General features: G+C 59.7%; 414 protein-coding genes, 1 other RNA gene, 3 pseudogenes and 1 riboswitch (2 of these 419 cut by a window edge). Of the genes and pseudogenes, 238 read left to right on the forward strand and 180 right to left on the reverse strand.

Features of this window, described 5'->3' with window-relative positions; genetic code table 11:
* Positions 1-1,635, forward strand: partial view of a hypothetical protein gene (locus ACP3TY_RS25785; protein ID WP_426618777.1) — the 3' portion only. It extends 504 nt beyond the left edge of the window; the window shows 1,635 of its 2,139 coding nt (coding positions 505-2,139); its start codon lies off the left edge, out of view; the stop codon is at positions 1,633-1,635.
* Here ACP3TY_RS25785 and ACP3TY_RS25790 read toward each other — a convergent pair.
* Complete coding sequence (locus ACP3TY_RS25790; protein ID WP_426618778.1) at positions 1,632-2,261, reverse strand: LysE family translocator; 630 nt, start codon at positions 2,259-2,261, stop codon at positions 1,632-1,634. The two genes, ACP3TY_RS25785 and ACP3TY_RS25790, sit on opposite strands and share 4 nt — an antisense overlap.
* A 144-nt stretch (positions 2,262-2,405) precedes the next feature.
* Here ACP3TY_RS25790 and ACP3TY_RS25795 point away from each other — a divergent pair, with 144 nt between their 5' ends.
* Positions 2,406-2,879 (forward strand): Lrp/AsnC family transcriptional regulator, encoded by a 474-nt coding sequence (locus ACP3TY_RS25795; RefSeq protein WP_053125245.1) that lies wholly within the window; start codon positions 2,406-2,408, stop codon positions 2,877-2,879.
* 84 nt (positions 2,880-2,963) lie between these two features.
* Here ACP3TY_RS25795 and lpdA read toward each other — a convergent pair whose 3' ends face one another.
* Positions 2,964-4,364: a dihydrolipoyl dehydrogenase gene (lpdA, locus tag ACP3TY_RS25800; protein WP_426618779.1), complete on the reverse strand. Its 1,401-nt coding sequence runs from the start codon at positions 4,362-4,364 to the stop codon at positions 2,964-2,966.
* Positions 4,365-4,575: 211 nt separating this feature from the next.
* Here lpdA and hflK (ACP3TY_RS25805) point away from each other — a divergent pair, with 211 nt between their 5' ends.
* The 8 genes from hflK (ACP3TY_RS25805) (at position 4,576) to cfaB (ending at position 13,844) form a co-directional block, all read left to right on the forward strand.
* Positions 4,576-6,537, forward strand: a complete 1,962-nt coding sequence (gene hflK / locus ACP3TY_RS25805) for a protease modulator HflK (protein ID WP_426618780.1) — start codon at positions 4,576-4,578, stop codon at positions 6,535-6,537.
* The gene (gene hflC, locus ACP3TY_RS25810) at positions 6,534-7,574 is read left to right on the forward strand and encodes a protease modulator HflC (RefSeq protein ID WP_426618781.1); all 1,041 of its coding nucleotides are present in this window, start codon (positions 6,534-6,536) and stop codon (positions 7,572-7,574) included. The genes hflK (ACP3TY_RS25805) and hflC overlap by 4 nt, the downstream gene beginning before the upstream one ends.
* A complete protein-coding gene (hflK, locus tag ACP3TY_RS25815; protein WP_426618782.1) occupies positions 7,571-8,620 on the forward strand; it encodes a protease modulator HflK in 1,050 nt (349 codons plus the stop codon). The genes hflC and hflK (ACP3TY_RS25815) overlap by 4 nt, the downstream gene beginning before the upstream one ends.
* The gene (locus ACP3TY_RS25820) at positions 8,617-10,524 is read left to right on the forward strand and encodes a heavy metal translocating P-type ATPase (protein ID WP_426618783.1); all 1,908 of its coding nucleotides are present in this window, start codon (positions 8,617-8,619) and stop codon (positions 10,522-10,524) included. Before hflK (ACP3TY_RS25815) ends, ACP3TY_RS25820 begins: the two co-directional genes overlap by 4 nt.
* A gap of 111 nt (positions 10,525-10,635) precedes the next feature.
* Positions 10,636-10,887: a hypothetical protein gene (locus tag ACP3TY_RS25825; protein ID WP_397482488.1), complete on the forward strand. Its 252-nt coding sequence runs from the start codon at positions 10,636-10,638 to the stop codon at positions 10,885-10,887.
* Between the two features lie 62 nt (positions 10,888-10,949).
* Positions 10,950-11,795 carry a DUF692 domain-containing protein gene (locus tag ACP3TY_RS25830; RefSeq protein WP_159813229.1) on the forward strand — a complete coding sequence of 282 codons (846 nt, stop codon included), beginning with the start codon at positions 10,950-10,952 and terminating at the stop codon, positions 11,793-11,795.
* Positions 11,786-12,571, forward strand: coding sequence for a putative DNA-binding domain-containing protein (locus tag ACP3TY_RS25835; RefSeq protein ID WP_426618784.1), 786 nt, complete (start codon positions 11,786-11,788; stop codon positions 12,569-12,571). The genes ACP3TY_RS25830 and ACP3TY_RS25835 overlap by 10 nt, the downstream gene beginning before the upstream one ends.
* 85 nt (positions 12,572-12,656) lie before the next feature.
* Positions 12,657-13,844, forward strand: a complete 1,188-nt coding sequence (cfaB, locus tag ACP3TY_RS25840; RefSeq protein ID WP_159813225.1) for a C17 cyclopropane fatty acid synthase CfaB — start codon at positions 12,657-12,659, stop codon at positions 13,842-13,844.
* A gap of 30 nt (positions 13,845-13,874) precedes the next feature.
* On the opposite strand, the gene cls is transcribed toward cfaB, so the two are convergent.
* Entirely contained in the window at positions 13,875-15,314 is a 1,440-nt protein-coding gene (gene cls / locus ACP3TY_RS25845; protein WP_426618785.1) for a cardiolipin synthase, read from the reverse strand.
* A gap of 131 nt (positions 15,315-15,445) precedes the next feature.
* Here cls and ACP3TY_RS25850 point away from each other — a divergent pair, with 131 nt between their 5' ends.
* Positions 15,446-15,964, forward strand: coding sequence for a DUF3617 domain-containing protein (locus ACP3TY_RS25850; RefSeq protein WP_034152149.1), 519 nt, complete (start codon positions 15,446-15,448; stop codon positions 15,962-15,964).
* Between the two features lie 113 nt (positions 15,965-16,077).
* Here the strand turns inward: ACP3TY_RS25850 and ACP3TY_RS25855 are convergent, their stop codons facing one another.
* Genes ACP3TY_RS25855 through folE2 form a run of 6 tightly spaced genes read right to left on the reverse strand, consistent with a single transcriptional unit; the run spans position 16,078 to position 21,285 of the window.
* Positions 16,078-17,409: a dihydroorotase gene (locus ACP3TY_RS25855; RefSeq protein WP_426618786.1), complete on the reverse strand. Its 1,332-nt coding sequence runs from the start codon at positions 17,407-17,409 to the stop codon at positions 16,078-16,080.
* Positions 17,410-17,413: 4 nt separating this feature from the next.
* The gene (locus ACP3TY_RS25860) at positions 17,414-17,974 is read right to left on the reverse strand and encodes a carbonate dehydratase (RefSeq protein WP_426618787.1); all 561 of its coding nucleotides are present in this window, start codon (positions 17,972-17,974) and stop codon (positions 17,414-17,416) included.
* Positions 17,971-18,846: a metal ABC transporter substrate-binding protein gene (locus ACP3TY_RS25865; RefSeq protein WP_426618788.1), complete on the reverse strand. Its 876-nt coding sequence runs from the start codon at positions 18,844-18,846 to the stop codon at positions 17,971-17,973. Before ACP3TY_RS25865 ends, ACP3TY_RS25860 begins: the two co-directional genes overlap by 4 nt.
* Positions 18,847-18,857: 11 nt before the next feature.
* On the reverse strand, positions 18,858-19,724 hold the full coding sequence (locus ACP3TY_RS25870) for a metal ABC transporter permease (RefSeq protein ID WP_159813217.1): 867 nt from the start codon (positions 19,722-19,724) through the stop codon (positions 18,858-18,860).
* Positions 19,724-20,392: a metal ABC transporter ATP-binding protein gene (locus tag ACP3TY_RS25875; protein ID WP_426618789.1), complete on the reverse strand. Its 669-nt coding sequence runs from the start codon at positions 20,390-20,392 to the stop codon at positions 19,724-19,726. The genes ACP3TY_RS25870 and ACP3TY_RS25875 overlap by 1 nt, the downstream gene beginning before the upstream one ends.
* Complete coding sequence (folE2, locus tag ACP3TY_RS25880; RefSeq protein ID WP_053125211.1) at positions 20,389-21,285, reverse strand: GTP cyclohydrolase FolE2; 897 nt, start codon at positions 21,283-21,285, stop codon at positions 20,389-20,391. Before folE2 ends, ACP3TY_RS25875 begins: the two co-directional genes overlap by 4 nt.
* Before the next feature lie 84 nt (positions 21,286-21,369).
* Here folE2 and ACP3TY_RS25885 point away from each other — a divergent pair, with 84 nt between their 5' ends.
* Positions 21,370-22,572 (forward strand): N-acetylmuramoyl-L-alanine amidase, encoded by a 1,203-nt coding sequence (locus ACP3TY_RS25885; RefSeq protein WP_426618790.1) that lies wholly within the window; start codon positions 21,370-21,372, stop codon positions 22,570-22,572.
* Here ACP3TY_RS25885 and ACP3TY_RS25890 read toward each other — a convergent pair.
* Positions 22,569-22,946 carry a glutamine synthetase gene (locus tag ACP3TY_RS25890; protein WP_426618791.1) on the reverse strand — a complete coding sequence of 126 codons (378 nt, stop codon included), beginning with the start codon at positions 22,944-22,946 and terminating at the stop codon, positions 22,569-22,571. The genes ACP3TY_RS25885 and ACP3TY_RS25890 overlap by 4 nt on opposite strands.
* A 222-nt stretch (positions 22,947-23,168) precedes the next feature.
* Here ACP3TY_RS25890 and zigA point away from each other — a divergent pair, with 222 nt between their 5' ends.
* Together zigA and ACP3TY_RS25900 are read left to right on the forward strand one after the other, a co-directional pair.
* The gene (gene zigA / locus ACP3TY_RS25895) at positions 23,169-24,374 is read left to right on the forward strand and encodes a zinc metallochaperone GTPase ZigA (RefSeq protein WP_426618792.1); all 1,206 of its coding nucleotides are present in this window, start codon (positions 23,169-23,171) and stop codon (positions 24,372-24,374) included.
* Positions 24,374-25,018 carry a DUF1826 domain-containing protein gene (locus ACP3TY_RS25900; RefSeq protein WP_426618793.1) on the forward strand — a complete coding sequence of 215 codons (645 nt, stop codon included), beginning with the start codon at positions 24,374-24,376 and terminating at the stop codon, positions 25,016-25,018. The genes zigA and ACP3TY_RS25900 overlap by 1 nt, the downstream gene beginning before the upstream one ends.
* Here ACP3TY_RS25900 and ACP3TY_RS25905 read toward each other — a convergent pair.
* Positions 25,015-25,371: an NADH:ubiquinone oxidoreductase gene (locus ACP3TY_RS25905; protein ID WP_212545393.1), complete on the reverse strand. Its 357-nt coding sequence runs from the start codon at positions 25,369-25,371 to the stop codon at positions 25,015-25,017. The two genes, ACP3TY_RS25900 and ACP3TY_RS25905, sit on opposite strands and share 4 nt — an antisense overlap.
* A gap of 29 nt (positions 25,372-25,400) precedes the next feature.
* Between ACP3TY_RS25905 and ACP3TY_RS25910 the strand changes: the two genes are divergently transcribed.
* The gene (locus ACP3TY_RS25910) at positions 25,401-26,366 is read left to right on the forward strand and encodes a CobW family GTP-binding protein (RefSeq protein ID WP_426618794.1); all 966 of its coding nucleotides are present in this window, start codon (positions 25,401-25,403) and stop codon (positions 26,364-26,366) included.
* Between the two features lie 78 nt (positions 26,367-26,444).
* On the opposite strand, the gene ACP3TY_RS25915 is transcribed toward ACP3TY_RS25910, so the two are convergent.
* Positions 26,445-26,858 carry a DUF3301 domain-containing protein gene (locus ACP3TY_RS25915; RefSeq protein WP_159813311.1) on the reverse strand — a complete coding sequence of 138 codons (414 nt, stop codon included), beginning with the start codon at positions 26,856-26,858 and terminating at the stop codon, positions 26,445-26,447.
* 117 nt (positions 26,859-26,975) lie between these two features.
* Between ACP3TY_RS25915 and pdxY the strand changes: the two genes are divergently transcribed.
* The gene (gene pdxY, locus ACP3TY_RS25920; protein WP_053125194.1) at positions 26,976-27,848 is read left to right on the forward strand and encodes a pyridoxal kinase PdxY; all 873 of its coding nucleotides are present in this window, start codon (positions 26,976-26,978) and stop codon (positions 27,846-27,848) included.
* A 101-nt stretch (positions 27,849-27,949) separates the two neighbouring features.
* Here pdxY and ACP3TY_RS25925 read toward each other — a convergent pair whose 3' ends face one another.
* Complete coding sequence (locus tag ACP3TY_RS25925) at positions 27,950-28,432, reverse strand: acyl-CoA thioesterase (protein WP_003229693.1); 483 nt, start codon at positions 28,430-28,432, stop codon at positions 27,950-27,952.
* A 279-nt stretch (positions 28,433-28,711) separates the two neighbouring features.
* On the opposite strand from ACP3TY_RS25925, the gene ACP3TY_RS25930 reads away from it, so the two are divergent.
* Positions 28,712-30,475: a cation:proton antiporter gene (locus tag ACP3TY_RS25930; protein WP_053125192.1), complete on the forward strand. Its 1,764-nt coding sequence runs from the start codon at positions 28,712-28,714 to the stop codon at positions 30,473-30,475.
* A 21-nt stretch (positions 30,476-30,496) separates the two neighbouring features.
* Here ACP3TY_RS25930 and ACP3TY_RS25935 read toward each other — a convergent pair whose 3' ends face one another.
* The 3 genes from ACP3TY_RS25935 to uvrD form a co-directional block, all read right to left on the reverse strand.
* A complete protein-coding gene (locus ACP3TY_RS25935; RefSeq protein ID WP_008078852.1) occupies positions 30,497-30,904 on the reverse strand; it encodes an SMI1/KNR4 family protein in 408 nt (135 codons plus the stop codon).
* A gap of 139 nt (positions 30,905-31,043) precedes the next feature.
* Positions 31,044-31,919, reverse strand: coding sequence for a Tim44 domain-containing protein (locus tag ACP3TY_RS25940; RefSeq protein ID WP_426618795.1), 876 nt, complete (start codon positions 31,917-31,919; stop codon positions 31,044-31,046).
* A 296-nt stretch (positions 31,920-32,215) separates the two neighbouring features.
* Entirely contained in the window at positions 32,216-34,399 is a 2,184-nt protein-coding gene (gene uvrD / locus ACP3TY_RS25945) for a DNA helicase II (protein WP_426618796.1), read from the reverse strand.
* Between the two features lie 257 nt (positions 34,400-34,656).
* Here uvrD and ACP3TY_RS25950 point away from each other — a divergent pair, with 257 nt between their 5' ends.
* The 3 genes from ACP3TY_RS25950 to ACP3TY_RS25960 all read left to right on the forward strand — a co-directional run bounded on the left by ACP3TY_RS25950 (position 34,657) and on the right by ACP3TY_RS25960 (position 38,878).
* Complete coding sequence (locus ACP3TY_RS25950; RefSeq protein WP_212545391.1) at positions 34,657-37,527, forward strand: putative bifunctional diguanylate cyclase/phosphodiesterase; 2,871 nt, start codon at positions 34,657-34,659, stop codon at positions 37,525-37,527.
* A gap of 127 nt (positions 37,528-37,654) precedes the next feature.
* Complete coding sequence (gene hexR / locus ACP3TY_RS25955) at positions 37,655-38,521, forward strand: transcriptional regulator HexR (RefSeq protein WP_053125183.1); 867 nt, start codon at positions 37,655-37,657, stop codon at positions 38,519-38,521.
* A 153-nt stretch (positions 38,522-38,674) separates the two neighbouring features.
* Positions 38,675-38,878 (forward strand): PA3496 family putative envelope integrity protein, encoded by a 204-nt coding sequence (locus tag ACP3TY_RS25960; protein WP_082341506.1) that lies wholly within the window; start codon positions 38,675-38,677, stop codon positions 38,876-38,878.
* Here ACP3TY_RS25960 and ACP3TY_RS25965 read toward each other — a convergent pair.
* The gene (locus ACP3TY_RS25965) at positions 38,820-39,782 is read right to left on the reverse strand and encodes a LysR family transcriptional regulator (protein WP_159813193.1); all 963 of its coding nucleotides are present in this window, start codon (positions 39,780-39,782) and stop codon (positions 38,820-38,822) included. The genes ACP3TY_RS25960 and ACP3TY_RS25965 overlap by 59 nt on opposite strands.
* 190 nt (positions 39,783-39,972) lie before the next feature.
* Here ACP3TY_RS25965 and ACP3TY_RS25970 point away from each other — a divergent pair, with 190 nt between their 5' ends.
* Together ACP3TY_RS25970 and oadA are read left to right on the forward strand one after the other, a co-directional pair.
* The gene (locus ACP3TY_RS25970) at positions 39,973-41,388 is read left to right on the forward strand and encodes an acetyl-CoA carboxylase biotin carboxylase subunit (RefSeq protein WP_053125176.1); all 1,416 of its coding nucleotides are present in this window, start codon (positions 39,973-39,975) and stop codon (positions 41,386-41,388) included.
* A 101-nt stretch (positions 41,389-41,489) separates the two neighbouring features.
* A complete protein-coding gene (oadA, locus tag ACP3TY_RS25975) occupies positions 41,490-43,298 on the forward strand; it encodes a sodium-extruding oxaloacetate decarboxylase subunit alpha (protein WP_159813191.1) in 1,809 nt (602 codons plus the stop codon).
* Between the two features lie 289 nt (positions 43,299-43,587).
* Here oadA and ACP3TY_RS25980 read toward each other — a convergent pair whose 3' ends face one another.
* Both ACP3TY_RS25980 and ACP3TY_RS25985 read right to left on the reverse strand, forming a co-directional pair.
* Positions 43,588-46,062 (reverse strand): autotransporter domain-containing protein, encoded by a 2,475-nt coding sequence (locus ACP3TY_RS25980; RefSeq protein WP_426618797.1) that lies wholly within the window; start codon positions 46,060-46,062, stop codon positions 43,588-43,590.
* A 197-nt stretch (positions 46,063-46,259) separates the two neighbouring features.
* The gene (locus ACP3TY_RS25985; protein ID WP_426618798.1) at positions 46,260-49,217 is read right to left on the reverse strand and encodes an autotransporter outer membrane beta-barrel domain-containing protein; all 2,958 of its coding nucleotides are present in this window, start codon (positions 49,215-49,217) and stop codon (positions 46,260-46,262) included.
* 256 nt (positions 49,218-49,473) lie between these two features.
* Between ACP3TY_RS25985 and ACP3TY_RS25990 the strand changes: the two genes are divergently transcribed.
* Positions 49,474-49,752, forward strand: coding sequence for a helix-turn-helix domain-containing protein (locus tag ACP3TY_RS25990; protein WP_400648153.1), 279 nt, complete (start codon positions 49,474-49,476; stop codon positions 49,750-49,752).
* An 83-nt stretch (positions 49,753-49,835) separates the two neighbouring features.
* On the opposite strand, the gene ACP3TY_RS25995 is transcribed toward ACP3TY_RS25990, so the two are convergent.
* Genes ACP3TY_RS25995 through ACP3TY_RS26005 form a run of 3 tightly spaced genes read right to left on the reverse strand, consistent with a single transcriptional unit; the run spans position 49,836 to position 51,600 of the window.
* Complete coding sequence (locus ACP3TY_RS25995; RefSeq protein ID WP_426618799.1) at positions 49,836-50,507, reverse strand: GNAT family N-acetyltransferase; 672 nt, start codon at positions 50,505-50,507, stop codon at positions 49,836-49,838.
* A gap of 12 nt (positions 50,508-50,519) precedes the next feature.
* Positions 50,520-50,966 (reverse strand): GNAT family N-acetyltransferase, encoded by a 447-nt coding sequence (locus ACP3TY_RS26000; protein WP_008078822.1) that lies wholly within the window; start codon positions 50,964-50,966, stop codon positions 50,520-50,522.
* A gap of 10 nt (positions 50,967-50,976) precedes the next feature.
* Positions 50,977-51,600: an FMN-binding negative transcriptional regulator gene (locus ACP3TY_RS26005; protein WP_426618800.1), complete on the reverse strand. Its 624-nt coding sequence runs from the start codon at positions 51,598-51,600 to the stop codon at positions 50,977-50,979.
* A gap of 92 nt (positions 51,601-51,692) precedes the next feature.
* Between ACP3TY_RS26005 and ACP3TY_RS26010 the strand changes: the two genes are divergently transcribed.
* The gene (locus ACP3TY_RS26010; protein ID WP_426618801.1) at positions 51,693-53,246 is read left to right on the forward strand and encodes a PLP-dependent aminotransferase family protein; all 1,554 of its coding nucleotides are present in this window, start codon (positions 51,693-51,695) and stop codon (positions 53,244-53,246) included.
* A 2-nt stretch (positions 53,247-53,248) separates the two neighbouring features.
* Here the strand turns inward: ACP3TY_RS26010 and ACP3TY_RS26015 are convergent, their stop codons facing one another.
* The 8 genes from ACP3TY_RS26015 to ACP3TY_RS26050 all read right to left on the reverse strand — a co-directional run bounded on the left by ACP3TY_RS26015 (position 53,249) and on the right by ACP3TY_RS26050 (position 70,711).
* Positions 53,249-57,811 carry a dermonecrotic toxin domain-containing protein gene (locus tag ACP3TY_RS26015; RefSeq protein ID WP_426618802.1) on the reverse strand — a complete coding sequence of 1,521 codons (4,563 nt, stop codon included), beginning with the start codon at positions 57,809-57,811 and terminating at the stop codon, positions 53,249-53,251.
* Between the two features lie 157 nt (positions 57,812-57,968).
* Positions 57,969-62,555, reverse strand: coding sequence for a hypothetical protein (locus tag ACP3TY_RS26020; RefSeq protein ID WP_426618803.1), 4,587 nt, complete (start codon positions 62,553-62,555; stop codon positions 57,969-57,971).
* A 138-nt stretch (positions 62,556-62,693) separates the two neighbouring features.
* On the reverse strand, positions 62,694-63,794 hold the full coding sequence (locus tag ACP3TY_RS26025) for a polyamine ABC transporter substrate-binding protein (RefSeq protein WP_400648141.1): 1,101 nt from the start codon (positions 63,792-63,794) through the stop codon (positions 62,694-62,696).
* Positions 63,791-64,816 (reverse strand): histone deacetylase family protein, encoded by a 1,026-nt coding sequence (locus ACP3TY_RS26030; RefSeq protein ID WP_426618804.1) that lies wholly within the window; start codon positions 64,814-64,816, stop codon positions 63,791-63,793. The genes ACP3TY_RS26025 and ACP3TY_RS26030 overlap by 4 nt, the downstream gene beginning before the upstream one ends.
* A gap of 205 nt (positions 64,817-65,021) precedes the next feature.
* On the reverse strand, positions 65,022-66,014 hold the full coding sequence (locus ACP3TY_RS26035) for an AraC family transcriptional regulator (RefSeq protein WP_401241846.1): 993 nt from the start codon (positions 66,012-66,014) through the stop codon (positions 65,022-65,024).
* 163 nt (positions 66,015-66,177) lie between these two features.
* Complete coding sequence (locus ACP3TY_RS26040; protein ID WP_426618805.1) at positions 66,178-67,182, reverse strand: asparaginase; 1,005 nt, start codon at positions 67,180-67,182, stop codon at positions 66,178-66,180.
* Between the two features lie 170 nt (positions 67,183-67,352).
* Positions 67,353-68,801: an alanine/glycine:cation symporter family protein gene (locus ACP3TY_RS26045; protein WP_282358220.1), complete on the reverse strand. Its 1,449-nt coding sequence runs from the start codon at positions 68,799-68,801 to the stop codon at positions 67,353-67,355.
* Positions 68,802-69,286: 485 nt separating this feature from the next.
* Positions 69,287-70,711, reverse strand: coding sequence for an aspartate ammonia-lyase (locus ACP3TY_RS26050; protein WP_159814480.1), 1,425 nt, complete (start codon positions 70,709-70,711; stop codon positions 69,287-69,289).
* Positions 70,712-70,891: 180 nt separating this feature from the next.
* Here ACP3TY_RS26050 and ACP3TY_RS26055 point away from each other — a divergent pair, with 180 nt between their 5' ends.
* Complete coding sequence (locus tag ACP3TY_RS26055) at positions 70,892-71,800, forward strand: LysR substrate-binding domain-containing protein (RefSeq protein WP_159814478.1); 909 nt, start codon at positions 70,892-70,894, stop codon at positions 71,798-71,800.
* Positions 71,801-71,835: 35 nt separating this feature from the next.
* On the opposite strand, the gene ACP3TY_RS26060 is transcribed toward ACP3TY_RS26055, so the two are convergent.
* On the reverse strand, positions 71,836-72,486 hold the full coding sequence (locus ACP3TY_RS26060; protein WP_426618806.1) for a hypothetical protein: 651 nt from the start codon (positions 72,484-72,486) through the stop codon (positions 71,836-71,838).
* 506 nt (positions 72,487-72,992) lie between these two features.
* On the opposite strand from ACP3TY_RS26060, the gene purE reads away from it, so the two are divergent.
* The 4 genes from purE (at position 72,993) to ACP3TY_RS26080 (ending at position 75,562) form a co-directional block, all read left to right on the forward strand.
* The gene (gene purE / locus ACP3TY_RS26065; protein ID WP_007920220.1) at positions 72,993-73,484 is read left to right on the forward strand and encodes a 5-(carboxyamino)imidazole ribonucleotide mutase; all 492 of its coding nucleotides are present in this window, start codon (positions 72,993-72,995) and stop codon (positions 73,482-73,484) included.
* 10 nt (positions 73,485-73,494) lie between these two features.
* Positions 73,495-74,577, forward strand: coding sequence for a 5-(carboxyamino)imidazole ribonucleotide synthase (locus ACP3TY_RS26070; protein ID WP_212545377.1), 1,083 nt, complete (start codon positions 73,495-73,497; stop codon positions 74,575-74,577).
* 109 nt (positions 74,578-74,686) lie between these two features.
* Positions 74,687-74,932 carry a GlsB/YeaQ/YmgE family stress response membrane protein gene (locus ACP3TY_RS26075; RefSeq protein ID WP_016772475.1) on the forward strand — a complete coding sequence of 82 codons (246 nt, stop codon included), beginning with the start codon at positions 74,687-74,689 and terminating at the stop codon, positions 74,930-74,932.
* Positions 74,933-75,025: 93 nt separating this feature from the next.
* On the forward strand, positions 75,026-75,562 hold the full coding sequence (locus ACP3TY_RS26080; protein WP_007920225.1) for a DUF3299 domain-containing protein: 537 nt from the start codon (positions 75,026-75,028) through the stop codon (positions 75,560-75,562).
* Positions 75,563-75,645: 83 nt separating this feature from the next.
* Here the strand turns inward: ACP3TY_RS26080 and ACP3TY_RS26085 are convergent, their stop codons facing one another.
* Together ACP3TY_RS26085 and ACP3TY_RS26090 are read right to left on the reverse strand one after the other, a co-directional pair.
* Entirely contained in the window at positions 75,646-76,545 is a 900-nt protein-coding gene (locus ACP3TY_RS26085; RefSeq protein WP_426618807.1) for a D-hexose-6-phosphate mutarotase, read from the reverse strand.
* A 57-nt stretch (positions 76,546-76,602) separates the two neighbouring features.
* Positions 76,603-77,007: an acyl-CoA thioesterase gene (locus ACP3TY_RS26090; RefSeq protein WP_003229628.1), complete on the reverse strand. Its 405-nt coding sequence runs from the start codon at positions 77,005-77,007 to the stop codon at positions 76,603-76,605.
* A gap of 376 nt (positions 77,008-77,383) precedes the next feature.
* Between ACP3TY_RS26090 and ACP3TY_RS26095 the strand changes: the two genes are divergently transcribed.
* From ACP3TY_RS26095 to ACP3TY_RS26130, 8 genes are all read left to right on the forward strand, one after another.
* On the forward strand, positions 77,384-78,682 hold the full coding sequence (locus ACP3TY_RS26095) for an MFS transporter (RefSeq protein WP_426618808.1): 1,299 nt from the start codon (positions 77,384-77,386) through the stop codon (positions 78,680-78,682).
* Positions 78,683-78,922: 240 nt separating this feature from the next.
* A complete protein-coding gene (locus ACP3TY_RS26100) occupies positions 78,923-79,924 on the forward strand; it encodes a phosphate ABC transporter substrate-binding protein PstS (protein ID WP_008078772.1) in 1,002 nt (333 codons plus the stop codon).
* A gap of 553 nt (positions 79,925-80,477) precedes the next feature.
* The gene (locus tag ACP3TY_RS26105; RefSeq protein ID WP_401241917.1) at positions 80,478-82,511 is read left to right on the forward strand and encodes an ABC transporter permease subunit; all 2,034 of its coding nucleotides are present in this window, start codon (positions 80,478-80,480) and stop codon (positions 82,509-82,511) included.
* Between the two features lie 16 nt (positions 82,512-82,527).
* Positions 82,528-84,198 (forward strand): phosphate ABC transporter permease PstA, encoded by a 1,671-nt coding sequence (gene pstA / locus ACP3TY_RS26110; protein WP_159814466.1) that lies wholly within the window; start codon positions 82,528-82,530, stop codon positions 84,196-84,198.
* A gap of 93 nt (positions 84,199-84,291) precedes the next feature.
* Positions 84,292-85,125, forward strand: a complete 834-nt coding sequence (pstB, locus tag ACP3TY_RS26115) for a phosphate ABC transporter ATP-binding protein PstB (RefSeq protein WP_008078766.1) — start codon at positions 84,292-84,294, stop codon at positions 85,123-85,125.
* Between the two features lie 121 nt (positions 85,126-85,246).
* A complete protein-coding gene (gene phoU / locus ACP3TY_RS26120) occupies positions 85,247-86,008 on the forward strand; it encodes a phosphate signaling complex protein PhoU (RefSeq protein ID WP_053125136.1) in 762 nt (253 codons plus the stop codon).
* A 164-nt stretch (positions 86,009-86,172) separates the two neighbouring features.
* Positions 86,173-87,078: a response regulator gene (locus ACP3TY_RS26125; protein ID WP_212545374.1), complete on the forward strand. Its 906-nt coding sequence runs from the start codon at positions 86,173-86,175 to the stop codon at positions 87,076-87,078.
* 281 nt (positions 87,079-87,359) lie between these two features.
* On the forward strand, positions 87,360-88,256 hold the full coding sequence (locus ACP3TY_RS26130; protein WP_426618809.1) for a peptidoglycan DD-metalloendopeptidase family protein: 897 nt from the start codon (positions 87,360-87,362) through the stop codon (positions 88,254-88,256).
* A gap of 117 nt (positions 88,257-88,373) precedes the next feature.
* On the opposite strand, the gene ACP3TY_RS26135 is transcribed toward ACP3TY_RS26130, so the two are convergent.
* The 3 genes from ACP3TY_RS26135 to phoB all read right to left on the reverse strand — a co-directional run bounded on the left by ACP3TY_RS26135 (position 88,374) and on the right by phoB (position 91,952).
* On the reverse strand, positions 88,374-89,714 hold the full coding sequence (locus tag ACP3TY_RS26135; RefSeq protein WP_053125129.1) for a hemolysin family protein: 1,341 nt from the start codon (positions 89,712-89,714) through the stop codon (positions 88,374-88,376).
* 123 nt (positions 89,715-89,837) lie between these two features.
* Complete coding sequence (gene phoR, locus ACP3TY_RS26140) at positions 89,838-91,124, reverse strand: phosphate regulon sensor histidine kinase PhoR (protein WP_426620525.1); 1,287 nt, start codon at positions 91,122-91,124, stop codon at positions 89,838-89,840.
* Positions 91,125-91,262: 138 nt separating this feature from the next.
* Positions 91,263-91,952 carry a phosphate regulon transcriptional regulator PhoB gene (gene phoB, locus ACP3TY_RS26145; protein ID WP_007896474.1) on the reverse strand — a complete coding sequence of 230 codons (690 nt, stop codon included), beginning with the start codon at positions 91,950-91,952 and terminating at the stop codon, positions 91,263-91,265.
* A gap of 151 nt (positions 91,953-92,103) precedes the next feature.
* On the opposite strand from phoB, the gene ACP3TY_RS26150 reads away from it, so the two are divergent.
* Positions 92,104-92,487 carry a COG4315 family predicted lipoprotein gene (locus ACP3TY_RS26150; RefSeq protein WP_053125125.1) on the forward strand — a complete coding sequence of 128 codons (384 nt, stop codon included), beginning with the start codon at positions 92,104-92,106 and terminating at the stop codon, positions 92,485-92,487.
* Positions 92,488-92,602: 115 nt separating this feature from the next.
* Here ACP3TY_RS26150 and ubiA read toward each other — a convergent pair whose 3' ends face one another.
* Positions 92,603-93,493 carry a 4-hydroxybenzoate octaprenyltransferase gene (ubiA, locus tag ACP3TY_RS26155; protein WP_158958400.1) on the reverse strand — a complete coding sequence of 297 codons (891 nt, stop codon included), beginning with the start codon at positions 93,491-93,493 and terminating at the stop codon, positions 92,603-92,605.
* On the reverse strand, positions 93,493-94,053 hold the full coding sequence (locus tag ACP3TY_RS26160) for a chorismate--pyruvate lyase family protein (protein WP_426618810.1): 561 nt from the start codon (positions 94,051-94,053) through the stop codon (positions 93,493-93,495). Before ACP3TY_RS26160 ends, ubiA begins: the two co-directional genes overlap by 1 nt.
* A 201-nt stretch (positions 94,054-94,254) precedes the next feature.
* Between ACP3TY_RS26160 and ACP3TY_RS26165 the strand changes: the two genes are divergently transcribed.
* The 3 genes from ACP3TY_RS26165 (at position 94,255) to ACP3TY_RS26175 (ending at position 96,060) form a co-directional block, all read left to right on the forward strand.
* Positions 94,255-94,422: a rubredoxin gene (locus ACP3TY_RS26165; protein WP_007954349.1), complete on the forward strand. Its 168-nt coding sequence runs from the start codon at positions 94,255-94,257 to the stop codon at positions 94,420-94,422.
* A 21-nt stretch (positions 94,423-94,443) separates the two neighbouring features.
* Positions 94,444-95,592, forward strand: a complete 1,149-nt coding sequence (locus ACP3TY_RS26170; RefSeq protein ID WP_426618811.1) for an NAD(P)/FAD-dependent oxidoreductase — start codon at positions 94,444-94,446, stop codon at positions 95,590-95,592.
* Between the two features lie 192 nt (positions 95,593-95,784).
* Complete coding sequence (locus tag ACP3TY_RS26175) at positions 95,785-96,060, forward strand: HU family DNA-binding protein (protein ID WP_003213368.1); 276 nt, start codon at positions 95,785-95,787, stop codon at positions 96,058-96,060.
* A 97-nt stretch (positions 96,061-96,157) separates the two neighbouring features.
* Here ACP3TY_RS26175 and ACP3TY_RS26180 read toward each other — a convergent pair whose 3' ends face one another.
* The 4 genes from ACP3TY_RS26180 to tssI all read right to left on the reverse strand — a co-directional run bounded on the left by ACP3TY_RS26180 (position 96,158) and on the right by tssI (position 101,329).
* A complete protein-coding gene (locus ACP3TY_RS26180; protein WP_426618812.1) occupies positions 96,158-96,511 on the reverse strand; it encodes a hypothetical protein in 354 nt (117 codons plus the stop codon).
* 110 nt (positions 96,512-96,621) lie between these two features.
* Complete coding sequence (locus ACP3TY_RS26185) at positions 96,622-97,311, reverse strand: DUF2931 family protein (protein ID WP_426618813.1); 690 nt, start codon at positions 97,309-97,311, stop codon at positions 96,622-96,624.
* A 12-nt stretch (positions 97,312-97,323) separates the two neighbouring features.
* Entirely contained in the window at positions 97,324-98,013 is a 690-nt protein-coding gene (locus ACP3TY_RS26190; RefSeq protein WP_426618814.1) for a DUF2931 family protein, read from the reverse strand.
* Entirely contained in the window at positions 98,006-101,329 is a 3,324-nt protein-coding gene (gene tssI, locus ACP3TY_RS26195) for a type VI secretion system tip protein TssI/VgrG (RefSeq protein WP_426618815.1), read from the reverse strand. The genes ACP3TY_RS26190 and tssI overlap by 8 nt, the downstream gene beginning before the upstream one ends.
* Before the next feature lie 711 nt (positions 101,330-102,040).
* Here tssI and tssA point away from each other — a divergent pair.
* The 24 genes from tssA (at position 102,041) to ACP3TY_RS26315 (ending at position 130,264) form a co-directional block, all read left to right on the forward strand.
* Positions 102,041-103,603: a type VI secretion system protein TssA gene (tssA, locus tag ACP3TY_RS26200; RefSeq protein WP_426618816.1), complete on the forward strand. Its 1,563-nt coding sequence runs from the start codon at positions 102,041-102,043 to the stop codon at positions 103,601-103,603.
* 32 nt (positions 103,604-103,635) lie between these two features.
* Positions 103,636-104,139, forward strand: coding sequence for a type VI secretion system contractile sheath small subunit (tssB, locus tag ACP3TY_RS26205; RefSeq protein ID WP_053125115.1), 504 nt, complete (start codon positions 103,636-103,638; stop codon positions 104,137-104,139).
* A gap of 26 nt (positions 104,140-104,165) precedes the next feature.
* Positions 104,166-105,641 (forward strand): type VI secretion system contractile sheath large subunit, encoded by a 1,476-nt coding sequence (gene tssC / locus ACP3TY_RS26210; RefSeq protein WP_042561804.1) that lies wholly within the window; start codon positions 104,166-104,168, stop codon positions 105,639-105,641.
* Between the two features lie 9 nt (positions 105,642-105,650).
* A complete protein-coding gene (tssE, locus tag ACP3TY_RS26215; protein WP_053125113.1) occupies positions 105,651-106,058 on the forward strand; it encodes a type VI secretion system baseplate subunit TssE in 408 nt (135 codons plus the stop codon).
* A gap of 11 nt (positions 106,059-106,069) precedes the next feature.
* The gene (locus tag ACP3TY_RS26220) at positions 106,070-106,588 is read left to right on the forward strand and encodes a PAAR domain-containing protein (RefSeq protein ID WP_426618817.1); all 519 of its coding nucleotides are present in this window, start codon (positions 106,070-106,072) and stop codon (positions 106,586-106,588) included.
* The gene (locus tag ACP3TY_RS26225; RefSeq protein WP_426618818.1) at positions 106,581-107,501 is read left to right on the forward strand and encodes a hypothetical protein; all 921 of its coding nucleotides are present in this window, start codon (positions 106,581-106,583) and stop codon (positions 107,499-107,501) included. The genes ACP3TY_RS26220 and ACP3TY_RS26225 overlap by 8 nt, the downstream gene beginning before the upstream one ends.
* A gap of 5 nt (positions 107,502-107,506) precedes the next feature.
* Entirely contained in the window at positions 107,507-107,944 is a 438-nt protein-coding gene (locus tag ACP3TY_RS26230) for a hypothetical protein (RefSeq protein ID WP_163004677.1), read from the forward strand.
* A gap of 152 nt (positions 107,945-108,096) precedes the next feature.
* Positions 108,097-108,411 (forward strand): hypothetical protein, encoded by a 315-nt coding sequence (locus ACP3TY_RS26235; protein ID WP_212545363.1) that lies wholly within the window; start codon positions 108,097-108,099, stop codon positions 108,409-108,411.
* Between the two features lie 59 nt (positions 108,412-108,470).
* Positions 108,471-110,258, forward strand: coding sequence for a type VI secretion system baseplate subunit TssF (tssF, locus tag ACP3TY_RS26240; RefSeq protein ID WP_426618819.1), 1,788 nt, complete (start codon positions 108,471-108,473; stop codon positions 110,256-110,258).
* Positions 110,222-111,229 carry a type VI secretion system baseplate subunit TssG gene (tssG, locus tag ACP3TY_RS26245; RefSeq protein ID WP_426618820.1) on the forward strand — a complete coding sequence of 336 codons (1,008 nt, stop codon included), beginning with the start codon at positions 110,222-110,224 and terminating at the stop codon, positions 111,227-111,229. The genes tssF and tssG overlap by 37 nt, the downstream gene beginning before the upstream one ends.
* Positions 111,230-111,240: 11 nt before the next feature.
* Positions 111,241-113,898, forward strand: a complete 2,658-nt coding sequence (gene tssH / locus ACP3TY_RS26250; protein WP_426618821.1) for a type VI secretion system ATPase TssH — start codon at positions 111,241-111,243, stop codon at positions 113,896-113,898.
* A gap of 10 nt (positions 113,899-113,908) precedes the next feature.
* Positions 113,909-115,429, forward strand: a complete 1,521-nt coding sequence (locus tag ACP3TY_RS26255) for a sigma-54 interaction domain-containing protein (RefSeq protein ID WP_426618822.1) — start codon at positions 113,909-113,911, stop codon at positions 115,427-115,429.
* Between the two features lie 330 nt (positions 115,430-115,759).
* The gene (locus ACP3TY_RS26260; protein WP_053125091.1) at positions 115,760-115,900 is read left to right on the forward strand and encodes a hypothetical protein; all 141 of its coding nucleotides are present in this window, start codon (positions 115,760-115,762) and stop codon (positions 115,898-115,900) included.
* An 18-nt stretch (positions 115,901-115,918) separates the two neighbouring features.
* Entirely contained in the window at positions 115,919-117,115 is a 1,197-nt protein-coding gene (gene tagH, locus ACP3TY_RS26265; protein WP_426618823.1) for a type VI secretion system-associated FHA domain protein TagH, read from the forward strand.
* A 5-nt stretch (positions 117,116-117,120) separates the two neighbouring features.
* Positions 117,121-117,621 (forward strand): type VI secretion system lipoprotein TssJ, encoded by a 501-nt coding sequence (tssJ, locus tag ACP3TY_RS26270; RefSeq protein WP_426618824.1) that lies wholly within the window; start codon positions 117,121-117,123, stop codon positions 117,619-117,621.
* Positions 117,622-117,623: 2 nt separating this feature from the next.
* Positions 117,624-118,955, forward strand: coding sequence for a type VI secretion system baseplate subunit TssK (gene tssK / locus ACP3TY_RS26275; protein WP_212545360.1), 1,332 nt, complete (start codon positions 117,624-117,626; stop codon positions 118,953-118,955).
* Between the two features lie 5 nt (positions 118,956-118,960).
* Complete coding sequence (gene icmH, locus ACP3TY_RS26280; protein WP_053125083.1) at positions 118,961-119,836, forward strand: type IVB secretion system protein IcmH/DotU; 876 nt, start codon at positions 118,961-118,963, stop codon at positions 119,834-119,836.
* A 13-nt stretch (positions 119,837-119,849) separates the two neighbouring features.
* The gene (tssM, locus tag ACP3TY_RS26285; RefSeq protein WP_426618825.1) at positions 119,850-123,389 is read left to right on the forward strand and encodes a type VI secretion system membrane subunit TssM; all 3,540 of its coding nucleotides are present in this window, start codon (positions 119,850-119,852) and stop codon (positions 123,387-123,389) included.
* Positions 123,389-124,117, forward strand: a complete 729-nt coding sequence (locus ACP3TY_RS26290) for a PP2C family protein-serine/threonine phosphatase (RefSeq protein ID WP_212545357.1) — start codon at positions 123,389-123,391, stop codon at positions 124,115-124,117. Before tssM ends, ACP3TY_RS26290 begins: the two co-directional genes overlap by 1 nt.
* On the forward strand, positions 124,114-125,115 hold the full coding sequence (locus ACP3TY_RS26295) for a serine/threonine-protein kinase (RefSeq protein ID WP_426618826.1): 1,002 nt from the start codon (positions 124,114-124,116) through the stop codon (positions 125,113-125,115). The genes ACP3TY_RS26290 and ACP3TY_RS26295 overlap by 4 nt, the downstream gene beginning before the upstream one ends.
* 28 nt (positions 125,116-125,143) lie before the next feature.
* Complete coding sequence (locus ACP3TY_RS26300; RefSeq protein WP_426618827.1) at positions 125,144-127,363, forward strand: type VI secretion system tip protein VgrG; 2,220 nt, start codon at positions 125,144-125,146, stop codon at positions 127,361-127,363.
* Positions 127,360-128,397, forward strand: coding sequence for a DUF2515 family protein (locus ACP3TY_RS26305; RefSeq protein ID WP_256218966.1), 1,038 nt, complete (start codon positions 127,360-127,362; stop codon positions 128,395-128,397). Before ACP3TY_RS26300 ends, ACP3TY_RS26305 begins: the two co-directional genes overlap by 4 nt.
* Positions 128,394-129,281, forward strand: coding sequence for a hypothetical protein (locus tag ACP3TY_RS26310; protein ID WP_426618828.1), 888 nt, complete (start codon positions 128,394-128,396; stop codon positions 129,279-129,281). Before ACP3TY_RS26305 ends, ACP3TY_RS26310 begins: the two co-directional genes overlap by 4 nt.
* A 68-nt stretch (positions 129,282-129,349) precedes the next feature.
* A complete protein-coding gene (locus ACP3TY_RS26315; RefSeq protein ID WP_426618829.1) occupies positions 129,350-130,264 on the forward strand; it encodes a hypothetical protein in 915 nt (304 codons plus the stop codon).
* A 16-nt stretch (positions 130,265-130,280) separates the two neighbouring features.
* On the opposite strand, the gene ACP3TY_RS26320 is transcribed toward ACP3TY_RS26315, so the two are convergent.
* A complete protein-coding gene (locus ACP3TY_RS26320) occupies positions 130,281-130,472 on the reverse strand; it encodes a hypothetical protein (protein ID WP_401241902.1) in 192 nt (63 codons plus the stop codon).
* Between the two features lie 232 nt (positions 130,473-130,704).
* Between ACP3TY_RS26320 and ACP3TY_RS26325 the strand changes: the two genes are divergently transcribed.
* The gene (locus ACP3TY_RS26325) at positions 130,705-131,088 is read left to right on the forward strand and encodes a helicase (RefSeq protein ID WP_212545352.1); all 384 of its coding nucleotides are present in this window, start codon (positions 130,705-130,707) and stop codon (positions 131,086-131,088) included.
* Between the two features lie 154 nt (positions 131,089-131,242).
* On the opposite strand, the gene ACP3TY_RS26330 is transcribed toward ACP3TY_RS26325, so the two are convergent.
* The 6 genes from ACP3TY_RS26330 to exbB all read right to left on the reverse strand — a co-directional run bounded on the left by ACP3TY_RS26330 (position 131,243) and on the right by exbB (position 138,071).
* Positions 131,243-132,643, reverse strand: a complete 1,401-nt coding sequence (locus tag ACP3TY_RS26330) for an aminoacyl-tRNA deacylase and HDOD domain-containing protein (RefSeq protein WP_053125066.1) — start codon at positions 132,641-132,643, stop codon at positions 131,243-131,245.
* Between the two features lie 79 nt (positions 132,644-132,722).
* Positions 132,723-134,798: an ATP-dependent DNA helicase RecG gene (gene recG / locus ACP3TY_RS26335; protein WP_053125064.1), complete on the reverse strand. Its 2,076-nt coding sequence runs from the start codon at positions 134,796-134,798 to the stop codon at positions 132,723-132,725.
* A 9-nt stretch (positions 134,799-134,807) separates the two neighbouring features.
* Entirely contained in the window at positions 134,808-135,737 is a 930-nt protein-coding gene (locus ACP3TY_RS26340; RefSeq protein ID WP_053125062.1) for a hydrogen peroxide-inducible genes activator, read from the reverse strand.
* Positions 135,738-135,921: 184 nt separating this feature from the next.
* Entirely contained in the window at positions 135,922-136,668 is a 747-nt protein-coding gene (locus ACP3TY_RS26345; RefSeq protein ID WP_038359287.1) for a TonB family protein, read from the reverse strand.
* Positions 136,665-137,093, reverse strand: coding sequence for a TonB system transport protein ExbD (exbD, locus tag ACP3TY_RS26350; protein ID WP_053125060.1), 429 nt, complete (start codon positions 137,091-137,093; stop codon positions 136,665-136,667). Before exbD ends, ACP3TY_RS26345 begins: the two co-directional genes overlap by 4 nt.
* Before the next feature lie 6 nt (positions 137,094-137,099).
* Complete coding sequence (gene exbB, locus ACP3TY_RS26355) at positions 137,100-138,071, reverse strand: tonB-system energizer ExbB (protein WP_159814414.1); 972 nt, start codon at positions 138,069-138,071, stop codon at positions 137,100-137,102.
* A 188-nt stretch (positions 138,072-138,259) separates the two neighbouring features.
* Between exbB and ACP3TY_RS26360 the strand changes: the two genes are divergently transcribed.
* The gene (locus tag ACP3TY_RS26360) at positions 138,260-139,114 is read left to right on the forward strand and encodes an SDR family oxidoreductase (protein ID WP_212546232.1); all 855 of its coding nucleotides are present in this window, start codon (positions 138,260-138,262) and stop codon (positions 139,112-139,114) included.
* An 86-nt stretch (positions 139,115-139,200) separates the two neighbouring features.
* Here the strand turns inward: ACP3TY_RS26360 and ACP3TY_RS26365 are convergent, their stop codons facing one another.
* The 6 genes from ACP3TY_RS26365 to ACP3TY_RS26390 all read right to left on the reverse strand — a co-directional run bounded on the left by ACP3TY_RS26365 (position 139,201) and on the right by ACP3TY_RS26390 (position 144,506).
* Positions 139,201-139,941 carry a hypothetical protein gene (locus tag ACP3TY_RS26365; protein ID WP_426618830.1) on the reverse strand — a complete coding sequence of 247 codons (741 nt, stop codon included), beginning with the start codon at positions 139,939-139,941 and terminating at the stop codon, positions 139,201-139,203.
* A 69-nt stretch (positions 139,942-140,010) separates the two neighbouring features.
* On the reverse strand, positions 140,011-140,391 hold the full coding sequence (locus ACP3TY_RS26370; RefSeq protein WP_015097371.1) for a RidA family protein: 381 nt from the start codon (positions 140,389-140,391) through the stop codon (positions 140,011-140,013).
* A gap of 24 nt (positions 140,392-140,415) precedes the next feature.
* Positions 140,416-142,521, reverse strand: a complete 2,106-nt coding sequence (gene spoT, locus ACP3TY_RS26375; RefSeq protein WP_016985811.1) for a bifunctional GTP diphosphokinase/guanosine-3',5'-bis pyrophosphate 3'-pyrophosphohydrolase — start codon at positions 142,519-142,521, stop codon at positions 140,416-140,418.
* A 57-nt stretch (positions 142,522-142,578) separates the two neighbouring features.
* Complete coding sequence (gene rpoZ, locus ACP3TY_RS26380; protein ID WP_016985812.1) at positions 142,579-142,842, reverse strand: DNA-directed RNA polymerase subunit omega; 264 nt, start codon at positions 142,840-142,842, stop codon at positions 142,579-142,581.
* 167 nt (positions 142,843-143,009) lie between these two features.
* Complete coding sequence (gene gmk, locus ACP3TY_RS26385; protein WP_053125052.1) at positions 143,010-143,630, reverse strand: guanylate kinase; 621 nt, start codon at positions 143,628-143,630, stop codon at positions 143,010-143,012.
* A 12-nt stretch (positions 143,631-143,642) separates the two neighbouring features.
* Positions 143,643-144,506 (reverse strand): YicC/YloC family endoribonuclease, encoded by an 864-nt coding sequence (locus ACP3TY_RS26390; RefSeq protein WP_053125050.1) that lies wholly within the window; start codon positions 144,504-144,506, stop codon positions 143,643-143,645.
* A 270-nt stretch (positions 144,507-144,776) separates the two neighbouring features.
* On the opposite strand from ACP3TY_RS26390, the gene rph reads away from it, so the two are divergent.
* The 5 genes from rph (at position 144,777) to gltS (ending at position 149,668) form a co-directional block, all read left to right on the forward strand.
* A complete protein-coding gene (rph, locus tag ACP3TY_RS26395) occupies positions 144,777-145,499 on the forward strand; it encodes a ribonuclease PH (protein ID WP_016985814.1) in 723 nt (240 codons plus the stop codon).
* Between the two features lie 28 nt (positions 145,500-145,527).
* Entirely contained in the window at positions 145,528-145,896 is a 369-nt protein-coding gene (locus ACP3TY_RS26400) for a DUF4870 domain-containing protein (protein WP_053125048.1), read from the forward strand.
* Positions 145,897-145,925: 29 nt separating this feature from the next.
* On the forward strand, positions 145,926-146,810 hold the full coding sequence (locus ACP3TY_RS26405; protein ID WP_082341505.1) for a helix-turn-helix domain-containing protein: 885 nt from the start codon (positions 145,926-145,928) through the stop codon (positions 146,808-146,810).
* A gap of 103 nt (positions 146,811-146,913) precedes the next feature.
* Complete coding sequence (locus ACP3TY_RS26410; protein WP_426618831.1) at positions 146,914-148,104, forward strand: M24 family metallopeptidase; 1,191 nt, start codon at positions 146,914-146,916, stop codon at positions 148,102-148,104.
* A 355-nt stretch (positions 148,105-148,459) separates the two neighbouring features.
* Complete coding sequence (gene gltS, locus ACP3TY_RS26415; RefSeq protein ID WP_282354085.1) at positions 148,460-149,668, forward strand: sodium/glutamate symporter; 1,209 nt, start codon at positions 148,460-148,462, stop codon at positions 149,666-149,668.
* A gap of 80 nt (positions 149,669-149,748) precedes the next feature.
* On the opposite strand, the gene ACP3TY_RS26420 is transcribed toward gltS, so the two are convergent.
* The gene (locus ACP3TY_RS26420; RefSeq protein ID WP_007920349.1) at positions 149,749-150,528 is read right to left on the reverse strand and encodes an exodeoxyribonuclease III; all 780 of its coding nucleotides are present in this window, start codon (positions 150,526-150,528) and stop codon (positions 149,749-149,751) included.
* Positions 150,529-150,610: 82 nt separating this feature from the next.
* On the opposite strand from ACP3TY_RS26420, the gene pyrE reads away from it, so the two are divergent.
* A complete protein-coding gene (pyrE, locus tag ACP3TY_RS26425) occupies positions 150,611-151,255 on the forward strand; it encodes an orotate phosphoribosyltransferase (RefSeq protein ID WP_008078597.1) in 645 nt (214 codons plus the stop codon).
* Between the two features lie 102 nt (positions 151,256-151,357).
* Here the strand turns inward: pyrE and ACP3TY_RS26430 are convergent, their stop codons facing one another.
* The 7 genes and pseudogenes from ACP3TY_RS26430 to coaBC all read right to left on the reverse strand — a co-directional run bounded on the left by ACP3TY_RS26430 (position 151,358) and on the right by coaBC (position 157,027).
* Complete coding sequence (locus ACP3TY_RS26430) at positions 151,358-151,741, reverse strand: hypothetical protein (protein WP_426618832.1); 384 nt, start codon at positions 151,739-151,741, stop codon at positions 151,358-151,360.
* Complete coding sequence (locus ACP3TY_RS26435; RefSeq protein WP_400755855.1) at positions 151,728-152,300, reverse strand: hypothetical protein; 573 nt, start codon at positions 152,298-152,300, stop codon at positions 151,728-151,730. Before ACP3TY_RS26435 ends, ACP3TY_RS26430 begins: the two co-directional genes overlap by 14 nt.
* Before the next feature lie 17 nt (positions 152,301-152,317).
* Positions 152,318-152,530, reverse strand: coding sequence for a hypothetical protein (locus ACP3TY_RS26440; RefSeq protein ID WP_426618833.1), 213 nt, complete (start codon positions 152,528-152,530; stop codon positions 152,318-152,320).
* Positions 152,531-152,732: 202 nt separating this feature from the next.
* The gene (argB, locus tag ACP3TY_RS26445) at positions 152,733-153,638 is read right to left on the reverse strand and encodes an acetylglutamate kinase (RefSeq protein ID WP_053125034.1); all 906 of its coding nucleotides are present in this window, start codon (positions 153,636-153,638) and stop codon (positions 152,733-152,735) included.
* Positions 153,639-153,655: 17 nt separating this feature from the next.
* Positions 153,656-155,032 (reverse strand): annotated as a pseudogene (locus tag ACP3TY_RS26450) (phosphomannomutase/phosphoglucomutase); the annotation flags it as partial.
* Between the two features lie 325 nt (positions 155,033-155,357).
* Positions 155,358-155,813 carry a dUTP diphosphatase gene (dut, locus tag ACP3TY_RS26455; RefSeq protein ID WP_034152055.1) on the reverse strand — a complete coding sequence of 152 codons (456 nt, stop codon included), beginning with the start codon at positions 155,811-155,813 and terminating at the stop codon, positions 155,358-155,360.
* 5 nt (positions 155,814-155,818) lie between these two features.
* On the reverse strand, positions 155,819-157,027 hold the full coding sequence (gene coaBC / locus ACP3TY_RS26460) for a bifunctional phosphopantothenoylcysteine decarboxylase/phosphopantothenate--cysteine ligase CoaBC (RefSeq protein WP_053125030.1): 1,209 nt from the start codon (positions 157,025-157,027) through the stop codon (positions 155,819-155,821).
* A 135-nt stretch (positions 157,028-157,162) separates the two neighbouring features.
* Between coaBC and radC the strand changes: the two genes are divergently transcribed.
* The gene (gene radC, locus ACP3TY_RS26465) at positions 157,163-157,837 is read left to right on the forward strand and encodes a RadC family protein (RefSeq protein WP_282353550.1); all 675 of its coding nucleotides are present in this window, start codon (positions 157,163-157,165) and stop codon (positions 157,835-157,837) included.
* A 100-nt stretch (positions 157,838-157,937) separates the two neighbouring features.
* Here the strand turns inward: radC and ACP3TY_RS26470 are convergent, their stop codons facing one another.
* Entirely contained in the window at positions 157,938-159,524 is a 1,587-nt protein-coding gene (locus ACP3TY_RS26470; protein ID WP_008086803.1) for an ABC transporter substrate-binding protein, read from the reverse strand.
* 448 nt (positions 159,525-159,972) lie between these two features.
* Here ACP3TY_RS26470 and rpmB point away from each other — a divergent pair, with 448 nt between their 5' ends.
* A complete protein-coding gene (gene rpmB, locus ACP3TY_RS26475; protein ID WP_007920377.1) occupies positions 159,973-160,206 on the forward strand; it encodes a 50S ribosomal protein L28 in 234 nt (77 codons plus the stop codon).
* Positions 160,207-160,217: 11 nt separating this feature from the next.
* Complete coding sequence (gene rpmG, locus ACP3TY_RS26480; RefSeq protein WP_003177274.1) at positions 160,218-160,373, forward strand: 50S ribosomal protein L33; 156 nt, start codon at positions 160,218-160,220, stop codon at positions 160,371-160,373.
* A 183-nt stretch (positions 160,374-160,556) separates the two neighbouring features.
* Here rpmG and ACP3TY_RS26485 read toward each other — a convergent pair whose 3' ends face one another.
* The gene (locus tag ACP3TY_RS26485; protein WP_150649022.1) at positions 160,557-160,919 is read right to left on the reverse strand and encodes a cupin domain-containing protein; all 363 of its coding nucleotides are present in this window, start codon (positions 160,917-160,919) and stop codon (positions 160,557-160,559) included.
* 240 nt (positions 160,920-161,159) lie between these two features.
* Between ACP3TY_RS26485 and ACP3TY_RS26490 the strand changes: the two genes are divergently transcribed.
* Together ACP3TY_RS26490 and ACP3TY_RS26495 are read left to right on the forward strand one after the other, a co-directional pair.
* Complete coding sequence (locus tag ACP3TY_RS26490; protein WP_122596715.1) at positions 161,160-162,653, forward strand: aldehyde dehydrogenase; 1,494 nt, start codon at positions 161,160-161,162, stop codon at positions 162,651-162,653.
* A 193-nt stretch (positions 162,654-162,846) separates the two neighbouring features.
* Positions 162,847-163,992, forward strand: coding sequence for an MFS transporter (locus ACP3TY_RS26495; RefSeq protein WP_212550361.1), 1,146 nt, complete (start codon positions 162,847-162,849; stop codon positions 163,990-163,992).
* 85 nt (positions 163,993-164,077) lie between these two features.
* Here the strand turns inward: ACP3TY_RS26495 and ACP3TY_RS26500 are convergent, their stop codons facing one another.
* Entirely contained in the window at positions 164,078-165,640 is a 1,563-nt protein-coding gene (locus tag ACP3TY_RS26500) for a phospholipase D family protein (protein WP_212546224.1), read from the reverse strand.
* 356 nt (positions 165,641-165,996) lie between these two features.
* Here ACP3TY_RS26500 and ACP3TY_RS26505 point away from each other — a divergent pair, with 356 nt between their 5' ends.
* The 4 genes from ACP3TY_RS26505 to ACP3TY_RS26520 all read left to right on the forward strand — a co-directional run bounded on the left by ACP3TY_RS26505 (position 165,997) and on the right by ACP3TY_RS26520 (position 170,453).
* Positions 165,997-166,668 carry a DUF1120 domain-containing protein gene (locus ACP3TY_RS26505; protein WP_426618834.1) on the forward strand — a complete coding sequence of 224 codons (672 nt, stop codon included), beginning with the start codon at positions 165,997-165,999 and terminating at the stop codon, positions 166,666-166,668.
* Between the two features lie 160 nt (positions 166,669-166,828).
* Positions 166,829-167,545, forward strand: a complete 717-nt coding sequence (locus ACP3TY_RS26510) for a fimbria/pilus chaperone family protein (protein WP_426618835.1) — start codon at positions 166,829-166,831, stop codon at positions 167,543-167,545.
* Positions 167,542-169,935, forward strand: a complete 2,394-nt coding sequence (locus ACP3TY_RS26515) for a fimbria/pilus outer membrane usher protein (RefSeq protein ID WP_426618836.1) — start codon at positions 167,542-167,544, stop codon at positions 169,933-169,935. The genes ACP3TY_RS26510 and ACP3TY_RS26515 overlap by 4 nt, the downstream gene beginning before the upstream one ends.
* A 14-nt stretch (positions 169,936-169,949) precedes the next feature.
* On the forward strand, positions 169,950-170,453 hold the full coding sequence (locus ACP3TY_RS26520) for a hypothetical protein (protein WP_426618837.1): 504 nt from the start codon (positions 169,950-169,952) through the stop codon (positions 170,451-170,453).
* Here the strand turns inward: ACP3TY_RS26520 and ACP3TY_RS26525 are convergent.
* Positions 170,440-171,873: a PLP-dependent aminotransferase family protein gene (locus ACP3TY_RS26525; protein WP_426618838.1), complete on the reverse strand. Its 1,434-nt coding sequence runs from the start codon at positions 171,871-171,873 to the stop codon at positions 170,440-170,442. The two genes, ACP3TY_RS26520 and ACP3TY_RS26525, sit on opposite strands and share 14 nt — an antisense overlap.
* A gap of 179 nt (positions 171,874-172,052) precedes the next feature.
* Between ACP3TY_RS26525 and ACP3TY_RS26530 the strand changes: the two genes are divergently transcribed.
* Positions 172,053-172,298 (forward strand): DUF1127 domain-containing protein, encoded by a 246-nt coding sequence (locus tag ACP3TY_RS26530; RefSeq protein ID WP_282353584.1) that lies wholly within the window; start codon positions 172,053-172,055, stop codon positions 172,296-172,298.
* Between the two features lie 125 nt (positions 172,299-172,423).
* Here ACP3TY_RS26530 and ACP3TY_RS26535 read toward each other — a convergent pair whose 3' ends face one another.
* Positions 172,424-173,734: an NAD(P)/FAD-dependent oxidoreductase gene (locus tag ACP3TY_RS26535; RefSeq protein WP_426618839.1), complete on the reverse strand. Its 1,311-nt coding sequence runs from the start codon at positions 173,732-173,734 to the stop codon at positions 172,424-172,426.
* Between the two features lie 148 nt (positions 173,735-173,882).
* Here ACP3TY_RS26535 and ACP3TY_RS26540 point away from each other — a divergent pair, with 148 nt between their 5' ends.
* Entirely contained in the window at positions 173,883-174,236 is a 354-nt protein-coding gene (locus ACP3TY_RS26540) for a YkgJ family cysteine cluster protein (protein WP_426618840.1), read from the forward strand.
* Positions 174,237-174,396: 160 nt separating this feature from the next.
* Here ACP3TY_RS26540 and ACP3TY_RS26545 read toward each other — a convergent pair whose 3' ends face one another.
* A complete protein-coding gene (locus ACP3TY_RS26545; RefSeq protein WP_003177284.1) occupies positions 174,397-174,885 on the reverse strand; it encodes an Lrp/AsnC ligand binding domain-containing protein in 489 nt (162 codons plus the stop codon).
* 156 nt (positions 174,886-175,041) lie between these two features.
* Here ACP3TY_RS26545 and dadA point away from each other — a divergent pair, with 156 nt between their 5' ends.
* From dadA to ACP3TY_RS26580, 7 genes are all read left to right on the forward strand, one after another.
* Positions 175,042-176,346 (forward strand): D-amino acid dehydrogenase, encoded by a 1,305-nt coding sequence (gene dadA / locus ACP3TY_RS26550; protein WP_093429674.1) that lies wholly within the window; start codon positions 175,042-175,044, stop codon positions 176,344-176,346.
* The gene (locus ACP3TY_RS26555; RefSeq protein ID WP_053125004.1) at positions 176,318-176,671 is read left to right on the forward strand and encodes a RidA family protein; all 354 of its coding nucleotides are present in this window, start codon (positions 176,318-176,320) and stop codon (positions 176,669-176,671) included. The genes dadA and ACP3TY_RS26555 overlap by 29 nt, the downstream gene beginning before the upstream one ends.
* A 94-nt stretch (positions 176,672-176,765) precedes the next feature.
* Positions 176,766-177,839 (forward strand): alanine racemase, encoded by a 1,074-nt coding sequence (gene alr, locus ACP3TY_RS26560; protein WP_426618841.1) that lies wholly within the window; start codon positions 176,766-176,768, stop codon positions 177,837-177,839.
* Between the two features lie 88 nt (positions 177,840-177,927).
* Positions 177,928-178,476 carry a cupin domain-containing protein gene (locus ACP3TY_RS26565; RefSeq protein WP_008086779.1) on the forward strand — a complete coding sequence of 183 codons (549 nt, stop codon included), beginning with the start codon at positions 177,928-177,930 and terminating at the stop codon, positions 178,474-178,476.
* A gap of 182 nt (positions 178,477-178,658) precedes the next feature.
* On the forward strand, positions 178,659-179,075 hold the full coding sequence (locus tag ACP3TY_RS26570; RefSeq protein ID WP_158955570.1) for a c-type cytochrome: 417 nt from the start codon (positions 178,659-178,661) through the stop codon (positions 179,073-179,075).
* Positions 179,076-179,440: 365 nt separating this feature from the next.
* Positions 179,441-181,369 (forward strand): acetyl-CoA hydrolase/transferase C-terminal domain-containing protein, encoded by a 1,929-nt coding sequence (locus ACP3TY_RS26575; protein WP_426618842.1) that lies wholly within the window; start codon positions 179,441-179,443, stop codon positions 181,367-181,369.
* Positions 181,370-181,722: 353 nt separating this feature from the next.
* Positions 181,723-182,859 (forward strand): hypothetical protein, encoded by a 1,137-nt coding sequence (locus ACP3TY_RS26580; protein WP_426618843.1) that lies wholly within the window; start codon positions 181,723-181,725, stop codon positions 182,857-182,859.
* A 236-nt stretch (positions 182,860-183,095) separates the two neighbouring features.
* Here the strand turns inward: ACP3TY_RS26580 and ACP3TY_RS26585 are convergent, their stop codons facing one another.
* Both ACP3TY_RS26585 and rep read right to left on the reverse strand, forming a co-directional pair.
* Positions 183,096-183,668 carry a xanthine phosphoribosyltransferase gene (locus tag ACP3TY_RS26585; protein ID WP_016985833.1) on the reverse strand — a complete coding sequence of 191 codons (573 nt, stop codon included), beginning with the start codon at positions 183,666-183,668 and terminating at the stop codon, positions 183,096-183,098.
* A 59-nt stretch (positions 183,669-183,727) separates the two neighbouring features.
* Entirely contained in the window at positions 183,728-185,737 is a 2,010-nt protein-coding gene (gene rep, locus ACP3TY_RS26590; protein WP_053124992.1) for a DNA helicase Rep, read from the reverse strand.
* Between the two features lie 264 nt (positions 185,738-186,001).
* Between rep and ACP3TY_RS26595 the strand changes: the two genes are divergently transcribed.
* Complete coding sequence (locus ACP3TY_RS26595) at positions 186,002-187,672, forward strand: putative bifunctional diguanylate cyclase/phosphodiesterase (protein WP_426618844.1); 1,671 nt, start codon at positions 186,002-186,004, stop codon at positions 187,670-187,672.
* A 70-nt stretch (positions 187,673-187,742) separates the two neighbouring features.
* Here ACP3TY_RS26595 and ACP3TY_RS26600 read toward each other — a convergent pair whose 3' ends face one another.
* Positions 187,743-189,137: a NorM family multidrug efflux MATE transporter gene (locus tag ACP3TY_RS26600; protein ID WP_426618845.1), complete on the reverse strand. Its 1,395-nt coding sequence runs from the start codon at positions 189,135-189,137 to the stop codon at positions 187,743-187,745.
* A 159-nt stretch (positions 189,138-189,296) separates the two neighbouring features.
* Between ACP3TY_RS26600 and ACP3TY_RS26605 the strand changes: the two genes are divergently transcribed.
* From ACP3TY_RS26605 to ACP3TY_RS26615, 3 genes are all read left to right on the forward strand, one after another.
* On the forward strand, positions 189,297-190,217 hold the full coding sequence (locus ACP3TY_RS26605) for a LysR substrate-binding domain-containing protein (RefSeq protein WP_426618846.1): 921 nt from the start codon (positions 189,297-189,299) through the stop codon (positions 190,215-190,217).
* A gap of 189 nt (positions 190,218-190,406) precedes the next feature.
* Positions 190,407-192,383 carry a methyl-accepting chemotaxis protein gene (locus ACP3TY_RS26610; protein WP_426618847.1) on the forward strand — a complete coding sequence of 659 codons (1,977 nt, stop codon included), beginning with the start codon at positions 190,407-190,409 and terminating at the stop codon, positions 192,381-192,383.
* A gap of 219 nt (positions 192,384-192,602) precedes the next feature.
* Positions 192,603-193,817, forward strand: coding sequence for an aldose 1-epimerase family protein (locus ACP3TY_RS26615; protein WP_212546209.1), 1,215 nt, complete (start codon positions 192,603-192,605; stop codon positions 193,815-193,817).
* Here ACP3TY_RS26615 and ACP3TY_RS26620 read toward each other — a convergent pair.
* The 4 genes from ACP3TY_RS26620 to ACP3TY_RS26635 form a co-directional block, all read right to left on the reverse strand.
* The gene (locus tag ACP3TY_RS26620) at positions 193,814-195,307 is read right to left on the reverse strand and encodes a YifB family Mg chelatase-like AAA ATPase (protein ID WP_426618848.1); all 1,494 of its coding nucleotides are present in this window, start codon (positions 195,305-195,307) and stop codon (positions 193,814-193,816) included. The genes ACP3TY_RS26615 and ACP3TY_RS26620 overlap by 4 nt on opposite strands.
* A gap of 171 nt (positions 195,308-195,478) precedes the next feature.
* Complete coding sequence (locus tag ACP3TY_RS26625; protein WP_171057229.1) at positions 195,479-195,649, reverse strand: hypothetical protein; 171 nt, start codon at positions 195,647-195,649, stop codon at positions 195,479-195,481.
* Between the two features lie 34 nt (positions 195,650-195,683).
* Positions 195,684-196,220 carry an N-acetyltransferase gene (locus tag ACP3TY_RS26630; protein ID WP_426618849.1) on the reverse strand — a complete coding sequence of 179 codons (537 nt, stop codon included), beginning with the start codon at positions 196,218-196,220 and terminating at the stop codon, positions 195,684-195,686.
* Between the two features lie 459 nt (positions 196,221-196,679).
* Positions 196,680-196,850 carry a hypothetical protein gene (locus tag ACP3TY_RS26635; RefSeq protein WP_401242972.1) on the reverse strand — a complete coding sequence of 57 codons (171 nt, stop codon included), beginning with the start codon at positions 196,848-196,850 and terminating at the stop codon, positions 196,680-196,682.
* Positions 196,851-197,052: 202 nt separating this feature from the next.
* Here ACP3TY_RS26635 and ACP3TY_RS26640 point away from each other — a divergent pair, with 202 nt between their 5' ends.
* Entirely contained in the window at positions 197,053-197,322 is a 270-nt protein-coding gene (locus tag ACP3TY_RS26640) for a HigA family addiction module antitoxin (protein WP_116254251.1), read from the forward strand.
* Here the strand turns inward: ACP3TY_RS26640 and ACP3TY_RS26645 are convergent.
* Both ACP3TY_RS26645 and ACP3TY_RS26650 read right to left on the reverse strand, forming a co-directional pair.
* Positions 197,317-197,838 carry a BRO-N domain-containing protein gene (locus ACP3TY_RS26645; RefSeq protein ID WP_426618850.1) on the reverse strand — a complete coding sequence of 174 codons (522 nt, stop codon included), beginning with the start codon at positions 197,836-197,838 and terminating at the stop codon, positions 197,317-197,319. The genes ACP3TY_RS26640 and ACP3TY_RS26645 overlap by 6 nt on opposite strands.
* Positions 197,839-198,202: 364 nt before the next feature.
* On the reverse strand, positions 198,203-198,463 hold the full coding sequence (locus ACP3TY_RS26650; protein WP_008086041.1) for an accessory factor UbiK family protein: 261 nt from the start codon (positions 198,461-198,463) through the stop codon (positions 198,203-198,205).
* A gap of 414 nt (positions 198,464-198,877) precedes the next feature.
* Between ACP3TY_RS26650 and glnK the strand changes: the two genes are divergently transcribed.
* The 4 genes from glnK (at position 198,878) to sutA (ending at position 201,663) form a co-directional block, all read left to right on the forward strand.
* Positions 198,878-199,216 (forward strand): P-II family nitrogen regulator, encoded by a 339-nt coding sequence (glnK, locus tag ACP3TY_RS26655; protein ID WP_002555808.1) that lies wholly within the window; start codon positions 198,878-198,880, stop codon positions 199,214-199,216.
* Positions 199,217-199,254: 38 nt separating this feature from the next.
* On the forward strand, positions 199,255-200,592 hold the full coding sequence (locus ACP3TY_RS26660; RefSeq protein ID WP_016985874.1) for an ammonium transporter: 1,338 nt from the start codon (positions 199,255-199,257) through the stop codon (positions 200,590-200,592).
* A gap of 216 nt (positions 200,593-200,808) precedes the next feature.
* Positions 200,809-201,234 (forward strand): secondary thiamine-phosphate synthase enzyme YjbQ, encoded by a 426-nt coding sequence (locus ACP3TY_RS26665; protein WP_007920418.1) that lies wholly within the window; start codon positions 200,809-200,811, stop codon positions 201,232-201,234.
* A 102-nt stretch (positions 201,235-201,336) separates the two neighbouring features.
* Positions 201,337-201,663: a transcriptional regulator SutA gene (gene sutA / locus ACP3TY_RS26670; RefSeq protein ID WP_007920420.1), complete on the forward strand. Its 327-nt coding sequence runs from the start codon at positions 201,337-201,339 to the stop codon at positions 201,661-201,663.
* A 143-nt stretch (positions 201,664-201,806) separates the two neighbouring features.
* Here sutA and ACP3TY_RS26675 read toward each other — a convergent pair whose 3' ends face one another.
* From ACP3TY_RS26675 to lptM, 6 genes are read right to left on the reverse strand one after another with little or no spacing between them, the layout of a single operon-like run.
* Positions 201,807-202,505 (reverse strand): HAD family hydrolase, encoded by a 699-nt coding sequence (locus ACP3TY_RS26675; RefSeq protein ID WP_426618851.1) that lies wholly within the window; start codon positions 202,503-202,505, stop codon positions 201,807-201,809.
* Positions 202,502-203,401: a tyrosine recombinase XerC gene (xerC, locus tag ACP3TY_RS26680; protein WP_426618852.1), complete on the reverse strand. Its 900-nt coding sequence runs from the start codon at positions 203,399-203,401 to the stop codon at positions 202,502-202,504. Before xerC ends, ACP3TY_RS26675 begins: the two co-directional genes overlap by 4 nt.
* Before the next feature lie 2 nt (positions 203,402-203,403).
* Entirely contained in the window at positions 203,404-204,129 is a 726-nt protein-coding gene (locus ACP3TY_RS26685) for a DUF484 family protein (RefSeq protein WP_064116398.1), read from the reverse strand.
* Positions 204,130-204,142: 13 nt separating this feature from the next.
* A complete protein-coding gene (dapF, locus tag ACP3TY_RS26690) occupies positions 204,143-204,973 on the reverse strand; it encodes a diaminopimelate epimerase (RefSeq protein ID WP_053124973.1) in 831 nt (276 codons plus the stop codon).
* Positions 204,974-204,976: 3 nt separating this feature from the next.
* Positions 204,977-206,224 carry a diaminopimelate decarboxylase gene (lysA, locus tag ACP3TY_RS26695; protein ID WP_426618853.1) on the reverse strand — a complete coding sequence of 416 codons (1,248 nt, stop codon included), beginning with the start codon at positions 206,222-206,224 and terminating at the stop codon, positions 204,977-204,979.
* Positions 206,225-206,233: 9 nt separating this feature from the next.
* Positions 206,234-206,407, reverse strand: a complete 174-nt coding sequence (gene lptM, locus ACP3TY_RS26700; protein ID WP_082341500.1) for an LPS translocon maturation chaperone LptM — start codon at positions 206,405-206,407, stop codon at positions 206,234-206,236.
* A gap of 318 nt (positions 206,408-206,725) precedes the next feature.
* Here lptM and cyaY point away from each other — a divergent pair, with 318 nt between their 5' ends.
* The 3 genes from cyaY (at position 206,726) to rnk (ending at position 207,925) form a co-directional block, all read left to right on the forward strand.
* On the forward strand, positions 206,726-207,058 hold the full coding sequence (gene cyaY / locus ACP3TY_RS26705) for an iron donor protein CyaY (RefSeq protein WP_008084571.1): 333 nt from the start codon (positions 206,726-206,728) through the stop codon (positions 207,056-207,058).
* 4 nt (positions 207,059-207,062) lie between these two features.
* Positions 207,063-207,284 carry a DUF1289 domain-containing protein gene (locus ACP3TY_RS26710; RefSeq protein WP_426618854.1) on the forward strand — a complete coding sequence of 74 codons (222 nt, stop codon included), beginning with the start codon at positions 207,063-207,065 and terminating at the stop codon, positions 207,282-207,284.
* A gap of 221 nt (positions 207,285-207,505) precedes the next feature.
* A complete protein-coding gene (rnk, locus tag ACP3TY_RS26715) occupies positions 207,506-207,925 on the forward strand; it encodes a nucleoside diphosphate kinase regulator (RefSeq protein ID WP_053124969.1) in 420 nt (139 codons plus the stop codon).
* A 7-nt stretch (positions 207,926-207,932) separates the two neighbouring features.
* Here the strand turns inward: rnk and ACP3TY_RS26720 are convergent, their stop codons facing one another.
* The 3 genes from ACP3TY_RS26720 to ACP3TY_RS26730 all read right to left on the reverse strand — a co-directional run bounded on the left by ACP3TY_RS26720 (position 207,933) and on the right by ACP3TY_RS26730 (position 211,690).
* Complete coding sequence (locus ACP3TY_RS26720; protein WP_426618855.1) at positions 207,933-210,776, reverse strand: class I adenylate cyclase; 2,844 nt, start codon at positions 210,774-210,776, stop codon at positions 207,933-207,935.
* A 181-nt stretch (positions 210,777-210,957) separates the two neighbouring features.
* Positions 210,958-211,203: a TIGR02647 family protein gene (locus ACP3TY_RS26725; RefSeq protein ID WP_008084565.1), complete on the reverse strand. Its 246-nt coding sequence runs from the start codon at positions 211,201-211,203 to the stop codon at positions 210,958-210,960.
* Between the two features lie 196 nt (positions 211,204-211,399).
* Positions 211,400-211,690, reverse strand: coding sequence for a hypothetical protein (locus ACP3TY_RS26730; protein ID WP_053124965.1), 291 nt, complete (start codon positions 211,688-211,690; stop codon positions 211,400-211,402).
* A gap of 123 nt (positions 211,691-211,813) precedes the next feature.
* Here ACP3TY_RS26730 and ACP3TY_RS26735 point away from each other — a divergent pair, with 123 nt between their 5' ends.
* Positions 211,814-212,473 (forward strand): glutathione S-transferase family protein, encoded by a 660-nt coding sequence (locus ACP3TY_RS26735; protein WP_426618856.1) that lies wholly within the window; start codon positions 211,814-211,816, stop codon positions 212,471-212,473.
* A 99-nt stretch (positions 212,474-212,572) separates the two neighbouring features.
* Here the strand turns inward: ACP3TY_RS26735 and argH are convergent, their stop codons facing one another.
* Positions 212,573-213,967 carry an argininosuccinate lyase gene (gene argH / locus ACP3TY_RS26740; RefSeq protein ID WP_008084559.1) on the reverse strand — a complete coding sequence of 465 codons (1,395 nt, stop codon included), beginning with the start codon at positions 213,965-213,967 and terminating at the stop codon, positions 212,573-212,575.
* 272 nt (positions 213,968-214,239) lie between these two features.
* On the opposite strand from argH, the pseudogene ACP3TY_RS26745 reads away from it, so the two are divergent.
* The 8 genes and pseudogenes from ACP3TY_RS26745 to ACP3TY_RS26780 all read left to right on the forward strand — a co-directional run.
* Positions 214,240-214,443, forward strand: a pseudogene (locus tag ACP3TY_RS26745) (sensor histidine kinase); the annotation flags it as partial.
* The gene (locus ACP3TY_RS26750) at positions 214,440-215,186 is read left to right on the forward strand and encodes a LytR/AlgR family response regulator transcription factor (protein ID WP_007911111.1); all 747 of its coding nucleotides are present in this window, start codon (positions 214,440-214,442) and stop codon (positions 215,184-215,186) included. The pseudogene ACP3TY_RS26745 and the gene ACP3TY_RS26750, both read left to right, overlap by 4 nt.
* 138 nt (positions 215,187-215,324) lie before the next feature.
* Positions 215,325-216,266, forward strand: a complete 942-nt coding sequence (hemC, locus tag ACP3TY_RS26755; RefSeq protein WP_159814389.1) for a hydroxymethylbilane synthase — start codon at positions 215,325-215,327, stop codon at positions 216,264-216,266.
* Positions 216,263-217,024 carry a uroporphyrinogen-III synthase gene (locus ACP3TY_RS26760; RefSeq protein WP_426618857.1) on the forward strand — a complete coding sequence of 254 codons (762 nt, stop codon included), beginning with the start codon at positions 216,263-216,265 and terminating at the stop codon, positions 217,022-217,024. Before hemC ends, ACP3TY_RS26760 begins: the two co-directional genes overlap by 4 nt.
* Before the next feature lie 16 nt (positions 217,025-217,040).
* A complete protein-coding gene (locus ACP3TY_RS26765; RefSeq protein WP_053124956.1) occupies positions 217,041-218,183 on the forward strand; it encodes a uroporphyrinogen-III C-methyltransferase in 1,143 nt (380 codons plus the stop codon).
* A complete protein-coding gene (locus ACP3TY_RS26770; protein WP_053124954.1) occupies positions 218,180-219,418 on the forward strand; it encodes a heme biosynthesis protein HemY in 1,239 nt (412 codons plus the stop codon). The genes ACP3TY_RS26765 and ACP3TY_RS26770 overlap by 4 nt, the downstream gene beginning before the upstream one ends.
* A gap of 219 nt (positions 219,419-219,637) precedes the next feature.
* Positions 219,638-220,189 (forward strand): disulfide bond formation protein B, encoded by a 552-nt coding sequence (locus ACP3TY_RS26775; RefSeq protein ID WP_053124951.1) that lies wholly within the window; start codon positions 219,638-219,640, stop codon positions 220,187-220,189.
* Between the two features lie 184 nt (positions 220,190-220,373).
* A complete protein-coding gene (locus tag ACP3TY_RS26780; RefSeq protein ID WP_053124949.1) occupies positions 220,374-220,832 on the forward strand; it encodes an Rsd/AlgQ family anti-sigma factor in 459 nt (152 codons plus the stop codon).
* Between the two features lie 58 nt (positions 220,833-220,890).
* Here the strand turns inward: ACP3TY_RS26780 and ACP3TY_RS26785 are convergent, their stop codons facing one another.
* Positions 220,891-221,556, reverse strand: coding sequence for an FKBP-type peptidyl-prolyl cis-trans isomerase (locus ACP3TY_RS26785; protein WP_426618858.1), 666 nt, complete (start codon positions 221,554-221,556; stop codon positions 220,891-220,893).
* 193 nt (positions 221,557-221,749) lie between these two features.
* Here ACP3TY_RS26785 and ACP3TY_RS26790 point away from each other — a divergent pair, with 193 nt between their 5' ends.
* Positions 221,750-222,982, forward strand: coding sequence for an AlgP family protein (locus ACP3TY_RS26790; RefSeq protein ID WP_426618859.1), 1,233 nt, complete (start codon positions 221,750-221,752; stop codon positions 222,980-222,982).
* Here ACP3TY_RS26790 and ACP3TY_RS26795 read toward each other — a convergent pair.
* Entirely contained in the window at positions 222,979-223,440 is a 462-nt protein-coding gene (locus ACP3TY_RS26795) for a TIGR02444 family protein (RefSeq protein WP_426618860.1), read from the reverse strand. The two genes, ACP3TY_RS26790 and ACP3TY_RS26795, sit on opposite strands and share 4 nt — an antisense overlap.
* A gap of 50 nt (positions 223,441-223,490) precedes the next feature.
* On the opposite strand from ACP3TY_RS26795, the gene ACP3TY_RS26800 reads away from it, so the two are divergent.
* From ACP3TY_RS26800 to rhtB, 4 genes and pseudogenes are all read left to right on the forward strand, one after another.
* On the forward strand, positions 223,491-225,401 hold the full coding sequence (locus ACP3TY_RS26800) for an ATP-binding cassette domain-containing protein (protein WP_053124941.1): 1,911 nt from the start codon (positions 223,491-223,493) through the stop codon (positions 225,399-225,401).
* Positions 225,401-225,982, forward strand: coding sequence for a mechanosensitive ion channel family protein (locus ACP3TY_RS26805; protein ID WP_016985893.1), 582 nt, complete (start codon positions 225,401-225,403; stop codon positions 225,980-225,982). The genes ACP3TY_RS26800 and ACP3TY_RS26805 overlap by 1 nt, the downstream gene beginning before the upstream one ends.
* 108 nt (positions 225,983-226,090) lie before the next feature.
* Positions 226,091-226,213 (forward strand): annotated as a pseudogene (locus ACP3TY_RS26810) (mechanosensitive ion channel family protein); the annotation flags it as partial.
* A 152-nt stretch (positions 226,214-226,365) separates the two neighbouring features.
* On the forward strand, positions 226,366-226,998 hold the full coding sequence (gene rhtB, locus ACP3TY_RS26815) for a homoserine/homoserine lactone efflux protein (protein ID WP_053124937.1): 633 nt from the start codon (positions 226,366-226,368) through the stop codon (positions 226,996-226,998).
* A gap of 198 nt (positions 226,999-227,196) precedes the next feature.
* Here the strand turns inward: rhtB and ACP3TY_RS26820 are convergent, their stop codons facing one another.
* The 5 genes from ACP3TY_RS26820 to ACP3TY_RS26840 all read right to left on the reverse strand — a co-directional run bounded on the left by ACP3TY_RS26820 (position 227,197) and on the right by ACP3TY_RS26840 (position 231,954).
* Positions 227,197-227,943 (reverse strand): penicillin-binding protein activator LpoB, encoded by a 747-nt coding sequence (locus tag ACP3TY_RS26820; RefSeq protein ID WP_400651508.1) that lies wholly within the window; start codon positions 227,941-227,943, stop codon positions 227,197-227,199.
* A 3-nt stretch (positions 227,944-227,946) separates the two neighbouring features.
* Complete coding sequence (gene lpoB / locus ACP3TY_RS26825; RefSeq protein ID WP_016772610.1) at positions 227,947-228,534, reverse strand: penicillin-binding protein activator LpoB; 588 nt, start codon at positions 228,532-228,534, stop codon at positions 227,947-227,949.
* Positions 228,535-228,570: 36 nt separating this feature from the next.
* A complete protein-coding gene (locus ACP3TY_RS26830; RefSeq protein WP_426618861.1) occupies positions 228,571-228,945 on the reverse strand; it encodes a YcfL family protein in 375 nt (124 codons plus the stop codon).
* Positions 228,946-228,960: 15 nt separating this feature from the next.
* Complete coding sequence (locus ACP3TY_RS26835; RefSeq protein WP_159814374.1) at positions 228,961-230,355, reverse strand: COG3014 family protein; 1,395 nt, start codon at positions 230,353-230,355, stop codon at positions 228,961-228,963.
* A gap of 195 nt (positions 230,356-230,550) precedes the next feature.
* Entirely contained in the window at positions 230,551-231,954 is a 1,404-nt protein-coding gene (locus ACP3TY_RS26840; protein ID WP_426618862.1) for a COG3014 family protein, read from the reverse strand.
* A 178-nt stretch (positions 231,955-232,132) separates the two neighbouring features.
* Between ACP3TY_RS26840 and ACP3TY_RS26845 the strand changes: the two genes are divergently transcribed.
* Entirely contained in the window at positions 232,133-234,031 is a 1,899-nt protein-coding gene (locus tag ACP3TY_RS26845) for an FTR1 family protein (RefSeq protein WP_426618863.1), read from the forward strand.
* 134 nt (positions 234,032-234,165) lie between these two features.
* Entirely contained in the window at positions 234,166-234,621 is a 456-nt protein-coding gene (locus ACP3TY_RS26850; protein WP_212550202.1) for a YaiI/YqxD family protein, read from the forward strand.
* A 117-nt stretch (positions 234,622-234,738) separates the two neighbouring features.
* Here ACP3TY_RS26850 and elbB read toward each other — a convergent pair whose 3' ends face one another.
* The gene (gene elbB / locus ACP3TY_RS26855; RefSeq protein WP_426618864.1) at positions 234,739-235,407 is read right to left on the reverse strand and encodes an isoprenoid biosynthesis glyoxalase ElbB; all 669 of its coding nucleotides are present in this window, start codon (positions 235,405-235,407) and stop codon (positions 234,739-234,741) included.
* Between the two features lie 115 nt (positions 235,408-235,522).
* Here elbB and ACP3TY_RS26860 point away from each other — a divergent pair, with 115 nt between their 5' ends.
* The gene (locus ACP3TY_RS26860) at positions 235,523-236,758 is read left to right on the forward strand and encodes a sterol desaturase family protein (RefSeq protein WP_426618865.1); all 1,236 of its coding nucleotides are present in this window, start codon (positions 235,523-235,525) and stop codon (positions 236,756-236,758) included.
* Here the strand turns inward: ACP3TY_RS26860 and ACP3TY_RS26865 are convergent.
* Entirely contained in the window at positions 236,739-237,389 is a 651-nt protein-coding gene (locus ACP3TY_RS26865; RefSeq protein ID WP_426618866.1) for a DedA family protein, read from the reverse strand. The genes ACP3TY_RS26860 and ACP3TY_RS26865 overlap by 20 nt on opposite strands.
* A gap of 207 nt (positions 237,390-237,596) precedes the next feature.
* Between ACP3TY_RS26865 and hemB the strand changes: the two genes are divergently transcribed.
* Both hemB and ppk1 read left to right on the forward strand, forming a co-directional pair.
* Positions 237,597-238,610: a porphobilinogen synthase gene (gene hemB, locus ACP3TY_RS26870; RefSeq protein ID WP_426618867.1), complete on the forward strand. Its 1,014-nt coding sequence runs from the start codon at positions 237,597-237,599 to the stop codon at positions 238,608-238,610.
* Positions 238,611-238,628: 18 nt separating this feature from the next.
* Positions 238,629-240,854, forward strand: coding sequence for a polyphosphate kinase 1 (gene ppk1, locus ACP3TY_RS26875; protein WP_159814363.1), 2,226 nt, complete (start codon positions 238,629-238,631; stop codon positions 240,852-240,854).
* A 662-nt stretch (positions 240,855-241,516) separates the two neighbouring features.
* On the opposite strand, the gene ppx is transcribed toward ppk1, so the two are convergent.
* On the reverse strand, positions 241,517-243,019 hold the full coding sequence (ppx, locus tag ACP3TY_RS26880; protein WP_212545138.1) for an exopolyphosphatase: 1,503 nt from the start codon (positions 243,017-243,019) through the stop codon (positions 241,517-241,519).
* A gap of 415 nt (positions 243,020-243,434) precedes the next feature.
* On the opposite strand from ppx, the gene ACP3TY_RS26885 reads away from it, so the two are divergent.
* The 4 genes from ACP3TY_RS26885 to ACP3TY_RS26900 all read left to right on the forward strand — a co-directional run bounded on the left by ACP3TY_RS26885 (position 243,435) and on the right by ACP3TY_RS26900 (position 247,834).
* Positions 243,435-244,103 carry a DUF1120 domain-containing protein gene (locus tag ACP3TY_RS26885; protein ID WP_426618868.1) on the forward strand — a complete coding sequence of 223 codons (669 nt, stop codon included), beginning with the start codon at positions 243,435-243,437 and terminating at the stop codon, positions 244,101-244,103.
* Positions 244,104-244,236: 133 nt separating this feature from the next.
* Positions 244,237-244,944: a fimbria/pilus chaperone family protein gene (locus ACP3TY_RS26890; protein ID WP_426618869.1), complete on the forward strand. Its 708-nt coding sequence runs from the start codon at positions 244,237-244,239 to the stop codon at positions 244,942-244,944.
* 3 nt (positions 244,945-244,947) lie between these two features.
* A complete protein-coding gene (locus ACP3TY_RS26895) occupies positions 244,948-247,329 on the forward strand; it encodes a fimbria/pilus outer membrane usher protein (protein ID WP_426618870.1) in 2,382 nt (793 codons plus the stop codon).
* Entirely contained in the window at positions 247,319-247,834 is a 516-nt protein-coding gene (locus tag ACP3TY_RS26900) for a hypothetical protein (protein ID WP_426618871.1), read from the forward strand. Before ACP3TY_RS26895 ends, ACP3TY_RS26900 begins: the two co-directional genes overlap by 11 nt.
* 4 nt (positions 247,835-247,838) lie before the next feature.
* Here ACP3TY_RS26900 and ACP3TY_RS26905 read toward each other — a convergent pair whose 3' ends face one another.
* From ACP3TY_RS26905 to ACP3TY_RS26920, 4 genes are read right to left on the reverse strand one after another with little or no spacing between them, the layout of a single operon-like run.
* On the reverse strand, positions 247,839-248,576 hold the full coding sequence (locus ACP3TY_RS26905; protein WP_159814353.1) for an amino acid ABC transporter ATP-binding protein: 738 nt from the start codon (positions 248,574-248,576) through the stop codon (positions 247,839-247,841).
* Positions 248,563-249,213 (reverse strand): amino acid ABC transporter permease, encoded by a 651-nt coding sequence (locus ACP3TY_RS26910; protein ID WP_159814351.1) that lies wholly within the window; start codon positions 249,211-249,213, stop codon positions 248,563-248,565. The genes ACP3TY_RS26905 and ACP3TY_RS26910 overlap by 14 nt, the downstream gene beginning before the upstream one ends.
* A complete protein-coding gene (locus tag ACP3TY_RS26915; RefSeq protein ID WP_426618872.1) occupies positions 249,210-249,884 on the reverse strand; it encodes an amino acid ABC transporter permease in 675 nt (224 codons plus the stop codon). Before ACP3TY_RS26915 ends, ACP3TY_RS26910 begins: the two co-directional genes overlap by 4 nt.
* Before the next feature lie 21 nt (positions 249,885-249,905).
* Positions 249,906-250,691: a transporter substrate-binding domain-containing protein gene (locus ACP3TY_RS26920; protein ID WP_426618873.1), complete on the reverse strand. Its 786-nt coding sequence runs from the start codon at positions 250,689-250,691 to the stop codon at positions 249,906-249,908.
* A 256-nt stretch (positions 250,692-250,947) separates the two neighbouring features.
* On the opposite strand from ACP3TY_RS26920, the gene ACP3TY_RS26925 reads away from it, so the two are divergent.
* The 7 genes from ACP3TY_RS26925 (at position 250,948) to ACP3TY_RS26955 (ending at position 259,190) form a co-directional block, all read left to right on the forward strand.
* Positions 250,948-251,655, forward strand: a complete 708-nt coding sequence (locus tag ACP3TY_RS26925; protein WP_400753795.1) for a FadR/GntR family transcriptional regulator — start codon at positions 250,948-250,950, stop codon at positions 251,653-251,655.
* A 120-nt stretch (positions 251,656-251,775) separates the two neighbouring features.
* Positions 251,776-252,105 carry a thioredoxin TrxA gene (gene trxA, locus ACP3TY_RS26930; RefSeq protein WP_003206727.1) on the forward strand — a complete coding sequence of 110 codons (330 nt, stop codon included), beginning with the start codon at positions 251,776-251,778 and terminating at the stop codon, positions 252,103-252,105.
* A 249-nt stretch (positions 252,106-252,354) separates the two neighbouring features.
* Entirely contained in the window at positions 252,355-253,614 is a 1,260-nt protein-coding gene (gene rho / locus ACP3TY_RS26935; protein WP_003229334.1) for a transcription termination factor Rho, read from the forward strand.
* 196 nt (positions 253,615-253,810) lie between these two features.
* On the forward strand, positions 253,811-255,808 hold the full coding sequence (locus ACP3TY_RS26940; RefSeq protein WP_426618874.1) for an acyltransferase family protein: 1,998 nt from the start codon (positions 253,811-253,813) through the stop codon (positions 255,806-255,808).
* Between the two features lie 69 nt (positions 255,809-255,877).
* Positions 255,878-257,344, forward strand: coding sequence for a 4-hydroxy-3-polyprenylbenzoate decarboxylase (gene ubiD, locus ACP3TY_RS26945; RefSeq protein ID WP_034151998.1), 1,467 nt, complete (start codon positions 255,878-255,880; stop codon positions 257,342-257,344).
* Positions 257,344-258,312, forward strand: a complete 969-nt coding sequence (locus tag ACP3TY_RS26950) for a CDP-6-deoxy-delta-3,4-glucoseen reductase (RefSeq protein WP_159814342.1) — start codon at positions 257,344-257,346, stop codon at positions 258,310-258,312. Before ubiD ends, ACP3TY_RS26950 begins: the two co-directional genes overlap by 1 nt.
* Before the next feature lie 209 nt (positions 258,313-258,521).
* Positions 258,522-259,190 carry a gamma-glutamylcyclotransferase gene (locus tag ACP3TY_RS26955; protein WP_426618875.1) on the forward strand — a complete coding sequence of 223 codons (669 nt, stop codon included), beginning with the start codon at positions 258,522-258,524 and terminating at the stop codon, positions 259,188-259,190.
* Here the strand turns inward: ACP3TY_RS26955 and glpT are convergent.
* Complete coding sequence (gene glpT / locus ACP3TY_RS26960; protein WP_053124897.1) at positions 259,166-260,515, reverse strand: glycerol-3-phosphate transporter; 1,350 nt, start codon at positions 260,513-260,515, stop codon at positions 259,166-259,168. The two genes, ACP3TY_RS26955 and glpT, sit on opposite strands and share 25 nt — an antisense overlap.
* 222 nt (positions 260,516-260,737) lie before the next feature.
* Here glpT and ACP3TY_RS26965 point away from each other — a divergent pair, with 222 nt between their 5' ends.
* A complete protein-coding gene (locus ACP3TY_RS26965; RefSeq protein WP_426618876.1) occupies positions 260,738-261,367 on the forward strand; it encodes a flagellar basal body-associated protein FliL in 630 nt (209 codons plus the stop codon).
* Positions 261,368-261,386: 19 nt separating this feature from the next.
* Here the strand turns inward: ACP3TY_RS26965 and ACP3TY_RS26970 are convergent, their stop codons facing one another.
* Positions 261,387-262,364 (reverse strand): NADPH:quinone oxidoreductase family protein, encoded by a 978-nt coding sequence (locus ACP3TY_RS26970; protein WP_426618877.1) that lies wholly within the window; start codon positions 262,362-262,364, stop codon positions 261,387-261,389.
* Positions 262,365-262,514: 150 nt separating this feature from the next.
* Between ACP3TY_RS26970 and ACP3TY_RS26975 the strand changes: the two genes are divergently transcribed.
* Entirely contained in the window at positions 262,515-262,922 is a 408-nt protein-coding gene (locus ACP3TY_RS26975; protein WP_053124890.1) for a flagellar basal body-associated protein FliL, read from the forward strand.
* A 93-nt stretch (positions 262,923-263,015) separates the two neighbouring features.
* On the opposite strand, the gene ACP3TY_RS26980 is transcribed toward ACP3TY_RS26975, so the two are convergent.
* The gene (locus tag ACP3TY_RS26980) at positions 263,016-263,465 is read right to left on the reverse strand and encodes an EVE domain-containing protein (protein WP_426618878.1); all 450 of its coding nucleotides are present in this window, start codon (positions 263,463-263,465) and stop codon (positions 263,016-263,018) included.
* 197 nt (positions 263,466-263,662) lie between these two features.
* On the opposite strand from ACP3TY_RS26980, the gene ACP3TY_RS26985 reads away from it, so the two are divergent.
* Positions 263,663-263,818: a hypothetical protein gene (locus ACP3TY_RS26985; protein ID WP_008081430.1), complete on the forward strand. Its 156-nt coding sequence runs from the start codon at positions 263,663-263,665 to the stop codon at positions 263,816-263,818.
* 34 nt (positions 263,819-263,852) lie between these two features.
* Here the strand turns inward: ACP3TY_RS26985 and ACP3TY_RS26990 are convergent, their stop codons facing one another.
* From ACP3TY_RS26990 to ACP3TY_RS27005, 4 genes are all read right to left on the reverse strand, one after another.
* The gene (locus tag ACP3TY_RS26990) at positions 263,853-264,458 is read right to left on the reverse strand and encodes a 5-formyltetrahydrofolate cyclo-ligase (RefSeq protein ID WP_123454492.1); all 606 of its coding nucleotides are present in this window, start codon (positions 264,456-264,458) and stop codon (positions 263,853-263,855) included.
* Positions 264,459-264,537: 79 nt separating this feature from the next.
* Positions 264,538-264,716, reverse strand: a non-coding RNA gene (gene ssrS / locus ACP3TY_RS26995) — 6S RNA.
* A 30-nt stretch (positions 264,717-264,746) separates the two neighbouring features.
* Positions 264,747-265,064, reverse strand: coding sequence for a cell division protein ZapA (locus ACP3TY_RS27000; protein ID WP_008081434.1), 318 nt, complete (start codon positions 265,062-265,064; stop codon positions 264,747-264,749).
* Positions 265,061-265,270 (reverse strand): TIGR02449 family protein, encoded by a 210-nt coding sequence (locus ACP3TY_RS27005; RefSeq protein ID WP_007911197.1) that lies wholly within the window; start codon positions 265,268-265,270, stop codon positions 265,061-265,063. Before ACP3TY_RS27005 ends, ACP3TY_RS27000 begins: the two co-directional genes overlap by 4 nt.
* Before the next feature lie 130 nt (positions 265,271-265,400).
* On the opposite strand from ACP3TY_RS27005, the gene ACP3TY_RS27010 reads away from it, so the two are divergent.
* The 10 genes from ACP3TY_RS27010 (at position 265,401) to gcvP (ending at position 277,985) form a co-directional block, all read left to right on the forward strand.
* On the forward strand, positions 265,401-265,961 hold the full coding sequence (locus tag ACP3TY_RS27010; protein WP_053124884.1) for a YecA family protein: 561 nt from the start codon (positions 265,401-265,403) through the stop codon (positions 265,959-265,961).
* A 27-nt stretch (positions 265,962-265,988) separates the two neighbouring features.
* Entirely contained in the window at positions 265,989-267,323 is a 1,335-nt protein-coding gene (gene pepP / locus ACP3TY_RS27015; protein ID WP_426618879.1) for a Xaa-Pro aminopeptidase, read from the forward strand.
* Complete coding sequence (gene ubiH / locus ACP3TY_RS27020) at positions 267,320-268,507, forward strand: 2-octaprenyl-6-methoxyphenyl hydroxylase (RefSeq protein ID WP_400651153.1); 1,188 nt, start codon at positions 267,320-267,322, stop codon at positions 268,505-268,507. The genes pepP and ubiH overlap by 4 nt, the downstream gene beginning before the upstream one ends.
* Positions 268,500-268,985, forward strand: coding sequence for a DUF4442 domain-containing protein (locus ACP3TY_RS27025; RefSeq protein ID WP_282356461.1), 486 nt, complete (start codon positions 268,500-268,502; stop codon positions 268,983-268,985). The genes ubiH and ACP3TY_RS27025 overlap by 8 nt, the downstream gene beginning before the upstream one ends.
* 9 nt (positions 268,986-268,994) lie before the next feature.
* A complete protein-coding gene (locus ACP3TY_RS27030; RefSeq protein ID WP_426620526.1) occupies positions 268,995-270,212 on the forward strand; it encodes a 2-octaprenyl-3-methyl-6-methoxy-1,4-benzoquinol hydroxylase in 1,218 nt (405 codons plus the stop codon).
* 259 nt (positions 270,213-270,471) lie between these two features.
* Entirely contained in the window at positions 270,472-271,476 is a 1,005-nt protein-coding gene (locus ACP3TY_RS27035) for an extracellular solute-binding protein (protein WP_008081441.1), read from the forward strand.
* A gap of 143 nt (positions 271,477-271,619) precedes the next feature.
* Entirely contained in the window at positions 271,620-273,236 is a 1,617-nt protein-coding gene (locus ACP3TY_RS27040) for an ABC transporter permease (RefSeq protein WP_426618880.1), read from the forward strand.
* 155 nt (positions 273,237-273,391) lie between these two features.
* Positions 273,392-274,474: a glycine cleavage system aminomethyltransferase GcvT gene (gcvT, locus tag ACP3TY_RS27045; protein ID WP_426618881.1), complete on the forward strand. Its 1,083-nt coding sequence runs from the start codon at positions 273,392-273,394 to the stop codon at positions 274,472-274,474.
* Positions 274,475-274,522: 48 nt separating this feature from the next.
* Positions 274,523-274,906: a glycine cleavage system protein GcvH gene (gcvH, locus tag ACP3TY_RS27050; RefSeq protein ID WP_053124868.1), complete on the forward strand. Its 384-nt coding sequence runs from the start codon at positions 274,523-274,525 to the stop codon at positions 274,904-274,906.
* Between the two features lie 205 nt (positions 274,907-275,111).
* Positions 275,112-277,985 carry an aminomethyl-transferring glycine dehydrogenase gene (gene gcvP, locus ACP3TY_RS27055; RefSeq protein WP_426618882.1) on the forward strand — a complete coding sequence of 958 codons (2,874 nt, stop codon included), beginning with the start codon at positions 275,112-275,114 and terminating at the stop codon, positions 277,983-277,985.
* A gap of 90 nt (positions 277,986-278,075) precedes the next feature.
* Here gcvP and ACP3TY_RS27060 read toward each other — a convergent pair whose 3' ends face one another.
* The 3 genes from ACP3TY_RS27060 to ACP3TY_RS27070 all read right to left on the reverse strand — a co-directional run bounded on the left by ACP3TY_RS27060 (position 278,076) and on the right by ACP3TY_RS27070 (position 280,677).
* Entirely contained in the window at positions 278,076-278,396 is a 321-nt protein-coding gene (locus ACP3TY_RS27060; RefSeq protein WP_171057234.1) for a DUF2388 domain-containing protein, read from the reverse strand.
* A gap of 65 nt (positions 278,397-278,461) precedes the next feature.
* On the reverse strand, positions 278,462-280,246 hold the full coding sequence (locus ACP3TY_RS27065; protein WP_159811930.1) for a GspE/PulE family protein: 1,785 nt from the start codon (positions 280,244-280,246) through the stop codon (positions 278,462-278,464).
* A gap of 92 nt (positions 280,247-280,338) precedes the next feature.
* The gene (locus ACP3TY_RS27070) at positions 280,339-280,677 is read right to left on the reverse strand and encodes a hypothetical protein (protein ID WP_212550180.1); all 339 of its coding nucleotides are present in this window, start codon (positions 280,675-280,677) and stop codon (positions 280,339-280,341) included.
* A 126-nt stretch (positions 280,678-280,803) separates the two neighbouring features.
* On the opposite strand from ACP3TY_RS27070, the gene ACP3TY_RS27075 reads away from it, so the two are divergent.
* Positions 280,804-281,274 carry an Lrp/AsnC family transcriptional regulator gene (locus ACP3TY_RS27075; RefSeq protein WP_007913818.1) on the forward strand — a complete coding sequence of 157 codons (471 nt, stop codon included), beginning with the start codon at positions 280,804-280,806 and terminating at the stop codon, positions 281,272-281,274.
* An 88-nt stretch (positions 281,275-281,362) separates the two neighbouring features.
* Here the strand turns inward: ACP3TY_RS27075 and ACP3TY_RS27080 are convergent, their stop codons facing one another.
* The gene (locus ACP3TY_RS27080; protein WP_053124859.1) at positions 281,363-282,733 is read right to left on the reverse strand and encodes an inorganic triphosphatase; all 1,371 of its coding nucleotides are present in this window, start codon (positions 282,731-282,733) and stop codon (positions 281,363-281,365) included.
* Between the two features lie 155 nt (positions 282,734-282,888).
* On the opposite strand from ACP3TY_RS27080, the gene argE reads away from it, so the two are divergent.
* Together argE and argA are read left to right on the forward strand one after the other, a co-directional pair.
* Positions 282,889-284,034: an acetylornithine deacetylase gene (gene argE / locus ACP3TY_RS27085; RefSeq protein WP_426618883.1), complete on the forward strand. Its 1,146-nt coding sequence runs from the start codon at positions 282,889-282,891 to the stop codon at positions 284,032-284,034.
* A gap of 237 nt (positions 284,035-284,271) precedes the next feature.
* Positions 284,272-285,570, forward strand: a complete 1,299-nt coding sequence (argA, locus tag ACP3TY_RS27090) for an amino-acid N-acetyltransferase (protein WP_053124855.1) — start codon at positions 284,272-284,274, stop codon at positions 285,568-285,570.
* A gap of 146 nt (positions 285,571-285,716) precedes the next feature.
* On the opposite strand, the gene tauA is transcribed toward argA, so the two are convergent.
* Positions 285,717-286,703: a taurine ABC transporter substrate-binding protein gene (gene tauA / locus ACP3TY_RS27095; protein WP_426618884.1), complete on the reverse strand. Its 987-nt coding sequence runs from the start codon at positions 286,701-286,703 to the stop codon at positions 285,717-285,719.
* A gap of 367 nt (positions 286,704-287,070) precedes the next feature.
* On the opposite strand from tauA, the gene ACP3TY_RS27100 reads away from it, so the two are divergent.
* The 8 genes from ACP3TY_RS27100 to ACP3TY_RS27135 all read left to right on the forward strand — a co-directional run bounded on the left by ACP3TY_RS27100 (position 287,071) and on the right by ACP3TY_RS27135 (position 294,384).
* The gene (locus tag ACP3TY_RS27100; RefSeq protein ID WP_426618885.1) at positions 287,071-288,414 is read left to right on the forward strand and encodes an OprD family porin; all 1,344 of its coding nucleotides are present in this window, start codon (positions 287,071-287,073) and stop codon (positions 288,412-288,414) included.
* A 308-nt stretch (positions 288,415-288,722) separates the two neighbouring features.
* Entirely contained in the window at positions 288,723-289,361 is a 639-nt protein-coding gene (locus ACP3TY_RS27105; RefSeq protein ID WP_212550178.1) for a peroxiredoxin, read from the forward strand.
* Positions 289,362-289,644: 283 nt separating this feature from the next.
* Positions 289,645-290,238 carry an NADPH-dependent FMN reductase gene (ssuE, locus tag ACP3TY_RS27110; RefSeq protein WP_008085340.1) on the forward strand — a complete coding sequence of 198 codons (594 nt, stop codon included), beginning with the start codon at positions 289,645-289,647 and terminating at the stop codon, positions 290,236-290,238.
* A gap of 90 nt (positions 290,239-290,328) precedes the next feature.
* Positions 290,329-291,294, forward strand: a complete 966-nt coding sequence (locus tag ACP3TY_RS27115) for a sulfonate ABC transporter substrate-binding protein (protein WP_426618886.1) — start codon at positions 290,329-290,331, stop codon at positions 291,292-291,294.
* Positions 291,295-291,319: 25 nt separating this feature from the next.
* A complete protein-coding gene (gene ssuD / locus ACP3TY_RS27120) occupies positions 291,320-292,468 on the forward strand; it encodes an FMNH2-dependent alkanesulfonate monooxygenase (protein ID WP_008085337.1) in 1,149 nt (382 codons plus the stop codon).
* Between the two features lie 8 nt (positions 292,469-292,476).
* A complete protein-coding gene (gene ssuC / locus ACP3TY_RS27125) occupies positions 292,477-293,259 on the forward strand; it encodes an aliphatic sulfonate ABC transporter permease SsuC (protein ID WP_426618887.1) in 783 nt (260 codons plus the stop codon).
* Positions 293,256-294,062, forward strand: a complete 807-nt coding sequence (gene ssuB, locus ACP3TY_RS27130) for an aliphatic sulfonates ABC transporter ATP-binding protein (RefSeq protein WP_053124840.1) — start codon at positions 293,256-293,258, stop codon at positions 294,060-294,062. Before ssuC ends, ssuB begins: the two co-directional genes overlap by 4 nt.
* Positions 294,063-294,168: 106 nt before the next feature.
* Positions 294,169-294,384 carry a TOBE domain-containing protein gene (locus ACP3TY_RS27135; RefSeq protein ID WP_003229256.1) on the forward strand — a complete coding sequence of 72 codons (216 nt, stop codon included), beginning with the start codon at positions 294,169-294,171 and terminating at the stop codon, positions 294,382-294,384.
* A 251-nt stretch (positions 294,385-294,635) separates the two neighbouring features.
* Here the strand turns inward: ACP3TY_RS27135 and ACP3TY_RS27140 are convergent, their stop codons facing one another.
* The gene (locus ACP3TY_RS27140; protein ID WP_159811925.1) at positions 294,636-295,262 is read right to left on the reverse strand and encodes a TetR/AcrR family transcriptional regulator; all 627 of its coding nucleotides are present in this window, start codon (positions 295,260-295,262) and stop codon (positions 294,636-294,638) included.
* A 262-nt stretch (positions 295,263-295,524) separates the two neighbouring features.
* Positions 295,525-296,901: a glutamine synthetase family protein gene (locus tag ACP3TY_RS27145; protein ID WP_007913842.1), complete on the reverse strand. Its 1,377-nt coding sequence runs from the start codon at positions 296,899-296,901 to the stop codon at positions 295,525-295,527.
* 278 nt (positions 296,902-297,179) lie between these two features.
* Between ACP3TY_RS27145 and ACP3TY_RS27150 the strand changes: the two genes are divergently transcribed.
* From ACP3TY_RS27150 to ACP3TY_RS27185, 8 genes are all read left to right on the forward strand, one after another.
* Positions 297,180-297,536, forward strand: coding sequence for a glutamine amidotransferase (locus ACP3TY_RS27150; protein WP_156316191.1), 357 nt, complete (start codon positions 297,180-297,182; stop codon positions 297,534-297,536).
* 93 nt (positions 297,537-297,629) lie between these two features.
* Entirely contained in the window at positions 297,630-298,988 is a 1,359-nt protein-coding gene (locus tag ACP3TY_RS27155) for a glutamine synthetase family protein (RefSeq protein WP_007913846.1), read from the forward strand.
* A 56-nt stretch (positions 298,989-299,044) separates the two neighbouring features.
* Positions 299,045-300,409 (forward strand): aspartate aminotransferase family protein, encoded by a 1,365-nt coding sequence (locus ACP3TY_RS27160; RefSeq protein WP_159811924.1) that lies wholly within the window; start codon positions 299,045-299,047, stop codon positions 300,407-300,409.
* Between the two features lie 171 nt (positions 300,410-300,580).
* On the forward strand, positions 300,581-301,693 hold the full coding sequence (locus tag ACP3TY_RS27165; protein ID WP_053124834.1) for a polyamine ABC transporter substrate-binding protein: 1,113 nt from the start codon (positions 300,581-300,583) through the stop codon (positions 301,691-301,693).
* A gap of 186 nt (positions 301,694-301,879) precedes the next feature.
* A complete protein-coding gene (locus ACP3TY_RS27170) occupies positions 301,880-302,977 on the forward strand; it encodes a polyamine ABC transporter substrate-binding protein (protein ID WP_053124832.1) in 1,098 nt (365 codons plus the stop codon).
* Between the two features lie 66 nt (positions 302,978-303,043).
* Entirely contained in the window at positions 303,044-304,186 is a 1,143-nt protein-coding gene (locus ACP3TY_RS27175; protein ID WP_008085321.1) for an ABC transporter ATP-binding protein, read from the forward strand.
* 35 nt (positions 304,187-304,221) lie between these two features.
* Entirely contained in the window at positions 304,222-305,103 is an 882-nt protein-coding gene (locus ACP3TY_RS27180) for an ABC transporter permease subunit (protein ID WP_172680169.1), read from the forward strand.
* Positions 305,100-305,990 (forward strand): ABC transporter permease subunit, encoded by an 891-nt coding sequence (locus tag ACP3TY_RS27185; RefSeq protein ID WP_400651556.1) that lies wholly within the window; start codon positions 305,100-305,102, stop codon positions 305,988-305,990. Before ACP3TY_RS27180 ends, ACP3TY_RS27185 begins: the two co-directional genes overlap by 4 nt.
* 89 nt (positions 305,991-306,079) lie before the next feature.
* On the opposite strand, the gene ACP3TY_RS27190 is transcribed toward ACP3TY_RS27185, so the two are convergent.
* On the reverse strand, positions 306,080-306,721 hold the full coding sequence (locus ACP3TY_RS27190) for an HD domain-containing protein (protein ID WP_053124826.1): 642 nt from the start codon (positions 306,719-306,721) through the stop codon (positions 306,080-306,082).
* Between the two features lie 224 nt (positions 306,722-306,945).
* Between ACP3TY_RS27190 and ACP3TY_RS27195 the strand changes: the two genes are divergently transcribed.
* Positions 306,946-307,911, forward strand: coding sequence for a GlxA family transcriptional regulator (locus ACP3TY_RS27195; protein ID WP_426618888.1), 966 nt, complete (start codon positions 306,946-306,948; stop codon positions 307,909-307,911).
* A gap of 115 nt (positions 307,912-308,026) precedes the next feature.
* On the opposite strand, the gene ACP3TY_RS27200 is transcribed toward ACP3TY_RS27195, so the two are convergent.
* Together ACP3TY_RS27200 and ACP3TY_RS27205 are read right to left on the reverse strand one after the other, a co-directional pair.
* Positions 308,027-310,438, reverse strand: a complete 2,412-nt coding sequence (locus ACP3TY_RS27200) for a penicillin acylase family protein (RefSeq protein WP_426618889.1) — start codon at positions 310,436-310,438, stop codon at positions 308,027-308,029.
* 102 nt (positions 310,439-310,540) lie between these two features.
* On the reverse strand, positions 310,541-311,119 hold the full coding sequence (locus ACP3TY_RS27205; protein WP_212545116.1) for a DUF6436 domain-containing protein: 579 nt from the start codon (positions 311,117-311,119) through the stop codon (positions 310,541-310,543).
* Between the two features lie 99 nt (positions 311,120-311,218).
* Here ACP3TY_RS27205 and ACP3TY_RS27210 point away from each other — a divergent pair, with 99 nt between their 5' ends.
* The gene (locus ACP3TY_RS27210) at positions 311,219-312,166 is read left to right on the forward strand and encodes an alpha/beta hydrolase (protein WP_426618890.1); all 948 of its coding nucleotides are present in this window, start codon (positions 311,219-311,221) and stop codon (positions 312,164-312,166) included.
* A 75-nt stretch (positions 312,167-312,241) separates the two neighbouring features.
* Here ACP3TY_RS27210 and ACP3TY_RS27215 read toward each other — a convergent pair whose 3' ends face one another.
* On the reverse strand, positions 312,242-312,976 hold the full coding sequence (locus ACP3TY_RS27215; protein WP_400651543.1) for a DUF2059 domain-containing protein: 735 nt from the start codon (positions 312,974-312,976) through the stop codon (positions 312,242-312,244).
* Between the two features lie 108 nt (positions 312,977-313,084).
* On the opposite strand from ACP3TY_RS27215, the gene ACP3TY_RS27220 reads away from it, so the two are divergent.
* Both ACP3TY_RS27220 and ACP3TY_RS27225 read left to right on the forward strand, forming a co-directional pair.
* Positions 313,085-313,717 carry a 2OG-Fe(II) oxygenase gene (locus tag ACP3TY_RS27220; RefSeq protein WP_159811918.1) on the forward strand — a complete coding sequence of 211 codons (633 nt, stop codon included), beginning with the start codon at positions 313,085-313,087 and terminating at the stop codon, positions 313,715-313,717.
* Positions 313,717-314,208 (forward strand): DUF523 domain-containing protein, encoded by a 492-nt coding sequence (locus ACP3TY_RS27225; RefSeq protein WP_426618891.1) that lies wholly within the window; start codon positions 313,717-313,719, stop codon positions 314,206-314,208. The genes ACP3TY_RS27220 and ACP3TY_RS27225 overlap by 1 nt, the downstream gene beginning before the upstream one ends.
* An 87-nt stretch (positions 314,209-314,295) precedes the next feature.
* On the opposite strand, the gene ACP3TY_RS27230 is transcribed toward ACP3TY_RS27225, so the two are convergent.
* Positions 314,296-314,871 carry a transporter substrate-binding domain-containing protein gene (locus ACP3TY_RS27230; RefSeq protein ID WP_212545112.1) on the reverse strand — a complete coding sequence of 192 codons (576 nt, stop codon included), beginning with the start codon at positions 314,869-314,871 and terminating at the stop codon, positions 314,296-314,298.
* Between the two features lie 135 nt (positions 314,872-315,006).
* On the opposite strand from ACP3TY_RS27230, the gene ACP3TY_RS27235 reads away from it, so the two are divergent.
* Positions 315,007-315,432, forward strand: coding sequence for a DUF4399 domain-containing protein (locus ACP3TY_RS27235; protein WP_053124809.1), 426 nt, complete (start codon positions 315,007-315,009; stop codon positions 315,430-315,432).
* 120 nt (positions 315,433-315,552) lie between these two features.
* On the opposite strand, the gene serA is transcribed toward ACP3TY_RS27235, so the two are convergent.
* Positions 315,553-316,782 carry a phosphoglycerate dehydrogenase gene (gene serA / locus ACP3TY_RS27240; protein WP_053124806.1) on the reverse strand — a complete coding sequence of 410 codons (1,230 nt, stop codon included), beginning with the start codon at positions 316,780-316,782 and terminating at the stop codon, positions 315,553-315,555.
* 204 nt (positions 316,783-316,986) lie between these two features.
* Between serA and ACP3TY_RS27245 the strand changes: the two genes are divergently transcribed.
* The 4 genes from ACP3TY_RS27245 (at position 316,987) to ACP3TY_RS27260 (ending at position 321,354) form a co-directional block, all read left to right on the forward strand.
* A complete protein-coding gene (locus ACP3TY_RS27245; protein ID WP_159811916.1) occupies positions 316,987-318,381 on the forward strand; it encodes an FAD-binding oxidoreductase in 1,395 nt (464 codons plus the stop codon).
* A gap of 41 nt (positions 318,382-318,422) precedes the next feature.
* Positions 318,423-319,088 carry a fumarylacetoacetate hydrolase family protein gene (locus ACP3TY_RS27250; RefSeq protein WP_053124802.1) on the forward strand — a complete coding sequence of 222 codons (666 nt, stop codon included), beginning with the start codon at positions 318,423-318,425 and terminating at the stop codon, positions 319,086-319,088.
* Positions 319,089-319,308: 220 nt separating this feature from the next.
* Positions 319,309-320,232, forward strand: coding sequence for an SdiA-regulated domain-containing protein (locus ACP3TY_RS27255; RefSeq protein ID WP_426618892.1), 924 nt, complete (start codon positions 319,309-319,311; stop codon positions 320,230-320,232).
* A gap of 204 nt (positions 320,233-320,436) precedes the next feature.
* The gene (locus ACP3TY_RS27260; RefSeq protein WP_426618893.1) at positions 320,437-321,354 is read left to right on the forward strand and encodes an SdiA-regulated domain-containing protein; all 918 of its coding nucleotides are present in this window, start codon (positions 320,437-320,439) and stop codon (positions 321,352-321,354) included.
* A 148-nt stretch (positions 321,355-321,502) separates the two neighbouring features.
* Here ACP3TY_RS27260 and rpiA read toward each other — a convergent pair whose 3' ends face one another.
* Positions 321,503-322,177 (reverse strand): ribose-5-phosphate isomerase RpiA, encoded by a 675-nt coding sequence (gene rpiA, locus ACP3TY_RS27265; protein ID WP_007913886.1) that lies wholly within the window; start codon positions 322,175-322,177, stop codon positions 321,503-321,505.
* A gap of 260 nt (positions 322,178-322,437) precedes the next feature.
* On the opposite strand from rpiA, the gene ilvA reads away from it, so the two are divergent.
* The gene (gene ilvA / locus ACP3TY_RS27270; protein WP_212545109.1) at positions 322,438-323,952 is read left to right on the forward strand and encodes a threonine ammonia-lyase, biosynthetic; all 1,515 of its coding nucleotides are present in this window, start codon (positions 322,438-322,440) and stop codon (positions 323,950-323,952) included.
* 39 nt (positions 323,953-323,991) lie between these two features.
* Positions 323,992-324,417 (forward strand): DUF2269 domain-containing protein, encoded by a 426-nt coding sequence (locus ACP3TY_RS27275; protein WP_053124794.1) that lies wholly within the window; start codon positions 323,992-323,994, stop codon positions 324,415-324,417.
* 113 nt (positions 324,418-324,530) lie between these two features.
* Here the strand turns inward: ACP3TY_RS27275 and ACP3TY_RS27280 are convergent, their stop codons facing one another.
* A complete protein-coding gene (locus ACP3TY_RS27280; RefSeq protein ID WP_426618894.1) occupies positions 324,531-325,187 on the reverse strand; it encodes an HAD family hydrolase in 657 nt (218 codons plus the stop codon).
* A 143-nt stretch (positions 325,188-325,330) separates the two neighbouring features.
* On the opposite strand from ACP3TY_RS27280, the gene ACP3TY_RS27285 reads away from it, so the two are divergent.
* Positions 325,331-325,810, forward strand: a complete 480-nt coding sequence (locus tag ACP3TY_RS27285) for an RNA pyrophosphohydrolase (protein WP_003229203.1) — start codon at positions 325,331-325,333, stop codon at positions 325,808-325,810.
* 22 nt (positions 325,811-325,832) lie between these two features.
* Positions 325,833-328,112, forward strand: coding sequence for a phosphoenolpyruvate--protein phosphotransferase (gene ptsP, locus ACP3TY_RS27290; protein WP_159811911.1), 2,280 nt, complete (start codon positions 325,833-325,835; stop codon positions 328,110-328,112).
* A 208-nt stretch (positions 328,113-328,320) separates the two neighbouring features.
* On the opposite strand, the gene ACP3TY_RS27295 is transcribed toward ptsP, so the two are convergent.
* Complete coding sequence (locus tag ACP3TY_RS27295) at positions 328,321-329,067, reverse strand: NRDE family protein (protein WP_426618895.1); 747 nt, start codon at positions 329,065-329,067, stop codon at positions 328,321-328,323.
* Positions 329,068-329,197: 130 nt separating this feature from the next.
* Between ACP3TY_RS27295 and ACP3TY_RS27300 the strand changes: the two genes are divergently transcribed.
* The 3 genes from ACP3TY_RS27300 to ACP3TY_RS27310 all read left to right on the forward strand — a co-directional run bounded on the left by ACP3TY_RS27300 (position 329,198) and on the right by ACP3TY_RS27310 (position 331,897).
* Positions 329,198-329,980, forward strand: coding sequence for a sulfite exporter TauE/SafE family protein (locus tag ACP3TY_RS27300; protein WP_159811909.1), 783 nt, complete (start codon positions 329,198-329,200; stop codon positions 329,978-329,980).
* 79 nt (positions 329,981-330,059) lie between these two features.
* The gene (gene lgt / locus ACP3TY_RS27305) at positions 330,060-330,875 is read left to right on the forward strand and encodes a prolipoprotein diacylglyceryl transferase (RefSeq protein WP_007913003.1); all 816 of its coding nucleotides are present in this window, start codon (positions 330,060-330,062) and stop codon (positions 330,873-330,875) included.
* 50 nt (positions 330,876-330,925) lie between these two features.
* Positions 330,926-331,897, forward strand: coding sequence for a thymidylate synthase (locus ACP3TY_RS27310; RefSeq protein ID WP_159811908.1), 972 nt, complete (start codon positions 330,926-330,928; stop codon positions 331,895-331,897).
* A gap of 126 nt (positions 331,898-332,023) precedes the next feature.
* On the opposite strand, the gene cadR is transcribed toward ACP3TY_RS27310, so the two are convergent.
* Positions 332,024-332,473 carry a Cd(II)/Pb(II)-responsive transcriptional regulator gene (gene cadR / locus ACP3TY_RS27315; protein WP_008088440.1) on the reverse strand — a complete coding sequence of 150 codons (450 nt, stop codon included), beginning with the start codon at positions 332,471-332,473 and terminating at the stop codon, positions 332,024-332,026.
* An 84-nt stretch (positions 332,474-332,557) separates the two neighbouring features.
* Between cadR and ACP3TY_RS27320 the strand changes: the two genes are divergently transcribed.
* The 7 genes from ACP3TY_RS27320 (at position 332,558) to ACP3TY_RS27350 (ending at position 341,688) form a co-directional block, all read left to right on the forward strand.
* On the forward strand, positions 332,558-334,867 hold the full coding sequence (locus ACP3TY_RS27320) for a heavy metal translocating P-type ATPase (RefSeq protein WP_426618896.1): 2,310 nt from the start codon (positions 332,558-332,560) through the stop codon (positions 334,865-334,867).
* Positions 334,868-334,881: 14 nt separating this feature from the next.
* Complete coding sequence (locus tag ACP3TY_RS27325) at positions 334,882-335,745, forward strand: LysR family transcriptional regulator (RefSeq protein WP_053124875.1); 864 nt, start codon at positions 334,882-334,884, stop codon at positions 335,743-335,745.
* 221 nt (positions 335,746-335,966) lie between these two features.
* Positions 335,967-337,043, forward strand: coding sequence for a putative 2-aminoethylphosphonate ABC transporter ATP-binding protein (locus ACP3TY_RS27330; RefSeq protein ID WP_016983207.1), 1,077 nt, complete (start codon positions 335,967-335,969; stop codon positions 337,041-337,043).
* Positions 337,043-338,767, forward strand: coding sequence for a putative 2-aminoethylphosphonate ABC transporter permease subunit (locus tag ACP3TY_RS27335; RefSeq protein ID WP_426618897.1), 1,725 nt, complete (start codon positions 337,043-337,045; stop codon positions 338,765-338,767). Before ACP3TY_RS27330 ends, ACP3TY_RS27335 begins: the two co-directional genes overlap by 1 nt.
* A 35-nt stretch (positions 338,768-338,802) precedes the next feature.
* The gene (locus tag ACP3TY_RS27340; protein ID WP_426618898.1) at positions 338,803-339,828 is read left to right on the forward strand and encodes a putative 2-aminoethylphosphonate ABC transporter substrate-binding protein; all 1,026 of its coding nucleotides are present in this window, start codon (positions 338,803-338,805) and stop codon (positions 339,826-339,828) included.
* Positions 339,829-339,997: 169 nt separating this feature from the next.
* Positions 339,998-341,131, forward strand: a complete 1,134-nt coding sequence (locus ACP3TY_RS27345; protein WP_426618899.1) for a TIGR03364 family FAD-dependent oxidoreductase — start codon at positions 339,998-340,000, stop codon at positions 341,129-341,131.
* Positions 341,131-341,688, forward strand: coding sequence for a phosphonate degradation HD-domain oxygenase (locus ACP3TY_RS27350; RefSeq protein ID WP_426618900.1), 558 nt, complete (start codon positions 341,131-341,133; stop codon positions 341,686-341,688). The genes ACP3TY_RS27345 and ACP3TY_RS27350 overlap by 1 nt, the downstream gene beginning before the upstream one ends.
* A gap of 151 nt (positions 341,689-341,839) precedes the next feature.
* Here the strand turns inward: ACP3TY_RS27350 and ACP3TY_RS27355 are convergent, their stop codons facing one another.
* Both ACP3TY_RS27355 and ACP3TY_RS27360 read right to left on the reverse strand, forming a co-directional pair.
* Positions 341,840-343,216 (reverse strand): GTPase/DUF3482 domain-containing protein, encoded by a 1,377-nt coding sequence (locus tag ACP3TY_RS27355; RefSeq protein WP_426618901.1) that lies wholly within the window; start codon positions 343,214-343,216, stop codon positions 341,840-341,842.
* Positions 343,209-344,582, reverse strand: coding sequence for a DUF2868 domain-containing protein (locus ACP3TY_RS27360; protein ID WP_426618902.1), 1,374 nt, complete (start codon positions 344,580-344,582; stop codon positions 343,209-343,211). The genes ACP3TY_RS27355 and ACP3TY_RS27360 overlap by 8 nt, the downstream gene beginning before the upstream one ends.
* Before the next feature lie 85 nt (positions 344,583-344,667).
* On the opposite strand from ACP3TY_RS27360, the gene ACP3TY_RS27365 reads away from it, so the two are divergent.
* A complete protein-coding gene (locus ACP3TY_RS27365; protein ID WP_053124767.1) occupies positions 344,668-345,180 on the forward strand; it encodes a dihydrofolate reductase in 513 nt (170 codons plus the stop codon).
* Positions 345,181-345,270: 90 nt separating this feature from the next.
* On the opposite strand, the gene ACP3TY_RS27370 is transcribed toward ACP3TY_RS27365, so the two are convergent.
* Positions 345,271-346,662, reverse strand: coding sequence for an L-cystine transporter (locus tag ACP3TY_RS27370; protein ID WP_426618903.1), 1,392 nt, complete (start codon positions 346,660-346,662; stop codon positions 345,271-345,273).
* Positions 346,663-346,903: 241 nt separating this feature from the next.
* Here ACP3TY_RS27370 and ACP3TY_RS27375 point away from each other — a divergent pair, with 241 nt between their 5' ends.
* Positions 346,904-347,965, forward strand: coding sequence for a haloacid dehalogenase-like hydrolase (locus ACP3TY_RS27375; protein WP_159811900.1), 1,062 nt, complete (start codon positions 346,904-346,906; stop codon positions 347,963-347,965).
* A 173-nt stretch (positions 347,966-348,138) separates the two neighbouring features.
* On the opposite strand, the gene ilvD is transcribed toward ACP3TY_RS27375, so the two are convergent.
* The 6 genes from ilvD to ACP3TY_RS27405 form a co-directional block, all read right to left on the reverse strand.
* Positions 348,139-349,980, reverse strand: coding sequence for a dihydroxy-acid dehydratase (gene ilvD / locus ACP3TY_RS27380; protein ID WP_212545094.1), 1,842 nt, complete (start codon positions 349,978-349,980; stop codon positions 348,139-348,141).
* Positions 349,981-350,235: 255 nt separating this feature from the next.
* Positions 350,236-351,468, reverse strand: coding sequence for an MFS transporter (locus ACP3TY_RS27385; RefSeq protein ID WP_426618904.1), 1,233 nt, complete (start codon positions 351,466-351,468; stop codon positions 350,236-350,238).
* On the reverse strand, positions 351,461-352,438 hold the full coding sequence (locus ACP3TY_RS27390; RefSeq protein WP_426618905.1) for a diiron oxygenase: 978 nt from the start codon (positions 352,436-352,438) through the stop codon (positions 351,461-351,463). Before ACP3TY_RS27390 ends, ACP3TY_RS27385 begins: the two co-directional genes overlap by 8 nt.
* Entirely contained in the window at positions 352,435-353,508 is a 1,074-nt protein-coding gene (locus ACP3TY_RS27395; RefSeq protein ID WP_426618906.1) for a SagB family peptide dehydrogenase, read from the reverse strand. The genes ACP3TY_RS27390 and ACP3TY_RS27395 overlap by 4 nt, the downstream gene beginning before the upstream one ends.
* Positions 353,509-353,953: 445 nt before the next feature.
* Entirely contained in the window at positions 353,954-355,150 is a 1,197-nt protein-coding gene (locus tag ACP3TY_RS27400; protein WP_212545090.1) for a class I SAM-dependent rRNA methyltransferase, read from the reverse strand.
* A gap of 163 nt (positions 355,151-355,313) precedes the next feature.
* Positions 355,314-355,853 carry a type 1 glutamine amidotransferase domain-containing protein gene (locus tag ACP3TY_RS27405; RefSeq protein WP_159811894.1) on the reverse strand — a complete coding sequence of 180 codons (540 nt, stop codon included), beginning with the start codon at positions 355,851-355,853 and terminating at the stop codon, positions 355,314-355,316.
* A gap of 227 nt (positions 355,854-356,080) precedes the next feature.
* On the opposite strand from ACP3TY_RS27405, the gene ACP3TY_RS27410 reads away from it, so the two are divergent.
* Genes ACP3TY_RS27410 through ACP3TY_RS27420 form a run of 3 tightly spaced genes read left to right on the forward strand, consistent with a single transcriptional unit; the run spans position 356,081 to position 358,098 of the window.
* Positions 356,081-356,893, forward strand: coding sequence for an HDOD domain-containing protein (locus ACP3TY_RS27410; RefSeq protein WP_172680168.1), 813 nt, complete (start codon positions 356,081-356,083; stop codon positions 356,891-356,893).
* 12 nt (positions 356,894-356,905) lie between these two features.
* Positions 356,906-357,718: a bifunctional DNA-formamidopyrimidine glycosylase/DNA-(apurinic or apyrimidinic site) lyase gene (mutM, locus tag ACP3TY_RS27415; protein ID WP_053124742.1), complete on the forward strand. Its 813-nt coding sequence runs from the start codon at positions 356,906-356,908 to the stop codon at positions 357,716-357,718.
* A gap of 56 nt (positions 357,719-357,774) precedes the next feature.
* Positions 357,775-358,098, forward strand: a complete 324-nt coding sequence (locus ACP3TY_RS27420) for a hypothetical protein (RefSeq protein ID WP_053124741.1) — start codon at positions 357,775-357,777, stop codon at positions 358,096-358,098.
* A gap of 94 nt (positions 358,099-358,192) precedes the next feature.
* Here the strand turns inward: ACP3TY_RS27420 and ACP3TY_RS27425 are convergent, their stop codons facing one another.
* The 5 genes from ACP3TY_RS27425 to ACP3TY_RS27445 form a co-directional block, all read right to left on the reverse strand.
* Positions 358,193-358,444: a YfhL family 4Fe-4S dicluster ferredoxin gene (locus ACP3TY_RS27425; RefSeq protein WP_038358877.1), complete on the reverse strand. Its 252-nt coding sequence runs from the start codon at positions 358,442-358,444 to the stop codon at positions 358,193-358,195.
* 146 nt (positions 358,445-358,590) lie between these two features.
* Entirely contained in the window at positions 358,591-359,070 is a 480-nt protein-coding gene (coaD, locus tag ACP3TY_RS27430; protein ID WP_003176711.1) for a pantetheine-phosphate adenylyltransferase, read from the reverse strand.
* Positions 359,071-359,185: 115 nt separating this feature from the next.
* Positions 359,186-360,781 carry a GMC family oxidoreductase N-terminal domain-containing protein gene (locus ACP3TY_RS27435; protein ID WP_426618907.1) on the reverse strand — a complete coding sequence of 532 codons (1,596 nt, stop codon included), beginning with the start codon at positions 360,779-360,781 and terminating at the stop codon, positions 359,186-359,188.
* Positions 360,782-360,912: 131 nt separating this feature from the next.
* On the reverse strand, positions 360,913-361,458 hold the full coding sequence (locus ACP3TY_RS27440; protein WP_426618908.1) for a twin-arginine translocation pathway signal protein: 546 nt from the start codon (positions 361,456-361,458) through the stop codon (positions 360,913-360,915).
* A gap of 29 nt (positions 361,459-361,487) precedes the next feature.
* Positions 361,488-362,936, reverse strand: a complete 1,449-nt coding sequence (locus ACP3TY_RS27445) for a coniferyl aldehyde dehydrogenase (RefSeq protein WP_305728908.1) — start codon at positions 362,934-362,936, stop codon at positions 361,488-361,490.
* Positions 362,937-363,064: 128 nt separating this feature from the next.
* Between ACP3TY_RS27445 and ACP3TY_RS27450 the strand changes: the two genes are divergently transcribed.
* Both ACP3TY_RS27450 and ACP3TY_RS27455 read left to right on the forward strand, forming a co-directional pair.
* On the forward strand, positions 363,065-363,736 hold the full coding sequence (locus tag ACP3TY_RS27450; protein ID WP_053124733.1) for a TetR/AcrR family transcriptional regulator: 672 nt from the start codon (positions 363,065-363,067) through the stop codon (positions 363,734-363,736).
* A 31-nt stretch (positions 363,737-363,767) separates the two neighbouring features.
* Positions 363,768-364,622, forward strand: coding sequence for a sulfurtransferase (locus tag ACP3TY_RS27455; protein WP_426618909.1), 855 nt, complete (start codon positions 363,768-363,770; stop codon positions 364,620-364,622).
* A gap of 78 nt (positions 364,623-364,700) precedes the next feature.
* On the opposite strand, the gene ACP3TY_RS27460 is transcribed toward ACP3TY_RS27455, so the two are convergent.
* The 6 genes from ACP3TY_RS27460 to ACP3TY_RS27485 all read right to left on the reverse strand — a co-directional run bounded on the left by ACP3TY_RS27460 (position 364,701) and on the right by ACP3TY_RS27485 (position 370,504).
* A complete protein-coding gene (locus ACP3TY_RS27460; RefSeq protein ID WP_212550226.1) occupies positions 364,701-365,531 on the reverse strand; it encodes an AraC family transcriptional regulator in 831 nt (276 codons plus the stop codon).
* Positions 365,528-366,523: a hydrolase gene (locus ACP3TY_RS27465; RefSeq protein WP_212545085.1), complete on the reverse strand. Its 996-nt coding sequence runs from the start codon at positions 366,521-366,523 to the stop codon at positions 365,528-365,530. The genes ACP3TY_RS27460 and ACP3TY_RS27465 overlap by 4 nt, the downstream gene beginning before the upstream one ends.
* A 181-nt stretch (positions 366,524-366,704) precedes the next feature.
* Positions 366,705-367,319 (reverse strand): 16S rRNA (guanine(966)-N(2))-methyltransferase RsmD, encoded by a 615-nt coding sequence (gene rsmD, locus ACP3TY_RS27470; protein WP_426618910.1) that lies wholly within the window; start codon positions 367,317-367,319, stop codon positions 366,705-366,707.
* Positions 367,319-368,809, reverse strand: a complete 1,491-nt coding sequence (locus ACP3TY_RS27475) for a M16 family metallopeptidase (protein WP_426618911.1) — start codon at positions 368,807-368,809, stop codon at positions 367,319-367,321. Before ACP3TY_RS27475 ends, rsmD begins: the two co-directional genes overlap by 1 nt.
* On the reverse strand, positions 368,802-370,157 hold the full coding sequence (locus tag ACP3TY_RS27480; protein ID WP_426618912.1) for a M16 family metallopeptidase: 1,356 nt from the start codon (positions 370,155-370,157) through the stop codon (positions 368,802-368,804). The genes ACP3TY_RS27475 and ACP3TY_RS27480 overlap by 8 nt, the downstream gene beginning before the upstream one ends.
* A gap of 152 nt (positions 370,158-370,309) precedes the next feature.
* Positions 370,310-370,504, reverse strand: coding sequence for a hypothetical protein (locus ACP3TY_RS27485; protein ID WP_053124721.1), 195 nt, complete (start codon positions 370,502-370,504; stop codon positions 370,310-370,312).
* On the opposite strand from ACP3TY_RS27485, the gene ftsY reads away from it, so the two are divergent.
* The 4 genes from ftsY to rpoH all read left to right on the forward strand — a co-directional run bounded on the left by ftsY (position 370,503) and on the right by rpoH (position 374,665).
* Positions 370,503-372,005, forward strand: coding sequence for a signal recognition particle-docking protein FtsY (gene ftsY / locus ACP3TY_RS27490; protein WP_426618913.1), 1,503 nt, complete (start codon positions 370,503-370,505; stop codon positions 372,003-372,005). The two genes, ACP3TY_RS27485 and ftsY, sit on opposite strands and share 2 nt — an antisense overlap.
* Positions 372,002-372,673, forward strand: coding sequence for a cell division ATP-binding protein FtsE (ftsE, locus tag ACP3TY_RS27495; RefSeq protein ID WP_003229148.1), 672 nt, complete (start codon positions 372,002-372,004; stop codon positions 372,671-372,673). The genes ftsY and ftsE overlap by 4 nt, the downstream gene beginning before the upstream one ends.
* Positions 372,670-373,695 carry a permease-like cell division protein FtsX gene (gene ftsX / locus ACP3TY_RS27500; RefSeq protein ID WP_053124717.1) on the forward strand — a complete coding sequence of 342 codons (1,026 nt, stop codon included), beginning with the start codon at positions 372,670-372,672 and terminating at the stop codon, positions 373,693-373,695. Before ftsE ends, ftsX begins: the two co-directional genes overlap by 4 nt.
* 115 nt (positions 373,696-373,810) lie before the next feature.
* Positions 373,811-374,665: an RNA polymerase sigma factor RpoH gene (gene rpoH / locus ACP3TY_RS27505; protein ID WP_042561557.1), complete on the forward strand. Its 855-nt coding sequence runs from the start codon at positions 373,811-373,813 to the stop codon at positions 374,663-374,665.
* 80 nt (positions 374,666-374,745) lie between these two features.
* Here the strand turns inward: rpoH and ACP3TY_RS27510 are convergent, their stop codons facing one another.
* Positions 374,746-375,369, reverse strand: a complete 624-nt coding sequence (locus tag ACP3TY_RS27510; protein WP_053124715.1) for a C40 family peptidase — start codon at positions 375,367-375,369, stop codon at positions 374,746-374,748.
* 250 nt (positions 375,370-375,619) lie between these two features.
* Between ACP3TY_RS27510 and ACP3TY_RS27515 the strand changes: the two genes are divergently transcribed.
* On the forward strand, positions 375,620-376,051 hold the full coding sequence (locus tag ACP3TY_RS27515) for an NINE protein (RefSeq protein ID WP_053124713.1): 432 nt from the start codon (positions 375,620-375,622) through the stop codon (positions 376,049-376,051).
* A 522-nt stretch (positions 376,052-376,573) separates the two neighbouring features.
* Here ACP3TY_RS27515 and ACP3TY_RS27520 read toward each other — a convergent pair.
* The 8 genes from ACP3TY_RS27520 to gshB form a co-directional block, all read right to left on the reverse strand.
* Positions 376,574-377,560, reverse strand: coding sequence for a lipid II-degrading bacteriocin (locus ACP3TY_RS27520; protein ID WP_426618914.1), 987 nt, complete (start codon positions 377,558-377,560; stop codon positions 376,574-376,576).
* Between the two features lie 322 nt (positions 377,561-377,882).
* Positions 377,883-379,154, reverse strand: a complete 1,272-nt coding sequence (locus ACP3TY_RS27525; protein WP_426618915.1) for a dihydroorotase — start codon at positions 379,152-379,154, stop codon at positions 377,883-377,885.
* Positions 379,151-380,155 carry an aspartate carbamoyltransferase catalytic subunit gene (locus ACP3TY_RS27530; RefSeq protein ID WP_007913665.1) on the reverse strand — a complete coding sequence of 335 codons (1,005 nt, stop codon included), beginning with the start codon at positions 380,153-380,155 and terminating at the stop codon, positions 379,151-379,153. Before ACP3TY_RS27530 ends, ACP3TY_RS27525 begins: the two co-directional genes overlap by 4 nt.
* 27 nt (positions 380,156-380,182) lie before the next feature.
* A complete protein-coding gene (gene pyrR / locus ACP3TY_RS27535) occupies positions 380,183-380,689 on the reverse strand; it encodes a bifunctional pyr operon transcriptional regulator/uracil phosphoribosyltransferase PyrR (protein WP_212545080.1) in 507 nt (168 codons plus the stop codon).
* Positions 380,690-380,769: 80 nt separating this feature from the next.
* Complete coding sequence (ruvX, locus tag ACP3TY_RS27540; RefSeq protein WP_008077844.1) at positions 380,770-381,207, reverse strand: Holliday junction resolvase RuvX; 438 nt, start codon at positions 381,205-381,207, stop codon at positions 380,770-380,772.
* Positions 381,207-381,779 (reverse strand): YqgE/AlgH family protein, encoded by a 573-nt coding sequence (locus ACP3TY_RS27545; RefSeq protein ID WP_053124707.1) that lies wholly within the window; start codon positions 381,777-381,779, stop codon positions 381,207-381,209. The genes ruvX and ACP3TY_RS27545 overlap by 1 nt, the downstream gene beginning before the upstream one ends.
* A gap of 136 nt (positions 381,780-381,915) precedes the next feature.
* On the reverse strand, positions 381,916-382,815 hold the full coding sequence (locus ACP3TY_RS27550; RefSeq protein ID WP_053124705.1) for an energy transducer TonB: 900 nt from the start codon (positions 382,813-382,815) through the stop codon (positions 381,916-381,918).
* Positions 382,816-382,981: 166 nt separating this feature from the next.
* Entirely contained in the window at positions 382,982-383,953 is a 972-nt protein-coding gene (gshB, locus tag ACP3TY_RS27555) for a glutathione synthase (RefSeq protein ID WP_426618916.1), read from the reverse strand.
* A 225-nt stretch (positions 383,954-384,178) separates the two neighbouring features.
* Between gshB and pilG the strand changes: the two genes are divergently transcribed.
* The 6 genes from pilG (at position 384,179) to ACP3TY_RS27585 (ending at position 394,123) form a co-directional block, all read left to right on the forward strand.
* Positions 384,179-384,583: a twitching motility response regulator PilG gene (pilG, locus tag ACP3TY_RS27560; RefSeq protein ID WP_007913673.1), complete on the forward strand. Its 405-nt coding sequence runs from the start codon at positions 384,179-384,181 to the stop codon at positions 384,581-384,583.
* 60 nt (positions 384,584-384,643) lie between these two features.
* Positions 384,644-385,009 carry a twitching motility response regulator PilH gene (gene pilH, locus ACP3TY_RS27565; protein WP_053124759.1) on the forward strand — a complete coding sequence of 122 codons (366 nt, stop codon included), beginning with the start codon at positions 384,644-384,646 and terminating at the stop codon, positions 385,007-385,009.
* Positions 385,010-385,019: 10 nt separating this feature from the next.
* Positions 385,020-385,559: a chemotaxis protein CheW gene (locus ACP3TY_RS27570; protein ID WP_007913675.1), complete on the forward strand. Its 540-nt coding sequence runs from the start codon at positions 385,020-385,022 to the stop codon at positions 385,557-385,559.
* Positions 385,560-385,702: 143 nt separating this feature from the next.
* Positions 385,703-387,751, forward strand: coding sequence for a methyl-accepting chemotaxis protein (locus ACP3TY_RS27575; protein WP_426618917.1), 2,049 nt, complete (start codon positions 385,703-385,705; stop codon positions 387,749-387,751).
* An 11-nt stretch (positions 387,752-387,762) separates the two neighbouring features.
* Positions 387,763-393,663: an Hpt domain-containing protein gene (locus ACP3TY_RS27580; protein ID WP_426618918.1), complete on the forward strand. Its 5,901-nt coding sequence runs from the start codon at positions 387,763-387,765 to the stop codon at positions 393,661-393,663.
* Positions 393,656-394,123: a chemotaxis protein CheW gene (locus ACP3TY_RS27585; RefSeq protein WP_053124693.1), complete on the forward strand. Its 468-nt coding sequence runs from the start codon at positions 393,656-393,658 to the stop codon at positions 394,121-394,123. The genes ACP3TY_RS27580 and ACP3TY_RS27585 overlap by 8 nt, the downstream gene beginning before the upstream one ends.
* A gap of 68 nt (positions 394,124-394,191) precedes the next feature.
* Here the strand turns inward: ACP3TY_RS27585 and ACP3TY_RS27590 are convergent, their stop codons facing one another.
* Positions 394,192-395,337 (reverse strand): integrase core domain-containing protein, encoded by a 1,146-nt coding sequence (locus ACP3TY_RS27590; RefSeq protein ID WP_426618919.1) that lies wholly within the window; start codon positions 395,335-395,337, stop codon positions 394,192-394,194.
* 533 nt (positions 395,338-395,870) lie between these two features.
* On the opposite strand from ACP3TY_RS27590, the gene mdcA reads away from it, so the two are divergent.
* From mdcA to madM, 9 genes are all read left to right on the forward strand, one after another.
* A complete protein-coding gene (gene mdcA / locus ACP3TY_RS27595; protein WP_426618920.1) occupies positions 395,871-397,541 on the forward strand; it encodes a malonate decarboxylase subunit alpha in 1,671 nt (556 codons plus the stop codon).
* Positions 397,541-398,413 (forward strand): triphosphoribosyl-dephospho-CoA synthase, encoded by an 873-nt coding sequence (locus tag ACP3TY_RS27600; protein ID WP_426618921.1) that lies wholly within the window; start codon positions 397,541-397,543, stop codon positions 398,411-398,413. The genes mdcA and ACP3TY_RS27600 overlap by 1 nt, the downstream gene beginning before the upstream one ends.
* Positions 398,413-398,712, forward strand: a complete 300-nt coding sequence (locus ACP3TY_RS27605) for a malonate decarboxylase subunit delta (protein ID WP_007913697.1) — start codon at positions 398,413-398,415, stop codon at positions 398,710-398,712. Before ACP3TY_RS27600 ends, ACP3TY_RS27605 begins: the two co-directional genes overlap by 1 nt.
* The gene (locus ACP3TY_RS27610) at positions 398,705-399,556 is read left to right on the forward strand and encodes a biotin-independent malonate decarboxylase subunit beta (protein ID WP_426618922.1); all 852 of its coding nucleotides are present in this window, start codon (positions 398,705-398,707) and stop codon (positions 399,554-399,556) included. Before ACP3TY_RS27605 ends, ACP3TY_RS27610 begins: the two co-directional genes overlap by 8 nt.
* Positions 399,553-400,338: a biotin-independent malonate decarboxylase subunit gamma gene (mdcE, locus tag ACP3TY_RS27615; RefSeq protein ID WP_426618923.1), complete on the forward strand. Its 786-nt coding sequence runs from the start codon at positions 399,553-399,555 to the stop codon at positions 400,336-400,338. The genes ACP3TY_RS27610 and mdcE overlap by 4 nt, the downstream gene beginning before the upstream one ends.
* Entirely contained in the window at positions 400,332-400,952 is a 621-nt protein-coding gene (locus ACP3TY_RS27620; RefSeq protein ID WP_426618924.1) for a malonate decarboxylase holo-ACP synthase, read from the forward strand. Before mdcE ends, ACP3TY_RS27620 begins: the two co-directional genes overlap by 7 nt.
* A complete protein-coding gene (mdcH, locus tag ACP3TY_RS27625) occupies positions 400,949-401,869 on the forward strand; it encodes a malonate decarboxylase subunit epsilon (RefSeq protein ID WP_426618925.1) in 921 nt (306 codons plus the stop codon). Before ACP3TY_RS27620 ends, mdcH begins: the two co-directional genes overlap by 4 nt.
* 66 nt (positions 401,870-401,935) lie before the next feature.
* On the forward strand, positions 401,936-402,352 hold the full coding sequence (madL, locus tag ACP3TY_RS27630) for a malonate transporter subunit MadL (RefSeq protein WP_053124679.1): 417 nt from the start codon (positions 401,936-401,938) through the stop codon (positions 402,350-402,352).
* A gap of 1 nt (position 402,353) precedes the next feature.
* Entirely contained in the window at positions 402,354-403,118 is a 765-nt protein-coding gene (gene madM / locus ACP3TY_RS27635; RefSeq protein WP_053124677.1) for a malonate transporter subunit MadM, read from the forward strand.
* Between the two features lie 190 nt (positions 403,119-403,308).
* Here madM and ACP3TY_RS27640 read toward each other — a convergent pair whose 3' ends face one another.
* Positions 403,309-404,229: a LysR family transcriptional regulator gene (locus ACP3TY_RS27640; RefSeq protein ID WP_105709341.1), complete on the reverse strand. Its 921-nt coding sequence runs from the start codon at positions 404,227-404,229 to the stop codon at positions 403,309-403,311.
* Positions 404,230-404,437: 208 nt separating this feature from the next.
* On the opposite strand from ACP3TY_RS27640, the gene trhA reads away from it, so the two are divergent.
* Positions 404,438-405,055: a PAQR family membrane homeostasis protein TrhA gene (gene trhA / locus ACP3TY_RS27645; protein ID WP_053124673.1), complete on the forward strand. Its 618-nt coding sequence runs from the start codon at positions 404,438-404,440 to the stop codon at positions 405,053-405,055.
* A gap of 117 nt (positions 405,056-405,172) precedes the next feature.
* Here the strand turns inward: trhA and ACP3TY_RS27650 are convergent, their stop codons facing one another.
* The gene (locus tag ACP3TY_RS27650; RefSeq protein WP_426618926.1) at positions 405,173-406,084 is read right to left on the reverse strand and encodes a LysR family transcriptional regulator; all 912 of its coding nucleotides are present in this window, start codon (positions 406,082-406,084) and stop codon (positions 405,173-405,175) included.
* A gap of 108 nt (positions 406,085-406,192) precedes the next feature.
* Between ACP3TY_RS27650 and ACP3TY_RS27655 the strand changes: the two genes are divergently transcribed.
* Both ACP3TY_RS27655 and ACP3TY_RS27660 read left to right on the forward strand, forming a co-directional pair.
* A complete protein-coding gene (locus ACP3TY_RS27655) occupies positions 406,193-407,434 on the forward strand; it encodes a D-amino acid dehydrogenase (protein WP_426618927.1) in 1,242 nt (413 codons plus the stop codon).
* Between the two features lie 51 nt (positions 407,435-407,485).
* Positions 407,486-408,388 carry a transporter substrate-binding domain-containing protein gene (locus ACP3TY_RS27660; protein ID WP_212550141.1) on the forward strand — a complete coding sequence of 301 codons (903 nt, stop codon included), beginning with the start codon at positions 407,486-407,488 and terminating at the stop codon, positions 408,386-408,388.
* Between the two features lie 81 nt (positions 408,389-408,469).
* On the opposite strand, the gene ACP3TY_RS27665 is transcribed toward ACP3TY_RS27660, so the two are convergent.
* Positions 408,470-409,189 (reverse strand): 16S rRNA (uracil(1498)-N(3))-methyltransferase, encoded by a 720-nt coding sequence (locus tag ACP3TY_RS27665; RefSeq protein ID WP_426618928.1) that lies wholly within the window; start codon positions 409,187-409,189, stop codon positions 408,470-408,472.
* 136 nt (positions 409,190-409,325) lie between these two features.
* A complete protein-coding gene (locus ACP3TY_RS27670; RefSeq protein WP_426618929.1) occupies positions 409,326-410,732 on the reverse strand; it encodes an adenosylmethionine--8-amino-7-oxononanoate transaminase in 1,407 nt (468 codons plus the stop codon).
* 222 nt (positions 410,733-410,954) lie between these two features.
* On the opposite strand from ACP3TY_RS27670, the gene ACP3TY_RS27675 reads away from it, so the two are divergent.
* The 3 genes from ACP3TY_RS27675 to ACP3TY_RS27685 all read left to right on the forward strand — a co-directional run bounded on the left by ACP3TY_RS27675 (position 410,955) and on the right by ACP3TY_RS27685 (position 414,215).
* On the forward strand, positions 410,955-412,718 hold the full coding sequence (locus ACP3TY_RS27675; RefSeq protein ID WP_426618930.1) for a flavin monoamine oxidase family protein: 1,764 nt from the start codon (positions 410,955-410,957) through the stop codon (positions 412,716-412,718).
* 338 nt (positions 412,719-413,056) lie between these two features.
* Positions 413,057-413,608, forward strand: a complete 552-nt coding sequence (locus ACP3TY_RS27680) for a cytochrome b (protein ID WP_426618931.1) — start codon at positions 413,057-413,059, stop codon at positions 413,606-413,608.
* Between the two features lie 31 nt (positions 413,609-413,639).
* Entirely contained in the window at positions 413,640-414,215 is a 576-nt protein-coding gene (locus ACP3TY_RS27685; protein ID WP_159811867.1) for a YceI family protein, read from the forward strand.
* 242 nt (positions 414,216-414,457) lie between these two features.
* Here the strand turns inward: ACP3TY_RS27685 and ACP3TY_RS27690 are convergent, their stop codons facing one another.
* The 4 genes from ACP3TY_RS27690 to ahcY all read right to left on the reverse strand — a co-directional run bounded on the left by ACP3TY_RS27690 (position 414,458) and on the right by ahcY (position 419,984).
* The gene (locus ACP3TY_RS27690; protein ID WP_426618932.1) at positions 414,458-416,338 is read right to left on the reverse strand and encodes a DEAD/DEAH box helicase; all 1,881 of its coding nucleotides are present in this window, start codon (positions 416,336-416,338) and stop codon (positions 414,458-414,460) included.
* A gap of 222 nt (positions 416,339-416,560) precedes the next feature.
* Positions 416,561-417,373 (reverse strand): substrate-binding periplasmic protein, encoded by an 813-nt coding sequence (locus ACP3TY_RS27695; RefSeq protein ID WP_426618933.1) that lies wholly within the window; start codon positions 417,371-417,373, stop codon positions 416,561-416,563.
* A 170-nt stretch (positions 417,374-417,543) separates the two neighbouring features.
* Complete coding sequence (metF, locus tag ACP3TY_RS27700) at positions 417,544-418,389, reverse strand: methylenetetrahydrofolate reductase [NAD(P)H] (RefSeq protein ID WP_053124662.1); 846 nt, start codon at positions 418,387-418,389, stop codon at positions 417,544-417,546.
* A 185-nt stretch (positions 418,390-418,574) separates the two neighbouring features.
* On the reverse strand, positions 418,575-419,984 hold the full coding sequence (ahcY, locus tag ACP3TY_RS27705) for an adenosylhomocysteinase (RefSeq protein WP_159811865.1): 1,410 nt from the start codon (positions 419,982-419,984) through the stop codon (positions 418,575-418,577).
* 23 nt (positions 419,985-420,007) lie between these two features.
* Positions 420,008-420,107, reverse strand: a riboswitch (S-adenosyl-L-homocysteine riboswitch).
* A 190-nt stretch (positions 420,108-420,297) separates the two neighbouring features.
* Here ahcY and ACP3TY_RS27710 point away from each other — a divergent pair.
* Positions 420,298-420,705: an acyl-CoA thioesterase gene (locus ACP3TY_RS27710; RefSeq protein WP_016984776.1), complete on the forward strand. Its 408-nt coding sequence runs from the start codon at positions 420,298-420,300 to the stop codon at positions 420,703-420,705.
* 184 nt (positions 420,706-420,889) lie between these two features.
* Positions 420,890-421,780: a formate/nitrite transporter family protein gene (locus ACP3TY_RS27715; protein WP_053124651.1), complete on the forward strand. Its 891-nt coding sequence runs from the start codon at positions 420,890-420,892 to the stop codon at positions 421,778-421,780.
* Here the strand turns inward: ACP3TY_RS27715 and ACP3TY_RS27720 are convergent.
* Positions 421,747-422,643 (reverse strand): LysR substrate-binding domain-containing protein, encoded by an 897-nt coding sequence (locus ACP3TY_RS27720; protein WP_426618934.1) that lies wholly within the window; start codon positions 422,641-422,643, stop codon positions 421,747-421,749. The genes ACP3TY_RS27715 and ACP3TY_RS27720 overlap by 34 nt on opposite strands.
* Before the next feature lie 112 nt (positions 422,644-422,755).
* On the opposite strand from ACP3TY_RS27720, the gene ACP3TY_RS27725 reads away from it, so the two are divergent.
* Positions 422,756-423,172, forward strand: a complete 417-nt coding sequence (locus tag ACP3TY_RS27725; RefSeq protein ID WP_426618935.1) for a VOC family protein — start codon at positions 422,756-422,758, stop codon at positions 423,170-423,172.
* On the forward strand, positions 423,159-424,457 hold the full coding sequence (locus ACP3TY_RS27730; RefSeq protein WP_426618936.1) for an amidase: 1,299 nt from the start codon (positions 423,159-423,161) through the stop codon (positions 424,455-424,457). The genes ACP3TY_RS27725 and ACP3TY_RS27730 overlap by 14 nt, the downstream gene beginning before the upstream one ends.
* 4 nt (positions 424,458-424,461) lie before the next feature.
* On the opposite strand, the gene ACP3TY_RS27735 is transcribed toward ACP3TY_RS27730, so the two are convergent.
* Positions 424,462-425,724: a cation:proton antiporter gene (locus ACP3TY_RS27735; RefSeq protein ID WP_159811860.1), complete on the reverse strand. Its 1,263-nt coding sequence runs from the start codon at positions 425,722-425,724 to the stop codon at positions 424,462-424,464.
* Between the two features lie 239 nt (positions 425,725-425,963).
* Positions 425,964-427,133: an MFS transporter gene (locus ACP3TY_RS27740; RefSeq protein WP_159811859.1), complete on the reverse strand. Its 1,170-nt coding sequence runs from the start codon at positions 427,131-427,133 to the stop codon at positions 425,964-425,966.
* A 314-nt stretch (positions 427,134-427,447) separates the two neighbouring features.
* Here ACP3TY_RS27740 and ACP3TY_RS27745 point away from each other — a divergent pair, with 314 nt between their 5' ends.
* Together ACP3TY_RS27745 and ACP3TY_RS27750 are read left to right on the forward strand one after the other, a co-directional pair.
* Positions 427,448-428,281 (forward strand): EamA family transporter, encoded by an 834-nt coding sequence (locus ACP3TY_RS27745; protein ID WP_426618938.1) that lies wholly within the window; start codon positions 427,448-427,450, stop codon positions 428,279-428,281.
* A gap of 39 nt (positions 428,282-428,320) precedes the next feature.
* On the forward strand, positions 428,321-428,704 hold the full coding sequence (locus ACP3TY_RS27750) for an MAPEG family protein (RefSeq protein ID WP_053124636.1): 384 nt from the start codon (positions 428,321-428,323) through the stop codon (positions 428,702-428,704).
* Between the two features lie 110 nt (positions 428,705-428,814).
* On the opposite strand, the gene mltA is transcribed toward ACP3TY_RS27750, so the two are convergent.
* On the reverse strand, positions 428,815-429,987 hold the full coding sequence (mltA, locus tag ACP3TY_RS27755) for a murein transglycosylase A (RefSeq protein WP_426618940.1): 1,173 nt from the start codon (positions 429,985-429,987) through the stop codon (positions 428,815-428,817).
* A gap of 127 nt (positions 429,988-430,114) precedes the next feature.
* Between mltA and ACP3TY_RS27760 the strand changes: the two genes are divergently transcribed.
* The gene (locus ACP3TY_RS27760) at positions 430,115-430,564 is read left to right on the forward strand and encodes a c-type cytochrome (RefSeq protein ID WP_426618942.1); all 450 of its coding nucleotides are present in this window, start codon (positions 430,115-430,117) and stop codon (positions 430,562-430,564) included.
* A gap of 167 nt (positions 430,565-430,731) precedes the next feature.
* Here ACP3TY_RS27760 and ACP3TY_RS27765 read toward each other — a convergent pair whose 3' ends face one another.
* From ACP3TY_RS27765 to ACP3TY_RS27780, 4 genes are all read right to left on the reverse strand, one after another.
* Positions 430,732-431,127 carry a DUF1090 domain-containing protein gene (locus tag ACP3TY_RS27765; RefSeq protein ID WP_426618944.1) on the reverse strand — a complete coding sequence of 132 codons (396 nt, stop codon included), beginning with the start codon at positions 431,125-431,127 and terminating at the stop codon, positions 430,732-430,734.
* A 97-nt stretch (positions 431,128-431,224) separates the two neighbouring features.
* Positions 431,225-432,892, reverse strand: a complete 1,668-nt coding sequence (ligB, locus tag ACP3TY_RS27770) for an NAD-dependent DNA ligase LigB (protein ID WP_426618946.1) — start codon at positions 432,890-432,892, stop codon at positions 431,225-431,227.
* A 248-nt stretch (positions 432,893-433,140) separates the two neighbouring features.
* Complete coding sequence (gene metK, locus ACP3TY_RS27775; RefSeq protein WP_053124627.1) at positions 433,141-434,331, reverse strand: methionine adenosyltransferase; 1,191 nt, start codon at positions 434,329-434,331, stop codon at positions 433,141-433,143.
* Positions 434,332-434,349: 18 nt separating this feature from the next.
* Positions 434,350-435,345, reverse strand: a complete 996-nt coding sequence (locus tag ACP3TY_RS27780) for an ArsR/SmtB family transcription factor (protein WP_016987232.1) — start codon at positions 435,343-435,345, stop codon at positions 434,350-434,352.
* A gap of 283 nt (positions 435,346-435,628) precedes the next feature.
* Here ACP3TY_RS27780 and tkt point away from each other — a divergent pair, with 283 nt between their 5' ends.
* The 6 genes from tkt to fba all read left to right on the forward strand — a co-directional run bounded on the left by tkt (position 435,629) and on the right by fba (position 441,977).
* The gene (gene tkt / locus ACP3TY_RS27785) at positions 435,629-437,626 is read left to right on the forward strand and encodes a transketolase (protein ID WP_053124625.1); all 1,998 of its coding nucleotides are present in this window, start codon (positions 435,629-435,631) and stop codon (positions 437,624-437,626) included.
* A 159-nt stretch (positions 437,627-437,785) separates the two neighbouring features.
* Positions 437,786-438,838, forward strand: a complete 1,053-nt coding sequence (gene epd, locus ACP3TY_RS27790) for an erythrose-4-phosphate dehydrogenase (RefSeq protein ID WP_053124623.1) — start codon at positions 437,786-437,788, stop codon at positions 438,836-438,838.
* A gap of 12 nt (positions 438,839-438,850) precedes the next feature.
* A complete protein-coding gene (locus tag ACP3TY_RS27795) occupies positions 438,851-440,014 on the forward strand; it encodes a phosphoglycerate kinase (RefSeq protein WP_008081033.1) in 1,164 nt (387 codons plus the stop codon).
* A 34-nt stretch (positions 440,015-440,048) separates the two neighbouring features.
* Entirely contained in the window at positions 440,049-440,270 is a 222-nt protein-coding gene (locus ACP3TY_RS27800; RefSeq protein WP_007913756.1) for a hypothetical protein, read from the forward strand.
* Between the two features lie 57 nt (positions 440,271-440,327).
* Positions 440,328-440,660: an MliC family protein gene (locus ACP3TY_RS27805; protein ID WP_159811850.1), complete on the forward strand. Its 333-nt coding sequence runs from the start codon at positions 440,328-440,330 to the stop codon at positions 440,658-440,660.
* A 252-nt stretch (positions 440,661-440,912) separates the two neighbouring features.
* Complete coding sequence (gene fba / locus ACP3TY_RS27810) at positions 440,913-441,977, forward strand: class II fructose-bisphosphate aldolase (RefSeq protein ID WP_007913760.1); 1,065 nt, start codon at positions 440,913-440,915, stop codon at positions 441,975-441,977.
* Between the two features lie 264 nt (positions 441,978-442,241).
* Here the strand turns inward: fba and ACP3TY_RS27815 are convergent, their stop codons facing one another.
* Positions 442,242-442,910 (reverse strand): polysaccharide lyase family 7 protein, encoded by a 669-nt coding sequence (locus ACP3TY_RS27815; protein ID WP_053124619.1) that lies wholly within the window; start codon positions 442,908-442,910, stop codon positions 442,242-442,244.
* Between the two features lie 321 nt (positions 442,911-443,231).
* On the opposite strand from ACP3TY_RS27815, the gene ACP3TY_RS27820 reads away from it, so the two are divergent.
* Genes ACP3TY_RS27820 through ACP3TY_RS27830 form a run of 3 tightly spaced genes read left to right on the forward strand, consistent with a single transcriptional unit; the run spans position 443,232 to position 446,237 of the window.
* On the forward strand, positions 443,232-445,355 hold the full coding sequence (locus tag ACP3TY_RS27820) for a putative bifunctional diguanylate cyclase/phosphodiesterase (protein ID WP_053124617.1): 2,124 nt from the start codon (positions 443,232-443,234) through the stop codon (positions 445,353-445,355).
* 46 nt (positions 445,356-445,401) lie between these two features.
* Positions 445,402-445,890, forward strand: coding sequence for a M48 family metallopeptidase (locus ACP3TY_RS27825; protein WP_426618952.1), 489 nt, complete (start codon positions 445,402-445,404; stop codon positions 445,888-445,890).
* A 50-nt stretch (positions 445,891-445,940) separates the two neighbouring features.
* Positions 445,941-446,237 (forward strand): winged helix-turn-helix domain-containing protein, encoded by a 297-nt coding sequence (locus ACP3TY_RS27830; protein ID WP_016772794.1) that lies wholly within the window; start codon positions 445,941-445,943, stop codon positions 446,235-446,237.
* 315 nt (positions 446,238-446,552) lie between these two features.
* Here ACP3TY_RS27830 and ACP3TY_RS27835 read toward each other — a convergent pair whose 3' ends face one another.
* Positions 446,553-447,005, reverse strand: a complete 453-nt coding sequence (locus tag ACP3TY_RS27835) for a GNAT family N-acetyltransferase (RefSeq protein ID WP_053124612.1) — start codon at positions 447,003-447,005, stop codon at positions 446,553-446,555.
* A gap of 255 nt (positions 447,006-447,260) precedes the next feature.
* On the opposite strand from ACP3TY_RS27835, the gene ACP3TY_RS27840 reads away from it, so the two are divergent.
* Positions 447,261-447,998: a substrate-binding periplasmic protein gene (locus ACP3TY_RS27840; RefSeq protein WP_053124610.1), complete on the forward strand. Its 738-nt coding sequence runs from the start codon at positions 447,261-447,263 to the stop codon at positions 447,996-447,998.
* 114 nt (positions 447,999-448,112) lie between these two features.
* Here the strand turns inward: ACP3TY_RS27840 and yccS are convergent, their stop codons facing one another.
* From yccS to ACP3TY_RS27870, 6 genes are all read right to left on the reverse strand, one after another.
* Positions 448,113-450,305 carry a YccS family putative transporter gene (yccS, locus tag ACP3TY_RS27845; RefSeq protein WP_159811845.1) on the reverse strand — a complete coding sequence of 731 codons (2,193 nt, stop codon included), beginning with the start codon at positions 450,303-450,305 and terminating at the stop codon, positions 448,113-448,115.
* Positions 450,306-450,523: 218 nt separating this feature from the next.
* A complete protein-coding gene (locus tag ACP3TY_RS27850; protein WP_159814763.1) occupies positions 450,524-451,702 on the reverse strand; it encodes an NAD(P)/FAD-dependent oxidoreductase in 1,179 nt (392 codons plus the stop codon).
* A 139-nt stretch (positions 451,703-451,841) separates the two neighbouring features.
* Positions 451,842-453,227 (reverse strand): ATP-dependent RNA helicase DbpA, encoded by a 1,386-nt coding sequence (gene dbpA / locus ACP3TY_RS27855; RefSeq protein ID WP_008085781.1) that lies wholly within the window; start codon positions 453,225-453,227, stop codon positions 451,842-451,844.
* A 275-nt stretch (positions 453,228-453,502) separates the two neighbouring features.
* Positions 453,503-454,930 (reverse strand): multidrug transporter subunit MdtD, encoded by a 1,428-nt coding sequence (gene mdtD, locus ACP3TY_RS27860; RefSeq protein ID WP_008085779.1) that lies wholly within the window; start codon positions 454,928-454,930, stop codon positions 453,503-453,505.
* Positions 454,931-455,069: 139 nt separating this feature from the next.
* Positions 455,070-456,407: a TldD/PmbA family protein gene (locus tag ACP3TY_RS27865; protein ID WP_426618957.1), complete on the reverse strand. Its 1,338-nt coding sequence runs from the start codon at positions 456,405-456,407 to the stop codon at positions 455,070-455,072.
* A protein-coding gene (locus tag ACP3TY_RS27870; RefSeq protein ID WP_426618959.1) for a TldD/PmbA family protein crosses the window boundary here: on the reverse strand, positions 456,407-456,638 show its end. 1,211 nt of this gene lie beyond the right edge of the window; the window shows 232 of its 1,443 coding nt (coding positions 1,212-1,443); its start codon lies off the right edge, out of view; its stop codon occupies positions 456,407-456,409. The genes ACP3TY_RS27865 and ACP3TY_RS27870 overlap by 1 nt, the downstream gene beginning before the upstream one ends.

The following is a 456,638-nucleotide window of genomic DNA, read 5'->3' on the forward strand; positions in this document are numbered from 1 at the left end:
TCTCTCGGGCGTACGTTGTTCGCCATGAGCAGCGAAGCCGGGGATAAGGTCGTCGCGCTGGAGCGATCGCGTGATGCGTTCCGTCAGGCTCGGCAACTGAGCATCGACGGTTTCAGCGATCCGTTGGAGCTGGGTGTCGCCAGCCTCGGCGAAGAGGCGCGGGTGGTGCGCGCGGCGGGCGACTGGAACGGCGCCATCGAATTGTATGAAGCGCAGAACCTGCACGGTTCCGCCGTGGGTTACACCTCGCTCAAGCAATTAATGAATGAGTTGGCGGAATTGCCCGAGGTCGAACTGGCCGAATTGCTTCAGCACACATCGGTGCAGCAACTGGTCACGGCGTCCTTGGTCAGCCGTCAGGGCTGGTCGTTTGGCGACGAACCGCCGAACGAGAAGAAACTGGTGAAGCTGCTGCAAAACAGCACCCGTGGCAGTCTTGAAAATGCAGATCGCCTGGCAGCGATGAGTTATCAACAGGGCGATTACGCCGGTGCCAAGGCTTTCTTGGAAAACGCCGGCGACGGCGGACTCGCGTGGTGGCTGCGCGCGAAACTGGCGGTGCGTGACGGTGATAAAAATGCCGCTGCCGCCGCCTATTCGAAAGCCGCGCAAGCCTTCCCGCAGAAAGAGGATTGGGGCTATCGCCGTACCCCGGACTGGGCGTACGAGAGCCTGCAGCCGAAATGCCGGGTCGAGGGCGAAAGCGCGATTCTCGCCTTGCAGCGCGGCGAATACCTGCAAGCGTTCGTGCAGTTGTATCGCAGCAACAGCACCTATTGGTTCGATGCGGCGACCGTGGCCGAACGCGTGCTGACGGTTGAAGAGTTGAAAAAATACGTCGACGATAACGTCCCGGCACCGCCTGCACTGACCCAGCAGGAGCGCGACAACTACGTGCCGCTGCCGGTCGCCGCCAGCCTGCGCAACCTGCTCGGTCGGCGCTTGCTGCGCGAAGGGCATTACGCCGAAGCGGTGGCGTATTTCGACAATCCCGACCTGCAAAACAAGGCGCGGCTCTACGGTGAGCAACGCTTGAAAGCTGATTCCGCATGGTGGCCGACCAAGCGTGCCAGTGCGCTGTACAACGCCGCGTGGACGGCGCGCGAGTGGGGCATGGACATCCTCGGTTACGAGATGGCTCCGGATTTCGCCACGTTCGGCGGCAACTACAGCCTGGAATCCACCGAGCTGAAAGTCGGCCCGCTGGTCAGCGAAGCCGAGGTGCAGCGCCAGAAGGCCAGCGAAGCGAAACCGGATGAGCGTTATCACTACCGTTTCGTCGCCACCGAACTCGCGGGTCGCGCTGCCGACAACCTGCCGCACACCAGCCAGGCGTTTGCTGCCGTGCTGTGCAACGCGGCGGGTTGGAACAGCAGCCTTGAAGAGCAGAGCGCGCTCTATCAGCGATACATCAAAGAAGGCCCGTACGTGTTGTGGGCGGTGGATTTCGGCAATCAATGCCCGTACCCGGATTTCGAAAACGCCGACAAGCGTTACGTCACCCAGGTCACGGACTCGGTCCGAACGACGCTGCGACCGTACAAGTGGCCGGTGCAGGTTGGCGCGATTGTCTTGGTCACGGCCGCCGCGTTGCTGTTGATCAGCCGTCGTCAGCGCAAGGCCCGCAAAGGCTAAGCCTGCTGGACGAAGGTCAGGCGCACGGCGAAACCGATCAACAGGCTGCCGAACAACCATTGCTGCAGCCGTTGCGCCGTTGGACTGTGTTGCAGCCAACGGCCCAGCGCGGCGCCGGTCAGCGCATAGGCGCTGTCGAACAGCAGACCGACGCCGACCAGCAGCGCGCCGAGCAGGGCGAACTGGCTCAGCACTGGCGCGCCGTCGGCGACGATGAACTGCGGCAACAGCACCGAGCAGAACAACAGGGCTTTTGGGTTGAGCAGGTTGGTCAGCAAACCGCGCCGGATCGCTTCGCGCCATTGGCCGTGGCTATCGGCAGTTTCAGCTGTCGTCAGGTTCGGCAGCAGCGTGCTGCGCAGGCATTGAATGCCGATCCACAGCAGATACGCCGCCCCCGCCAGCCGCACCACTTCGAACGTCCACGGCGCTGCTTTGAACAACGCCGCCAATCCCAACGCCGCTAACGCCACATGACAACCGCGGGCAATCGCCAGCCCTATCGCCGTGGCCAATGCTGCACCGCGACCCTGACGCGCGCCGGTTTGCAGGAGCAAGATCATATCTGGGCCGGGCAGCAGAAAAACCACCGCTAAGGCCAGGAAAAACAGCCAGAGACTCGCCACGGTTCAGTCCTTTCGTTGTCGATTCGGTAGCGCCAGTCTAGGGCTGAAGGGCGGGGCAGGTGCTTGCGTAGTCGGCTTCAAAAGCTTCTGCAATTGGCATAACCTGCTAGCTTTGCACGCGACAACTATCGGGATCTGCCAAACATGAAACTGGATGCCTTCGACCGCAAAATCCTCGCCGCCCTGCAACGGGACGGGCGCCTGAGCAACGTCGAGCTGGCGGATGAAATCGGCTTGTCGGCATCGCCGTGTTTGCGCCGGGTGCGCATGCTGGAAGAGGCGGGGGTGATTCGCGGCTATCAGGCCAATCTTGATCGCGATGAAGTCGGGCTGGGGCTGACGGTGTTTGTCGGGGTTAAGGTCGAACGCCACAACGACGAACAGGCCGAGGCGTTTTATGCAGCGGTGACGGCGCTGCCGGAGGTGATTTCAGCGTTCCTGGTGTCGGGGGAGTCGGATTTTCTGCTGCAAGTGGTGGTGCCGGATCTGCGCGCGTACGACCGCTTTCTCAGCGGCTGCCTGTTGAAGTTGCCGGGGGTGAGTGACATCCGCAGCAACTTCGCGATTCACACGGTGAAGACACCGGGGGCTTTGCCGCTTGGGCATCTTCCGGCCTGACAAGCAAAGATCGCAGCCTTCGGCAGCTCCTACAGGGGGCGCATCTCATGTAGGAGCTGCCGAAGGCTGCGATCTTTTGATCTTCTACATCTGCGTCGCCATCCCCTCGACATTCATCGCCGCCTGGCGCAACGCTTCCGAGCGCGTCGGGTGCGGATGACAGGTCAACGCAATGTCCTCCGCCGAGGCACTGAATTCCATCGCCACACAAAACTCGCCAATCATCTCACTCACGCTCGGCCCCACAAGATGCACGCCGAGCACTTCATCCGTGCGTTCATCGGCGAGGACTTTGGCAAAACCCTCAGTCTCATGGTTGATCTTCGCCCGGCTGTTGGCGGTGAACGGGAATTTGCCGACCTTGTAGGCGCGGCCCTCAGCCTTGAGTTGCTCTTCAGTCTTGCCGACGCTGGCCAGTTCCGGCTTGGTGTAGATGACGTTGGGGATCAGGTCGTAATTGACCTCGCCAGCCTTGCCATGGATCTGCTCGACGCAGGCCATCGCTTCATCCTCAGCCTTGTGCGCGAGCATCGGCCCGGACGTCACGTCGCCAATCACCCAGACACCAGCCGCTTCGGTGCGATGCTGTTTATTGGCGAGCATGCCGCGCTTGTCGGGGCTAAGGCCGACGTTTTCCAGGCCCAGGCCTTGGGTGTAAGGGCGACGACCAATCGCCACCAGCACGTAATCGGCTTCGAGCAGTTCCGCCGTGCCGCCCGCCGCCGGCTCAACGCTGAGCTGCACGCCGTTCTCCGAAGTCGTCGCGCTGGTGACTTTCGAACTCAACTTGAAGGCGATGCCCTGTTTGCTCAGCGAGCGCTGCAGGGTTTTGCCGGCCTCGCCATCAACACCAGGGCAGATGCGGTCGAGGTATTCGACCACGGTCACCTGCGCGCCGAGTCGCCGCCACACCGAACCCAACTCCAGGCCAATCACGCCGGCCCCGATCACCACCAGATGTTTTGGCACTTCGCTCAGCGACAACGCGCCCGTTGAATCGAGGATACGTTTGTTGTCGATCTCGACACCGGGCAGGGGAGTGGGCTCGGAGCCGGTGGCGATGATGATGTCTTTGGCAGTCAGCTCGACCTTATTGCCCTGATCGTCAGTCACCGTAACCTTGCCCGGCCCATCGATGTGGCCCCAGCCCTTGATCCAGTCGACCTTGTTCTTGCGAAAGAGAAACTCGATGCCTTTGGTCAGGGCGGTCACGCTTTCGTCTTTCTGTTTCATCATTTGCGCGAGGTTCAGCGTCGGTTTGACTTCGATGCCGAGGTTGGCGAATTCCGCACCCATGGCCGCGTCATACAGCTCCGAGGCGTGCAACAGGGCTTTGGACGGCATGCAACCGACGTTCAGGCAGGTGCCGCCGAGGGTCGCCCGACCTTCGACGCAAGCGGCCTTGAGGCCCAACTGGCCGGCGCGGATCGCCGCGTTATAACCACCGGGGCCGCCGCCCAGAATCACTACGTCATAGTTGCTCATGCGCTTGCTCCTGATGAATGGATGCGGATCGCTAAAAGTAGCTGTCGATAAAAATTACGAACGTAATATGTGCGTTTCCAGACATTTCGGTCAAGGCTTCAGGCAAGCGACAGGTTGAGCGCCTTTGAATACGGTTAATTGTGTACGAATATTTCACGCTTTTCGTTATATCGTAACGATATGAACCGTGAGCCAATGATTTTGGGGTGATATGCAAGTTGATCTGGAGGTGGATGGCACGCAGGTGACCGGACTGCCGCGTTTTCAGCAGGCGACCACGCAGGGCAGGCGACTGCGGCGTTGGGCGTTGGGCCTTGGCGGATTGGCCGGGGCGGGCTGGGTGTCGGCGTTTTTCGTCGGGCTGTTTGCGCCGCAATCATTGTGGCTGCCGCTGCTGGTCAATCAGAGCGCAGCGTTGTTGGTGTTGGTCGCCGGGCTGCAATCGGCGTGGTGGGTGACGCAATGGCGCGCGCGGGTGATCAATCCTGTTGTGCTGACGCCGACTGCCGAGGATGAAGCGATTGCGCCAGAAGGTTGGTACGAACGCCTGCTGGATCGCCTCAGTCAGCGCGGTCTGCATGTGCTTGGCCAGATCGGTGCAGCGACGCTGTGGTTGGGCGGTTGGGCGTTGCTGGTGGCGCTGAGCATCGAACAGGTGTGGAACCTGACGTTGCCCGCCGCAACCGTTGGAGTGTCCGCCTCCGTCGGTGCGGCGTTGGCGTTGCTGCTGGCGTTCGGCTTGCTGGTACTGGAGCGGCAACTCGCTCAGGAAAATCCAGCGCAATGGCCAGAAGCCGGAGCGCTGGCGCAACTGACGCGCGTGGCGATCATCAGTCTGGTGCTCGGTGCGCTGTGTTTATTGTTCGCTGGCGACAACACGGTTTGGCCGGTTCGCGTGGCAGTACTCATCGGCATCTTGCCGGGATTGGTCGCGATCGAGCTGCTATTGCGCGCGGTACTCTCGGTCTTCAGCCCACGCCGCGAACAGCTCGAACCGACGCTGTTGGCGCGCAGTTTCGTCGCCGACATGCTGCGCTGGCCGCCGCAGCCGTTGCTCGCGTTGCAGCATGAATTACACAACCGTTTTGGCATCGATCTACGTCAGATCTGGGCGTTCAGTTACATGCGCCGAGCGTTTCTGCCGGTGCTGGCGCTGGTCGCAGCGGTGGGTTGGTTGCTTACTGGCATCCATGAAATCCCGCTGCAGGGCCGAGGCATTTATGAGCGTTTCGGCAAACCGGTGCAGGTCTTTGGCCCCGGTTTGCACACAGGTTTGCCGTGGCCGTTGGGTCGCGTGTTGATCGTCGAAAACGGCGTGGTGCATGAACTCGCTACCAGCGTCGGCGAGAACCCGGCACCGCCACAAGCCGATCCTGCTGAAGGCCCGGCACCGATGACGGCCAACCGTTTGTGGGACGCCAGTCACGTCAACGACAAGTCGCAAGTGATCGCCAGCAGCCGCGGCGATCAGCAGAGCTTTCAAATCGTCAACATGGACGTGCGCTTCGTCTATCGCATCGGCCTGACTGATCAGGCGGCGCTGGCCGCGACCTACAATAGCGCTGATGTGCCAACGCTGATCCGCAGCACCGCCAGCCGGATTCTGGTGCACGACTTTGCTTCGCGTACGCTCGACGGTTTGCTCGGTGAAGACCGGGTAGGGCTGGGCGAGGAGATCGGTCGCGCGGTGCAAAGCGATCTGCAACAACTCAACAGTGGCGTCGAGATTCTCGCCACGGTGGTTGAAGCCATTCACCCGCCGGCCGGTGCCGCCAATGCTTATCACGCGGTGCAAGCAGCGCAAATCGGCGCGCAGGCGTTGATCTCCCGTGAGCGTGGCGCGGCGGCCGAAGCGAGTAATCAGGCGCAATTGCAGGCCAGCCTCGCTCGCGATCAGGCCAGCGCCAACGCCCGCGAAACCAGTGCCACGGCGCAAGCGGCGGATCTGAAATTCAGCGCCGAACAAAAAGCCTACGCCAGTGCCGGCCAGGCCTTTGTGCTGGAGCAATACCTCGCGCAGCTCAGCCAAGGCCTGAGCAAAGCCAAATTGCTGGTACTCGATCATCGCCTCGGTGGCAGCAGCAATGCGCCGACCATCGACCTGCGTACTTTCACGCTGCCGGCTGACCCGGCGCCCGCGCGCACCACCGCTCAACCAGGAGTCGCCCATTGAGCCAGTCGCACACGCACGAACCGCATGATCACAGCGGCCACGATCACGGCCACGGCGGACATCACCATCATCATGGGCATCATCACCACGGTGCGCCGGAAGAGGCGGGGCCTTTCCCGTGGCGGCGCATGGGCTGGGCAGTCTTGCTGGTGGCGTTCGCAATTGCCGCGGCGAGCCTGGTGCAAGTGCGCTCCGGTGAAGCCACGGTCATTACTCGCTTCGGTAATCCATCGCGGGTATTGCTTGAACCGGGTTTGAGCTGGCGCTGGCCGGCGCCATTCGAAGCGGCGATTCCGGTGGATTTGCGTCTGCGTACTACCTCCAGCGGCTTGCAGGATGTCGGTACCCGCGACGGTTTGCGCATCATCGTTCAGGCTTATGTGGCGTGGCAGGTGCAGGGCGACCCAAGCAACGTGCAGCGCTTCATGCGTGCAGTGCAGAACCAGCCGGACGAAGCGGCGCGGCAGATTCGTACCTTCGTTGGCTCCGCGCTGGAAACCACCGCGAGCAGTTTCGATCTGGCGAATCTGGTCAACACCGATGCCAGCCAAGTGCATATCGCTGAATTCGAAGCGCAGTTGCGTCAGCAGATTGATCAGCAATTGCTCGCGACCTATGGCGTGCGTGTCGTGCAAGTCGGCATCGAGCGTTTGACCTTGCCGTCGGTAACGCTCACTGCCACGGTCGATCGCATGCGCGCCGAGCGTGAAACAATTGCCACCGAACGTACAGCGATCGGCAAACGCGAAGCGGCACAGATTCGTTCTGCAGCCGAACGCGATGCGCGAATTGTCCAGGCTGACGCCACCGTGAAAGCCGCAGAAATCGAAGCGCAATCTCGCGTCGAAGCCGCGCAGATTTACGGCCGTGCCTACGCCAGTTCTCCGCAGCTGTACAACTTGCTGCGCTCGCTGGACACCCTCGGCACCATCGTCACGCCGGACACCAAACTGATTCTGCGCACCGACGCCGTGCCATTCCGCGTACTGGTTGATGGCCCGCCGACACTCGACAGCAAATCCGGATTGCAGCCATGAGTGAAGAAGTTCCACGTGGAACACATTCGCTAAACAGTCCGTGGATTCAGGCCGGTCGTTTGGCATTTTTTGCCCTGTATGCGGTAACGGTCTTGGCCGCATTGGCGTGGGCATTCTCCAACGTGCGGCAGATCGACCCGCAGAATCGCGCCGTGGTTTTGCACTTTGGCGCGCTGGATCGCGTGCAAAACGCCGGTCTGTTATTGGCTTGGCCGCAGCCGTTCGAACAGGTGGTTTTGCTGCCTGCAGCGGATCGGGTGATCGAACGCCGAGTGGAAAATCTGTTGCGCAGCGATGAGGCGTTGAAGGCTGATCGTGTTGCTTCGTTCGCCACACCGCTGAGCGATGCGCTGGCCGGGTCTGGTTATTTATTGACCGGTGATGCCGGCGTGGTGCAACTGGATGTGCGGGTGTTCTACAAAGTCACCGACCCTTACGACTTCGTCTTGCAGGCCGATCATGTGCTGCCGGCGCTGGATCGATTGGTCACCCGCAGCGCCGTCGCACTGACTGCCGCAAGGGATCTCGACACCATTCTCGTCGCTCGCCCTGAATTGATCGGCGCCGACAATCAAGCGGCCGAACGCCGTGAACGGCTGCGCGGTGATCTGGTGCAAGGCATCAACAAACGCCTCGCCGAGTTGAAGGCGAGCGGGCAGGGCATCGGCATCGAAGTGGCGCGGGTCGATGTGCAATCGAGTCTGCCTGACCCTGCCGTAAGTGCGTTCAACGCCGTGCTGACTGCCAGTCAGCAAGCCGATAAAGCCGTGGCCAACGCGCGCACCGACGCCGAGAAACTCACCCAGACCGCCAACGAGCAAGCCGACCGCACGCTGCAAGTGGCTCACGCGCAGGCGGGTGAACGCCTGGCCAAAGCCTCGGCCGACACCGCCACGGTGTCGAGTCTGGCCAGCAGCGCCGACCCGCAAATGCTTCTGCGCCTGTACCGCGAACGCATGCCGAAGATTCTCGGCCAGGCCGGATCGGTGACCACGGTCGATCCGAAAGACGATTCCCGCCTGATCATTCAGGGAGCCATTAAATGACTGCGACGACCGCCGCCCCGAGCCTGTTGTCCTCGGCCGAACAACGCCGCGCCGCTCGGCAACTGACCCTCGCGATGCTTGCGCTGGGCTTGCTGGGTCTCGGTTTGATCTGGCGTTGGCTGGTGCCGGAGCAAACCGGTGTCAGTCAGTTGCTGCTTGGTTTTGCTTCTTTATTAGTCGCCGTGCCGGTGATGCGTTCGGCGTGGTACAGCCTGCGTTATCCAAGCCTGCACGGCATCACCGATCAACTGATTGCCTTGGCCATGCTCGGCGCGTGGGCGACTGGTGATCTGCTGACGGCGGCGCTGTTGCCGATCATCATGATTTTCGGCCACGTGCTGGAGGAGCGCAGTGTCATCGGTTCGCAGGAAGCGATCCATGCGCTTGGCCAACTGACGCGCAGTCACGCGCGCAAGGTTCAGGCCGATGGTTCGATCCTCGAAGTGGACAACGGCACGCTGAAATCGGGCGACACCGTTGAGGTGCGCGCCGGTGATCGGGTGCCGGCGGATGGTCGGGTTTTGTCCGGCCAGGCCAGTCTCGATACCGCTTCGATTACCGGCGAGTCAGTGCCGGTGGAGGCTGGGGTTGGCATGACGGTGTTCGGCGGCGCGATCAACCTTGATGGGCTGCTGCGTATTGAAGTGACTCGCACCGGCGATGAATCGACCCTCGGCAAAGTCATCGCTCTGATGCAAAACGCCGAGCGTTCGAAACCACCGATCACTCGTTTGCTCGAGCGTTATGCTGGCAGCTACATGGTGCTGGTGTTGTTGCTGGCGGCGGTGACCTGGTTCGTCACCAATGATGCGCAGGCGATGCTCGCGGTGTTGGTGGCGGCGTGTCCGTGCGCGTTGGTGTTGTCTGCCCCGGCGACGGCGATTGCCGGTGTCGCGGTGGCGGCGCGGCACGGGATTCTGATCCGCAGTTCGGCGTTTCTTGAAGAACTGGCTGACCTGACCTCGCTGGTCGTCGACAAGACCGGCACGCTGACTTACGGCACGTTGCGTTTGCAGTCGATCGACAGTTCCCACACAGACACCTCCGCGATTACCGCACTGGCTGCCAGCCTCGGAGCGGCGAGCAGTCATCCGGTCAGTCGAGCGTTGGCGGGGTTGGTCAGTCAGGAACAGTCCGTCGCCCTGAGTGAGATACACGAGCGTCAGGGTCTTGGTGTGGTTGCCATGACGGAGCAGGGCGAGGCGGCGCTGGGGCGACCGGAGTTGTTCGCGCAATTGGGCATCATTACTTCGACCGTTCCCGAGCACGACGGCCCGATTGCCGGGTTGTCCTTGAACGGTGAATTTCTCGCGTGGTTGTTGCTGGCCGACAGCGTCAAACCGGAGGCGCGTTTTGCCCTCAGCGAATTGCGCGAATTGGGTTTGGGTCGGCAACTGTTGCTGACCGGTGATCGGCAGAGTGTCGCTCAGACTTTGGCGCGTGATGTTGGTTTGCAAGAGGTTCAAGCCCAGGCCTTACCTGAGGACAAACTCAATCGTGTGCTCACGGAAATCGACAACGGTTTCCGGCCGATGGTGGTCGGTGACGGCATCAACGATTCGTTGGCACTCAAGGCCGGCGTGGTCGGTGTGGCGATGGGCGCGGGCGGTGCGGACATCGCGTTGGCCTCGGCTGACATCGTGCTGATCGGCAGCGATTTGCGCCGGCTCGGAACCTGCGTGCGGCTCAGTCGCCAATGTCGCCGAACCTTGCAGGTCAACGTGGTCATCGGTCTGGGCTGGACGCTGGCCATCGTTGTGTTCGCCGCATTCGGTTGGTTGGGTGCCGCCGGAGCGATGATCGCGGCGCTGTTGCATAACCTCAGTACGCTACTGGTGTTGGGCAATGCCGGGCGGCTGCTGCGCTTTCAGGAACCACTGCTAAAGCTCAAGGACGATCATTGAAATTATTTTTGACCCTCGTGTAACGCCATCCGGGTGGCTCTCTCTAGTGCTATGTCGGCACTGAACAAACCGTTCAGCCGACATCCCTGACGATGACCGAGGAAAACAAAAATGACTATCAAGACCGCTGCTGCTGGTGCTGCTCTCGCTTTTGCCGCTGCTACGATGTTTGCCGGTGTTTCGACTACCGCTTCGGCTGCTGATGCCAACGTTCACTGCTACGGCGTCAATGCCTGCAAAGGCCAGAACGACTGCAAGACCAAAGATCACGCCTGCAAAGGTCTGGGCACCTGCAAAGGCATGGGCTTCAAGGCCATGACTCAAGCGGCTTGCGAAAAAGCAGGTGGCAAGGTCGGCGAATAACTGACCGCAAGTGCCGCCGCAGTGGTTCACGCCACTGCGGCCACTTTTAGCAGGAGTCCGACATGTCCGCTTCGCTTCCTTTCCTGGGTTACGGCCTCGGTTTACGCAGCGCTTATTATCAGCAGATCCTCGAACAGTCGCCGGACGTCGACTGGTTTGAAGTGGTCTCCGAAAATTTCATGGTGCAGGGCGGCAAGGCTCTGTATTACCTGGACGCCATCGCCGAGCGCTATCCACTGGTGATGCATGGTGTGTCCTTGTCCATCGGTGGGCCGCATGCCCTCGATCCGGACTATCTGAAACAACTCAAGCAACTGGCCGACCGGGTCAAACCGGCATGGGTCTCCGATCACCTGTGCTGGAGCCGTGGCAACGCCCATCAGTTGCACGATTTGCTGCCGCTGCCCTATACCGCAGAAAGCTTGGAATACATCGCCGGCCGTGTGGCGCAGGTGCAAGATGTTTTGCAGCGGCCGCTGGTGCTGGAGAACGTCTCCAGCTATGTGCGCGCCGCATCGGACGAGTTCAGCGAATGGGAATTTCTCGCGGCCCTGAGCCGGGAGAGCGGCTGCGAGTTATTGCTCGACGTTAATAATGTCTACGTCAGTTCACGCAATCACGGCTTCGATCCGTGGGCGTTCATTCAAGGTTTGCCGGCAGAAAAAGTGCGCCAACTGCATCTGGCCGGGCACAACGACTACGGTGATTACGTTATCGACACCCATGACCATCCGGTGAGCGATCCGGTCTGGGCGCTGTATCAACGCACGCTGGAACACATCGGCCCGGTGGCGACGTTGCTGGAACGCGACGATCATTTCCCGCCGTTCGAAGAGCTGCTTGCCGAGCTGCACAAGGCCCGCGAGTTGGGTGATACGGTTCTGGCCGGGAGACAGCAATGCGCTTGAAGGAATGGCAACTGGCGTTCGAAGCGTTTCTGCTGGATGCCGCGCCGGCCGATCGCGCCTTGGCCGACAGCCTGATCGGTGGGCCGACGCTCGATGTCGGTACTGGCCTGGCGATTTATCACAACGCTTACGCGGCGCGTTTGCTGGAAGTGCTGACCCACGATTTCCCGGCCATTCATTATTGGATGGGCGATGAAGAATTCGATCGGCTCGCCACCGCGTACATCCGCCAATACCCGTCGGCGCATTACAGTCTGCGTTGGCTGGGTAAAGGTTTTGGAGCGTTTATCCGCGAGCATCTGGTGCCCGAGCAAAGCGCGCCGTTGGCTGAACTGGCCGCGCTGGAATGGGCGTTCACCCTGGCGTTCGATTCACCGGCCGGCGCGCCGCTGACGATCAATGCGATGGCGATGCTGGCGCCGGAAGAGTGGCCGTCCTTGCAGTTCAAACCGACGCCTTCGCTGCAATGGCTGGCGTGTGAATTCAACAGCGTCGCGATTTGGCGCTCGGTAAAGGATGAAGCGGATTTCCCGCACAGCGTGGCACTCGAAACACCCCAGGTCTGCGTGATCTGGCGTCACGACTTGGTCTGCAACTACCGCAATCTGGACCGCGCTGAAGCGAATGCGCTGAATGGGTTGTTAAACGAAGGCTGGAGTTTCTCAGAACTGTGCGAAGCGTTAGCAGTCATCTATGGTGAGGGCGCGCCGCTGCAAGCTGTTACGTGGTTGAAACAGTGGGTTCAGGATGGCTTGCTGGAGCGTCTGCAACGATAGTTTTGGCTAATTAAATCGATAGCCTGCTATTTTTCAAGGATGGTCTACCCTCAGATCTGACGGTCTGAAACAAGGGGGATTTTCCATGCTCGCGCAACTTCCACCGGCCTTACAGAATCTGCAGCTACCGCTTCGCTTGCGACTCTGGGATGGCCATGAGTTCAATCTGGGGCCGGCGCCCAGCGTCACCATCGTGGTCAAGGACCCGCAGATGGTCACCCAGTTCACCCATCCCAGCCTCGATGCGCTCGGAGCGGCATTCGTTGAAGGCAAGCTCGAACTGGAGGGCTCGATCAGCGAGGTCATCCGGGTCTGCGACGAATTGAGTAACGCGTTGCTCGGTGACGATGACGACAATCAGCCGGTGCGGGCCTTGCACGACAAGGAAACCGACGCCAAAGCCATTTCCTACCACTACGACCTGTCCAACGCGTTCTACCAGCTCTGGCTGGACAGCGACATGGCGTATTCATGCGCGTATTTCGAAACGGGCAGCGAAACCCTGGAGCAGGCGCAGCAAGCCAAATTCCGTCATTTATGCCGCAAGCTGCGTTTGCAGCCGGGCGAATACCTGTTGGATGTCGGTTGCGGTTGGGGTGGGCTGGCACGTTTTGCCGCACGCGAATTCGGCGCGAAAGTCTTCGGCATCACCTTGAGCAAGGAACAACTGGAACTGGCGCGCGAGCGAGTAAAAGCCGAGGGCCTCGAAGACCAGGTCGAACTGCAACTCCTCGACTATCGCGACCTGCCGCAGGATGGCCGTTTCGATAAGGTGGTCAGCGTCGGCATGTTCGAGCATGTCGGCCACGCCAATCTCGCCGAGTACTGCAAAACCCTGTTCGGCGCGGTGAAGGAGGGCGGTCTGGTGATGAACCACGGCATCACCGCCAAGCATACGGATGGCCGTCCGGTGGGACGCGGCGCCGGCGACTTTATCGAGAAATACGTATTCCCCAACGGCGAGCTGCCGCACCTGTCGATGATCTCGGCGGAGATCAGCGAAGCGGGGCTGGAGATTGTCGACGTCGAAAGCCTGCGCCTGCACTACGCGCGCACACTGGATCACTGGAGCGAACGGCTCGAGGACAACCTTGAAGCCGCGGGCAAACTGGTGCCGGATCAGGCGCTGCGCATCTGGCGTTTGTACCTGGCCGGTTGTGCTTACGCCTTCGCGCGCGGCTGGATCAATCTGCACCAGATTCTCGCGGTGAAAGCACATCCGGATGGCAGCCACGAACTGCCATGGACACGCGACGACATCTATAACCCCTAAACCTTTTCCTCTCCTTAGGGAGAGGGGGCTTTAGAGAATCGGTGAAATAAGCCGGGCGATCCGCATGCCGAGTTGTTGCAGGCGGTGGATCTCCCGGCTTTCTTCTTTGGCGACTTCATCAGACTGCGCGAAGTCGTCGTTGAGCATCTGTTCCACGTCGGCGGCGAACGCACTGTCGACCGTCAGCAACATCACTTCGAAATTCAGCCGGAACGAACGGTTGTCCAGATTGGCGCTGCCGATCGCGCTGATTTCGCTGTCGATCAACACCACTTTCTGATGCAGAAACCCGGGACGGTAACGGAACACCCGCACGCCGGCGCGCACCGCTTCGAATGCATAAAGGCTGGACGCGGCGTAGACGATGCGGTGGTCGGGGCGCGAAGGCAGCAGCAAACGCACATCGACACCGCGCAACACCGCCAGTCTTAACGCGGCGAAAACCGCTTCATCGGGGATGAAATACGGGCTGGTGATCCACACCCGTTCTGTCGCCGCGTGGATCGCTTCGACGAAGAACAGCGAGCAGGTTTCGTACGCATCGGCCGGGCCGCTGGCGAGCAATTGGCAGAGCACGCCGTCTTCGGGGTATTCATCCGGCAGGATCAGCGGCGGCAGGGTGCGTGCGGCCCAGAACCAGTCTTCGGCAAACGATTCCTGCATGCACGCCACCACCGGGCCGCGGACTTTGACGTGGGTATCGCGCCACGGTGCCAGCGGTGGTTTTTCGCCCATGTATTCATCGCCGACGTTGTGCCCACCGACGAAACCAACCACGCCATCGACCACGACGATCTTGCGGTGGTTACGGAAGTTGACCTGAAAGCGGTTGAGCCAGCCGCTGCGCGTGGCGAAGGCTTTGACCTCGACACCGCCATCACGCAGCGCCTGCACATAACTGTGGGGCAGGGCGTGGCTGCCGATGCGGTCGTAGAGCAGGTGAATGGTCACGCCATCGGCAGCTTTCTTGAGCAGCAGATCACGCAGGCGTTGGCCGAGGCGGTCATCGTGGATGATGAAAAACTGGATCAGCACCGCTTCCTTCGCCTGCTCGATGGCGTGGAAAATCGACTCGAACGTCGCGATGCCGTTGATCAGCAGCTGCACTTCGTTGTTCGCCAGACACGGCATGCGCCCAAGCTTGGGCATCGCCCGCAGTGACGCGTAGGCATTCGAGGCGCGCGCAGTCAGGGCTTCTTCCACCCAAGGGCGCCAGTTCAGCTCGGAAATGGCCTGACGCATTTGTTCGTTGGCCTGGCGCCGTGCCTTGATGTAACCATCAAACGTGCTGCGGCCGAACACCAGGTACGGAATTAGCGTGAGGTAGGGAATAAAGATCAGCGACAATGCCCAGGCGATCGAGCCTTGAGCCGTGCGCACGGTGAGCACCGCGTGAAGGGCGGCGATCAAGCCGAGGGTGTGTATCAGGGCGATCAGGTAACCGAAAATGTGCGGTCCAAAATAATCCATGGGGCAGCCTTGCTCCGGAAGATTCAATGCTTAACAGACCATGTTCTGTCGCGATTGTCGCTATTTAATTGGTGCATGAACCGAAGCAATCGGCCGACGTCTAACGGCCACTACTGATCAGGAGTTTTTCGATGAACGTTCGTCTGCTGGGTTTGGCGCTGGGTCTGGGTTTGGCTTTGCCGGTGGTTGCTCAGGCGCAGATGCTGCAGCCGGGTCTGTGGGAAATGACATCGAGCAACGTCAAGGTCGATGACCAGCCTATGGATGTGCAATCGATCCTCGGTCAACTGCAAGGGCAGATGACCCCGCAACAGCGCGCGGCGCTGGAGAAAAACGGCATCAATATCGGCGGCAAAGGCATCCGCGCCTGCCTGACGCCAGAGCAGGTGGCGACCAACGATATTCCGTTGGCCGACCCGCAATCGGGCTGCAAACAGCAGATCACCGATCGCACCGGCAACCAGTGGAAATTCCGCTTCAGCTGCCCGAAAGCACAGGGCACCGGCGTGGCGACGTTCCTCAGTGATCGTGAATTCACCACGGTGGCGAACGGCACGTTCAATGCGATCGGGATCAACCAGAAGGGCAGTCTGGAAACCCGTGCGGTCTGGCTGGGCCAGGATTGCGGCGCTGTGAAACCCCGCGCTTAGTGCGATCCCTGTAGGAGCTGCGGCACGCTGCGATCTTTTGATCTTGATTGCCAAAAACAAGATCAAAAGATCGCAGCCTCGTTGCACTCGTCAGCTCCTACAGGGTTTTTGAATCAGCGCATGAATCGTAGCGCTAGCCCGCGACATCCCTCATTCACCCGTCCCTCCCTCCACGCAATCTGCCCCGACACAATCGTCGCATTCACCCGATGCCGAAAGCTGCGCCCGGCAAACGGCGTCCATCCGCACTGCGACAGAATCGGCTGCCGATCGACCTCCAGCCTCTGCGCTTCAACCAACACCAGATCCGCCCAATACCCTTCACGCAAATAGCCACGATCCGGAATCGCAAACAGATCCGCGACGCGATGGCTGGTCTTCGCCACTATCGTCGTGACCGGCAAAACCCCATCTGCCACCAACTCCATCAGCGCTGGCAACGCATGCTGCACCAGTGGCAATCCCGACGGCGCCTGTGCGTAAGGCCGCTGCTTTTCTTCCCAGGTATGCGGTGCATGATCGCTGCCAATAACGTCCAATCGATTGCTGTTCAAAGCCTCCCGCAAAGCATCACGATCGTTCTGATTCTTGATCGCCGGGTTGCACTTGATCAGGTTGCCGAGGCTTGGATAGTCGCGATCATCGAACAACAAATGATGCAGACACACTTCCGCGGTGATGCGTTTCTGCGCCAACGGTTTGTCCTCAAACAACGCCAACTCTCGCGCGGTGGTCAGGTGCAAAACGTGCAGGCGTGTGCCGTGACGTTTCGCCAGCTCCACCGCCAGTGATGAGGATCGATGACACGCCTCGGCATTACGAATGAGCGGGTGAGCGGCAGGCGGAATACGATCGCCGAACAGCTCGCGCAGATTGGCCGCGTTAGCGTCGATGCTTGGTGTGTGTTCGCAATGCGCCAGCAGGATGGTCGGCACTTCGGCGAACAGTCGCTCAAGGATCTGCGGATCATCCACCAGCATGTTGCCAGTCGACGCGCCCATGAACACTTTCACCCCGGCCACTTCACACGGATTGAGCGCAGCCACCGTATCGAGATTGTCCCGACTCACGCCAAAGTGAAATCCGTAATTGGCCACCGAGTTGATCGCCGCCCAACGCTTTTTATCCGCCAGTGCTTCGAGGGTGAGGGTGGCCGGGTTGGTGTTGGGCATGTCCATGAAGCTGGTGATGCCACCGGCGACCGCCGCGCGCGACTCGGTGTGAATGCTGCCCTTGGCCGGCGCACCCGGTTCACGGAAATGCACCTGATCATCGATCATCCCCGGCAGTAACCATTGGCCATTGGCGTCGATTTCCACTGAGGCGTTTTCACCTTCAATGCTTCGCGCAATTTTGACGATGCGCCCGTTGCTGACCAACAGATCGCCGTCAAACTCGCGCCCTTCGTTGACCAGCCTGGCGTTGCGAATCAGCACGCTGCTCATGGTTTCAGAACTCGTTCTGCAAGGCTTTGTAGCCGCGCACCAGATCGACATTGGTGCGCGCCACGTCTTCGGAAAACTCCGAAGCGCTGACGCTCACCGGTGGGAATAAGGAGAGGTCGGTGTTCGGGCCGATGCGGGTGGTGGAAGGCACGTAGAACGCGTCCGGCAAATCGCGACCATCGACCACCGAGTTGTGCCGTACCACGCAACCGTTGCCGACGATGCAGTTGAACAGCACGCTGTTGAAACCGATGAACACGCGGTTGCCGACCACGCATGGGCCATGCACGATCGAGCGGTGGGCGATGGAACTGAACTCGCCGATGGTCACCGCCGCACCGGATTTTGAGTGGATCACCACGCCGTCCTGAATGTTCGAATTGGCGCCGATGGTGATCGGCTCCATCTCGCCTGAGGCGTCCACTTCGTCGGCGCGGATCACCGCGTAGGGGCCGACGAAGACGTTCTCGCCAATCACCACTTTGCCGCAGATGATCGCGGTTTTATCGACGTAAGCCGACTCGGCGATTTGCGGCAAATCGCCTGAAGGATTCTTGCGGATCATGGTTTGCTCAGCGCGTCGTAAAGGGTGTTGAGGTTGTATTCGAACAGACCGGTGAAGGTGCTGGCCGGGCCGCTGGCGGCGAGGGCGTCGGAGTACAACGTACCGCCGATGTGCGCGCCGCTTTCATCAGCGATCTGCTTGAGCAAGCGAGCGTCCTTGATGTTTTCCATGAACACCGCTTTGACCCTGGCCTGACGAATCTGGGTGATCAGCGCAGCGACTTCAGCGGCCGAGGGTTCACGCTCGGTGGACAAACCCTGTGGCGCCATAAAGTCGATGCCATAGGCCTGACCGAGATAACCGAAGGCATCGTGGCTGGTGACGATCTTGCGATTGCCCGGCGGCAGCGAACCAAGCTTGGTTTTTGCTTCGGCGAGCAGGGCGTAGATCTGCTTCAGATAGGCTTGGCTGTTGCGTTGGTAGTCGGCCTTGTTCGCCGGGTCGGCAGCGATCAGCGCCTTGGTGATGTTGGCAATGTACAACTCGGTGTTCGCCAGATTGTGCCAGGCGTGCGGGTCGGGAACGGTTTCGCCGTCCTCATCCAGCGAGCGTGGAATCACGCCATGGCTGGCACTGATGACCCTAGCTTTGGTCTCGGTGCTGGTCACCAGTCGATCCAGCCACGGCTCGAAACCGAGGCCGTTCTTGATGATCAGTTTGGCGCCGAGCAACGCTTTGGCGTCGTCCGGTGTCGGCTCGTAAGTGTGTGCGTCGGCGTCCGGGCCGACCATGTTGGTGATCTGGATATGCTCGCCGCCGACCTGATGCACCATGTCGCCGAGAATGCTGAAGCTGGTCACCACCGGTAATTTTTCTGCCGCCGACAATGACATCGACAGCAGCAGGCTGAACAACACGAGTAGAGCGCGCATCGGGAAACACCTCATTGGGATGTGAGCAAGGGCGGGCGGCGCAGCAGACCGTGAACCGGCCCGAACACCACCGACAGCAGATAACCGACGCCGGCGACCAGCACGATGGCCGGGCCGCTTGGCAGCGAGTAGTAGAACGACAGGAGCAAACCGAACCACACCGAGAGGCAACCGATGACGGCGGCGATGGCGATCAGGATCGGTAAGCGGCGGCTCCAGAATCGCGAGGCAGCGGCGGGGAGCATCATTAGTCCGACGACCATCAGCGCGCCGATGGCCTGGAAACCGATCACCAGATTGAGTACTACCAGCGTCAGGAACACGCCGTGGGCGAGAGGGCCGAGGCGGCTGACGGTTCTCAGGAACAGTGGGTCGAGGGTGTCGAGCAGCAGCGGTTTGTAGATCAGCGCCATGGCGATCAGGCTGAATCCCGAGACCCACAACATGCCGGTAAGGGTCGGGCCGTCGACGGCCAATGCTGAGCCGAACAGCAGATGAAGCAGGTCGAGGCGTTTGCCGGCGATGCCGAGAATCAGCACACCGCTGGCGAGGGAGATCGGGTAAATCGCGGCGAGGCTGGCGTCTTCGCGCAGACCGGTGCGGCGGGTGATCCATGCGGCGAGTCCGGCCATGCTCAGACCGGCGCCGAGGCCGCCGAGTGTGAGTGCGGGAAGGCTCAGGCCGGCGAACCAGAATCCCAGCGCGGCGCCGGGAAGGATGCCGTGGGCGACGGCGTCACCGATCAGGCTCATCCGTCGCAGGATCAAAAACACACCGAGTGGTGCCGTACTGCACGCCAAGACCAGGCCGCCGAGCAGGGCGCGGCGCATGAACACGAACTCGTTGAACGGTTGCCATAAGTGGGCGACGGCGAGCATCAGGCCACCTGCGTCTGAGGGGTTTGCTGGATCAGTTCGACGCTGGCGCCGAATACGCATTCACGGTTTTTGATCAGCAAGGTGTGCGGAATGTGTTGGCGTACGGCGGCGAGGTCATGGCAGACCACGACGATAGTTCGACCTTGGTTATGCCAGGCATGGATGTGTTGCCAGAGCAATTGTTGGCCGAGTTCATCGAGGGCAGCGTGGGGTTCGTCGAGGAGCAGAACCGGGGCATCGGTCAGGCTCAAACGAGCGAGCAGTGCGCGTTGTAATTCGCCGCCGGAGAGGGCCATGAGCGGACGCTGTTCGAGTCCGCTGAGGTGCCAGTTTTCCAGTGCGTCTTTCAGGCGTTGTGCGCGCAGTTGGGTTGAGAGTCGGCGTCCCCAGAAACCAGCGGCGATCAGTTCCTCGAGGCTGATGGGGAATTGGCGGTCAAGGTGCTGTTGTTGGGGCAGGAACGACAAGCCGCTTTGACGTGGAACACTCAGGCTGACTTTGCCTGCCAAGGGTTTTTGCAGCCCTGCGATGACTTTCAGAAGGCTGCTTTTGCCACAGCCGTTGGCACCGATGATAGCTGTGAGAGTGGCGCTTTCCAGCTCTAGATTCAGGGGTGTGGTCAGCGGTTGACCGGGTGCGCCCCAGATCAGGGATTGGCAGCGGATCATGCTTGCTCACGCTGCCAGTGGCTTTCGGCGACGGCGTCGTGGGCGTGAAGGCTTTCTGCGTGGATCACTCGCAGATGGAATTGGTTAACCCCGGGTGTACGGCGAAGGGCGAGATTCAGTCGGCGGGCGGCGTCTTCGCAGAACATCAGGTTTTGCCCGTTGGCGAGGGCGAAGGCTTGTTCGTCTGCGCGTTTTACGGCGGTTTGTACGGCGGTGCCTAGGGCGGCTTCGGCATCGTTGATGATCGCGCTCAGCGGTAACTCGTCGATGAATTCGTCGAGGTGCACATGCAGTTGTGCGGTGCTGCGTTGGCTGTGAGGTGTGGCGATGATGCCTTGGGTCGATCCGAGCCAAGCCAGAATGTCAGCGTGCTGAAGAGCTTTATTGGCGAAGTCGTCGACGAATTGTTGCTGGATTAACTGCCGAGCCAGGGCCGCTGAACAAGGGCAGGTTGAGGAGTAGGGCACTTCAATTTTGAGTTCCACGTGGAACATCTTGTTTTTCAGACTGGCTGAAATGGTCGCGGGATAGGATTTCCAACCGGCCAATGGACTGATCAACGCAGGACGTTTCAGCAGTAAATCGGTGTGGATATTCAGGTAGGCGCAGCTGGATAAACCTTCGTGACTATCCAGAAAACGCTTGAGCACTTGGTGCAGCAGAGCGGGGGAAAGGCTCTCTTGTTCCAGTTTTTCCAGCGCCAGATAGAGGCGTGACATGTGAATCCCGCGAGCCTCGCCGTCATCCAGACTCACTCCCGCATCAGCTTTCGCACTCAAGCGTTGGCCTTCCAATAAAACAGGTAATGCGATGCCGTGCATGCCCACCCATTCGAGGGGCAAGGCTTGGCGAGCGGACTGCGCAGCGATATCCGGAAGTGTCAGCGAATTCATGTTCGGAACCATCGTGTTGAATGAATTGGATGTTACATTATAACAATGCAATCCACGATGCCTTTTTCATGAACAGGTTTTCATATGCACAGACGCCATCTGCTCAATTTGATTCTGGCGAGCGCTGCCTTCGCCCTTCCGTTCAGTGTTTCGGCCGCGCAAATTCGCAACGCGCGGCTTTGGCGTTCTGATGAGAAGTTGCGATTGGTCTTCGATTTGAGCGGGCCTGTGCGCTACAAGACCTTCACGCTCAGTGCTCCTGAACGGCTGATCATCGATGTATCCGGCGCAAATCTGAGCGGGGATTTCAGCGAGTTGGCGTTGAATGGCACGGTAATTCGGTCGATTCGATCCGGGCCTTTTGGTCAGGGAGATACGCGGATTGTTCTCGATCTGAGTAATCCAGTGCTGCTGAACAGCTTCCTTTTGGCGCCGCAGGATGGCCAAAATCATCGGTTGGTTCTGGATTTAGTCACTGCGAAAACGTCGCCAGTGACCAAAATGGTTCCACGTGAAACACCCAAGATCGGCGCTCACCCCAAGCGCGACATCATCGTAGTCGTCGATCCAGGGCATGGCGGAAAGGATCCCGGTGCGGTCGGCGCGAAAGGTGAGCGGGAGAAAGATGTGGTGCTTTCCATTGCTCAGCTACTCGGCAAACGCCTGAAAAAGGAAAAAGGATTCGATGTAAAACTTGTGCGCAATGACGACTTCTTCGTGCCTTTACGTAAGCGCGTGGAGATTGCCCGTCAGCATAAAGCCGACATGTTTATCTCGGTGCATGCGGATGCGGCGCCACGGCTGACAGCCTCCGGCGCCTCTGTGTATTGCTTGTCTGAAGGTGGCGCGACATCGGCGACGGCGCGCTTTATGGCGCAGCGGGAGAACGGAGCGGATCTACTTGGCGCTACCAGTCTGCTCAATCTCAAAGACAAAGATCCAATGCTCGCTGGGGTGATTCTCGACATGTCGATGAACGCGACGATCGCCGCCAGTCTGCAACTGGGCAACACCGTGCTGGGCAGTCTGGCCGGTATCACTACGCTGCATCAGAAGCGCGTGGAACAGGCTGGATTTGCCGTGTTGAAGTCGCCCGATGTGCCGTCGATTCTGGTGGAAACCGGCTTCATTTCCAATGTTCGCGACAGTCGGCGACTGGTCACGGCGCGGCATCAACAGGCCGTGGCGGATGGTTTGTTTGAGGGATTGCAGCGCTATTTCGAGAAAAATCCATCGATCGATAGCTATCTCGCCTGGCGACAGGAGCAGCAAAAAGCATCGGTCTAGCAGCCGACGATTCGGTTGCAGGTGAATTTCGCACTGCTGCCGCCCGAACTGGAGAAGCGATTAATGGTCGTCCAGCCTACGCGGCGGGTGTAGCCAACCCACGCTTCGCCATCAGAGGCGACACCGGTGAAGAATGTCAGTTGGCCAAAGCGACTGTTGGTTTGCGCCCAATAACGCTGCCCAATCTTTTCAAATCCACGCAGGTAAAGCGTATTGCCGACAGTGTTGACGCTATACGCATTGCCCTCGGCATCGATGCACGCCAGCAGATTAGCGCTACGTGTGCAGCTGGCCAGCGTCGGCAACTGCGCCGACGCATTGCCAGCAATCAGCAATCCAAGGCTCAACAACGAGCATTTCAGCGCAGTTTTCATTACCAATTCCGGGTGTGGGATGGGCTCACCTTCCTGCTGTTTATCGCTCAGGACAAGAGCAAGGCTGGTTTATTTGTGTTGTTATACTATAACATAAATAATAACTGAGCCTGAGCAGGCCGATTTCAAGCGTTTAGCTTCAACGAAACCCTCGTATGAAGCTTCAAAACGCCAAGCGCTAGTAAAAGCGTCAATCGGCTGCCTTCCTATGAGGATTATCCAATGTCAGCCGAATTGCCCGTCACCGTACTTTCAGGATTTTTGGGCGCCGGAAAAAGTACACTTTTGAATTACGTACTACGTAATCGAAAAGGTCTTCGCGTCGCAGTCATCGTCAATGATATGAGCGAGATCAACATCGATGGCAGCGAAGTCCAGCGTGATGTCAGCTTAAACCGCGCAGAAGAAAAAATAGTCGAAATGAGCAACGGCTGTATCTGCTGTACGTTACGCGAAGACTTGCTCGAAGAAGTCAGCAAACTCGCCCGGGAAGGGCGCTTCGACTATTTGCTGATCGAATCCACCGGCATCTCCGAGCCGTTACCGGTCGCTGAAACCTTCACCTTCCGCGATGAACACGGGCAAAGCCTCTCCGACATCGCGCGTCTCGACACCATGGTCACTGTAGTCGACGGTGTGAATTTCCTGCCGGACTACCAGGCGGCGGAAAGCCTCGCCTCCCGTGGCGAAATTCTCGGCGAGGAAGACGAACGCTCGATCACCGACCTGTTGATCGAACAGATCGAGTTCGCCGACGTGCTGTTGATCAGCAAGATCGACTTGATCAGCCAGCCCGAGCGTGAGGAATTGATCGCCATCCTTAAACGCCTCAACGCCCAAGCCGAAATTATTCCGATGGTGATGGGCGAAGTGCCGTTGGAGAAGATACTCAACACTGGCCGCTTCGATTTCGACCGAGCCGCGCAAGCACCGGGCTGGCTGCGGGAATTACGCGGTGAGCACGTTCCGGAAACCGATGAATACGGCATCGCTTCCACAGCCTATCGCGCGCGCAGACCCTTTCACCCTGAGCGCTTCTTCAACTTCATTGATCGTCCGTGGCTGAACGGCAAACTGCTGCGCTCCAAAGGATTCTTCTGGTTGGCGAGCAAACCCAACGACGCCGGTAGCTGGTCGCAGGCCGGCGGCTTGATGCGCCACGGTTTTGCCGGGCGCTGGTGGCGTTTCGTGCCGAAAAACCAGTGGCCACAGGATCAGGAAAGTACCGCCGCGATCATGGAAAACTGGATACCGAGCGTAGGAGATTGCCGCCAGGAACTGGTTTTCATCGGTCAGAACATCGATTTCCTACAGCTCTCCGACGAGTTGGACGACTGCCTGCTCACCGATGAAGAAATGGCCCTCGGCGTAGAAGGCTGGCGATTGCTGGCGGATCCGTTCGGCCCTTGGCATGAAGAGGCCGCCTGATGCTCGCCCTCAAACTCATGCAAAACCGTACGCGCCATCAGCATCAAGGATCGACACCTGAAACGCTGACGAAAATCCTCCAGGACGACACCAACCTCGCCGTGTGGCAGCGGCAATTGCCGTTGCACATCAGCGACTTTGCTCAATTACTGCTGTCCCTCAACGATCCCTTGGCGGAATCGTTATGCCTGGAGCTGGCGAACGAGGACGCCGAGCCTGACCTGACCGGGTTGGCCTCAGGCTTCCGTGATCTGGAAGGCTATGAAGGTTTTATTGCTGACCTGAAATGGCTGGTCAGCGCCTTCGCCTGTTTGCTGGGCGCCAAGCGCATCGGCCTGCGCCTGCGGGTGCTCGATAAAGCCATGTGCCCGCGATTTCATGTCGATCACGTGCCGGTGCGACTGATCACCACCTACGCCGGCGTCGGCAGCCAATGGCTGAAGGAAGGCACGATGGATCGCCAGCAACTGGGGCAGGCCAACGCCGAATCCCAAGCGCAAATCCAGCAACTCAACAGCGGCGACGTCGCGCTATTGAAAGGCGAGAAATGGCACGGCAATGAAGGCTTCGGTCTCATCCATCGCTCACCGCAACCGGCCGCTGGCGAGCGTCGTTTGATACTGACCCTCGACTGGCTCGGTTAAGGCTTGAGCCACGACCCTTGGCTCTGGTCTTCGCAATACGGCTTTAAATATGCGGCATCGGTGGCGACGCCGTAATAGTGGATGTCCTGGCGATAAGGCATATTGGCGACTTGCGCGTTGCTGCACACACCGAAGGCACCGCTCGGGCACTGATCGACGTACTGCACCTCGACTTTCTGCCCGGCCAGCGTCGGTTGGCAGAAGCCATCGTTGAACAGTTTCTGCGGAATGTTGCGGTTCTGCTGACAGACTTTGACGTCGAGCCGCTCGCCCTGACTGTGCACCACGCAGGCCTGAGCCCACGCTTCGCTCGACAGCAGCGCCAACAGCAACGACCATCCCATCCAACGCATCTTCAAATCTCCCAAGAAAACTCCCGGCCATGTTGCAGAACATTCCTACCCATGTCATTGCTGGCCCTTTGGGCGCCGGCAAGACCAGCCTGATTCGCCAGCTCATGGCCCAGCGGCCAGAGGGCGAGCGTTGGGCAGTGCTGATCAATGAATTCGGCCAGATCGGCCTCGACGCCGCGCTGCTGACCAGCGACGCCGATGGTATCGCACTGGGCGAAGTGGCCGGGGGCTGCTTGTGTTGCGTCAATGGCGCGCCGTTTCAGATCGGCCTCGGGCGTTTGCTGCGTAAGGCCAAACCCGATCGATTGTTTATCGAACCGTCTGGACTGGGGCATCCGGCGCAATTGCTCAAACAGTTAAATGAGGCGCCATGGCTGGGTGTGCTGGCGGTGCAGCCTTGTGTGTTGGTGCTGGATGCTCAGGCGCTTGAGGCGGGAAAAGCATTGCCGGCGGCGCAGCGGGAAGCGTTGGAAGGCGCGGGCCTGTTGCTGTTGAACAAGGCTGAAAACCTGGATGACGCGGCAAGGGCGCGAATCGCCAGTCAGTTGCCGCCGATCAAGCTGATCTGGACGCAACAAGCGCAGCTATCGCTCAGCGAATTGCCGGGTATGGGCGCGCAAGCGGTCAAGGGTGTGGATAACCTGGTCGTACCCAAGGGGTTAGGGCAGATGCCGGCCGTCTGGAGCGATCCGACGCTGCCGATTTGCCTGAGTCAGGCGCAGGAGGGAGGCTGGAGCATTGGCTGGCGTTGGCATCCGGAGCAGACATTCGACAAGCAGCGCATTGCTGACTGGCTGATAAGCCTCAATTGGCAGCGGGCGAAACTGGTTATCCACAGCGCGGAGGGCTGGGTGTCTGCGAATGCTTTGGATAATGCAGAGTTGAATTGGCAGGTCAGCGAGTGGCGGAGGGATTCGCGGATCGAGCTGATCTTCGGTGAGGTGCTGGATGTTGAGGCGTTGCAGCGGGGGTTATCGGGGTGTCGGGAGGGGTAGATCAAAAGATCGCAGCCTTCGGCAGCTCCTACAGGGTGTACATAAGTCCCATGTAGGAGCTGCCGAAGGCTGCGATCTTTAGGGTTTCCACTTCGTATGTTCCTGCCGCCACTGGCTCAGCTCGATAACTTCCGCCCGCGGCCGCTGCACCTCAACCACCGGCGGCGTATCGTCGAACGGTGCCGGGTAGGGCGCCAGCTCAATCTGCGCACTGTGCGCACCAAACTGGGTAATCGTGCCGTTATGCCGGGATTCGCCAGTCACGGTGAATTCGAAGTTGTAGACCCGCGCCAGCCGTCGGCGACCGTTGGCGTCCTTGATCAAACCGATCTTTTTCAGCGCGACGTTACCGTCCAGCAGCTCGACGCCGACGTTGATGCAATGCTGTTTGACCCGCGCCAGCGCGCGCTCGCGCAAACCGTGGTTGTGCCACAGCCACGCGCCGGCCACGGCGAACAGCATCAGCACGAAGATGTTTTCGAGGGTCAGCATCAACATCAAACTCCAAAAGATAGCGTCAGCTTAACTGCGTCGCCGGTCTGTCGTACAGGCTGCGTTTCGTCGCATACTGCGCGGCTTGAATTTCAATCGTTTTACGGAATGCCCCGAATGAAACGTACGCCTCATCTGCTCGCCATTCAGTCCCACGTGGTGTTCGGCCACGCCGGCAACAGCGCTGCGGTTTTTCCGATGCAGCGGGTCGGCGTCAACGTCTGGCCGCTGAACACGGTGCAGTTTTCCAACCACACTCAGTATGGCCAGTGGACTGGTGAAGTGCTGGCGCCGCAGCAGATTCCCGAGCTGGTCGAAGGCATTGCCGCGATTGGCGAGTTGGGCAACTGCGATGCGGTGCTGTCCGGTTACCTCGGCAGCGCGGCGCAGGGCCGGGCGATTCTCAGCGGCGTTGAGCGCATCAAGTCGGTCAACCCGAAGGCTCTGTATCTGTGTGATCCAGTGATGGGCCATCCGGAGAAGGGTTGCAGCGTGCCGACTGAGGTCAGTGACTTCCTGTTGGAAGAAGCGGCGGCCGTGGCCGACATCATGTGCCCGAACCAGTTGGAGCTGGACAGCTTTTCCGGGCGTAAACCGCAGTCGTTGTTTGATTGCCTGGCCATGGCGCGGGCGTTGCTGGCGCGTGGGCCGAAAGCGGTGCTGGTCAAACATCTGGATTATCCGGGCAAACCGGCGGATGGCTTCGAGATGTTGCTGGTGACGGCTGAAGGCAGCTGGCATCTGCGTCGCCCGCTGCTGGCGTTTCCGCGTCAGCCGGTGGGCGTGGGCGATCTGACGTCCGGCCTGTTTCTGGCGCGGGTGCTGTTGGGTGATAGCCTGGTGGCGGCGTTCGAATTCACGGCGGCGGCGGTGCATGAAGTGCTGCTGGAGACCCAGGCGTGCGCCAGTTACGAGCTGCAGCTGGTGCGGGCGCAGGATCGGATTGCGCATCCGCGGGTGAAGTTTGAGGCGACGGCGATCAGTCTGTAATCGTGTAATCGTTCAAAAAGATCGCAGCCTGCGGCAGCTCCTACAGGGTTTTGCATTCCCCTGTAGGAGCTGCCGAAGGCTGCGATCTTTTGCTTTTGATCTCAGGCGTCGCCCTTGATCTCCTGATAACGCTTCTCCAGCTCCTGGCGAATCTGCCGACGCTGCTGCGCCTGCATATACCGACGCTTGTCTTCGCTGTTCTGCGGTTGCAGCGGCGGCACGGCGGCCGGCTTGCGCTGGTCATCGACCGCGACCATGGTGAAGAAGCAGCTGTTGGTGTGGCGCACCGAGCGTTCGCGGATGTTTTCGGTCACCACTTTGATGCCGACTTCCATCGAGGTATTGCCGGTGTAGTTGACCGAGGCGAGGAAGGTCACCAGTTCGCCGACATGGATCGGCTCGCGGAAAATCACCTGATCCACCGACAGCGTCACCACGTAACGGCCGGCATAACGGCTCGCGCAGGCGTAGGCCACTTCGTCGAGGTATTTGAGCAGGGTGCCGCCGTGGACATTGCCAGAGAAGTTGGCCATGTCGGGGGTCATCAGTACCGTCATCGACAGCTGGGCGTTTCCGGGTTCCATAACGTTCTCACGGATCAAGGCTGAATTCTGGAAGCACCTCTGCGGGTGCCTGGTCGCTTTTCAAAAGCACCGTTATCGGGACGCCGGGCGACGGGCCGCCGTCACGCCGGGATCGATCTGTTTCCATATATTGCACCGCCTTCCAGCCGCAAGTCGCGGTGTTAACCTGCAAAAGCCCCTCTCAAGGGCAATTCCCACACGAAAAGCGGATTTTTACTTCGCTCGCTCAGACTTTTCTGACGTCTGACCGCGAGCCTCGTCCATCAAGGAGCCCACGCCATGCATGCCATCAGTTTTATTCAGGATCTGGCAGTGATCATGTTGGTCGCGGGTGTGGTGACCGTGTTGTTCCACCGCTTCAAGCAACCGGTGGTGCTCGGCTATATCGTCGCCGGTTTCATCATCGGCCCGCACACGCCGCCGTTCGGCCTGATCCACGACGAAGAAACCATCAAGACTCTCGCCGAGCTTGGGGTGATTTTCCTGATGTTCTGCCTCGGGCTGGAGTTCAGTCTGCGCAAGTTGTTCAAGGTCGGCGCGACGGCGTTTATTGCGGCGTTCCTCGAAATTGTCCTGATGATCTGGATCGGCTACGAAATCGGCCGCTGGTTCGACTGGAACACCATGGACTCGCTGTTCCTCGGCGCGATTCTGGCGATCTCCTCGACCACCATCATCGTCAAGGCGCTCAACGATCTGAAGATGAAGAACGAGCGCTTTGCGCAGCTGATCTTCGGCGTGCTGATCGTTGAAGACATCCTCGGCATCGGTATCATTGCGCTGCTATCCAGTATCGCCGTCAGCGGCACGGTCAGCTCCGGCGAAGTGTTCTCCACGGTCGGCAAGCTCTCGCTGTTCATGATCGTCGCGCTGGTCATCGGCATTCTGTTGGTGCCGCGCCTGCTGGCTTATGTGGCCAAATTCGAAAGCAACGAAATGCTGCTTATCACCGTGCTGGGCCTGTGTTTCGGCTTCTGCCTGCTGGTGGTCAAACTTGAATACAGCATGGTGCTCGGCGCATTCCTGATCGGCGCGATCATGGCTGAATCGCGGCAATTGCTGAAGATCGAGCGGCTGATCGAGCCGGTTCGCGACCTGTTCAGCGCAATCTTCTTCGTCGCCATCGGCCTGATGCTCGACCCGATGATCCTGCTGCAATACGCGTGGCCGATCGCGGTCATTACGGTCGCCGTGGTGCTCGGCAAGATGCTTTCCTGCGGCCTCGGTGCTTTTATCGCTGGCAATGACGGACGCACCTCACTGCGCGTGGGCATGGGTCTTTCACAGATTGGCGAATTTTCCTTCATCATCGCCGCGCTGGGCATGACCTTGCAGGTCACCAGCAACTTCCTCTATCCAGTGGCCGTGGCCGTTTCGGTGATCACCACATTGCTGACCCCGTACCTGATTCGCGCGGCGGATCCGCTGTCGATCAAGCTGTCGAGCGCGATGCCCAAGCGTCTTGGGCGCGTACTGGGGATGTATGGCGAATGGCTGCGCAGCATTCAACCGCAAGGCGAGGGCGCGATGCTGGCGTCGATTATTCGCAAGATCCTGCTGCAAGTCGGGGTCAATCTGGCGCTGGTGATCGCGATCTTCTTTACCGGCGCATTCTTCGCTGAACGTCTTTCGACCTGGCTGCAGGACTGGATCGCCGATCCTAGCTGGCAGAAAGCGTTGATCTGGGGTGGGGCGTTGCTGGTGTCGTTGCCGTTCTTGATCGCTGCTTATCGCAAGCTCAAGGCGCTGTCGATGCTGCTGGCGGAGATGGGCGTGAAACCCGAGATGGCCGGGCGTCACACACAGCGAGTGCGCCGGGTGATCGCCGAAGTGATCCCGATTCTCTCGCTGCTGGTGATTTTCCTGCTGTTGTCAGCCTTGTCGGCCAGTATTTTGCCGACCAACAAGTTGCTGATGCTCATTGCCGTGGTGGCGGCCGCCGTGGCGGCGCTGCTCTGGCGCTGGTTCATCCGCGTGCACACGCGGATGCAGGTGGCGCTGCTGGAAACCCTCGACAACCACAAAGAGTCGTCGGGGCATTGACCGGCCGGGGCGGCTGGCCGATCAGCTTTCCAGCCAGACGTCCCGCGCCCAGTGCCACACCGATTCCCAGGACTCTTCGGTGATCAACTCTTCTTCGCCCGACCACAGCACCACGGTGCCGTCTTCTTCGACGCAGTAGTAGTTCTCACCGTCCTGGCAGATCGGGATCAGGTCACGCGGTACGCCGATGTCCCACGCATTGGCCGCAACATCCGGCAAATAGGTGTGCGACTGCGGGTCGGTGACGGTTACCGGTTCCAGGCTGCCGTAGACCACATCGCTGACGGTCAGCAAAAATTCTTTGAAGACAAACGGGATGTTGATGAAGAGTTCTTCTTCGACTTCCACCAGTTGGTCTTCGTCAGGCAACTCCAATGGAACCGGTACGGGTTCGTTGGCTTCGCGCAGTTGTTCGATGATTTCTTCCACGTCCGGGATCCTCTTGCTTGAATGGCGCGGTTTATATGGGCCGGTTTATACAGTAGCTCGCTATAGATGCAACCGCGAAATAGAAAACCCCAGCCGAGGCTGGGGTTTTTTATTACAGCAAGTGAACCGCGCGAGGGGATCAGCCGTTCTGGCGGATACCGGCGACCAGCCAAGGCTGGTTCTCGCCCTGCGGACGTTCCATGTTCCAGCTTTCGCTGAACACTTCGCCCTGATCGAAGCGCGAGGACTTCGACACACCGTTGAAGGTCAGGGTGGCGATGGTCTTGTCGGCACGGTCATCCACGCCATCCAGTTGAACCTGGAGGTTGTCGATGTAGGTCGACTGGAACGCGTCGCCCAGATCCGCACGCTCACGCTTGAGGAACTCGAGCATTTGCGGGGTCACGAACTCGGCGATCTTGTCCATTTCGTTGGCGTCCCAGTGCTGCTGCAGCGACTGGAAGTGGCTGCGTGCAGCTTCAAGGAAGTTCTGCTCGTTGAACCAGGCTGGCGCGTTGATCACCGGACGGACGGCAGCAGGTGCAGCCGAACCACCGAAGATCGAACCCATGGCCGCAGGCTTCTGCTCGAACACTTCACGCTGCATTGGCGCGCCGGCTGGAGCCAAGTGCTCCTGCTGCTTGCGTCGACGTGCGGCGATGAAGCGGAAGATCACGAACGCGATCACGGCCATGATCAGGATGTCGAAGATCTGCATGCCCTGGAAGCCGCCGCCCATGAACATGGAAGCGAGCAGACCACCGGCAGCGATACCGGCCAGTGGGCCGAGCCATTTCGAAGCACCGCCGGCCTTGGCCGCGGCGCCTGCGGCACCGGCAGCACCAGCGGTCGCCGCAGCGCCGCCCATGCCTGGAGAAGAAGGAGCCATCTGGCTGGTCTGGTGCGACGGCGCAGCGCCGGCGCTTTTGCCACCACCAAAGCGCTTGGCGTTGGCGTCGAGGCTCATCGTCAGGCCGATGCACAACGCCATGGCGATGCTAAGAAAACGTTTCATAAAGGGATTTCCCGTTTGTGGAGACACGCGCGCCATGTTGCACAGCTGAAGTGTTACTGGCTAGCGAGAGAGTGTTTCGGGCTTTTGCCTGACAGGTTGCGTTCAGCTTCGCGAGGCAATCAGCGGATGTACTTTTGGCTGTAGGAAAAGGGGATTGGTTCAGAGTGATTTGGGAGGTAGGGCGCAGAACCTGTGGGAGCGAGCCTGCTCGCGAAAGCCACACCGCGGTATATAAGATTAACCGCGGTGATTTCATTCGCGAGCAGGCTCGCTCCCACAGAAAAGCGAAACCGGCTTTAGATCGCTTCCAACTTGGCGTAACCCAGCATCAGCCACTTGCTGCCTTCGCTGAAGTTCACCTGCACCCGTGCCTGCGCACCCGCGCCTTCGAAGTTAAGGATCACGCCCTCACCAAAGATCGAATGGCGTACCGCCTGGCCCAGACTCAACCCGGTTTCCGGAATTTCACTGCCGGCGAACAGGTTGCTGCCGCTCATCGACTGATTGCCGCCGAACGGTCGGCTGACGCTGTTCGACAATCGGACTTCCTGAATCAGACCTTTCGGCACTTCGCGTACGAAACGCGAGACCTTGTTGTAGGTTTCGCTCCCGTACAAGCGGCGAGTTTCCGCGTAGGTCATCACCAGATTCTGCATCGCCCGGGTGATGCCGACGTAAGCCAGACGCCGTTCTTCTTCAAGACGTCCCGGTTCTTCCAGGCTCATCTTGTGCGGGAACAGGCCTTCTTCCATGCCCACGAGGAACACGTAGGGGAATTCCAGACCTTTGGCACTGTGCAGCGTCATTAACTGAATGCTGTCTTCGTGCTCGTCAGCCTGGGTGTCGCCGGCCTCCAGCGAAGCGTGGCCGAGGAATGCCGCCAGTGGCGTCAGCTCTTCGTCTTCTTCGTTGTTCTCGAAGTTGCGCGCGGCGCTGACCAATTCCTCAAGGTTTTCTACCCGAGCCTGGCCCTTTTCGCCTTTCTCCGCTTCGTGATAAGCGATGAGGCCGGATTGCTCGATGACGGTTTGCGTCATCAAGTGCAGCGGCATCTCGGCGCACTTGGCGGCGAGGTTCTCGATCAGCTCGATAAACGCGCCCAAAGCTCCCGCCGCACGACCGGTCAGGCCTTTATTAGCGACCAGCAGGCGCATGGCTTCCCACATCGACACATCGCTGTGACGTGCGTGCTCGCGGATGGCTTCGACGGTTTTCTCACCGATGCCACGGGCCGGAACGTTGATCACCCGTTCCAGCGCCGCGTCGTTACCGCGACCTTCGAGCAAACGCAGGTACGCCATGGCGTTCTTGATTTCCGCACGCTCGAAGAAGCGCTGACCGCCATAGATGCGATACGGAATACGCTCGCGCAGCAAGGCTTCTTCCAAAACGCGCGATTGGGCGTTGGAGCGATAGAGAATCGCGATATCGCTACGAGCAAGGCCGGTTTTCAGCGCGCTTTCAATGGTTTCGACAACGTAGCGTGCTTCGTCGTGTTCGTTGAACGCGGCGTACAGATTGATCGCCTCGCCATCGCCGCCGTCCGTCCACAGCTCTTTGCCGAGGCGTCCTGTGTTGTTGGCGATCAAGGCGTTGGCAGCCTTGAGGATGCCGGCGGTGGAGCGGTAGTTCTGCTCAAGACGAATGGTCACTGAGTCGGCGAAGTCGGACGAGTACTGATGAATGTTCTCGATCTTCGCGCCGCGCCAGCCGTAAATCGACTGGTCATCGTCGCCGACCACCATCAGGCTGTCGCCGCCCTTGCCGAGCAGGCGCAACCAGGCGTACTGCACGGCGTTGGTGTCCTGGAACTCGTCCACCAGAATGTGGCGGAAGCGCTTTTGGTAGTGCGCCAACAGGCCCGGATGATCGCGCCAAAGGTCGAGGGCACGCAGCAGCAATTCGGAGAAATCGATAACACCGGCGCGCAGGCACGCCGCCTCGTAGGCTTCGTAAATGCTGCGCATGGTTGCCAGGTACAAATCGCCGCTGGCCTGAATATGTTGCGGCCGCAGACCTTCGTCTTTCTGGCCGTTGATGAACCACTGCGCCTGACGGGCCGGCCAGCGTTGCTCGTCGAGACCCAGCTCGCGGATCACCCGCTTGACCAGCCGTTGCTGGTCGTCGCTGTCGAGAATCTGGAAAGTCTGGCTCAAACCCGCTTCCTGCCAGTGCGCCCGCAACAAGCGGTGCGCCAGGCCGTGGAAGGTGCCGACCCACATGCCGGCCGGGTTGATCCCCAGCAACTGCTCGATGCGGTGACGCATCTCGGCAGCGGCCTTGTTGGTGAAGGTCACCGACAGAATGGAGTGGGGCGAGGCGCTTTCGACCTGGATCAACCAGGCGATACGGTGCACCAGCACTCGGGTTTTACCGGAGCCAGCACCGGCCAGGACCAACTGACGGCCAACGGAGGCTGCTACAGCCTGGCGTTGGGCATCGTTGAGGGAGTTCAGCAGAAGGGAGAGATCATCGCGCATCGGGGCATTCTAGGGTGCGCCGCAGGCCCGGGCAAACCGAGCTTTGCATTAGCCGATGAAAGTGCTGCCAATGACGACCGGTCGGTCACCGGCGACAGCCGTTGGCCCGCTTGGCTCTGCGGGTTTCAACGGTGCCTGAGGGGGGAAAAGTTTTGCGCAAATTATGATCTGGCGTGGTTTGGCAAGTTGATCGGCTTGTGTATGCTCCGTCCACGTTTCGGGCGCACGCCCTCCTTATAAGAACAAGAACGTTGCCCATGACCCTCAGCTCCGAACTGTCGGGCCCCTCTGTGGAACCCCGGGTTATCCGCAAGCACTACGCCACCGAGATGGCGGTCGAGCGCACGCGCCTGCTGTATCAGGGTTCTTTATTGCCCACGCTGTTCATGTTGATCAATGGTCTGGTCTGCGCCGGTTTGCTCTGGAGCCCGCAGCGCTACTTCGTGGTCAGTATTTGGCTGGTGTGGTTGCTGTCGCTGGTCGCCCTGCGGGTGATCCAAGTGGCCGCGTTCGATTCCGCCATTCCCAACCGACAGGCGCAGCCGATCTGGCGGCGAATGTTCCTGCTCGGCTCAACGATGACCGGCCTGACACTGGCCGGCGCCGGCATCGCTCTGGTGCCCGCCGACAACTTCATGCAGCAAGCCTGGGTGTTCGGCCTGATTGGCGCCGCGACGTTGTCGGCCAGTGTCGCGTACGCGGTGAGTCTGCCCGCGTTTTTGTCCTTCACTTTGCCGTGTCTGTTGCCAGCGATCGGCTATCTGTTTTGGGGCGGCGACGAGCAGGCGCGCGGTTGGGGCTGGCTCGGGTTGATCTTGCTCGGCTCGCTGAGTGTGGTGGCGTGGCAGGTCAATCGGCTGATCGATCGCGGCTTGCTGCGGCGCTTTCAGAATCAGCACCTCATTGAACACCTGCAACAGACCCAATCCCGTAGCGAGCAACTCAATCAGGAACTGGCCAAGGAGATCGACCACCGGCGCTGTGCCGAGGGCAAGTTGCGTGAAGCCCAGGTCGCCCTTGAGGATCGTGTTGCCCAGCGCAGCCGCGAGCTGGACGCCGCCAATCAGGCCCTGAGCAAAAGCGAAGCGCGGCTGGCGCTGGCGTTGAAAGCCAGTGAGCTGGGGTTGTGGGACTGGAACCTGCAAACCGACGAAGTCCATCACACGCAGATTCAGGAACTGTTCGGCCTCGCCCCGGAATACGTCACGGCGCTGCTGCGCGATCTCAAACCGCGATTGCACCCCGAAGACGTGCCGAACCTCAAACTCGCGCTGACCGAGCATTTAAAGGGCCGCACCGAGGATTATCAGATTGAGTACCGCGTGCGTCATGGCGACGGTCATTGGGTGTGGATCGAAGACCGTGGCCGCGCGGTGGAGCGCAGTGACAGCGGACGCGTGATCCGCATGGTCGGCACCCGCCGCGACATCAGCGTCAGTAAAAGCCTCGAAGAACAGCAACGACTGGCGGCGACGGTTTTTGAAGCGGCCAGCGAAGGCATCGTCATTCTCGACCCGAACTACGCACTGATCGCGATCAATCAGGCGTTCAGTCGTGTCACCGGTTACGACATCGACGACATGCTCGGGCGCAATGTCGTCGAACTGCCGTGCAGCCGCGATGCGCGCCGTCATTACGTGGCGATCCGTCATGCACTGGAGCAGCACGGCAGTTGGCAGGGTGAGTTGGTCGAGACGCGCAAGAACGGCGAGCTGTATCCGCAGTGGCTGCAATTGAATGCGGTGCGCGACAGTCGCGGTAATGTCAGCCATATCGTCGGCTTCTTCGCCGATCTCTCCGCGCGACGCGAATCCGAAGAGCGCATGCGTTACCTGACCCATTACGACGAACTCACCGGGTTGGCCAATCGCTCGCTGTTCCGCGAACGTCTGCACGAAGCGCATCAGCGTTCACGTCAGGGGCGGCGCAGTCTGGCGTTGCTGCACATCAATTTGGATCGCTTCAAATTGCTCAACGACAGTCTCGGCCATGAAGTCGCTGACCAGTTGTTGCAGAAGATGGCGCGGCGGCTGGTCAACGCGTTGCCGGAGGCCGACACCATTGCGCGTTTGTCCGGCGATGAATTTGCGGTGCTGTTCGACGCTTACGGCAACTTGTCGAGTCTGGCACGGGTCGCTACGCGATTGTCGGCCAAGCTGCGTTTGCCGCTGACGGTTGAAGGGCATGAACTGGTGGTCAGCGCCTCGATGGGCATCAGCATGCTGCCGGACAACGCGCGGGAAATTGCTGCGCTGGTCAGTCAGTCGAACATGGCCATGCAACACGCCAAACACCTCGGCGGCAACAACTTCCAGTTCTACACCGAGAGCCTGCAAGCCAGCACCCTCGAGCGTTTGCAGCTGGAAAACCAGCTGCGCAAAGCCATCGAGGACAAGCAGCTCAAAGTGTTTTACCAGCCGAAGCTGTGCCTCGAATCGGGGCGCTTGAACGCGGCGGAAGCACTGGTGCGCTGGGATCATCCGACCATGGGCCGGGTGCCTCCGGGGGATTTTATCGGGCTGGCCGAGGAAACCGGATTGATCGGGCCGATCGGCGAATTCGTCCTGCGTCAGGCTTGCTGGCAGGCGTGCGAATGGCAGCGGCAAGGGCTGGAGCCGATCCGCGTTTCGGTGAACCTCTCGGTGCATCAATTGCGTCAGGGCAAACTGGTCAGTCTGGTGCGCCAAGTGCTGGAGGAAACCGGTCTGGCGCCGCACTACCTCGAACTGGAACTGACCGAAAGCCAGTTGCTCGACAGCGTCGAACACATCATCGCGACCTTCCAGCAACTGCGCGATCTGGGCGTGAAACTGGCGATCGACGACTTCGGTACCGGCTATTCGTCATTGAGTTATCTCAAGCGTATTCCGGTGGATTACGTGAAGATCGATCAGGCGTTCATACGCGGATTGGGCGAGGGCAGTGAGGATGCGGCGATCACCCGCGCGATCATTGCCATGGCCCACGGGCTGTCGCTGAAAGTGGTCGCGGAGGGCGTTGAACGGCAGGATCAGCTGGAATTTTTACGCGCCGAACGTTGCGATGAGGTGCAGGGCTATCTGATCAGTCGTCCGGTGGAGGCTGCCGGTCTGGCCGGGCTTTTGCGCAATCAGGAAAAACCGCTTTAAGGGCTACATGCACCCCATCGCGCCTGATATGGGGACATGGAGTTACGCATTGAGCAGGCAAAAAGCCAATTCATGTAGTATAACTACAAGCGTGCTACATCCTTGCCCATAAGAAGAGTCCAGCCCCTTGAATCTGCTGCAACACATCGCCCAGTCACGTCACCTGTTACGCAAGTCGGAGCTCAAGGTCGCCGACCACGTGCTGCTTGACCCTGCGGCCGTGATGCACAGTTCCATGGCCGACCTGGCCCACAACGTCGGCATCAGTGAACCGACCATCGTGCGCTTCTGTCGCGCCATCGGTTGCTCCGGTTTTCAGGATCTCAAACTGAAGTTAGCGCAGAGCCTTGCGGCCGGTGCCAGCTTCGGTCAGTTCGCGATCCACGAAGACGACTCGGTTGCCGATTACAGCCTGAAGATTTTCGACACCACGTTGCACACGTTGATGGAGGTTCGCGAGAAGCTCGATCCGATTGAGTTGCAGCGCGCGGTGACGCTGATGTCGCAGGCGCAGCGCGTCGAGTTCTATGGTTTTGGCGCGTCGGGCGCAGTGGCCGCGGATGCGCAGCACAAGTTCTTCCGGTTGTTGCTGACCGCAGCGGCGTATTCCGATCCGCACATGCAGGCGATGTCGGCGGTGACGTTGAAGCCGACCGATGTGGCGATCTGTATTTCCCAGTCCGGGCGCTCCAAGGATTTGCTGATCACCGCCAATCTGGTGCGTGAGAGCGGGGCGTCGTTGATTACCTTGTGCCCGAGCCAGACGCCGTTGGCCGAGTTGTCGACGGTGAATCTGGCGATCGATGTGCATGAAGACACTGAGATCTATACGCCGCTGACCTCGCGTATCGCGCACTTGGTGGTGATTGATGTGTTGGCGATGGGCGTGGCCATGGCGCGTGGGCCGAGCCTGGTTAACCACCTCAAGAGCGTGAAGCGCAGTTTGCGTAGTTTGCGTTTGTCGCCCAAGGCAGCCAAAGCTCTGGATGATTAAGATCAAAAGATCGCAGCCTTCGGCAGCTCCTACATTGACCGTGTAGGAGCTGCCGAAGGCTGCGATCTTTTGCTTTGTTGTCGGCAACTTTCATCAAACCGTCATCCCCGCCGCCTATCGTGAAACTCCCGTCATCGCCTTGGGAGACTCGAAATGGCTCAGCCCTACGAAGAACGCAACAGCGCCGCGAAAACCCGTCGTCAGCAGGAAGACCAGCGCCGCATGGAATTTCGCCGCGCTATCGAAGATCGCTTCGAACTCCGTCAGCTTCAAGCCGAAATCGGCGACTTTCCCGACATCACTCACTGGCAGGCGGCACCCGTAGCTTCCCGTCGAAGCGCTCAACCAGCGCGCTGATCTGCACGCGTTCGCTGCGGATAAACGCCAGGAAGGCGTGCGCCACCGGTGACAAGCGTTTGGCTTTCGCTTGCACCAGGCACCAGCTACGGAACAGCGGCAATTCCTCGACCGGCAGCTCGACGAGCCCGCCGGTCGCCAGCTCCAGGTTCAGGGCGTGGCGCGTCAACAGCGCCAGGCCCAGACCCGCTTGCACACATTCACGCTGCGCTTCGGCCGACGCCACTTCCTGAGTCTGAGTGAAGTGCACGCGTTTCTCTTTGAAATACTCTTCACACGCCAATCGCGTACCCGAGCCCGGCTCGCGGATCAGCAGCGTGTAAGGTTCCAGATCCTGTAGACGCAGCGGGCCCATGTGCGCCAACGGGTGATCCGGGCGCGCCACGGCAACAATCGGGTTGTTGAGGAATGGCAAAAATTCCAGGCCCATGTCCTGCGGCACCATCGACATGATCACCAGATCATCACGGTTATCGGACAGCCTGCGAATGACCTGGCCACGGTTGACTACGGTCAGTTGCAGGTTCACTTCCGGGTGCTGGCGTTTGAACGCGGCGAACAGGTGCGGAACGAAATATTTGGCGCTGGATTCCACCGCCAGTTTCAGCTGACCTTGCAGCGAACCCTGCATGTCCGACAGCTGCATATCGAGGTTTTCCAGACGCCCGAAAATATCCCGACTGGCGCGCTGAAGGGCTTCAGCGGCTTCGGTCATGTAGAGTTTTTTGCCGACATAATCGAATAATGGCTGGCCGATCAGCTCTTCCAACTGCTTTATTTGCAGGCTGACCGCCGGTTGGGTGAGCGACATTTCATCCGCGGCGCGGCTGTAAGAGCGTAAATCACACACCTCATTGAAGATCTGCAGCTGACGCAATGTCATACGCATCAAGGACTTACGCATTTTATTCGGGCTCGGCACGCGGGTAGATGTTTGAACTATAAGTCTTTACTTATGGCTAACCCAATTATTATTCATTTTTGTTAATCCCTTATGAGCGCTAGTGTGGATCTGCGACTAAATTGAAACATTTGGTCACGCGTCGACCTGGGTCTAGCAGGTCGTGGTGCCACCGGCTCAAGGGAACCTCCAAGTGATAACAAAGATCCTGATCGCCAACCGTGGTGAGATTGCCGTACGAATCGTGCGAGCCTGCGCCGAAATGGGCATTCGCTCGGTTGCGATTTTTTCCGACGCCGACCGCCATGCGCTGCATGTGAAGCGCGCGGATGAGGCCCACAGCATCGGTGCCGAGCCACTGGCCGGTTATCTGAACCCGCGCAAACTGGTGAACCTCGCCGTGGAAACTGGTTGCGATGCCCTGCATCCCGGCTACGGTTTCCTTTCGGAAAACGCCGAACTGGCTGATATCTGCGCCGAACGCGGGATCAAGTTCATTGGCCCGTCGGCAGAAGTCATTCGCCGCATGGGCGACAAGACCGAAGCGCGCCGCAGCATGATCAAGGCCGGCGTACCGGTCACGCCGGGCACTGAAGGCAACGTCGCCGACATCGAAGAAGCTTTGGTCGAGGGCGACCGCATCGGTTATCCGGTGATGCTCAAGGCCACCTCCGGTGGTGGCGGCCGTGGTATCCGTCGCTGCAACAGCCGTGAAGAACTCGAACAGAATTTCCCTCGGGTGATTTCCGAAGCGACCAAGGCGTTCGGTTCTGCCGAGGTGTTCCTGGAAAAATGCATCGTCAATCCCAAGCACATCGAAGCGCAGATCCTCGGCGACAGCTTCGGCAACGTCGTGCACCTGTTCGAGCGTGATTGCTCGATCCAGCGTCGCAACCAGAAGCTCATCGAGATCGCCCCGAGCCCGCAACTGACCCCGGAGCAGCGCGCCTACATCGGCGACCTGTCCGTGCGTGCGGCCAAGGCAGTGGGTTACGAGAACGCCGGCACCGTGGAGTTCCTGCTCGCCGAGGGCGAGGTGTACTTCATGGAGATGAACACTCGGGTGCAGGTGGAACACACCATCACCGAAGAAATCACCGGGATCGACATCGTCCGCGAACAGATTCGCATCGCCTCCGGCCTGCCGCTGTCGGTGAAGCAGGAAGACATTCAGCACCGTGGTTTCGCGTTGCAGTTCCGTATCAACGCCGAAGACCCGAAGAACAACTTCCTGCCGAGCTTCGGCAAGATCACCCGTTACTACGCCCCCGGTGGCCCGGGCGTGCGCACCGACACAGCGATCTACACCGGCTACACCATCCCGCCGTTCTACGACTCGATGTGCCTGAAACTGGTGGTCTGGGCACTGACCTGGGAAGAGGCGATGGATCGTGGCCTGCGCGCACTGGACGACATGCGTCTGCAAGGCGTGAAGACCACCGCCGCGTACTACCAGGAAATCCTGCGCAACCCGGAATTCCGTAGCGGCCAGTTCAATACCAGCTTCGTTGAAAGCCACCCTGAACTGACCAACTACTCGATCAAGCGCAAACCCGAAGAGCTGGCCTTGGCCATCGCCGCCGCCATCGCCGCCCACGCAGGCCTATGAATGAAACAGCTGCGAGCTTTTAGCTGCAAGCGGCAAGTAAAAGCAGATTGGCTTTTTCTTGCAGCTTTTAGCTTGAAGCTTGCCGCTATGAGGAGATACCAATGACTAAGAAGATCTTCGTTACCGACACCATCCTGCGCGACGCTCACCAATCGCTGCTCGCCACCCGCATGCGCACCGAAGACATGCTGCCGATCTGCGACAAGCTCGACAAAGTCGGCTACTGGTCGCTGGAGTGCTGGGGCGGCGCGACGTTCGACGCGTGTGTGCGCTTTCTGAAAGAAGACCCGTGGGAGCGTCTGCGCCAACTGCGCGCGGCACTGCCTAACACGCGTCTGCAAATGCTCCTGCGCGGCCAGAACCTGTTGGGCTACCGTCACTACAGCGACGACGTGGTCAAAGCCTTCGTCGCCAAAGCTGCCGTCAACGGCATCGACGTGTTCCGCATCTTCGATGCGATGAACGACGTGCGTAACTTGCGCGTAGCCATCGAAGCGGTGAAAGCGGCCGGCAAACATGCCCAAGGCACCATCGCTTACACCACCAGCCCGGTGCACACCATCGACGCGTTCGTCACCCAGGCCAAGCAAATGGAAGCCATGGGTTGCGACTCGGTGGCGATCAAGGACATGGCCGGTCTGCTGACACCGTACGCCACTGGCGAACTGGTTCGCGCACTGAAAGCCGAGCAGTCGCTGCCGGTGTTCATCCACTCGCACGACACGGCTGGTCTGGCGACCATGTGCCAGCTCAAGGCCATCGAAAACGGCGCCGACCACATCGACACCGCCATCTCCAGCTTCGCATCGGGCACCAGCCACCCTGGCACCGAGTCGATGGTCGCTGCGCTCAAGGGCACCGAGTTCGACACCGGCCTGAACCTCGAACTGCTGCAAGAGATCGGCCTGTACTTCTACGCCGTGCGCAAGAAGTACCACCAGTTTGAAAGCGAATTCACCGCCGTCGACACCCGCGTGCAAGTCAACCAGGTGCCGGGCGGGATGATCTCCAACCTCGCGAACCAGTTGAAAGAGCAGGGCGCTCTCAACCGCATGGGCGAAGTGCTCGCGGAAATCCCGCGCGTGCGTGAAGACCTCGGCTTCCCGCCGCTGGTGACCCCGACTTCGCAGATCGTCGGCACTCAGGCGTTCTTCAACGTGCTGGCCGGCGAGCGCTACAAGACCATCACCAACGAAGTGAAGCTCTACTTGCAAGGCGGCTACGGCAAGGCGCCGGGCGTGGTCAACGAGAAGCTGCGTCGTCAGGCGATCGGCAGCGAAGAAGTCATCGACGTGCGTCCGGCCGATCTGCTCAAGCCGGAAATGACCAAGCTGCGTGCCGACATCGGTGCACTGGCCAAGTCCGAAGAAGACGTGCTGACCTTTGCGATGTTCCCGGACATCGGCCGCAAGTTCCTCGAAGAGCGTGCCGCCGGCACCCTGACCCCTGAAGTGCTGCTGCCGATTCCTGAAGCGGGCGGTGTGACCAAGGCGGGCGGGGAAGGCGTACCGACCGAGTTCGTCATCGACGTCCACGGCGAAACCTACCGCGTCGACATCACCGGTGTCGGTGTTAAAGCGGAAGGCAAACGTCACTTCTACCTGTCCATCGACGGCATGCCGGAAGAAGTGGTGTTCGAACCGCTCAACGAATTCGTCGGCGGTGGCAGCAGCAAGCGCAAGCAAGCTTCGGCACCGGGCCACGTCAGCACCACCATGCCGGGCAACATCGTCGATGTGCTGGTCAAGGAAGGCGACACCGTCAAGGCTGGCCAGGCTGTACTGATCACCGAAGCGATGAAGATGGAAACCGAAGTCCAGGCAGCGATTGCCGGCAAGGTCACCGCGATTCATGTGGCCAAGGGTGATCGGGTCAATCCGGGCGAAATCCTGATCGAGATCGAAGGCTGAGATAACCGCCGCGATTCAACGCTTTAAACCTCGGGGGGGCATGTGCTCCCCTTTTTTTGCTTTTTTTCTCTGTAGGAGCTGCCGCAGGCTGCGATCTTTTGATGTTGTTTTTTAAGGGCAAGATCAAAAGATCGCAGCCTGCGGCAGCTCCTACAGGGGGATTTGCGGGTGGCGCAGAACCTTGTAGGAGCAGAGCTTGCTCGCGAAAGCGGTGTGTCAGTTGCAGCAAAAACTGGCTGACATTCCCTCTTCGCTGGCAAGCCCGCTCCCACAACAGCCCATCAGATCGTTAGAACGCCATGCGCCATTGGCCCATCACGCCAGTGTTGCGGCTGTCGGAGGCGATGTCGCCGGTGACGCCCATGCCCAACGTATGACTGGCGGACAGCGCCAGATCGAGGCCGGCATCCAGCGACAAACTGTTGCGATCCAGTTGCGCCCCAGCGATTTCGAAGCCGATCCCGCCGTTCAGCAACTGCTGGCGAGTGTGCATGTCGAGTTCGCCGTAGGTGTGTTTCCAACCCGCACTCAGACGCGGCGTCAGTTGCATGCCGTTGTCGAGATTGTTGGTTTTTGCCATGCGCAAACCGAAGGTACTGCTCAGGTTTTTTTGTGACTGCCCGTGAACCTTCAACGCCGCGTCGCCACCTTTTTCGCTGTAACTGTCACGCTGGTAGCGCTGGTAACCGAGATTGGCGAAGGGCTCGAGTGTGAAATCGCCTTGGCCGAAGTCGTAACCCAGTTCGACAAAGGCCTGTTGGGTGGCGGCGTCGTAGCTGCCTTTGAGGCGATCGCTAAAACCGTTGAACGCCACCCGACGCTTGCTGCTGCCGTCATGACTGGCATAAGTGGCGCCGAGGCGCAGCGCCAGCGGGCCGTCCTGACGCACCGCGTAGGCACCGACATGCCAGCTGTCGAGATCGCCATCGGCATGGCGCGCATCGAGTTTGGTCTGCGAGTTCCCGCCGATGATCCCGACATGCCATTGCTCATCGAGACGCCAGTCAGCACCTGCGACGAGACCTTGGGTGGAGTGTTTCAGGGTGCTATCGGTGTCGCGATCGATTTTTCCGCCATTGCCCAATGCCTGAACCCAGACTCGACCGTTGCCGTCACCTGCTTTAGCCGATCTTGCATCGGTGTCGAGCTGACGCATGGCCGACAGCATGCTGTCGCTGACCGGTGACACGGCGCTTAGTGTGGCTTTGGCAAGGTTGGCGTTGCTGCCGGCGGCGAGTTGATCGAGCGCCAAAGCAGCGGTGTTTCTGTTACTGCCGAGCAGGGCGACGAGGGCTTGGTTCGCAGGTGCGATCGGTGCAGGAACACTGGCCGGGACGACGCTTGCAGTTGGTGCGGTTGGTGCGGTTGGTGCAGTCGTTGCAGGCGCCGCAGGAACAGCTTGAGTCGCGGCCGACGCGGAAGCCAGGACAGAGGCCGCATTTTCAGCTGGCACGGTAACCGCAACGGCAACAGGTGTTTCAGCTGTCGGGGAAGTATCAACGGGATCAGCCGTTACAGCCGAAGTAACCGCCTCGGCGGAGACGACAGTTCCGATTGAAGCGGCGGCCTCACCAGAAACAACCGAAACAGCAGTGTCCGCTGGCTCCGTAACCACCTCAGAAACCGTCGCTATCGCTGGAGCAGAAGACTCCGAAATCGCCGTTTCGATCACCGGCGTTTCCACCTGCATTCCCGTCGAATCAGCCACCACCGGCACTACTTCTGGCGGCGCGAACGGAGTGGTGGAAGCATCAAGCATCTGATCGATTTGTTTACCAATTTCGCCAGCATTTTCCGATGAGGCGGCGTTTTCAACCTTCTCTGCATTTCGGCTAAACGTCAGCCCAACCTTCTTCTCTTCGTAGTTCAGCGTCGGTGTCATGAACGCCAGATCGTTTTGAATACGGCCAAATTCCCCGACGACTTTTCCCGCTGTCAGAATCGTGTGCTGACTGCTTTTCGGGTAGTCGCCCGCCGTTGTGAGTTGCAACGTCGAATTACCCAGATCGGCCGTGCCGCTGACATTAATGGTCTTGCTGATGCCTTTCGCTTTAACCTCGTAAGCCAACGTCGCACTGGGCTTCAGGTTCAAATCGCCATTCACGGAAGGTGCGCCGAGCGCCTGATTAACTTTCAGCATTCCATGAACATTCAATGTGCCAGTTGCACCTCCACCAGCGAATTGGCCCTTTTCATCAACGTGGACTGCCCCGCCAATGATTCCCCGGTTGTTGAGGTTACCGCCAGCAGATACAAAGGCGCCTTGATTGATCCCGCCTTTATTGATCAGCGTGCCTTCGACCACGGCATGTCCAGCAATCGCACCTTCATTGGTGAAGGTAGCTTCAGGGCGCACCACAACCCCTGCGGTGAAGTCCGAGGGCGTATTTTTGACTCGAGTCCAGACACCTTGTTTGACCTCAAGGCCATGGAAGTTTCGCGTATCACCCAGCGAACCCTTGGCCGCATCAAGTTGCAGGACATTCACACCGCCGGCGCCATCCACCGGGCCTGCAAAGCTGCCTTTACCGGTGACGATGAGCAGATCACTGCGCTCACTAAAAGGCTCGGCATAACCCTTCTTGTCGATCGGTGTTTTAAGGGTGTCGGGATCGTTGATGAAGGTGTCGAGTAGCGCCGTCAGCGCGCCAGGGGTTGGCACGTTGGCAGGCGCTTCTTCGGCCTGTGTGAATTGAGCGCAGCTCACCGCGAGGGTGATGGCCAGCGCCAGTTTTTTCGGTTGGTAAAAGTGTTGAACGGGCATCAAGTAAGGCCTCTTTGACTGGAGGCCAAACTCTAAGTTGAAGGCCTGTGGGGCCGATGTCAGCTGCTTCCCACAGGCTTGCGGCTTCCTTCAGTTTCCTCCGGGGAAAATCGTCGAGACCGAAGCAACGGCTGTTTTTATCCAGCCCTTACGACGTGTTTTCCTACAATGTTTACAGATGTAACCCGCTGGCACTCTCAGAAACTCATCTGCCATTGCCCGATCAGCCCGTGATTGCGGCTGTTGCTGCCGATCTCGCCGCTGTAACCGACACCCAGCGTATGCCGCGCCGAGATGCCGACTTCCAGACCCGCTTCCAGCACCAGGCTGTCACGATCCAGCGAGCTGCCATCGACACTGAACGCGGTGCCACCGGTGACGAAAGCCTGACGCGTCGAATTGCTCACATCGCCATAGGTATGCTTCCAACCAGCCGTCATGCGCGGCGTCAGGCTCATACCGTTATCCAACGTATTCAGGTGGGCCAGACGCAAGCCGAAGGTGCTGCTGAAGTTGTCCTGGGTTTCGCTGTCGACTTGCAGCGCGGCGGCACCACCCTTTTCCTGATAGCTATCGCGGTGGTAGCGCTGGTAGCCGAGGCTGGCGAAGGGTTCGGCGTTGAGTCGACCGCTGCCCATGGCGTAGCCGAGTTCGGCGAAGGCTTGCTGACTGTCGGCGTCGTAATCGCCTTTCGGGCGATCGCTGAAACCGTTGAAGGCGACGGTGCGTTTGCTGTCCCCCTGATGGCCGCTGTACGCCGCGCCGAGACGCACTGAAATCGGGCCGTTCTGATGCAGCGCATAAACGCCGGCGTGCCAGCTCTCGACGTTGCCATCGACACCGCTGGCGTCGAGATCGGTTTTCGAATAACCGCCGAGCACACCCACGCGCCACGCCGGATTCAACGACCAGTCGGCGCCGAGCACGCTGCCCTTGGTGCGTTGTTCCAGACCGCTGCTGCCATGTTCGCCGTCGAGCTTGCCGTAGCCGCCGATGCCTTGCAGCCACAGACGGCCACGGGCGTTCGGGTCATTCAGATTGCGCGCTTCGGACGGCACGCCGTTCGCCGCCAGCACCGGTGTATCGCGCTGATCGAGGCCAACGACCAGGCCGGGACTGCCACCGATTTGTTGCATCGCCGAGAGCATGCTGTTGCCGACCTGACTGCTGGCGGCGAGGGTGGCGCTGGTCAGGTTGGCATTGCTTGCACCGGCGAGTTGTTCGATTGCGGCGCCCGCCGTGTTTTGCGAGGTATTCAGCAGCGCGTTGTACAGCGCGTTGTTGCTGCCCATCGAAGCGATGCTGTTGGCGGCATTGCGGCCATTGCCAGTGCTGGCGAACTCGTTGAACGCCACGTCGTTGCGGTTGTAACTCAGATCAACCTGCGTCGGCGTGTAGGCGAGGGTCGGCGTGAGGAACGCGTAGTCGCTGGTCACGCTGCCGAAGGTGCCGTTGATTTTCCCGGCCTGCAACACGGTGTACTGGCTTTGCCACGGATACGTGCCGGGGCCGGGATTGACCGCCAGCGTCGCGCCGTTAAGGTTGGCGGTGCCGCCGACTTGCACCGGGGCGCTGCTGCCGTCGGCGTTGACACCATAGGCGAGGGTCGAGCCGCTGCCCATATTCAAATCATGCACGACGGTTGTGCGACCGAGGCTGGTGTCGGTGCGCAAGGTACCGTTGACGTCGAGACCGCCCACCGATCCGCCGCCGGCATATACACCGCCCGCATCGACGGTGAGGTCGCCAGCGATGCTGCCCTGGTTGATCAACGTCGCGCCATTGCGCACCGCGCCACCGTCGCTGAAATCGCCGTTGCCGGTCAGCGTCCACGCGCCTTGTTTCACTTCCAGCCATTCAAAGTTGCGACTGTCGCCGAAGCTGCCGCCCGCGGCGTCGTCCATCACCACTTGGTCATCACCGCTGCCGCCATCGACCACGCCGACAAAGCGGCTGCCGTTGCGCAAGGTCAGGCTGTCGTTGCCGCCACCGAGATCCAGCGCCAGGCCATTGCTGCCGCTGATGGTGCCGCCGTTGACCACGTTGTCATCGAACTCGCCGACGAATTTCACGCCGAAACCGTTAAGGCCCTGAATGGTGCCGAAGTTCTCCAGCGTGGTCGCTGCCAGCCCTGAATTGCCGCTGCCGTCGTCGACCAGAATCGCGCTGTCGGCGCCGCTGATCAGTGCGTTTTTTGCGTTGAGAATATAGCCGCCGCCCAGCGCGATCCCTTCGCTGCCGTTGGCGAAACCACCCTTGTCCACGCCGCCCGCGCCGACGCCTTGAATGGTGCCGTAGTTTTCGATGTGGGCGATGTTGTCGATGTCCACGCCGTCGCCGTCACCGTTCGCTTGCAACCCGGAGTAAGCGCCAGTGATGGTGCCGTGGTTGATTACCGTGCCGTCACCGTCGGAACCAAACCCGGAGCCGTTGCGCCCGGTGATCTGTCCATAGTTGACCAACGTCGCGCCGAGATCGGTGGTGATGCCGTGACGACCACCGGAAATCACCCCGTAGTTGGTCACGCTGACGCCGCCAGCCGAGTCGATATCGATGCCGTCGAATTTCTCGTCGGCGTTGTGCGAATCGCCGGTAGAAATCTCGCCGTAGTTAGTGATCGTGGCGTTGGCGCCGGTCTTCATGCCGTCGCTGGCGTCGCCACGAATCAGCCCGCCCGCGCGATTGATGATGGTGGTTTTCACCCCGTCGCTGCGCAGCGCATCGAGATCCAGACCTTGGCCGGTGCTGGAGCGAATCACGCCACTGTTGTCGATCAACAGACTGCCGCTGACGAAATTGCTGTCGATGCGCAAAGCGTCGTTGGCACCGAGAATCTGCCCGCCGCTGCGGTTATAGATCGCGTAGTCGCGCGCCTTGCTTTCGTCGCCACTGCTATCGATCGCGCGGCCACCGGTGGAAACGATTTTGCCGGCGTTATCGATGACCACACCGGTGCCGCTGGTCTTGTCTTTCAGGCTGACGGTCTTGCCGCTATTGGTGATGCTGCCCGGCGCTGAAATCGTCAACGTGTCATTGCCGCCCAAGGTTTGCGCGGCGGTGGTGGCGGTGTCGATCTGAATGGTTTTGCCGTGGGCCGCCGTGGCGGAAATCAGCAAAGTGATGGCGAGGGAGAGACGCTGCGGCGGGAAGGACATGGGTGGAAGGCCTTTTTGTTATAAGCGGGCCGTCCTGTATAGCGAAGGGTTTTTACAAAATGATGTCGGTGGGTGATCTGCATTGTTTTGCAGCTTTATGGAAATAGCTGGGGAATATCTGCATTTTGTTGCAGTTTTCTTAGCGCCTTTGCCCTTTGAATCGCAATACATTGCAGATTGAGCGCTGATTAGTTCATCAGACTCACTCCAATATGGCTGTGAAGCCTACTGCGTTAAAAAAAGCGGAGGTAATGATGTGGGAATGACAGTTGCTGAGCGAATGGTGCTAATGGAAAGCATCCAAGAGGCAATCGCTGAGGGCACACTGGAAATCGGTGAAGCCGTTCGGCGTTTACGCGTGGAAGTGACTGGGTTGCATCAAAACCAGTTCGCAAGGATGTGCAAAATTTCAGTCCGTACATTAGTTCATATCGAGCACGGTGAAGGTAATCAGACGATGAAGTCGTTGAATGCAGTGTTCCGTTGTTTCGGGATGAAAATGAGCGTGGTGCGCATCCGTAGGGACGTGGGTTAAAGATCAAAAGATCGCAGCCTGCGGCAGCTCCTGCACAGGTCAATGTAGGAGCTGCCGCAGGCTGCGATCTTTTGCTTTGTGCCTTAACTACGGCACTCAACCAAGCCTTTCAGCTGTCCATCCGGCGTCTGATTTTCATCGCTCAACCAGCGCTCGAACCCGGCGCCAATCGCCGGCCATTCCGAATCCACAATCGAGTACCACGCGGTGTCGCGGTTCTGGCCTTTGACCACCATGTGCTGGCGGAACACGCCTTCAAAGCTGAAGCCCAGACGTTCGGCGGCGTATTTGGAGCGGGCGTTGCCGTTGTTGCATTTCCATTCGAGGCGGCGGTAGCCGAGTTCGAAGGCGTACTTGCCCAGCAGGTACACCGCCTCGGTGCTTTTCGGCGAGCGCTGCATTGGCGCGCCGAAGGTGACGTGGCCGATCTCGATGCGGCCCTGCGCCGGGACGATCGACATCAGGCTGAGGATGCCTTGCACCTGGTTGTTCGCACGGTCGATGACCGCGAAGAAATACGGATCGCTGGCGGCCGCATGGTTGTTAAGCCAGGCGTCGAAAACGCTGCGTTCCGGGAACGGGCCGTAGGGCAAATAATCCCAGAGTTTCGGGTCGGCGCCGGGGCCTTCGAGGGCGGCGAACAGTTGTTCGCCATGGCGCGCCGGGTCGAGGCGTTCGAGGCGAATAAAACGCCCTTCGAGCAACGTGGCGGTAGGGGCGGGGACGCCTTTCCAGTCAGCCGGTGAAATGATCATGGGTGCCTCTCCTTAAATGGCTTTGCGAAACTGGATGAAGCCCGGGCGCTCGGCGATGCGCTCGTAGAGCTGGATCGCGGTGGCGTTGGATTCGTGGGTCAGCCAGTGCACTTTGCAGCAACCGTCAGCCTTGGCGGTGGCGTAAACGTGTTCGATCAGCAGGCGGCCGACGCCGGTGCCGCGTGTTTCCTCGGTCACCAGCAAATCCTGCAGGTAGCAGGAATTTTCGATGCTCCAGTTCGAGCGATGATAGATGTAATGCACCATGCCTACCGCTTTGCCATCGGCCCAGGCCAATGCTGCATGAGTCGGTTCGCTCGGGTCGAGAAAGCGCTGCCAGGTGCTGTCGGTGACGGCGTCCGGCAGTTCGGTGTTGTAGAAACGCAGGTAGGCCTGCCACAACGGCAGCCACGCGGCGCGGTCGGCGGCGCTGACCTGGCGAATGTCGATCTGACTCATGGTGATTTCCTTAGCGCATCAATTGGGCGAGGGTTTGATCGTTGATTTCGGGGCTGGCGGCCAGACCTTCACGCACGCCGGCAATGTCTTCGGCGCTGCGGTTCTGACTGAGTTTGCGCTTGCCCTCGAGACGGTCGATGGGAATGGCAAAACCGACAATCGCCTTGAGCATGCCGTCGATGTAATCGGCGGGCGCATCGGCGACGGACCACGGCTGGGCGCGGCCGGCTTCATGACGGTCGGTGAGGGTGCTGACGATGTCGAGCAGGCGTCCACCATCGCTGAAGGTTTCGGCGTGGCCATAGGCATGCACGGCGATGTAATTCCAGGTCGGCACGACTTTGCCGTGCTCGGCCTTGCTCGGGTAAAAACCCGGGCTGACGTAGGCGTCGGGGCCGGCAAAAATCAGCATGGCTTCGGCGCCGTCGCGCAGGTCTTTCCATTGTGGACTGGCGCGGGCCAGGTGCCCGTACAGCGTGCCGTACTCGCCTTGTTCGCAATGCAGCAGCACCGGCACATGGCTGGCTTGCAGACCGTTTTCGCCATGAGTCACCAAAATGGCGAGGCGGGTGGCGAGGATCAGTTCGTGCAGTTGGGACAGTTCTTCGATGGCAAAGGCGCGCGGCGTGTACATGGACAGATTTTCCTTGGCGAATGCCTGCATCCTAGGCAGGCTATTGGTCTGTTGTAAGAGCCATTGATGACCAATTTCATAGGTCCATTACCATGCCTGATTCGTCGACACTGTCCATGCCCTTCAATCCCGCCGGTATTGAGCTTGATCGCCGGCAGGGCCTGAGCCGCCAGCTCTATCAGGCATTGCGTCTGCGCGTACTCGATGGCCGCTTGGCCAGTGGCACGCGGCTGCCGGCCAGTCGCGATCTGGCGGCGGCGTTGGCGATTTCGCGTAACAGCGTGGTGCGTGCCTACGATCAGTTGTATGCCGAAGGGTTTATCGAAGGGCGGGTCGGCGACGGCACTTACGTCGCACAATTGTCGGCACCACCGCCCTCAGCGAAAAAACTATCCACAAAAGTATCCACAGGGTTTTCAACAGGCTTACCCACAGCCTTATCCACAAATTGGCTGGATTTACCTGTGATTCCATCCAGTAAAGTTATCCACAGCGATACTTTTTCACGCATCGAAAACAACCATTTGGCCAAGCCGCCGAGTGGTCCGCCGCGTGCTTTTCGTGTCGGTGTGCCGGCCTTCGATCTGTTCCCTTTTGAGGTCTGGGCCAAGCTGAACGCGGCTTTCTGGCGCAAGCCGGATTTGCAGCAGCTGTGTTACGGCGACCCGGCCGGTGATGCGCGTCTGCGCGCAATGATCGCCGCCTATCTGCGCAGTTCGCGCGGCATGCAGTGCAGCGCTGAGCAAATTGTGATCACCAGTGGCGCGCAGCAGGGCATTAGCCTTTGTGCACAGTTGCTGGTGGAGCCGGGCGATGGGGTTGGAATTGAAAATCCGGGGTATCGCGCCGCTGGTCACGCGTTCGCCGTTGCGGGTGCGCGATTGCGTGGAATTGCGGTGGACGAGGAGGGGATTGATTGCGCGGCATTGGCGGCGGCGACGGATTGCCGAGTGGCGTATGTGACGCCGTCTCATCAATACCCGACCGGCGTGGTGATGAGTCTGGCGCGACGTCTGGAGTTATTGGCCTGGGCCGAGCGCACGCAAGGCTGGATCGTCGAGGACGACTACGACGGCGAGTACCGTTACACCGGCGCACCGCTGGCGCCATTGGCGGCGCTCGATCGGCAGGGCCGCGTGTTGTACGTCGGCACTTTCGGAAAAGTCGCATTCCCGGCGCTGCGCCTGGGTTATCTGGTGTTGCCGCCAGCGCTGGTGGATGCCTTTTCCCAGCGCCGCGCGGTGGACGTGCGCCACTCGGAAGTGAGCACGCAAGCGGTGATGGCCGAGTTCATGGCGGCCGGGCATTTTCAGCGGCATATCCGGCGGATGCGCCGTGCCGCATTGAGCCGGCGCAATACCTTGTTGGCCGGTTGGCCGAGCGATATTCCCGGCGTCGGCAGCCTGCCGAGTGTGGCGGCCGGTCTGCATCTGACCATTGCCGTGGACACACTGGCCCGTGAGCAACAGTTGATCGGTCTGGCCGCCAGTGTCGATGTAGAGATCAACGGTTTAAGCAGTTATTGGCTGCCGGATTCAACCTTGCCGGCGGATCAACGCGCCGGCCTGGTGCTGGGTTTTGCCGCCGTGCCCGAGGCAGCGATCAACACTGCGCTCGGGCGATTGAAGAAAGCCTGGCGTGACTGAAATCAGTTTTTCCCGGAAGCACCGGCCACTGGTTTCTCCGGTATGGGCAGATCAAGAAACAATTTGCGCAGGTCTGGATCGCTCAACTTGCGCAACACGCCATTGATCGGCTCGAAAGCGTTCAAGGTTTTTTGCTGATCCGGTGTAAGGGTCGCAAGGTAACTGTCGGCGACTTTCAGGTGGGCGGTGGTCGGTTGATCCGCCGGGGTTTTCAGGGTTTTGTAGTGAAAGTGCGCGACCCACAGGGGTTGGTCGTTGTTTGCCTTGTCGAGAATCCGGAACTCCTGAAAATAATCGCCGAACTGTTTCGTCGGGATACGTCCACGCTCGTCGCGAGCGAGGCTGAGTTGAGCATTCTCGTGCATCCATTTGAAGTTGGTTTGAGTCGGTTTGCGCAGTTTGTACATGCTCGCGCGGATGTCCACGCCTTCGCGCCTGACCCGTGTGGCCGATTCACGCATTTCTGTACTCAGACTGGCAATAGGGGGAACGCTTTTTTTTGCCGCACGCAAGTTGCTCAAGGCTTGTTCGACGTCTGTTGCGCTTTGCTCCAGTTTCCGCGCGTACTGTTCGTGGATATCTTGCATATCGGCAGGGATCCGTGAAGGGCGCAGTGCGTCTTTTCGGGTGCGTTTGAGAAAATTCGGGCAATCGAGATTCAGTAGAAGGGCATTGTCGATGGTATCGAGATCATCGCGAACCGGGCTTAGCGCGGGGCGTGTGTCGGGAAGGATTCTGTTGATCGGATCGGCACTGCTTTTCTCAGGTACGGCAGGTGCGGGTTCGCGTGGTCGGGTCTTGTAAACCTTGATCATCGCGCGCGACGGACCGGGTTGCTCGGTGGTGGTGGCCTTCCGTTGCTGCAGCGTCGGATCATTCAGCAACAAGGAATCGAGCCGGGCCTGAGCCAGTTGGCGAAACTCTTCGATCAGTGTTCGCAGATGCATCACGCGCGGGCGCTTGACCTGTTGCGGGAAGTTGTCGAGTAGCTCCTGCAGACGCTGGTCGGCATCGTTGAAGGTGTCGACGAAGTGGCTCATTTTTTCCAGAGTGGCTGAGGGTTCGGCCATCGGTGCAGGCTCTTTGATCAGCATCGCCAGATCCTGTGCGGCGCTCGCCGCATTGACAATAATGCTGCCCATTTGATCGCGTGCCTGATCCATCAGTGGCCCCGTTGTTTCCTCCATGCAGGGCTCATGCGACATGCCAATTTCGTTGGCTTTGAACTCCAGGGCGGTGGCAGACGGCAACATGGCGCGCAGTTGCGCCGCTTTGGAAATGCCCGTTTTGCCGAGAGGTTTCAACTGCTCCAGCGAGGTATCAGCGAGACTCAGTTTTTCTTCCAGTTGCTGGCCCAGCTCGATGGCCTGAGCAATGGTCGCAGCGTAGCTCGCGCGTTGCGCCGGCGGATCATCGGGCCGGGTGAGATACAGCGGTTCAGTGGTCTTGGTGTAGGCGTGCACTTTAATGACGTACCACTGAGCGATGTTTTTTTGCAGCTCGATGGTCAGGCGCACCGTGTCGTAGAGATAACCGACCGAGCCACCCTTGGTGCGCCATTCGCGAAGATGTTCCAGGGCTTTCTGGTATTCGCCAATGGTTTCCTCGAGTTTTGCCGCGTAGGCGTTCGTGACGGTTTGCATCGTTTGCTCGGTGGCCTTGAGCCGCGCATCGAGGGCTGCGCGCAATTCGGTCTTGAGGGTTGTTTCGCGATCTTTGAACGCTTGCAGGGTACTTTCCAGTTCCAGTTTGCGATGAGCGTTAACATGCCTGAGTTGCTGAATCCGGCTTTTGCGCCCGCCACCCCGCAGACGCAGGCGTGTGTCGATGTACCACAGACCTTGCAGACCGTGGGTCAGCAGCGGTCCGCTGCGGGAGGCGTCATGTGGATCAAGGATCGTGACTTGTTCGTTGATATCCAGATGAACTTCGAACCAGCGTTCGCGCACTTGCGCGTAGGTCTTGTCCTCGAGTTGATAGAGGTGGGGCGGTTGGTCGTTGAGCCTGATCATGTCGTCTTGGGCCAGATCGGGCGCCTCGACCTTGAGCGTGTCCAGGTAACGTCCCAGCGCGGTCGGATCGCGTCGAGGAACCGATCCGCCCACCTCGACGGAGGTGCAATGCGTGCTCGGCAGTTCACCCCGCAACGGCTCGGCGTCAAAACGTGAAATGACCAGTGCGTTATCGGTTTTACGCAAGTCGTCGACGAAGTGTGGCTCCGGCTTCAGCTCACCCGCCACGCGTCGGCGATGCCGTACGGCGTGATGGGTCAGAATAATTCCCAGAGTCAGCAATACATTGGCCAGCGAGCTCCATTCGCCGAGACGATCACCGCGCGTATGGGCGTCGAGTGCCTGCTGGATTTCTTCAATGCTTTGCCACACCCATACGGCAGTTCCGAGCGCGCCACTGAGGCAGTTGGAGGCGACATTGAACAGACTCCAGCTGCTTTCCTGCAGCAGTAGCCAGCGTTGGTCGGCGTTGGACATCGATTGACGATCCGCCAGTTCGACCAGGGCTTTCGCATTTCTTTCAAACAGCGCCTGAAAGCGATCGCCGGTGATGTCGTCATTGCCGAAGCTCACGTGACCGAGTCCATCGAGGCGCAGGTTGGGGTCGGACAGTTGCTGGGTGATCAGCCAGGGCGACGGCAAACCTACAGGGAACACGTATTGCGCGTATTCGAAACTCAAGTGGCGGTCAGGCAACCAGGCCAGTACCGAGTCCCTGAGTTCGCCCGGTTGATGCAGCGCGTACAACAGATTCTGTCGGGACGGGAATTGCAGCAAGGCCGGTTCGAACAACGGGCGATAGAGGATGCAGGGGCCACTGTCAGGATCAGTCGGGCCAATGATGAACATGTTGGTCACGTTGTCCGCAGCGCTGACCAAGCGATGCTGTGGGATCAATGTCAGCGGGCAGATCGATATTTTCTGTGAGGACACCACCCGCTCACCGACCAGCTGGCAGATATAGGCGTAGCCGGTTTCATCAAAACCGCTCTGCGAACGCACTTTGCTTTCAAGCGCCGCCAGCGGCAGCAGCAAGCGCAGTTGTTTTTGATACAGCCCGGCCTGACGTTTGTTTTCCTGTGGATCGTCGATCAGTTGGCGTTTGATCAACTGCGGATAAACGCTGCCGATGTCGATTTGTCGGGACAGATTCACCAACAGATCGACCGTCAGCCAGGCCGGAACGGTTTCAGCCGTTTTGAAGCGCAAAGTGGCCTGATAGGGCGCGGTATTTTCCAGGGCAAATTGGCCGAGGGTTCGCGTGTAGGTGTCGAGCGCGTTGGGCAGGGTCAGGTCGCCGGCGGTGAAGCTGTTGGTGATGGTTATTTCCAGTTCATCCAGCGGCAGTGTCGATGCGCCTTCGGCGTGTTTGTCACGAGTAATGGCTTCGCGCATCAGGCGTTGAGCAAAGCGGTCGATGGGTTCGATCAGATCTTTGCCGGCTTTCATCTGCGGATCGCGGTAGAGCTTGCCCAGACCGGTGATGTACTTGCTGTAAGCCGTCAGATCCTTGGCCGAGGCGCTGTGCAGCCAGGCGGGGATCGCTGATTCGAGTTTGTCGAGGCGGGCCTGCTCGTCCGCAGGCACCACCGGCGCACTCAAGGTGGCCGGAGCGGATGAGGCCGAGCCGTCGCCAATCGCGACAATCGCGTCGAGTTGCGAGGCGACCAACGCCCAGGCCATTTGATCGAAAATATCTCCTTCGGGCTCGAACAGGCGCCACTGCATCGGACGTCCATTCAATTGCTCTGAGATACGCGAAGGCAGTGATGCGCCGAGGGCGTCCATCGAGGCAAAAGACTCGTAGCCGCTTTCAATGGTGTACATCAACACCAGCTCGCGCTGCTCAAGTCGCGCGCGCATGACCAGCGCGCCGCCGAGCAGCAGGTGGGCGATGCTGGTGCTTTCCAGGGTATCGATATCGACCAGACCGGCCTGAATGTCGCTGAATTCGCCGTGCACCGCTTGCCGGGTTTGCTTGTCCGGCGAGGTGAAAATCACTCGGGCCAATGCGCATTCTTCATCGCTCCAACCCTGTACCTGCGTGATATCCAGCGCTTTGCGCAAGGCGTCGGCGAGTTCTTGCCAGCGCGGCAGGCTGCGGTCGTCGTTGTTCCAAAAATCCAGTTGGCGTTCCTGATACTCGACGAACAACAACGGTGCGTTGTCATTGAGTAGCCGGCCGATCTCTTCGATGTCGACCGCCAGATGTCGCGGTGTTGCAATGTCGGGTTCCAGGGTGAGGAAATGTTCGGCAGCCATGAAATTGGCTGAGACGCTGTACAGATTAAGACGAACCAGTGCATGGCTCAGTGATTCGAAACGGGTGATCCCGGCGACTACATGACCGTTTTCCTCACGCCATTGCGGCGTGCCGATCATGCATTCATTCGGGTCAAGGGCCAGGTCAGGATACAGCGCACGCAAGGCTTCACTGAGCATTTGTGCGGCGACATCACCCAGCGTCGGGCCGTGGCTGGTCAGATTCACCAGCCGGCTTTTGTCGAGCAAGGGTGTGGAGCTGTGGGAGGACAGGGTGACCGGGGGGCTCATGTTCAAAATTCCAAAGCGGTCGAGGAAGCTGGATTGCCTCCTGCGTAAACCCCGAAAGTAATGAATGGCCGCCGGACGATGGTGGTACATAGATATTGTTCGGTAAAAAAACTGTGGTGAGGGCGCAAGGTCCCTCTCCACAGTGACAGCGGCAGATTCAGGCCACGGGCGCGGTGGGCGGCTTGACCGGGAAAAACAGGGTTTTTGCCAGTGTCACGCCGATTTCGCTGCGGTAGATGGCGATCACCTCCTGGGTACTCGACGCGTTTTCCAGGGAGTAACCGCTGCCGAGCAATCGTTGCTCTTTGGTTTTAAGGTGCGCGGCGCTGAAAAACTCATCGGCGGTATTGGCTCGTTCATAGTGAAAATGCGCGTACCACAGCACCGCTTTGCTCTTGCGATCGCGAATTTCGTATTCCTGCAGAAAGTCTTTCTTCGAGCCTTTGAGCTGCCGGCGACCAGGGATTATCTCGATCGTCACCTCTTGCTGAGCGAGCAACCACTCCACACGCGGCGCGGTGGGCAACTGGCGTTTGGTCATGTTCACCCGCAGCGTATGACCTTCGCTTTTCAGTAGTTTTACTGCCACTTCGATTTTCTGTTTGAGCTGCGCCGCCGTGCTGGCTTGCGCATGAGAGGAGGGGCCGGACGCCAGCGACTGGTCGATGGCTTTGGCGGTGTCGCTCAGTTGCGTGGCGTGACGGGCGAGGGCTTCTTCGATTTCCACCGGCAAGCGATTCGGCTCATGGGCGCGGGCCTTTTGCTGTTCGATAAAGCCTTGCACCGCATCCAGCAGCGTCTGCCCTGAACTCATGGCGTTGCTCAAACTTTTGGCGGGCAGGGTTTTCGCCGGTTTGCTGCGCAAGCGCTGCACCCACACGCCGGGTTCCTTCTCGTGGAAGGTTGCCAGCACCTTGCCGGTGAGGCTGGCTTTGACGTCTGCAAATTGCGCATGACCTTGTGCTTCTTTGCGCGGCACCGCGAGTTGCGTGCCTTTGAAGCGGGTCTTGATGACTTTTTTTGCCGGTGCCCGCGACGGCCCGGGCTGCGGATGTTGAGGGCCACGATCACGCAGCAGCTGCGACAGTTGTCGGGTACTTTGCTGGCCGAACTCATCGATATTGAGCTGCAGTTGCGCAAGCTGATCAGTCAGCATCTGTTCGGCAAACTGCTGGGGCAGATCCTGCAGCCGGGAATCGATACTGACGAATTGTTCGACCAAAGTATTGAGCGCCTCAATACGTTGCGGGTCGCTGAGCTGATGGTCTTCGCGTTGCAGATCGAGCGAGTTCTGGATCGCCAGATCGGCCTCATCAACCAGGCGCTCGACCTGCTCGCGCGCCTCCTCGAGTGCGCGGCCACTGCCTTCTTTGACGCAAAATTCGCGCGCCAGGGTAATCCTTAACGCTTTCATGTCCTGCACGTCGAAGACCGGCAACTTCTGTTTGAATTTGCTGACGACTTGCGCGGCTTCTTTGCCAAGCACGCTCAGTTCGTTAAAACTCGCCTGAGCCATTTCGATGCGCTCGATCATCAGCGTGGTCAGCCGGCGCATCTCCTGGTAGGGCGCGTTATCGGTGGGTCTGTTGCCGGCCTCTTCTTCGGCCAGCAGGGTCAACGTCAGATCCAGCGACGATTTGAATGCGGGTCCGATCTGCTCGATCCACGACTGGTTGAAAAACAGCTGGGAGCTGAGCATTTCAACCATTGAAGCGCGGTATCGTGGCACCGCATCAATGCGGTTCAACTCCTTGATGTAGCCGATAGTGTTGTCGTAGGTGCGGATCTGCGCTTCAAGCTTTTCCAGAAACACCGCTTCGTGCGCCTTGTACGTCTCATCGGTTGCCGACGTCAGCGCTTTGCGCGCCGCGATCAATGCGTCTTTGGCAGGGCTGAGATTATCGTTGAACGTTTTTAGGTTCTGGCGCAGTTCATCGATCCGTTGCGCATTCTTGCGTAGCAGATCGGCCTTTCGGCTCTTGAGGCCGCCCCCGCGCAAACGCAGGCGCGTGTCGATGAACCAGCGTCCCTGACGATTGTTAATCAGCAATGGCCCAGAGCGTGGCGGCTGTTTGCGGGCGTCGATGATTTGCACATCTTGCTGTTCATTGAGGTGCACCTCGAACCAGCGCGTACCCACTTTGGCGTAACGTTTTTCACCCAGGGCGTAGAGGTGTTGTTGCGCACCCTCGCTGATGGGCTGGCCGAGATCTGGCGGTGGGTCGATGGCGAATCGCTCAAGCGTCTGGCCAAGGCTCGTTGCTTCACGATTGAGCGCGCCGAGAATGTGGATGGCCGACTCATGGTTGCCTGGCAGGTCAACGGGCGCGATGTCCGCCAGCTGTTTCAACTGGATCTTACCGGGGCGCGACAGTGTTTCGATGAGTGGGGTCTTGGTCTTTGCGGGTAACTCATCTGCACGTCGTGCCGGCTTGCCGCGAGTCGCTGCGCGATGCGCCAGCACCATGGCCAGTGACAGGAGCAAATCGGTGAGCGCGCTGGCGGCCAGCTCACGATCGTCGTTGTGGGTCGCATCGATGGTCTGTTGCAGATCATCGAACAACTGCCATATCCACACCGCCGTGCCTACGGTCGGGTCGAGAAACGGCAGGACGGCGTTGAACAGTTTCCACGCGCCTTGCTTGAGCGTCGCCCAATGGCTTTCGGCGTTCGATAAGGATTGCCGGTCAGCGAGCTCGATCAGGGCATTGGCGTTGGCGGTGAACAAGCTGCGCAGGTAATCACCCTCAAGCACATTGCTACCCAGCCGCACCGGGGTGTTGAGGTTGATGTTCAGCAGTGGATTGGTCAGCAGCTCGGCGAATACCGCGAGGTCGGGCACGTCACCGTGGTAAATGAAGTTCGAATAGTTGGCGCGAACGCTGTCCGGCAGCCAGGCGAGCACTGATTCACGGATCTTTTTCGAGTGTTTGATCGCGTAGATCAGGCTCGACGGCGTCGGGTACTGAGTCAGCGGGTTTTCCAGCAGCGGACGATAAAGCAAGCACGGCCCTTTGCTTTGATCACGCGGGCCGATCACGAACATGTTGGTGACGATGTCGGCGCTGTCGTCGGTCTGTTGATCGAGCACAAACGATAACGGACGGATGACGATTTCCTGATCATCGACCCGCCGCGCTTCACCCGCCGCACTCATCACGGCCACGATGTAGCGGTAACCCTGCTCATCGATAGCGCCTTCTTTGCGGATCTTGCATTGCAGGGCCAGCAATGGCAGCTGCACCTGCAAGTGCGCGCGGTACAGCCTCGACAACTCTAAAGATTTGATCGGGTCATCAACCAGTCGCTCCTTGATCAGTGCCGGGTAGGTTTTGCCGATATTGACCGTGGTCACCAACCCTTCGACGTAGGTCGGGGTCAGCCAGTCCGGAACCGCTTCACCGGTGGTAAACCAGAGCACTTTATTGCCGAGCGGGACGGCAATCAGGTTTTCCAGAGCCAGCTCGGCAATGCTCAGTGTGAGTGTTTCGCTGGAGCCCGTTGCCTGGGTGCCCCAGACCACCGGGGTGGTAATGCTGATGCGCAGGTTCTTGAGTTTTAGTTGAGTGGCCTGCGGGTGGGTCTTTTCAATTTGCCGCCTGAGACTTTTCAAGGCAAAGCGCTCGATGGGGGGAATTTCATCGTCGAAAGAGGTGGTGCTGCTCTGCCGCACGGCGGCCAGATCCATCAAATGTCGGCTGAAGGCACTGAGGTCGTTGGGAAGCGCTTGGGTCAGCCAGTCTGGCAACAGCGGATCGATGCGATTAAAGCGCGCATCGGTCTTGTGGACGTGGTGGGCGTTGGCCTGGGTGACAGTCGTCGGCGCAGGACTACTGAAGTCCAGCTCGCCCAGCGCCTGCGCTTGCAGAGCAATCAGCGTGCAGGCCTGGGTGTCGAAAAAATCGCCCTCGGGCTCAACCAGCCGCCAGTCGAGCGGGCTATCAGCGGACAAGCCAGCGGTGAACATTCTGAGATAGTTGCCCAGTGCTTCGAATGACGAATGAGTACGAAAACCCATGATGATTGAATGCGTAAGAATCAGGGTGCGCTCACCGAGCTCGCCGATGACCACAGCAATGTCCATAGTGTTCAGGTGCGTAGGCGTTTCGCCGGCGCTGTCCAGATCGATCAGGCAGACGCGCGTCTGATAGGGGTCGTGAGGCTTGCGCGTGGCACGATCGGGGTAGTTGAACACAAGGCGCGCGAGGGCGAGTTGATCGGCATCCCAGTGTTTGGCCTGCTTGATGTTCCAGCGTACGCGCAAGGCCAGCGAGAGCTCCTGCCATCGCGGCAAGCGAAGAGTGACCGGCTGATTCCAGTAATCAAGTTGCTGTTCCTGGTAGGCGGAGAAGAGGATCGAAACGAGCAAGTTGAGCTGACGTCCGACCGCGTCGATATTGACCGGCAACTGGATGGAAGGGCTGGCGCCCGGTTGCCGGGTCAGGAAGTGTTCGCCGTCGATGTACATGACTGGTTGGCGCGCGATCGCGTGACGCAACAGTGCGTCGGTCAATGATTCGAATCGGGTGGCGCCGGCAACGATGTGCCCATCCCGATTGATCCAGGACGGTGTTCCGACCATGACCAGATCGGGGTTGAGTTCGAGTGTCGGATACAGCACGTTCAGTTCTGCGCGCAGCACCGTGGTGGCGACTTCTCGCAGAGACGGGCCAGTGACCAGTTGCGTCAGCAAATCGGTGGCGGGGACGGATAGGTTTGGCGCGTTGGGCTCGAGGGTGGGCATGTGCAGATCCTTCTGACGGTTGGGTCGGGAAAGCACATGACGGTAGCGAGGCGTTTGTGGGGCGTGGTGGTATCTATGTATCGCACGCCAAAAAAAGACCCGCACGATGGCGGGTCGGATTGTTTCAGAAGCAAATCATCAGGTACCGGATTTGATTTTCGTCCAGGCCCGGGTGCGTGCGCGTTCGGCATCACGCGGTAGCGGTTGCAGGGTGTAAAGGGTGTTCATCGCCGCGTCGGTCGGGTACAGATTGGGGTTGTTGCGGATCGTCGGATCGACCCGTTCGGTGGCGTCCTTGTTTGGGTTCGGATAGCCGACAAAGTCGCTGACCGGGGCAATCACTGCCGGTTGCAGCAGGTAGTTGATAAAGGTGTAGGCGTCCTCGGTGTTCTTCGCGCCTTTCGGAATGGCGAGCATGTCGAACCAGATCGGTGCGCCTTCTTTGGGCAGGCGCATGTCGACCACCACGCCGTTTTTGGCTTCCTTCGCCCGATTGGCGGCCTGCGAGAAACTGCCGGAATAACCGACCGCCACGCAGATGTCACCGTTGGCGATATCGGCCATGTATTTGGACGAGTGGAAGTAGGTCACGTACGGACGGATCTTCATCAGCAGTGCTTCGGCTTTGGCATAGTCGGCCGGGTTTTTGCTGTTCGGATCGAGGCCGAGATGTTGCAAGGCCAGCGGCAGAATCTCTGACGGCGAATCCAGCAGGGCGACGCCGCACTGTTTGAGTTTGCTGATGTTTTCTTCCTTGAAAATCAGATCCCAACTGTCCACCGGCGCGTTGTCACCCAGTGCGGCTTTGACCTTGGCCGGGTTGAAGCCGATCAGGATCGTGCCGTACATGTACGGCACGGCAAACTTGTTACCCGGGTCGTTGGCTTCGATCAGCTTCATCAGTTTCGGATCGAGGTGATTCCAGTTCGGCAGCTTGCTGCGATCCAGCGGCTGGAACACCCCGGCCTCGATCTGCTTGGCGAGGAACACGTTGGACGGCACCACCACGTCGTAGCCGGAATTACCGGTGAGCAGCTTTGCCTCCAGCGCTTCGTTGGTGTCGAAGATGTCGTAGATCAATCTGGTCTGGGTGTTCTGCGCCTTGAAGTCTTCCAGCGCCTTGGGCGTGATGTAGTCGAACCAGTTGTAGACGCGCAACGTGCGTTCTTCGGCGTGGACGACACCGCTCAGCAGCGCCGCGCACATTGCTGGGGCGATCACCTGCTTGAGCGTTTTCATTGTTCAAAGCCTTCGAGCACGTTCACCGCGTTGATGCCGATTTCTTCTACCGCGTAACCGCCCTCCATGACGAACAGCGTTGGCTTGCCGAGAGCGGCAATGCGTTTGCCCATCGCCAGGTAATCCGGGCTGTCGAGTTTGAACTGCGAGATCGGATCGTCCTTGAACGTGTCGACGCCGAGCGACACGACAATCACGTCGGCGCCGTAGCGGTCGATTTCGCCGCAGCACTGCTCCAGCGCTGCGCTCCAGACGTCGTAGCCGGAACCGGCCGGCAATGGATAGTTGAAGTTGAAGCCTTCACCGGCGCCTTCACCGCGCTCGTCGTCATAGCCAAGGAAGAACGGAAATTCCGCTTCCGGGTGGCCGTGGATCGAAGTGAACAGCACGTCGCTGCGCTCGTAGAAAATCGACTGCGTGCCGTTGCCGTGGTGGTAGTCGACGTCGAGGATCGCGACTTTCTTGTGGCCTGCATCGAGGAAGGCTTGCGCGGCGATGGCGGCGTTGTTGAGGTAGCAATAACCGCCCATCAAATCGCTGGCAGCGTGGTGTCCCGGTGGGCGGCACAGGGCGAAGGCTGCGCGTGCGCCATTCTGGATTTCTGCTTGAGCGGTCAGGGCGACTTGCGCTGCGCTGTAGGCTGCTTGCCAGGTGCCGGCGGTGATCGGCGCGCCGCCGTCGAAGCTGTAATAACCGAGTTGGCCGTGCAGGCTGGTCGGTTTGATCGCGCGCAAGGTGCGCGCCGGCCAGGTGTAGGGCAGCAAGTCGCCGTCGGTGTTGAATTCAGTCCAGCGATCCCAGGCGCCTTTGAAGAAATCGAGGTAGTCGCGGCTGTGGATGCGGGCGATCGGTTCGAGGCCGAAATCCTTCGGTGCTTCGACCGGGCCGAGGTTCTGGTTTTGTACGCGTTGCAACACATGGTCGGCGCGCGAGGGCATCTCGAAGCATGGTTTGAGCTGGCCATCGATGAGTTCGCAGCGGCCATGGTGCAGGTGGTGATCGTCTGAGTAGATCGTCAGCATTTGTTGTTCTCCGCAAGGCTGGTTCGGTTGCGTCCAGTGTTGCGGCGCGAGACGAATCGGAGAACGGCAGGAAAGGCCAAAAGGGGATTGATCTGGCCAAAACCTCTGACCGCAATTCGCCCCTTGAGGATCAAAAGATCGCAGCCTGCGGCAGCTCCTACACCGATCCCTGTAGGAGCTGCCGAAGGCTGCGATCTTTAGATTTTCAAGCCCTGAATTGGCTGGGGGCAACGCCGCTCCAGCGTACAAAGGCATGGCGGAAACTCGCGGTCTCGCTGAAGCCCAGCGTTTCGGCAATGCGATAGATCGGCAACTGATCCTCACACAACATCTGCTTGGCCCGCTCGAAACGCAGTTCATCGAGCAGTTCCTGATAGCTGCTGCCCATGTCCTTCAGATGGCGGCGCAAGGTGCGTGGTGAACACTTCATCTGCTGCGCCAATCCCTCCAGCCCCGGCGCGGCATTCAACTGCGCACTGAGCAACTGCCGGATCCGCCCCAGCCACGCCTGACGCCCGGTGAATTCGAGGTTCTGCTTGCGGCAACGTTCGGCCATGGCTTGGTGGGTAATGGCATCCGCCAACGGCAGCGGTTGATCGAGCCAGTGTCGGTCGAAGGCGAAGGCGTTGTCCTTGGCGGCGAAGTGCAGCGGCGAGTTGAAGTGTTCGGCATAGCTGTCGCGGTAATCCGGCGCGGCGTGTTCGAACCGCGTGGCGAGCAGCGGCAGCGGATGCCCGAGCAAGTCATCGCAAATCACCTTCAGCGAGACCAGGCAGAACTCGGCATTGAACACCGCCATCGCCGGACTCTCGCGATAGTCCGCCGCAACGAACCAGACGCGCTCACCATCGTCTTCCAGGCTCAGTTCGAAAAGTGTTCCCAACAGCGCCGGATAACGGATCGCCAAACGCAAAGCGTCACCGAAGGTGGCACAGGTCAGCAGCGCGTAACCGAGGATGCCGTAGCAGGAAACGTGCATGCGCCGGCCCAGTTCCAGGCCGATATCGTGCTTGAGCGCGACCGCGTTGGCGCAGACCTGCATCTCTTGGTTGGTGGTGATGCGTGTGTCGGCACGGTTTAAATCCGCCGCACTGATGCCGCTGCCGTTGAGCAGCGCCTCGCTCGACAGGCCTTCTGCCTTGAAGGTGTTGAGGATCAGCGAGACCGCGTTGAGGGTAGTGAGGTGGGAGTGCAGCATGTGATCTTCCAGCCTTGAGATAGCTGGAATGCAGCAAGTTGCATGCCGTACGCGATCCTTGTAGGAGCAAGGCTTGCCCGCGAAGAACGATGACACGGTGTATCTGTGTCATCGAGGTGGGCCATTCGCGGGCAAGCCTTGCTCCTACAAGGGCGGGGTGGTGTCAGAGGAGTTCGCCGCAGAGGTCGAGTTCAATCAGGCGGCGCACTTCTTCAGTTTCAAGCCCAGCACCGAGCAACCCGTGCAACTTGCCAAACGCCGCCTCACGGGTCATGCCGCCACCGGACAACACGCCAACCCCGCGCAAGCGGCTGCCCGCTTCATACACATCCAGCTCAACCCCACCTTCATGGCATTGCGTCACGGCAACGACTACCACGCCGTTATCCCGCGCGCGGCCGAGGCTCGCCAGAAACTCCGGGTTGTCGCTCGGCCCGGTGCCGCTGCCGTAGCATTCCAGCACCAGACCCTGAATGCCGCTGTCGAGCAGGCCATCAAGAACTCCAGCGCTAATGCCGGGGAACAATGGCAGCACGGCAACTTTGGCCAGTTGCTTCGGATGGTTATAGCTCAACGACGCCGGAATCGAAGGCGCTTTCACACCGCCGCCCTGACGCTCCAGACGCTTGAACGGATGACGGCCAAAGCTGCGCACTTTTGCGCAACGGGTCGGCGCCAGCAGTTCGCCGTGGAAGTACAAATGCACGCCCGGCGCCAGGCCTTGGCCGAGGGCAACCAGTGCGCCACCGAGGTTTTCCCAGGCATCGCTGTCGGTCACGCCCTCCGGCAGCATCGAACCGGTGAAGCACACGCGCGCATGCAGGCCGAGCAACTGGAAGCTCATCGCCGCCGCGCTGTACGCCAGCGTGTCGGTGCCGTGCAGGATCAGCACGCTGTCGCAGCCTTGCACGTCCACGGCATCGACCACCGCTTCACGCAGTTGCTGCCAATAGGTCGGGGTCATGTTGGCGCTGTCGATCAGCGGCGACATCTCGCGAAAGCGCCACTGCGGCACGACGAGTTCAGGCTGGCTGTGCAGGTAATCGCGCATCCGCGCTTCAAAACCGGACGCCGGGGCCAGGCCATTGGCGCTGGCCTGCATGCCGATGGTGCCACCGGTGTAGAGCACCATGACGTGTTGGGCGGCGGGATAAGTCGAAGGGTTCATAGGATTCTCCGAAACGATGAGTTCCTGTAGGAGTGAGCCTGCTCGCGATAGCGGTCTTTCAGCCAACATAAAGGTTGAATGATGAACCGCTATCGCGAGCAGGCTCACTCCTACAAGTTATTGCATCACAATAACTGACGGGCGCAGGGGATGCGCCCGTCATTCACCTGTCAGCGTTGCGCTGCAGGCACGCCTTGCGGCTCGGCTTCGGTCTTGCCCGCTGTTGCCGGCGGGTTGGTTGGCCAGGCTTTCAGGTCCAGATCCAGATCAGCAAATTTGCTGGAGTCGAACACAGGCTGTTTGACGCCGGCGCGGCGCTGCTCGTCGTAGTCGCGCATTACGCGCATGCCGACCTTGAACAGCATGGCCAAAGCCACCAGGTTGACGAAGGCCAGGCAGGTCATGGTGATGTCGGCGAAGGCGAACACGGTCGACAGATCCTGCATCGAACCCCAGACCACCAGCGCCAGCACCAGGCCACGGAAAATCATCAGCGCAGCGCGGTTGCGGGTGAGGAACTGCAAGCTGTTCTCGCCCAGGTAGTAGTTGTAGAGGATGCAGGTGAAGACGAACAGCGACAGCGCAACGCTGACGAACATGCGGCCCCAGTCACCGACCACGGCGGCCAGCGAGTTCTGGGTCAGGACGATGCCGTCACCTTCAAAGCCCGGCGTGTAGAAGCCCGACAGCAGGATCAGCAGCGCGGTGCAGGTGCAGATCACGAAGGTGTCGAGGAACACGCTGAAAGCCTGAACCACGCCCTGCGCGCCCGGGTGTTTCACCGCAGCCACGGCGGCGACGTTCGGCGCACTGCCCAGGCCCGCTTCGTTGGCGAACACGCCACGCTTCACGCCCATGACGATGGCGCTGCCGAGCAGACCACCAAAGGCCGGGTCGAGACCGAAGGCGCTCTTGATGATGGTTTCCAGCATGGCGGGCACGTGTTCGATCTGGGTGCCGATCACGTACAGGGTCACGCCGATATAGGCCAGGGTCTTGATCGGTACCAACAGGTCGGATACCGAAGCGATGCGCTTGATGCCGCCGAGGAAGGTGATGGCCAGCAGCACCGCCAGGACGATACCGGTGTGGCGCGGGTCGAATTCAAAGGCGTTCTGCAGCGAGTGGGTCACGGTGTAGGACTGCAGGCCAATGAAGGCAAAGCCGTAGGTGACCAGCAGCAGAACGGAGAACACCACGGCCATGCCTTTGAGCTTCAGGCCGTGCTGAATGTAGTAGGCCGGGCCACCACGGTACAGACCGTCGCCATCGGCGCGTTTGTAGACTTGGGCCAGAGTACATTCGAAGAAGCTGCTGGACATGCCGACCAGTGCGGTCACCCACATCCAGAACACCGCACCCGGACCGCCGAGGGTCACGGCAATGCCGACACCGGCGATGTTGCCTGCACCGACGCGGCCGGCGAGGCTGAGCATCAGGGCCTGGAACGAGCTGAGTTGGCCGGCGCTGCCTTTGAGGCTGTCGCGGAACACCGCGAACATGTGGAAGAAGTGCCGCAGTTGAACGAAACGCGAGCGAATCGTGAAGTAGCTACCGAGCCCGACAATGAGCACGATCAGTACTTTGCCTGAGAGGAAGTCGTTGATGACTTCGAGCATGGATTTTTCCTCGCTGTTTTTTGTGTAAGCAAATGCTGGATGGGAGAAACATCGTGTTACACCGGTTTGCGCGCGGCACAACAGGTGAGGCGAAGGTTTCGTCCCGGTTCCAAATCGCGGGTTTGTTATTAGTTCGGGTTTCACATGGGTGATGGCCTCGTTACCGACGACCGCTCATGCGAAGAGGGGCGGCACTATACCGATCAGTGCGGCGCCCGTCTGCACAGTCGTGGTGCAAGCGACGAAACGAGGATGCTGCAAGATCAAAAGATCGCAGCCTTCGGCAGCTCCTACAGGAGTACATCTATCATGTAGGAGCTGCCTAAGGCTGCGATCTTGGCGGTATCAAATACACAAAACATTTAACGTCCTGCCCGCAAAGAAGTTAAAAAAAAGGGCCTGGGGACTAAATCCCCAAGCCCTCAAAAGGTGAGAGGTGTCTAGTCCCTCGACCTGGTGAGCGGTGCTACAAGTAACGCGTCGATTCAGCCTTTGAGCGGAACCAGACGCGGAGCAATCATGTTTTCCGGGCGCAGGATGTCGGCGAGCATGGCTTCGTCGAGCAGACCTTCTTCGCGCACCAGTTCCAGCACGCCGCGGCCGCTTTCAAGGGCGAGACCGGCGATGCGGGTGGCGTTTTTGTAGCCGATGTACGGGTTCAGTGCGGTAACCAGACCGATCGAGTGCTCGACCAGTTCACGGCAGCGCGCTTCGTTGGCGGTGATGCCGACGATGCAGTGCTCGCGCAGCATGTCCATGGCGCGTTGCAGCAGGCGGATCGAGTCGAAGATCTTGAACGCGATCAGCGGCTCCATCACGTTCAGCTGCAGTTGGCCGCCTTCGGCTGCCATGGTCAGCGCCAGGTCGTTACCGATCACTTGGAACGCGACTTGGTTAACGGCTTCCGGGATTACCGGGTTGACCTTGCCGGGCATGATCGAGCTGCCTGGCTGACGCGCTGGCAGGTTGATTTCGTTGATGCCGGTGCGTGGGCCGCTGGACAGCAGGCGCAGGTCGTTGCAGATCTTCGACAGCTTGACCGCGGTGCGCTTGAGCATGCCGGAGAACAGTACGAAAGCGCCCATGTCGGAAGTCGCTTCGATCAGGTCGGCCGCCGGAACCAGCGGTTGACCGCTGATCAGGGCCAGACGCTGAACCGCCAGCGCTTGGTAACGCGGGTCGGCGTTGATGCCGGTACCGATCGCGGTGCCGCCCAGGTTCACTTCAGTCAGCAGTTCCGGGGCCAGCGTCTTCAGACGGGCCAGGTCTTCGCCCATGGTGGTGGCGAAAGCACGGAATTCCTGGCCGAGGGTCATCGGCACAGCATCTTGCAGCTGGGTACGGCCCATTTTCAGGACGTGATCGAATTCTTTGCCCTTGGCCGCGAACGCCTGAATCAGGCTGTCGAGGCTGGCCAGCAGGGTGTCGTGACCGAGCAACAGGCCCAGGCGGATTGCCGTTGGGTAAGCGTCGTTGGTCGACTGCGCCATGTTGACGTCGTCGTTCGGGTGCAGGAACTGGTACTCGCCTTTCTGGTGACCCATTGCTTCGAGGGCAATGTTGGCGATCACTTCGTTGGCGTTCATGTTGGTGGAAGTACCGGCACCACCTTGAATCATGTCGACCACGAACTCTTCGTGGAAATCACCGCGGATCAATCGCGCACAGGCTTCGCTGATGGCAGCGTGCTTGGCTTCGCTCAGATGACCCAACTCGCGGTTGGCGTCAGCAGCGGCCTGTTTGACCATTGCCAGACCGACAACGAGTTTTGGGTAATGCGAAATCGGAACGCCGGAGAGACGGAAGTTATTCACCGCTCGCAGGGTCTGGATGCCGTAATACGCTTGAGCCGGTACTTCGAGGGCGCCAAGCAGGTCGTTTTCTGTGCGGAAAGATGCAGCGGAGGACATGATAGAAATCATCTCGATATGGACCCGGTCTGTGCCGGAACGCTGCGAATGCTAGGCTTGTGGGGAATTTTGGGCCAATGCTGTTAAGCACTGCCCTATGCACATTCGGCATAATGCCCGTGTGACGCCGCGTGCGCGGCAGACGTGTGACCTGTTTTGGTGCGTGTCCGGGAGGACGTGATGAATCTGGAAAGCAAATGGCTCGAGGACTTCAGTGCTCTGGCCGCCACCCGCAGCTTCTCGCAAGCGGCCGAACGACGCTTCGTGACGCAGCCGGCATTCAGTCGGCGCATCCGCAGTCTGGAAGCCGCATTGGGGCTGACATTGGTCAATCGCTCGCGCACGCCGATCGAACTGACGGCGGCGGGGCAGTTGTTTCTGGTGACCGCACGCACGGTGGTTGAACAGCTCGGTGAAGTGCTGCGCCATCTGCATCATCTGGAGGGCGGGCAGGGCGAAGTGATGCAAGTCGCTGCCGCTCACTCGCTGGCACTGGGTTTCTTTCCGCGCTGGATCGCGCAACTGCGCAATGAAGGTTTGAACATTGCCACGCGACTGGTCGCGACCAACGTCGGCGATGCGGTGCATGCGCTGCGTGAGGGTGGCTGCGATCTGATGCTGGCGTTCTACGACCCGGACGCGGCGATGCAGATGGACCCGGAAATTTTCCCCTCGCTGCATTTGGGCCAGACCGAGATGCTGCCGGTGTGCGCGGCGGATGCCGAGGGCAAGCCGCTGTTCGATCTGGAAGGGGAAGCGAGTGTGCCGTTGCTTGCTTACAGCGCCGGTGCTTTTCTCGGGCGCTCGGTGAACGGCTTGCTGCGTCAGCGGCAGGTGCGCTTTACCACTATTTATGAAACCGCGATGGCGGACAGTTTGAAGAGCATGGCGCTGGAAGGGTTGGGCATTGCCTGGGTGCCGCAACTCAGCGTGCGTGCGGAATTGGCGCGTGGCGAACTGGTGGTCTGCGGCGGCCCGCAATGGCATGTGCCGCTGGAGATTCGCCTTTACCGCTGCGCCTTGGTGCGCAAAGCCAACGTCCGCCTGCTGTGGCGCAAGCTTGAAGGCGGTGCGGCTGGCGGTGCGTGATGTCCGTGCAGCCGCCGTGTCGCGGAAAAATGCGTTCAGGGAACATTGCTCAAAAAGTTACTGATCCTTGCCCGATTCGCTTCGGTGAAGGTGTGGCAGTTGCCGACCAACAATTTCGGGTTCGGGATCATGTAACTTTCACACCACCAACCGCCTCGGTAGAACACTTCAGAATTTTCATGCAGGGCGTCTAGCGTGTGGCCAATTTCATGTCCGACATTGGCTGCTGACTTGAGAGATGCAATGGCCGCTTGTTGCCCAGTTCCGGCAAGGCCAGCGACACGATCATTTAGAGCGCTTTTGGTCAGTAGAATGAATTTTGTAGTTCGTGTGGACGGAAGATTTTTTTCGACTTTATAGTCGTGCGTGCGATCCCTCCACTTTTTCATAGTGACTAGCTCGTCTTCATTCATATACGCAAAGTCAGTATAAGTCGGCTGATTGCGTATAAATTGAACTGATACGCGGCGTCCCGTAACGCCCTCCAGTTCCTTGACCATAGGCAGGAAATGTTCGGTAAATATCTCCGACTGTGGCTGGGTTACATCGTCGTGGATGAAGGCGTGGATGAATATCGGTATTTTCCCCCCAAGCGGCGCAGCAAGCGACCTGGCTAGCGTCTTGTGTTGTTCAGCTGGCCATGGAGTGTCATCGATAGCGACCGTGGCTTGAGTCATCGTAGTCATGAACAGGCTGCCAAGCAGCGCACATGTGATTGTTAATATATTTGGCATTTTAGTTGTTTTCGAAGTGGAAATGTTTGGATGAATTAGATGTGTGCCTCGTTGTAAGGCAGGGTCAGATTATTAGCGTGTTAGTGTTTGTTTGTGCAGTCTTTATATGTGTCAGTGAATGTTCTGTTATCAAGTATTGCAGTATGGATAGTTGTTTTTATGTTGGGCGTTATTTGATGTTTGTAATGCTTAATATTTGCAGGCGGCCTTGCGCCGTTAATGCCGAGCTGAAACGGTTTGCAGAGGCTGGCGCGCTGACTTGAAAGTCAGCAAAAACAGAAAAAGAGCCGCTAAGACAGATGGTCGTCGAAGGGGCTGTTTATTGCTTTCTTTGCGGTATACTGCGCGGCCTTCGGCCGGCACGTCCGGCCATTTTTCGTACAATCAAGCCACGCAACCTGCGTGGCTTGTTGTTTTATGACGCGCCTGCGGGCGCTCCAGAGAGAAGAGGCGCGACGATGAGTGCACTGGTTGGCGTGATCATGGGCTCCAAGTCCGATTGGTCCACCCTTAGCCACACCGCCGATATGCTGGAAAAGCTCGGCATCCCGTACGAGGTCAAAGTGGTCTCTGCCCACCGTACCCCGGATCTGCTGTTCCAGTACGCCGAAGAGGCTGAAAGCCGCGGCATCGAGGTGATTATCGCCGGTGCCGGTGGCGCAGCCCACTTGCCAGGCATGTGTGCGGCCAAGACCCACCTGCCGGTGCTCGGTGTGCCGGTGCAGTCGGCCATGCTCTCGGGCGTCGACTCGCTGCTGTCCATCGTGCAGATGCCAGCGGGCATTCCGGTCGCCACTCTGGCTATCGGCAAGGCCGGCGCGATCAACGCCGCGCTGCTCTCGGCGAGCATCCTTGGCGCCAAGCATCCGCAGTTCCACGCGGTACTGAAAACCTTCCGTGCCGAGCAGACAGACAGCGTCCTGGACAATCCAGACCCACGTATTGCCTGAGGTTGTTGAGATGAAGATCGGTGTAATCGGTGGCGGCCAGTTGGGTCGCATGTTGGCCCTGGCGGGCACTCCGCTGGGCATGAACTTCGCTTTCCTCGACCCTGCGCCGGACGCTTGCGCCGCGGCGCTGGGCGAACACCTGCGGGCCGATTACGGCGATCAGGATCATCTGCGCCAACTGGCCGATGAAGTCGATCTGGTGACCTTCGAGTTCGAAAGTGTTCCAGCGGAAACCGTGGCATTCCTGTCGCAATTCGTTCCGGTTTATCCGAGCGCCGACGCCCTGCGCATCGCTCGCGATCGCTGGTTCGAAAAGAGCATGTTCAAGGATCTGGGCATCCCGACCCCGGCCTTCGCCGACATTCAATCGCAAGCCGATCTGGATGCTGCCGTGGCTTCGATCGGTCTGCCGGCCGTGCTGAAAACCCGCACTCTGGGTTATGACGGTAAGGGCCAGAAAGTCCTGCGCAAGCCGGAAGACGTGGTCGACACCTTCGCCGAACTGGGCAGCGTCTCCTGCCTGCTGGAAGGCTTTGTGCCGTTCACCGGTGAAGTCTCGTTGATCGCCGTGCGCGCTCGTGATGGCGAAACCAAGTTCTATCCGCTGGTACACAATACCCACGACAGCGGCATCCTCAAGCTGTCCGTTGCCAGCACCGATCACCCGTTGCAGGCGTTGGCCGAAGACTACTCGAGCCGTGTGCTCAAGCAGCTCGACTACGTCGGCGTGATGGCGTTCGAGTTCTTTGAAGTCGACGGTGGCTTGAAAGCCAACGAAATCGCCCCGCGCGTGCACAACTCCGGGCACTGGACCACCGAAGGCGCCGAGTGCAGCCAGTTCGAAAACCATCTGCGCGCCGTTGCCGGCCTGCCGTTGGGTTCGACGGCCAAGGTCGGCGAGAGCGCAATGCTCAACTTCATCGGCGTTGTGCCGCCGGTTGAGAAGGTCATCGCCATCGAAGATTGTCATCTGCATCACTACGGCAAAGCCTTCAAGGCCGGGCGCAAGGTCGGTCACGCCAACCTGCGCTGCGCCGACATGGCCACGCTGCAGGCGCAGATCGTCAAGGTCGAAGCGCTGATCGCCGAGTAATTCAGTTTCATGTGTCTGCGGCGGAACCATTCAGGGGCCGCCGTTCTCTCATGGCAGGATGCCAAAGTCTGACTAGGCTTCGCATATCTACTACTGAGAGGGAATTGCCATGGGAATTATCGGAACCATCTTTATCGGCTTGATCGTCGGCCTGCTGGCTCGGTTCCTGAAACCGGGCGATGACAGCATGGGCTGGATCATGACCATCCTGCTCGGTATCGGCGGTTCGTTGGCGGCCACTTATGGCGGCCAGGCTCTGGGCATTTATCAGGCGGGCGAGGGCGCAGGCTTCCTCGGCGCACTGGTCGGTGCAGTCGTGTTGCTGGTGATCTACGGCCTGATCAAAAAGAACTGATCCAAAGCGACAAAGTCCTCTCTGCCAACGCGGCAGGGAGGGCTAGAATGCTCGGCGATTCAACGTTCATTCCCTTCTATACCGAGCACCTTCATGCGCCGTCTTCTGTTGACTCTCCTTTTCCTGGGCAGCGGTTTGGCCCACGCCGGCGAACTGCCGGAAACCGACTGGCTCGAACTGATGCCCAAGTCGGATCAAAAGGCCCTCGAGGCCATGCCTGAAATCGACCACAACTCCCCGGAAGCCACCGGCACCTTCACCGAGAAGGGCGGGATGAAGCAGGCCAAAGGTCTGCCGGCGGTGATGTATTCGACCAAAACCGTGGCGTCGATGAACGACAAACACATCCGCATCGGTGGTTACCCGGTGCCGCTGGAGTCTGACGCCAAGGGCCGCAGCACGTTGTTCTTCCTCGTGCCGTATCCGGGCGCGTGCATCCACGTGCCGCCACCGCCACCGAATCAACTGGTGCTGGTGCGTTATCCGAAGGGCTTGAAGCTGGACGATATCTACACGCCGCTGTGGGTGACCGGCACGCTGAAAGTCGAGAAGGTCAGCAATGACCTGGCTGACGCAGCGTATGCGCTGGAAGCCGATAAGGTGCGGGTGGTGCAGGAATCTGATCTCTAAAGCAAAAGATCGCAGCCTTCGGCAGCTCCTACAGGGATATGCATTCCAATGCAGGAGCTGCCGAAGGCTGCGATCTTTTGATCTTAAAGCGGTTTGCTGGCGACACTGACGCCCATGGTATGGCTCGCACCCGGCGCGAGCGTGACGATGTCATCCATCACGTTCGCCGTCTCGATGCACAGCATGCGCTGCCAGCCATCGTTATCCATGTCAGCAAGCGCCGCCGCGCGATCGATCCACGGGTTCCAGATCACTGCCGTGCGCGAGCCGGTGGCGGTCAGCACAATGTGCCGCTTCCAGGTCGGGTCGACGATGCTCAGTTGTGGTGGAGCGTCGAGGTAGATGCGGTCGGTCTCACCGGCAAACTGCAGGTCACCTTGCTGACGGTTGGTTTTCCAGTCATCCAGCGTCTCGATGTAATTCAAGCCATCGACGCCATCGACGTGCACGTTGCGCACATCGCTGACCGCGAAATAGGTGTGCAGCGCCTGGCTCAGGCTGACGGTGTCACTGCCACGGTTGTGGCTGGTCAGGCTGAAACTCAGCTGTTCGGACAAATGCAGGGTCAGGGTCAAATCGACCTGATGCGGCCAGTCCGGCAGGCCGCCTTCGGGATAGGGCAGTTTGAACTCGACCTTGACGCCGTCAGCCTCTGATTCGATGCCACCCAACTCCCAATCCATCGCCCGCACCAGACCGTGCGCGGGTGCCGGTTGCTCACCGGTGTACATGGCCTGCACGCTCTGCGGGTTGCGTTCGAACTTGCCGAACCACGGCCAGCACACCGGCACGCCGGCGCGGATGCTCTTGCCAGTCTTGAACACCGCCTTATCGTTGAGCCAGATGATCGGCGGCTGGCCATCGATCTGATAACTGAGGATGTGCGCGCCTTGCTGGGCCACCAGCACTTCGGCCTGACCGTGGCGGATCCGCCAGCAGTTCAGTTCATCCAGTTTCACGGCTTCAACGTTGGGCGTGTTCATCGGACAGCTCTCAATCAGTAACAAGGACAACTATCGACCGTAAAACGGCCGCGAGGTTTAGCGCGCGCGTGGCGGCACCGAGCGGGTGCGACCGCTGCCGTCGATGGCGACGAAGACGAAAACCGCTTCGGTCACTTTACGCCACTCGCTGGACAGCGGGTCATCGCTCCACACTTCGACCATCATCTGGATCGAGCTGCGGCCGATTTCCAGGGTCTGCGTATAGAAGGACAATTGTGCGCCGACAGCGACCGGGACGAGGAACGCCATGCGGTCGATGGCAACGGTAGCGACGCGGCCACCGGCAACACGGCTGGCCATCGCGGTGCCGGCCAAATCCATCTGCGCCACCAGCCAGCCGCCGAAAATATCGCCAAAGCCGTTGGTTTCGCGCGGAAGTGCGGTGATTTGCAAGGCCAGGTCGCCTTGCGGGATCGGATCTTCTTGTTCGAGCTCTATCATGCCGAGGGTGCCTCTGACCCGTGACTCATCGTTGGTATTGCTGGTGGTAGCCGTCTTCGGGAAAAACGATTCAGCACCGAACATACTACGTTCGTCACGTTTTCCATCAGGCGCCTAAGGAGAAACTCTGCGAAACCGGCTAATCCCGAGCAAAGGCCGGGCCAACGACGTTTTCGCACAGCAACCCCCTACAAACCGGAGCAGGTTGCGAGTATATCGGTCGGTAGACTCCACGACGACCATCGGGTTCTGATTTTGACCGTCAAATACGCGCCTCTATGTGCTTTTTCGAACAATTTGCTATGGTGCCGAACCTGCCCAAGCCACCGCCAGCGTTGTTGTGGCGGCAGATCCGACTATAAGAGAAGCCCTTGCCATGACCACAGCGCCTTCGAGCCTCGCGCAGCCCGAGCAACCCGCACGACCGTTGACCCGCAATGACTACAAGACTTTGTCGCTGTCCGCCCTCGGTGGCGCGCTGGAGTTCTACGATTTCATCATCTTCGTCTTCTTCGCCACCGTGGTTGGCAAGCTGTTCTTTCCGGCCGACATGCCCGAGTGGCTGCGTCTGATGCAGACCTTCGGCATCTTCGCCGCCGGCTACCTCGCGCGGCCGTTGGGCGGCATCGTCATGGCGCACTTCGGCGATCTGCTGGGGCGCAAGAAGATGTTCACCCTGAGCATTTTCATGATGGCCGTGCCGACCCTGATCATGGGTCTGCTGCCTACATACGCACAGATCGGCATGTGGGCGCCGATTCTGCTGCTGGTGATGCGCGTGATTCAGGGCGCGGCCATCGGTGGGGAAGTGCCGGGCGCGTGGGTCTTCGTTTCCGAACACGTCCCGCAAAAGCACATGGGTTACGCCTGCGGCACCCTCACCAGCGGCCTGACCGCCGGCATCCTGCTCGGCTCGCTGGTCGCCACCGCGATCAACAGCATTTATACGCCTGCCGAAGTGTCCGATTACGCCTGGCGGATCCCGTTCCTGCTCGGCGGTGTGTTCGGCCTGTTCTCGGTTTACCTGCGCCGCTGGCTGCACGAAACCCCGGTGTTCGCCGAACTGCAACAACGTAAAGCCTTGGCTGAAGAAGTGCCGCTGCGTGCGGTGCTGCGCGACCATCGCGGCGCGATTGCAATCTCGATGCTGCTGACCTGGTTGCTCTCCGCCGGCATCGTCGTGGTCATTCTGATGACCCCGACCGTGCTGCAAACCGTTTATCACTTCACCCCGACCGAGTCGCTGCAGTCGAACAGCCTGGCGATCGTGTTCCTGAGCGTCGGCTGCATCATTTCCGGCGCGCTGGCGGATCGCTTTGGTGCCGGCCGCGTGTTTGTGTTCGGTTGCCTGGGCCTGCTGATCAGCTCGTGGACGTTCTATCACAGCCTCGCCGATCACCCGAACTGGCTGTTCCCGCTGTATGCGCTGACTGGTTTCCTGGTCGGCACCATTGGTGCGGTGCCGTATGTGATGGTGAAAGCGTTTCCGCCGGTGGTGCGCTTCAGCGGGTTGTCGTTCTCGTACAACGTGGCTTACGCGATCTTTGGCGGTTTGACGCCGATGGTGGTGAGTTTGCTGCTGAAGGAAAGCGCGATGGGGCCTGCCTACTATGTGGCGGTGCTGTGCGCGATGGGGATGCTGGTGGGGGCGTGGCTCTGGAAGAAGGGGCGCTGATTTTCCCTCCCGCCTGATCGTTCCCACGCTCCGCGTGGGAATGCATCCCGTGACGCTCCGCGTCACCTCTCAAATGCGGACGCAGAGCGTCCATGGCGGCGTTCCCACGCAGAGCGTGGGAACGATCTGTCGCGACATGCTGGCCTTTCATCCAATTGTCATATTTCAGCCATAGAGTGTTCACACGGCCTGCTGATACTTGGCCCCGACTTAACACACCCTATCTGCTAGGAGTAAGGCATGAAACTGAAGCGTTTGATGGCGGCAATGACTTTTGTCGCTGCTGGCGTTGCGACTGCCAACGCGTTCGCCGCTGTTGACCCTGCTATCCCGAGCTACACCAAGACCACTGGTGTGTCGGGCAACCTGTCCAGCGTCGGCTCCGATACCCTGGCCAACCTCATGACCCTCTGGGCTGAGAACTACAAAAAAGAATACCCGAACGTAAACATCCAGATTCAGGCCGCTGGCTCCGCCACTGCGCCACCTGCGCTGACTGAAGGCACCTCCAACCTGGGCCCGATGAGCCGCAAGATGAAGGACACCGAACTGGCTGCTTTCGAGCAGAAGTACGGCTACAAGCCAACCGCTATCCCGGTGGCTGTGGATGCCTTGGCCGTATTCGTGCACAAGGATAACCCGATCCAGCACCTGACCATGGAACAGGTTGATGCGATCTTCTCGTCGACCCGTCTGTGCGGCGCCAAAGCCGACGTGAAAACCTGGGGCGACCTGGGCGTGACCGGCGACCTGGCCAACAAGCCAGTGCAGCTGTTCGGTCGTAACTCGGTATCCGGCACCTACGGCTACTTCAAAGAAGAAGCCCTGTGCAAAGGCGACTACAAACCAAACGTTAACGAACAACCAGGTTCGGCGTCGGTTGTGCAGTCGATCAGCTCCTCGCTGAACGGCATCGGTTACTCGGGCATCGGCTACAAAACCGCTAGCGTGAAAACCGTTGCTCTGGCCAAGAAGGGCGGCACTGACTTCATCGAAGACACCGAAGAAAACGCCCTGAACGGCAAGTACCCGCTGTCGCGTTTCCTCTACGTGTACGTCAACAAAGCCCCGAACAAGCCTCTGGCTCCGCTGGAAGCTGAGTTCGTGAAACTGGTGCTGTCGAAACAGGGCCAGGAAGTTGTGGTGAAAGACGGCTACATCCCGCTGCCAGCCAAGGTTGCTGCAAAAGCACTGGCTGACCTCGGTCTGCAAGAAGGCGGCGCTGAAGTCGCAAAGAAGTAACCCCGTAGATCCGGGCTAATCCCCGGATCTGCAGGAACCCCTGTAGGAGCTGTCGAGTGAAACGAGGCTGCGATCTTTTGATCTGGCCTCTGACTGCAAGATCAAAAGATCGCAGCCTCGGTTCCCTCGTCAGCTCCTACACAGGTTTCAAACGTTTCCGTTACAGCAGGTTTCAGGCGGGCCCCACAGGACACCGCGAACCTTCGAATTCTTCGATCCTCCTCCAGTACCCGCTGGCGGTGGATTTGGTGCGTCACTGCATTGTCATCTTTCTGTCATACAGGATCGCTAGGGTGTGCGCATGAATGATCTGGCCAATTCCCCAATGACTACGACTTCCCCTCCCAAGCGCATTGATTTCAATACGCCTGAGCTGCAACGCAAGCGCCGCATTCGCGCGCTCAAGGATCGCTTCACCCGTTGGTACGTCCTCGTTGGCGGCCTGGCGGTGCTGGCAGCCATCACCCTGATCTTCTTCTTCCTCGCCTACGTGGTTGCGCCGCTGTTCAAGGGTGCCGACCTGACCGCGAAAGATGCGATCACCCCGGCCTGGATGCAGGACGCCGGCAAGCCGCTGATGATTTCGCTCGAAGAGCAGAATCAGGTGGCCATGCGCGTGTCCGACAAGGGTCAGGCGCTGTTCTTTGATATCGACAGTGGCGCTGAATTGAAGCGCGTCGATCTGCCGGTTCCGGCCGGCACCACCGTGACCTCGCTGGGTGAAGATCAGCCGGGTCATCCGTTGGTGGCCGTGGGCCTGTCCAACGGTCAGGCGCTGGTGTTCCGTCACACCTATAAAGTCAGCTACCCCGATGGCAAGAAAACCATCACCCCGGCCATCGAATATCCGTACGGCGAGACGCCGATCGCGCTGAACGAAAGCGGCGGTGCGCTGGAGCACGTCAGCCTGAACGCCACCGACACCACGCTGATGCTGGTGGGCTCGACCGGTTCGCAGCTGAATGTTCTGTCGCTGACCAGCGAAGAAAACATGATGACCGGCGAAGTCACCAACGAGCAGAAGCGTATCGATCTGCCGCAGATGACCGAGTCGGTGAAAAACATCTTCGTCGACCCACGCCAGCAATGGCTGTACGTGGTCAACGGGCGTGCTCAGGCCGACGTGTTCAGCCTGCGCGACAAGAGCCTCAACGGTCGCTACAAACTGCTCGAAGACGGCGACGCTGAAGTCACCGCTTCCACTCAGTTGGTCGGTGGTATCTCGCTGATCATTGGCGACTCCAAGGGTGGTCTGGCCCAGTGGTTCATGGCGCGTGACCCGGATGGCGAGCAGCGTCTGAAGCAGATTCGCACCTTCCAGATGGGCACCACGCCGATCGTTGAAATCACCGCTGAAGAGCGTCGCAAAGGCTTCCTCGCGCTGGATGCCAGCGGCAAGCTCGGCGTGTTCCACAGCACCGCGCACCGCACGCTGTTGGTCGATCAAGTGGTAGAAGGTCAGGGCCTGTTCGGTCTGTCGCCACGCGCCAACCGCGTGATCGTCGAAGCCGGCGGCAAGCTGCAACCGCTGCTGCTCGACAACCCGCACCCGGAAGTGTCGTGGAGCGCGCTGTGGAGCAAGGTCTGGTACGAGAACTACGACGAGCCTAAATACGTCTGGCAATCGACTGCGGCCAACACCGATTTCGAACCGAAACTGAGTCTGTCGCCACTGACCTTCGGCACCCTGAAAGCCGCGTTCTACGCAATGCTGCTGGCCGCGCCGCTGGCGGTTGCTGCTGCAATCTACACCGCGTACTTCATGGCCCCGGGCATGCGCCGCAAGGTCAAACCGGTGATCGAGCTGATGGAAGCGATGCCGACGGTAATCCTCGGTTTCTTCGCCGGTCTGTTTTTGGCGCCGTATGTGGAAGGGCATTTGCCGGGCATTTTCAGCCTGCTGATGTTGTTGCCGATTGGGATTCTGGTCGCCGGTTTCACCTTCAGCCGCCTGCCTGAATCGATCCGCCTGAAAGTCCCGGACGGTTGGGAAAGTGCGCTGCTGATCCCGGTGATTCTGTTCGTCGGCTGGCTGTCGCTGTACATGAGCCCGTTCATGGAGAACTGGTTCTTCGGCGGCGACATGCGCATGTGGATCTCCCACGACCTCGGCATCACCTACGACCAGCGCAACGCACTGGTGGTCGGTCTGGCCATGGGCTTCGCGGTCATCCCGAACATCTACTCGATTGCTGAAGACGCCGTGTTCAGTGTGCCTCGCGGCCTGACCCTCGGCTCGCTGGCCCTCGGTGCCACACCGTGGCAGACCATGACCCGCGTGGTGATCCTGACTGCCAGCCCGGGGATTTTCTCGGCGCTGATGATCGGCATGGGCCGTGCGGTCGGCGAAACCATGATCGTGTTGATGGCCACCGGTAACACCCCGGTCATGGAAATGAACCTGTTCGAAGGCCTGCGCACCCTGGCCGCCAACGTCGCGGTGGAAATGCCCGAGTCGGAAGTCGGCGGCAGCCACTACCGCGTGCTGTTCCTCTCGGCGCTGGTGCTGCTGTTGTTCACCTTCGTCATGAACACCCTGGCAGAACTGATTCGTCAGCGTCTGCGCAAGAAATACTCGTCGCTTTAAGCAAAGGTAGAAGTCTGTGAAACAGAACTCCCTGAAAGGATGGTTCAAGAGCGGCGCCCCGGGCGTCTGGATCAGCGGTGGCGCGGTGTCCATCGCGGTCATCATGACCATTGGCCTGTTGGCAGTGATTGCCGTGCGCGGTCTGGGTCACTTCTGGCCGGCGGATCTGGTGCATGCCAGCTACGACGTGCCGGGTCAGGCCCAGCATCTGGTCGTTGGCGAAGTGGTACAGAAAGAAGAAGTGCCACGTGCTCGTCTGAAGAGCGCCGGTTTGCCGGTGCCGGACGTTGGCCCGGAATTCATGACCCGCGAGCTGATCAAGGTCGGCAACCGTGACTTGAACGGCAACGACTTCACCTGGATCGTCGGCGACTGGCTGACCAACCAGACCACGCCGCCCGAGTTGATGGCGATCGAACGTCGCGAGTGGGGCAACTTCTACGGCTACCTGGTCAACGTCAAACAGGATGGCAAGGTTATCGCCGAGGGCGAGGCTGCCTGGCCTGAACTGCAAGCGCGGATCAACCGGGTAAACGGTCTGGCGGCACAGCTGAAGTCGCTGGAAAAAACCGACATCGGTGCGATCAACGCCGGGCTGGAACGCATCCGTCTGCACGGTCGCAAACTGGAACTGGAAGGCAAGCTCGACGCCACCGCACAAGCGGACATGGAGTCCGAGCGTGCCGAACTGAACGCGCGTTATCAGGACATCGAAGCGCGTCTGGCCGATCTGCATGCGCAGTTCAACCGTGATGCGCTGACCGCTCGTGATGCCAACGGCAAAGAGATTGAAATCGGTTTGGGCAAAGTGGTTCACGCCTACCAGCCGAACGCGATGAGCACGTTCACCAAAGTCGGTTTCTACTTCAGCAAGATCTGGGAATTCCTTTCGGATGACCCGCGTGAAGCGAACACCGAAGGCGGGATTTTCCCGGCGATCTTCGGCACCGTGATGATGACCCTGATCATGGCGATGATCGTCACCCCGTTCGGCGTGCTGGCAGCGGTGTACCTGCGTGAATACGCCAAACAGAACACCCTGACGCGGATCATCCGTATCGCGGTGAACAACCTTGCCGGCGTTCCGGCGATCGTTTACGGCGTGTTCGGTCTGGGCTTCTTCGTTTACGTACTCGGTGGTTCGGTCGACCGTTTGTTCTTCCCGGAAGCACTGCCGGCACCGACCTTCGGTACACCGGGTTTGCTCTGGGCCTCGTTGACCCTGGCGCTGCTGGCGGTGCCGGTGGTGATCGTGGCGACCGAGGAAGGTCTGGCGCGTATTCCGCGTACCGTGCGTGAAGGCTCGTTGGCCCTCGGCGCGACCAAGGCTGAAACCTTGTGGAAGATCGTGATCCCGATGGCCAGCCCGGCAATGATGACCGGCATGATCCTCGCCGTGGCCCGCGCCGCCGGTGAAGTGGCGCCGCTGATGCTGGTGGGTGTGGTGAAACTGGCGCCGTCGCTGCCGGTGGATGGCAACTACCCGTACCTGCACCTCGATCAGAAGATCATGCACCTGGGCTTCCACATTTATGACGTCGGCTTCCAGAGCCCGAACGTCGAGGCGGCCCGCCCGCTGGTGTACGCCACGGCGCTGTTGCTGGTGCTGGTGATCGCCACGTTGAACCTGTCGGCGGTGTATATCCGCAACCACCTGCGCGAAAAATACAAAGCACTGGATAGCTAAAGCCATTAGCCACAAGCGGCAAGCTACAAGCCGCTTTTGCTCAAACTTGCAGCTTGCAGCTAGAAGCTCGCAGCTACGAACGGAGTGAGAACCATGCAGCACGAAGCACATACCCACGGCATCAACATGTCCGCCCTGGGCCGCGACAAGCAGAGCCTCAACCTCGAACAGGAAACCGTGGCCATCGAAGTACCGGGCCTGAGCCTGTACTACGGCGACAAACAAGCGCTGTTCGACGTCAGCATGAACATTCCGAAACAGCGCGTGACTGCCTTCATCGGCCCGTCCGGCTGCGGTAAATCGACACTGCTGCGCACCTTCAACCGCATGAACGATCTGGTTGACGGTTGCCGCGTAGAAGGCGCGATCAACCTGTACGGCAACAACATCTATCGCAAAGGCGAAGACGTTGCCGAACTGCGTCGTCGCGTCGGCATGGTGTTCCAGAAGCCGAACCCGTTCCCGAAAACCATCTACGAAAACGTCGTGTACGGCCTGCGCATTCAGGGCATCAACAAGAAGCGCATCCTCGACGAAGCGGTCGAGTGGGCGCTGAAAGGCGCGGCACTGTGGGATGAGGTCAAAGACCGTCTGCACGAGTCGGCACTCGGCCTGTCCGGTGGTCAGCAACAACGTCTGGTGATCGCCCGTACCATCGCGGTTGAGCCGGAAGTGCTGCTGCTCGACGAACCGTGCTCGGCACTCGACCCGATCTCGACGCTGAAAGTCGAAGAGCTGATCTACGAGCTGAAATCCAAGTTCACCATCGTCATCGTCACGCACAACATGCAACAGGCCGCGCGGGTTTCGGATTACACGGCGTTCATGTACATGGGCAAACTGGTGGAGTTCGGCGACACCGATACCCTGTTCACCAATCCGGCGAAGAAGCAGACCGAAGACTACATCACGGGGCGGTACGGCTAGCCGTACAGCCGCAAGCTTGAAGCTGCAAGCGGCAAGTCAAAGCGGTTCAGCGTAACGACAAATTTCAGCTTGCAGCTTGTAGCTTGCAGCTCTTGGTTAAAGCTTTTGCGGAGCGAACACAATGATTTCTAAGGAAGGCCTTACCCATCACATCTCTGCGCAGTTCAACGCTGAGCTTGAGGAAGTGCGCAGCCACCTCCTGGCCATGGGCGGGCTGGTCGAGAAGCAGGTCAACGACGCGGTGACCGCGCTGATCGAGGCCGACTCCGGTCTGGCTCAGCAGGTGCGCGAGATCGATGACCAGATCAACCAGATGGAACGCAACATCGACGAAGAATGCCTGCGCATTCTCGCCCGTCGTCAGCCGGCGGCGTCCGACTTGCGTTTGATCATCAGCATCTCCAAGTCGGTGATCGACCTGGAGCGCATCGGTGACGAAGCAACCAAGATTGCCCGCCGCGCAATTCAGCTGTGCGAAGAAGGTGAAGCGCCGCGCGGTTACGTCGAGGTTCGCCACATTGGCGACCAGGTGCGCAATATGGTGCGCGATGCGCTGGACGCGTTCGCCCGTTTCGACGCCGATCTGGCGTTGTCGGTGGCGCAGTACGACAAGATTATCGACCGCGAATACAAAACCGCCCTGCGTGAGCTGGCGACTTACATGATGGAAGATCCGCGCTCTATCTCGCGCGTGTTGAGCATCATCTGGGTGCTGCGTTCGCTGGAGCGCATCGGCGACCACGCGCGCAACATCTCCGAGCTGGTGATTTACCTGGTGCGCGGCACCGACGTGCGTCACATGGGCCTCAAGCGCATGAAGGAAGAAGTTCAAGGCACAAGCGGCGAAACCGCTAATGTTCCGGACGTTGCTGACGATAAGTAAGATTGCCTGAGTAAAGCGCCCGGCCCTTTGGCCGGGCGTTTTCGTTTACAGCTTTCGATAAAAAAGCAGCACCCGCGAACGAAAAGTCCCGGCGTGACTGAAGAGTTTTGGCAATGTGCCATCAGCCAGCGTTATGCTTGCCGGGATTTTAATAGGGGTGTTGGATGAGCAAGATCAGTGTGTTGGTCGTGGACGACGCGTCGTTCATTCGTGACCTGGTGAAAAAGTGCCTGCGCAATTACTTCCCGGGGATCCGCACCGAGGACGCCATCAACGGCAAAAAGGCTCAGGCCATGCTGACCAAGGAAGCGTTCGACCTGGTGCTGTGCGACTGGGAAATGCCGGAAATGTCCGGCCTCGAACTGCTGACCTGGTGCCGCGAGCAAGACAACCTGAAAACCATGCCCTTCATCATGGTCACCAGCCGTGGCGATAAAGAGAACGTGGTGCAGGCGATTCAGGCCGGCGTTTCCGGCTACGTCAGCAAACCGTTCACCAACGAGCAACTGCTGACCAAGGTCAAACAGGCCCTGAACAAAATCGGCAAGCTCGACGCCCTGATGAACAGCGCCCCGACCAAGATGAATTCGGCATTCGGCAACGATTCCCTGAGCGCATTGACCGGCGGTAAAGCGCCCGTGGTTGCAGCACCTGCGCCAGCGGCTGCACCGGCGCGCGGTTTGCTCAACAGCCCGCCCGTCAAAGCACCTGCCGCTTCGGCAGCGCCAAGCGGTGGTCGTGGGCATGGCCAGTTGCGGCTGCCGAGCGGCACGCAGCAATGCGTGATCAAAGCGTTGAGCCTAAAAGAAGCGCTGCTGGTGGTGAAGCGCAGCGAGAACCTGCCGCAGATCCTCGACAGCGCGGTGCTCGATCTGGAGCAGGGCGACAATGCCGAGATCGCCCGCCTCAATGGCTATCTGCATGCCGTGGTCGCGCATGAGCAAAAGCCAGACAGCGAATGGCTGCAACTGACCTTCCGCTTTGTCGATCAGGACGCACAGAAGCTCGACTACATCTCCCGCCTGATCGCGCGTGGCACGGCGCAGAAGCACTTCATCCCCGGCGCGTGATCACAAGTTTCAGCCTGATCGTTCCCACGCTCTGCGTGGGAACGCCTCAACCGGACGCTCCGCGTGTCCTCGCTGCATGGGACGCGGAGCGTCCCTGGCGGCATCCCTACGCAGAGCGTGGGGACGATCAGCAATTACAGGGGATCGCATTCCAATGTAGGAGCTGCCGAAGGCTGCGATCTTTTGTTTTGCCTTTAGCCAAATTGAAACATCTGTCGACTCCCCCGGTCTGTTTCACCTGCTAGGCTCTTTTTAGGCCTTCCTTCGACAGACTCTTGCCCATGTTCGCGCGCCTGCTGTTTCTCTGTGGTCTCCTCCTGGCCTCTACCTCGGTTGTGGCCGTCACTGTCTACAAATCCACCGATGCCAACGGTGTGGTCTCGTACAGCGATCGCCCGAGCAAAGGCGCGAAGGAGTTCGTGTTTCAGGATCGCATGGTCGAGCACCTGGAGCGTCAGGTGTACCTCGATATCAAGAAGCAGAAGGGCGGTGACGTGGTGTTCGTGCGCAACGATCTGTACGCGCCGGTCGAGATCGCGCTGGCGTTTATTAGCCTGAGCAACGTGCGCGGTGCGCCGGCAAAAGCCATCCGTCGGGTGCTGCCGGCGCGCAGCAAAACCCGGATGGCGCTGTTGACGCCGATTACTCCCGGCCAACCGTTGCAATATTCGCCGCAGTTTCAATATTCCCTCGGCAACCCCGTTGGCGTCGCGCAGAGCTATCGCTATCCGCTGCCGTGGCGCGGCGGGCCGTTTCGCTTGAGTCAGGGCGCTGAGGGGCAGTACAGCCACTTCGGGCCGAAGAATCGTTACGCGATGGACATCGCCATGCCGGTGGGCACGCCAATCATCGCGGCGCGCGCGGGCGTTGTGGTGAAAGTCGAAAACTCACAGAGCGGTCGCGGCACCGACCCGTCCGGCAACTTCGTGCGCGTGTTGCACAATGACGGGACGATGGGTGTGTACCTGCATTTGAAGCAAGGTTCGGTGAGCGTCAGGGAAGGGCAGCAGGTGACGGTCGGCAGTCCGTTGGCGCTGTCCGGCAACACCGGCAACAGCAGCGGCCCGCATTTGCACTTTGTGGTGCAGCGCAACACGGGGCAGGGGCTGGTATCGATTCCGTATCAGTTCAACCAGCCACTGGGCGCGTTGCCCAACTTTGCGTTGGGCAAACAGTGAACCTTTAAAAGCAAAAGATCGCAGCCTGCGGCAGCTCCTACATGAGAATGTGGTTTCCTGTAGGAGCTGCCGAAGGCTGCGATCTCTTAACAGGCAATGCAGTTTCCCGCCTAGCCATCAATCCAGCATCAACACCTTCGCCAGCACAATCTTCGGGCCTTTCATTTTTTTGATAATGATCCGCAGGCCTTCGACTTCCAGCACTTCTTCCTCCTCCGGCACGCGGTTGAGGGTTTCATAGACCAGGCCGGCGAGGGTCTCCGCTTCGATGTGATCGAGGTCGATGCCGAGCAGACGCTCCACCTTGAACAACGGCGTGTCGCCACGCACCAGCAGCTTGCCCGGCTGATAGGCGAGGATGCCGCGTTCAGCCTTGCGGTGTTCGTCCTGAATGTCGCCGACGAGCACTTCCAGCACGTCTTCCATGGTCAGGTAGCCGATGATGTTGCCGTCAGCCTCCTCGACCACGGCGAAGTGCGAGCCGCCCTTGCGGAACTGCTCCAGCAACTGCGACAGCGGCATATGGCGCGACACGCGCTCCAGCGGACGAGTCAGTTCAGCCAGGTTGAACGACTCGGGAATGTGATCCAGCGCCGCCAGTTCCAGCAGCAGATCCTTGATGTGCAGCAGGCCGACGAACTCCTGACGCTCGCTGTCGTACACCGGATAACGGCTGAACTTGTGGCGACGGAACATCGCCAGAATTTCCTTCAGCGGCGCATTGAATTCCAGCGAGATCAGGTCTTCGCGGGAGTTGGCCCAGTCGACCACTTCCAGCTCGCCCATTTCCACCGCCGAGGCCAGCACACGCATGCCCTGGTCGCTGGGGTTCTGGCCACGGCTGGAGTGCAGAATCAGTTTCAGTTCTTCGCGGCTGTAATGGTGTTCGTGGTGCGGGCCGGGTTCGCCCTGGCCGGCGATGCGCAGAATCGCGTTGGCGCTGGCGTTGAGCAGGTAAATGGCCGGGTACATCGCCCAGTAGAACAGGTAAAGCGGCACCGCCGTCCACAGCGACAGCAGCTCCGGTTTGCGGATCGCCCACGACTTGGGGGCCAGCTCGCCGACGACGATGTGCAGGTACGAAATGATGAAGAACGCAGTGAAGAACGAGACGCCTTTGACGACCTCGGCCGATTGCACACCGACCGCGCTCAGCAGCGGCTCAAGAATGTGCGCGAATGCCGGCTCACCGACCCAGCCCAGGCCCAGGGAGGCGAGGGTGATACCGAGCTGACACGCCGAGAGGTACGCATCGAGCTGACTGTGTACGGTGCGCAGGATATGCCCGCGCCAGCCGTTCTGTTCAGCGATGGCCTCGACGCGGGTCGAGCGCAGTTTGACCATGGCGAATTCCGCCGCAACGAAAAAGCCGTTGAGCAAAACCAGGATCAGAGCAAATAGGATCATGCCGAAATCGGCAAATATTGTTGCGAGGGACAAGCCAGGGGAAGGGTCCATGATGGAGTTTTGCGGGTTCCGTATGATTCAAAAGAAGGTAAAAGCCGCGCCTGAAAGGCAGGCACAAGTCAGCCAATGTAGCGGCTGACCGGGCGATTGCCTAGTGGCGCGTGCCGGGCGGCATCATTCGCTGGCGCTGATCGCCCGTGCATGTGCCACCTGAGCCGGGGCGAAATGGCAGGTGAACGTGCTGCCGTGGCCGGGCACGCTGCTGATCTCCATCCGTGCACGGTGGCGCAGCAACACGTGTTTGACGATGGCCAGGCCCAGCCCGGTGCCGCCGGTGTTGGAGTTGCGGCTGGAGTCGACGCGGTAGAAACGTTCGGTCAGGCGCGGCAGGTGTTTGCTGTCTATGCCGATCCCGGAATCCTGCACGCTCAGGTGCGCGCCTTGATCGTCGCCCGACCAGCGAATGCGGATATTGCCCTCGGCCGGGGTGTACTTCACCGCGTTGAACACCAGATTGGAAAACGCGCTGCGCAACTCCGCCTCGCTGCCCTTGAGCAAAATGCTCGCATCGGCTTCGAGGGTGATGTGCTGGTTTTTCGCGCCGGACAATTGCTGCGCATCGCTTTTGATCGATTGCAGCAACATGTCGATCTGCACTGGCTGGTTGTCCGACGGGTAATCGGTGGCTTCCAGTTTCGCCAGCAGCAACAGGTCGTTGAGCAGCGTCTGCATGCGCCCGCCTTGTTGCTGCATTTGCTGCAGCGCTCGGCTCCAGCGCGGGTTCACCTCTTCGACGTTGTCGAGCAGGGTTTCCAGATAGCCGCAGATCACCGTCAGCGGTGTGCGCAGTTCGTGGGAAACGTTGGCGATGAAGTCTTTGCGCATCTGTTCCAGCTGATGGATGCGCGTGACGTCGCGCACCAGCATCAAGTGTTCATTGTTGCCGTAGCGGGTGATGTACAGCTGAATGCGCAGGCGATCATTGGTTGGCGAGGGGATTTCCAGTGGCTCGGCGTAGCTGTCTTGCTCGAAGTACTCCTTGAAGCGCGGATGGCGCACCAGGTTGGTCACCGGTTGGCCGCTGTCCTGCGGGGTCTTCAGACCAAGCAGGGTTTCCGCCGCGCGGTTCCACCATTCCAGATTGCCGTCGCTGTCGAGCATGATCACCGCGTCTTTCAGCGCGGCGGTGGATTCCTGAACCCGGTCGATCACCGCTTGCAGACGCCCGCGCACGCGTTGGTCGCGGCGTTGCAGGTGATAGATGCTGTCGAACACCTCACCCCACAGGCCATAGCCATCGGGCGGTGCTTCGTCGGGTTTGTGCAGGCGCAGCCATTCGTGCAGCCGCAGCAACTGCTTGAGCGTCCAGGCCAGATAAATACCCAGACCTGCAGCAAGGCTCCAGCCGTAATAGCCGGTGATCAGGCCGATCACCAGGCAGGCGGTGACCAGCAACAGCATGTGGCGAATCAGGGTGCCATGCCAGTTTTGATTCACGGAGCGTCCTTAACGCAGCTTCGAGTTTCAAGCCACAAGCTTCAAGCTAAAGCGGATCGGCTTCAACTTGCCGCTTGTAGCTAGACGCTTGCAGCTGCTGTTTTATGCCTTGGTGGAAAACCGGTAGCCAGTGCCGCGCACGGTTTGTACCAGATTTTCGTAGGCGTCGCCGAGTGCCTTGCGCAGGCGGCGGATGTGCACGTCAACGGTGCGCTCTTCAACATAGACGTTGCCGCCCCAGACCTGATCCAGCAACTGGCCACGGGTGTAGGCGCGTTCCTGGTGGGTCATGAAGAATTGCAGCAGACGGTATTCGGTCGGGCCCATCTCGGCCGGTTTGCCGTCGATGGTCACGCGGTGGCTGATCGGGTCGAGCAGCAAGCCACCGACTTCAATCGGCGCTTCGCCATCAGTCGGGCCGGCGCGGCGCAACACGGCTTTGAGGCGGGCGACCAGTTCACGCGGGGAAAACGGTTTGGTGATGTAGTCGTCGGCACCGACTTCCAGGCCCTGAATCTTGTTGTCCTCTTCGCCCTTGGCGGTGAGCATGATGATCGGGATATCCCCGGTCAGCTCGTCACGCTTGAGGCGGCGGGCCAGCTCGATGCCGGACGTGCCGGGCAGCATCCAGTCAAGCAGGATCAGATCCGGCTTGCGGTCGACAATGATGGCGTGCGCCTGCTGCGAGTTCTCTGCCTCGAGGCAGTCATAGCCGGCCATTTCCAACGCAACGGCGATCATTTCGCGAATGGGCGCTTCGTCGTCGACGATCAGAATGCTCCTGCCAACCATGCCTTAATCCTCTTGTCATTTAACTGTCTTGCGCCGCATTAGATAACGGAATTATTGCAGTCGTGTGACAGTATTTTAGTCGCCCGGCGATTGGCGCGATCCTGAACTAAGCTTTAAGTCCGAATCCTGACAACCACAAAAGAAGGTTTCCATGACTCAAATGACTGTTTCTTTCAAAGCGCTGATGCTTGCTGCTGCCCTCGCATTGCCATCGATGGCATTCGCCGCCGACCCGGCGATGGAAAAAGATGGCATGTACACCGATCACAAGGGCATGACCCTGTACACCTTCGCCAAGGACTCTGCGGGCAAGTCCATGTGCAATGACAAGTGCGCGACGAACTGGCCGCCGTTGATGGCTGCGGCGGGCGATAAGTCGATGGGTGACTGGACTGTCATCAAGCGTGACGACGGCAAGATGCAGTGGGCCTACCAAGGCATGCCGCTGTACACCTTCGTGATGGACAAAAAGGCCGGAGACATGACCGGTGACGGCAAAATGGACGGCGCCTGGAAAGTCGCCAAAGCCAAGTAACCGCAGTGCCTTTGTAGGAGCTGAGCTTGCTCGCGAAAGCGGTGTGTCAGTTAACGCATGTGCTGACTGATACGACGTCTTCGCGAGCAAGCTTTGCTCCTACAAGGTTCTATGTTTAGCGCAGTGCGTAATCCAGCACGATCCCGACGAATATCGCCAACCCGGCCCAATGGTTGTGCAAAAACGCCTTGAAGCAGCGCATCCGGTCGCGATCCCGCGTGTACCAGAATTCCCACGCGTAGCAACCGGCAGCGACCAGCAAACCAAGGTGAAACCACGTTCCCAACTCGAACTTCGACCCTGCCAGCAACAGGCAGCCCAACGACAACGCCTGCAAACTCAGGATGATCACCCGATCCGCTTCACCAAACAGAATCGCCGTCGACTTCACGCCAATCTTCAAATCGTCATCACGATCGGTCATCGCGTAATAGGTGTCGTAACCCACCGTCCACAGCAGATTAGCGATCCACAGCAGCCACGCCGCCGCCGGCAGCTCTCCCGTCTCCGCAGTGAACGCCATCGGCATGCCCCACGAGAACGCCGCGCCCAGCACCACTTGCGGGTAATAGGTGTAGCGCTTCATGAACGGGTAAGTGAACGCCAGCGCCAGACCGCCCAGCGACAACCAGATGGTCGGCGCGTTGGTGCACAGCACCAGCAGAAAACTCACGCCCATCAACAGCGCAAAGAACACCAGCGCTTCTTTCGAACTGATTCTGCCGGCCGCCAATGGCCGTTGCGCGGTGCGTTTGACGTGGCCGTCGACCTTGCGATCGGCCCAGTCGTTGATCACGCAGCCGCCGGCGCGGGTGAGGATTACGCCGAGGACAAAAATCACCACGTTGGCCAGCGATGGCGAGCCTTTGCCGGCAATCCACAGCGCCCACAGGGTCGGCCACAGCAGCAGGTAAATGCCGATCGGCTTGTCCATCCGGGTCAGCTGAATGAAATCCCAGGCGCGCGGGTTCAAACGGTTCAGGGACTTGAGCAGGCTCTGATACATCAGCAGTTCTCCGGATGGGCGCGGACGGTGCGCCACAGGCTCGGCAGGAAGATTTCCGCGACCAGCACGCTCAGCGCGCCACGGTCGAAACGCGAACGACGGCCCCACAGTGCGGGCGCCTTGGCGGCGGGCGGCAGCCATGCTTCAGGGTAGTGGCAGACTTCGAGGGCGCGGCGCTGGAACGCCTGATCGCAAAACAGCAATTCGCCCAGCGAGCGGCTGCCGAGTTCGTCCATGTGCAAACCGTCGCCCTGCAACGCGGCGCGCGAAGCGACGCTGCGGGCGAACACCCAAGCCTCGCCATGGCTGCGCAAATACACCTCGCGCACCCAGCCTTCACTGCCTGCGGCCAGATCCAGCGCCGCGCATTCATCGGCGCGCAGGGTGTCCCAGCCTTCGAACAAGGGCGTCACGCTAAAGCCGTCGTTAGACAAACGGGTGAGTCGGCGGGTCAGGGAGCCTTCGTCGAACAGCCAGTCGAGGGTCAACGAATCGGGGAGGGGCGTCAGTCGGCTTTGAGTCAGCCAGAGCGGGGCCGGGGAGGAATTTGTCTGTTGCACAATGAGTCATTATTGGCCGCAAATGAGGCGGCGAGCTTAACATGGCGAGCTGCGATATCGAGCGATCCGGGTCGCCGTTGCGCCGAACAGGCTTGCATCTGCGCGGCTCCATCAGTACAAAACGCGCTGAGCCGGACGGCAGCGCAACACCCATCGACCGTCCGCGCCGGCAAAAGCCTGAACCCCTGAGGAAGTACCTGAATGAAAAAGTGGCAATGTGTGGTCTGCGGCCTGATCTACAACGAAGCCGACGGCTGGCCGGATGACGGCATCGCGCCGGGCACTCTGTGGCAGGACGTGCCGGAAGACTGGCTGTGCCCGGACTGCGGCGTCGGCAAAATGGACTTCGAAATGATCGAAATCAACTAAGTAAATCCAAAGGAGTAAGGCATGAGCGCACCTGTCGTCATCATCGGCACCGGCCTGGCGGGCTATAACCTCGCCCGGGAATTTCGCAAGCTCGACAGCGAAACCCCGCTGCTGTTGATTACCGCCGATGACGGCCGCTCTTACTCCAAACCGATGCTCTCCACCGGTTTCGGCAAAAACAAAGACGCCGATGGCCTGAGCATGGCCGAGCCGGGCGCCATGGCCGAGCAATTGAAAGCCGAAGTGCGCACCCACACGCGCATCAGCGGTATCGATGCCGGCCACAAGCGTCTGTGGATCGGCGAAGAAACTGTCAGCTATCGCGATCTGATCCTCGCGTGGGGCGCGGAAACCGTGCGCGTGCCGGTCGAAGGCGATGGCTCCGAACTGGTGTTCCCGATCAATGATCTCGAAGACTACGCGCGATTCCGTGCCGCGGCCGCCGGCAAGCGCCGCGTGCTGCTGCTCGGCGCCGGTCTGATTGGCTGCGAATTCGCCAATGACTTGATCCTTGGCGGCTACGAAGTGCAATTGGTCGCGCCGTGCGAGCAGGTTATGCCGACGCTGTTGCACCCGGCCGCTGCCGCCGCTGTGAAGGCCGGACTGGAAAGCCTCGGCGCCAAATTCCACCTCGGCCCGGTACTCACCCGTTTGCAGAAAGTCGCCGACGGTCTGGAAGCGCATCTCTCCGACGGCCAGGTCATCGCCTGCGATGTGGTGGTCTCGGCCATCGGTCTGCGTCCGCGCATCGATCTGGCGGCCGCCGCCGGCGTGCAGGTCAATCGCGGTGTCGTGGTTGATCGCCATTTGCAGACGTCCCACGCCAATATCTACGCCTTGGGCGATTGCGCCGAGGTCGATGGGCTGAATCTTTTGTACGTGATGCCCCTCATGAGCTGTGCGCGTGCGCTGGCACAAACGCTGGCGGGAAACCCTACAGCGGTGGCCTACGGCCCGATGCCGATCACCGTGAAAACCCCGGTGTGCCCACTGGTGGTTTCGCCGCCGCCACGCGGTAGCGAAGGTGTCTGGACGGTCGAAGGGCAGGGCGCCGACATCAAGGCGCTGTGCCACAGCGCTGACGGCCAGTTGCTCGGTTATGCGCTGACCGGCACGGCAGTAATGGAAAAACTCGCCCTGAACAAACAGCTTCCAGCCTTGCTGGCGTAAATACTGGTCGTTCTGTCGGAATCACCCCGCTTTTGCCCCCACAAAGGTCTTCGTGAGACTGGCGCAGGCTTTAACCGCGTGCCATCCTCACTCCCGTCTGCCGCAGAGTAGAGCACCTGCGGCGCCTTGGGCGCTGTCCCAACGAGGACAGCACGGACATAACAACAAAAAACCGTCAAAGGGGCTTCACTAATGCGTAAACCAGAACTCGCCGCTGCAATCGCTGAAAAAGCAGATCTGACCAAAGAACAGGCCAACCGCGTTCTCAACGCCGTTCTCGAAGAAATCACCGGCGCTCTGCACCGCAAGGACAGCGTCACGCTGGTGGGCTTCGGCACCTTCCTGCAACGCCATCGCGGTGCCCGCACCGGCAAAAACCCGCAAACCGGTGAACCGGTGAAAATCAAGGCCAGCAACACCGTTGCGTTCAAGCCAGGCAAATCGTTGAAAGACAGCGTCAATCCTTGATGGCGGCGTACTCCTCTGAGTAGCGGGGGAGCGCTGCGATAAAAAATGGGCACACCGATTGCGGTCGGGTGCCCATTTTTTGTGGCTGCGTGCCAGGTTATTTGCGGAAGCAGGCTTTGCCGTTGCCAAAGTCTACGGCCAGGCAGTTCGGCTCGATCGCCAGTTGCAGATCCTGAAACAGGACGGACAGATCGTTGCTTGAGGCAGGTTTGGTTTCGCTTTTCAGCGTCAGTGTCTGGTTTTCCACTTGCCAGGTGCCTTTGGCAAAACCGACGGCACTGCCGTATGCCACGCCCGCGTCAAAAGTGCCGTCCTTGCGCAAAAGCAATTCGGCCCCCATTTCCATGGCGCCGGACAGGTAGTAATGACCGTCTAGTGGTGGGGTGTCTGCGGATGCATGGGTAGCGGGAAGCCACATCAGTGCCGCCAGAAAAAGCGTTTTCAATTCCATGAGGTAATTCTCCTTTTTCAGCGTCCGTGGGGACGCCTTTTTTTCGGTGTGGGTTTTGCTCTTTTCTAATCGGTGATCACAGGCTGGCGAATGCCGGATTATGCCACTCGTTACCAACTCTCATAGGGAATCCCGAATTTTTCGACGTAGGCTTTGGATTCTTCCTGCAGGGGGCGATATTTTCCTTTGGGTGGTCCTCCATTGGGGCCTTTCGGATGGATCCGGCCTTTTACACGCAGGGCTTCAGTGGATCGCAAACATTGACCGCCCAGCCATACCTTGGCAATTCCTCCCGGGGCAAGGCCCACTATTACGTTTTCCCGATAATCCGTAATCCACTTTCCGTCTGCGCCGCAATAGGTTTTCTCGCCCTTGAGCATGGTGTCGCGCATCGATTGCGGGACCTTGATGTAGGCCTCGTACGTTTGTGGTTCGGCCATGGATTGCCAGCGCACGTAGATCCACATGGGTAGCGCCGCCCCAATGATGTGTTGACCTTTTCCTCCGGGATGTTGGGGCCAGCCTTTGGGATTGCCCTTGAAATGAGCCGGTGCGCCTTTGCTTGACGGGCGGGGATAGGTATAGGCCGGTACACCACCGCCCACATCTCCAAACGCCTGGTCATTGATATCGATGACAGCAGCCGTTTCGATCCACACCTCCATATAGTCAGGAACGCCAAACGAGAGTTGCCAGGCGTCATAGGGTAAAGACTCAGGTCTGCTGGAGGTGCATGCGCCCACTGACAGTACAAAAAACAGCAGGGTGCTCGTGCGGATTTGCATCAGGGATTTATTCATCGGATGACCCCCTTACCAACTCTCATAGGGAATCCCGAATTTTTCGACGTAGGCTTTGGATTCTTCTTCCAATAGGGAGTGGTCTTCGATGGGCTTGCCCGCGAAACGTCCTTTGGGATTGATCCTGGCTTTTACTCGCATGACCTCAATGGGCGACAAACATGGGCCGCCCAGCCACACCTTGGCGATGCCTCCGGGAGCAAGGCCCACTATTATGTTTTTACGGTAATCCGTTATCCACTTTCCATCTGCGCCACAGAACGCCCGCTCACCCCTAATCATGGTGTCGCGCGCCGATTGAGGGATCTTGATGAAGGCTTCGTAGGTTTGGGGCTCTACCAGAGACTGCCAGTGCACATAGACCCATTTTGGTGGCGCGGCCCCTATGACGTGTTGACCTTTTCCACCAGGGTGCTTTGGCCAGCCTCTAGGGTTGCCCTTGAGCACGGCGGGCACGCCTTGGTTATAAGCGCGAGGATACGTCATGGCAGCCACTCCGCCGCCCACATCTCTAAACACTTTGTCGTTGTTATCAATGACCACAGCCGTTTCGATCCACACCTCCATGTAGTCGGGGGCGCCAAATGAGAGTTGCCAGGCTTTATAGGGTAAAGACTCAGATCTGCTGGAGGTGCATGCGCTCACTGACAGTACAAATAACAGCAAGGTGCTTATACGTATTTGCATCAGGAATTTATTCATTGGGATGCACCACGCGCTTATGGTTTGCAGCAGGGCGGTTGATGAAAACTATATTTAGTTCGCTGTTGTTGTGATGCTTGTAGGCATTCCAGTTTGCAGACAAATGGATATAGCGACCGGTCAGTAATGCATCTTCATCCAGATTCAAACCTGCGCGCGGTGACTTCCCTAATGCGTAGGCCATCAACTTGTCAGCGATGGCCTGTAGTTCTTCGGGCATTGCATACATTTGCTCTTTTTCGATAGATCTGAACTGGGCACCATGACGTACGGCCAGCTCGCGCATGATGCGCAGGTAAATTAACGCCAGTTCGTTGCGCACCGTCCGCTCGCTGTGGACCACCGCATAGACATTTTTCCAGCGCGCTCTGTCGCCCTTGGCATTGCGAGTCTGTTCAATCGCCCAGGTACGGATCTCCAGTGGCAAGCCATAAAGATTGAGTCGGTCTTGTAAGCGCTCGAGTTCTTGCCGGGCCGCGCGATAGGCAGGTGTGGATGTGGCTGGCACATGAGGATCCACATCAATGCTGCAGCGCGGTTTGCTGAGCAGAACCCGTTCAGTGACACGCGGAAGATAGCCACCCCCCAGATCAGAGTGGACACCTGGCAGTACGATGTCGGCAGTGTCGGCACTGTTGAGCGAAAAGTTGTGGCGTCGCTCATCGCGGGCCACGAGGTGCACTATTTTTCGGGCGATACCTGGAGGCAGATACACATCAACGTCCGGATTCTTGGCGTTGTGGACGCTAAAGTCACCTTTTGTAAGGTTCATTACTGCGGCCACGGTGTCGAAGAGGCCAATGAAATTGATTACGAAATCAATGTCGACACGCCAGTCAAAGGCCTCCGTGAACATCGGAGCCTTGGCAGGCCATTGCGTGGCCAACAGACTCTTTTCACCTTTCATCAAATCGTTGGCAAAGTGTCGCGCAGCGGCAGCGCCCCTGCTAAATCCAAAGATATCGAACTCCACTCGCGTAACTTTTCGGCCTGCATTCGCCTCCTCAAATGCGCGAACCTCATCGAGTATATTTGCAGGGCTTTCCTTAACTCGCGCCAGTACACCTTGGGCACCCGACCCGGTGGTCTGTGAAAACATTGAGTCTTCCTGACCACTACTTGTGCCGATGCCTTGCACATAGACAGGGATGCAGGCGATGGTTTCGTCATCAGGCAGCTGCTGGCGGCGGTCGTCTTTGTAAAGTCGATACAGCTTCGCCACATTGCTCGTGTCATTGCCATAGCTGTTATCCGGCGCTCGACCAAGACCGTCATAGCCAAAGGTCTGACAAAACTGTTGTATGTCCTCAGCTTCCTTTTCCAGGCTCACATCCCGTGCATGACAACCCGCAACCATTTCGCTGTTGTCACGATTGTTGCCGGTACCATCGAAGAACACGCCGATACGCAATGTGATGCCTTCGAGTTCGACCTCTTCTTCCTCTTCCTCCAGTTCGTCCTCGGCATCGGTCTGTTGCGGTGCGGCGATTATCGGCTCCAGGAATTCAACGGTCGATCCCGGTTGTAACGCTTGCGCGATCATGGCCGCTTCTGGAGAACCACCCACCTCGATCACTTGGCTGCTGAAAATGCCATCAGCGTTGATAACGATGTGCTGGTCGCCAACCTTCAGAGAAATGCTTTCACCACCCTCCACAACAACGTGCTGGCCCGCTTTGATATGCACATGCTTGCCGCCCTCGAAGGCCAGTGTCTGATCGACTGTTGTACGACTATTACCCCTGACGCTGACTTGATGAGAATTGCCTACCTCAAGCCGGCTGTCGTGCAGTACATGCTGCTCCAGGTCGCGCTGCGCTCGCAGATAAACAAGTTCTTGTCCGGCCCGGTCTTCGATCGACAGTTCGTTGTAGCCGCCGGTGTACGGCGTGCTTTGGCTACGTAGTGCAGTTCTGGTTTTGTGTTCGGGTAAAGGGTAGGGAGGCGCGGTGACTTTGTTGATCAGGCAGCCGGTGATCAGAGGCTGATCCGGATTACCTTCGAGGTGGGTCACCAGCACTTCCATGCCGATACGCGGAATGGTCATTGCACCGAAGTGCTCCCCCGCCCAGCCTCCCGCCACACGCAGCCAGCAGCTGCTGTGTTCGCTGTTGCGCTCGGCCCTGTCCCAGTGGAACTCGACTTTGACGCGCCCGAACTCATCACAGTAAATATCTTCACCGACCGGGCCGGTCACCCGTGCAGTCTGGCTCACCATCAAAGGGCGCGGTGCCGGCATGGGAGGGCGATAAAAAACGTCCCAGGGGATCGCACTGAGGCTGTTCCGGTAACCCTGAGTGAAACTGTCTTTCGATTCGATGCCGCTGGTTAGCGATTCTTCGAGTACCTGCGGTTGCTTGCCCTCATGGGTAATGCTCAGCAATAACCACAACTGGTTGTACGTTTCGCGCGGGTGTTGCGACAGAGTGAAAAAGTGGCCGCTGCGCAGGGCGGACTGATTGCTTGCGCCCTCCGCCAACTGATAGTCGGTTCGGTGCCGTTCCAGTGCCTGACGTGCGAGTTGCTTGCCGCGCTTTTCACCCTCGAAAGACATTGGATAGCGATAGTCCTCAAGTTCACGACAGGGCTCAGTGGTGAAACTGCTTTCGAGTAAGGCACTCGGGCGTTTCAAGTCGTAGTCACGACCGGTTGCCTTGTTTGGACGGATGCTCAGACGCATTGAAAATCTACTGACAGCCGGATGGTCTGGCAGCATGCCGCTGCTGTCCCGATAAGGGGTTACGCCCAGCTTGGGATAGAAGGTCTGGTCATCGGTGAATACCAGGACATGACTGTCGCAAGTGTGCTGGTGGTGCCAGGCGATGCCTTCTTCCGCGCACAGCCTCTGGATGAACTGAAAATCGCTTTCCCGATATTGGGTGCAATATTCGCGCGCCAGGTTGGGTTTTACATGGAAGGTGAAGGTATCGGTGTGCATGCCATGTTTGTTGAGAATCGTGGCGATGATTTGCGGCACCGTCAAATTCTGGAAAATTCGATGATCATGGCTGTGCTGGAGGAAGTGGAGCGCCGGTACGAGGCGAATTTCATAGCGAGTCAGGCGTTTGCCGATATCGCTCGCAGAAATGTCGTCGATCAAGCCGTGAATGCCTTCACCGCAAGAACCGAATTGGAGGAATGCCGGCTTGCAGAGAAAATTCGCGAGGTCGAGGTCGGGGTGCTCGCTGACCAGATCAACATGAATGGAGTAGAGGGTGCTGATGGCTTCAGTGCCGGTAAATTCCAGCACCTTGAAATCGTGTCGAACATCGGGGATCTGCAGCACAAAGCGCTGCGATTCAGCAGGATTGAACATGTGCTTGTCCTTAAGCAGGCGAAGTGGCTCGCGATGTTCAAACCGTCCGTGGTTCTTGCATGCGAGGTGTTGCTTTCCACGCTAGCAAGTCAGGAAATAAATTGATGTAAGAAGTATCCCTGATATTTGTCAGAGTATTCCGGGCGTGGAAGTGCTGGAGGAACTCAACGAAAGGACTGTAGGAAGACGCTTAATAATTATCGAGTTAGCGCGGATATGCGGTATTTAGGTGTAGCGCAAAGTCACAGACATAAATTTGCCATCAAATTGATGGCACTTTTATTGTTGAGCGTTGTCGCCGACAAAATGTTTAAGGAATCATGTGTGTTTTCGGAAGTTTCCTACTTCTATTTTTTTCGAGAGTTGTCATGCTTGCAGCCCGGAACGGCTCGGTCGTTCGATTCCGCGCGGTCAAACGTCAGCGAAGCGCTCTGGATCAATGGTTTTGAGGGTTTTTCGCAACTGCGATCAATATATAACGCTATCAGGGATTCCCTTGCCAGACATAGGGCGATCTCTTACAGGCGCCAATGAACACTTTGTCTTGTTGTTTAATCAGATGCTTGCTAGTGGCCATCATAGTGATTACGATGCGCGCACTTGAAAGAGCACAAACTCAATTGGATGAGTCCCGTACCCGCTCTTCGATACTGTCCCGCGCCGATGCAATTCCAATAGGCGTATGACCGTAATCCTTAATAAAGGCCATGGATGTCCTACTCAAGCAAACTTTCCGCTCATTACCTCGAACTCGCAAAAGTCTCTGTTTCCAAAGAGAATTTCGCGGGCGAAGACGTTCGTTTTTCGAGCGAATTCGAGGCATTGGAAAGCGAGCTGAGCAAAGCCTCGTCGATGCACGAAAGCGGGCAGATCGACTGGCTGAAAATCCGCGAAAACAGCGAAAACCTGCTGCGTACCCAATCCAAGGATTTGCGTGTCGGCGCCTGGCTGACCTGGTCGTTGTACCAGCGTGAATCCTTCCCCGGGCTGCTGGCCGGCCTCGGTCTGCTGCACCATCTGTCCGAAAACAACTGGGCCGACGTCCACCCGCTCAAACCGCGCACCCGTGCCGCCGCCATCGGCTGGCTGGTGCCGCGTCTTGAGCAGGTCATCACCGAAAACATCGCGATCAAAGAGCAGCTGCCGATGTTCCGGCAGCTCTCCGATCACCTCACCGGTCTTGAAGCCGCTTGCGCTGAGCACTTGGGCGATGAGTCGCCGTTGCTGCTGCCGATCTCCCGTCGCCTGAAAACCATGATCCAGCGCGCTGCCGACAATCAGCCGGCCCCCGGTGTGGTGGGCGCAGCGGTGGCGCAAGTCAAGCAGGCCGCGACCCAGTTGCTCACCCCTGGCGCGCCGATCGACAACGAAAAAGACGCGCACAAAGCATTGCGCGCCCAGCAAGACAGCGCTCGCCCGTTGTGTGCCTGGTGGCTCAAGCAGAAAGCCACTGACCTGCGCGCCTTGCGTCTCAACCGTACGCTGTTGTGGATGACCATCGACGCGTTGCCCGAGCGCAACGCCGAGCAGATCACCGTGTTGCGCGGCTTGCCGGTCGACAAACTCAAGCTCTATCAGGATCGCTTCGATCAGGGCAAATACGCCGACCTGCTGGTGGAACTGGAGGCGAGCCTGGCGAAGGCGCCGTTCTGGTTCGATGGCCAGAGGATGGTCTGGGAATGTCTCCAGAACCTCAACGCCGAGCTGGCCATGCGCGAAGTGGAAATCCACTTCGCGCTTTTGGTTCAACGGCTGCCCGGCATTATCGAACTGCGTTTCCATGACGGCGCACCGTTTGCCGATCCCGCTACTCGGGCGTGGATCGCCGGCAACGTCATGCCGCACCTGCAAAGCGCCAGCGCGCCGCGCAAGGTCGAAAGCGACAACGTCGAAACCCAGCCTGCCTGGGAAAAAGCCCTCGAAGAGGTGCTGCCGATTCTGCGCAAGGAAGGCCTCAAGCCTGCCGTGCAGATTCTCAAGCAAGGACTGCAAGCCGCTCAGGGCGGGCGCGTGCGGTTCTTCTGGCAGTTCGCCCTCGCACGGCTGTGCTTCATGGCCAAGAAATACGAACTGGCCAAAAACCAGCTGGAAACCCTCGATCAGACATTACAGGACTCAGGCCTGCACGCCTGGGAGCCCGATCTTGCATTGGAAGTGCTGCATTTACTGCATAGCTGCTGCGAGTTGTTGCCGCAGAACCATGCCGTACGTGAACGCAAGGAAGAGATTTATCGCAGGCTGTGCCACCTCGATCTCGAAGTGGTACTCGAATAGGCCCCAGGGCCACAACCGCAAGGAGAAAAGCCATGGCCAAAGAAGGCTCGGTAGCCCCCAAGGAACGCATCAACGTCACCTTCAAACCCGCCACCGGCGGTGCTCAGGAAGAGATTGAACTGCCGCTGAAGCTGCTGGCAATCGGTGACTACACCCACCGCAAGGACGAACGCAAGATCGAAGATCGCAAGCCGATCAGCATCGACAAGGTGACCTTCGACGAGGTGTTGGCCAAGCAAGAGCTGAGCCTGTCGATGAATGTGCCGAACCGTCTGCAGGAAGAAGGCAGCACGGAAGAGTTGGGCGTGCAGCTGCGCGTCAATTCGATGAAGGACTTCAACCCGGCCAGCCTGGTCGAGCAAGTGCCTGAGCTGAAAAAACTGATGGAACTGCGCGATGCGCTGGTGGCCCTCAAAGGCCCGCTGGGTAACGCCCCTGCGTTCCGTAAAGCCATCGAAGGCGTGCTCGCCGACGACGAATCCCGCGGTCGCGTACTCGGTGAGCTGGGCCTCAACGCCGCAGCCCCGGACGCCTGAACCCAGCAGCCAAGGAAGCCAACACAATGAGCACTAGCGCAGCACAAGAGAAAGGCGCCGCGAGCGGCGAGTACAGCATTCTCGACAGCATCATCGCCGAAACCCGTCTGACCCCGGACGACGAAGCCTACGACATCGCCAAACGCGGCGTGTCGGCCTTCATCGAAGAACTGCTCAAGCCGCAGAACAACGGTGAGCCGGTCAAGAAGGCCATGGTTGACCGCATGATCGCCGAGATCGATGCCAAGCTCAGCCGTCAGATGGACGAAATCCTGCACCACCCGGATTTCCAGGCGCTGGAATCGTCGTGGCGTGGTCTGCAGCTGCTGGTCGACCGCACCAACTTCCGCGAAAACATCAAGATTGAAATCCTCAACGTCTCCAAAGAAGACCTGCTGGACGATTTCGAAGATTCGCCGGAAGTCATGCAGTCTGGCCTGTACAAGCACATCTACACCGCTGAATACGGCCAGTTCGGTGGTCAGCCGGTGGGCGCGATCATCGCCAACTACTACATGTCGCCAAGCTCGCCTGACGTGAAACTGATGCAGTACGTGTCCAGCGTTGCCTGCATGTCTCACGCGCCGTTCATCGCTGCGGCCGGCCCGAAATTCTTCGGTCTGGAAAGCTTCACCGGCCTGCCGGATCTGAAAGATCTGAAAGACCACTTCGAAGGCCCGCAATTCGCCAAATGGCAGAGCTTCCGGACTTCGGAAGACTCCCGCTACGTTGGCCTGACCGTGCCGCGTTTCCTGCTGCGCAACCCGTACGACCCGGAAGAAAACCCGGTGAAATCGTTCGTGTACAAGGAAACCGTTGCCAACAGCCACGAGCACTACCTGTGGGGCAACACCGCTTACGCGTTCGGCACCAAGCTGACCGACAGCTTCGCCAAATTCCGCTGGTGCCCGAACATCATCGGCCCACAGAGCGGTGGCGCTGTTGAAGACCTGCCGCTGCACCATTTCGAAAGCATGGGCGAAATCGAAACCAAGATCCCTACCGAGGTTCTGGTCAGCGACCGTCGTGAATACGAACTGGCCGAGGAAGGCTTCATCTCTCTGACCATGCGCAAAGGCTCCGACAACGCGGCGTTCTTCTCCGCAAGCTCGGTGCAGAAGCCGAAGTTCTTCGGCATCAGCGCTGAAGGCAAGGCTGCAGAGCTGAACTACAAGCTCGGCACTCAACTGCCGTACATGATGATCGTCAACCGCCTGGCTCACTACTTGAAAGTGCTGCAGCGCGAGCAACTCGGTTCGTGGAAAGAGCGTACCGACCTCGAGCTGGAACTGAACAAGTGGATCCGTCAGTACGTTGCCGACCAGGAAAACCCGAGCGCCGAAGTGCGTGGCCGTCGTCCGCTGCGCGCTGCGCAAATCATCGTCAGCGACGTTGAAGGCGAGCCGGGCTGGTACCGCGTGAGCTTGAACGTGCGTCCGCACTTCAAGTACATGGGTGCCGATTTCACCCTGTCGCTGGTTGGCAAGCTGGACAAAGAGTAAGAGCGACTCATGGACGGATACGGCAGCCTTTTCGAACGCCTTAATGGCGACGCAGAAAAACGCAGTGGTTGGAGCCGCGAGGTTTCCGCCATGGCGTCCGTGGCTGCCCATCTGGCCAAAATGCTCAGCACCCGGGCCGGCAGCGTGCAAACGCTGTCCGACTACGGGTTGCCCGATCTCAATGACATGCGTCTGAGCCTGCACGACTCTCTGAGTCAGGCCCGTCTGGCTATCGAATGCTTCATCGAAGCCTACGAGCCGCGCCTGAGCAACGTGCGTGTCATTTCCCTGCCGCGTGATCACGATCAGCTGCGCCTGGCCTTCAGCATCGAAGGCCTGCTGGAAGTTGATGGTTTCAAGCGACAGGTCAGTTTCGCCGCGCGCCTGGATGGCAGCGGACAAGTGAAGGTCAACTAAGGAGATTCCCGATGTCTGGCAAACCCGCAGCGCGCGTATCCGACCCCACCGCTTGCCCGCTCCCCGGCCACGGCACCAACCCGATCGCTGTCGGTTCCGGCGACGTGTTCTTCGACGGCCTCGCGGCCGCCCGCCAAGGCGATGCCTCGGCGTGTGGTGGTGCGATGTCGGGAGGTTTGGCCACCACTGTTTTGATCAACGGCAAGCCTGCCGCGACGGTTGATTCGGTGGGTACGCATGGCAACAAGGTTACGGCTGGGTCCGGGACGGTGATTATTGGCAATTCGCATACGCCGGCGCCGTTTGTGCCGCCAGTTCCAATGCCTGGCTATTTCAATGACTTTTTCGTTTTGAGGGACGACGAAGGTAGCCCGGTGGCAAATTACGGCTACCGATTGGAGACCGAGTCAGGTGAGATTTATGAGGGCGTGACGGACGCCAACGGCCACACCAAAGCTGTTAGCACCGGTAAAGCTTCCCAGATATTGAAAATTTCCCTGCTTCCTCCAGCAGGAGTCGCGAATGTCTAACGTTACGCCTCTGGCGCAGGCTCCTTCCACCCCTTCTACCAATCGTGAGGGGCAGGTCGCGACCGTAAAATTAGCAAAGCTTTCAACTTATGAATTCAATATAAGATCGTTTCACCCAGGGAAAACGTTTGGGTGGAGCGGCTTTTACTTCGAAGGTGATGCACGCGGCTTTTCGTTAAAGCCAAGCGGCCTCTCTGGCGCTCAAGGTACGCTAATAACTTCACGTGTATGGCATAGGTTTTTTGTAAAGCTGGCAACGAACGAAGTTGTTAATACGCAAACGGAGTCGAATGATTCCGGGAAGGCGGGTGAAGAACATACTCACTATGATGCAGAGTTAAAGCCCAAAGGCGGAAGCTGGCCATCAATTAAAAGTGAAAAGGGTGCAGTCACTACTGTTTGGGTAGATGGTGGTTACGCAGGTGAGAATCACGCTTTTCCATTTTCAGCGGAAACAAAAAAATTGACAGGAATGACATTCGTGCCAAGCCTGGACGTAAGTTACAAAGTTATAATGACGTTCGATCGAGTGGCGAAGCATTTAGATGTAGTGACATATATAACTGGTGATGGATTTCCGAACTGTCAGGCTTTTATTACTGATGGTTCTGGAAAATCTGTTTTTTTAGGTGTGCATGTTCGGAAGGCTGCAGCTCTTGTTGCGCTATTTGGTGATAAAAAGTATCCGATGATCTCTTCGGCGATTCGTATAGAAGTTGATGAAGAGGGGAACTTCAAAGGCACTCTTGGAAACGAGATGAGAAGGCGAAAGTTAAAAAAAGAAGCTCTGGAAATGCGGCCGATTGAGGAGTGGAATAATTTTTTCAAAAATCTTAGTCCGAACGATGGCCGCTGGATGGGTATCTGGGAAGAGCCTATGCCGGACGACTCTACCGAGTCGACGTTGAAATGACGTATGTGAGTTATTTTAAAACAGCGATTTGGTTGCCAATGGTGGTGTTGCCGGTTTTGCTGTTGCTTGATGCTTTCTATTTTTCCAGCCCGCTACGTGGTGGGATGGAACAGTTCGTCCTTATATACGTTCTTGGTTTCGGGCTGGTGGCCTATGTGTTATTCGCGGTCTTTTCTACTCGTTTGATTTCTAGGAGAACTGAGCTTGAAGTCGTACGTCTTGCTTGGTGGGCTCCTGTAGTTTTTATCCCGTTTTATGGTGTGCCTTGGGTTGTTTATGGCATCGGATGTTTGGCGTTTGGCAGGCTAGCGGGTCTGGGTATGATGTTTTTGTGGTTAACTTATATTCCCTATGTTTTAGTGGTTGGCGCATTTTTTTCAGTTGTTACGGTTGTTGCTTTTAAAGTCTTGAGTAAGTTTTTACTGTTTTCCGAGAAGCGTTAGAGATGCTTGTGATAAGCCCTGTTATGTGGCGTATCAAAAAAGGTGGCTGTTCCAAATGGTAGTAAGCTCGTGATTTGGAAATCGAGAAAGGTGAAATGATGAGTGCAGCTCTATTATATTTTTCAAATGATGAAGTATGTAGGCGCAAGCTCATGAAGCTGTCTGTCGCAATTCTTGCTGTGGCTTTGTTTTCACTGACAAACGTGTTTCCCAATGCGCTCATGATGTTGATGGATGGTGTTAACTTCATCCCGTCTGAATCCTCCATTTTTTCATTCAAGCCTTATGAGATAAATGAGGGGTCGTCGAATTACTGGATCTATGGCGAGGATGGTAAGAACTATTACTACTTCTCCTACGAGCCCGCAGCGCCTTACGTATTCATTCGTAAATCCAATGCATGTCCGTCATTTGATCGGCTTGACCATGCCACGTGGTGCGCCGCAGAAGGCGGCGGTCAAAAATGAACCGGCATTTCGGTGGCGGAGCGTTTTTTTTATGAGTTCATTTTTCAGGCAGGTACCCCGTGTCCTTTAACCACTACTACCAAAGCGAACTCACCGCACTGCGCCAACTCGGTCGCCGTTTCGCCGAGCGTAGTCCGGCGCTGGCGCCGTATCTGGGCCAGGCCGGGCGGGATCCGGACGTGGAGCGGTTGCTCGAAGGCTTTGCGTTTCTCACCGGGCGTTTGCGCCAGAAGCTCGACGACGAGTTGCCGGAGCTCAGCCATTCGCTGATGCAATTGCTCTGGCCCAACTACATGCGGCCGCTGCCGGCGTTCAGCATTTTGCAGTTCGATCCGCTCAAGCGTTCGGGCCCGGCGCTGGTGGTCGAGCGTGATACGCCGGTGGAGAGCAAGCCGATCGAAGACGTGCGTTGCCGCTTCCGCACTTGCTACCCAACCGAGGTGTTGCCGCTGGATCTCGCGGCGCTGAATTACTCGGTGAAGGGCGACGGCTCGCTGCTGAGTCTGCGTTTGGAAATGAGTGCCGACGGCCACCTCGGTGAGCTGGAACTGAGCAAGCTGCGCCTGCACTTTGCCGGCGAGCGTTACATCAGCCAGATGTTGTACCTGAGCCTGCTGCGCAACCTCGATGGCATCGAACTGATTCCGCTCGACGGCGCCGGCAAGCCAATTGATGGCGTCAGCGGCAAGCCGATGGCGTTCAAGATTCCCGGTGACAGGGTCACCCCGGTGGGCTTTGCCGAAGAAGAAGCGTTGATCCCGTATCCGCTGAACACCTTCCGTGGCTATCGCTACCTGCAGGAATACTTCGCCTTTCAGGACAAATTCCTCTTCGTCGACGTCAACGGTCTGGACATCCTCAACGCGCTGCCGCAGGACACCCTCAAGCAGATGCGCGGCCTGGAATTGCGCTTCGACATTCGCAAGAGCGGCATCCTGCGCATGCGCCCGACACTGGATAACGTGAAGCTGTTTTGCACGCCGATCGCCAACCTGTTTGCCCACGATGCGTTGCCGATTCGTCTCGACGGCAAGCAGGACGAATACCTGCTGCTGCCCGCGGAATACGATCTGGAAAACTGCGGTGTGTTCTCGGTGGAAACCGTGACGGGCTGGAAGCCCGGCGGTCTCGGTTATCAGGAATACGTGCCGTTCGAATCCTTCGAGCACGACCCGAGTTTCGACGTGCCCAACAGCCGGCCGCATTACAGCATTCGCCAGCGCTCGTCCTTGCTGCACGACGGCCTCGACACTTATTTGAGCTTCGGCATTCGTCACACCGAAGCCCACGAAACCCTGTCGATCGAGCTGATCTGCACCAACCAGAATCTGCCGCGCAAGCTCAAGCTCGGCGACATCTGTGTGGCCTGCGAAGAGACGCCGGAGTTTCTCAGTTTCCGCAACATCACCCCGGCCACGTCGAGCTTCGCGCCGCCGCTGAACCGAGACTTCCTGTGGAAGCTGATCAGCAACATGTCGCTTAACTATCTGTCGCTGGCGGACGTCAATGCGTTGAAGGTGATTCTGGAAACCTACGACCTGCCGCGTTACTACGACCAGCACGCAGAGAAGGTCAGCAAACGCCTGCTCGGCGGCCTGAAAAACATCAAGCATCACCACGTCGATCGCTTGCACCGTGGCTTGCCGGTACGCGGCTTGCGCACCGAGTTGACCATCGACCCGGAAGGGTACATCGGCGAAGGCGACCTGTTCGTCTTCGCTTCGGTTCTTAACGAGTTTTTCGCGCTTTACGCCAGTCTCAATTCATTCCACGAGCTGCGAGTAAAAAGCACACAGGGAGAGGTGTACCAATGGACACCACGTATGGGCCTGCAGCCTCTGCTTTAAGCGGGCTCACCAAGGCGATACGCGAGTACTCGCTGTTTCAGGCAGTGCTGCTGGTGATCGATCGGCTGCGCGAGGCACACCCGTACCTGAGCGAAGACGATTTGTACGATCAGCTGGAATTCCAGGCCAATCCGAGCCTGGGTTTTCCCGGCAGCGACGTCGATCGCGTGGAGTTTTTCGAAGAGCACGGGCAGATGCGCGCGCGCATGCGTTTCAACCTGATCGGCCTGGTCGGTTCCGGTTCGCCGCTGCCAGCGTTCTATGGCGAACAAGCCCTCGGCGATAGCGAAGACGGCAACCCGACGCGCAACTTCCTCGACCTGTTTCACCATCGTCTGCAACGGCTGATGCTGCCGATCTGGCGCAAATACCGCTACCGCGCAAGCTTCCAGAGCGGCGCGCTCGACCCGTTTTCGGCGCAGCTGTTTGCGCTGATTGGTCTCGGTGGCGAAGAGATCCGCAAAGCTAAAGAACTCAACTGGAAACGCCTGCTGCCGTACCTCGGTTTGCTCAGCCTGCGCGCGCACTCGGCAGCGTTGATCGAAGCCGTGTTGCGTTACTACTTCAAGCACGAAGACCTGGTCATCGAGCAGTGCATCGAGCGCCGCGTCGAGATTCTCGAAGAACAGCGCAATCGTTTGGGCCGCGCCAACAGCCTGCTCGGCGAAGACCTGGTGCTCGGCGAACACGTGCGCGACCGCAGCGGCAAATTCCGCATTCACATCACCGAACTCGACTGGCAGCGATTCCATGAATTTCTGCCGATCGGTTTTGGTTACCAGCCGCTCTGCGCGCTGGTGCGGTTCACCCTGCGTGACCCGCTCGATTACGACATTCGCCTGGTGCTGCGCCAGGAAGAAATCCGCGAACTGCGCATCGGTGAGCAGAACGCCTGTCGCCTCGGTTGGACCAGTTGGCTGGGCCGCGAAAAAGCGGACGGCGTGGTGACCCTGGGCAGCAAAATTCATTAAGGACGTGAGCCATGATCAACGTAGACCTGCAACAACTCATCCAGGCGCTGGACGCCGAAACCCGTCGTGATCTTGAGCGTTCGGCTGAGCGTTGCGTCGCCCGTGGCGGTAGCAAGATCCTCGTCGAAGACCTGATGCTCGGCCTGCTCGAACGTCCGAACGGCTTGCTCGCCCGCGCGTTGCAAGACGCCGATGTCGACGCCGGTGAACTCAGCGCGGCGCTGCAATCGCGCGTCGAGCACAGCGCTTCGCGCAACCCGGTGTTCGCCCCGGAACTGGTGCAGTGGCTGCAAGATGCGTTGCTGGTGGCCAACCTCGAACTCGGTCAGACCCAGGTTGAAGACGCCGCGCTGATCCTCGCGCTGCTGCGCAACCCGATGCGTTACGCCGGCAGCCGTTATCAGCCGCTGCTCGCCAAGCTGAACATCGATCGCCTGAAAGAATTTGCCCTGTCGCAACAGGAGCAACCGGCGGCCAATGGCAAACCGGCCGCGCAGGGCGAGTCGCTGTTGCAGCGTTTCACCCACAACCTGACCCAACAGGCCCGCGACGGCAAACTCGACCCGGTGCTGTGCCGTGACGGCGCGATTCGGCAGATGGTCGACATCCTCGCCCGTCGCCGCAAGAACAACCCGATCGTGGTCGGTGAGGCCGGTGTCGGCAAGACTGCCATTGTCGAAGGTCTGGCTTCGCGCATCGCCGCCGGTGAAGTGCCGCAAGTGCTCAAAGGCGTTGAACTGCTGTCGCTGGACATGGGCCTGTTGCAGGCTGGCGCCAGTGTCAAAGGTGAGTTCGAGCGTCGTCTCAAAGGCGTGATCGACGAAGTCAAAGCCTCGCCAAAACCGATCATTCTGTTTATCGACGAAGCGCATACGCTGATCGGCGCGGGCGGCAATGCTGGCGGTTCCGATGCGGCCAACCTGCTGAAACCGGCACTGGCCCGTGGCGAACTGCGTACCATCGCCGCCACCACGTGGGCCGAGTACAAGAAATACTTCGAGAAAGACCCGGCGCTGGCCCGTCGTTTCCAACCGGTGCAATTGCACGAACCGACCGTCAGCGAAGCGGTGACCATCCTTCGTGGTCTGGCCCAGGTTTACGAGAAGAGCCACGGCATCTATCTGCGTGATGACGCAGTGGTCTCGGCGGCGGAATTGTCCGCACGTTACCTGGCCGGTCGCCAACTGCCGGACAAAGCCGTCGATGTCCTCGACACCGCTTGCGCCCGCGTACGCATCAGCCTTGCCGCTGCCCCGGAAAGTCTGGAGCGCCTGCGTGGCGAACTGGCTGAAGGTGGCCGTCAGCGTCAGGCCCTGCGCCGTGACGCCGAGGCTGGTCTGCTGATCGATCACGAAGCGCTGGAGGCTTTGGAAGCACGTCTCGACGACGCCGAAGACGAAATGGTCGCGCTGGAAACCCTGTGGACTGAACAGAAAATCCTGGCCGAGCGCCTGCTCGATCTGCGTCAGCAACTGGCCAAGGCTCGCGAAGCCGCCGCCGTTGAACCGGTGCTCAGCGTTGAAGAAGACGCCGAAGGCACCGTCATCGAAACCCTCGCCGCGGAGGTCGAAGAAGGCCAGAGCGTCGAAGCGCTGGAAGCGCAGCTCAACGAAACCCACAGCGCCCTGACCGCCGCCCAGGTCAAAGAACGTCTGGTCAGTTTCGAAGTGTGCCCGCGTCTGGTCGCCGAAGTGATCAGCGCCTGGACTGGCGTGCCGTTGGCGCAACTGGCTCGCGAGCACAACGCCAAAGTCGCCAGTTTCGCCACCGATCTGCGCACGCGCATTCGCGGTCAGGAACAAGCCGTGCACGCACTGGATCGCTCGATGCGCGCCACCGCTGCCGGCCTGAACAAACCTGATGCGCCAGTCGGTGTGTTCCTGCTGGTCGGCCCGAGCGGCGTCGGTAAAACCGAGACCGCGCTGGCCCTCGCTGATCTGCTGTACGGCGGCGACCGTTTCATCACCACCATCAACATGTCCGAGTTCCAGGAGAAGCACACCGTCTCGCGCCTGATCGGTGCACCGCCAGGCTACGTCGGTTACGGCGAGGGCGGCATGCTCACCGAAGCCGTGCGGCAGAAACCGTACTCGGTGGTGCTGCTCGATGAAGTCGAGAAGGCCGATCCGGACGTGCTCAACCTGTTCTACCAAATCTTCGACAAAGGCGTGGCCAACGACGGCGAAGGTCGCGAGATCGACTTCCGCAACACGTTGATCCTGATGACCTCGAACCTCGGCAGCGATCGCATCAGCGACCTTTGCGAAAACGGCGCACGGCCGACCGCCGAAGTGCTCGAAGAAACCATTCGCCCAGTGCTCAGCAAGCACTTCAAACCGGCGCTGCTGGCGCGGATGAAAGTGGTGCCGTACTACCCGGTCGGCGGTCCGGTATTGCGCGAGCTGATCGAGATCAAACTCGGTCGTCTCGGCGAGCGCCTCAACCGTCGTCAGCTGGATTTCAGCTGGTGCCAGAACCTTGTCGATCACCTGTCCGAGCGCTGCACGCAAAGCGACAGCGGCGCGCGTCTGATCGATCATTTGCTCGATCAACACGTGCTGCCGCTGGTGGCCGATCGTCTGCTCGACGCCATGGCCACCGGTGAAAGCCTGAAGCGCGTGCACGCCACGCTCGACGGCGAAGCCAGTGTGACGTGCGAGTTCGCCTGAGGTGGGCGTGATGTTCACTCAAGTGCCGCAGCCGCTGGTGTATGCCGAAGCGTTGCTGGCGCAGTTCGCCAGTCTGTCGCGCGCGGCGGACGGTGCTGCGCTACTGGGTGACTTCGTCCGCGGCTTGGCCGAGTTGAGCGGTTGCGAACTGGCGCAGTTGTATCTGCTCGACGCCACCCACACCTGCCTGGGAATGAACGCCGAATGCCTCGACGGCGCCCTGCAACCGCGTGAAGCGGCGAGCCTGCCGGCGGATTACAACGGTGAGCAACTGCTGCAATTCGCTCTGTGCCAGAACCGCGTGGTGTGCCTCGACGACTTGAGCGGCAGCCTGCACGAAACCAGTTTTCTGCCGGCGGTGGCCTCGCCGTGGCAGTCGCTGTTGTGTGTGCCGCTGGTCAATCAGCACAAGGCTGTCGAAGGCTTGCTGCTCTGCGCCAGCCGCCGTCGCACCGACCTGCAAGGCTTCGCCGACTCGCTCGGTCAACTCGGCTCGTTCGTGCTCGGCCAACTGCATTTGCTCCAGCGTCTGCGTCAGCCTCGCGATGTATCGGCACCGGTGGCGCGCAGCGTGCCGAGCATCAGCGGTTACGGCTTGATTGGCAAAAGCACCGCGATGCGCCAGACCTACTCGCTGATCGGCAAAGTCCTGCACAGCCCGTACACCGTGCTGCTGCGTGGCGAAACCGGCACCGGCAAGGAAGTCGTCGCGCGGGCGATTCACGATTGCGGGCCGCGTCGCTCGCAGGCGTTCATCGTGCAGAACTGCGCGGCGTTCCCTGAAAACCTGCTGGAAAGCGAGCTGTTCGGCTACCGCAAAGGCGCCTTCACCGGCGCTGATCGCGACCGCGCCGGGCTGTTCGACGCGGCCCATGGCGGCACGCTGTTGCTCGATGAAATCGGTGATATGCCGCTGTCGCTGCAATCGAAATTACTGCGCGTGTTGCAGGAAGGCGAGATTCGTCCGCTGGGCTCCAACGACACGCACAAGATCGACGTGCGCATCATCGCCGCGACCCACCGTGATCTGTCGGTGCTGGTCAGCGAAGGTAAATTCCGCGAGGACTTGTACTACCGCCTCGCGCAATTTCCGATTGTGCTGCCGGCGTTGCGTCAGCGCGAAGGCGACATCCTCGACCTCGCGCGGCATTTCGCCGAAAAGGCCTGCGCGTATTTGCAGCGAGATCCGGTGCGCTGGTCGGACGCGGCATTGGAGCATCTGGCGGGTTACACCTTCCCCGGCAACGTCCGCGAACTGAAAGCGCTGGTCGAGCGCGCGGTGCTGTTGTGCGAGGGCGGCGAGTTGCTGGCCGAGCATTTCTCCCTGCGCATGGAGCCGATGCCCGAAGACAACAGCAGCCTGAATCTGCGTGAACGCCTGGAGCAAGTCGAGCGCACGCTATTGCTCAACTGCCTGCGCAAAAACGACGGCAACCAGACCCTCGCCGCCCGCGAACTGGGCCTGCCACGCCGCACGCTGCTATACCGCCTCGGCCGCCTGAATATCAATTTGGGTGACTTCGATGGTTGAGCAGAAAGTGATCGTCTTGTCCCGCACTCCCACGGCCATTGAATTCCTTGAGGCTGTTGATTCCCCTGTGGCGAGGGGATTTATCCCCGTCCGGCTGCGCAGCAGCCGCAGTCCGGTAGATACGGTCTCACTGAAAGACCGCGCTGGCAGGTTATGGGGGCGCTGCGCACCCCAACGGGGACAAGTCCCCTCGCCACAGGGGATCAATATTCCTCCCAAAAGTGGCTGGAGGCTGCGATCTAGAGCCCCCCAAACCAATAAATTCGCTAATAACGGCGCCGCCCGCAAGGGCCGGCGCTTTGTGCTTTGTCTACCCCTGGAGACCCTCTGATGTCTGTTCGTCACTGGCACGCTGTCCTGCTGACCCTCGTCGTTCTATGCGGCCTTGGCGGCTGTAGCGGCAACTACAAATTCAACGACAACGACTATCGCCCGCTGGGTGATCCGCAAGCGGCCAATCGCGGTAAGTGATTGCAAGGAGCAGCAAACATGGAATTGGTTTTCGAAATGCTGAACACCAAGCAATTCGTGCCCACCGAGTTGTGCCAGAAGACCTTCAAGCAGGCCGGCGGCGTGATCGGGCGAGGCGAGGATTGCGACTGGATCATCCCTGACCGCAAGCGTCACCTGTCCAATCACCACGCGATTGTCAGCTACCGCGAAGGCTCGTTTTTCCTGACCGACAGCAGCAGTAACGGCATTCAGGACGGCGGCAGCGGCGCGCGTCTGCACAAGGGCGAACCGGTGCGCATCGAGCACGGCAGCACCTACGTGCTGGGCGACTTCGAGATTCGTGCGCGACTGGTGCGTGACCCGGCCACGTTCGACGGCGAAGCCGGCCGTCCGCGCGCGGCGGGCAGCATCATTCCCGACGACGCGTTCCTCGACCTCGACCCGCTCAATGCCATCGAACAGCAAGAGCGCGTGTACTCGGAAATCGACGAATTGCTGGCGCCGACCGCCAAGCCCGAGGATTCCCGTCAGCGCGCCGACTACGCGCGCATCGACATGGAAAGCCTGATGGTGCCGGAGCTGATCGCCGCTCCCGTCGAGCCTGAACCCGCGCCGGCGCCGAAGCCTGTTGAACGGCAAAGCGAAGGTTTCTGGGAGCACTTCGGCGCCGCGCTGGGTGTCGACGTCAAAGGCCTCAGCCACGACGAACGCGAAGCGCTGGCACTGAATGCCGCGCGCTTGCTGCGTCAGAGCGTCGGTGGTTTGCAGCAGAGCCTGCGCACCCGCTCGGAGCTGAAAAACGAGCTGCGTCTGGCGCAGACCATCGTCCAGGGCACCAACAAGAATCCGCTGAAATTCGCCGTCGATCCGAGCGAAGCGCTGGAGATTTTGTTGCAGCCAAGCAAGCCCGGTCATCTGCCGGCCGAGCAAGCGATCTCCCGCGCGTTCCGTGATCTGCAGGCGCATCAAGTGGCGCTGCTGACCGCCAGCCGCGCCGCCGTACGCGGCACGCTGGAGCACTTCTCGCCGGAGCAATTGACCCTGCGTTTCGAGCGCGACAACAAGCCGCTGCTCGCAACATCGGGTGGGCGCTGGAGAGCGTTCGGCCGTTATCACCAGGCACTGCGTCAGGACGATGACTGGAGCGAGCGCCTGCTGGCCCGCGACTTCGCTCAGGCCTACGAAGAACAGATCCGCCTGATCTCCACCCTCCACACCGACCACCAAGGATGATGCGCATGTCTCGCCGCTCGACCGCTTTTTTCCAGACGCTGACTGCGCTCACTTTGCTGGCGTTGCTCGGCGGTTGCTCGTCGCTATCGCCGTACTCGAACGTGACCAAGGTCAACCTGAAACTGACCGGCAGCGATCAGTTGAACCCCGATCTCAACGGCCGTCCTTCGCCGATCGTGGTGCGCCTGTTCGAACTCAAACACCCGGTGACCTTCGAAAACGCTGACTTCTTCAGCCTCTACGAGCGTGCCAAGGAATCCCTCAATCCGGATCTGGTGGCCACCGAAGAACTCGAACTGCGCCCGGGTGAAACCGTCGAGTTGAAGCTCAGCGTCGAGGAGGGCAGCCGTTATGTGGGCGTGCTCGCCGCTTACCGCGATCTGCCGGAAACCGAGTGGCGCTACACCGTGCAGGTCACCCCGCAGGAACTTACCGAGGCTGATCTGACCCTCGATCAGACGGGTATCCGCAACAGCCAAGAAACGCTCGCCAAGGCGGATAACTGATCATGAATACCCATAAAGTCATTTGGCAGGAAGGCATGCTGCTGCGGCCGCAGCACTTCCAGCACAACGATCGCTATTACGATCACCAGATGAAAACCCGCACCCAGTTGCTGGGCAGTTACACCTGGGGTTTCCTCAATCTGGAGATCGACCTGCAGTTCCTCAACATGGGCAAACTGGTGGTCAGCCAGGCCTCGGGGATTCTTCCGGACGGCAGCCTGTTCGAACTCGGCGGCAACACCGAACCGCTGGCGCTGGACGTACCGCCGAACACCGGCAACACCCCGATTTATCTGGCGCTGCCGCTGGTCACCGGTAACCACATCGAGGCGCGCCGTCCGGAGCAGTCCGACGTGCTCGCGCGCTTCACCGCGTACGACGCTGAAGTGGCTGACTCCAACGCCGGCGACGATTCCGCCAGCCAGGTCAGCTGCGGTCGCCCGGATTTCAAACTGATGCTCGGCGAGCAGCAGAGCGATCAGGCGTATGTGAAGCTGAAGATCTGCGACGTGCTCGACACCACGCCCGACGGCGTGATCAGCCTCGATCCGGACTTCGTGCCGACCTACATTCAGGCCCACGCGTCCAGCTATCTGCTGTCGTGCCTGAAAGAAGTCATCAGCATGCTCAACCACCGTGGCGACACGATTGCCGAGCGGATTCGCTCCAACGGCAAGGTCGGCGGCGCTGAGGTTGGCGACTTCATGATGCTGCAACTGATCAACCGCACCGAACTGCTGCTGCGTCACTACCTCGGTCTGGAGCAAGTGCACCCGGAAGAGTTGTACCGCACGCTGCTGACCATGCTCGGCGATCTGGCGACGTTCTCCGGCGAGAGCAAACGCCCGCGTCTGGACAGCCGTTATTCCCACGCCGATCAGGGCGGCAGCTTCCGCAAACTGATGGAAGCGATCCGTCAGGTGCTGTCGATGGTGCTCGAACAGCACGCCATCGAGTTGATCCTGCAAGCCCGTCAGTACGGCATCATCGTTTCGCCGTTGCACGACCACAAACTGCTCGGCACCGCGTCGTTCGTGCTGGCAGCAAGTGCCAACTGCGATTCCGAAGAACTGCGCCACCGCTTGCCGGCGCACCTCAAGGTCGGCCCGGTGGAGCGCATCCGCCAACTGGTCAACCTGCATTTGCCGGGGATCAAGGTCAAACCGTTGCCGGTGGCCCCGCGGCAGATCGCGTTCCACTCCAACAAAACCTATTTCATTCTCGAACTCAGTTCCGAAGACCTGGCACAACTGGAACGCTCCGGCGGTTTCGCGTTCCACGTGTCCGGCGAATTCGCCGAGCTTGAACTGAAATTCTGGGCCATCAGGAACTGACCGACATGATCAAGGACATGGAACACAACCAGGACGACAAAACCGTCCTGCTCGACCGTCAGGGCCACGGCCCGGCGTCGAGTCCGCTGACCGACTTCGCCGCGCCACCGCGCTTCGAACAACTGGAAGAACGGATGATCTACGCCGCGCGCCTGCGCCCGGCAGAGTCGTTCAATATCAGCCTCAATTCGCTGGTGGCGGCGTCCTCCGATTTGCTTTCGGAAGTGGTGCGCCTCAAGCACAGCGAAAGCCGCGAAGACTTGTACGCGCTCAACGAGCGCCTGACCGCCGGGCTCAAGCTGTTTGAAGTACGCGCCCTGCACAACGGCGCCGAAAGCAGCCAGGTGATGGCCGCGCGTTACGTGCTCTGCACCGTGGTCGACGAAGCTGTCGTGACCACGCCGTGGGGCAACGAAAGCGAGTGGTCGCAGATGAGCCTGCTCAGCAGCTTCCACAACGAAACCTTCGGCGGTGAGAAGTTTTTCCAGCTGCTCGATCGGCTGTCGAAAAACCCGGTCAAACACCTGCCGATGCTTGAGCTGATGTATCTGTGCCTGTCCCTCGGTTTCGAGGGCAAGTACCGCGTACAGGCACGCGGCATGCTCGAACTCGAAGGCATCCGCGACGCCTTGTACCGTCAGATTCGTCAGTTGCGTGGCGACGTGCCGCGCGAGTTGTCGCCGCACTGGGAAGGCCTCAACGATCAGCGCCGCAGTCTGGTGCGCATCGTGCCGGCGTGGATGGTGGTGTTGTTCACGCTGGTCTGTCTGGTGGTGATGTATTCGGGCTTCGCCTGGGTTCTGGGCGAGCAGCGCGACACCGTTCTGCAACCTTATCAGCCGCTTGATCCGGCCGCGGTGCAACCGCAGTCGCAGCCGTAAACAGGGACGTGTGATGAAAAAGTTTTTCAAGAAAGTCGGCGCCTTCCTGCGCCAGACCTGGGTCTGGACTCTGCTGCTGGTGCTGTTCGTGGCGCTGCTGGTGTGGTTCGTCGGCCCGTTGTTGGCGGTCGATGACTACAAGTTCTGGGAGAGCCCGACCTCCCGCCTGCTGACCATTGCCGTGCTGTTCCTGATCTGGGGCCTGGTCATGGTCTTCGTCAGCTGGCGCGCCGGTATCCGCAAGAAAGCCGAAGAAGAAAGCGAAGACGGTCAGGATCGCATCCGTCGTGAAGAGCTGATCGACGAAGAGCAGAAAGAGTTGAAGGCGCGCTTCAAAGACGCGCTGAAAACCCTGAAGACGTCCAGCCTTTATCGCGGCCGCAGCGAGCGCTGGCGCAGTGACTTGCCGTGGTATCTGCTGATCGGCCCGCAAGGTTCCGGCAAGACCAGTCTGCTGGACTTTTCCGGTCTGGAATTCCCGATCAACAAGATCGACCGCAAGCTGACCCGCGACACCCTCGGCACCCGTCATTGCGACTGGTACTTCGCCGATCACGGTGTGCTGATCGACACCGCCGGCCGTTACCTGACGCAGCCGGACGCCGAAGTCGACAGCAGCGCCTGGACGACCTTGCTCGAGTTGCTGCGCAAGCGTCGCCGTGGCCGTCCGTTGAACGGTGTGCTGGTGACCATTCCGGTGGAAACCCTGCTCGGCGGTAGCGAGCAAGACATCGATACTTTGGCGCGTCAGGTGCGTGGCCGTCTGCAAGACGTGCATCAGAAACTGCACGTCGACGTGCCGGTGTATCTGGTGCTGAGCAAGGCTGACAAGCTGCTGGGCTTCGACGAATTCTTCGATCAGATGAGCCGTGAAGAAAGCGATCAGGTGCTCGGCACCAGTTTCCGCAAGGATCAGGTCGGCACCGACGTCGCGGTACTGCGCAATGAATTTGAAGAGCTGCTGCGTCGCCTCAACAGCCAGGTGATCATGCGCATGCACTCCGAGCGCGACACCCAGCGCCGTGGCCGCATCCTCGACTTCCCGCATCAACTCGGGCAGATCGGCGAGCGCCTGTGCCTGTTCGTCGACATGGCGTTCACTGGCAACCGTTATCAGCGTGCCACGCAACTGCGCGGTTTCTACCTGACCAGCGCACCGCACCTGACCCAGGAAATGGATTCGACCACCGCCGGCATCGGCGCGAGTCTGGGCATGAGCGCCGGTGTATTGCCGACGCTGCGCAGCGGTCGTTCGCGCTTCATTCACCACTTGCTCAGCCGGGTGATTTTCCCTGAGGCGGATCTGGCTGGTCTCGACAAGCGTGAACGCAGCCGCATCCATTGGGGTCAGCGTGCGTTGTACATCGGCGCACTGGCGTCGTTGGCACTGTTCGGCATCCTCTGGGCCGGTGGTTTCTCGGCCAACTACGAGCGTCTGGAAAACCTTCGTACGCTGGCGCAGAACTGGACGCAGCAACGTTCGGCACTGACCCCGCGTGATGATGCGATGGGCGTGCTGAAAACCCTCGACACCAGTTATGCCGCAACCCAAGTGTTCCCGAAAAAGGGCGACGTGTCGTACCACGAGCGTGGCGGTCTGTATCAGGGCGAAGACGTCAATCCGCCGGTCGCCGACGCCTACGAGCGTGAGCTTCAGGCGCAGTTGCTGCCACGAGTGGCTTCGCAGCTCGAAGGGCAGATCCGCGCCAACCTGCAGGATCGCGAAAAGCTGCTCAACAGCCTGCGCGCGTACCTGATGCTGAACATGAAGGATCGTCGCGACGCGGCATGGCTGAAGGACTGGATCGCCACTGACTGGTCGCAGCGCTACACCGGCAACACCGCGGTGCAGAACGGTCTGAACACTCACCTCGAACGCCTGCTGAAGCAGCCTTTCATCTACCCGCTTAACGACCAATTGGTCGCGCAGGCGCGGCAGGTATTGCGCAGCGAGTCGCTGGCCAACGTCGTGTATCGCATGCTCCGCGAGCAGGCGCGTAACCTGCCGGAATACCGTTTCAGCCAACACCTCGGCCCACAAGGCTCGCTGTTTATCGGCACCGATTACGTGATTCCGGGCTTCTACACCCAAGAGGGTTATCAGCAGTATTTTTCGGTGCAGGGCGCGACTCTGGTCACCGACATCCTGCGTGACAACTGGGTGCTGGGCGAAGGCGCGGGCATCAGCGACATGGACTTGCGTCGTCTGATGGTCGAGCTTGAACAGTTGTATTTCCGTGACTACGCCAACTACTGGAGCGAAGCCGTTGGCCAGGTGGCCCTGCCGCCGATCAACGACGCCGGTGAAGGCGCCGAGCAACTGGCGGGCCTGACGTCTGCCAACTCGCCGGTGCTCGCCTTGCTCACGGAAGTGCGCGAGAACACCCGCTTCCAGGCTGTTGCTGACCCGGTGGATCAAGCCGCCGATGCCGCTGATGCGCTGGCCGAGCAGAAAGGCAAACTGGGCAAGGTCGGTAAACTCGCGGCCGCCGCAGCAGACAAGGCTTCGGCCCTGACCGTTGCGAAGAACCTGCCGGACACCGCGAAGAAGTCGCTGCAACGTCGCTTCGAGCCGCTGCATCGTTTGCTCGATGACAACAACGGCCCGGCCGCTGACCTGACGCCGGCGCTCAACGCGCTCAACGACCTGCAACTGCAACTGGCCAGCCTGGCCCGTTCCAGCTCGCCGGAACAAGCCGCGTTCGAACTGGCGAAAACCCGCATGAGCGGCCAGCGTGATGCGCTGACCAACCTGCGTAATGCGTCCGGTCGTCTGCCGCGTCCGCTGAGCGTGTGGTTCAACGTGCTGGCCGAGGACTCGTGGCGTCTGGTGCTGAACGATGCGTACCAATACATGAACGGCCGTTATCAAAACGAGCTGTACAGCGTGTATGGCAAAACCATCAGCAAGCGTTATCCGTTCAGCGCCACCAGCACCAGCGACGTGGCGATCGCCGACTTCCGCGAGTTCTTCAAGGATCAAGGCATCGCTGACCGCTTCTTCGACAACTACATGCGTCCGTTCGTCAGTGGCGATCCGGGCAACTACCGCATGCGCAGCGTCGACGGCCACAGCCTGCCGGTGTCCAAGGTTTACCTCGACCAGATGGCCGCCGCACTGACCATTCGCAAGAGCTTCTTCTCGATCAACCCGGCCGAGCCGACCGTGCAGTTCAAACTCGAGCCGTACACCCTCGATCCGGCGGTCAGCCGTTCCGAGTTCAAGTTCGGCGACAAGACCATCGAATACCGTCACGGCCCGATTGTGCCGGTGTCGTTCAAATGGCCGACCGATGCTGAAGACGGTCGCACCAGTCTGGTGATGGACAAGATGTCGGGGCGTCCGATCGGCATCGAGAAAAACTCCGGCCCGTGGTCGCTGTTCCGTCTGTTTGATCTGATGCAGACCGAGTATCTGAACGGTCGCGACGTGCTGGTGCTGAAAGCTGACGTGGGTGGCCTGCGCGCCAACTACCTGCTGACCAGCCAACGCTCGCCGAACCCGTTCGACATGGGCGTACTGCGCACCTTCCGTATGCCGGTGCAGCTCTGATGCTCGTGGCCAGTGCCTGGCGCAGCGCGGCGCGTACCGACCCGGGCAAGGTGCGGGCGCGCAACGAAGATGCCTTCCTCGACTCGCCACAGCAGGGGCTGTGGGTGGTCGCGGACGGCATGGGCGGTCATCAGGGTGGCGACATCGCCAGCCAGTTGATCGTCGCCAGCCTGGCTGAACTGCCGCCACACGATGACTTCGACGAACGCCTCAAAGCCATTCGCCAGTGCCTGCATTGGGTGAACCGGCGTTTGGGGCAGGAGTTGACCGTCACCGCCGGCCGTCACGACAGCGTCATGGGCAGCACCGTTGTGGCGCTGCTGGTGGAAGGCAATCGCGCGGCCTGCATCTGGGCCGGCGACAGCCGTTGTTATCTGTGGCGCGGGCAGCGTCTGTATCAGCTGTCCAAAGACCATTCGCTGCAACAACAATTGATCGACGAACAGAAAATGAGCGTCGATCAAGCGGCGGCGCACCCGGCGGCTCATGCCTTGACCCGAGCCGTCGGCGCGGCCGAACAACTGACCCTGGATGTCCTCGAACTCGAGGTCTATCCGGGCGACGCGTTTTTGCTTTGCAGCGATGGTTTGTACCAAGGCCTGAGCAGCGATGCCCTCGGCAACGCCCTCAGTCTCAGCGCGCCGCACGTGGCGCTGGAACGTTTGTTCGACGGCGCCTTGCGGGGCTCCGCGCGGGACAACCTGACTGCCGTGGTGATCCGCCAATGAGTGAAATCGAATCGCCAATCGATGACGTGTTGATCAGCGAAGAACAGGCCAGCAACCTGACCTACTTCGCCTTCGCCAAGTCGCACAATGCCGAACCTGCGCTGGCCCCTAAAAAGGCCAGCATCGGTGTGCTGCCCGATGTGTTGGCCGGTCGCTATCGCCTCGAGCGTCTGCTCGGGGCCGGTGGCATGGGCGCGGTTTACCGGGCGCGGGATCTGCTGCACGAACAGTTTGGCGATCCCGACCCTTACGTTGCGCTGAAAATCCTCAGCGAAGAATTTGCCGAGTCGCCGGACGCCAGTGCCTTGCTCTACAGCGAGTTCGCCCTGACCCGACGCCTGCGCCACGACAACGTCGTGCGTGCACACACTTTTGAAGTCGACACCGACTGCCAGCGGGCCTTTATCACCATGGAATACATGCGTGGCCTGACCCTGGACAAATTGCTCTGCGAGCGGCCCCTCGGCCTGCCGTGGAAAGAACTGCGCGACATCGTCCTGCCGCTGCTCGACACGTTGGCGTATGCCCACGGTCGCGGCGTGCTGCACGGTGATCTGAAACCGAGCAACGTCATGCTCAGCGAAGACGGCCTGCGCCTCTTCGACTTCGGCCTCGGTCAAGCGGAGGAGGGTGTGCTGCCCGGCCTGCCGCATCTGAGCCGTGAACGTTTTAACGCCTGGACACCGGGCTACGCCGCCCCCGAACTGCTTGAAGGCCAACCGTTGTCGGCCGGCGCGGACGTGTACGGCGTGGCCTGCATGATTTACGAACTGGCGGGCGGCAAGCCGCCGTTCCGCCGCGTGGCCTCGACCCTGGCCCGCGACGAACACCTGGAGCGCGAGCTGCACGCGCCGAAAAACCTACCGAAACACTGCTGGCCCGCGCTGCGCAAAGCGCTGAGCTTCAATGCGGCAGAACGCAGCATCACTGCCGGCCAATTGCGTGACGCCATGAGCGCCACTTCGTCCTGGCGGCAACGCCTGCGTTTTCGGGCGTAACGGATGACATTCGAACAGGGAGCACACAATGTTCAACTCAGCTAACGAGACCCACTTCAGCCTGACGGTGGAAGACTATGTCGGCGACCTGCAAGTGCTGTCGTTCACCGGCACCGAAGGCGTCAGCCAGCCGTATCGTTTCGACCTCGAACTGGTCAGCGAAAACCCCGATCTGGATCTGGAAAAACTCCTGCACAAGCAGGCCTTTCTCGCGTTCGATCCGCAGGGCTCCGGCATTCATGGGCAGATTTATCGCGTCGCTCAAGGCGATGCCGGCAAGCGCCTGACGCGCTACAAAATCTCCATCGTGCCGCAACTGCAATACCTGCATCACCGCACCAACCAGCGCATCTACCAGCAGATGTCGGCGCCGAAAATCATCGCGTTGATCCTCGACGAACACGGCATCAAGGGCAACGCCTACAGCTTCCAGCTCAGCCAGCCGTGCCCGGATCGCGACTACTGCGTGCAGTACGACGAAACCGACCTGCATTTCGTCCAGCGCCTGTGCGAAGAGGAAGGCATTCACTACCACTTTCAGCACAGCGAAAAAGCCCACCTGCTGGTGTTTGGCGATGACCAGACCGTGTTCCAGAACCTCGGCCAGCCGACCGCGTACGTGCAAGGCAGCGGCATGGTCGCCGACGAGCCGGTGATCAAAGGTTTCAAACTGCGCCTGGAAACCCGCACCACACGCACCATGCGCCGCGACTACGACTTCGAAAAACCGCGCCTGCAAATGGAAGCCGCCTACAAACCGGATGGCGAGAGCACGGAACCGGATCTGGAAGACTACGACTACCCCGGCCGTTTCCTCGACCGCGCGCGCGGCAAGTTCCTCAGCCAGCGCGCCCTCGAACGCCACCGCGCCGACTACCGTCAGGCCGAGGGGCGTGGCGACCAGACCAAACTGGTCAGCGGCCACTTCATGGAAATGTCCGACCACCCGCGTAGCGAATGGAACGACCTGTGGCTGCTCACCGAAATCGTCCACGAAGGCAAACAGCCGCAAGTCCTCGAAGAAGGCGTGACCAGCGACACCACCAATAACAAGGACGATTACCACCAGGGCTACCGCAACACCTTCCTCGCCACCCCGTGGGACGTGTTCTACCGCCCGGCCCTCGAACACCCGAAACCGCGCGTACTCGGCAGCCAGACCGCCATGGTCACCGGCCCTAAAGGCGAAGAAATCCACTGCGATCAATACGGCCGCATCAAAGTGCAATTCCACTGGGATCGCGAAGGCCTCGCCGACGACAAAACCAGCTGCTGGCTGCGCGTCTCCAGCTCCTGGGCCGGCGACCGCTACGGCGCCATCAGCATCCCGCGCATCGGCATGGAAGTCCTCGTCACCTTCCTCGAAGGCGACCCCGATCAACCACTGGTGACCGGCTGCCTGTACCACAAAGAAAACCCGGTGCCGTACGCACTGCCGGCGAACAAAACCCGCAGCGTGTTCAAAACCCTCAGCTCGCCGGGTGGCGCGGGGTACAACGAACTGCGCATCGAAGACAAGAAAGGTGCGGAGCAGATCTACATCCACGCCCAGCGTGATTGGGATGAGAACGTCGAGCATGACCAGAAGATTCGGGTCGGGAATGAACGTCATGACACGGTTGAGAAGAACACCTACACCGAGCTGAAAGCTGAAGAACACCGCACCACGATTGCTGATCGCAAGATTGAAGCGAAGGCTGACGATCACCTGACGGTGGGGCAGAGCCAGCACGTCAAACTGGGTACGGCGCAGCTGACCAGTGTCGGGAATGAGATTCACCTGAAGGCGGGTGACAAGATTGTGATCGAGGCGGGATCGGAGCTGACGATTCTGGGTGGGGGGAGTTTTATCAAGCTGGATGCGGGCGGCGTGACGGTGGTTGGGCCGGTGGTGAAGATTAATGCGGGTGGGGCGGCTGGGTCGGGAACGGGGATCGGGATTTTGACACCGGTCATACCGTTGATTGCGGATCAGGCTCGGGCGGGGAACACTCTAAAAAATGCAGCTGTTGAAAATTTCTATGGGCAAATGAAGTTCGTCACGAGTACGGGTGTTCCTTACAGCTCAGTAGCTGCGGCATTTATCATTCCTAATAGGACTGCACCATTAACATTTCGAAGCGATGCGGACGGACTGTCGCCAAACGTCAAAGCCGAGTCCATCCAAGAAGCAGAAGTGCATTTAATCTGGGATGATTTTGAGGTTCCGGAAGGTTCTGATGATTATGAGAAAGGACGCAAGGCATGAAGCAGGAGCCCATCACCAAATTAGACATAAGCAAAAAACAGGATGCCAGACCACACGAGTATTGTGTGACGTGCGAACAATCCTGGTCTTTTGCTCAGATGGAAGCCGTTAAGCGCTTGAGTATTCGCGAAAAAAGCCTTTTTTCAGGGAAAAGCAAGCTAACCCTGGTGAGTGACTTCAGTGTCAGGGCTGCGCGAATTGCAGGAAACTATGCACGTTTTTACCTCGAGACTGAACCCGGCGGTAGGCCTGAATTAAAAGGTCGATTCTATTGGATGGGCCTTGCCGCATTCGCCAGTAAGCAAGTCATGTGTGGGCTGGACTTCACAAAATTTGCCCAACGAGCTTCTGCACCCCTCGTCGTCATGCCTGCGACTTATGCTGAGGTCAATGCCGCGATTCTGGTTGGGAAAAATGGGTTGGGCAAAGGCAACTTCTGGTTATTTCAGGATATTTTTTGTTGGCATTGGTTATATGTTAAATCTCCCGATGAGTTTATGTCGTGCAAATCTCGTCGTAATGTCGATACCTATGAAACAGAAACCCAAAAGCGCGTTAAAGATTTACCGTGGGCAAGTGCGGCGCTTGGCTCAATAAACAACCTAAAGAAAACCAACGAAATTGATGAGGCGTTTGATTTAATAAAGGCTGTAGAAGCAATGCCCGCGGGCGCCGCGCGGGAAACAGCAAAATTCGAATCGCTTTTGAAAATTGCCGATCATGAACAATTAAAAATTCTGCAGCCGCTTATTTATGATGATTGGACATTTCAAAAAATTCTTGACGGTCAGGCGTTGTCCGAAGGGCTTCCCTACGTTCCGTTGAGATCTGCTGCGTTTGCAATTGCGTGTGATGTAAAAGACTCTGAGCATAGAGTTCAGATGACGGACGACGATGGCAGTCTATATAAAGCCAAAGAACGAATGAAATTCATTCTGGCGATTGCTAAGCAGTACCACAAATTAATGCAGATAGAGACTCGGCGTATGGAGTCGACAATTGCCACCATCGCAAGTTGGGCCGACAAGACATGAAGCACCATCTATTGATTTTGTTAGTTTTGTTAAGTGGTTGTGGTAATGATCAGGGTGAAGTGAGTACTAAAATGGAAAAGAGTAATCCGGTTGTCAAAATTGACGTTGACGGTTCTTTCGATGCTCTGTTTAAAAGCAGTCCTTTGAAGTTCTCCGAGGAATGCCCAGCATCGATGGGGATTTGTTGGTACAAAATAAACATGCGCAGTGGTGATCCATCTATCCCTAACGTTGTTGTCGATGTGGCTGGCGATAACCTCACAGTCGATAAAGTGACCGACATCAGTGTCTCACGAGTGACAGGAGAGGAGAATGTCACGGACTTCGACCTGACGCTGCTCGGGTTGCCTGATAATACGAGCCATGAAGATAACCGTAAGTGGGTTTATGAACTTCTGAATGGTTTCAAATTAGCCGGTTGGAAAAAGTACTTTTACCCTGCAGATCCACGCATTTCGGGAGACGAGTTGGCGAAGATACCGCAGGGAAAGCAAGTCTTTGGTGAGTATCCATTAAGCCATCCCATGTTTGATCCCGATGTTTCACTGGCACTCGATAAGTGGATGGAAGTTAAATCTTTCTACAACTGGTATATGTATAAAGGTAATGAGTTTGTTCATGTGATGGTTCAGCGCAGTGACAGTGATACTGAACCAAAATCTAAAGGCACTTATCTGACTGTCATAGAATTTACCTCTCAAGAAAACACTTGGAAGCTGGATTTTAAGGAGGAGGACAGGGCTGATTGGAAGCAGAAATTCCCTGCTCGACTGAATGAACTGTTAGCGCGCCGAGCAGAAGCTGAGAAACTGGCACGTTTGGCGGGGGTTCAGATTCAGGAAAATTATCAGGCCCCTGACATCGAGTCGAGTGTCCGCCAATAAAGTACGAACGGGTGTTCATTGATCCTGACTCAGGTCGGCACTCTTTTTCATTTGAAGGCTATTTCCAAATGGCCGGTATTCCATTTGGGAAATTAAGCATGAAGCGTTTTGTATTTTTACCGCTGTTTTCATTTTTGATCAGCGGTTGCGATGATGTCAGTGGTAGCCGAGGCATGGCAGACATTGCCACCAATCGCCCCATTGAAATTAATATGCATGAAGATATTGAAGGGTTAGTCGCGCGTAGTCCTGTAATATTTTCCGAAGGTTGCATGTCAGCAGTTAACATGTGTTGGTATAAGGTTGAAAGATCCTTTGATGACAGCAAACTTCCGGTTGTTATTATAGATAAGTCTCTGACACTCGACCACGTCGCTCGTATCAGCATTGCGGTAGATAGTGATGTTGGTAGAAGTGTTGAGGATCTAGATCTTTCAATTCGATCGTTGCCAGATAACAGCTTGCATGATGATTACAGGCTGTTCCTTTTTGAACTGATTGATAAGATCACCGCTGCTGGCTGGCAACATTATTATTCGCCATCCGATCCGCGAGTTTCTGGATCGCAGATGGATAAGATTGATACACCAGACTACGTACTGGGCGACTACGTATTGAGCCATCCTTGGCTAGATCCGAGCTATCGTTTAGATCTGAGGCGCTGGTTGAGGATTGGGCGTTTTCATACGTGGACTTTTTTCAAAGACGGTAACTATCTTAAGGTGCAGGCTTGGAGCCGGGATTCGGATGATGCACCTGAGGAGCGAGGCACTTATCTGGTTAGTTTGAATTTCAAAACGCAATCAGAGTATTGGCGCACCACATTTAATACTGATAAAGAAAATGCCCGCTGGACGGAGCTCATGCCGGAAAGATTAGAAAAATATCGGATTATTCGAGAGGCAAGAGAGCAGAAGGCAATTGAAGCGGGTATTGAAATTGATACGAGTTATCACGATCCAGTTATTCAGGCGCTGAAATGAGCGTGCGGTGTTTCGATCAAAACGAGGGCTCGCGATCGGCGCCTATGGATAGCAGGTTTTCCGACGCGTTAGCCAGAATGGTTTCCGTGTCGAGCTCTTCGCAGATGTTAAAGAGGTTGCCTTCGCGGCGGTTGGACGGTTTTTTGGAGTGTGTGGGGAAGTTGTAGGCGAAGGTACGTTTAGTGGCCAGCTCGCTTGGTTCACGCATGCCGCCGTGCTTTGCGGGAAAATTCCTAGGGAGTTGCAGGGCGGAGGATCAAAAGATCGCAGCCTTCGGCAGCTCCTACAGGAATGTATTTCGGGAGGTGTAGGCAGTGTGACTTGGTGGTCATCGTGTTGGGAAAACGGGGGATCGTCTTCAAACGGTGTTGAATAGTGGCGTTCCAGCGTGAAGTGGTTAAACTGCCCCGGCCGTTCATTTTCCTTTTGAGGCTGTGCGCATGAAATTTCGTTTTCTTCTGTGGATGCTGGGTCTGTTGATGGGTAAGGCCAGCCGGACAAATCCTGCGTTCCAGCAGCAGTTGGGTGACAAGGATCTGGTGTTTCAGCTGCAGACGCTGGATGGGAAAGTGGCGCGGCATTTTGTGGTCAAGGATCAGCGCATCACCAGCAAGTCTGGCGTGGTGGCGGAGCCGGCGTTTGCGATTGCGTTTAAAGATGCCGGTTATGGCTTTGCGACGATGCAGGCGAAGAACAAGCAGCTGGCGTTTATGCAGGGGATTCAGGACAAGTCGATTCAGCTGAAGGGCAATCCGGCGCTGGTCATGTGGTTTCAGGGGTTGATGAAGTATTTGGTGCCGAGGAAGGCTAAGCCTAAGGCTTGAGCCTTTGGTGACGCGGAGCGTCACGGGATGCATTCCCACGCGGAGCGTGGGAATGATCAGGGGCGGTCTGATAGATTGAGTTGGATTTTTCGCGAGCAGGCTCGCTCCCACAGGGGGATTGTGTAAATCCTTGGGGGAGCGGGCCTGTTTTGTTTTAGCCCTGGCTGAATTGCGAAGCCAGTTCGCGCAGCAGGACTTCGGCTTCGAGGACTTTGCTGACGACGTCGTTGGCTTTTTCGCGGGTCAGGCCAACGCGTTCGAGCAGGGCGTCTGGAATGTCTTCATCCGGGCCCGAACCGATCCCGCGTCCACGCAGCAATCGTACGGCCAGGCAGACAAGGTTCGGGTATTCAGCGTAGGCGCCGTCATAACTCGGATCGTGCTGGAAGCGCAGCGCGGTGGCCAGTTCGTCCGGCATGTCCCAGTAGCGCATCAGCCACGAGCCGATCTGTTCACGGCTGATACCGAGCAGGTGTTGCTCGATGTAGCTGTGGCACAGGTGCGGGTTGACCTCCAGGTGGCGGCAGATCAGCGAGAAGTGCGGCGGGAACACGTGGGCCAGCAGCAGATAACCGAAGTTGTGCAGCAGACCGGCGAGGTAGGTCAGGCCGGCTTCCGGGCGCTGGGCGCGCGGCATGGCGCGGGTCAGGCCTTCGATGACGGCGGCGGTGTAGATCGACTGCTGCCAGTACGGCGTCGAGTGTTGCGGATGGTCTTTGGGCAGGCTCAGGGTCTTGCCGAGGGCCAGGCCCAGCGCAAGGTTGATCACCAGATCGAAACCGAGCACGCGGACGATCGCGTCTTCTACCGAGCGAATCTTGCCCGGCGAGGCGTAGTACGGCGACGCCGCCCAGCTCACCACTTGTGCGGCCAGCGCCGGGTCTGTTTCAACGACGCCGGTGATGTCGTCGATGGTGGCGTTGGGGTCGACGCGCAGCTTGATGATTTTTTGCGCGGTTTCGGCCAGCGGCGGAATCTCGATGGTCGCTTCCAGACGCTGCTGAATGCGCCGTGCGGTAAACGCTTGCACGGCCTGGGTGATTTCCTCGCGGTCATCGTCCGGGCGGTCGAGGTTCGGGCGGATGCTGTTCAGCGCTTCGCCGAAGTTGGCGGCGCTGGCCTTGGTCAGCATGCTTTTGAAGGCTTCGCTGGTGATTTCCAGCAACACGCCCGGCTCGCCGGAGTTGATCAGCAGCTTTGGCTCGCGCAGCAGGCTTTCTTCGTAGAGGCACGGCGAACTGGTCAGTGCCGGCAGGCCTGGCAGCAGGCTCAGGCTGTGTTTGCCGAGCATCTTTTGCAGACGCTCGGTCGACACTGCGGTCAGGCGACGGCCCGTCAGTTCGGCGAGGCGATTGAGGTCGAGCAACTGGCTCTGCGGAAACAGCACCATCAGCGCGCCGACAGCGTCGTCCAGCAACACGGCTTGTACCTTGCGCGATGCATTGAGGCCGTGGTGGTCGAGCACTTCTTCGTAGGCGATCCCGAGCTTGTCCAGCAGCAGTCGAATGACAGACGGCGCGTGCGGGGATTCGGGGGCGAGAGCGGCTTCGGTCATGGTCTGTATCCGTTTTTGAAACAATGGCAGGAGTATAACCAGCTTGGTCAGAACGAGCTGTCAGAAACTGCGACGGTGCTCACACTTGGCCGTATTGCTGCCCGTGGCGCAACCAGCGGTCAAGCAACGGGCTGACGTGGGTCGGCCAGCGTTCCAGCAGCGCTTGCGCGGCGTCACGAACGGCGGGCAACAAGTCGGCGTCGCGCATCAGATCCGCGACCTTGAATTGCAGCAATCCGGTCTGGCGGGTGCCAAGCATTTCACCGGGGCCGCGCAGTTCCAGGTCTTTTTCGGCGATGACGAAACCGTCGTTGGTCTCGCGCATGATCCCCAGACGCTGGCGACCTATCTGCGACAGCGGCGGATGGTAAAGCAGCACGCAATGGCTGGCGGCGCTGCCCCGACCGACACGGCCGCGTAACTGGTGCAATTGCGCGAGGCCGAGACGCTCGGGGTTTTCGATGATCATCAGGCTGGCGTTGGGCACGTCTACACCGACTTCGATCACGGTGGTCGCGACCAGCAGTTGCAGGTTACCGGCCTTGAACTCGGCCATGACGGCGGCCTTCTCGACGGGTTTCATGCGCCCGTGAATCAGCCCGACTTTCAACTCGCCGAGGGCGAGGGTGAGATCTTCAAAAGTGGTTTCGGCGGCCTGACAGGTCAGCTCTTCCGACTCTTCGATCAGCGTGCACACCCAATAGGCCTGACGGCCCTCGGCGCAGGCACCGCGCACGCGTTCGATGACTTCGACGCGGCGGGTGTCGGTGACCAGCACGGTGTTGACCGGGGTTCGCCCCGGCGGCAATTCGTCGAGGATCGAGGTGTCGAGGTCGGCGTAGGCGCTCATCGCCAGCGTCCGTGGAATCGGCGTCGCGGTCATGATCAGTTGATGCGGACACATGCGCCCACCGACGCCTTTCTGCCGCAGCGCCAGTCGTTGCTGCACGCCGAAGCGATGTTGTTCGTCGATGATCACCAGCGCGAGGTTTTTGAACTTCACTTCGTCCTGAAACAGCGCGTGGGTGCCGACCACCATCGGTGTGCCACTGGCGATCTGTTCCAGCGCGGCGACGCGGTTCTTGCCCTTGAGCTTGCCGGCCAGCCACGCCACTTCAATGCCCAGCGGTTCGAGCCAGCGCTTGAAGGTGATGAAGTGTTGTTCGGCGAGAATCTCGGTCGGCGCCATCAGCGCGACTTGATAACCGGCCTCCAGCGCTTGCAGAGCGGCGAGGGCGGCGACCACGGTTTTACCCGCGCCGACGTCACCCTGAATCAGCCGCAGCATCGGTTCGTGCTGACTGAGGTCGTAGGCGATTTCGTTGCCGACGCGCTGTTGGGCGCCGGTCGGGTTGAAGCCAAGATTCGCCAGATATTTCGGCGGCAGCTTTTTCGCTTTCGGCATCGCCGGCGCGCGCAAAGAACGCATGCTTTCGCGCAGACGTTGTTGCGACAGTTGATGCGTCAGCAGCTCTTCGAAGGCCAGACGATGCTGCGCCCAGTGATGACCGAGGGCGAGTTCGTCGACGTCGGCATCGGCGGGCGGATTGTGCAGGTAGCGGATCGCATCGGCCAGCGGTGCGAGTTGATAGTCGCGTGCGAGTTCGGTCGGCAGCCAATCGGGCAGGGTGTCCGGCTTGAGCATGGTCAGCGTCTGCATGCACAGTTGACGCAGACGCGCTTGGGTCAGGCCTTCGGTCAGCGGGTAAACCGGGGTCAGGGTTTCATCCACTGGCGGTGGTTCGTCGCCGGTGATGGCGCGATATTCCGGGTGGTAGATTTCCAGACCTGAGGCGCCGGGCCGGGCTTCGCCGTAGCAGCGAATCCGCGTGCCGCGTTTGAGCCCTTCTTTCTGCGCGTTGCTGAAATGGTAAAAGCGCAGACTGAGCCCGCCGGTGCCATCCTGCATGCGCACGACGAGGCTGCGGCGGCGGCCCATGACCACGTCGGCGCCGCTGACGGTGCCTTCGACCACGGCGTCCTGACCCGGTCGCAAATGGCCGATCGGCACCACGCGGGTGCGATCCTGATAACGCAGCGGCAGGTGAAACAACACGTCCTGGAGATTCTCCAGACCGACCTTGGCCAATTTCTCGGCCATGGCTTCACCGACACCCTTGAGTGCCGTCACCGACACTTGCGACAGCTCAGTCATGACGCTCGCTTAACCGGCCGTAACCGGTGTCGCTGGCTTGGCCACCGAGCACAGGCGAATGGAGTCGGCGAGGATTTCGATGGCTTTCGGCCGTGGGAAACTCGCACGCCAGGCGATGGCCACGGTGCGGAACGGCACCGGTGGCGACAGCGGACGCACTGCGATCACGCCGGGGGCGTAGTGATGGCTGTCAACAGCCGACAACGGCAGGATCGAGATGCCCAGACCGGACGCGACCATGTGGCGAATGGTTTCCAGCGAACTGGATTCGACCGTGGTGTGCTTGGCGCCGTCGCCGCCCTTGGTCAGGGTCGGGCAGGCTTCGAGCACCTGATCGCGGAAGCAGTGACCTTCGCCGAGCAGCAGCAGGCTCTTGTCGTTGAGCAGGCCGGCGTCGATGGTTTCTTTTTTCGTCCACGGGTGCTGGGCCGGCATGAGCACGTAGAACGGCTCGTCGTACAGCGGCAGGGTCAGCACGTCGGCTTCGTTGAACGGCAGGGCGATGATGATCGCGTCGAGTTCGCCGTTGCGCAGTTTGTCGCGCAGCACGTGGGTGAAGTTTTCTTCGATGTACAACGGCATCTGCGGGGCGACCCGGTGCAGTTGTGGAATCAGGTGCGGGAACAGGTACGGGCCGACGGTGTAGATCGCGCCGACTTTCAGCGGTGCGGTCAGCTGATTCTTGCCGGCCTGGGCCAGTTCGCGGATGCCTTGGGCTTGCTCAAGAACTTTCTGCGCCTGGGCGACGATGCCTTCGCCGACCGGGGTCACGCGCACGGCGCTCTTGCTGCGCTCGAAAATCAGCACACCGAGTTCGTCTTCAAGTTTCTTCACGCCCACCGACAGGGTCGGCTGGCTGACGTGGCATTTCTCGGCCGCGTGGCCGAAATGCTGCTCTTGGGCGAGGGTAACGATGTAGCGTAATTCTGTGAGGGTCATAGCAAAGCGTCCATGAAGATGCGGGCCAAGCATACCGGCTGCAATCGATAGACGCACGTTATCAGACTGAGGGCGACATGCGACTACTGCAAAAAGCAAAAGATCGCAGCCTTCGGCAGCTCCTACAGGGAAATGCATTCCAATGTAGGAGCTGCCGAAGGCTGCGATCTTTTGATCTTGCTACTTAACGGCGGCGTTCGAGGGAGTAAACAAACGGTGCAACAATTTCAATCGAGCCGTTGTTCAGCATGTCAGCCGGTGGCTTTGGCAGCGGTTGTGCGCGGCGAATCATTTCCAGGGTAGCCCGGTCAAGATCAGCGTTGCCAGAGCGGCCCACCAGTTCGAATGACAGCACGTTACCTTCGGCATCCACCACGAAACGCAGACGGTTCAAACCTTCCTTGCCGCGTGCCTGAGCACTGGCCGGGTACTTTTTGTACTTGGCCAAATGCGCGAGCAGGGTGCCTTGCCAGCTGGCTTTGGCAGCCATTTGGGCCGGCGACGGGCCTGGTGCAGGCTGGGCGGATTTCTCCGTTGGTGCCTGAGTCGGCTGGGTGTCGGCCGGTTTTTCCTCGGAAGGTTTTTCCTTCGGCGGATCGGGCAGCTTCTTCTCGACCGGCTTCGGCGGTTTAGGCTTGGGCTTCGGTTTGGGTTTCTGCACCGCGATTTCAGCTTTCGGGGCTTCGGCCAGTTTCGGAATCGGCAACTCTTCAACCGGAGCCGGTGGCTGCGGCGGTGTGACGACTTTCGGCGGAGCAGGCGGTGGCGGGGCCGGAACCGGGGCCAGCTCGACCATCATTGCCTGCGGCGGCAATTCGATGGGCGGGCGGGCGGTCCAGTTCAGCGCCAGCGCGATGGCCAGCGCATGAACGCCCAGCACCACGGCCAGGCTACCGCTGTAACGCGTCAGCTTATGGCGCGTCGTGATCATTTCTTGGCTGCCGTCTCAAGTCCTACCAGGCCGACCTTCAGGTAACCGGCGGAACGCAGGTTATCCATCACGCTCATCAGGTCGCCGTAATCCACGCCTTTGTCAGCCTGGAAGAAGATGGTGGTGTCTTTCTTGCCCTTGGTTCTGGCGTCGAGGGTGGCGCCCAGTGCTTCGGGCTTCACTTCGTCTTCGCCGAGGAACAGACGCTGATCAGCTTTTACGCTGAGGAACACCGGTTTCTCTGGCCGCGGCGCCGGTTTGGCGGTCGAGGCAGGCAGGTCGACTTTGATGTCCACAGTGGCCAACGGAGCAGCCACCATGAAGATGATCAACAGCACCAGCATCACGTCGATAAACGGCGTGACGTTGATTTCGTGGTTCTCGGCCAGATCGTCGTCTGCGCCTTCTTTCAAATGCAGGCCCATGGCCGATTACCCCACTTTAACCATGTGCGGCTGCGAGCTGCGCTCAGGCTGGTGGTCGAGGTCGCGGCTGACCAGCAACAGGACTTCTGCCGAAGCATCGGAAACCTGCGCCTTGTAACCGGCGATCGAGCGGGCGAACACGTTGTAGATCACAACCGCTGGAATCGCTGCAACCAGACCCAGTGCGGTGGCCAGCAGGGCTTCAGCAATACCCGGTGCAACAACGGCGAGGTTGGTGGTCTGGGTTTTGGCGATGCCGATGAAGGAGTTCATGATGCCCCACACGGTACCGAACAGGCCGACAAACGGCGCGGTGGAACCGATGGTGGCGAGGACGCCGGTGCCGCTGCTCATGTTACGACCGCAGGCTGCAACCAGACGCTCAAGGCGGAAGCTGACGCGTTCCTTGATACCTTCTTTCTCGCGGCTGTTGACCGACAGGCGCATCTCTTCCAGTGCGTCGTGCACCAGCAGGTTGGCGAGGGTGCCTTCCTTGCCGGCCGTGGCGCTGGCTTCTTTAAGGGTGGTGGCTTTCTTCAGGGCGGCGATTTCGCCACGCAGACGACGCTTGGCGCCCATCAGCTCAAAGCCTTTGGCGATCCAGATGGTCCAGGTGATGATGGACGCGATGGCCAGACCGATCATCACGATTTTGACGATGATGTCAGCGTTCTGGTACATGCCCCACGGCGACAGGTCGTGGGCCATGCCCAGCGTGTTGTCGGCTTCGAGAACTTCAGGAACGTCGGCAGCGTCTACCGCTTGCACTGGATCGGTTGCAGTCGGTGCGGCAGCCGGGGCGGTGGCAGGCGCGTCAGCAGCAGGAGCGTGCTGTTCGGTCGCGGCCGGTGCGGCTGGCGCTTGCGCGTCGGCGAACGCGGCGGTCGGTGCCAGCATCAGGCTGAGCAGCAGAGCCGCCACTGCGCTCCAGGCGCGAGGTCGTTGGGTTGGCGAAGCGGGGATTTGATTACGTGTCATGCTGGCCGGACCTGAGATAGAAAAACGATGATGCTCTTCCAGGCCTCGTGAGGCCGAGAACAAAAGTGGCAGGCATTATTGCAAGTAATTCTTGTTAACAAAAGTAATAGAGTATCTTTTTTTCCTTGATTGCTAGCCGCTCGTCACTCGCCGGGCCTAGTCTGTCGCTTTCCGATGGGAGTTTTCTGATGTCTGCGCCTTCTGTTCTGATTGCCGGTTGTGGCGATATTGGTAGTCGTCTGGCCACGCAATTGCTGGCCGCTGGCTGGGAAGTCCATGGCTTGCGCCGGGATGTGTCACGTTTGCCTGAGGGTGTCATTGGTGTTGCCGGGGATCTCTTTAATGAAGATTGCCCAGACACCTGGCCGATCGGTGCGGTGGATTACCTGGTGTATTGCGCTGCTGCGACCAATCACGATGAAGCCGGGTACCGCGCGGCTTATGTGCAGGGTTTGCAGAATGTGTTGAGCTGGCTGGATGACTATGGCCAGGTGCCGGAGCGGCTGTTGTTTGTATCCAGCAGCAGTGTTTATGGTCAGATGGATGGCGAGTGGGTGGACGAGACCTCAGCGACAGTGGCCAGCGGTTTCTCCGGACGGTTGATGCTTGAGGCTGAGCAAGTCGCGCTCAAGAGCGGCATCCCGGCGAGCATCCTGCGCCTGACCGGTATTTACGGCCCTGGCCGCGAGCGTCTGCTGACGCAGGTTCGCGAGGGTTATCGCGTCGCCGTCGAACCACCGCTATATGGCAATCGCATTCACGCGGATGACGCGGCGGGTCTGCTGAAGTTTTTGCTCGAGGCGGATCGGCAGGGGACTGCGCTGGAGAACATCTACATCGGCGTCGACAATGCACCGGCACCGTTGGCCGAAGTGGTCGACTGGTTACGCGAGTATCTGGGTGTGACCGAGTGGGCGGCAGAGGCGAGCGTGCGGCGCACGGGCAGCAAGCGCTGCAGCAATGCCCGGGCAAAGGCCCTCGGCTGGACGCCAACATACCCAAGCTACCGCGAAGGCTACGCCGCGATCCTAGAAGGCCGCTAAAAGCAAAAGATCGCAGCCTTCGGCAGCTCCTGCATTGGAATACGTTTCCTGTAGGAGCTGCCGAAGGCTGCGATCTTTTCAGCGGTTTACTGTTTCTCGAGCAACCACTTGCGAGCACCCGGTGTGAACTGCGGCTGTTCATCCGCCAGCGCCGAGTTCACCGCTTGCAGGATTTCCAGCTCTTTGCCCTTGCGCACAAAGATCCAGTTATTACCCTGACCGTTCTGCTGCAGCCACATGCTGTCGTTGCCGTTGCTCATCGACGCGCAATCGCCCGCCAGGCACAGCGCATATCGATCGGCACCCGGCAAACCGGACACCTGGCCATCGGCCTGGAATTGCACGGTGGCGCCTTCGCCCTCACCGCTGGTGATTTTCCAGCTGCCGCCCATGTAGGAGGAATACAGCGCACGCTCGAAACTCGCACCGATCGGCGCGCCTTCCGGTACCGGAATCGGTGCGCGATCGAACAGTTGCTCGGGTTCGTTATCGCCGGCGGCCTGTTGCAGTTGGCTGCCGTCACGTTTCAACGCGCTGGCGGAGCTGCCGTAGAAGTCGACTTTCCAGGTGCCGGACTCTTCGCCCAGCAGCCGTCCTTCGACGTTCTCAAAACCGTTGGTGTAGCGGGCCTGACTGGCCTTGGTGTTGACGTCCCACTCAAGGTTCGGGCCGTAAGCCTGAAGTGCTTCGCGCAGGGGGCCGCCCTTGGCTGCAGCATTGATCGCCACCTGATTGATCCAGGTGCCGCTGATGTCACGGTCGGCAGGGTTGCTGGCGCAGCCGCCGAGGAGGAGGGCGAGCAGCGGAAGAGCTAGCGCTTTGCGCATGGTGGAATCCTTTCAAAACCTTTTCTTGCAGAGCAGTCGGCGCGGCGTTTGAAGGCCGCGCCGTGCGCATCACTCGATGACCAGAATGGCATCCATTTCAACCTGCGAACCCTTTGGCAGGGCAGCAACGCCGATGGCGGCGCGGGCCGGGTACGGCTGGTCGAAGTATTTGCCCATGATCTCGTTGACCTTGGCGAAGTGGCTCAGGTCGGTGAGGAAGATGTTCAGTTTGACGATGTCTTTGAACGAACCACCGGCGGCTTCAGCCACGGCTTTGAGGTTCTCGAACACCTGGATGGTCTGGGCTTCGAAGCCTTCAACCAGTTCCATGGTTTTTGGGTCCAGAGGAATCTGACCCGACATGTAAACAGTGTTGCCGGCCTTGATCGCCTGGGAGTAAGTACCGATGGCGGCCGGGGCCTTGTCGCTGGTGATAACAGTCTTGGTCATGTAGGACTCCTTGTTAGGGTTGCGTTATGCACGCATGCGGGTGATGCGGATCACCCCGGTCAAGGCGCGCAGTTTCTTGATCACGCGGGCCAGGTGCACTCGGTCGTGGACGCTGACCACCAACTGGACAACGCTGATGCGACCATCGCGTTCGTCCATGCTGATTTTCTCGATATTGCCGTCGGCTGCGTTGACGCTGCTGGCCAGCAGAGCGATCAGGCCGCGCTGGTGTTCCAGCTCGACGCGCAGTTCGACGTTGAATTCGCCGGTGACATCCTTGGCCCACGAGAGCTGGATGCATTTTTCCGGGTTGTGCCGGATTTCGCTGATGTTGCGGCAGTTGTCCAGGTGCACGACCATGCCTTTGCCCGCCGACAGGTGCCCGACAATCGGGTCGCCCGGGATCGGCGTGCAGCACTTGGCGTAGCTCAGTACCAGACCTTCGGTGCCGCGAATCGCCAGCGGGCCTTCCGGGCTTGGCAACTGTTCGCCTTCGCCGAGCAGGCGGCGGGCGACGACGTAGGCCATGCGGTTGCCCAGGCCAATGTCTTCAAGCAAATCTTCGATCAGTTCGAGGCGGTACTCGGTGAGCATCGCTTTGACGCGTTCGGCCTGGACTTTCTCCAGCGAACTGTCGAAACCGTTTAGCACCTTGTTCAGCAGGCGTTCGCCGAGGCTGATGGACTCGGAACGGCGCTGCAGTTTCAGCGCATGGCGGATGTGCGTACGCGCCTTGCCGGTCACCACGAAATTCAGCCATGCCGGATTTGGACGAGCGCCGGGGGCGCTGACGATCTCGACCGTGGAGCCGCTTTGCAGCGGTTCGGACAGCGGTGCGAGACGACGGTTGATCCGGCAGGCGATGCAGCTGTTGCCGACGTCGGTGTGTACCGCGTAAGCAAAGTCGACCGCCGTGGAGCCTTTCGGCAGCTCCATGATCCGGCCTTTCGGCGTGAACACGTAGACCTCGTCCGGGAACAGGTCGATCTTCACGCTCTCGATGAATTCCAGCGAGTTGCCGGCCCGTTGCTGCATTTCCAGCACGCCTTTGACCCACTGACGGGCGCGGGCGTGAGTGCCTTTCGGCTGCTCGTCACCACTGGATTTATACAGCCAATGGGCGGCGATGCCGTTGTTGGCCATCTCTTCCATTTCGCGGGTACGGATCTGAATCTCGATCGGTACACCGTGCATGCCGAACAGCGTGGTATGCAGCGACTGATAGCCGTTGGCTTTAGGGATCGCGATGTAATCCTTGAAGCGCCCCGGCAACGGTTTGTACAAATTATGTACAGCGCCTAGCACGCGATAGCAGGTATCGACCTTGTCGACGATGATCCGGAACGCGTAGACGTCCATGATCTCGTTGAAGGCCCGACGCTTGCCGCGCATTTTCTTGTAGATGCCGTAGAGATGTTTCTGACGACCGCTGACTTCGCCCTGGATGCCGTCGATAGCGAGGCAATGGCCAAGGGATTCTTCGATCTTGTTGACGATTTCCTTGCGGTTGCCCCGGGCGCGCTTGACCGCCTGGTAGATCCGCGCGGAACGCATCGGGTGCATGGCCTTGAAGCCGAGGTCTTCGAATTCGATGCGGATCGCATGCATGCCCAGCCGGTTGGCGATGGGCGCGTAGATTTCGAGGGTTTCCTTGGCGATGCGCCGGCGTTTTTCGCCGGACAGCACTTCCAGCGTGCGCATGTTGTGCAGGCGGTCGGCGAGTTTGACCAGGATCACGCGAATGTCGCGCGCCATGGCCATGGCCATTTTCTGGAAGTTTTCGGCTTGGGCTTCGGCCTTGGTCTCGAAATTCATCTGGGTCAGTTTGCTGACCCCGTCGACCAGTTCGGCCACGGTTTCACCGAACTGCGCTTGCAGCGCTTCTTTGGCGATACCGGTGTCTTCGATCACGTCATGCAGCATCGCGGCCATCAGGCTCTGATGATCCATGTGCATGTCGGCAAGAATATTGGCCACGGCAAGAGGATGCGTGACGTACGCCTCGCCGCTGCGACGGCGTTGACCGTCATGGGCTTGTTCGGCGTAGAAATACGCTCGGCGGACCAGGTTGACCTGGTCGTTGCCGAGGTAGGTCGATAAGCGATCGGCGAGGGCGTCTATGCTCGGCATGATGATTCCTGCCGTAAGCTGTGATCCCGCGCCGTGCTACGTCGACCAGGCATAGGCTTAGACGGCCTCGTTGGACTCGTCCTCGAACGCTGCGAACAGCGGCTCATCCTGGACGATTTCTTGCTCGGCGATGAACTCGTAGCTCATCAGGCCTTCAGCAATTTCACGCAGCGCTACAACGGTAGGCTTGTCGTTTTCCCACTGAACCAGTGGCTCTTTGCCGCCGGTGGCCAGTTGACGGGCACGTTTGGTAGAGAGCATGACCAGCTCAAAACGGTTTTCCACGTGGTTCAGGCAGTCTTCAACGGTTACGCGGGCCATGGTATTCCTCGGAGCGAATGCAATATGCGCGCTGCCCGGTTGGGCGAGCGGACTCAACAGTTTAAAAAATCACCAGCGATTAGGGAAGCGCTGATTTTTTAACCAAGCCCTTCAACGCGCTGCAAGTGCCAATGTAAAGCGCTTGCAGGCCTTTTGGGAAGTGCTGATTAACCGAGCAATTCGGCCAGCAATTTGCCGTGAAGCTGTTGCTGACGCTTCTGAATGAGCTGATTGGCGCGGAAAATCGCCTTCAGGTCGTCCAGCGCGTGGGCGAAATCGTCGTTGATGATCAGGTAGTCGTAGTCGACGTAATGGCTCATTTCGCTGACCGCTTCACGCATGCGGCCGTCGATGATTTCGTCGCTGTCCTGACCACGGTTGGTCAAACGCGAATGCAGTGCTTGCAGCGATGGCGGCAGAATGAAGATCGAGCGCGCCTGCGGCATCAGCTTGCGCACTTGCTCGGCGCCTTGCCAGTCGATTTCCAGAATCAGGTCGTGACCCGCGTCGAGGGTTTGCTGCAGATGGCTTTGCGAGGTGCCGTAGAGGTTGCCGAAAACTTCGGCGCGCTCAAGGAAATCGCCGTGTTCGCCCATCTTCACAAACGCTTCGCGCGTCACGAAGTGATAGTTCACGCCGTCGACTTCGCCCGGACGCATGGCGCGGGTGGTGTGCGAAACCGAAACGCGGATCTCCGCGTTGGCGTCGGTCAAAGCCTTGACCAGACTGCTCTTGCCCGCGCCCGAAGGGGCGGAAATGATGTACAGGGTGCCGGTGCTGTGGGTCATGTCGGGGTTGCCTTACTCAATATTCTGCACTTGTTCGCGCATCTGCTCGATCAACACCTTGAGGTTGACGGCGGCTTGGGTGCTGCGCGGATCAAAGGCCTTGGAGCCCAATGTGTTGGCTTCGCGGTTGAGCTCCTGCATCAGGAAGTCCAGGCGACGCCCGGCTGCACCGCCGGACTTGAGCACCCGGCGCACTTCGATGATGTGGGTGCTCAGGCGATCCAGTTCTTCGGCCACGTCGCTCTTTTGCGCGAGGATGACCATTTCCTGTTCCAGACGCTGCGGATCCAGCTCGGCCTTCATGTCGGCGAAGCGGTCGAGGACTTTCTGGCGTTGGGTCGCGAGCATCTGCGGCACCAGTTCACGCAGGGTCACGACGTCTGCTTCGATCGATGTCAGGCGCTCGTTGATCAACCGGGCCAGCTCCGCGCCTTCGCGCTCGCGGCCAGCCTTCAACTCTTTCAGACCTTGATTGAACAGGGCCAGCGCTTCGGCGTTCAGCGCCTGCGGATCGGTTGCATCGCCGACCAGCACGCCAGGCCAGGCCAGGACTTCCAGCGGGTTCAGCGCTGCCGGGTTTTTGATCAGACCCGCGATGGTTTCCGCGGCAGCGACCAGTTGCGCGGCGCGCTCGCGGTCGATTTGCAGCGCTTTGCCGGTGCTTTCTTCGGTGAAACGCAGGGTGCATTCCAGTTTGCCCCGCGACAGGCCCTGACGCAGCGCTTCACGCACCGCGCCTTCGAGGTCGCGAAAGGTTTCCGGCAAGCGCAGGTGCGGTTCCAGATAGCGACTGTTGACCGAGCGCAGTTCCCAGCTCAGGGTGCCCTGTACGCCGGCTTTCTCGACGCGGGCGAAGGCGGTCATGCTGTGCACCATGGCGGTAACCTCGCAATGCAGATCGGCGCGAAACCTGGGTTCCGCAAGCGCGATATCAATGAATTTATGCCGACTGGCAGCAAAGGCGCAGGATTGTAGCGCAGTGCGGCGAATGCGCCCAAACACACGGTGTGACAAAGGGCTGCAGCCCGTCGGTAATGCGTGTTTCAGGGCCTTCGGTCGTCGGCTCGAATTTTTAACCCGTGCCCAGTCGCGGTGCACCGCTCTATAATGCTCGGCAGTTTTCCGTCCTCAGTACAGGTATCTCCTATGAAACGTCCAAGTGGTCGCGCTGCCGATCAGCTCCGCTCGATCCGCATTACCCGCAACTACACCAAACACGCCGAAGGATCGGTGCTGGTCGAATTCGGTGATACCAAAGTCATCTGCACCGTCAGCGTCGAAAACGGCGTGCCGCGTTTCCTCAAAGGTCAGGGCCAGGGTTGGTTGACCGCCGAGTACGGCATGCTGCCGCGCGCCACTGGCGAGCGTAACCAGCGTGAAGCGAGCCGTGGCAAGCAGGGCGGTCGCACTCTGGAAATCCAGCGCCTGATCGGCCGTTCCCTGCGCGCTGCGCTGGACATGTCCAAGCTGGGCGACGTCACCCTGTACGTCGACTGCGACGTGATCCAGGCTGACGGCGGCACCCGCACTGCATCCATCACCGGCGCCATGGTCGCTCTGGTTGATGCGCTGAAAGTAATCAAGAAGCGCGGCGGCCTGAAAGGCGGCGACCCGCTCAAGCAAATGATCGGCGCGGTGTCGGTCGGCATGTATCAGGGCGAAGCGGTACTGGATCTGGACTATCTTGAAGATTCCGCTGCCGAGACCGACCTCAACGTCGTGATGACCAGCACCGGTGGTTTCATCGAAGTGCAGGGCACCGCTGAAGGCGCGCCGTTCCAGCCGGAAGACCTCAACGCCATGCTGGAACTGGCCAAGCAAGGCATGAACGAGATTTTCGAACTGCAGAAGGCCGCACTGGCTGACTGAGCAGGTTCATAACCGCAAGGAGAGTGCGATGAGTGACGAGCAAGCGCTGCTGCCCAAACCGAGCCAGGAGGTTCGTCAATGGGCGATGTTTTGTCACTTGTCCGCTTTGCTGGGGATCTGGATTCCGTTCGGTAACCTGATCGGGCCGTTGATTCTCTGGCAGATGAAGCGTGAAAAGGATCCGTTTATCGATGCCCAGGGCAAAGAGGCGCTGAATTTTCAGATCACTGTCGCGATTGCGTCGTTGATCTGCTTCCTGCTGATGCTGTTGCTCATTGGCTTCGTCCTGATCGTGATACTGGGCATCGGCGCACTGGTGCTGACGATCATTGCCGGGGTGAAGGCCAACGAAGGCTATCCGTACCGGTATCCGTTTACCTGGCGGTTGATCAAGTAGGCTCGCGGGCCTGACAGGCGGAGTGCGCAATGGCTCAGCCGGTCTTTCCTTCTATCGAGCAGCAGACCGAGGAATGGCGGATGAAACCCGCCGCTGTGCTGACGGATCTGCAATCGACCGGCGCTGCGGTGTTCCGCTGGCAGCGTTCATCCACAGACAGCTATCACTTTGAACGCACTGAACCGCGCGAGCATGTTTTGCTCAGCGTGATGCTTGCGCCCATGCAGTCGCGCGCCGCTGTTGGCGGCCGGCAGGTGTGGGATGGGCAGATTCACAGTGGTCAGGTGCGATTGCTGCAGCCCAGCCAATCCGCGAGCTGGGACACGCGTAGCGCTTTCGACATCCTTCATGTGCATTTGCCAATGCCGGCGTTGACCGCTGCGGCGCAGGAGCAAGGATTGAGCTTCGCCGGATTTCGCGGAACGCATCAGCCGCTGTATCAAAACGACAGAGTGGCTCATTTGCTGGCCCGGCAATTGGCGCTGTCCATCGGTGACAACAGTCGGGGCGCCCGTGAGCAGGCGGATCTAAGCGTTCAGGTATTGATTGCTCATTTATTGAACAGTTATGAGCTTTCGAGCACCCAGCCAAGAGTTGCCAGCCAAGGCCTGATGGATGCCTTGCGCTACATCGAGCGTCACCCCTGCGAAAAGCTCTGCATTGCCCGGTTGGCGGCAATTGCGGCGATGAGTGAATTCCACTTCGCTCGCGAATTCAAACGCGCCTTTGGCACTTCACCGCATGCCCACGTACTGGTTGTGCGCCTGCAACGGGCGCGCAACGCTTTGGAAAACTCCGCCAAGACTATTTTGGAAATTGCCCTGGAATCCGGGTTTGCCGACTCCAGCCATTTCGCCCGAGTCTTTCGTAAAGCCTATGGCATCAGCCCGAAGGATTTTCGCCAGTCCCGATAAAACTCGTGAGCAAGAAAGTACCGGCAATTGAGCAAGGATCGGCGCGACGTCAGCTCTGCCCTCGTTGAACACTGTCCGCACTTCAACGACACGGAGCCAGCCAATGGCACACCTCGGACACGCTGTGCGCGACTATCGCCTGCAACTCATGTACTCGCTGATGGATCGCGAAGGCTTTGATGCTTTGCTGTTCACCCAGGCCGACTTCTTCCAGTTTGCGACCAACTTCAATACCGACGTCGAGACGTGGGAACGGCCAATTCTGTGCGTCGTACCGAGGAACGGCGCGCCGTTTGTGATCGCTCATGAGCTATCGACGCATCATTGGCGTTTCACCAAAGAAGCCGGGCATCTTTGGATCGAGGATGCGCGTTTCTATGCCGAGCATCCGCGTGTGCAAAATCGCCTGCCCTTGGTCAGTCAGTGGAGTGAGCTGGTCGCCCAATCTTTGCGCGATGCCGGGCTGCATCGGTCGCGCATTGGCGTCGATGCGATCACGGCGCCGCTGGTTCGCGTCGGTACTTTGCTGCCATCGTTGGTGCTGCAAAACGCGACCGAAGAGTGCCGCACGTTGCGGCTAGTCAAGCATGCCGAAGAGATCCAACTGATGCGCGAAGCCTGTGCGTTGACGGATTGGTTGCAGGATCGCTACCGGGAAAACATCCGTCCCGGACGGCTGGTGCAGGAGCTGGACATGAGCATGGCGGCACTGTTTGTCGAAGAAGCGGCCAATCGATTCCCCGGAGAGGATGTGCAGTGCATCGAGTTTTTCACCCTGTCCGGCCCGGCGAGCTGTGCACCCCACGGCGATGGTCGGCAGTGCGGCGCGCGGATCGAGAAGGGTCATGGTCTGGTGAACATCATCATTCCGCGTATCAACGGTCTGATCATCGAGAACGAGCGCACCTGGTTTTGCGGCAAGCCATCGGCGCGGCAGGTCCAGTTGTATGAGGCGGCGCGGGAAGCCAATGAGGCGGCGTGCGAAGCGGCGGTGACGGGCAATCCGGTTTGCGCGATTGATGCGGCGGCTCAAGGGGTTTTCGAGCGGCATGGAGTGGCGGACTTGATCATCCATCGTACGGGCCATGGACTTGGGCTGGTCGGCCATGAGTTTCCCCACGACATGGCGTTCAATACGCGACCGCTGATGAGTGGCGAAGTGTATTCGGCTGAGCCGGGGATTTTTCAGTGGGGGCTGGGTGGCTTTCGGATCGACGACACGGTGGTGATTGGCGACACGCCAGACATCCTGACGCGCGCGCCCCGAGACATCTCCAGTCAGACCATTCTCTGATTAATAAAAATTCCCGTGTTTCACCTACGGGCATTTACATGAATGCAACGGGATTAGTTTCTTTGGGATGTAGGATTAATCTATTGCCGATGAATGGTAGTCATCTAGTTATATATTTTTCGCTCTTACATGTTTAGTCACAACTGCGCTGCCTTGGTGCTGGCTCCGTCCTTGGCATCGGCAATCGACGATTGTTAAAGTTGCCCGGCGTTATGTTTCTCTTGAAATATTTCGATATATTCAAGCCATCGAAGGTTCTTGAATTCCACAGCAATCAGTGTTGAGACAATCAGCCGATTCACGGCGCGCGCTCAGGAAAAGAGCTCGTCCCTGAATATAGCCAAGAATAATCAAAATGATTCAGCTCGATTTTTACGGAACACTCGTGGCCGCTTCCTTAGTACTTTTGCTGGGGCGTGGTTTAGTTACTCGCGTTGGATTTCTGCGCAATTACAATATTCCCGAACCGGTTGCCGGGGGTCTGGTAGTCGCATTGGTTCTGTTGTTAATGCGAACGCTGGATATTGAAGTGCGCTTCGATACTTCGCTGCAAACGCCTTTGATGTTGGCGTTCTTTGCCACCATTGGTTTGAGTGCAGACTTCGCCAGCCTGAGAAAGGGCGGGCGCGTGGTGGGGATATTTCTGTTGGCGGTCGCCGGGCTGCTGGTGGTGCAGAACGCGATGGGCATCGGCCTCGCGACAATGCTCGGGCTTGACCCGCTGATGGGCCTGTTGACCGGTTCGATCACTCTGGCGGGCGGTCACGGCACCGGCGCTGCGTGGGGCACGGTGTTCAGTGAGAAATACGGTTTGGCTTCTGCCTCTGAACTGGCGATCGCCTCGGCGACTTTTGGTCTGGTGCTGGGCGGTTTGATTGGTGGGCCGGTGGCTCGCCTGTTGATCAAACGGGTTGAGGTGCCCGGTTGCCAGAATCAGCAAGCGCCACGGCTCCCCAAGGGTTTTGAACAGCCGAACAAAGAGCGCTCGATAACGCCGTTTTCGTTTATCGAAACACTGGCCCTGATCGCGGTCAGCCTTCTGGTCGGCAATCTGCTGAACGGTTGGCTGCAAGGCAGTGCGCTCGAGTTGCCGACCTTTGTTTGTGTGCTGTTTGTCGGTGTGTTGCTGCGCAACGGTCTCTCGGCGCTGGGCCTGTATCAGGTGTTCGAGCGGGAAGTGTCGGTGTTGGGCAATGTTAGCCTGTCGCTGTTCTTGGCGATTGCCTTGATGTCGCTGAAGCTGTGGGATCTGGCGGCGCTGGCGTTACCGATCTTCATCATTCTGGCGGTGCAGACCTTGGTCATGGCGCTGTTTGCGATTTTCGTGACGTTCCGCATGATGGGCCGCAACTACGATGCGGCGGTGCTGGCCGCAGGGCATTGCGGTTTTGGTCTCGGTGCCACGCCGACGGCGATCGCCAACATGCAGGCGGTGACGCAGCGTTACGGGCCTTCGCAGATTGCGTTTCTGGTGGTGCCGATGGTTGGTGCGTTCTTCATCGACATCATTAACGTCATCGTGATCAAGCTGTATCTGGCCCTGCCGATGTTTGTCGCGCTCTGAGGTTCAGCCCGCTTTAGGCTGGCGCACAAAAAATGCCCGTATCTCGCGATACGGGCATTTTTTTGACTGCGAAACGACGCTTAGATGGTCAGCGTCCAGTCGTAGTCGACGATCAGCGGTGCGTGCTGCGAGAACCGTGGCTGACGTGGCAGACGTGCGCTGCGTACAAAGCGGCGCAGGCCCGGGGTCAGGATCTGGTAGTCGAAGCGCCAGCCCAGATTGAGCATCTCGGCCTGTTCGTTATCCGGCCACCAGCTGTACTGGTCGCCTTCACGGCTGACTTCGCGCAGGGCATCGACATAACCCATGTTGCCGACAATCTCGTCCATCCAGGCGCGTTCCGGCGCCAGGAAGCCCGGGGATTGCTGGCTGTCGCGCCAGTTCTTGATGTCGAGCTTCTGCTGCGCCACGTACAGCGAGCCACAATAAATGTACTCGCGGCGTTTGCGTCGCTGTTTGTCCAGGTACTTGCCGAAGTCGTCCATGAGCTTGAACTTCTGGTTCAAGTCCTCATCGCCGTTCATCCCCGAAGGGAGCAGCAAGGTGGCAATACTGACTTTGTCGAAATCTGCTTGCAGGTAGCGCCCGTAGCGGTCGGCCGTCTCGAAACCGAGACCGCTGATGACAGCCTTCGGTTGCAACCGCGAATACAAAGCCACGCCGCCTTGGGCAGGGACTTCAGCATCGCAGGCATAAAGGAAGTAGCCATCCAGTTGGAAGGCTGGGTCATCCAGTTCAAAGGCGGAGGCACGGGTGTCCTGCAGGCAGATGACGTCGGCATTCTGAGCTTGCAGCCAACTGAGCAAACCGCGCTCGACTGCCGCCTGAATACCATTGACGTTCACACTGATGATCCGCATAAATGGCCCCAAAAATCGCGTGCGTGTATGATACACGGCGTCAAGCTAATTAGCTAAATCCGTGGTATTTGGGGTTTTTTTCATGCAAGCGTATCAGCGCGATTTCATTCGTTTTGCCATCGATCGCGGCGTTTTGCGCTTCGGTGAGTTCACCCTGAAGTCCGGGCGCACCAGTCCTTACTTCTTTAACGCCGGCCTGTTCAACTCGGGCTCGGCCCTGGCGCAACTGGGGCGTTTCTACGCCGCAGCCATCGCTGAAAGCGGCATTCCCTTCGACGTTCTGTTCGGCCCGGCCTACAAAGGCATCCCGCTGGCGGCCACCACCGCCGTCGCATTGGCCGAGCATCACGACCGTGACCTGCCATGGTGCTTCAACCGCAAGGAAGCCAAGGCCCACGGCGAAGGCGGCAGCCTCGTTGGCGCGCCGCTGACCGGCGACGTGCTGATCATCGACGACGTGATCACCGCTGGCACCGCGATCCGTGAAGTGATGCAAATCATTGCTTCGCAGGACGGCGCCAAGGCTGCCGGCGTGCTGATCGCGCTGAACCGTCAGGAGCGTGGCAATGGCGAGTTGTCGGCGATTCAGGAGGTCGAGCGTGATTTCGGTATCCCGGTGATCAGCATTGTTTCGCTGAATCAGGTGCTGGAGTTCCTCGCGGATGATCCACAGCTCAAGCAACATCTGCCAGCCGTGGAAGCGTACCGCGCCCAGTTTGGCGTCTGATACGACATCATTCTGTAGGAGCTGCCGGAGGCTGCGATCTTTTGATCTTAAAAACAGAATCAAAAGATCGCAGCCTTCGGCAGCTCCTACAGGGGTTTCGATTCAGCGCAGGTTTCTCCATTTTTTCAGCAGTTTCAGGGTCAATCCTGCGTTGATCAGTGCAAACGCCAGCAACGCCGCAACCACCATCACGTACAACGTGCGATCCACATCAAAATCCCACAGATCCAGCGTGCTGCTGCGAATAATCCCCACCGCAGCCGGCAAGTTGACGTAGAACAGCGCCGCAAATGCGCACGTCAACGGCAGCGCCCGCCCGAAAAAAGCTTCGCGAACCTTGTCCCTGCTGCGCTTTCTGTTCAGCGGCCCCGACTGGTGCTCATCCAGCGTCAGCGCTTCACTGAGCGCCGGCCACGCCAGGTTGAACATAAAAGTCGTCAGGGTCAGCAGCAAGCCACTGACCGCGACGATGTCACTGAACGGCATTCAGGCCCAGCGTTGCACACAGTAACGCGTGGCTGTCCTCGCTGATCTCGAACTGCCCGGCGCTGCCTTTGCGCTTGGTGATGGGTTTGAAGGTTGGCTCGTTCTGGGTGATGAGCATGTTCAGCTCATCGCGGATCACGTCCGAGCTGATGACCACCAGAAACACGGTTTGCGCGTATTCAGCCGTCTCGATCACCGCACGCATGCTGTGCTGGAGGATGTCGTCGAGCTGATTGCGAAAGCGCGACACCGTGTTTTTCAGCAGGGTTTTGCTTTGGCTTTGAGTCAGCTGAAAGATCGTCGAGATCTGCGATTCAGTCGGCAAGGTCTGCCCGAAATAGCTCTGAATGAGGTAGAGCAGACGATCCTGCTTGGCCTCGTCAGCGCGGCTGGGCATGCCGCCCTCGACCAGCATTTTCAGGTATTCGGTCAGGCTGGCCTTGGCGATGCGCTGCAAAGCGTGGGTGATTTCCGCGTCACCAATGCGCAAGGTTTTCTTGACCGGTTCCTTTTGTTCCAGCTCAAAAGCGTCGGCGTCGATCGTGAACGAGATCTGCATGGCTCAGGCGCTCCGAGTTATTTCCCGCTGGTTTCCGGGTATGGATCCTGAGGCGCATCGCCTTGGCCACTGAGGACTTTCCAGCCCTTGAGCGGGTGCGAGGCTTCCGTGAAGTCAGGGCAGGGCGGCATCGATGATTGCGACGGGCCCGAATACTCTCGGCCGCAGTCCACGCAGGCGTAGGTGCCAGCCGAAATGTCACTGCCGTAAGGAACGCTGTGTTTTTGCATGGGTAAATCTCCGGTGGATGAAGGGAAGATCCTAGGGAGATTTGTTCTGAGGTGATGTCGGACGTTTCGCTTTGTTAAGTCAGACATTTCTTGCGCGCATAAAAAAGATCGCAGTCTTCGTCAGCCCCTACAGAAATTTCATACAAACGAAATCCGATTTTGTAGGAGCTGCCGCAGGCTGCGATCTTTAGCCTTTCAGCAATCAGTGACGCTTGCGATTACTAATCAACGTACCCACACCGGTATCAGTGAAGATTTCCAGCAGGATCGCGTTCGGCACACGACCGTCGATGATCAACGAGCTACCGACGCCGCCCTGAACCGCTTCCAGCGCACAACGGATCTTCGGCAGCATGCCGCCGTAGATGGTGCCGTCAGCAATCAGATCGTCGACCTGCTGCGTGCTCAGGCCGGTCAGCACGGTGCCCGACTTATCCATCAGGCCGGCAATGTTGGTCAGCAGCATCAGCTTTTCAGCTTTCAGCGCTTCGGCGACTTTGCCAGCCACCAGGTCAGCATTGATGTTGTACGACTCACCGTTGGCGCCGACGCCGATTGGCGCGATCACCGGGATGAAATCACCTTTGACCAACAGGTTGAGCAAGTCGGTGTTGATCCCGATGACTTCGCCCACGTGGCCGATGTCGATGATTTCCGGCTGGGTCATCTCCGGGGTCTGGCGGGTAACGGTGAGCTTTTTCGCACGAATCAGCTCGGCGTCTTTACCGGTCAGGCCGATGGCGCTGCCGCCGTGGCGGTTGATCAGGTTGACGATGCTTTTGTTGACCTGACCGCCCAAGACCATTTCGACGACGTCCATGGTCGCCGCGTCGGTGACGCGCATGCCATCGACGAAGTGGCTTTCGATCGACAGGCGCTTGAGCAGATCACCGATCTGCGGGCCGCCGCCGTGCACGACCACCGGGTTGATGCCGACGGCTTTCATCAGCACGATGTCGCGGGCGAAGCCGGTTTTCAGCTCCTCGCTTTCCATCGCGTTGCCGCCGTATTTGATCACCAGGGTCTTGCCGACATAACGTCGGATATAAGGCAGCGCTTCGGACAGAACCTTGGCAGTGTTGGCGGCGGCATCGCGTTCGAGGGTCATTCAGGGCTCCGGGTGGATCAGAACGGTAGTTGGAGATCAGGTGCAACACGTTTCAATTGGGCGTGGAACACGTCCTTGATGCGCTGCAATTCAGCCTCGTCATCGGCCTCGAAGCGCAGCACCAGCACCGGTGTGGTGTTGGACGCGCGCACCAGGCCCCAGCCTTTGGCGTAATCGACTCGCACGCCGTCAATGGTGGTCAGGTCAGCGCCTGCGCCCCACTGTGCGTCGTGCAGTGCATCAATGATGCTGAATTTGCTCTCTTCGGTCACATGGATATTGATTTCCGGCGTAGAAATATCGTTCGGGAAGGTCGCAAACAGCTCTTCCGCAGTGGATTTTTCCTTGCTGAGGATCTCCAGCAGCCGCGCGGCGCTGTAGATGCCATCGTCGAAACCGAACCAGCGTTCCTTGAAGAAGATGTGCCCGCTCATTTCACCGGCCAGTAGAGCACCGGATTGTTTCATTTTCTTTTTGATCAACGAATGACCAGTCTTCCACATTAGCGGACGACCGCCGTATTCCTTGATCAGCGGCACCAGTCGACGGGTGCATTTGACGTCGAAAATGATCTCGGCGTCCGGGTTGCGCGCAACCACGTCACGGGCGAACAGCATCAGCAGACGATCCGGGTAGACGATGCTGCCGGTGTTGGTCACCACGCCGACACGGTCGCCGTCGCCGTCGAACGCCAGGCCGATGTCGGCGTTGGTTTCCTTGACCTTGGCGATCAGGTCGACGAGGTTTTCAGGCTTGCCCGGATCCGGGTGATGGTTCGGGAAGTTGCCGTCGACTTCGCAGAACAGCGGGATGACTTCGCAGTTCAGCGCTTCGATCAGTTGCGGGGCGATCACGCCGGCCGCGCCGTTGCCGCAGTCGACCACGACCTTCATGCGCCGCGCCAGTTTGATGTCCTGGACGATTTCGGTGTTGTAGCGGTCGAGGATTTCGACTTGGGTAACGCTGCCGGTGCCGCTGCTCAGATTGTTGGTCTTGATGCGCTCATGCAGCACCTGAATCTGTTCGTTGGCGAGGGTGTCGCCGGCGATGACGATCTTGAAACCGTTGTAGTTCGACGGGTTGTGGCTGCCGGTGAGCATCACACCCGACTTGCCGGCCAGCACGTTGGCGGCGTAGTACAGCGCCGGCGTCGGCACCAGGCCGACATCGCTGACATGGCAGCCGCTTTCGGCGATACCGCGGATCAGCTCGGCAACCAGCTCCGGGCCGGACAGGCGACCGTCGCGACCGACGGATACATTCGGCTCCCCTTGAGCGAGGCTCTGCGAACCGATGGCGCGGCCGATCCAGTAAGCGGTTTCGGCATTGAGGAATTCCGGCACGGTGCCGCGAATGTCATAGGCGCGGAAAATGCTGTCAGGCAGCTTCGGGGCGATCTTGGCTGGGGTGCTCATCTACGGAAATGCTCCATCTCGAAAGTGGCGGGACAGACCGACGAATCGTTCGACGGCAGGCTCAAACTGAAGGGTATGACGGCGTTTTCCACAGAGAGTTCGTGGTATGAAAGGGCCATGACGCCTCGGCTGGCGTGGCTTTCGGCCGGCAAAACCTTGATTTACGGTGTTAAACCTATCAGCTGATCTGCCTGAAATTTTCCCCTGTAGGAGCTGCCGAAGGCTGCGATCTTTTGACTTTGTTTTTTAAGATCAAGATCAAAAGATCGCAGCCTGCGGCAGCTCCTACAGGAGATGTGTTCGGTTATTTGGTGCCGGTATGGCCAAAACCGCCGGTGCCGCGTTCGGTTTCGACGAACTCTTCAACCATTTCGAAGTGCGCCTGTACCACCGGTACCAGCACCAGTTGCGCCAGACGTTCGCCGACGGTCATGGTGAAATCGCTCTGGCCACGGTTCCAGCAGGACACCATCAGCGGGCCCTGGTAGTCGGAGTCGATCAGGCCGACGAGGTTGCCCAGCACGATGCCGTGCTTATGGCCCATGCCCGAGCGCGGCAGGATCAGTGCGGCAAGGTTCGGGTCGCCGATGTAAACCGACAGACCGGTGGGGATCAGCACGGTTTCACCCGGCTTGATCACGATGTCCTGATCCAGCATGGCGCGCAGGTCGAGGCCGGCGGAGCCCGGGGTGGCGTATTGCGGCAGCGGGAAATCGGTGCCGATGCGTGGGTCGAGGATCTTGGCTTGCAAAGCGTGCATGTAAATTAAACCTGGTTCAGACGTTCGGCGATAAAAGTGACCAGTTGGCGAGCGATCTTGCTCTTGCTGGTCTGGGCGAAAACCGTGGCGTGCAGCTCACGGTCAATCACGCTACAGGCGTTTTCTTCGCTGTTGAAACCGATACTCGGGTTGGCGACGTCGTTGGCGACGATCAAATCGAGATTCTTGTCCTTCAGCTTGCGTGCAGCGTAGTCGAGCAGGTGTTCGGTCTCGGCGGCAAAGCCGACACTGAACGGACGGTCGGGACGGGTCGCGATGGTGGCCAGAATGTCTGGATTGCGCACCATTTGCAGGACGAAGCCATCACCGCTCGTAGGATCTTTCTTGAGTTTTTGCGGGGCGATGACTTCCGGGCGGTAGTCCGCAACCGCTGCCGAGGAAATGAACACGTCACACGGGATCGCCGATTCACACGCCGCGAGCATGTCGCGGGCGCTGACCACGTCGATACGCGTGACGCGATCCGGCGTCGGCAAGTGCACCGGGCCGCTGATCAGCGTGACGCGGGCGCCGGCTTCAACCGCTGCTTCGGCGAGGGCAAAGCCCATTTTTCCGGAGCTGTGGTTGGTGATGTAGCGCACCGGATCGATGTTTTCCTGAGTCGGGCCGGCGGTAATGACCACGTGTTTGCCGGTCAGTGCCTGGCGCTGGAAGCAGTCTGCCGCGCACTGTGCGAGGTCAGTGGCTTCCATCATCCGGCCCATGCCGACGTCGCCGCAGGCCTGACTGCCCGAGGCCGGGCCGAAGGTCTTCAGGCCACGGCTTTCAAGGAGTTGCAGGTTGGCCTGGGTCGCCGGATCGCGCCACATCGCCTGATTCATGGCCGGCGCGACAGCGACGACAGCGTCAGTGGCGAGTACCAGCGTGGTCAGCAAATCATTGGCAATGCCTTGCGCCAGACGCGCGAGCAGGTCGGCGGTGGCCGGGGCGATCAGCACCAGATCGGCCCACTTGGCCAGCTCGATGTGGCCCATCGCGGCTTCGGCGGCCGGGTCGAGCAAGTCGAGGTGCACCGGGTGGCCGGACAGCGCCTGCATGGTCAGCGGGGTGATGAATTCGGCGCCGCCGTGGGTCATGACCACGCGCACTTCGGCGCCCTGATCGATCAGGCGACGAACCAGATCGGCGCTCTTGTAGGCCGCGATGCCGCCGCCGACGCCCAGAACGATGCGTTTCCGATACAGCCGCTGCATAGGTCTGCCTTTCATTTCGTGGGTGACATACGTGGCGAAACCCCCTCCCCAGGGTGAATCCGCCCGCAAAAAAGATGGGCTAAGATATCACAGCGACCGCTACGGAACAGCGGCGCCCACTGACAGGGAAGTGCTATGAGTATTCGTGATTGGCCCGCGGCGGAACGCCCGCGGGAACGCTTGTTGGAACAAGGTGCGGCGAGTCTTTCGGATGCGGAACTGCTGGCGATTTTCCTTCGTACCGGCGTGCCGGGGAAAAGTGCGGTGGATCTGGCGCGGCATTTGTTGAGTCAGTTCGGCAGCCTGCGTTTGCTGCTTGAGGCCGATCAGGACGCATTCAGCAAACAATTGGGCTTGGGGCCTGCAAAGTTTGCGCAGCTGCAAGCGGCGCAAGAAATGGGTAAGCGGCATCTGGCCGAGCGCTCGCGCGAGAAGCCTGCGCTGGAGAATCCACAGGTCGTCCGCGATTACCTCAAAGCCATGCTGAGGCATGAGCCTCATGAGGTGTTCGGCTGTCTGTTTCTCGATTCAAAACATCAGGTGCTGAATTTCGAGGCCTTGTTTCGCGGCTCGATCGACAATACCAGCGTGCATCCCCGGGAAGTGGTGAAGCGTGCGTTGGCTAACAACGCGGCGGCGGTGATCCTCTGCCATAACCATCCGTCGGGGAACACGGATCCGAGTCAGTCAGATCGGTTGCTGACCAAGCGACTGCAGAAAGCTTTGGATTTGATTGATGTGCGGGTGCTCGATCACTTCATCATCGGTGACGGCGAGCCGCTGTCGATGGCGGAATGTGGCTGGATGTAACTTCCAATCCCTGTAGGAGCTGCCGCAGGCTGCGATCTTTTGATCTTAAAAAACAAAATCAAAAGATCGCAGCCTGCGGCAGCTCCTACAGGGGGATCAGTTATTTGAGGTTGACCTTGGAGTAGTCCTGGCGGCCGAACGGGCTGACGGCGTAGCCCTGCACGTCCTTACGCGTCAGCGCGTAAGCGGTTGGGTGCGCCAGCGGCAACCACAACGCCTGCTGCTGAATCTGCGCCTGCGCCTGCTCGTACAGCTTGGTGCGTACACCTTGTTCGCTGGTGGTCTTGCCGGCGCTGATCAGCTTGTCCAGATCGGCGTTGCAGTAGCGCGCAAAGTTAGTCCCCGACTTGACCGCCGCGCAGGAAAATTGCGGCGTGAGGAAGTTATCCGGGTCGCCGTTATCGCCCGCCCAGCCCATGAACAACAGATCATGCTCGCCAGCCTTGGCGCGACGAATCAGCTCGCCCCACTCGATCACGCGTATTTCCGCCTGAATACCGATCTCTGCCAGATCCGACTGCAGCATCTGTGCGCCGAGGCTTGGATTCGGGTTGAGCAGGCTGCCCGACGGACGCGTCCAAATGGTGGTCTGGAAACCATCCTTCAAACCAGCCTTGGCCATCAGCGCCTTGGCTTTGGCGATGTCATGAGGATAGCCCGGCAGGCTCTTGGCGTAGCTCCAGGTATTCGGCGGGTAAGGGCCGTTGGCTGCTTCGGCGGTGTCTTCAAACACAGCCTTGATGTAGTTGGCCTTGTCGAACGCGAGGTTGATCGCCTGACGCACTTCCGGCTTGTCCAGCGGCGGGTGCTGGCTGTTGATGCCGACGAAAGCGGTCATGAACGCGTCAGTTTTTTCGACTTTTAACGTCGGCTCTTTCAGCGCGGCTTGTACGTCGAGTGGTTTCGGCGACAGGGCGATCTGGCATTCATTGCGTCGCAGCTTTTGCAGGCGCACGTTGGCGTCCGGGGTGATGGCGAAGATCAGCGGATCGACTGCAGGCTTACCGCCGAAATAATCCGGGTTGGCCTTGTAACGGATCGCCGCGTCTTTCTGGAAACGGTTGAACACGAACGGGCCGGTGCCGATTGGCTGGCTGTTGAGCTTGTCCGTCGCGCCGGCCTTCATCAGTTTGTCGGCGTATTCAGCGGAATAGATCGAGGCGAAGCCCATGCTCAGGGTCGCCAGGAACGTCGAGTCCGGGTGATCAAGGGTGAAGCGCACGGTTAGCGGATCGAGGGCGTCGATCTTCTTGATCAGCGCTGGCAACTGCATCGACTGCGCGTGCGGGAAACCGCTTTGCGCGACTTTGTGCCACGGGTTCGCCGGGTCGAGCATGCGGTCGAAGCTGAATTTGACGTCTTCAGCGGTCAGCTCGCGGCTCGGCTTGAAGTAATCGGTCGTGTGAAATTTCACCTGCGGATGCAGTTTGAACACGTACGTCAGGCCATCGGTGCTGACTTCCCAGCTGTCGGCCAGGCTCGGCACGACTTTGCCGCTGGCGGTGTCGAAGTCCACCAGACGGTTCATCAGCACGTCGGCCGAGGCGTTGGTGGTGGTCAGCGAGTTGTATTGCACCACGTCGAACCCTTCCGGGCTGGCCTCGGTGCAGACGCTCAGCGCGGCGGCCTGGGCCAGAGGGCTCAGCAGGAGCGGGGCGAGCAACAGGGGTAGGGCAGCGAGGCGCATGGTCGGTTTCCTTTTACAGATCGAAGGCCCATCTGCAAGTGCAGTCTGGAAAAGGCCTACCCTAGAGGGCTGGATTACAAATGACTATCCCCTTTTTGCATTTTAAGGGCACAGTGATGGCGGTTTTTCAGACCACGGCGCTGCGCAAAAAGTCTGAAAGCCGTGTGCAGACGATTTTCTTCGACGAGTGGTAAAAACCGGTGCCGGCCTTTATCCAAAGCGTTCGCAGGTCGAAAAAGCACTTTTTTGTGGATTGATTGCACACGGAAAGTTGTTGCACCCCGGTCTTTCTGGTATAAAGCAGCGCTCTTTTCTAGGGGCCCGGTTCCTTCACTGTAGGTGTAGCCGGTAAGACCTCTAAAGAAACGCGGCGCCTGGCGCCAAATGACTGAGAGATTAAGCGGCCAACCCATGCCGGGTTGGGCATGTGGTTTTAGAGGGCTGAGGCATGTCGAGAGTATGTCAAGTTACCGGTAAGGGTCCGGTGACTGGGAATAACATTTCCCACGCAAACAACAAAACCCGTCGTCGTTTCCTGCCGAACCTGCAGCATCACCGCTTCTGGGTTGAAGAAGAGAAACGTTTTGTGCGTCTGCGCGTATCTGCCAAAGGCATGCGTATCATCGACAAGCGTGGCATCACTGTCGTGCTCGCCGAACTTCGCCGCGATGGCAAGATTTAAGGGAGCTAATCATGCGTGAATTGATTCGTTTGATCTCGAGCGCCGGTACTGGTCACTTCTACACTACCGACAAGAACAAGCGTACTACCCCGGACAAAATCGAGATCAAGAAATATGATCCGGTTGTTCGCAAGCACGTGATCTACAAGGAAGGCAAAATCAAGTAATTGATTTTTCCCGACTTACAAAAAAGGCCCGTATCTCACGATGCGGGCCTTTTTTGTTGCCTCGAATATTTGCAGGCTGTCTGTGTAGGAGCTGCCGAAGGCTGCGATCTTTTGACCTTGATCCTTAAAAACAAGATCAAAAGATCGCAGCCTTCGGCAGCTCCTACAGGGGAGGGGTATGGATCAAGCCTTCTGTTCGAAGATCACATAAATCTTGCGGCAAGCCTCCAGCACTTCCCAGGTGCCACGAAACCCCGCCGGGATCACAAATCGGTCGCCAACCCGCAACGTCTTGGCATTGCCATCGCTGTCACGCAGCACCGACACGCCCTGCAAAATCTCGCAGTATTCGTGCTCGGTGTAATTCACCGTCCACTGGCCAACCGCACCTTCCCACACGCCAACGCCCATCTGCCCACACGGACTGTCGTACTGATGGAACACCGCTTGTTCAGGATCACCCTTGAGCACTTTCGCCGGATCCGGGCGATAGCGTTCGGCTTCGCTGCTGGTCAGGCTGATGTCGACGACGTTCTGGATGTTCATTGTTGTTATCCCCTGTGAATACGGCGCGATTGGCTGGAAAGGGCCAAAGTCTATGTTGATTAAAATCAACACCGCAAGGCCGTATGGCCACCTTATGTCAAATATATTGAAACAACCCCGGCCGCTGGTTTAGGGTGGCGGGTGCCTCTGGCCGAAATAACCGGCTGGCCGGGCAGAATTCTTGAGGACGCTGGCGAAGATCGCGCGGCGCTCGTATTCAACAAGCGGAGGACACTCGAAATGACCACCCTGACTCGTGCCGACTGGGAACAACGCGCCCGCGACCTGAAAATCGAAGGCCGCGCTTATCTCAATGGCGAATACACCGACGCCGTCTCCGGCGAGACCTTCGAGTGCATCAGCCCGGTCGATGGCCGTCTGCTCGGCAAGATTGCCAGCTGTGACGCCGCCGACGCGCAGCGCGCTGTGGAAAACGCCCGCGCTACTTTCAATTCCGGCGTGTGGTCGCGCCTGGCGCCAACCAAACGCAAAGCCACCATGATCCGTTTCGCCGGCCTGCTCAAGCAGCACGCCGAAGAACTGGCCCTGCTCGAAACCCTCGACATGGGCAAGCCGATCAGCGATTCGCTGTACATCGACGTTCCGGGCGCGGCGCAAGCGCTGAGCTGGAGCGGTGAAGCGATCGACAAGATTTACGACGAAGTGGCAGCGACGCCGCACGATCAGCTCGGTCTGGTAACCCGCGAGCCCGTCGGTGTGGTCGGCGCCATCGTGCCGTGGAACTTCCCGCTGATGATGGCCTGCTGGAAGCTCGGCCCGGCGCTGTCGACCGGTAACTCGGTGATCCTCAAGCCGTCGGAAAAATCCCCGCTGACCGCCATCCGCATCGCCGCGCTGGCCGTTGAAGCCGGCATTCCGAAAGGCGTGCTCAACGTGCTGCCGGGCTACGGTCACACCGTTGGCAAGGCGCTGGCCCTGCACAACGATGTCGACACGCTGGTGTTCACCGGTTCGACCAAGATCGCCAAGCAACTGATGATCTACTCTGGCGAATCGAACATGAAACGCGTCTGGCTCGAAGCCGGCGGCAAGAGCCCGAACATCGTCTTTGCCGATGCGCCGGATCTGCAAGCTGCAGCTGAGTCCGCTGCCAGCGCCATCGCCTTCAACCAGGGCGAAGTCTGCACCGCCGGTTCGCGTCTGCTGGTCGAGCGTTCGATCAAGGACAAATTCCTGCCAATGGTGATCGAGGCACTGAAAACCTGGAAGCCGGGCAATCCGCTGGATCCGGCCACCAACGTTGGTGCGCTGGTCGACACGCAGCAGATGAACACCGTGCTGTCGTACATCGAATCCGGTCACACCGATGGCGCCAAACTGGTCGCCGGCGGCAAGCGCATTCTTCAGGAAACCGGCGGCACTTACGTTGAGCCAACGATTTTCGACGGCGTGAGCAACGCGATGAAGATCGCTCAGGAAGAGATCTTCGGGCCAGTGCTGTCGGTTATCGCTTTTGATACCGCTGAAGAAGCCATCCAGATCGCCAACGACACGCCGTATGGCCTGGCCGCTGCGGTGTGGACGCAAGACATCTCCAAGGCCCACCTAACCGCCAAAGCGCTGCGCGCCGGCAGCGTGTGGGTCAATCAGTACGACGGCGGCGACATGACCGCACCGTTTGGCGGCTTCAAGCAGTCCGGCAACGGTCGCGACAAATCGCTGCACGCGTTCGATAAATACACCGAGCTGAAAGCGACGTGGATCAAGCTGTAAGCCGTTAGCGAGGATCTGGTCGCGAGAACAGTTCCTCCAGACGAAGCAGATCCCCTGTGGGAGCGAGCCTGCTCGCGAAAGCGGTGTAACAGTCAGCCTATGTGCTGAATGTGAAACCGTTTTCGCGAGCAGGCTCGCTCCCACATTTGTTTGATGTGACCTCAAAAAATAATTATCCACAGGAGCGTGGAACATGCGTTGGGCGACGTATTTCGCCGTGTTGGCGTCTGTCTTGAGTGTCGGCCTGGCCCTGGGGGTCAGCATGCCGTTGGTGTCATTGCGTCTGGAGGGCTGGGGCTACGGTTCCTTCGCCATCGGTGTGATGGCGGCGATGCCGGCGATTGGCGTGTTGCTCGGCGCGAAGATTTCCAGTCATCTGGCGGCGCGCTTCGGCACGGCGAATCTGATGCGCCTGTGCCTGTGGGCGGGCGCGTTGTCGATCGGCTTGCTGGCGCTGCTGCCGAGCTATCCGATCTGGTTGGTGCTGCGGCTGATGATCGGCGTGATCCTGACCATCGTGTTCATCCTCGGCGAAAGCTGGATCAATCAACTGGTGGTCGAGAATTGGCGCGGTCGTCTGGTGGCGCTGTATGGCAGCAGTTATGCGTTGAGCCAGTTGTCTGGCCCGCTGCTGCTGGGCGCGCTCGGCACTGAAGACGATTACGGATTCTGGGTGGGCGTCGGCTTGCTGTTGGTTTCGCCGCTGCTGTTGTTGGGTCGCAGCGGTGCGCCAAGCAGTGAAGCGAGCAGCGTGACCTTCCGCGACCTATGGGGATTTGCGCGCGATCTGCCGGCGATTGCCTGGGCGGTGTCATTGTTTGCCGCGTTTGAGGCGATGATCCTGACGCTGCTGCCGGTGTATTGCCTGCAACAAGGCTTCACCGCCGAGATCGCTTTGGCGATGGTCAGCACCGTGGTGGTCGGTGATGCGTTGCTGCAACTGCCGATTGGCGCATTGGCCGATTACCTGTCGCGGCGCACGCTGTTCGCGGGTTGCGCGGTGGTGTTGATGTTGTCGAGTCTGGCGATTCCGCTGTTGCTCGATACGCTGCTGATCTGGCCGCTGTGGGTGCTGTTTGGTGCCAGTGCTGGCGGGTTGTTTACGCTGTCGCTGATCTTGATTGGCGAGCGTTATCGCGACGATGCGCTGGTGCGGGCGAATGCGCATATCGCGCAACTGTGGGGCGTGGGTTGTCTGATCGGGCCGTTGGCGGCGGGGGCGGGTAGCCAGTGGATCAGCGGGCATGCGTTGCCGCTGTTGATGGCGATCGGCGCGTTTGGGTTGGTGATTTTGCTATTGCGCCAAGGGGCATTCGGCCCGGTGACAGAACCTGCGTAGATCAAAAGATCGCAGCCTTCGGCAGCTCCTACAGGGGAATGCATTTCAAACTGTAGGAGCTGCCGAAGGCTGCGATCTTTTGCTTTTAAAGCATGCGTTCCAGGCCGACGCTGGTGCTGAACCACGCATTAAACCGTCGCCACCAGCTCCCCGGTTCCTTGGTCAGCGTATGCATCTGGCCATTGTCCTCGGTGACCCAGACGATGTTCCCATCCTGCAGTTTCGCCTGATAACTCAACGCCGGCGCCATACCCTGCAACGCCAACTCACGCACATGCTCAGCCAACTCCGGACTGTCCACCAACACCCCGACCTCGGTATTCCACAACACCGAGCGCGGATCAAAGTTGAACGAGCCGATAAACGATTTCTGCCGGTCAAAAATCATCGCCTTGCTGTGCAAACTCGAGTCCGAGCCGCGGAACGACTTGCTGTAAAACACATGCGGGCCACTGCCATCGTTATCCCCAGGCTGGCGGCGCAGTTCATACAGTTTCACACCGTGTTCCAGCAGCGCCTTGCGATACGGCGCATAACCGCCATGCACCGCCGGCACGTCGGTGGCTTCCAGTGAGTTGGTCAGCAGGCTCACGGAAACACCCGCATCAGCACGCCCGGTCAGATAGACCAGCCCCGGTTGCCCCGGCACAAAGTACGCCGAAATCATGATCAGCTCTTTGCTGACGTTCTTCAGTTCCGGCGCCAGTTGCGTGGTCAGCAGCAAGTGCGGATCCGGCTCATCCTTGGCCAGTACCTTGCTCGGCGCGTCCCACAGCGCCTGATTCCACGCCCAGATCAGTTCGTTGCGCCAGATGTCCATGCGCGGCTCGGTGGTGAACGTCATTAACTGCTGATACAGCGCGTGATTTTGTTGGCGGGTTTCTTCCAGCGATTCTTCCAGGCGCGTGCGGGTGTTCTGCAAGTCCTTGGCCGACGGTTTGCTGGAGAGAAATTCATCGATCGGCTTGCTCAGCGCGCTGTTCCAGTACTGGTCGAAACTGTGCCCGAGCTGCTCGGCCACCGGCCCCATGCTGAGCATGTCGATGTCGGTGAAATTCAGGTTCGGCTCGGCATCGAAATACTCATCGCCCAGATTGCGCCCGCCGACGATGGCCGCGCTGTTATCCGCCAGCCACAATTTGTTGTGCATGCGTCGGTGCTGCAGCGACAGGTTGAACAGGCGCCCGGCCGCGCGGGTGACGCCGGTACTGCGGCCCAGATGCAGCGGGTTGAACAGGCGTATCTGAATCTGCGGATGCGCCGCCAGCGTGGCGATGATCTGGTCGAGACCATCGCTGGTGGTGTCGTCGAGCAGGATGCGTACGCGCACGCCACGGTCGGCAGCCTTGAGCAATTCCTCGACGAGCATTCGTGTGCTGACGCCGTCGTGGACGATGTAGTACTGCAAATCGAGGCTGACCTGCGCGTGGCGGATCAGCTCGGCGCGGGCAGTGAAAGATTCGGTGCTGTTGGACAGCAGGCGGAAGCCGGAGCGGCCTTCATACGGCGCGGCCTGAGCCTGAATCGAACGGCCAAACGCCGAGCTGCTGGCCGGCAAGGCCTGGCTGGGTTCGCGTTGCACATCGACACTGGCGCAGCCGGCGAGCGACAACACGAAGATCAGAAGCAGGAGAGGGCTGGATCGCAAGTCGGATCATTCCGCGTGTGAGTAGGGATCGGAGTATGGCACGGGTTATGACCGTCATCGGCGGCGTTTGATTCAGGAAAAATCTGCCGTGGGGAACCGCCCGGTTTGAGCGCTGTGTAGGCAATGGCCGACGGGAAGGAAATGAGAATTTTTGAAGTAGGGCATTTCTCCTACTCCTGTCAGCTACGGCCTCAGGCGAATTTTCTCTGGGTGCTTTGTAACTTCGTCTTACATCGGCAGCGGGGGCAAATCGCAATAATGGCCGGGCGTTGTCAGGCAGGAAATTTCGCTATTTTCCGCCAGACAAAGCGCTACTTGCTGTCGTCCTTTTAATTCTTACGGAACGAGAATTTCTCATGAAAAAGCTTTTCATCAGCGCCACGGTGGTGGCTACGTTGTTGCCGGTTTTTGCCCTTGCAGAAAGTACCAGCCTTACGGTCAGCGGCACGATTATTCCTACCGCGTGCACACCGAACTTTGCCGGAGGCAGCCTTGTTGATCTGGGCAAGATTTCGGCGGCGGATCTGAATGCCGATGTGCAAACAGAGCTGGGAGTGAAAAACATCACGTTGAGCATGAACTGCAACGGTCGGGTGCCGGTGGCGGTGAGGGTGCATGACAATCAGGCATCGACGCAACTGGATGGCATCACCATCGACGGTCGTGCAGAGAAGATGTACATCTACGGGATGGGCGCTGCCAGCGGTGTCAAGATTGGTGGTTATGGTTTGCGCCACGGAACGCCGACTGTGGACGCCTTGGCTATGTCGCTCATGTATCAGCAGGGCGGCGGCATCGGAGGTCCGAGCTGGTTGGAGCCGTCTTCAACACTGGTTGCCAAGAATGCCTCGGACGGAGGTTACATTCACTATTCCTGGGGGCGCAGCGTGGCCGAAGGCCCAAGCAACGGGATAATCCACACCCTCCCAATGACACTGGTGCCGGTTGTGCGCGCTGCCAGTGCGCTGCCCACCGGCTCTGACATCACCCTCGACGGCTCCGCGACGTTCGAGCTGGTTTACCTCTGAGTCCAGGGATGTCGTGAGCACACTCTCGACCTGATCAAACACGCGCCGCAGTCCTTGCGGTGCGTCGTTTTTCTGCGCTACAGGCGCACCTTTTACGTTTGTGTTTCAACGATGGGCCCTTGCGCCGACGGTGCGAAAAATGGGGCGCCAGGGAATCGTCATGCCTCAAATTCAAAGTTTTTCAACCACCGCCCTGATGGCGGTGCTGCTTCTATCGAGCGCAACATCCGTGGCCGACGCCGCGGGCATGGTGCCGCAAACGCCGATCCTGATTCTCGAAGAGTCCACTGGTGAAGCCAGTATCAACATCACCAACACTGAACCGCTCCCGGCTCTCTTGCACACGAGCATTGAAAATGTTCCTGAGGACACCGAGTTACTGTTACTGCTGACCCCGCCGGTAGCTCGGGTAGAAAGCGGTGGCACGCAACTGGTGCGATTCATTCTGCGCAGCGCTGAGCCGCTGCAAACCGAGCGCCTCAAGCGGGTGATTTTCGAAGGCATTCAGCCGCTGGAAAAGGGCAGCAATGCGCGGGTCAGTCTGACCGTAAAACAGAACATTCCCGCGATTCTGCGCCCGAAGAATCTGCCCATCGAACGCCAGCCGTGGACGCTGCTGAAGTGGTCAGTGCAGGACACTCAACTGCAGGTCAGCAATCCCAGCCCTTATGTGGTTCGGCTGGCTAATACCGTCAATCTGCTCCCCGGCGAGGCCACGGTGGATCTGGGCCGCAGCTACATTTTGCCCGGCGAAAAACTGCGTCTGACGTCCGCATCGCCGCTGCCCGCGACGGCGACTCAAGTGCGTCTGTACCCGGCGACGATGTACGGTTTCGCTGCCGGCAATTTCGATGCGCCACTGGTGACCGGTGAATGAATTACCGTCACAGCCTTGCGCTGCTCAGCCTGTTGTCGTCGGCGAACAGCTTGGCCGATTCGGTCACCTTCGACCCGAACGTGTTGCGCGCCCGTGGGCTCGATCTGCAACTGGCGGAATACTTTCAGGACGCGCCGCGCTTTCAGCAGGGGACGCATTCGCTGCTGCTCAGCGTCAACGGTGTGCCGAAAGGACGGGTGCTGGCGACGTTCGACGAGCAGGGCGAGTTGTGCACCACCGAGACGTTGCTCGAACAGGCAAACATGCGCGTCGAGGCGTTGCCGAACCTTGATTGCAGGCGCTTCGTCGACAGCTTCGACGGCGTGATCGCGCGGCTTGATCCGGGCAAGGAACAGATCGATCTGCTGCTGCCCACCGGGCTCGTGGCGCCGACGGCTGCGGCGCGTCGCAACTACGCGCACGGTGGCAGCGCTGCGCTGTTCAACTACGACGCGCTGGTGCTGGGTAACGAATACGTCGGCCAGACCACACACTACCGCAGCCTCAACACCGAGCTGGGTTTGAACATCAACGACTGGGCGCTGCGCAGCCGTCAGGCTTACGCGGCGTTCGAGGGCAGCAGCCAGACCGAGCATCTGTATGCCTACGCTTCGCGCACCTTCGAGTCGCTGCAAACCAACCTGCAACTCGGTCAGCTCAACATGGCCTCGCCATTGTTTGCCGGCGAGGCTTTCACCGGTGTGCAATTGCAGCCTGAAGCCGCGTTGGGGGAGCTGGAAGCGGACAGTGAAGGCGCCCACGTCGAGGGCATCGCTTATTCCGCTGCCCGGGTCGAGGTGCGGCAGAACGGCGCGTTGATCTACACCACGCTGGTGCCGCCGGGGCCGTTTTCGCTGGTGGGGTTGCCGCTGCTCAGCCAGAGCCTGGATCTGGAAGTCACCGTGTACGAAGAGGATGGCCAGCAACGCAGTTTTATCGTTCCCGGCGACAGCCTTGGTGGTTTGGCGCCGGGCCGCCAGCCGGGTTTCGCGGTGACGGCGGGACGTGTTCGTCGCTATGCCCGCGATGCTCGCGACGCACCTGATTTCGTCGCCGCGAGCAAGGATTGGCGTTTGGCCGCCGGCAAGCAACTGACGGCGGGCGCGATGCTCGGCAGTGACTATCAATCGGCCGGGATGGCGCTGCAAATTCCGTTATTGCCGCGCACAGCGCTGGGACTGCGTCAGGTGGTGTCCCGCGCCCGTCGTGAAGATCAGTTGGGCGCGCAGTTCCAGTTCAGCCTGAGCACGGCGCTGACCGAGCGCGTTTCGGCGAACCTGTCGGTCACTCAGCAAGTGCAGGGTTTTCGCACGTTGTCCGATACCACGTGGAATCGCGACACCGATCAACCGGATCAACGCATTCGCAACCAGATGACGCTGGGGCTCAGCGGTGCGAGCCTATTGTTGGGCTCGTTTTCCGGTGGATTTTCACGCTTCACCGATTTTGAAGATGACACCAGTTCGCGCCTCAGCGCCTCGTGGTCACGGATGTTTCAGCGCACCAGCGTGTCGTTGAGTCTTGAGCGTGACATGGGCGGGTCGGCGCATGACAGCCGTGGTTTTGCGACCTATCTGACGGTCAGCATGCCGATGGGTCGCAGCGGCGCGCTGCGCAGTTTTGTCCGCAAGGACGACCTCAGCGGCACCCGCAGCGGCTTGCGTCTGAATCAGCAGATCAACGACGCCGTGGCCTACAGCGCCACGGTCGAGCGCCCGGAAAACGGCGAGGCGGATGTCAGTGGCCGGCTCAACTTGCTGCCGCGTTACACCCAGGTCGATCTGGGTTATTCGCAGCGCGGCTCCGGTTCGACCGGTTACGACTTCGGCGCAAGGGGCGGCGTGGCTCTGCACAGCGAAGGCCTGACCTTATCGCCCTACACCGTGCGCGAGACCTTTGCCCTGCTCAAGGCTGGGGATGCCGCCGGGGTCAAGTTGCGCACGCCTTACGGGCCGGTGTGGACGGACGCCGCCGGGCGCGCGGTGGTGGCCAGTGTGCCGGCCTATCGCAACACGCGGGTGGAGATCGACACCGCGAGCCTGGCGCGCAATGTCGACGTGCTCAACGGCTACCGCGAGATCGCAGCGGCGCGCGGTTCGGTGCAGCGGCTGGAGTTTCAGATGGCCACGTCCCGGCGCGTTTTACTGCACGCACACACGGCCGATGATCAAGTCGTCGGCAAGGGTTTCGGGGTGTTTGATGAGCAGGGCCGCTACGTCACCAGCGTGCTCGATGACGGACGGATTTTTCTTTCCGACATTCAGGCGGACGCTGCGCTGCATGTGCAAAAGGCCGATGGCTCGCGCTGTCATCTGACCTTCGAACTGGCTGAGGAAGCCGATCCCGATGAGCTTTACGAATCTGCGTCCGCGCGTTGCAGTGACGCGTGATGAGGAATTATCCGATGACTGTTTTCAGAGTTTCGAGCGTGGCAATGCTCTGGCTGTGCTGCACGGCGGCGTGGGCGCAGGGCCAAGCATGCGAGGTGCGAGTCAGTCCGCCTGCGTTTGATTTTGGCCTGACCGACCGGGGCGCGTTGTTGCAGCAAAGTGCCGGTGCCAATGAACTGAGTTTTGGCAGTCGCCGGGTGCAAGTGCAGGTTGTCTGCGAGCAGGCGTCACCGCTGACATTGCGCTTCGATGCGCCGGGGGCTGACGCCGAGCGTTATCGCTTCGGCATTGGCACGTTGCGGCTGAAAGTGATGGCGGTGCGAGTCGACGGTGTCGCCACACAGAAAGCGGCGGGGGAGAGCGACGTGTTGCGCCCCGGCGAACGCCTTCTGCCGCTGTTGGCGAGCGGCAAGCGGATGGATGTGGAGTTCGAGGTTGAGGGGCAAATCAGCAACGAGGCCAGCCGGGTCGCGGATCTGACCCGACTCGACGGCGAAGGCGTGTTCAGACTGGACTGAGCTCGGACTCGGCAAGCAGTTTGATCGCCGCCGCACCGACCTTGCGCACCGCCTCTTCAATCAGCGCTGTCGGTTTGGCCGCGTAGTTCATGCGCAGGCAATTGCGGTACTTGCCCGAGGCGGAAAAGATGCTGCCAACAGCAATCTGTACGCCTTGATCAAGCAGCGCACGATTCAGTTTCAGCGTGTCGAAACCTTCCGGCAATTCAACCCACAACATGAAGCTGCCCTGTGGACGGCTGGCGCGAGTGCCGGCGGGGAAATAGCGCGTCACCCAATCGATCATCACGTCGCGATTGCGTTGGTATTGCGTGCGCATCCGCCGCAAATGCGGTTCGAAATGGCCGGATTTGAGAAATTCGGCGATGGCGATCTGCGGCTGCGGTGCGGTCGATCCGGTGCTGATGTATTTCATGTGCAGCACGCGCTCGAGGTATCGCCCCGGCGCGACCCAACCGATGCGCAGCCCCGGCGCCAGGGTTTTGGAAAACGAACTGCAGAGCAGCACGCGACCGTCTTCGTCGAAGGATTTGATCGTGCGCGGACGCGGGTAGGTGTAGGCCAGTTCGCCATACACGTCGTCTTCGATGATCGCCACGTCAAAGCGTTGGGCGAGGGTGAGCAGCGCGCGTTTGCGCGACTCCGGCATGATGTAGCCGAGCGGGTTGTTGCAGTTCGGGGTGAGCTGGATGGCTTTGATCGGCCATTGTTCGAGCGCCAGTTCCAGCGCTTCAAGGCTGATGCCGGTGAGCGGGTCGGTGGGGATTTCCAGGGCTTTCATGCCCAGACCTTTGAGGGTCTGCATGGCGCCGTGGAAGCTCGGCGAATCCACCGCGACGATGTCGCCCGGCTCGCAGATCGCGTGGATGCTGGTGGACAAAGCTTCGTGGCAACCGGTGGTCACGACCAGATCGCTGGCGCTCAACTGGCAGCCGGAATCGAGCATCAACCGGGCAATCTGTTCGCGCAGTTCGAGGGTGCCGTGGATGTTGTCGTAATACAAACCGGGCATGTCTTGGCGACGGCTGATGCGGGCGAGGCCGCGCAACAACGGTTTCATGGTCGGCGTGCTGATGTCGGGCATGCCGCGACCGAGTTGCACGACGTCCTTGCGCGGTACCGCGCGAATCAATTCCAGCACCTGATCCCACTGCGAAATTTCCACTGGCCGCTGCGCCGGACGGCCGATGGCGGGCAGCTCCGGCAACTCGCGACCGACCGGCACAAAGTAGCCGGACTTGGGTTTCGGCGTGGCCAGTCCGCTGTCTTCGAGCATGCGATAGGCCTGCTGCACCGTGCTCAGACTGACCCCGTGTTCAACGCTCAAGGCGCGCACCGACGGCAAGCGGTCGCCGGGGCGATAGAAGCCTTGTTCGATACGCGTGCCGAGCAATTCGGCGAGGTTTACGTAGAGGGTCATGGCGCTGCCTCGGTGCAGGTGATTCGGAAGACCAGTACAGATGCGAGAAAAATCGTCAATTCAGTCTGCAAAGCGGTAAATCTGTATGGAGTTAATACAGTCGCTTTGAATCTGTAATGGTTTTGCTCGCCCGCGCATCATGGAATCTCTGGCTACCCAAGTAAACAGGAGCGACAAAAATGAACGGCTTGAGCGATGTGCGGCTGACGTTACACAGTCAGGAACTGGCGGCAGGGCAGAAGGATCGTGCGCGCAATGAGATCATGCGTAACGCACCGTCCGGCCTGAGCCGCTGGGGTCTGATGTGGCATCGTCTGCACACGCGCAGGGCGTTGCTGAACCTGACGGCGGATCAGCTCAAGGACATCGGGTTGACGCGTGAGCAGGCGCAGGAGGAGGGGTTGAAGCCGTTCTGGCAGATCTGAACGACACCGAGCGTTCCCACGCTCTGCGTGGGAACGCCGCCCCGGACGCTCTGCGTCCGCTGTGACGCAGAGCGTCACTGGATGCATTCCCACGCAGAGCGTGGGAACGATCAACAGGGGGTGGTTCAGACCAACTCTTTTAGGCGATGCCACAACATCCCCAACGCCAACAACGGCGAGCGCAAATGCTTGCCACCCGGGAAGGTGATGTGCGGCACTTTGGCAAACAAATCAAAGCCACCGCCGTGCTGCCCGCTGATCGCCTCAGCCAGCAACTTGCCCGCCAGGTGCGTGGCATTTACCCCGTGCCCGGAATAGGCCTGGGCGTAATACACGTTCGGCTGGTCATTGAGCCGGCCAATCTGCGGCAGACGATTCGCGCCGATGCCGATCATCCCGCCCCACTGATAATCAATCTTCACGCCCCCCAGTTGCGGGAACACTTCCAGCATCTTCGGCTGCATATACGCCGCGATGTCTTTCGGATCGCGCCCCGAGTAATGGCAGGCACCGCCGAACAGCAAGCGACGATCCGCCGAGAGTCGGTAGTAATCCAGTGCTACTCGCTGATCACAGACCGCCATGTTTTGCGGCAGCAGGTTGTGCGCCTGCTCTTCGCTCAACGGTTCGGTGGCAATGATGTAGCTGCCGGCGGGCAGAACCTTGCCGCTGAGTTGCGGATTCAGATCATTCAGATAAGCGTTGCAGCCGAGCACCAGCGTCTTCGCCCGCACCGAACCTTGGGCGGTGTGGACTTTGACTTCAGGGCCGTAATCGATACGGGTTACTGCCGAGTGTTCAAACAGTTTCACACCCAATTGCTGCGCAGCCGCTGCTTCGCCCAACGCCAGGTTGAGTGGATGCAGATGCCCTGAACCCATGTCGATCAAACCACCGACATAGCGCTTGGAGCCGACCACCGTGTGCATCTCGCTGGCTTGCAGCAAACGGGTTTCGTAGCGATAGCCGAGGCCGCGCAACTCTTCGGCGTCTTCGGCAAAACCTTCGAGGTCGGATGGTTTGTTGGCGAGGTCGCAGTAGCCCCAGGTCAGGTCGCAGGCGATCTGAAAACGCTCGACGCGCTGGCGGACGATTTCCACCGCTTCCAGGCCCATCAGTTTCATCTCGCGCACGCCGTCGCTGCCGACGACGTTGGCGAACTGATCGAGACCGTGGCCGACGCCGCGAATCAACTGCCCGCCGTTACGACCGCTGGCGCCCCAGCCGATCTTGTGCGCTTCCAGCAACACCACGCTGAGTCCGCGTTCAGCCAGTTCCAGCGCCGTGTTCAACCCGGAAAAACCGCCGCCGACCACGCAGACGTCGGCCACCACGTCGCCTTGCAGCAGCGGATGATCCGGCTGCGGCAAGCTGCTGGCGGCGTAGTAAGAGGCAACGTGAGGTTGGCTCGCGGAGGTGTGGGCGCGGGCGGTCATGGGCGTCATCCTGAGGCGGGGGTGTCGAGAAAATTTGACGGAGCATAAGCCGCACGCCCGAACGGGGGCAACACTGGTCGGCCTGCGGTGTCTGGATCACGGCTTTTGCGGCACAATTGCCGCCTATTTCACCTTGGTTACCGTTTCGATGAGCTGCAACAGCCAGACAGTCCGCACCTTGCGCCAGCAGATTCCCTCGTTCGAGTGCGTGCCCGGCTGCCACGATTGCTGTGGGCCGGTGACTACCTCGCCGGAAGAAATGGCTCGTCTGCCGCGCAAGACCCGCGCCGAGCAGGATGCCGCAATGGAAGAGTTGAACTGCGTGCACCTGGGGCCGAATGGCTGCATGGTGTATGAAGAGCGGCCGTTGATTTGCCGGTTGTTTGGTACGACCAAGACTTTGCCTTGCCCGAACGAGCGGCGGCCGGTGGAGCTGATTCATCCGCGGGTGGAGAAGCAGATTTTCGAGTACATGGCGGCGAATCGGCAGGTGCTGGTCTAAAAGATCGCAGCCTTCGGCAGCTCCTACAGAGAAATGCATCATGATCGTTCCCACGCTCTGCGTGGGAATGCAGCCCGGGACGCTCTGCGTCCCAAATGCCGAACGCGGAGCGTCCGAAGAGGCATTCCCACGCAGAGCGTGGGAACGATCGTCGCGGTGCTCAATCTGGAATCGGCAGGCTCAAGCTCTCCTTAACCTCTTCCATGACGATATAGCTCTTCGACTCCCGCACATGCGGCAGCTTCAGCAGAATGTCGCCCAGCAACTTGCGGTACGAGGCCATCTCGGAAATCCGCGCCTTCACCAGATAGTCGAAATCCCCTGACACCAAATGGCATTCCAGCACGTGCGGCAACTTCAGCACCGCGCGGCGGAACTCCTCGAACGTGTCGCCGGATTTGTAGTCGAGGCTGATCTCGACGAAAACCAGCAAGCTACCCTTCAAGTGCTGCGGATTCAGCCGGGCGTTGTAGCCCATGATGATCCCTTCGCGCTCCAGACGCCGCACGCGCTCGGTGCACGGCGTGGTCGAGAGCCCAACCTTTTCGCCCAGTTCGGTAAAGGAAATCCGCCCGTCCGCCTGCAGGATCCGCAAGATGTTGCGGTCAATCTTGTCCAGCTCACGTTTGGTCTGAGTGTTGGTACGCATAGGGGATGCGCCTCCGTGAAAAGGGTTTTTGCCGAGAATTGTCGCCAAATATAGGCGCTTATATAGTGAAAAGCACTGGCATTTCTTTTTTACACTGCGCGCATCATTGCTCTAACAACAGACGTACGCGGCCCCGCCGCGATGAGGGATACAAAAATGCGCGTAATGGTCTTGGGTAGCGGCGTCATCGGTACCGCCAGTGCTTACTATCTGGCCCGTGCCGGGTTCGAAGTAGTGGTGGTCGACCGGCAGCCGGCTGCGGCCATGGAGACCAGTTTCGCCAACGCCGGCCAGGTCTCGCCGGGCTACGCCTCGCCGTGGGCCGCGCCGGGCGTACCGCTGAAGGCGATCAAGTGGCTGCTGCAACGCCACGCCCCTCTCGCGATCAAAGCCACCGCCGACATCGACCAGTACCTGTGGATGGCGCAGATGCTGCGCAACTGCACCGCCAGCCGTTACGCGGTGAACAAGGAGCGCATGGTGCGTCTGTCCGAGTACAGCCGCGACTGCCTCGACGAATTGCGCGCCGAAACCGGCATCGCCTACGAAGGCCGCAGCCTCGGTACGACTCAGTTGTTCCGCACTCAGGCGCAGCTTGATGGCGCCGCCAAAGACATCGCCGTGCTGAAAGAATCCGGCGTGCCGTTTGAAGTCCTCGACCGCGCCGGCATTGCCCGCGTCGAGCCGGCGCTGGCGGGTGTCACTGACATCCTCGCCGGTGCCCTGCGCCTGCCGAACGATCAGACTGGCGACTGCCAGATGTTCACCACGCGCCTCGCCGAAATGGCAGTGAAACTCGGCGTCGAATTCCGCTTCGGCCAGGACATCCAGAAACTCGACTACGCCGGTGATCGCATCAACGGTGTGTGGATCGACGGCAAGCTGGAAACCGCCGACCGCTACGTACTGGCGCTCGGCAGCTACTCGCCGCAACTGCTCAAGCCGCTGGGCATCAAAGCCCCGGTGTATCCGCTCAAGGGTTACTCGCTGACCGTGCCGATCACCAACCCGGCGATGGCGCCGACTTCGACTATTCTCGACGAGACCTACAAGGTCGCGATCACCCGTTTCGACAACCGCATCCGCGTCGGCGGCATGGCCGAGATCGCCGGTTTTGACCTGTCGCTGAACCCGCGTCGCCGCGAAACCCTGGAGATGATCGTCAACGACCTTTATCCTCAGGGCGGCAATCTGGCCGAAGCGAGTTTCTGGACCGGTCTGCGTCCGACCACGCCGGATGGCACGCCGATCGTTGGCGCCACGCCGTTCAAGAATCTGTTCCTCAACACTGGTCACGGCACGCTCGGTTGGACCATGGCGTGCGGTTCCGGTCGTCTGCTGGCCGACCTGATGGCGAAGAAAAAGCCGCAGATCAGCGCCGAAGGCCTCGATATTTCCCGTTATGGCAACAAAATTCAGGAGTCCGCAAAACATGTCAATCCAGCGCCAGCTCACCAATGAGCGCATGAGTCAGATCGTCAGCCACAACGGCACCGTGTACTTGGCCGGGCAGGTCGGCGACGACTTCAATGCCGGGATTGAACAGCAGACCCGCGACGTTCTGGCCAATATCGAGCGCTTGCTTGATCTGGCCGGCACCGATAAGCAACACCTGTTGTCGGCAACGATCTACCTGAACGGCATCGATGAGCACTTCGCCGGGATGAACTCGGTGTGGGATCAGTGGCTGCCAAAAGGCGCCGCCCCGGCCCGCGCTACCGTTGAAGCGAAAATGGCCAAGCCGAGCATTCTGGTAGAGATTTCCATCGTCGCCGCGCTGCCGTAACTGTTGTAAAGATCCCTCTCCCGGCGCTGTTGGCGGTTCACGTCGTCAGTCGGCGCCGGTTTTTATTCCCATGACCGCCTAGAAGTCTGCCGCCATGCGTCCTGCCCGTGCCCTGATCGACCTTCAAGCCCTGCGCCACAACTACCGAATTGCCCGCGAAGTCACCGGCGCCAAGGCGCTGGCGGTGATCAAGGCCGATGCGTACGGACATGGCGCGGTACGCTGCGCCCAGGCGCTGGAAGCCGAGGCCGACGGTTTTGCCGTGGCTTGCATCGAAGAGGCTTTGGAGCTGCGCGCCGCTGGCATTCGTGCGCCGGTGTTGTTGTTGGAAGGCTTTTTTGAAGCTGATGAACTGGCGCTGATCGTCGAGCATGATTTCTGGACGGTGGTGCACTCGCTCTGGCAGCTCGAAGCGATCGAGCAGGCAGCGCTGAGCAAGCCGATCACCGTGTGGCTGAAGCTCGATTCGGGCATGCACCGCGTCGGTTTGCATCCAAAGGATTATCCGGCGGCTTATCAGCGACTGCTGGCCAGCGGCAAAGTGGCGAAAATTGTGCTGATGAGCCACTTCGCCCGCGCCGATGAACTGCACGCGCAGAGCAGCACCGAGCAAGTGGCGGTGTTTGAAGCGGCGCGTCAGGGGCTGGCGGCTGAAGTCAGTCTGCGCAACTCGCCCGCCGTACTCGGTTGGCCGCAGATCCACAGTGACTGGGTGCGTCCGGGCATCATGCTGTATGGCGCGACCCCGTTCGAAGAAGCCAATGCTATTGCCGATCGTTTGCAACCGGTGATGACCCTCGAATCGAAAGTCATCAGCGTGCGCGAATTGCCGGCCGGTGAGCCGGTGGGCTACGGCGCCAAATTCATCACCGACAAACCGATGCGCATCGGCGTGGTCGCCATGGGTTACGCCGACGGCTACCCGCGTCAGGCGCCGACCGGCACCCCGGTTTTGGTGGCCGGTAAACGCAGTCGCATTATCGGTCGCGTGTCGATGGACATGCTTTGCATCGATCTTACCGATGTGCCGGAAGCCGGTCTCGGTTCGACCGTTGAGCTCTGGGGGAAAAATATCCTCGCCAGTGAAGTGGCGAAGTGGGCCGACACCATTCCGTACCAGATCTTCTGCAACCTGCGTCGGGTGCCAAGGCTCTATTCCGAGGGTTGACGCCGCTGCGGGGGCCAAGTGTTGTAAATACTGAACGCTGTCGCCATGATAACGCTCAATATTCTTACAACATCAGGAGGCTCGCGCCTTGGACGTCGGTGAACGACTGCAATCGATCCGCAAGCTCAAAGGGCTTTCCCAGCGTGAACTCGCCAAACGCGCGGGCGTCACCAACAGCACCATTTCGATGATCGAAAAGAACAGCGTCAGCCCTTCGATCAGTTCGCTGAGAAAGGTGCTGGGCGGCATTCCCATGTCCATGGTCGAGTTCTTTTCCGAAGAAATCCTGCAGGAAGTTCCGACCCAGATCGTCTACAAGGCCAACGAGCTGATCGACATTTCCGACGGCGCCGTGACCATGAAACTGGTCGGCCGCGCGCACCCCAGCCGCGCCATCGCCTTCCTCAACGAAATCTACCCGCCGGGCGCCGATACTGGCGAAGAAATGCTCACCCATGAGGGCGAAGAAACCGGGATTCTGGTGGAAGGTCGTCTGGAATTGGTGGTGGGCCTTGAAACTTTTATTCTCGAAGCCGGCGACAGCTACTACTTTGAAAGTACCAAGCCGCATCGTTTCCGTAATCCGTTCGACTTGCCTGCGCGACTAATCAGCGCAGCCACGCCGGCAAACTTTTAAACCAAGAGGCGCCAGGCCACTACGGCAAAGGCACCCAAGCTGTTTTACCGATGCGCAACAAGACCCCTTTAATCATGGGGTTGTTTCAGTGTGGCGGGCTACCCGCTATACTTGCGCCCGCCTGCGAACCGTGGCCGCAGGCGTGAATAGCCACCATTGAGGGTGAACGCGTGAACCTAATTATGAAAATGCTGGCTGCACCAGCAACCGTATTGGCCCTCTGGGCTGTCAGCGCTCAAGCTGCGACGAATGACGACATTGCCAAACGCCTCGAGCCTGTCGGCCAGGTGTGCGTTCAAGGTCAGGAATGCAAAGGGATGGAAGTGGCTGCGACTGCCGGCGGCGGTGGCGGCGCGAAAACCCCGGACGAAGTGATTGCCAAACATTGCAACGCTTGCCACGGTACCGGGTTGTTGGGTGCGCCGAAAATTGGTGACACGGCCGCGTGGAAAGAACGTGCTGATCACCAGGGCGGCCTTGATGGCATCCTTGCCAAAGCCATCACCGGTATCAATTCGATGCCGCCAAAAGGCACCTGCGCCGATTGCTCGGATGATGAGTTGAAGGGCGCGATCGAGAAGATGTCCGGCCTGAAATAAGGCGTGCATCTGATGAAGAAAACCGTCTTCGGACGGTTTTTTTGTGCCTGCGATTCAAGAGCCCCTCACCCCAGCCCTCTCCCGGGGGGAGAGGGGGCGGACCGAGGTGTCTTGCGTCCGACATTGACCTGAAAGACCTTAGCGATTATGGATTCAGCAAGACTATTTCAAGTCGGCGTACCTCCCAAATATCCCCCATTCAGTCCCCTCTCCCACCGGGAGAGGGCTAGGGTGAGGGCAAGCAAGCTCCAGCCATAAACACCTCCTGTGGCCGACAATCGTCCAGGACTTTGGGGCTGTTCTTTGCAGCAAACTCAAGGCAATCTCGGTCTACCCCTATTCACGGAACGGGCAGGAGGCTTCAGATGGTGCAGTTGTGTTCGATCGAACAAGCAGTGGACGACGTGCTGGCGCGCTTGCCGGCGCATATCCACATGGGCATGCCGCTGGGTCTGGGCAAACCCAATCACTTCGTCAACGCGCTGTACCGGCGGATCAAAGGCCTGCCCGAGCGGCAGCTGACGATCTACACCGCGCTGTGCCTCGGTCGCCCGGCGTTGGGCGATGGCTTGCAAAAGCGCTTCATCGAACCCTTCGTTGAGCGCGTCTTCGGTGACTACGCGGAATTCGATTTCCTCGCCGACCTGCACCGCGACAGCCTGCCCGCCAACATCCGCATCGAACAGTTCTTCATGCAGCCCGGCAGCCTGCTCAACAGCGCGCCGGCCCAGCAGGATTACGTCAGCAGCAACTACAGCCACGCCGCCCGCGACATCAACGCCGCCGGGCTGAATCTGGTGGCGCAGTTATTGGCCAGCAGCAGCGAACACCCGGATCGCCTGAGCCTGAGCTGCAACCCCGACATCACCCTCGATCTGTTGCCGATGATCGCCAAGCGCCGCGAGGCCGGGGAGACCATTTTGCTGGTCGGCCAAGTGCACACCGATCTGCCGTACATGCCCGGCGACGCCGAAGTCGACATCGACACCTTCGACCTGCTGATCGACGAGAAGGACAGCAGCACGCTGTTTTCCACGCCGAACATGCCGGTGGGGTTTCAGGACCATTTCATTGGTTTGCACGCGAGTACGCTGGTGCGCGACGGCGGCACGTTGCAGATCGGCATCGGTTCGATGGGTGATGCGCTGACCGCCGCACTGCTCGCACGTCAGGCGGATAACGCCGGTTATCAGGCGTTGCTCGACGACATCAACCTCAGCCAATGGGCGCAATTGATCAACCGCGAGGGCGGCACCGGGCCATTCGCCAAAGGCCTGTACGGTTGCAGCGAAATGTTCGTCAACGGCCTGCTGGTGCTGGCGGATGCCGGGATCATCCGGCGCAAGGTTTACCCCGATGTGCCGACGCAGGAGCAGGCCAACGCCGGCACCCTCGACGAAGCGGCGCAAACCGACGGCATTTCCGTGCACGGCGGTTTCTTCCTCGGCCCGCGCAGTTTCTACGAGCGACTGCGCGAGTTGCCGCTGAGCAAACGCCTCGAATTCAACATGACTCGCATCAGCTACATCAACGAGCTCTACGGGCAGGAAGAACTCAAGCGCCTACAACGCCTCGATGCGCGGTTCATCAACACCGTGTTCACCATGACCTTGCTCGGCGCTGGCGTGGCGGATCAACTGGAGGATGGACGAGTACTCAGCGGCGTTGGCGGACAGTACAACTTCGTCGCGCAGGGCCACGCGTTGCACGACGCGCGCTCGATCCTGATCCTGCGCAGTTGGCGTGAATCCGGCGGCGACGTCAGCTCCAACATCGTCTGGGAATACGGCCACTGCACGATCCCACGGCATCTGCGCGACATCGTCGTGACCGAATACGGCATCGCTGATCTGCGCGGTAAAACCGATGCCGTAGTGATCGAATCGCTGCTGAACATCAGCGATTCACGCTTCCAGCCGGGCCTGATCGAACAAGCGCAAAAGGTCGGCAAACTGCCAAAGGATTTCCGCCTCGATCCCCGCTTCACTGACAACACGCCGCAGCGTTTGCAAGCCATCGCCGCACGGCACAAAAACCTGTTTCCGGAGTACCCGCTGGGCTGTGATTTCTCCCCGATCGAACGGGATCTACTGCGGGCGCTGAACTGGCTAAAAAGCAAATTCAAACTCACCGAAATCCTCGAACTCGGCAAAGCCGCCCTCGACGCCCCCGAGGCATCGCTGTACCCCGAACACCTCGAACTCATGCAACTCACAAACCCGGAAGGCCTGAAAGAAGACCTCTTCCAACGCCTGCTCCTCACCGGCCTAAAAGCCACCACCCAAACCCCGTAGGAGCTGCGGCACGCTGCGATCTTTTGATCCTGATGCTTAAAAGATCAAAAGATCGCAGCCTCGTTGCACTCGACAGCTCCTACACGGGGATTGCGGAGTACCCGAACAACTGTGGGAGCGGGCTTGCTCGCGAAAGCGGTGGATCAGTCAAAGAATTGGTCGGCTGACACGACGCCTTCGCGAGCAAGCTCGGCTCCCACAAGAGCCATGTCTGATATCTGAATGAATACGGAATGCCATCCGTAGTCCCGTTCTGAAAATCATCAATCACTGAGTTTTTGGATTGTCGTCGGCATTCGCCTGTCGATAGGTTTGTCTGTGGTCTATCCAGCAGCAAATCCGGAGGGTACAGAGTGTCAGCATCGAAGAAATACTTGCCACAAGAGTCTGTCGAGCAGGCCTTACTCCTCACTGACTTAACCGAAAAGAACCAACCCGACCACGCAGTCCTACTACTGCTCAATGAAGTCCTTCAAGGACTCGCAGCAAGAGGCTGGCCCCGAGCGCAGTTGCAGGTTGGGCCAAGGATTGTGTCCGCCGAAGAGAACTACGGTTTGCTGGGTTACGACCCGGCAGAAATTACCCTTGGCAGCGAGCACACACGTTGGGTCGATGAGCATTCGCTTTTGCGAACGCAGACCACCAGCCAGATTCCTGCGGCGCTTCAGCAGGCCGCCGAGGTTCGTCAGCCGGGACAAACCATTTTGCTGGCAGCGCCAGGCATTACCTTCAGGCGTGATAGCCGAGATCGTTGGCATTGCGCCGAGCCGCACCAAATGGATATCTGGGTATTGGGCGACCCGGAGCTGGCATCCCATGAGCATTTACTGCGCCTTGTCGGCGATATTTTGCAGTCGGCCGTCCCGGAAAAGTCCTGGGTTTATAGCGATAGTCCACATCACTACACCGAGGGCGGGATTGAAGTGAATGTGTTGAATGATGGCGTGCCGGTCGAGGTTCTTGAGTGCGGGCGTATCGCGAAGTCGCTGTTGCAGCGTGTGCAGATTGATCCGCTGCGCCATGGCGGACTCGCTCTTGGGATGGGGCTGGATCGCCTGACGATGTTGCGCAAAGGCATTCCTGATATTCGTTTGTTGCGTGATCAGAATGTGCGCGTGCAGGCGCAGATGCATGATCTGGATCCGTGGACTGCGGTATCCCGTTTGCCGTCGATTGCCCGCGATATCTCGTTGGCAGTAACGCCGGGATTGAGTGAAGAGGTATTGACCGAGAGGATGTTGCAGGCGGCAGGGGATTGCTCTGGATGGATCGAGGAGATGCGAATCAAGGGGCGCTGGCCACGTTCGGATTTACCGGCGCAGGCCATTGAGCGACTCGGGATGTTACCGGGTCAGGAGAACGTGCTTTTGCATGTAGTGCTGCGTGATTGTTCGCGCTCGATTACCACCGGTGAAGCGAATGCCTTGTACGCGGATATTCAAGCTGCGATGCACGAAGGGGTACCGGGGGCGGGGTACAGAATGGATTAAGTGACATCTGTAGGAGCTGCGGCACGCTGCGATCTTTTGATGTTGATCCTGAAAATCAGATCAAAAGATCGCAGCCTCGTTGCACTCGACAGCTCCTACATAGCAACTGCGAAGTCCCAAAACAACTGTAGGAGCAAAGCTTGCTCGCGAAGGCGGTGGATCAGTCAAAGAATATTCGACTGACACAACGCCTTCGCGAGCAAGCTCGGCTCCTACAAGGGTATTGCGGTGTGGCTTTATTCGATGAAGGTGACAACGCCACCTGTCAGCGATTTAACGCGGGCCAGCGATTCGACGCGGTAGCCTTGCGAGTCCAGTTCGGCGCGGCCGCCCTGAAACGACTTCTCGATGACGATGCCCAGGCCGGCCACGGTGGCGCCGGCCTGTTTGATGATCGAGATCAGCGCTTGCGAGGCCTTACCGTTGGCCAGGAAGTCGTCGATGATCAGCACGCGGTCGCTGCTGGTCAGGTGGCGCGGCGAGATGGCCACGGTGCTTTCGGTCTTTTTGGTGAACGAGTACACGGTCGCCGACAGCAGGTTTTCTGTCAGGGTCAGGGACTGTTGCTTGCGGGCGAAGATCACCGGCACGCCGAGGTTCAGACCGGTCATGATCGCCGGGGCGATGCCCGAGGCTTCGATGGTGACGATCTTGGTGATGCCCGAATCCTTGAACAGCGCGGCGAATTCGTCGCCGATCAGCTTCATCAGGGCCGGGTCGATCTGGTGGTTCAGGAAGGCGTCGACCTTCAGGACCTGGTCGGAAAGCACAATGCCTTGTTCGCGGATTTTCTGGTGCAATGCTTCCATGAAGCTGTCCTCTTTTGGCGCTTTGTGCGCCGAAGGTCTAGTAAAAAAAGTGGTCAATTCTAGCGCTTTAACATCGCGCGTATATCAGCCAATGCGCTGTTGCCGCGCACGACTTTGACTTCGGTCGGTGTGTCGTCGTTGCCTTCCCAGGCCAGATCGTCCGGTGGCAGCTCATCGAGGAAGCGGCTCGGCGCGCAGTCGATGATCTCGCCGTACTGCTTGCGCTTGGCGGCGAAGGTGAACGCCAGTGTCTGACGCGCGCGGGTGATGCCCACGTAGGCCAGGCGGCGTTCTTCTTCGATGGTGTCGGCTTCGATGCTGGAACGGTGCGGGAGGATTTCCTCTTCCATGCCCATGATGAACACGTAAGGGAATTCCAGACCCTTGGACGCATGCAGCGTCATCATCTGCACGCCTTCGGCACCGTCTTCCTCTTCCTGCTGACGTTCGAGCATGTCGCGCAGGACGAGTTTGCCGATCGCATCCTCGACGGTCATTTCGCCTTCTTCGTCCTTCTCGAGGGTGTTTTTCAACGCCTCGATCAGGAACCAGACGTTGCTCATCCGGTAGTCGGCCGCCTTGTCGCTGGAGCTGTTGGTGCGCAGCCAGTTCTCGTAGTCGATGTCCATGACCATGCTGCGCAGCGCCGAGATCGGGTCTTCGCCGGCGCACTGCTCGCGGACCTTGTCCATGAAACGCTTGAAGCGCGACAGGCGATCGGTGAAGCGGCTGTCCAGATGTTCGCCCAGACCGATTTCGTCGGTGGCGGCGTACATCGAGATCTTGCGTTCGGTGGCGTAGTTGCCGAGTTTTTCCAAAGTAGTCGAGCCGATTTCGCGGCGCGGCACGTTGATCACGCGCAGGAAGGCGTTGTCGTCATCCGGGTTCACGATCAGGCGGAAGTAGGCCATCAGGTCTTTCACTTCCTGACGGCCGAAGAAGCTGTTGCCGCCGCTCAGGCGATACGGCACCTGGTGGTGCTGCAGCTTCAGCTCGATCAGCTTGGCCTGATAGTTACCGCGATAGAGGATCGCGAAATCGCTGTACGGGCGGTCGGTGCGCAAGTGCAGGCTGAGGATTTCCATGGCCACGCGCTCGGCTTCGGCGTCTTCGTTGCGGCAGCGGATCACGCGGATCTCGTCGCCGTGGCCCATTTCACTCCACAGCTGCTTTTCGAATTCGTGCGGGTTGTTCGAGATCAGCACGTTGGCGCAACGCAGGATGCGACTGGTCGAGCGGTAGTTTTGTTCGAGCATCACCACTTTCAGCGATGGATAGTCGTCCTTGAGCAGCATCAGGTTTTCCGGTCGCGCGCCACGCCAGGCGTAGATCGACTGGTCGTCGTCGCCGACCACGGTGAACTGGTTGCGCTTGCCGATGAGCATTTTTACCAGCAGGTATTGGCTGGCGTTGGTGTCCTGATATTCATCGACGAGCAGGTAGCGCACCTTGTTCTGCCACTTTTCGAGAATGTCGGCGTGTTCTTCGAAGAGTTTTACCGGCAGCAGGATCAGGTCGTCGAAGTCCACCGCGTTGAACGCTTTCAGCGTGCGCTGATAGTGGGTGTAGACGATGGCGGCAGTCTGTTCCTTGGGATTACGCGCGTTTTCCAGCGCCTGAGGCGGCAGGATCAGGTCGTTTTTCCAGGCGCCGATCATGTTCTTGATCTCGTCGACGCCGTCTTCGCCCGCGTATTCCTTCTGCATGATGTCGGTCATCAGGGACTTGACGTCGGTCTCGTCGAAAATCGAGAAACCGGGTTTGTAGCCCAGCCGCACGTGCTCCTTGCGGATGATGTTCAGACCGAGATTGTGGAAGGTGCAGACCGTCAGGCCGCGACCTTCGCCGGCGCGCAAGAGGGTACCGACCCGCTCTTTCATCTCGCGCGCGGCCTTGTTGGTAAAGGTCATGGCGACGATGTACTGGGCACGGATGCCGCAGTTCTGGATCAGGTGCGCGATTTTGCGCGTGATCACGCTGGTCTTGCCGGAGCCAGCACCGGCGAGCACCAATAGAGGGCCGCCGACGTAGTTCACGGCTTCTTGCTGCCGGGGATTGAGTCGGGACATACGAAAATTCGGGAGTCGTTGACGAAATGGGCCGGCATTTTAACAGGCTCAGAGATTTGTGCTGCTCTGTCCGACTTGTGACGTACCACGCGATTCATATTTGCCGGTTTTGTTACTTTCACGCAGGATGCGCGGTGATTTAGCGGCTAATGTTCTCATTCGTGACACAAAATAACGTTTTGATAACCGTTGTCATTTGGTCATTGGTCAGCGCAACGGCATAATGCCCGCCGCCCACATCATTGCAGAGTCTAGGGAGCTAGCTTGTCTACGCCTGTCGAACCCTTGCGTTTGCTGCTACTGGCCGAAGAGCCAGCGTGGACAGCGTTATTGCGTGAGTGTCTGGCTCCGATGGGGAGCGCGGCGGTGCTGATCAGCGCGCCGAGCTGGGAGTCGGTCAGCAGTTTGTTCGAAGACAACCGCCATGCGGTGTTGTTGACCCTTCCTGCGTTGCAACCGGCACCCGGCCGCTGCAGCCTGCCGACGGTATTGTTGCTCGAACACGAACCGGACACCGCGCCGGTTGGCGTCAGTGACTGGCTGGTGTTCGACGCCCTCGACCCCGGCATGCTGCGCCGTTGCCTGCGCCATGTGCGCGAACGCGGAGTTCTCGAAAACACCCTGCAACGCCTCGCCGAACAGGATCCTTTGACCGGCATCGCCAACCGTCAGGGTTTCCAGACTTTGCTGACAGCGCGTCTCGCTGAAGGCGATGGTCGCGGCCTGGCCCTCGGGCATCTCGATCTCGACAACTTTCGCCACGCCAACGACGCCCTTGGTCATCAGGCTGGCGATCGGCTGATCCTGCAGGTCGTGGCGCGGCTGAAAAGTCAGTTGGAGGCCGGCGATCAACTGGCGCGTCTCGGCAGCGATGAATTCGCCTTGCTGATCGACACCCGCCGCGCGCCGCAACGCGCCGAGTGGATGGCGGAACGCATCACCGAAGCACTCGCCGAACCGTATTGGGTCGATGGCGAAAGCCTGCTCATCGGCTCCAGCCTCGGCATCGCCCATGCCCGCGCTCAGGCTGGCGCTGACCCGCTGATGTGGCATGCGCACATCGCCATGCAGCAGGCCAAGAGCACGCAGGGCTGCACCTTTCATATCTTCAACGAACGCATCAACCGCAATGCGCGGAGCATGGCTGACCTCGAAAGTGAGCTGCGCCGGGCATTGCGTCGTGATGAGCTGGAATTGCATTACCAGCCACGCCTGAATCTTGCGGACGGCCAGATTGTCGGCCTCGAAGCCTTGGTGCGCTGGCGCCATGGCGAACGTGGTTTGCTGCCGCCGAGTGAGTTCGTGCCGTTGGCCGAGCAGAGCGGCTTGATTGTGCCGCTGGGTTACTGGGTGATTTCCCGGGCCTTGCGGGATATGCAGGCACTGCGCGAACGCGGATTGCCGGCGCTGCACATGGCGATCAACCTGTCGTTCCGCCAGTTTCAGGACAGTCAGTTGTTGCCGACGCTGAGCCGCTTGATCGCTGAGCGGGGTGTAGAGGCGCAATGGCTGGAATTTGAACTGACGGAAACGGCGGTGATGCGTCGTAGTGATCTGGTCAAGCAGACCATGGATGCTTTGGGCCGCCTCGGTGTACGTTTTTCGCTGGATGACTTTGGCACCGGGTTCTCATCGTTCGTGCACCTCAACAGCTTGCCGATCACTTTGCTGAAGATCGACAAGAGCTTTGTCGGTGGCATGGAACAGCGTGAAGAGAACCGCAAACTGGTGCACGCGATGATCAACCTTGCGCACAACCTGCATCTGGAAGTGGTGGCGGAAGGGGTTGAGACGCCGGAACAACTGGAATTGCTGCGCGGGTTTGGTTGCGATCAGGTGCAGGGTTATCTGATCAGCCGGCCGTTGCCGTTGGCGGAGTTGGTTGAGTACCTGACGTTTGGCTCAAGCCAACAGGTTTCTGTGGAGGCCGTTTAAAAGATCGCAGCCTGCGGCAGCTCCTACACCGATCCCTGTAGGAGCTGCCGAAGGCTGCGATCTTTCGATCTTAATCTGCGCCAACGACCTCAAAGCGTGATGTAGCAGGCTCCAGCCGAATCATCCGCTTCATCTTCCACTCAAATGCCAACGTCAGACTCACCGCCGCGCACGCCAACCCCAGCGCCAATCCCCACCAGACGCCCGTCGGCCCCCAGTTCAAGTGGAATGCCATCCACCACGCCGCTGGCGCGCCAATCAGCCAATAACAGCCGAGCCCGACCAGAAACGTGGTCTTCGCATCCTTGAGCCCGCGAATACAGCCCATGGCAATCGTCTGCGTGCCGTCGAACAGCTCGAACCATGCCGCCACGGCCAGCAGGCTCACCGCCAAACGAATCACTTCGGCAAACGCCGGATCATTGTGATCAAGGAATAACCCGACCAACTGATTTGGCAGCAACCAGAACACCATCGCAAACCCGAGCATCGTCACCGCACCAAAGACGATCCCGACGCGGCCCGACATCCGTGCATCGAGCAATTGCCCGGCGCCGTAATGCTGGCCGATGCGCATGGTGATCGCGTACGACATCCCCGCCGGCACCATGAACGCCACCGAAACAATTTGCAGAGCAATCTGATGCGCGCCCAATTGCGTGCTGCCCATGGTGCCCATGCACAGTGCTGCGAAGGCGAACAAACCCACTTCCACCGCGTAGGTGCCACCGATCGGCAGGCCGAGGCGCCAGAGTTCTTTCAGGTACTGGCGGTTCGGCCGCGATAACCCTGCGCGCAGCGGATAAGCGTCATACGCCGGGTGCCTACGAATGTGCCAGGCCAACCCCAGCGCCATGCAGTTGGCGACAATTGCCGTGACCAGACCGATGCCCATCAGGCCCATTTTCGGCAGGCCGAACATGCCAGTGATCAGCGCGTAATTCAGCAGGAAGTTGGCCACGGTGCCGGCCAGACTGATGACCATCACCGGTGTCGCCCGACCAATTGCACTGGTGAAACCGCGCAGGGCCATAAAGCTCAGGTAGCCGGGCAGGGCGAACGGCAGGGCGATCAGGAATTGCCCGGCGGCGTTGACGTTGGTTTCGGTCTGGCCGAACAACAGCAACACCGGTTTCAGGTTCCACAGCAGCAAACCGGCGCCCAGCGCCATCAGCCACGCCAGCCACAACCCGGCCTGGGTCAGACGTGCCGCGCCAATGATGTCGCCCGCACCTTTGCGAATCGCTACCAAGGTGCCGACTGCGGCAATCACACCGATGCAGAAGATCGACACGAACGAATAAGTTGCCGCGCCCAGACCGCCGCCGGCCAGTGCTTCGGGACTGAGGCGCGCCATCATCAAAGTGTCGGTCAGCACCATCAACATGTGCGCCAACTGTGAAGCGATCAACGGCCCAGCCAGCCGCAGAATGGCCCAGAGTTCAGTACGCACAGGATGCTGCATGGGTATCACCACTCAATTTTCAGAGGGAACAAGAGACCGTCGATTCTCGGCGCTTGGCAGGCATTGCACAAAGGGATAAAAAGGATGGGTGGCATGACTAAAACTCATCCTGAACAAATTCCGCTCATTTCGCTGCATCCCGCCACTGGAGCTTTGTGCATGGCCCGTCGACTTCCTCCGTTGTATGCCCTGCGCGCATTTGAAGCGGCGGCGCGACATAGCTCGTTCACCCGGGCGGCGGAAGAACTGTCGATCACCCAGAGCGCGGTGAGTCGGCATATTCGTACGCTCGAAGATCACTTTGCCTGCAAGCTGTTTCATCGCAGCGGTCGCCATTTGCAGCTCACCGAGTCGGCCCGTTTGCTGTTGCCGGGCATCCGTGAAGGCTTCGCAACCCTGGAGCGCGCCTGCAACACCTTGCGTGCCGAGGACGACATCCTGCGCATGAAAGCCCCGTCGACCCTGACCATGCGTTGGCTGCTGGCGCGCCTGAGTCGCTTTCGCCATTTGCAGCCGGGCAACGAGGTGCAACTGACCAGTGCGTGGATGGACGTCGATTCGGTGGACTTCAACGATGAGCCGTTTGATTGCGCCGTGTTGCTCAGCGACGACCATTTCCCGCCGGACTGGGAGGCGAGTTTGCTGTTTCCCGAGGAACTGATCCCGGTCGGCGCGCCGAATCTGCTCAATGATCAACCGTGGGATCTTGATCGACTGGCAAACACCGAATTGCTCCACCCGACCCCGGATCGCCGCGACTGGCGCAGTTGGCTGGAGCACATGGGCTTGTCCGATCAGGTCTCGCTCAAGGGTGGGCAAGTGTTCGACACGCTGGAGCTTGGCATGATCGCGGCGGCGCGCGGCTACGGGGTATCAATGGGCGATTTGTTGATGGTCGCCGAAGATGTTGCGCAAGGACGCCTCAGTCTGCCGTGGCCAACCGCTGTCGCCAGCGGCCTGAATTATTACCTGGTGTGGCCAAAAACCCGTCCGGGAGGTGAACGTTTGCGCCGCCTCAGCGACTTTCTTCAAGGCGAAGTCCGCGCCATGGAACTGCCAGCCGTCACGCGCTTGAGCTGAAACGTTCGAGCCGCCACAATGCCGGCCCCGTGCCATACCCTCGCACAGCGCTCAAGTATTCGGATTTACCGCCGACTATGAGCAAGTGGAACCGTCGTGCCGGTCTCCATGCTTCACCCCCATTATTAGAATTATTCCGAGCATCAGCTGCGATCAAGGAGGATCCGGTGGCTCGGCCAGGAGCTGTTCATGTCTCAACCTCGCGCTCGGATTGCCTCGCAGCTGGGCCTTGCCCTTGCTGTGATTCTGGCGGTCGTCATCAGTGGCAGTACGCTGTTCGCGTTGCGTTCGCTGGATACCGCCAACCTCGCCACCCGTGAAGAACATCTGGCCAGTGAGTCGCGGCTGCTGGCCGACCAACTGAGTACCTTCCACGGCACGTTGCGCGAAAGCACCCAGCGCCTCAGCGGGTTGTTCGAGAAGCGCTTCAGCAGCGGGTTGAGCCTTCATCCGGACGAGCCAGTGAGTGTTGCCGGCACCCAGACTCCGGGTCTGCACCTGGGCAGCGAAGTGCTGAACAACAACTTCAAGGAAGTCGACGAGTTCAAGCAGATGACTGCCGGCGTCGCCACGCTGTTCGTACGCAGTGGCGAAGACTTCATCCGCGTCAGCACCTCGCTGACCAAACAGGACGGCAGCCGCGCCATCGGCACCTTGCTTGACCACGCCCATCCGGCCTACGCGAAATTGATGGCCGGACAGGGTTATGTCGGCCGCGCCTTGCTGTTTGATCGTTCCTACATGACCCAATACACCCCGGTGCGCGATGGCAGCGGCAAAGTGATTGCGGTGCTGTTCGTCGGTTTCGATTACACCGATGCGCAGAATGCCCAGTTCGATAACCTCAAACGCTTCCGCATCGGTCAGACCGGCTCGCTGGCGTTGCTTGATGAGCAAAGCAAATGGCTGGTTCCACCAGCGGGCGTGCAGGCGCTGGATCAAGCAATTCCGCTGATCAAGGATCTGGCGAAATTGCCGGGCAAAGGCCAGTTCTGGGGCGACACGTCCGAAGATTTCTACAGCGTCGCGGTGCCGTTCGACGGCGGCCCGTGGTCGGTGGTGGCAAGCATGCCGAAAGCCGAGATTCGCGCAGTGACCTGGAGCGTCGGCACGCAACTGGCGATTGGCAGCCTGTTGGCGATGTTGCTGGCGGTCGGTTCGGCGATGTGGCTGCTGCGTTCGAAACTGCAACCGCTGGGTGATCTGGTGCGTCAGGCCGAAGCCTTGGGCGCCGGTGATCTGAGCGTGCGTCTGAATGTAGCGAGTAACGACGAAATCGGTCAGTTGTCGCGCGCGTTCAACCAGATGAGCCAGGCGCTGTCGACCATGGTTGAGCACATTCGCCGTTCCTCCGCGGAGGTCAACAGCCGAGCGCAGGCACTGTCCGGTTTGTCTGGCGGTGCTTACGAAGGCATGGAGCAACAGTCCGGCGAAATCACCAGCATGGCCGGCGCGGTGGAAGAATTCAGCGCGACCTCGTTGAACATTGCCGACAACATGGGCGCGACCCAACGTCTGGCGCAGGAAAATGCCCAGCAGACGCAGATTGGCCGTAGCTCGATGGAAGAGGCTTCGTCCTCTCTGGAGCAAATCGCTGGCGCCCTCAACAGCACCGCCACAGTGATCAACACGCTCGGTCAGCGCTCGCAGGAAATTGGCGGCATCGTTGGCGTGATCACCTCGATTGCCGAGCAGACCAATTTGCTGGCGCTCAACGCTGCAATTGAAGCGGCGCGTGCCGGTGAGCAAGGTCGCGGCTTTGCCGTGGTGGCGGATGAAGTGCGCAGCCTGGCTTCGCGTACCCGTCAGGCGACCGATGAAATCTCGGTGATGATCCACAGCATTCAGCAGGAAACCGGCAACGCGATCAGCACCATGGAGCAGGGCAATGTGCTGATGCAGGAAGGCTTGTCGCGTAACGCCAATGTCGCCTCGGCGCTGGCGCGGATTGATGAGCAGAGCCGTTCTGCCGGGCAGCAGTTTGCCGCGATTACCACGGCGACTCAGGAGCAGAGCAGTACCGCGACGTTGCTGAGCAGCAATTTGCAGAGCATTGCGTTGGCCAACAGTGAGCAGCGTGAGGTTGTTTCGAATCTGGCGGTGACGGCGAAGGAACTGGAAGGCTTGGCGGCGGACTTGCGTGCCGAGGTTGATCGGTTTCGTTGATGGGTGGCTGAAATCGCTATCGCGAGCAGGCTCACTCCTACAGGTGTATCGGTTGGTCGCAATGTTTGTGATCACTGAAGATCCCTGTAGGAGTGAGCCTGCTCGCGATCGCCTCACTGCCAATCCTGAATAAAACACTCGAGCTCTTGCTCTTTCATACTTGCTGAAACGTTTCCGCAGCGCTATAAAAATGGCACAACTCCAATAAAGGCTGCTGCCATGACCCCGCTCAAACTCGCCGTCGCCCTCGGCGCATTCTCTGCTGCTTCCCACGCCATGGCCTGGGATTACGTCCTCCTCGACACCAACAAGTCCGCGCAAAACTGGAGCATCACCAGTGAGCAGCTCGGCGTGAAAACCGACAAACCCTTCTCCGTAAGCCTGCGTACCTTGCACGGGGGGCGGCAGGAAGGCGTCAGCATCGTCGATATCGATAACGGCACGATGAAACTCTCGGTGGTGCCAACCCGAGGGATGAACGTCTTGCAGGCCTCTGTCGGCAACGTGCGCATGGGTTGGGATTCGCCGGTCAAGGACGTGGTCAACCCGGCCTTCATCGAGCTCAACGGGCGCGGTGGTCTGGGCTGGCTGGAAGGTTTCAACGAACTGGTCGCCCGCTGCGGTTACGAATGGGTCGGCCATCCCGGCATGGACAACGGTGAACTGCTGACCTTGCACGGCCGCGCCGCCAACATCCCGGCCAGTACCGTCACGCTGCACATCGACGAAAAGCCACCCTACGCCATCAGTCTGCGCGGCGAGCTGAAAGAGCAGGCCTTCAAGAAAGTCGACTTCTCGGTCGTCACTGAACTGGTCACCGAACCTGGCAGCGTGCGCTTTGCACTTAACGATACGCTGACCAACAACGGCGACTATCCAAAGGAATACCAGGCGCTGTATCACAGCAATTTCAGCACGCCGTTCCTCGAGCAGGGCGCCCGTTTTGCTGCACCGGTAAAACAGGTCTCGCCGTTCAACGACAAGGCCAAGGGCGATCTGGCTGACTGGCAGACTTATCGTGCGCCGACCAAGGACTACGACGAAACCGTCTACAACGTCGTGCCCTATGCCGACGCCAAAGGTGAAACCCTGACTGTTCTGCACAACAAGGCGGGCAGCCTTGGTGTTTCTGTTGGCTTCAATACCCAGCAGTTGCCAGTGTTCTCTCTGTGGAAAAATACTGATACCCAAGGGCAGGGCTATGTCACCGGGCTGGAGCCGGGCACCAGTTTTTCCTACAACCGTCGCTATCAGCGTCCGCTGAATCTGGTGCCGACCATCGCACCGAAGGAACACAAACAGTTCCAGATCAGCTACAGCCTGCTCGCAGACAAAGGTGCTGTGGATAACGCCTTGAGACGTGTGACAGAAATTCAGGCCGGACGCGACACCGAAGTGCGGCAGACGCCGCTGGTTGATCTGACCGAGCATTAAGGTGTCGCCGGCCGATATTGCAGCGCCTCGGCCAAGTGTTCGCGTTTGATCGCATCGACTTGCTCAAGGTCTGCCAGTGTCCGGGCGACCTTGAGCAGGCGATGGGCCGAGCGCAGCGAAAGCGTTAATCGCTCACAGGCCGACTCGAGCCATTTTTCATCGGCTGTGGATAACGCGCAGTGCCGCTTCAGCCCCGGCAAATCAAGAAATGCATTGGCGCAGCCCTGACGTTTCTGCTGCCGTTCGCGCGCCTCGGCGACCAAAGCAGCGGCGGTGGCACTGTCCTCTCCCGGCTTTACCTGCGGATTCAGAGCCGTCGCCTCCCGCGCGACCGTCAGGTGCAGATCAATTCGATCCAGCAGCGGCCCCGATAGCTTGTTGCGATAGCGCTGCACCATGTCCGGGGTGCAGGAACATTTGCCGCTGGGCTCGCCAAGATATCCACAGGGACATGGATTCATTGCCGCCACCAATTGAAAGCGCGCCGGAAAACGCACGCGATCCTTGGCCCGGGAAATCACGATGTGCCCGGACTCCAATGGCTCGCGCAGCACCTCCAGAACCTTGCGATCAAACTCCGGCAATTCATCGAGAAACAGCACGCCGTGGTGGGCGAGGGTGATTTCACCGGGTTGCGGTTTCGAGCTGCCACCGACCAGTGCCGGCCCGGATGCCGAGTGATGCGGCTGGCGAAACGGCCGCTGCGGCCAGTGGGTCAGCGGCACGCAACTGGCGACCGATTGAATGGCCGCCACTTCCAGTGCTTCGCTTTCCGCAAGTGGTGGCAGCAACCCGGGCAGGCGACTGGCCAACAAGGTTTTGCCCGTCCCCGGCGGGCCGCTGAACAACAGGTTGTGCGCGCCCGCCGCGGCAATCAGCAGCGCACGTTTGGCAGCTGATTGGCCTTGGACTTCGTTGAGATCGGGATAGGGTTTGCTGGCGTACATCAGGCCGTTCGAGACATACGGTTCAACCGGCGTATGGCCATTGAAATGCGCCACCGCCTCCAGCAGATGATCCACCGCAAACACTTTCAACCCCGATGCCAGACAGGCTTCCTCAGCATTCGCTCGCGGCACCACCAAAGCTCGCCCGGCCTTGCGTGCCGCCAGAGCTGCCGGCAGCACGCCCCGCACCGGCCGCACCGCGCCAGACAATGCCAGCTCACCCAGACACTCCACGTCATCAAGCGTCAACGTCGGCACCTGCACACTCGCCGACAGAATTCCCAAGGCAATCGCCAGATCAAACCGCCCACCGTCCTTGGGCAAATCCGCTGGCGCCAGATTCAAGGTGATCCGCCGCGCGGGAAACTGCAGTCCTGAATTGATGATCGCGCTGCGCACCCGATCCTTGCTCTCCTTCACCGCCGCCTCGGGCAGGCCGACCATGGTCAGCGACGGCAGACCGTTGGCCAGATGGACTTCGACGGTAACAGCGGGGGCTTCCACGCCAATCTGGGCGCGACTGTGGACGATGGAGAGGGACATGGTCGTTCCTTGAGCTGAATCGGGGGCCGCTTCCTGCGGGTTTTTTAAGGGTAGTCGGGGGAGAGGGCGTTGGTCGGACAGTTTTAAGGTCGAACCTTCACTGGATGTTGCTGAAGACACTAATTCTCAGGCATAAAAAAACCGCCTGTCAGGCGGTCATTTTTGCGGTACTCAGGTTCCACCACCGGCGAGCCAACCATCGGGCTCCATTTCCTTGCCATAGGTCGCGGCCACTTTCAGAAAATGCCGCTGACTGGCTGAAACTCTGTCCGGTAATCCGAGTGCCTCGGTACCCGGTTTGGACACCCGTGCCGGTTGGGTTTTCTGCTTCTTCTGCTTCATAAACACCTCACGTGCCGGGATGCTTGATTCGATCTTATTGGTCGTCTAATGGAAAGACAAGGCGACCGGTTGTATCAAAATAAAATCCGAGCGTTTGATAGTAAGGGATGGCGCCTGAGTCTGGCTCTTGTACTTCGATTTGCGTGCACCCCAGCTTCCGGGCGTAGAACTCTGTTGTCAGCAATGCCATCGGAGCGATCCAACCCCGCAAGGTATTCGTCTTGCAGGTGTGTCCCTGCAAAAGGACGATTTTCATGCAGATCGTGCTTCTTCGCGGTGTTGCGTAGCACAGTCCGCACAGTTCCTCTTCGTACCAGAACGCCAAGTCCAGCCCTTTTGCATCTTTGGTCTTCCAGTCCAAAACAGAGTCCCAGGGATACCCAACGGGGCCGGTCCACTGGTGGAATGCGTTAATTGCTACTGGAGTAATCGGATCGATCCTGAGTAATAGAGCGTCAACTCCAGCTGCCACGGCTTCTGGATCCATGGACATTGTTTGATGTGCGAGTTTGCGCGATTCAGATTTGAGTGTCTGATTTCGAAGCTCGGTACCTTTGCCTTTTCTTCGCATCGTCTTGTTCTGTCGGGATCAATATACAGACGATATCGAAGGCATTGATGCTTACGTAATCAGACGTAGGGGACGATCCTCGTAGGACTGTGCTTGTGTTAGTGAAGGACGTTGGAGATGGCCAGTTCAGGGTGTGAGAGGGCGGAGAGACAATACTTTATACCGGCATGGATGAGGGTTTTGCGCTGCTCTCGATCGTAAATGAGCTTTGACTCCTGAGCGGTACTGAAGGATCCTCACGCTCGAGGACTGCAACTGCGCATTCGTCGGGACTGGGCACCAGTAAAAGCTCCCCCGCATTTTCGGCAGCAGAGAAAGCTGGTTTCTCTGAAGTAATGACGACGGGCTAGCCTGTCGGATTCTGAACCCAAGGCCGTAAAGTCGGGAGCTAAAGAATCGCTGCGACTACTCCTCCGAACACAAAAAAGGCGTCCTATGGACGCCTTTTTTATTTTTCACTCAGGATCTTCTACCGGCCAGCACGCCGCTTGGCTCAAGCGCTGGCCCACATGTAACAGCAACTTCAATAAATCGCCGTTGGTTGGCTGACATATCCCCAGCCAAACGGAGTGCTTCGAGGTGTAAATCAACAATCTGAAATAGCTTTTCCTTCCTCTTCTTATCTTTCACAGATACCTCCATCTTGATGGGCGTATTTCGTTCGCCAATGTAATGACATGCGTAAGGGCTGCGTAACTGGGCGCAGACGCTAATGTTTGTAGGGCCATGCCCTAATAGTTGTAGGACGCCGGCGAAAGGGGGGGTGAAGGTCTTGAATCCGGGAGTCGGATGCTCCAGTTTGGCCACTCAACGCAGCCTCTGGAGGCGAAAAATGGATCGCAATGGTATGCGCCCGATTCATCCGGGCGAGGTTCTGAATAAGGAATTCATGGAGCCGTTGGGCATGACCGTCATGGATCTGGCCATGCCCACGAAATGGCCCGAAAGTGAGATCGAAAAGCTTGTGAAATGCCAGCTCGGGATCTGCGCCGATCTGGCAATCAGCCTTGCCACTTATCTCAACACTACGCCTGAGTTCTGGATGAATCTGCAATCGACTTACGATTTGCGCAGGGCCCAGCTCCGGCATGCGGGTTTATAGCGATTGCAGCATCCGCGAAGCTCTTTTCCACCATGGCCCCGTCATTGGGCGCTTGGTCTGTTCCCGTTCCACCATCATCTGCGGCACATCTTGTAACGGTATCCACGGCTGGTTATTCCAGTGCAACAAACTCAAAGACATGTCCGGCCAACTGAGCAAGCTGAGGTGTGGGCGTTCGCTTGTGCTGGGGTGTTGGGCGTCGCGCAGGGTGGGGATGACCAGGTGGGTGATCCATTCGCGCAGGGCTCGGTATTCGGGGCAGTAGTGGTAGACGAGGAGGGCGTAGATGCCCGATTCGCTGATCAGCAGGGTGTTTTCGATCTGGTTGTAGATCAGGGTTTTGCGGGTTTGGTATTGGTCGGGGTCGAGTTTTCGCAGCATGCGTTCGTTGAGGTAGATGTGCAGCAGGCGACTCAGGTCTCGGGCGCAGAACCAGGGTTGGTTCTGGATGAGGAGGGCGTGGAGGGGGAGTTTGTGGCGGGTGAAGATGTTAGGTGTCAGGTAGTTTTCGTCCATGGTTCAGTTCTCGAATTCAAGTGAAGAAAACTGCTTCTGTTCGTCGCCAAACGAAAAGGGTGGCAGCTATGCGCGGGTTGGCGAACCGGTGAATTCGAAACCGGCAGACCCTGAGGTCTCCCACGCAAAGCCGCCATAACTCGTTGAGAGAAAAAACCTCTCTGTGAGTTTAGTTGCATTGCGTCAAATTCGATCCAGGTCGCCAAACCCGCTGCTGAACATTCAGCATCGGGTGAGCTTAGAAACCTGGGCTTTTCGGCGCAATCGGACGGCGGTCATTCAGGTTGTAGGACGTTGCCGGGATGGTTGAAGGGCTGGAGATCAAAAGATCGCAGCCTTCGGCAGCTCCTACAGGGGGCGCGGATTATTCAGCGGGCGGTGTCAGCTTGGCTTCCATCTCGGCGACTTTGGCTTCGAGGCTTTCGAGGCGGGCGCGAGTGCGGGCCAGTACGACCATCTGGCTGTCGAATTCTTCACGGCTGACCAGATCCAGTTTGCTGAACGCACTCTGCAGCAGCATCTTGAACTGGCTTTCGATTTCGGCTTTCGGCAGCGGGGTGTCGCCGTTGAACAGGCGGGAGGCGGTGCCGCTCAGGGCGTCGAGGAAGTCTTTGGGCGCGAGCATGGTGGATGTCCTGGAAACAATGGCCGGCAGTGTATCACGCAGTGTCTATAGTCAATCCCGTGGTCAGGGATGCACGCTTTTCGCGCAGGCGGACGGACGGCGACGCACCGTTGTTGTGCGTATCCGGATGGGGTTTTGCACGGGATGGCGTGCGGCAGCGGCCAAGGGATTGAAATCAGAGGTTTTTGGCGAGATGGCAAGCTTTCTGCTTAGTCACCTTCGACCCATGCACTGATGCAGTCGCTGTGACGAATGCAGTGCGGCAGACGGAGCGGGGAGTTTCGTCGGCAGCGGTTAGCTGGCGTCAGTCGGGCAGGTACGGCCGACGATGCGTTACAAAGCCAGGCACTGCGCTTAGACTTGAGTCGGGTTTGTTTTCCTGGGGCAAGTCCACCAATTCGGGAGAGAGTTTTCATGAAGCTAGTCACTGCCATCATCAAGCCGTTCAAGTTGGACGACGTGCGCGAGTCGCTGTCCGAAATCGGCGTGCAGGGCATTACCGTTACTGAAGTCAAAGGCTTCGGCCGGCAGAAGGGTCACACCGAGCTGTATCGCGGCGCGGAATATGTGGTCGATTTTCTGCCCAAGGTGAAAATCGACGTGGCCATCGACGACAAGGATCTGGATCGGGTTATCGAGGCGATAACCAAGGCGGCCAACACCGGCAAGATCGGTGACGGCAAGATTTTCGTGGTCAATCTGGAACAGGCGATTCGCATCCGTACCGGCGAAACCGATACCGACGCGATTTAACCGCCGCCACAAACCCCAACGCCCCAGGAGAAAACAATATGACTCTGCGTAAATTCGCAGGGCTAGGAGCCCTGTTGTCCATCGTAATGCCAAGCCTTGCAATGGCGGCAGACGAAGTGGCGGCCCCAGTCCTCAATTCCGGCGACACTGCCTGGATGCTCACCTCGACGGCACTCGTGCTGTTCATGACCATTCCCGGCCTGGCGCTGTTCTACGGCGGCATGGTTCGCTCGAAAAACATTCTTTCCGTGATGATGCAGTGCTTCGCCATTACCGGTCTGATCAGCATCCTGTGGGTCATTTATGGCTACAGCATTGCGTTCGACACCACCGGCATGGAGCAGGGCGTCGTCAATTTCAACTCGTTCTTCGGCGGCATGGGCAAGGCGTTCCTCGCCGGTGTCACGCCTTCGAGCCTGACCGGTCCTGCGGCGTTGTTCCCTGAAGCGGTGTTCATCACCTTCCAGATGACTTTCGCGATCATCACCCCGGCGCTGATCGTCGGTGCATTCGCCGAGCGGATGAAGTTCTCCGCGATGCTGATCTTCATGGGCATCTGGTTCACCCTGGTTTACGCGCCGATCGCACACATGGTCTGGTCCGGCAACGGCGGCCTGATGTGGGACTGGGGCGTGCTCGACTTCGCGGGCGGCACCGTGGTGCACATCAACGCCGGTGTCGCTGGTCTGATCTGCTGCCTGGTGTTGGGCAAGCGTAAAGGCTTCCCGACCACCCCGATGGCTCCGCACAACCTCGGTTACACCCTGATGGGCGCGGCGATGCTGTGGGTCGGCTGGTTCGGCTTCAACGCCGGTTCCGCTGCGGCGGCCAACGGCACTGCCGGCATGGCGATGCTGGTTACCCAAATCGCTACCGCTGCGGCGGCGCTGGGCTGGATGTTTGCCGAGTGGGTCACTCACGGCAAGCCAAGCGCACTGGGCATTGCTTCGGGTGTGGTTGCCGGTCTGGTCGCGATCACTCCGGCTGCCGGCACCGTGGGCCCGATGGGCGCACTGGTGATCGGTCTGGCTGCAGGCGTGGTGTGCTTCTTCTGCGCCACCACCCTGAAACGCAAGCTCGGTTATGACGATTCCCTGGACGCGTTCGGCGTACACGGTATCGGCGGTATTCTCGGCGCGATCCTTACCGGTGTCTTCGCTGCGCCGGCTCTGGGTGGCTTCGGCACCGTCACCGATATCGGCGCGCAAGTCTGGATTCAGGTCAAAGGCGTCGGCTTCACGGTGATCTACACCGCGATCGTCACCTTCATCATCCTCAAAGTGCTGGACGCCGTCATGGGTCTGCGTGTGACCGAGGAAGAAGAATCGGTCGGCCTCGATCTGGCACAACACAACGAACGCGGCTACAACCTGTAAGTACGCGCACTGAAAAAAATTGCCCGGTTCGCCGGGCATTTTTTTGTCCGGGATTTGTCATTAAGCGACAGGCTGAAAGGATTTTTCGTACGCCTTTAGTCGTGTTTACGACGGCGGTTTTTCACCGGCCAAACGCTTACGTCATTGCACGCGTATTAGGGCCTTTGTTTTTTCCCAGAGCGCGCTAGAATGCGCCCCGAACGTGCGGAGAACTGTATGTGGCAGCAGACTCTGATTACCCTGCGGGCACGGCCCCGGGGCTTTCATCTGGTAACGGACGAGTTACTCGCTGGCCTGCCTGAACTCAGGGAGTGCCGGGTCGGTCTGTTGCATTTGTGGCTGCAGCATACCTCGGCGTCGTTGACCATCAACGAGAACGCCGATCCGGCGGTACGTCGCGACTTCGAACGATTTTTCAATCGTCTGATCCCACAAGGAACAGACGGCTATGAGCATAACGACGAAGGCCTGGACGACCTCCCGGCGCACTTCAAGGCCAGCGTGCTTGGTTGTCAGATCAGTCTGCCGGTGTCGGCAGGGCGACTGGCACTGGGTACCTGGCAAGGTGTTTATCTGGGCGAGCATCGTGATCATGGCGGTGCCCGTAAAGTCCTCGCCACCTTGCACGGTGAAGGGGCATAAACCGTTGGTCACCAATGGTTACTGATTTTTTAACGGCGACTTTCGACAGTTGCCAAAGCTGGTCTATAACTAATCTGCTTTTCGCAAGTCATGAGGTAGAACATGAGCGACGATGATCTGGAAAACGACGACCTCGAAGTAGGCGACGAAGACGAGGCCGAGGAAGGCCTGGAAGCAGCAGCGGAAGACGTTGCTGACGACGATGGCGGTGACGATACGCCGGCCCCGGCTGCCAAAGGCAAAGCCAAGGCTGCGGTGTCGGTAGATGAGTTGCCGAGCATTGAAGCCAAGAACAAGGAGCGCGACGCCCTGGCCAAGGCCATGGAAGAGTTCCTGTCGCGCGGCGGAAAAGTGCAGGAAGTGGAGGCCAATGTGGTCGCCGATCCTCCGAAGAAGCCGGACAACAAGTACGGTAGCCGCCCTATCTGAGGCGTGCCGCTTGCTTGCTGAAAAAGCCCGCCGTCGCTGCGGGCTTTTTCATGGGTGATGAAAAGATCAAAAGATCGCAGCCTTCGGCAGCTCCTACATTGGAATGCGTTCCCCTGTAGGAGCTGCCGAAGGCTGCGATCTTTTCAGCGGTTCCAGCGTGCAAGCACGGCTGGCAAATCGCTGAGGCTACGGATTTCCGCATCCGGCAGACGATCCGCTTCCCACGGTTTACCCGCCGGGTTAAACCAGATTGCCCGCAACCCCGCCCGTTGTGCGCCGGCAATGTCATCACCCGGATGATCGCCGATGTGCACGGCGGTTTCGGCGGTGGCGCCACCGCGTTGCAGAGCCTCATGAAAAAGCCGCGCGTCCGGTTTGGCGATGCCGATATCTTCCGCACAAAGCGCAAACTTGAAGTAATCCGCCAGGCCCAATCGACGCACATCGGCGTTGCCGTTGGTGACCACGCCAAGGGCGTAATGATTGGCGAGGATCTCCAGCACCGGCTCGACTTCAGGGAACACTTCAATCTGATGCCGCGCATGCAGAAACACTTCAAAACCCTTGTCTGCCAGGTCGGTGGCTTCGCCATGGGCGTAGCCGGCGTCTTCCATCGCATGAAACAACACGCGCCGACGCAGCGCGCTGATGCGATGTTTCAGCCCCGGTTCATTGGTCAGCACACGCTCACGAATCGCCCACAAATGTTCGACCGGCACCGCGCCCAGATTCGGCGCATGTTCGCTCAGCCATTCGCGCAATACCGCTTCGGCGCTAACGATCACCGGGGCGGTATCCCACAGGGTGTCGTCGAGGTCGAAGGTGATCAACTGGATGCTCATGAATCGTCGCCTTTCATGCGTTTGGCCCGTGGATGGGCGCTGTCGTAGACCGCCGCCAGGTGCTGGAAGTCCAGGTGGGTGTAGATCTGCGTGGTCTTGATGTCGGAGTGGCCGAGCAATTCCTGCACCGCGCGCAGATCCTGTGAGGATTCCAGTAAGTGGCTGGCGAAGGAGTGCCGCAGCATGTGCGGGTGCAGGTTCTGCCCGAGCTCGCGTTCGCCGGCCAATTTGACCCGTACCTGAATCGCTCGCGGGCCAAGGCGTCGGCCTTGCTGGCTGACGAATAAGGCGTCGTCCGCCGGGTTGGTCATCGCGCGCAATGGCAGCCATTGTTCGATGGCTTCGCGGGCCTTTTTTCCTACCGGCAGCAGACGGGTTTTGCTGCCCTTGCCGAGGACTTGCACCATGCCATCGGCCAGATCAAGTTGATCAAGATTAAGCCCGGTCAGCTCGGAGAGGCGCAGACCGGAGGAGTAGAACAACTCCAGAATCGCCTGATCCCGACGCGCGAGAAAGTCATCCTCGACCGCACCTTCCAGCAGTTGCAGAGCACGGTCAGTGTCGAGGGTTTTCGGCAAGCGGCGCTCGCCTTTCGGTGGCGCCAGACCTGTCGCCGGATCATGGTCGCAAAGACCTTCACGATTCAGATAGTGATAAAGCCCACGCACCGCCGAGAGCAACCGGGCGAGGCTGCGCGAGGACTGGCCTTGCGCATGCAAACGGGCGATAAGGCTGCGCAGGCGCTGAATATCCAGCGCCGCCCAACTGCCGATGTTCTGTTTGATACACCAGCCGAGGACTTTATCGAGGTCGCGGCGGTAGGCCGACAGCGTGTGCGGCGACACCTGTCGCTCACTGCGCAGGTGTTCGCAGTAAGCGTCCAGTTGTCGTTCCATGCTCAGCGTACCGAGCGCAGGGAGCTGTTGACCCGTGGCAACACGCGACCCATGACTTCGGCGATGTAGCTGAGGAACAGCGTTCCGACCGAACTCTTGTAGTGCTGCGGATCACGGCTGGCGATCGCCAGAATGCCGTGGATGCCTTGATGGCTGACCGCGACGACGGCGGTGGAGCCGATCTGCTTGCGCTGTTCTTCGCCGAAGAGGAAATCCAGCTCATGTTCGCGCAGGCTGCCGCTGACGCTTTTGCCTTCGGTGAGCAAGCCGCCGATGGCGACTTGCGCGTCGGCGTGGGTGACCCAACGGCCAACCGGTGCCGGGTTGTCGCCGAGCAAAATCAGGCTGACAAAAGGCACTTGGAAATCCTGACGCAGGCTGTCTTCGACGCTGATCACCACGTCTTCGAGGCTGGCGGCGTCCATCAGAGAAAGAATCAGGCGACGGGTTTTGTCGAACAGGCGATCGTTGTCGCGGGCGACGTCCATCAACTGCGAGAGGCGGTGGCGCATCTCGATGTTGCGATCACGGAGGATGGTCATCTGCCGTTCGACCAGCGAAACGGTGTCGCCGCGCTGGTGCGGAATGCGCAGGGCTGGCAGCAGTTCTTCGTGCTCGACGAAGAAGTCCGGATGCGCCTCAAGGTACGCAGCAACCGCTGCCGCCTCCAGGCTCTCGGACGCTGATTCGTCGGACTGTCGGGCGGGTACCTGAGGCTTATCGGTCATGGTTTTTGCTCACTCAAAGACGCACTTGTCCTTCGTATACACGCACTGCCGGACCGGTCATCAGCACCGGTTGGCCAGGGCCTGCCCATTCAATGGACAGGCGCCCGCCGGGCAAGTCGATCAACAGCGGCGAATCCATCCACCCCTGACTGATGGCCGCGACCGCCGCCGCACATGCGCCGGTACCGCAGGCCTGGGTTTCCCCGGCGCCACGTTCCCACACACGCAGTTGCGCGCGGTTGCGGTCGATGACCTGGAGAAAACCGACGTTCACGCGCGCGGGGAAGCGCGGGTGATGTTCGATTTTCGGCCCCAGCTCATGCACTGGCGCGTTGTTGATGTCCTGCACGCGCAGTACCGCGTGAGGGTTGCCCATCGACACAGCGGCCAGTTCGACCGTGGTGCCATCGACTTCCAGTTGATAGCTGATGGCTTGCGCCGGTGCGTCGAACGGAATGTCCGCTGGCACCAGACGCGGGGCGCCCATGTTCACGCCAATCTGGCCGTCGTTACGCACGTCCAGTTCGATGATGCCGCCCTTGGTTTCGACGCGAATCTGCCGTTTGGCGGTCAGACGCTTGTCGAGCACGAAGCGCGCAAAGCAGCGCGCACCGTTGCCGCACTGCTCAACTTCCGAGCCGTCGGAGTTGAAGATCCGATAACGGAAATCCACGTCCGGATTGCTCGGCGCCTCGACGATCAGCAATTGGTCGAAACCAATGCCAGTGTGGCGGTCGCCCCATTGCTTGGCGTGCTTTGGCTGAATATGCGCGTGCTGGCTGACCAGGTCGAGAACCATGAAGTCATTGCCCAAGCCGTGCATTTTAGTAAAACGCAGCAGCATGGGTTACTCCGGCAGCAGGCTTTCGCCGGCAAACAGCTCGGCCACGGTCTCGCGGCGACGCACTTCAAAAGCCTGATCACCGTCTACCAACACTTCAGCGGCACGGCCACGGGTGTTGTAGTTGGAGCTCATCACAAAACCGTAGGCGCCGGCCGAATGCACGGCCAGCAGATCGCCTTCGGCCAGAGCCAATTCGCGATCCTTGGCGAGGAAGTCGCCGGTTTCGCAGATCGGGCCGACGATGTCGTATTTGCGCGCAGCAGTATTACGCGGTTTGACCGCGGTAACGTCCATCCACGCCTGATACAGCGCCGGGCGGATCAGGTCGTTCATCGCCGCGTCGACGATGGCGAAGTCTTTGTGTTCAGTGTGCTTGAGGTACTCGACCTGAGTCAGCAGCACGCCGGCGTTGGCAACGATGAAACGGCCCGGCTCGAACACCAGCGCCAGATCACGACCGTTAAGACGCTCGCGTACGGCTTTGATGTAGTCGGCAGCCAATGGCGGCTCTTCATCGCGATAACGCACGCCCAAACCACCACCGAGATCGATGTGGCGCAGGTGAATGCCGCAATCGCCGAGACGATCGACCAGATCCAGCAGACGGTCGAGCGCATCGAGGAACGGTGGCAGCGTGGTCAGTTGCGAACCGATGTGGCAGTCGACACCGACCACTTCGAGGTTCGGCAGATGCGCGGCGCGCACGTACACGTCTTCGGCGTCGGCAATGGCGATGCCAAACTTGTTCTCTTTGAGACCGGTGGAAATGTACGGGTGGGTGCCGGCATCGACGTCCGGGTTCACACGCAACGAAACCGGTGCGCGAACGCCCAACTCGGCAGCCACGACTTGCAGGCGCTCGAGCTCGTCGGTGGATTCGACGTTGAAGCAGTGCACGCCGACTTCGAGGGCGCGACGCATGTCATCACGGGTCTTGCCGACGCCGGAGAACACGATCTTGTCAGCGCTGCCGCCAGCGGCGAGGACGCGTTCCAGCTCGCCCCGGGAAACGATGTCGAAACCGGCGCCGAGACGGGCCAGGACATTCAGAACGCCGAGGTTGGAGTTGGCTTTGACCGCAAAGCAGACCAGGTGCGGCATGCCGGCCAGCGCATCGGCGTAAGCCAGATACTGCGCTTCGATGTGTGCGCGCGAGTAAACGTAGGTAGGGGTGCCGAAGCGGTCGGCGATGGCGGACAGCGCCACACCTTCCGCAAACAGCTCCCCGCCACGGTAGTTAAAAGCGTCCATGGCGATCCCTTAATAAACGTCGTGCTTGTGTGCTTTGGAAGCCGGTTGTTTTTGCGACGACTTGGCTTGCTCGGCCGGATCCTGAGTGTCATCGGGCAGGTACAGCGGGCCTTTTTGACCGCAGGCCGAAACAAGGCAGGCAACCGCGACGAGCGCAGCAAGGGAAGAGATCAGGCGCTTCATGGCGAAATCCTTGAAAATGCGTTAATTGCGCCGGAGTATACCGGCCACCCGGCAGCTTGCCTATGTGATGGCCTTCCCGTCCGGCGGGGCTTGCCCAAAGCAGCCCGGATCGCCGCAATCCCCTGTAGGAGCAGAGCTTGCTCGCGAAAGCGTTGTATCAGTCAGCATCATTGTTGAATGATTGACCGCGTTCGCGAGCAAGCTTTGCTCCTACAAAGGGTGGTGAGGGTGCTTGGTCGTTATTCTTTGCAATCAGTGAGGCGCGTCCGTATCTTTCGGCGCTTGAGCCTGATCAGAACATTTTTTGAGGTTGCCGCAATGAGTTTGTCCGAAGCCCGTTTCCACGATCTGGTCGATGAAACCCAGGAAAAACTGGAAGACATCTTTGATGAAAGTGACCTGGATATCGACATGGAGAACTCTGCCGGTGTGCTCACCGTCAAGTTCGAAAACGGCTCGCAGCTGATCTTCAGCCGTCAGGAGCCGCTGCGTCAGCTATGGCTGGCGGCCGTGTCCGGTGGTTTCCACTTTGACTACGACGAAGAAAGCGAGCGCTGGATGTGCGACAAGAGCGAAGAGCAACTGGGCGAAATGCTCGAGCGCATCGTCAAGCAGCAGGCCGGCGCCGATTTCGATTTCGAAGGTCTGTGATTCCGTGACTGATACCGCTCCTGTTCGTCCGCCGAAGCCGCTTTACAGCAATGTCAGCGCGGCCGTGCCTTCGCCGTGCAGCGGGGTTTGCCGGCTGGATGAGCAGAAGGTTTGCCTGGGCTGCTTTCGGCATGTTGAAGACATTCGCGAATGGCGTTCGGCGGATGATCAGCGCCGGCGGGTCATCTGCGCCCAAGCCACCGAGCGCCGCAATTCCTCAATGTAGGAGCTGCCGAAGGCTGCGATCTTTTGATCTTGAACCTTTAAAAGCAAAAGATCGCAGCCTGCGGCAGCTCCTAAAATGGGGTGTCGGGTGGGTGGCTTGTATATTTTTTGAGCTGTGATAGTGTCCGCACACGCCTCAAACCACCGAGGCACGGTGAAAACCCCGTCTTTTTTGGCGGGGTTTTGCTTTTTATGTGCAGAAGAAAGGAGACTGCCCGGATCATGACCGCACCTTCCATCACCCTTACCCGTCTGGACGTGCAACGTCTGGAGCGCTTGATCGACAACCTGAACGAGAAAGACCAGGCTGCGCCGGGCGTGATTGCGCTGCAAACCGAACTGGATCGCGCCGACACCGTGGTCGGCCACGATGAAGTGCCCGCCGATGTCGTGACCATGAATTCCCGCGTGCATTGCCGCGAAGAAGGCAGTGGCAAGGATTACCACCTGACGCTGGTCTATCCCAAGGATGCCAACGCTGACGAAGGCAAGATCTCCATTCTGGCGCCGGTCGGCAGTGCGCTGCTGGGCCTGAAAGTCGGTCAGCACATCGACTGGCCGGCACCGGGTGGCAAGACTCTCAAGCTGACCTTGCTCGAAGTCGAATCGCAACCGGCCAACGGTGGCGCGTTCCCCGAGTAATCCTGCCTCAGACCTGTTCGAGCGCCTCGTTCAGTGCGCGCTCCAGGTCGGCCTTGTAGCGCAGATACAAATTGCTTGAACTCTGCCCGTCACCGAGCAGGCCCGAAAGGTCGAGGTCGGTGATGTAGCAGCGGTAGCGCTCGGTCTCGCGACGCTGCTCGACGATCTCCCGGGCGACCACGCTGAACAGCTGGTCGCCATGTTCCAGCTCGCTGAATTCCCGTTGATTGCAATACAAAGTGACCTGCACTTCACCCGGTGCGGCTTTGCCGACGATCGCCTGCACGTCGTAGAACGGTTTGTTGACTGGCGTCTGCGGCGCGGACCGTGCTTCGACCCGGCGCGCGCGCCCGGGGCCCGAAGGCAATAACTGGTAATACAAAGTTTCTAGGGCAGCGTCTGGGCCTGCGTCCATCGGCAGCACGGCTTCGCGGCGGAACAGGATCGATTGCAGAAACCGCTGCAATGGCACCAGCAGACTTTGCTCATCGTGATACGGCAAACGCTGCAGCCACAGCGCATTGAATTCATCCAGCACGTACAACTCGGCCTGTTGCTCAGTGATCCGGTAGAACACCTGAATGCATTCCGGCTGGCCCATCGGCAGGATCAAGGCGAGGTCGTGCTCCTCCAGCGCCATCGGATCCAGATGCAGCGGGCTATAACGCGGCTGTTCTTCACCGAGGTAATCGAGCAACGCCGGCAGCGTGGCGAGGGCGACGTGGTTGACCTGGTCCGGCACCAATTCCAAAACGTGATAGTGCTGCTGCACCTGAATCAGGTAACGATGATTCAGGCCGCTGAGCAGCAGGTTCTGCGCGGTGTCGACGATCTCTTCGACGCGGCGGGCAATGAACTGTGCGCGGTTATGACAGAAGCAGCGCACCTTCAATTTCGGTTGCTGCGGCCCGCGCGGCAGGTTGTTGAGGTAATCGCGCAGGCAGTCGAGCAAGGCGTGCGGGCCGTCGAAACGGTTGACCAGCACTTCGTTCCAGCTGTTGAGCGTGACCTGATCCAGGGTCAGCACCAGATTTTCGCGCACGCCGGCGTAGCTCAGCGAGTCGGTGCGTTCGGTGGTCATGAGGATGTTGAGGTCGCGGTGATGCTTGAGCGGGTCGATGCCGACATTGACCAGCATCAGCACTTCGCTGGGCACCGCGGCGCGTAGCAACGGGATTTCGTCGACAGTGGGCAAGGGCAGGGCGATGCACTGTTGCAGGCTGCCGAGCAGGTTGAACAGCTCGAACTCGCTCATGTCACTGGTGCCGGGGTGCAGCGCCAGGCGCGTGCTGCTGTCGATCACGCCGTTGCGATGGCTCCAGGTCAGCAGTTCAAGCAACTCGCGGCTGCGTTTGATCGGCGCGAAATGCTCCCATTCCTGCGCGGTAAGGCTGCCGTTGTACAGGCCCCACTGGGTTTGCCCCGGTTCCTTTTTGTTGCGCGACTGCACCAGCGTCAGGGTGTCTTCGGCCAGATCCGGGGCGATGCCAGGGTTGATGAACTCGACCTTGTCGGCCTTGCGTTCAAACGCCGCGTACAACCGTCGGCCGAGCACATTGAGGTCACGCTTGTTGATCAGGCTGACGGTTTGCTCGGTGCGGGCGAATTGGGTCAGGAAGCGATAGCTGTAATTCAGCTCGCTGACCAGTGCGCGGCGTTCGGCGCTGACCTGACGGACTTTCCACTGGCTGCGGCTATCGAGCAGCGCCAACTGCCGCTGATCCCAATGCCATTCGCTGGCCAGACGTTCGAGCAGCGAGCGCTGCCAGCTCTGCGTGCGGCTGTTGCCGGTGAGCTTGCGATTGACCTTGAGGTACAGCGCGCGCCGCACCAGTTCAAGACGCTCCGGCTCATTGCGCGCCTTGAGGTATTCCTCGATGCGCCGGTACACGACCATGTACGGATCCAGTTCATCCAGATCCAGTTGATTGGCGAACACGGCTTTTTTGAAGCGCAGGCTCAGGCACTGCACTTTCGGGTGCTCGCTGGCGTAGACCTCGGTCAGCAGCAGTTTGAGCACCGATTTGTACGGCGACTCGATGCCTTTGAACAACTGCCACAACCCGGCACCAATGAACTCCCCCGGCGGAATCGTCGCCAGATGGCCGAGGTCGAGGGTTTCGTCAGCGCGAATAAAGCGCTTCGACAGCAGGGTGTGGGTGTAAACGTCGTAGGCGGTTTCTTCGTAAACCGGCACCAGCCACCAGATCGGCGTGCGCCCGGCCAGCCAGATCGCCGTGCGATAAAACTCATCCAGCAGCAGGTAGTGCTGGGTGGTGCCACAGTTTTCCGAACTGAGCTGGTTGTCGCGTTCACCTTTGACGAAGCGCACCGGGTCGATCAGGAAGAAATGCGCTTCGGCGCCCTGGCTCGCGGCCCAGGCTTCGAGCAACTGGCATTTCTTGCTCAGCTCACTGAGTTCGCTTTCGCTCAGATCCGGCGCGTGGCAGACCCACACGTCCATGTCACTTTGATCGGCCTGCGCCAGTGTGCCGAGGCTGCCCATCAGGAACAGGCCGTGAATTGGTCGCGGCGGGTTGCTGCCGTGGCGCGGCTTATAAGAAAACGAGCGAGTCAGGCGTTGGGCTTCAGCGAGCACATTGGCGTCCGGCTCGTAATTCGACAGGCCGGCCGGCGCACTGCCCGAGACGTAACCCGGCAGCAGCGGATGATTGACGTGGAAGAACAGCGGCAACAGCGTCAGCACGCTTTGTTGGCGTGGCGACAACCCTTCGAGGGCACGGCCGAGGCGGCCTTCATTGAGTTTGAGAAACCGCGCGCGCAGCTGGCTGAGAACCTTGCGGTCAATTCCCTCGTCCAGGTCGGGGCGGATTTCGTGGGTGCGCGTCATGTCAGCTCAAACCGGCTCGCAGGCTCGGACGTAGAGGGTCTCGGAATGTCAGGCAGTTTAGCCTTAGGGCAGCGGGACTTTTAAGCTGAATTTGTTTTTGACGTCAGATTTCTATCGTTTCGCCCGTACAGGCCCGCGGAAATCCCGTGGCAGGAGTTTCCGTGGGCGAAGTCGGGGGGAATCAGGCGGTTTCTTGCTCTCTCAGAATGGTCAGCACGGTTTGCACATTTTGCGCAGCATCGCGACCGAGGCTGGTCAGATAACCGCCATCGGGCTGATCCGTCAGGTCTTTTTCAAAGAGGCGTTTGGCGGCAGAAATATGTTTCGGGGCAGCGGTCTGATGAATTTTCAAACCTTCCTGGGAACTGTCCAGGGGAAAGAGTGCGAGGACTTCCAGTTCGGCAACCAACTCAGGGGTAAGCGACATAAGGACTCCAGACTTTCTAGGAATTAGACGACAGCGCCCCTAAGGTGAACCCGCTTTTGCGGCATGTCCAGTGCTCAGATCAGGGATTTTGTCGTGAGGCGGATTCCAGTGTAGTCCCCATAAAAAAGATCGCAGCCTTCGGCAGCTCCTACAGGGGATTTGTGTAGGAGCTGCCGAAGGCTGCGATCTTTTGATCTTAGGCTTTTTCTGGTGGCAACTCAGGGAGTGCACGCAGGGCCGCTTCGTACCATTCAGTATCAAATGCGCGATCTTCATCGAGCATCGCGTCAATCTCGTAGGCCAGCACGTGGGCCATCAGATTGAGGATTTCTTCGCGCTCGACGCCGACCAGGGTCAGTTTGTTGAACGTCGCTTTGGCGGCCGGCGGGTTGTCGCTTTCGATCTGGTTTTCGATGGCTTCGATCAACGTCGCTTCGGTGAACTCTTCTTCGTCGTTGTCATTGTCGATGTCTGTCGGCTCGCTCATGGCAGGCTCCTCAAGGAAAGGCGCCAGTTTACCCGCATTCAGCGGCGTGATGCTGCTGGCGGGATTGGCCTGAGCGATCTATAAACAGGCACTGCCCACCCCGCACGGCCTGGAGGCTATGTGATGCTCAAGCTCTACGGATTCTCAGTCAGCAACTACTACAACATGGTCAAGCTGGCGCTGCTGGAAAAAGGCCTGCCGTTCGAAGAGGTCACCTTCTACCCGACACCGACCCCGGAATCACTGGCCATCAGCCCGCGCGGCAAAGTCCCGGTGCTGGGCGTGGACGCCGGTTTCATCAATGAAACCGCGATCATCCTCGAATACCTCGAACAGACCCAAAAAGGCACGCCGCTGCTACCGAGCGATCCGTTCGAACGTGCTCAAGTGCTGGCGATTGCCAAGGAAATCGAGCTGTACATCGAATTACCGGGCCGCGCCTGTTATGGCGAAGCGTTCTTCGGCATGACCTTGCCGGACGCGATCAAGGAAAAGACCAAGACTGAATTGCTATTGGGTTTTGCCGCACTGGGCCTTCACGGCAAATTCGCCCCGTACGTGGCGGGCGACAGTCTGAGCATTGCCGATTTGTACTTCCTCTACAGCGTGCCGCTGGCCTGTGCGGTCGGGCATAAACTGTTCGGGATCGATTTGCTGGCGGAGATGCCGCAGGCGAAGGCGCTGCTGGAGCGGCTGGAGCAGAATCCGCATGTGCAGAAGATTGCGGCGGACAAAGAAGCGGCGATGCCGGCGTTTTTGGCGATGATCGCTGCCAAGAAGTAGGAGTTTATTGTTCTGAAGTCAGTCTTCGCGGGCAAGCCTTGCTCCTACAAGTTCACACCGAACCCGTAGGAGCAAAGCTTGCTCGCGAAGCTTTTGCTGTTAGCGGCTGGCGATCAGCGCCTGACCGCGAACTACAGCTGCCTTGACCTGCGCCGGCGCAGTCCCGCCGATATGGTCGCGGGCATTCACCGAGCCTTCCAGGGTCAGCACGGCAAACACATCCTGCTCGATCTGATCGCTGAACTGACGCAGTTCTTCCAGGCTCATCTCGGCCAGATCCTTGCCTGTGTCCACGCCGTATTTCACCGCGTGGCCAACGATCTCGTGGCAATCACGGAACGGCAAACCACGGCGCACCAGGTAATCCGCCAGGTCGGTCGCGGTGGAGAAACCACGCAGCGCCGCTTCACGCATGATCGCGTGCTTCGGTTTGATCGCCGGGATCATGTCGGCAAAGGCCCGCAGCGAGTCGCGCAGGGTGTCGGCGGCGTCGAACAGCGGCTCTTTGTCTTCCTGGTTGTCCTTGTTGTAGGCCAGCGGCTGGCCTTTCATCAAGGTCAGCAGGCCCATCAGCGCGCCGAACACACGGCCGGTCTTGCCACGGACCAGTTCTGGCACGTCAGGGTTTTTCTTTTGCGGCATGATCGAGCTGCCGGTGCAGAAACGATCCGGCAGATCGATGAACTGGAACTGCGCGCTGGTCCAGAGCACTAGCTCTTCGGAGAAACGCGACAAGTGCATCATCGCGATGCTCGCGGCCGAGCAGAATTCGATGGCGAAGTCGCGATCGGAAACGTTGTCCAGTGAGTTGCCGCCAACCGCGTCAAAACCCAGCAGTTGTGCGGTGTATTCGCGGTCGATCGGGTAGGTGGTGCCGGCCAGCGCGGCGCTGCCCAGCGGCATGCGGTTGGTGCGCTTGCGGCAGTCGACCAGACGCTCGTAATCGCGGCTGAGCATTTCGAACCAGGCCAGCATGTGGTGCCCGAAGGTCACTGGCTGCGCGGTCTGCAGGTGAGTGAAGCCCGGCATGATGCTGGCGGCTTCGCGCTCGGCTTGCTCCAGCAGGCCTTTTTGCAGACGGGTGATTTCGGCGAGGATCAGGTCGATCTCGTCACGCAGCCACAGGCGGATGTCGGTGGCGACCTGGTCGTTACGGCTACGCCCGGTGTGCAATTTTTTACCGGTGACGCCGATGCGATCGGTCAGGCGTGCTTCGATGTTCATGTGCACGTCTTCGAGGTCGATGCGCCAGTCGAACTGGCCGGCTTCGATTTCGCCCTGAATGGTGTTCAGGCCGTCGATGATGCTGTCGCGCTCGGCATCGGTCAGCACGCCGACCTTGGCCAGCATGGTGGCGTGGGCGATCGAGCCCATGATGTCGTGGCGATACAGGCGCTGGTCGAAAGTGACGGAGGCGGTGAAGCGGGCGACGAAGGCGTCGACGGGTTCACTGAAGCGGCCGCCCCAGGACTGATTGGTCTTGTCAGTGCTCATGAATTCGCTCGTATCGGCTTGAAGAAAAAAGGCGTGAAACGCTGGCGCGGATAATAACAGGGTTGCCAATCCTGTCGTTGACACTGGTCGATACGTTTTTTTCTCATCGAACCGGCCATAGTCGGCACTGCTCCCGGGGGATTTGCGTAAGGATATTTTTCGATTGAGCAATATCGGCCCGACGAGCGTCTACAGTAGGACATAAGGGTCGGCGCGACTTTGGATCGCGCAAAGGTCTGGCCGCCGACTATAAGAAGAGGGGGTGGGTGTAATTGTCCTTCGGCAATCCCTGCGAAAAACGCGAGAAACAGCGGGCTTTGAGCGGTACGACGCGGACTCTGGCAAATATTGCTGGCCGACGTACGGCACTTTTTGGCGCTCGGGCTAGTCTTAGCGTGGATCGCGGTGACGGACGTCACTTCACCTGTCTACGCTATCCTTGTGCGAGACTCACGCAGGAATCCAGCGCAATATGAATGTCCTGATCGTTGATGACGAACCACTGGCTCGCGAGCGCCTCAGCCGAATGGTGAGCGAGCTCGAGGGTTATACAGTTCTGGAGCCCAGCGCCACGAATGGCGAGGAGGCGTTGGCACTGATCGACAGCCACAAGCCGGATATCGTCTTGCTCGATATCCGCATGCCAGGCCTCGATGGCCTGCAAGTCGCTGCCCGTCTGTGCGAACGAGAAACGCCGCCCGCCGTGGTGTTTTGCACCAGCCCCGATGAATTTGCCGTGGAAGCCCTGCAGGCCAGCGCCGTGGGCTATGTGGTGAAACCCGTGCGAACTGAACATCTGCATGACGCCCTGAAACGGGCAGAACGTCCCAACCGGGCGCAACTCTCGGCCCTGACCCGTCCCGCTGCCGAAAGTGGCACCGGCCCGCGCAGCCACATCAGCGCCCGCACCCGCAAAGGCATCGAACTGATCCCGCTGGATCAGGTGGTCTATTTCATTGCCGACCACAAATACGTGACCTTGCGCCACGAGGCCGGCGAAGTGCTGCTTGATGAGCCGCTCAAGGCTCTCGAAGACGAATTCGGCGAACGCTTTGTGCGGATCCACCGCAACGCCCTGGTCGCCCGCGACCGCATCGAACGTCTGCAACGCACGCCGCTGGGGCATTTCCAGCTGTTCCTCAAAGGCCTCAATGGTGATGCGCTGATCGTCAGTCGTCGGCACGTGGCCGGCGTACGCAAAATGATGCAGGGCCTGTAAGCCGGACTTTTCCGGCGGCTCACTGTTCTTTTCACCGGGCATGGCGGGCCAGGGAGGCCGCGCCGAGGCTGATTCAAGTCAAAGTGGATTTGGCTGAGCTGTTATTATCCGCCGTATCTATTCAGTACGGATTGATCCATGTCCTCTCGCGAAATCCGCATCGCCACCCGTAAAAGTGCGCTGGCCCTCTGGCAGGCCGAATACGTTAAAGCCCGTCTGGAAGCGGCCCATCCGGGCCTGCTGGTGACGCTGGTGCCCATGGTCAGTCGCGGCGACAAGCTGCTCGATTCGCCACTGTCGAAAATCGGCGGCAAGGGTCTGTTCGTCAAAGAACTGGAAACCGCGCTGCTCGAAAACGAAGCCGACATTGCCGTCCACTCGATGAAAGACGTGCCGATGGACTTCCCCGAAGGCCTCGGTCTGTTCTGCATCTGCGAGCGCGAAGACCCGCGCGATGCCTTCGTTTCCAACACCTATGCCAGCCTCGATGCGTTGCCTGCCGGCGCCATTGTCGGCACGTCGAGCCTGCGTCGTCAGGCGCAATTGCTGACGCGTCGCCCGGATCTGCAAATCCGCTTCCTGCGCGGTAACGTCAACACGCGTCTGGCCAAGCTCGATGCCGGTGAGTACGACGCGATCATCCTCGCGGCGGCCGGTCTGATTCGCCTTGGTTTCGAAGAACGCATTACCTCGGCGATCAGTGTCGATGACAGCCTGCCGGCCGGTGGCCAGGGCGCGGTCGGCATCGAATGCCGCAGCGCTGACACTGAAATCCACGCCTTGCTTGCACCGCTGCATCACGCCGACACCTCGTCGCGCGTGACTGCCGAACGTGCCCTCAACAAACATCTGAATGGCGGCTGCCAAGTGCCGATCGCCTGCTACGCCGTGCTGGAAGGCGAGCAGTTGTGGTTGCGCGGTCTGGTCGGCGAACCGAGCGGTGGCTTGCTGCTCAGCGCTGAAGCTCGCGCACCACGGGCTGACGCCGAAGCGTTGGGCGTGCGGGTCGCCGAAGACTTGCTGAGCCAGGGCGCAGCCGAGATTCTCAAGGCAGTCTATGGCGAGGCAGGTCACGAGTGACCGCTTGGCGCCTGCTGCTGACGCGCCCTGCGGAAGACTGTGCGGCGCTGGCGGAGACGTTGGCGGCGCAGGGTGTTTTCAGTAGCTGCTTGCCGCTTCTGGACATTGTTGCGCTGCCGGTCTCTGACAATATTCGTCAGGCGATGGCGCGCTTTCAGAGTTATAACGCGGTGATCGTGGTCAGCAAACCGGCGGCACGCATTGCGCTGGATCTGCTCGGCAATTCGTCTGCGCTAACGATGCCTTGGTTCAGCGTCGGCGCGGCGACCGCACAGATTCTGCGCGAGCATGGCCTTGACGTGAGCTTCCCGGACGATGGCGATGACAGCGAAGCCTTGCTGCAATTGCCGCGTCTGCGTGAAGCGGTCAGCCAGCCCGGCGCGCAGGTGATGATCCTGCGTGGCGAGGGCGGGCGCGAGCTGCTCGCCGAGCGTCTGCGCGCGCTAGGTGCTAGTGTCGAGTATCTGGAATTGTATCGACGCGACCTGCCAGCGTACGCGCCGAAAGAGCTGCCACGGCGGTTGCAAGCGGAACGCTTGAACGGGCTGGTGGTCAGCAGTGGACAGGGTTTTGAGCACCTGCGCGAAATGGCCGGCGATGCCTGGCCGGAAATTGCGCAATTGCCGTTGTTTGTACCAAGCCCGAGAGTCGCCGAGCTGGCACGTGCCGCCGGGGCTCAAACAGTTGTGGATTGCCGCGGCGCGAATGCCGCGGCTTTGCTGACGGCGTTACGGGAAAATCCCGGGCCCGTTCTCTAATGCAAAGGATGGATACGTGAGCGAAACAGCCTTGCCTAAAGATGATGTCCAGCCTGTGATCGATGCTCAGGTTGAAACTCCACCGCCGGCCAAAGAGCCGCGCCGAGGCAATGGACTGGCCATCGTCGCCCTGTTGCTCGGCGCAGCCGGCGTCGCGATCGGTGGCTGGGGTGTCTGGCAGGTGCGTCACCTGCAGACCAACACGCAAGCGCAGTCGGGTGAAGTGCAGGCGCTGAACGATCAGGCACAGACCCTGAAGCTCAACGAACAGCGCCTGACCGAACGCCTTGCGCAGTTGCCGGGCGCCGATGAACTTGCCGAACGCCAGCGTCTGGTGACGCAGCTTCAGGGCGATCAACAGCGCCTCAATCAACGTCTGGAAACCGTCCTTGGCGCAAGCCGCAAGGATTGGCGTCTGGCCGAGGCCGAGCATCTGCTGCGTCTGGCCAGCCTGCGCCTTTCCGCGTTGCAGGACATCAGCAGCGCTCAGGCACTGGTGCAGGGTGCCGACGAAATCCTCCGCGAACAGAACGATCCGGGCGCCTTCGCGGCCCGCGAGCAAGTGGCCAAAACCCTCGTCGCCCTGCGCAGCACCGAGCAGCCGGATCGCACCGGATTGTTCCTGCGCATCGGTGCACTGCGTGATCAGGTGGTCGGGCTCACCGAGCTGGCGCCCGAGTACAAAGATCGCGGCGAATCGCTGCTGGGCCTGACCGCTGACGGTGACGGCGCCAGTCGTTGGGCGCAGTGGTGGGATCAAGTCTCGCGTTACATCCGCATCGATTTCAATGCGGATAAAAACGTGCGGCCGCTGCTGGCCGGGCAGAGTCTGAGCCAAGTGCGTCTGGCCCTGAGCCTGGCCCTGGAGCAGGCGCAGTGGGCGGCCCTCAATGGTCAGGCGCCGGTTTACACCCAGGCCATGGCCGAAGCGCGTGATGTGCTCAAAGGCAATTTCAATCCGGACAACCCGCAAAGCAAAGTGATGCTGGAACAGGTTGGCGAGCTGAGCAAAGAACCGGTCACCGTCAACACGCCGGACATGACCGGCACCCTGAGTGCAGTGCAAGGCTATCTCGAACGCCGTAACGTCAACGCTGAAGAATCGGTGAAACCGTTCGCCAAACCTGCCGCGAATCCTGCGCAGGAGGCCACGCCATGAAACGCCTGTATGTGATCGTGTTTCTGGTGATCGCGGCGACGGCAGCGCTTGGGTTTGCGGTGGCGCAGCATTCCGGTTACGTGCTGATCGCCTACAAGAGCTTCCGCTATGAAGCGAGCCTGTGGGCAACGCTCGGGCTGATCGCGGTGTTGTGGCTGCTGATCTGGGGCATCAAGGCCTTGGTTGAATTGGTGATGGCTTCCAGCGGTGTGGTCAATCCTTGGTCGCGACGCAATCGCAGCCGTCGTGTGCAAGTGGCGATCGAGCATGGTCAGCTGGATCTCGCCGAAGGTCGTTGGGCCAGTGCGCAGCGGCATCTTTCTCGCGCCGCCGAGGCCGAGCGCCAGCCACTGCTGTACTACCTCGGAGCCGCCCGTGCGGCCAATGAGCAAGGCAATTACGAAGAATGTGATCGTCTGCTGGAGCGTGCGCTGGAGCGTCAGCCGCAAGCCGAGCTGGCGATTGCCCTGAGTCATGCGCAGTTGCAGACCGATCGCGGCGATACCGATGGTGCGCTGGTCACCCTGCAAGCCATGCACGAACGCCATCCGCACAACGCGCAAACCCTGCGCCAATTGCATCGCCTGCATCAGCAGCGCGGCGATTGGTCGGCGGTGATTCGCCTGCTGCCGGAGCTGCGCAAAGACAAAGTGCTGCCGCCGGCTGAACTGTCTGAACTGGAGCGTCGCGCCTGGGGTGAAAACCTGTCGCTGGCTGCGCACCGCGAAGAAGACGGCACCGTGGGTTTGCAGTCGCTTCAACGGGCGTGGCAGCAACTCACTTCGGCTCAGCGTCAAGAAGCGCCGCTGGTGCTGGCCTACGCCGAACAACTGCGTCAGCTGGGCGCTCAGGTCGAGGCGGAAGAGGTGCTGCGCACCGCGCTCAAGCGCCAGTACGACAGTCATCTGGCGCGTCTCTATGGCCTGGTGCGCGGCAGCGATCCGGCGCGTCAGTTGCAGACCGCTGAAGGCTGGCTCAAGGAACATCCAAATGATCCGAGCTTGCTGCTGACCCTGGGTCGTCTGTGTCTGCAGACCAGTCTGTGGGGCAAGGCGCGCGACTATCTGGAAAGCAGCCTGCGCGTGCAGCGCAACCCGGAAACCTGTGCGGAGCTGGCGCGTCTGCTGGCGCAGCTCGGGGACACCGATCGCAGTAATCAGCTGTTCCAGGAAGGCCTAGGCCTGCTCGATGAGCGTCTGCTTGCTGCGCCATTGCCGGTGCCGGCGCGCGTCTGAATCGACGAGGGAGTTCGCTCCCTCGTGTAGGTTTCCCGACCGAATAATTCCCCGCAAATGGGCGCCAGAGGCAAAGTCCTACGAGCGCCTTCTTCATTTCCTTCCTGCCCTGTCGGGTTTTCCCTACACCTTTGCCGAAGTGTCGGCAGCCCCTTGCCTTGAAAGGCTTACGCGCTTTCCTCTACCGTAACTACCTGTCTCTACTGTTACGGAAAAGCCATGTCGTTGGCCTGCTCACGCTCCTTGTTTTTCATGGCTTTCACTGCGGGGGCCGTTGCCCTGGGAGCTTCCTATTACCTCGAATACGCGATCGGGCTGGCGCCGTGCAGTCTGTGCCTGGTGCAGCGTTTGTTTCTGACGCTGCTGACGGCCGTCTGCGGTTTGGCGGCGGTGCATGGCCCGCAACGTGTCGGTCTGTCGCTCTATTGGCTGGCGGCGCTGGGTGCCAGTCTGGTGGGCACGACGGCGGCCTGGCGACAGGTGCTGTTGCAGAGTGATCCACTGTTGCAACTGGTGGAATGTTCGCCCGATCCCGAGACCCTGTTCAGCCGTCTGCCGTGGCTGTGCGCAACACTGCGGATGTTTAACGGCAGCGCCGATTGCGCCGAAATTTCCTGGACGCTGTTTGATTTGAGCATCCCGGAATGGAGTTTGCTGTTCTTTGTCGGGGTGTCGATTCTGGCGTTTTATCAACTGCTGCGGCTGGTCTGCAACGCTCTGCAACGACCGCTCAGCGGCGAAGCGTCGCACCAAGGGCTGGTCAGGGATTAAACACTTGTATGAACTTTATCTCCTGCGTACCTTGATGCCATAGGCGCGCGGGCATAATCTGGCCCGCACGTGTCATTGGAATTATGTTGCTCGATGACGCTCTGCCCGGCCGCCCTCCAAGCGATAAACCAGAAGAGAGGCGCGGGTGTAGAGCAGCATGACCCACAAGGGAAGAGAGATCGCCATGCTCGAAAGTTGTCAGAATGCTCAGGAACGTTGGGGTGGAGTTCATCTGCTGATCGACCGCTGGTTGCAAGAGCGTGAAGATCTGATCGGTGCCTACGACAATCTCGGTGCACAGCCTGAGTCGCTGTCCGAGAGCCGCAAGCCTTTGCAGGAATTCTGCGGCGTGCTGGTCGATTACGTGTCGGCCGGGCACTTCGAAATTTACGAACAGCTGACTGGCGAAGCCAAGGCGTTCAACGACAAACGCGGTCTGGAGCTCGCCGAGACGATCTACCCGCGCATCGACGTGATCACCGAGAAGCTGCTCGCGTTCAATGACCTTTGCGATGAAGGCAAATGCGTTGCCGAGAAATTCAAAGAGCTCGGTGGTTTGCTGCACGAGCGCTTCGAACTCGAAGACTGCCTGATCGAAGTGCTGCACACAGCACACAAGGAAGAAGATCCGGTTCAGGCCTGATCTTTCCTCCGATCAAAAAAAACGGTGCGCCCAAAGCGCACCGTTTTTTATTGCCTGCTCAACTGCTCGCGCCGCGCAACTCCACTTCAAATACCAGCGGTGTAAACGGTGCGATCAAGTCGCCGGCACCATCGGCGCCATAGGCCTGATCCGATGGAATCACCAAACGCCATTTCGCGCCCACCGGCATGTTTTGCAAAGCGCTACGCCAGCCGGCGATCACGCTGTCGAGGTTGAACCATTGCGGCTGAGTGTTCTGATCGAACACGGTGCCGTCCGGCAAGCGACCGACATACAACACCTGCACTTTTCCATCCGGGCCGGCCTTGGTGCCGGTGCCTGGCGAAAGCTCGGTCAGCAGGATGCCATCGGCCAATTCCTTCACGCCCGGTTTGGCTTTTTCAGCGGTGAGAAAACGCTGTTCGTTTTCCATCGCGGCATCGCTCGAAGGCTGTGTCGAGTGCTCGGCATTTTGCGCTTCGTGATCGGCCAGAACCTGTTCGATACGCGCTTCACTCAGCGCCAGCGGCTTGCCTTGATACGCCTGCTGCAAGCCCTCGACCAATGCCTGAATCTGTAGCTGCGGGACTTCCTGACGCAGCCGTTCACCCAGGCTGGCGCCGAGGCTGTAGGCCAGATCGTGAGCATCGTTCGCGGTGGATTTTTCGTCAGCGTGGGCTGCGGAAAAGATCACGCAGAGGGATAAAAAAAAGTAGCGCGACATGGTCACTGCTCCGTCCTGAATTGCGCTGGATTATGCCAGCGCAAACGTCTGCAACGGTGAACTGCTTTTGCCTTTGTGCAGAACATTTTCACTTCGTTGCAACGCAACTGTTTCGATACTGTCAACATGACCTAGCGGCGGTGTCAGCAGAGGTCTAGTATGAGCCGCACTCACGTCAGCCAGGAGGTAAACCATGTCGGCCACCAAGAAGCCTGTAAACACTCCGTTGCACTTACTCCAACAACTCTCGGGCAGCCTGCTCGAGCATTTGGAAAACGCTTGCTCGCAAGCCTTGGCTGATGCTGAAAAACTGCTCGCCAAGCTGGAAAAGCAACGCGGCAAGGCGCAAGAAAAACTGCACAAATCCCGCACCAAATTGCAGGACGCAGCCACTGCCGGTAAAGCCAAGGCACAGACCAAAGCCAAAGGCGCAGTGAAAGAACTGGAAGACCTGCTCGATGCGCTGAAGGATCGTCAGTCCGACACCCGCAGCTACATTCTGCAACTCAAGCGCGATGCCCAGGAAAGCCTGAAACTGGCCCAGGGTGTTGGCCGCGTTCAAGAAGCAGTGGGCAAGGTATTGTCGACTCGCTCGGCCAAACCAGCAGCGGCACCGGCGAAGAAAGCCGCGGCCAAACCAGCTGCAGCCAAAGCTCCAGCGAAAACTGCGGCGGCCAAGCCTGCTGCAAAAGCGGCTGCTAAATCCGCTGCCAAGCCTGCTGCAAAAGCACCGGTGAAAGCCGCTGCAAAACCAGCGGCCAAAGCAGCTGCAAAACCCGCAGTGAAGAAACCTGCTGCGGCGAGCGCTGCAAAACCAGCAGCTAAAACCACAGCGGCAAAACCTGCTGCGCGGACTGCCGCTGCCAAGCCGGCTACCCGTGCCGCTGCTGCTAAACCAGCTGCGAAGCCAGCCGCTGCCAAAGCTGCTCCAGCGAAAACCGCCGCTGCTAAACCGGCCGCCAAACCTGCTGCCAAAGCTGCGGCAAAACCTGCTGCTGCAAAACCCGCTGCCAAGACTGCCGCTAAACCAGCAGCAGCCAAACCTGCGGCAAAAGCGCCAGCCAAAGCTGCTGCAAAACCGGCTGCCAAACCAGCCGTGAAAGCCGCCGCCAAACCGGCAGCCAAGCCAGCCGCTAAACCGGCCGCTGCTGCCAAACCAGCGACTGCTGCTGCCAAGCCTGCTGCTGCAAAACCAGCCGCCAAGCCAGCTGCGAAACCTGCCGCAAAACCAGCCGTTAAAAAGCCAGTCGCTGCCAAACCAGCTGCCGCCAAACCGGCTACCGCGCCTGCCGCCAAACCTGCCGCACCGACAGCGTCGGCTGCGCCAGCGGCACCTGCTCCAGCCGCTACGACCTCGACGCCATCGACTGCGCCATCGCCAGCCGCTGTGTCGAGCACCAGCAACAACCCAACCAGCGCTTCCTAAACGCCGGTCGCCGCGACGCGCAGCACTTGCAGCGCGTCGCGGTTCGGGTTGGCCGCCGTGCCGGCCAAGCCTTCAAGCCAGGTCATCGAACCTGCATCGTTTCGCGTCCATTCCTGCGCCACACCTTCAAGCCGTGACAGCAACGCTCGCTCAGCTTCCAGCTCAAGTGATTTGATCTGCTCGCGCATGCCTTTCAACACCGCGTCATCCATCGCCCGTGCTTTCCATTGCATACGCAGTGTCCGCAGCGGTTGCACCACTTCGATATCCCAAGGCCCGGTCAGCGCCTGAAGTTCGCTGATGCGTTGTTCATCGCAGGTCACCCCGCGTTGCTCCAGCCATAAACCGCACAACAGCAGGCACACGTTCACGCCCGCCGTTTGCAGTTGCAGGCAGGCGTCTTCCACGCCCGGACGGGCGTAGGTGGCAAGGGAAAAGCTCCACAGGTCAGAGGACATCGTGCTACTCGCGCCAGTTGTGAGCGAAGCTGGTAGACTCCGCCGCCATTATGATCCGACTTCAGAACCTGACTTTACAGCGTGGCCCGCAACGTCTGCTAGAAGACGCCGAGCTGACCCTGCACGCCGGCCACAAAGCCGGCCTTATCGGTGCCAACGGCGCCGGCAAATCGAGCCTGTTCGCCTTGATTCGGGGCGAACTGCACCCCGACTCGGGTGACTGCTTCTTGCCGGCTGACTGGCGCATCGCCCACATGCGCCAGGAAATCGAGACGCTCGAGCGCCTTGCCGTCGACTATGTGCTCGATGGCGACCTGCGTCTACGCGAGGTGCAACGTGACCTCGCCGCTGCCGAAGCCGCGCATGACGGTGCCGCTCAGGCCCGTCTGCACTCGGAACTCGACAGCGCCGACGGTTACACCGCCGATGCGCGAGCGCGCAAGTTGCTCGCCGGTCTCGGTTTCACCAACGAGCAGATGGATCGTCAGGTCGGGGATTTCTCCGGTGGCTGGCGGATGCGTCTGAACCTGGCGCAAGCGTTGATGTGCCCGTCGGATTTGTTGCTGCTCGACGAACCGACCAACCACTTGGATCTCGACGCCATCATCTGGCTCGAAGAGTGGCTGAAAAACTACCCGGGCACCTTGCTGCTGATTTCCCACGACCGTGATTTCCTCGACGAAGTCGTCGATCACGTCGCGCATGTCGATCAGCGCAAGATCACCTTGTACCGCGGTGGCTACAGCGCCTTCGAGCGTGCCCGTGCCGAGCGTCTGGCCCAGCAACAACAGGCCTACGAGAAGCAGCAGGCGCAGCGTGCGCACATGGAAAGCTACATCGCCCGCTTCAAGGCGCAAGCCACCAAGGCCCGTCAGGCGCAGAGCCGGATCAAAGCCCTGGAGCGCATGGAAGAGTTGTCGGCGGCCCACGTCGATTCGCCGTTCGACTTCGTCTTCCGCGAGTCGACGAAGATCTCCAGCCCGCTGATCGACCTGTCCGATGCCAGCCTCGGTTACGGCGACAAAACCATCCTCGAGAAGGTCAAGCTGCAACTGACCCCGGGTGCGCGGATCGGCCTGCTCGGGCCAAACGGCGCGGGTAAATCGACGCTGATCAAGAACCTCGCCGGTGAGTTATCGCCGATCGCCGGGCGCCTGACCCGTGGTGAAAACACCGTGGTCGGCTACTTCGCTCAGCATCAGCTCGACTCGCTGGACTCCAAGGCCAGTCCGTTGCTGCACATGCAGCGTCTGGCGCCGAGCGAACGCGAGCAGACCCTGCGCGACTTCCTCGGCGGCTTCGACTTCCGTGGCGCGCGCATTGATGAGCCGGTGCTGAATTTCTCCGGTGGCGAAAAGGCGCGTCTGGCTTTGGCGTTGATCGCCTGGGAACGGCCGAACCTGCTGCTGCTCGACGAACCGACCAACCACCTCGACCTGGAAATGCGCCTGGCGCTGACCATGGCGCTGCAGGAATTCAGCGGCGCGGTATTGGTGGTATCTCACGATCGGCACTTGCTCAAAAGCACCACCGATAACTTCTACCTCGTCGCTGACGGCAAGGTCGAAGAGTTCGATGGCGACCTCGAAGACTACGCACGCTGGCTGGTGGAATACCGCCAGCGCAACGCGCCGGTCAGCAACACTCCGGTGAACCCGGACAAGACCGACAAGAAGGCTCAGCGTCAGGCTGCCGCTGCTCTGCGTCAGCAACTGGCACCGCACAAGCGTGAAGCTGACAAGCTTGAAGCTGAACTGGGCAAGCTCCACGAGAAGCTCGCCAAGGTCGATGCCAGCCTCGGCGACAGCGACATCTACGAGCCGGCGCGCAAGAACGAATTGCGTGATCTGCTCGCCGAACAGGCCAAGCTGAAAGTTCGCGAAGGCGAGCTGGAAGAGGCGTGGATGGAAGCCCTCGAGGTGCTGGAAAGCATGCAGGCGGAGCTGGAGGCGCTGTCCTGATGGAAGCGTTCAAGCTGCCGCTGCCGGCGGTGTGGGTCGAGCCAATCTGGTTTACCGTGCAGATTCTGCTGATCTTGCTCGCCGGCTATCTCACCCAGCGCTTCGTTGCCAAAGGCCTGACCCGATTGGGCGAGCGCTATCCGTTTCCGCCGCAGTTGCTGATGCCGCTGCGCGGCGTGTTGCGCTGGCTGATCATGGGCAGCGCGCTGATCTTCGTCTTGGAGCGCCTCGGTGTCTCGGCCACGGTGTTGTGGACGGCGCTGTCGGGTTTCGTCGCGGTAGCGGCGGTGGCGTTCTTCGCGATGTGGAGTGTGCTGTCGAATCTGCTTTGCGCGATTCTGATCTTCACGGTCGGGCCGTTTCGGCTGGGCGATATCGTTGAGTTGGTCGACACCACGGACAAGCCTGGGGTGAAGGGCCGGGTGGTGGCGATCAATCTGCTCTACACCACGCTGATCGAGGCGGAAGAGTTGGGGACTGGCAGCGCGATGGTGCAGGTGCCGAACAGCTTGTTCTTCCAGCGTTCGGTGCGGCGTTGGCGTGGGACGGATGTGTTTCCGTCTAGCGGGTTTGAGAAGTAGGGGTTCAAGCAAGATCAAAAGATCGCAGCCTGCGGCAGCTCCTACAGGGATCGCATTCCCATGTAGGAGCTGCCGAAGGCTGCGATCTTTTGCTTTTAGCCCCAAACCGAGGCTGAGGAGTTGGGGACTGGCAGCGCGATGGTGCAGGTGCCGAACAGCTTGTTCTTCCAGCGCTCGGTGCGGCGTTGGCGCGGGACGGATGTGTTTCCGTCTAGCGGGTTTGAGAAGTAGGGGTTCAAGCAAGATCAAAAGATCGCAGCCTTCGGCAGCTCCTACAGGGATCGCATTCCAATGTAGGAGCTGCCGGAGGCTGCGATCTTTTGCTTTTAGCCCCAAACCGCATTAGCTTGAGCGTCTGTCACGATTCAGATGCGAGGTGTGCGATGGAGCTTCAAACATGGCTGGCGTTTTTTGCCGCCTGCTGGGTGATCAGTCTGTCCCCGGGGGCTGGCGCCATTGCGTCGATGTCCAGCGGTCTGCAATACGGTTTCTGGCGTGGTTACTGGAACGCCCTCGGCCTGCAAATCGGTCTGGCCGTGCAGATCGCGATTGTCGGCGCCGGTGTTGGCGCGATCCTGACCGCTTCGGCCACAGCCTTCCACGCGATCAAATGGTTTGGTGTCGCTTACCTCGTGTATCTGGCGATCAAGCAATGGCGCGCGCAGCCCATGGACATGAGCGATGACGCGGCGGTGCGGCCGATCGGCAAGCCGCTGGCATTGGTGTTCCGTGGCTTTCTGGTGAACATCAGCAACCCCAAGGCCCTGGTGTTCATGCTCGCGGTGCTGCCGCAGTTCATCAATCCGCATGCGCCGCTGCTGATTCAGTATGTGGTGATTGGCGTGACGATGGTCTGCGTCGACCTGATCGTTATGGCGGGTTACACCGGTCTGGCGTCGAAGGTGCTGCGCCTGTTGCGCACACCGCAGCAGCAGAAACGCATGAACCGCACGTTTGCCGGGCTGTTCATCGGCGCGGCGGCGTTTATGGCGACGCTGCGCAAAGCAGCCGCCTGAACCTCACAGATACACAAATGTGGTGAGGGGATTTATCCCCGATGGGCTGCGCAGCGGCCCCTTCTTTTAAGATCAAGAGGGGGCCCGCTTCGCGAGCCATCGGGGATAAATCCCCTCACCACAAAGTCCACAGCACAAGAGTCCTCAGCAGAAAAGTCCCCAGCACAAAGTTCACAGCACATTTGTGCAGGCCTGCAATCAGCGCAAGATCACCGGCGCAGTATCGCGCGGCAGGTTGTTGCGCTGCGGTGCTTCACGCGGCTGTTCATAACCGTCGCCACCACCGAGCTGCATGCTCAGTTGCCCGGCCACGTCCTCGCCCAGCGCTTTCGACACGTCACGCACCACCCGTGGGCGGTTCAGCGAGATCTTGATGTCGCGGTGGTTCACCAGTTTGGTGTCCTGCGCTTCGCCCATCGCCGTGAAGGCCGAAGTGATCTCGAAGGTCTTGGTGTTGATCAGGCTGAAGTCCGCCACCAGCGTCAGGCCCAGCACCGCCGAATAGCTGTCGGTGTTCGCCAGTTCGTTGATGTCCTGGGTGAAGTCGATGTCCGACACGGTACCGAACAGCACGTAGTCGGCGCCCTTGAAGTTGCCGGCCTTGATCCGCTTGATCACGTCGTAGACGTCACCCTTGGACGACGCGGTGTACGGCGTGCCCTGCACCAGCTGGAACATGCCGGTACGCAGAATTTCACCCTTGATGTCACCGGTGAATTTACGCAGCTCGCCTTGTTCGATGTAGCTGGTGCTCGCTTCGATCTCGTTGTAGCTCGAAGAACCGCTCGCGCTGTAGTAACCCTCGCGGTGGCTGCTCTGCGCCGAAACGATGTGGATGTATTGCTCCACGCGTTCCTGATACGCCAGATCCGTTACCGCAACTTTCGGGGCCGCTTGCACGCTGAACGCGCAAGCCAGGGCCATCATGCCAATCCATGCGCGCATCAATTAACGCTCCGTGGTTTTGCGAATCTCTTTTTCGTCCATCCACTCGGCCAGACCGCTTTCAACGTCGATCAATTGCAGGCTGAATTTGTAGAAGACGTCCTTGTAGTCGCTGCTGCGCTTGACGATCGAGCTGATCGAACCTTCGATGCGGTACTTGGCGGCAACCATGTTGCCAGTCTTGGCCACGGTGCTCTTCTTGTACAGACCGCTCTGGTTTTGCAGCTTGAGCTGGTCAACCTGGCTCTGCATCGCATTGTTGTCGCTGGCGAAACGCGCGACGCCGGTCTTCATCAGCTGAGTCTTGATGCTGGTGGTGATTTCGCGGGTGTCGATGTACTCGCTGGTCTTGTTCTTCACGTCGTAGACCTGAACCACCGGACGGCCCTGCAGAATGCCGGACTGGGCCAGCGAGCGGGTCATCGACTCGGCGATCATTTGCAGGTCGGTCGAACCGAATTCGTTGGTCACGGTTTCAACCGCTTTGGTGTCGCCGTAGCTGATGTTCTTGCTGCCCAGGGTCGGCGAAGTATTGGCGCAACCGGAGGCGAGCAGGGCGATGACGGCGATGCAGGAAAAGCGTGCAAACATGGGAATGCTCTCTAAATCAGGAGTAGGGTGGCGGGCTTACGGCGTCTTGATTTCCAGACGGAAGTCCACGGCTTTTGGGGTCGGGGCGATGCCCTGAATGAAGCTGGTCTGGGCGCCGTACATCATTTGGCTTTTCCAGACTTCTTCTTCGGCGATCGGGAAACCTTCCGCACCGAGCCAGGCGAAGCGGTAGTAGAAAATCTTGTTGCTGTTGAGGGTGTTGCTCAACTGCACATTGACCGTCATGAAGCTGTTTTCGCGGGCGACGCGCATGGCGCCGACGACGATGTGTTTCTGCGGGCCCATGGCCACGACTTTGCTCGCGGCGCTGCCCGGCTCAGGTGGTGGCGGGGTGGCGCAGCCGCTCGCCAGCAAGGCGAGGGCGGCGACGGCGATGAGTTTGAAGCGCATGCAAAGACTCCGTTCTTAAGGTTGTTTGAGGCTGGCGACGTTGGTCGCGCTGGCGCTCGGCATCACGTGGGCGGCGATACCGCCGGCGAACACCTGGTTGCCGACGGCGCGCAGGCTGATCACTTGATAACGCTGATCGATGGTGACTTTGACCACCGAGCCGCCGACGGCGCTCGGCAGGGTGACCTGATGCTCACCTTTCTTCAAGCGCAGACGCACCACCTGGGTGTTGTCCGGCAGGGTGCGCCACGTACGGGTATCGGCACCTTCGAGCACAGCTGAAGAAATACCCACGGCGAGACCGGCCAGCGGGCTGGTTTCGTTGAGTTTCTTTTGCGCCACACCTTTGGTGATCGCGCGCACGGTGGTGCGGACGATGATGCCCGGCATGTCATCACGCAGCGCGCGGCGAGACATGGCGGTGGTGCTGTTGAGTGCGGTCAGATTGACTTGCTGACCGTCGACGCCGATCTGCGCAAAAGTCGCAGTGGAGGTGTCCGCTTTGATGATCGGGAACGACAGCGGGGTGATCACCACGTTGTTGGCAATCGGCAATGGCAGCGGAATGCGGATCGAATCACGCGCCGGGGCCAGACCGCTTTGCACCACGATCAGGATGTCGCTGTCATCGGACTTCGACGGCTTGTCGAGGTCGATCAGCGCTTGCTCCAGCAATGGCGTGTTCGGGCGCAGTTCGGCGGCTTTGCGGTAGCCCGGCGCGGCGAGGTCTTTTTCGCCCAGCGCTTCGTAAACGTAGCCGGCCAGGTAATGGCTGAACGCACTCTGATAGCTGTTTTTCAGGCCGACCACTTCCGGCGCGTCGAGGCTGGCGACCGGGTAACCCTGCAGGTCTTTGTACTGCGTCTTGACGCCTTCTTTCTCGGCCTCTTCTTCGCTCTTGAGGTATTCCTTGTCGCGCAGGTCGGCGATCACCGCTTCACGTTCGTGAGTCTTTTTGATCGCGGTGCGGGCGCCGTCGAAATCGTTGACCGCCAACAGGTTCAGGGCCATCTGCGTGGTCAGCATGACTTTTTCGTAGTCGTAGCCTTCGTAGCGACGCACCTTGTCGTTGACGATGAAGCTGCCGAACTGGGCCAGGTACTTGCCGGTGTCGAGCTTGACCGAATCTTCCCACTGACCGACCACCACGTCGGCGCTGGTCCAGGCGTTCTGGCTGCCGGACAGGTCGCCCTTGGCGCGCAACAACTCACCTTTCTCGAAGTAATAGAGCAGGTCTTTGTCCGCGCTGGAGTTGTTCTTTTCCAGCAGGGTCAGCGCCGCGTCGACGTTGCCGGAGGCCAGTTGCTGGTTGGTCTGGGCCAGTTCCGAATCGTAATTGCGAAAGGCCGAACAGCCGGACAGCAGAGTGACGGCGCTGAGCGCGATCAGAGTGGGGGCGCGGAATGCCATGGGGTGACGTCTTCCCTGAGTGCAGATAAATGCAGCCGCGTGTGCTGGTCGGGCTGATAGAACCGATCGACAGTGGCGCTGGCCTCCTGCCAATTCCTCATAACCAGAGGAGCTTTAATGCCGTTTCGCCATAGCGAAGGCGCGGCATTATAAGCGCGGGATGATGGCGATGTAATAGCTTTTTAATTGCACCGGTTAGTTAGGTGCCATTACGGCCGCTGCCGACGTTTCGGGGAACAGCCACGACGATCCGATGAAAAAACCCTGATACAAAAAGACCCGCAGGCTCAATAGCTGGTGGCTTTGGCCGACGCGCACGGTCAGGCCGCCCTCTGCACCTTCGTAGGGAAAACGCACGCGGTGCAGGCCTTTTTTCAGGCGTAGTCGGGCGACCAGGGTTTTGTCCGGCAGGGTGCGCCAGGTGCGCGTGTCAGCCTCTTCGAAAGGGTCGGGATCGGTGACTACCAGCGAAGCCTTGGAAGGATCGCGCTCGTTCTTTTCTGCCTGGCCGATGGCGGCCATGTTGGCGCGGAACATCGCCCGCGAAATGATCTGCGGCATGTCATCGCGCAAGGTACGCATGGCCATGTCGGTGACGCTGTTGATCATCGTCAGTTTCTGCTGTTTACCGTCGACGACGATGTGCGTCAGCGGCGGTGTGAGGGTGTCGGGGAGCATCACCGGAAATGAGATCGGCGCAACAATCGTCAGGTTTTCGTTGAGCCGCACCGGAATCGGCACTTGCACCGAGCTGCGCGCCGGGGCGAAACCGCTCTGCACCACGATCAGAACTTCGCTTTCATCGTCGTCCGGCCCGGGCTTGTCGAGATTGCGCAACGCGCTTTCGAGAAAGGGCACACCCGGACGCAACTCGATCGCCTGACGATAACCCGGCGCCGCGAGCGTGCCTTCGCCCAAGGCTTCATAGGTGAAACCGGCCAGATAATGGCTGAACGCACTTTGGTAACCGTTCTTCAGCTCGATGACCTGTGGGGCGTCGAGGACGGCGACCGGGTAGCCTTGCAGGTCTTTGTAATGCAGTTTGATCCCTTGCTGCTTGGCTTGCTCTTCAGCCTCTTCGTATTGCCGTTCGCGCTGGCGGGCAATCAGGGTTTCACGTTCGTGGGTTTTCTTGATGTCGGCGCGCGCCCCGTCGAAATCGTTGTCTGCCAATTGATTGAGGGCCATCTCGGTGGTCAGCATGACCTTTTCGTAGTCGTAGCCTTCGTAGCGCAGAAGCTTGTCGTTGACCAGCATCGTGCCCATTTCATTGCCGAAACGGGTCAGCAGTTTCATGGGCGCGGAGGGCACGGCGTCTTCACGCTGGATAACCATCTGCTCAGCGGTGCGCCAGGCTTCCTGACTTTTTGGCAGGGCGGTGCCAGCGCTGAGAATCGCGCCTCGCTCCAGGTAATACAGCAGATCCTTGTCTTCCCACGGATTGTTGACCTTCAGCACGTACAGCGCTTCGTTGAGATCACCCTTGGCCATCTGGTCGATGGTCTGCTGCATTTCCTCATCGTAATTGCGGTAAGCGGCGCACCCGCTCAGTTGCACGATGGCGCTGAGCAGCAGGAAGAATGGCAGGCAATGGCGCATGGAGACAGGTTCTTCCTTGAACGGCAAAGGCTGGGAGGTGACGCATTATAGGGGCGGTTGGCGCCCCGAGGTGGTCATCGAATTCAGCGCTGAAACATATCAAACACCGACAAAGCTTGAGGGAAATGGCGCCGGAGTGAACAATATGTAACTCCGTATTTCCCCTTGAGACTCCTTCATGACTGCCTCGTCCCGATTTCTGGCCTGGCTGCTGTTCCCTTTGTTTGCCCTGAGCAGCTTCAATCTGCTGGCCGATACCGTGGAAGGCGCGCCACAAGCGCTGCACCTGCTCGATTACATCAGCGCGGATTACCCGCCGACGGTCGAGGCGGGCACAGTTGTCGATGACGCCGAATACCGCGAGCAACTGGAATTCACCCAAGCGCTGCAAGGCTTGATCGCCGACATGCCGGCCAAACCTGAAAAGGCTGCGTTGGAGCAGGGTGTCGCCGCGTTGCGTGCGGCCATCACCGCGAAGCAGGACGGCGCTGAAGTCGCCCGTCAGGCGCGGCAACTGGGCGCGAAACTGGCCGTGGCGTATGAAGTCAGCCAGGCGCCGATCATCACCCCGGATCCGAGCCGTGGCGCGCCGTTGTATGCGCAGAATTGCTCGGTGTGCCACGGCGATACCGGCCTCGGCGATGGCCCGGCGGGTGTCGGCATGTCGCCGGCGCCGGCCAATCTGCGTGAGGCGGCGCGGATGGATCACCTGAGCCTGTACGCGATTTACAGCACCCTCGGCCAAGGCGTCGAAGGTACCGACATGCCAGCGTTCGCCGATCAGCTCGACGATCGCCAGCGTTGGGATCTGGCCACTTACATTGCCGGCTTCAGCGCCGATGCAGCGGCCGCTCAATCCGAGAAAACCTACAACATCGCCGATCTGGCGCGCCAGACCCCGGCCGAAGTGCAGGGCGCTGAAGGCCCGCAAGCGGCGGCGACTTTCCGTGCGCAGCGAGCGCAACCGCCGCAGGTCAAACGCGGCCCGGCGCAGTTGCTCGACTACACCGCAGCGACGCTGGACAAGAGCCTGGCGGCGTACCGCGCCGGTGAACACGATCAGGCTTACGACCTGTCGGTGGCGGCGTATCTGGAAGGTTTCGAGCTGGTTGAGAGTTCGCTGGATAACGTCGACGCCAACGTACGCAAGGACACTGAAAAATCGCTGATGGCTTACCGTCAGTCGTTGCAGGACGGCTTGCCGGTTGCACTGGCCGAGCAGCGTCTGGACGCGGCCAAGGCCAAGTTGAAAGAGTCTGCCGGGTTGCTCGGCAGCGATGGTTTGAGCTGGTCACTGAGCTACATCTCCGGTTTGCTGATTCTGCTGCGCGAAGGCCTGGAAGCGATTCTGGTACTGGCGGCGATTCTGGCGTTCCTGCGCAACACCGGCCAGCAGTCGGCGGTGCGCAGCGTCAACGTCGGTTGGGGCTTGGCGCTGCTGGCCGGCCTCGGCACCTGGGCGTTGGCGGCTTACGTGATCGATGTCAGCGGTTCGCAGCGTGAATTGCTCGAGGGCGCGACGGCGCTGTTCGCCAGCGTCATGGTGCTGTGGCTGGGCGTGTGGATGCACGATCGTCGCCACGCCGCAGCCTGGCAGGATTACATCAAGAGCAGTCTGGTCGGCGGTGGCGGGCGGTTTGGTTTTGCGATCCTCGCGTTCTTCTCGGTGTATCGCGAGTTGTTCGAAGTGATCCTGTTTTACGAAACCCTGTGGTTGCAGGCAGGTCCTGCCGGGCATGACGCGGTACTCGCCGGTGGTGCGACGGCACTGGTGCTGCTGGTCGGTCTGGCGTGGGTGATCCTGCGCGGTTCGGCGAAACTGCCGCTGACGTTGTTCTTCAGCATCAACGCGGCGCTGCTCTGCGCGCTGTCGGTGGTGTTCGCCGGGCATGGCGTCAAGGCGTTGCAGGAAGCCGGGATCTTCGGCACGCGGCCGGTGGCGTTCTTTGAGTTTGACTGGCTGGGGATTCATGCCGATGCGTATTCGTTGACGGCGCAAGCGGTGGCGATTCTGGCGATTGTTGTGTTGTATGGGCGTAGTTGGGTGGCTGAGAAGAAGCGGATTTCGGCTGCTTGATTGGGTGATCCCTTAAAAGATCGCAGCCTTCGGCAGCTCCTACAGGGGCCGCGTATGTCGCAATATTGCGGCGCGACGCGCACTCTGTAGGAGCTGCCGCAGGCTGCGATCTTTTGCTTTATGAGGTAAACAAAATGCGTGTATGGATCGATGCCGACGCCTGCCCACGGGCGGCGAAGGATCTGGTGGTGAAGTTTGCGCTCAAGCGCCAGTACGAAGTGGTGCTGGTGGCCGGGCAGCCGCAGATCAAGCCGGGGCTGGCCATCGTCAAACTGATCGTGGTGCCGAGCGGCCCGGATGCGGCGGATGATTATCTGGTCGAGCACGCGGTGCCGGGGGAGCTGGTGATTTGCAGCGATATCCCGCTGGCCGATCGGCTGGTGAAGAAGGGCGTGGCGGCGCTGGATCCGCGCGGCAAGGAATTCGATGCGCAGAACATGGGCGAGCGATTGGCGGTGCGCAATCTGTTCACCGATCTGCGCGAACAAGGCCAGATGAGCGGCGGCCCGGCGCCATTCGGCGATCGTGAGAAGCAGGCGTTTGCCAATGCGCTGGACCGGATTCTCACCCGACTGGCGCGCAAGCCCTGAGCCCAACACAACTTCCTTGTAGGAGTGAGCCTGCTCGCGATAGCGGTCGATCATTCAACAGATATGTTGCCTGGCACACCGCCATCGCGAGCAGGCTCACTCCTACAATAGACCGTGTCAGGCGTCGTTTTCGTGGGTCAGTTCGAGCACGCGGTCGACCAGTTTGTTGATCCCCGAAGCCGCTTCGCTGATGTTCTGCGCCAGCATATAAGCCGGGGTCGTCACCAGTTTGCGCGCCTTGTCTTCGATGATTTCGGTCACTGCGCAATCTTCATGCGTCGCGCCCATCTTGTTCATCGCCGTGGCCGTGTCGGCGTCATTGCCGATGGTGCAGGTCACGCCCGGGCCGTAGATCTTCGCCGCGAGTGCCGGCGAAATGCACATCAAACCTACTGGTTTGCCCGCTTCGGCAAACGCCTCGGTCAGCGCCAGTACTTCAGGCTGTACGCTGCAGCCGGCGCCTTCGACAGCAAAGTTCGACAGGTTCTTTGCCGCACCAAAACCGCCGGGCACGATCAGCGCATCGAAGTCATTCACGTCGGCTTCGCGGATGTCCTTGATGTTGCCACGGGCAATCCGTGCCGACTCGACCAGCACGTTGCGGGTCTCGGGCATTTCTTCGCCGGTCAGGTGGTTGATCACATGCAATTGCGCGATGTTCGGGGCGAAGCACTGTACCTGCGCGCCGCGTTGATCAAGGCGCAGCAGGGTGATGACGCTTTCATGGATCTCGGCGCCGTCGTACACGCCACTGCCGGACAGGATCACTGCAACTTTTTTGCTCATGGGTTTCTCTCCAGATTCATGGCGCTAAATGTCCACTAAATTGTCGCGCGTTGCCATAGGGTAAACGGGCGGCTACACCTAGGATCTGTTCATACGATTGCGAGCAGGGCGCGTCATGGACTTGATTCTGTATGCAGTGCCGTTTTTCCTCGTGTTGATTGCGCTCGAACTGATCGCCGACCGCTGGCGCGGGGTGAGCAACTATCGCCTCGCCGATGCGGTGAACAGCATCAGCACCGGCGTGTTGTCGACCACCACCGGGCTGCTGACCAAAGGCGTCGGGCTGCTGACCTACGCCTTCGCCCTCGAGCATCTGGCGCTGTTCAAACTGCCAGCGAACAGCGTTTGGGTCTGGATGCTGGCCTTCGTCCTCTACGATTTCTGCTACTACTGGCTGCACCGCATGGGCCATGAACGCAACATCCTCTGGGCCGCGCATTCGGTGCATCACCAGAGCGAGGAGTACAACCTCTCCACCGCGCTGCGCCAGACCAGCACCGGGTTTCTGCTCGGCTGGATTTTCTACTTGCCGATGGCGGTGCTCGGCGTGCCGTTGCTGGTGTTTGTCAGCGTCGCGGCGCTGAACCTGCTCTATCAATTCTGGGTTCACACCCAACACATTCCCAAGCTCGGCTGGTTCGAGTGGTTCTTCGTTACGCCGTCCAATCATCGGGCCCACCATGCACAGAACGCTCTCTACATGGATCGCAACTACGGCGGAGTGTTCATTCTTTGGGATCGTCTGTTCGGTACGTTTCAGGAAGAGGACGACAACGAGCCGGTGATTTTCGGCGTGACCACGCCGCTGGCGAGCTGGAATCCGTTGTGGGCCAACCTGCAGTTTTATGCGCAATTGTGGGACGACGCGCGTCGGGCCGAGCGCAAGTGGGACAAGCTGCGCATCTGGTTTATGCGCACCGGTTGGCGCCCGGCGGACGTCGCGGCGAAATACCCGATGAGCAAGCCGGATCTGGCGCAGTTCCGCAAATTCGAGGTGCCGCTTGGGCGTCGCCAGCAATGCTACGTGGCGCTGCAGTTTTGCGTGTACATCGCGCTGGGCAGTTATCTGATGAATCTGGAGCGCAGTCTGCCGACCACCGGGTTGTTACTCGGCTGGGGCGCGGTGGCGTTCGGGGTGTTTGCGTTGGGCGTAAGCCTGGAGAATCGCCCGTGGGCATTGAAGGTCGAGCTGTTGCGGCTGGGGTTGAACGTGCCGCTGGTGTGGCTGGCGCCGCTGGTTGGATTGTGGCCGGCCAGCCCGATGATCTGGGCTGGTTTGCTCGGGTACAGCCTGCTCAGCGGCATCGGGCTGTATAACTGCCGTCAGCGCGTTACTCGACTGGCGGTTTAGGTTCAGTGGATTTGGCTGGCTCGGCGAGTTGCAGTTGCTCAGCCTTGGCAGCTTGTTCATCCTCGTAGATCTTCTTCGCCAGACGCGCATTCTTGAAGCGGCGGCGCAGCCACAGGCCAACACCGAGCACCAGCAAGGCGCCAAGCACCCACAGCTCGTACTTCTTGATGCTGCCGAGCATGCCTTCCAGCACCGCGCCGAAGTGGTAAGCCGCAGCCGCCAGCGCGGTCGCCCAGATCGCTGCGCCGATGCCGTTGAGCAGCAGATAACGTCCCGGCGGATAACCCGACAGGCCGATCGCCACCGGCATCACCGTGCGCAAGCCATAAACGAAGCGGAAGCTCAGCACCCAGATGTCCGGGTGCTTGCGAATGTGTTCCAGCGCGCGGTCACCCATCATCTGCCAGCGCGGTTTGCGCGCGAGCAATTTGCGCCCGTGCTTGCGCCCCATGAAGTACCACAGCTGATCACCGGCATAACTGCCGAAGAACGCCACGACCACCACCAGGTTGATGTCCATGTATCCACGGAACGCGAGGAAGCCTGCGAGCACCAGAATGGTTTCGCCTTCGAAGAACGTGCCAAGAAACAAGGCAAAGTAGCCGAAGTCATGCAGAAATTGTTGGAGCATTGTCTGGGTGCTGGCGAAATGAACGCGCAGCCTAACCCTTCGGACACATTCATGAAAGTGTCCAAATGTGTCTCGACGTGAACAATTCCTACAATAAGAATGGAATGCGGCTACGTGCCACAGGCCTCACACAACTGTAATCTGTTCGTCATAATGGCCGTCTATAACTGTCACGCTCGCCCGTTTGCGCGGGCTCAGGAGTCCGCCGTGAGCTTTACCCCTGCCAACCGTCTGTTCCCTGCCACGCGCCTGCGCCGCAACCGCCGCGATGATTTTTCGCGTCGGCTGGTACGGGAAAATGTGCTGACGGTGGATGATCTGATCCTGCCGGTGTTCGTGCTCGACGGTGAGAACCGCCGCGAAGCCGTTGCCTCAATGCCCGGGGTAGAGCGACTGACCATCGATTTGCTGCTCGAAGAGGCGGCCAAGTGGGTTGAACTGGGGATTCCGGCGCTGGCGCTGTTTCCGGTCACACCTCCTGAATTGAAATCCCTCGACGCCGCTGAAGCGTGGAACCCTGAAGGCATCGCCCAGCGCGCCACTCGCGCCTTGCGTGAGCGCTTTCCGGAACTCGGCGTGATCACCGATGTTGCGCTCGACCCGTTCACCACCCACGGTCAGGACGGCATTCTCGACGAAGAAGGCTACGTGCAGAACGACATCACCGTCGACGCACTGGTGCGTCAGGCGTTGTCCCATGCTGGAGCTGGCGCACAGGTGGTGGCGCCGTCGGACATGATGGACGGTCGCATTCAGGCGATTCGCGAAGCGCTGGAAATTGCTGGCCACGTCAATGTGCGGATCATGGCCTACTCGGCCAAGTACGCCAGCGCCTACTACGGCCCGTTCCGCGATGCCGTGGGTTCAGCGTCGAACCTCGGCAAAGCCAACAAAGCCTCTTATCAGATGGATCCGGCCAACAGCGACGAAGCGCTGCACGAAGTCGGTGCAGACTTGTCTGAAGGCGCGGACATGGTCATGGTCAAACCGGGCATGCCGTATCTGGACATTCTTTTCCGGGTAAAAGATGCCTTCAAAGTGCCGACCTTCGTCTATCAGGTTAGTGGCGAATACGCCATGCACATGGCGGCGATCCAGAATGGCTGGTTGAGTGAAGCAGTGATCCTCGAATCACTGACCTCCTTTAAACGTGCCGGTGCAGATGGCATCCTGACTTACTTTGCTGTCCGTGCCGCTCAATTGTTACGAGAGCAGAAATAGCCCTCCCAGGAACATTCGATGAATACCGAAGGACTCACTGAAGTTGCAGTAAAAGAAGCTCAGCCAGTGGTGGAGCAAATCACCGAGACCCCGCCGGAACTGGAGCCAGCGCCACCCGCGCCGGTGGCCGAAACCGCTGTGGCGGTGCCGGCGATCGCCATTCCGGGTCTGGATGACAGCAGCCTGTACATCCACCGCGAGCTCTCGCAACTGCAGTTCAACATCCGCGTGCTGGAACAGGCGCTGGACGAGTCCTATCCGCTGCTGGAGCGTTTGAAGTTCCTGCTGATCTTCTCCAGCAACCTCGACGAATTCTTTGAAATCCGTGTCGCCGGCCTGAAGAAGCAAATCACCTTTGCCCGTGAGCAGGCCGGCGCCGATGGCCTGCAACCGCATCAAGCACTGGCCCGCATCAGCGAACTGGTACACGGCCATGTTGACCGTCAGTACGCGATCCTCAACGACATCCTGCTGCCGGAGCTGGAAAAGCATCAGGTGCGCTTCATCCGTCGCCGCAACTGGACGGTCAAGCTCAAGACCTGGGTACGCCGCTATTTCCGCGACGAGATCGCGCCGATCATCACCCCGATCGGCCTCGACCCGACGCACCCGTTCCCGTTGCTGGTGAACAAGAGCCTCAACTTCATCGTCGAGCTGGAAGGCATCGACGCCTTCGGTCGCGATTCCGGTCTGGCGATCATCCCGGCACCGCGTCTGTTGCCACGGATCATCAAGGTGCCGGAAGAAGTCGGCGGCCCCGGCGACAACTATGTGTTCCTGTCGTCGATGATCCACGCCCACGCCGATGACCTTTTCCAGGGCATGAAGGTTAAGGGTTGCTACCAGTTCCGCCTGACCCGAAACGCCGACCTGGCGCTCGACTCCGAAGACGTCGAAGACCTGGCCCGCGCGCTGCGTGGCGAGTTGTTCTCGCGTCGTTACGGCGATGCGGTGCGTCTGGAAGTCGCTGACACCTGCCCGAAACACCTCTCGGACTACCTGCTCAAGCAGTTCAACCTGAGCGAGAGCGAGCTGTATCAGGTCAATGGCCCGGTCAACCTGACGCGGCTGTTCAGCATCACCGGTCTGGACAGTCATCCAGAGCTGCAATACACGCCGTTCACCCCGCAGATCCCGAAACTGCTGCAGAACAGCGAAAACATTTTCAGCGTGGTCAGCAAGCAGGACATCCTGTTGCTGCACCCGTTCGAGTCGTTCACCCCGGTGGTCGACCTGCTGCGCCAGGCCGCGAAAGACCCGCACGTACTCGCGGTGCGTCAGACCCTGTACCGCTCCGGCGCCAACTCCGAGATCGTCGATGCGCTGGTCGATGCCGCGCGTAACGGCAAGGAAGTCACGGCGGTCATCGAGCTGCGTGCGCGTTTCGACGAAGAATCCAACCTGCAACTGGCCAGCCGTCTGCAAGCGGCCGGCGCGGTGGTGATCTATGGCGTGGTCGGCTTCAAGACCCACGCCAAGATGATGCTGATCCTGCGTCGCGAGGCCGGCGAAATTGTGCGTTACGCGCACCTCGGCACCGGCAACTACCACGCCGGCAACGCCAAGCTGTACACCGACTACAGCTTGCTGACTTCCGACGATGCCTTGTGCGAAGACGTTGGCAAACTGTTCAGCCAGTTGATCGGCATGGGTAAAACCCTGCGCATGAAAAAGCTGCTGCATGCGCCGTTCACGCTGAAGAAGGGCATGCTCGACATGATTGCCCGTGAGACCCAGTTCGCCGTCGAAGGCAAACCGGCGCACATCATCGCCAAGTTCAACTCGCTGACCGATCCGAAGATCATCCGCGCGCTGTACAAGGCCAGCCAGTCCGGCGTGCGCATCGATCTGGTGGTGCGCGGCATGTGCTGCCTGCGTCCGGGGATTGCCGGGGTTTCGCACAACATCCATGTGCGCTCGATCATCGGCCGCTTCCTCGAGCACACGCGGGTGTTCTACTTCCTCAACGGCGGCGACGAACAGATGTTCCTCTCCAGCGCCGACTGGATGGAGCGCAACCTCGACAAACGCGTCGAGACTTGCTTCCCGGTGGAAGGCAAAAAGCTGCTGACCCGCGTGAAGAAAGAGCTGGAGCTGTATTTGACTGACAACACTCATAGCTGGAGTCTGCAGTCGGATGGCCGTTACATCCGCAACACGCCGACCGGGAACCAGAACCCGAGGAGTGCGCAGGCGACGTTGCTGGAGCGGTTGGGTAGCCCGATTTTGCCGGTGAGCAGCTAAGGCCAAAGGCAAGAGCCCCTCATCTCAAACCAAACCCAATAAAAAAGGCGATCCCCGCGGATCGCCTTTTTCATACCTGTCATCCACACACCTGTAGGAGCTGCCGAAGGCTGCGATCTTTTGACGTTGATCGTAAAAAACCAGATCAAAAGATCGCAGCCTGCGGCAGCTCCTACAGTGGAGATTTGCGGTGTGTCAGTGGACGGTGAGGACGATGCCCACCCGTGCGCGGGCGGGTAATCAGAACCCGAGGAGTGCGCAGGCGACGTTGTTGGAGCGGTTGGGTAGTCCGATTTTGCCGGTTAGCAGCTAAAAGCCCCTCACCCTAGCCCTCCCGAAACGTCGGACCGCCCGGAGGGAGAGGGGACTGACCGAGGTGTCTTACGCTATACGCCGACCTGAACAGCCGAGTCGAACTCAGGTTTGAAAATCATACAAGTCGGCTCCCTCTCCCTCGGGAGAGGGCTGGGGTGAGGGGCAGGCCCACCCCCAACCTCAAGCCAAACCCAATAAAAAAGGCGATCCCAGCGGATCGCCTTTTTTGTACTTGATACACACCTGTAGGAGCTGCCGAAGGCTGCGATCTTTTGATCTTGATCCTGTAGAAACAAGATCAAAAGATCGCAGCCTGCGGCAGCTCCTACACGGAGATTTGCGGTGTGTCAGTGGACGGTGAGGACGATGCCCACTCGCGTCAGCCAATCGGCTTCGAGGCCAAAATCTGCCTGAGTCAGCTGATTTTCATCCAGCCAGTTCTCCGGGAATTCCACGTCCAGGGTGTCGCCCTTGGCGTGCAGCACCACCTGCGGCATCGCCTGTGTGCCACGGATGTGGTGGAACAGAATCGCGAAACGCAGCAGCACGCACAGGCGAATCAGCTTGGCGCCGTCGTCACCGAAATCGGCAAACTTGTCCTTGGGAATGTTGCGGCGATGGCCGCGCACCAGCAGGGCGAGCATCTGTTGGTCTTCGCGGGAGAAACCGGCGAGGTCCGAGTGCTCAATCAAATAAGCGCCGTGCTTGTGGTAGTGATAGTGCGCGATGTCGAGACCGACTTCGTGCACTTTCGCCGCCCAGCCCAGCAGTTCGCGCCAAATGCCGTCGTCCAGCTCCCAGTCCACCGCGACCTGATCAAACGCGTGCAGGGCTTTGCGTTCAACCCGTGCCGCTTGTTCGACATCAACGTGATAGCGCTCCATCAGCGAAGTGAGGGTGCGTTCGCGCACGTCTTCGTGATGATGGCGGCCGAGCAGGTCATACAGCACGCCTTCACGCAGCGCGCCTTCGCAGTGATCCATGCGTTGCAGTTCAAGCGCATCAAAAATTGCTTCGAGAATCGCCAGACCCGCCGGGAAAATCGCCCGACGATCCGGCTTGATGCCTTCAAAATCGATCTTGTCGGCATCTCCCAGTTTGAACAGGCGACGCTTGAGCCAGGCCAGCCCTTCAGCATTCACCTCGCCGGTGCCATGCCCGCCAGCCTTCAACGCGAGGCCGATGGCGCGGATGGTGCCGGAGGAGCCGATGGCTTCATCCCAGGTCAGGCGATGCAGAGCGTGCTCGATGCTCATGATCTCCAGCCGCGCCGCCGTGTACGCTTGGGCGTAACGGGCCGGGGTGATCTTGCCGTCCTTGAAGTAGCGCTGGGTGAAGCTGACGCAGCCCATTTGCAGGCTTTCGCGCAGCAACGGTTCGAAGCGCTGGCCGATGATGAATTCGGTACTGCCGCCGCCGATGTCGGCGACCAGACGTTTGCCCGGGGTGTCGGCGAGGGTGTGCGACACACCCAGATAAATCAGCCGGGCTTCTTCACGGCCGGAGATGACTTCAACCGGATGGCCGAGGATTTCTTCGGCGCGGTGGATGAATTCGAGGCGGTTGCGCGCTTCACGCAAGGCGTTGGTGCCGACGATACGCACGGCGCCGAGCGGCATACCGTTGATCAGTTGGGCAAAACGCTTGAGGCAATCGAGGCCTCGCTGCATCGATTCTTCGTTGAGCTTGCGCTCATCGTCGATGCCGGCGGCCAGTTGCACCTTCTCGCCGAGGCGCTCAAGGATGCGGATTTCGCCGTTCTGGGCCTTGGCCACGACCATGTGAAAGCTGTTGGAGCCCAGGTCGATTGCGGCGATCAGGGACAAATTCTTGGCTTTGGATTGCGGCATGGTCAGGGGGTCTCGGTCGATAACCTCGACATCGTGCCACGATCAACGGCTGCCGCCAACGCACAGAGATCAAGGTTGATGCTGTAGATGGCTGATCGGATGCTGATCCGGGAATAGTGATTGCTGGGTTAGTTGATACAAAGAGTGACTTTATAAGCGGAATGTTTTCCTACGGCATATAAAGCTTTTTACCTAGGCGCTGTAGAACTTTTTCGGCAAGTGTTAATAACCTCTTCCTTCGCCATGTAAGTGCAATTTCCTACTGGCTTTGACACCGTGTCTTCTTCTTATTCGTAGGCAATGTCCTCAGACTGTGTAAGTCGGGTATGAGTGCTGGCGGTTGCCCGCTCGTACTCTTTTACAGGGATGAAAACTTCAATTGTGTTGAAGTCAATAAGCGTCAGGTGGACAAGTTATGAAAACAATAAGTGCTTTAATGGCGGCTGCAGTGATTGCCAGCGTTTCAATCAATGCTCAGGCGGCTATTGATCTACGGGTCAAGGGCACGATCGTGCCGGCCAGTTGTGTGCCGTTTCTGGAGGGCGGCGGCGTTGTCGATTATGGCAACATCGCGGCTGAAGATTTGAACCAGACTTCCTACACCGTGCTAGAGAAGAAGGAGCTCGTCTTCAACATCAACTGCCGGTCGCACACCAAGGTTGGGCTGAAGGCGCAGGACGGCAAAGGATTCAGTCAGGTTGCAGGCATTCTCGCCGCCACCATCGGCGCCGACTACACCGATAACTACAACTACGGTCTGGGTGCCACAGCGGATGGTGAGAATATTGGTGGTTACGCCGTTAACCTCAAGCCGGGCAGTTTCTACGCCTCCGGTACGCCAGTCAAAGTCATTACCTCGCTGGACAAAGGCACCAGCTGGATCGAAACAGCTACCGGTGCGGTCGGGCAAAACGACAATCTGGGGTCGTGGTCGCGCACCGTCGGATTGATCGTCCCTGTCTCTTTCATCACCCTGAGTGGAGTGATGGAAGTACAGGCGGTCATCAACAAAGCGTCAGAACTAACCATCAATAATGATGTGCCTCTGGATGGGTTGGCCACTTTTGAACTCAGTTATCTCTGATTGCTTTTGATGTGTTTGACATGTTGCTCCCTCAGAGTGACATGTCGCACATGTTGTTACTTTTTAACTGACTGATTGCAAGTTTCTTGTCGCGAAGTTTATTTGCTCGTGAGGGTTTGGTGTGGCTGAAATAATGTTTTCAATAAGAATAGTGTCCGTTGCCTTCATTATGTTGTTTTTTGTTGCAATTACTTCGGTGCGCGCCGACGGCATGGTGCCGGAAACGACCGTGGTCATTCTTAATGAAGAGGACGGTGAAACCACCATCAATATAAAAAATACCGATGCGACGCCAGCCTTGTTGTACTCATCGATCGAGAACCTCCCGGAAGATCCCGAGTTTCTCGCGCTGGTAACCCCGCCAATCACCCGGGTAGAAGCCTCGGACAAACAATTGGTGCGGGTGATCGGGCAGTTCTCCGAACCGCTGAAAACCCAGCGCCTCAAACGCATCATTTTCGAAGGCGTACCGCCGAGAAAACCCGCAGACACGGCATCCGTCGGCGTGACGATCCGGCAGAACCTGCCGCTGATCATTCATCCGCGGGGCCTGGCGAAAAATCCCACACCGTGGACGCTGCTTGAGTGGTCGTTAGTGGGCGATGTCCTGCAAGTGCGCAATGAAAGCCCCTACGTCGTGCGGCTATCCCAAGAGGTCGTGCTGACCCCGCAGAATCACGTCGCTGATATCGGTCGAACCTACGTGCTGCCGGGCGAAGTCCTGCAGCGCAAGCTTGATAAACAGCCGCAATCGGCCACGGGAGTCACGTTTTACCCGGCAACGGTTTATGGCTTTACCGTCGACAGCTACGACGCTCGCCTCAATGTCCAAGGGCCTTGAAGCATGGCCAGCGGGGTTGCCCGAGCGGTGTGTCTGGCGGCGCTCGGTGTGTGTGAGCACGTACTCGCTGCGCAACCCCGGACGGTGGAGTTCGACACCGATGTACTCGGCAGTCGCGGCATCGACCCGGCCATGGCCGAATACTTTCGGCTGGCTCCGCGTTTTAGCGAGGGCCGGCGCGTGGTGACACTGTTCGTCAATGGCCGTCAGCAGGGCTGGGCCGAGGCGCAGTTCGATACCGCCGGTGAGCTGTGTTTCACCCAAAGCCTGTTGGACAAGGCTGGATTGCGCAGCCTCGATAAAAGCATCACCGACAGCCAGGGTTGTCTTGCTTTCCAGGCGCATTACCCACAGACACAAGTGACTTTGCGGCCGAATCAACAAGAAGTGCTGCTGCTGGTGCCAACCCATGCGCTGGCCGATGTGGCGCAAACGACCACGAATTTCACCCGTGGCGGCAGCGCCGGGATGTTCAGCTACGACTTGCTCGGACTGGATAACGCGTCTTCGGCCGGCAGCAGTCGCTACATATCGGCCTCCACGCTGGCCGGTTTCAACACGGCCGACTGGATCGTACGCAGTCGTCAGCAGTGGAATTCCGGGCAGCAGACTGGCGGCGTCGAACACCTCTACAGCTATGCCCAGCGCGATCTGCAACGGCTGGATTCAACGTTGCAATTGGGCCAGATCAACACCAGCAGTCCACTGTTTGCCGGTGTGCCCATCACTGGCGCGCAGTTTTTTCCAGCCCAGAGCGCTGTGCGGCCAAGCGAATCCAGCGCCACAGTCGATGGCATCGCCAGCAGCCCATCGCGCATCGAAGTTCGCCAGTCCGGCGCGCTGATCTACAGCACATGGGTGCCACCAGGGCCGTTCAGCCTGAACGGTTTTGCTTTGCTCAACGGCAGCGATGATCTACAGGTGAAGGTCATTGGTGAGGACGGCGCGACAAGGGAGTTTGCGTTACCAGTCTCGGCGTTCCATCAAATCACCCAGGCCCGACCCGGCTATCACCTGGCGGTGGGAACCCTGCGTTCGCGAGCGGATGAACAGATCGACAATCAAACCGTCGCCACGCTCAGCGGCAGTTTGAGCTTGGGGCCAACGTCGCTGCTCAGCAGCGGCCTGATGACAACGCCAAATTATCAGGCGAGCGGCTGGGGCATCGATACCCGCCTGTTTCAGCACGCTGACCTGCGTTGGCGCGCAGTTTTAGCCCGACAGGCCGACACCGATTCGCAGGGAATGCAGCAAAGCCTTTCCATATCGAGTGCATTTTTCGAACGGGCCAGTTTCGGCCTCAGCGCCACACTGCGCAGCGAGCAATACCGCGATGTGCTCGATAACCAGGCCTACAGCGCCGATCAATTGCAGCAGCGCTTCGCCAATCAATTCAGCGCGACGCTAGGTTGGGCGGATCCGCGGTGGGGCGGGTTCAGCGCTGCAATCAGCCGCAGCGCCTTGCACAACGGCGAGCACCGGCAACGCTTGAGCGGTTCGTGGGGCAAGGGATTCAAGCACGCCAGCGTGTCGTTCAACATCGAAGCCGAATCGAACGCGACGGCAATGCACCTGAGCATCGGCATTCCCCTCGGCGGCTCGCGCCAGTTGCGCACCTATGCCAGCCACCGCGATACGCAAACGACGCTGGGCTCGGCGCTGAGCGAGCAAGTCAACGACACGGTGAGTTATCGCTTGGGCGTCGACGGCATCGGCGAGGCGCGCGGTTCGCGGCTGAACGCCAGCGTCGGCCTGCTTCCGCGCTATGCCCAAGTCGGGCTTGGCGTGAACCGCGACGCGGCGAGCAACAGTTACATGGGCCAGCTCAAGGGAGGCATCGCTGTGCACGAGGACGGCGTGACGTTTTCCCCTTATGCCATTCAAGACACCTTCGGCATCGCTTCCGTGGGAAATCTTTCGGGGGTGCAGTTAACGACGCCGTCAGGCCCGGTGTGGACGGACGGCGACGGGCGCGCGGTGATTCCCGGGCTGTCGGCGTACAGCCAAAGCCGCGTGCAAGTGATGACCCGGACGTTGCCGCGCCGGGTCGATCTGATCAATGGTTTCAAAGAAGTGCAGGCCGGACGCGGCTCATTCAATACGCTGGATTTCGAAGTGATCAGCGTGCGTCGTGTGCTGTTGCAAATTGTCGATGAGCAAGGACTGCCCATCAGCCGAGGCGCGTCGGTGTTGACGGCGCAGGGACAATTACTCGGTTCAGTCGTTGAGGGCGGCAAAGCGTTTTTGAGTGATGTGCAGGGCGCGCAGACGTTGCACGTTCAGCTCGCCGACAACCGCCGCTGCGAACTGCAACTGGAACCGCCGCCCGACACTCACAGCGACCAATTGTATGAAGCCATGGAGGGCGTTTGCCATGCGCGCTAAATCAGCCGTCGCGCTAATCATCTATCTGCTGATGACACCGATTTTCGCCGCTGACTGCGAATCACGCTTGAGCCAGTCCGAAGTTGATTACGGCCAATTACATCGCGGCGCATTCCCCGACCAACCTCTCGGCCAACATTGGGTAAATCTGGACACTCACCGACTCACCTTGACGGTGATCTGCCAGACGCCAACGTCAATCAAACTGCGCTTCAACGGCACCAGCGCGGGCCCGAATGTCTTTCGGCTAGGCCAACAGGGCCAATTCAGCCTGCGCATCAGCGACGCGGTAATAGACGGCAGCGCGGCGATGCTGACCCGCGATACCGACCCTCAACCACGCGCGGAACAGTTATTCGATGCGGCGCAAACCATTCAATCGCCGCGCGCCCGACACTTCACCGCGCAGATCGACGTTCAGGCGCAGCTGGACACCCGCCAGTTGCAGATCCACGACGAAACCCTGTTCGAAGCCGCCGGCACATTCGAGTTGCTGCACGACTGAATGCTCAGCCCGCGTGCTCCACCGTGCCGATAAAGTTGGCCAGTTCCGCCGTCTGCGGATTGGCAAACAACAGCTTCGGATCGCCCACTTCATGCACCTTGCCGTGGTGCATGAATACCAGTTTGTCGCCGACTTCGCGGGCAAAGCGCATCTCGTGAGTGACCATAATCAGCGTCATGCCTTCCTTGGCCAATTGCCGAACGACGCTGAGCACTTCGTTGACCAGTTCCGGATCGAGTGCAGAAGTAATCTCATCACAGAGCAAGACCTTCGGCGACATCGCCAATGCCCGGGCAATCGCCACGCGCTGCTGTTGGCCGCCGGACAGTCGATCCGGAAAGGCATCAAATTTTTCCCCGAGGCCCACGCGTTCGAGCATCTCTCTCGCCAGTTCCGCCGCTTTGGCTTTCGGCACTTTTTGCACCACTTGCGGCGCGAGCATCACGTTCTCACCGACGGTCAGGTGCGGGAACAGATTGAACTGCTGAAAGACCATGCCGACTTTCTGCCGCAGGCTGCGCAGGTCGGCGCGGGCGGCGTCGAGGTATTCGCCGTCGACTTCGATCACGCCGTCGTTGATCGATTCCAGACCATTAAGCGTGCGCAGCAGGGTGGATTTGCCCGAGCCGCTGCGGCCGATGATCGCCACCACCTGGCCTTCTTCGACGCTGAGGTCGATGCCTTTGAGCACGTGGTGATCGCCGTAGTATTTATGCAGGGCGGAAATTCTAAGCAGAGGCATGCAGTCTCCTTTCCAGGTAGCGCGCACTGAGGGACAAGGGGTAGCAGAGCAGGAAATAGCCGAGGGCGACGAGGCCGTAGACCATGAACGGTTCAAACGTGGCGTTGGCGAGCATGCCGCCGGTCTTGGTCAATTCGGTGAAGCCGATGATCGAAGTCACGGCGGTGCCTTTGACCACTTGCACCGAGAAACCCACAGTCGGCGCCACGGCAATGCGCAGCGCTTGCGGCAGGATCACGTAGCGCAGTTGCTCCAAAGGATTGAGCGCGAGACTCGCCGAGGCTTCCCACTGGCCATGCGCGATCGACTCGACGCAACCGCGCCAGATCTCCGCCAGATAGGCGCTGGTGAACAAGGTCAGGGCAATCGCTGCGGCCATCCACGGCGAGATTTCGATCCCGGCCAAGGCCACGCCGAAGAACACCAGAAACAGCTGCATCAATAGCGGCGTGCCCTGGAACAGCTCGATCCAAGTGCGGGCGATGTTGCTCGACAGAGGGTTTTTCGAGATGCGCATGATCAGGATCAGCAGCCCGACGAGGCCGCCGCCGATAAACGCCACCAGCGACAATGCCAGCGTCCATTGCAGGCCGATCAGCAGGTTGCGCAGGATGTCCCAGAAGGTGAAATCGCTCATGCGCGGCCCCCGCTTCGGCTGATGTAACGACGGCCGATCCAGTTGAGTAACTGGCGAATCAGCAGCGCCATGCACAGGTAGATCAACGTGGTCAGCGCATAGGTTTCAAAGGCGCGGAAGTTGCGCGATTGAATGAAGTTGGCAGCGAAGCTCAACTCTTCGGTGGCGATCTGCGAACACACCGCCGAACCGAGCATGACAATGATGATTTGGCTGCTTAGCGCCGGCCAGACCTTGCCCAGCGCCGGCAGCAGCACCACATGGCGGAACGCTTCAAAACGCGTCATTGCCAGTGCCGCTGCGGCTTCCAGCTGCCCGCGCGGAATCGCCTGAATGCCGGCGCGGATGATCTCGGTCGAATAGGCACCGAGGTTGATCACCATCGCCAGCACCGCCGCTTGCCACTCGGAAATCTGCACGCCCAACGACGGCAGGCCGAAGAAGATGAAGAACAACTGCACCAGAAACGGCGTATTGCGGATCAACTCGACGTAGACGCCAAAGATTGCCGAGAACGGGCGGATGTTCCACGCCCGCACCAACGCCCCGACAATGCCCATGCCAACCCCGAGCAGCGCGCCGATGGCCGTCAGCTCAAGGGTGAACAGCGCGCCGCGCAGCAGCAGGTCGGTGTTTTGCACCACCGGCATGAAATCGAACTGATAAGCCATGAAGGTCTCCCGCGTAGTCGATCAGAGATCGGCCGGCAGCGGCTCTTTCAGCCAGGTCTGCGAATTCTTTTCCAGCGCGCCGTCAGCCTTGGCGCTGGTCAGGATGTCGTTGACCTTGGCCAGCAGCGCCGCTTCGTTCTTGTTTACGCCGACGTAAACCGGCGAATCCTTGAGCTTCACTTTCAGCGCCGGCACGCGTTTCGGGTTCTTCTCGCTGATCGCGACCATCACCACGTTGCCGCTGGCGATCAGGTCGACCTGCCCGGCGAGGTAGGCGGCAATGGTCGAGTTGTTGTCTTCGAAGCGCTTGATGGTCACGCCTTCGGGGGCGACCTTGGTCAGTTCGATATCTTCGATGGCGCCACGGGTGACGCTGATGGTTTTGCCTTTGAGGTCGTCGAGGTTGTTGATGGCGGCATCTGGCGGGCCGAACACCGCGAGGTAGAACGGTGCGTAGGCGCGGGAGAAGTCGATGACTTTCTCGCGCTCGGGGTTTTTGCCGAGGCTGGAAATCACCAGATCGACTTTGCCGGTGGTGAGAAACGGGATGCGGTTGGTGCTGTTGACCGGGGTCAGCTCGAGTTTGACCTTGAGCTGGTCGGCCAGCAGTTTTGCCGTGTCGATGTCGAGGCCACGAGGTTTCATGTCCGGGCCGACCGAGCCGAACGGCGGGAAGTCTTGCGGCACGGCAACTTTCAGCGTGCCGCGTTTGACCACGTCATCGAGACCGTCGGCGTGAGCAGGTATCTGGCTGAGCAGCAGGCTGGAAAACAGGGCGGCGAGGAGGGCGCTGTAACGCTTGGTCATGGACAATCTCCGGATCGGCGGGAAGTGATTTCTGCGATCGGACAGAGCATGCGCCGTGCCAATACGTGGCTGTCGTCGCGGCAGGCCGCGGTTTCAGCGGCTTTGTTCGGTCTTACTGGTCTGAACAGTCAGGTTGTTTTTCGCACTGCGATAGCGCATCGGTCGCGATCACCGAACCCCGCTGGGGCATGACTTGCCGGACTCGGCGAATAGCTTTACAACTAGCCGCACATTGGCCTGACGCGTCTGAAAAACCATGAATTCGATTTCCCGTGCAGTACCCGAAGTGGCGCTGCAAGCGATCCGCAAACTGATCACCGAGCAGGGTTTCGGCGCCGGCGATGCCTTGCCGTCGCAACGCGATCTGGCGTTGCAACTGGGGGTGAGCCGGGCGTCGTTGCGCGAGGCGTTATCGTCGCTGAGCGCGTTGGGCGTGGTCAGCATTCAGCCGGGCAAAGGCGTGTTCGTGCAGGCGCCGGTGGAGCTGTCGTCGGGCGAGAACGCGCCGGGCTGGTCATTCGCTGCGCAGGCGTCGCCGCTGGATATCTTTCAGTTGCGTTATGCGCTGGAAGGCTTTGCCGCCGGGTTGGCGGCAGTGACGTTGAGCACGTTTGATCTTGATGCGCTGGAAGACAATGTTGCGGCGATGCGCGAGCAATTGAAGGCCGGCGACTTTGAGGCGGCAGCGAAACTCGACTTCGAATTCCACCGGCGCATCCTCCTGGCCAGCGGCAATCAGGCGATGCTGAGCATCCTCACCGCCAGCGCCGAGATGTTCCTCGAGAGCCAGAAACTACCGTTCATCCGTGCCGAACGCGCCCTGGAAACCTGGCAGGAACACCGCAAAATCCTTCGCGCCCTCGCTCGCCGGGCCTCGGCTGCCGCGCAAAAAGCCATGCAGGAGCACGTGCGCAATGCCGCGCTGCGCACCGGAATCGCCTTCATCGCTCCCGCTACCGCGTGACTTGAGCTATACCCAAACTCATCGAGTGCCATAGCAAGACTCAATCATCTGCGGCTTCCTGAACAGGGGAAGGGCGGCTATGATGGGCCACGTTTTTTTGCTTACAACCTGGAGAATTCCATGAGCAGCGATCTTATCAAACACGTTAGCGACGCTAGCTTCGAAGCCGACGTACTCAAGGCCGAAGGCGCTGTCCTGGTCGATTACTGGGCTGAATGGTGCGGTCCTTGCAAAATGATCGCTCCGGTTCTGGACGAGATTGCCGAGACTTATAAAGGCAAGCTGACCGTTGCCAAACTGAACATCGACGAAAACCAGGAAACCCCGGCCAAGCACGGCGTGCGTGGTATCCCGACGCTGATGCTGTTCAAGAACGGCAACGTTGAAGCGACCAAAGTCGGCGCGCTGTCGAAGTCGCAGCTGGCAGCTTTCCTCGACGCCAACATCTAAGCGTCGCTGTAAAGTGCATTAAAAAAAGCCTCGCAAATTGCGGGGCTTTTTGCGTATTCAGGGCTAGACGCTCAGAAACTCAGGTGGTACATTCGGCCCCGCAGTGGTTTCTCCACTGCCCCCTGCTAGCCGTCGCCGACGCACTCCTTTTCGAATAAGTACGCGATCCTGTCGCCTTCTCTGCGGCGCGGCCTCATTAAGCCAAAAGCTTAATTTCCCCCCCTCCATAAATGATTACGTCATTCCTATATGAATCTGACTGAACTCAAGCAAAAGCCGATTACCGAACTGCTCGAATTGGCCGAACAGATGGGCATAGAAAATATGGCCCGTTCGCGCAAGCAGGACGTGATTTTCTCCCTGCTGAAAAAGCACGCTAAAAGCGGCGAGGAAATCTCCGGTGATGGCGTGCTGGAGATTCTCCAGGACGGCTTCGGCTTCCTGCGCTCCGCTGACGCTTCCTATCTCGCCGGCCCAGACGACATTTACGTCTCGCCGAGCCAGATCCGCCGTTTCAACTTGCGCACCGGTGACACCATCGTTGGCAAGATTCGCCCTCCGAAGGAAGGCGAGCGGTATTTCGCACTGCTCAAGGTCGACACGATCAACTTCGATCGTCCGGAGAACGCGAAAAACAAGATTCTCTTCGAGAACCTGACCCCGCTGTTCCCGACCGTGCGCATGAAGATGGAAGCCGGTAACGGTTCCACCGAAGACTTGACCGGTCGTGTGATCGACCTGTGCGCCCCGATCGGCAAAGGCCAGCGTGGTCTGATCGTTGCACCGCCGAAAGCCGGTAAAACGATCATGCTGCAAAACATCGCAGCGAACATCGCCCGTAACAACCCTGAAGTTCACCTGATCGTGTTGCTGATCGACGAGCGTCCGGAAGAAGTAACCGAAATGCAGCGCACCGTGCGCGGCGAAGTGGTTGCCTCGACCTTCGACGAGCCGCCGACCCGTCACGTACAGGTAGCTGAAATGGTGATCGAGAAGGCCAAGCGCCTGGTCGAACACAAGAAAGACGTGGTGATCCTGCTCGACTCCATCACCCGTCTGGCCCGTGCCTACAACACCGTGATCCCGAGCTCCGGCAAGGTATTGACCGGTGGTGTCGATGCTCACGCCCTCGAGAAGCCAAAGCGTTTCTTCGGTGCGGCACGTAACATCGAAGAAGGCGGCTCGCTGACCATTATCGCCACCGCGCTGGTTGAAACCGGCTCGAAAATGGACGAAGTGATCTACGAAGAGTTCAAGGGTACCGGCAACATGGAACTGCCTCTGGATCGCAAGATCGCCGAGAAGCGCGTGTTCCCTGCGATCAACATCAACCGCTCCGGCACCCGCCGCGAAGAGTTGCTGACCGCCGACGACGAACTGCAGCGCATGTGGATTCTGCGCAAGCTGCTGCACCCGATGGACGAAGTCGCAGCGATCGAGTTCCTGGTCGACAAGCTGAAAACGACCAAGACCAACGACGAGTTCTTCCTGTCGATGAAGCGCAAGTAACATCGCAGATTGAGCCGATAAAAATGGCGTCCCTACGGGGGCGCCATTTTTTTGCCCGTATTTTGTCCGGGCGAAGGGACGATGGCGATCTGGTAAGGTCTGTGCCTTGCAGAATGAGCAGCAACGTACGAGACCGTTTCCGCGTAAGAGAATCAGGCTGTACAAATAATAACCAACTGATTGGCATTCAAGATTTATGAGCACACTCGCTTATCGAAGGGATATCGACGGCTTGCGGGCCGTTGCGGTCATCGCCGTGGTTCTTTTCCACTTTGGCGTCCCGGGGTTTACCGGCGGTTTTGTCGGCGTAGACGTGTTCTTCGTGATTTCCGGCTACCTCATCACCTCGATCATCTGGAATCAGCGTCAGGCCGGGCGTTTCAGCTTCGTCGAGTTCTGGGCACGCCGTGCGCGGCGGATTCTGCCGGCGCTGTTTGCGATGATCGTCGCCGTGCTGGCGGTGGGCTGGTTCCTGATGGCGCCCAAGGATTACGAAGAGCTGGGGCGCTCGGTGCGTTATCAGGTGCTGTTCGTCTCGAACATTCTGTTTATGCGTCAGGACGGCTATTTCGACGTCGCGTCCGACCTCAAACCGATGTTGCACACCTGGTCGCTGGCGGTTGAAGAGCAGTTCTACATTCTCTTCCCGCTGCTGCTGGCCGTCATGTCGAGTCGTCTAAAACACTGGCGACTGGCGCTGTTCGCGATTCTGCTGGTGTCCTTCGGCCTGAGCGTGTGGGCGGTCAGCCACCACCCGGAAAAAGCCTTCTTCCTGTTGCCGATGCGCGCCTGGGAACTGCTCGCCGGTGCGATGCTGGCAGTCGCGCCGAAGCAGGCCTGGCGGTTGAAGCCAATGGCTGCGCAACTGCTGAGTTTGCTCGGCATGGGCCTGATCCTGCTGGCGGTGTTCGGTTACGACAAGTCCACGCCATTCCCCGGTGCGGCGGCGTTGCTGCCGGTGCTGGGTGTTGTGTTGCTGATTTTCGCCAACGGTCATCGCGAGACGGTGGTTGGTCAATTGTTGAGCAGTAAGGTGATGGTCGGTTTCGGCCTGATCTCCTATTCCTGGTACCTGTGGCATTGGCCGGTGTTCGTGTTTTCCAGCTATGCCAGCGTCGAAGACACCACTGCGCTCGACAGCGCCGGGTTGATCCTGCTGACGCTGGTGCTGGGTTATCTGTCGTGGAAATTCATCGAAACGCCGTTCCGCGAGCGCCGTTTGCTCGCCGGTCGTCGGCCGATTCTGATTGCCGGCGCCCTCGGTGTGTTGGTGCTGGCGCTGGCCGGGCAAACGCTGCGCTGGACCGATGGCTTGCCGTGGCGCTTGTCCGATCAGGCTCTGCAATATGCCAAGGGCCACGACTGGCGGCCGGAGTTGATGGCGTGTCTGGCGGACGACAAAACACCTGATGACAAACTGTTCTGTCATTACGGCGTGGCCGACGTGCCCGCGCAGGCGCTGGTCTGGGGCGACAGCCACGCCACGGCGCTGATTCCGATATTCGATGACGGCGCGAAAGCCCACGACGTCAGCGTGATTCTCGCCAGTTCACCGGGCTGCATCCCGGTGGAAGGTCTGGAACATGGCCCGGTGTGCGCGCATTTCAATCGCCGGATCGAGCAGGCGTTGAAAGAGAAAACCGTCAGCGATGTGGTGCTGGTCGCGCGCTGGAGTCTGTATGTCTACGGTGCAGCCAATGGCGACCTGGGCCACGTGCTGCGAACTGCGGACGGTCGTTATGATCGCGCCTATGCCGAGCAACGTCTGGCCGACGGTCTGCGTGCGCGGGTTGCGCAGTTGCGTGCCAGCGGCCATCGCGTCTGGCTGGTCAAAGAGGCGCCGTTGCAGCCCTACAGCCCGCCGTATCGCCTGACGCGATTGGCGATGCTCGATCGTTCGGTCGAAGGTGTTGGTCAGCAAGTCGCCATTCACCACGAGCGTCAGGTGTTTATCAGTCAGTTGTTCGCTGAGTTGGCCAAAGACCCGGCGGTGCGCATCGTCGACCCGGCGCCGCGACTGTGTGACGACAAGGGTTTGTGTCACGCCGAGCTCGACGGCTACTCGCTGTACACCGACGACAATCACCTTTCGGAAGTCGGCGCGCGTCTGGTGGCACCGATCATGGAACCGTTGTTCATTAACCTGCAACGCCAGGAAAACCTTGGCAAAGCCCAGACGAATGCAGCCAAGTAAGCAGCGACAGGCTGCCACAGGGCTGCATAGCAGGTAGGATGTACGCCTATTTTGAGGGTGCCATCGTCAATGAAATTCAAGGATCTTCGGGATTTCGTGCAGCAGCTTGAGCAGCGCGGAGAGTTGAAACGCATCCAGATTCCCGTCTCGCCGGTGCTGGAGATGACTGAGGTGTGTGACCGCACGCTGCGGGCCAAGGGCCCGGCGCTGCTGTTCGAAAAGCCCACCGGCTACGACATTCCGGTGCTCGGCAACCTGTTCGGCACGCCCGAGCGGGTGGCCATGGGCATGGGCGCCGAGTCGGTCAGCGAGCTGCGCGAAATCGGCAAGCTGCTGGCGTTCCTCAAGGAGCCGGAGCCGCCGAAGGGCTTGAAAGACGCGTGGTCGAAGCTGCCGATCTTCCGCAAGATCATCTCGATGGCGCCGAAAGTCGTCAAAGACGCGGTGTGCCAGGAAGTGGTCATTGAAGGCGACGACGTCGACCTGGCGATGCTGCCGGTGCAGACCTGCTGGCCCGGCGACGTCGGCCCGCTGATCACCTGGGGCCTGACCGTCACCAAAGGCCCGAACAAGGAACGCCAGAACCTCGGTATCTACCGTCAGCAAGTGATCGGCCGTAACAAGGTGATCATGCGCTGGCTCAGCCACCGTGGCGGCGCGCTGGATTATCGCGAATGGTGCGAGAAGCATCCGGGCCAGCCGTTCCCGGTGTCCGTGGCATTGGGTGCAGATCCCGCGACCATCCTCGGCGCCGTAACACCGGTGCCGGACAGCCTCTCCGAATACGCTTTCGCTGGTCTGCTGCGCGGTAATCGCACCGAATTGGTGAAGTGCCGTGGCAACGACCTGCAAGTGCCGGCCACTGCCGAAATCATCCTCGAAGGCGTGATCCATCCGGGCGAAATGGCCGATGAAGGCCCGTACGGCGACCACACCGGTTACTACAACGAAGTCGACAGCTTCCCGGTGTTCACCGTCGAGCGCATCACCCACCGGATCAAACCGATCTACCACAGCACCTACACCGGCCGTCCGCCAGATGAACCGGCGATTCTCGGTGTGGCGCTGAACGAAGTGTTCGTGCCGATTCTGCAAAAGCAGTTTCCGGAAATCACCGACTTCTACCTGCCGCCGGAAGGCTGTTCGTACCGCATGGCCATCGTGACCATGAAGAAGTCGTATCCGGGGCATGCCAAGCGCGTGATGCTTGGTGTCTGGTCGTTTTTGCGACAGTTCATGTACACCAAGTTCGTTATCGTCACTGACGACGATATCAACGCCCGCGACTGGAACGACGTGATCTGGGCCATCACCACGCGCATGGATCCCAAGCGCGACACGGTGATGATCGATAACACGCCGATCGACTACCTCGACTTCGCCTCGCCGATCTCCGGCCTGGGTTCGAAAATGGGCCTCGATGCCACCCACAAGTGGCCGGGCGAAACCACTCGCGAGTGGGGCCGCGTGATCGTCAAGGACGACGCCGTCACCCAACGGATCGATGCCATCTGGAATCAGTTAGGAATAGATTGATGCGTGTAACCCTGCAGCCCTCCGGAGCAGTGCTCGAGATACAGCCCGGTGAGCGGATTCTCGATGGTGCGCGGCGCCTGGGCTACGAATGCCCGCAAAGCTGCCGCAACGGCAATTGTCACGTGTGTGCGGCGCTGCTGGTTGAAGGCCGCGTCGAACAGGCCGGCAAGGTGCATGACCACGGTGAGTTCTACACTTGCATAGCCGAGCCGCTGGAAGACTGCATCCTGCTGTGGGATGGCGTGCTCGCGCTGGGAGAACTGCCGGTGCGCAGCCTGTCGTGTCAGGTTATTGAATGCCGCGATGTCGGTGGCGACACCTGGCGCGTGCGGCTGCGTGCGCCGGCAGGCAAACCACCGCGCTACCACGCCGGGCAATACTTGATGATCGAACGCGAGAACGGCGAGAAGTCGGCGTTCTCCATGGCTTCGGCACCGCATGGCGGGCGTGATCTGGAAATCCATGTGCTGGCGCGCGAAGCCAGTGCACTGAGCCTGATCGAACAGCTGCAACGCAACGCGATGGTGCGCGTTGAGCTGCCATTCGGTGATACGCATTTGGCCGAGCTGCCGGATGGGCCGCTGGTGCTGGTCGCTGCGGGTACCGGCATGGGCCAGATTCACGCGTTGATCGAACACTGCCGCGCCAATGGCTTCAAACATCCCGTACATCTGTACTGGGGCGTGCGTCGTCCGGAAGATTTCTACGAGATCGAACATTGGGACGAATGGCAGAAGTTGCCTAACCTGTTCCTGCACAAAGTCGTCAGCGATCAATGCGGTTGGGAAGGGCGCTGCGGCATGCTGCACGAAGCGGTTTGTGAAGATTTCCCCGATCTGAAACCGCTGCACGTCTACGCCAGCGGCTCACCGGCCATGGTCTACGGCACCCTCGACGCCTTGGTCGAAGCCGGGATGGACGCCCATCAAATGCGTGCCGACGTGTTTGCCTACGCCCCGCGCTCTTGAGCCGCGCTCCTGATTCGTTATAACTCTCTATATAGCCGATCGGTATTTATGTAATTGCATAAATACCGCTAGGTTATATATCAATCAGGCAATCAATTAAGAACTGTGCCATGGCACTCAAATTGCCTTAAAACATATGTGCCTTATTGTTACAGCGGTGCGTTCTATTAAGTAATTCTTTACCCGCGGGGAGCTGAACGCTATTCGCCATGAGCGCCATTGAAAACGCTTTTCTGAATCTGAATTACCCTCCGCGGCTCGATCTTGGGCCGCAGCTGACGCACGAACAACTTCTCGCTTCCATGCAATCGACCATGGCGCGCCACAAGGGCGGGCCGGTGTGGCTGTTCGCCTACGGTTCGCTGATCTGGCGGCCGGAATGTTCGGCGGTGGAGCGGGTGCGCGGACGCGTGCACGGCTACCATCGCGGCTTGTACCTGTGGTCGCATGAGCACCGCGGTACGCCGGAAATGCCCGGTCTGGTATTTGGTCTGGATCGCGGCGGTTCGTGCAGCGGCTTCGCTTATCGCTTGCCGGAAGACAATCTCGATGCGGCGCTGTATGCGCTATGGAAACGCGAGATGCCGGTGCCGTCCTATCGGCCACACTGGCTCAACTGCCGGCTCGCAGATGGCAGTCAGGTTCAGGCCTTGGGATTTGTCTTGGAGCGGCACCTGCCCAGCTATGCGGGCAACTTGCCGGATCACCTGCTGAGTCAGGTGTTCGAAAGCGCCAGCGGGCGATACGGCACCACTCGCGATTATGTCGAGCAGACCGTACACGCCCTGCGCAGCCACGCCATGCCAGACCGAAATCTGGAGGCGCGGCTCAAGCGCTGTCAGTCACAGTGCGATCAGGCGACCGCTTCGCGACTCTGACTGGCGACTTGCTTGTGCCATAGCGTCGGGGCCAGGAAGGCCATCGCCAGCAGGCACGCGCCGATCAGCAGGACAAAGCCACCGTCCCAGCCGAAATGGTCAACGGTGTAGCCCATCGCCGCACTGGCCGCGACCGAGCCACCGAGATAACCGAACAGACCGGTGAAACCCGCCGCAGTGCCGGCGGCTTTCTTCGGTGCCAGTTCCAGTGCCTGCAAACCGATCAACATCACCGGGCCGTAGATCAGGAAGCCGATCGAGACCAGCGCGATCATGTCGACGGTCGGGTTGCCGGCCGGGTTCAGCCAGTAAACCAGCGTCGCGACAGTCACCAATGCCATGAACACCATGCCGGTCAGGCCACGGTTGCCACGGAAGATCTTGTCCGACATCCAGCCGCAAAGCAGCGTGCCCGGAATACCTGCCCACTCGTAGAAGAAGTAAGCCCATGAGGTTTTATCGACGGTGAAGCCTTTGGCTTCCTTCAGGTACGTCGGCGCCCAGTCCAGCACGCCGTAGCGCAGCAGGTAGACGAAGACGTTGGCCATGGCGATGTACCAGAGCATTTTGTTGCGCAGCACGTATTTGACGAAGATCTCTTTCGCGCTGAATTCGTCTTCGTGGCTGGCGTCGTAGCCTTCCGGGTAATCGTTCTTGTACTTCTCGATCGGCGGCAGGCCGACCGATTGCGGGGTGTCGCGCATGGTGATGAAGGCGAACACTGCCACGCCCAGCGCTACCGCTGCCGGTACGTAGAACGCTGCGTGCCAGTCGTTGAACAGGCCCATGCCGAGCAGGAACAACGGGCCGATCAGGCCACCGCCGACGTTATGCGCCACGTTCCACACGGACACCACGCCGCCGCGTTCTTTCTGCGACCACCAGTGCACCATCGTCCGACCACTCGGCGGCCAGCCCATGCCCTGGGCCCAGCCGTTGATGAACAGCAGAATGAACATCATGGTCACGCTGGACGTCGCCCAAGGCGCGAAACCGAACACGAACATGACGCCCGCCGAAACCAACAGGCCGAACGGCAGGAAGAAGCGTGGGTTGGAACGGTCGGACACCAGGCCCATGAGGAATTTCGACAAGCCATAGGCGATGGCAATCGCCGACATCGCCAGCCCCAGATCGCCACGGCTGTAGCCTTCGTCGATCAAGTACGGCATGGCCAGCGAGAAGTTTTTGCGCAGCAGGTAATAACCCGCGTAGCCAATGAAGATACCGGCGAAGATCTGCCAGCGCAGGCGTCGGTAGGTGCTGTCTATTTGTTCTTCAGGCAATGGAGCCTGATGTGCGGCAGGGCGAAAGAAAGCAAACATTCAAGAGCTCCAGATTTCTTGTTTTGACTGCGGATGCGAATGTTACAGTTTCGTTACCGAAAATAGCACCGGTTCGCATCGGCAAAACAGCGGAAAATGTTGGAAGTCGCACGTTCCTTTACGAACCTGTCGCTCAGCTGTAAGAACAGGGCGTTTTTGTAGCGATCAGCGCGTTGTGTCTTAGACTCGCGCTCAATGAATGACTGACTGCAGAGATGAACCATGGCTCCAAATGTGCGCAGGTTATTGCCGAGGTTGTTGATGGTGGCCGTCGTCACCGTTTCGGTGCTGGTGCTGAGTTTCGCCCACGGTTCTGCCGCATCGGGACTGCGCAACACCACCGTACTGATCGTCCGCCATGCGGAAAAACCGGACGTGGGCCGAGAACTCAACGCCCAGGGCCAACAACGCGCCGCCGCGTACGCCGACTATTTCGCCCCGCTGAAACTGGCTGACGAAACACTCACCCCGCAACGCCTGATCGCCACCGCCGACAGCCCACAAAGCATTCGCCCCCGGCAAACACTGATCCCGCTATCACAACGCCTGCAACTGCCGATCGAACAACCCTTTGCCAATAACGACGTCGACAAACTGGTCAGCCAGTTACGTGACAGCAATCAGGCGAAAACCATCCTCATCGCCTGGCACCACGGCCACATCAACAAACTCATCGGCGCATTCGGCGGCAACGGCCCGGCGCTGATCGGCCAACCGAAATGGCCGGTGGGGGTTTATGACTGGCTGATTGTTTTGCGTTTTGACGACAAGGGGCAGCTGGTGGAGTCGCGTAGCGAGAAGGTGCAGGAGCATTTGATGCCGGGCGACGTGGCGGCGTCGCCCGGCAGTTGATGGGTGTCCGTTTCTTTAGTTAGCGAACCTGCACCACAACCTTGCCCACAGCCTTACGCTGCCCAAGGTCATTGATCGCCTGCGCCGCATTGCTCAGCGGATACACCTGCGACACCAACGGTTTCAACTTGCCCTCGGCAAACCAGCCGAACAGTTGCTGAAAGTTCGCCGCGTTGTCCTGCGGCTGGCGTTGAGCGAAGGAGCCCCAGAACACGCCGAGTACCGCCGCGCCTTTGAGCAGGGCGAGGTTGACTGGCAGCTCGGGGATGCGCCCGCTGGCGAAGCCGACCACCAGCAGGCGGCCGTTCCAGGCGATGGCGCGGATGGCTTGGTCGAACAGATCGCCGCCAACCGGATCGTAGATCACGTCGGCGCCCTGGCCGTCGGTGAGGCGTTTGATTTCGTCCTTGAGGCTGGCTTCGCTGTAGTTGATCAGTTCGTCAGCGCCAGCAGCCTTGGCCACCGCGAGTTTCTCGGTGCTGCTGGCGGCGGCGATGACGCGGGCGCCCATGGCTTTGCCGATTTCCACGGCAGCCAGGCCGACACCGCCGGATGCACCGAGCACCAGCAGGGTTTCACCCGGTTGCAGGTTGGCGCGTTGCTTGAGCGCGTGCATCGAGGTGCCGTAAGTCATGCTGAAAGCGGCGGCGATGTTGAAGTCCATCGACGGCGGAATCGGCAGGACGTTATAGCCCGGCACCGCGACCTGTTCGGCGAAGCTGCCCCAGCCGGTCAGGGCCATGACGCGGTCGCCGACCTTGAGATGGCTGACCTTTTCCCCGACTTCGCGTACTACACCCGCCGCTTCGCCACCCGGCGAAAACGGGAAGGGTGGCTTGAACTGGTATTTGCCCTCGATGATCAGCGTGTCGGGGAAGTTGACCCCGGCGGCGTGCACGTCCAGCAGGATTTCGTTCTTCTTCGCGACAGGACTGGCGACGTCTTCCAGCACCAGCGATTCGGCAGGGCCGAAGGCTTTGCACAGCACGGCTTTCATCAGGGCTATTCCTTTGGGAGTGATGGCCGATAAGTGTAGGTGTGTCAGTCAACGGGTCAACGAGCATGCCCGACCCTGATAGTCAGCCATAAGCTTGTGCTTGCGCGGCGGGTCGTTATGCTAGGCCGCAAACCGGATAAGGAGCGAATTGTGAAAGCGTGGATCATGTTGTTGCTGGCCCTGTCTCTGCCTGTGGCAGCGCTGGCCGAAGAAGCCAAAGAAGGCGAAGCGCCGAAGGTCAGCTACATCAGCCTGAGCCCACCGTTCGTGGGTAACTACGGGTTGGACGGCACGCCGAAACTCAAGGTCTACAAGGCCGATGTGGCGCTGCGCGTGACCGGCGATGACGCAGCCAAACTGGTCAAGGCCAACGAGCCGCTGATCCGTAATCAACTGGTGGCGCTGTTTACTCAGCAGACGACCGAGGCGATGGGCAGCATCGAAGGCAAAGAGAAGCTGCGTCAGGAAGCGTTGAAGCAGACTCAGCAGGTGATGAATGATGAGACTGGGAAGCCGGTGGTTGAGGATTTGTTGTTCAACAACTTGATCATTCAATAAGCATTAAAGACAAAAGATCGCAGCCTTCGGCAGCTCCTACATTGGAATGCGGTTCCCTGTAGGAGCTGCCGGAGGCTGCGATCTTTTTGCGCGTCAGCGCAGGGCAAGCACCGCCGCCCACTGCTCAGGTGTGACCGGCATCACCGACAACCTCGAGCCCTTCTGCACCAACGGCATCTCCGCCAGCGCCGTCTGCTGCTTCAGATAATCCAGCTTCAACACTCGCGCAAACGTCTCGACGTGTTCAACGTCAATCGCACTCCACGCATTCTTCTCCGGCGTCGCCTTCGGATCGAAGTAATGACTCTCCGGCTCCAGCGCCGTCGGATCCGGGTACGCTGCTTCGATTATTTTGCCAATCCCGGCAATCCCCGGCTCCGGGCAGCTGGAGTGGTAGAAAAAGAACTCATCGCCCACCGCCATCGCCCGCAGGAAGTTGCGCGCCTGGTAGTTGCGAACCCCGTCCCAGCGCGTTTTGCCGAGTTTTTCCAGGCCCTTGATCGAGAGCTCGTCGGGCTCGGATTTCATCAGCCAATAGGCCATGTTTTGTTCTCCTGGCGGGATCAGTGGACAAGTTGTCGGGCAATTTTATGACAAACCGACAGTCGGTTGACGTCAGCGTTTGCGCAGCGGTTCACGTTGCCGCAAAATGCCGGCCTTTAAAGCTTGACGCTGCTGCACGGCCTACAAACGGAAACCGCTGCTGTCATCGTGTTGATGTGCCTTGAGGGGGGCAATCGATGAAACGCAAACCGGATTTACTATGGACTTTGGTAATTTTGTTTGGCCTGGGCGTCGTGACCACCGGTTACGCGCAGAGTCTGTGGACAACCAAAGCTGACGCTCCAATCGAAGTCGCGCAACAGGTTCAACAGTCGACCGCGTTCAAGCGCTGAAACTGCACACCCGACGCCGCTGATCTGCGGCGTCCTATCCCGCGAAATACCACGCCTTGTCGCTGACCGTGCCTTGTAACGGTACATCCCAGCTCGCCTGCGCCAAACGTTCGACCTTCTGACATTCATGGGCCAGCCCCAACAGCGTCGGCTTGCGCCAGCTTTTGCGCCGCGCCAGATACGCCAGGCTGCGATCGTAAAAACCGCCGCCCATGCCCAGTCGCCCGCCGACATCGTCAAACCCCACCAATGGCAACAACACCAGATCCAGCGCCCAGACCTTGCGTTGCCGAGCCAGATTGGCCCGTGGCTCAAGGATGCGGAAGCGATTGGGTTTGAGTTTCTCGCCGGGACGAATGCGCTGGAAAACCATTTTGGTTCGCGGCCAGGCACTCAGCACCGGCAGATACGTCGCCTTGCCTCGACGCTGTGCTTCACGCAGCAGCAGGCGCGGATCGATTTCACCGTCGGTGGGTAAATACAGAGAGATGTGTTTGGCCCGGCGAAAGTGCGGGTCTTGCGCCAGTTGCCGGTACAGGCCTTTGGCGGCCTGGCGTTGCTCGCTTTTGCTCAGCGAGCGGCGCGCCTTGCGCAGCAGGCGGCGGAGTTGCGGGCGGGGCAGCAGCGCGGGTTCGGTCATGGTTCGGCTTCGGCAGGTTGGACGAAAACGTACGCATAAAAAATCCGATGGCGGTTTTCACCGACATCGGATTCGAATCAGGCTCCCCGGATGAACCGCTGTCAACTTAGCCCTTGAACCCGAAAGTTCAAGGTGGAAGATGCAGTAGACTTTAAGGCTTTCCGTCTAGCGGACATGCACACCAGCCCAACGTGCAACTTCCAGGGTAGTGCGAATCGGCTCAGGGACATCGTCAACTGGCAAGCACCCCAGGGAGTGCCGCGAGTATACCGCAAGCGGCCAGTCGAATCAGCCCTTGGTGTTGGTCTGATCGTCGGCGAGCACCAGATCGACACGATCGAGCAAGTCGCGCACCTGTTCACGGGTCGAACCGCTGGCCTGGATATCCGGGCGCTCTTCTTTGTGCAAGAGGTCGTGGGTGATGTTCAGCGCGGCCATCACGGCAATGCGGTCGGCGCCGATGACTTTGCCGCTGCTGCGGATCTCGCGCATTTTGCCGTCGAGGTAGCGCGCGGCGCTGACCAGATTGCTGCGTTCTTCCTGCGGGCAGATGATCGAATATTCTTTATCGAGGATCTGCACGGTGACGCTATTGCTTGAACTCATGAGTCTTGCTCCAGGGCCTTGAGGCGCGAAATCATCGATTCGACCTTACGCCGGGCGATTTCGTTTTTTTCAATGAGGTGAGCGCGTTCCTCGCGCCAGGTCTTTTCCTGAGCTAGTAAGAGTGCGTTTTGACTCTTAAGTTGCTCGACTCGACCAATCAACAGTTCGAGTCTGGCCATCAGCGCTTGCAGGTCGGTGTCTTCCATTGTGTCCACTGAGTTGGAGTCTGTCTGATGGGATAGCTGGCGGACAGCCTTTAATAGTCTTGGCGAGTCTGTCGATGTAGGATACAAGGCCTTCATTCTAGACATAGCGCCGTCTGGCGCCTAGCTGCCCATGACCATTCAGAATTCCCCGTACCAAGCCTTCGCCACCCTGCTGACTTCCAGCGGCCACAACGTCTCGCCTGCCGAACTGCATGGCCTGTTGCTCGGACGCAGCTGCGCCGGCGCCGGTTTCACTGCCGAAGAATGGTTGATCGACGCTGCCGAACTGCTCGAAAGCGAGCCGCAGGACAACGTTCGCAACGCCTTGATCGGCCTGCAAGAGATGGTTAAAGGCGAGCTGACCGGCGACGACGTTACCGTCGTTCTGCTGCTGCCGACCGATGACGCGCCGCTGGCCGAGCGCGCCGCTGCACTGGGCGAGTGGTGCCAGGGCTTCCTCAGCGGTTTCGGCCTGAACTGCCGCGACAGTAGCATGCTCAGCACCGAAGCCACCGAAGTGCTGCAGGATCTGGCGGCGATCTCCCAGGTGCAAGACGCGCTGGAAGAATCCGAAGACGGCGAGACCGACTACATGGAGGTCATGGAGTACCTGCGCGTCGCGCCGCTGCTGCTGTTCTCGGAAACCAAGAAAGCCGACGTGCCGCCAGCGGCCAAACCGTCGCTGCATTAATCGCGTGCCAGGGAAAGCCATCTGCCCATGACCCATATCCCCAAAGCGGAATACAGCCGTCGCCGCAAGGCCCTGATGGCGCAGATGGAACCCAACAGCATCGCGATCCTGCCCGCCGCCGCGGTCGCCATCCGCAACCGCGACGTCGAGCACGTCTACCGTCAGGACAGCGATTTCCAGTACCTCAGCGGGTTTCCCGAGCCGCAAGCCGTCATCGTCTTGATGCCCGGCCGCGAGCATGGCGAGTACGTGCTGTTCTGCCGTGAACGCAACGCCGAACGCGAATTGTGGGACGGCTTGCGCGCAGGTCAGGAAGGCGCGATCCGCGACTTCGGTGCCGACGACGCCTTCCCGATCACCGACATCGACGACATCCTCCCGGGCCTGATCGAAGGCCGCGACCGGGTGTATTCGGCGATGGGCAGCAACCCCGAATTTGACCGTCACTTGATGGACTGGATCAACGTGATCCGCTCTAAAGCGCACCTCGGCGCGCAGCCACCGAACGAGTTCGTTGCGCTGGATCATCTGCTGCACGACATGCGTCTGTATAAATCGGCGGCAGAAGTGAAGGTGATGCGCGAAGCCGCGCGGATCTCGGCGCAAGCGCATATTCGCGCGATGCAGGCCAGTCGGGCCGGGCTCTACGAGTACAGCCTCGAAGCCGAACTCGACTACGAATTTCGCAAGGGTGGGGCGAAAATGCCCGCTTATGGTTCGATCGTCGCCGCCGGGCGCAACAGCTGCATCCTGCATTACCAGCAGAATGACGCGCTGCTCAAGGACGGCGATCTGGTGTTGATCGACGCCGGTTGCGAGATCGACTGCTACGCCAGCGACATCACCCGTACATGGCCGGTTAACGGCAAGTTTTCGCCCGAGCAGAAAGCGATTTACGAATTGGTCTTGGCCTCGCAGGAAGCCGCATTCGCTGAAATCGCGCCGAACAAGCATTGGAATCAGGCGCACGAAGCCACGGTGCGAGTGATTACCACAGGGCTGGTGAAACTTGGTTTGTTGCAGGGCGAGGTCGAAGAGTTGATCGCCAGCGAAGCCTATAAAGCCTTTTATATGCACCGCGCCGGTCACTGGCTGGGCATGGATGTTCATGACGTCGGCGAGTACAAGGTCGGCGGCGAATGGCGCGTGCTGGAAGTCGGCATGGCGCTGACCGTGGAGCCGGGCATCTACATCGCCCCAGACAATCAGAACGTCGCGAAGAAATGGCGCGGCATTGGCGTGCGCATCGAGGACGACGTGGTCGTGACCAAAACAGGCTGTGAAATCCTCACCACCGGCGTACCGAAAACCGTCGCCGACATCGAAGCGCTGATGGCGCAAGCAAGGACACACGCGGCATGAGTCGAGTCAATCTGGCAATCATCGGTGGCGGTCTGGTCGGCGCCAGTCTGGCGTTGGCCTTGCAGGCCGGGGCCAAGGCGCGCGGCTGGAAGATCGTGCTGATCGAGCCGTTCGCTCCCGGCGACAGTTGGCAGCCGAGCTACGACGCGCGTTCGTCGGCGCTGTCCTTCGGCTCGCGACAGATTTATCAACGCTTGGGCGTGTGGCAGGAAATCTCTCGCCGAGCCGAGCCGATCAAACAGATTCACGTATCTGACCGTGGTCGCTTCTCCACCGCGCGTCTGTCGGCGATGGAAGAGGGCGTACCGGCACTTGGTTATGTGGTGGAAAACGCCTGGCTCGGCCATTGCCTGTGGCAGCACGTCGACAAAGACGTGATCAGTTGGCGCTGCCCGGCAGAAGTCACGCGCATGGAGCCGCTGGCCGACGGCTATCGCCTGACCCTCAACGATGAAACCACGCTGGAATGCGACCTCGCCGTGCTCGCCGATGGCGGTCGCTCCGGGCTGCGCGAGCAGTTGGGCATCAACGTGCGCCAGCGTCCGTACAACCAGAGCGCGCTGATCGCCAACATCACCCCGAGCGAAGCGCACAACGGCATGGCTTTCGAGCGCTTCACCGATGAAGGGCCAATGGCGCTGCTGCCGCTGCCGGAAAACCGCTGCGCCTTGGTCTGGACCCGTTTAGGCATGGACGCGCAACGTCTGGCCGATTTGAGCGAGCGTGATTTCCTCAGCGAATTGCAGGGTGTGTTTGGTTACCGCCTCGGCACGCTGAAACAGGTTGGCGCGCGGCATCTTTATCCGCTGACGCTGGTCGAGGCCGAAGAGCAAGTGCGCTCACACCTGGCCGTGCTCGGCAACGCGGCGCACAGCCTCCACCCGATAGCCGGGCAGGGTTTCAACCTGTCGCTGCGCGATGCCGATGCCTTGGCTGCTGCGTTGCTGACCAGCGACAAGCCGCTGGGCGATTTCGCCACGTTGCAGGCGTATCGCGAGCGTCAGCGTCTCGATCAGGATCTCACCGTCGGTTTCTCCGATCAGGTCACGCGCCTGTTCGGCAGCACGCAGCCGCTGGTTTCGCTGGGGCGTAACATCGGTTTGCTTGGCCTCGATTTGTTGCCACCGGCCAAGCGCTGGTTTGCGCGTCAGGCCATGGGGTTGGGGACGCGTCCGGATGCTTAAGTGGTTGACTAAAAAATTCGGCAAGGCGCGGTTGATGCGCTGGGTCATGACCTTCTACCCGCCGTACCTCGGTGCTGGCGTGCGCGTGCGGCACATCAGCGATGACTTCCGCGACGTTCAAGTGTCGATGGGCCTCGGCTGGTACAACCGCAATTATGTCGGCACCCAGTTCGGCGGCAGTCTGTACTCGATGGTCGATCCGTTTTTCATGCTGATGCTTATGGAAAACCTCGGCTCGAAGTACATCGTCTGGGACAAGGCTGCCGATATCGATTTCATCGCGCCGGGCAAAGGCCCGGTGTTCGCCCGGTTCAGCATCGACGAGACCTTGCTCGGCGAGATTCGCCGGCAGACCGCCAATGGCGAGAAATACCTGCCGCAGTTGCAGGTCGACATTCATGACGGCGCCGGCAACCTTGTCGCGCGGGTCGGTAAAACCCTTTACGTGCGGCTCAAGCCGCAAGCGAGACAGGCTTAAAGCATGGACATGCGCGCAGATCTGCTGATTGTCGGAGCCGGAATGGTCGGCAGCGCCCTGGCGTTGGCGCTGCAGGACAGCGGGCTGGAAGTGCTGCTGCTCGACGGCAGCCCGCTGAGCGTCAAACCGTTCGACGCCGAAGCCGAGTTTGAACCGCGAGTGAGCGCGTTATCGGCGGCCAGCCAGCGAATCCTCGAACGCCTCGGCGTGTGGGACGGCATCGCTGCACGGCGCAGCAGCCCGTACACCGACATGCACGTGTGGGACGGCAGCGGCACCGGGCAGATTCATTTCTCGGCGAGCAGCGTGCACGCCGAAGTACTCGGCCACATCGTCGAAAACCGCGTGGTACAGGATGCCTTGCTCGACCGTTTGCACGATTGCGATCTGGGCATGCTCGCCAATGCGCGGCTGGAACAGATGCGTCGCTCGGGCGATGACTGGCTGCTGACGCTGGCCGATGGTCGACAGTTGCGCGCGCCGTTGGTGATCGCCGCTGATGGGGCTAACTCGGCAGTGCGCCGTCTCACCGGGATGGCCACGCGCGAGTGGGATTACATGCACCATGCCATCGTCACCAGTGTGCGCAACAGCCAGCCGCACCAGTCGACTGCATGGCAGCGTTTTACCGATCACGGGCCGTTGGCGTTTCTGCCGCTGGAGCGTGACGGGCAGCAGGATTGGTGTTCGATCGTCTGGTCGACCACGCCGAGCGAAGCCGAGCGTTTGATGGCGCTGGATGAAGCGGGTTTCTGCCGCGAGCTGGAGCGTGCTTTTGAGGGACGTCTTGGCGAAGTCATCAGCGCTGATCCGCGCCTGTGCGTGCCGCTGCGTCAGCGCCATGCCAAGCGTTATGTGGCGGAAGGGCTGGCGCTGATCGGTGACGCGGCGCACACCATTCACCCGTTGGCGGGGCAGGGGGTGAACCTTGGTTTCCTCGATGCGGCGGTGCTGGCGGAAGTGCTGTTGCAAGCGGCCGAGCGCGGGGAGCGTCTGGCGGATGTGAAAGTGCTCAGCCGTTACGAGCGTCGGCGCATGCCGCACAACCTCGCGCTGATGGCGGCGATGGAAGGGTTTGAGCGGTTGTTTCAGGCGGATCGTTTGCCGGTGCGTTGGCTGAGGAATGCCGGGTTGAAGCTGGTGGAGCAGATGCCGGAGGCGAAGGCGCTGTTTGTGCGGGAGGCCCTCGGGTTGACGGGGGATCTTCCGGCCCTCGCCAAACCTTGATCATTTCGTTGCTGCTGATGGCCTCATCGCGAGCAGGCTCACTCCTACATTTGAAATGCATTCCCCTGTAGGAGCTGCCGCAGGCTGCGATCTTTTGATCTTAAAAACAACATCAAAAGATCGCAGCCTGCGGCAGCTCCTACAGGGATGGCTGTCAATCATGCAACATCTGGTAACTCCTTCAAAAAGAGTTCGATTGAGGTGGTAAATGTGAGTCCTTATCATTTGGCCCACATTTCCCGACCGAGAGACCACTCCCATGTTGGCACCCAAGCGTCTTCTGACCGCACTGGCCCTGACCCTGATCGGTAGCACCACCGCCCAGGCCGCTGATGAGGTGGTGGTTTACTCGTCGCGCATCGATGAACTGATCAAACCGGTCTTCGATGCCTACACCGCCAAGACCGGGGTGAAGATCAAGTTCATCACCGACAAGGAAGCGCCGCTGATGCAGCGCATCAAGGCCGAAGGTGAAAACGCCACCGCCGACCTGCTGCTCACCGTTGATGCCGGCAATCTCTGGCAGGCCGAGCAGATGGGCATCCTCCAGCCGTTCACCTCGAAAACCATCGACGCCAACATTCCCCTGCAATATCGCTCGTCCACTCACGCCTGGACTGGTCTGAGCCTGCGCGCGCGCACCATCGCTTACTCCACCGAACGGGTGAAGCCGGGCGAGTTGACCACTTACGAAGCGCTGGCCGACAAGAACTGGGAAGGGCGCCTGTGCCTGCGCACGGCGAAGAAGGTCTACAACCAGTCGCTCACCGCGACCATGATCGAAGTTCACGGCGCGGCGAAGACCGAGGAAATCCTCAAGGGCTGGGTTAACAACCTGTCCACCGACGTGTTCTCCGATGACGTTGCAGTGCTGGAGGCGATCAACGCCGGGCAGTGCGACGTGGGCATCGTCAACACTTACTACTACGGTCGCCTGCACAAGCAGAAGCCGGAGCTGCCGGTGAAACTGTTCTGGCCGAATCAGGCGGATCGCGGTGTGCACGTGAACCTGTCGGGTATTGGCCTGACCAAACATGCGCCGCACCCGGAAGCGGCCAAGGCTCTGGTTGAATGGATGACCACGCCGGAAGCGCAGAAGATTTTTGCTGACGTGAACCAGGAATTCCCGGCCAACCCGGCGGTGGCGCCTTCGGAAGAAGTGGCGGCGTGGGGCAAGTTCATTGCGGACACCTTGCCGGTGGAAGTGGCGGGCAAGCGTCAGGCTGAGGCGATCCGCATGATGGATCGGGCGGGCTGGAACTGAGTCTGCTGCTGTAAAGATCAAAAGATCGCAGCCTTCGGCAGCTCCTACAGGGTGATCACATTTCCCAATGTAGGAGCTGCCGGAGGCTGCGATCTTTTCGCTTTCTTCCTTACACTCCACGATTTCCCCGCGAGACCTTTGAAGTGGCCCACCCCGCCCAACGCCGCTGGTACCCCATCGTCTTCGCCATTGCCGCGTTGGTGCTGTTGCCCCTGAGCGTTCTGCTGCTCTCCTGGCAGACCATCGATCAACAAATCTGGTCGCACCTGTGGCAAACCCAGATGCCGCGCCTGCTCGGCAACACCTTGACACTAGTACTCGGCGTCGGTGTCGGCGTGACGCTGCTCGGCGTCAGCCTCGCCTGGCTCACCAGCCTCTGCGAATTCCCCGGACGGCGCTGGCTCGACTGGGCGCTGATGCTGCCCTTCGCCATTCCCGCGTACGTGCTGGCCTTCGTCTTCGTCGGCCTGCTCGACTTCGCCGGCCCGGTGCAAACCCTGCTGCGCGAATGGTTCGGCACAGGCCTGCGCCTACCCCGCGTGCGCTCCACCGGCGGGGTGATTATCGTGCTGGTGCTGGTTTTCTACCCGTACGTTTACCTGCTGGCGCGCACCGCGTTTCTCGCGCAGGGCAAAGGCTTGATGGAAGCCGCGCGGGTGCTCGGTCAATCGCCGTGGCAAGCCTTCTGGCGCGTAGCGTTGCCGATGGCGCGGCCGGCGATTGGTGCCGGTGTGGCGCTGGCGCTGATGGAAACCCTCGCCGATTTCGGTGCGGTGTCGGTGTTCAACTTCGACACCTTCACCACCGCGATCTACAAAACCTGGTACGGCTTCTTCAGCCTGTCGAGCGCGGCGCAACTGGCCAGCCTGTTGCTGCTGGTGGTGATGCTGGTGCTGTACGGCGAACGTCGTGCGCGCGGCGCCAACCGCGCGAGCAACGAGCGGCCTCGGGTGAAAGCGCTGTATCACTTGCGCGGATTCAAGGCGCTTGCGGCGATGAGCTGGTGCGGACTGGTATTCGCCTGCGCCTTCGTGATTCCGATGCTGCAACTGATGGTCTGGTTCTGGCAGCGCGGGCGTTTCGATCTCGATGAGCGCTATGCCGGGCTGATCCTGCACACCCTCTATCTGGGCGGCATGGCGGCGTTGATCACCGTCAGCGTTGCGTTGTTACTGGCCTTCGCCCGGCGACTGGCGCCGACGCCGGCGATCAACTCTGGCGTGGGTCTGGCCAATCTCGGTTACGCCTTGCCGGGTTCGGTGCTGGCGGTGTCGATCATGCTCGCGTTCAGTTATCTCGATCGCGAGTTGGTGATCCCGCTCTCCGGCTGGCTCGGTGGCGCTGGCAAACCCTTGCTGCTCGGCAGTCTCGCGGCGTTGCTGATGGCGTATCTGGTGCGCTTTATCGCGGTCGCCTACGGCCCACTGGAAAACAGTCTGGCGCGTATACGGCCGTCTTTGCCCGAAGCGGCACGTAGCCTCGGTGTCAGTGGGCCACGACTGTTTTTCAAAGTGTATCTGCCGTTGTTGCTGCCCGGCACGTTGAGCGCCGCGCTGCTGGTGTTCGTCGATGTGCTCAAGGAAATGCCCGCGACCCTGCTGATGCGCCCGTTTGGCTGGGACACGCTGGCCGTGCGCATCTTTGAAATGACCAGCGAAGGCGAATGGGCGCGGGCGTCGTTGCCGGCGCTGACCTTGGTTTTGGTTGGACTGTTGCCGGTCATCGGCCTGATTCGCCGCTCGGCGCATCGAAACACTTAGTAGTGAGTCCTGAATCATGCGGCTACAATGCGCGGCATTCGGTGCGGTTCGTCTGACAGACCCGTTCGCTGGAATCGGCTGAGAGCCTTCTATTTCAAGGCTTTCGCCCGTGCAGCGGCTGTCCGCACCTTCGCCACGCCCGGAAGGAGAAACCCATGGGACAGCGTACGCCTCTGTATGACCTGCATCTCGCCCTCGGCGCGAAGATGGTCGATTTTGGCGGTTGGGACATGCCACTGCATTACGGCTCGCAGGTCGAGGAGCACCACGAGGTGCGCCGCGATTGCGGGGTGTTCGATGTATCCCATATGACCGTGATCGATGTCACCGGCAACCAGGCCAAGGCCTGGCTTCAGCATTTGCTGGCCAATGACGTCGAACGCCTGCACCGCCCCGGCCGTGCGTTGTACAGCACCATGCTCAACGAGCGTGGCGGCATCGTCGACGACATGATCGTCTACCGCCTCGACGAGGGTTATCGTCTGGTGGTCAACGCGTCCACCCGCGATCAGGATCTGGCGTGGATGAACGCGCAACTTTCCGGCTACGACGTGCAACTGCATGAGCGTTCCGAGATGGCGATGCTGGCCATTCAAGGCCCGCAAGCCCGGCACAAGATTGCCGAGCTGGTGACCCAATCCCGCGCCACGCTGATCCAGCACCTCAAACCCTTCGAAGGCTATACCGACGGCGACTGGTTCATCGCGCGCACCGGTTACACCGGTGAAGACGGTCTGGAAATCGTCCTGCCAGCCAATCAGGCTCCGGGTTTCTTCAACGATCTGGTTGGCGCCGGCATTTCCCCGATCGGCCTCGGCGCTCGCGACACCTTGCGCGTTGAAGCCGGGATGAACCTCTACGGTCAGGACATCGATCAGGACGTTTCGCCGCTGGCCTCGAACATGGCCTGGAGCATCGCCTGGGAACCGGCCTCGCGCCAGTTCATCGGCCGTGCTGCCCTGGAGGCGGAAAAAGCCGTCGGCGTGGCGCACAAACTGGTCGGTCTGGTGCTGGAAGAGCGCGGTGTTTTGCGCGCTCATCAAGTGGTTCGTATCGCCGATGTTGGCGAAGGAGAGATCACCAGTGGTAGTTTCTCCCCTACGCTAAGCAAATCGATTGCCCTGGCGCGTGTTCCGATGGCAACCGCCGACCGCGCCGAAGTGGAAATCCGTGGCAAGTGGTACCCGGTACGCGTGGTCAAACCGACCTTCGTCCGCCATGGCAAAACTTTGATCTAACCTTTTCCGGCGGGCACGACCGCTGACAATTTCTCGAGGACACCGAAGATGAGCGATATCCCTGCCGACCTGCGTTTTGCCGAAAGTCATGAATGGGCCCGTCTGGAAGCCGACGGCACCGTCACTGTGGGCATCAGCGATCACGCGCAGGAAGCGCTGGGTGATGTGGTGTTCGTCGAGCTGACTGAAGTCGGCAAGGTCTTCGCTGCACAAGATCAGGCCGGTGTGGTTGAGTCGGTGAAAGCCGCTTCCGACATCTACGCGCCGATCGGTGGTGAAGTGATTGCCGTCAACGAAGAGCTGGGTGGTTCGCCTGAACTGCTGAACTCCGACCCGTACGGCGCGTGGATCTTCAAGATCAAGCCAACCGACGCGGCTGAGCTGGACAAGCTGCTGGATGCCGGCGCTTACAAGGCTGCTATCGGCGAGTAAGCATTAAGCAATACCCAAAGCCCCGACTTGTCGGGGCTTTTTTTTCAGGATCAAAAGATCGCAGCCTTCGGCAGCTCCTACAGGGGGATGGTGTAGACCTTGTAGGAGCTGCCGAAGGCTGCGATCTTTTGATCTTCAAGGGCACTGCTATGCTGGTTTGACCGTGTTGCATTGACGCCGAGCGCCAGCCAAGAGAGAGCCCGTCATGTCCCAGTTGCCGTCCTTGAGCCAGTTACGCGATCCCGATGCCTTTCTGCGTCGTCACCTCGGCCCGGATGCCGCCGAGCAACAAGCGATGCTCGACAGCCTCGGCCTCGGCAGTCGCGCCGAACTGATCGAACAGACTGTGCCGCCGGGCATCCGCTTCAATCGTGCACTCGATCTGCCGCCGGCGCTGGATGAACAAGCGGCGCTGGCCAAACTGCGCGGTTATGCCGAGCAGAATCAGGTGTGGAGCAGCCTGATCGGTATGGGCTACCACGGTACCCTGACGCCGACCGTCATCTTGCGCAACGTGCTGGAAAATCCCGGTTGGTACACCGCGTACACGCCGTATCAACCGGAGATCGCCCAAGGCCGGCTCGAAGCGCTGCTGAATTTCCAGCAACTGACCATCGACCTCACCGGCCTCGAATTGGCCAACGCTTCGCTGCTTGATGAAGCCACGGCGGCGGCTGAAGCCATGGCTTTGGCCAAGCGTGTGGCGAAGTCGAAGAGCAATCTGTTTTTCGTCGATGAGAACTGTCACCCGCAGACCATTTCCGTGGTGCAGACCCGCGCCGAGGGCTTCGGCTTTGAGCTGATCATCGACGCTGTGGATAACTTGAAGCAGCACCAGGTATTCGGTGCGCTGCTGCAATATCCCGACACCCACGGCGAAGTGCGCGATCTGCGTCCATTGATTGATCACTTGCACGCGCAGCAAGCGCTCGCGTGTGTCGCCACGGATTTGTTGAGTTTGCTGTTGCTGACCCCGCCGGGTGAGTTGGGCGCCGATGTGGTGTTTGGCTCATCGCAACGGTTCGGCGTACCGATGGGTTACGGCGGCCCGCACGCGGCGTTTTTTGCCAGTCGTGAGGAATATAAACGGGCGATTCCCGGGCGGATCATCGGTGTGTCGAAAGACGCTCGGGGCAACGTCGCGTTGCGCATGGCCCTGCAAACCCGCGAGCAACATATCCGCCGCGAGAAGGCCAACTCGAACATCTGCACAGCGCAGGTGCTGTTGGCGAATATCGCCAGTTTCTACGCGGTGTATCACGGCCCGGAAGGTCTGAAACGCATTGCCCAGCGCGTACATCGGTTGACCTGCATTCTGGCTGCAGGCCTTGAACGGCATGGGCTGAAACGCCTGAACGCGCAGTTTTTCGACACGCTGACGCTCGACGTTGGTGGCGCACAAACCGCGGTCATCGAAAGCGCTCAGGCGGCGCAGATCAATCTGAGGATTCTTGGCCGTGGCCGCGTCGGGCTGAGCCTTGACGAGACCTGCGATGAAACGACCGTGGCGAAACTGTTCGATGTCTTGCTCGGGGCTGATCACGGCTTGAGCGTCGACGATCTCGACGCCGAGGCGCTGACCTCGGGCATCCCCGTCAACCTTCAGCGCACAACGCCGTACCTGCGCCATCCGGTCTTCAACGCGCACCACAGCGAAACCGAGATGCTGCGCTACCTCAAACAACTGGAGAACAAGGATCTGGCGCTCAACCAGTCGATGATCCCGCTGGGCTCCTGCACCATGAAACTCAACGCCACCAGCGAGATGATCCCGATCACCTGGCCGCAATTCGCCAACCTGCATCCGTTCGTGCCGCGCGAGCAAGCCGTCGGCTACACGCTGATGATCGAGGAGCTGGAGCGCTGGCTCTGCGCGATCACCGGTTTCGATGCGATCTGCATGCAGCCCAACTCCGGTGCGCAGGGCGAATACGCCGGGCTGCTGGCGATTCGCAAATATCACGAGAGCCGGCAACAGGGCGCTCGGGATATTTGCCTGATTCCTTCGTCAGCCCACGGCACCAACCCGGCGTCGGCGCAGATGGCCGGGATGCGCGTGGTGATCGTCGAGTGCGATGCGGCGGGCAACGTGGATCTGGAAGATTTGAAGGCGAAAGCCGCTGAGGCTGGGGATAAGTTGGCGTGCTTGATGGCGACGTATCCGTCGACCCATGGCGTGTACGAGGAGGGCATCAGCGAAATCTGCGAAGTGATCCACCAACACGGCGGTCAGGTGTACATGGACGGCGCCAATCTCAACGCGCAGGTCGGGCTGGCGCGGCCGGCGGACATTGGTGCCGACGTCTCGCACATGAATTTGCACAAGACCTTCTGCATTCCTCATGGCGGCGGTGGGCCGGGCATGGGACCGATCGGGATTCGTGCGCACTTGGCGCCGTTTGTCGCCAATCACCCGGTGGTGCCAATCGACGGGCCGCTGCCGCAGAACGGCGCCGTCAGTGCCGCGCCGTGGGGCAGCGCGAGCATTTTGCCGATCAGCTGGATGTACATCGCCATGATGGGCCCGCAATTGGCCGATGCCAGCGAGGTGGCGATTCTCGCGGCGAATTACCTGGCGCAGCATTTGTCCGGCGCGTTCCCGGTGTTGTACACAGGGCGTAACGGGCGGGTGGCGCATGAATGTATTTTGGATTTACGGCCGCTGAAGGCGCAGACCGGGATCAGTGAAGAGGACGTTGCCAAGCGGTTAATGGATTACGGTTTCCATGCGCCGACCATGTCATTCCCGGTGCCGGGGACGTTGATGGTCGAGCCGACCGAGAGTGAATCCAAGGCTGAGCTGGATCGGTTTATCGGCGCGATGCTGAGCATTCGAGCGGAAATCACCGAGGTGCAAAACGGTAACTGGCCGGCAGAAGACAATCCGTTGAAACGCGCGCCGCATACCTTGGCGGATGTCACCGGGGTGTGGGAGCGGCCGTACAGCATCGAACAAGGCATCACCCCGGATGCGCACACCAAAGCGCACAAGTATTGGCCAGCGGTGAATCGGGTGGACAACGTTTACGGCGATCGCAACCTGTATTGCGCGTGCGTGCCGGTGGACGATTACCGCTGAAGATCAAAAGATCGCAGCCTTCGGCAGCTCCTACTTTGGAATGCATTTCCCTGTAGGAGCTGCCACAGGCTGCGATCTTTTGTTTTTGAGTTACTCGGAAGCCACGGCGTTTTTCGCCAGAATCGCATTCGCCAGTTCCATGTCCGTCGCCTGCAGGCCCGGGTTGTCGGCGCGAACTTTCTGCATCGCGGCTTCCAGGTACGGCCCGCGAATGCCGCCGTCGCTGGCGACGAAGCTGCCGGCATCGTCCTGTGCGGCGATGATCAGCTTGTGATCCTTGAAGGTCAGGTAGGTCGAACCGGTGGTCGCACCGGACGAAATGACGTTACGCCAAAAGCTGTCCGCCATGGCCGAACCAACGGGAAGGGACAGCAGGGCCAAGGTGGCGACAGCAAGTTTGAGACGCATGATGAGGTGACTCCTGGGGGTTAACTAGGGCGTTGGATTGCCAAGCCCCGATCCAGTTCCCTATGGGTCTACTTGAGCTCACTCTGCGGCGTGACCCGCAACACTTCCTCAACCGTGGTCAGCCCCGCCGCCACCTTCTGCGCGCCGGACAGACGCAAACTACGCATGCCTTCCTTGAACGCCTGACGTCGAATCGCCGCCAGATCGGTGTCCGGCGTGATGAACGCCTTCAGGCTGTCGCTCAGTTGCATGATTTCGTAAACCCCGGCGCGGCCGTGATAACCGGTGTCGCGGCACTCAACGCAGCCGATGGCCCGTTGCGCATTGCCCGGCAGCGGCGCTTGCCACGGGCGGGTCAGGGTTTGCCAGTCTTCTTCCTCCAGCGTCTGCGGTGCCTTGCAGTGCGGGCACAGCGTGCGCACCAGACGCTGGGCCATAACGCCGAGCACGGTGGCTTTGATCAGATAATGCGGCACGCCGAGTTCGAGCAGACGGCTGATCGCGCTGGGTGCGTCGTTGGTGTGCAACGTCGACAGCACCAAGTGCCCGGTGAGCGCTGCCTGAATCGCCATTTCGGCGGTTTCCAGATCGCGGATCTCGCCGATCATGATGATGTCCGGGTCTTGCCGCATCAGTGCACGCACCCCGGCGGCGAAGCTCAGGTCGATGTTGTGCTGCACCTGCATCTGGTTGAACGCCGGCTCGACCATTTCGATCGGGTCTTCGATGGTGCAGAGGTTCACTTCCGGCGTCGCCAGTTTTTTCAGCGTGGTGTACAGCGTTGTGGTCTTGCCCGAACCTGTCGGCCCGGTGACCAGGATGATGCCGTTGGGCTGGCGGGTCATGTCCTGCCAACGCCGCAGATCGTCGGCGCTGAAACCCAGTTGATCGAAATCCTTGAGCAGCACTTCCGGATCGAAAATCCGCATGACCATTTTCTCGCCGAACGCGGTGGGCAGCGTCGACAGGCGTAACTCAACTTCGCCGCCCTCCGGGGTCTTGGTCTTGACCCGGCCGTCCTGCGGTTTGCGCTTCTCGGCGACGTTCATCCGCCCGAGGCTTTTCAGGCGACTGACGATCGCCATGGTCACCTGCGGCGGAAATTGATAGACGTTGTGCAGCACGCCGTCGATGCGAAAACGCACGGTGCCTTGTTCGCGCCGGGGTTCGATGTGGATATCGCTGGCGCGCTGCTGAAAGGCGTACTGGAACAGCCAGTCGACGATGTTGACGATGTGCGCGTCGTTGGCGTCCGGCTCCTGATCGCTGGCGCCGAGGTTGAGCAGTTGTTCGAAGTTGCCGAGGTTGCCGCTCTGCGCATCGGCATTGCTGGCGCCGCTGACCGATTTTGCCAGCCGGAAAAACTCGACGCTGAAGCGCTGGATGTCCGCCGGGTTGGCCACCACCCGTTTGATCGGCAGTTTCAGCACGTGAGTCAGATCGGCTTCCCAGCCGGTGACGTATGGCTGGGCGCTGGCCACAGTCACCGCATCACGGTCGACCGCTACGGCGAGGATCTTGTGCCGTTGCGCGAAGGCGTAAGACATCAAGGGCGTGATCGCGGCGACGTTGATCTTCAGCGGATCGATGCGCAAATACGCCTGGCCGGCCTGCTGCGCCAGCCACAAAGTCAGGCTTTCCAGGTCGAGGTGTTTGCCCGGACGGCTGAGGTCGTCGAGTTGCTGGCTGGCGATGAATTCCAGCGGGTGCATCTGGCCATTTGCGGCGTGCCGGCGGCGCGCATTCAGCGCCTGCTCCGCCGCGTCCTGGCAGATAAAGCCTTGGGCGACCAGTTCACGCAGCACATCATTGAGTTCCAGCCAGCGGTCCTGAGTGGCGAATTGAACGGACATGCGGGCTTCCTTTTAAACGACAGTGCGCAAAAGGATAGTCGCGGCCGGGCAGACCGTTGGGCCACTACCCGACGAAGCCGTTGCCGGATTTGTCAGCCGGCCGCTTGTGCAGGCGCATCCCAAGCGTTGTCGGCGTTTTGCAGATCCACCGAGCAGACGCTGATCAGGTTACGAAGTTTTTCCGCGATCACTTGCGCGCGATGCCAGCTGAGGCCGCCCATGACGATGTCGATCGACATCAGATCGTCCATGCGCTGCACGTTGACCTGTTCGGGCGTGAGGAACTGCAGGGCGAACAGATTCAGCACCCGCACCAGCAAATCCGGCTCGGCCTCGGCGAGGATTTGATATTGCGCCAGGCAATGGGCGTTGCTGACGTTCCAGACGTCGGCGCGGGTGGGCGTGGTGGTGACGGCTTCGAGGTGCGGCATGACGAGTCTCCAAATTCTCTGGAGGAATTTTTACATTCCGTGCGGGGTATTTCTTGGCTATGATCGGCGTTATTGGCGATTGATCGAATGGATCAATTCGCGAGGCTGTTGATTAGAGGTTTTTCTATGCACAGTGAGCTGGACAGCTACGACCGCAAGATTCTCGCCCTGCTGCAAGAGGACGCTTCACTGTCCAGCGCGCAGATCGCCGAGCAGGTCGGCCTCTCGCAATCGCCGTGCTGGCGGCGGATTCAGCGGATGAAGGAGGAGGGCATCATTCGTGGCCAGGTGACCTTGCTTGATCGCAAGAAGATTGGCCTGAACACGCAGATATTCGCCGAGATCAAACTCAACGCGCACGGGCGTTCGAACTTCACCGAATTCACCGAGGCGATTCGCGGCTTTCCGGAGGTGCTGGAGTGTTATGTGCTGATGGGCGCGGTGGATTTTTTGTTGCGGATCGTCGCGGCGGACATTGAGGCGTATGAGCGGTTCTTCTTCGAGAAGTTGTCGCTGGTGCCGGGGATCCAGGAAGTGAATTCGATTGTGGCGCTGTCGGAGATCAAATCCACCACGAGTTTGCCTGTCTTGCGATAAAGCAAAAGATCGCAGCCTGCGGCAGCTCCTACATGGGGCGGGTGTACACCCTGTAGGAGCTGCCGAAGGCTGCGATCTTTTAGCGGTGTTACATGCGCAGGAGCATTTTCCACGCACGATTCTGGTAAACCGCAATCGCCTGCTGCTTGCGTGCATCAAGCAGTTCGTCAGTGATCGTCGGCTCGTTGGCCAGTTGTGCCAGTTTGTTCAGTTCGCCGTACAGGCGATCCATTTCCGGGATCTCCAGCACGTTGCGTGCGTGGTGCAGCCAGACCTGAATACGCTCGATACGTGGCAGTTGCTCAGCCAGATCTTCCGGCTGCTGCTGATAACGCTGCAATTGCAGGGCCGTCGCTTCTTCGCCCAAGGTGCGCGGTAACCAACTGTGCAACTGCGCGCCGCCCTGACGATTACCACGCACGTTACGCTCGGCGGTCCAGGTGCGAGCCAGCAACCAGCGCGAAGTGTTCAGCGAGAACAGGCCCCAACGCGGGTCTTCGAGTTCTTCGAGGAACTGCTCCGGCGCGGCTTTGCGTACGTCTTCGTCCTCGATACCGGCCTGCACCAGCGGGCGCCAGTCTTCCAGCAACGCATCCAGCGCAACGCGCAAGTCGTGAGTCGACTGACGCGGCGCGGCCTGGCCGAGGCTGCTGAGCAGGGCGCGCATTTCGGCGAGGTTCTCGACCCAGTCGAGCAGCAGGCGCCAGTGGCCGTTGAAACGATATTGCTCAGCCAGACGCTGGCTGCTGCCGAGCAAGTGCCAGCTCAGCGCGGCAAAAGCGTCGTCGAGTTGGGTTTCCGGGGTCAGCTCTGGCGCCGGCAGGCTCAGCGAGTAGCTGTTGGCGTCGTACAGACGATAACCGCGCTCAGCCTTGCTGATATCGCACGGCATCAGCGCGAGGGTAGCGGCCAGTTCAGCGGCCAGTTCCAGCAGCGCGGCAGGTTCGCCTTCGCGCAGTTCCAGTTCCAGCTCGCAGATTTCTTCTTTCTGCTTGCCGACTACAACGTGACCGAGATCCAGCGCGGCTTCGATAACCACTTTGCTCTTGCCACGGCCCCAGGCGATTTCGGCGCGTTCGCGGACGAAATCGGTGGTGAAGATCGGCTTGAGGGTTTTCTTGTCCAGCTCGGCCAGCGACTCGGGCCAGCATTCGCCGTCGAGTTTCTTCACGTCGAGTTTGGCTTTCGGCAACTTCCAGTCGTATTCATTACGCTCGGACAGGCCGGCGACGCTCTGGCCACGGGTCTTGAGGGTCTGAATCACTTCGTCACCGTCCTTGCGCAGGCGCAGGGCAACTTTGGCCTGAGCCAGATCGCGCTCGGGGGTGTCGAAGTACTGGTTCATCAACTCACGGCGTTCCCAGCCACTTTTGTTGCGTTTTTTCAGTAACGGGTGCTCGCGCAGGGCGGCGAGGGTTTCGCGGCTGACGCGGAGTTTGATTTCGGTTTCTTTCTGCATGGCCGGAAAATCCAGGATCGGGAGCGCAGCCGGGGAATATGTGGCTGCCAAGGCCGTGCAGTGTACAGGACTGATTCGTCCTACGCCCTGCGGCGGTTTATTCCTGACGCCGGATGGTTCTATGATGGACTTCAAATCGGGAGTTGGAGTCAGCGATGCCTTTGCCGTCCATGCAAGACCAGTTCGCTGCGCTGATTGCCGCGCCGTCGGTCAGCTGTACCCAACCGAACCTTGATCAGTCCAACCGCGCGGTAATCGATTTGCTCGCCGGCTGGCTGGGTGATCTGGGTTTCAGCTGCGATATCCAGCAAGTCAGCCCCGGCAAATTCAACCTGCTCGCCAGTTTCGGCAGCGGCCCCGGCGGGCTGGTGCTGGCCGGGCACAGCGACACGGTGCCGTACGACGATGCGTTGTGGCAGACCGATCCGCTGAAGCTCACCGAAGTCGATGGCCGCTGGGTCGGCCTCGGCAGTTGCGACATGAAGGGCTTTTTCGCGCTGATCATCGAGGCGGTGTTGCCGCTGCTCGATCAGCCGTTCAAGCAACCGTTGCTGATCCTCGCGACCTGCGATGAAGAAAGCTCGATGTCCGGCGCCCGCGCGCTGGCCGAGGCCGGGCGTCCGCTGGGGCGTGCGGCAGTGATCGGCGAGCCGACCGGGCTCAAGCCGATCCGCATGCACAAAGGCATCATGATGGAGCGCATCGACATTCTCGGGCAGAGCGGCCATTCGTCGGATCCGCGCCTGGGCCACAGCGCTCTTGAGGCGATGCACGATGCGATCGGCGAACTGCGCGGTCTGCGCCTGTTGTGGCAGCGTGAATTCAACAACCCGCAGTTCAGCGTGCCGCAGCCGACGATGAACTTCGGCTGCATCCATGGCGGCGATAATCCCAACCGGATTTGCGGCCAGTGTTCGCTGGAGTTCGATCTGCGACCGCTGCCGGGCATGGATCCGAAGGTGCTGCGCGCGGAGATTCTGCGCAAGCTCAACCCGGTCGCCGAGCGGCATCAGGTGAAGATTGATTACAAACCGTTGTTCCCGGAAGTGCCGCCGTTCGAGCAGGATGCAGACGCCGAACTGGTGCGCATCGCCGAAAAGCTCACCGGTCATAGCGCCGAAGCAGTAGCGTTCGGCACCGAAGCGCCTTATCTTCAGCGCCTCGGCTGCGAAACCATCGTGCTCGGCCCCGGCGACATTGCCTGCGCGCATCAGCCCGGCGAGTACCTTGAAATGTCACGTTTGCGGCCTACCGTGCATCTATTACGGCAACTGATTGAACATTACTGCCTGAAGAATTGACCGCCTGCCTTGTAGGAGCTGCCGAAGGCTGCGATCTTTTGATGTTGGTTTCAAGATCAAAAGATCGCAGCCTGCGGCAGCTCCTACAGGGGAGGTCGTTAAATTTGTGGGAATTGAACCCGTATTCATGAGGAGAGCGCGCGTGTCGCCAAGCCTGTTCCGACGATAACCATCAGCCCGCTGTGCGTTTTCCGTTTCGCCCTTTTTCCGGCTGCTATTTATTACAGGCCCAGGTTCATGCCCGAATACGTTAATTGGCTTCGTCACGCGTCCCCTTACATCAATGCCCACCGCGATTGCACCTTCGTCGTCATGCTGCCCGGCGACGGCGTGGAGCATCCGAATTTCGGCAACATCGTCCATGACCTGGTGTTGCTGCACAGCCTTGGCGTGCGGCTGGTGCTGGTGCACGGTTCGCGCCCGCAGATTGAAACCCGCCTCGCCGCGCGCGGCCTGACCCCGCATTACCATCACGGCATGCGCATCACCGATGCCGCGACGCTGGAATGTGTGATCGATGCAGTGGGCCAGTTGCGCATTGCCATCGAAGCGCGGCTGTCGATGGACATGGCCTCGTCGCCGATGCAGGGCTCGCGTCTGCGCGTGGCCAGCGGCAACCTCGTTACCGCGCGGCCGATCGGCGTGCTGGAAGGCGTCGACTATCACCACACCGGCGAAGTGCGCCGCGTTGACCGCAAGGGCATCAATCGCCTGCTCGATGAGCGTTCGATTGTGCTGCTGTCGCCGCTGGGCTACTCGCCGACCGGTGAAATCTTCAACCTCGCCTGCGAAGACGTCGCTACCCGCGCCGCCATTGATCTGGGTGCAGATAAGCTGCTGCTGTTCGGCGCTGACCTCGGCCTGATCGACGAAAATGGCAAACTGGTGCGCGAACTGCGCCCGCAACAAGTGCCGGCGCATTTGCAGCGTCTGGGCAGCAACTATCAGGCGGAACTGCTGGATGCCGCTGCCGAAGCCTGCCGTGGCGGTGTCGCGCGTAGCCATATCGTCAGTTACGTCGAAGACGGTGCGCTGCTGACCGAGCTGTTTACCCGTGACGGTGGCGGTACGCTGGTCGCGCAAGAGCAATTCGAATTGGTGCGCGAAGCGGCGATTGAAGATGTCGGCGGTTTGCTCGACTTGATCAGTCCGCTGGAAGAGCAGGGGATTCTGGTGCGTCGTTCGCGCGAAGTGCTGGAACGCGAGATCGAGCAGTTCAGCGTGGTCGAACGTGAAGGCATGATCATCGCCTGTGCGGCGCTGTATCAGATTGCCGAATCGGACGCCGGTGAACTGGCGTGCCTGGCAGTGAACCCGGAATATCGCCACGGTCGTCGCGGCGATGAGCTGCTGGAGCGCATCGAGACACGTGCGCGGGCGCAGGGCTTGAAAACGTTGTTCGTACTTACCACGCGCACCGCGCACTGGTTCCGCGAACGCGGCTTCGAACCGAGCAGCGTCGAGCGCCTGCCAGCGGCGCGGGCGTCGCTGTACAACTACCAACGCAACTCGAAGATCTTCGAAAAAACCCTCTGACCCGGTTCATCGATCGTTCCCACGCTCTGCGTGGGAATGCCTCAACGGACGCTCCGCGTTCGGCTTTCGATGGGACGCGGAGCGTCCCGGGCTGAATTCCCACGCGGAGCGTGGGAACGATCAGCGATCGGCGTGGGAACGATCAATTACTCGGTGATGAACTTCGCGCTCACGTACGGCGAATAATCCGGCAGCACCGTCTCAACTTTGCCCTGTTCCTTCAAAAACTTCGCCGTCTCGCCAATCGCCTTCGCCGTGCCGCCGTCCAGCAGCGCCGTGGTTTGTTGTGCCTTGGCATCCGGGAATGCGGAACCGGCGAGCAATTCAGGCACGTCGGCGGCATTGGCACCGGTCAGTTTGGCGATTTTTTGCACAGGCACCGAGTCAGCCGTCCAGCTGTCTTTGTGCGCCGCGTAATCAGCAAACGAGTCCAGCGTGACCTTGGCGAATTTGGCCACGACGTCCGGGTGCTTCTCGGCAAAGTCCTTGCGTGCGACCCACACTTCAAAGGTCGGCGCGCCCCACTGGCCAACTTGCGCAGCATCGGTCAAGGTCTTGCCGGTCTTGCGGATTTCACCCAGCGCCGGCGACCAGACAAACGCGCCATCAATATCGCCACGCTTCCACGCCGCGGCGATTTCTGCCGGTTGCAGGTTCACCACTTTGACTTTCGAAGCGTCGAGGCCCCAGTGCTTCAGCGCACCGAGCAGGCTGTAATGCGAGGTGGAAACGAACGGTGTGGCGATGGTCTTGCCGACCAGATCCTGCGGGGTATTGATGCCGCTGCCATTGCGCACCACCAGTGCTTCGGCGGCGTTGATCTGTGCCGAAACAATGAACGCCACGATCGGCAGATTACGCGAGGCCGCCGCCGCCAACGGGCTGGAACCGAGATTGCCGATCTGCACGTCGCCCGAAGCAATGGCTGTCACAACTTCCGGGCCGCTGTTAAAACGACGCCAGTCGATCTTCTCGCCAATGGTTTTCTCGTAGACGCCGTCAGCCTGCGGGACTTTGCTCGGATCGATACCGGTTTGGTAACCGACGGTGAGGTCGGCCGCCTGTGCGGAAAAAGAAAATATCGCCGATACACAAACTGTAACAAATTGACTCGATAGTGCGCGTTTGGCCATGATGGCGTCGCCTTTTGGATAGGGTTTGACGTGATTTGAATACGCCAAAGCTAATCGATCTAAAAAAAGGCTAACAAATACCATTTAGGAATGAGCTTAGTAGCCGATATCCTGTATCCCGCTGCAGGTGGCCATTAATGGGCCATATACTCGAATGGTATTAAAAAGAATGAAATAATTCTTTTTGGGGTTATCAGGAAATCAGTACTGTGCAGGGACCAAATCACTGCGATTAGACCTTGGTCGTAGACACACGAGGTTACGATTGACTTGTCAGTCACGGTCTGGCGCTAATCGCGCATCTTAGGATCCAGGGCATCAGACCCCGGGCCAGGAACACAAAAATTAGAAACGAGAGGAGCTATACATGAACAAGTCCACCTTGGCCCTGGCTGTGGCCGTAGGGGTTATGGCGCAGCAGGCAGGCGCCGCCGGTTTCATCGAAGACAGCAAGGCCACACTGGGGCTGCGTAACTTCTACATCAACACTGATAACCGTGATGGCACTGGCCCGAACAAGAACGAAGAGTGGGGCCAAGGCTTCGATCTGCGCTTCATCTCCGGCTATACCCAAGGCACTGTTGGTTTCGGTATCGACGCTATCGGCCTGCTGGGCGTGCGTCTGGATTCGGGCGGCGGTACTAACGGCAACAGCGGTACTGCTTACGGCGGCACCGTGTTCCCGAGCGAGTCCAACGGCAAAGCGGTGGACAACTTCTCCAGCCTGGGCCTGACTGCCAAAGCCAAGGTCTCCCAGACCGAACTGAAATTGGGCACCCTGCAGCCAAAATTGCCGGTCATCGTGACCAACGATGGTCGTCTGCTGCCGCAAACCTGGCAGGGTGGCCAGATCACCTCCGGCGAAATCAAGGATCTGACCTTGGTCGGTGGTCAGATCGAAGCCGTGAAAGGTCGTAACTCCAGCAACAACGAAAACCTGTCCATCAGCGGTGCAAACACCCGCGGTACTGGCTTCCGTGACAGCAACAAGTTCATCTACGCCGGTGGTGACTACAAAATCACCAAAGACCTGACCGCCCAGTACTACTACGGCAACCTGGAAGATTTCTACAAGCAACACTTCCTGGGTCTGGTTCACAACTGGGCAATCGGCCCGGGCGTATTGAAGTCTGACTTCCGTTACTTCAATAGCTCCGACGACGGCAAAAACGGTACCGATTCTGCCTACTACAGCACCGGTAACTACACCGGCGTTCGTAACGGTCGCGGTGAAGTCGACAACAATCTGTATAGCGGCTTGTTCCTGTATACGGTTGAAGGCCACACTTTCGGTGGCGGCTACCAGGTTTCCAACGGTAGCAGCGACTTCCCTTGGCTGAACCAAGGCGACGGTTCGTCGAACTACACCATTACCGACATGCAGATCCAGAAGTTCGGTCGTGCCGGCGAGAAAACCTGGCAGGCTCGCTACTCGTATGACTTCGCCAAAGTTGGCGTGCCTGGCCTGACCGCCGGTGTGGTTTACCTCAAAGGCGATTCGATCGACACCGTTGGCACCAACGGCCGCGAAAACGCTTCGGATCGTTCCGAGTGGGAACGCGACTTCACCATCGGTTACGTCGTACCTGAAGGCCCGTTCAAAAACGTCGGCCTGATGTGGAAAAACGCCGTATGGCGCACCGACCTGCCGAACACCCGTTCGCAGGACGAGAACCGCCTGATCGTCAGCTACTCGATCCCGCTGTTGTAATAGCGCGCTCGTGCACCTGATGTAAAAAGCTGACGTAAAAAAAGCCCCGTCCGGCATCGCGCCGGACGGGGCTTTTGCGTTTTCGAGTCAGGCCCACCCCCGTAAGCCCTCCCCGAATTTCCCTCTTTACTGCAACTCAAGGCCTTCTCGAACCTTGCGACCGATGTTCGTCGGGATGCCGTTCAGCGTCCAGTGAACAGATGTTTAATATTCACTTATGATCTAGATATCTGATTATTTATTCTTTTTCATCATGGCAAATCCCGAGCTACAGTTGAGGTCTCCACCACCTCATCAGGAGCAGCACCATGAGCCTCAGACTCGGCGACATCGCCCCCGACTTCGAACAGGATTCCAGCGCCGGCAAGATTCGTTTTCACGAGTGGCTGGGCAATAGCTGGGGCGTGCTGTTCTCCCACCCGGCGGACTTCACCCCGGTGTGCACCACCGAGCTGGGCTTCACCGCCAAACTCAAAGATGAATTCAGCAAGCGCGGCGTCAAAGCCATCGCGCTGTCGGTCGACCCGGTGGACTCGCACCACAAGTGGATCGAAGACATCAACGAAACCCAGAACACCGTCGTCAACTTTCCGATCCTGGCCGATGCCGATCGCAAGGTCTCGGATTTGTATGACCTGATCCACCCGAACGCCAACGACACGCTGACCGTGCGTTCGCTGTTCGTGATCGATCCGAACAAAAAGATTCGCCTGACCATCACCTACCCGGCGAGCACCGGGCGCAACTTCCACGAGATTCTGCGGGTGATCGATTCGCTGCAACTCACCGACAACTACAAAGTGGCCACGCCGGCCAACTGGCAGGACGGTGATGAGGTGGTGATCGTGCCGTCGCTCAAGGATGAGGAAGAGATCAAGCAGCGCTTTCCGAAGGGCTATCGGGCGGTGAAGCCGTATCTACGCCTGACGCCACAGCCGAATCGTTAAGATCAAAAGATCGCAGCCTGCGGCAGCTCCTACAGGAGTACGCCGCTTCCTGTAGGAGCTGCCGAAGGCTGCGATCTTTTCGAGGGAACCACAAAGCAGGGGATTTCAGGCCGTTTCGACGGCCTTTTTTTTCGCCCGAAACAAAGCAATCCGCATATCTCCAAAACGCATAACCAAATGAATAAATATGATTTATGGATATATAAATCAGCTGGTAAGGTCACTCCCATCGAAGCGAGATCGCAACCCGCGAATCGCCTGTAACGCTTAAGGAATCGTCTCAATGCTGGTTGTCTCACTCGGTGGCAGTCCCAGCCTGCGCTCCCGTTCCGGGGTGCTGCTGGAGCGCTCGCAACGTTGGTTGCAGCAGCAAGGCGTGGAAGTGGTGAGTTATCAGATTCGGGATTTCCCGGCCGAAGATCTGCTCCACGCCCGCTTCGACAGCCCGAAGGTGCTCGACCTGCTGCAACAGATTGAAAACGCCGACGGCCTGTTGATCGCCACGCCGGTTTACAAAGCGTCTTTCTCTGGCGCGTTGAAGACGCTGCTGGATCTGCTCCCAGAGCGTGCCCTGAATCACAAGATTGTTTTGCCGATGGCCACCGGCGGCAGCATCGCCCACATGTTGGTGGTCGATTACGCGCTCAAGCCTGTGCTGTCGGCATTGAAAGCCCAGGAAATGCTCCAGGGGATTTTCGCCGAGGACAGCCAGATTGCTTACGGCGAAGGCAGTGCCGCCGCGCAACTGGCACCGGCGCTGGAGCAGCGTCTGCATGAAGCGCTGGATCAGTTTGTCGGCGCCATGGCCCGCCGCCCGAAACCGCTGGAACCGGGCCTGTTGAACGAACGTTTGTTGAGTGCTCGCTGGAGCATTTAAGCCTCACCCGCATTTGATGTACTTCACCTTACTCAGCCGCTAACGGCCAAGCAGGTGCAGCCAAAACCCAACAGCAAAAAGGAGAGCGCTATGCGCACTGTATTTTTGCGTCGTGGTCTGGTCGCTCTGTTTGCTGCGGCTGTCACCTTCGGCGCCATCACTCAAGCTCAAGCCGAGACTCTTCGGATCGGTTATCAGAAGTACGGCACGCTGGTGCTGCTCAAAGCCAAGGGCACGCTGGAAAAACGTCTGGCCGCCCAAGGCGTCGACGTGCAATGGACTGAATTCCCCGGCGGCCCGCAGCTGCTGGAGGGCCTGAACGTCGGCTCGATCGACTTCGGTGTTACTGGCGAAACTCCACCGGTGTTCGCTCAGGCTGCTGGCGCTGATCTGCTCTACGTTGCCTACGAACCGCCAGCGCCCAACAGCGAAGCGATCCTTGTGCCGAAAGACTCGCCGATCAAATCGGTGGTCGATCTCAAGGGCAAGAAAGTCGTGCTGAACAAAGGCTCCAACGTCCACTACCTGCTGGTGCGTGCGCTGGAAGATGCCGGTCTCAAGTACTCCGACATTCAAACCGTATTCCTGCCGCCGGCCGATGCCCGCGCCGCGTTCGAACGTGGCAGCGTCGATGCTTGGGTCATCTGGGATCCGTACCAGGCTGCCGCCGAGAAACAACTGCAAGCGCACACCCTGCGCGATGGCAAGGGCATCGTCGACAACCACCAGTTCTATCTCGCCACCAAGCCTTACGCACAGAAAAATCCTGAGGTGATCAAAGCCCTCGTTGAGGAAGTGCGCGCCGTCGGCGAGTGGTCGAAAGCCAACCCTGAAGACGTGACCCAGCAAGTCGCGCCACTGCTCGGCCTGCCGGCGGACATCACCCTGACCTCGGTGAAACGCCAGGGCTACGGCGCGCTGTTCCTGACCCCGGAAGTGGTCGCTGCGCAGCAAAAGATCGCTGACACGTTCTACCAGCTCAAGCTGATTCCGAAGCCGCTGAGCATCAAGGATGTGATCTGGACACCACCGGCCGCTGTGGCCAAAGCGCTGTAATTCGAATCCCCAAGGAGACCACTCCATGAGCCTCAATATCTTCTGGTTCCTGCCTACCCACGGTGACGGCCATTACCTTGGCACCGCCGAAGGCGCTCGCGCCGTCGACCACGGTTATCTGCAACAGGTCGCGCAAGCCGCGGATCGTCTGGGTTTCGGCGGCGTGCTGATTCCGACCGGCCGCTCCTGCGAAGACTCGTGGCTGGTGGCGGCGTCGCTGATCCCGGTGACCCAGCGCCTGAAATTCCTCGTTGCTCTGCGCCCCGGGATCATTTCCCCGACGGTCGCGGCGCGGCAGGCAGCCACGCTGGATCGTCTGTCCGGCGGCCGTGCGCTGTTCAACCTGGTAACCGGCGGTGACCCAGAAGAATTGGCTGGCGACGGTCTGTTCCTCAGCCACGAAGAACGCTATCAAGCCTCGGTGGAATTCACCCGCATCTGGCGCCGTGTGCTGGAAGGCGAAACCGTTGATTACGACGGCGAGCACATCAGCGTGAAAGGCGCGAAGCTGCTCTATCCGCCGATCCAGCAACCGCGTCCGCCGCTGTACTTCGGTGGCTCGTCGGAAGCGGCGCAGGACTTGGCCGCCGAACAAGTGGAAATGGTGCTGACCTGGGGCGAGCCGCCAGCAGCCGTCGCCGAGAAGATTGCCCAAGTCCGCGCCAAAGCCGCCAAACTTGGCCGCACCGTACGCTTCGGCATTCGCCTGCACGTGATCGTCCGTGAAACCAACGCAGAAGCGTGGCAAGCGGCGGATCGGCTGATCTCGCATCTGGACGACGACACCATCGCTCGCGCTCAAGCGTCACTGGCGCGTTTCGATTCGGTTGGCCAGCAACGCATGGCCGCACTGCACGGTGGCAGCCGCGACAACCTCGAAGTCAGCCCGAATCTGTGGGCCGGTGTTGGTCTGGTGCGCGGCGGTGCCGGTACGGCGCTGGTCGGCGATGGCCCGACCGTGGCCGCGCGCGTGAAGGAATACGCCGATCTCGGCATCGACACCTTTATCTTCTCCGGTTATCCACACCTCGAAGAGTCGTATCGCGTCGCTGAACTGCTGTTCCCGCACCTCGACATCGAGCGTCCGGAACTGCCGAAAAGTGCCGGTTACGTCAGCCCGTTCGGCGAGATGGTCGCCAACGACATTCTTCCCAAAGCCGCGTCGCAGAGCTGAGGCGCGCCATGAAGAAAATCATCCACAGCCTCGCGCCCTGGGCGTTGCCGGTGTTGTTGCTGGCGGTGTGGCAGTTGTCGGTGTCGGCCGGTTGGTTGTCGACACGGATTCTGCCGGCACCGGTGGCGGTGATCGAAGCCGGCGTGAACCTGGTGCGCAGCGGCGAAATCTGGACGCACCTGGCGATCAGCGGCTGGCGCGCGGCGCTCGGTTTCACCATCGGCGGCAGCATCGGTCTGGTCTTGGGTTTCATTACCGGCCTGTCGAAATGGGGCGAACGCTTGTTCGACAGCTCGGTGCAGATGATCCGCAACGTGCCGCACCTGGCGCTGATTCCGCTGGTGATCCTGTGGTTCGGCATCGACGAGTCGGCGAAGATTTTTCTGGTGGCGTTGGGCACGTTGTTCCCGATCTACCTCAACACTTATCACGGCATCCGCAATGTTGATCCGGCGCTGGTGGAGATGGCGCGCAGTTATGGCCTGTCCGGTTTCAGCCTGTTCTGGCAGGTGATTCTGCCGGGCGCGCTGCCTTCGATTCTGGTCGGTGTGCGCTTCGCACTGGGCTTTATGTGGCTGACGCTGATCGTCGCCGAAACCATTTCCGCCAGCTCCGGCATCGGCTACCTGGCGATGAACGCCCGGGAGTTTTTGCAGACCGACGTAGTGGTGCTGGCGATTCTGCTTTACGCGGTGCTCGGCAAACTCGCCGACCTCGCCGCCCGTGGACTTGAGCGTGTGTGGTTGCGCTGGCATCCGGCCTATCAGGTTGCCAAAGGAGGTGCAGCATGACCGCTCAACAACCTCCACGCCTGCTGCGCGGGATTCCGCTGGCGGTGCGCAACCTGCAGAAAACCTTCGGCGCGCGGCAGGTGCTGCGTGACATCGATCTGCACATTCCGGCGGGGCAATTCGTCGCGGTGGTCGGACGCAGTGGCTGCGGCAAAAGCACCTTGCTGCGCTTGCTCGCCGGCCTCGATCAACCGACTGGCGGCGACTTGCTCGCCGGTTCTGCGCCGCTCAGCGATGCGCGGGAAGACACCCGATTGATGTTCCAGGAAGCGCGTCTGCTGCCATGGAAAAAGATCATCGACAACGTTGGGCTCGGCCTTAAAGGCAACTGGCGTCCGCAGGCATTGGATGCGCTGGAAGCAGTCGGTCTGGCGGATCGTGCCAATGAGTGGCCGGCGGCTTTGTCCGGTGGGCAGAAGCAGCGCGTCGCACTGGCCCGGGCGCTGATCCATCAGCCGCGCCTGCTGTTGCTCGACGAACCGCTCGGCGCACTGGACGCGCTGACCCGCATTGAAATGCAGCAACTGATCGAACGTCTCTGGCAGCAACACGGCTTCACGGTGTTGCTGGTGACCCACGACGTCAGCGAAGCGGTGGCGATTGCCGACCGGGTGATTCTGATCGAGGACGGCGAAGTCGGCCTTGATCTGCATGTGGAACTGCCGCGCCCACGGGTACGCGGTTCGCACCGACTGGCCGCGCTGGAAACCGAAGTGCTCAACCGAGTTTTGTCCCTGCCCGGCGAACCGCCGGCGCCGGAACCTGTTTCACCACTGCCTACGCAATTGCGTTGGGCGCAATGAAGCAGCTGCGAGCTTCAAGCTACGAGCTACAAGTAGACGCGCTGTGCTTTTGCTTGCCGCTTGAAGCTTGCCACTTGCCGCTTATTTCGACCTCAGGAGAAATATCATGACTATTAAAGCCATCAACGTGCGCAACCAGTTCAAAGGCTCGATCAAGGAAATCGTCCTCGGCGACGTGCTGTCGGAAATCGACGTGCAAACCGCTTCGGGCATCGTCACTTCGGTGATCACCACCCGCTCGGTCAAGGAGCTGGAACTGGTGGTGGGCAGCGAAGTGATCGCCTTTGTGAAATCCACCGAGGTGTCGATCGCCAAGTTGTAAGCCAGTGAGTAAAAAACAACCCCGGAGGGCGTGAGCCCTTCGGGGTTTTTTGTGTTTTGAAGAGCAAAAGATCGCAGCCTTCGGCAGCTCCTACAGGGGATTGCGTTCCAATGTAGGAGCTGCCGAAGGCTGCGATCTTTTTGTGATCGTTCCCACGCTCCGCGTGGGAATGCCTCTAGGGACGCTCCGCGTCCAGTGACGCGGAGCGTCACGGGCTGCATTCCCACGCAGAGCGTGGGAACGATCATGGCTCAGCGTTTAGGCAGATAAGGTGGCAAATACAGGCCGATATAGGCATCAAACACGCGCATCCCTTCCTCGGCCATGCGCGGGGTGATCTGCCCATGCTGCTGCACCGAGCGCGCATACACCCGGTCGCCCAACTCCATCGCCAAGGCAAACACATCAACATCCTCCGGCAGCCTCGGCAACTCGAAGTGATGATTGAACAGCTTGTGCATCAGGTCGCCGAGTTCGATGTCGTGCTGCCGGTCAGCCTGGGTCACTTCGGTCAAACCATGCTGAGCGAGAATCAACTGGCGTGCGGCGGCGTCTTCGTCGTAGATCTCCAGCATCCGTTGCTCGACCAACCGCGACAGATCGCGCCAGTCGCGCAGCGCTTCGTGATCGATCGGCGCTTGCAGGCAGGCGCGAAATGCCGCATGAACATCCGCCGTCAGCGCTTCGAGCAAGGCCGGTACGCTGGCGAAAAAGTGGTACACGGAGGAGGGCGGAATCTGCGCGCGTTCGGCGACGCTGTAGATCGAAAGACTCGCCACACCCTCGGCGGCCAGCAGCGTGCGCGCGGCGTCGAGTATCGAATCGATGCGCGCCTGACTGCGGGCACGGGGTTTGCGAACGGGGGCGGGACGCGTCATGAAAGTCTCCTGCGGGGCAGCGGGCATTGTACGAGCCGGCTCTTGTGTTGTCTCGTCGGCCGCTTTCGCGAGCAGGCTCGCTCCCACAGGGGATCTCCTGTGTACGCACAACTCATGTTGAATGGAGATCCCTGTGGGAGCGAGCTTGCTCGCGAACCGCCGCAGGCGGCCATTTACCCCAACCCCAGGAATTTGTGTTCGGCCATAAAAAACGCCGTGGGCTATGACAGCCGACGGCGTTTTTATCTGGTTCGCAATCCGCTTAAACGGTATGCAGATACCAGTTGTACTCAAGGTCGGAGATGGAGTGTTCGAACTCCTCCAGCTCGCTTTCCTTGCAGGCGACGAAGATATCGATGTACTTCGGATCGATGTACTTGGCCATCACCTCGCTGTCGTCCAGCTCACGCAAGGCATCGCGCAAGTTGTTCGGCAGGCTTTGCTCGTTCTGCTCGTAGCTGTTGCCTTCGACAGGCGCGCCCGGCTCGATCTTGTTGGTCAGACCGTGGTGCACGCCGGCCAGTACCGAAGCCATCAGCAGGTACGGGTTGGCGTCGGCGCCGGCAACGCGGTGTTCGATACGTACGGCATCGGACGAGCCGGTCGGTACGCGAATCGCCACGGTGCGGTTGTCCAGGCCCCAGCACGGCGAGTTCGGCACGTAGAACTGTGCGCCGAAACGACGGTAGGAGTTGACGTTCGGGCAGAGGAAAGCCATCTGCGCGGGCAGGGTCTCGAGCACACCGCCGATCGCGTGACGCAGCGCGGCGTTCTGCTCGGGATCCTCGCTGGCAAAAATGTTTTTGCCTTCTTTATCCAGAATCGAAATGTGGACGTGCAGACCATTACCCGCCTGGCCTGGGTACGGCTTGGCCATGAAGGTGGTGTCCATTTCATGGTCGTAGGCGATGTTCTTGATCAGACGCTTGAGCAGTACCGCGTAGTCGCAGGCCTTGATCGGATCGGCGACGTGGTGCAGGTTCACTTCGAACTGCGCCGGGGCACTTTCCTTGACGATGGCGTCGGCCGGGATGCCTTGCTCTTTCGCGCCTTCCAGAATGTCCTGGAGGCAGTCGACGTATTCGTCGAGGTCGTCGATCAGGTAGACCTGAGTCGAGTGCGGACGTTTACCGGAGATCGGCGAGCGTGGCGGCTGTGGACGGCCGTTCACGTTTTCCTGGTCGATCAGGTAGAACTCGAGTTCGAATGCGGCGCAGATGGTCAGACCCAGCTCGTCAAACTTTGCAACAACTTGACGGAGCACTTCGCGCGGATCGGCGAAGAAAGGGTCGCCTTCGAGTTCGTGCATGGTCATCAACAGTTGCGCGGTAGGGCGCTTCTGCCATGGCTCGTTGCACAGAGTATCGGGGATTGGATAGCAGATTCGATCGGCGTCGCCGATGTCCAGACCCAGGCCGGTGCTTTCCACCGTGGAGCCGTTGATGTCCAGAGCAAATAGAGAGGCCGGCAGGTTGATGCCTTTCTCGTAAACCTTGTGGAGACTGGTGCGTTCAATGCGCTTGCCGCGCACCACACCATTCATATCCGCAATCAGAAGGTCAACGTACAGAACCTCAGGATGTTCCTTAAGGAACGCGTTCGCTTCGTTAAGCTGAACGGCACGCGGGGGTACCGACATGATGCAACACCTTTGTTGTTAAAAATATCAATCATTGATCTTTTCTGGTTTCAGTCAACCCGAACGGCCTGCCGAAGTCAAGCGAGGCCTTTTTTGCCCTAAAAAAGCGCTGCAAGGGCATTTATGGGGCACTTTGGGGCGCTTTTGAGACGCCGGGACGCTTGCCACCCGCGGGCTTGAGCAGGCCGTGTTGTATTTTTTACGGGGGTGTTGTGTAAAAAAATGAACAAGGCTAAGCTCGGATCAAACCCATAACAGCAATAATACCGGGGTGCTTCATGTCTCGCCTGCCGTTAATCGGCATCACCGACTGCTCGCAACAGTCCGGTCTGCATGCTTATCACATCAGTGGCGACAAATCCGTCCAACGCTCCGCCAATAAGGCGCGCAGCCTGTCGACGAGGTTCTCGTCAGCAGCAGGCAAAACGGCAGCGTCCGATATTCTGGACGTACGACAAGGCACTCTGTTTATGGCGTCCCCTTCCAATATAGATCTCTTTTACTCCCAAAGCCTGTGCCGGCTGCCAAGCCGTGCTCACGATTCTGCACGCCTGAACTGTGCACAGGAAATGCAACGCCAGCGTAAAGGGCAGGTAAGCTCCTCTTTCATTGTCTATGCGCGGTGCCTGGCGTAAGCCCGCACTGCGCACAAGCAAGCCCTTTATCGCGACGCCCCGGCGTCAAACTTTGCCTGACATAGCGTCAGGAGACTCAGCCCAGAGGCATCTATGAGTAACAACCTCGACCAGCTCACCGATTGGTTGAAAGACCACAAGATCACAGAAGTCGAATGCATGATCGCCGACTTGACCGGGATCACCCGTGGCAAGATTTCGCCGACCAACAAGTTCATCGCCGAAAAAGGCATGCGCCTGCCAGAGAGCGTTCTGTTGCAGACGGTGACCGGCGATTACGTCGAAGATGACATCTATTACGAACTGCTCGACCCGGCCGACATCGACATGATCTGCCGTCCCGACCAGAACGCCGTGTACATGGTGCCGTGGGCCATCGAGCCGACCGCACAGGTGATCCACGACACCTACGACAAGCAAGGCAACCCGATCGAGCTGTCGCCGCGCAACGTCCTCAAGAAAGTTCTCAAACTCTATGCCGACAAGGGCTGGCAGCCAATCGTCGCGCCGGAGATGGAGTTCTACCTGACCAAGCGCAGCGACGACCCTGACTATCCATTGCAGCCGCCAATCGGTCGCTCGGGCCGTCCGGAAATCGGTCGTCAGTCGTTCTCGATTGAAGCGGCGAACGAATTCGACCCGCTGTTCGAAGACGTCTACGACTGGTGCGAACTGCAAGAGCTGGATCTCGACACGCTGATCCACGAAGACGGCACGGCGCAGATGGAAATCAACTTCCGTCACGGCGACGCACTGTCGCTGGCCGACCAGATTCTGGTGTTCAAACGCACCATGCGCGAAGCCGCGCTCAAGCACGATGTGGCTGCGACCTTTATGGCCAAACCGATGACGGGCGAGCCGGGCAGTGCGATGCATTTGCACCAGAGCATCATCGACATCGAGACCGGCAAAAACGTCTTCTCTAATGAAGACGGCACCATGAGCCAGCTGTTCCTGCACCACATCGGTGGTCTGCAGAAACTGATCCCTGAGCTGCTGCCGTTGTTCGCGCCGAACGTCAATTCGTTCCGCCGCTTCCTGCCGGACACCTCGGCACCGGTGAACGTGGAATGGGGCGAAGAAAACCGCACCGTGGGTCTGCGCGTACCGGACGCCGGCCCGCAGAACCGTCGCGTCGAAAACCGTCTGCCGGGCGCCGACGCCAACCCGTACCTGGCGATTGCCGCGAGCCTGCTCTGCGGTTACATCGGCATGGTCGAAGGCCTCAACCCGAGTGCGCCAGTGGTCGGACGCGGTTATGAACGCCGTAACTTACGCCTGCCGCTGACCATCGAGGATGCACTGGAGCGTATGGAAAACAGTGCAACCATCGAGAAGTACCTGGGCAAAACTTTCATCACTGGCTACGTCGCGGTCAAGCGGGCCGAGCATGAAAACTTCAAGCGCGTGATCAGTTCGTGGGAGCGCGAGTACCTGCTCTTCGCCGTCTGATACGCCGGGCGCGGCGTGCAGACGCCGCGCCTTCACCGATAACAAGGAGAATTGGCATGACCAGCAACAACCCGCAAACCCGCGAGTGGCAAGCACTCAGCAATGATCACCACCTGGCGCCGTTCAGCGACTTCAAGCAGCTGAAAGAGAAAGGTCCGCGGATCATTACCAGCGCCAAGGGCGTGTACCTGTGGGACAGCGAGGGCAACAAGATCCTCGACGGCATGGCCGGTCTGTGGTGCGTGGCCATCGGTTACGGTCGTGATGAACTGGCCGACGCCGCTGCCAAACAGATGCGTGAACTGCCGTACTACAACCTGTTCTTCCAGACCGCGCACCCGCCGGCACTGGAACTGGCCAAGTCGATCGCCGACGTGGCGCCAGAAGGCATGAACCATGTGTTCTTCACCGGTTCCGGCTCCGAAGGCAACGACACCATGCTGCGTATGGTTCGTCACTACTGGGCAATCAAAGGCCAGCCAAACAAGAAAGTCATCATCAGCCGCAAGAACGGTTATCACGGTTCGACCGTGGCCGGCGCGAGCCTCGGTGGCATGACCTATATGCACGAACAGGGCGACTTGCCGATCCCGGGCATCGTCCACATCGCGCAGCCGTACTGGTTCGCTGAAGGCGGCGACATGTCCCCGGAAGAGTTCGGCATCTGGGCGGCCAATCAGCTGGAAGAAAAGATTCTCGAAGTCGGCGTCGACAACGTCGGTGCCTTTATTGCCGAGCCTATTCAGGGCGCCGGCGGCGTGATCATTCCGCCAGACACCTACTGGCCGCGCATCAAGGAAATTCTCGCCAAGTACGACATCCTGTTCGTGGCGGACGAAGTGATCTGCGGGTTCGGCCGTACCGGTGAGTGGTTCGGTAGCGATTTCTACGACCTCAAGCCTGACATGATGACCATCGCCAAAGGCCTGACCTCCGGTTACATCCCGATGGGTGGCCTGATCGTGCGCGACACCGTGGTGGCAGTGCTCAACGAAGGCGGCGATTTCAACCACGGCTTCACCTACTCCGGGCACCCGGTGGCAGCAGCGGTGGGTCTGGAAAACATCCGCATTCTGCGCGACGAAAAAATTATCGAGAACGCGCACAACGAAACGGCACCGTATTTGCAGAAACGTCTGCGGGAACTGAACGATCACCCGTTGGTGGGTGAAGTTCGCGGCGTCGGTCTGTTGGGGGCCATCGAGCTGGTGCAGGACAAGGCCACTCGCAAGCGTTACGAAGGCAAGGGCGTCGGCATGATCTGCCGTCAGTTCTGCTTCGATAACGGCCTGATCATGCGCGCTGTCGGCGACACCATGATCATCGCGCCGCCGCTGGTGATCAGCAAAGCGGAGATCGATGAACTGGTTACAAAGGCACGCAAGTGCCTGGATCTGACCCTCAGTGCGTTGCAGGGCTAAGTGCTAGGCTCTGAGCGGGGGAGCCGCGGCGCTCTCGCTCAAAGCTGTCAGAAAGGCTGGTCTTTTCTTGAAAGACCGCCTCGGATCTTGCCAGACTAGCCGCGGTTCCAGTTGTCCGGGTTCGGCCGCTGAACAAAGTGGTTCAAAAAAAGAAAATTTGGAGCATTACGCATGAAGGCATTAGGCAAAAAGCTCGCTGGCAAGACTCTGCTCGCCATGTCCCTGATGGGAATCATGGCGGCTGCGGCTCAGGCGGACGACAAGGTGTTGCACGTCTACAACTGGTCGGACTACATCGCTCCGGACACCATCAAGAAGTTTGAAGACGAGTCGGGCATCAAAGTTGTTTACGACGTCTTCGACAGCAACGAAACCCTCGAAGCCAAACTGCTCGCAGGCAAGTCCGGCTACGACATCGTCGTACCGTCGAACAACTTCCTCGCCAAGCAGATCAAGGCCGGTGTTTACCAGACGCTGGACAAGTCCAAGCTGCCTAACTGGAAAAACCTCAACACCGATTTGCTCAAAGCCGTGTCGGTCAGCGACCCGGGCAACGAGCACGCTTTCCCGTACATGTGGGGCTCGATCGGCATCGGCTTCAACGCCGAGAAGGTCAAGGCTGCACTGGGTGCCGACGCACCTGTCGATTCGTGGGATCTGATCTTCAAGCCGGAAAACGCGGCCAAGCTGAAATCCTGCGGCATCAGTCTGCTTGACTCGCCAACCGAGATGATTCCGGTGGCGTTGCACTACCTGGGCCTGCCAACCGACAGCCAGAAGAAAGAAGACATCGACAAGGCTGAAGCGCTGATCATGAAGGTGCGTCCTTCGATCGCCTACTTCCATTCGTCCAAGTACATCTCTGACCTGGCCAACGGCAACATCTGCGTAGCCGTCGGTTACTCGGGTGACATCTACCAGGCCAAGTCCCGCGCGGCTGAAGCCGGTGACAAGGTGAAAGTCAGCTACAACATTCCGAAAGAAGGTGCGGGCAGCTTCTACGACATGGTCGCCATCCCTAAAGATGCCGAAAACGTCGAAGGCGCCTACAAGTTCATGACCTTCCTGCAGAAGCCGGAAATCATGGCTGAAATCACCAACGCCGTACGCTTCCCGAACGGTAACGCCGCTGCAACGCCACTGGTTGATAAAGACATCACCAGCGATCCGGGCGTTTACCCACCGGCTGACGTACTGGCCAAGCTGTACGCGATCGCCGACTTGCCGGCCGCAACTCAGCGGATCATGACCCGCAGCTGGACCAAGATCAAATCCGGTAAATAAGCCGATTTGAAGCGATAACCGCTGGCCGTCGCCCTCGCGATGGCGGCCAGCGGATCAATTAAATGACAAAAGTTTTGCTGGAACGGTTTTTCGAGGGTAAGTTGCGCGCCGGTTTTGTTGCCGGGCAGCGATGGCTGTCATGCAGCGCGGGGCAACTTGGGCCCAACTAATTTAGAGGACCTCCACTTGCCTATTTTTTCTTCTTTGCGCAATGCCCTGCTGGCCACTGCCGGCCTGACGATTGCTGTCGGTGCCCAGGCCGCCGGTACGGTGCATATTTATAACTGGTCGGACTACATCGGCGAGACGACCCTGGCTGACTTCCAGAAAGCCACCGGGATCAAACCGGTTTACGACGTGTTCGATTCCAACGAAACCCTGGAAGGCAAACTGCTGGCCGGGCGTACCGGTTACGACGTGGTCGTGCCGTCGAACCACTTCCTCGGCAAGCAGATCAAGGCAGGCGCGTTCCAGAAGCTCGACCGCTCGCAGCTGCCGAATTATTCGAATCTCGACCCGGCGCTGCTCAAGCGTCTGGAGCAGAACGATCCGGGCAACTTGTACGCCGTGCCGTACCTGTGGGGCACCAACGGCATCGGTTACAACGTCGATAAAGTGAAGGCTGTGCTGGGTGTCGACAAGATCGATTCCTGGGGCGTTTTGTTCGAACCAGAGAACATCAAGAAGCTGCAAAGTTGCGGCGTAGCGTTCCTCGATTCGGCGGATGAAATGATGCCGACCGTGCTCAACTACATGGGCCTGAACGCCAACAGCACCAATCCCAAGGACTACGAAAAAGCCACTGCCAAGCTGCTCGCGGTGCGTCCTTACGTGACCTACTTCCACTCCTCGAAATACATCGGTGACCTGGCCAACGGCGACATCTGCGTGGCCATCGGTTTCTCCGGCGATATTTTCCAGGCGAAGAACCGCGCAGCCGAAGCCAAGAAAGGTGTGAACATCGCCTACTCGGTGCCGAAAGAGGGCGGCGCGCTGTGGTTCGACATGCTGGCGATTCCGAAGGATTCGTCGAACGTGAAGGAGGCTCACGCCTTCATCAACTATTTGCTGAAACCTGAGGTGATTGCCCAGGTCAGTGATTACGTCGGTTACGCCAACCCTAATCCGGGTTCGGACAAACTGATGGAGCAGTCCATCCGTACCGATGAGTCGGTGTACCCACCGCAGGCCGTTATCGACAAGGCCTACGTGTCGACCGAGTTGCCACCGAACATTCAGCGCCTGATGACCCGCAGCTGGACCAAGGTCAAGTCGGGGATGTAAGGCACACACTATCCTGGGTTCGCCTTGCGGGGCGGACTGCATTGTTTTTATCTGGGAGTTTCGTAAATGGCAGTTGCCTCCGGCGCCTATAAGAAAGCCCTCGAGGGCGACCAGACACCGAAACAGGTGTTGGTCAAAATCGACCGGGTCACGAAGAAGTTCGACGAGACGATTGCCGTGGACGATGTGTCCCTGGAAATCAAAAAGGGCGAAATCTTCGCTCTGCTCGGCGGATCGGGATCGGGCAAATCCACTCTGCTGCGGATGCTGGCAGGGTTCGAACGGCCCACGGAGGGGCGCATTTTCCTCGACGGCGTCGACATCACCGACATGCCGCCGTACGAACGTCCGATCAACATGATGTTCCAGTCGTACGCCTTGTTCCCGCACATGACCGTAGCGCAGAACATCGCCTTCGGCCTCAAGCAGGACAAGATTCCGGCGGCTGAAGTCGACGCCCGCGTGGCCGAAATGCTCAAGCTCGTGCAGATGAGCCAGTACGCCAAGCGCAAGCCGCATCAACTGTCCGGCGGTCAGCGTCAGCGTGTGGCACTGGCGCGTTCGCTGGCCAAACGGCCGAAGCTGCTGCTGCTCGACGAACCGATGGGCGCACTCGACAAGAAACTGCGTTCGCAAATGCAACTGGAACTGGTCGAGATCATCGAGCGCGTCGGTGTGACGTGCGTGATGGTGACGCACGACCAGGAAGAGGCCATGACCATGGCCGAGCGCATCGCGATCATGCACCTGGGCTGGATCGCTCAGATCGGCAGCCCGATCGACATCTACGAAACCCCGACCAGCCGTCTGGTCTGCGAATTCATCGGTAACGTCAACATCTTCGAAGGCGAAGTGATCGACGACGCCGAAGGCCACGCGACCATCACCTGCAAAGACCTCGATCGGCAGATCTACGTCGGCCACGGCATCAGCACCTCGGTGCAGGACAAATCGGTGACTTACGCGATTCGTCCGGAGAAGCTGCTGGTCACCGCCGATCAACCGACCTGCGAGTACAACTGGTCGAGCGGCAAGGTGCACGACATCGCCTATCTGGGCGGTCACTCGGTGTTTTACGTCGAGTTGCCGAGCGGCAAACTGGTGCAGTCGTTCGTGGCCAACGCCGAACGCCGTGGCGCACGTCCGACCTGGGGTGATCAGGTTTACGTGTACTGGGAAGACGACAGCGGCGTGGTACTTCGCTCATGAACATGCGCAAATTCAAACGCCGCATCAACCGAATAATCCCCAGTGGCCGGCAACTGGTCATCGGGGTTCCGTTCATCTGGCTGTTCCTGTTCTTCATGTTGCCGTTCTTCATCGTTTTGAAGATCAGCTTCGCCGAAGCCGATGTGGCGATTCCGCCGTACACCGAGATCTACACCTTCGTTGAGCAGAAGCTGCAACTGCTGCTGAACCTGGGCAACTACGCGATGCTGGCGGGCGACGAGTTGTACATCGCCGCTTACCTCGGCTCGTTGAAGATGGCGCTGATCAGCACCGTCCTCTGCCTGTTGATCGGCTACCCGATGGCCTACGCCATCGCCACCGCCCGAAAAGAGATGCAAACGGTGCTGGTGCTGCTGATCATGATGCCGACCTGGACGGCGATCCTGATCCGCGTTTACGCGTGGATGGGCATCCTCAGCAACAACGGCCTGCTCAATGGTTTCCTGATGAGCATGGGCTTTATCGACGAGCCGCTGCAGATCCTCAACACCAACCTCGCGGTGTACATCGGTGTTGTCTATTCGTACCTGCCGTTCATGATCCTGCCGCTGTACGCCAACCTGGTGAAGCACGATCACAGCCTGCTGGAAGCCGCTTCCGACCTCGGTTCGAGCACTTTCAACAGCTTCTGGAAAATCACCATTCCGCTGTCCAAGAACGGGATTATTGCCGGCTGCATGCTGGTGTTCATCCCGGTGGTGGGCGAGTTCGTGATCCCGGAACTGCTCGGTGGTCCGGAAACCCTGATGATCGGTAAAGTGCTCTGGCAAGAGTTCTTCAACAACCGTGACTGGCCGGTGGCGTCCGCGCTGGCGGTGGTGATGCTGGCGATCCTGATTGTGCCGATCATTCTGTTCAACCGCAGTCAGGCCAAGGAAATGGAGGGTAAAGAATGAAGCGCATCCGTTTCTCCAGCCTGATGCTGGTCGTGGGTTTGTTGTTCATCTACCTGCCGATGCTGATCCTCGTGATCTACTCGTTCAACGCCTCGAAACTGGTGACGGTGTGGGGCGGCTGGTCGATCAAGTGGTACGTCGGCCTGCTCGACAACACCCAACTGATGGGCTCGGTGGTGCGCTCGCTGGAAATCGCCTGCTACACGGCGGTGGCAGCGGTGGCACTCGGTACGCTGGCGGCATTCGTGCTGACCCGTATCACTCACTTCAAGGGCCGCACGCTGTTCGGCGGCCTGGTGACCGCGCCGTTGGTCATGCCCGAAGTGATCACTGGTCTGTCGCTGTTGCTGCTGTTCGTGGCCATGGCGCAGATGATCGGCTGGCCGCAGGAACGCGGCATTGTCACCATCTGGATCGCGCATACGACGTTCTGTGCGGCGTACGTGGCGGTGGTGGTGTCGGCGCGTCTGCGTGAGCTCGATCTGTCGATCGAAGAAGCGGCGATGGATCTTGGCGCGCGGCCGTGGAAGGTGTTCTTCCTGATCACCATCCCGATGATCGCGCCATCGCTGGCGGCGGGCGGCATGATGTCCTTCGCCCTGTCGCTGGACGACCTGGTACTGGCGAGCTTCGTCTCGGGCCCGGGTTCGACGACGTTGCCGATGGAAGTGTTCTCGGCGGTGCGCCTGGGCGTGAAGCCTGAGATCAACGCCGTGGCGAGTCTGATTCTGCTGGCGGTGTCGATCGTTACGTTCCTTGTCTGGTTCTTCAGCCGCCGTGCCGAAGAAGCGCGCAAGAAAGCCATCCAGCAAGCCATCGAAGAAAGCGCTGCCGATTCGTGGAAGCAACCGGACGTACGCCGCGCGCCTGCGCCGGAAGCGGCCTAACAGCAAAAGATCGCAGCCTGCGGCAGCTCCTACAGGGAACACATTCCAATGTAGGAGCTGCCGCAGGCTGCGATCTTTTGATTTTGCCCTCAGTTCACCCAAGGGGAATTGCGGATGACTTCGACGAAGTTCATCGGTTTGAACCCCGGCACCTGATCCTTCAGCACATCGGTCTTCACGTTGCCAAACGTGGTCTGCGGACGATGGCGCAAGCCGTCGGCGAACGCGCAGATGATGCACTCCTTGAAACCTTCCCCACGTGGATGCGCATGCACCACCGCTTCGCGCTGCACGGTGCTGAACGCTGCGTAATCCATGCCCAGCACGTCCATCTCGACACCCGCCGTCACCAGCGCCACGGTCGGGCGCAAGTGTTTCGGCACGCCTGGCGTGGTGTGCAGGGCGATCGATAACCAGACTTGTTCGATGTCGTCATCGCTCAAACCGTACGGCTTGAGAAACGCCGCCGCTGCGTTGGCGCCGTCCACTTCAAAACGCTCGTCAGCGCTGCGATGACCTTCGACCAGACCGAGGTCGTGGAACATCGCGCCGACATAGAGCAGCTCTGGATCGTAGGCCAGTTGCTGGCGTTCACCGCTCAGCGCGCCGAACAGAAATACCCGGCGTGAGTGGTGGTAAAGCAGATCGGATTCGATGTCGCGGATGTACTCGGTGGTGGCGCGGGCGAGGGCGCTGTCGGGGATTTTGATGCCGGCGATGGTCGTGCTCATGGTGCTTTCCTTTCTGAAAGCGCCGTCATGGCGCTGATGGGGAAAGTCTGTTCCCGACGCTGCAAGCGAACAATCGGCGCATGGCTGCGATCCTTGCCAATCCACCTGCAAATCGTGCCAAGCTAAAAGATCGCAGCCTTCGGCAGCTCCTACATGAGAAAGCGGACACCTGTAGGAGCTGCCGAAGGCTGCGATCTTTTGCTCTTGAAAGGGAATCCACAGCCATGAACAAAACCGTCGCCATCGTGGTGTTCGCAGGCGTGCAGTCGCTCGACGTCACCGGCCCCATGGATGTATTCGCCGAGGCTAACCGCTTCCTCGCGCCGGAAGATCACTATCGGCTGGAAGTGATCGGCCTGGAAAAAACACCGATGGCCTGTTCCAACGGCTTGATCCTCAACGCCCATCGCCATTTCAGCGAAGCGCTGGACGCCTATGACCTGCTGCTGGTCGCCGGCGGGCCGCAACTGCCGTTCATGGATTTCGGTGCGACGTTCGACACCTGGCTGCGCGACGCCTGCGCCCGCTCCCAGCGTTTCGGCTCGATCTGCAACGGCGCTTTCATGCTCGCCCGCGCCGGGTTGCTGGAAGGGCGAACCGTGACCACGCACTGGAACGATGCCGAGGCTTTGGTGCAGTTGTGTCCATCGACGCAGGTGGACGCCGATCGTTTGTACGTCGAGGACGGCACGCTCTACACCTCGGCCGGGGTGACGGCGGGGATTGATCTGTCGCTGTATTTACTGGCGCGTGATCACGGTGCTGAAGTGGCGCTCAGTGTGGCGAAGCGGCTGGTAGTGTTCACTCAGCGTTCGGGCGGGCAGTCGCAGTTCAGCCCGTTCCTCACGCCGCACGCGGAGCCGACGTCGGCAGTGGCGATGGTGCAGTTGTATGTGCTGGCCAATCTGACGGGTGATCTGACCATTGCCGATCTGGCCAACGCGGCGAACATGAGCGCGCGTAATTTCTCGCGGGTGTTTGCCCGGGAAGCGAAGGTGACGCCGGCGGAGTTTGTCGAGCGGGCGCGGGTGGATGCGGCGCGGGTGATGCTGGAGAGCACGGCGGCGCCGTTGAAGACGGTGGCGTATCAGTGCGGGTTTCGCGATGCGCAGCATATGCGCGGGGTGTTCAATCGACGGTTGGGCGTGACGCCGCAGCAGTTTCGGCTGAATTTTGCGCTGATGGTTTGAAGCCTTACGGTGCTGCTGATGGCCCTTTCGCAAGCAGGCTCGCTCCCACATTTGGAATGCGTACTCCCGTGGGAGCGAGCCTGCTCGCGAAGGCGTCAGTCCAGTCAACCGAGAACTACTGGGCTGCCCGCATCGGTAACAGCTTCAACGTATTGTGCGTATTCGCCGTCACCTCTTCCTCACTAAAGTGCGCCTGCACATAAATCCCATCAACATACGCCTCAGCCTGATCGTCATAGTGGCTATCAAACGGCACACCACTCTGCCCAACCGGGTTAATCGTCAGCCCATGCGCCGGATCCGCAAAATCCACCAAGCGCCGCGTCGACGGCCCATACGTCACTGGCCACGGCGCAGGCCCGATCTTCGCCGAAAGGTTGTTCGGCACTTCATGACTGCCCGGCGCCGCAAACGGCCCGACGTTGAAAATCCGATCCAGCGGCTTCTGCTGCCCCAACGGATGGCCATGCGTCAGCGTGTGCGCCGCGCCCCATTTCCACTCGGCAGTGTTGTCGCCGAGGGTCAGCTTCAAGTGCTGCATGCTCGCCTGCCACGCCGTGCGCACAACGTCGGCGCGAGTCTCTTTTACCGGCGTGTTGCGGTTATCCCACCACGGCGAATCAGCGTTCGCCGCCAGTCGTGGCAGCGCCGAATCGATCACCCGCGTCGACAACAGCGTGTCGAAAAACTCATTGCCCAATTCATCACGCATCGCCGCATCGGCGAGGTCGTAGAGGAACTGGCTAAACACCGTCGCACTCACCGAGTCCAGCGGATAGTCACCCGGCCACTGCGCCAGTTGCTCGACCAGTTTCAGCTGCGCCGGGTCGCTCACCACTTCACGCAGCACCGGCAGCAAAGGCGCCAACACGCGCGGGCCGTAACCGGTCGCCGTGCCGAGTTGCAGTTTCTGATTGGCCTCGTTCGTCCACTTAATGTTCTTGTCGCTGAGCTGACGATTGAGTTGCTGACCACGGTCGGCGAGGTTGTAGTAACCGGGAATCTCCATACCGGTCGGCGACAGCGGCTGGAAGTTGGCCGAGACGATGTAGCCGCGTGCCGGGTTCTCTTCCTGCGGGTTGGCGCTGAACGGGTAGAAACCGTCCTTGTCCGCCTGATTGCTGCTGCCGTCGAGAATGAATTCCGGCCTTACCCCGGCCGGGCGTTTGGGCAGCAACGCCGACGCCCACCAGGCGATATCACCCTTGGCGTTGGCGTAAACCAGGTTCAGCCCCGGCGCCTGCACTTTTGCGGCCGCCGCGCGAGCCTTGGCTAAGGTGTCGGCGCGGTTGAGCTGATAGAAACCTTCGAGGATCGGGTTCGGCGTTTCGAGGAACGCCCACCACATCGCAATCGGCGTCTTGCCCGCTGCAGTGCCGAGCGCGTCGTTGACGATCGGGCCGTGGGGCGATTGGCGCAGGGTGAGTGTCACCGGCGATTGGCCCTTCACATTGATCTGCTGTTCGCTGACGACCATGTCCGTCCACTGGCCGCGATACCAGACCTGATTGGCATTGTCCGGATTGACCTTCTCGGCGATCAGATCCAGATCGTCGTTCTGGAACATGGTCAGGCTCCAGCCGAAATCGAGGTTGTGCCCCAGAAACGCAAACGGCACCAGCGCCTGATGATGGCCGTACAGCTCAAACCCCGGCGCCGACAATTGCGCCTCGTACCACACCGACGGCACCGAGAAACGAATGTGCGGGTCACCGGCCAGCAGCGGTTTGCCGCTCTGGCTGCGGCTGCCGGCAATCACCCAGGCGTTGCTGCCTTCGAACTGCGGTAAGCCGTTGTCGATCAGCGCTTGTTCGCTGAGACGGGCGAGTGCGTTGAGGTCTTTCCAGTCACCGGCGGCGAGGGTCGGCGTCGATGTGCTGTGGCCTTTGGCGAGCACGCCTTTGGGCTGCCAGTCGAGATCGAACACGTTGAGGTAATCGGCGCCGAGTTGATCGCGCACATAGGTCAGCAGCGGCTCGGTACGAAACGCGGCGGCAAAGCTGTAAGCCATGTAACCGGCGACGCTGATGCTGTCTTCAGCGGTGAACGGCCGTTTCGGGATGCCCAGCACGTCGAACTCGATCGGCGCAGCGTGGGTGTCCTGATACTGGTTGATGCCATCCAGATAGGCTTGCAGGGCCTTCCACGACGGCGACTGTTTATCGAGGCTGGCGACATAGCTGGCAGCGCGCTCACGGATGCGCAGGCTGCGGAACAGTTTGTCGGTGTCGAGCAGTTTTGGCCCGAGCACCTCGGCCAGTTCGCCACGGGCGAGGCGGCGCATGGCTTCCATCTGGAACAGACGATCTTGCGCATGCACATAACCGAGGGCGCGGTAGAGGTCGGTTTCATTTTCGGCGCGGATGTGCGGCACGCCGCGCTCGTCGTAGCGCACGGTCACCGAACCCTGCAAGTTGCGCAGTTCGACCTGACCCTGTCGCGTCGGTTGTTTGCTGTAGACATACCAGCCGGCGCCGGCGAGCAGAACAACGATGAGCAGGGCCAGTACGGTGAACACGCGCTTCATGGTGACTCCTTGTGCTTGCGGGATTGCCGCCCGTCGGGCTGCAAACAATTAGCACAGTCCATCTGTGCCGTGCAGTGCTGTCCTCGAAAAGTCCGGAATGCCTTACTGCGCTTCCACCGGCCACGGGCAATAACAGCCGACCGCCAAAGTGTGCGTGGCATTCACCGGGCGATCGTCGGTCAGCGCGTTGAGGATCGGTTCGATAAAACTGTTGCTGGAGTTGCAGGTCAGGCCTTCGCTGTACGGGCCGAAGTACGCCAGTTTGCCGCTGCGATCCCAGATCGCCACGGCCGGGCTGGCGGGCACTTGCTCGGAGCCGGGCAAGATCGTGAGGGTTTTCAAGCTGCTGAGCGTGGCGGGTAACTGGCCGTGGCTGCCGGCTCTCTGCACGGCAAAGAACTCGACACCCTTGGCGCTGAATTGCTCGACCATCTCGGTCAGGTGCTGTTGATTGCCGACGTTGCACGGGCAGGCCGGATCCCAGAAATGCACCAGCCGAATCGGCCCGGGCCCGGCGAGATCAGCGGGCAGGCGCAGCGGATCACCGGAAAACACCGCGGTGTGTTCGCTGAATGCACGCAGGTAACGACCCTGAAACCAGTCGTACGCCGCCCACAGCACCCCGGCACAAATAAGCGCGAGCAGGCTGGCAAACAGTGCGGTGCGGTAGGGCGAACGCATGGTTTTCGATCCCAAAGAGGTGGGCTAGCTTGCCATGCTTGCCCCGACAGATGAATATCGCAGGCCGATAAAGTCTGTTTACCGTTTTGGAATCTCTGCATGCCTGCCACTTTCGACCCCGATCAAATACGCGCCAGCCTCAAGCCGTTGGCTGAGTGGCAGCCGTTGTCGGAGGAGGCCAAGGCGTATCAGCGCTTCTATCAGACTGACTTTCCCGAGCGCGATTTGTGGTGCGGCATGGGCCGTTTCGAAGTCGATGGCTACGAACTGGTCAGCCATTGCTGGTGGCCGGAGAAGGTCAAGGCGACGCTGTTTTTGCTGCACGGTTTTTACGATCACGTCGGGCTCTATCGGCATGTGATCGAGTGGGCGCTGGATCAGGATTTTGCCGTGATCGCCTGCGACTTGCCGGGCCATGGCCTGTCGAGCGGGCCGCGCGCGAGCATCCGCGACTTCTCCGAATATCAGGACACCCTGCAAGCGTTGTTCGCCGAAGCACGTTCGATTGCACTGCCTGAGCCGTGGCATTTGTGCGGGCAGAGTACCGGCGGCGCGATTGTGGTCGATCATTTGCTCAACCATGGCGAGAGCAGTCCGGCGCAGGGCCAGGTGATTTTGTTGTCGCCGCTGGTGCGACCTCGGGCGTGGGGGTGGTCGCAGTTGAGTTATTACGTGCTGAGGACTTTTGTTCGAGGCATCGCGCGGCGTTTCAGCGAGAACTCGAATGACCCGGATTTTCTGCCGTTTCTGCTGAAAGATCCGTTGCAGCCAAAACGCTTGCCGACGGCGTGGGTCGGGGCGTTGTCACGCTGGATCGTGCGCGTTGAACACGCGAAAAAAAGTCCGCGACGGCCGCTGATCATTCAGGGGCAGGCGGACATGACGGTGGACTGGCAGCACAATTTGCAGGTGTTGAAGTGGAAGTTTGATCGGCCGCAGATTCTGCTGCTGGCGGAGGCGCGGCATCATCTGGCAAATGAGACGGTGGAGATGCGAGAGGAGTATTTCGAGTTTCTGAGCAAGCGGATCAGGGGGCGGAATCTTTAGAGCAAAATCAAAAGATCGCAGCCTTCGGCAGCTCCTACATGGATCGGTGTAGGAGCTGCCGAAGGCTGCGATCTTTCAGGGTTGGCCAACCGCCAACCCCGCCCGAATCGCCGCCAGCGCCGCCTGATAATAAGCCTTGCCCTCAGCCGATTCGGCAAACGTCGCAAACTCTTCCAGCTCTTCATCCGACAAGTCGCGATAAACGTAAAGCAGCGTGTTGTTCATGTCCGCGCCAATCTGATCCATCAGGCGCTGACGCTGACCGTTCAACATGCTCTGCGCCTGACCACCGCCAAGCAATCCCGGAATCATCGAACTCAAACTGTCTGCCGCGACGCCGGCAATCGCCAGGCTCACTTCGGCGCCCGCTTCACGCGCGGGCAATGCTTGAGCAAGGTGGCCGATGATCAGCAGACGGCTGTCGCTGACCTGCATCTTCGGCAGGCCTTTGGCGTTTTTCGCCAGTTGATCGCGGCGGGTCGCGAGCAATTCAGCGGCGACGATTTTTTTGCCCAGTGGCGATTGAAAGAAGGTCAGCGCCGGTTTCGGGTCGGCGAGGTTCTGCCGCAGTTGCGCTTCGGCGCGTTGATCCACGGCCTGCGGGGCAAAGCGCTGATTGCTGTTGTTCAGCAGCGCTTGAAACACCGCGGGCGGCAGGCTGTTTTGATAGCGCTGCTGGGCGGCCGTCAGGGCGTCGTTGAAATGCGCGCGTTGTTCTGGCCAGCCGGCGACCTTGTACAGCTGATCGTGGCCGTCCGCCCAGGCGGGCAAAACACAGAACATCAACAGTGAAAAAAGCAAACGGCGCATAGGGACTCCTGTCAGCAGCGGACTATTCTCCGTGCGGTGCCGGTACTTGTCGAGAATTCGTATCAAGCCGCTGCGTGGCTCTGTCGGATTTTTCGCCGGCGGCATACTATGCGCGCCATGCAAATATCCTCTGAACACCCGCTGCTGTTACGCATTGTCGACGACCTGGCCGATCACGGCTGGTCGCAGCAGAACATTTTCCTGCCCGCCGGTTTGACCCGCGAGTTGGCGGCCGAGTGCCGTAAACGCGAGGCAGAAGGTGAACTGGCGCCGGCAGCGGTGGGCCGTGGGCCGTTTTCAGAGATTCGCGAGGGGATTCGTGGCGACCATATTCAGTGGATCGACCCGGGTCAGGCCGAGTCCAGTGACCGTTACTTGAATCTGATGGAGAGCCTGCGCGAGGCGCTCAATCGTGGCTTGTTCCTCGGCCTTGAAGATTTTGAATGCCATTTCGCCCTGTATCCGCCCGGCGCTTTTTATCGCCGGCACGTCGACCGTTTTCGCGATGACGACAAGCGCATGGTCTCTGTGGTGGTCTACCTCAATGACGCCTGGCTGCCGGAGGACGGTGGGCAGTTGCGCATGTACCTGAACGATGAACGCGTGCATGACGTGCAGCCCACTGGCGGTTGTCTGGTGGTGTTTCTCTCCGGCGAAGTGCCGCACGAAGTGCTGCCGGCGAACCGCGAGCGTTTGTCGCTGACCGGTTGGTTCCGCCGCCGTGGCAACGAGCCGTTCTGATGGACAAGATTCTGGTCAGCCGCTGCCTGTTGGGTCATCGCGTGCGTTACGACGGCGGCGCGAGCGGGCCGTTTGATTTGCTCGAGCAGTGGATTGCCGAAGGGCGCGTGGTGCCGTTGTGTCCGGAAGTCGCGGGCGGTTTGCCGACGCCACGGGCGGCAGCGGAGATTCCCGGAGGGCAGGGCGCTGAGGTGCTGGATGGAACTGCTGCGGTGATCACCACCGAGGGTGAGGATGTCAGTGCGCAGTTTCTGGATGGCGCGCGGCAGGCGCTGGCTCTCGTGCAGAAGCATGGCATTCGCGTGGCAGTGCTGAAAGCCAACAGTCCATCCTGTGGAAACCTGCTGACCTATGACGGGACTTTCAGTGGCGTGAAAGTCACTGGCGAAGGCGTGACGGCTGCACTGCTCAAGCGCCATGGCGTGCAGGTTTTCAGCGAGCTCGAACTCCCGCAAGCCGCAGAATCCCTGACCCAACTCGATCACCTGTAGGAGCTGCGGCACGCTGCGATCTTTTGATCTTTTTGATCTTTCGAATCAACATCAAAAGATCGCAGCGTGCCGCAGCTCCTACAGGTTTCACTTGGGTTCAGTGAGCCACTTCTCGGTCAACGCCGCCAAGCGCCCATCCGCCCTGATCCGCTGCATTGCGCTCTCAAGGCTGGCGTGAAACGCCGGGTTACCCTTCTGAAACGGAATCGCCAATTCCACCGGCGCGCTCGCCTTCGGTTTGGCATCCGTCAACGCCTGCACCAGCACCATCGGTTGCGGCTGCGCCGGCTCATCCTTCTTCGCCAGCATCTGCGCCTCGACCTTGCCATAAGGCTCTACGTCGAAACGATCCTTGAGTTCGGCGGTCAGTGCTATGTGGTTGAGCGCAACGTCGTATTTGCCGCTTTCAACGCCCTGGTACAGGTCGGCTTCGTCGGTGACGATGAAGTCGGCGCGCACATCCAGCTCGTTGGCGAGCATTTGCCCCAGCTCGACCTCGAACCCCGTGAGTTTGTCGCCATCGTCCTTGTAATTGAAGGGCGGTGTATTAGCCTCAAGGGCTATGCGCAGCTCACCGCGATCATTGACGTCATCTATAAGTTCGGCGTGAGCCAATGGGCTCAGAAGGGGTAGCAGGCAGATCAGGCCAGGCAGAAAACGCATGGTCACTCCTTTGAAATCATTATCGCGATGCTCTGATTCAGGCTCGCTTTGCTATGGTTGTCGAGTGCCTTCGACAACGAATGGTCATGAAGTTGTCATGACCGTGCGGATTTTACGGAAAAACTGGAGAAGAAAATGAAAAGCTTTATGTCACGTGCAGCATTGGCCGGTGTGCTGATGGGTGTTTCGGTGCTGGCCAGTGCTGCCACCCCTGCGCCAAAAGGTGCCGAAGTGTTCATCGTTTCTCCCGAGGACGGAGCCACGGTTTCCCAGCAGTTCAAGGTCAAGTTCGGTACCAAGGACGTCGCGCTGGCACCGGCCGGTGACGTCACCGCCAACACCGGTCACCACCATCTGCTGATCGACGCCAAGGAAATCGTTCCGGCCGGCGCTGTGGTGCCGACTGACGCCAACCACATGCACTTCGGCAAGGCGCAGACCTTCGCTGAAATCAAACTGGCCCCGGGCAAGCACACCTTGCAACTGGAGTTGGGTGACAAGAATCACATGGCGTTCGACCCGCCAATCGTCTCGAAGAAAATCACCATCAACGTCGAATAAAAAAAGGGAGCCCTTTCGGGGCTCCCTTTTTTTATCAGCGGCGAGTTGCGAGCTACGAGCTTCAAGCAAAAGCTAAGCGAACATCACTTGCTGCTTGTCGCTCGCGGCTTGTAGCTGTTCTTAGAAAAGAACGCGGCTACGGATCGTGCCGTTGATGTGCTGCAGCTTCTCTTGCGCCAGGTCCGAATACTCGGCGTCGACGTCGATCACCACGTAGCCAACCTTCTCGTTGGTCTGCAGGAACTGACCGGAGATGTTGATGCCGTTTTCGGCGAAGACCTTGTTGATCTCGCTCATCACACCCGGAATGTTCTCGTGGATGTGCAGCAGGCGGTGCTTGCCAGGGTGAGCCGGCAGGGCCACTTCCGGGAAGTTGACCGACGAAACCGAAGTACCGTTGTCGCTGTACTTGACCAGTTTTTCTGCCACTTCCAGACCGATGTTGGCTTGCGCTTCGGCGGTCGAACCACCGATGTGCGGGGTCAGGATCACGTTGTCGAGGCCACGCAGCGGGCTTTCGAACTCTTCGTCGTTGGAGCGTGGCTCCACCGGGAACACGTCGATGGCCGCGCCGATCAGGTGCTTGTCCTTGATCGCGTCCGCCAGGGCGTCCAGCTCGACCACGGTACCGCGCGCCGCGTTGATCAGGATGCCGCCCTTCTTGATGGCGCGGATTTCCTTCTCGCCGATCATCCACTGGGTCGCAGCGGTTTCCGGAACGTGCAGGGTGACGATGTCGGACATGCCCAGCAGCTCGGTCAGGTTTCCGACCTGAGTGGCGTTGCCCAGCGGCAGCTTGGTCACGGTGTCGTAGAAATACACCTGCATGCCCAGGCCTTCAGCCAGAACCGACAGCTGAGTACCGATCGAGCCGTAGCCGACGATGCCGAGTTTCTTGCCACGGATCTCGAAGGAGTTGGCTGCGGATTTGATCCAGCCGCCACGGTGGCAGGAAGCGTTTTTCTCCGGGATGCCGCGCAGCAGCAGGATCGCTTCGGCCAGCACCAGCTCGGCAACGGAGCGGGTGTTGGAGTACGGCGCGTTGAACACGGCAATACCGCGCTCGCGGGCAGCACTCAGGTCAACCTGGTTGGTGCCGATGCAGAAACAGCCGACCGCTACCAGCTTCTTCGCGTGATCGAAGATCTCTTCGGTCAGTTGCGTGCGCGAACGAATGCCGATGAAGTGAGCGTCAGCAATCTTTTCCTTGAGCTGGGCTTCCGGCAGAGAACCGGTGAGGTACTCAATGCTGGTGTAGCCCGCCGCCTTGAGGACGTCGACAGCCGATTGGTGGACGCCTTCGAGAAGAAGGAACTTGATCTTGCTCTTATCGAGAGAAGTCTTGCTCATCTGCGTAAACCTGTATCCCGGAGAAAAATGGCAGGAAATGGTCAACAGACGCTGACCCGGACGACAAGAATGTCGTCTCCGCGGATCTGGCCTTAGGCACTGTCCTGCGGGGTCGATATGCTAGCATAGCCTCCCCGCTAAACACTCATTCCTGCGACGTGAAGCGTTCTCAGGATGACCATGAATTGTTCGAGAGTTCTGTCGATGACCAATCCTGCCCTGATTGATGAACTGAAGACCCTGGTTGAGCCTGGCAAAGTCCTCACCGACGTCGACTCCCTGAATGCGTACGGCAAGGATTGGACCAAGCACTTCGCCCCGGCGCCGAGCGCCATCGTGTTTCCCAAGACCATTGAACAGGTGCAGGCGGTTGTCCGTTGGGCCAATCAACACAAGGTCGCGCTGGTGCCATCGGGCGGGCGTACCGGACTTTCCGCCGCTGCCGTGGCGGCGAATGGCGAAGTGGTCGTCTCGTTCGATTACATGAATCAGATTCTCGACGTGAACCTCACTGACCGCACCGCCGTTTGTCAGCCGGGCGTGGTCACCGAGCATTTGCAGAACGTCGCCGAAGAAAAAGGCCTGTACTACCCGGTTGACTTCGCCTCGGCAGGCTCCAGCCAGATTGGCGGCAACATCGGCACCAATGCCGGCGGGATCAAGGTGATTCGCTACGGCATGACCCGCAACTGGGTCGCCGGCATGAAAGTCGTCACCGGCAAGGGCGATGTGCTCGAACTGAACAAAGACCTGATCAAGAACGCCACCGGTTACGACCTGCGTCAGCTGTTTATCGGCGCTGAAGGCACGCTGGGTTTCGTCGTTGAAGCGACCATGCGCCTCGATCGTGCGCCGAAAAACCTCACCGCGATGGTGCTCGGCACCGCCGATTTCGACTCGATCATGCCGGTGCTGCACGCCTTCCAGGGCAAACTCGACCTGACCGCGTTCGAATTCTTCTCCGACAAAGCCCTGGCGAAAGTCATGGGTCGTGGCGACGTACCGGCGCCGTTTGAAACCGATTGCCCGTTCTACGCGTTGCTGGAATTCGAAGCGACCACCGAAGAAGTGGCCAACAGCGCATTGGAGACCTTTGAACATTGCGTCGAGCAGGGCTGGGTGCTGGACGGCGTGATGAGCCAGAGCGAAACCCAACTGCAGAATCTGTGGAAGCTGCGCGAGTACATCTCCGAAACCATCTCGCACTGGACGCCGTACAAAAACGACATCTCGGTCACCGTGTCGAAAGTGCCGGCATTTTTAAAGGAAATCGACGCGATCGTCGGCGAACACTATCCGGATTTCGAAATCGTCTGGTTCGGCCACATCGGCGACGGCAACCTGCATTTGAACATCCTCAAGCCGGATAACTTGAGCAAGGACGAGTTCTTCGCCAAGTGCGCGACTGTCAACAAGTGGGTGTTCGAAACCGTCGAGAAGTACAACGGTTCGATCTCCGCCGAGCACGGCGTGGGCATGACCAAACGTGATTATTTGACCTACAGCCGCTCGCCGGTTGAGATCGAGTACATGAAAGCGGTAAAAGCGGTGTTCGACCCGAACGGCATCATGAACCCGGGCAAGATCTTCGCGGTTTGATCTGTAATCTTTGATGAATCAATGAAGGCAGGAGTCGGTAAATGAGCTATCAGCACCAGTACGTCGACGGCACGCGCATCCACTTCCCGATCGGGAAAGTCGTGTGCATTGGCCGTAATTACGCCGAACACGCCAAAGAACTGGACAACCCGGTGCCTACCGAGCCGTTGCTGTTCATCAAGCCGGGCAGTTGCGTGGTTGAGCTGGAAGGCGGTTTCGCCATTCCGACCGAGCGCGGTTCGGTGCACTACGAAGCGGAAATCGCCGTGTTGATCGGCAAGCCGTTGTCGACCAAGCCGAGCCGTGAAGAAGTGCTCGATGCGATCTCCGGTTTCGCCCCGGCGCTGGATCTGACCCTGCGCGACAAACAGGCCGAGTTGAAAGCCAAGGGTCTGCCGTGGGAAATCGCCAAATCGTTCGACGGCGCGGCAGTGATCGCGCCGTTCGTGGTCGGCAGCACATTTGCTGACCTGACCGACATCGGCATTCGCCTGACCATCAACGGCGAAGTCCGTCAGGACGGCAACAGCAGCGCGATGCTCAACCCGATCGTGCCGATGATCCAGCACATGGCCGGCTGCTTCTCGCTGCAGGCCGGTGACGTGATCCTGACTGGCACACCAGTGGGCGTCGGCCCGCTGAATGTGGGCGACGACATCGTCCTGGAACTGGTGGGCGCGAGCAGCTTTAACAGCAGCGTTCGCTAACCGCAAAAGATCGCAGCCTGCGGCAGCTCCTACACCGATCCCTGTAGGAGCTGCCGCAGGCTGCGATCTTTTGATCTTTGATCTTACGTCTTCGCATACCGCAATCCCGCCATTTGCCGTTTTTTTCACATCCTGTCTGGATAATTCCGGAAAATCTGGCGTCTGAGCCGGCCTCTTTGTGCTATTACCCATAGCCTGAATTTTCGGAACGCGTCCCTCGATGTCATCTCAAACTCAGCTCAAATCCGCCCGCCGTTCACGTTTTGCCCTGCGTTGGTATACCTGGCTGGCGCTGGCCCTTGCCGCCGCCTATGGCCTGGCGTTCGCCATGCATTGGGATGACCGTGGCGTGCTCTGGGTGCTGGAGCGTTTCGAGAGCCCGACCGAGCAAAAGGAAAGCGTCTGGTTGCCCGACTACCACGCAGTGATAGACGCGAAGTTGCTGCCGGGCATGGAGAAAGACGAAGCCTCCGACCTGTCCTATAACCCGCAGACCAAAACCCTGTTTTCGGTAATGGGCAAAAATCCATTCCTCGCCGAGCTGAGCCTGCAGGGCGACGTCCTGCGCAAAATGCCGCTCAAGGGCTGGAGCAATCCGGAAGGCCTGACCGTGATGGAAAACGGCCTGATGGCCATCGTCGATGAGCGCGAGCACATACTCTCGATCGTCAAAGTTGACGCCGACACCCGCGAACTGAACATCGCCGACTTCCCCAAATACGACCTCGGCCCCTCGAAAGACCAGAACAAAGCCTTCGAAGCGATTGCCTGGGATCCGCGTAATCAGCAACTGCTGCTGGGCGAAGAGCGGCCACCGGCGTTGTTCACCTGGAAAAGCGCCGGCACCCAGACGCTGACGGGCGACAAGCAAAAACTCGCCAGCGATGAGCTGGACATCCGCAACCTCTCGGCGCTGGCGGTGGATCCGCGCACCGGCCACACACTGGTGCTGTCCGCTGATTCGCATCTATTGCTGGAGCTGGATGAGAAGGGCGATCAGGTCAGCTTCATGACCTTGCTCGGCGGTTTCAACGGCATCAAGAAAACCATCCCGCGCGCCGAAGGCGTGACCATGGACGAGGCGGGCACGCTGTACATGGTCAGTGAGCCGAACCTGTTCTACCGCTTCGAAAAACAGAAATAACGGCCCCATCGAACCTCGTAGGAGCTGCCGAAGGCTGCGATCTTTTGACTGCGGGACGCAGAGCATCCCCGGCTGCATTCCCACGCAGAGCGTGGGAACGATCAAATACAGGGTTGTCTTGTGGTTTGAGGCAAGTGGCCATTAAGCTTCAGTTCAGACGGGCGTGATATTTCATCCGCCTGTTTTGATTCCGAGCCCGCCCGAATGCGTCGACTTGCCCGTCCCAAACCTCTGGTCATCATCGTCTCGGTGATTGCCCTGATCGCGTTGATTGCGATCGGCCAATACCTGCGCCTGTTCGAGCGTGCCTGGTTCAACCTGCACACGTTGTGGCAACCGCAGAGCACTGAATCCATTGGTCTGGATCAATACCGTGTGGAGATTGAAGCACGAGTTATCGACGGTCTGGACGACGATGTGTCAGCGCTGACCTTCGATCCGGTGCGAAAAAGCCTGTTTACCGTGACCAACAAAAATGCCGAGCTGGTTGAGCTGTCGCTGGAAGGCAAGATCCTGCGGCGCATCTCGCTGATCGGCTTTGGCGATGCGGAGGCTGTCGAATTCATCAGCGCCGACACCTACGTGATCACCGACGAGCGTGAGCAGCGGCTGATCAAGATTCATCTGGAAGAAGGCACCACGTTCCTCGATGCGGCGGATGCCGAGCAGATGACCCTCGGCGTGCACATGAGCGGCAACAAGGGTTTTGAAGGTCTGGCTTACGACTCGGTGGGCAAGCGCCTGTTCGTGGCGAAAGAGCGCGATCCGATGCTGATCTACGAAGTGCATGGTTTTCCGCACTTCAACCCGGAAAAATCCTACGCGGTGCACGTGATCAACAACCCCAAGCGCGATGCCGGGATGTTTGTGCGTGATCTGTCGAGTTTGCAGTACGACGAACGCAGCGGCCATTTACTGGCACTGTCGGATGAATCGCGGTTGATTCTGGAACTGGATGTCGATGGGCGGCCGTTGAGCACGATGTCCATCAGTGGCGGGCGTCAGGGTTTGAAGAAAACCGTGCCGCAGGCGGAAGGCATTGCGATGGACGACGATGGCACGCTGTACATGGTGAGCGAGCCGAACCTGTTTTACGTCTTCAAAAAACCTGCACAGCCCTAGCCAACACCACAAAACCCAATGTAGGAGTGAGCCTGCTCGCGATAGCGGAGTGTCAGTCAACATCGATATCAACTGACACACCGCTATCGCGAGCAGGCTCACTCCTACAAGGGAACTTCATTTGCCCATAAATAGTGGGCAGTTTGGCTTACTCAGCCTTCAGGGTTTTCACGCCTTCGGATGTACCCAGCAACAACAAATCAGCCGGACGTGCCGCGAACAAGCCGTTAGTCACCACGCCAACAATCGCATTGATCTGCGCTTCCAGCTCCACCGGGTTGGTGATCTGCAGGTTGAACACATCCAGAATGATGTTGCCGTTATCGGTCAGCACGCCTTCGCGGTACACCGGGTCGCCGCCCAGTTTCACCAGTTGGCGGGCAACGTGGCTGCGGGCCATCGGGATCACTTCGACTGGCAGCGGGAATTCACCCAGCACTGGCACCAGTTTGCTGGCGTCGGCGATGCAGATGAAGGTCTTGGCCACGGCCGCGACGATCTTCTCGCGGGTCAGGGCTGCGCCGCCGCCCTTGATCAGGTTCAGGTGCGCGTCGCTTTCATCGGCGCCGTCGACGTAGAACTCCAGATCGCTGACGGTGTTCAGCTCATACACCGGAATCCCGTGGCCCTTGAGGCGCGCGGCGGTGGCTTCGGAACTGGCAACCGCGCCATCGAATGCGCCCTTGTGCTGGGCCAGGGCGTCGATGAAGCAGTTGGCGGTGGAGCCGGTGCCGACCCCAACGATGCTCTTGTCGTCGAGTTTCGGAAGGATGAAGTCGACGGCGGCCTGAGCCACTGCCTGTTTGAGTTGATCCTGGGTCATGCGGGCTCCGAGGTGCCGAAGAAGGGAGAACGAAAGGCCGGCATTATAGGCCCCATGGCTGGGAAGGTCATTGTCCTATTGGCAGATCAAAAGATCGCAGCCTGCGGCAGCTCCTACAGGAATCGCATGCATTCTGTAGGAGCTGCCGAAGGCTGCGATCTTTTAAGGCGCGGCTAAAACCTCTGGATTCGTGTGGTCGCCCGGGCAAAAGCCGGGTTAGACTCCTTGGCCCTGCCCAACCCGCTCAGTGATGCTTTCCGATGCTCGAACAGTACGTCAAAAAGATCCTCACCTCGCGCGTTTATGACGTTGCCGTAGAAACCCCGCTGCAGAACGCTCGCCAGCTCTCCGAGCGGCTGGGCAATGACATTTGGCTCAAGCGCGAAGACTTGCAGCCGGTGTTCTCGTTCAAGATTCGCGGCGCTTACAACAAGTTGACTCAGTTGACCGAAGAAGAGCGCGCCCGTGGCGTGGTCACCGCGTCGGCGGGCAACCATGCGCAAGGTCTGGCCCTGGCGGCGAAAGTGCTGGGCGTAAAAGCCACTATCGTCATGCCCAAGACCACCCCCGAGATCAAGGTCGAAGGCGTGCGTTCGCGTGGCGGCAAAGTCGTGCTGCACGGTGATTCGTTCCCGGAAGCCTTGGCCTACTCGCTGAAACTGGTCGATGAAAAAGGCTACGTCTACATCCACCCGTACGACGATCCGCACACCATCGCCGGGCAGGGCACCGTGGCGATGGAAATTCTGCGCCAGCACCCGCAGCCGCTGGACGCGATTTTTGTCCCGGTCGGCGGCGGTGGTCTGATCGCCGGTATCGCCGCGTACGTGAAATACCTGCGCCCGGACATCAAAGTCATTGGCGTCGAGCCGGACGACTCCAACTGCCTGCAGGCCGCGATGGCTGCCGGTGAGCGCGTCGTTCTGCCAACCGTGGGCATCTTCGCCGACGGCGTGGCGGTGGCGCAGATCGGCCAGCACACCTTCGACATCTGCAAAGACTACGTCGATGAAGTGATCACCGTCAGCACTGACGAGATCTGTGCAGCAATTAAAGATATCTACGACGATACCCGCTCGATCACCGAACCTGCCGGCGCCTTGGGCGTAGCCGGGATCAAGAAGTACGTCGAACAACGCGGTGTCAGCGGCCAGACCTTCGTCGCCATCGACTCCGGCGCCAACGTCAACTTCGACCGCTTGCGCCACGTCGCCGAGCGCGCTGAACTGGGTGAAGGCCGCGAAGCAATCATCGCCGTGACCATCCCCGAGAAGGCCGGCAGCTTCAAAAACTTCTGCGAAGCCATCGGCAAGCGCCAGATCACCGAATTCAACTACCGCTACAACACCGGCAGCGAAGCGCACATTTTCGTTGGCGTGCAGACCCACCCGGAAAACGATCCGCGCAGCGCACTGCTGGCGAGCCTGACCGAGCAGGGTTTCCCGGTCACTGATCTGACCGACAACGAACTGGCCAAGCTGCACATCCGCCACATGGTTGGCGGGCACGCGGCGCACGTGATTGATGAAGTGGTGTTCCGCTTCGAATTCCCGGAGCGTCCGGGTGCGCTGTTCAACTTCCTTAATAAGCTCGGCGGTCGCTGGAACATCTCGATGTTCCACTACCGCAACCATGGCGCTGCTGATGGCCGTGTGGTCGCCGGCCTGCAGGTGCCGCACGACGAGCGTCATCTGGTGCCGGCGGCGCTGGAAGAGATCGGCTACCCGTACTGGGATGAAAGCGAGAACCCGGCCTATCAGCTGTTTCTCGGCTGAGCGGCTACGCTGATGGGCAAGCAATAAGGAATTTTGACAATGGAAACGTTAACGGCCCTGAAAATGGCGCATGTGGTCGCCACCGTGGTTTTGCTGGCGAGTGCGCTGGGTCTGGCGATCTGGGTGTTTCTCGCAAAGCGCAAAGGTGATGCGACGGCGGGCAGCCGCACGTTGCAACGGCCACGGGTGTTTGTCTGGCTGCTGATGGGCCTGGCGCTGCTGAGCATGCCGTTTACTGGCTGGTGGATGGTGCATCTGGTGGGCTGGCCGCTGGGGCAGACGTGGATTCTGGCGTCGAGCGTGCTGTACACCGTGGCGGCGTTGGCGTGGTTGTGGTTGCTGGTGCGTTTGAATCGGTTGCGCAAGGCGCCGGGCGGGGTGGGGCGGTTCAGCTTTGCTTTGGCGTTGTTCAGTTTCGTGTGTTTTGTCGCGATTGCCGGGTTGATGGGCGCCAAACCGGTGTGAAGCGAAAAGATCGCAGCCTGCGGCAGCTCCTACAGGGGATTTTTGTCGATCACAAAAAATGTGATCTGACTCCGAACCTGTAGGAGCTGCCGAAGGCTGCGATCTGTTGATCTTCAGTCGCGCAACGAAATCACTGGCCAGCCACGCTTCTCGGCCTCAGCCCGCAGATTCGGATCCGGATCAACAGCCACCGGATTCGCCACCTGCTCCAGCAACGGCAAATCATTCATCGAATCGCTATAAAAATAGCTGTCGTCCAACGAATACCCGGTCTCTTCCAGCCAACGATTCAGGCGCGTCACCTTGCCTTCACGGAAGCACGGAATATCCGTGCTACGCCCGCTATAACGGCCATCGACCATTTCACATTCGGTAGCGATCAGGGTTTCAACGCCCAGACGCACAGCAATCGGCGCAGTGACGAAGCGGTTGGTCGCGGTGATGATCACCAGTTTGTCACCGGCGTCGCGGTGCTTTTTCAGCAGTTCCAGCGCCTGCGGCAGCACGATCGGCTCGATGCAGTCGCGCATGTAATCGTTGTGCCATTGATCGAGCACAGCCATGTCGGTGCGGCCGAGGATCTCCAGGCAGAAGTTCAGGTACGCGGCGTTATCCAGTTTGCCGGCCAGGTAATCCTGATAGAACTCGTCGTTGCGCGCTTTGTACGCAATCGGGTCGAGGAAGCCGCGTTCACACAGATAGTCGCCCCAGGCGTGATCGCTGTCGCCGCCCAGAAGGGTGTTGTCCAAATCGAATAGAGCCAGGCGCATTGCAGTTACCCGCTGATAAGTCTGTAAAAAGGCGACAAGAATACGGTCTTTTCACAAGAGTGCACATAAGGTAGGAAGCTTCGTTGCCGCCTCATCAATCTTTGTGGAACAATGCGGCGACATGCGTTTGCGAGGTTGTGCCCGTGATCGACCCCGATGGTTTCCGCCCCAATGTCGGGATCATTCTGACGAATGACGCCGGCCAGGTGCTATGGGCTCGCCGTATCAATCAAGATGCCTGGCAGTTTCCGCAAGGGGGAATCAACCCTGAAGAGACGCCGGAAGACGCCTTGTACCGCGAGCTGAACGAAGAAGTTGGCCTGGAACGTGAAGATGTTGAAATACTGGCCTGTACTCGGGGCTGGTTGCGCTATCGTTTGCCGCAACGTCTGGTGCGTACCCACAGCCAACCGCTGTGCATCGGCCAGAAACAGAAATGGTTTCTCCTGCGCCTGATCTCCAACGAGCAGCGGGTGCGGATGGATTTGACCGGTAAACCGGAGTTCGATGGCTGGCGCTGGGTCAGCTATTGGTATCCGTTGGGCCAGGTGGTGACATTCAAGCGCGAGGTGTATCGCCGCGCCCTCAAAGAGCTTGCCCCGCGCCTTTTAGCGCGCGACTGACGACGGAGTTCGACCCCGAGCCATGCTCAATACGCTGCGCAAGATCGTCCAGGAAGTTAACTCCGCCAAGGATCTCAAGGCGGCGTTGGGGATTATTGTGTTGCGCGTCAAAGAGGCCATGGGCAGCCAGGTCTGCTCGGTCTACCTGCTTGATCCCGAGACCAACCGCTTCGTCCTGATGGCCACCGAGGGCTTGAACAAGCGCTCGATCGGCAAGGTCAGCATGGCACCCAACGAAGGTCTGGTCGGTCTGGTCGGCACGCGTGAAGAACCCCTGAACCTCGAAAACGCGTCTGTTCACCCGCGCTACCGCTACTTCGCCGAAACCGGTGAAGAGCGTTACGCCTCGTTCCTCGGTGCACCGATCATTCACCACCGCCGCGTCGTCGGCGTGTTGGTCATCCAGCAAAAAGAACGCCGCCAGTTCGACGAAGGTGAAGAAGCTTTCCTCGTGACCATGAGCGCGCAGCTCGCCGGCGTTATCGCCCACGCCGAGGCCACGGGTTCGATCCGGGGTCTGGGCCGTCAGGGCAAGGGCATTCAGGAAGCCAAGTTCGTCGGCGTGCCGGGTTCACCGGGTGCGGCGGTCGGTACGGCGGTGGTCATGCTGCCGCCGGCCGATCTCGACGTGGTGCCCGATAAAAACATTACTGACATCGACGCTGAGCTGGCGCTGTTCAAGACCGCCATCGAAGGCGTGCGCGCCGACATGCGCGCGTTGTCCGCCAAACTCGCGACGCAGTTGCGCCCGGAAGAGCGCGCGCTGTTCGACGTCTACCTGATGATGCTCGACGATGCCTCGCTGGGCAGCGAAATCACTACCGTGATCAAGACCGGCCAATGGGCCCAGGGCGCGCTGCGTCAGGTGGTCACGGAACACGTCAACCGTTTCGAACTGATGGACGACGCCTACCTGCGGGAGCGTGCCTCGGACGTCAAAGACCTCGGTCGCCGTCTGCTCGCCTATTTGCAGGAAGAGCGTCAGCAGAACCTGGTCTACCCGGAAAAAACCATTCTGGTCAGCGAAGAACTGACGCCGGCAATGCTTGGCGAGGTGCCTGAAGGCACGCTGGTCGGTCTGGTTTCGGTACTCGGTTCGGGTAACTCGCACGTGGCGATCCTTGCCCGCGCCATGGGCATTCCGACGGTGATGGGTCTGGTCGACCTGCCGTACGCCAAGGTCGACGGTATCGAAATGATCGTCGACGGCACGCGCGGCGAGGTTTACACCAACCCGAGCGAAGTGCTGCGCAAGCAGTTCGCCGAAGTCGTCGAAGAAGAGAAACAACTGGCGCTGGGCCTCGACACCCTGCGCGACCTGCCGTGCGTGACCCTCGATGGCCACCGCATGCCGCTGTGGGTCAACACCGGTTTGCTCGCCGATGTGGCGCGGGCGCAGAAGCGTGGCGCCGAAGGTGTCGGCCTGTACCGCACCGAAGTGCCGTTCATGATCAACCAGCGTTTCCCGAGCGAGAAGGAACAACTGGCGATCTACCGCGAGCAGCTCGCCGCGTTCCACCCGCAACCGGTGACCATGCGCAGCCTCGACATCGGCGGTGACAAGTCGCTGTCGTATTTCCCGATCAAGGAAGACAACCCGTTCCTCGGCTGGCGCGGCATTCGCGTCACCCTCGACCACCCGGAAATCTTCCTGGTGCAGACCCGCGCGATGCTCAAGGCCAGCGAAGGCCTGAACAACCTGCGGATTCTGCTGCCGATGATCTCCGGCACCCACGAACTCGAAGAAGCTTTGCACCTGATCCACCGGGCCTGGGGCGAAGTGCGCGACGAAGGCACCGACGTGCCGATGCCGCCGATTGGCGTGATGATCGAAATACCGGCCGCGGTGTACCAGACCAAGGAACTGGCGCGGATGGTCGACTTCCTCTCGGTTGGCTCCAACGACTTGACCCAGTATTTGCTGGCGGTTGACCGCAACAACCCGCGTGTGGCCGATCTCTACGACTACCTGCACCCGGCGGTGTTGCAAGCCCTGCAAACGGTGGTGCGTGATGCGCATGCGGAAGGCAAACCGGTAAGTATCTGCGGCGAGATGGCCGGTGATCCGGCGGCGGCGGTGCTGTTGATGGCGATGGGCTTCGATAGTTTGTCGATGAACGCCACCAACTTGCCGAAGGTGAAGTGGATGTTGCGTCAGGTGAATTTGAGCAAGGCCAAGGATTTGCTGGCTGAACTGATGACCATCGACAACCCGCAAGTTATCCACAGCTCGCTGCAATTGGCGCTGAAGAACCTTGGGTTGTCGAAGATGAATCCGCCGGCGGTCGTCAAGGCTCTTTGAAGATCAAAAGCCCCTCATCGGAACGCCGCCCGCCTAACCCTCTCCCGGAGGGAGAGGGGACTGATTGGGGGATGCTGCAGAACTCCGCCGACCTGAAAGTTCTGTGTTGAATCCATAATCAACTCAGTCTTTCAGGTCGATGTATGGCCCAAGACACCTCGGTCGGCCCCCTCTCCCTCCGGGAGAGGGCTGGGGTGAGGGTCAGCTCTTAGACACAAACCTCAACTTCCCCAAGATGCCCGCCATACGGCCCAAAACTCCGCTCGACCATCCGCCGCGTCCCATCCGCCTGCACCACCAACGCCGTACTCGCCCGCGTTCCATAACTCTGGCTGGCAATAAACACACTCGACAACAAAGTCTCCGTCGCCATCCCCACACCGGTATCCGGCAGCTCAGCCGACGGCGCAACCTGCGCATCACTCAACAACCCCAACAACCGCTCAGGCGTCGGATCATCCAGCACTGCACTCAACGCAGCCTTGGCCTTGAGCAACTTCGGCCAAGGCGTATCCAGCCCGGCATTGGATAATCCATAGACGCCGGCCGCCAACATCACCGGCTCCGACAACCTTGCATTGAAATGCCACAACTCATGGCTGTTGCCGAGCAGCAGATTAAACCCGGCGTATTCCGTCGAACGCCCAACCACATCGATCAAATAATCATCAATCGACAGATCACCGGTCAGAAACCGCGCCACCAGTTCCCCTCGCGATTTGCGCGCCGGCGGCTGTTGCGGATCACGAATATTGGTCAGCGCCGCAAAGCGCCCATTAGCGCCAATCCCCAGCCAGGTGCCCCCAGCCTCAAGATCACGCCCCGCGTGCACGTGCGGCGCTTCGGGCCATGGCGCCAGCGGCAGGCTCGGTCGGGCGTAGAATTCGTCACGGTTGGCCGCGACGATCAGCGGCTGGGCATGGCCCGGGCGCCAGGCGAAAACAATCAGGCACATAAGGTGATCCTTGTGTGTTTTTTGCTCACTCTACGCATCCAGCGCCCGTGCATCCATCGTAAGTGGAGCCGAAGGCCATGCATCCGTTACCATGCCGCTCCGGTTTTCGGGATGCGTCTGGGAGAGGGACATGGAATTTCTGCTCTATCTGGCGCTGGGCGCCTGTGCTGGCGTGTTGGCCGGGCTGTTCGGGGTAGGCGGCGGGATCATTATTGTCCCGGTGCTGGTGTTCAGTTTTACCTTGCAGGGCTTCGACCAGTCGATCCTCACGCATCTGGCCGTCGGCACGTCGCTGGCGACGATTATTTTCACCTCGGTCAACGCCGTGCGTGAGCATCACCGTCGAGGCGCAGTACGTTGGCCGATCTTCATGTGGATGGCCGTGGGCATCCTGCTTGGCGCCGGTTTCGGTGCAGTGACGGCCGAGGCGATTTCCGGGCCGCACCTGCAAAAGATCATCGGCGTGTTCGCGTTGGTGATCTCGGTGCAGTTGGCGCTGGACGTCAAACCCAAGGCCAGTCGAACCGTGCCGGGCAAATTCGGTCTGACCGTGGCCGGCAGTGTGATCGGTTGGGCCTCGGCGATTTTTGGCGTTGGCGGCGGATCGCTGACCGTGCCGTTCCTGACCTGGCGCAGTGTGCCGATGCAGCAAGCGGTGGCGACGTCCTCGGCCTGCGGTCTGCCGATCGCACTGGTCAGTGCTTTAAGTTTCATGATTCTGGGGTGGCACGATCCGTTGTTGCCACCGCATAGTCTCGGTTTTGTGTATTTGCCGGCGTTGTTGGGCATCGCCCTGACCAGCATGGTTTTCGCCCGCATCGGCGCGCGATTGGCGCACCGATTGTCGCCGCGCTTGCTGAAACGGCTGTTCGCCGCTTTGCTGTTCAGCGTGGGTTTGAGCTTCCTGCTTTAACCGCGTCGCAATCCTGGCTTAATCCTGAGGTGGCAGCGTCGCCCGGGAATTTTGGTTTCAACTCTAACGAGGAGTCGCAATGCTGCCTTACCCGCAGATCGACCCGGTGGCCCTGGCCATCGGTCCGCTGAAAATCCACTGGTACGGTCTGATGTACCTGATCGGCATCGGCGGTGCGTGGCTGCTGGCGTCGCGCCGGCTCAACCGTTTCGACCCGACCTGGACCAAGGAGAAACTCTCCGACATGGTCTTCTGGATGTCGATGGGCGTGATCGTCGGCGGACGTCTGGGCTATGTGCTGTTCTACGATCTGAGCGCTTATCTGGCCAACCCGACGCTGATTTTCGAAGTGTGGAAGGGCGGCATGTCGTTTCACGGCGGCTTCATCGGGGTGATGCTGGCCGCGTTGTGGTTCGGCAAGCGCAATGGCAAGTCGTTCTTCCAGTTGATGGACTTCGTCGCGCCAATGGTGCCGATCGGTCTGGGCGCCGGGCGCATCGGTAACTTCATCAACGCCGAGTTGTGGGGCAAAGCCACCGACGTACCGTGGGCCATGGTCTTCCCGCCATTCAGCGATCCGGCGCAACTGCCGCGTCACCCGTCGCAGCTGTATCAGTTCGCGCTCGAAGGCGTGGCGCTGTTCCTGATCCTGTGGATTTTCTCGCGCAAGCCGCGTCCGACCATGGCCGTTTCCGGCATGTTCGCGCTGTTCTACGGCATCTTCCGGTTCATCGTCGAATTTGTTCGCGTACCGGATGCGCAACTCGGCTACTTGGCCTGGAACTGGCTGACCATGGGCCAGGTGCTCTGCGTGCCGATGATCGTCGGCGGGCTGTTCCTGATCTGGCTGGCCTATCGTCGCGCACCGGCAGCACCGCTCGCGCCGACGGCTTAAACTACGAACCCCGGCGCGCGACGTCGGGGCTCAAAGGACACAGGTAACTCATGAAGCAATATCTCGAACTGGTCTCGCACGTCATTAAGAACGGCAGCAAACAGGCCAACCGCACCGGCATCAACACCATCAGTTTCCCGGGTGCGATGCTGCGTTTCGATCTGCAGGAAGGTTTTCCGGCGATCACCACGCGCAAAATGGCCTTCAAATCGGCCATCGGCGAGATGTGCGGATTTCTCCGTGGCGTGAACAACGCCGCTGAATTCCGCGCGCTGGGCTGCAAGGTCTGGGATCAGAACGCCAACGAAAACGCGCAGTGGCTGGCCAACCCGTTCCGTCAGGGCGACGACGACCTCGGCGAAATCTACGGCGTGCAATGGCGCAAATGGCCGGCGTACAAGCAGATCCCGCTGAGCAACAGCGCCGCCATCGAACAAACTCTGAGCAACGGCTACAAGCAAATCGCTCAAGGCGAAGAAGACGGGCAGGCCTACGTGGTGCTGTACAAAGCCATCGACCAGGTGCGCCAGTGCGTCGACACGATCATCAAGGATCCGGGCAGCCGCCGCATCCTGTTCCACGGCTGGAACGTTGCTCAGCTCGATGAAATGGCCCTGCCGCCGTGCCACCTGCTGTACCAGTTCCACCCGAATGTCGAGACCAAGGAAATCTCCCTGACCCTCTACATCCGTTCCAACGATCTGGGTCTGGGCACGCCGTTCAACCTTACCGAAGGCGCAGCGCTGCTGAGCCTGATCGGTCGTCTGACCGGCTACACGCCGCGCTGGTTCACCTATTTCATCGGTGATGCGCACGTCTACGAGAACCATTTGGACATGCTCAACGAACAGCTCAAGCGCGAGCCGTTCGCCATGCCTAAGCTGAAAATCTCCGATCGTGTGCCGGAGTTTGCCAAGACTGGCGTGTACCAGCCGGAATGGCTGGAACTGGTCGAGCCGAGCGATTTCTCGCTGGAAGGCTACGAACACCACGCGCCAATGACCGCGCCAATGGCGGTCTAGTCAGCAGGATCGTTCCCACGCTCTGCGTGGGAATGAATCCCGTGACGCTCTGCGTCACTTTGGACGCGGAGCGTCCATGGCGGCATTCCCACGCGGAGCATGGGAACGAGCGTTATGCGGTGTTCTTTAGTGGCCGTGGCTGCGGCCTACGTGGGAGTGTTCGACTTCGGTGGCGACCACTCCGCCGCTGACCTCCAAGCGCTGCAATATCCCGCATTGATCCGCCCCCGGCCCTTCGCCACAGCGTTGGCGCAGGTCGAGCAGTTGTGTCTGCAACGCCAACAACCCATCAATCCGCGCCTTCACATGTTGGATATGTTCATCGATCAGCGTGTTCACGCTTTCACACTGATCCTGCGGGCTGTCACGCATGGCCAGCAGGCTGCGGATTTCTTCGAGGGTCATGTCGAGGGTGCGGCAGTTGCGGATGAAGGTCAGGCGTTCGGCGTGGGCCTGGGTGTAGACGCGGTAGTTGCCGTCGCTGCGGGCCGGCTCCGGCAGGAGGTTTTCGCGCTCGTAGTAGCGGATGGTTTCCACGGCGCAATCGGTGAGTTTGGCCAGTTCTCCGATCTTCATGACGGCAATCTCCAAAAGGGTGCTTGACCTTATAGTGGCTATAGGGTCTTTACTTGGCAACAGGCACCTTCATGGACGCGACCAATGAGCGATTCCCAGCACACCCACAAGCCCGGCGACGGCCACGATCACAGTCATAAATTGCAGCCTGTGCATAAGCATTCACAGGGCGGCGATTCTTGCTGCGGATCGAAAGTTGCAGCGCCGGCACCGGTTCATGCGCACGAAGACGCCTGCTGCTCGTCGAACGCCGCCGCGCCGGCGTTGGTGCAACTGAGCGAGAAAACCAGTGCCGATGCGCGGCTGAGCAGTTTCCGCATCGAGGCGATGGACTGCCCGACCGAGCAGACGCTGATCCAGAACAAGCTCGGCAAACTCGCCGGCGTGCAGCAACTGGAATTCAACCTGATCAACCGCGTACTCGGCGTGACCCACAATCTGCCGGGTACCGAGCCCATCACCGAGGCGATCAAATCCCTCGGCATGCACGCCGAGCCGCTGGAGGCGGGCGTCGATTCGCCAGCCCCGGCGTCAGTGAAAAAACACTGGTGGCCGCTGGCGTTGTCCGGCATTGGTGCGCTCGCCGCTGAAGTCATCCACTTCACCAACGCCGCGCCCACCTGGGTGGTGGCGATCATCGCGCTGGTGTCGATCCTCAGCGGTGGCCTGACCACCTACAAAAAGGGCTGGATCGCCCTGAAGAACCGCAACCTCAACATCAACGCGCTGATGAGCATCGCCGTGACCGGTGCCATCCTCATCGGCCAGTGGCCGGAAGCGGCGATGGTGATGTTCCTGTTCACCGTCGCCGAGCTGATCGAAGCGCGTTCGCTTGACCGTGCGCGCAATGCGATCAGCGGCCTGATGCAGATGACGCCAGAGCAAGCCACGGTGTTACAGATTGACGGGAACTGGATCGAACAGGATGTGAAAAGCGTCGAACTCGGCGCCCGTGTGCGGGTGAAGCCCGGCGAGCGCATTGCGCTGGACGGTGAAGTGCTCAGCGGCAACTCGACCATCGACCAGGCGCCGATCACCGGTGAAAGCCTGCCGGTCGAGAAAACCGTCGGCGACAAAGTCTTCGCTGGCACCATCAACCAGGCCGGTTCGCTGGAATACGCGGTCACTGCTGCGGCGAACAACTCGACGCTGGCGCGAATTATCCACGCCGTCGAACAAGCCCAAGGCGCGCGTGCGCCGACCCAGCGTTTCGTCGATCAGTTCTCGAAAATCTACACGCCTGTGGTGTTCGTCTTTGCCTTGGCCGTGGCGATCATTCCGCCGTTGTTCATGGGCGCGGTGTGGTTCGACTGGATCTACCGCGCGCTGGTGTTGCTGGTGGTCGCGTGCCCGTGCGCACTGGTGATTTCCACTCCGGTGACCATCGTCAGCGGCCTCGCCGCAGCGGCGCGCAAAGGCATTCTGGTCAAGGGCGGCGTGTACCTGGAGGGCGGTTTCAAGCTCGACTATCTGGCGCTGGATAAAACCGGGACGATCACCCACGGCAAACCGGTGCAGACCGATTACCTGTCACTCGACCCAACCGCCGATGCCACCGCACCAGCCATCGCTGCTGCACTGGCCGGTCGTTCCGACCACCCGGTGTCGCTGGCCATCGCCAACGCTGCTGTGGATAAAAACTTCGCCGCGCTGATTGTGGATAACTTCGAAGCGCTGGGTGGGCGTGGCGTCAAAGGCGAAATCAACGGCCAGACCTATCACTTGGGTAACCATCGTCTGGTCGAAGAACTCGGCCTGTGCTCGCCAGCGCTGGAAGAAAAACTCTTCGCGCTGGAGAAACAGGGCAAATCCGTGGTGCTGCTGCTCGACAGTTCCGGCCCGCTGGCGCTGTTCGCAGTGGCCGACACCGTCAAGGAAACCAGCCGCGAAGCGATCCGTCAGTTGCACGAACTCGGGGTGAAAACCTTGATGCTCACTGGCGACAACGTCCACACCGCGCAGGCGATTGCCGCGCAGGTTGGCATCGATGAAGCGCGCGGTGATTTGCTGCCAACCGACAAACTGCAAGCCATTGAAGATCTGTACAAGCAGGGCCATCGTGTGGGCATGGTCGGCGACGGCATCAACGATGCGCCGGCACTGGCCCGCGCCGAGATCGGTTTCGCCATGGCCGCTGCTGGCACCGACACCGCCATCGAAACCGCCGATGTCGCCCTGATGGATGACGATCTGCGCAAGATTCCGGCCTTCATCAGCCTGTCGCGCAACACCGCCAGCATCCTGAAACAGAACATCGCGCTGGCGCTGGTGATCAAAGCGATCTTTCTTGCGGTAACCTTCGCCGGACTCGCCACCATGTGGATGGCGGTGTTCGCCGACATGGGCGTGAGCCTGTTGGTGGTGTTCAACGGTTTGCGCCTGCTGCGCAAATAGAGTGAGGAAGAGTTGTGCTGAGTGCCGAGCTGAAAGCGTTTTACATGGTCGCCCGCCTGGGCAGCATCACGCTGGCGGCGAAAAAACTCGGCCTCAGCCAACCGACCGTGACCACCCAGATACGTAATCTGGAAAGTCAGTATTCGGTGGAACTGTTCTACCGTGGCGGCCGGCGCCTGAGCGTCAGTGATGAAGGCGCGCGGTTGCTGCCGATGGTCAAGACGCTGTTGCAGCAGGAAGCCGACATCGAGTTTTTCCTGCGCAACAGCGGTCAGGTGCAGGGCACGTTACGCATCGCCGCGACAGCGCCGTATTACATTCTCGATCTGGTGAAGACCTTTCGTGAGCGATTACCGCAGGTTGAGGTGTCGGTGGAAATCGGCAACTCGCAGCAGGTACTCGAAGCGCTGGAGGATTATCGGGTGGATATCGCCGCGTCATCGCAGTTGCTGGATGACGCGCGGTTGATTCGTCGGGTGCTCGGGACTGATCCGCTGGTGCTGGCGGTGCATCGCAATCATCCGCTGGCTGTGCAGGAGCATGTGGCGTTGAGTGCGCTGGCCGGGCATACGTTGTTGATGCGTGAGTCCGGTTCGACCACGCGGCGGTTGACCGAAGAATTGCTGGCGAGTGCCGGGGTGAGCTTCGGGCCGTTGCTGGAGATTGGCAGCCGTGAGTCGATTCGGGAGGCGGTGTTGCGCAATATCGGCATCAGCATCATTGCCCGGCAGGAAGTGCCGCATGATCCGCAATTGCGCGTGCTGACGATCGAGAATGCGCCGCAGATTCCTGAGTATTTGTATTGCTTGAAAGAGCGCAAGGGCGCGCGGTTGCCTGCGGCGTTCCTAGGCCTGGCCCAAGAAATGTCCCCCGCGTAATGATCGTTCCCACGCTCCGCGTGGGAATGCAGCCCGGGACGCTCTGCGTCCCAAGAGCCGAACGCGGAGCGTCCGATGAGGCATTCCCACGCAGAGCGTGGGAACGATCTCTGGTGAACCAAAATCCCTGAATACCACTATCAGCAGTTTTTGCCTCGTTGCCACATGACGGACGCATTACAACTCTAGGATTGGCCCCATCTGCTTGATGAGGTCTGTCCATGAATCCTGCCATCGCAACTGCCCTGACCAACCCCGGTGCGCCGATGAAAGTGCGCGGCGTGCAGAAACGCTTCGGCGCGTTCACCGCGCTGGATAACGTCTCCCTCGACGTCGCCGCCGGTGAACTGGTGTGCCTGCTCGGCCCGTCGGGCTGCGGCAAAACCACGTTGCTGCGCTGCATCGCCGGTCTGGAGAAACAGGACAGCGGCGAGCTGTACCTCGGTGACCGCGACGTCTCGCACCTCGCCCCGCAAGCCCGCGACTACGGGATTCTGTTCCAGTCCTACGCGCTGTTTCCCAACCTGACCGTCGAGGCGAACATTGCCTACGGCCTCGCCGGCAGCGGTCGTGACGAAGTACGCCGTCGCGTCGGCCAGATGCTCGAACTAGTCGGCCTCACCGGCAGCGAGAAGAAATACCCCGGCCAATTGTCTGGCGGCCAACAGCAACGTGTAGCCTTGGCTCGCGCTTTGGCGCCGGCACCTTCGCTGCTGTTGCTCGATGAACCGATGTCCGCCCTCGACGCCCGCGTCCGCGAGCATCTGTGCACCGAACTGCGCCAGCTGCAACGCAACCTCGGCATCACCACGCTGATGGTCACGCACAATCAGGACGAAGCCATGCTCATGGCCGACCGCATCGCGGTGATGAACAACGGCCGCGTCGAGCAATACGCCACCCCGCAGGAAATCTACAACCGCCCGGCCACGCCGTTCGTGGCTGAGTTTGTCGGGCAGGGCAACTGGCTGCCGTTCCAGCGCAGCAGCGACAGCCACGCGCAGGTCGGCGGGATGAACCTGCGCCTCAGCGATGGCAGCGTCCAGCGCGCCTCGGGCCGACTGTTCTGCCGCCCGGAAGCGATCAACGTCAACCCGCCGGTGCACGAAGAAAACCTGTTCCCGGCCAAAGTCCGCGAAATCACCTTCCTCGGCAACCGCTGCCGCATGAGCTTCGAACTCGACCAATTGCCGGGCCACGCGCTGCTCGCCGAACTCGCCCCGGAAGCCATGCCGCGCCTCGGCGCCCAGCAAATCATGGTCGCCTTGCCGCCGCGCAGCCTGCAGGTGTTTGCCTGATGAACAGCAACCTCGCGCTGCCGCTACCGCACAAGCAGGTGCGACAGTCCTCGAAAGCCGAGATCGGCGACCGCATTTTTGTCGTCGGCGGCAAAGTCCTTTTGCTGGTGTTGCTCGGCGTCGCGGTGTTGCTGCCGTTGCTGGCGATCTTCTGGCGTGGCTTTAGTAATGAGGCCGGGCAGGGCGGTGGCTGGATCGCGGCGAAGGAGATGGTCACTAGTGAGAATTTCCACTGGCTGCTCGGCAACAGCCTGAAAGTTTCCCTCAGCGTTGCGGCCATCGTTGTACCGCTGGCCTACCTGTTTGCCTACGCGCTGCAACGCACGATGATTCCGGCGAAGGGCATCTGGCGCGGGATTTCCTTGCTGCCGCTGATGGCGCCGTCGATGCTGCCGGGGATTGCGCTGGTTTATCTGTTCGGCAACCAGGGCATGTTGCGCGGGCTGCTCTCGGACAACATCTATGGCTTCTGGGGGATTGTGCTGGGCGAGGTGATTTACACCTTTCCCCATGCGCTGATGATTTTGCTCTCGGCGTTGTCGCTGGCCGATGCGCGGCTGTTCGATGCCGCGTCGAGCATGGGCGCCAGTCCGGCCAAGGCGTTTCGCAGCATCACCTGGCCGGCGACTCGCCAGGCTGTGTTCGCTGCGTTCTGTCTGGTGTTCACCCTGACCATCACCGATTTCGGCGTGCCAGTGGTGGTCGGTGGCGACTATCAAGTGCTGGCGCTGGAAGCCTACAAAGCCGTGGTCGGCCAGCAGCAATTCGGGCGCGGCGCGTTGATCGGCATGGTGCTGTTGCTGCCGGCGCTGTTCAGCTTTGGCGTCGATGCGTGGCTGCGTCGGCGTCACGGCGACTCCATGAGCGGTCGGGCACAGGTGTTCAAACCGGCACCGTCGAAACTGCGCGATGGCTGCTATCTGGCGATTGTTCTGCTGATCAGCGCGGCGTTGATCTTGGTGTTCGGCATGGCGGTGTTTTCGTCGCTGGTTAAGTTCTGGCCGTACAACCTGTCGCTGTCGCTCAATCATTACCAGTTCAACGAAACCGCTGGCGGTGGCTGGCTGGCCTACAGCAACAGTTTGAAAATGGCCTTGGGTACGGCGCTGATCGGCAGCGTGCTGATCTTCACCGGCGCTTATCTGATGGAGAAAACCCGCGATCAGCGCGGCCTCAACCTGGCGCTGCGCATGCTCAGTTTTGTGCCGATGGCGGTGCCGGGGCTGGTGCTCGGTCTGGGCTACGTCTTCTTCTTCAACCTCACGGGTAACCCGCTGCATGTGCTGTACGGGACGATGACGCTGCTGATCGTCTGCACCATTGCGCACTACCTGACCACCGCACAAATGACAGCGACCACTGCATTGCGCCAACTCGACGCCGAGTTCGAAGCCGCCGCGCTGTCGCTGAAGGCGCCGCTGTATCGGCATTACCTGCGCGTCACCGTGCCGATCTGCCTGCCGGCGTTGCTGGACATCGTGCGCTACCTGTTCGTCTCGGCGATGACCACGGTTTCTGCCGCGATCTTCCTCTACAGCCCCGACACCATCCTCGCGGCGGTCGCAGTGCTGAATATGGATGACGCCGGCAACGTTGGCGGCGCGGCGGCGATGTCGACCCTGATTCTGTTCACCTCGGCGGGCGTGTCCTTGCTGCTGGCGTGGGCGTCGCGCGGCTTGCTGCGCCGTTCTCAAGCCTGGCGGCAAACCGCGCCCGGTCACTGATTCACACCCTCAACTCAAAAGACAGGATACCGATCATGTTCAAGCCTTTGGCCCTGGCCGCTGCTGTGCTCGCTACTTTCAGCCTGAATGCCTTCGCGGCAAAAACCGAGTTGACGGTGTACACCGCCCTCGAAGCCGAGCAACTGAAGTCCTACAAAGAAGCCTTCGAAAAAGCCAACCCGGACGTCGAGATCAAATGGGTGCGCGATTCCACCGGGATCATCACCGCCAAACTGCTCGCCGAAAAGGCTCGCCCGCAGGCTGACGCGGTGTGGGGCCTCGCGGCTTCGAGCCTGGCGATCCTCGATCAGCAAGGCATGCTGCAAAGCTACGCGCCGAAGGATCTCGGCAAGATCGGCGCGAACTACCGCGACGCCGCCAACCCGCCAGCCTGGGTCGGCATGGACGTCTGGGCCGCGACCATCTGCTTCAACACTGTCGAAGCCGAGAAGCAGGGTTTGACCAAGCCAGTGAGCTGGCAGGATCTGACCAAGCCTGAGTACAAGGGCAAGATTGTTATGCCGAACCCGGCGTCGTCCGGCACCGGTTTCCTCGACGTCAGCGCCTGGCTGCAAACCTTCGGCGAGAAGCAGGGCTGGGCCTACATGGATGGCCTGCATCAGAACATTGGCCAGTATGTTCACTCCGGTTCCAAGCCTTGCAAACTGGCGGCGGCGGGCGAGTTTCCGATTGGTATTTCCTTTGAATACCCGGCGGTACAGCTAAAGCGTCAGGGCGCGCCGCTGGACATTATTCTGCCGAAGGAAGGTCTGGGCTGGGAGATCGAAGCGACTGCGGTGATCAAAGGCACGCCGCATGAAGAAGCGGCGAAGAAACTGGCGGACTTCTCGGCGAGTGCTGAGGCGATGGATCTGTACAAGGAGAACTTCGCTGTTCTTGCACAGCCGGGGATCGCCAAGCCGCAGACCGAATTGCCGGCGGATTATGAGCAGCGTCTGATCAAGAACGACTTTTCCTGGGCCTCGAAGAATCGCGACGAGATCCTCACCGAGTGGCGCAAGCGTTATGACGGCAAGTCCGAGAAAGTGGCTGCCAAGTAAGATCTTTATCGACTGACAGGGCCCCTTCGCGAGCAAGCCCGCTCCCACACTGATCGTTCCCACGCTCCGCGTGGGAATGAATCCCGTGACGCTCCGCGTCACTATGGACGCAGAGCGTCCTTGGCTGCATTCCCACGCGGAGCGTGGGAACGATCATCGAGGTAGCCTCATGAAACACCACAAAGACCTGCTCATCGTTGGCGCCGGCATTCTGGGCCTGTCCCACGCCTACGCCGCCGCCAAACGCGGCCTCAAAGTCGCCGTTTTCGAACGCACCGCCACACCCCTCGGCGCCTCGGTGCGCAACTTCGGCCAAGCCCTGGTCACCGGCCAGCCACCCGGCCCAATGCTCGAACTGGCCAAGGCCAGCCGCGAAATCTGGGGCGACTGGGCGCAACTCGCCGGGCTGCAAATCAAGCGCAACGGCTCGTATCTATTCGCCAGAACCGAAGCCGAAGAACACCTGCTCGAAACCTTCTGCGCCACTCGCGCGATTGAACACGGCTACAACGTCGACCTGCTGCGCGGCGCCGCCCTGCGCGATCTCTACAACGGCCAGTTCAGCCATCACCGCGCCGCCCTCCACGGCATCGACGATCAACAGCTGTACTCACGCGAAGCGATCCCGGCGCTGATCGACTACCTGCGCCGTGACCTCTGTGTCGAGTTCCACTTCTCCACGCTGGTGCGCGACGTCGAACCCGGTCGCCTGCACAGCACTGCCGGCACGTTTACCGCGAAGCAGATCATCGTCTGCTCCGGCCACGATTATCAAACCCTGCTGGCCGAACCAATCGCCGCGCTCGACCCGCAAATCTGCCGCCTGCAAATGCTCCGCGCCAAACCTGCGACCGAGCTGAATCTGCAACACGCCTTGCTCACCGGCCTCAGCTGCGTGCACTACGGCGCCTTCGCCGATCTGCCGGAAGCGGCGGCGGTGCAGGCGCAGATCCTGCGTGAACAACCGCATCTGCACGACAACGGCATCCACCTGCTGATCAGCCCGACGCCGTACGGCGAACTGATCATCGGCGACTCGCACCATTACGGCAGCGACGCTTCACCGTTCAACGCCGAGCAAGTGGACAACTGGATGATCGAGCTGGCCGAGCAAACACTGGGCTGCAAGGTGCAAGTGGTCGAGCGCTGGCAGGGCGTCTATGGTTCTCGGGGGCCGGGGCCGTTTTCGTTGCTGCGCCCGGCACCGGGGTTGAGTGTGGCGCTGATGCACACCGGCGTCGGCATGAGCGTCGGCCCGGCGATGGCCGAACGCAACGTTGCACAGTTGTTGGAGGAAATTTGATGACAGGTCACGAACAAACCGTCGCCACGGTATTCGCGCTGTATGAGCGTTTTGGCACCAGCGATTACATCGGCGAGCCGGTGTCGCAGATCGAGCACATGTCCCAGGCCGCTGAACTGGCGATCGCCGAGGGTTTTGATGATGAAGTGGTGCTGGCGGCGTTCTTCCATGACATCGGCCATTTGTGTGCCGAAGGGGCGGAGAACATGGGCGGTTACGGTGTGGTCAGCCATGAACGGCTGGGTGCGGATTATTTGCGCGAGGCCGGTTTCAGTGAGCGGCTGGCGCGGCTGGTGGAATATCACGTGCAGGCCAAGCGGTATCTGACGTTGCGTGAGCCGGGGTATTTCGAGCGGTTGAGTGAGGCGAGCCGGCGGACGCTGGAGTATCAGGGCGGGGTGATGACCGAGGCGGAGGCGGAGGTGTTTGAACGGGATCCGTTGTGTGCGGTCAGCCTGCGGATGAGGCAGTGGGATGAGTTGGCCAAGGAGAGGGCGGTGCCGGTGATTGATTTGGCCGTATTGAAGAAGAAGGCGGCGCGGCTTCTTGCTGCTTAAGCCTCTGAACCGAGGTGCTGCATTCGCGAGCAGGCTCGCTCCCACAGGGGATTTGTGTTGCTCAAAAATGCACTGCTCCCCAGAGAGTTTTGTTTTGTGAACGCAATCCAATGTGGGAGCGAGCCTGCTCGCGAAGAGGCCGGAACAGCCGCTACAACTCTTTGGCCAGAGACTCGATCTGCTCCTGCCGCTCGGCCTGATTCAACTTCGCCTGCGAATTGAGCGACGACCACTGCGGATGCGCCCGCGCCTTGCTCAGCGCCTCCGGCAACTTGCCCTCGCGCCAAGTCTTATCCTGCGGAGTAGCCATCTGAACCGCATCCATCGCCGCATGCCCACGCTGATCCAGCGCCAACACCAACTGCCGCTGGCGCAGCGCCAATAGCCGCAACACCCCGTCATCCACCGTCAACTCACGCTGCCCTTTGATCTTGCCGAGCAACCGACTGCCATAACTGCGCGCCGTTTGCAGCGCACCCCCGGCAATCGCCCCCGCCAACGCCGCTGCGCCAAGGGTAATCCCGCCAACCAGCAAATCCACCCCAGCCCCCGCCGCCGCACCGGCAGCAATCCCGCCGCCCACACGCACACCAAGTTGCTTCAAGGTTTCCGGGTTGAACAGGTCATCACCCCAACGCCCATCGAGCAACGGCAAATCACTCGCCGCCGCATCCTGCGGACGAAACGCATACAGCTTGAGCAACGCCTCAACACACTTCTGCTCGCGCTGACGGACAGCCTTGCGCAATTCGCTGATGGCCTGCTGTTCCTGCGCAGCTTCGCTGACCACACTGCGCCGACAAGCCGCACAGTCGATCAATAACTCAGCAATCAATCGCGCCGCACTTTGCTGACGCGCCAGGCGCTGAGCCTGTTGATCAGCAATCAACCGTTCCAGTTGCGGACGAGCATTTTCCAGCAGCAGCGCGAGGCTTTCATACAGCCGCCGCTCGCCATCTTCAGGCGGCGCCACGCTGTCGAAACGCACCAACGCATGAAGCCCCAGCCGCGCCAGCGCCTCGCGCCAATCCGGCTCGCGATGGTTGGCGCTGCTGACAAAATTTAGCACCGGCAGCAGCGGTTTGCCGCAACTGGCGAGCACTTCCAGTTCATCGCGGTACTTGGCCAGCACCGGCTCGCGCGCGTCGATCACATACAAACCGGCGTCGGAGGCGAGCAGTTGCCGCAGCACTTTCGCCTCCTGCTCGAAACGCTGGCGCGCCTCGCTGCCGTCAAGAAACCGCGCCAGTCGCGCCGGGCCATCGAGGCGTTCGCCGGGGCGTTCCAGACGTTCGAGAAAATCCAGCAGCGCGATGGCATCTTCCAGCCCCGGCGTGTCATAGAGGTCGAGCAATGGCTCGCCGTCCACCGACAACCGCGCGCCTTCGACATGCCGCGTGGTGCTCGGGCGATGGGAGACTTCGCCGAAGCCGACATCGCGGGTCAGCGTGCGTAAAAGTGAGGTCTTGCCGACGTTGGTGTGGCCGACCACCGCGAGTTTCAGCGGCGCTTTCCAGGCATCAGTCATGACCCGTCTCCAGCCAGTTCAACGGCGCGCAATCGGCAAACTGCAGATCAAGCTGTTGCAGCGCGATGTGCCAGTCGCCGAGGCGTTCGGCATCCAGCGCTTCACCGGGCGGCGCTTGCAGCAGCCAGACGCGGGTTTCTCCGGCGTTGCGCGCCAGTTCGGCGATCAAGGCGAGGCTGCCACGATCAGGTGAGCGCCGTGGGTCGCAGGCAATCGCCAGACGTGCCGGCGGAAAGCGGCTCAATTGTTCGAGGAGTTTGTGCCGTGACTCGCGGCTGTCGAGGATGCCAGCATTGCTGACATTTTTCGGCAGCGCGGGCGGCCATGGGCGTTGTTCGTCGAGTTCGATGGCGACCAGCAACGCACCTTCGCTGGCGAGTTCGCCGACGCTGCTTTCAACGCGGTGCAGTTGCGCAGGCTCCGGATCGTTGACGCCGAGGCGTTCGCTGGTCGGCATCAAGCGTTCGCGCAATTGCGCGTAGCCGGGCAGGTTCAAGTCCAGACGCAGCGCGGTTTTGCCGCTGTTCCAGCGCCAGAAACACAGCAACGTCAGCAGCAGACGCGGCAGCACGCCGTACACCACCAACACGCCGACCAGCCAGGTCGCCCAGGCCTGGCGAGCGCTTTCGATGTCGAGCGCGCCATCGCCGCTGGCGCGGATCATCTCCACCGTCGGCACGTTGAAGCCGAGCAGCGACGGTAGATGACCCAGTGCGTGGGTGACATGGATAAAGGTGTCGGCACTGAGAATCGTGGTTTCCCAGACGAAGCCGTAGCGCCGGGTCGCCATCAGCGTCAGCAGCAGAATCAGCGCGCTGAGCATCGCCAGCAACCACAAACCGTTGACCAGCGTACCGAGCGCCCAGCGATTGAGTTTCTTGCGTTGCAGCATCAGCAGCAGGGCGGGCGCCAGTTGCGCGGCTTTGGCGTCGCGGGCCATTTTTTCGCTGAGCCATAACCACAATCGCCCGAGCGTGGCGCCGTGTTCGCCGGCAAAGATCAAGCCCAGCAACCAGCTCAGCAGCAGAATCAGGTTCAGCCCGAGCAGGCTGCCCAAGGCCCAGAACACATTGACCGGCGTCTGGCCGAGTGCGGCGAAGGCCAGACCAGCGCCGCTCAACACCGCAAAGATCATCAGCAACACCAGCGCCAGACGCGCGCCTTGCAGCCAGTGTTTAAGTGCTGCCGTCAGCCCGTCACGTTCTGCCAGCCATAACGCGCGGCGTTGAATGCGGCTCGGCAGATCGCCGCCGGCCGCGCGCGCCAGTCGATTGGCTTCCAGATCTTCCAGGGTGCCAGCGTGTTCTTCGCGCAGGCGCACGGTCTCGGTCAGCCAGAGGTTTTGCAGTGGAGTCAGTTCAGTCACGCGGCGTCCCGTCGCTTAAATGAGCGCTGAGCATAACCGCTGTGGCGCTTATCGGGGTAAGCGCGGCTCTGGTATCCTCGCCGGCATGACTAAATCACTCCCCCTCAGCCTGATCGCAGCCCTCGGTGAAAACCGCGTGATCGGCGTCGACAACAGCATGCCCTGGCACCTGCCGGGGGACTTCAAATACTTCAAGGCCACCACCTTGGGCAAGCCGATCATCATGGGTCGCAAGACCTGGGATTCGCTCGGCCGACCGTTGCCGGGGCGCTTGAACATCGTAGTCAGCCGTCAGGCCGATCTGGTGCTGGAAGGTGCCGAGGTGTATCCGTCGCTGGAAGCCGCGGTGGTTCGCGCCGAAGAATGGGCGAAAGAGCAGGGCGTTGATGAGCTGATGCTGATTGGTGGCGCGCAGTTGTACGCGCAAGGGCTGGCGCAGGCGGATCGTCTGTATCTGACGCGCGTGGCGTTGAGCCCGGAAGGGGATGCGTGGTTTCCGGAGTTTGATTCGGAGCAGTGGAAGCTGGTGTCGAATGTGCCGAATCCGGCTGAAGGCGACAAACCCGCGTACAACTTCGAAGTCTGGGAGAAGGCTTAAAAGATCGCAGCCTGCGGCAGCTCCTACACGGTATCCGTGTTCCCCCTGTAGGAGCTGCCGAAGGCTGCGATCCTTTGATCTTGCTTTACATCAGGCCTGAGCCAACTCCGCATGCTCATCAGCATCCAGCAGTTCTTTATCAGTCTGTTGCATCACCTGACTGGTAATCGCACCCGCCGTGATCGAACCACTCACGTTCAACGCCGTACGCCCCATATCAATCAGTGGTTCAACCGAAATCAGCAACGCCACCAATGACACCGGCAAGCCCATCGCCGGCAGCACGATCAGCGCCGCGAACGTCGCGCCGCCACCGACACCGGCCACACCGGCCGAGCTCAGCGTCACAATCGCCACCAACGTCGCGATCCACAGCGGATCCAGCGGGTTGATGCCCACAGTCGGCGCAACCATCACCGCCAACATCGCCGGGTACAGCCCCGCGCAACCGTTCTGGCCAATCGTCGCACCGAACGATGCGGCAAAACTCGCTACCGACTGCGGAATCCCCAGACGACGCGTCTGCGCTTCAATGCTCAGTGGAATGCTTGCCGCGCTCGAACGGCTGGTGAACGCGAACGTCAGCACCGGCCAGATCTTGCGGAAGAATCGCAGCGGATTGATCCCGGCCGCCGACACCAGCAAACCGTGTACGACAAACATCAGGCCCAGACCCAGATACGACACCACGACAAAACTGCCGAGTTTGATGATGTCCTGCAGGTTGGACCCAGCGACCACTTTGGTCATCAGCGCCAGCACACCGTACGGAGTCAGCTTCATCACCAGACGCACCAGACGCATCACCCAGGCTTGCAGGGTGTCGATGGCGTTGATCACTTTCTGACCTTTCTCGACGTCATCCTTGAGCAGCTGCAGCGCGGCAACCCCGAGGAATGCCGCGAAAATCACCACGCTGATGATCGACGTCGGCTTGGCCCGCGCCAGGTCGGCGAACGGGTTTTGCGGGATGAACGACAGCAGCAGTTGTGGCACATTCAGGTCGGCAACCCTACCGGCGTAGTCAGTCTGAATGGTTTGCAGACGGGCCATTTCCTGTGTGCCGGCGACCAGACCTTCCGCAGTAAGGCCGAACAGGTTGGTCAGGCCGATGCCGATCAGCGCCGCAATCGCGGTGGTGAACAGCAGGGTGCCGATGGTCAGGAAGCTGATTTTGCCCAACGACGACGCGTTGTGCAGACGCGCCACGGCGCTGAGGATCGAGGCGAACACCAGCGGGATAACGATCATTTGCAGCAACTGCACGTAGCCGTTGCCGACCAGATCGAACCAGCCGATCGAGGTTTTCAGAATCGGGTTGCCGGCACCGTAAACGGTGTGCAGCGCCACGCCGAAGGCCACGCCCAGAGCGAGTGCTAGCAGGACTTTTTTCGCCAGGCTCCACGTGGTGTGGCGGGTTTGCGCCAGACCGAACAGCAGGGCGAGGAACACCAGCAGGTTGAGAATCAACGGTAGGTTCATGAGAACTCCAGAAAGACTTTGCCAACAGCCTTCCGGGGCTGCTGCGAACCGGCAAGCCTAACAGCTTGATTTGCAATGATTTAATACCGAAATCTTAGGGCGTCCGTCGTTTTTGGAATAAGCGCTTGTCGCTCTCGGCAATGCATCTGGCGCAAATAGCGGCGTGGGCGGTCGCTGACAGACGAGGACTGTCATACACATTTGTTAGCGTCGATGCTTTTACATCAGGGAGAAAGCGTCGATGAAATTCGCACCGAAATTTCTGGCTGTCGCACTGGCGGTGGGCATGGGCCTGGCTTCTCAGGCTTTCGCCACCGACCTGAAACACTGGCCGGCGGATCAGGCGAAAGCGCTGGACGCGATGATTGCGGCCAACGCCAACAAAGGTAACTACGCGGTGTTCGACATGGACAACACCAGTTACCGCTACGACCTCGAAGAATCCTTGCTGCCGTTCATGGAAAACAAGGGCCTGATCACCCGCGACAAACTCGACCCCTCCCTGAAACTGATGCCATTCAAGGACACCGCCGACCACAAGGAAAGCCTGTTCAGTTACTACTACCGACTCTGCGAAGTCGACGACATGGTCTGTTACCCATGGGTCGCGCAGGTGTTCTCCGGGTTCACCCTCAAGGAACTCAAGGGTTACGTCGATGAGCTGATGGCTTCGGGCAAACCGGTGCCGGCGACTTATTACGAAGGCGATGTGGTCAAGAAGCTCGACGTCAATCCGCCGAAAATCTTCACCGGCCAGCAAGAGCTGTACAACAAGCTGATGGAGAACGGCATCGAGGTTTACGTGATGACCGCGGCTTCCGAGGAACTGGTGCGCATGGTCGCGGCGGATCCGAAGTACGGCTACAACGTCAAACCGCAGAACGTTATCGGCGTGACCACGCTGCTGAAGAACCGCGAGACTAACGAACTGACCACCGCGCGCAAGCAGATCACCGCCGGTAAATATGACGAGAAGGCCAATTTGGGTCTGGAGCTGACGCCATATCTGTGGACGCCGGCGACGTGGATGGCCGGCAAACATGCGGCGATCCTCACTTACATCGACGAGTGGAAAAAACCGGTATTGGTCGGTGGCGATACGCCGACGAGCGACGGTTACATGCTGTTCCACGATGTTGATGTGGCGAAGGGTGGGATTCACCTGTGGATCAACCGCAAGGACAAGTACATGACGCAGTTGAACGGCATGATGGCCAAACACGCGGCGGCGCAGGCGAAGGAAGGGTTGCCGGTGACGGCGGACAAGAACTGGGTGATCGTCAAGCCTGAAGAAATCCAGTAACCCACAGAATCCCCTGTAGGAGCTGCCGAAGGCTGCGATCTTTTGATCTTGTTTTAAGGGCAAGATCAAAAGATCGCAGCCTTCGGCAGCTCCTACAGGGATCGGGTTTTCATTCTTCAAACAAAAAAATGCCCCGCACTTGGCGGGGCATTTTTATTGCTGCGATTTGATGCTTACAGCCCGTCAAGCATCGCTTTGTTACGCACCGCACCTTTGTCGGCGCTGGTCGCCAGCAGAGCATAGGCCTTGAGGGCGGTGGTTACTTTGCGTGGACGAATCTCGACCGGTTTCCAGCCTTTCTTGTCCTGTTCGGCGCGGCGTGCCGCCAGTTCTTCGTCGCTGACCAACAGGTTGATCGAGCGGTTCGGGATGTCGATCAGCACTTTGTCGCCGTCCTGCACCAGACCGATCGCGCCGCCGGCCGCTGCTTCTGGCGAAGCGTGACCGATGGACAGGCCGGACGTACCGCCGGAGAAACGACCGTCGGTGAGCAAGGCGCAGGCTTTGCCCAGGCCTTTGGATTTCAGGTACGAAGTCGGGTAGAGCATTTCCTGCATGCCCGGGCCGCCTTTCGGGCCTTCGTAGCGAATGATGACGATGTCGCCAGCCTTCACTTCGTCGGCGAGGATGCCGCGTACGGCGCTGTCCTGGCTTTCGAAGATCTTCGCGTTGCCTTCGAAGACGTGGATCGACTCGTCGACACCGGCGGTTTTCACCACGCAGCCATCGAGAGCAATGTTGCCGTACAGCACGGCTAAACCACCTTCTTGCGAATAGGCGTGTTCGACGCTGCGGATGCAGCCGTTTTCACGGTCGTCATCGAGGGTTTCCCAACGGGTCGACTGGCTGAACGCCGTCTGCGTCGGAATACCGGCAGGGCCGGCCTTGAAGAAGTGGTGCACGGCTTCATCGTCAGTCTGGGTGATGTCCCACTTGGCGATGCCTTCTTCCATGCTGCGGCTGTGCACGGTCGGCAGGTCGGTGTGCAGCAGACCGCCACGGGCCAGCGAACCGAGGATGCTGAAGATGCCGCCAGCACGGTGCACGTCTTCCATGTGGTACTTCTGGATGTTCGGCGCCACTTTGCACAGCTGCGGAACGCTGCGCGAAAGACGGTCGATGTCGCGCAAGTCGAAATCGATCTCGGCTTCCTGGGCGGCAGCGAGCAAGTGCAGGATGGTGTTGGTCGAACCGCCCATGGCGATGTCGAGCGTCATCGCGTTCTCGAACGCCTTGAAGTTGGCAATGTTGCGCGGCAGTACCGATTCGTCGTTCTCGCCGTAGTAACGCTTGCACAGCTCGACGATGGTGCGGCCAGCCTGCAGGAACAGCTGTTCGCGGTCGCTGTGGGTGGCGAGGGTCGAACCGTTGCCCGGCAATGCCAGACCCAGTGCTTCGGTCAGGCAGTTCATCGAGTTGGCAGTGAACATGCCGGAGCACGAACCGCACGTCGGGCAGGCGCTGCGCTCGTACTCAGCGACTTTCTCGTCAGAAGCGCTTTCGTCGGCGGCGATCACCATGGCATCGACGAGGTCGAGGCCGTGGGAGGCGAGTTTGGTCTTGCCGGCTTCCATCGGGCCGCCGGAAACGAAGATCACCGGAATGTTCAGGCGCAAGGCAGCCATCAACATGCCCGGGGTGATCTTGTCGCAGTTGGAAATGCACACGATGGCGTCGGCGCAGTGGGCGTTGACCATGTATTCGACGGAGTCGGCGATGATCTCGCGGCTCGGCAGCGAGTACAGCATGCCGTCGTGACCCATGGCGATGCCGTCATCCACGGCGATGGTGTTGAATTCTTTCGCTACACCGCCAGCGCGTTCGATTTCGCGGGCGACCAGTTGGCCCAGATCCTTCAGATGCACGTGGCCCGGTACGAACTGGGTGAACGAGTTGGCAATGGCGATGATCGGCTTTTTGAAGTCGTCATCTTTCATCCCCGTGGCGCGCCACAGTGCGCGGGCGCCGGCCATGTTGCGGCCGTGGGTGGATGTTTTCGAGCGATAATCTGGCATGGAGCACTCCGGGCGGCTAATCAGGTACTAAATGGGAGTGAGCTTCTATTGACCTCTGGAACACTCAGAAATGGCCGTGTGTCCGGAAGTTGCCGATGACGTTGCGGGATCGCCGCTGGTCTCAGCCTGAGCTCATAAACCCGCCGGGGATGAATGGCGATGAATCTGCCGATTCTACACCGCTGGCGTCTGGAGGGAATGGCGCAAAGTGTTGTTCCAGTGCCGACGGCGTGTGTGGCATGACGACCGGCAGCTTTAATCACCGCCCGGCTGCGTCATGGCATGGCTTTCATGGATTCTCGCGCGACGGCTGATCCGACTGTTCAATGCTAATGCCACGCCACTGAGCAGGACAAAGCTGTAACCCAGCGTGGCTTGCAGGTTGGCCGGGCTCAGGCTGATCAATGCGCTGATAAGGCCGCCGCAGATAAAGGTGAGGGTACTGCCGGCCGCCGCCGAGGTACCGGCAAGTTCGGGGAACAGGCCCATGGCTTTGGATGTGGCAGCCGGGCGGGCGATGGTGGTGCCGGCGGTGCAGATCAGCATCGGAATCAGCACAGTCGCTGGCGTCAACGCGAAGTTCGACGACAGGTACAGCATCGCCAGCCCCGACAGCAGGATCAGGCCAAGCCCGACGAGCATTTGTTGGCCGGGTTTGATTCGTCGGCTGAGGACTGTGGCGACGAGCCCTCCGACGATGTAGGCCGCGCCGTAGATCAACAGAATCAGTGAAAAGTCATAAGGCGCCATTTGCAGTTGATCCATGAAGATCAGCGGCGAAATCACGATGAATGAAAAGTGGCAGGCGAAGGCGAAGGCGGATATCAGCCAGTAGCTGACGAATTCGAAGTCGCCCAGCACTCGCCGATAAGAGCGAATGAAGCCGGGGTGAGCGCCGCTGTGAGACGGCCGGCTGTTGTCCAGAAACAGCCACGCCTTGATCAGCACCACGGCGGCCAACCCGATAAACACCCAGAAGCTGCCGCGCCAGCCAAGCGTGGCCTGCAGGAAGGTGCCGGCCAGCGGCGATACCGAGATGAAAATCCCAGAGGCGGTGACCATCAGGATCCGCAGCCGATCGCGCTGCTCGCCTTCGAACAGATCCTGCACCAAGGCCTGCGACAACACGAAACAGCCACAGCCCAGGGCCTGCATCACGCGGAATATCAGGAACAGCGTGTAATCGCTGGTGCTTACGCAACCGAGGGCACCGAGCATCGAAACGGACATACCGACGAGCAGCAAACCCTTGCGCCCGATGGCATCCGACAGCGGCCCGATCAGCAGTTGCGCAAAAGCGATGCCCACCGCAAACAGGCTGATCGACAGCGCAATGTTGGCTGGAGTGGTGCGAAAGTGCTCGGCCAGTGCCGGAAACGATGGCAGCAGCACATCCAGCGGAAACACCCCCAGCAGCACCATCGCCATCAACAGACTGACCGCGCCGCGGCGTTGCCCGGCGGTCACTGCGGCTTTTCCTCTATTCATCGACCAGGCCTGCTTTGGCGAACAGTTTGCGGTTATTGATGAGGGCAAAAAATCCTGCTTTTGTCATCGCCTCCAGCGTTGCCTTCGCCCCGGCCCTGGTGCGCTGACGACTGGCTCTGGGGCTGATCAGACCGTCGAGGATTTTGCGAATGACATCGTCGGCAATCCCGACACTGCGCAGGCTCTGTTTAAGCCAGCGCTCGTCGACTTCGAAAAAGATTCGCAGGAACTCCAGGAGCATTCTGGCGCTGAAGGTGCGCTGACGGCTGTTCAGGGTCAGCCACAGGTAATGGAACACTTCTGAAAAATAGCGGCTGTGACGGGCCTCGTCGGCGAGGTGATCGCGCAGCATGTCGCTGACGCTGGAGACCAGCGTGTCACGGCAAACCTCGAGCAACTCCCGGGCAATGATCGTCTCCGAGACGAAGCCGAGCAGAAACCACGCGAGTGGGCGATCCGTCTCGGGCACTCGGGTAATCGCGGTGTTCAGCTGGGTAATGCGCATGGGCATCACCGGGCGCTCGGTAATGCCGTACTGGCTGGCGATCTGCTCGGCCAGTTGACTGGAGAACAGCGCGTGATAGCCCTCGTCGGTGTACAGCTGCAGCGCCGCGTTTTTCATGCGCGAGGGCACGAAGGCAGGCAACTCGCCGTGGACGATGGTTTCCACGGCGCGGTTGACGATGCGGTGCTCGAGCAGCGTGGTGTAGTCGAGGAAATGCACCAAATGATTGGCCGTCAGCCGTTGTATGACCTCGCTGCCAGCAGCGCGAATGGCCGGATGTGAGAGGTACGGCAAAAAGGCCGGGGGAAACCAGTGGCGGGTTTTCAGCTGTTCTTGCAGGTCATCCGGCAATTGATAGGTGTGTTGAGAGGTGCGCACCGAAGCGCGGCTGTTCCAGTCATCGAGGGTGAACTTGTGCGCCCATGACACTGACGCTTCCAGTTGGTCGGAGGTGATTGCGTTCATGCTTGCACCTCCAGCAACAGCGCCTGCATTTCCTGACACATCGCTTGACCGTCGCTGGCGCCGCAACCGACGAAGAACAACGGTTGTTCCGCGCTGCCGGTAATTTTCAGCAGGGCTTCAACCTGATCATCAGAAAACGCGCCGGTCAGCCAGGTGCCGAGACCGAGGGCCGTGGCAACCAACTGAAAGGATTGCGACAAGTGCCCAGCCTCCACGAACGCCATGCGATAGGCGCGTGAGTGTTCATATTTCCACCAGAGCTTGTCGAAACGCGCGGTAATGAACAGGCCCAGCGGCAGGTTGTTGATGAAGTGTTGTCCGCCGAGCAGTTGACCCAGCGCCGAGTCGGGCAGGGGATTTATCAGGCTCAAGGCGTGCTCTACCGGGTGATAGGCGTAGATGCCGGGTTTCAGGCCGCTGACGTTCTGCACCAGCGCAAAACCTTCGCACGCATTCAAACCGCCGCCGGAAGGGCTGCTGCGACGGGCATCAAGCCCGAGGGCGATACTGCTGTCACGATCCTGCTGGCGTTCGTGCAGATAACCGAGGGAAAGATAGAGCAGGGTGGAAACGTCATTCAGCGTGACCGCTTCCCCGGTAAAGGAACGACTGGTTTTGCGCTGGCGCAGGACGTTTCCCAAGCGGTCGTTGCTTAGCACGGCAGGCGCCGGCAGCGCGATGCGTCGCGCGCCTTCCAGTGTGGGGCGCTCTTTATCGGGCGGTGGTTTGCTCAGTACGTCATTGCAATGATCCAGATATTGTCTGGACCATTCATTAATATTCTTGGGTGTCTCTTCGCAGGGAATGTTCTGCGTGCCTATATGAAATATCTTGGATAACTCATCCCAGCCCCAGGGCGGGTTGTCTATTTTTGCAATGGTTAAAATTCCCACGCTCAATAGTTGTATGTCTATTATGTTGCGACTGTCGAATGCGTTCGGGTTGTCGATAAGTTTCGCCAGTCTTGAAGCGTAATCAAGATCAAGTTCATGTTGAGTGTGTTCTTTATAGTTCCAGACGATTTGTCCGGGCGTGCGCGGCAATATGAATAAGTACGGATTGATGTGCATGTTCAATGCTTCACTCTGGAAAGGGCTGATGGACGCTGGGGTGCCGGCACTCCCCAGCGTCCTGACTTACTTAGCGGGCTTTAGGCGCAACCAGAAAAGCGAGGTTTGCGATTTTGTTGGTTTCCAGAGTAATTGCTTTCATAGTATGAACTCCTTGTTCATTAAGATTGAATGCCACCTCGTGGTGACAACTCAATAATAGTTTGTAATCGATTAATGGCAAGTGGAGATTAAGTAGGAAAAATCCAGTAATTTTGTCGGAGCGATCTCGCTCCCTGTCCAAACTTGTCAGTTGTTTTTCGCTAATTAGCAGGTGCGCGGAAAATTCCTGCAAGACTGTAGGAAGTTAATTGTAGGAGTCGGCTGAATTTGAAGTGAAATAGACGGCCTTGCACCGCCCAAAAACAAACGGGGAGCCCTTGGGCCCCCCGTTTTTACTGACCAATCAGCTGTTTGGCAGCAGACGGCAGGTGATGCTTTTGATGTAGCGGGTTTCGGCGATGGCTGGGTGCACCGGGTGATCCGGGCCCTGACCGCCGCGCTCGAGCATCTGGATGTTGCGATCCAGGTGACGGGCGCTGGTCAGCAGAATGTTCTGCAGATCGTCTTCCGGCAGGTGCATCGAGCACGAAGCGCTGATCAGGATGCCGTCCTTGTTGAGCAGGCGCATGGCTTGCTCGTTCAGACGACGGTAGGCGCCTTCGCCGTTCTTCATGTCTTTCTTGCGTTTGATGAACGCCGGCGGATCGGCAACGATCACGTCGAAACGCTCTTCGCTGGCCTTCAGCTCTTTCAGCGCTTCGAAGACGTCGCCTTCGATGCAGGTCATCTTGTCGGCAAATCCGTTCAGTGCGGCGTTGCGCTCAACGCCGTCGAGGGCGAAGGCAGAGGCATCGACGCAGAACACTTCGCTGGCGCCGAAGGCAGCAGCTTGCACGCCCCAGCCACCGATGTAGCTATAAAGGTCGAGAACGCGTTTGCCCTTGGCGTAAGGCGCCATGCGTGCGCGGTTCATGCGGTGGTCGTAGAACCAGCCGGTTTTCTGACCCTGAATGACCGGGGCTTCGAATTTCACGCCGTTCTCTTCCAGCGCCACCCACTCCGGTACCAGGCCGAACACGGTTTCGACGTAACGATTGAGGCCTTCAGCGTCACGCGCGGCGGAGTCGTTCTTGAAGAGGATGCCGCTTGGCTTGAGCACTTGGGTCAGCGCTGCGATCACGTCATCTTTGTGCGCTTCCATGGTCGCCGAGGCGATCTGGACTACGAGGATGTCGCCGAAACGGTCAACCACCAGACCCGGCAACAGGTCGGAGTCGCCGTAGACCAAGCGGTAGAACGGCTTGTCGAACAGGCGATCGCGCAGCGACAGGGCCACGTTCAGGCGATGCACCAGCAGCGATTTGTCCAGTTGCACCTTGATGTCGCGGGACACCAGACGGGCGCAGATCAGGTTGTTCGGGCTCATCGCAACGATGCCCAAAGTCTTGCCGCCGGCGGCTTCGAGGATCGCCTGATCGCCGGCCTTGAAGCCGTGCAACGGGGTGGCGGCCACATCGATTTCGTTGCTGTAGACCCACAAGTGGCCGTTGCGCAGGCGACGGTCGGCGTTGGCTTTGAGGCGCAGGCTAGGCAGGGACATGACGTCGCTCCGGAAAAAAGAGCGGGAGTATAGCGTGTTGAGTGTGGTGTCGGGTTTGGCGTGCGATGAAACGCTGATGGCCTCTTCGCGAGCAGGCTCGCTCCCACATTTGAAATGCATTCCCAAGTGGGAGCGGGCTTGCTCGCGAAGACTGCCTTGAACGCTAGGCAGACAATGTGTCGATCAGCTCTTTGCTGAACGCCGGAATATCATCCGGCTGGCGGCTGCTGATCAGGTTGCCGTCCTTGACCACTTCTTTATCCACCCAATGTGCGCCGGCGTTGACCAGATCATCCTTGACGGTTTTATAGCTGGTCATGGTTTTGCCATTCACCAGCCCCGCCGAAATCAGCAGCCAGCTGCCATGGCAGATCACCGCAATCGGTTTGCCGGCCGAGGCGCCGGTCTTGACCAGATGCTGGGCGTCCTGATCGATGCGAATGGTGTCGGAGTTTTGCACGCCGCCCGGCAACACCACCGCGTCGTACTGCTCAATGCTGGCAGCCTGGAAGGTCTGATCGACCTTGAAGTCATCCGCCGGTTTGTCGTGGTTCCAGCCTTTGACCGTGCCGGCCTCGGCCGAGAGGATGTCGACCTGTGCGCCAGCCTGTTCCAGCGCTTGCTTGGGGCCGGTCAGTTCAACCTGTTCGAAACCGTCGGTTACCAAAAAAGCGACGCGCTTGCCGTTGAGGGAAGTGGCCATCGATAAGCTCCTGAGTCAGTGGGAATTTGTTGGCGCAGCGGCCAGAAAATTTTCGCCGTGCCTTACCAAATCCGAAGCCTGAGCTTGAATGAAAGTTCCTCCGATATGCCCGTCGGTGTGTCGCCCTGCGGTCTCAGCGGTTAGAATCGCCGCCTGTCCCTGAGTGTGTACATATGTCCCAAGAGCTGACCACCGAACAGATTCAACAATCGCTGCAAGGCATCAGTGTGCCGGCGCAACCGCAGATCATGGTGGATCTGCAAATGGAGCAGTACATGCCCGACCCGGATCTGGAGGTGATCGCCAAGCTGATCGCCCAGGATCCCGGCCTGTCCGGTTCGTTGCTGAAAATCGTCAACTCGCCGTATTACGGCTTGAGCAACAAGATCACTTCGATCCAGCGCGCGGTGAATCTGCTGGGCAGCCGTTCGATCATCAATCTGATCAACGCGCAGTCGATCAAGGGCGAGATGAACGACGACACCATCGTCACGCTCAACCGTTTCTGGGACACCGCGCAGGACGTGGCGATGACCTGCCTGACGCTGGCCAAACGCATCGGCACTCAGGCCGGCGATGAAGCCTATGCGCTGGGCCTGTTTCATGATTGCGGCGTGCCGTTGATGCTGCAGCGTTTCCCCAATTACATGTCGGTGCTGGAAGAGGCGTACGCCAACGCCAGCCCGACCTGTCGCGTGGTCGATACCGAAAACCGTACGTTCAACACCAACCATGCGGTGGTCGGCTATTACACAGCGAAGTCGTGGCGTTTGCCGGAGCATGTCAGTGCCGCGATCGCCAATCACCACAACGCCTTGGCGATCTTCAGCGATGAGTCGTCGCGCAACAGCCAGTTGAAGAATCTGTTGGCACTGTTGAAGATGGCCGAACACATTTGTGCGTCGTATCGCGTGCTGGGCAACCAGACCGAAGACCACGAGTGGAACAGCATCGGCCCGCTGATTCTCGATTACGTCGGTCTGTCGGACTACGATTTCGAAACCCTCAAACAAACGATTCGCGACCTCGGCGCGCATTGATTCGAGGACACCATGCCTGAACTGCCCGAAGTCGAAACCACCCGTCGCGGGATCGCCCCGCATCTGGAAGGCCAGCGTGTCAGCCGGGTGATCGTGCGTGACCGGCGGTTGCGCTGGCCGATCCCCGAAGACCTCGATGTGCGCCTGTCCGGCCAGCGCATTGTGCTGGTCGAGCGCCGGGCCAAATATTTGTTGATCAACGCTGAAGTCGGCACGTTGATCAGCCATTTGGGCATGTCGGGCAATTTGCGTCTGGTCGAAGCGGGGCTGCCGGCGCTCAAGCATGAGCACGTCGATATCGAACTGGAGTCGGGGCTGGCGCTGCGCTACACCGATCCGCGCCGGTTCGGAGCGATGCTGTGGAGCACCGATCCGCTTAATCATGAATTACTGATTCGCCTCGGGCCGGAGCCGTTGACCGATCTGTTCGACGGCGAGCGCTTGTTTCAGCTGTCACGCGGGCGGTCGATGGCGGTCAAGCCGTTCATCATGGACAACGCAATCGTGGTCGGGGTCGGCAATATTTATGCGACGGAAGCGCTGTTCGCCGCCGGTATCGATCCGCGCCGCGAGGCCGGGGGCATTTCCCGTGGGCGTTATCTGAAGCTGGCGATCGAGATCAAACGCATCCTCGCCGCCGCCATCGAACGTGGCGGCACGACGTTGCGCGATTTTATTGGTGGTGACGGTCAGCCCGGGTATTTCCAGCAGGAACTGTTTGTCTATGGCCGGGGTGGTGAGCACTGCAAGGTCTGCGGCACCGGGCTGCGCGAAGTGAAGCTCGGCCAGCGCGCCAGTGTGTTTTGCCCACGCTGCCAGAGCTGAAAAAGTCCTGGGGTCTATAGTGAGGTGACTCACTGTTCAGCCCGAAGGATCGTGCCATGAAATCCCTGCAAGTCCTCTTCGTCACGTTGCTGCTGTGTTCCAGCCTGGCGGTTCAGGCCACGGAAAGCGGCAGCGGTGATCCGCGTTACACCATTCAAAACCCGCCTGCCTACGCCATGATCGGCGACTTGCTGATTGCCCGACCGTTATTGGTGGTGGCCACGGTGATTGGTGCGGGGGCGTTTGTGGTGTCGTTGCCGTTTACCGCGCTGGGTGGCGGGATTGGCGATGCGGGGCAGGCGCTGGTGGTGGATCCGGCGCGCGCGGCGTTTGTAAGGTGTCTGGGGTGTACGGGGGAGGGGTTTGAGCAGCGTGAGTGAAGGGCAAGATCAAAAGATCGCAGCCTGCGGCAGCTCCTACAGGAGAACGCGATCCTGTGTAGGAGCTGCCGAAGGCTGCGATCTTTTTAGCGATTCAGGCCTTGCCGGTGATGATGCGATATTTCTCCATCAACTGTTCTTCAGTCTCCGGATGCGCTTCATCCAGCGGGATGCAATCCACCGGGCAGACCTGTTGGCACTGCGGTTCGTCGTAGTGGCCGACGCACTGGGTGCACAGGTTCGGGTCGATCACGTAGATCTCTTCGCCTTGGGAGATGGCGGCGTTCGGGCACTCGGGTTCGCAGACGTCGCAGTTGATGCAATCGTCGGTGATGATCAGGGACATGCTAACTCCAGCCGGGGCGGCAGGCCCGGGCGCTATAAATCAATGCGCGCAATTGTGCCGCATTGGCGAGCGCAGTGCACGTTGCTGCGATCAACTGCTGTGCGTGGCTGCGATCAAGATCAAAAGATCGCAGCCTTCGGCAGCGCCTACTTTTTGAAGCGTAGGGTCAGGGCGTCGGCCACGGCAGGGTGGACGAACTTGGTGATGTCGCCGCCCAGCGCAGCAATTTCCCGCACCAGCGTCGAAGAAATGAACGAGTAACGCTCGGACGGCGTGAGAAACAGGCTCTCCACGTCCGGCGCCAACTGGCGGTTCATGTTGGCCAGCTGGAATTCGTATTCGAAGTCCGACACCGCGCGCAAACCACGCAGGAACACGTTGGCGTTCTGCTCTTTGGCGAAATGCGCGAGCAGCGTCGAGAAACCGACCACTTCCACGTTCGGCAGGTGTTTGGTGACCTCGCGAGCCAGTTCAACCCGTTGTTCCAGCGGGAACAGCGGGTTTTTCTTCGGGCTGGCGGCGACCGCAATGATCACGTGATCGAACAGGCGCGAGGCGCGTTCGACCAGATCGCCATGGCCCTTGGTAATAGGGTCGAAGGTACCTGGGTACAACACTCGGTTCATCGCGTCGTCCTGGCGGGAGTCCGTTGGGGAGTCGGATGGTATCGCAGCCGCCCCGGTCGGGAAAGTCGCCTGTTGGGTAAGAAAGCACTATAGACGACGGGAATAATCGGTTTTTTCATGGGTTTTTCAATCGATCGGCGAGGGCGGTCGCCAGTTGCGCAGTGAGGCCATACACCGACAACTGCGGGTTGGCGCCAATGCTGGTGGGGAACAGCGAGCCGTCGTGGATCGACAGATTGCTCAGTTGATGATGGCGGCCGAGGCTGTCAGTGACCGCCGATTTCGCCTCTTCGCCCATCGCGCAACCGCCCATGACGTGGGCGCTGCCCAATCGAGTGCGATACAGCTCAAGGCTCAGGCCATCGATCAGCGTTCGGGCTTCGGCCAGGTTTTTCACGTAACGCGCGTCGGCATGCATCGGCATCACCGATTTTGCGCCGCCAGCAAACTGGATCTCGGCCATGACGTGGAACGCTTTGCGCAAACCTTCCCAGGCGTAGGGCGAAACCTGATAGTCGAGCACCGGTGTGCCGTCACCGCGTAATTCCACGGCGCCGCCGCTGCTGTCCGGGTGAAAACCATCGCGCAGCAGGGCGAGCATGGCGTGGGTGTGCGGCAGGTCGGCCATGTGCTGCGCGTTCTCCTGGCCGAAACCGCCGAGCAGCGTCGCCGCCAGCGCCGGGTGCAGCGGCGGCACTTCAAGTTTGAACGCCATCGGCCCGGTGGTGCCGTCCTTCCACTGGAAATGGTCGGAGTAGATCGACTGCGGCGCCCCGTAAAACGGATTGACCACTTCGTCGAAGCGCGCGGCCGACATGTTCACCGGATGCAGAAATGTACGCTTACCGACATTCTTGTGCGGATCCGGCGCATCGGAGCGCAGCAGCAACGCCGGGCTGTTGATGCCGCCGCCGGCCAGCACGTAATGCCGCGCCTTGACCGTGATGGTGCGCCCGGTCGGCGCGACGCAGCGCTCATCCATCGCCACGCATTGCAGGCCGGTGACCTTGTCGCCGCTGATCAACAGCTTTTCCGCGCGGGCCAGATAAAGCAGCTCGCCGCCCTTTTCCAATGTTGCCGGAATGGTGGTGACCATCATCGATTGTTTGGCGTTGGTCGGGCACCCCATGCCGCAGTAGCCGAGGTTCCAGCAGCCGCGCACGTTGCGCGGAATCACGTGCCAGCTGTAACCGAGTTGCTCGCAGCCTTTGCGGATCACGTCGTTGTTGGCGTTAGGCGGCACCAGCCAAGGGGCGACGCCGAGGCGCTGCTCCATTTTCTCGAACCACGGCGCCATCTCGGCAACGCTGTGGCCTTTGACGTTGTGCTCGGTGGCCCAGTGTTCGAGGGTGGGTTCCGGGGTGCGGAAACTCGATGTCCAGTTGATCAACGTCGTTCCGCCGACCGCGCGGCCCTGCAGGATGGTGATCGCGCCGTCCTTGCTCATGCGGCCGATGCCTTCCTGATAGAGGCTGCTGTAGGCCTGGTCTTCGAGCATTTTGAAGTCGGAACTGGTTTTCAGCGGGCCTTCTTCGATCAGCAGGACTTTGTAGCCGGCGGCGCTGAGGATTTCCGCCGTGGTGCCACCACCGGCGCCGCTGCCGATGATCGCGACGTCGGCTTCGAGGGTCAGGTTATCGGTGAGTTGCGCGCCGTTGTAGGTTTTCCAGCCTCGGGCGAGGCCTTCGCGGAAGGGATCGGGTACGGGCATCGGTCAGGTTCTCTTTATTATTCTGATAGCGGTGGTGGAGCGGCTGGCCTCTTCGCGAGCAGGCTCGCTCCCACATTTGAATGCATTCCAGGCTGGGAGCGAGCCTGCTCGCGAAGGCCGTTGCGCCGATTTCAGACGGTAGGCGGGCCGGGATAGCCGCAATGCCCCCACGATTCCGTGCGGGTGTACCAGGCCATCGTGACCATTTGCTGCAACGAGCTATGCCCCATTTTCAACAAACTCAACGAACTGTTTTCCCAGCGATCGAGGAAGTTGCGCATCGCCTCGGCACTGGCATTTTCCCAACTGCCCCAGATCCCGGTGAGCGGCCCGCGCGTCACCGCCATGCCGAGCACGTCGAACAGCTGGCGAGTGAGTTTGAGCATTTCCGGTGACAGGTGATCGAGGCTGTAATCCAGCGCCTTCAGCGTGCCATCCACCGCGCTCGGCATCTTTTCAGCGGCTACGGCGCCATCGAGCATCACTGGAATCAGCGCGCGCAGAAACAGCAGATCACCGTCGCGCAAGCTGATGAAGCCATTGGCCGCGACGCTGGAGGAACAGCCACTGAGGCTGGCACCAAGGCCAGCGGTGGCGAGGAAGGCCGTGGCACCGAGGCTGAATTTCAGCAGGCCACGGCGCGACAGGGCAGGTGTTTCGGTCAGGCTTGGGTGCATTGTTTTTATTACCCGGCGGTGACGAATGATTAGCGAATGAATAGCTTCTGGATCAGTTTCTGAATCGATTTGCCGTACGGCGGGTAGATCAGTTTGGCCGCGTTGAAGCGCTGTTTAATCAGCACGCCTTTGGCCTTGCTGAAGGTCAGAAAGCCTTCATGGCCGTGGTAATGGCCCATCCCGGAGGGGCCGATGCCGCCAAACGGCATATCGTCCTGGGCGACGTGCAGCAGCGTGTCATTCAGGCACACGCCGCCCGAATGGGTTTCGTGCAGCACGCGGGTTTGTTCGCGTTTGTCGTAGCCAAAGTAGTAAAGAGCCAGAGGTCGTGGGCGCTGATTGATGTAAGCGAATGCCTGCTCCAGATCGCGGTACGGCACGATCGGCAGCAACGGGCCGAAGATTTCGTCCTGCATCACGGTCATGTCGTCGCTGACATTCAGCAGCACGCTGTGCGGCATGCGTCGGCCCTGACCTTGTTCGAACAACGGAATCAACAGCGCGCCTTTGCTGGTTGCATCGCTGACGTAACTGTTGAGTCGGGCCAATTGGCGTTCGTTGATGATCGCCGTGTAATCCGGGTTATCGGCGAGGGTTGGATAGAAGCTTTGCACCGCTTGGCGATAGGCTTCGACGAAGCCGCCGACGCGATCTTCCGGAACCAAAACGTAGTCTGGAGCGACGCAGGTTTGCCCGGCATTGAGGGTTTTGCCGAAGGCGATGCGCTCGGCGGCGTCCTTCAGCGGCACGTCGCGGGAGACGATGGCCGGCGACTTGCCGCCCAGTTCCAGCGTGACCGGCGTCAGGTTTTCCGCGGCTGCGCGCATGACATGTTTGCCGATGCTGGTGGCGCCGGTGAACAGCAAATGATCGAAGCGCAGACGGGAAAATGCCACGCCGATGTCGGCCTCGCCGAGCACCACGCAGACCAGATCTTCGGGGAAGATGCGCGCGAACAATTCCTTCATCAACTGCCCGGTGGCCGGGGTCGATTCACTGAGTTTGAGCATCACCCGGTTGCCCGCTGCCAGCGCGCCGACCAACGGGCCGATGGCCAGATACAACGGGTAATTCCACGGCACGATCACGCCGACTACGCCCAACGGCTGGTACACGACTTTCGCCGAAGCCGGCTGGAACGCCACGCCGACTTTGCGCCGCGAATCCTTCATCCAGCCCTTGAGATGGCTGCTTGCGTAATGAATGCCGTGCAGGCTCGGCATCAGTTCGGCGAGCAGGGTTTCGTCGGCACTGCGATGACTGAAATCCGCGCTGATCGCCTCGATCAAAGCCTGGCGTTCATTGCTCAGCAGGTCGCGCAACGACTTCAGCCATTGCTGGCGCTGCGCGGCGGGCGGCATCGGGTTGGCGGCGTATGCGGCCCGTTGCGCCTCGAATAACCGGTCGAGCTCTTCCAGGGGCTGTTGCAGCGTTTGCAGGTAGGCAATATCGGCAGTCATCGTAGGCTCCGGATTTATTGTAGTGATGAACTTTTTAGAGTCTATGCTCTATAAAGTCAAATGACTTCCGTGTGCAGCTTTGTTTTATCCATTTCCGGATAGGTCGTAAGATGCCCCTCACCGCACTCTGAATTAAAGCTCAAGCCATGGCCCCACGAATAAAAACCAGCGAGCGCATCGTGCAGAACAGCCTCGAGCTGTTCAATCAGCAGGGCGAGCGCAGCATCAGCACCAACCACATTGCCGCCCATATGGAGATTTCTCCGGGCAACCTGTACTACCACTTCCCCAACAAGCAGGCGATTATCTCGGTGCTGTTCAGCGAGTACGAAGCCTTGGTGGACAGCTTTCTGCGCCCGCCGCAGGGGCGTGCCGCGACGGTCGAAGACAAGCGTTTCTACCTCAAGGAGCTGCTCTCGGCGATGTGGGGTTACCGCTTTCTGCATCGCGATCTTGAACATTTGCTCGACAGCGACCCGGAACTGGCCGCGCGTTACCGGCGCTTTTCCCAGCGCTGCGTGATTCAGGGCGCGGCGATTTACGAAGGCTTCGTTGCCGCCGGGATCCTCAAGATGGATCGCGTGCAGATCGAGTCGCTGACCCTCAACGCGTGGATCATCCTGACCTCGTGGGTGCGCTTTCTGTGCACCACCCGCGAGAATTCCAACCACCTCAGCGAGCAGGCCGTTAAACGCGGCGTGTATCAGGTGCTGGTGCTGGAAGCCGGGTTTGTCACCGACGAGTCGCGGGATGCGGTCAATGCACTGTTCGACGAGTTTTATGTACCGCTGGCCCAAGCCCTCGAAGACGTAAAGTAAACATTCCGTTGAAACTCCACAGGAGCCCGTTATGCCGATTGCGCAGTTGCTCAGCCCGCAAGCCTTGGATGCCCGCAAGGAACAGCCGGGGCTGGTGATTCTCGATTGTCGTTTTGCCCTCGAAGACCCGGATTACGGGCAGCGCAGCTACGCCGAAGGACACATTGCCGGCGCGCGCTTCGCCGATCTTGAGCGCGATCTCAGCGGTAAAGTCGTCAAGGGTGTGACCGGACGTCATCCGCTGCCCGAGCCGGCGGCGTTGCTCGAGCGGCTGCAAGCGTGGGGCATCAACAACGACAGTGACGTGGTTTTGTATGACGACGGCCCGGGTGCTTATGCGGCGCGGGCATGGTGGTTGCTGGCGTGGCTGGGCAAGCGTGATGGCGTGTTTATTCTTGATGGCGGGCTGAAGGCGTGGCATGCGGCGGGTTTGCCGTTGAGTCTGGATGCGCCGGAGGTCACTCGTGGGGATTTCAGTGGTCAGCCGGACATGGGCTTGTTGATTAGTGCTGAGAAATTGCAAAAGCGTCTCGGCCAACCAGCGTTGACCTTGATCGATGCTCGGGCCTTGCCGCGATTCAAGGGTGAGGTTGAGCCGATTGATCCGGTGGCTGGGCATATTCCCGGGGCGCAGTGTGCGGCGTTCACCGATAACCTGGGCAGCGACGGGCGGTTTTTGCCGGCGGATCAGTTGCAGCAGCGTTTTGCCGCGAAGCTGGGTGATCGTTCGCCGTCGGATCTGGTCGCGTATTGCGGCTCCGGGGTGACGGCGTGTCACAACTTGTTTGCGTTGTGTCTGGCAGGTTATCCGTTGGGTTCGTTGTATGCCGGGTCGTGGAGTGAGTGGATCAACGAGCCAGCGCGCGGCATCGCCACCGGCGAATAAGATCAAAGGATCGCAGCCTTCGGCAGCTCCTACATTGGAATGCATTTCCCTGTAGGAGCTGCCGCAGGCTGCGATCTTTTAGCTTTCCAGGCGGGCATTGCGATACGCCGCGGGCCCGACGCCGTAAGCCTGTTTGAACTGTCGGCTCAAGTGGCTCTGATCGGCAAAGCCCAACTGAGTCGCGACTTCCAGCGGCAAACAACCACTCTGCAACAATGCCCGCGCCTGGGCGATGCGTTGTTGCATCAGCCAGGTGTGCGGCGGCATGCCGGTCGCGCGGCGGAATACCCGGGCGAAATGGAAGGGCGACAGATTGACCGCCGCCGCCAGTTCTTCCAGCGATGGCGGCGCCGCCAGTTGTGCGTGCATGACGTCCTTGGCCAACAGCACCGCGCGGTGCTCTTTGCCGGGATTGGCAACCTCGCGCACCGCCGCGTGACGCTGCAACAGCAGCAACATCATCTCGCGCCACACCGTTTGCTGTTGCAGTGCGGTCGCGGGGCTTTCCAGCAAACGGTGCAACTGGCAGAAACCGTTGACCAGATCCGGGTCGCGATACAGCGTGGCGCCGAAGGCCGGCAGACTGGTGGTCGGCAACTCCAGCTCATCCAGCAGCGAAACAATCTTGCCGGTATCCGGATAAAACGCCCGGTACAGCCAGCCGTCCTCGGTGCCTTTGTGGCCGGTGTGCAGTTCGTCCGGATTGATCAGCACCAACGTGCCGCTGCCCGCCAAGTGTTCAGCGCCGCGATAGCGGTAGCGCTGAGCGCCGGCCATGATCATGCCGATGACAAAACCGTCGTGTACATGCGGGGCGAAGCGTTGCTCGATATAGCGCGCCGACAACAACTCGACCCCGGCCAGTGGCGCGGTTTGCCAGAATCGGATCGACTCGCCCTGATCGCTCATGCGGGCACGCTGGCCAGCCATTGCGGGATGCGGCGTTCGAGGTAGTAGCCGGGCTGGCGCACTGAGCCGTCGACGAATCCAACGTGCCCGCCGCGCGCCTGCAATTCAAAAGCGGTCGAGGCCGACAGTTCGCTTTCCGAAGGCAGGCTGTGCGGGAACACAAATGGATCGTCCGCTGCCTGAATGATCAACGTCGGTGTGCGGATCTCGCCGAGGAAATAACGGCTCGACGCTCGACGGTAATAATCCTCGGCATCAGTAAAACCGTGCAGTGGCGCGGTCACGCGGCCATCGAAATCCCAGAACGTGCGCATGTTCTCCAGCGAACCGAGCGCTGCCAAAGCCGCCAGCCCATCCTCGCGCCCATCGTGCTGAAACTGCCGTTGCTTGTTCTTGATGTAGGCGACCATCTCACGCATGAAGTGCGCCTGATACACCTTGGAAAAGCCTTGGCCGATACGGTCGGCGCATTGATCGAGGCGGAACGGTACCGATACCGCCACCGCACCGACCACGCCACTGGCGCTACCGGTTTCGCCGAGATGTTTGAGCAACACGTTGCCGCCCAGCGAATAGCCGACGGCGTACAACGGCGCCAACGGGCGTTTCGCGCGCAGGTGTTGGATGGTTTCGGCGAGGTCTTCGCTGGCGCCGGAATGGTAGCTGCGCGGCAGCAGATTCGGTTCGCCCGAACAACCGCGCCAGTTCAACGCGACGCTGGCCCAGCCTTGATCGGCCAAGGCTTTTTGCACGCCGGCGACGTAAGGCGAATTGGAAGAACCGGTCAGGCCATGCAGCACCAGCACCAACGGCGCATCGGCCGTGTGCGGGCCATGCCAGTCGAGGTCAAGAAAGTCGCCATCCTCAAGCCACAAGCGCTCGCGCTCACGCTGGATATGCACGGTTTTGCGCCACAGCGGCCCCCACAAGGTTTGCAGGTGCGGATTGCCGAGGCCGAGTGCGGGGATGAAGCGTTCTGAAGAGGCGGACACGATGGTTCTCGATGCAGCGATGTGATGAGGCCCACAAAGCTGTTAGTCAATTTCCAGAGTACACAGGCTCAGTGTGGCGAGGGAGCTTGCTCCCGACGGGGCGCGCAGCGGCCCTTTTTCGGACTGCTGCGCAGCCCAGCGGGAGCAAGCTCCCTCGCCACAGGTTTTTGCTCGCCTTGGATTAAGCGGCGACTTCGGCCGTACGTTGCCACAGCGCGTAGTAAACCCGGCCGGATTTCTGTTCGCGGTGCAGGCGCCAGTTGCCCGGCAGGCCCAGCGTCGATGGCGCCGTTTCACTTTCAGTGTAGATCCACGAGTCGGCGGCCAGCCACTGACGTTCTTCGAGCAAGGTGCACACGGCAGGCAGCAAGTTCTGGTTGAACGGCGGGTCGAGGAACACCAGGTCGTATGCACTGGCGGTCTGGGTTTCCAGATAACGCAGCGCGTCCGCCGTCTGCACCTGGCCGTTGGTGCAGCGCAGGGTGCCGAGGTGTTCTTTCAGGCTCGAGACCGCGATGGTGCTCGCGTCCAGCGCCTGGCCCATGGCCGCGCCACGCGACAGTGCTTCGAGAAACAGCGCGCCGCTGCCGGCGAACGGGTCGAGTACCTTGGCCCCTTCAACGTACGGCGCGAGCCAGTTGAACAGGGTTTCACGCACGCGATCCGGCGTCGGACGCAGGCCCGGCGCATCGGGGAAGCTCAGCTTGCGGCTGCGCCATTGACCGCCAATGATGCGCAACTGGTTCACACCGTTGTGAACGTTGTGCGCAGGCTTTTTAGGGGAACGAGTTGCCATTAATGCTCCGGAACCCCGAGCGGTTGCTCGGCAGGTTTATCAGATGGGGCCGGTAACGGCTTTTGCGGCACGGTCGGGCCAGCGGTGACGATGACCATTTTGTCCGTGCTCAGGTGTTTGTTCAGGGCGTCGCGGACTTGTTCCACGGTCAGGCTTTGCGACTGACGCATGAAATCGTCCAGATAGCTCAACGGCAGATTATAGAAGCCCATCGCGCCAAGTTGGCCGACGATATCGGCATTGCTCGCGGTGGACAGCGGGAAACTGCCGGCCAGCTCGCGTTTGGCGTCGTCGAGTTCTTTCTGCGTCGGGCCGGTTTTCAGGTAGTCGGCGAGCACGTCTTGCACCAGTTTCAGGGTGCCTTCACTCATTTCCGCGCGGGTCTGCAGATTGATCATGAACGGGCCGCGCGCCTGCATCGGGCTGAAACCCGAATACACGCCGTAAGTCAGGCCACGCTTCTCGCGCACTTCGCTCATCAGGCGTGTACCGAAACCGCCGCCGCCGAGGATCTGGTTGCCCATCGACAGCGCCGCGTAATCCGGATCGTCACGGTCGATGCCCAGTTGCGCGAGCAACAGGTTGGTTTGCTTCGACGGGAACTCGATGTGATTAACGCTGGCTTTCGGTTCCTGCGGCTGCGCGATCTTCGCCAGCGCCGGGCCTTTCGGCAGGGCTGAGGAAACCTGATTGGCAATCGCCTCGGCCTCAGCGCGAGACAAATCCCCGACCAATGCAATCACCACGTTGCCAGCCGCGTAGGCCTTGGCGTGGAACTCACGCAATTGCGCGAGGGTGATCTTCGGCACGCTTTGCGGATTGCCGTCGCTCGAGTGCGCGTACGGGTGATCGCCGTACAGACGCTTCATCAGCTCAAGGCTGGCGAGTTTGCCGGGGTTCTGTTTCTGGTATTCGAAACCGGCGAGCATCTGGTTTTTGATGCGGGCAAAGGAGTCAGCCGGGAAGGTCGGTTTGCCGACCACTTCCGAGAACAGCTTCAAGGCCGGTTCGCGCTTGTCGGCGGCACTCAGGCTGCGCAGCGAGGCCAGCGCCATGTCTTTGAAAGCACCGTTGCCGAAATCTGCACCCAAACCTTCAAAGCCTTGAGCGATGGCGCCGACGTCTTTGCCAGCCACACCTTCGTTGAGCATCGCGTTGGTCAGCACTGCCAGACCCGAGGCGCTGCCGTCCTGGCTGCTGCCCGCGGCGAAGATCAGGCGCATGTCGAACATCGGCAACTCATGGGCTTCAACGAACAACACCTTGGCGCCGTCGGCGGTGTTCCAGGTCTGTACGTCGAGTTTGCGGCTGGCCGGGGCCTTGCCGTCGAGTTCGGCCAGCGATTGCAGCTTCTGGCTGGTCTTGGCGTTGTCGAGGGCTTCGCTGGCCTTGCTGTCAGCGCTTGGCGACAGATAGAAAGCAGCAGAGCCGATCACCGCCACGGCGATCAGGCCGAGCAGCATCAAACGTGGGGTTTTGCGCTCACTCATGAGTCGTCTCCAGTGGCAGGACGTGGGCGACGCTGAGACGTTCGCGGGTGAAATACAGCTTGGCGGCGTTCTGGATGTCTTGCGGGGTCACGCTTTCCAGATCGGCAAGTTCGGTGTCCATCAGTTTCCACGACAAGCCGACGGTTTCCAGCTGGCCAATCGCAGTGGCCTGGCTGGTAATCGAATCACGTTCGAAGACCAGACCGGCGATCACTTGCGCACGCACGCGCTCCAGTTCTTCGGCGGACGGTGCGGTGGTTTTCAGCTGTTCCAGCAGTTTCCACAGACCGGCTTCGGCTTGCGCCATGGTCTTTTTCTTCTGCGTGTTCGGCGTTGCCGAGAGGGTGAACAGGCTGTCGCCACGGGTGTAGGCGTCGTAGTTCGACGAACCGCCGGAGACCAGCTCTTCGCCGCGCTCCAGTTGTGTCGGGATGCGACCGCTGTAGCCGCCGTCGAGCAAAGCCGAGATCAGGCGCAGGGCGTTGACCGAGCGCTTGTCTGCAGCGGTGGCGATGCTTGGCACGTTGAAACCGAGCATTAGGCTAGGCAGTTGTGTCTGTACGTGCAGGGTGATCTGGCGTTCACCTGGCTCGGCCAGTTCCAGTGGTTTTTTCGCCGGTGGCACGTCGCGTTTGGCGATCGGGCCGAAATAGCGTTGGGCGAGGGTTTTCACTTCGTCGGGGGTGACGTCGCCGACCACTACCAACGTGGCGTTGTTCGGCACGTACCAGGATTGGTACCAGTGGCGCAGCTCTTCGACCTTCATGCGGTCGAGGTCAGCCATCCAGCCGATGGTCGGCGTGTGGTAGCCGCTGGCCGGGTAGGCCATGGCTTTATAACGTTCGTAAGCCTTGGACATCGGCTTGTCATCAGTGCGCAAGCGGCGCTCTTCCTTGATGACTTCGATTTCCTTGGCGAACTCGTCGGCCGGCAGGCGCAGGTTGGCCATGCGGTCGGCTTCCAGCTCAAAGGCTACGCCCAGACGGTCGCGGGCCAGCACCTGGTAATAAGCGGTGAAGTCGTCGCTGGTAAAAGCGTTCTCTTCGGCGCCGAGGTCGCGCAGGATCAGCGACGCTTCGCCGGGGCCGACTTTTTCGCTGCCCTTGAACATCATGTGTTCGAGCGCGTGAGACAGACCGGTCTGGCCCGGGGTTTCGTAGCTGGAGCCGACCTTGTACCAGACCTGCGAGACCACCACTGGCGCGCGATGGTCTTCGCGCACGACGACCTTGAGGCCGTTGTCGAGGGTGAATTCGTGGGTCGGTTGCGGGTCGGCCGCCAGGGCCGAAAGGGGCAGGCAGACTGTGCTGAGCAGCAGGCCTGCGGCGCGGCGGGCTAGAGCATTCATTCGTTTTTTAACCTGTTGGGCTGCCCGCTTGGTCTTAGCGTCGGCGGGCGAGAGGGTGCTAGGATACTGATCCGTTTTACTGGCGGCCACGCCTATCAAGCCACTGATCGGTAGATAGGTTGTATGGGTTCCCGGCAGAAGCTTTGAGTTTGTCAGCTAAACTCTGCGTTTTCGCCGAAGATGCCGTTCCAGTCCTTCGTATTAATCGACCTTTGAGGTGCCTCTGGCGCCTCGACAAAATGTTGCGCGTGAACAAGCTGGATGAAACACAGTCTGTTCTGCATCGAATATTTATTTGCCGGGGCGCCCTTATGGCGCGTCGCTACCGTGAGATAGCCGTCCTCCATGTTTGGTTCCAACGACGACAAGAAGACCCCAGCTGCGGCTGGCGAGAAGAAAAGCCTGTTCGGATGGCTGCGTAAAAAACCGCAGGAACCCGTCGTCGAACAGCCGCCCGCGATTCCTGAACCCGCTCCCGCGCCGGCGCCGGTAATAGAAGAAGAGCCGGCACCGATCGTTCTGCCGATTGCCGAACCGGTGTTGCAACCGGTTGAGCCGGAACCCGAGCCGGAAGTGCCAGTAGCGGCGGAATTGCCGCTGACCCCGGCGGCCCAGCCGTGGCTGACCTTGCCGGTGGCAGAAGAGCCGGTGGCGTTGGTTGAAGAGGCTGCGCCGCACATTACGCCGGTGATTCCTGCGCCAGTCGCGTTTGAGCCGGAAGTAGCTCCCGCGTCTGTGGTTGAGCCGATTGTCGAGCCTGTGCCGGTGGTTGCTGAGCCGGTTGCCCCGGTATTCATTGAGCCGGTTGCTCCGATCGTTCAACAGCCTGCACCTGCACCGGTTATCGCTGAGCCAGTTGCGCCAGTTGAAGTGGTCGCTGAAGCCCCCGTCGAAGCCCCGCGTACCGAAGAAACCAAAGCCGGTTTCTTCGCCCGCCTCAAGCAAGGCCTGTCGAAAACCAGCGCCAGCATCGGCGAGGGCATGGCCAGCCTGTTCCTCGGCCGCAAAACCATTGACGACGATCTGCTCGATGATCTCGAAACCCGTCTGCTCACCGCCGACGTTGGTGTCGAAGCCACCACGCAGATCATCCAGCGCCTGACCCAGAAGGTCGCTCGTAAAGAACTGGCCGACGCCGACGCGCTGTACAAATCCCTGCAGGCCGAACTGGCCGCGATGCTCAAACCGGTTGAACAACCGCTGAAAATCGCCTCGCAGAACAAGCCATTCGTGATTTTGGTGGTCGGCGTCAACGGCGCCGGCAAAACCACCACTATCGGCAAACTGGCGAAGAAGCTGCAACTGGAAGGCAAGAAAGTCATGCTCGCCGCCGGTGACACCTTCCGCGCCGCTGCCGTGGAGCAATTGCAGGTCTGGGGCGAGCGCAACAAGATTCCGGTCATCGCTCAGCACACCGGCGCCGACTCCGCCTCGGTGATCTTCGACGCCGTGCAGGCCGCCAAGGCCCGTGGCATCGACGTGTTGATCGCTGACACCGCCGGTCGTCTGCACACCAAAGACAACCTGATGGAAGAGCTGAAAAAGGTTCGTCGGGTCATCGGCAAGCTCGACGCCGATGCGCCGCACGAAGTGCTGCTGGTGCTCGATGCCGGTACTGGCCAGAACGCCATCAACCAGGCCAAACAATTCAACCAGACTGTCGAACTGACCGGTCTGGCGTTGACCAAGCTCGACGGTACTGCCAAGGGCGGCGTGATTTTCGCCCTGGCCAAGCAGTTCGGCCTGCCGATCCGCTACATCGGCGTCGGTGAAGGCATCGACGACTTGCGTACTTTTGAAGCAGAACCCTTTGTCCAGGCACTCTTTGCCGAGCGGGAGCGTTCATGATTCGTTTCGAACAGGTCGGTAAACGCTACCCGAACGGTCACGTCGGCTTGCATGAGCTGAGCTTTCGAGTCCGTCGTGGCGAGTTCTTGTTTGTCACCGGCCACTCCGGTGCCGGTAAATCCACGTTATTGCGCCTGTTGCTGGCGATGGAACGTCCGACCAGCGGCAAATTGCTGCTGGCCGGGCAAGACTTGAGCACCATCAGCAACGCGCAGATTCCGTTCCTGCGCCGGCAGATCGGCGTGGTGTTCCAGAATCACCAGTTGCTGTTTGATCGCACGGTGTTCAACAACGTCGCGTTGCCGCTGCAGATTCTCGGGCTGTCCAAGGCCGAAATCGCCAAGCGTGTCGATTCGGCGCTGGAGCGTGTGGCGCTGTCGGATAAAACCGATCTGTACCCAGGCGATCTGTCGACCGGTCAGCAACAGCGCGTCGGCATCGCCCGCGCCATCGTCCACCGCCCGGCCTTGCTGCTGGCGGACGAACCGACCGGTAACCTCGACCCGCGTCTGGCGGCCGAGATCATGGGCGTGTTCGAAGACATCAACCGGCTGGGCACCAGCGTGCTGATCGCCAGTCACGACCTGGCACTGATCGCGCGCATGCGGCACCGCATGCTGACCCTGCAACGTGGCCGATTGATCGGCGACGGGGAGGCTGGGGTATGAGTGCGACACGCAGCCCAAAGGTTTCCGAGCGCGTGGCGCCGAAAGCCGCCGATCCGCAGCCGCAAAAGAAGAAAAAGCACGACGATGACGATGGCCCGGACTTCGCCACGCTGTTCCGCGCGTGGATCGAAAGCCATCGCGCCAGCCTGCTCGACAGCCTGCGTCGCCTCGGCAAGCAGCCGATCGGCAGCTTTTTCACCTGCATGGTGATGGCCGTGGCCTTGAGCCTGCCAATGGGCTTGTCGTTGCTGCTGAACAACGTCGAGCGTCTCGGTGGTTCGTGGCAGCGTGCGGCGCAGATCTCGTTGTATCTGCAACTCGACGCGAGCCCGGAGCAGGGCGAGTCGTTGCGCGAGCAGATCAAAGGCATGCCCGGCGTTGCTGATGCTGAATATGTCGGCCGTGATCAGGCGCTGGAAGAATTCCAGCAACAGTCCGGACTGGGCGAAGCCCTGCGCGAGCTGCCTGAGAACCCGTTGCCGGGCGTGGTACTGGTGACGCCGAACGAAGTCGACAAGCCGACGCTGGAAGCATTAAGACAAAAACTTTCCGAGCTGCCCAAGGTACAACAGGCGCAACTTGATCTAGTCTGGGTCGAGCGTCTGGCCGCCATCCTCAAGCTCGGCGATCGTTTTGTCTTCGGTCTGACGGTGCTGTTGGTTTCTGCATTACTTTTGGTGATAGGCAATACCATTCGTCTTCATATTGAAAACCGCCGCACCGAGATAGAAGTGATTAAACTCGTCGGCGGCACTGACAGTTATGTGCGACGTCCCTTCCTCTATATGGGCGCGTTGTATGGCTTCGGTGCGGGGCTGTTGTCCTGGGGTGTATTGGCGTTCGGCCTGAACTGGCTGAACGATGCGGTGGTTGGGCTGGCCGGGTTGTACGGCAGTGATTTCGCACTGGCCGGCGTGCCAGTTGCCGACGGTCTGTCGCTCTTGCTTGGCGCGGTGCTGTTGGGTTATATCGGTGCATGGATTGCAGTCGCACGTCATCTCAGGGAGCTGGCGCCGAAGTAGAATCTTTTTTGCGCGTGATTGACCTCGCGGTTTTTATGGGAACTCTCGTTTGAATTCCCGGTCAATTTTTCGCAGTGCTGAGAAGCACGAGTATGTAAGTCGGAGGTTTTTTCGTATGACCAATTCTTTGCAACCTGCGTATGCGTTGGTTCCGGGTGCGAACCTGGAAGCTTACGTGCACACCGTCAACAGCATTCCATTGCTGACGCCGGAGCAGGAGCGTGAACTGGCCGAGAGTCTCTACTATGAGCAGGATTTGGGGGCGGCTCGGCAGATGGTGCTCGCCCACCTGCGTTTTGTTGTACACATTGCCCGTAGCTATTCCGGCTACGGTCTGGCTCAGGCTGACCTGATCCAGGAAGGTAACGTCGGCCTGATGAAGGCAGTCAAGCGCTTCAACCCGGAAATGGGTGTGCGTCTGGTGTCGTTCGCCGTGCACTGGATCAAGGCGGAAATTCACGAGTTCATCCTGCGCAACTGGCGCATTGTGAAAGTCGCGACCACCAAGGCCCAGCGCAAGCTGTTCTTCAACCTGCGCAGCCAGAAGAAACGTCTGGCGTGGCTGAACAACGAGGAAGTCCACCGTGTGGCGGAAAGCCTCGGCGTGGAACCGCGTGAAGTGCGCGAGATGGAAAGTCGCCTGACCGGCCATGACATGGCCTTCGACCCGGCTGCTGAAGCCGACGACGACAGCGCTTTCCAGTCGCCGGCCAACTATCTGGAAGACCACCGGTACGACCCGGCGCGTCAGCTGGAAGATGCCGACTGGAGCGACAACTCCAACAACAACCTGCACGAAGCTCTGGAAGTGCTGGACGAACGCAGCCGTGACATCCTCTACCAGCGCTGGCTGGCAGAAGAGAAAGCCACGCTGCACGACCTGGCGCAGAAGTACAACGTGTCGGCTGAGCGTATCCGTCAGCTCGAGAAGAGCGCGATGAACAAGCTCAAGTTGTCGATCGCTGCGTAACCGGCGAACAGGCAATAAAAAACGCCCCGATCAGCAATGATCGGGGCGTTTTTGTATGTCGCGTTTAAAGCTGAATCAGATCAGCGCTGAACGACGCGCAATTGCTTGCTGGCCGGTTCATTAGGCAATACGCGCTTGGCGACGACGTAATGCTTTTCCCAATACGGCTTGTTCAGGGTATCGATGCTCACCGACTTGCCGCGACGCGGCGCGTGGATGAAGCGATCATTGCCCAGGTAGATGGCAACGTGGTTGACTCGACGGCTCTTGATGTTGAAAAAGATCAGGTCGCCGGGCTTGAGATCGTTGCGCTCGACCTTCACCCCATGACCGCTGGCCATGGCGTTGGAAGTGCGTGGCAGGTCGAATGTGGCGTCGTTAAACGCGTATTTCACCAGACCGCTGCAATCGAAGCCTTTACTTGGGCTGCTGCCGCCCCAACGATAAGGTGTACCGAGGACGTTTACAGCGCGGCTGAGCACGTTGCTGCTCTCCTTGCTCGCCATCGGTGGCACCAGCTTGCTGTGGTTCTTGCTGCTCAGCGTGGTGGTTTTGCTTTTGCTGCTTTTGCTCGAAGGAGCCGAAGCATGGGATTTAGGGGTAAAGCCGTTAACGTTAGGAAGACGTTGCTCACGATTGGTGGCGTGGGCGGCCAGTGGCATTAATAGGCAGATGGTTAGCCATGTCTTGAAAAATGGTCGCATTAGGCGTGGCTCTTAAGTGGTAGCGCGCAACTTTATAACAGCTTTTTTGTCCCTTCCGAGGCCGTTGGTCGATTCAACCCGGTGGTCAATTTCGCTCAACAAGCGGCAAATTGACTCAATTGTCGGACAGAACCCAAGCCCCACAAGGCTTTACGCAATGTGTAACAGTGAAGAGCCACTTGTCGGCTCGACACAAAAAAGTCACAAAGATGCAGAAAATATTTATCTATCGAGGCAAATGAGGTAATTCATGAACCGCTATCAGCAGGTTGCTCAACCGCAGGACACGCACAGCAAGGTGATCGGTTATCTGCTGTGGATTCTTGGCTTCACCGGCGCTCACCGCTTCTATTACGGCAAACCGGTGACCGGGACGATCTGGTTTTTCACCTTCGGTTTGCTCGGCATCGGCTGGCTGATCGACCTGTTCCTGATCCCGGCGATGGATCGTGAGGCGGATCTGCGTTTTACCGCAGGGCCGATCGAATACAACGTCGCGTGGATTCTGCTGACGTTCCTCGGGGTATTCGGCGTACACCGGATGTATCAGGGGAAATGGATCAGCGGGCTGGTGTATCTGCTCACGGGCGGGTTGTTCTTTATTGGCGTGCTGTATGACTTCTGGACGCTGAATGATCAGGTCTCGGTGCGTAACGCGCAGAATCGCGGCGCTTTCCAGTAAGCGTTGAAGAAAAAATTGCCAGACCGGTTTGACGGACGGTCTGGCAAGTTTCCTCTAGCGGTGATTTTGCTAAAGTTTTATTTCAATCGCGCAAATGAACTCACCTGAAAAGCGATAAGCGTAATTGCACAAGCACCGTAAAGCATTGCGATGACTGCATGGATTGGTACAGACCAATAAACGATACTCCCCACAAGAATTATCAGTGATACCGCGGCAAGCAAATAGCCTGGTATTTTTCGGATTAGGCTTGCTGAGAAGCGAGTGTGTGACTTTCGCAATAATAAAATCTGCATTAGGTGGCTAAGTGTCAATATTGTCCATGTAGCAAACATTACGCCAATGGGGAGGCCGATTGAATCCTGATTGACATCGTAGATTTGCGCCTCGAGATTTTTTGTGAGTATAAATACGCCGGCGCAAAATGTGACTGCGAGCAAAGTGAGATAGGTATAACTAGAAAATGTATAGAGTCTCTTCATTGGAGCTCCACTGAGCGGGCGTGGAAGATATCGTTAATATTTACGGGGTCGGTTCAAAGCCAGTTCCGGTGAGTCGTATTTTTTGCTCGCCGAATATATCGATCTCGTAATGCGTTCCGGAGAAGACTCTACCTGCGGTTGTCAAGACTTCAAGCGCTGTTGATCTGTTGCTGGCGTCGAAATCATAAGTATCGGTATACGCTCTGACCACACCATCGAAAATCCAGGATCCTTCTACATCTCGCGTGAAATTTCCTTCCATGTTCAACGTTATTCTTCCCAGGTAAGCTCCGGTGACGTTGCTGTCATTGATGGTTGCGTAAGGGATCTTCGGATCAGATAAATAATAGGTGCCGGCTTCTCGGGTGCTGGCAATTGAATTGGCCAGTAGCGGCAGTTCGTTGGCCCTGACGTTCAGGCCGATATTGTTAATGCTCACTCTCATCCTCTCTCCGTTCCCCCAGAGGTAGTGGGCGAAAGCTTTAATTGGGCTGAAAGTGCCTCCCGACAACTCGGTAGTTAATGTCTCGTAATTTAAGTTGTATGGAGCTGTCGCTGAGACTTTGATAAGTGCTTCTATCGGACTCAGTTTCTGCTGTGCAGCAAATGCATCGGCCAAACTGAAATTTATAATCTTGTTCTTGAAGTAGCCGTGGCTAATAATGGCAGCGTTATTGAGTAGATAGTTATCGCTTTCAGCGATTCTCCAAAGATCGCGAATACCTCCCAGTGCATCGTTATTTAATGCCCTGTTCACCATTTGGAGTTCATAGGTGAAAGCTTTGATGCCAGATTTCATTTCCAGCCAGGAATGGAACATGTCCATTTCCGCTGAAGACAGCAAAGGCCCATCGCTTAAGGGGAGTGAATAGGTTTGACCATCATGGGTGATAATGGCTTCTCCCGCGCCCTGCCAGTCTGCAGTGGCGTAGGTTCCCCAGCTAAAGCCGTGGTTAACTGTAAAACCACCAGAATTCCCTGTTGTGCCCCTAGTAACGATAGGGGGAAGTGTAAGTCCGTTTTTCATATGTTCATCCTTGTTGGTGATGGTTGACCTTTTTGCCGGTTTTATATTAGGTGTGGCGCATTAAACTTTGATATGGAAATTTTGTAGTCTGTTTCTGATTGTGCCGAAGTTATTTTCGTAGGAAAGAAAGTTGGCGGAAATTTCTTTGTGGCTCGCGTGCGTTTTCCTACACCTGTTGGTGAAGGGCAAATAGGGGGAGTTAGGCGAGTGTATGTGCTGGTTTAGGAAGAGATCTGAGCGAAATTTTGCCAATTAGACAATTTTGAGTTATTCACTGAAGTCCAAAAGATCGCAGCCCACTACAGGCTGCGATTAATAGAGTTTACGCCTGGTGGCTAATCCGCCCATCCACCAGCGTATAGCGAACCACACCCGGCAGGCTGTGCCCCAGGAACGGGCAGTTCTCGCCCTTCGACAGCCAGTTCTCACCGGCCACCGTCGAAGCCTGTGGGTCGAACAGCACGATATCCGCCGCCCCACCCACCGCCAGCTTGCCCGCCGGCAAACGCAACGCCTCAGCCGGGCCAGCACTCAGACGCGCGAGCAAGATCGGCAGATCGAGCAAACCATCCTCCACCAGCGTCATCGCCAATGGCAGCAACAACTCAACGCTGCTGATGCCCGGCTCGGTCGCGCCGAACGGTGCCAGTTTGGCGTCACGTTCGTGTGGCTGGTGATGGCTGGAAATCGCCGAGATTACCCCCGATTTCACGGCTTCACGCAGACCATCGCGGTCAGCGCGGGTACGCAGCGGCGGTTGCACGTGATAGAGGCTGCTGAAGTCGATCAACGCTTCGTCAGTCAGAATCAACTGATACAGCGCGACATCCGCTGTCACCTTCAAACCACGCGCCTGCGCCTGAGCAATCAGGGCAACGCCGCGCGCGCTGGTCAACTGGCTGAAGTGCGCACGCACGCCGGATTGCTCGACCAGCAGCAGATCGCGGGCCAGCGCCACAGTCTCAGCGGTTTCCGGAATCCCCGGCAGACCGAGGAAGCTGGCCACTGCGCCCTCGTGAGCCAAACCACCTTCGGCCAGATCATGATCCTGCGAGTTGAAAATCACCGTCAGATCAAACGTCGCCGCATATTCCAGCGCCCGGCACAGCGTGCGCGTATTGCGGAAGCTCTCCAGACCGTTGCCGAACGCCACACAACCGGCGTCGCGCAGTGCCACCAGTTCAGCCAGTTGCTCGCCGTCCAGACCTTTGCTCAGCGCGCCAATCGGGAACACCTTGGTGTTGCCGGCCTCGCGGGCGCGGTCGAGGATCAGCTCGGCCACGGCGGAGGTGTCGAGCACCGGTTTGGTTTTCGGCGGGCAGCACAGGCTGGTTACGCCACCGGCAGCGGCGGCGCGGGTTTCGCTGATGATCGAGCCTTTGCGGCTGTAACCCGGCTCGCGCAGGGCCACGTTTAGATCGACCAATCCCGGAGCGGCGACGAGGCCTTGGGCGTCGATGGTTTCTACTGCCGTGAAACCCGCTGGAGCGGCGCCGAGGGCGACGATCTTGCAGGCTTCAACGTGGATGTCGGTGATTTGATCCAGGCCGCTGCTTGGATCGATGACGCGTGCGCCGAGAATGCTGAGCTTCACTGGGCGTTCTCCTGCTCGAATTGACGCTGCGCGGTTTGTCCGCTCATGGCCATGGACAGCACAGCCATACGAATTGCGATGCCGTAGGTGACCTGATTGAGGATCACCGAGTGCGGGCCGTCGGCCACTGCGGACTCGATTTCCACGCCACGGTTGATCGGCCCCGGGTGCATGACGATGCAATCGGGTTTGGCCCCGGCCAGACGCGCGGTGGTCAGGCCGAACAAACGGTAGAACTCGCCTTCGCTCGGCAGCAGGCCGCCGGTCATGCGCTCACGCTGCAGGCGCAACATGATCACCACGTCGACGTCTTTCAGGCCTTCGGTCATGTCGGTGTAGACCTTCACGCCGTATTGCTCGATGCCGATTGGCAACAGGGTTTTCGGCGCGATCACGCGGATGTCCGGGCAGCCGAGGGTTTTCAGCGCGAGCATGTTCGAGCGCGCCACCCGCGAGTGCAGGATGTCGCCGACGATGGCCACCGAGAGGTTTTCAAAACCGCCCTTGTGCCGACGAATAGTGAGCATGTCGAGCATGCCCTGCGTCGGGTGCGCGTGACGGCCGTCGCCGCCGTTGATGATCGCCACTTGCGGGCAAACGTGTTCGGCGATGAAGTGCGCAGCGCCGGAATCACCGTGGCGCACGACGAACATGTCGGCGGCCATGGCTTCGAGGTTGCGCAGGGTGTCGAGCAGCGTTTCACCTTTGCTTGCCGACGAAGTCGACACGTTCAGGGTGATCACGTCCGCCGACAGCCGCTGGGCCGCCAGTTCGAAGGTGGTGCGGGTGCGCGTGGAGTTTTCGAAGAACACGTTGCACACGGTCTTGCCGCGCAGCAACGGGACTTTCTTCACCGCCCGGGCGCCGACTTCGAGGAACGAGTCGGCAGTGTCGAGGATTTCCGTCAGCAACTCGCGGCGCAGGCCGTCGAGCGAGAGGAAGTGGCGCAGCTGGCCCTGATCATTGAGCTGCAGCGGGCGCTTGGTATCTAGAGGCGTCATCGCGAAGGGGACTCTCAATAGGGCGGATTAAAGGGACATGTCTTGCAGTTCGAGCGTCAGCGGCTCGGGGCCGGACAGCTTCACCCGTTCGTGAGCCGCCAGCGACAAGGTCGCGCCGACCACGTTGGGGCGGATCGGCAGCTCGCCGGCATCCAGATCCAACAGGCAGACCAGGGTCACGCTGGCCGGGCGACCGTAGTCGAACAATTCATTGAGGGCGGCGCGGATGGTGCGGCCGCTCATCAGTACGTCGTCGATTAGCACCAGATGCTGGCCTTCGATCTCGAAGGGCAGGGCGGACGGGCGTACTTGCGGGTGCAGACCGTTCTGGCTGAAGTCGTCGCGGTAGAAGGACACGTCCAGCGTGCCCAGTGGCGCGTCGCTGCCCAATTCCTTGAGCAAGGCCTGCGCGACCCAGATGCCGCCAGTGCGGATGCCGATGTAGCGCGGTTCAGTGATGTCACGCTGGGCAAGGTGCGCCTTGAGGCGGGTCGCCATCTGACTGATCAGATCGGCGGGATTTGGCAGGCTCATGGTTGCTCCTTGTTGGGGGCGAGTCGGATCCTTGGACACGACTCGGTTTTTCACTCAAAAGAAAAGCGCCGAAGCGCTTGTCAGGATTCAAACAATGCAGTGTTTTCATCAAGCCAGCCCTGCAACAGCAGCGCGGCAGCGATGGCGTCCACCGGGTTGTCGCGGTAACTGCCTTTTTGGCCGCCGCGCACCAGACGCTCGCCCTTGGCCTCGAAAGTGGTCAGGCGCTCGTCGTGGGTATAGAAGGGCACATTGAAGCGGCCGTTGAGGCGGCGGGCGAATTTCTCCGCGCGCAGGCACATTTCGCTCGGCGTGCCGTCCATGTTCAGCGGCAGGCCGACGACCACGGCGTCAGGTTTCCATTCTTTTATAAGCGCTTCGACCTGGTTCCAGTCGGGAACGCCGTTCTGTGCCTTCAAGGTGCACAGCTCGCGGGCTTGGCCAGTGATTACCTGACCGACGGCAACGCCGATCTGTTTGGTGCCGTAGTCGAAGCCGAGAATCAGACGCAGCGCCATCAGGCGTGACCTGCCTGGCTGGTCAGCAGGCTGAGGTTGATCCCCAAGTGCTTGGCCGCCGCTTCGAGACGCAGTTCGCTGCTGGTGTTGAAGAGGATGTCGGCGTCGTACGGGCAGGTCAGCCAAGCGTTGTCGGCCATTTCCGCTTCCAGTTGCCCGGCTTCCCAACCCGCATAGCCGAGGGCGATCAGGCTTTTCGCCGGGCCAACGCCGTCTGCGATGGCGAACAGCACGTCTTGCGAGGTCGACAGCGACAGGTCGCCGTCCAGCTGTGCGGTGGCCTGGAAGGTTTTGCCCGCCGGATGCAGGACAAAACCGCGATCAGTCTGTACCGGCCCGCCGATGAAGATCGGCACGTGCTGGCACAGTGCTGGCGGGTCGATGTCCGGGCGCAGTTGCTCGAGAATGTCGGCCAGATTCAGCTCTTGCGGTCGATTGACCACAATGCCCATCGCGCCATTGGCCGTGTGCTCGACGATGTAGGTCAAGGTATGGGCAAAGTTCGGGTCGGCCATGTGAGGCATGGCGATCAGGAAGTGATGCTTGAGGTAGCTGGGGCTGACGTTTTTCATGTGCGCTAGTGTGGCGTTCGGGGGGCAAACTGACAAGCTGAAGCCGCCAAAAGATCGCAGCCTTCGGCAGCTCCTACAGGGGAGCACAGGCCAAACTGTAGGAGCTGCCGAAGGCTGCGATCTTTTGATCTTGCCCCTAATTGCTGGACAAGCGGTCGCCGCGGGCGAATTTCCAGGTGCGGATGATTTCCAGGCGGTCGATGTCCGACAGGTCGCCGGTAAATGGTGCAAACGGCGCCGCCAGGCGGACGATGCGCTGCGCCGCTTGATCCAGCAGCGGCTGGCCAGACGATTCCAGCACCAGCACTTCATACAGCGAACCATCACGATTGATCGAGACCATCAGGCGCAAATTGCCGTAGATCTGCTTGCGCCGCGCTTCGTCGGGATAATTCAGGTTGCCGATGCGCTCGACCTTCTTGCGCCATTCGTCTTTGTACCAGGCGCCCTTGTCGCGCATGGTCGACGCAGCGCTCAAGCGATGAATGCGCGGGCGTTTGGCGTACAGCTGTTGTTCTTTGGCCAGTTCTGCTTCAAGGCTGGCGATGTCGCTGGACAGCTGCGAACTGTCGAACGTCGGTGCGTCGACCGACGGTTTCACTTCAGTCTTGGTCTCTTCTTTCTTGGTCGGCGCTTTTTTCGGCTTCGGCGCCACGGTGGTCACCGCGGCTTTGGGCGCAGCCTCCTGCACTTCCGGCTTGGCGGCCGGTGGCGGCGTGACTTTTTTGACCTGATTGTCCTGGAACGGCGCGACCTCAGTGGTCTTCGGAATCGCCTTCTTGTCCAGCGTACCGCTGCCTTCCTGATTTTCCTGAGCGAGAAAATCCGCCTTCTCCGGCTTCTTTTCGCTCTTGAAAGTGGCGAGGGTAATTTCCAGGGTTTTGCTGATTTGCTTGGGCTCGACCATCGTGAAGCCGACGCCAAGCAGCAACGCCAAATGAATCAGCGCCGCAAGGAATAGGGTAAAACCGAGGCGATCGGCCGGGCGCACGCCACGATGGGCGAGTTCAGCGGGCAGATCGGACGGGAGGGTCATGACAGAAAAACCAACATCGCGTTTTTACGGGCTCGGCATGATAACGCAATGTTGGTTTTTAGCTGCAAGCTTCAAGCGGCAAGCGACATAAGGGCAGCTGCAAGTTTCGAGCGGCAAGCTGCAAGTAAAAGCTTGTAGCTCATGGCTTGCGGCTTGTAGCTGGCCGTCAGGCTTGCGGCTTACGGCTAGAGGCTTGCAGCTTGCTTTCGATGGCATCCATGAGCATGCCGCCGATATCAGTGCCAAACGCATTGTCGATTTCACGGATGCAGGTCGGGCTGGTCACGTTGATTTCGGTGAGGCTCTCGCCGATCACGTCGAGACCGACGAACAGCAAGCCTTTCTCACGCAGGGTCGGGCCGACTTGGGCGGCGATCCAGCGATCTTTCTCGGTCAGGGGACGCGCTTCGCCACGGCCACCGGCGGCGAGGTTGCCACGGGTTTCGCCCTGCGCCGGAATCCGCGCCAGGCAGTAATCCACCGGCTCGCCGTCGATCATCAGGATGCGTTTGTCGCCGTCCTTGATCGCTGGCAGGTAGGCCTGGCCCATGATCTGCTGGCCACCGAGGGCGGTCAGGGTTTCCAGAATCACCGACAGGTTCGGGTCGCCCGCGCGGTGACGGAAGATCGAAGTGCCGCCCATGCCGTCCAGCGGCTTGAGGATCACGTCGCCATGTTTGGCGGCAAATTCGCGCAGCACATCGGCACGGCGGCTGACGATGGTTGGCGGCGTGCACTGCGGGAATAGCGTGGCAAACAGCTTTTCATTGCAGTCGCGCAGGCTCTGCGGCTTGTTCACCACCAGTACGCCGGCGGTTTCAGCCTGTTCGAGCAGGTAGGTGGAGTAAACGAACTCCATGTCGAACGGCGGATCCTTGCGCATCAGGATCACGTCCAGATCGCTCAGCAGGTTGTCCTGCTCGGCGTCCAGTTCGAACCATTTTTCCGGGTTGGCGAAGACTTTCAGCGGCTTCATGCGCGCACGTGCCTGACCTTCGCCCTGATACAGGTCGCGCTGTTCCATATAGAACAGTTCCCAGCCGCGCTTTTGCGCGGCCAGCAGCATGGCCAGCGAGCTATCCTTTTTATAGGAGATGCTGGCGATACGGTCCATGACAATCCCGACGCGAACGCTCATTGGGTTTTCCTCGAAAATTGGCTACCGGATCGGTATTGAAAAAGTGCCACCAGAGTGGCGCCGGGTGGGTTTTCGGTCAAGGGAAAACCCGTCGATAGATTGGATCTGGAGACTGTGCTAAAAAGGCTGGCATATCGTGCTGGCCCTTAAGCATCAAGGGTTTCCGGCCATTACTCATAGCAAAACGGACAATTTGATTCGCAAAGGCGACGGTAGAGCCCTCTTATGGAACAGCAGTCCAGCGCCTTGAAGGTCATGGTGATCGACGACTCGAAAACGATTCGTCGCACCGCCGAAACATTGTTGAAGAATGTCGGTTGCGAAGTGATCACGGCGATCGACGGTTTCGACGCCCTGGCCAAGATCGCCGATAACCACCCCGGGATCATTTTTGTCGACATCATGATGCCGCGTCTGGATGGTTATCAGACCTGCGCTTTAATCAAGAACAACAGCGCGTTCAAGGCGACACCGGTGATCATGTTGTCATCGCGCGACGGGCTGTTCGACAAGGCCAAGGGGCGGATTGTCGGTTCTGATCAATTTTTGACCAAGCCTTTCAGCAAGGAAGAACTGCTCAACGCGATTCAGGCCCATGTTCCGGGCTTTGCCGCCGTTTTGCCGCAGTAAGACACGTACAGAGACGCGCGGTCAGCGGGCCGGGCGTCGACAAGAAAAATGGGGAAAACCATGGCACGTATCCTGATCGTCGATGATTCGCCGACTGAAATGTACAAACTCACCGGCATGCTGGAAAAGCACGGCCATGAAGTGTTGAAGGCCGAAAACGGCGCGGACGGCGTGGCCCTGGCCCGTCAGGAAAAACCTGATGCGGTGCTGATGGACATCGTCATGCCCGGCCTCAACGGTTTTCAGGCAACCCGCCAGTTGACCAAGGATGCCGACACCACGCACATCCCGGTGATCATCATCACCACCAAGGATCAGGAAACCGACAAGGTCTGGGGCACCCGTCAGGGCGCCAAGGACTACCTGACCAAACCGGTCGACGAAGACACCCTGATCAAGACCCTGAACAACGTACTCAAAGGCTGATCGCGCAACCATGAGCGAATCGCTGACCGCGTTCGAACTGCTCTGGCAGATCGATCAGCGCTGCCGCTTGCTGGCGGCGGACTTGCCGTCGCAACCGGCGCGCCAGGATCGCTGGAGCGGCATCGGCTTTCGCCTCGGCGAACACTGGTATGTGGCGCCGATGGGCGAAGTCAGCGAAGTGCTGCACGAACCGCGCTTCACCCAGTTGCCCGGGGTCAAGCCGTGGGTCAAAGGCGTGGCTAACCTGCGTGGGCGGTTGCTGCCGATCATGGATTTGTGTGGTTTCTTCGGGCATGAACTGTCGCCGCTGCGCAAACAGCGGCGGGTGTTGGTGGTGGAGCATGGGGACGTGTTTGCCGGGCTGATGGTCGATGAGGTTATTGGCTTGCAGCACTTTGAACAGGACAGTTTTGAACCGATCTCGATCAGCAAGCGCCAGGGCTCCAAGGCCGAGTTCGTCAAAGGCTATTTTCGGCGCGAGCAGAACTGGCGGGTGTTCAGCCTGTTTGCCTTGGCGAAATCCCCGGTGTTCATGAGCGTCGCGATATAAAAGATTCAACACCGTCCCTTGTAGGAGCCGAGCTTGCTCGCGAAGAGGGCGTGTCAGGCGCAATCAATGTTGGCTGACCCACCGCTTTCGCGAGCAAGCTCAGCTCCTACAGGGTAAGTGAACCGTTCCCAAGGCGAGGACCGATGATAAAAGCAAAAACAGGCAAGCCGGCGGAAGGATCGCGCAGTCGCTCGCAGATCATCGTGCTGTTCATCGCACTGATCGTGTTCATCATGCTGCTGTTCGCCAACTTCGCTTACCTCAACACCCAGGCGAACTACGACAAACAGTACATCGGCCACGCCGGTGAGCTGCGCGTGCTCTCGCAGCGCATCGCCAAAAACGCCACCGAAGCCGCCGCCGGCAAGGCTGCTGCGTTCAAGTTGCTCAGCGATGCGCGCAACGATTTCGCCCTGCGCTGGGGCTACCTGAAGAAGGGCGACCCGGTCACCGGCCTGCCGCCAGCCCCCGCCACCGTGCGCCCGGAAATGCGCGCCGTGCAGCTGGACTGGGAACGCCTGCTGAAAAACACCGACGCGATTCTCTCCAGCGAACAGACCGTGCTGTCGCTGCATCAAGTCGCCGCGACCCTGGCCGAAACCGTGCCGCAGTTGCAGATCGAATACGAAAAAGTCGTCGAAATCCTCCTCCAGCGTGGTGCCCCGGCTGCACAAGTAGCGATGGCCCAACGTCAGTCGTTGCTGGCCGAACGCATCCTTGGCGCGGTCAACACCGTGCTCGCCGGTGACGAAAACTCGCAGCAAGCCGCCGATGCCTTTGGCCGCGACGCTACACGTTTCGGCCAAGTGCTGAACGGCATGCTGCAAGGCAACCCGACGCTGAAAATCACTCAGGTCGAAGACCGTGACGCCCGTGCGCGTTTGAGTGAAATCTCCGAGCTGTTCCAATTCGTCTCCGGCTCGGTCGATGAAATCCTCGAAACCTCGCCGGAACTGTTCAAGGTTCGCGAATCGGCGAGCAATATCTTCAGCCTCTCGCAAACCCTGCTCGACGAAGCCTCGCACCTGGCCACCGGTTTCGAAAACCTCGCGGGCGGGCGCAACACCGACACCATCGGCGGTTACGTCCTCGGTTTGCTGGCACTGGCCTCGATCATCCTGATCGGCATGGTCATGGTGCGCGAGACCAACCGGCAACTGCGCGAAACCGCCGAGAAGAACGAGCGTAACCAGAACGCGATCATGCGCCTGCTCGACGAAATCGAAGACCTCGCCGATGGCGATCTCACCGTGACCGCCTCGGTGACCGAAGACTTCACCGGCACCATCGCCGACTCGATCAACTATTCCGTCGACCAACTGCGCGATCTGGTCGCCACCATCAACCTCACCGCCGGCCAGGTTGCCGCCGCCGTGCAGGAAACCCAAGCCACCGCCATGCACCTGGCGCAAGCCTCGGAGCATCAGGCCCAGCAGATTTCCGAAGCGTCGACGGCGATCAGCGAAATGGCCGAATCCATCGATCAGGTCTCGGCCAACGCCGCCGAGTCTTCGGCGGTAGCCGAGCGTTCCGTGGAGATCGCCAACAAAGGCAACGAGGTGGTGCACAACACCATCCACGGCATGGACAACATTCGCGAACAGATTCAGGACACCGCCAAGCGCATCAAGCGTCTCGGCGAGTCGTCGCAGGAAATCGGCGACATCGTCAGCCTGATCGATGACATCGCTGACCAGACCAACATCCTCGCCCTCAACGCGGCGATTCAGGCGTCGATGGCCGGTGATGCCGGGCGCGGTTTTGCTGTGGTTGCCGACGAAGTGCAACGGTTGGCCGAGCGCTCGTCCGCCGCCACTCGGCAGATCGAAACCCTGGTGCGGGCGATTCAGACCGACACCAATGAAGCCGTTATTTCCATGGAGCAAACCACCACCGAAGTGGTGCGCGGCGCGCGACTGGCGCAGGATGCCGGTGTGGCCCTGGAAGAAATCGAAGGCGTGTCGAAAACCCTCGCGGCGCTGATTCAAAGCATCTCCAACGCGGCGCAGCAGCAGACGACGTCGGCCGGGCAGATTTCCCTGACGATGAATGTGATCCAGCAGATCACCTCGCAGACCTCGTCAGGCTCCACCGCTACCGCTGAGAGCATCGGCAACCTGACGAAAATGGCCAGCCAGCTGCGGCGCTCGGTGTCCGGATTCACCTTGCCGGCGGCGAAAGACAAAGCGTGAGTGGAGTGGTTATGGGTGATCGGCACGACTATGTGGCCCTCGAATGGGTCAAAGGCGAAATTGCCGAAACGCTGAAACAGGCGCATCAGGCGATTGAAGCCGTGCTCGATGATCCGCAGGCTTTTCCGGGGCTGGACGAGTGCCTGGATTACATCCATCAGGTGCACGGCAGCCTGCAGATGGTCGAATTCTACGGCGCAGCCTTGCTCGCCGAAGAGATGGAACATCTGGTCGAAGCCCTGCAGCAAGAGCGCGTCAGCCATCGCGACGAAGCGCTGCATCTGCTGCTGCAAGCGCTCGGACAATTGCCGATCTACCTCGACCGCGTGCAAAGCGCCCGGCGTGATTTACCGCTGGTGGTGCTGCCGCTGATCAACGATCTGCGCAGCGCCCGGGGCGAAAGTCTGTTGTCGGAAACCAGCCTGTTCAGCCCGCAACTGCCCGAGCTGCCGCCGCTGAGGGCAGAGGCCTTGGCGCTGCTGGAACCGCCAGAGTTGCCGAACGTGCTGCGCAAACTCCGGCAGACACTGCAAATGGCCTTGGTCGGTTTGCTGCGTGAACAGGACGATCAGACCCACCTCGGTTATCTGGCGAAAGTCTTTACTCGCCTCGAAGCGTTAAGTGGCGACACACCGCTGAGTCCGTTGTGGCAAGTCGCCTCGGCGCTGGTCGAAGGCATGCGCGAAGGCGTGATCGCCAACAGCCCGGCGCTGCGCAGCCTGTTCAAGGACGCCGACAAAGAGCTCAAGCGTCTGCTCGATCAAGGCATGGCCGGCCTCAACCAGCCGCCACCGCCGGAGCTGCTGAAAAGCCTGTTGTTCTATATTGCCAAAGCCGAACATCCCACCGGGCAGATGCTGACCATGAAAGATCGCTACTCCCTGGACGACGCGTTGCCCGACAGCGCGATGGTCGATGAAGAACGCGCGCGCCTCGCTGGCCCCGACCGCGACGCGATGCGTTCGGTGTTGGCGGCATTGTGCGAAGAGCTGGTGCGGGTCAAGGAACGCCTCGACCTGTTCGTACGCAGCGACCGCCAGCACACCTCGGATCTGGAAAGCCTGCTCGCGCCATTAAGGCAAATCGCCGACACCCTCGCCGTGCTCGGATTCGGTCAGCCGCGCAAAGTCATCATCGATCAATTGGCGGTGGTGCTCAGCCTTGCCCAGGGCCAGCGCGAACCGAATGACGCGATCCTGATGGACGTTGCCGGCGCCTTGCTCTACGTCGAGGCGACGCTGGCCGGGATGGTCGGCACCGTCGAGCCGGAAAGCCCGGAAGACGCGCGCCTGCCGACCACCGACCTGACGCAGATTCATCAGATCGTCATCAAGGAAGCGCGCATCTGCCTGCAACAGGCCAAGGACATGATCGTCGACTACATCGACGCCGATTGGGATCGCCAACACCTGCAACCGTTGCCGGCGCTGCTGACTCAAGTGCGTGGTGCACTGGCGATGATTCCTCTGAACCGCGCGGCGAGTCTGGTCGAGGCCTGCAACGGTTTTATCCGCGAACATTTGTTGCTCGATCCGCACGAACCGGGTTGGGAACAACTGGATCATCTGGCCGATGTCATCAGCAGCCTTGAGTATTACCTTGAACGCTTGAGCGACGACCCGCAGGCACCGGGCGAACAACTGCTGGATGTCGCGCAGAAATCCCTCGCCAGTCTGGGGTTCTTTCCAAATGAGCCGCATGTTCCCGTGCTCGAGGACGTGCTCTCCCCCAGCGAAGCGTTGGTGATGCAGGACATGCAGGCGCTCGACGATCCGGACATCGTGCAGTCGCTGGCCGATGTTTTGGCCAGCCCGGTGTCGGCGCTCAACCCGCCGGCACTGATCACTCCCGGCAGCCTGATGCCGCCGCCGGCCGATGAAGAACCGGTCGACGATGAGCTGCGCGAAGTGTTCCTCGAAGAGACCGATGAAGTTCTTGAAGTCCTCCACGAATACCTGCCGCGCTGGGCTGCCAATCCGCAGGATCGCGATGCGCTGACTGAGCTGCGCCGCGCCTTCCACACCTTGAAGGGCAGCGGGCGCATGGTGCGCGCGCTGATCCTCGGTGAACTGGCCTGGTCGGTGGAAAACCTGCTCAATCGCGTGCTCGAACAAAGTGTCGAACCCGGCTCGGTCGCCCAGCAACTGCTGACCGACACGGTGCTGTTGCTGCCGGAACTGATCAGCGAATTCGCCACCAACCGCCAGCGTCAGCGCAGCGATGTCGATCAACTCGCCGCCCGCGCGCACGCCTTGGCCAAGGGTGACGAGCCGATGGCCGCTGAAGACGTCGACGATGTCGCGGCGCTTGATCCACTGTTGCTGGAGATCTTCCGCAACGAAGCCGAAACCCACCTCGCCAGCCTCAACCGTTTCCTCGATCAAGCCGCCGAGCATGTACCACTGCAGGCCAGCGACGAATTGCAGCGCGCCTTGCACACGCTCAAGGGCAGCGCGTCGATGGCCGGCGTGTTGCCGATTGCCGAACTGGCGGCGCCGCTCGATCAACTGGCCCGCGAATTCAAGGCGCACCAGTTGCCGCTGGATCTCGATGAAGTGGAATTGCTCCTTGAAGCCGAGGGCTTGTTTCGCGTCGGTTTGCGTCAGCTCAAACACGATCCGCTGGCGCCGATTGTCGGCGCGCAGTCGCTGATCAAGCGCACCGATGAACTGCTGGCCGAGCGGCTGGCGTCGATCCTCGATGCGCCGAACACCGGCCTGCGGATCAAGCGCGACCCGCAACTGATCAACAACTTTCTCGCCCAAGGCATGGATATCCTGCTCGACGCCGAAAGCCTATTGCAGCGCTGGCAGCAGCACCCCGGCGAGCGTCAGGAACTCAGCGCGCTGCTCGATGAATTGACCACGCTGGGCGAGGGCGCACACCTCGCCGATCTGCTGCCGGTCGATGTGTTGTGCGAGGCCTTGCTCGATCTTTACGGCGCCGTCGAAGAAAGCAGTCTGGCGGTCAGCGAACGGTTTTTTCACGAAGCGCAAAATGCCCACGAAGCGCTGATCAACATGCTCGACGAACTGGCTGCCGGCCAGGAAGTCACGCCGCAGCCCGAGCGGATTCGCGCCCTGCATGATCTGCTCGATGAAAGCCTCGACCCGTCGTCGATGGGCCTGATTCGCAGCGACGGCAGCCGCACCCTGAGCATCCGCGAACTGGGCAGCGCCACCGCCGAACTGCAACAAACGGCCAGCGCCTTTGAAGCGGACGATGAGATCGTCGAGATCTTCCTCGAAGAGGCCGTGGACATTCTCGACAGCGCCGGCCAGGCCTTGCAGCGCTGGCTGAGTGATCCGGACAACAGCGCGCCGTTGTCATCCTTGCAGCGCGATTTGCACACGCTCAAGGGCGGCGCGCGCATGGCTGAAGTCGAGGCCATCGGCGATCTCGCTCAGGAGCTGGAAAGCCTCTACGAAGGCCTGGTCGATCGTCGCTACAACTACAGCGAAACCCTGGGCCGCTTGCTGCTCAAGAGTCACGACCGCTTGGCGCTGTTGCTTGATCAGTTGCAAAACCATCAGCCACTGACGCCGGCGCACGATCTGATTGAAGCGATCCGCCAAGTGCGGCAGGGGCCAGCCATCGCCGAAACGCCGCCAGCCACCGCCGATCATGACAGCGCCAGTCACGATCCGGAGCTGCTGGAGATCTTCCTCGAAGAAGGTTTCGACATCATCGAAAACTCCGGCGCCGCGCTGCTGCGCTGGCAGGCCGAGCCGGGTAATCGACAGGAAATCGAAACCCTGCTGCGCGATCTGCACACCCTCAAGGGTGGCGCGCGGATGGTCGAGATCGGCCCGATCGGCGACCTCGCCCATGAGCTGGAATACCTTTACGAAAGTCTGTCGGCCGGTTCGCTGCAAGCCTCGACCGAACTGTTTGCGCTGGTGCAGCGCGGGCATGACCGACTGGCGCAGATGCTCGATGCGGTGCGTGCGGGGCAACCGTGCCCGCCGGCCGATCGGCTGATCAATGCGATCCAGAATTTCAGTCATCCGGCGACCATTGAAACGCCGCCGGTGCTGCTGCCGGTTGCGGCTAAAACCGAGGCCGCACCGCCGGCGGCCGATGTTGGCGCGGACATGGTCAAGGTTTCCGCCGAACTGCTCGATGAGCTGGTCAACCTGGCCGGGGAAACCTCGATCTTCCGGGGCCGTATCGAGCAGCAGGTCAACGACGCACAGATTGCTCTGAACGAGATGGAAACCACCATCGAACGGATGCGCGATCAGTTGCGCCGTCTCGACACCGAAACCCAGGGACGGATTCTCAGTCGCCAGCAAGCAGATGCCGAACGCCTTGGCTACGAAGAATTCGACCCGCTGGAAATGGATCGCCATTCGCAGTTGCAGCAACTGTCGCGAGCGCTGTTCGAATCCGCCTCCGACTTGCTCGATCTGAAAGAAACCCTCGACCGCCGCAACCACGACGCGGAGAACCTGTTGCAGCAACAGGGCCGTATCAACACCGAATTGCAGGAAGGCCTGATGCGCACGCGCATGGTGCCGTTCGAGCGCATGTTGCCGCGCCTGAAACGCATCGTCCGTCAGGTCGCTGAAGAGCTGAACAAAGACGTCGCGTTTGTCGTCGGCAACGCCGAAGGCGAGATGGATCGCAACGTGCTCGAACGCATGGCCGCGCCGCTGGAACACATGCTGCGCAACGCCGTCGATCATGGTCTGGAATCTGCCGAAGTGCGGCTGGCGGCGGGTAAACCGGCGCAAGGGCAGATCAGCCTCGACCTGTCTCGTGAGGGCGGCGACATCGTTTTCGACATCCGTGATGACGGCGCCGGTGTGCCGCTGGAAGCGGTGCGCAACAAGGCGATCAAGCGTGGTTTGCTCGCGCCGAATGCCGAGATCAGCGACCGCGACGTGTTGCAGTTCATCCTTCAGCCGGGGTTTTCCACAGCGGAAAAAATTACGCAGATTTCCGGGCGTGGCGTCGGCATGGACGTGGTGCACGAAGAAGTGCGGCAACTCGGCGGCACCATGAGCATCGACTCGGTGCCGGGGCAGGGCGTGCATTTCCGCATTCGTCTGCCCTTCACCGTGTCGGTCAACCGCGCGTTGATGGTGCAATGCGGTGAGGATCAATACGCGATTCCGCTGAACACCATCGAAGGCATTGTTCGCGTGTTGCCGAATGATCTCGAAGGGCACTTCCGTCAGGATCCGCCGCGGTATCAATACGGCGGCCAGACCTATGAACTGTGCTACCTCGGCGAGCTGCTGAAAACTGCGCCACGGCCAAAACTGCTCGGGCAGAACCTGCCATTGCCGGTGCTGCTGGTGCACTACAACGACCGGCACATTGCCGTGCAAGTGGACGTGATGGCGGGCACTCGCGAAATCGTCGTGAAGAGTCTCGGCGCGCAATTCGCGGCGGTGCAGGGCGTGTCCGGGGCGACGATTCTTGGCGATGGCCGGGTGGTGCTGATTCTCGATCTGCTCGCACCGATTCGGGCGATGCAGGCGCGCATTGCGCAAACGCCGACGCTGCCGGAGATCGACAGCGAACCGCAGAAACCGCTGCTGGTGATGGTGGTCGACGACTCGGTCACCGTGCGCAAGGTCACCAGCCGCTTGCTCGAACGCCACGGCATGAACGTGCTGACCGCCAAGGACGGTGTCGATGCGATGCTGCTGCTCGAAGAACACATGCCCGACCTGATGCTGCTCGACATCGAAATGCCGCGCATGGACGGCTTCGAAGTCGCCACCCAGGTGCGCAACGACGAGCGCCTGCAACACCTGCCGATCATCATGATCACCTCGCGCACCGGGCAAAAACACCGCGACCGTGCGATGGCGATTGGCGTCAACGACTACCTCGGCAAGCCGTACCAGGAATCGGTGCTGCTCGAAAGCATTGCCCAATGGAGCAAGAAACATGCATGAGCGCCGGCACAATCAGCGCAGCAGCCAACTGACCGGGCTGCTGCTGCCGTTGGCGGATCGCAATTTGATCCTGCCCAACGTCGCCGTGGCTGAGCTGATCGACTATCAGGCCAGTGCCTTCGATCTGGATACGCCGCCGTGGTATCTCGGCAGGGTCACGTGGCGTGAACGGCGGATTCCGTTGCTGAGTTTTGAATCGGCGTGTGGGCAGAAAATTGTGATTGGCGAGCGCGCTCGGATCGTGATCTTGAATGCGCTCGGTGGGTTGCCGGAGTTGAAGTTCATTGCGCTGCTGGTGCAGGGGATTCCGCGGTCGTACAAGCTTGATAGCCAGTTGAGCTATGTCGACGTGCCGTTGTGTGCGCTGGAGCAGGCGGCGGTGCAGGTGGGGGAACAAGTGGCGAAGGTGCCGGATTTGTTGGGGTTGGAGCGACTGTTGGTTGAGGCAGATCTGGTTTAACGGCCTGACCCTCACTGTAGAGACCGGTACATCCTTTACAAATTAGACCGGGGACATCGTTTACACCTTTACAGGCTTGAAACGCGTTTGGCGCCCCTTTCAAGCCTGCCTAAACAGTGGCTGCAAAGGTACAGTTCCCAAGCATCATCAGCCACCTCCTTCAGCGCGATGTCCTCTCCAATCAGAGCCTCTCCTAGAAAAATCAGCTGTCCTTTCCATTTAATTTCCCCATTTGACCGAACCTTGCGCACTTCAACATCGAAACCATATTCAAGCGCAGGCAAGTAACCGGGATAAGCGCGTATCGACGGGCTATAGACAGATGCCGGTGGTTTCATGCCCAGCGCGGTATGCGGTCGGTGGTGGTTGAAGTCTTGGATGAAATCCTGAAAAGCCAACTGCTGGCGCACCAGGTTTTCCGCCGGTGGCACTGCTGCCTTTAACGTTCGATGCATCCGTTCATGTCGACCATTTTGGTCGGGACGGCCTGGCGTAATCGTTTCGACATGGATTCCAAGCCTGATGAACCAAACCGATAACTTCGAAAGTCGCGCCAGACCTGTCGATGCGAAAGGAGCGCCATTGTCAGTGCGGATCACATCCGGCAGCCCATATTCTCGAAAAGCCCACTCGAAGCCTTCCCGCGTCGGCGCTCCGTGCGTACTGGGCAAAGCGCGACAGACGAATAAAAAGCGGCTCATCTGATCGGTTATGGTCAGCGGATAGCACCAATTACCGTCCTGCATTTTGAACTGCCCTTTGTAATCAGCACACCAAGTCTGGTTGGGCGCGTCGACCGGACGCAAATGTGTTGGAGCACGGGGACGCGGGGGATAGGGCCGTCGCGCCACCACCAAACCAGCTTTCTTCAGCCACTCCCCGGCGGTACTCGCCGCCGGCCATTGGATATGCGAATCGGAAACGCGCAGGCGATCAATGATCTGTTTGGGTCCCCGATCGGGATGTTCGTTTTTCTTGGCCAGCAACTTGGCGATGATTTCGTCGGGCGTTTGATGAGGACAGTTCAACGGCTTGCGCGATTGCTCTTTCAAGCCATCTACGCCCAACGCTGCGTATCGTTCCAGCCACTTGTCGATGGTCGGACGGCTGACGCCATAGCGCCGGCTTAATTGGCTCTTGGTGTAACTGCCGCCAAGCCAGTCGCTGACTAACTTCACTCGTTGATCCATTGGGGACTCTTGATTCCAGGGCATGGTCAGCACCTCCTGACCATGATTGATACCTGTAAACCATGTCCCCGGTCTCAAACGTAAAGGATGTACCCGGTCTTTACCCACCCCAGCCCTCTCCCGGAGGGAGAGGGGGCCGACCGAGGTGTCTGGCGTCATACATCGACCTGACAATCCGAGTCGATTATGGATTCAACACAGCAAAATCAGGTCGGCGTACTTCTAAAATATCCCCCAATCAGTTCCCTCTCCCTCCGGGAGAGGGCTAGGGTGAGGGGCTTTTGAAGTGTGAACAGGTGTCGAAGCGTTGTTCGAATGGCCTCATCGCGAGCAGGCTCAATCTTGGATTATGAATCCCTGCCCCTGTAGGAGCTGCGGCACGCTGCGATCTTTTGATATTGAAGATCAAAAGATCGCAGCCTCGTTTCACTCGACAGCTCCTACAGGGCGTTTCTCAACCATTACTCTGAGCGTAATGATTCACCACCGTGCTTGATTGATGCCCCCACCCCACACGCCTACCTTAGCTCCACGACAGCGAACCCCGTGGAGTGAGCATGACAACAACAATTTCCCCCGACTCGCGCTGGACGCGGCGGCGCGATGAGAAGCAGCGCCGCCTCGACAAAGTGCGCGGGCTGGCCGACGGTGTGGTGTTGCCCACCGACAAGATCGTCGCCGCGCTTGAAGCGCTGATCCATCCCGGCGACCGTGTGGTGCTGGAGGGCAACAACCAGAAGCAGGCGGATTTCCTCTCCCGTTCGCTGGCTAAAGCCGACCCGGAAAAGCTCCACGACCTGCACATGATCATGCCCAGCGTCGGCCGCTCCGAGCACCTCGACCTGTTCGAACGCGGCATCGCCCGCAAACTGGATTTCTCCTTCGCCGGCACCCAGAGCCTGCGCATCAGCCAGTTGCTTGAAGACGGCTTGCTGGAAGTCGGTGCGATCCACACTTACATCGAACTCTACGCCCGGCTGGTGGTGGATCTGATCCCCAACGTCGTGCTCTCCGCCGGGTTCATGGCCGACCGCGCCGGCAACATCTACACCGGCCCGAGCACCGAAGACACCCCGGCACTGATCGAACCGGCGGCGTTCAGCGACGGCATCGTCATCGTCCAGGTCAACCAATTGGTCGACGACGTCAGCGAGCTACCCCGCGTTGATATTCCCGCGTCATGGGTCGATTTCGTCGTGGTGGCCGACAAGCCGTTCTACATCGAACCGCTGTTCACCCGCGACCCACGCCATATCAAGCCTATGCACGTGTTGATGGCGATGATGGCGATTCGCGGGATCTACGAAAAACACAACGTGCAGTCGCTCAACCACGGCATCGGTTTCAACACCGCTGCCATTGAGCTGATCCTGCCGACCTACGGCGAATCCCTCGGCCTCAAAGGCAAGATCTGCCGCAACTGGACGCTCAACCCGCACCCAACATTGATCCCGGCGATTGAAAGTGGCTGGGTCGAAAGCGTGCATTGCTTCGGCACCGAACTGGGCATGGAAAACTACATCGCCGCGCGCCCCGACGTGTTCTTCACCGGTCGCGATGGCTCGCTGCGTTCCAACCGGATGTTCTGCCAACTCGCCGGGCAATACGCGGTGGATCTGTTTATCGGCGCGACGCTGCAGGTCGATGGCGATGGCCATTCCTCAACCGTCACCCGTGGCCGCCTCGCCGGTTTCGGTGGCGCGCCGAACATGGGCCACGACCCGCGCGGTCGCCGTCACGGCACCCCGGCGTGGCTGGACATGCGCCACGACGACTCGCAGCAACCGATGCTCGAACGCGGCAAAAAACTCGTGGTGCAAATGGTCGAGACCTTCCAGGAGGGCGGCAAACCGACCTTCGTTGAAACCCTCGACGCGGTAGAAGTGGCGAAGAAAAGCGGCATGCCGCTGGCGCCGATCATGATCTACGGCGACGACGTCACCCACCTGCTCACTGAAGAAGGCATCGCCTACCTGTACAAGGCGCGTTCGTTGGAAGAGCGCCAGGCAATGATCGCCGCGGTTGCGGGCGTCACCGCCATCGGCCTGCGCCACAACCCGAAAGACACCGAACGTATGCGCCGCGAAGGCCTGATCGCCTTGCCCGAAGACCTCGGTATCCGCCGCACCGACGCCACCCGCGAATTGCTCGCGGCGAAAAGCGTGGCTGATCTGGTCGAGTGGTCCGGCGGCTTGTACAACCCGCCCGCGAAATTCAGGAGCTGGTAATGCACGCACTTAACCTGCAAGCGAAACCGCTGTCCCTGGCTGATCGATTGGCCGATCTGGCGGTGGACGCGTTGATCGACGAAGCCGATCTGTCGCCGAAACCGGCACTGGTCGACCGTCGCGGCAACGGCGCGCACACCGATCTGCACTTGGGTCTGATGCACGCTTCGGCGCTGTCGTTGTGGCCGGCGTTCAAGGAAATGGCTGAAGCGGCGGTTGCAATCGGTGAAGTCAATTCAACGTTGCGCGAAGCGATTGGCCGCATCGGGCGCGAAGGCGAACAAGCGATGCTCACCACCACCAACGGCGTGAACACGCATCGTGGGGCGATCTGGGCCTTGGGATTATTGGTGACCGCCGCTGCGCTGGAACCACAATCCTCTAGTGCCAACGCAGTCTCTCTGCGCGCTGCACGTTTGGCCTTGCTGGACGATCGCCACGCACCCAAACCCTTGAGCCATGGCGCGCAAGTCGCCCTGCGTTACGGCGCACGCGGCGCTCGGGAAGAAGCGCAACTCGGCTTCCCCTCGGTGCTGCAACGCGGTCTGCCACAACTCAAACGCAGCCGCGCCAACGCCAGCGGCGAACAGAACGCCCGGCTCGACGCCTTGCTCGCAATCATGACCAATCTGGCCGACACCTGCGTGCTCTACCGCGCCGGCGAAGAGGGTTTGCAGGCCATGCAACTTGGCGCGCAAGGCGTGCTCGACGCCGGTGGCAGCGCCAGCCTCAGCGGTCGCCGCCGGCTGCACGAACTCGATCAACAACTCATCGCATTGAATGCCTCACCCGGTGGCGCCGCCGACTTGCTCGCCGCCACGCTGCTGCTCGACCGTATCGAGCACAACGGCATCCTTCAGGGAGCGTTTTGATGGAAACCCTATCGTTTGAATTCCCCGCCGGGCAGCCGCCACGCGGTCGCGCGCTGGTCGGTTGTGTCGGTTCGGGTGATCTGGAAGTGCTGATCGAACCGGGCCTGGCCGGCAAGCTGACGATCAATGTGCAGACTTCGGTCAACGGCGCGCAACTGCGCTGGCAGCATCTGTTTGCGCGGATGTTCGACGGCACCACGCCGCCGGCGATGGCCATCGATATCCACGACTTCGGCGCGACGCCGGGGGTGGTGCGCTTGCGTCTGGAACAAGGTTTCGAGGAGATCGGCCATGACTGACAGCGCCGCGTTGCTCAACAAACACAGCTTCGTCGAACTCGGCGCGCGGCAACGGGCGAAAGCCTTGCTCGATGCCGGCAGCTTTCGCGAATTGCTCGACCCGTTTCAACGGGTGATGTCGCCGTGGCTTGAACGCCAGGGCGTGGTGCCGCAGGCCGATGACGGCGTGGTGATCGCCAAGGGCAGCCTCGATGGGTTGCCGGTGGTGATTGCCGCGATTGAAGGCGCCTTTCAGGGTGGCAGCCTCGGCGAAGTCGGCGGGGCGAAGATTGCCGGTGCGCTGGAACTGGCGGCTGAAGACAACCGCAAAGGCATTCCGACCCGCGCGGTGTTGCTGCTGGAAACCGGTGGCGTGCGTTTGCAGGAAGCCAATCTCGGGCTGGCGGCGATTGCTGATATTCATGCGGCAATTGTCGATTTGCAGCAGTACCAACCGGTGGTCGGTGTGGTCGCCGGCAGCGTTGGGTGTTTCGGCGGCATGTCGATTGCCGCTGCGTTGTGTAGCTATTTGCTGGTGACTCAGGAAGCACGCCTCGGTTTGAACGGCCCGCAAGTGATCGAACAGGAAGCCGGGATCGAGGAATACGACTCGCGCGACCGGCCGTTCATCTGGAGCCTGACCGGTGGCGAGCAGCGTTTCGCCAGTGGTCTGGTGGATCGTTATGTCGCCGATGACGTGGCGAGGATTCGTCAGCAGGTGGGTGAATTACTGCAGCAGGGTTTGCCAGCGAAACCACGCAGCCAGCGTGCCGAGTGGTTCCTGCAACGCCTGAGCAGTCTGAACACTGACCCGCAAATCGAACCGTCGGTGGTTCGCGATCTGTATCGAGGAGAGCGCTCATGAGCGGCTATTCATTGCGCGGTTTGAACTGGTTCAACGCCTTGAGCGCGGGCGCCAAAAGTGTTGAAGGACTGCCGCCATCGTTGAGGGTTGCTGACGGTGAGCTGGGGCGTTTTATCGCTGTGGTCGCTGATCCGGACAATCGTTTTCCTCGCGCTCGCAATGGCGAGGTCGGCTTGCTCGAAGGCTGGGGTCTGGCCAAGGCGGTGCATGACGCGATCACGGCTGACCGCGACAAAGCGCAGAAGCGCCCGATCATCGCCATCGTCGATGTGCCGAGCCAGGCTTATGGTCGGCGCGAAGAAGCCCTCGGCATTCATCAGGCGCTGGCCGGGGCGGCGGACAGTTATGCCCGTGCGCGTCTGGCCGGGCATCCGGTGATTGCGTTGTTGGTGGGGAAAGCGATGTCCGGGGCGTTTCTCGCTCACGGTTATCAGGCCAATCGTTTGATTGCGCTGCGCGATCCGGGTGTGATGGTGCATGCGATGGGCAAGGCTTCGGCGGCGCGGGTGACCTTGCGCAGTGTTGAAGAACTGGAAGCGCTGGCCGCCAGTGTGCCGCCGATGGCTTATGACATCGACAGTTATGCCAGCCTCGGATTGTTCTGGGAAACCCTGTCGGTGCAGCAGATTGAACAGCCAACCGCAGAGGATCTATCAAGGGTCAACGAGTGCCTCAAGCAAGCCATCGGTGATATCACCGGTGCTGACTTGAGCAATCGTCTCGGCGCAAAAAATCGTGCTGCCTCCAGCCGTGTACGCGAACTGTTGAGGGCGCAGTGGTGAGCACCCCTCTGGCCCACGATCTGCTCTGGGGCATGACCCCGGCGCAGCTGCCGGCGGATGCGCCGTTGTGGGCCGTCGAGTCGCTGGCCGCCGGGCAACCGGTGGTGGTGCGGCGGGCGCTGAGCGATGAGGGTTTTATCGCGGTCGGCGTGCGCGGTGTGTTGCGCGAGCAGCGCTTGGCGGCGTTTATGGCGGTCGATTCGATTGCCTGTCGGGTCAGCCCGGAAGCGCTGTGTCAGGTCGACAGCGAGCGCGATCTGCCAGTCATGCAGGCGCTCAAACAACTGCGGCCGATGCTCGACGATTGCGGTTGGGTCTGGGGAGTCAGCGGCAGCGTCGGGTTTGAATTGGCCAGTGGTTTTACCGCGATGCACGCGGCCAGCGATCTCGATTTGATTTTGCGTACACCGCAGATGATCACGCGTAATCAGGCAAGCAAGTTCGTTGAGCTTTTCGATCAAGCCGCGTGCCGGATCGACATGCAATTGCAGACGCCATTCGGTGCTGTGGCGTTGCGTGAGTGGGCCGGCGGCTCGGCGCGCGTGCTGCTGAAAAACGCTCATCAGGCCTGTCTGGTGATTGATCCGTGGAACCCGCAGGAGCAGGCAGCGTGAGCAGCTTGTTGGTATTCCCCGGCCAGGGCGCGCAGCAGGCAGGCATGCTTCAGCGCTTGCCTCGGGAAACGCTGGTCGAGGCCAGTGATGTGCTTGGTGAAAATGTTTTGCTGCTCGATTCTGCTCAGGCACTGCGCACGACAAGAGCGGTTCAACTCTGCCTGCTGATCGCTGGTGTCGCGGCTTCACGGCAGTTGTTGCAGGACGGACTCACGGCGGATTACGTCGCCGGTCTGTCCATCGGCGCTTATCCCGCAGCAGTGGTTGCGGGGGCCTTGAGCTTCAGCGATGCGTTGCACCTGGTCAGCCTGCGCGGTGAGTTGATGCAACAGGCTTATCCACAGGGCTATGGCATGACCGCGATCATCGGCCTGCAATTATCCACAGTCGAAACGCTGCTGGCGCAAGTACACAGCGAGGATTCGCCGGTGTATCTGGCCAACATCAACGCCGACAACCAAGTGGTGATTGCTGGCAGTGACGAGGCGATGCAAACGGTAGCGGATCTGGCGCGCAGTCGCGGCGCCGGTCTGGCAAAACGTCTGGCGGTGAGCGTGCCGTCGCACTGTCCGCTGCTGGAGAAACCGGCGCAAACCCTCGCTGAGGTCTTCGCCAAAGTCGAGTTGAAGACACCGCAGATCGCTTACCTGAGCGGCAGTCGCGCACGCCCTGTGAGCAAAGTCGAAGCGCTGCGCGACGACCTCGCCTTCAACATGTGCCGCGTGGTGGATTGGCGCGGCACCGTGCAAAGCGCCTACGAGCGCGGCGTGCGGCTACAGATCGAATTACCGCCCGGTGCAGTCCTGACCGGCCTTGCGCGCCGCGTATTCGAACAAGGCACCGTGACGGCCTTCGATAGCGCTCGCCTCGACACCCTGCAAGCGCTGTTGCGTGAGGAGGGTAGCCGCCAACCCTAAACCGCCGCGACTCAAGCTTCGAACAACAAAAACAACATTCGACGATGCACTTTGAGGACTACAACAATGATTATTTACGGTGTGGCGCTGCTCGCGATTTGTACGCTGGCAGGGGTGATCATGGGTGACATGCTCGGCGCGTTGTTGGGCGTCAAATCCAATGTCGGCGGGGTCGGCATCGCCATGATCCTGCTGATTTGCGCGCGGTTGTGGATGCAGAAACGCGGCGGCATGACCAAGGATTGCGAGATGGGCGTTGGCTTCTGGGGCGCCATGTATATTCCGGTGGTGGTGGCGATGGCCGCGCAACAGAACGTCGTCACTGCGCTGCATGGCGGCACGGTGGCGGTGCTGGCCGCGATTGGTTCGGTGGTGGTCTGTGGTTGCACGATTGCCTTGATCAGCCGCACCCACAAAGGTGAGCCGTTGCCTGACGAACCGCTGGAAATCTCCCCGGTCGGCACGCCAGTAGGGGGTCGCTGATATGTGGGATCTCATCGAAAAAGGTCTGGAACACAACGGTCTGGTCACTGCATTCGCCTTCGTCGGCGTGATCATGTGGGTGTCGGTGGTGCTCTCCAAACGCCTGACGTTCGGACGCATTCACGGTTCGGCGATTGCCATCGTTATCGGCCTGGTATTGGCGTGGGTCGGCGGCACCATGACTGGCGGCCAGAAAGGCCTGGCGGACCTGACGTTGTTCTCTGGCATCGGCCTGATGGGCGGGGCAATGCTGCGTGATTTTGCGATTGTGGCCACGGCGTTTGAAGTGCAGGCGACCGAGGCGAAAAAGGCTGGGTTGATCGGTGTGGTCGCGCTGTTGCTGGGCACGATTCTGCCGTTCATTGTTGGCGCGTGTATGGCTTGGGTATTTGGATATCGTGATGCGGTGAGCATGACCACCATTGGTGCGGGCGCGGTGACTTATATTGTCGGGCCGGTGACGGGGGCGGCGATTGGTGCGACCTCGGATGTGATGGCGTTGTCGATTGCGACCGGGTTGATCAAGGCGATTCTGGTGATGGTCGGTACGCCGGTGGCGGCGCGCTGGATGGGGCTGGATAACCCGCGTTCGGCGATGGTGTTTGGTGGCTTGGCCGGGACTGTCAGCGGCGTTACAGCTGGGCTGGCGGCGACGGATCGGCGGTTGGTGCCTTATGGCGCGTTGACGGCGACGTTCCATACCGGGCTGGGGTGCTTGCTGGGACCATCGTTGTTGTTCTTCATTGTTCGCGGGATTGTGGGCTGAAGATCAAAAGCCCCTCACCCTAGCCCTCTCCCGGAGGGAGAGGGGACTGACCGAGTTGTTTTGGCGTTGTACATCGACCTGAAATATTTATGTCGAACTCAGGTTCCGAACCCATGGAGATCTGCTCCCTTTCCCCCTCGCCCCCTTGGGGGAGAGGGCTGGGGTGAGGGGGTAGGCTCTTGATCTGCTGTTAATCCACCAACTGCCGATTCGCATACATCCGACACTCCGCCAACAACGCCAGCAAATTCGGATCGCGCTCCTTGGCCTTCAAAAACACCACGCCAATGTGCTGCTGCAACCGATACTTCGCCTGCAACGGAATCAGCTTCACCCGGTTCTCATACACCGCTGCAATCCGCCCCGGCAGCAACGCATAACCCACCCCCGAACTGACCATGCTCAGCAGCGTGAAAATGTCATTCACCTGCATTGCCACTTTCGGCTCGAACCCCGCCTGCTTGAAAACCCGGTTGCCGTCCTGATGCGTGGCAAAGCCCTGGGTCAAGGTGATGAACGTTTCATCACGCACTTCCGCCAGATCGACTTCACTGCGCTGAGCAAACTTTGAATCCGCCGGGGTGGCGAGGAAGATGTCATCGGAGAACAGCGCAATCTGCTCGCAGTCCGGGTCGTTGATGCTGTCGTCCAGCGACACCAGAATCGCGTCGACTTCCATGTTTTTCAGCTTGTAGAGCAGGTCGATGTTCGAGCCGAGGATCAGGTCGATGTTGAGTTCGCTGCGACGGATCTTCAGGCCCATGATCAGTTGCGGCACGGTTTTTACTGTCAGCGAATACAAGGATCCGAGTTTGAAGCGTTCGGCAGAGAACCCGGCAGCTTCGCGGGTCAGGCGTACGCTTTCGACGACGTCGTTGATCAGTTTCTGCGCGCGTTCTTCGAGGACGTAAGCGCTTTCCAGCGGCGTCAGGTTGCGGCCTTCGTGTTTGAACAACGGGCAGCGCAAGGCACTTTCCAGCGAATGAATGGCGCGGTGCACGCTGACGTTGCTGGTCTGCAGCTCGGCCGCAGCACGGGCGAGGTTGCCGGTGCGCATGAAAGCGAGGAACACCTCGAGTTTTTTCAGGGTCAATTCTTCGTCGATCAGCATGGCGCGGACTCTTTTTGGTATCGGCCGATTGTGCACGGAAGATCAAAAGATCGCAGCCTTCGGCAGCTCCTACATTGCAATGCGATCACCTGTAGGAGCTGCCGAAGGCTGCGATCTTTTGATCTTGGCTTTGAACAGAAACATTGCGCTTTTACGCTCAAGGCCCGAGCCTTGCGCGCTGCGGTAATGAATGTGAGGTGAGCAATACATGTATCACGGAGAACGATTGAACGCCTGGACCCATCTGGTCGGGGCAGTGGCGGCTTTTGTCGGCGGCGTGTGGATGTTGGTGATCGCCTGCCTCGACGGCAGCCCGTGGAAGATTGTCAGTGTGGCGATTTACGCATTCACTTTGCTGGTGCTCTACAGCGCCTCGACCGTGTACCACAGCGTGCGCGGGCGCAAGAAAGCGATCATGAAAAAGGTCGATCACTTTTCGATCTACCTGTTGATCGCCGGCAGTTACACGCCATTCTGCCTGGTAACCCTGCGCGGGCCGTGGGGCTGGACGTTGTTCGGGATTGTCTGGGGGCTGGCGCTGATCGGCATTCTGCAAGAGATCAAACCGCGTTCGGAAGCGCGGATTCTGTCGATCGTGATTTACGCGGTGATGGGCTGGATTGTGTTGGTAGCGGTGAAGCCTTTGATTGCGGCGCTGGGCACGACCGGGTTTGCCTGGCTGGCGTCGGGCGGGGTTTTGTACACGGTGGGGATTATCTTTTTTGCCCTTGATCATCGCTTGCGGCATGCGCACGGGATCTGGCATTTGTTCGTGATCGCCGGGAGTCTGCTGCACTTTGTGGCGATTATGTTTTATGTCCTCTAACCAGAATCATCCCCAATCCCCTGTGGGAGCGAGCCTGCTCGCGAAGGCGTCAGTTCAGGCAACATCTTTGTTGAATGAAACACCGCATTCGCGAGCAGGCTCGCTCCCACATTAGTTCTATGCAGGGTTCAGGTTATTGAGTTGTTCTTGCGCACGATCGCTGAAGATTTTCAGCAGATCGTTGAGGGTATGCGGCGGTGGTTCGCTGGCGCGGGTCACGGCGTACAGGGTGATCGGCAGCGGCGGGGCCAACGGGCGAATCGTGGTGGTCGCCGATGACGCGCCGAGCGCAGTAAACGGATCAATCACCGCCACCCCCGCACCCGATTCCACCATCGCCCGCGCCAGTGAATACGTCTGCACGGCAATCCGCACCAACGGCGGCGGTTCGACCGCTTCCAGGTAACTGTCGAGCCGCGCCGCCAACGGATCGGCACTCGACAGACCAATCAACGACGCCCCCGCCAGCGCCATCAACGGCAGAGGTTTTCCTGCCTCTTCAACCGGCCAGAAATCTTTCGGTGCCAACGCCACCAACACCCCTGACGCCAGCGCCTGCGCCTTCAGACCCGGGTGATCGGGCAACTGCAAGGTCAGCGCAACATCCACTTCACGCATCAACAAATTCTGCATCAGCTCACGGCTGTGCGCGCTGGACAGTTCGCAAGCGATGTCCGGGTAGCGCGTTGTCCACTGATGAATCGCCGGCGGCAGCAGCGACAAGGCCAGCGCCGGCGTCGCGCCGATGCGCAAACTGTGTCCCGGCTCGCGACGCAGGCTCTGCGCTAGACGCCGCACGCCTTGCAGGCTTTCCGTGACCTTGTCGACTTCGCGCTCCAGTTCGAGCGCTTCCGGGGTCGCCTGCAACTTGCCACGCACACGCAGAAACAACGGAAACCCCAGTTGCTGTTCGGCGTGCTGCAACACCTTGCTCACCGCCGGTTGCGAGACGTGCAGCAACTGCGCGGCGCCGCTGACCGAGCCGGTCTGGCGAATGGCCTGGAAAATCTCGATGTGACGTAGACGCATGGCGAGTCCATAACCTTTGTTTATGGTTAAGGCATCTTTATTCATTGTCCGGCGGCTGTCACCTGGCTCTAACCTCGAATCCGTCTTTAGCAGGATTCAGAGGCAGCAATGGCTCAGCGTGTGTGCATCATCGGCGGTGGCGTGATCGGTCTGGCAACGGCCTATGCGCTGGTGCGCGACGGCTTTGAAGTGACGGTGATCGAGGCGCGTGATGCGCTCGGCAGCGAGACCAGTTTTGCCAACGGCGGCCAGTTGTCCTATCGCTACGTCGCGCCGCTGGCCGATGCCGGCGTGCCGATGCAGGCGATTGGCTGGATGCTGCGCGGCGACTCACCGCTCAAGCTGCGTCCGCGTCTGGATCCAGCGCAATGGCGCTGGATGGCGGCGTTTCTTGCCGCCTGTCGCACTTCGGTCAACCGTGAAAATGCCGCGCATCTGCTGCGTTTGGCGCTGTTCAGTCAGAGCACGCTGAAGCGCTGGCGCGAGGACGATGGGCTGGACGGATTCAACTGGCGGCGCAACGGCAAACTGGTGACCTTCCGCAACGCCGGCAGCTTTGAGCATGCACGCAAAGGCCTGGCCGATCCGCAGCAACAGCAGGTGATGTCCGCCAGCGAATGCGCGCAACTGGAACCGGCGCTGGCCGATGCGCCGTTCGTGGGTGCGATCTATACGCCGGACGAAGAGGTCGGCGATTGCCACGGTTTCTGTCAGCAACTGGCGGCGCGATTGAAGGCGTCCGCGCGTTGCGAGTTTCGCCTCGGCCAAGCGGTGACCGCGATTCGGCACAGTAACGGCGCGGTCACCGCTATCGAGTTGGGCGGTGAAACGCTGCCCGTCGAGCAACTGGTGATCGCCGCCGGCCATCGCAGTTCATTGCTGGCGCTGCCCGGTCTGCGTTTGCCGCTGTATCCGCTTAAGGGCTACAGCCTGACCGTGCCGATCAGTAGCGAGCACCGTGCGCCGGACGTTAGCATCACCGACTACGACCGCAAGATCGTCTACGCGCGCATCGGCGAACAGCTGCGCGTGGCGGCGATGGTGGATATTGTCGGCTTCGATCCGGCAGTTGATCCGCAGCGATTGGCGCTGATCAAACGTCAGGCCCGCGACACTTTTCCCGAGGCCGGAAACTATGACGCCGCAACCGAGTGGGCTGGTATGCGCCCGGCGACGCCAACCGGTGTGCCTCTTTTGGGCGCCACGGCCTATCGCAATCTGTGGCTGAATCTCGGTCACGGTGCGCTCGGTTTTACCCTTGCGTGCGGCAGCGGGCAGTTGCTCCGCGAGCTGATCGGCCAACAACACACGTCGATTGATCTGCACGGTTTCAATCCCCGTGCGGCTTGATTGATCAACGCTTTACCGTTCAAACAACCACACCGACAACGGAGAATAACAATGCAAAAAATCACGTTGCTTGCCTGTACGTTGGGACTGCTGATCGGCAGTCAGGCCCACGCCAATGAGGCGCCATTGACTGGCACGCTCGGCAAGATCGCCAGCGCCAACAGCATCACGCTGGGCTATCGCGACGCCTCGGTGCCGTTCTCTTACGTGGGCGATAACACCGGTAAACCAATGGGTTATTCGGTGGATCTGGCGGGCAAGATTGTCGAGCGCATTCAGCAGCAACTGGCGCGGCCGGATTTGAAAGTGAAGTACAACCTCGTCACTTCGCAGACGCGGATTCCGCTGGTGCAGAACGGCACGGTCGACCTTGAGTGCGGCTCCACCGGCGTCACCGCCGAGCGGCAGAAACAGGTGTCTTTTTCCTATGGGTTCATCTACGTCAAAGGCCAGTTGCTGACGGCCAAGGACAGCGGCATCAAAAGCTTCGACGACCTGCGCGGCAAGAACGTGGTGACCACGGCGGGCACGACCAATGAGCGCTACCTGAAGAGCTACAACCACGATCACAAACTCGACATGTCAGTGATCAGCGCCAAGGATCATGGCGAGGCGTTCCAGATGCTCGAGTCGGGACGTGCAGCGGCGTTCTATATGGACGACGCGCTGCTCTACGGCGAACGGGCCAAGGCGCGCGATCCGCATAACTGGGTGGTGGTGGGGGAGGAGCAGTCGCGGGAAATCTACAGCTGCATGGTGCGCAAGGATGATCCGCAGTTTCTGGCGCTGGTGAATGGCGCGTTGGCGGATCTGTATCGTTCGGGGGAGATCAACGGGATTTATCAGCGCTGGTTTGAACAGCCGATCCCGCCGAAGGGGTTGAACCTGGAGTTTCCGATGACCAGCGAGTTGAAGGCGATTATTGCCAAACCGGTGAGTGATCCGGTTCAGTAAAATCAAAAGATCGCAGCCTGCGGCAGCTCCTACAGGGGAATACTGTGTAGGAGCTGCCGAAGGCTGCGATCTTTTAAGGCCCTAAAAATCACCCCATAACTGCTGAGCCACCGCCAATGCAACCACCGGCGCAGTCTCGGTGCGCAATACCCGCGGCCCAAGCCGGGCCGCATGGAAACCGTTGCCCTTGGCCTGCTCAACCTCAGCATCCTTCAACCCGCCCTCAGGCCCGATCAGGAACGCCAAAGTCGCTGGTTTGGCATGACTCACCAACGGCTCCGCCACCGGGTGCAGCACCAGTTTCAACTCGGCTTCGGTCTGCTTGATCCAGTCTGCCAGCAACACCGGCGGGTGAATCACCGGCACTCGCGAACGACCACATTGTTCACACGCACTGATCGCCACCTGACGCCAGTGCAGCAGGCGTTTGTCGGCGCGTTCGTCCTTGAGGCGGACTTCGCAGCGGTCGCTGAAGATCGGCGTGATTTCATTCACGCCGAGTTCGGTGGCTTTCTGAATCGCCCAATCCATGCGCTCGCCTCGGGACAAGCCCTGGCCGAGGTGGATGTGCAGCGGCGATTCAACCTGACCGGCGAATTGCTCGTTGATCTGCACGGTCACGCGCTTCTTGCCGACTTCCAGCAGGACGCCGCGAAACTCATGGCCGGAACCGTCGAACATCTGCACCGCATCGCCCTCGGCCATGCGCAGCACGCGGCTGATGTAATGCGCCTGGGCCTCCGGCAATTCGTGTTCGCCGGTGCTCAGGGGGGCGTCGATAAAGAAGCGGGACAGTCTCATTTCGGGTCTCTCAGATTAGATCGTTCCCACGCTCTGCGTGGGAATGCCTCAATGGACGCTCTGCGTCCGCTTTGGGACGCGGAGCGTCCCGGACTGCATTCCCACGCGGAGCGTGGGAACGAGCGAGTAAACCGGATCAACCCGGATCGCGGAAGCCAGGGTGGAAGTCTTTCGGCACGGCGACGCTGACGCTGTCACGCGTGGCAATGTCGATGCCTTCGCTGGCGACTTCGGCGAGGAAGTCGATCTGCTCCGGGGTGATCACGTACGGCGGCAGGAAATACACCACGCTGCCCAGCGGACGCAGCAACGCGCCACGCTCCAGCGCATGCTGGAACACTTTCAAGCCGCGACGCTCCTGCCAAGGGTAGGCCTCTTTCGTAGCCTTATCCTTGACCATCTCGATGGCCAGCACCATGCCGGTCTGGCGCACTTCAGAGACGTTCGGGTGATCGACCAGATGCGCCGTCGCCGAGGCCATGCGCTGCGCGAGGGCCTTGTTGTTCTCGATGACGTTGTCGTGCTCGAAGATATCCAGCGTCGCCAGTGCCGCCGCGCACGCCAGCGGGTTGCCGGTGTAGCTGTGCGAATGGAGGAAGGCGCGCAAGGTTGGATAGTCGTCGTAAAACGCGCTGTAGACCTCATCGGTGGTCAGGCACGCGGCCAGCGGCAAATAGCCGCCGGTCAGGGCTTTCGACAGGCAGAGGAAGTCCGGGCGAATGCCGGCCTGCTCACAGGCAAACATCGTCCCGGTGCGGCCAAACCCAACGGCGATTTCGTCGAGGATCAGATGCACGCCGTAGCGATCACAGGCCTCGCGCAGCAAGGTCAGATACACCGGGTGATACATGCGCATGCCGCCGGCACCCTGAATCAGCGGCTCGACAATCACTGCCGCGACGCTGTCATGATTTTCTGCCAGGGTCTGTTCCATGGCGGCGAACATGTTGCGCGAATGTTCTTCCCAGCTCATGCCGTCGGGACGCCCATAGCAATCCGGGCTCGGCACCTTGATGGTGTCCATCAGCAGCGCTTTGTAGGTTTCGGTGAACAGCGGCACGTCGCCGACCGCCATCGCTGCCATGGTTTCGCCGTGGTAGCTGTTGGTCAGGGTGACGAAGCGCTTTTTGTTTGGCTGGCCGCGATTGAGCCAGTAGTGGAAGCTCATTTTCAGCGCGACTTCGATGCAGGACGAACCGTTATCGGCGTAGAACACCCGGTTCAGGCCTTGCGGCGTCATCTTCACCAGACGCTCGGACAGCTCGATCACCGGTTGATGGCTGAAACCGGCCAGAATCACATGCTCCAGCTGATCGACCTGATCCTTGATGCGCTGGTTGATCCGCGGGTTGGCGTGGCCGAATACGTTGACCCACCACGAGCTGACCGCATCGAGGTAGCGCTTGCCTTCGAAGTCTTCGAGCCAGACGCCTTCACCGCGCTTGATCGGGATCAGCGGCAGCTGTTCGTGGTCTTTCATCTGGGTGCAGGGATGCCACAACACCGCGAGGTCGCGTTGCATCCACTGGTTATTCAGGCCCATTTACAGTCTCCTCGAGGCGGCTCGCGTCAGGCGCGGGCAAACAATCGCGCAAGCCTATGCAATGCATCGCGCGGGAACAACCCATTGTGTCGATTGAGCTACTTTGTATGAGCCGATAGACGTCGCTGGCGGCGTTTTGATGGCTAACGTATTCTTCGCGGTTCTTTGGGTCGTCTGACCCGCACAACTGCTTTTTTCTGTGGTATTTCCGGAGTTCGCTGAATGTCTGTCGGTTGGCTGCGCGCCTGTGCGCTGGTGATGTTGGGGCTGTTCAGCGTTACGGCGCTGGCCAAGGATAAAACTGCAATCGTGATCGGCGGCGGCCTGTCGGGTCTGACCGCCGCTTACGAACTGCAAAACAAGGGCTGGCAGGTCACGCTGCTGGAAGCCAAACCGAGCATGGGCGGGCGCTCGGGCATGGCCACCAGCGAGTGGATCGGCAATGAGAAGACGCAGCCGGTGCTGAACAAGTACGTGTCGACGTTCAAGCTGGGCACCACGCCGGCGCCGGAATTCGTGCGTACGCCGAGTTATCTGATCGACGGCGAGTATTTCTCCGCCGCTGATCTGGCGACCAAGCAACCGGCCACCGCTGAAGCGATCAAGCGTTACGAAAAAACCGTCGATGACCTGGCGCGTTCGATCGATGATCCGCAGAACCCGGCCGCGACCAACACCCTGCACGCGCTGGATCAGATCACCGTGGCGAGCTGGCTCGACCGGCAGAACCTGCCGGCCACTGCGCGTCAGTTGATCAACCAGGACATCCGCACTCACTACGACGAACCTTCGCGTCTGTCGCTGCTGTACTTCGCGCAGCAGAATCGCGTTTATCGCGGCGTTTCCGACCGTGACCTGCGTGCTTCGCGTCTGGTCGGCGGCAGCCAGGTGCTGGCGCAGGCGTTCGTCAAACAGATCAAAACCATCAAGACCAACTCGCCGGTATCGGCGATCGTTCAGGACAAGGACGGCGTGACCGTCAAAGTCGGCAGCGTTGGCTACCAGGCGGACTACGTCGTGTTGGCCGTGCCGCTGCGTGCGCTGAACAAGATTGCCCTGACGCCGGCGCTGGATGCTCAGCACCTGGCCGCGATCAAAGGCACCAACTACGGCTGGCGCGACCAGATCATGCTGAAGTTCAAGACGCCAGTGTGGGAACCCAAGGCGCGCATGTCCGGCGAGATCTACAGCAACACCGGTCTCGGCATGCTCTGGATCGAGCCTGCGCTGAAGGGCGGCGCCAACGTGGTGATCAACCTGTCCGGCGACAATGCCCGCGTGATGCAGGCGTTCGGCGACAAGCAGATGGTCGATCAGGTGCTGATCCGTCTGCACGCGTTCTATCCACAGGCTCGTGGCTCGTTCACCGGTTATGAAATCCGTCGCTACAGCACCGACCCGTCGATGGGCGGCGCGTACCTGGCTTACGGCCCGGGCCAGATCAGCAAGTTCTGGCGTCTGTGGGAACGTCCGCTGCAACGCGTAGCGTTCGCTGGCGAACACACCGACACCTTGTACCCGGGCACACTGGAAGGCGCACTGCGCACCGGTCAGCGTGCGGCCAGTCAGGTTGAAGATCTGGCGGCAGGCAAATCCTTTGAGCCAGTGAAAGTGGTGCCGGCTGCAGCAGCGGCGGCGGGTGCCGTGGCGGCGAAGAAGGGCAACTTCTTCAGCAACCTGTTTGGTGGTTCGGATGACGAGAAGAAGCCTGAGCCAGTGAAGGCGCCAGAGCCGGCTCTTGCTCCGGTAGCACCAGCACCTGCGCCGACTCCTGCAGTTGCGCCAGCTCCGGTGGAAGCACCGAAGCCTGCGGCACCGGTGAAGGCTGAGCCAGCGAAGAAAGCGGCGGCCAAGCCTGCGGCGAAGAAACCAGCGGCTAAAACCGAAGCGAAAAAGCCTGCGGCGAAACCGGCAGCGAAGAAGGCTGAACCGGCGAAGAAGCCAGCGGCCAAGCCTGCTGCAACGACCGAGACCAAGGCGCAGTAAGCCTTGCGGTGAATGAAGAAGCGCGGCGTTTATGCCGCGCTTTTTTTTGCCTGACAGTCAGCATTCGCGAGCAGGCTCGCTCCCACATTTGACCGAGTACTTTCAATAGGAATGAGATCAACTGTGGGAGCGAGCCTGCTCGCGAAGGCGCCCGCTCTGCCAACACAAATCCATTGCTTAGAAACAACATCCCGCCACACTTTCCCCGTTAATCTTTCCTTAACACGCCACTTACAGACTCTTGATCGTATTTCTCGATATTTCAAAGCGAAATTTTCCGCTTTAATTCGATAGATAACTCGCTAGTCTTGGTTCGCAGTTCTCACAGGATTTGGGCAATGCAGCTACGTAACTCTTCTTCGCGCTACGGTTGGGTCAGCATCTTCATGCACTGGGGCGTGGCGCTGGTGGTCTTCGGATTGTTTGCGCTGGGTCTGTGGATGGTCGGGCTGGATTACTACAGCAGCTGGCGCAAAGAGGCGCCGGATCTGCACAAGAGCATCGGCCTGGTGTTGCTGGCCGTGATGGTGTTACGGGTGCTGTGGCGCTTTATCAGCCCACCGCCGCCGACGCTGCAAAGCTACAGCCGCATGACCCGTATCGGCGCCAAATTCGGCCACGGGTTTCTGTATCTCGCGCTGTTCGCTGTGATGATTGCCGGTTACCTGATTTCCACCGCAGACGGTGTCGGGATCCCGGTGTTTGGCCTGTTTGAAGTTCCTGCACTGGTCTCCGGGCTACCGGATCAGGCAGATACCGCTGGGGTGATTCACCTGTGGCTGGCGTGGATACTGGTAATTTTTTCCGGTCTCCATGCGTTGGCAGCTTTGAAGCACCACTTTATCGATCGTGATGTGACCCTGACGCGAATGCTCGGTCGCAAAGCCTGAAATTCAACCTCGACTCAAAGGAAAAGAAAGCATGTTGAAAAAGACTCTGGCCGCTCTGGCAATCGGTTCTGCACTGCTCTCGGCTCAGGCCATGGCAGCGGACTACAAAATCGACAAGGAAGGCCAGCACGCCTTCGTTGACTGGAAAATCAGCCACCTGGGTTACAGCTTCATCCACGGTACTTTCAAAGATTTCGACGGTACCTTCTCGTGGGATTCGGCCAAGCCTGAAGCTAGCAAGATCTCCGTTGATGTGAAAACCGCCAGCCTGTGGTCGAACCACGCTGAGCGTGACAAGCACATCGCCAGTAAAGACTTCCTGGATGTTGGCAAGTTTGCTGATGCCAAGTTCGTCTCCACCGCCGTTAAATCGACCGGTGAAAAGACTGCTGACGTGACCGGCGACCTGACTCTGCACGGCGTGACCAAGCCTGTGACCTTCAAGGCCACGTTCAACGGCGAAGGCAAGGATCCATGGGGCGGCGAGCGTGCTGGCTTCAACGCCACCACCACCCTGAACCTGAACGATTTCGGGATCAAGGGCCCAGGTCCTACCTCGCAAACTGCGGATCTGGACATCTCGCTGGAAGGCGTGAAAGTTAAGTAACTTTCCCCCTGCCACACAAAAACGCCCCCGGTTGAAAGGCCGGGGGCGTTTTTTATTGCCCGTCACAACACAATTCCCCCTGTAGGAGCTGCCGAAGGCTGCGATCTTTTGATCCTGGCTTTTTGCAGATCAAGATCAAAAGATCGCAGCCTTCGGCAGCTCCTACAGAAAGCGGGTTTGGGTCGTCCATAAAAAATGCCCCGGCTCTTTCGAGGCGGGGCATTTTTCAGTGCAGCGTTAACTCAGCGATTGCGGGTCAGCAAGGCTGGTTTTTCGCCACGTGGGCGGCTTGGCAGTTGATCGAGCTGTTCAGGCGTCGGGAAGCGGTCGGCTTTCGACTCCTTGTGCATGATCTTCGGGCCAGTGCTGCGCGGGTTTTGCACGGCTGGCTCGCTGCGTGGCTGATCGTCACGGGCTGGACGGCGGTTGCGCGACGACGAAGCGTCATCGCGACGCGCCGGCTGACCATCACGCGGTGCGCCGTTACGCGGGCCGCTGCGTTTGGCTGGCGGGGTGCCGGTGCTCGAACCGTTGCTGTTGCGCGGGCCGTTCTGGCGACCTTGTGGCTGACCGCCACGGGGTGCGCCCGAACCTGCGCCTGCACCTTGAGCGGGTGCGCCTGGACGACGGCCGCGACCGCCAGCCGGAGCAGGCTTTGGCACGTAGTCAACGCGGTTACCGAAGTTATCCACATCGTCATCGAGGAACTCGTCCGGTGCACGATCAGCTGCCGCACGCGGCGGCTGGCTTGGACGCTGTTCGCGGGCGGGGGTGCCTTCGCGCGGTTTCTGCTGACGGGCAGGGCGCTCGCCACGTTCACCGGCCGGCTTGTCTTTGCCCTTGTCTTTGCCTTTGTCTTTACGACCGCCGCCACCGCCGCCGCCATTCGGCCCGTCGCCACGTGGGCCACGTGGATTGCGCGGGTTACGCACGTCCGGACGCTCACGCACTTCCGGCTTCTCGGCTTCAATGGTGCTCGAATCGAAGCCCATCAGGTCGCCGTCGGCGATTTTCTGCTTGGTCATGCGTTCGATGCTTTTCAGCAGTTTTTCTTCGTCCGGCGCGACCAGCGAAATCGCCTCGCCCGAACGACCGGCACGGCCCGTACGGCCGATACGGTGAACGTAATCTTCATCGACGTTCGGCAGTTCGAAGTTGACCACGTGTGGCAACTGATCGATGTCCAGACCGCGTGCGGCGATGTCGGTGGCTACCAGAATGCGTACCTGGTTGGCCTTGAAGTCGGCCAGCGCTTTGGTGCGCGCGTTCTGGCTCTTGTTACCGTGGATCGCCACAGCCGGCAGGCCGTGTTTGTCCAGGTATTCGGCCAGACGGTTGGCGCCGTGCTTGGTGCGAGTGAAGACCAGCACCTGTTCCCACGCGCCGGCGGTGATCAGGTGCGCCAGCAGCGCACGCTTGTGGCTGGCTGGCAGACGGAAGACGCGTTGTTCGATGCGCTCGACCGTGGTGTTCGGCGGCGTCACTTCGATGCGTTCCGGGTTGTGCAGCAGCTTGCCGGCGAGGTCGGTGATGTCCTTGGAGAACGTCGCCGAGAACAGCAGGTTCTGACGCTTGGACGGCAGACGCGCGAGGACTTTCTTCACGTCGTGCACGAAGCCCATGTCGAGCATGCGGTCGGCTTCGTCGAGGACGAGGATTTCCACGTGGGACAGGTCAACGCTGCCCTGGCCACACAGATCGAGCAAACGACCCGGGCAGGCAACGAGCACGTCAACGCCACGGGACATGGCCTGAACCTGTGGGTTCATGCCGACGCCGCCGAAGATGCAGGCGCTTACGAATTTCAGGTCACGGGCGTAGATCTTGAAGCTCTCGTGTACCTGGGCCGCGAGTTCGCGGGTCGGGGTCAGGACCAGTACGCGCGGTTGGCGCGGGCCATGACGCTGGGATTTGTCCGGGTGACCGTTGGGGAACAACCGCTCCAGGATCGGAAGGGCGAAACCGCCGGTTTTACCGGTACCTGTCTGAGCCGCCACCATCAGGTCGCGACCTTGCAACACGGCGGGAATGGCCCGCTGTTGCACCGGAGTAGGCTCGGTATAGCCCGCATCTTCGATGGCGCGGACTAAAGCCTCGGAGAGACCGAGGGAAGCAAAGGACATGAGTAATCCTGTTTTAGTTAGGGCTTGGCCCAATGGGAGTCTTGCCTGGCGCGAATCACGTTTAAGAGGACGCAATCCCGTCCGGTCCTGCTGCGGTTCCGAAGGCACGTCTGGAGTGCTCGCGCGGGCTGGGAAGCTGCGCTGTAGCGGGTCGAGAGGCCTTTTACGGTTCCGGGCGTCCGGGCGTGAGCCTGGCGGGAACGCCGGAGTATAACAGAGCAATCACTGCGCGCTGCTTTCCTGCTGCTCAACGGTTTTGCGGCTGGCCGAGGCATTGCCCAGCGGCGCGACATCGGACGGGGCCGCGCCGTAGCGCGCGCTTAGCTCGGCGTAGGCCGGTTCGCGCTTGAAACGCTTGAGCTCGGCACCGAAACGCTGCACCAGTAAATCCATGCCAGCATTACGCCGAACGGCCAAAAACTGGCTCTGGCGGCTAATCACGGTCGGGTTTTCAGTGATCTGATTGCGGATATCCAGTTCATCGAGCAAATGCTGGCCGACGCGGCGATCGGTGATCAGCAAGTCGATACGACCACGCACCAGTTTGCCGAAATTGGCCTCGTGGGTCGGCGCCGGTTCGCGAGTAAGCAGAGTCGAATTGCTGAAGTCGGGGCTATATAGATAGCCCGGCGAGGTGCCAATGGTCAGGCCTTTGAGTTCTTCGAGTGTGCTGAACGGGTGCGGTCGATCGTTGGCGTAGAACATCACGAACTCGACGTCCGACAGCGGTTCGCTCGGGTAGAGCAGGGTGGCGTCGCGCTCATCGCTGTGAAAGATATCCAGCGCACCGTCGGCCTGACCGGTTTCGAGCATCGACAGGCAACGTTTCCACGGCAGGAACTGCCATTCGACTTCGATGCCCAGCCGTTTGAAGACAATGGCGGTGGTTTCGTAGTCGAGCCCGAGGTTTTTGCCGTTCTCTTCGTAGACGTAAGGCGCCCACGGCTCGGTGACAATACGCAACTTCTCGCCTCGAGCAGCGAAGCTCAGGCAAGCAAAAACCAGCACGGCGAATAACTGTGTGATCAAGGGCATGGCTTGAGATTACGACGAGAAACGCGAAAGAGCCAGAAGGTGGCAGCAGATGCTCTGTTTCGGGCGTTTAAAAGCAAAAGATCGCAGCCTACGGCAGCTCCTACATTGGTATTAATCACCCTGTGTAGGAGCTGCCGAAGGCTGCGATCTTTTAATCTTGCTTCTAACGCTTAGCGCGGCAACTTCAGGTTATTCCAGATCGCCAGACTCGGTTCAGCCTGGTTCATGGAATAGAAGTGCAGCCCCGGTGCGCCGCCCTGCAACAGGCGCTCGCACATCTCGCTGACGACTTGCTCGCCAAAGCGCTGAATGCTTTGCGTGTCATCGCCGTAGGCTTCCAGTTGCTTGCGGATCCAGCGCGGAATTTCCGCACCGCAGGCATCGGAGAAGCGTGCGAGTTTGCTGTAGTTGGTGATCGGCATGATCCCCGGGACGATCGGCAGATCGACACCCTGCGCCTGCAAACGGTCGACAAAGTAGAAGTAGCTGTCGGCGTTGAAGAAGTACTGGGTGATCGCGCTGTCGGCGCCAGCCTTGGCTTTGCGCACGAAGTTGGCCAGATCGTCTTCGTAGTTGCGTGCTTGCGGATGCATCTCCGGGTACGCAGCGACTTCGATGTGGAAATGATCGCCGGTTTCTTCACGAATGAATTCAACCAGTTCATTGGCGTGACGCAGCTCACCGCTGGTCATGCCCATGCCGGACGGCAGGTCACCGCGCAGGGCGACGATGCGCTTGATGCCGGCAGCCTTGTACTCGTTCAGCAGGCCGCGCAGGTCGTCCTTGCTGTCGCCGACGCACGACAAGTGCGGTGCGGCCGGTACTTTGACTTCGCTTTCCAGTTGCAGAACGGTGTTGAGGGTGCGATCACGGGTCGAACCACCAGCGCCATAGGTGCAGGAAAAGAAATCAGGGTTGTAAGTGGCCAACTGACGAGCAGTGGCGAGCAGTTTTTCATGCCCAGCATCGGTCTTGGTCGGGAAGAACTCGAAGCTGTAGCGACGGTCTTGGGACATGGAGGAAACCTCCAGCTACAAGCTGCAAGCTGCAAGCTGCAAGAGAGCGGAGCACCCAAACCTTGCGCCTGAAGCTTGCGGCCAGCGGCTGCATAATGACGATGAAGAAGCCAGCGACAGCCGCAGGCAGCAAGTAAACCAACCGCTTCTACTTGCCGCTTGCAGCTTGAAGCTCGCAGCTGCTTTTAATAGCGGTAAGCGTGCGGCTTGAACGGGCCTTCGACGGTCACGCCGATGTAGTCAGCCTGTTGCTTGGTCAGTTGGGTGACCACGCCGCCGAAGCCGCGAACCATTTCCAGGGCCACTTCTTCGTCGAGTTTCTTCGGCAGTACTTCAACGGTCAGGCGCTCGGCTTTCTGGGCTGGCGAAAGGTCGGCGTACTTCTGGTCGAACAGGAAGATCTGCGCCAGAACCTGGTTGGCGAACGAACCGTCCATGATGCGGCTTGGGTGGCCAGTGGCGTTACCCAGGTTCACCAGACGGCCTTCGGCCAACAGGATCAGGTAGTCGTCGTTCTGCGCGTCGAAAGCGCCCGGGCCGGTACGGTGAATCTTGTGTACCTGTGGCTTCACTTCTTCCCATGCCCAGTTCTTGCGCATGAAAGCGGTGTCGATTTCGTTGTCGAAGTGACCGATGTTGCAGACAACGGCGCGCTTCTTCAGGGCTTTGAGCATGTTCGAGTCGCAGACATTGACGTTACCGGTGGTGGTCACGATCAGGTCGATCTTGCCCAGCAGCGCTTTGTCGATGCTGGCTTCGGAACCGTCGTTGATACCGTCGATGAACGGCGACACCAGTTCGAAACCGTCCATGCACGCTTGCATGGCGCAGATTGGGTCAACTTCGGAAACCTTAACGATCATGCCTTCCTGACGCAGGGACTGCGCGGAGCCCTTGCCCACGTCACCGTAACCGATGACCAGCGCTTGCTTGCCGGACAGCAGGTGGTCGGTACCGCGCTTGATCGCGTCGTTCAGGCTGTGACGGCAGCCGTACTTGTTGTCGTTCTTGGACTTGGTCACCGAGTCGTTGACGTTGATGGCCGGGATGCGCAGTTCGCCCTTGGCCAGCATGTCCAGCAGACGGTGTACGCCGGTGGTGGTTTCTTCGGTCACGCCGTGTACGCGATCCAGTACTTGTGGGTACTTGTCGTGCAGCAGCTGAGTCAGGTCGCCGCCGTCGTCGAGGATCATGTTGGCGTCCCATGGCGCGCCATCCTTGAGGATGGTTTGTTCCAGGCACCACTCGTACTCTTCTTCAGTTTCGCCTTTCCAGGCGAAAACCGGGATGCCGGCAGCAGCGATAGCGGCAGCAGCCTGATCCTGAGTCGAGAAAATGTTGCACGACGACCAGCGTACTTCGGCACCCAGGGCAACCAGGGTTTCGATCAGCACGGCAGTCTGAATGGTCATGTGGATGCAGCCGAGGATCTTGGCGCCTTTCAACGGCTGTTCGCCGGAGTACTTGCGACGCAGACCCATCAGAGCCGGCATTTCCGATTCGGCGATGATGGTTTCGCGACGGCCCCAGGCAGCCAGGGACATGTCGGCAACTTTGTAATCGTTAAAATCTGCAGGCGTGATAACAGCGCTCATGAAGAGCCTCCATTCGTAATGTATGCGAATGGGCGCCGTTGTGCGTTTAGTGTCCAGCCTTAGGCCGGTCAACGCCCCATCCGAGCCTGACAGGTTGAACCTGCTGCAGCGCCCCTCGGACAGGTGGCGGGAAAACGGTATCAATTGAAGATGACCGTTTTGAAACGGTGGCGATTATAGCTTTCTTTGAGCTGCGAGTGGCAAGCCGCAAGCGACAAGTAACAGCGGCTCGGCTTTTACTTGCAGCTTGTCGCTTGCAACTTAAAGCTGGGGGAGTAAACCTAATGCCCAAACACCTCGGAGTCCGTCCCCCATGAATTTCCACACCCGCAAATGGGTAAAACCCGAAGACCTCAACCCCAACGGCACCCTGTTCGGTGGCAGTCTGTTGCGCTGGATCGACGAAGAAGCGGCGATTTACGCGATCGTCCAGTTGGGCAATCAGCGCGTGGTGACCAAGTACATTTCCGAAATCAACTTCGTCAGCGCCTCGCGCCAGGGCGACATCATCGAACTGGGCATTACCGCCACCGAGTTCGGCCGCACCTCGATCACCCTGACCTGCGAAGTGCGCAACAAGATCACCCGCAAGAGCATTCTGACCGTTGAGAAGATGGTGTTTGTGAACCTCGGTGAAGACGGCTTGCCGGCGCCGCACGGCCGCACCGAAATCAAATACGTCAAAGACCAGTTCCAGGAAGATGAGTTAGTCACCAAATAACGCGACCCCCGTAGGAGCTGCCGCAGGCTGCGATCTTTTGATCTTGTTTCTAAAAAATCAAAATCAAAAGATCGCAGCCTTCGGCAGCTCCTACATGTCCGACAAAGGATTTGCGTGGCGCCTACAGAACGTATTCCAGGCCGCGAGGGTCGTAGCTAAACACCACCCCCACGGTTCCCACGCCATGACCACCCCTACCGACGGCAAGACCCCCGACCTCTCGGCCAAAGAACAGCACGAAGTCGAGAAAAACCAGCCGCCCCGCGCGGCCGTTCTGCATGAAATCATCCGCTCGCAAGGCGATCAGGAGCTGGAGCGCAGCATCGCCGCACTCTGGTGGTCGGCGCTGGCGGCCGGGTTGACCATGGGCCTGTCGCTGATGGGCATGGGCCTGCTCAACTCGCGCCTGCCCGACGGTGACGAATTCAAAGTGATCGCCAGTTTCGGCTACTGCGCCGGTTTCCTCGCGGTGATCCTCGCCCGCCAGCAACTGTTCACCGAAAATACCCTGACCGCCGTGCTGCCGGTGATGACCAAACCGACCCTTCAAAACTTCGGCCGGCTGATTCGTCTGTGGACGGTGGTGCTGGTCGGCAACCTCTGCGGCACGATTCTGGTGGCGTACGTGATGCTCGAACTGCCGATCTTCGATACCAAGACCGATCACGCTTTCCTCGAAATTGGCCGCAAGGTCATGGAAAACCACGCCAGCCAGATGTTCGCCAAGGGCATCGTGTCCGGCTGGATGATCGCCACCATGGTCTGGATGATCCCGTCCATGGAGAGCGCGAAGATGTGGATCATCATCCTCATCACCTATCTCATGGCGCTCGGCGATTTCACCCACATCGTCGTCGGTTCGGCGGAAGTGTCGTACCTGGTGTTTGCCGGCGAGTTGCCGTGGAGTGATTTCTGGATGGTCTTCGCCGGGCCGACGCTGGCGGGGAATATCATCGGTGGCAGTTTCATCTTCGCGTTGATCAGCCACGCGCAGATTCGCAGTGAGAGCGGGACGCCGAAATCCAGCGGCCCTGATGAGGATCAAGGCGAGTCGAAGAAGGATTCCGAGCGATGAGGCGTGGTCGTTGAAAGTGCCGCGCACAAAGCGCTGATCATGTTTGGCCGATCGGTCTGGGCCGGGCTGATCAGCGCGATCTCGCGGTCATAGCGATCATTGCCAATCTGGCTCACTGCGCATTGATGGCCCCATTGCTCAAAACCGGACCAATAGGGCACGAGGCTCACACCCATGCCGCCCGTCACCAGCATGGCAATGGTCTCCAGCGCATCCAGATCGACCATCGGTGTCGGCTTCAATCCTTGATCCGCCAGATATTGCTCGGCGTAGCGTCCGCCCCAAGCGTCCGGGTCGTAGCGGATGTAAGGCTGGCTCATGAGTTGCGCAGGAATGCTGATCGAGGACTTTTCTTTCGACAGAAACACCAGCGGTTCCTTGCGCAGGGACACCGCTTGCAGGGCTTTGGGCAATTCGAACGGCGGAGCGACGAGGATCGCCGCGTCCACTTCGCCTGAAAGAAGTGCCTGATACAGCGATCGCGATGTTCCCGGCACGATCACCGGGGTCAAACCCGGCGCCGACACGGTCAGCGCGCGCAATGCTTGCGGCATCAGCCCGGTCAGAACCGTGGAAATTGCGCCGATTCGCAACTGTCCGGTCAGCCCCGCGCCGTCAGCGTCTCCCGCCAATAAGGCCACTTCACGAACGATACGTCTGGCTCTGGGCAACAGACCGAGACAGGCCTGACTCGGCTTGGCGGCATGCCCGACGCGGGATAACAGCTCAAAACCGAGCTGCCGTTCGAGCGCGAGAATGCGCTGACTGATCGCGGCGGCCGTCAGTCCTTCAATTCGCGCAGCATGGGCGATCGAGCCGCATTCGACCACGGTGATCAGGCTCTTTAAATATCGCGTGTCCATAAGAAATGCTTTCGATAGCAGTAAGAATTACAGGCTATCTCTTTTGATCGAAACCGCACAGTCTTCAAGCATTCCGCTGTTTCCATCGCCCGGTGATCGTCAGGAGTTCTATATGCAGTCGATTTTTCATCTCGCTATGCACGTCCGCGATTTGCAGGTTTCCCGCGATTTTTTTGGAGGTTTGCTGGGGTGTAAAGAAGGTCGCAGTACCGAGACCTGGGTCGATTTCGATTTTTTCGGCCATCAATTGTCGTTGCACTTGGGCGAACCCTTTGCGGTCAGCAACACCGGGAAAGTCGGCGAGCATAACGTGCCGATGCCCCATCTCGGCGTGATCCTCGAGATGTCGGACTGGGTTGCGTTGAAGGAGCGCTTGATCGAAGGCCAGGTGCAATTTGTGCTTCGTCCACACATTCGTTTTCCCGGAGAGCCCGGTGAGCAAGCCACGATGTTTTTTCTGGATCCTGCCGGCAATCCGATTGAGATAAAGGGCTTCACTGACTTGCAGGGTGTTTATGCACAATTTTGATCACGCTGATGCCACCGCCATTGCTGAGCGGGTTCGTTCGCAGGCCGTGAGCGCAGAGGCCGTCGCCGAGCATTTCCTTGACCGTGTCGAAGCGCAGGAGTCGAGCATAAAAGCGTTTGTTTCGTTCGACCCGGACGCAGTTCGCAGCCAGGCTCGGCACCTGAAAAACAGCGATGCAAAAGGCCTGCTGGCGGGTGTGCCCGTGGGGGTCAAGGACATCTATGACACCGTAGATCATCCGACCCGTTTCTACTCGCCGATCTATGAGGACAATCGTCCTTCGCGTGATGCCCATGTCGTCGCACTGCTGCGCCAGGCCGGGGCGGTGATCATGGGCAAGACCCACACCACCGAATTCGCTTACATGCACACCGGGCCAACTCGCAATCCGCATGATCTCGACAGAACCCCCGGAAGCTCCAGTGCCGGCTCGGCAGCGGGGATGGCGGCCGGATTTTTTCCGCTCGCGTTGGGCACGCAGACCGCCGGGTCGTTGATCAAACCGGCCTCCTATTGCGGCCTGTATGCGTTCAAACCTTCGTACGGGCTGGTTTCGCTGGAAGGGGTAAAGCCATTGGCGCCGAGTTTCGACACGGTGGGTTGGTATGGCCGCTCGGTGCGCGATCTCGAGCTGATAGCGCAAGTCTTGATCCCCGGTCTCCCGACACTTGCTCATCAACAGAGCGTTTGCACGTTCGGCTTCTGTCGTACGGCGCGTTGGGATCAGGTTGATGAAGAGGTAGCCACAGCACTGGAAGCCGCGGTTGAGGATTTGCGAATGGCGGGCCATCAAGTCATTGAAGTGGTGCTGCCTGAGGCGTTTGCGTCGGTATTCGATGATCATCTGTTGATCAACGATTGCGAGGGCGCCCGCTCACTGGCCAAAGAGCTGCAAGTGCACCCTGACCAACTCAGTGAGGAATTACTGGCGATGATCGAGCGCGCCCGTCTGACGACGTGGGCGCAAGAGTCAGCGGCGAAGAAGCGCCTGGCAACGTTAGCCGCGGTGTTGGAGCCGATATTCCAACCGTTTGACGCGGTGCTGGGTGCGAGCTGCGGTATCGTCGCGCCGGTGGGGCTTGGCGCGACGGGGCCATCCGATTTCAGCAAATTCTGGATGGCGTTTGGCTTGCCGCAAATCAACCTTCCTCTCGTCCGCAAGACCGGGGCGTTGCCCATTGGCCTGCAAATGATTGGCGCGTTCAGAGCCGACAGTCATCTGTTATACGCTGCCGGGCAGGTTGAGGCAGTGCTGAGCACTGCCCGCGAGACGGCGCCACAGTGATGCGTCAGTGCGCAGATTCAGTCGCCGCTTTCGGCTCATTGCGCGTCGCATGCTTGACCAGTTTGCCGATGGTCAGGCCCTGCAGCAGGATCGACGACAGCACCACGATGTAGGTGATGCTCAGCAGCAAATCGCGCTCCGGCCCCAGCGGCAGGGCCAGCGCCAGTGCCACCGAAACACCACCGCGCAAACCGCCCCAGGTCAGAATGCGGATGGTGCCGGCGGGCACTGTGCGCCAGCGCCGTAGCAGCAGAATCGCCGGAGCGACGGTGAGCAGACGCGACAACAAAATCGCCACCGCCAACACACCGGCCGCGGCCATGTGCAACCAGTTGAACGGCAGCAGCAACAGCTCCATGCCGATCAGCGCGAACAGCAGCGCGTTGAGCATGTCATCGAGCAATTCCCAGAAACCGTCGAGGTAACGACGAGTCATTTCGTTCATCGCCAGATTGCGCCCGACGTTGCCGATGATCAGACCGGCGACCACCATCGCGATCGGCGCTGACACATGAATCTCGGTGGCCATCGCCGAACCGCCGATGACCAGCGCCAGCGTCAGCATCACAGTGATCTGATGCTGCTCGATGCTTTTGATCATCCGATAGACCAGGTAACCGATCAGCCCGCCGAACAGCACACCGCCAATCGCTTCGTGAACGAACAGCATGGCCGTGGCGCTGACGGTCGGGGTTTCGCCGAGTTGGGCGATGCCGAGCAACACGGTGAACACCACAACCGCCGTGCCGTCGTTGAACAGCGACTCGCCGACGATGGTGGTTTTCAGTGGTTTCGAGGCGTTGGCGGTACGCAACACGCCGAGCACCGCGATCGGGTCGGTGGGCGAAATCAGCGCGCCGAACAGCAGGCAGTAAAGAAAACTCACGTGCCAGCCGAACAGGGCAAAGATGTAAAAGGCGAGGCTGCCGATCACCGTGGTGGCGATCAACACACCGAAGGTCGCCAGCAGGCCAATCGGCCAGCGGTAGCTGCGCAAGTCGTTGAGGTTGACGTGCAAGGCGCCGGCGAACAGCAGGAACGAGAGCATCCAGTTCATCAGCAAATCGCCGAAGTCGATCTGGCCGATCAGTTGCTGCACGCGTTCTTCAAGACCGGGGTAGCCGAGTACGCTCAGGCCTTGCAGGATCAGCGAGAACAGCAACGCGGTGACCATCACGCCGATGGTCGGCGGCAGTCCGATGAAGCGGAAGTTGACGAAGGTGAGAAGGGTGGTGAGGCAGATGAAAGCGGCGACAAGTTCAAGCATCCGGGGTCCTTTGGATGGAGGGGTTTTTGAGGTGCGGCCATGCTTGGGCGCAAGGGTTTGATGGGGTGACAGTGGCTGAGGGCACAAGCTTCCCTCACCCCAGCCCTCTCGCGGAGGGAGAAGGAGCCGATCTTGGTCGAGTTCAACTCCTGAGTTCGACTCGAAGTTTCAGGTCGGCGTAGCTCGCACATTCACGTCGGTCAGTCCCCTCTCTCTCTGGGAGAGGGTCAGGGTGAGGGCTAGCCGGACACATTGACCGCAACCGCCCCCCGACGTTGCAGATAAATAAACAAAAGCGCCGTCAGCACCGTCAACCCGCCGACCAGCGCCCCCGTCCACGGCAGATCCGCCAGATCCGCACCGCTGGCAACCACCAGCCCGCCGATCCACGCGCCCGCCGCGTTACCCAGATTGAATGCGCTCTGGTTCAACGTCGAACCCAGATTCGGCGCCTCATGCGCCTGATCGATGATCAGCAACTGCAAAATCGGGCACAGCGCAAAAGCGAATATCCCCCACAGCACCAGCGTGATTGCGGCGGGTACCACCGAACGGCTGGTCTGACTGAACGCCGCCAGAATCACCACAACCGCCAGCGCCACACCGACCAGCGAAGGCAACAAACGGCTGTCCGCCAGACGTCCACCGAGCATGCTGCCGCCGGTCAAGCCCACGCCAAACAACAGCAACATCACGGTCACGCCATGCGGGCTGACGCCGGTGATGTCCTGCAGGATCGGCGCGATGTAGGTGAACACGCTGAACAGACTGGTCGAGGCCAGCACGCTCATGCCCAGCGCCAGCAGCACATTGACCTTGCCCAGCACTTTGAACTCGCTGGCGAGGTTGGCCTTGTCCATCGGGATGTGTTTCGGCAGCCAGAACCACTGAGCGAGGGCGGCGATGACGCCGATCACCGACACCGCCCAGAACGTCGAACGCCACCCGGCGTACTGGCCGAGCGCTGTGCCCAATGGCACGCCGAGGACGTTGGCCAAAGTCAGGCCGGTGAACATCATCGCAATTGCTTGCGCACGTTTGTTCGGCGCAACGAGCCCGGCGGCAACCACCGAGCCGATGCCGAAAAACGCACCGTGGCACAGCGCCGTGACCACGCGTGCAGCCATCAGCGTCGCGTAGTTCGGGGCGAGGGCGCAGAGGATGTTGCCGAGGATGAACATCAGCGTCATGCCCAGCAGCGTCGCTTTGCGCGGCATGTTGGCGGTGCCGATCGCCAGGATCGGCGCGCCGAAAACCACGCCCAGCGCGTACCCGGTGATCAACAAACCAGCGTGGGGAATGCTCACGGCGAGGTCGCGGGCGACGTCGGGCAGCAGGCCCATGATGACGAATTCAGTGGTGCCGATGCCGAATGCGGCAACAGCGAGGGCAAGCAAAGCGAGTGGCATGCGCAAGGTCTCTGTCGGTAGTCTTGACGCTGTGATCAGGCGTACGCAGGCCATCGACCGTTCTCGGAGAGAGGCGGTGCAGGCGGGAATTATTGGAATTTTTCTGTGCGCAACTGAGTGCGGCGTGGTCGCTTGCAGTATAAACAGCTGCTGACACATCGCGAATCAATAATCTGACTATTCGAATTATCGATTTTCACTGTAGGAGCTGCCGCAGGCTGCGATCTTTTGATCTTGCTCTTAAAAATCAGGATCAAAAGATCGCAGCCTTCGGCAGCTCCTACACGGGGATTCATAAAAATAAGAGGTGAAAGGTGCTGGCGACGGGTTTGGTATTGATGGCTGCGCTGTTGCATGCGACGTGGAATACGTTGATCAAATTCAGCGCCGAGCGGCTGCTGGTGGTGGCGTGCATGGACACCGTGGCGCTGCTGGTCGTCGCCATCGCGTTTCCGTTTGTGAGCCTGCCGCCCATGGAGATCTGGCCATGGATTCTGGCGTCGGCGGCGTTTGAACTGCTCTATCGCTATTTGTTGATTCAAGCGTATCGGGTGGGCGATCTGGGGCTGGTCTATCCACTGATGCGCGGACTGTCGCCGCTGGTGGTGCTGGCGCTGACCCTGATCTTCGCCGGTGAGGTGCTCACCACCCAGCAGATCTTCGGGATCATGCTGATTCCGGTGGGCATGGTCTGCCTGCTTTGGCAGGGCGGCGGTGGCAAACACTTGCCGTGGTCGATGCTGCCCGTGGTGGCGCTGATCGGCTTGTGCATCGGTTGCTACACCTACATCGATGGCCAGGCGCTGCGGCGCTGGTCGCATCCGCTGGATTATCTGGTCTGGGTCACGCTGCTCAGCGCCTGGCCGTTTCCGTTGCTGGCGTGGGTCGCCAAGCGTCCGGCGTTCATGCTGTTCTGGCGCGAGCAATGGAAGCTCGGTCTGGCGGTGGGCTTCTGCGTGTTGGCCAGCTACGCTCTGGTGCTGTGGGCGATGCAGTTGGGCTCGATTGCCGAAGCGGCGGCGTTACGTGAGATCAGCGTGATCCTGGTGGTGCTGTTCGGAATGCGCTACCTCAAAGAACCTTTCGGCCGACCGCGGCTCTTAGCCTGTGGGCTGGTGCTGATTGGCATGCTGATCATGAAGTTCTGACAGCCCGCGAATTCTATAACTCGAAAAAAGGACGGCGTTATGACGGTGGCTCTGTGGTGTGTGTTGATCGCGATTTTTTTGCCGTATGTCTGCACTGGTGTGGCCAAGGCTGTTGGCGGCTATCGGCTGAGTGACAATCATGATCCGCGCGACTTTCTCGAAAGCCTGAATGGTGTGGCTCGGCGGGCGCATGCGGCGCAATTGAACAGCTTTGAAGTGATGCCGGCGTTTGCCGCGGCGGTGCTCGTCGCGCATCTGGTGGGGACGGCGCAGTTGGTGACGGTGAATGTGCTGGCGGTGATGTTTATCACCAGTCGCCTGCTGTACATCATTTGCTATCTGGCCGACTGGGCGATCTTGCGTTCGCTGGTGTGGTTTGTGGGGATGGGGTTGATTGCTTCGTTCTTCTTTGTGTCGGTTTAGTCAAAGCAAGATCAATAGATCGTCCGAACGCGGCCCGAGCCTGCGGCAGCTCCTACACAGGTTATGTGTTTAGCCCTGTAGGAGCTGCCGAAGGCTGCGATCTTTTGCTTTTAAGGTTTGTCCGCCACCTGCGGCACTTGCGGCAGCGGCGCGCCTTTTGGCCAGAGCATCCAGATTTGCCCCTGCTGTTTCATGTCCCCGGCCAGTTGCCCGGCCGCATCGCCTGTGCCCCAGAAGAAATCCGCACGCACCTCGCCAGCAATCGCGCCGCCGGTGTCCTGCGCCGCGACCGGGCGAACCAATGCGGTGCCATCCGGGCGCGTGGTCGACAGCCACAACAGACTGCCCAACGGAATCACCTTGCGATCCACCGCCGCGCTATAGCCAGCCGTTAGCGGTACGTTCAGCGAACCGCGCGGGCCTTCGTTGCTGTCCGGGTTGCGGGTGAAGAACACGTAGCTCGGGTTGCTGCCCAGCAGTTCCGGGATGCGCGCCGGGTTGGCCTTGGCCCAATTGCTGATCGCGCTCATGGTCACGTCTTCTTTCTTCAACTCGCCTTGCTCGACCAGCCAACGACCAATCGGCCGGTACGGATGACCGTTCTGATCGGCATAGGCGATGCGCAGCTGTTTGCCGTCCTGAGTCTGGATGCGCCCGGAACCCTGAATTTGCAGGAATTGCAGGTTCATCGGATCGGTCAGGTAGGCGACCACGGGGGCTTTCACGCCTTTGGCTTCGATGGTCGCGGCGTCGTCGTAAGGTTTGAGCACGCGACCTTCGAGACGACCGCGCAGGCGTTTGCCCTTCAATTCCGGATAGATGCTGTCGAGCGAGACGATGATCATGTCTTCGGGCACGCCGTACACCGGGACATTCGCCACGTCGGTCGGGGTCAGGCTGCCGGGGTAGACCGGTTCGTAGTAACCGGTGATCAAGCCGTTGGGATTGTCGTTTTCAGCGCGCAGACCGAAGACATCGAGGTTCTGTTTGAGAAAGGCGCGAATCTCGTCGGCGCTCTGCGGCACAGTGGCCGCTGCTGCGCAGGTCGGGCCCCAGACCGTATCAGCCTTGAGTCGGGTGCAGGCGCTGCGCCACGAACCGAAACCTGCCACCAGATCGCTGTCGGACACAACCGGCAGTGCTTCCCACGTGGCGCTGGAGTAAGTGGCCAGTGCGTGGGTTTTCGGCTTGGCAGTCTCGCCACCGGTGCAGCCGGCGAGGATCGCCAGCAGCGGAAGGGTTGCGATCAATGGGTGACGCCAGGCCTTGAAGCGGCTGTTCATGGAGTAATTCCTGTGCCGGTCGCCCGAATGCTCCATGCGTTCAGACAACCCTTAATTTTAATAGGGCTATTGGTGTTTGTCGGTGACGCGGGGATACTGGCCGCCGATTCCGTGACCTGAAGCCACCATGACTCTTAAAAGACTTTCTGTTGTATTGCTGGCCTGTCTGACCTTGTCCGCCTGTGGCGGTGTCGATCCGAACTCTCCACTGGGTCAACGCAAGGCAATCTTCAAACAAATGCTCAAAACCGGCGAAGACCTCGGTGGCATGTTGCGCGGACGCATTCCGTTCGACGGGCCGAAATTTGCCGAAGGCGCGGTCAAACTCGATGCGCTGTCCCATGAGCCGTGGAAGCATTTCACGCAGGTGCGCGAAGAAGATCACACCAGCGCCAAGGACGATGTCTGGCAAAAACAGGCGCAGTTTCAGGACATGGCCCGCAAGCTGGAAGCGGCCACCGGTGAATTGGTGGTCGCCAGTCAGGTTCAGCCGTATAAGGCCAGCAACCTCGGGCCTGCGGTGCAGAAGGTTGAAGACGCCTGCAGCGCTTGCCATAAACAGTTTCGGGATCATTGATCTTCAAAACTGCTGAGTAATTCTGTGGCGAGGGGATTTATCCCCGTTGGGCTGCGAAGCAGCCCCAAAACCATACAGCCGAGTTTTTTCAGTCAGACCCGGCCAGCCGGATTTGCGACGGCTTCGCCGCCGAACAGGGATAAATCCCCTCGCCACAAGGCCATCAATTACTTATCGATTTCATCCAGCGCGTCTTGCAGTTCTTTGCGCGACTCGGCGAGTTTGTCTTTGCGCTTGTTGATCTTTTCCGGATCGCCTTTCTTCATCGCCTTGTCGAGATCAGCCTGGCGCTGGCTCACTTCGTGTTTGGCTTCGAGCACTTTATTTTCGCGCTCTTTTTTCAGGCCAGCGTCGGTGCAGTTCTTGGTCACTTCATTCAGTGCAGTTTCCAGACCGGCCTGCTGATCGGCATTGCCACGGGATTTGGCTTGTTCGATCTGGTTCATGATGCCCTGCTTTTTAGCAGCGCAACCGGTCAGGCCCGGGGCGTCTTCGTCAGCCATCACGGGGGCGACCATTACGCCGCAAAGGGTCAGCAGGGCGAGCGGTGCGAGAAATTTCATAAAAGCTCCATGTGCAAAGGCAATCGGGTCGGTAGGGCACTGCGCTGTTGGAGCGCTTTGCCGGCCGTTGGGTTCCCGGCTTGCGGGGGTTGCGTGTTCAGAAACCGTCGATTGCGGCGGCCTGTAAGGTTTCACTCAGAGCCAGCACTTGCGGGTCGCGAAAGAATGCGCTCAATTGCGCCGCGCGTCCCGGGCCGATACCGGCTTCTGCCTGCCATTGTTCGGTGTCACGTTGTGCCAGCGCCTGCCACGAGTCAGGCAGTTGTGCCTGACCGGTTGGCGGCATGCCCAAAGCTTTCAGCCATTGAGCGAACGGCCGTTGGCGCGCGCTGTTAAAACTGTTGAGCAAACGCGCGCTGCTGCGCTCGCCGAAGCCGGTAATGTTAGCAAGCTCTGGCGCGTCGAGGGTTAACCAATCCAGCAGGTTGTTCACGCGGCGTGTTTCGAGAAGTTTCTCCCAGGTGCCGCGCCCGACATTCTGCATCGCCAATCCTTGCTTGCCACTGAGCCAGGTCAAGCGCGCAAGAAACTGGCTCTCGCAACCGGGGGTGGGTTGCCAGCAGCTCAGCGCGTGGAAGTCATCGGCGACGGGAATGTTCATATCTGCGCGTTTGGTGGCGCGCAGCACAACGCTATCGAGCCGTGGAATCGTCAGGCCGGCGAGGCTGATTGCCACTTGATCGCCGGGGCGAATGTCCAGGTCTTGCCAGCGTTTGAATGAGCTGGCGCTGACCCGTTTGATTTCGCGGTCATCGAGCATGACGGGTTTGAGTTCGAGCACCGGCGTGATGCGCCCGGTGCGCCCGATCTTGAAATTGACCTTGCGTACTTCGGCCAGCGCTTGAGCAAAAGGATATTTCCAGGCAATTGCCCAATAGGGAGCGCGCACCTGCCAGCGCTCGGCGGGTGGTCGTTGGCTCTGGCGCAATACCACGCCGTCAGTGGCAAAGGGCAGGGGCGAGCGATACCAGTGATCGCGCCATTTCTGCGCTGCAGCAAAATCGGTGACGGGGTGGCTGTACGGTTCAATTGTGGCGAAACCCAGCGACGCCAACGTGGCGATTCGTTCGGGCAATTGCGCTGGGCCTTGGGGCCAGTCCCAAACGAACAATCCAACCCCGGAAGCTTGCTCGGCATCCAAGGATTTTCGCCCCATCATGCCGGCGACGGTGGCGCGCGCGTTAACGCTGCCGGATCGAACTTGCACGTGCTGGTTCAAGCGCCAGTAGAGTTCGCCCTGCACCAGCAAATCCAAGGGTTGTGACAGGCGTTGCGGGATGGCACCGATCTTTTGTGCTGAGGCTGTCCAGTCCTGCCCGCTAACCCCGTCGCCACGGCTGATGGCTTGTTGCAAAACGCCCGCGCGATAAATCAGCGTCACGGCGACACCGTCGACTTTGGGTTGAACCCAGACATCCTTGCGATCATGTAGCCATGCACCCACGGCCTCATCTTTGTGGATTTTATCCAGACCGGTATGGGCGATGGGGTGTGCAACCGAGCCTGAGGCTGTGCGCAAGGGATCGGGCGGCGAGGGCAGGTTGAAACACGCCCGCCATTCGTTCAGTTGCGCAACGGATTGGTCGTAGAGTTCGTCGGCAATCAGTGAACGGCCTTCGCGGTGGTAGGCGTCGTCCCATTGGTTGATCTGTTTTTGCAGGGTGGTGATTTCGCGTTGGGCTTGGGTGGGCGCCCAGTCCGGGCATTGAGAGGCGTAGCCAGTCAGGCAGATGAGGTGCAGCAAAACAAACAAAAACCAATGCATCGTGAGCGTCCTTGCTCATGGGGGTTTCTGAAGATTAGTCAGGATTTTGAGCAAGGTCGGGCGGGTGTTTTTCGGGGTGTTTCAATGGTGGAAGATCAAAAGATCGTCCGAACGCGGCCCGAGCCTTCGGCAGCTCCTACCCTGATCAATGTAGGAGCTGCCGAAGGCTGCGATCTTTTGATCTTCAAGGCACAAAAAAAGCCCCGCACGGCGCGAACCGTGCGGGGCTTTTTGTACAGTCGGGAGTCTTACAGACCAGCAGCAGCGCGCAGGGCGTCGGCGCGGTCGGTTTTTTCCCAAGTGAACGTGGTGAAGGTGTCTTCGCCAACGGTCTTGGTCTCTGGCGTGCGACCGAAGTGGCCGTACGCTGCAGTTTCCTGGTACATCGGGTGCAGCAGGTCGAGCATGGTGGTGATTGCGTATGGACGCAGGTCGAACACTTCACGCACCAGTTTGACGATCTTGTCGTCGCTGATCTTGCCGGTACCGAAGGTGTTCAGCGAGATCGAAGTAGGCTGAGCCACGCCGATCGCGTAGGAAACCTGAATCTCGCAACGCTCGGCCAGGCCGGCAGCGACGATGTTCTTGGCAACGTAACGGCCAGCGTAGGCAGCCGAACGGTCAACCTTCGATGGATCTTTACCGGAGAACGCGCCGCCGCCGTGACGGGCCATGCCGCCGTAGCTGTCGACGATGATCTTGCGACCGGTCAGACCGCAGTCACCTACCGGGCCGCCAATGATGAACTGGCCGGTCGGGTTGATGTGGAACTGGGTGTCTTTGCTCAGCAGTTCGGCAGGCAGCACGTGCTTGACGATCAGCTCCATCACGCCTTCGCGCAGGTCTTTGTACGACACTTCAGGGTTGTGCTGGGTCGACAGAACAACCGCGTCGATACCGACAACCTTGCCGCCTTCGTAACGGCAAGTCACTTGCGACTTGGCGTCCGGGCGCAGCCAAGGCAGCAGACCCGATTTACGGGCTTCAGCCTGGCGCTGTACCAACTGGTGCGAGAAGGTGATCGGTGCTGGCATCAAAACGTCGGTTTCGTTGCTGGCGTAGCCGAACATCAGGCCCTGGTCGCCGGCACCCTGATCTTCAGGCTTGGCACGGTCAACACCTTGGTTGATGTCTGGGGACTGCTTGCCGATGATGTTCATCACGCCGCAGGTCGCGCCGTCGAAGCCGACGTCGGAGCTGTCATAGCCGATGTCGAGAATCACGTTACGCACGATCTCTTCCAGATCGACCCAGGCGCTGGTGGTCACTTCACCGGCAACGATGGCCACGCCAGTCTTGACCAGAGTTTCCACGGCAACGCGTGCGTGTTTGTCCTGGGTAATGATGGCGTCCAGCACCGCATCGGAAATCTGGTCGGCGATTTTGTCCGGATGTCCTTCAGACACGGACTCGGAGGTGAAGAGGGAGTATTCGCTCATCTCGATGTTTTCCTGAATTTACCGATGGTGAGTGTCGCCAGCCGGTCGCTGAAAGTGGCGAACCTGGATCTGGAAACCATTACGTAAGCCTACATAGAGGCTTTCCCCGGGAACGAGTCCCGCAGCGGTGGCCCAACGGGCCAAATCGTCCTGTTCAAACCCCAACCATAGATCACCGCAGGCCTCCCTGGCCCAACTCTGGTTGTGGCTACATAACTCTGTCACGAGCAGACTACCGCCCGGTTGCAGCAGGTCGGCCATGTGCTTGAGCGCATCGGCCGGCGCGGCGAAATGGTGCAAGACCATATTCAGTACAACGCAATCGGCCTGAAGGCTTGTGCCGTTCAATGCATCGGCCAATTGCAGGCTGACGTTAGCCAGCTGTTCACGTTCGCAAACCTGACGCGCCAGTTCGAGCATCGCCGGGCTGTTGTCCAGCGCGGTTACAGTGCCGAAGCGACGCGCCAGTTCCGGCAGAAAAGCACCATCGCCGGGGCCGACTTCAATGGCCGTGGCCGCACCATTGAAGTTCAGTTTGTCGAGCAGGGCCAGCACGCTGTCGCGGTACTGCGGCAGGCCGGCGATCAAGTCTTGCTGGGCGCGAAATTTCTCCGCGACCCGGGCGAAAAAGTCCTGACTGGCCGCGGCCCGTTGGCCGTGCACCTGTTCGATCCGCGCTTGCACGTCGTCAGGCAGATCGAGATTGTCGACTTCTTCTAACAATGCCGCGTGCAATTTGCCGCCAAGCAATTCGGTGTGGGGCAGGGCGCGGCGATAAAAAATCGCGTTGCCTTCGCGGCGCGTTGCCACCAGATCGGCCTGCGCCAACACTTTAAGGTGATGACTCATGCCGGACTGACCGATGCCGAAAATCTGCGCCAGCTCCAGTACACCGAACGAGTCGTTGGCCAGCGCGCGCAATACATTCAGCCGCAACGGATCGCCGCCGGCCTTGCACAGGGCCGCCAGCTCGTCGCAATCGTCATGGCGAATGGAAGGCACGCGTAAATTCATAGGGCCGCAGTCTAGTGACGGTGAGAATTCCTCGCAAGAGCAATATCAAAAAGTTTTGATATTGCTCGATCAATGGCGCTTTTTATTGCACTTCTAACCAAGCGGTTCACTCTACAAACGAACAGCGGAAAGGTTTCACCAGCCGAAACCGCCGTTAAGCATGGGAAAAACGCCTGCCGATGACTATCTATCATTGCCCCGAGGCGTCCCGGTGAGGGAAAATGCTCGCCTTTTTTCCGTTCCGATTATTCACCCTTAGTTTCAGAACCCCAGGAGATCAGCGATGCCTAGCCGTCGTGAGCGTGCCAACGCCATTCGTGCCCTCAGCATGGATGCCGTGCAAAAAGCCAACAGCGGCCATCCCGGTGCACCTATGGGTATGGCAGATATCGCCGAAGTGCTTTGGCGCGACTACCTCAAGCACAACCCGAGCAATCCATCGTTCGCCGACCGTGACCGCTTCGTGCTGTCCAACGGCCACGGCTCGATGTTGATCTACTCGCTGCTGCACCTGACCGGTTACGACCTGTCGATCGACGACCTCAAGCAGTTCCGTCAATTGCACAGCCGCACCCCGGGCCACCCGGAATTCGGTTACACCCCGGGCGTTGAAACCACCACTGGTCCGTTGGGTCAGGGTCTGGCCAACGCCGTCGGTTTCGCCCTGGCTGAAAAAGTCCTGGGCGCGCAGTTCAATCGTCCTGGCCACGACATCGTCGACCACCACACCTATGTGTTCCTGGGTGATGGCTGCATGATGGAAGGCATTTCCCACGAAGTCGCTTCCCTGGCCGGTACGTTGGGTCTGGGCAAGCTGATCGCTTTCTACGATGACAACGGCATCTCCATCGACGGCGAAGTCGAAGGCTGGTTCACCGATGACACCCCGAAGCGTTTCGAAGCCTACAACTGGCAAGTGATCCGCAACGTTGACGGTCACGACCCGGAAGAGATCAAGACTGCCATCGAAACCGCGCGCAAGAGCGCGCAGCCGACCCTGATCTGCTGCAAGACCACCATCGGTTTCGGTTCGCCGAACAAGCAGGGCAAAGAAGACTGCCACGGCGCCCCATTGGGTGACGCGGAAATCGCTCTGACCCGCAAGGCGCTGAACTGGAACTACGGCCCGTTCGAAATCCCGGCCGACATCTATGCCGAGTGGGATGCCAAGGAAAAAGGTCGCGCGGCCGAAGCCGAGTGGGATCAGCGTTTCGCTGCTTACTCCGCCGCGTTCCCGACCGAAGCCAACGAACTGATCCGTCGCTTGAGCGGTGAGCTGCCGGCTGACTTCTCCGAAAAAGCTTCGGCCTACATCGCTGAAGTCGCGGCCAAGGGCGAAACCATCGCCAGCCGTAAAGCCAGCCAGAACACCCTGAACGCGTTCGGCCCATTGCTGCCGGAACTGCTTGGCGGCTCCGCTGACCTCGCCGGTTCCAACCTGACCCTGTGGAAAGGTTGCAAAGGCGTCAGCGCTGAAGATGCCAGCGGCAACTACATGTACTACGGCGTGCGCGAATTCGGCATGACCGCGATCATGAACGGCGTGACCCTGCACGGCGGTCTGGTGCCTTACGGCGCGACCTTCCTGATGTTCATGGAATACGCCCGCAACGCCGTGCGCATGTCCGCGCTGATGAAGAAGCAAGTCATCCACGTCTACACCCACGACTCCATCGGTCTGGGCGAAGACGGCCCGACGCACCAGCCGATCGAGCAACTGACCAGCCTGCGTACTACACCGAACCTCGACACCTGGCGTCCAGCCGATGCCGTTGAATCGGCGGTGGCCTGGAAAAACGCTTTGGAGCGCAAGGACGGCCCTTCGGCGCTGATCTTCTCGCGTCAGAACCTGCAACACCAGGAACGCGATGCTGGCCAGATTGCCGCCATCAGCCGTGGCGGTTATGTACTGAAGGACTGCGCAGGCGAGCCTGAGCTGATCCTGATTTCGACCGGTTCGGAAGTGGGTCTGGCGGTTCAGGCTTACGACAAGCTGACCGAACAGGGCCGCAAGGTGCGCGTTGTTTCGATGCCGTGCACCAGCGTGTTCGACGCTCAGGACGCTGGCTACAAGCAGGATGTGCTGCCGTTGCAGGTTGGCGCACGTATCGCGATCGAAGCGGCGCACGCCGATTTCTGGTTCAAGTACGTGGGTCTGGAAGGTCGCGTGATCGGCATGACCACTTACGGCGAATCGGCTCCGGCTTCGGCACTGTTCGAAGAGTTCGGCTTCACCCTGGAAAACATCCTGGGTCAGGCTGAAGAACTGCTGGAAGACTAAGCAGTACGAATGCGGTGGCCCCAGCCACCGCATTCCCCTGTAGGAGTTGCCGGAGGTTGCGATCTTTTGATCTTGATCTAAAAAAAACAGGATCAAAAGATCGCAGCCTTCGGCAGCTCCTACATGGGTTGTGTTGTAGCGAATACTATCGAGAACCCCATGCCTCAACCGCGTCCTTACAAAGTTGCACTCAACGGCTACGGCCGGATTGGTCGTTGCGTCTTGCGTGCGTTGTTTGAGCGAGGCGAGAAAGCCGGGTTTGAAATTGTCGCGATCAACGATCTGGCGGACATGGCCAGCATCGAATACCTGACACGCTTCGACTCCACCCACGGCCGTTTTCCCGGTGAGGTGCGAGTAGAAGGCGATTGTCTCTATATTAATGGCGACTGCGTGAAGGTTCTGCGCAGTGCCACCCCCGAAGGTATCGATTGGGCCTCGCTCGGCGTCGATCTGGTGCTTGAGTGTTCCGGTGCCTACAACACCCGCGAAGACGGTCAGCGCTTTCTCGACGCTGGTGCGCCGCGCGTGTTGTTCTCGCAGCCGATGGCCAGCGAGGCGGATGTCGACGCCACCATCGTTTACGGCGTCAATCAGGATTGCCTGACCGGCGACGAACTGCTGGTGTCCAACGCCTCCTGCACCACCAACTGCGGCGTGCCGCTGTTGCGTCTGCTCGACAAGGCCATCGGCCTCGATTACGTGTCGATCACCACCATTCACTCGGCGATGAACGATCAGCCAGTGATCGACGCCTATCACCACGAAGACCTGCGCCGCACGCGCTCGGCGTTCCAGTCGGTGATCCCGGTGTCCACTGGTCTGGCGCGCGGGATCGAGCGTCTGCTGCCGGAACTTGCCGGGCGAATTCAAGCCAAAGCCGTACGCGTGCCGACGGTCAACGTGTCCTGCCTCGACATCACGATGCAGACCGCCACCGCGACCGACGCCAATGAGGTCAACCGGATCCTGCGCGAGGCCGCCACCAGTGGCCCGCTCAAAGGCCTGCTGGCGTATACCGAGTTGCCGCACGCCAGCTGTGATTTCAACCATGACCCACATTCGGCCATCGTCGATGCCAGTCAGACCCGTGTTTCCGGCCCAAAACTGGTGAACATCCTGGCCTGGTTCGACAACGAATGGGGTTTTGCCAACCGAATGCTGGACGTTGCAGAACACTATCTGCAAACAGCCATTTCAAAAAAACCGTAGGAAGTGCGACCCATGACCGTGTTGAAGATGTCCGACCTCGATCTGCAAGGTAAGCGCGTATTGATCCGCGAAGACCTCAACGTCCCAGTCAAGGACGGTGTTGTCACCAGCGATGCGCGTATCCTGGCTTCGCTGCCGACCATCAAGCTGGCCCTGGAAAAAGGCGCGGCCGTGATGGTCTGCTCGCACCTTGGCCGTCCGACCGAAGGCGAGTTCTCCGCCGAGAACAGCCTCAAGCCTGTCGCTGACTACTTGAGCAAAGCGCTGGGCCGTGAAGTGCCGCTGGTGGCTGATTACCTCGGTGGCGTTGACGTCAAGGCCGGCGACATCGTGCTGTTCGAAAACGTGCGCTTCAACAAAGGCGAGAAAAAGAACGCTGACGAACTGGCCCAGCAATACGCCGCCCTGTGCGACGTGTTCGTGATGGACGCGTTCGGCACCGCTCACCGCGCCGAAGGTTCGACCCACGGCGTGGCCAAGTTCGCCAAAGTCGCCGCTGCTGGCCCGTTGCTGGCCGCTGAACTGGACGCACTGGGCAAAGCCCTGGGCGCACCGGCTCAGCCGATGGCGGCTATCGTTGCCGGCTCCAAGGTGTCGACCAAACTCGACGTGCTGAATAGCCTGAGCCAGATCTGCAATCAGCTGATCGTCGGCGGCGGCATCGCCAACACCTTCCTCGCGGCCGCTGGCCACCCGGTGGGCAAGTCGCTGTACGAACCGGATCTGCTCGACACCGCACGCGCCATCGCCGCCAAAGTCAGCGTGCCATTGCCGGTTGACGTCGTGGTTGCCAAAGAATTCGCCGAAACCGCAGAAGCCACCGTCAAGCTGATCGCTGACGTCGCTGCTGACGACATGATTCTGGACATCGGCCCGCAAACCGCAGCCAACTTCGCTGAACTGCTGAAATCGTCGAAAACCATTCTGTGGAACGGCCCGGTCGGCGTGTTTGAATTCGACCAGTTCGGCAACGGCACCAAAGTGCTGGCCCAGGCCATCGCTGAGAGCTCGGCGTTTTCCATTGCTGGCGGTGGCGACACCCTGGCCGCCATCGATAAATATGGCGTGGCTGAGCAAATCTCCTACATTTCCACCGGTGGTGGCGCGTTCCTCGAATTCGTCGAGGGCAAAGTGCTGCCAGCCGTTGAAGTCCTGGAAAGCCGGGCCAAGGCCTGAGGCCGCCCGTTTGGCCAGGCAAAGGAGTGTTCACATGGTCAAGTCGTTAGCACTGTTGTTGCTGACCGGTACGCTGGCGGCCTGCGGGAGTAACCCGAAGGCCGAAGCCACGCCGGCGCCGAGCGAGTCGCAGAAGGGCTGTTATCAGGCCGACTGGCAGGCCGAAACCAACCCTGTGCTGAACAAGCGCTCGGGGCCGGACGGTCTGGACAAATACGAGACGCAAACCCCGGCCAAGGAACATGGTTGTCCTTGACGGGTCTGACTCTTTAACTCAGGGCTGGCGGCGTGCGCCGTCAGTCGAGGAACACGGATGAAAGGCTTGATCGCCATTGCGGCGTTGGCATTGTTGGGCGGTTGCGCGCAGTTGAACCTGTTCCAGTCGTCTGCCCCGGCGGATAACTGGACGACCTGGACCTGCGACAGCCAGGCCAAAGTGCTGTGGCGCTACGCCGATGCCGACAAGAAGGAAGTCGACGTCCGACTGGGTGGCGGTGATCAGGTCTATCGCCTGAAAGAAGAGCCGGGCGCTTCGGGCACGCTGTACAGCGACGGCATGCTGGCGTTTCACGTCAAGGGAGAGGAAGGCCTGGTGTACTGGGTCGCCACCAATGACCTGATCGGCCGCGGCTGCAAAGCCGAGTAATTGCAACACCGCAGGCCCATTGTAGGAGTGAGCCTGCTCGCGATAGCGGTATGACAGTCGCTGCAATATTGACTGCAAGATGGCTATCGCGAGCAGGCTCACTCCTACAAGGGTTCTGCGCAGTTCTGAAGAATTGGCTTTATCGAATCACCAGACCGGGCCTCAACCCCCGATCTGCAATCACTTGAATAGCCGTCGCCGCTCCGGCAGGCTGGCACGATTAACGACCCTCAACCGGGAGAGACACACACAATGGCACTTATCAGCATGCGCCAGATGTTGGACCACGCAGCCGAATTCGGCTACGGCGTTCCAGCTTTCAACGTCAACAACCTTGAGCAGATGCGCGCCATCATGGAAGCCGCTGACAAGACTGACTCCCCGGTGATCGTTCAGGCTTCGGCCGGCGCTCGCAAATACGCCGGCGCGCCATTCCTGCGTCACCTGATCCTGGCCGCGATCGAAGAGTTCCCGCACATCCCGGTGTGCATGCACCAGGATCACGGCACCAGCCCTGACGTCTGCCAGCGCTCGATCCAGCTGGGCTTCAGCTCGGTAATGATGGACGGCTCGCTGGGCGAAGACGGCAAGACCCCGACCGACTACGACTACAACGTCCGCGTTACCCAACAAACCGTGGCCATGGCTCACGCCTGCGGCGTTTCGGTAGAAGGCGAGCTGGGCTGCCTGGGTTCGCTGGAAACCGGCATGGCCGGTGAAGAAGACGGCATCGGCGCCGAAGGCGTTCTGGATCACAGCCAAATGCTGACCGACCCGGAAGAAGCCGCTGACTTCGTCAAACGCACCCAGGTCGATGCCCTGGCCATCGCCATCGGCACCAGCCACGGCGCCTACAAGTTCACCAAGCCACCTACTGGCGACGTGCTGGCGATCGACCGTATCAAGGAAATCCACAAACGCATCCCGAACACCCACCTGGTGATGCACGGTTCCTCGTCGGTGCCACAAGAGTGGCTGGCGATCATCAACCAGTACGGCGGCGACATCAAAGAAACCTACGGCGTACCGGTTGAAGAAATCGTCGAAGGCATCAAGTACGGCGTGCGCAAGGTCAACATCGACACCGACCTGCGTCTGGCATCCACCGGCGCCATGCGTCGCCTGATGGCCACCAACCCGAGCGAATTCGACCCACGTAAATTCTTCGGCGCGACCGTGACTGCGATGCGTGATGTGTGTATCGCTCGTTATGAAGCGTTCGGTACTGCGGGCAATGCTTCGAAGATCAAGCCGATCTCGCTGGAAGCGATGTATCAGCGTTATCTGAAAGGTGAGTTGAACGCTAAGGTTAACTAAGCGTTTGGTTTGACCTGTTAAAGAAACCCGCCGAGAGGCGGGTTTTTTTGTGGGTGGGTTGTACGCAGTCTGTGACGCATAGCTGAACCCCTGTAGGAGTGAGCCTGCTCGCGATGGCGGTGGGTCATTCAGCACGGAGGTTGGATGTTAGTCCGTCATCGCGAGCAGGCTCACTCCTACAGTTGGATCGGATGTGATCTGCCAGGTAGGAGGTGTCTGCGAGGCCGTCAACGTTGACAGGCCAACTCTCACAAGGGACGGGGGTTATTTATCGTGATCGATATCCAGTTTGGTGAAGGTCACCTGGCCGCCTTCGCTGGTGTAACCGGTGTTGTCTTGCACGTAAACCCCGGCCTTGAAGTACAGCGGTTTATTCCGCCACGTTGCGCTGATCTGGGAATCCCATTGATAACCGGCCGCGCTCACGCCTAGCGCGCCGCCCGGGCTCAGGTGAATGAGGTAGTTGAATTCGTTATCCAGTTTGATCCCGGTCGCCAGGGTAATAACGCGACTTTCTTTGTCATCCGGGTGCATGCGCACTTTGATCACGAGATTGCCGGTTTCAGTCTTGGTCTTGTACTGATATTCGAGTTTCACCATTGGCCGCTGGCTTTCATACGCATGAATCTGGCCGATCACGATTTTGCCCGAGCTCGGCACTTTGTTGACCGTGACCGTCGCGCGCAGCAGGTTGTCCGCATCCGGGTAGTACCAGTTTCGCAGCGTGCCATTGCTGTAGGTCTCGCGCAGTTCAGTGCGCGGATAGATGGCGTTTTCGGTTTTAGAGCCGGTCACCGGTGACCAGAAGAACAAAGTGCCGGTGTCGGAATGGAAGTACTGATCTTTGAAGCCATTCACCAGTTTTGAGGTTTCGACGGTGTACGGCGGACTGCCGACGGGAACGCTGAGGTTCCAGGTTGCGAGATCGATCATGTCAGTTCTTCCACTCAGTTCATCCTGAACGCGGGTGCCAGAAGCTCTAGCCCGCGCCTTTTGGGGGCGGCCTTTATAAGCGTAGAGGCGTTTTTTGTTAACGCCCGTTTGGCAGATGATTGACGTCAACATCCTGTCGAAATGCCATCTTTCCCGGATTCCGGGGGCTGTAGCGGTGACCGTTAGTCGGTAAATGGCACGTTTGGTTAAATGATGGCCTGATGACAGCTATTGCTTTTACAGATCCCGGACTAGAGTGAACGCTCAGTATGTGTACGGTTTTTACCGGAACCGACCTGTAGTCCCGAGAAGAGAAGCAGCATGGAATGCGCGCAACCCCCGCCAGGTGAAGGCAACTCTGTCCTATTGATTGTTGATGATTACCCTGAAAATCTGATCAGCATGCGCGCGTTGCTGCAGCGTCAGGACTGGCAGGTCATCACCGCCGCCTCCGGTTTCGAGGCGCTCAGTCTGTTGCTTGAACACGACGTCGATCTGGTACTGCTCGATGTGCAGATGCCGGGCATGGACGGTTTCGAGGTCGCGCGGCTGATGCGCGGCAGTCAGCGTACGCGGCTTACGCCAATTATTTTCCTCACCGCCAACGAGCAATCTCAGGATGCCGTGATCAAGGGTTACGCCAGCGGTGCAGTGGATTACCTGTTCAAACCGTTCGACCCACAGATCCTCAAGCCCAAGGTGCAGGCATTGCTGGAGCACCAGCGTAACCGTCGCGCCTTGCAGCGTTTGAGTCATGATCTGGAAGCGGCGCGAGCCTTTAATGCTTCGGTATTGGATAACGCTGCCGAAGGGATTTTGGTGGTGGGCGAGGACGGCGTGATCCGTTTTGCCAACCCGGCGATTTCTCGGTTGCTCAACGCGCCAGTAACGGAGCTGGAGGGTAAGGAGTTTCTCGACTACCTGCAGAAACCGCACATTCCCGTGTGGGCCGATTCCGAGTTTTATGCCGGCTACAAACGCGGGGAAACCCTAAGACTGCACGACGCTTTATTACGCACCGCGCCGGGTCAGCAGGTGCCGGTGGCACTTTCATGTGCTGCGCTGCCGTCTGAGCAGCACGCGATGGTGGTGACCGTGCTGGACATGTCGGTCGTACGTCACCTTCATCAGCAACTGGAATTCCAAGCGGTTACCGATCCTTTGACCGGTTTGCTCAATCGCCGAGGTTTCTACCAGACCGTTGAAAACCTGCTGCTGCGTGGGGAACGCAGCGACAGCAGTTGGGTGCTGCTGTATCTGGATCTCGATGGCTTCAAACGGGTCAACGACTCGCTGGGTCACGATGCCGGCGACCGCGTATTGCGTTGGGTCTCTGAACAGTTGAAGGCTTGCCTGCGACCGTTCGATATCCTCGCGCGCATGGGCGGCGACGAATTCACCGCACTGCTGGATCTGGAATTCCCTGAGCAAGCGGCAAAGATCGCCGAGAAACTCATCGAGCGCGTTTCCATCTGCCAGCAAATCGAAGGACTGGATATCGCCCTCGGCGCCAGTATCGGCATCGCGACGTTCCCGGACTGCGGCTCAAACCTCGACGGATTACTGCGCGCCTCGGACATTGCCATGTACGAAGCCAAACGTGCGGGGCGTCAGCAATATCGCTTCTATGATCACGAAATGAATGGCCGCGCCCGTTCGCGCTTGATGCTTGAAGAAAGCGTGCGTACCGCCATCGAGAACCGTGATTTCAATCTGGTTTATCAGCCGCAAGTGGCCATCGACACTGGCCAGATCCGTGGGTTTGAAGCACTGCTACGCTGGCAGCACCCGAGCGTTGGCGATGTTCCGCCAGGGCTGTTTTTACCGTTGCTCGAAGAGGCGCGGTTGATCAGTCGGCTCGGCAGCTGGATTTATCATCGCGGCGCTGGTCAACGCAAAGCCTGGGAAACCTTGTTCGCTGAAGATCTGGTGCTTGGTGTGAGTTTGAGCAACACCCAGTTCAGCATGCCGAACCTGGTCACTGAATTGCGTCAGGTCATGGAGCGCCATGCGCTGCAGCCTCGGCAACTGGAAGTTGAAGTCACCGAAGAAGCCTTGATGCAAAACCCTGACGAAACCCGCAAGCAACTGCGCTTGTTGCGCAATCTCGGTGTGCGGGTGGCGCTGGATGATTTCGGTTCTGGCCCGTGTTCGCTGGCGCATCTGCGTGATCTGGAGCTGGACACGCTTAAACTCGATCGCCACCTCATCGCTCGATTACCCGACTCTGCACGCGACGCTTCGCTGGTGAGCACAGTGATCAACCTGTGCAAACAGTACGGTTTGCTGGTGATCGCCGAAGGGGTCGAAACCATCGAGCAATACCAATGGCTGCAGGCGCATGGCTGCGAGTACGTGCAAGGTTTCCTTGTCGCACGGCCATTGATCGCCGAAGACGCCGCCAGCTTTGCCGAGCCGTTCGACTGGAGCGCGCTGCCCGGTTGAATTCGCTACACTGGCGCACCTTTTTTTCGAACCGTGCCGCCCGTCCATGACTGTGTTGAAGTACCTCCAGGCCTATCCCGCGCAATTGCAGGATCAGGTGCGCCAACTGATCGCCGAAGGGCGTTTGGGCGATTACCTGAGCCAGCGTTATCCGGGGCGGCACGATGTGCAGAGCGACAAGGCGTTGTACAGCTACGCGCTGGATCTCAAGCAGGAATACCTGCGCAACGCCCCGGCCATCGACAAGGTGCTGTTCGACAACCGCCTCGACCTGACCCACCGCGCCCTCGGTCTGCACACCACGGTGTCGCGGGTGCAGGGCGGCAAGCTCAAATCGAAGAAAGAAATTCGTATCGCCTCGTTGTTCAAGGACGCCGCGCCGGAGTTTCTGAAAATGATCGTCGTGCACGAACTGGCGCACTTCAAAGAGTCGGATCACAACAAGGCGTTTTATAAATTGTGCGAGCACATGCTGCCGGGGTATCACCAGATCGAGTTTGATCTGCGTGTGTACCTGACGTGGCGGGATTTGTAGGAGCTGCCGCAGGCTGCGATCTTTTGATTTTCCAATTAATGGGCCCATGCATGGACGTCAGCAAGACCAAAAGCAGTTTCTATCGCCGCCTATACGTGGCGTACCTGATCGACAGCGGTCTGGCGCCGAGTGTACCGACGCTGACCGAAGTGACCGGCATGCCCCGGCGCACGGCGCAGGACACGATCGCGGCGTTGGCGGATCTGGACATCATTTGTGAATTCGAGCAGGAAGAGGGCGCACGCAACCATGCCGGGCGTTATCGGATTCGCGAGTGGGGGGCGATTGATCGGGGGTGGATTGAGCGGAATTTGCGGCAGATCAAGGCTGTATTGGAATATCCATAGAGCCCCTCACCCTAACCCTCTCCCGGAGGGAGAGGGGACTGATTGGGGGATATTGGAGAAGTACGCCGACGTGAACGAGTGCTTCTGAATCCATAATCGATGCGGTTTTTCAGGTCGGCGTATAGCGCCAGACAACGCGGTCAGTCCCCTCTCCCGGAGGGAGAGGGGACTGATTGGGGGATATTAGAGAAGTACGCCGACGTGAACGAGTGCTTCTGAATCCATAATCGATGCGGTTTTTCAGGTCGGCGTATAGCGCCAGACAACGCGGTCAGTTCCCTCTCCCTCTGGGAGAGGGCTAGGGTGAGGGCTGATTCAGGAGCGACGCATTCCAATATGTGGAATGTCATCCTCCAGATATTCCTCACCCGCCACCACAAACCCGTACTTGCCGTAATACCCCTGCAAATGCGCCTGCGCCGACAGATAGATCGGTATCGCTGGCCAGTTCTTCTCAGCCTGTTTCAACGCCTCTTCCAGCATCTCGTGGCCCAGGCCTTTACCGCGTCCCTCCGTTGAGGTCAGCACGCGGCCAATCACCACGTCACCGCCCTGGGATTCCGGATCCAGCAGGCGCAGATAGGCGACCAGTTGATCATCGGCCCAACCCATCAAATGGCAGGTATCGCCGGCCAGATCCTGACCATCGGGATCAAGGTAGGCACATTTCTGTTCGACCACGAACACTTCCGAGCGCAGCTTCAAAATGGCGTACAGCTGCTCCTTGCCCAGATCGCTGTGATGTTTGCAGATCCACTCGATATTCATTTGCCGACTCCTTGAACGTGTGTCCGGATACTAAGCGCCCACGCCTTTGATGTCTGCATGGCGTAAGAGTCTGTGACAAAGATCAAAATGCCATCATTCCTTTCTCGCGGTCGTCACGTCTTTGTGTAATCTGCTGGAGAGCGCTGTGCACTGGCTCCGTTGAGCTACTGTTAGTGCCTGGGTTTTGCCGGTAAGGGGCCTTGGGGTTTTGACTGAAAACAGGCCGGGCAGCCCGCCCGCTAAGGATTTTCAAGCATGCCGCGTGTGTATCGAGCCTTTGCGTTGATCGGACTGCTCCTGCTGGCTCAAACCGCTGCAGCGGACAAACTGCGGCTGGTGTTTGATATCTGGCCGCCCTTTACCGACGACACGCTGGTCAATGGCGGCCTGGCCACCGACATCGTCAGCACCGCGCTGGCCCGCGCCGGTTATGCCAGCGGCTACGAGCAAGTGCCGTGGGCACGGGCGCTGATGGGTGTTGGTGAAGGGCGTTATGACGTGTTGGTCAACGCTTGGTACAACGAAGATCGCACCAGACTCGGGCAGTTTTCCGGCGAATATCTGCTCAACCGCATCCGCTTTCTCAAGCGCAAAGACACACCGCTCGACTACTCCAATCTGCAACAACTGCACACCTATCCGATTGCGGTGGTGCGCGGTTATGCCTATTCAGCGCCGTTCGATGCCGACACGGCGTTGCAAAAAGTCCCTGTGCATAACTTCGCCATGGCCGTGCGCATGCTCGCGGCGGATCGGGTCAAGTTGACGCTGGAAGATGAGTACGTGGCGAAGTATTACCTGGCGCGGGAATCAGCCAAGGTGCGCAACTCCGTGGAGTTTTTGCCCAAGCCGTTGAGTGAGAACAGCCTGCACATTTTGGTCAGCCTGAAGAATCCGCAGCATGCGCAGATTGTCGCGGGGTTTGATAAGGCGATTGCGGCGATGAAGGCGGATGGGAGTTATGAGCGGATGCTTAGGCAGCATGGGATGTGAGTTTCTGATCCCAGAGTTGTGTTGTTGCTGATGGCCTCTTCGCGAGCAGGCTCGCTCCCACAATTTGGAATGCGGTGCCCCTGTGGGAGCGAGCCTGCTCGCGAAGGCGTCTGGTCAGCCAGCACTAACCTCACTGGTATCCTTGATCAGATGCGCCGCCAAAGTGCGCAACGGCCCCAACTGCCGGCAAATCAACGCCAACTGCGTCTGCACCAACCGCTGCCCTTCATCAATCTCATCGGCCATCTGCTCCAGCTCATTGGCCAGCGCTTCTTCTTCATCACTCTGAATCGCAATCGGCTGTTTACTCGCCAGCCCTTGAGCGATTTCATCAATGCTCGCCGCCAGTTTCACTCCGGCGCCATCGATCAACTGCTCGCGCACCTCAGCTGGCAACTGCGTCTCGCGATGCGCGCCCAGGCCGGACAGATAGCTCAACAAGGTGTGCGACAGCACCAGAAAGCGGAAACCGACATCCGCTTCCTTCCTGAAATGCCCCGGCTCCATGAGCATGTTCGCCAGCGTCGTCGACAACGCGGCATCGGCGTTGTGCGCATTGCGCCGAGCGAGACGATAAGCGAGGTCGTCGCTTTTGCCTGCGGCGTATTGCTGCATGATCTGCCGCAGATAGATGCTGTTGCAGGTCAGGGTGTTGGCCAGCACTTTGTTCAGGCGTCGACCCTGCCAGTCCGGCAGGAACAGGAACACCGCGAGCCCCGCAATCAAGCTGCCGAGCAAGGTATCGAACAGCCGTGGCAGGAACAGCCCGTAACCGTCGCCGACCTGATTGAAGCAGAACAACACCATGATGGTGATCGCGGCGGTCGCCAAGGTGTAGCGGGTGGTGCGGTTGGTGAAGAACACCACGCCGGCAGCGATGGCGAAACACGATTGCACCAACGGGTTCGGGAACAGATCGAACAGCGCCCACGCCACGGTCAGGCCGATGGCGGTGCCGAAAATCCGCTGACCGAGTTTGCGCCGCGTCGCGCCGTAGTTCGGCTGGCAGACGAACAGCGTGGTGAGAATGATCCAGTAGCCTTGCGACGGGTGAATCAAATGCACCATGCCGTAGCCGATACTCAGTGCCAATGGCAGTCGCAGGGCATGACGGAACAGCAAGGACGTCGGCGTCAGTTGTGTACGCAGGCGAATCCAGACGTCTTTGAAATTGCGTGGTGAGCGGTCGAGCAGGCTGCTATCAGTCGCGTCAGCCAAGGCATCGGGATTGCTCGCGTCGCTAAGTAAACGGTCGAGGGTGCCGAGGTTGGCCGCCAGTGCGCGCAGCGAGCGCAGCAGCCCGCGCCAGGCCGGGTTGCTCTGGATGCGCAGGTGTTCGAGGGACGCGTCGAGGTCGCTGAGGGCTTCGGCGAAACTGGCGTCGTAGATGAACGGCTGACGCAACTGGATCGACTCGGCCAGTGCTCGGCAAGCTTTGCCTTGCTGGCGCAGCAGGCGTTGGCAGCGGAACAGCACGTCGCTGTGGAAAAACGCATCAGCGAGGGCGTTGTACGGATAGTGCGAAGAACTGGCGCGTTCGTGGATGTCCTGCGCGAGGAAGTACAGCTTCAAGTAGCGGCTGACTTTCGAGCCGGGGCGACCGTTGCCGACCCGGTGCAGGATGATTTCTTTGGCACTGTTCAGCGCCGCCACCACACGACCGTTTTGCTGGGCCAGTTCCAAGCGTCGCGCTTCGACGTCCATCTGCCTAATCGGCTCGAACAGCGAGGATTTCAGTTTCAGGTAAAAGCCCAGTTCGCGGAACAGTCGCGCCAGACTTTGCTGCACCGGTTGATTGGAAAACAGCGCCTGCCACAACACTGAGAGCAAGCCGTACCACGCGGCGCCGGCGACCAGCAGCATCGGTTCGTGCCAGAAATCGGTGACCGCGCCGCCGCGTTGATCGACGCCGATCATCGTGTACACGGAGAGGATTAATGTCGCCGAAGCAATCGCCCCATAACGCTCGCCGAGCGCACCGAGCATGGTCAGGCCGAAACTCGCCAGCGCTAGGGCAATGGCAAACACGATGGGGTAGGGGAAGAGCAATTCCACCGACAGCGCGGCGATGCTGAAACACACCAGCGTCACGGCGAGGGCGTTGAGGCGGCCCTGCCAACTGTCGTCGGTTTCGGCCAGGGCGCTGGCGATGATGCCGAGGAACAACGGGATCAACAGGCCCATTTCATCCTGATACCAACACAGCGCCATGCTGCCGGTCAGGGCGATGAACACCCGCACGCTGTAGCTGAATTTATCCAGCGCCCACAGGCGCCGCAAAGACTGACGAAACGAGGTCGAGGACATGAAGTGCGAAGGCCTTCCGAGGCGATGCCGCTAAATTGAGCCAGTAATGACGCCGACGCAATGGCGGCGATCACATCTGACAGCAAAAAGTGTTCCTTGATCGCCCGCTACCCCTTGTAGGAGCTGCCGAAGGCTGCGATCTTTTGATCCTGTTTTTTAAGATCGAGATCAAAAGATCGCAGCCTTCGGCAGCTCCTACAGGGGGAGTGTTGTTTCGGTCAGGCGTATTGCGCGGCGGCGTAGCCGGAGGCCCAGGCCCACTGGAAGTTGAAGCCGCCCAAGTGGCCGGTGACGTCGAGCACTTCGCCAATGAAATACAGGCCGGGGCTTTTCAGCGATTCCATGGTTTTGGACGACACTTCGCGGGTATCAACGCCACCGAGGGTCACTTCGGCCGTGCGATAACCTTCCGTCCCCGCCGGCACGACTTTCCAACTGCCCAGCTTCTCGGCGATTTCCGCCAGTTCTGCGTGGGTGTACTGCTTCATCGGCTTGGACACAAACCAGTTATCCGCCAGCAGATTGGCCATCTTCTTGGTGAAAATCTCACCCAGCAAAGTTTTCAATTCACTGTTCGGACGCTCGGCCACTTGCTGTTGCAGCCAGCTCGCCGCGTCGTGATCCGGCAGCAGGTTGATCTCCACTGTATCGCCCGATTCCCAGAACGACGAGATCTGCAAAATCGCCGGGCCGCTGAGGCCGCGGTGAGTGAACAGGATGTTTTCGCGAAAGCTCTGATCGTTGCAGCTGACCAGACAATCCACCGACGTCCCGGACAGCTCGGTGCACAACTCCTTGAGCTGATCGGTGATGGTGAACGGCACCAGGCCGGCGCGGGTCGGCAGCAATTCGTGGCCGAATTGCTTGGCCACTTGATAACCAAAACCGGTGGCGCCCAGCGTCGGGATCGACAGGCCGCCGGTAGCGATCACCAGCGACTGGCACTGAACCTGGCCGAGGGTGGTGTCGAGCAGGTAACCGCTCTCTACTTTCTCAATGGTCTGGATCGACGTGTCGAGGTGCAGCTCGACACCGGCCTGATCGCACTCGGTGAGGAGCATTTCGAGGATGTCGCTGGATTTGTTATCGCAGAACAGCTGGCCGAGTTTTTTCTCGTGGTACGGCACGGCGTGTTTGCCGACCATGCCGATGAAATCCCACTGGGTGTAACGCGCCAGTGCGGATTTGCAGAAGTGCGCATTCTGCGAGAGGAAATTGCTCGGCTCGGTGTACATGTTGGTGAAATTGCAGCGGCCACCGCCCGACATCAGGATTTTCTTGCCGGCCTTGTTCGCATGGTCGAGCAGCAACACCTGACGCCCACGCCCGGCGGCGGTCAGTGCACACATCAACCCAGCGGCGCCAGCGCCAATGATCACGACTTCGGTAGAGCGCAAAACGGTGTCCTCACACAATGATCGTTCCCACGCTCTGCGTGGGAATGCCGCCATGGACGCTCTGCGTCCGTTGTTATGTGACGCGGAGCGTCACGGGATGCATTCCCACGCAGAGCGTGGGAACGATCAGGCGTTGTTCTTACAGGATACGTACGCGCAGCGAACGGCCCTTGATCTTGCCGTCGTTCAGGCGCTGCAACGCTTGCATGGCCACGGTGCGGTCTACAGCCACATACGCCTGGAAATCGAAAATCGCGATCTTGCCAACCTGCGCACCCGGAATACCGGCATCACCCGTCAGTGCACCCAGAATGTCGCCCGGACGAACCTTGTCTTTACGGCCAGCACCGATGCACAGCGTGGTCATCGGCGGCTGCAGCGGCGCGAGACCCTGGGACTTGAGGTTATCGACCTGATCCCAGTTCAGCGGCGATTTCTGCAGTTGCTCAATGGCTTGCGCACGGTGCGCTTCACCCGGAGCCACCAGGCTGATCGCGATGCCTTTCTCGCCAGCGCGACCGGTACGGCCGACGCGGTGAATGTGGATTTCCGAATCGCGCGCCAGTTCGACGTTGATCACCATGTCCAGCGCATCGATGTCCAGACCACGAGCGGCAACGTCGGTGGCAACCAATACCGAAGTACTGCGGTTGGCGAACATCGCCAGCACCTGATCGCGATCACGCTGTTCCAGATCGCCGTGCAGGCCGACGGCGGAAATGCCTTTGGCGGTCAGGTGATCAACAGTTTCTTGCACTTGCTGCTTGGTGAAGCAGAACGCCACGCACGACGCCGGGCGGAAGTGGTGCAGGACTTTGGTCACCACGCTCATGCGATCTTCCGGGGAAATCTCGTAGAAGCGCTGCTCGATCTGCGTGTCATCGTGGAACGCTTCGGCTTTCACCGTTTGCGGGTCACGCATGAATTTCGACGCCAGTTGCTTGATGCCCACCGGGTACGTCGCGGAGAACAGCAGGGTCTGACGACGCTCCGGGGTCTTGACGATGATGTCTTCGATGGCGTCGTAGAAGCCCATGTCGAGCATGCGATCGGCTTCGTCGAGGATCAGCGTGTTCAAGCCATCGAGTACCAGCGAACCCTTGCGCAGGTGCTGCTGAATGCGCCCCGGGGTGCCGACGATGATGTGCGCGCCGTGCTCCAGCGAAGCGATCTGCGGGCCGAAGGACACGCCGCCGCACAGGGTCAGGACCTTGATGTTGTCTTCGGCACGGGCCAGACGACGGATTTCCTTGGCGACCTGGTCGGCCAGCTCACGCGTCGGGCAGATCACCAGCGCCTGGCAACCGAAGTAGCGCGGGTTGATCGGGTTCAGCAAACCGATGCCGAACGCGGCGGTTTTGCCGCTGCCGGTCTTGGCCTGAGCGATCAGATCCATCCCTTTGAGGATCACCGGCAAGCTCTGCGCCTGGATCGGCGTCATCTGGGCATAACCGAGGGATTCGAGGTTAGCCAGCATGGCGGCGGACAGCGGCAGAGTATTAAAAGCGGTGGCGATGGTGGTCACGGGACTGGCCTGCAAAACAAAATGTCGCGCAGTGTAGCAGCCCCGTGCCACTTTCCTCGAAAGTTCTGGACGAACAGCGACTAAAACCAGAAGTGAAGGATTTACCTGTGGCGAGGGGGTTTATCTGTGGCGAGGGGATTTATCCCCGTTGGGGTGCGCAGCACCCCCCTATACCTGCCACCTCGGTGCATCAGACCGATCGCATTCAACCTTTTGGGGCTGCTGCGCAACCCAACGGGGATAAATCCCCTCGCCACAAAAGCCAGCATGGAAAATCAGTGTTCAATGTGTTCTTCCGGCCGTTTAGCGCGGCGGCCGTCTTCTTTCGACAGCTGCGAGAAGATCGTCGCGGCCAACATCGCCATGATCCCGACCGTGACAAAGGTCAGCTGGAAGGCACCCAGCACAGTCTCCACACCATCATTACCGACCTCCGCCGTAAACCCGCCAAGCAACGCACCCGCGCAGGCAACACCCAGACTCAACGACAACTGCGCCACCACCGACAGCAAACTGTTGCCGCTACTGGCGCTCGCATCATCCAGATCGATCAACGTCACCGTGTTCATCGCCGTAAATTGCAGCGAGTTGATCGCGCCAAGTACCGCCAGCAGACACAACAGCAACCAGTACGGCGTCTGCTCGCTGACCAGGCCCATGCTCGCCAGCATGATCCCCAGCGCCAGCGTGTTGCCGGTGAGAACGATGCGATAACCAAGCCGCTCAATCAGCGGTCGCGCCACCCACTTGGCGATCATCGCCGCAGCGGCCAGCGGCAGCATGCTCATCCCCGCTTGCGACGGTGAATAACCCAGCGCCACTTGCAGCAGCAACGGCACCAGAAACGGCAACGCGCCGCTGCCCAGACGCGCAAACAGGTTGCCAAGAATGCCGACGGCAAAGGTGCGGGTCTTGAACAGTGACGGCGCGAACAGCGGGTTTTCGATATGCCCGGCACGCAACCAGTACGCCGCCAGACAGGCCATGCCGCCGAACAGCAGCAACATCACGCGCAGGTGCGGCAGATGCAATTCGCCAAGGCCTTCCATGGCGATGGTGATCAGAATCATCGCCGCGCCGAACAGCAGGAAACCCAAGCTATCGAAGCGCGTACGTTCAGTGCCGCGCAGGTCGGGTATGAATTTCCACACTGCGTAGCAACCGATGACGCCGACCGGCAGGTTGATCAGAAAGATCCAGTGCCACGTCAGGTATTCGACCATCCAGCCGCCCATGGTCGGGCCGATCAACGGGCCGAGCAGACCGGGAATGGTGATAAAGCCCATGATCCGCACCAGCTCGGATCGCGGATAAGCGCGCAACACCACCAGTCGCCCGACCGGCAGCATCAACGCACCGCCCAGGCCTTGAATGACGCGAGCGCCGATCAGCATGCTCAGGCTGCTCGACAGCGCACAAAGCAGCGAGCCGAAGCTGAACAGCAGGATCGCACCGAAGAAGATTTTCTTGGTGCCGAAGCGGTCGGCGATCCAGCCTGAGGCGGGGATCAGCAATGCCACGGTGAGCATGTAGGCAATGATCACACCCTGCATGCGCAACGGATCCTCGGCGAGATCGCGAGCCATGGCGGGCAGGGCAGTGTTGAGAATGGTGCCGTCGAGGGACTGCATGAAAAACGCAATGGCCACGACCCACGGCAACCAGCGGGCGGTGATGGCGTCGAGAGGCGGGCGATTGGGCATGGAACCTCTTGTTGTCTGTTTGATGATCGTTCCCACGCTCTGCGTGGGAATGCCTCAACGGACGCTCCGCGTCCGCTTTTGGCAGGGACGCGGAGCGTCCCGGGCTGCATTCCCACGCAGAGCGTGGGAACGATCGCTGTCAGAGAGTTAGCGTAAGTCGGCTAACCAGCGCCCCCGGCAGCAATGCCGACGAGGTATTGCGCTGGCTGTACGTGCTCGCTGACAGCAGCAACTCACGCTCCGCCGTCAGGGCTTCCAGCTGCGAACCCAGCAGGCTGTACGCGCTGTCGTCAAAACGCATGGTGCTCACCGGCGCCTGAATTTCGCCGTTCTCGACCCAGAAGGTCGCAAAACGGGTCATGCCGGTCATGCGCGCCGCCGGTTGATCCGAGTAGTTCAGGTACCACAGGTTGCTGATGTACAGCCCGGTGCCCAACTGCTTGAGGATCTCTGCTTGCGACAGATCCCCCGCCGCCATGTTCAACGCACTCGGCGATTCACCGCCGCTGGCGCCGTTAGCGGCCAAACCATATTCCGCCGCGCTGCGCGAACCAACCAATTGATCGCCTGCCTTGCCTTCGACGATCAGTCGCAAATCGCTGCGCGGATAACCCTCACCGGAAAACGCCGGGCTCAGTGAGTCGCTGACCTTTTCGTCCAGCGACACCAGTGGGCTGAACGCTTGATCGCCGACATACAACTTCTGCAACGGGCTGCTTTTGCTGGCAATCGACTGCGCCGAAAATCCACCCCAGCTCAACATGCCCATGATTTCTTCCAACGCCGCTGGCGCCAGATACGCGCGGTACTGCCCCGGTGCCAAGGTGCGCAACGGCCGACCGAGAAATTCCAGTTGCTCGCGCGCCTGACCGAAGCGCTTGGCGAACCCTTCGCTGCTCCAGTCATGCCCGGCGTAGCTGGCTTTCACCGCTTCGCCGTTCTCGTGAAACAGGCTGAAGTCGAAGTTAAAGCTATTGGCCTGATGCCAGCCAAACGCCCCCGAAGAACTGGCGAAACCACGGCTGATCGGCCCGGCGGCATAGAAGCCCACCAAGTCGAGACCTTCAGCAGCGGCGCAGATTTCATCGACCACCTGTTCCGTGTCCGGCAACGGATGTTCCTGCACATTCTTGCTCTGCCAGCCGTTGTGATTGAGCAGCAGATACGGATCCTGCGGCAGCAGCGGCAGGGTTTCGCGCAGTTGATGCAGACCTTCGGCGAGGCGTTGCAGATCGCCTTCCTGATCACCGGACAGGGTGACTTGCAGGTCGGCATGACGCCCGTCGTTGATCAGCTTCAGAACGATGTTGGCCTGCTGCACTTGCCCGGCCTGGCGCACCTTGGCGTGGTTGAAACGCACGAACGCCGAGGATTCAGCGGCAAAGCTGAGGGTGAACTGTTCCGGCTCGCGCACGCTGTCGCGCAGCCAATTGACCATGACCTTGAAGGCGTCGGACTGACTCTTCGAAATGCTCATCAGGCGTCTCCCCCAAACACATCAACGTTGCTGAATACGCAGGCCGGCGAAGCGTGGCCGACGCGGATCACCTGATTTGGTTCGCCCTTGCCGCAGTTTGGCGTGCCCAGCACCTTGACGGTGTTGGCGTCGCCGACGGCGCGCAGGCTTTTCCAGAAGTGCGCGGAAATCGCCCGGTAGTTCGGATTTTTCACCACGCCTTTAAGTTCACCGTCTTCGATCAACTGGCCC

This window comes from Pseudomonas rustica, assembly GCF_049959085.1.
Taxonomy (GTDB): domain Bacteria; phylum Pseudomonadota; class Gammaproteobacteria; order Pseudomonadales; family Pseudomonadaceae; genus Aquipseudomonas; species Aquipseudomonas rustica.

Coding starts and splice junctions, on each gene's coding strand:
- ACP3TY_RS25820 (WP_426618783.1), top strand. CDS start 8,617: ATGACTGCGACGACCGCCGCCCCGAGCCTGTTGTCCTCGGCCGAACAA.
- ACP3TY_RS26050 (WP_159814480.1), bottom strand. CDS start 70,711: ATGTCCTCCGCTGCATCTTTCCGCACAGAAAACGACCTGCTTGGCGCC.
- ACP3TY_RS27530 (WP_007913665.1), bottom strand. CDS start 380,155: ATGACGCCTCTAGATACCAAGCGCCCGCTGCAGCTCAATGATCAGGGC.
- ACP3TY_RS25855 (WP_426618786.1), bottom strand. CDS start 17,409: ATGAGCAGCGTGCTGATTCGCAACGCCAGGCTGGTCAACGAAGGGCGC.
- ACP3TY_RS27685 (WP_159811867.1), top strand. CDS start 413,640: ATGTTGAAAAAGACTCTGGCCGCTCTGGCAATCGGTTCTGCACTGCTC.
- ACP3TY_RS27200 (WP_426618889.1), bottom strand. CDS start 310,438: ATGAAGCGCGTGTTCACCGTACTGGCCCTGCTCATCGTTGTTCTGCTC.
- trxA (WP_003206727.1), top strand. CDS start 251,776: ATGAGCAGCGATCTTATCAAACACGTTAGCGACGCTAGCTTCGAAGCC.
- ACP3TY_RS26405 (WP_082341505.1), top strand. CDS start 145,926: ATGGCTCAGCCGGTCTTTCCTTCTATCGAGCAGCAGACCGAGGAATGG.
- ACP3TY_RS25825 (WP_397482488.1), top strand. CDS start 10,636: ATGACTATCAAGACCGCTGCTGCTGGTGCTGCTCTCGCTTTTGCCGCT.
- ACP3TY_RS27550 (WP_053124705.1), bottom strand. CDS start 382,815: ATGACCCTCCCGTCCGATCTGCCCGCTGAACTCGCCCATCGTGGCGTG.
- ACP3TY_RS27455 (WP_426618909.1), top strand. CDS start 363,768: ATGCCGATTGCGCAGTTGCTCAGCCCGCAAGCCTTGGATGCCCGCAAG.
- ACP3TY_RS27665 (WP_426618928.1), bottom strand. CDS start 409,189: ATGAGACTGTCCCGCTTCTTTATCGACGCCCCCCTGAGCACCGGCGAA.
- rph (WP_016985814.1), top strand. CDS start 144,777: ATGAAACGTCCAAGTGGTCGCGCTGCCGATCAGCTCCGCTCGATCCGC.
- ACP3TY_RS26615 (WP_212546209.1), top strand. CDS start 192,603: ATGACCCCGCTCAAACTCGCCGTCGCCCTCGGCGCATTCTCTGCTGCT.
- ACP3TY_RS26890 (WP_426618869.1), top strand. CDS start 244,237: ATGTTTTCAATAAGAATAGTGTCCGTTGCCTTCATTATGTTGTTTTTT.
- pyrR (WP_212545080.1), bottom strand. CDS start 380,689: ATGAGCCTGCCAAATCCCGCCGATCTGATCAGTCAGATGGCGACCCGC.
- lpoB (WP_016772610.1), bottom strand. CDS start 228,534: ATGTTTGCACGCTTTTCCTGCATCGCCGTCATCGCCCTGCTCGCCTCC.
- tssI (WP_426618815.1), bottom strand. CDS start 101,329: ATGTTCAATCCTGCTGAATCGCAGCGCTTTGTGCTGCAGATCCCCGAT.
- ACP3TY_RS26600 (WP_426618845.1), bottom strand. CDS start 189,137: ATGCAGCATCCTGTGCGTACTGAACTCTGGGCCATTCTGCGGCTGGCT.
- ACP3TY_RS27070 (WP_212550180.1), bottom strand. CDS start 280,677: ATGCCGCACCTCGAAGCCGTCACCACCACGCCCACCCGCGCCGACGTC.
- ACP3TY_RS26920 (WP_426618873.1), bottom strand. CDS start 250,691: ATGACCAAGCGTTACAGCGCCCTCCTCGCCGCCCTGTTTTCCAGCCTG.
- argH (WP_008084559.1), bottom strand. CDS start 213,967: ATGAGCACTGACAAGACCAATCAGTCCTGGGGCGGCCGCTTCAGTGAA.
- ACP3TY_RS26030 (WP_426618804.1), bottom strand. CDS start 64,816: ATGCTGACGATCTACTCAGACGATCACCACCTGCACCATGGCCGCTGC.
- ACP3TY_RS25875 (WP_426618789.1), bottom strand. CDS start 20,392: ATGATCCGCTGCCAATCCCTGATCTGGGGCGCACCCGGTCAACCGCTG.
- ACP3TY_RS26585 (WP_016985833.1), bottom strand. CDS start 183,668: ATGGAAGCATTGCACCAGAAAATCCGCGAACAAGGCATTGTGCTTTCC.
- ACP3TY_RS25930 (WP_053125192.1), top strand. CDS start 28,712: ATGCATGCCATCAGTTTTATTCAGGATCTGGCAGTGATCATGTTGGTC.
- ACP3TY_RS26420 (WP_007920349.1), bottom strand. CDS start 150,528: ATGCGGATCATCAGTGTGAACGTCAATGGTATTCAGGCGGCAGTCGAG.
- ACP3TY_RS27340 (WP_426618898.1), top strand. CDS start 338,803: ATGTTCAAGCCTTTGGCCCTGGCCGCTGCTGTGCTCGCTACTTTCAGC.
- ACP3TY_RS26610 (WP_426618847.1), top strand. CDS start 190,407: ATGTCTCAACCTCGCGCTCGGATTGCCTCGCAGCTGGGCCTTGCCCTT.
- ACP3TY_RS26905 (WP_159814353.1), bottom strand. CDS start 248,576: ATGCCTCTGCTTAGAATTTCCGCCCTGCATAAATACTACGGCGATCAC.
- ACP3TY_RS26530 (WP_282353584.1), top strand. CDS start 172,053: ATGAACGGCTTGAGCGATGTGCGGCTGACGTTACACAGTCAGGAACTG.
- ACP3TY_RS26400 (WP_053125048.1), top strand. CDS start 145,528: ATGAGTGACGAGCAAGCGCTGCTGCCCAAACCGAGCCAGGAGGTTCGT.
- ACP3TY_RS25985 (WP_426618798.1), bottom strand. CDS start 49,217: ATGTCCTTCCCGCCGCAGCGTCTCTCCCTCGCCATCACTTTGCTGATT.
- ACP3TY_RS27825 (WP_426618952.1), top strand. CDS start 445,402: ATGACTGTGTTGAAGTACCTCCAGGCCTATCCCGCGCAATTGCAGGAT.
- ACP3TY_RS26795 (WP_426618860.1), bottom strand. CDS start 223,440: ATGTCCTCTGACCTGTGGAGCTTTTCCCTTGCCACCTACGCCCGTCCG.
- ACP3TY_RS27670 (WP_426618929.1), bottom strand. CDS start 410,732: ATGGGCCTGAATAACCAGTGGATGCAACGCGACCTCGCGGTGTTGTGG.
- ACP3TY_RS26290 (WP_212545357.1), top strand. CDS start 123,389: ATGCTCGTGGCCAGTGCCTGGCGCAGCGCGGCGCGTACCGACCCGGGC.
- elbB (WP_426618864.1), bottom strand. CDS start 235,407: ATGAGCAAAAAAGTTGCAGTGATCCTGTCCGGCAGTGGCGTGTACGAC.
- tssE (WP_053125113.1), top strand. CDS start 105,651: ATGGACGGATACGGCAGCCTTTTCGAACGCCTTAATGGCGACGCAGAA.
- ACP3TY_RS27840 (WP_053124610.1), top strand. CDS start 447,261: ATGCCGCGTGTGTATCGAGCCTTTGCGTTGATCGGACTGCTCCTGCTG.
- pepP (WP_426618879.1), top strand. CDS start 265,989: ATGACCCATATCCCCAAAGCGGAATACAGCCGTCGCCGCAAGGCCCTG.
- ACP3TY_RS26175 (WP_003213368.1), top strand. CDS start 95,785: ATGCGTAAACCAGAACTCGCCGCTGCAATCGCTGAAAAAGCAGATCTG.
- pilG (WP_007913673.1), top strand. CDS start 384,179: ATGGAACAGCAGTCCAGCGCCTTGAAGGTCATGGTGATCGACGACTCG.
- ACP3TY_RS26840 (WP_426618862.1), bottom strand. CDS start 231,954: ATGCGCCATTGCCTGCCATTCTTCCTGCTGCTCAGCGCCATCGTGCAA.
- folE2 (WP_053125211.1), bottom strand. CDS start 21,285: ATGAATTCGCTGACACTTCCGGATATCGCTGCGCAGTCCGCTCGCCAA.
- coaD (WP_003176711.1), bottom strand. CDS start 359,070: ATGAACCGAGTGTTGTACCCAGGTACCTTCGACCCTATTACCAAGGGC.
- ACP3TY_RS25940 (WP_426618795.1), bottom strand. CDS start 31,919: ATGAAACGTTTTCTTAGCATCGCCATGGCGTTGTGCATCGGCCTGACG.
- ACP3TY_RS26955 (WP_426618875.1), top strand. CDS start 258,522: ATGAGCGCCATTGAAAACGCTTTTCTGAATCTGAATTACCCTCCGCGG.
- ACP3TY_RS26770 (WP_053124954.1), top strand. CDS start 218,180: ATGAAACGCCTGTATGTGATCGTGTTTCTGGTGATCGCGGCGACGGCA.
- ACP3TY_RS26440 (WP_426618833.1), bottom strand. CDS start 152,530: ATGCAAAAACACAGCGTTCCTTACGGCAGTGACATTTCGGCTGGCACC.
- ACP3TY_RS27395 (WP_426618906.1), bottom strand. CDS start 353,508: ATGCACATCAATCCGTACTTATTCATATTGCCGCGCACGCCCGGACAA.
- ACP3TY_RS27310 (WP_159811908.1), top strand. CDS start 330,926: ATGAAGCAATATCTCGAACTGGTCTCGCACGTCATTAAGAACGGCAGC.
- ACP3TY_RS27485 (WP_053124721.1), bottom strand. CDS start 370,504: ATGGAGGACGGCTATCTCACGGTAGCGACGCGCCATAAGGGCGCCCCG.
- ACP3TY_RS27640 (WP_105709341.1), bottom strand. CDS start 404,229: ATGCTGATCGACGAAGAATTGACCCTGAAAAAACTCGAGGTGTTCCTC.
- ACP3TY_RS26190 (WP_426618814.1), bottom strand. CDS start 98,013: ATGAATAAATTCCTGATGCAAATACGTATAAGCACCTTGCTGTTATTT.
- ACP3TY_RS27350 (WP_426618900.1), top strand. CDS start 341,131: ATGACAGGTCACGAACAAACCGTCGCCACGGTATTCGCGCTGTATGAG.
- ACP3TY_RS27280 (WP_426618894.1), bottom strand. CDS start 325,187: ATGCGCCTGGCTCTATTCGATTTGGACAACACCCTTCTGGGCGGCGAC.
- ACP3TY_RS26730 (WP_053124965.1), bottom strand. CDS start 211,690: ATGAGCGAGCCGACAGACATCGACAATGACAACGACGAAGAAGAGTTC.
- ACP3TY_RS27260 (WP_426618893.1), top strand. CDS start 320,437: ATGCGTCGACTTGCCCGTCCCAAACCTCTGGTCATCATCGTCTCGGTG.
- ACP3TY_RS26535 (WP_426618839.1), bottom strand. CDS start 173,734: ATGACCGCCCGCGCCCACACCTCCGCGAGCCAACCTCACGTTGCCTCT.
- ACP3TY_RS25885 (WP_426618790.1), top strand. CDS start 21,370: ATGCACAGACGCCATCTGCTCAATTTGATTCTGGCGAGCGCTGCCTTC.
- ACP3TY_RS26365 (WP_426618830.1), bottom strand. CDS start 139,941: ATGCGCAAAGCGCTAGCTCTTCCGCTGCTCGCCCTCCTCCTCGGCGGC.
- ACP3TY_RS27370 (WP_426618903.1), bottom strand. CDS start 346,662: ATGAACCTACCGTTGATTCTCAACCTGCTGGTGTTCCTCGCCCTGCTG.
- ACP3TY_RS27605 (WP_007913697.1), top strand. CDS start 398,413: ATGGAAACCCTATCGTTTGAATTCCCCGCCGGGCAGCCGCCACGCGGT.
- tssJ (WP_426618824.1), top strand. CDS start 117,121: ATGTCTCGCCGCTCGACCGCTTTTTTCCAGACGCTGACTGCGCTCACT.
- ACP3TY_RS26430 (WP_426618832.1), bottom strand. CDS start 151,741: ATGCCGTTCAGTGACATCGTCGCGGTCAGTGGCTTGCTGCTGACCCTG.
- ACP3TY_RS27030 (WP_426620526.1), top strand. CDS start 268,995: ATGCGCGCAGATCTGCTGATTGTCGGAGCCGGAATGGTCGGCAGCGCC.
- ACP3TY_RS26800 (WP_053124941.1), top strand. CDS start 223,491: ATGATCCGACTTCAGAACCTGACTTTACAGCGTGGCCCGCAACGTCTG.
- ACP3TY_RS27135 (WP_003229256.1), top strand. CDS start 294,169: ATGACTATTAAAGCCATCAACGTGCGCAACCAGTTCAAAGGCTCGATC.
- ACP3TY_RS26780 (WP_053124949.1), top strand. CDS start 220,374: ATGCTCGAAAGTTGTCAGAATGCTCAGGAACGTTGGGGTGGAGTTCAT.
- ACP3TY_RS26130 (WP_426618809.1), top strand. CDS start 87,360: ATGTTCGCGCGCCTGCTGTTTCTCTGTGGTCTCCTCCTGGCCTCTACC.
- ACP3TY_RS26170 (WP_426618811.1), top strand. CDS start 94,444: ATGAGCGCACCTGTCGTCATCATCGGCACCGGCCTGGCGGGCTATAAC.
- ACP3TY_RS26070 (WP_212545377.1), top strand. CDS start 73,495: ATGAAGATCGGTGTAATCGGTGGCGGCCAGTTGGGTCGCATGTTGGCC.
- ACP3TY_RS27765 (WP_426618944.1), bottom strand. CDS start 431,127: ATGAAATTTCTCGCACCGCTCGCCCTGCTGACCCTTTGCGGCGTAATG.
- ACP3TY_RS27435 (WP_426618907.1), bottom strand. CDS start 360,781: ATGCCCGTACCCGATCCCTTCCGCGAAGGCCTCGCCCGAGGCTGGAAA.
- ahcY (WP_159811865.1), bottom strand. CDS start 419,984: ATGAGCGCTGTTATCACGCCTGCAGATTTTAACGATTACAAAGTTGCC.
- ACP3TY_RS27335 (WP_426618897.1), top strand. CDS start 337,043: ATGAACAGCAACCTCGCGCTGCCGCTACCGCACAAGCAGGTGCGACAG.
- gmk (WP_053125052.1), bottom strand. CDS start 143,630: ATGACCCACAGCACCGGCACCCTGTACATCATTTCCGCCCCTTCGGGC.
- ACP3TY_RS26100 (WP_008078772.1), top strand. CDS start 78,923: ATGAAACTGAAGCGTTTGATGGCGGCAATGACTTTTGTCGCTGCTGGC.
- ACP3TY_RS26150 (WP_053125125.1), top strand. CDS start 92,104: ATGACTCAAATGACTGTTTCTTTCAAAGCGCTGATGCTTGCTGCTGCC.
- ACP3TY_RS27385 (WP_426618904.1), bottom strand. CDS start 351,468: ATGAATAGAGGAAAAGCCGCAGTGACCGCCGGGCAACGCCGCGGCGCG.
- ACP3TY_RS27830 (WP_016772794.1), top strand. CDS start 445,941: ATGGACGTCAGCAAGACCAAAAGCAGTTTCTATCGCCGCCTATACGTG.
- ACP3TY_RS27330 (WP_016983207.1), top strand. CDS start 335,967: ATGAATCCTGCCATCGCAACTGCCCTGACCAACCCCGGTGCGCCGATG.
- ACP3TY_RS27695 (WP_426618933.1), bottom strand. CDS start 417,373: ATGCCCTTGATCACACAGTTATTCGCCGTGCTGGTTTTTGCTTGCCTG.
- ACP3TY_RS26630 (WP_426618849.1), bottom strand. CDS start 196,220: ATGCGAAGAAAAGGCAAAGGTACCGAGCTTCGAAATCAGACACTCAAA.
- ACP3TY_RS27725 (WP_426618935.1), top strand. CDS start 422,756: ATGCAGTCGATTTTTCATCTCGCTATGCACGTCCGCGATTTGCAGGTT.
- ACP3TY_RS26605 (WP_426618846.1), top strand. CDS start 189,297: ATGGCCCGTCGACTTCCTCCGTTGTATGCCCTGCGCGCATTTGAAGCG.
- ACP3TY_RS27390 (WP_426618905.1), bottom strand. CDS start 352,438: ATGAACGCAATCACCTCCGACCAACTGGAAGCGTCAGTGTCATGGGCG.
- ACP3TY_RS27225 (WP_426618891.1), top strand. CDS start 313,717: ATGGACAAGATTCTGGTCAGCCGCTGCCTGTTGGGTCATCGCGTGCGT.
- ACP3TY_RS26520 (WP_426618837.1), top strand. CDS start 169,950: ATGACTGTTTTCAGAGTTTCGAGCGTGGCAATGCTCTGGCTGTGCTGC.
- ACP3TY_RS27210 (WP_426618890.1), top strand. CDS start 311,219: ATGCCTGCCACTTTCGACCCCGATCAAATACGCGCCAGCCTCAAGCCG.
- ACP3TY_RS26105 (WP_401241917.1), top strand. CDS start 80,478: ATGCAGGACGCCGGCAAGCCGCTGATGATTTCGCTCGAAGAGCAGAAT.
- ACP3TY_RS27185 (WP_400651556.1), top strand. CDS start 305,100: ATGAAGCGCATCCGTTTCTCCAGCCTGATGCTGGTCGTGGGTTTGTTG.
- ACP3TY_RS26060 (WP_426618806.1), bottom strand. CDS start 72,486: ATGACTACGATGACTCAAGCCACGGTCGCTATCGATGACACTCCATGG.
- alr (WP_426618841.1), top strand. CDS start 176,766: ATGCGTCCTGCCCGTGCCCTGATCGACCTTCAAGCCCTGCGCCACAAC.
- ACP3TY_RS26685 (WP_064116398.1), bottom strand. CDS start 204,129: ATGACCGATAAGCCTCAGGTACCCGCCCGACAGTCCGACGAATCAGCG.
- ACP3TY_RS26540 (WP_426618840.1), top strand. CDS start 173,883: ATGAGCTGCAACAGCCAGACAGTCCGCACCTTGCGCCAGCAGATTCCC.
- ACP3TY_RS26035 (WP_401241846.1), bottom strand. CDS start 66,014: ATGCTGCACTCCCACCTCACTACCCTCAACGCGGTCTCGCTGATCCTC.
- ACP3TY_RS26985 (WP_008081430.1), top strand. CDS start 263,663: ATGAAACGCAAACCGGATTTACTATGGACTTTGGTAATTTTGTTTGGC.
- ACP3TY_RS25795 (WP_053125245.1), top strand. CDS start 2,406: ATGAAACTGGATGCCTTCGACCGCAAAATCCTCGCCGCCCTGCAACGG.
- ACP3TY_RS26555 (WP_053125004.1), top strand. CDS start 176,318: ATGTCAATCCAGCGCCAGCTCACCAATGAGCGCATGAGTCAGATCGTC.
- ACP3TY_RS27510 (WP_053124715.1), bottom strand. CDS start 375,369: ATGCGACCATTTTTCAAGACATGGCTAACCATCTGCCTATTAATGCCA.
- ACP3TY_RS27005 (WP_007911197.1), bottom strand. CDS start 265,270: ATGGAAGACACCGACCTGCAAGCGCTGATGGCCAGACTCGAACTGTTG.
- zigA (WP_426618792.1), top strand. CDS start 23,169: ATGTCAGCCGAATTGCCCGTCACCGTACTTTCAGGATTTTTGGGCGCC.
- purE (WP_007920220.1), top strand. CDS start 72,993: ATGAGTGCACTGGTTGGCGTGATCATGGGCTCCAAGTCCGATTGGTCC.
- ilvD (WP_212545094.1), bottom strand. CDS start 349,980: ATGCCAGATTATCGCTCGAAAACATCCACCCACGGCCGCAACATGGCC.
- ACP3TY_RS26885 (WP_426618868.1), top strand. CDS start 243,435: ATGAAAACAATAAGTGCTTTAATGGCGGCTGCAGTGATTGCCAGCGTT.
- ACP3TY_RS27245 (WP_159811916.1), top strand. CDS start 316,987: ATGACCAATCCTGCCCTGATTGATGAACTGAAGACCCTGGTTGAGCCT.
- ACP3TY_RS27035 (WP_008081441.1), top strand. CDS start 270,472: ATGTTGGCACCCAAGCGTCTTCTGACCGCACTGGCCCTGACCCTGATC.
- ACP3TY_RS26525 (WP_426618838.1), bottom strand. CDS start 171,873: ATGACCCTCTACGTAAACCTCGCCGAATTGCTCGGCACGCGTATCGAA.
- rho (WP_003229334.1), top strand. CDS start 252,355: ATGAATCTGACTGAACTCAAGCAAAAGCCGATTACCGAACTGCTCGAA.
- ACP3TY_RS26910 (WP_159814351.1), bottom strand. CDS start 249,213: ATGAGCGATTTCACCTTCTGGGACATCCTGCGCAACCTGCTGATCGGC.
- ACP3TY_RS26095 (WP_426618808.1), top strand. CDS start 77,384: ATGACCACAGCGCCTTCGAGCCTCGCGCAGCCCGAGCAACCCGCACGA.
- cfaB (WP_159813225.1), top strand. CDS start 12,657: ATGCTCGCGCAACTTCCACCGGCCTTACAGAATCTGCAGCTACCGCTT.
- lptM (WP_082341500.1), bottom strand. CDS start 206,407: ATGAAGCGCCTGATCTCTTCCCTTGCTGCGCTCGTCGCGGTTGCCTGC.
- radC (WP_282353550.1), top strand. CDS start 157,163: ATGAGTATTCGTGATTGGCCCGCGGCGGAACGCCCGCGGGAACGCTTG.
- glpT (WP_053124897.1), bottom strand. CDS start 260,515: ATGTTTGCTTTCTTTCGCCCTGCCGCACATCAGGCTCCATTGCCTGAA.
- ACP3TY_RS26260 (WP_053125091.1), top strand. CDS start 115,760: ATGTCTGTTCGTCACTGGCACGCTGTCCTGCTGACCCTCGTCGTTCTA.
- ACP3TY_RS25965 (WP_159813193.1), bottom strand. CDS start 39,782: ATGCGTAAGTCCTTGATGCGTATGACATTGCGTCAGCTGCAGATCTTC.
- ACP3TY_RS27720 (WP_426618934.1), bottom strand. CDS start 422,643: ATGGACACGCGATATTTAAAGAGCCTGATCACCGTGGTCGAATGCGGC.
- ACP3TY_RS26950 (WP_159814342.1), top strand. CDS start 257,344: ATGCGTGTAACCCTGCAGCCCTCCGGAGCAGTGCTCGAGATACAGCCC.
- ACP3TY_RS26315 (WP_426618829.1), top strand. CDS start 129,350: ATGGCCGGTATTCCATTTGGGAAATTAAGCATGAAGCGTTTTGTATTT.
- ACP3TY_RS25850 (WP_034152149.1), top strand. CDS start 15,446: ATGAACGTTCGTCTGCTGGGTTTGGCGCTGGGTCTGGGTTTGGCTTTG.
- ACP3TY_RS26330 (WP_053125066.1), bottom strand. CDS start 132,643: ATGACCGAAGCCGCTCTCGCCCCCGAATCCCCGCACGCGCCGTCTGTC.
- ubiD (WP_034151998.1), top strand. CDS start 255,878: ATGAAATTCAAGGATCTTCGGGATTTCGTGCAGCAGCTTGAGCAGCGC.
- recG (WP_053125064.1), bottom strand. CDS start 134,798: ATGACTGAGCTGTCGCAAGTGTCGGTGACGGCACTCAAGGGTGTCGGT.
- pstB (WP_008078766.1), top strand. CDS start 84,292: ATGCAGCACGAAGCACATACCCACGGCATCAACATGTCCGCCCTGGGC.
- ACP3TY_RS27735 (WP_159811860.1), bottom strand. CDS start 425,724: ATGCTTGAACTTGTCGCCGCTTTCATCTGCCTCACCACCCTTCTCACC.
- pilH (WP_053124759.1), top strand. CDS start 384,644: ATGGCACGTATCCTGATCGTCGATGATTCGCCGACTGAAATGTACAAA.
- ACP3TY_RS27820 (WP_053124617.1), top strand. CDS start 443,232: ATGGAATGCGCGCAACCCCCGCCAGGTGAAGGCAACTCTGTCCTATTG.
- mltA (WP_426618940.1), bottom strand. CDS start 429,987: ATGAACAGCCGCTTCAAGGCCTGGCGTCACCCATTGATCGCAACCCTT.
- dadA (WP_093429674.1), top strand. CDS start 175,042: ATGCGCGTAATGGTCTTGGGTAGCGGCGTCATCGGTACCGCCAGTGCT.
- ACP3TY_RS25910 (WP_426618794.1), top strand. CDS start 25,401: ATGTTGCAGAACATTCCTACCCATGTCATTGCTGGCCCTTTGGGCGCC.
- ACP3TY_RS26360 (WP_212546232.1), top strand. CDS start 138,260: ATGTCTGCGCCTTCTGTTCTGATTGCCGGTTGTGGCGATATTGGTAGT.
- ACP3TY_RS27675 (WP_426618930.1), top strand. CDS start 410,955: ATGTCTGTCGGTTGGCTGCGCGCCTGTGCGCTGGTGATGTTGGGGCTG.
- madL (WP_053124679.1), top strand. CDS start 401,936: ATGATTATTTACGGTGTGGCGCTGCTCGCGATTTGTACGCTGGCAGGG.
- ACP3TY_RS27750 (WP_053124636.1), top strand. CDS start 428,321: ATGACGGTGGCTCTGTGGTGTGTGTTGATCGCGATTTTTTTGCCGTAT.
- ACP3TY_RS26390 (WP_053125050.1), bottom strand. CDS start 144,506: ATGGTGCACAGCATGACCGCCTTCGCCCGCGTCGAGAAAGCCGGCGTA.
- gcvP (WP_426618882.1), top strand. CDS start 275,112: ATGTCCCAGTTGCCGTCCTTGAGCCAGTTACGCGATCCCGATGCCTTT.
- lgt (WP_007913003.1), top strand. CDS start 330,060: ATGCTGCCTTACCCGCAGATCGACCCGGTGGCCCTGGCCATCGGTCCG.
- ACP3TY_RS26850 (WP_212550202.1), top strand. CDS start 234,166: ATGCGTGTATGGATCGATGCCGACGCCTGCCCACGGGCGGCGAAGGAT.
- cyaY (WP_008084571.1), top strand. CDS start 206,726: ATGAGTTTGTCCGAAGCCCGTTTCCACGATCTGGTCGATGAAACCCAG.
- hflK (WP_426618780.1), top strand. CDS start 4,576: ATGCAAGTTGATCTGGAGGTGGATGGCACGCAGGTGACCGGACTGCCG.
- ilvA (WP_212545109.1), top strand. CDS start 322,438: ATGCTCGAACAGTACGTCAAAAAGATCCTCACCTCGCGCGTTTATGAC.
- ACP3TY_RS26830 (WP_426618861.1), bottom strand. CDS start 228,945: ATGCGCTTCAAACTCATCGCCGTCGCCGCCCTCGCCTTGCTGGCGAGC.
- ACP3TY_RS26300 (WP_426618827.1), top strand. CDS start 125,144: ATGTTCAACTCAGCTAACGAGACCCACTTCAGCCTGACGGTGGAAGAC.
- coaBC (WP_053125030.1), bottom strand. CDS start 157,027: ATGCAGCGGCTGTATCGGAAACGCATCGTTCTGGGCGTCGGCGGCGGC.
- ACP3TY_RS26055 (WP_159814478.1), top strand. CDS start 70,892: ATGAATCTGGAAAGCAAATGGCTCGAGGACTTCAGTGCTCTGGCCGCC.
- rpmB (WP_007920377.1), top strand. CDS start 159,973: ATGTCGAGAGTATGTCAAGTTACCGGTAAGGGTCCGGTGACTGGGAAT.
- ACP3TY_RS27175 (WP_008085321.1), top strand. CDS start 303,044: ATGGCAGTTGCCTCCGGCGCCTATAAGAAAGCCCTCGAGGGCGACCAG.
- ssuC (WP_426618887.1), top strand. CDS start 292,477: ATGAAGAAAATCATCCACAGCCTCGCGCCCTGGGCGTTGCCGGTGTTG.
- ACP3TY_RS26295 (WP_426618826.1), top strand. CDS start 124,114: ATGAGTGAAATCGAATCGCCAATCGATGACGTGTTGATCAGCGAAGAA.
- ruvX (WP_008077844.1), bottom strand. CDS start 381,207: ATGGCGCTGCGTCTGATTCTCGGCTTCGACTACGGCACCAAACAGATC.
- ACP3TY_RS26320 (WP_401241902.1), bottom strand. CDS start 130,472: ATGCGTGAACCAAGCGAGCTGGCCACTAAACGTACCTTCGCCTACAAC.
- ACP3TY_RS27475 (WP_426618911.1), bottom strand. CDS start 368,809: ATGAGTGAGCGCAAAACCCCACGTTTGATGCTGCTCGGCCTGATCGCC.
- ACP3TY_RS27010 (WP_053124884.1), top strand. CDS start 265,401: ATGACCATTCAGAATTCCCCGTACCAAGCCTTCGCCACCCTGCTGACT.
- ACP3TY_RS26575 (WP_426618842.1), top strand. CDS start 179,441: ATGGTGCAGTTGTGTTCGATCGAACAAGCAGTGGACGACGTGCTGGCG.
- dapF (WP_053124973.1), bottom strand. CDS start 204,973: ATGCTGCTGCGTTTTACTAAAATGCACGGCTTGGGCAATGACTTCATG.
- ACP3TY_RS25995 (WP_426618799.1), bottom strand. CDS start 50,507: ATGATCATTTCACCGGCTGACTGGAAAGGCGTCCCCGCCCCTACCGCC.
- ACP3TY_RS26495 (WP_212550361.1), top strand. CDS start 162,847: ATGCGTTGGGCGACGTATTTCGCCGTGTTGGCGTCTGTCTTGAGTGTC.
- ACP3TY_RS25870 (WP_159813217.1), bottom strand. CDS start 19,724: ATGCTCGCCGTCGCCCACTTATGGCAACCGTTCAACGAGTTCGTGTTC.
- ACP3TY_RS27715 (WP_053124651.1), top strand. CDS start 420,890: ATGACCACCCCTACCGACGGCAAGACCCCCGACCTCTCGGCCAAAGAA.
- gcvH (WP_053124868.1), top strand. CDS start 274,523: ATGAGCGATATCCCTGCCGACCTGCGTTTTGCCGAAAGTCATGAATGG.
- ACP3TY_RS26625 (WP_171057229.1), bottom strand. CDS start 195,649: ATGAAGCAGAAGAAGCAGAAAACCCAACCGGCACGGGTGTCCAAACCG.
- ACP3TY_RS26305 (WP_256218966.1), top strand. CDS start 127,360: ATGAAGCAGGAGCCCATCACCAAATTAGACATAAGCAAAAAACAGGAT.
- ACP3TY_RS26220 (WP_426618817.1), top strand. CDS start 106,070: ATGTCTGGCAAACCCGCAGCGCGCGTATCCGACCCCACCGCTTGCCCG.
- cadR (WP_008088440.1), bottom strand. CDS start 332,473: ATGAAGATCGGAGAACTGGCCAAACTCACCGATTGCGCCGTGGAAACC.
- ACP3TY_RS27710 (WP_016984776.1), top strand. CDS start 420,298: ATGAATTTCCACACCCGCAAATGGGTAAAACCCGAAGACCTCAACCCC.
- ACP3TY_RS26510 (WP_426618835.1), top strand. CDS start 166,829: ATGCCTCAAATTCAAAGTTTTTCAACCACCGCCCTGATGGCGGTGCTG.
- metF (WP_053124662.1), bottom strand. CDS start 418,389: ATGTCCCAAGACCGTCGCTACAGCTTCGAGTTCTTCCCGACCAAGACC.
- ACP3TY_RS26900 (WP_426618871.1), top strand. CDS start 247,319: ATGCGCGCTAAATCAGCCGTCGCGCTAATCATCTATCTGCTGATGACA.
- ACP3TY_RS26720 (WP_426618855.1), bottom strand. CDS start 210,776: ATGACGCGCACCCACGAAATCCGCCCCGACCTGGACGAGGGAATTGAC.
- ACP3TY_RS27375 (WP_159811900.1), top strand. CDS start 346,904: ATGAAATTCGCACCGAAATTTCTGGCTGTCGCACTGGCGGTGGGCATG.
- ACP3TY_RS26860 (WP_426618865.1), top strand. CDS start 235,523: ATGGACTTGATTCTGTATGCAGTGCCGTTTTTCCTCGTGTTGATTGCG.
- ACP3TY_RS26410 (WP_426618831.1), top strand. CDS start 146,914: ATGGCACACCTCGGACACGCTGTGCGCGACTATCGCCTGCAACTCATG.
- ACP3TY_RS26865 (WP_426618866.1), bottom strand. CDS start 237,389: ATGCTCCAACAATTTCTGCATGACTTCGGCTACTTTGCCTTGTTTCTT.
- ACP3TY_RS27520 (WP_426618914.1), bottom strand. CDS start 377,560: ATGAAAAACGGACTTACACTTCCCCCTATCGTTACTAGGGGCACAACA.
- ACP3TY_RS27100 (WP_426618885.1), top strand. CDS start 287,071: ATGAACAAGTCCACCTTGGCCCTGGCTGTGGCCGTAGGGGTTATGGCG.
- ACP3TY_RS27025 (WP_282356461.1), top strand. CDS start 268,500: ATGCTTAAGTGGTTGACTAAAAAATTCGGCAAGGCGCGGTTGATGCGC.
- ACP3TY_RS26345 (WP_038359287.1), bottom strand. CDS start 136,668: ATGATCACGACGCGCCATAAGCTGACGCGTTACAGCGGTAGCCTGGCC.
- metK (WP_053124627.1), bottom strand. CDS start 434,331: ATGAGCGAATACTCCCTCTTCACCTCCGAGTCCGTGTCTGAAGGACAT.
- ACP3TY_RS26970 (WP_426618877.1), bottom strand. CDS start 262,364: ATGAAAGCCGTGCTGTGCAAAGCCTTCGGCCCTGCCGAATCGCTGGTG.
- ACP3TY_RS26650 (WP_008086041.1), bottom strand. CDS start 198,463: ATGCTCGCGCCCAAAGACTTCCTCGACGCCCTGAGCGGCACCGCCTCC.
- ACP3TY_RS27600 (WP_426618921.1), top strand. CDS start 397,541: ATGCACGCACTTAACCTGCAAGCGAAACCGCTGTCCCTGGCTGATCGA.
- ACP3TY_RS26990 (WP_123454492.1), bottom strand. CDS start 264,458: ATGACCGAACCCGCGCTGCTGCCCCGCCCGCAACTCCGCCGCCTGCTG.
- yccS (WP_159811845.1), bottom strand. CDS start 450,305: ATGTCCTCGACCTCGTTTCGTCAGTCTTTGCGGCGCCTGTGGGCGCTG.
- ACP3TY_RS27610 (WP_426618922.1), top strand. CDS start 398,705: ATGACTGACAGCGCCGCGTTGCTCAACAAACACAGCTTCGTCGAACTC.
- trhA (WP_053124673.1), top strand. CDS start 404,438: ATGTATCACGGAGAACGATTGAACGCCTGGACCCATCTGGTCGGGGCA.
- rpoH (WP_042561557.1), top strand. CDS start 373,811: ATGACCAATTCTTTGCAACCTGCGTATGCGTTGGTTCCGGGTGCGAAC.
- ACP3TY_RS27115 (WP_426618886.1), top strand. CDS start 290,329: ATGCGCACTGTATTTTTGCGTCGTGGTCTGGTCGCTCTGTTTGCTGCG.
- ftsE (WP_003229148.1), top strand. CDS start 372,002: ATGATTCGTTTCGAACAGGTCGGTAAACGCTACCCGAACGGTCACGTC.
- ACP3TY_RS26750 (WP_007911111.1), top strand. CDS start 214,440: ATGAATGTCCTGATCGTTGATGACGAACCACTGGCTCGCGAGCGCCTC.
- ACP3TY_RS26665 (WP_007920418.1), top strand. CDS start 200,809: ATGTGGCAGCAGACTCTGATTACCCTGCGGGCACGGCCCCGGGGCTTT.
- ACP3TY_RS27680 (WP_426618931.1), top strand. CDS start 413,057: ATGCAGCTACGTAACTCTTCTTCGCGCTACGGTTGGGTCAGCATCTTC.
- dut (WP_034152055.1), bottom strand. CDS start 155,813: ATGCACGCTTTGCAAGCCAAGATCCTCGACCCACGCATCGGCACCGAT.
- ubiA (WP_158958400.1), bottom strand. CDS start 93,493: ATGTATCAGAGCCTGCTCAAGTCCCTGAACCGTTTGAACCCGCGCGCC.
- ACP3TY_RS26075 (WP_016772475.1), top strand. CDS start 74,687: ATGGGAATTATCGGAACCATCTTTATCGGCTTGATCGTCGGCCTGCTG.
- ACP3TY_RS27165 (WP_053124834.1), top strand. CDS start 300,581: ATGAAGGCATTAGGCAAAAAGCTCGCTGGCAAGACTCTGCTCGCCATG.
- ACP3TY_RS26485 (WP_150649022.1), bottom strand. CDS start 160,919: ATGAACATCCAGAACGTCGTCGACATCAGCCTGACCAGCAGCGAAGCC.
- ACP3TY_RS27300 (WP_159811909.1), top strand. CDS start 329,198: ATGGAATTTCTGCTCTATCTGGCGCTGGGCGCCTGTGCTGGCGTGTTG.
- ACP3TY_RS25905 (WP_212545393.1), bottom strand. CDS start 25,371: ATGCGTTGGATGGGATGGTCGTTGCTGTTGGCGCTGCTGTCGAGCGAA.
- rpmG (WP_003177274.1), top strand. CDS start 160,218: ATGCGTGAATTGATTCGTTTGATCTCGAGCGCCGGTACTGGTCACTTC.
- ACP3TY_RS27450 (WP_053124733.1), top strand. CDS start 363,065: ATGGCCCCACGAATAAAAACCAGCGAGCGCATCGTGCAGAACAGCCTC.
- ligB (WP_426618946.1), bottom strand. CDS start 432,892: ATGCATTGGTTTTTGTTTGTTTTGCTGCACCTCATCTGCCTGACTGGC.
- ACP3TY_RS27590 (WP_426618919.1), bottom strand. CDS start 395,337: ATGCCCTGGAATCAAGAGTCCCCAATGGATCAACGAGTGAAGTTAGTC.
- spoT (WP_016985811.1), bottom strand. CDS start 142,521: ATGCCGAGCATAGACGCCCTCGCCGATCGCTTATCGACCTACCTCGGC.
- ACP3TY_RS27365 (WP_053124767.1), top strand. CDS start 344,668: ATGACTAAATCACTCCCCCTCAGCCTGATCGCAGCCCTCGGTGAAAAC.
- ACP3TY_RS26225 (WP_426618818.1), top strand. CDS start 106,581: ATGTCTAACGTTACGCCTCTGGCGCAGGCTCCTTCCACCCCTTCTACC.
- ACP3TY_RS26180 (WP_426618812.1), bottom strand. CDS start 96,511: ATGGAATTGAAAACGCTTTTTCTGGCGGCACTGATGTGGCTTCCCGCT.
- tssB (WP_053125115.1), top strand. CDS start 103,636: ATGGCCAAAGAAGGCTCGGTAGCCCCCAAGGAACGCATCAACGTCACC.
- ACP3TY_RS26015 (WP_426618802.1), bottom strand. CDS start 57,811: ATGAGCCCCCCGGTCACCCTGTCCTCCCACAGCTCCACACCCTTGCTC.
- ACP3TY_RS27780 (WP_016987232.1), bottom strand. CDS start 435,345: ATGAATTTACGCGTGCCTTCCATTCGCCATGACGATTGCGACGAGCTG.
- gcvT (WP_426618881.1), top strand. CDS start 273,392: ATGGGACAGCGTACGCCTCTGTATGACCTGCATCTCGCCCTCGGCGCG.
- tssA (WP_426618816.1), top strand. CDS start 102,041: ATGTCCTACTCAAGCAAACTTTCCGCTCATTACCTCGAACTCGCAAAA.
- glnK (WP_002555808.1), top strand. CDS start 198,878: ATGAAGCTAGTCACTGCCATCATCAAGCCGTTCAAGTTGGACGACGTG.
- ftsX (WP_053124717.1), top strand. CDS start 372,670: ATGAGTGCGACACGCAGCCCAAAGGTTTCCGAGCGCGTGGCGCCGAAA.
- ppk1 (WP_159814363.1), top strand. CDS start 238,629: ATGAATACCGAAGGACTCACTGAAGTTGCAGTAAAAGAAGCTCAGCCA.
- ACP3TY_RS27440 (WP_426618908.1), bottom strand. CDS start 361,458: ATGCACCCAAGCCTGACCGAAACACCTGCCCTGTCGCGCCGTGGCCTG.
- ACP3TY_RS27080 (WP_053124859.1), bottom strand. CDS start 282,733: ATGCAGAAAGAAACCGAAATCAAACTCCGCGTCAGCCGCGAAACCCTC.
- tagH (WP_426618823.1), top strand. CDS start 115,919: ATGGAATTGGTTTTCGAAATGCTGAACACCAAGCAATTCGTGCCCACC.
- ACP3TY_RS26080 (WP_007920225.1), top strand. CDS start 75,026: ATGCGCCGTCTTCTGTTGACTCTCCTTTTCCTGGGCAGCGGTTTGGCC.
- epd (WP_053124623.1), top strand. CDS start 437,786: ATGCCTCAACCGCGTCCTTACAAAGTTGCACTCAACGGCTACGGCCGG.
- ACP3TY_RS25960 (WP_082341506.1), top strand. CDS start 38,675: ATGGCTCAGCCCTACGAAGAACGCAACAGCGCCGCGAAAACCCGTCGT.
- ACP3TY_RS26135 (WP_053125129.1), bottom strand. CDS start 89,714: ATGGACCCTTCCCCTGGCTTGTCCCTCGCAACAATATTTGCCGATTTC.
- ACP3TY_RS26645 (WP_426618850.1), bottom strand. CDS start 197,838: ATGGACGAAAACTACCTGACACCTAACATCTTCACCCGCCACAAACTC.
- ACP3TY_RS26325 (WP_212545352.1), top strand. CDS start 130,705: ATGAAATTTCGTTTTCTTCTGTGGATGCTGGGTCTGTTGATGGGTAAG.
- ACP3TY_RS27580 (WP_426618918.1), top strand. CDS start 387,763: ATGGGTGATCGGCACGACTATGTGGCCCTCGAATGGGTCAAAGGCGAA.
- ssuE (WP_008085340.1), top strand. CDS start 289,645: ATGCTGGTTGTCTCACTCGGTGGCAGTCCCAGCCTGCGCTCCCGTTCC.
- ACP3TY_RS27320 (WP_426618896.1), top strand. CDS start 332,558: ATGAGCGATTCCCAGCACACCCACAAGCCCGGCGACGGCCACGATCAC.
- ACP3TY_RS27105 (WP_212550178.1), top strand. CDS start 288,723: ATGAGCCTCAGACTCGGCGACATCGCCCCCGACTTCGAACAGGATTCC.
- ACP3TY_RS25980 (WP_426618797.1), bottom strand. CDS start 46,062: ATGCCCGTTCAACACTTTTACCAACCGAAAAAACTGGCGCTGGCCATC.
- tkt (WP_053124625.1), top strand. CDS start 435,629: ATGCCTAGCCGTCGTGAGCGTGCCAACGCCATTCGTGCCCTCAGCATG.
- tauA (WP_426618884.1), bottom strand. CDS start 286,703: ATGGCCAAACGCGCACTATCGAGTCAATTTGTTACAGTTTGTGTATCG.
- tssC (WP_042561804.1), top strand. CDS start 104,166: ATGAGCACTAGCGCAGCACAAGAGAAAGGCGCCGCGAGCGGCGAGTAC.
- ACP3TY_RS26490 (WP_122596715.1), top strand. CDS start 161,160: ATGACCACCCTGACTCGTGCCGACTGGGAACAACGCGCCCGCGACCTG.
- hflK (WP_426618782.1), top strand. CDS start 7,571: ATGAGTGAAGAAGTTCCACGTGGAACACATTCGCTAAACAGTCCGTGG.
- ACP3TY_RS26660 (WP_016985874.1), top strand. CDS start 199,255: ATGACTCTGCGTAAATTCGCAGGGCTAGGAGCCCTGTTGTCCATCGTA.
- ppx (WP_212545138.1), bottom strand. CDS start 243,019: ATGCCGCAATCCAAAGCCAAGAATTTGTCCCTGATCGCCGCAATCGAC.
- ACP3TY_RS26805 (WP_016985893.1), top strand. CDS start 225,401: ATGGAAGCGTTCAAGCTGCCGCTGCCGGCGGTGTGGGTCGAGCCAATC.
- ACP3TY_RS27155 (WP_007913846.1), top strand. CDS start 297,630: ATGAGTAACAACCTCGACCAGCTCACCGATTGGTTGAAAGACCACAAG.
- phoU (WP_053125136.1), top strand. CDS start 85,247: ATGATTTCTAAGGAAGGCCTTACCCATCACATCTCTGCGCAGTTCAAC.
- ACP3TY_RS26125 (WP_212545374.1), top strand. CDS start 86,173: ATGAGCAAGATCAGTGTGTTGGTCGTGGACGACGCGTCGTTCATTCGT.
- ftsY (WP_426618913.1), top strand. CDS start 370,503: ATGTTTGGTTCCAACGACGACAAGAAGACCCCAGCTGCGGCTGGCGAG.
- ACP3TY_RS26620 (WP_426618848.1), bottom strand. CDS start 195,307: ATGTCCCTCTCCATCGTCCACAGTCGCGCCCAGATTGGCGTGGAAGCC.
- ACP3TY_RS25900 (WP_426618793.1), top strand. CDS start 24,374: ATGCTCGCCCTCAAACTCATGCAAAACCGTACGCGCCATCAGCATCAA.
- ACP3TY_RS27570 (WP_007913675.1), top strand. CDS start 385,020: ATGAGCGAATCGCTGACCGCGTTCGAACTGCTCTGGCAGATCGATCAG.
- ACP3TY_RS26085 (WP_426618807.1), bottom strand. CDS start 76,545: ATGAACACGCCCAACGTTGAAGCCGTGAAACTGGATGAACTGAACTGC.
- ACP3TY_RS27460 (WP_212550226.1), bottom strand. CDS start 365,531: ATGAGCGATCAGGGCGAGTCGATCCGATTCTGGCAAACCGCGCCACTG.
- ACP3TY_RS27655 (WP_426618927.1), top strand. CDS start 406,193: ATGGCTCAGCGTGTGTGCATCATCGGCGGTGGCGTGATCGGTCTGGCA.
- ACP3TY_RS26895 (WP_426618870.1), top strand. CDS start 244,948: ATGGCCAGCGGGGTTGCCCGAGCGGTGTGTCTGGCGGCGCTCGGTGTG.
- ACP3TY_RS26505 (WP_426618834.1), top strand. CDS start 165,997: ATGAAAAAGCTTTTCATCAGCGCCACGGTGGTGGCTACGTTGTTGCCG.
- gltS (WP_282354085.1), top strand. CDS start 148,460: ATGATTCAGCTCGATTTTTACGGAACACTCGTGGCCGCTTCCTTAGTA.
- tssH (WP_426618821.1), top strand. CDS start 111,241: ATGATCAACGTAGACCTGCAACAACTCATCCAGGCGCTGGACGCCGAA.
- ACP3TY_RS27865 (WP_426618957.1), bottom strand. CDS start 456,407: ATGAGCATTTCGAAGAGTCAGTCCGACGCCTTCAAGGTCATGGTCAAT.
- ACP3TY_RS26570 (WP_158955570.1), top strand. CDS start 178,659: ATGAAAATGCTGGCTGCACCAGCAACCGTATTGGCCCTCTGGGCTGTC.
- ACP3TY_RS26020 (WP_426618803.1), bottom strand. CDS start 62,555: ATGCCCACCCTCGAGCCCAACGCGCCAAACCTATCCGTCCCCGCCACC.
- ACP3TY_RS27730 (WP_426618936.1), top strand. CDS start 423,159: ATGCACAATTTTGATCACGCTGATGCCACCGCCATTGCTGAGCGGGTT.
- ACP3TY_RS27650 (WP_426618926.1), bottom strand. CDS start 406,084: ATGCGTCTACGTCACATCGAGATTTTCCAGGCCATTCGCCAGACCGGC.
- ACP3TY_RS27195 (WP_426618888.1), top strand. CDS start 306,946: ATGAACAAAACCGTCGCCATCGTGGTGTTCGCAGGCGTGCAGTCGCTC.
- ACP3TY_RS27230 (WP_212545112.1), bottom strand. CDS start 314,871: ATGCGTTTTCTGCCTGGCCTGATCTGCCTGCTACCCCTTCTGAGCCCA.
- pyrE (WP_008078597.1), top strand. CDS start 150,611: ATGCAAGCGTATCAGCGCGATTTCATTCGTTTTGCCATCGATCGCGGC.
- fba (WP_007913760.1), top strand. CDS start 440,913: ATGGCACTTATCAGCATGCGCCAGATGTTGGACCACGCAGCCGAATTC.
- ptsP (WP_159811911.1), top strand. CDS start 325,833: ATGCTCAATACGCTGCGCAAGATCGTCCAGGAAGTTAACTCCGCCAAG.
- rep (WP_053124992.1), bottom strand. CDS start 185,737: ATGTCCCGACTCAATCCCCGGCAGCAAGAAGCCGTGAACTACGTCGGC.
- rpiA (WP_007913886.1), bottom strand. CDS start 322,177: ATGACCCAGGATCAACTCAAACAGGCAGTGGCTCAGGCCGCCGTCGAC.
- tssG (WP_426618820.1), top strand. CDS start 110,222: ATGGACACCACGTATGGGCCTGCAGCCTCTGCTTTAAGCGGGCTCACC.
- rpoZ (WP_016985812.1), bottom strand. CDS start 142,842: ATGGCCCGCGTAACCGTTGAAGACTGCCTGAACCACGTGGAAAACCGT.
- rnk (WP_053124969.1), top strand. CDS start 207,506: ATGACCGCACCTTCCATCACCCTTACCCGTCTGGACGTGCAACGTCTG.
- mutM (WP_053124742.1), top strand. CDS start 356,906: ATGCCTGAACTGCCCGAAGTCGAAACCACCCGTCGCGGGATCGCCCCG.
- ACP3TY_RS27150 (WP_156316191.1), top strand. CDS start 297,180: ATGTCTCGCCTGCCGTTAATCGGCATCACCGACTGCTCGCAACAGTCC.
- ACP3TY_RS27800 (WP_007913756.1), top strand. CDS start 440,049: ATGGTCAAGTCGTTAGCACTGTTGTTGCTGACCGGTACGCTGGCGGCC.
- ACP3TY_RS27740 (WP_159811859.1), bottom strand. CDS start 427,133: ATGCCACTCGCTTTGCTTGCCCTCGCTGTTGCCGCATTCGGCATCGGC.
- ACP3TY_RS27065 (WP_159811930.1), bottom strand. CDS start 280,246: ATGTCCGTTCAATTCGCCACTCAGGACCGCTGGCTGGAACTCAATGAT.
- exbB (WP_159814414.1), bottom strand. CDS start 138,071: ATGACACGTAATCAAATCCCCGCTTCGCCAACCCAACGACCTCGCGCC.
- ACP3TY_RS27480 (WP_426618912.1), bottom strand. CDS start 370,157: ATGAATGCTCTAGCCCGCCGCGCCGCAGGCCTGCTGCTCAGCACAGTC.
- ssuD (WP_008085337.1), top strand. CDS start 291,320: ATGAGCCTCAATATCTTCTGGTTCCTGCCTACCCACGGTGACGGCCAT.
- ACP3TY_RS25915 (WP_159813311.1), bottom strand. CDS start 26,858: ATGCTGACCCTCGAAAACATCTTCGTGCTGATGCTGTTCGCCGTGGCC.
- madM (WP_053124677.1), top strand. CDS start 402,354: ATGTGGGATCTCATCGAAAAAGGTCTGGAACACAACGGTCTGGTCACT.
- tssM (WP_426618825.1), top strand. CDS start 119,850: ATGAAAAAGTTTTTCAAGAAAGTCGGCGCCTTCCTGCGCCAGACCTGG.
- gshB (WP_426618916.1), bottom strand. CDS start 383,953: ATGAGCGTTCGCGTCGGGATTGTCATGGACCGTATCGCCAGCATCTCC.
- ACP3TY_RS27250 (WP_053124802.1), top strand. CDS start 318,423: ATGAGCTATCAGCACCAGTACGTCGACGGCACGCGCATCCACTTCCCG.
- ssuB (WP_053124840.1), top strand. CDS start 293,256: ATGACCGCTCAACAACCTCCACGCCTGCTGCGCGGGATTCCGCTGGCG.
- ACP3TY_RS26470 (WP_008086803.1), bottom strand. CDS start 159,524: ATGCGCCTCGCTGCCCTACCCCTGTTGCTCGCCCCGCTCCTGCTGAGC.
- ACP3TY_RS27190 (WP_053124826.1), bottom strand. CDS start 306,721: ATGAGCACGACCATCGCCGGCATCAAAATCCCCGACAGCGCCCTCGCC.
- ACP3TY_RS26370 (WP_015097371.1), bottom strand. CDS start 140,391: ATGACCAAGACTGTTATCACCAGCGACAAGGCCCCGGCCGCCATCGGT.
- ACP3TY_RS25890 (WP_426618791.1), bottom strand. CDS start 22,946: ATGAAAACTGCGCTGAAATGCTCGTTGTTGAGCCTTGGATTGCTGATT.
- ubiH (WP_400651153.1), top strand. CDS start 267,320: ATGAGTCGAGTCAATCTGGCAATCATCGGTGGCGGTCTGGTCGGCGCC.
- ACP3TY_RS27220 (WP_159811918.1), top strand. CDS start 313,085: ATGCGCGCCATGCAAATATCCTCTGAACACCCGCTGCTGTTACGCATT.
- lpdA (WP_426618779.1), bottom strand. CDS start 4,364: ATGAGCAACTATGACGTAGTGATTCTGGGCGGCGGCCCCGGTGGTTAT.
- ACP3TY_RS27545 (WP_053124707.1), bottom strand. CDS start 381,779: ATGAAAAACGTCAGCCCCAGCTACCTCAAGCATCACTTCCTGATCGCC.
- ACP3TY_RS25860 (WP_426618787.1), bottom strand. CDS start 17,974: ATGATCCGCAAGAATCCTTCAGGCGATTTGCCGCAAATCGCCGAGTCG.
- ACP3TY_RS27575 (WP_426618917.1), top strand. CDS start 385,703: ATGATAAAAGCAAAAACAGGCAAGCCGGCGGAAGGATCGCGCAGTCGC.
- ACP3TY_RS27255 (WP_426618892.1), top strand. CDS start 319,309: ATGTCATCTCAAACTCAGCTCAAATCCGCCCGCCGTTCACGTTTTGCC.
- ACP3TY_RS26005 (WP_426618800.1), bottom strand. CDS start 51,600: ATGTACACGCCGCGCGCCTTTGCCATCGAAGAACTGTCCCAACTGCAC.
- ACP3TY_RS27405 (WP_159811894.1), bottom strand. CDS start 355,853: ATGGCCACTTCCCTCAACGGCAAGCGCGTCGCTTTTTTGGTAACCGAC.
- ACP3TY_RS27795 (WP_008081033.1), top strand. CDS start 438,851: ATGACCGTGTTGAAGATGTCCGACCTCGATCTGCAAGGTAAGCGCGTA.
- ACP3TY_RS25925 (WP_003229693.1), bottom strand. CDS start 28,432: ATGGAACCCGGAAACGCCCAGCTGTCGATGACGGTACTGATGACCCCC.
- ACP3TY_RS26165 (WP_007954349.1), top strand. CDS start 94,255: ATGAAAAAGTGGCAATGTGTGGTCTGCGGCCTGATCTACAACGAAGCC.
- rhtB (WP_053124937.1), top strand. CDS start 226,366: ATGGAGCTTCAAACATGGCTGGCGTTTTTTGCCGCCTGCTGGGTGATC.
- icmH (WP_053125083.1), top strand. CDS start 118,961: ATGATCAAGGACATGGAACACAACCAGGACGACAAAACCGTCCTGCTC.
- ACP3TY_RS26000 (WP_008078822.1), bottom strand. CDS start 50,966: ATGAGTCAGATCGACATTCGCCAGGTCAGCGCCGCCGACCGCGCCGCG.
- oadA (WP_159813191.1), top strand. CDS start 41,490: ATGACTAAGAAGATCTTCGTTACCGACACCATCCTGCGCGACGCTCAC.
- mdtD (WP_008085779.1), bottom strand. CDS start 454,930: ATGCCCAATCGCCCGCCTCTCGACGCCATCACCGCCCGCTGGTTGCCG.
- ACP3TY_RS27400 (WP_212545090.1), bottom strand. CDS start 355,150: ATGTCCCTGCCTAGCCTGCGCCTCAAAGCCAACGCCGACCGTCGCCTG.
- ACP3TY_RS26915 (WP_426618872.1), bottom strand. CDS start 249,884: ATGGCTTATCAGTTCGATTTCATGCCGGTGGTGCAAAACACCGACCTG.
- tssK (WP_212545360.1), top strand. CDS start 117,624: ATGAATACCCATAAAGTCATTTGGCAGGAAGGCATGCTGCTGCGGCCG.
- ACP3TY_RS26980 (WP_426618878.1), bottom strand. CDS start 263,465: ATGGCCTATTGGCTGATGAAATCCGAGCCCGACGAGCTCTCGATCAAG.
- ACP3TY_RS26435 (WP_400755855.1), bottom strand. CDS start 152,300: ATGCAGATCTCGTTCACGATCGACGCCGACGCTTTTGAGCTGGAACAA.
- ACP3TY_RS27425 (WP_038358877.1), bottom strand. CDS start 358,444: ATGTCCCTGATCATCACCGACGATTGCATCAACTGCGACGTCTGCGAA.
- ACP3TY_RS26835 (WP_159814374.1), bottom strand. CDS start 230,355: ATGGCATTCCGCGCCCCCACTCTGATCGCGCTCAGCGCCGTCACTCTG.
- ACP3TY_RS26545 (WP_003177284.1), bottom strand. CDS start 174,885: ATGCGTACCAACACTCAGACCAAACGTGAGCTGGACAAGATTGACCGC.
- uvrD (WP_426618796.1), bottom strand. CDS start 34,399: ATGCGCGATGATCTCTCCCTTCTGCTGAACTCCCTCAACGATGCCCAA.
- ACP3TY_RS27205 (WP_212545116.1), bottom strand. CDS start 311,119: ATGCGTTCGCCCTACCGCACCGCACTGTTTGCCAGCCTGCTCGCGCTT.
- pdxY (WP_053125194.1), top strand. CDS start 26,976: ATGAAACGTACGCCTCATCTGCTCGCCATTCAGTCCCACGTGGTGTTC.
- serA (WP_053124806.1), bottom strand. CDS start 316,782: ATGAGCAAGACTTCTCTCGATAAGAGCAAGATCAAGTTCCTTCTTCTC.
- ACP3TY_RS26675 (WP_426618851.1), bottom strand. CDS start 202,505: ATGAGCATCCAGTTGATCACCTTCGACCTCGACGACACCCTGTGGGAT.
- rsmD (WP_426618910.1), bottom strand. CDS start 367,319: ATGGCAACTCGTTCCCCTAAAAAGCCTGCGCACAACGTTCACAACGGT.
- ACP3TY_RS27515 (WP_053124713.1), top strand. CDS start 375,620: ATGAACCGCTATCAGCAGGTTGCTCAACCGCAGGACACGCACAGCAAG.
- exbD (WP_053125060.1), bottom strand. CDS start 137,093: ATGGGCCTGCATTTGAAAGAAGGCGCAGACGACGATCTGGCCGAGAAC.
- ACP3TY_RS27805 (WP_159811850.1), top strand. CDS start 440,328: ATGAAAGGCTTGATCGCCATTGCGGCGTTGGCATTGTTGGGCGGTTGC.
- ACP3TY_RS27835 (WP_053124612.1), bottom strand. CDS start 447,005: ATGAATATCGAGTGGATCTGCAAACATCACAGCGATCTGGGCAAGGAG.
- ACP3TY_RS27215 (WP_400651543.1), bottom strand. CDS start 312,976: ATGCGCCGTTTGCTTTTTTCACTGTTGATGTTCTGTGTTTTGCCCGCC.
- ACP3TY_RS25835 (WP_426618784.1), top strand. CDS start 11,786: ATGCGCTTGAAGGAATGGCAACTGGCGTTCGAAGCGTTTCTGCTGGAT.
- ACP3TY_RS26025 (WP_400648141.1), bottom strand. CDS start 63,794: ATGAAAACGCTCAAGCAGGTGATCGCCCCAGCAATGTGCGCGGCGCTG.
- ACP3TY_RS27295 (WP_426618895.1), bottom strand. CDS start 329,067: ATGTGCCTGATTGTTTTCGCCTGGCGCCCGGGCCATGCCCAGCCGCTG.
- ACP3TY_RS26515 (WP_426618836.1), top strand. CDS start 167,542: ATGAATTACCGTCACAGCCTTGCGCTGCTCAGCCTGTTGTCGTCGGCG.
- ACP3TY_RS27815 (WP_053124619.1), bottom strand. CDS start 442,910: ATGATCGATCTCGCAACCTGGAACCTCAGCGTTCCCGTCGGCAGTCCG.
- ACP3TY_RS27275 (WP_053124794.1), top strand. CDS start 323,992: ATGGAAACGTTAACGGCCCTGAAAATGGCGCATGTGGTCGCCACCGTG.
- ACP3TY_RS26235 (WP_212545363.1), top strand. CDS start 108,097: ATGAAGCTGTCTGTCGCAATTCTTGCTGTGGCTTTGTTTTCACTGACA.
- ACP3TY_RS26775 (WP_053124951.1), top strand. CDS start 219,638: ATGTCGTTGGCCTGCTCACGCTCCTTGTTTTTCATGGCTTTCACTGCG.
- cls (WP_426618785.1), bottom strand. CDS start 15,314: ATGGATTATTTTGGACCGCACATTTTCGGTTACCTGATCGCCCTGATA.
- phoR (WP_426620525.1), bottom strand. CDS start 91,124: ATGCTGTTGCTGGTCACCGCCTGCCTGGTGATCGGCCTGATCACCGGC.
- ACP3TY_RS26845 (WP_426618863.1), top strand. CDS start 232,133: ATGACTGCCTCGTCCCGATTTCTGGCCTGGCTGCTGTTCCCTTTGTTT.
- lysA (WP_426618853.1), bottom strand. CDS start 206,224: ATGGACGCTTTTAACTACCGTGGCGGGGAGCTGTTTGCGGAAGGTGTG.
- ACP3TY_RS26785 (WP_426618858.1), bottom strand. CDS start 221,556: ATGTCGCGCTACTTTTTTTTATCCCTCTGCGTGATCTTTTCCGCAGCC.
- sutA (WP_007920420.1), top strand. CDS start 201,337: ATGAGCGACGATGATCTGGAAAACGACGACCTCGAAGTAGGCGACGAA.
- ACP3TY_RS26725 (WP_008084565.1), bottom strand. CDS start 211,203: ATGTCGCTTACCCCTGAGTTGGTTGCCGAACTGGAAGTCCTCGCACTC.
- ACP3TY_RS27345 (WP_426618899.1), top strand. CDS start 339,998: ATGAAACACCACAAAGACCTGCTCATCGTTGGCGCCGGCATTCTGGGC.
- ACP3TY_RS27760 (WP_426618942.1), top strand. CDS start 430,115: ATGACTCTTAAAAGACTTTCTGTTGTATTGCTGGCCTGTCTGACCTTG.
- ACP3TY_RS26040 (WP_426618805.1), bottom strand. CDS start 67,182: ATGAACCCTTCGACTTATCCCGCCGCCCAACACGTCATGGTGCTCTAC.
- ACP3TY_RS25830 (WP_159813229.1), top strand. CDS start 10,950: ATGTCCGCTTCGCTTCCTTTCCTGGGTTACGGCCTCGGTTTACGCAGC.
- ACP3TY_RS27160 (WP_159811924.1), top strand. CDS start 299,045: ATGACCAGCAACAACCCGCAAACCCGCGAGTGGCAAGCACTCAGCAAT.
- ACP3TY_RS27420 (WP_053124741.1), top strand. CDS start 357,775: ATGAAATCCCTGCAAGTCCTCTTCGTCACGTTGCTGCTGTGTTCCAGC.
- ACP3TY_RS26090 (WP_003229628.1), bottom strand. CDS start 77,007: ATGATAGAGCTCGAACAAGAAGATCCGATCCCGCAAGGCGACCTGGCC.
- ACP3TY_RS26940 (WP_426618874.1), top strand. CDS start 253,811: ATGAGCACACTCGCTTATCGAAGGGATATCGACGGCTTGCGGGCCGTT.
- ACP3TY_RS26820 (WP_400651508.1), bottom strand. CDS start 227,943: ATGCGCGCATGGATTGGCATGATGGCCCTGGCTTGCGCGTTCAGCGTG.
- ACP3TY_RS26965 (WP_426618876.1), top strand. CDS start 260,738: ATGGCTCCAAATGTGCGCAGGTTATTGCCGAGGTTGTTGATGGTGGCC.
- ACP3TY_RS26790 (WP_426618859.1), top strand. CDS start 221,750: ATGTCGGCCACCAAGAAGCCTGTAAACACTCCGTTGCACTTACTCCAA.
- ACP3TY_RS27660 (WP_212550141.1), top strand. CDS start 407,486: ATGCAAAAAATCACGTTGCTTGCCTGTACGTTGGGACTGCTGATCGGC.
- ACP3TY_RS26340 (WP_053125062.1), bottom strand. CDS start 135,737: ATGACCCTCACAGAATTACGCTACATCGTTACCCTCGCCCAAGAGCAG.
- ACP3TY_RS26735 (WP_426618856.1), top strand. CDS start 211,814: ATGCTCAAGCTCTACGGATTCTCAGTCAGCAACTACTACAACATGGTC.
- ACP3TY_RS27585 (WP_053124693.1), top strand. CDS start 393,656: ATGCATGAGCGCCGGCACAATCAGCGCAGCAGCCAACTGACCGGGCTG.
- ACP3TY_RS25865 (WP_426618788.1), bottom strand. CDS start 18,846: ATGCGCGCTCTACTCGTGTTGTTCAGCCTGCTGCTGTCGATGTCATTG.
- argE (WP_426618883.1), top strand. CDS start 282,889: ATGCCTTTGCCGTCCATGCAAGACCAGTTCGCTGCGCTGATTGCCGCG.
- ACP3TY_RS27355 (WP_426618901.1), bottom strand. CDS start 343,216: ATGACTGATGCCTGGAAAGCGCCGCTGAAACTCGCGGTGGTCGGCCAC.
- ACP3TY_RS26925 (WP_400753795.1), top strand. CDS start 250,948: ATGAATTCGATTTCCCGTGCAGTACCCGAAGTGGCGCTGCAAGCGATC.
- ACP3TY_RS27235 (WP_053124809.1), top strand. CDS start 315,007: ATGAAAAGCTTTATGTCACGTGCAGCATTGGCCGGTGTGCTGATGGGT.
- ACP3TY_RS27145 (WP_007913842.1), bottom strand. CDS start 296,901: ATGTCGGTACCCCCGCGTGCCGTTCAGCTTAACGAAGCGAACGCGTTC.
- hemC (WP_159814389.1), top strand. CDS start 215,325: ATGTCCTCTCGCGAAATCCGCATCGCCACCCGTAAAAGTGCGCTGGCC.
- ACP3TY_RS26185 (WP_426618813.1), bottom strand. CDS start 97,311: ATGAATAAATCCCTGATGCAAATCCGCACGAGCACCCTGCTGTTTTTT.
- xerC (WP_426618852.1), bottom strand. CDS start 203,401: ATGGAACGACAACTGGACGCTTACTGCGAACACCTGCGCAGTGAGCGA.
- argA (WP_053124855.1), top strand. CDS start 284,272: ATGCCCGAATACGTTAATTGGCTTCGTCACGCGTCCCCTTACATCAAT.
- ACP3TY_RS27140 (WP_159811925.1), bottom strand. CDS start 295,262: ATGACGCGTCCCGCCCCCGTTCGCAAACCCCGTGCCCGCAGTCAGGCG.
- ACP3TY_RS27690 (WP_426618932.1), bottom strand. CDS start 416,338: ATGTCCTTTGCTTCCCTCGGTCTCTCCGAGGCTTTAGTCCGCGCCATC.
- mdcE (WP_426618923.1), top strand. CDS start 399,553: ATGAGCGGCTATTCATTGCGCGGTTTGAACTGGTTCAACGCCTTGAGC.
- ACP3TY_RS25950 (WP_212545391.1), top strand. CDS start 34,657: ATGACCCTCAGCTCCGAACTGTCGGGCCCCTCTGTGGAACCCCGGGTT.
- ACP3TY_RS26255 (WP_426618822.1), top strand. CDS start 113,909: ATGTTCACTCAAGTGCCGCAGCCGCTGGTGTATGCCGAAGCGTTGCTG.
- mdcA (WP_426618920.1), top strand. CDS start 395,871: ATGACAACAACAATTTCCCCCGACTCGCGCTGGACGCGGCGGCGCGAT.
- ACP3TY_RS26010 (WP_426618801.1), top strand. CDS start 51,693: ATGCCTGATTCGTCGACACTGTCCATGCCCTTCAATCCCGCCGGTATT.
- ACP3TY_RS26045 (WP_282358220.1), bottom strand. CDS start 68,801: ATGCTCGAAGTCATCAACGACTTCCTCTCAGGCAAAGTACTGATCGTG.
- ACP3TY_RS27000 (WP_008081434.1), bottom strand. CDS start 265,064: ATGAGTTCAAGCAATAGCGTCACCGTGCAGATCCTCGATAAAGAATAT.
- ACP3TY_RS26310 (WP_426618828.1), top strand. CDS start 128,394: ATGAAGCACCATCTATTGATTTTGTTAGTTTTGTTAAGTGGTTGTGGT.
- ACP3TY_RS26640 (WP_116254251.1), top strand. CDS start 197,053: ATGGATCGCAATGGTATGCGCCCGATTCATCCGGGCGAGGTTCTGAAT.
- phoB (WP_007896474.1), bottom strand. CDS start 91,952: ATGGTTGGCAGGAGCATTCTGATCGTCGACGACGAAGCGCCCATTCGC.
- ACP3TY_RS27075 (WP_007913818.1), top strand. CDS start 280,804: ATGCACAGTGAGCTGGACAGCTACGACCGCAAGATTCTCGCCCTGCTG.
- argB (WP_053125034.1), bottom strand. CDS start 153,638: ATGACCCTCGAACGCGATGCCGCCGCCAACACTGCCAAGGTTCTGTCC.